This is a genomic window from Streptomyces sp. NPDC001852, from assembly GCF_042891825.1.
Lineage (GTDB): Bacteria > Actinomycetota > Actinomycetes > Streptomycetales > Streptomycetaceae > Streptomyces.
Window position 1 is genome coordinate 228,040 of the sequence record NZ_JBIATN010000002.1, and the last position, 328,135, is coordinate 556,174.

Sequence of the window (328,135 nt, forward strand, 5' to 3'; positions counted from 1 at the left end):
GCGGGCCCTCGGGGCGATGGCGGCGCAGGGTCTCGAAGGCCACGCGCGCGTGGGAGCCGAAATTCACCGTGGCGAGCACCCCGGGCAGCGAACCGCCGGTCAGCATGTGGTCCTCCGGGCCGTCCGAGGTGAACAGCGGAACCGTGACGCCCTTGGCGCGCAGCAGGCCGGCCAGGTGCTCCAGATAGCCGGTGTCACTGCCGTAACTGCCGTACTCGTTCTCCACCTGCACGAGGATCACCGGGCCGCCGCGGTCGATCTGCCGGGGCACGACCTCGTGCATCAGGTGGTGGAACCAGTGCTCCACATGGGACAGATAGCGCTCGTCACGCGTGCGCACGCGCGTGCCCGGCTCGCCCGTCACCCAGGGCGGCAGTCCGCCGTTCTCCCACTCGGCGCAGATGTAGGGGCCCGGCCGTACGATCGCCCACAGCCCGGCCTCCCGGACCGCGTCCAGGAACCGGCCGAGCGCCTGCACGTCCCGGTGGCCGCTGCCGGGTCGCGGCCGGTGCAGGTTCCAGGGGACGTACGTCTCCACGCAGTTCAGGCCCATCGCCCGCAGCATCGCCAGCCGGTGCCGCCAGTGCCCCTCGTGCACCCGGAAGTAGTGCAGCGCCCCGGACAGCAGCCGTACCGGCCGCCCGTCCAGCAGGAAGTCGGTCTCCCCCACCGTGAACTCGCTCATGCGCGCCAGCCTCACCCCTTCCGGCGGTCGGCGCCATGGACGAAGATCGTCGCTGCTTGGACAAAAGTCCGCCTCACTGCACGCCCGGGAGGAGCGCCGATGTACCAGACCTGGATGCGGTTCTTCAGCCCCGGCCCCGCCCACCACCGCCTCGGCCTGGTCTGCCTCGGCGTCGGCCTGCAGCACGGCGCCCTGCCCACGGTCGGCCCGCGCACCCTCGACCACCACGTGGCCGTCGTGATCAGCGCGGGCCGCGGCTGGCACCGGGGCGCCGACGGCCGCCGTACGACCGTCACCGCGCCCGCGCTGCTCTGGCTCACCCCCAAGGTGCCCCACCACTACGCTCCCGATCCGGACACCGGCTGGGACGAGGGCTTCGTCGACTTCGCCGGGCCCGCCACCACGACGTACACCGAGCTCGGCTACATCGAGCCCGAGCGGCCCGTCGTGCCGCTCTCCGACGCCTCCGGGCCCCGCGCGGTGGTCGCCCGCATCGCCCGCGCGGCGCGCCGCGGCAACCCGCTGCTGGAGGTGGAGACCGCGGCGGCCGTGCACGAACTGCTGGTCTCCCTGCGCCGCGCCCGTGCCGACCTCGCCCCGGACGGCGCCCAGGTGCTCCAGGCGCTCGAGCGGGACGCCTGCACGCCGATGAGCGTCGCCGACCACGCGCGCGTGCACGGCATGACGCCCGCGGAGCTGCGCAGTGCCGTGCGCCGGGCCGCCGGGTGCAGCCCCAAGGACTACCTGCTCGGCATCCGCCTCGGCCGCGCCAAGGAACTCCTCGCCGCCACCGAGCTGCCGGTCGCCGCCGTCGCCCGCCGCGTCGGCTACGACGACCCCGCGTACTTCTCCCGGCTGTTCACCCGCCGGGTGGGCCTCGCCCCGGTCCGCTTCCGTGCCCAGCAGGGCCGCAGCGTGCCCGGCGGCTGGAGCGACCGGGTACCGGACCCGGACGATCCGCCGATGATCCACTCTCCGGACAGCCCGGATGACCGGCCCGGAGAACCCATAGGGTGACATGCATGACCACCAGCAACACCGGAACCGGTGACGTGGACCCCGAGGTCCGCCAGGAACTGGAGCGGCTGCGCGACAGCATCGACAACATCGACGCGGCCGTCGTCCACCTGCTCGCCGAGCGGTTCAAGGCCACCCAGCAGGTCGGCCGGCTCAAGGCCGTGCACCAGCTGCCGCCCGCCGACCCGACCCGCGAGGCCCGCCAGATCGCGCGGCTGCGCCGCCTCGCCGAGAACGCCAAGCTGGACCCGGCCTTCGCCGAGAAGTTCCTGAACTTCATCATCGCCGAGGTGATCCGCCACCACGAGCGCATCGCCGAGGACACCGCCAACGGCCAGCAGGCGGCCGACTGACCCCGGCCGGGGCGGGCCGCCGTCCGGCCGGCGGTGGTGCCCACGGTCGCGGGCCGGAGGGGGATCGAAGGGGACAGGGAGCGGGCGGTCCGGGCCGGACGAGATCGGCCGGACGGGAGGGGGAGCGGGCGGTCCAGGGTCGGACGGGAACGGGCGGTCGAAGACCGGACGGGAACGGTCAAGAGCGAGCGGGGATCCTCCAGGATCGGACGCGAGCGGTCGGGTACGGCTCACATGGTCCAGGTGCGGTCCGGAGCGGCCAGACGCGGTCGGGGGGCGTGCGGAAGCGAGCCCGGCGCGGGTACGGTCGGGCAGCGAGCCGGACATATGCGGTGAAGCCGCCCACCCCCTGTGCGCTGTCAGTGCGATCAGGCAGCATGGCCTGCATGTCCGCACTCACGCGCGATGAAGCGCAGCTCCGAGCACAGCTCCTCGACGTCCACCGCTACACGGTCGAACTGGACCTCACGACCGGGGACGAGACCTTCGACTCCCGCACCGTGGTCCGCTTCACCGCGCGGTCCGCCGGGGACACGTTCGTGGAGCTGAAGCCCGTGGAGTTGCGCGCCGCCGAGCTCGACGGCGAGCCCCTCGACCCCGAGTCGCTCGACGACGGCCGGCTGCCGCTGAAGAACCTCTCCGCCGGGGAGCACGAACTGCGCGTCGACGCGGCCATGCGCTACTCCCGCACCGGCGAGGGCATGCACCGCTTCACCGACCCGAGCGACGGCGAGACGTACGTCTACACACAGATGTTCATGGACGACGTCCAACGTGTCTTCGCCGCCTTCGACCAGCCCGACCTGAAAGCCGTCTTCGAAGTCTGCGTGAAGGCGCCCGAGGGCTGGACCGTACTCGCCAACGGCGTCACCGAGCAGCGCGCCGACGGCCGCTGGCAGGCCGCTCCCACCCCGCTCATCTCCACCTACCTCGTCGCCGTCGCCGCCGGCCCCTGGCACTCGGTACGCACCGAACACCGCGGACTCCCCTTCGGCATCCACTGCCGCCGCTCCCTCGCGCCCCACCTGGAGGCCGACGCCGAGGAGATCCTCGACGTCACGCGCGCGTGCTTCGACCGCTACCACGAGAAGTTCGAGGAGCCGTACCCCTTCGACTCCTACGACCAGGCGTTCGTCCCCGAGTTCAACGCGGGCGCCATGGAGAACCCCGGCCTGGTCACCTTCCGCGACGACTTCGTCTACCGCTCCGCCGTCACCGACACCGAGCGGCAGACCCGCGCCATGGTCATCGCGCACGAGATGGCCCACATGTGGTTCGGCGACCTCGTCACCCTCAAGTGGTGGGACGACATCTGGCTGAACGAGTCCTTCGCCGAGTACATGGGCTACCAGACCACCGCCGAGGCCACCCGCTTCACCGGCCCCTGGACCGAGTTCGGCGTCACCCGCAAGGCCTGGGGCTACGACGCCGACCAGCGGCCCACCACCCACCCCGTCGCCCCCGAGAAGGTCGACGACACGGCCTCCGCGCTGCTCAACTTCGACGGCATCTCCTACGCCAAGGGCGCCTCGGCGCTGCGCCAACTCGCGGCCTGGCTCGGCGAGAAGGACTTCCTCGCCGGCATCAACACCCACTTCGCCCGCCACAGGTTCGGCAACGCCACCCTCGCCGACTTCATCGACTCCCTCGCCTCCGCCACCGAGCGCGACGTGCCCGGCTGGGCCGACAGCTGGCTGCGCACCACCGGCGTCGACACCCTGACCCCGGTGACCGCCTCCGCCGGGAGCACCTGCACGCTCACCGTCGACCGCACGGGCAGCCGCCCGCACCGCCTCACCGCCGGCCTGTACGACCACGACCCGGCCGACGAGGACCGGCTGGTGCTGCGCGAGCGCCTCGACCTCGACGTCCCGCAGAGCGCCCCGCAGCCCATCGGCAAGCGCCCCGCGCTGCTCGTGCTCAACGACGGCGACCTCACCTACGCCAAGGTCCGCTTCGACGCCGAGTCCTTCGACACGCTCCGCGCCGGCCTGTCGGGCCTGCCCGACCCGCTCACCCGGGCGGTCGTCTGGAACGCCCTCAGGGACGCCGTACGCGACGGCGAACTCCCGCCCGCCGCCTACCTGGAGACGGCCCGCGCCCACCTGCCGCGCGAGACCGACCTCGCCCTGGTCCAGGGCGTCCTCGCCTTCGCCTCCGGCCAGATCGCCGACCAGTACCTGACGCCCGAGGACCGGCCGGCCGCCCTGTCGACCCTCACCGCCCTCTGCCGCGACCTGCTGCGGCGCACCGAGGACGGCGACCACCCCGGCCTGCGCCTGATCGCCGTACGGCATCTGATCTCCGTGGCCGCCCACCCCGACACCATCGCCGCCTGGCTCGCCGACGGCACGGTGCCCGGCGGCCCCGAACTCGACCCCGAGCTGCGCTGGCGCATCCTCGGCCGGCTCGCCGTGCTCGGTGCCACCGACGAGGCCGCCATCGCCGCCGAGCTGGAGCGCGACCCGAGCGCCACCGGCCAGGAAGGCGCCGCCCGCTGCCGAGCCGCCCTGCCCGACCCGGAGGCCAAACGGGCGGCCTGGGAGGCGATGTTCGCCGGCGACGACCTGTCCAACTACCTGTTCACGGCCACCGCCCAAGGCTTCTGGCAGCCCGAACAGGCCGATCTGGTACGGGAGTACGTGCCGCGCTTCTACACCGACGCCGTCGCCGTCGGTGCCCGGCGCGGCCCCGCCATAGCGGTCGCCGCCGGCCGCTGGGCCTTCCCGGCCCATGCCGTCGACACCGAGAACCTGCGCCTCGGCGAGGCCTGTCTGCAGAGCACCGACCCCACCCCGGCACTGCGCCGCACCCTCGCCGACCGCCTCGACGACCTGGCCCGCGCCCTGCGGGTGCGCGGCGAACAGGACGGACCGATGGAACAGACGGCGCGCACGGAGTAAGCCCTGCGGCCTAGGGCGCGGCTGGTCCCTGCCGACGATGCGCCGGTCCGGACGGCCTTCCTAGGCTCGGGCTGTCAGGAACAACCAGTCCGATCCTTCGGAGGCAGTTTCCGTGATCGTAGTGACCGGCGCGACCGGCAATGTCGGCCGTGCCCTCGTCGACCGTCTCCTCGCCGCAGGCCGGCCCGTGCGGGCGCTCACCCGCGACCCGCAGCGGGCCGCCCTGCCCGTCGGCGCCGAGGTGGTCCGGTTCCAGCCGGACGACCCCGCCGCCCTGTTCGGCGGGGCGACGGCCCTCTTCCTGTACGCACAGGCCGGCACGCCCGACCTCCTGGCGGCCGCCCGCGCCCACGGGGTGCGGCATGTCGTGCTGCTCTCCAGCGGCATCATCCAGGAGGGCGCCGACGAGACCCATCCCATCCACGCCATGCACGCCACCGCGGAACAGCAGATCCGCGACAGCGGGCTCGACTGGACCTTCCTGCGCCCGAACGCCTTCGCCACCAACGCCCTGCAGTGGGCTCCGCAGATCCGCACCGGCGACGCCGTCCGGGGCGTGTTCGCGGAGGGGCTCTCCGCACCCATCCACGAGGACGACATCGCGGCCGTCGCCGAGCGGGTCCTGCTCGACAGCGGGCACGAAGGCGCCGTGCACCGGCTGACCGGACCCGAGGCGATCAGCAACGCCGGACAGCTCGCGGCGATCGGCGACGCCCTCGGCAGGGAGCTGACGTTCGTCGAGACAGACCCGCGCCAGGCGGGCCCGGAGCTGTTCCCGCACGTCCCGGCGCCCATGCTGGAGCGGCTGCTGCGCACCTTCGAGGAGACGGTCGGCGTGCAGCCGGAGATCACCGACACGGTGCAGAAACTCACCGGCACCCCGGCCCGTACGTTCGCCCGGTGGGCGCGGGACCACGCGGAGGACTTCGGCGGAAAGGCCTGAGCGCTCCGCCCGCGCCGTACCCACTTTCGGGTTCCGCTCGTTGGGCTTTCGGGACACACGGGGCTCTTCCCGTACAAGCTGGAAGCCCAAGGACCCGTAACAGCCGGAAGGCCAGGGTCGGTCCACGAGCGGAGGGACGGCCGATGAACGGTGAGGAGTCTCCACGCACGCCGGCCCTCGCCTCGGGCCCGCACGGCCCCGGCGCCCTGCGCCCCCTGCTCGACACCGTCCTCGACGCACTCGCGGCCGGTGCGCGATCGCGTGGCGGGCCCCTGCCCGGCGGGGGGCCCGAGGCCGTGACCGCGCGCATCGCCGCCGTGCTCGGGGACGTGCTGGCGGACCAAGGCGACCCCGACGCCCTGCGCGCCCTCGTGCACGCCCTGGCCGAGGGCGCCGCCGACCCCGCCGACCCGCTGTGCGCGGCGCATCTGCACTGCCCGCCGCTCGCCGTGGCCACCGCCGCCGACCTCGCCGTCAGCGCCCTCAACCCGTCCCTGGACTCCTGGGACCAGGCCCCGGCAGCCTCCGCCCTGGAGGCCGCGGTCACCCGCGCCCTGGCCCGCGCCACCGGTCTCGCCGACGCCCTCGTCACCACCGGCGGCACCGAGTCCAACCAGCTCGCCCTGCTGCTCGCCCGCGAGGCGCACGGCGGCAGCGTCCGGCTGGTCTGCGGGGCGAACGCCCACCACTCGCTGCCGCGCGCCGCCTGGCTGCTCGGCCTGCCCGACCCGGTCGTCGTCCCAGCGGCGGGCGGCACCCTCGACCTCGCCGCCCTGGACGAGGCCCTCACCACCCTCTCCGGGCCGCTGCTGGTCGCCGCCACCGCCGGCACCACCGACGCCGGCCTCATCGACCCGCTGCCCGAGATCGCCGGCCTGTGCGCCGCGCACGGCGCCCGCCTGCACATCGACGCCGCCTACGGCGGAGGCCTGCTCTTCAGCGACCGGCACCGGGAGAAACTCGCCGGGCTGGACGCCGCCCACACCGTCACCCTGGACCTGCACAAGCTCGGCTGGCAGCCGGTCGCCGCGGGCCTCCTCGCCGTCGCCCGCCCCAGCGAACTCGCCGTGCTCCACCAGCACGCCGACTACCTGAACGCCGACGACGACACCGAGGCCGGGCTCCCCGACCTGCTCGACCGCTCCCTGCGCACCACCCGCCGCCCCGACGTCCTCAAGACCGCGGTCACCCTGAAGACCCTCGGCCGCACCGGACTCGGCGCCCTCGTCGACCAGGTCTGCGCCCACGCGCGCGAGTTCGCCGCACTGGTCGAGGAGCACCCCGGCTTCGAGCTGTACGACCGGCCCGTCATCAGCACCGTCCTGTTCCGGCCCGCAGGCGCCGCCGACGCCGCCGTGGCCGCCGTACGCCGCAGGCTGCTGCACGAGGGCCGGGCCGTCCTCGGGCGGACCCGGCTGGACGGCCGTCTCTGGCTCAAGGCCACCCTGCTCAACCCCCACACCCGGCCGGACGACCTGGTCCAGCTCCTGAAACTCGCAGAAGAAGGCACCCGCGCATGACCAACCCCCCACGCCACGAGCCCACCTCCCCCCGCGACCTGGTCGGCGTCGGCATCGGCCCGTGCAACCTCTCCCTCGCCGCCCTCGCCCATCCGCTCGCCGAGCTCGACGCCGTCTTCTACGAGCAGCGTCCCGGCTTCGACTGGCACCCCGGCCTGCTCATCGAGGGCGCCACCATCCAGGTGCCGTTCCTGGCCGACCTGGTGACCCTCGCCGACCCGACCAGCCAGTGGAGCTTCCTGAACTACCTCAGGACCCGCGAGCGGCTCTTCCCCTTCTACTTCGCCGAGCGCTTCCACATCCAGCGCGCCGAGTACGACGCCTACTGCCGCTGGGTCGCCCAGAGCCTGCCCGGGCTGCACTTCCGCCACCAGGTCGACGCGGTCCGCTGGAACCCCGAACAGGACGTGTTCGAGGTCGACTTCACCCAGCTCGACGCCGAGGGCGAGGCCGAGGCGCTGGGCCGCACCTGCACGCGCAACGTCGTACTGGGCGTCGGCAGCGCGCCCTACGTGCCCGATCCGCTCAAGCCCCTGGTCGACGCCCCGGGCGTGCCGGTCGTCCACGCCGCCGACTACCTGGACCACCGTTCCGAGATCCTCGCCGCCGAGCACGTCACCGTCGTCGGCTCGGGACAGTCCGGTGCCGAGGTCTTCCTCGACCTGCTCAGGCACCGCCCCGCCGGGCGGGAGAAGCTGCACTGGATCGGCCGCAGCGAGGCGTTCGCGCCGATGGAGTACTCCAAGCTGGGCCTGGAGCACTTCACCCCCGACTACACCCGCTTCTTCCACGCCCTCGCCGAACCCGTCCGGGACCGACTGGTCTCCGCCCAGTGGCAGCTGCACAAGGGCATCGACGCCGGCACCCTCGCCGCCATCCACGACGAGCTGTACCGGCGCACCCTGCACGGCGGCTGGCCCGACGCCGTCCTCACCCCGGGCGTCCGGGTCCGCACGGCCGGCCGGATCGCCACCACCAAGGTCGAGCTGCACCTGGAACACCTCCAGCAGGACAGCCGCTCCCGGCTGACGACCGACGCCGTCGTCCTCGCCACCGGCTACCGCGAGCGCCCGCTCGACCGCATCCTCGCCGGGCTCGACCCCTATCTGCGCCGCGACAGCGGCGAACGCCTGCGCGTGGACGAGGAGTTCCGGCTCGTCCTCGACCCGTCCGTGACCGGCTCGGTCTACGTCCAGAACGCCGAGCTGCACACCCACGGCGTGGGCGCACCCGACCTCGGCCTCGCCGCCTGGCGCAGCGCCACCATCCTCAACTCCCTCACCGGAAAGGACCCTTACCCGCCCGCCACCCGAACCGCCTTCACCACCTTCGGTCTCCAGGAGGACCGGGCCCGGGTGCCGCAGGGCCGCCAGGCACAGCACCTCATCCCCCTGGTCGACCGGTGATCCTGGAAACGACAGCAATTCGCTCATCGGAGCGAGCAGTCGCACAATTCAACACTTGTCAATGACCATTTACTCAAAGGTTGTTGAGTGGTCATGTGCGACCGATTATCTACCCACGGGTAAGGCCTAGGCTCGACCTATGCGCCGAGCAAAGATCGTCTGTACTCTGGGGCCCGCCACCGACTCGTACGACCAGATCAAGGCACTGGTCGACGCCGGAATGGACGTGGCCCGGTTCAATCTCAGCCACGGCACCCACGCCGAACACGAGGAGCGCTACCGGCGAGTGCGCAAGGCCGCCGACGAAACCGGCCGCAGCGTCGGAATTCTCGCTGACCTTCAAGGTCCGAAGATCCGGCTCGGCCGTTTCAGTGAAGGACCGGTACTCCTTGAACGCGGCGACACGTTCACCATCACCGTCGAGGAGGGCGTCGAGGGCGACCGCCACCGGTGCGGCACCACCTACGCCGGCCTCGCCGCCGACGTCAGCCCCGGTGAGCGCGTCCTCGTGGACGACGGCAAGGTCTGCCTGGAGGTCACCGCCGTCGACGGCCCGCGCGTCCACACCCTCGTGGTCGAGGGCGGCATGGTCTCCGACCACAAGGGCCTGAACCTCCCCGGCGTCGCCGTCTCCGTCCCCGCCCTCTCCGAGAAGGACGAGGAGGACCTGCGCTGGGCGCTGCGCACCGGCTTCGACGTCATCGCGCTCTCCTTCGTCCGCAGCGGCGACGACGTCAAGGGCGTGCACCGGATCATGGCCGAGGAGGGCCGCCGCCTCCCGGTGATCGCCAAGGTCGAGAAGCCGCAGGCCGTGGCGAACCTCGACGGCATCGTGGCCGCCTTCGACGGGCTCATGGTCGCGCGCGGCGACCTGGGCGTGGAGATGCCCCTGGAGCAGGTGCCGATCGTGCAGAAGCGCGCGGTCAAGCTCGCCAAGCGCAACGCCAAGCCGGTCATCGTCGCCACGCAGATGCTCGACTCGATGGTCGACAACTCCCGGCCCACCCGCGCCGAGGCCTCCGACGTGGCCAACGCGGTCCTCGACGGCACGGACGCGGTGATGCTCTCCGGCGAGACCAGCGTCGGCAAGTACCCGGTCGAGACCGTACGCACCATGGCGAAGATCGTGGCGGCGGCCGAGGAGGACATGCTGGCCAAGGGACTGCCGCCGCTGACGGAGCGGAACAAGCCGCGGACCCAGGGCGGCGCGGTCGCCCGTGCGGCGGCGGAGATGGGCGACTTCCTCGGTGCGAAGTTCCTGGTCGCCTTCACCCAGTCGGGAGACACCGCCCGCCGCCTCTCCCGCTACCGCTCCCCGATCCCCCTCCTGGCCTTCACCCCCGTGCCGGCCACCCGCTCCCAGCTCAGCCTCACCTGGGGCGCGGAGACCTTCCTCGGCCCGCACGTCGACTCCACCGACGCCATGGTCGAGCAGGTGGACGAGCTGCTGCTGAAGTACGGCCGCTGCGAGAAGGGCGACATCGTGGTGATCACGGCCGGCTCGCCGCCCGGGGTGTCCGGCTCGACCAACATGGTGCGGGTCCACCACATCGGGGAGGACGACAGCCCGAAGTAGGTGGGGCGAGGGTCAGTACTTCGGGCCGACGTGGGCGTCCATGAGGGCCACCGAGGCTTTGCGGGCGACGGAGATGTTGAACGGATCGCTCCCGCGGGCCAGTGTGGTCCACTCGACCCCGACCAGGTCGAGGGCGTCCGTGAATAGCTTCCTGATGTCGTCCGACTTGTTGGTGAAGAAGTAGCGCGGGTATTCGTACCGCTTGCGCTCACCGGCGACCGTGCGGGTCGTCCAGTTGGTGATCCGGCAGCCGTCGGAGTGGATGAGGCCTCGGATGAAGTCCCAGGGGTGGGCGTCGACGATGGCTTGCTGCCAGGGTTCGAGGGTGATTGAGCGATCGTGCTTCTTGCCGGGGCCGTGTTGAGGGAACAGACAGTGCAGGTGCTTCGAGTAGACCTTCACGTTGCGGCAGCCGGTCTTGCGGACGCGGCAGACGGAGTTCTCGGGAAAGACCGCGCGCATGGCCTGCTCGCAGTTGTCCATGAGCCCAGGCCATGATTCCGTACAGGCGATCATGAGGTTGGGCACCCTGTGCGCGGAGTAGTGGCTGATGTGGCCATCGCCGAGGTAGAGGCCGAGCAGATAGCTGTAGGCCGGCTTGTCGAGTTCACGTCCGTCGCACCGGGGGCACTTCGGCTCGTGCTTACCTGGACACTCGCCGCGCTTCGCTCGGTCTATGTGCTTCCAGTAGCTGATCGTCCCGTTGGGCACGTTGAGCTTGCGTGCCACGTCCGCGTTCTTCGCTCCGCCGCGCAGCAGTACGAGGGCCTTTTGTCGCACTTCAGTGCTATGGAAGTTCATGCGGCCACTGTGCGTGATTGATCGTGACCCCATGCAGCAGAAAGCGGAAGATCACGCGAACGTGATCCTCCGCTTACGAGTGCCGGGTATGGGATTCGAACCCACACGTCCTTTCGGACAGAGGTGTTTGAGACCTCCGCGTCAACCAGTTGCGCCAACCCGGCTCAGTAACCCTGGAGGAGTGTACCGGGTCCCCAGTGCTAAGCGCAGCTAGGTAGGCTCTTGTCAGCAGTACCCCTGCCCAGGACCAAGGAGCCTCAGTGACCGCCCCCGAGTCGCCCCAGCCCGTAGACGCGCCCGACGACGACAAGTCGCACGTGCCTCCGCTGACGACCCGTGTCGTCATCGCCGAGGACGAGGCCCTGATCCGGCTCGACCTGAAAGAGATGCTGGAGGAGGAGGGGTACACCGTCGTCGGCGAGGCCGGGGACGGCGAGCAGGCCGTCGAGCTGGCCCGCGAGCACCGGCCGGACCTGGTCATCCTCGACGTGAAGATGCCCAAGCTCGATGGAATCTCGGCCGCCGAGAAGATCGCCGAGGAGTCCATCGCGCCGGTGCTGATGCTCACCGCCTTCTCGCAGCGCGACCTCGTCGAACGCGCTCGGGACGCCGGGGCCATGGCGTACCTGGTCAAGCCGTTCAGCAAGAGTGACGTGGTCCCGGCCATCGAGATGGCCGTCTCCCGCTTCACCGAGCTGAAGCAGCTGGAGCAGGAGGTCGCCGACCTCACCCAGCGCCTGGAGACCCGCAAGCTGGTGGACCGCGCGAAGTCGATCCTGCAGACGGAGTACGGCCTGACCGAGCCGGCCGCGTTCCGCTGGATCCAGAAGACCTCCATGGACCGCCGGATGTCGATGCAGCAGGTGGCGGAGGCGGTCATCGCGGACAACGAGGAGAAGAAGGCGGCCAAGAAGGGCTGACCTGTACGGCAAAGGCCCGCGCCCCGGAGAAGGGGGCGCGGGCCTTTGCCGTCGTAGGGGTCAGTCCTCGCCGAGGTAGGCCTTGCGGACCGACTCGTCGTGCAGCAGGTCCTGGCCCGTGCCCGAGAGGACGATGTTGCCGACCTCCATGACATGACCCTGGTCGGCGAGCGAGAGCGCGGCCTGGGCGTTCTGCTCGACCAGCAGGATCGTGGTGCCCTGGGACTTCAGCTCGGTGATCGTCGCCATGATCTTCTGCATCATGATCGGCGACAGGCCCATGGACGGCTCGTCCAGCATCAGCAGCTTCGGCCGGGACATCAGTGCCCTGCCCATCGCCAGCATCTGCTGCTCACCGCCGGAGAGGGTGCCCGCGGCCTGCTTGCGCCGTTCGCCGAGGATGGGGAAGAGGTCGTAGGCGCGCTGGATGTCCTTCTCGATGCCCTCCTTGTCCTTGCGGAGGAAGGCGCCGAGCTGCAGGTTCTCGGCGATGGTCAGGCGCGGGAAGATGTGCCGGCCCTCGGGGGAGTGGGCGAGTCCGAGGGCGACGATCTTGTGCGCCGGCACGCCGGTGAGCGGTTTGCCGTCGAAGACGATCTTCCCGGACGTGGGCTTGAGCAGGCCCGACAGGGTGCGCAGCGTCGTCGTCTTGCCGGCGCCGTTGGTGCCGATGAGGGTGACGACCTGGCCGGCCTCGACGCTGAACGAGATGCCCTTGACGGCCTCGATCTTGCCGTAGGCGACCCTGAGGTCCTCGACCTCCAGCAGTGCGGTCACTGGGCCTCTCCCTCGGTGGTGCTGGTGCTCTCCGCGTTTTCGGCCGGTTCGGTGCCGGTGGCGGAGTCCGCGGCCTCGGCTTCTGCGGCTCCGGCTTCTGCGGCCTCGGCTTTCGCGGCGGCTGCGGCCCCGGCCTCGGCGGCCTCGACCTCCGCGGCCTCCGCCTCGCCCGGGTCGCCCTCGAAGGGCTCACCCAGGTAGGCGGCGACGACGCGCTCGTCGGCCTGTACGACGTCGGAGGTGCCCTCGACGAGTTTCTCGCCCTGCACGAGCACGGCGACCCGGTCGCACAGGTTGAAGATGAAGCGCATGTCGTGCTCGATGACGAGGACGGCGATGCCCTTGTCCCGGATGGCGAAGACGAGTTCCTCGGTGGACCGGGTCTCCTGCGGGTTCATACCGGCCGTCGGCTCGTCGAGCAGCAGCAGGCCCGGCTCGCTCGCCAGTGCCCGGGCGATCTCCAGCTTGCGCTGCTCGCCGTAGGGCAGGTTGCGCGCGAGGTGGTCGCGCTTGGCGGCGAGGCCGACGAACTCCAGGAGTTCCATGGCCTTCGCCTCGGACTCCTTCTCGGCCTTGCGGAACCCGGGGCCGCGCAGCAGGGCGGACCACAGGCCCTCCTTGGTCCGCGTGTGGCGGCCCACCAGGACGTTCTCCAGCACGGTCATGTTGGCGAACAGCCGGATGTTCTGGAAGGTTCGGGCGATGCCCGCCTGCGTCACCAGGTGCGGCTTGGGCGGCAGCACCTTGCCCTGGTAGGCGACCGTTCCCTCGGTGGGGACGTACAGGCCGGTGAGGCAGTTGAAGAAGGTCGTCTTGCCGGCGCCGTTGGGGCCGATGAGGCCGACGATCTCGCCGCTGTTGACCGTGAAGTCGACGGACCGGACGGCGGTCAGACCGCCGAAGCGCATCGTGACGTCACGGGCTTCGAGTACAGGTGTCGTCATGGTTCCTCACGCCCCTGCCTTGCTGACGGCCGCGTCGTCGGTCAGCGTCTTCTGTTCCGGTACGTCGAGCTGGCCGGTCTCGTGGAACTCCAGCTGGCGGCGGCGGTTGGCGATGATGCCCTCCGGCCGGAAGCGCATCAGCAGGATCAGCGCGAGGCCGAAGGCGAACAGCTCGTAGTTCTGCAGGAACTGGAGCTTCTCCGGGACCAGGTAGAGCACGCTCGCGCCGAGGAGCGGGCCGCTGACGGTGCCCATGCCGCCGAGGACGACGGCGGCGAGGAGGAACGCCGAGTTGGGCGGGGCGGCGCCGGCGAACTGGTACGGCTGCGGGTTGACGCTGTAGTTGACGTGTGCCATCACGGTGCCGGCGAGGCCCGCGAGGGAGGCGCCGAGCGCGAAGGCGATGAGCTTGACCCGGAAGCCGTTGATGCCCATGGCGGTGGCGGCGGTCTCGTCCTCGCGGATGGCGATCCACGAGCGGCCGATACGGGAGTCGGCGGCGCGGGTGAAGACGAGGACGACGATCGCCGTGATGAGGAGCATCAGGAAGAGGTAGTTGGCGAAGCGGCCGAGGGTGAACCCGCCGACGTCGTGGGCGTCACCGAGGTTGAACCCGAAGATCTTGATGTCGGGGATCTGGGTGATGCCGTTGGGGCCGCGTGTGACGTTCGGTCCGGAGTCGCCGTCCAGGCTGTTGACGGTGATGCGGAAGATCTCTCCGAAGCCGAGGGTGACGATGGCCAGGTAGTCGCCGCGCAGTCGCAGCGTGGGCCCGCCGATCAGGACGCCGAAGACCAGCGAGGCGGCCATGCCGGTGAGGGCGGCGGCCCAGAACGGGAAGTGGACGTTGTACGGGGAGTATTCGGAGCCGGAGACCAGGGCGGCCGCGTAGGCGCCGACGCCGAGGAAGGCGACGTAGCCGAGGTCGAGCAGTCCGGTGAGGCCGACGACGATGTTCAGGCCGAGGGCGACGGTGGCGAAGATGAGGATGTTGACGCCGATGTTGGCGTTGTGGTCGTCGCTCTGGGTGAAGGGGAAGATGACGGCGGCGACGAAGGCGAGGGTCGTGGCGAAGCCCTTGTGGCGGGCGGACATCGTCGCGTACCGGTCGAGGAGGCCGGCGTGGACGAGGCCCCAGGCGGCGAGGACGAGGACGAGCAGGAAGCCGATGAAGGTTTCGCTGTCGTCGTCGTTGATGCCGATGCCGTAGGTGAAGACGACCAGGGCGAGGGCGGTGCCGATGGTGATGACGGCGCGCTCGGCGAGTGGCGAGAGGGTGCCGGGCCGGGGCTGGTCGGGCTTGGTGAGATAGCCGCGCAGGCCGGTGCCGGGGGCCGGGTGGGGCAGTGCGAGGGCGCCGATGACGGGCAGTGCGGAGGCGGCCATCGCCACGAAGGCGCCGGGGTCGAGGTTGACCAGGCCGCCGAGGTCGACGGCGATGGCGATGCCGGTGAACCAGCAGACGGCGAACGCCGAGAGGGCGATGAGGAGGACCGGGCTGGTGGCCTTGCCCGGGTTGAGCCGGTCCAGCCCTGGTACGTTCCACAGGGTGAGTCCGTACAGCAGGGTGAGGGCGCCTGCCACGAGGGCGATGACCTGCAGGCCCGCCGGGTAGCCGTAGATCGTCAGGTCGCCGGGGAAGGTCGGGGTCCAGGTCCAGCTGAGGAAGGTGCTGGCGATGGTGCCGATCGCGCCGGCCGCGATGAGCAGGCGGGCCGCGGCCGGGGGGAGCGGGACGGGTCCGGGCCCGGCCGGTTCCGGCGTTGTGGCGGTGGTCTCGGTGGTGGTGTCGGTCATGCTGCTCACGCCCTGTCCGCGACGCGTTCGCCGAGCAGGCCCTGTGGCCTGAAGAGGAGTACGAGAATCAGGAGGACGAAGGCCCACACCGGGGCCCAGCTGCCGCCGCCGAGCTGGTGCATGCCGGGGACGTCGGCGATGTAGGCGGTGGCCATGGCCTCGGCGAGGCCGAGGACGAGGCCGCCGAGCATGGCGCCGTAGATGTTGCCGATGCCGCCGAGGACGGCCGCGGTGAATGCCTTCAGGCCGGCGAGGAAGCCCATGTCATAGGAGACCGAGCCGTACTTGAGGCCGTAGGAGACACCGGCGACGGCCGCGAAGAAGCCGCCGATCGCGAAGGCGATGACGATGATGCGGTTGGTGTCGATGCCCATCAGCTGGGCGGTGTCCGGGTCCTGGGCGGTGGCCTGCATGGCGCGGCCGGTGCGGGAGAGCCGGACGAAGAAGGCGAGGACGGCCATGCACACCGGGGCGGCGATGATCAGGAAGACGTCACCGCTCTGCACGGTGACGGAGCCGAGGTGCAGGGGGCCGAACGGCAACTGAGGGAAGACGCGGGCGGACTTGGCGTCGCCGCCGACGTGGTACCAGTTGAAGACCGCCTGCTGCAGCGCGAGCGACAGGCCGATGGCGGTGATCAGGGGGGCGAGGCGGGGCGCGCCGCGCAGGGGGCGGTAGGCGAAACGTTCGGCGCCGACGGCGATGAGCACGGCGACCAGTGCACCGCCGATCAGCATCGCCGGCAGGGCTATCCACATGGATATGCCGTCCGGCAGGGCGAGGTAGACCGTGAGGGCGCCGAAACCTCCGGTCATGAAGATCTCGCCGTGGGCGAAGTTGATGAGCTGGACGATGCCGTACACCATCGTGTAGCCGATGGCGATCAGCCCGTACATCGAGCCGAGGAACAGCCCGTTGGCCAGCTGCTGCGGCAGGGTGTTCACCGCATGGCCTCCATGTGGTGGGGAGAGTCAAGGGGGCGGTAGAAGGCGGGCCGCGCGGTGACGGTGGTCTGCGCCGCGCGGCCCTGGTGAGGCGATGTGCTTGGGTGGCTTACTTGGGGCTGGCCGTACCGCTCTTGACGGACTTCCACACGCCGTTGGTGACCTGGTAGACGGTCAGCTGCTTGTTCGTGGTGTCGCCGTACTCGTCGAAGGAGATCTTGCCGGAGATGCCGTCGAAGGAGGTCTTCTGGACGGCGTCGACGATCTGGGCGCGGGCGTCGGACGGAATCTTGCCGTCCTTCACGACCTGGCCGACGGCCTTGATGATGGCGGTGGCGGCGTCGTAGGCGTAGGAGCCGTAGGTGCCGTAGTCACCGGGGTACTTCTTGGCCTTGTAGGTGGCGACGAAGTCCTTGGCGGCGGGCAGGGTGTCGACCGGGACGCCGATGGAGGTGGCCAGGTCGCCTTCGGCGGCCTTGCCGGCGGTCTTGATGTAGGTCGGGGTGAACATGCCGTCGCCGCCGAACAGCGGGATCTTGGCGCCGGCGTCCTTGAGCTGCTTGGTCAGCACCTCGGACTCGTCGTACTGGCCGCCGTAGTAGAGCAGGTCGGCACCCGAGTTCTTGATCTTGGTGACCAGGGTGGAGAAGTCACGGTCGCCGGTGTTGACGTGGTCGGTGCCGATGACCTTGCCGCCCTGCTTGGTGAACTGCTCCGTGAAGATCTTGGAGAGGCCGGCGCCGTAGGTCTGCTTGTCGTCGACGACGAACGCCTTCTTCGCGTGGACGCCGTTGTAGGCGTAGTCCGCCGCGTAGGCGCCCTGAAGGGCGTCGGTGGTGGCGGTGCGGAAGTAGGTCTTGAACGGGCGGGACTTGCTGGTCTGCCAGTTCTTGCCCTGGGTGAGCTCGGGGTTGGTGTTGGACGGGGAGATCTCCACCAGGTTGGCGGTGGCGAAGACCTGCTGCATCTGTGTGGCCACACCGGAGTTGAGCGGGCCGACGACGCCGAGCACGGTCTTGTCGGAGACGAGCTGGGTGGCGTTCTGCTGGCCGGTGGCGGGGATCGCCTTGTCGTCCAGTGGCTTGATCTTGAAGGTGACGCCCGGAACCGTCTTGTTCTTGTTGGCGTCGTCGACGGCGATCTGGGCGCCGTACTCAATACCCAGGCCCGTCGCGGAGTTCTGGCCGGTCAGCGGAGCATCGACGCCGATCGTGACCACGTTGCCGCTGTCGCCGCCCTTGCTGTCGTTGTTGCGGGAGCCGCAAGCGGTGAGAGTCAGAGCTCCGGTGGTCAGCACGGAGGTAAGAATCACCAGAGAACGCTGTCGCACTATCGATCCTTTCCGCAGGCATGTTCCGTCCCTTGCGGGGGACGGGGGATGCCGGCCGGTACCGAACTCCCTATGGAGCGGTGACTGGCGGTGACTCTAAGCGTGTGTGAGGAACGTGGAGGAGTGCTTGACCAAGGCTGTGACGCTCTTGTTATGACACGAGGTAATGCAGAGCGGTACAGCGTGGGGGGAAAGCAGGAATTCGGCCCGATTCACCCCGTCCGCATTCTGAGAACCTGCAGGCCTTGCCGTAATAAGTTCAGGTGTCTCAGGGGTTTTGGTGATTACGTGACACCGTTGCCGCAGGCGACTCCCGGGGCGCTGGGCGGTGTTGTGCATCGGGAGGCGCGGAAGTCGACGTATGAATGCGCATTGCAAACACATTACGCAGCGTTACGCGCGTGAAAAGGAAGGCGCGGCTGGAAAGCGAGGCGCCGGAACTTCTTCCCGTTTCCGCGCCGGATGCGGCCGCCGCGTGACGGGCGGCCGGGGTGGCACGTGGCGCGTCACGGCGCCGTGGGTGGGGTGCGTGCCTGTTGCCGGGGTGGCCGGCCACCAGGCCCGCTGGGTGGGCTCCGGCGGTCCTGGCGGCTCGTCAATTCAACGGCCGAATCGGCCCGTTGCCATTCGCGGTCGAGGTCCGTGGCCGGCCGGCCCGCCGGTCGCTGTCGTCAGGCGCCGGTGCCCCGGCCGCGCGGGGCGTCGTCCTTGCTCACGTCCCGCAGCAGGCAGGTCAGCCGGGCGCTGCACACCCGGCGGCCCTCCTCGTCGCTGATCACGATCTCGTAGGTCGCCGTCGAACGGCCCCGGTGCACCGGCGTGGCCACACCGGTCACCAGGCCCGAGCGGACCCCGCGGTGGTGCGTGCAGTTCAGGTCCACGCCGACGGCGATCTTCGAGCTGCCGCCGTGCAGCATGGAGCCGACCGAGCCGAGGGTCTCGGCCAGCACCGCGGAGGCGCCGCCGTGCAGCAGGCCGTACGGCTGGGTGTTGCCCTCCACCGGCATCGTCCCGACGACCTTCTCCGCCGAGGCCTCCAGGATCTGCACACCCATCCGCGTACCGAGATGCCCGGCCGAGAACAGGGCGGGCAGGTCGACACCGAGCGCCGCGTACTCGTCGATGACCTCCTGCGGGAATTTCACCTGCTGCTGCTCGCCCATGGGCCCGGCTCCGTTCGTCGTACAGCTGTCTGCTGCAACCGTCTCCTGACTGAGCAAACGCTCAGTCGGTCGCCGATTGTTCCAGACGGCTCTCCGCGCTCCCGGTGTGACCTTCGAGACGTACGACCACGGACTTGCTGGCCGGGGTGTTGCTGGTGTCGGCGGTCGCGTCGAGCGGGACCAGCACGTTCGTCTCCGGGTAGTACGCCGCCGCGCATCCCCGGGTCGTCGGGTAGTGCACGACCCGGAAACCGGGCGCCCGCCGCTCCACACCATCCTTCCACTCGCTCACCAGGTCGACGTACGACCCCTCGGCGAACCCGAGCGCCCGCGCGTCCTCGGGATGCACGAGCACCACCCGGCGGCCGCCGGTGATGCCCCGGTAGCGGTCGTCCAGGCCGTAGATCGTGGTGTTGTACTGGTCGTGCGAGCGCAGGGTCTGCAACAGCAGCCGGCCCTCGGGCAGTTCGGGGTACTCCACCGGCGCCGCCGTGAAGTTCGCCCTGCCCGTGGCGGTCGGGAAACGGCGCTCGTCGCGCGGCGCGTGCGGCAGGGCGAAGCCGCCCGGCCGGGCCACGCGCGCGTTGAAGTCCTGGAAGCCGGGGACCACGCGCGCGATGCGGTCACGGATCGTGGCGTAGTCCTTCTCGAACTCCTCCCACGGCACGACGCTGTCCGCCCCGAGCACACGGCGCGCGAGGCCGCAGACGATCGCGGGCTCGGACCTCAGCAACGGGCTCGCCGGGGCGAGCCGCCCGCGCGAGGCGTGCACCATGCCCATCGAGTCCTCGACGGTCACGAACTGCTCGCCGCTCGCCTGCAGATCCCGCTCGGTGCGGCCCAGCGTGGGCAGGATCAGCGCCCGCGCGCCGGTGACCACGTGCGAGCGGTTGAGCTTGGTCGACACGTGCACCGTCAGGCGCGCGCGCCGCATCGCGGCCTCGGTGACCTCGGTGTCGGGGGAGGCGGACACGAAGTTGCCGCCCATGGCGAAGAACACCCTCGCCTCGCCGTCGCGCAGCGCGCGGATGGCCCGTACGACGTCGAAGCCGTGCTCGCGCGGTGGCGCGAACCCGAACTCCTTCTCCAGCGCGTCCAGGAAGGCAGGCGCCGGCCGCTCGAAGATGCCCATCGTGCGGTCGCCCTGCACGTTCGAGTGGCCGCGCACCGGGCACACGCCCGCGCCCGGCCGGCCGATGTTGCCGCGCAGCAGCAGGAAGTTGACCACCTCACGGATGGTCGGGACGGCGTGCTTGTGCTGGGTGAGGCCCATGGCCCAGCACACGATGGTGCGCTTCGAGGCGAGCGTCATGCCGAGGGCCTGCTCGATCTCCGCGCGCGTGAGGCCCGTCGCCCTCAGGGTCTCGTCCCAGTCGGCGGTGCGGGCGGCCGCGGCGAACTCCTCGAAGCCGTGGGTGTGTTCGCGGACGAACTCCTCGTCGACCGCGCCGTCCGTCTCGAGGATGAGCTTGTTGAGGAGCCGGAACAGGGCCTGGTCTCCACCGATACGGATCTGCAGGAACAGATCGGTGAGGGCGGCGCCCTTGAGCATGCCCTTCGGGGTCTGCGGGTTCTTGAACCGCTCCAGGCCCGCCTCGGGCAGCGGATTGACGCTGATGACCCGCGCGCCGTTCGCCTTGGCCTTCTCCAGCGCGGAGAGCATGCGCGGATGGTTCGTCCCCGGGTTCTGCCCCGCGACGATGATCAGGTCGGCCTTGTGGAGGTCCTCCAGCAGGACGCTGCCCTTGCCGATGCCGATCGTCTCGGTGAGCGCCGAACCGGACGACTCGTGGCACATGTTGGAGCAGTCCGGCAGGTTGTTCGTGCCCAGCTCGCGCGCGAACAGCTGGTACAGGAACGCGGCCTCGTTGCTGGTGCGGCCCGAGGTGTAGAAGACGGCCTCGTCGGGGGAGGAGAGGGCGGTGATCTCCTCGGCGACGATGTCGAAGGCGCGCTCCCAGCTCACCGGCTCGTAGTGTGTGCCGCCGTCCGGCAGATACATGGGGTGCGTGAGCCGCCCCTGCTGCCCCAGCCAGTACCCGCTCCTCGTCGCCAGGTCGGCCACGGAGTGCGCGGCGAAGAACTCCGGGGTGACCCGGCGCAGGGTGGCCTCCTCGGCCACCGCCTTCGCGCCGTTCTCGCAGAACTCCGCCTTGTGCCGGTGCTCCGGCTCCGGCCAGGCGCAGCCCGGGCAGTCGAACCCGTCCTTCTGGTTCACCCGCAGCAGGGTCAGCGCCGTGCGCCGCACACCCATCTGCTGCTGGGCCATGCGCAGCGTGTGCCCGATGGCGGGCAGCCCCGCGGCCGCGTGCTTGGGCTCCGCGACCTGCGGCGCGTCCTGGACCGGATCACCCTTGGGCGGCTTCGTCGCCATCGCACGCTCCCCTTCGACTGCGTGTGAGAAGTACGACGCCGATCCTCCCACGGGGGACCGACAGCCGTGCCCGGCGGGCGTACGAGAACACCGGCACGCCGAGTGACCGGGGAAACCCTGCGCAGGCCCGCTCCTCGGTCCCGGACCGGACTGTCAGTGCGGCGTGGCAGGATCGGGGACGTGGCAGAGACAGCATCGAAGCAGACCGACAAGACCCCCGGCGGCGCCCGTCCCCGGCTGATGCTCATGGACGGGCACTCGCTGGCCTACCGCGCGTTCTTCGCGCTGCCCGCGGAGAACTTCACGACCGCGACCGGTCAGCCGACGAACGCGATCTACGGCTTCGCGTCGATGCTGGCCAACACCCTGCGTGACGAGGCGCCCACGCACTTCGCCGTGGCCTTCGACGTCTCGCGCAAGACCTGGCGCTCCGAGCGGTTCACCGAGTACAAGGCGAACCGCTCCAAGACCCCGGACGAGTTCAAGGGCCAGGTCGAGCTGATCGGCGAGCTCCTCGACGCGATGCACGCCCCGCGCTTCGCCGTCGACGGCTTCGAGGCGGACGACGTCATCGCGACCCTCGCCACCCAGGCCGAGGCCGAGGGCTTCGAGGTGCTGATCGTCACCGGCGACCGCGACTCCTTCCAGCTGGTCACCGACAACATCACCGTGCTCTACCCGACCAAGGGCGTCTCGGAGCTGACCCGGTTCACCCCGGAGAAGGTTTTCGAGAAGTACGGCTTGACGCCCGCCCAGTACCCGGACTTCGCGGCCCTGCGCGGCGACCCGTCGGACAACCTCCCCGGCATCCCCGGCGTCGGCGAGAAGACTGCGGCGAAGTGGATCAACCAGTTCGGCTCGTTCGCGGAGCTGGTCGAGCGCGTCGACGAGGTCAAGGGCAAGGCCGGGCAGAACCTCCGCGACCACCTCGAGTCGGTGAAGCTCAACCGCGTCCTCACCGAGCTGGAGCGCCAGGTCGAGCTGCCCAAGGCGGTGCCCGACCTGGAGCGGGCCGCGTACGACCGCAAGGCCGTCGCGATGGTCCTGGACACCCTGGAGATCCGCAACCCGTCCCTGCGCGAGCGTCTCTTCGCCGTCGACCCCGGCTCCGAGGAGGCCGAGGCCACGCCGATCGCCACCGACGGAGTGGAGCTGGACGGCAAGATCCTGCGCACCGGCGAGCTGGCCCCCTGGCTCGCCGAGCACGGCGCCGAGACCCTGGGCGTCGCCACCGTCGACACCTGGGCCCTGGGCACCGGCGCGGTCGCCGAGGTCGCCCTCGCCGCGGCCGGGGGAGCGGCAGCCTGGTTCGACCCGGCCGAGCTGGACGAGGCCGACGAGAACGCGTTCGCCGCCTGGCTGGCCGACGCCGGCCGCGCCAAGGTGTTCCACAACGCCAAGGGCGCCATGCGCGTCCTCGCCGAGCACGGCTGGTCCGTCGAGGGCGTGACCATGGACACCGCGCTCGCCGCCTACCTCGTCAAGCCGGGCCGCCGTTCCTTCGACCTGGACGCGCTGTCCCTGGAGTACCTGCACCGTGAGCTGGCGCCCGCCGCAGCGGCCGACGGCCAGCTGGCCTTCGGCACCGACGAGGACGCCGAGGCCGATGCCCTGATGATCAAGGCCCGCGCGGTCCTCGACCTCGGCGAGGCGTTCGGAACCCGCCTGGAGGAGGTCGGTGCGGCGGACCTGCTCCGCGACATGGAGCTGCCCACCTCCGCCCTGCTCGCCCGCATGGAGCGCCACGGCATCGCGGCCGACCGCGCGCACCTGGAGGCGATGGAGCAGACGTTCGCGGGCGCCGTGCAGCAGGCCGTGAAGGAGGCCCACGCGGCCGCCGGCCATGAGTTCAACCTGGGCTCGCCCAAGCAGCTCCAGGAGGTCCTCTTCGGCGAGCTGGCCCTGCCGAAGACGAAGAAGACCAAGACCGGCTACACCACGGATGCCGACGCCCTGGCCTGGCTCGCCACCCAGACCGACAACGAACTGCCGGTGATCATGCTCCGCCACCGCGAGCAGGCGAAGCTGCGGGTCACGGTCGAGGGCCTGATCAAGACGATCGCGGGCGACGGCCGTATCCACACCACGTTCAACCAGACGGTGGCCGCGACCGGCCGCCTCTCCTCCACCGACCCCAACCTGCAGAACATCCCGGTGCGCACGGACGAGGGCCGGGCGATCCGGCGCGGGTTCGTGGTCGGTGAGGGCTTCGAGTCCCTGATGACCGCCGACTACAGCCAGATCGAGCTGCGCGTGATGGCCCACCTCTCGGAGGACGAGGGCCTGATCCAGGCGTTCACCTCCGGGGAGGACCTGCACACCACGGCCGCCTCCCAGGTGTTCGGCGTCGAGCCCGGCGCGGTGGACGCGGAGATGCGCCGCAAGATCAAGGCGATGTCGTACGGCCTGGCGTACGGCCTCTCCGCCTTCGGCCTGTCCCAGCAGCTGAACATCGAGGCGGCCGAGGCACGCGCCCTCATGGACGCGTACTTCGAGCGCTTCGGCGGCGTCCGGGACTACCTCCGCCGGGCGGTCGACGAGGCACGGGCCACGGGCTACACGGCGACCCTCTTCGGCCGCCGCCGCTACCTCCCCGACCTCAACAGCGACAATCGCCAGCGCCGCGAGGCGGCCGAGCGCATGGCCCTCAACGCGCCCATCCAGGGCACGGCCGCCGACATTGTCAAGATCGCCATGCTCAAGGTGGACAGCGCCCTGCGGGCAGCGGACCTGAAGTCCCGCATGCTGCTGCAGGTCCACGACGAAATCGTCCTGGAGATCGCCCCCGGCGAGCGCGCGGCCGCCGAGCAGATCGTCCGCCGCGAAATGTCCGACGCCGTCCACCTCCGGGCGCCCCTGGACGTCTCGGTCGGCGTCGGCCCCGACTGGGAGTCGGCAGCGCACTAGCCTGCGGCGCTTGTGCGGAGGGGGCCGTTGCAACCAGCCTCGGCTGCAACGGCCCCCTCCGCTGCACAGCAGGGCAGCGAGCACCGGTCCCGGCCCCCACGGCGCTCTCCGGCGGTGCCCACCCCACAGCACGCCACGACGGGGCCCGACCCGCACCCCGAGGACCCCCCACCCCGGCCCGCACAAGACCCCGGCGCCCACACCAGCAACTCAGCCGCATCCCCGGAGGGACCCGTCACTCACGTGGCCCCCGCCAAAACGCCCCCGACCCCCCACAGCCGCAAAACTGCGGGCATGGGTATACGCATGCTTCACCGCCGGACGCCCGAGGCAGACACCCGGGCCTGGGCGGACGCCGCCTCGGCGCAGGCCATGCCCGCCTCGCCGGTCCCGGCCCTCGCGGCCGACGCAAGCACCGCCCGCATCCCCGCCGACCTGAGCGCGACCGTCCGCAGGGCTGCCACCAGCCTCCGGCACAGACTCGCCGGCCTGACCGCCCCCGTGGACCGCGCCCCCGACTGGCGCCAGTGGGCGGACCTCGCCCGCGGCTACCTCGCCCTCGCGCTCAGCGCGTTCCCGAGACCCCGCCCGCGGCGCACCCTCACGGTCTTCGTCGCGTCCCTCACCGACCGGCCGGCCGCCCCCGACCCGCATCGACCACCCCGCCGGGATCACCGGGATCATGAGGATCACCGGGGTCACGGAGAGTCCCCGAATCGTCCAGGACCGGGCCCCGACGCCACACCCTGACCGCCCGCTGCACCGCCCCGGCCACCGCACAGCCGCCGATCACCGCGCCGGCCCGCAACCGGTCCCGCACGGACAGCACGGGCACCCCACAGGCGCTCCGCCCGGCGCACGCCGCAGCGCACGCACGGCGAACACCGCGATCACGACCGCGCCCACCACGGACGAGCCGTACTGCAGCAGGGAGAACAGCGGCACCCCCGCCACGGTCCCGCCCGATGGCCGGAACCAGTCGCGTCCCCCACCGCCCCTGATGCGTGAACGCGTCCCCCCACATGAGTCAGCGCCCCCAGCACCGCGGACGCGTACCACCGCACCACCGTCACCGTCACGACGCGTGCACGCGCGCGTGGTGCACCGCAGCCCAGCAGCGCGGCCGGCCGCCCCTGCCGGCCCGGGGCAACAGCGCCGGCAACGGTTCGCGGACGAGCAGCCACAGTCCCACCAGCGCCCAGGAGATGAGCACGTCGACGGTGAGGACTCCGGCGAACGCGTGCGTGACCGCGCCGAATTCCCTACCACCCGGCAGGACACTCGCCGCATAGAAGGGCATATCGGGAGCGAAGGACCCCGCGACGAGTACCGCCGGCACCAGTGGTCCGCGGCCGGTGCCGTCCCGGCGGATGGCGGGCAGGACGGCCGCCGCGTGGCTGAGCGTGAACGGCAACAGAGCCCCCGGGAACGGTCGTCGGCCGTGCCGTCGGGCCGGTGAACACGTCCCTCCAGTATCCGGTGACCAGGTCCGTTCGGCCCGAGGGCGCCCGTGCCGGGCCGTACGGGACAACAAAAGTCGGCCAACCGGTGAAAACGGATCTGAACGGGTCCCGGCACACAGCAAGTTGCCGTAGGGTCGCCTGCGGCGTGCCCTCCCGGCCGTCCGATCGAACACGCGTCGCACCGAGGGAAGGTCGCCACAGAGGCAACCAGAACACCGGGTCCACCGTCACACCAGTGCGAGGCAGACAGGCGGAGACGGACGCACCAAGTCCACAGGAGGGGTTCACTCGATGGCGGCGCATTTCGGAAGGCGGCTGCGCAAGGGGGCCGCGACCACGGCCGTGGCCGCGGCGGCGGTCGCGGCTCTGTCCGCGTCCCAGGCTCCGGGACTGCCCGGCGAGGACCACGGCAGGCGGACGACGGCCGGCGCCTCCGCCCCCGTACCCGACGCGACCTCCGACGGCAACGCCACCGGCAACTCGCCGTACTACACGGACCTGCCGCCCCTGAACAGCCCCAACCCCAGCCCTTCGCCGAGCGCCACCGGCACCCCCGTCGCCCAGGGCGACGCCGAGGCCGGCATCCCGGCGACGGTCCTCGACGCCTACAAGAAGGCCGAGGCCGAACTGCGTTCGGCCAAGCCCGGCTGCAATCTGCCCTGGCAGCTGCTCGCCGCGATCGGCAAGGTCGAGTCGGGCCAGGCCGAGGGCGGCCGGGTCGACGCGAACGGCACCACGATCGGCCGGATCCTGGGGCCGGCCCTCGACGGCAACGGCTTCGCGCTCATCAAGGACACCGACCACGGCGTCTACGACGGCAACGCCGAGTACGACCAGGCCGTCGGCCCCATGCAGTTCATCCCGTCGACCTGGGCCTGGGCCGGCCGCGACGGCAACGGCGACGGCAAGAAGGACCCGAACAACGTCTACGACGCCGCCCTCGCCGCCGGCCACTACCTGTGCCGCAACGGCTGGGACCTCTCGCGCGAGGACGACCTGCACAGCGCGATCCTCAGCTACAACAACTCGCAGGACTACCTGAACACCGTCCTGTCGTGGCTGGAGTACTACCGCAAGGGCACCCACTCCGTGCCCGACGGCACCGGCAGTGTGCCCACCCACCGCAGCGACGACGGCACCCCGCGCGCCAAGTCCCAGAAGCACTCGAAGCCGTCGAGGACCAAGCCCAGCCCGAAGCCGGATCCCAAGCCCAGCACGCCCGGCGGCAACGGCAGCCCCAGCCCGACCCCGCCGAAGCCGCCCGCCCCGCCGACGCCCTCGCCGACCCCCACCGACACCGTGGACCACCTGGCGGACGCGGGCACGGCCAAGCTCACCGCGATGGCCGGGCACGCCTTCGCCGGACAGATCGGCACCCGCGCCGAGACCAAGGCCGGCAAGGCCGTCGCCAAGGTCAGGATCCGGTTCACCATCACCGGGGACACCGACGCCACCTTCGCCGGCGGCGAGACCGTGGCCACGGTTGCCACCGACGCCAAGGGCGTTGCCCTCGCACCGGCGCTCCAGGCGGGCGAGAAGACCGGCGACTTCAAGGTCATGGCCACCGTCCTGGGCCGCACGGTCACGGGCCTCGCCTACCCGGCCACCGTCACCGAGCGCGCCGCCGACACCCTGGCGCGCACCAGCGACACCCCGTTGACCTGCACCCCGGGCGGCGAGTTCACCGATCAGGTCCAGGTGAAGGCGACGTACAAGGGTGCCGTCGCGGACCGGGTCGCGGCCACCGCCACCCTGGTCAAGTCCGACACCGACGCCACCGAGAACGACAAGGGGCCCTACTTCAAGGACGCCGACGGCAAGCCCGTACGCACCCTCACCGGCCTCCAGACGGACGCCAAGGGCCTGCTGACCCTGCCGAAGCTCTACGCGGACGACACCACCGGTACCTTCCTGCTCCGCATCACCACCACCGGCGGCGCGACGCTCACCGTCGAGCTGAAGGTCACCGCCGACTCCTCGGCGAGCCCGTCCCCGTCCCCGAGCCCGTCAGCCTCCTGACACCCGAACCGGCAGGGCGCCCTCTCCGCACCGGCGGGGAGGGCGCCCTGGTTCGTGCGTGCACCGCTGTTCTCATCTCATCCCGCCGTTGCTACGGTGCCCAACCTGACGCTCCATCAGGAGCCGTCAGGACACGACCGTCCGCCGGGAGGCCCGTATGCGCGCCCTGATCGCCGCCGCGACCGGTCTCGCCCTAGCGTTCGCCCTGGTCCTGGCGATGACCGCCATGGGTGCGCCGACGGGCCGGACGTCCCCCGAGCCGCTGCTGACGACCGTGCCCTCGCACCCCTAGCCGCGCCCGTCCGGGAGGGAGGCCTTCCATGCGCCGCAAGGCAAGCCTGGTCCTGCTCGCCTGCGCCGTCTTCTGCGCGGCGCTCGCCCCGCTGCTGCGCTGGTACGCCTTCCCGCGCCTGGCGCGGATCCCCGCGAACCAGTACCAGGACATGGTCCTGGAGGCCAGGGGCGCCACCCTCCTCGACTACGGCACCATGCGCGCCAGGAAGGTCTCCAAGGTCACCATCGTGCAGACCCTCAAGGGCGACGTGGCGGCCGCGAAGAGGATCGAGGAGACGGCGGGCCGACCGGTCGTGGTCTGGGACAGCCTCTCCTACGTCCAGGGCCCCGACGGCAGGATGGTCTCCAAGGTCCCCGAGCGCTACATCTTCGACGCCCACAGCCAGGACCCCGTGCACGCCACCGGCGAGATGGTCGACGGCGATCCCGTCACGCGCCAGGGCATCGAGTTCAAGTGGCCCTTTCTGACGCAGAAGCGCGACTACGAGTACTTCGACGCGCAGACCCGCACCACCAGCCCCATCCACTACAAGGGCACGCAGACCTTCCGCGGCCTGAAGGTCTACTACTTCGAACAGACCATCCCCTGGACCAAGGTCCCCATGCCGAAGACCATGCCCGTCCAGGGCATCACCCCGGAATCGGTCGCCAAGACCGGAACCACCCGCTGGTACAGCACGGTCCGCAGGTTCTGGGTCGAACCCGTCACCGGCGCGCCCGTCTACGGCGAGGAACTCCACAAGGAGGAACTGCGCGGCGGCACCCTGCTCGGCGGCCGGGACAGGGTCACCGCGTTCGCCGGGGACGTGAAGATGCGCGAGGACTACATCGAGCACACGGTCGCCCTGGTCAAGCACAACCGCACCCTGGTCCTGATGCTCACCTCGTACGTCCCCTGGGGCTCCCTGACCGCGGGAGTCCTGCTCCTGGCCCTCTCCCTCTGCCTGGAGGCCCGCGCCCGCCGCCCCCGGGACCCGGCGCCCGCACAGCCGGCCGAACCCGAACCCATCAGCGCCTGAGCCGCGCGTTGGTGTGCCGGGTGGGCTCGGCGGTCGCCGGGTCCTCGGGCCACGGATGCCTGGGATACCGCCCGCGCAGCTCGGCCCGTACGCCCTGGTAGCCGTCCTTCCAGAAGGAGGCGAGGTCGGCCGTGACGGCGGCGGGCCGTCCGGCGGGGGAGAGCAGGTGCACGAGCAGCGGCACCCCCGCGACGGCCGGCGTCTCGCGCAGCCCGAACATCTCCTGCAGCTTCACCGCGAGCACAGGCCGTTCCGGATCCCGATAGTCGATCCGGATTCTGGACCCACTGGGCACGGCGATCCGCTCGGGCGCGAGCTCGTCGAGCCGTCCGGCCTCCCCGCTCGCCCACGGCAGCAGCCGCAGCAGCGCCTGCCCGGCGTCGATCCGGCCGAGATCGGCCCGTCGCCGGGCCCGGCTCAGCTCCGGCTCCAGCCAGTCGTCCACGCGCGCGTGCAACGCGTCGTCGGACACCTCCGGCCACGGCTCGCCGAGGCGGGCACGGAGGAACGCCAGCCGCTGCCGCAGCGCCTGCGCCTCCGGCGACCAGCGCAACAACCCGAGCCCCTCCTGCCGTAGCCCTTCGAGCAGGGCGGCGCGTACGAGCGCCGGCTCGGCGTCCTTCAGCGGCCGTACGCCCAGCTCGATGGCGCCCAGCCGCTCGACATGCCGGGCCACGACGTCCCCGCCGGCCCAGTGCACCTCGTCCCGCTCGCCGGACAGGGGCTCGGCGGCGGCGAGCGCCACGCCCTCCTCCACGGCGGCTCCGAGCAGCACGCGCGCGTGCCCCTTACCGGTGGGCCGATCGGCAACGGCGACGACGATCCAGGGCGCTCCCCGCAACGCCGACCCTTCCCCGAGCTCGGCCCGAGTCCCGGAGGCCATGAGATAAGACCCACCGTCCAGCTTGGCGACCCGCTCCGGAAAGGCGAGCGCGGCGACAAGCCCGGCAAGCGCGTCCTCCCCGGCCGCACCCGCCCCGACCGGGGACGCGACGCCCGAAGAGCCCGTGCCTCCCACGGCGCGCCCCACCTGCGCCCGACGGTGGCGCCTCTCGGCGGTGCCTTCCGGCCGACGGCCCTGGGCAGGCGGGTGGGAAAACTCCTCCGAGACGGCCCGCAGCCGCCGCACCTCCGCGGCCCACCGCGCAGCGTAGGCGTCACCCCCACGCCGGACCCGCCGCACAGCAGCAGCAAGATCGTCCCCGTGATCCCGCGGCACCTCTTCGGAGAGCAGGGCGACAACCTCCGCACCCTCACCGGCCGTATCCAGCAACGCCCGCCCCAGCCGAGGGTGCACCCCCAGCCGAGCCAACCGCACACCCACGGAAGTCGCCCGACCGACGGAGTCCACCGCCCCCACCGCTGTCAACGCCGAGCGCGCGGCGAGCATCGCCCCACCCGGCGGAGGGTCGAGCAACGCCAGCCCGGAGGCGTCCGGATCGCCCCAGCAAGCCGCCTGCAGGGCGAACGCGGTCAGATCGGCCACCTTGATCTCCGGCGCAGGAAACGCCGGCAGCCGCCCGTCCTCGGCGGCGGACCAGCACCGGTACACCGCCCCCGGCGCCTCCCGCCCGGCCCGCCCCGCCCGCTGCCGCCCGGCCGCCCGCGACGCCCGTACCGTCGTCAGCCCGCTCAGTCCACGCGCGTGATCCACCCGCGGCTCCCGCGCCAGCCCCGAGTCGACCACCACGCGCACCCCGGGCACCGTCAGCGAGGACTCCGCCACCGAGGTCGCCAGCACGACCCGGCGCCGGACCCCCGGCGCCAGCACCGCGTCCTGCACGGCGGCCGGCGCCCGCCCGTGCACCTGGAGCACGTCCACCGACCCCAGCTCCCCGAGCTGCCCCGCCACGCGCGCGATCTCGCCCACACCGGGCAGGAAGCACAGCACGTCCCCGTCCCGCTCGGCCAGCGCCCGCCGCACCACCGACGCCACATGCGCCAGCAGCGCCGGATCGACCCGCATCCCGTGCGGCGGCCGTACCGGACGCGCCGGTGGCGCCCACACGACCTCCACCGGATGCGCGACACCCTCCGCCTCGACCACCTCAGCCCCGCCCAGGAGCCGTGCCCAGCCCTCGGCGTCCGTCGTCGCCGACGCGGCCACCAGCCGCAGCTCCGGCCGCAGCGCCTGCCGTACGTCCCACAGGAACGCCGCCGTCGTGTCGGCATCCAGATGCCGCTCGTGGCACTCGTCGAGGACGACGACGTCGACGCCCGGCAGCTCCTGGTCCCGTTGCAGCCGCTGCAGCAGCACGCCGGTCGTCACGACCTCCACACGCGTGTGCCGTCCCACGGCCCGTTCGCCGCGCACCGTGAAGCCGACGCTCCCACCGGGCCTCTCGCCCAGCAGCCACGCCATGCGCCGGGCCGCAGCGCGCGCCGCGATCCGGCGCGGCTCGGCCACCACGACCCGCCGCTCGGGGCCGCCCCCGACCAGCCCCGCCAGCACGAGCGGCACCAGCGTCGTCTTGCCGGTGCCGGGCGGCGCCACGAGGACGGCGGTGCCGCCGTCCTCCAGGGCCTCGGTCAGCGCGGGCAGGGCGGAGCGCACGGGAAGCGCGTCCAGGGCGTCGTAACGGATCACGCCCCTAGTGTCGTACGACGGCGAAAACGGTCTCCACGCGCGCGTGCCCGCGATCAGAACTCCCTACGACTCCCCACGCGCGCGTGCCCCGATGACCGGCCGGGCTCAGTCCCGCTCGCACACGAAGATCGCCGTCCCCGGGATCAGGCTGCCCCGCAGCGGGGACCAGCCGCCCCACTCCGAGGTGTTCCAGGCCGGCCATTCCGGCTCCACCAGGTCCACCAGGCGGAAACCGGACGCCACGATGTCCCGGACCCGGTCGCCGACGGTCCTGTGGTGCTCGACGTAGACCGCGCGGCCCTCCTCGTCCTGCTCCACGTAAGGCGTGCGGTCGAAGTAGGAGTTCGACACCGACAGCCCTTCGGGGCCCGGCTCGTCCGGGAACGCCCAGCGGATCGGATGCGTCACCGAGAAGACGAACCGGCCGCCCGGCCGCAGCACCCGGCGCACCTCGCGCAGCACCAGCCGCGGGTCGGCGACGAAGGGCAGCGCCCCGTACGCCGAGCAGGCCAGGTCGAAGGAGCCGTCCGCGAAGGGCAGCGCGCCGGCGTCCGCGCAGACCAGCGGAAACGATCCACCGATCCGCAGGGCGTGCTGGAGCTGGCGGTGCGAGAGGTCCAGCGCCACCGGGCGGGCCCCCTGGGCGGCCAGCCACCGGGCGCACTGGGCCGCGCCCGCGCCGATCTCCAGGACCTCCTTGCCCTTCAGCTCCTGCGGCGGGCCGAGCAGCTCGGCCTCCACCTCGTCCAGGCCCTCCGGACCCCACACGAAGCGGTCGTCGCCGAGGAACGTGCCGTGCTCGACCTGGTACTCGTCCGCGTTGCGGTCCCACCAGCCCCGGTTGGCCCGTGCGCTCTCCGCGACGCTGGCGTCACGGCGTGTCGCCTCCGGTTCGAATGTCTCGGATCCTTCGGCCTCGTACGCTTCCGGCTCTTGGATGATCGGCTCCCTCGTCGTACTCTTCCGTCCAACCCGCAAGGGGTCCGTCACGGAGGCGGTCCCGGAGGCCTGTCTGGCCTCAAGGGACGTTTCTTCTGCCGGTTATGCGGCGATCCGCCCCCGGTGTGCGCCTTCGCGCATTGACCATGTCCGGCTGCCCCCGTATGCTACAAGTTGCGCTGCGGGCCTGCGCACCTCAGACGTAGCAGGCTGCGCTCGCATCTGTTGTATGTCCCCTCGGTTGTCGAGGCGCCATCGGACACCCGGTGTCCAGAAGGTGGCGCTTCCTTGGCTGTCCGGCTTCTGCAGAGCGAAACGGGCTCCCGGCGTAAGCAGTACCTACGACTTCAATGTCCGTACCGGAGCCCTTTCCCACATGACGAGCAGCACCGAGACCACCGCCACCACCCCGCAGGTAGCGGTCAACGACATCGGTAACGAGGAAGCCTTCCTCGCAGCGATCGACGAGACGATCAAGTACTTCAACGACGGCGACATCGTCGACGGCGTCATCGTGAAGGTCGACCGGGACGAGGTCCTGCTCGACATCGGTTACAAGACCGAAGGTGTCATCCCGAGCCGCGAGCTCTCGATCAAGCACGACGTCGACCCGAACGAGGTCGTGGCCGTCGGCGACGAGATCGAGGCCCTGGTCCTCCAGAAGGAGGACAAGGAAGGCCGCCTGATCCTCTCGAAGAAGCGCGCCCAGTACGAGCGTGCCTGGGGCACCATCGAGAAGATCAAGGAAGAGGACGGCATCGTCACCGGTACCGTCATCGAGGTCGTCAAGGGTGGTCTCATCCTCGACATCGGCCTCCGTGGCTTCCTCCCGGCCTCCCTGGTCGAGATGCGCCGCGTCCGCGACCTCCAGCCGTACGTCGGCAAGGAGCTCGAAGCCAAGATCATCGAGCTGGACAAGAACCGCAACAACGTGGTCCTGTCCCGCCGTGCCTGGCTCGAGCAGACCCAGTCCGAGGTCCGCCAGACGTTCCTCACGACCCTGCAGAAGGGTCAGGTCCGCTCCGGTGTCGTCTCCTCGATCGTCAACTTCGGTGCCTTCGTGGACCTGGGTGGCGTCGACGGTCTGGTCCACGTCTCCGAGCTGTCCTGGAAGCACATCGACCACCCGTCCGAGGTCGTCGAGGTCGGCCAGGAGGTCACCGTCGAGGTTCTCGACGTCGACATGGACCGCGAGCGCGTCTCCCTGTCGCTGAAGGCGACCCAGGAAGACCCGTGGCAGCAGTTCGCCCGCACCCACCAGATCGGCCAGGTCGTGCCCGGTAAGGTCACGAAGCTGGTTCCGTTCGGTGCGTTCGTCCGTGTGGACGAGGGCATCGAGGGTCTGGTCCACATCTCCGAGCTGGCCGAGCGCCACGTGGAGATCCCGGAGCAGGTCGTCCAGGTCAACGACGAGATCTTCGTCAAGGTCATCGACATCGACCTCGAGCGCCGCCGCATCAGCCTCTCGCTGAAGCAGGCCAACGAGTCCTTCGGTGCCCACCCGGAGGAGGTCGAGTTCGACCCGACCCTGTACGGCATGGCCGCGTCCTACGACGACCAGGGCAACTACATCTACCCCGAGGGCTTCGACCCGGAGACCAACGACTGGCTGCCGGGCTACGAGAAGCAGCGCGAGGAGTGGGAGCGCCAGTACGCCGAGGCGCAGGCCCGCTTCGAGCAGCACCAGCAGCAGGTCATCAAGTCCCGCGAGGCCGACGCGGCTGCTGCCGCCGAGGGTGGCGGCGAGGCTGCGGCCCCGGCCGCGACCGGCGGTTCGTACTCCTCCGAGGGTGCGGACACCTCCGGTGCGCTGGCCTCGGACGAGGCGCTGGCCGCGCTGCGCGAGAAGCTGGCCGGCGGCCAGAGCTGATCGCTGCCGCCAGGCTCAGCCGATAGCTGGTTCTGAGGGGCCGTACCTTTCGAGGTGCGGCCCCTCGGGCGTGTTCAGGGGGCCGGTTGTCCGGCGTGTCGGGGGAATGCCGCCGCTCCAGGGCGTGTTGACGACGACGAACACGAGGAGGAGCGGTCACAGTGCTTGATCCGCAGGGTTTGTACGCATGGGAGCCGAAGGGCCTCGCCGTTGTCGACATGGCGCTCGCCCAGGAGTCGGCCGGCCTTGTCATGCTCTACCACTTCGACGGATACATCGACGCGGGTGAGACCGGGGACCAGATCGTCGACGGGCTGCTCGACTCACTGCCCCACCAGCTCGTCGCCCGGTTCGACCACGACCGGCTCGTGGACTACCGGGCCCGCCGGCCCCTGCTGACCTTCAAGCGGGACCGCTGGACCGACTACGAGGTCCCGGCCATCGAGGTCCGCCTCGTCCAGGACACCACGGGCGCCCCCTTCCTGCTGCTGTCCGGGCCCGAGCCGGACGTGGAGTGGGAGCGGTTCGCGGCGGCCGTGCGGCAGATCGTGGAGCGGCTCGGCGTCCGCCTCTCCGTGAACTTCCACGGCATCCCCATGGGCGTCCCGCACACCCGCCCTGTGGGTCTCACCCCGCACGGCAACCGCACCGACCTCGTCCCCGGTCACCGCAGCCCCTTCGAGGAGGCCCAGGTGCCCGGCAGCGCCGAGTCGCTCGTGGAGTACCGCCTGATGGAGGCCGGGCACGACGTCCTGGGCGTCGCCGCGCACGTCCCGCACTACATCGCCCGTTCGCCGTACCCGGACGCCGCCCTGACCGTCCTGGAGGCCATCACGGCCGCCACCGGGCTGGTCCTGCCGGGCGTCGCGCACTCGCTTCGTACGGACGCGTACCGCACCCAGACGGAGATCGACCGGCAGATCCAGGAGGGCGACGAGGAACTCACCGCGCTCGTCCAGGGCCTGGAGCACCAGTACGACGCCGCCGCGGGCGCCGAGACCCGGGGCAACATGCTGGCCGAGCCCGTGGACATCCCGTCGGCCGACGAGATCGGCCGCGAGTTCGAGCGGTTCCTCGCGGAGCGCGAGGGCGAGAGCTGACCTCCGCCGGTCCCGCTGTCAGCGGCAGGGCCTAAGCTGACGCTCATGCTGAAGGTGGGCCTGACCGGCGGGATCGGCGCCGGCAAGAGCGAGGTGTCGCGGCTGCTCGTGGAGCACGGGGCCGTGCTGATCGACGCGGACCGCATCGCGCGTGAGGTCGTGGCGCCGGGCACCCCGGGCCTCGCCGCCGTGGTCGAGGCCTTCGGCGAGGACGTCCTCACCGCTGACGGCAGCCTGGACCGGCCCAAGCTCGGCTCGATCGTCTTCGCCGACCCCGAGAAGCTCGCCGTCCTCAACTCGATCGTGCACCCGCTGGTGGGTGCCCGCTCCCGCGAGCTGGAGGAGGCCGCGGCCGCCGACGCCGTGGTGATCCACGACGTGCCCCTCCTCACCGAGAACGCCCTGGCGCCGCTGTACGACCTCGTGGTCGTCGTGGACGCGACCCCCGAGACCCAGCTCGACCGGCTGGTCCGGCTGCGCGGCATGACCGAGGAGGACGCACGCGCGCGTATGGCCGCCCAGGCGACCCGCGAGCAGCGCAGACGGATCGCGGACATCGTGATCGACAACGACGTACCGCTGGACGCTCTGCACAAGCGTGTCGGCGAGGTGTGGGAGGAGCTCGTACGACGGGCGCGTGCGGGCATCGCGCAGTAGCGCAGGAATAGCGGCCCCCTCCTCGCGCGTTGAATCGGCGGAGTGAGGGAAGGACTCTGCCGTGCCCGAGACCAGCGGTTCCACCGGACGTACTCCGGAAACGCATGTCATCGACTTCCGTGCAGCCGAGCAGCTGCTCAACTCACGGGACCCGCGGGGTGCGGTGAAGCTGCTCGACCCGGTCATCGCCGCGCACCCGGAGAACACCGCGGCCCGGCTGCTGCGCGCGCGTGCGTTCTTCGCCGCGGCGCAACTGCGGCCCGCCGAGCTGGAGTTCACGATCGTGCTGGAGCGCGAGCCGGACAACGCGTTCGCGCACTTCGCACTGGCCCGCACCTTTGAACGCCAGGGCCGCCCCGACCAGGCCATGCGCCATTTCCGCCTCGCGGCCGCGCTGGACCCGAACCCGCAGTACGTGAGGGCGGCACGCTTCGACGACTGAGCGGCCCGCGGCGGGGGAGCGCCCCAGGATGCGGGGGAGTGCCTCATGGGCTGCCGGTCGCCGGTGACGGATCCGGTGTGCCGGTCACGGATGCCGGTGCCTCGACGGACCCGGGTAGGGCGGTCCGCCGTCCGGCGGCCGGTACGGCGGCACGTCACGGCCCGGCTGATAGTGCGGACCCTGCCGGATGTGTCTGAGCACCATGATCATGTCCGCGGTGACCACCAGCCACAGCACCCCACAGGCCGCCGCCCAACCGGGGCGCCCGACGAGCGCGAACGCCGTCGTGCCGAAGACCGCCCAGACCAGTCCCCACACGCACAGCCAGAACCGCGCCCGCAGAGCACTGCGCGCGGTCGCCGGTTCACTGCCCGTACGCATCGGACCACCACTCCTGAGGGCAACGTACTCTTCGTGGACGACGTTCATCAACGGCGCTCGTCCGTCGTTCGTCCCGTCGCTCGCCGAAGGGGGATCCCTTGCTTCCGGACGCCGACGCCCTGCCGGAATTGCTGCTCGACCTGGCCGTGCCGCACGAGGACATCAACGATGTGGTGGCCGGACGGCGCCGGGTGACCGGTGACCCGGGAGCACGGAGGCTCCTGGAGGAGTGCGTCGAGGAGCTGTTCCGCGAACCGGAGGAGACCGGCCGCACCCCCGGGCTCGCCGCACTCCTCGGCGCGGTTCCGGCCGAGCTGACCGGCCTCTTCGCCGTGTACGTCTTCGTCGCCGCGGCCCCGCACACCCTCGCCCGGCACCGGGAACGCGGCATTCCGCCCGAGGTCTCCCGGCGCACCCTGGCCGACCTGGGCCGTCAGATGGCCGCGCACCGCAGACGGCACGGCACGACCGGTGTCCTGTCGCGGCGCTGGCTCGTCCGGCACTTCCGCGGCGAGCTGTACCAGCTGGGCCGGCTGCAGTTCGAGCGGGCGCGGCTCGGGCAGCGCACGGCTCCCGTGCTCGCGGCGGCCGGGCTGGCCGCGATCCCCGGCACCGCCTGCCTGAACCTGCACATACCCGACTTCCACGGTCCGCTGACCCCGTCCGCCTGTGACCGCTCCCTGACCTGGGCCCGCGAGTTCTTCGCCGTGCACTTTCCCGAGGAGCGGCCGGTGGCCGCACTGTGCCACTCCTGGCTGCTCGACCCGCAGTTGAAGCGGTACCTGCCGGCCGACTCCAACATCGTCCGCTTCCAGGACCGGTTCCGCACCGTCCGTGAGGACGCCGAGCCGGCCGACACCGAACCCGTCCAGTTCGTCTTCGGCGACCCCGACCTGCCGGTCGCGGAGCTGCCCGCCCGCACGTCCGTGGAGCGGGCCGTGGGGGACCATCTGCGGGCGGGCGGCCACTGGTACATCGGGCGCGGCTGGTTTCCGTTCCCGGCCGAACCGTCTGGATGACACGAACGAGTGAACCTCGACGGAAGGGGAACGGGCGTACGGAGACCGGCCGTTGTTCGGGCATGACGGTCGAAATGCGTGAGGGACACGAGGGCACAGGACCCGGCGCGATCACCCCGGACGGCTGCGCGGTCGAGCTGTACGAGCGGCTGCCGGTCGGCGACGAGCCGGACATCATCGCCGCGGCGGTACCGGCCGGGGCTCACATCCTGGAGCTGGGCAGCGGAGTGGGCCGGATGACCCATCCCCTGCTCGAGCGCGGCTTCACGGTCACGGCGGTGGACGAGTCCGCCGACATGCTGAGCCGGGTCCGCGGGGCACGCACGATATGCGGCTCCATCGAGCAACTTGACCTGGACGGCGAGGAGTTCGACGTGGTGATGCTCGCGTCGTTCCTCGTGCACGCCGGCGACGAGGAGGTGCGCAGGGGCCTGCTGCGCACCTGCGCCCGGCACGTGGCGAAGGACGGCTGTGTGCTCATCCAGCGGGAGGGCGAGGACTACCACACGAACGTGCCCAGGGAGCGGGTCGACCCGAGCGGTTTCACGGTACGGGTCGTCTCCGCGGAGCCGGTCGGCAACGGAGCGAACTCGGTCCGCGTCGAGTACGACTTCCCGGACGCGCGCTGGACCCAGACGTTCCTGGCCCGGCCGCTGACCAAGGAGCAGTTCGAATCGGCACTTCAGGAAGCGGGGCTGGAGGTGGACGCGTATCTGACACCGGACCGGACATGGGTACGGGCGGTGCCGAAGGCATAGAGGGCACTCGGTCGCACAGGGCGGCCGGGGAGCGATGAGTTTCCGGACGGTGCCGGGTCTACCTCGGTGAAAGCAATCGGCACCGCTTCCCCAGGAGATCCTCATGTCCGAGACGACCGCTCCCGTGGCCCGCACCGCTTCCGGCGCCTCCGCCGGCTCCCTCAGTGGCCGGAGGCGCGCGGCCCGGGTCGCGCTGCGGACCGTGCAGGTGCTGCTCGCACTGTTCTACGGCATCGCGAGCGCGCTGCCCAAGCTCATCGCGCACCCCTCGGCCGTCGAGGCCTTCGACAAGATCGGCTGGGGCAGCGGGGCCATGTACACCATCGGCGCGCTCGAACTCGCCGGAGCCGTAGCGCTGTTGATCCCCCTGCTGCAGTCCCTGGCGGCGATCGCGCTGAGCGCGCTGATGGTGGGTGCGTTCATCGTGCAGCTCACGGCCTTCGACGGCCAGAACGCGGCGACCCCGCTGATCCTGATCGTGCCGCTCGCCCTGATCGCCTGGGCGCGGCGCGGGCACAACCGGGAGCTGCTGAGGCTGGTGCGGCGGCGGTGACGCTTCGGCGCGGCGTGCACGGCGTGCACGTGCGCGGCGCCGATGCCGTCGGCCGGGCGCGGGGGCCCGGCCGACGGCATCGGTGTGTGCCGGGGGCGAGCGTGCCTGCTCCGGCAGGGGTGGCGCTGGGCCGGCCCTGTGCTGGCGGGAGGAGCAGCGCTGGGCCGGTGTGGGGGTGGTGGTGCCGCCGGCCTGTACCGGTCTGGGGATGGCACAGTGCCGGCCTGTACCGATTCGAGGGTGGTGCTGTTCCGGTCTGTTCCGGTCAGGGGGTGGTGCTGTGCCTGTCTGTGCCGGTCCGTGGGTGGGGTAGCGCGCCCTGCCAGTTGTGCGCGCGGCCGGTGCCTTCGGATCACCGTCCCCGGGGGCGGCCACCGGTGCCGCCGGACCCGGCACCACCGCGCTTGCCGGACCCGTCCCGGCCGCCGGACCTGCTCCGGGCCCCGGAACCATCCCGTTCCCCGGATCCACCGGGTCCGCCGAGTCCGGCGAAGCCGTTGGGGCCTGCGGCGCCGCCGAAGCCGCTCGGCAGGTCCGGCCCTGCGAGGCCCCGGAGGCGCTCCAATTCGCGGCGGTCGCGCTTGGTGGGGCGGCCGGTGCCGCGGTCACGGAGGCCGACGGGGGCGACGGCCTCACGAGGTGGAGGCGGAGGGGAGTTGTCGATGTAGCACTGGGCGGCCACGGGGGCGCCGACCCGCTTGCGGATCAGACGCTTGACGATCACGACCCGTTCCCGGCCCTCGTGCCGCAGGCGCACCTCGTCGCCGACGCGCACGGAGTAGGCGGGCTTCACCCGCTCGCCGTTCACGTGGACGTGACCGCCCCGGCAGGCGGTGGCGCCCAGGGAACGCGTCTTGATCAGACGCACGGCCCAGATCCAGCTGTCGATCCGGACGGTCTCACCCTTGGCAGGCCCCGCGGCCTCGGCGGCGGCCACCGCGGCGGCGATCTTCGGATCGGCGGGCTGCTCGGCGGAGGCACCGGAGCTGTGGGCGTCCGGCGAGTCCGGCGAGTCCGGGGCGGGGCCGGGCGAGTCCGGTCCGCCGGTCCCACGGTTCACGTTCTCGTCCGCATCCTCGGAAGCCATGCATCCGACCTTAACTCCCCGGTCCGGGTGAGCCGGAGGTGATTTTCCCGGGCTGGTGGCGTGCCGGGTGTCCGGGGTGCGGGTGCAGATCACGGTGGCCGCCGCGGTTCGTGGGGCCGCTGCCGGCGTTCCCGTCCGTACCTGCCCGGGGTTCAGGGCCCCTGCACCCGGCGCCCACGAGAGCCGGTGGAGGGGCATACCGTGGCCGTATGGACGACAGCAGCGCTCTCGACCGGCTCGACCGGCGGGTCGCGGACTGCCGGGCCTGTCCTCGGCTGGTCGAATGGCGCGAGGAGGTGGCCCGTACCAAACGCGCCGCGTTCGCCGACTGGACGTACTGGGGGCGGCCGGTACCCGGCTTCGGCCCCGCCGACGCACGGCTGGTGATCATCGGGCTGGCCCCGGCCGCGCACGGCGGCAACCGCACCGGCCGGATGTTCACCGGCGACCGCTCCGGAGACGTGCTCTACCAGGCGCTGTACGACGAGGGGCTCGCCTCGCAGCCCACGTCCGTCAGCGCCGACGACGGGCTGGAGCTGTACGGCGTCCGTGTGACCGCGCCCGTGCACTGCGCCCCGCCCGCCAACAAGCCGACCCCCGGCGAGCGGGACACCTGCCGCCCCTGGCTGGTCCAGGAGCTGAGGCTGCTGCGCCCGACGCTCAGGGCCGCGGTCGTACTCGGTGCCTTCGGCTGGCAGGCCGCGCTGCCCGCGTTCAGCGAGGCGGGCTGGACCGTGCCCCGGCCCCGCCCGGCCTTCGCCCACGGCACCAGGGTCGCGCTCGACGGCCTCGACCTCTTCGGCTGCTTCCACGTCAGCCAGCGCAACACCTTCACCGGCCGGCTCACCGCGGAGATGCTCCGGGAGGTGCTGCGCACGGCTGCGAAGTCGGCCGGACTGCGGTAACCGGCCGCCGGCCGCCCGCAGTGGTCCCTCAGCCGGCGTCGGCGGGACCGGTTCCGAACAGGTGCCGTACCGTCGATCGGTAGTTGGCGCGGACGTGGTCGAGCGCGTGGGCGCGGGCGCGGTCGGGGTCTCCGGAGGCGATCGCCTCGTACAACTCGCGGTGTTCGGTGAGGAGTTGGGGCCACTCCTCGTTGCGCCGGGTGAGCCAGCGCAGGCGGCCGTCGACCGGCTCCATGACCGAGATCAGCAGGCTGTTGCCGGCCAGGGCGCGGATGCGGTCGTGGAAGCGGGTGTTGATGTCCGTGATCGCCTCGGCGTCGCCCTCCTTCGTCGCCCGCGCCGCCTGGTCGAGCAGGTCCCGCAGCTCCGCCAGGGCCTCGGGGGTCACCCGGGACGCCGCCAGTCCCGCCGCGTACACCTCCAACGCCTCGCGCAGCTCGAAGAGTTCCCTGACGTCGGTCGGGTTCAGCCGGCGCACCACCGTGCGGCGGGCCGACTCGAAGAGGACGAAGCCCTCGGCGACCAGCGCGCGGATCGCCTCCCGCACCGGCACCCGGGAGACGCCGAACCGCTCGGCGAGCTCCCGTTCGACGAGCCGGTCACCGGGTCCGAGGCGTCCGGCGATGATGTCCTCCCGCAGACTCGCCAGGACCCGCTCGCGCACCGCGCCCAGGGGTTCGATCTTCGTCATGGGCCCATCTTCGCCGACGCGAGGCGACTTTTACGGGGCCGTAACGGCAACGACATCGGTCCGGACGCTTGACGACGGCACCATGTCAGCAGTTTGGTATACCAAACGCGGCTCACTGTCGGCTTCCCCGCCTGCAGTCCGTCCGAGTTCCTGCGGTACGGCCCCTTCGTCCCCCTGTCCAGGAGGCCCCGTGTCCCTCGCCGACCGCGCCGAAGCCACCGGCGCCCCCGCGTGCGTCCCCGACCCCCGTCTCGTCAACGAGGACCTCGCCCCCGCCCAGCAGCGGAACTGGAAGGTCTTCGACCTCTTCGCCATGTGGATGTCCGACGTCCACAACCTCGGCAACTACACCTTCGCCGCCGGCCTGCTGGTCCTCGGCATGAACGTCTGGCAGGTCTTCACCTCCCTGCTCGTCGGTTTCGTGCTCATCTACGCCGGCATGAACCGGATGGGCAGGATCGGCCAGCGCCACGGCGTGCCCTTCCCCGTGGTCGGCCGCATCAGCTTCGGCGTCTGGGGGGCCAACATCCCCGCGCTGATCAGAGCCGTGATCGCCATCATGTGGTACGGCATCCAGACCTATCTGGCCTCCGTCGCGGTGAACGTGATGCTGCTGGCGGCCTGGCCGGGCCTGAAGTCCCTCACCCACCACTCCTTCCTCGGCCTGGACGCGCTCGGCTGGATCTCCTTCGTCTCGCTCTGGCTGCTCCAGGCGCTGATCATCCGCCAGGGCATGGAGGCCGTGCGGAAGTTCCAGGACTTCTGCGGCCCGGCGATCTGGCTGGTGATGATCGCACTGGCGCTCTGGGTCCTCGCCAAGGCCCACTGGAGCATCTCGCTCACCTCCACCCCGCACCCGGTGTCCACCGGCGAGCAGTGGCGGCAGTGGTTCGGCGCGATCGGCCTCATCCTCGCCACCTACGGCACGCTGATGCTCAACTTCTGCGACTTCTCCCGCTTCGCGCCCGACTACAGGACCGTCCGGCGCGGCAACTTCTGGGGCCTGCCCATCAACTCCACCGCCTTCGTCGTGGTGTCGGTGATCGTCACGGCCGGCTCGCTGAAGGCGTTCGGTCAGGCCATCACCGACCCCGCGGAGCTGGTCGCCAAGGTCGGCAACACCTGGGTGCTCGTCATCGCCGCGTTCACGTTCGCGGTCGCCACCATGGGCGTCAACATCGTCGCCAACTTCGTCTCACCGGCGTACGACCTCGCCAACGTCTGGCCACAGAAGATCACCTTCAAGGTCGGCGGCATGATCAGCACGGTGGCCGCGCTGGTCGTCACCCCCTGGAACCTCTTCTCCAACCCGACCGTCGTCAACTACTTCCTCGGCGGCCTCGGCGCCTTCCTGGGCCCGCTGTTCGGTGTGATCATGGTCGACTACTACTGGGTCAAGCGCGGCAAGGTCGACGTCGACGCGCTGTTCGACGCCCGGTCGGGCACCCCGTACCACTACCGCAAGGGCGTCAACCCGAGGGCACTGTGGGCGTTCCTGCCTTCCGCCGCCGTGGCCGCCGTGGTGGCGCTGGTGAAGAGCTTCAGCGATGTCGCGCCGTACTCCTGGTTCATCGGTACGGCACTCGCCGCCGCCCTGTACGCGCTGCTGGGCCGCGGGGAGCGCGCGACGACGGCGAAGGAGGCCTGACGGAGTTGCGGATCGTCGTCACCAACTGCAACACCACGCAGGAGATGACCGAGGAGATCGTCCGCGGCGCCCGGGCCGCCGCGGGCCCGGCCACGACGGTGACCGGCCTGACCCCCGCCTGGGGCCCGGCGTCCGCCGAGGGCTGGCTGGACAGTTACCTCTCCGCCGCCGCCGTCCTCGACACCCTGCGGACGTACGACGGCCCCGACTACGACGCCGTCGTCCTGGCCGGCTTCGGCGAGCACGGGCGGGAAGGCGTACGGGAGTTGGTGGACGTCCCGGTCGTGGACATCACCGAGGCCGCCGCCCACCTCGCCTGCCTCCTCGGCCGCCGCTACGGAGTCGTCACCACCCTCGACCGCTCCCGCGGCCAGATCGAGGACAGCCTGGAGACGGCCGGTGTCGCCCGCAACTGCGCCGCCGTCGTCGGCACCGGCCTGGGTGTCCTCGACCTCGCCGACGACCCCGGCCGCACCGAGGCCGCGTTCCTGACGGCGGCCGAGCGGGCCCGGGACGCGGGCGCCGAGGTCCTGGTCCTGGGCTGCGCCGGGATGACGGGACTGCAGCAGGCGGTGGCGGAGAAGCTGGGGCTGCCCGTCGTCGACGGCGTGGCGGCGGCGGTCAAACTCGCCGAGTCCCTGGTCGCCCTGGGCCTGACCACCAGCCGAGCGGGCAGCTACGACAGGCCGCTGCCCAAGGGGAGGAGGTGGGGGCGGCCGGCGCGGTGATCCTGAAGGAGGGGCTCGCAGCCGCGGTGGTGGGCCGGATCCGCCGGGCTCAGGGTCGCCAGACGTACCGTACGTCGGGCTCCCGCTCCTCGTTCCCGCCGCCGTCGGTGGACTCGGCCGCAGCGAAACCGTGGCGCTCGTAGAAGCGGTGGGCGGGCTTGTTGACCTGGAAGGTCCACAGGGTCAGCCCGCCCGGCCTGCGCTCCTTGGCCAGCGCGACGAACCGGTCGCCGATGCCACGCCCCCGCCACTCGGGGGCCAGGTACAACTGGGACAGCAACTCCCCGTCCAGCACCATCAGCCCGACGATCCCCGCGCCGTCGGCCTCCGCCACCCAGGTCTCCCGCAACGGTACGACGACATCCCGGATGTACTCCCGCACCTCGTCGTCGGTGCGCGGCCGGACGACGGAGGGCAGGGCGGCATCGAAGGACCGCAGATACACATCCGCGGCGACACGGGCGTCCGCCGCCACGGCCCGGCGCAGCAGGACCTGCGCCGTCACCGGTCCCCCTCCTGCTCCGGCACCACGGCCGTGGCCGTGATCTCCACCAGCTGCCCGGTGTAGCCGAGACAGGCGACCCCGAGCAGCGTGGACGAGTGCGGACCCGCGCTCAGCCCGGAGGCCTCCACCACCTCCCACACCGCCGACAGCACCGAGGGCTCGCTGCTCACCACGTACACGTCCGTCGCGACCACATGCGTCAAGTCGCTTCCGACGGCGTGCAGTTGCTCGACGAGGTTGGCGATCACCTGCTCGGCCTGCCGCACCGGGTCACCGGGACCGACGAGTTCCCCCGTCTCGTCGAGCGGCACGGCCCCCGCGAGAAAGGCGAGCCTGGTGCCCGCTTCCACCACCGAGGCGTGCGCATAGGTGGGCGGCGGCAAGAGGCCGGAGGCGTTCACTCGTCGGATCATCGCGACTCCCGGGTGGCGGCTGGAACGACCTCCCGATGATCGGCCCCCCTCGGCCCTGTCCGCATCCGGTTTTCTCAGGACACCGGGACACCGGCGGCGGAGGCATCGGCGTACGGACCCTCCACCCGCCGACCGTCCTCCCGTGCCACCCTTTCGAGACGGTCGCGAACCGGAGAGCCTCCCGGGTATTTCGGGCGCGGACTCCGGGACGGCTGCGGCAGGCTGAGCCCATGCCCATGCCCAACCCCGACTCCATGCCCGGCCCCAGCCCCGACCCCGTGCCCCAGCAGCCCGACTCCGTCTTCCTCGCCCGTACCGCCGACCGCCTCGCCGCCCTCCCCACCGTCCGGGCGGTCGCCCTCGGCGGCTCCCGTGCCCAGGGCACCCACCGCGACGACAGCGACTGGGACCTGGCCGTCTACTACCGCGGTCGCTTCGACCCCGACGACCTGCGGGCCGTCGGCTGGGAGGGCGAGGTCTCCGACGTCGGCGGCTGGGGCGGCGGTGTCTTCAACGGCGGCGCCTGGCTGACGATCGACGGACGCCGGGTCGATGTGCACTACCGGGACCTGGACGTGGTCGAACACGAGTTGGCGGAGGCGGAGGCGGGGCGGTTCCGGGTGGAGCCGCTGCTCTTCCATCTCGCAGGCATCCCCACCTACCTGATCGTGGCCGAACTGGCCCTGAACCAGGTGCTCCGCGGCACCCTGCCCCGCCCGGCGGGCTACCCGGCCAGGCTGCGCGTCACCGGCGCCGAGCGCTGGCACGGCACCGCACGCGCCACCCTCGCCTACGCGAAGGTCAACCATGCCGCCTACGGCCGCCTCACCGAGACCGCCGGCTCCATCGCGACGGCCGCCGCCCAGGCCGCGCACGGAGTGCTCGCGGCACGCGGCGAGTGGGTGACGAACGAGAAGCGGTTGCTGGAGCGGGCCGGGCTGCGGGGCATCGACTCGGTGACGGGTGGGCTACGGGCCGAACCGGAGGCCCTCGTCGCCGCCGTGACCGAGGCCGAGGAGATCGTCATCGGCGCATTGCCGGCACCGACGAGCCGGGGCATTCGGCCATAGACGCGTCGGCGCGATCGTTCATCGAGAAGCCGGCGCATTGCGTTCATAAAGAAACCGGCCGACCTGGCACCTTTCACACGCCCGAAACGTGATCACCCCGTTCGTGCCGGGAACGCCCCCTACCGTGGAAGCACAGCCCACCCGGCCACCGTCGTCCGAAGGCAGCACAACCGCCCCCGTACGACAGGAGCCCCGTGTCCCGGCCCGCCGCACCCCTCTGGCTCGCCCATGCCCTGCGCGCCCAGCGCGGACCCGTCCCCTGGAGCGCGATGACCCGGGGCGCCCTCGCCGCCGGGCCGCTGCTGCTCGCCGGCGTCGGCACGGGACACACCGCCCCCGGCGTCCTCGCCGCCATCGCCGCGATGCTCGCCGGTATCAACGACCGGCCCGGCAGCCGGCGTGCCTCCGTCAAGCGGCTCGGGGTGCCCGCGCTGGCCGGGGCGCTCGGGCTGCTCGCCGGGACGTACGCGGGGCAGGGGCTGGCAGCCGTACCGCTGACCCTGGCGCTCACCCTGCTCGGGCTGCTCGCCGGTGGCATCAGCGCGGTCGGGCCCGTCGCCTCCGCCGCCGGAACGCACCTGCTCGTCGGCGCCGCGCTCGGCGCCGGGATGCCCGCGGCCCAGAGCGGCTGGCAGCGGGCCCTCGCCTTCCTCGCCGGGGCCGGCTGGCTGATTCTGCTGCGGCTCGCCCTGCCCACACCCGGCGCGCTCGCCGGGCACTCCCGGTTCGACTTCCGGTTCGACGGGGAGCGGGCGGCGGTCGCCGAGGTGTACGACGCCATCGCGGCGCTGCTCGACGCCGTGGGCCGCGAACGGGCCACCGCCCGGCGGGCCGCGCTCACCGCCGCCCTCGACCACGCCCAGGACGCCCTCGCCGGACCCAGGTTGCGCCGGCATGCCGGCTCCGCCGCCGAGCGCCGGCTGCACGCGCAGTACGTGGCCGCCCTCCCGCTCGCCGAGGCCGCCACCGCCCTGTTCTGGGCGGGGGAGCCCGTCTCCGCGCGGGCCGCGGCAGGACCCCGGCGGCTCGCTGCAGCCGTCCGCGGCAACACCGGCACCGGCCCGTTGCCCGCCCCCCACCGGTCCGCCCCCGCCCTGCGCGCCCTCGACGACGCCCTGCTGCGCGCCGCCGAGACCTTCGACCGGGCCGAGGACGCAGGGCAGCGGCCACCCGCCAGGCGCCGGGACGCGCGACACGCCGTCCGCGCCGCGCTCGGCACCGGCGGACGCGAATACGGGCTGCGGGTCGCCCTCTGCTTCGGAGCCAGCGCCGCCATCGCCCAGGCCCTGCACCACGCCCGCTGGTACGGCCAGCACCAGCACTGGTACTGGCTGCCCGCCACCGCGGTCTTCCTCGTCAAGCCCGACCTCGGGCCGCTCGCCTCCCGCGTACTGTGCCGGGCCGCCGGGACCGTGCTGGGTGCCCTGGTGTTCGCCGGGCTCGCCGCGCTGCTGCCCCGGCCCGCCGGGCTGATCGCGCTGGTCGCGGTCTGCGGGGCGCTCGTGCCGGTCGCCACCCGGCACTTCGCCGCGCTGACGGCCGTCGTCACCGTCCTCGTCCTCGCCCTGATCATGGCCGGCGGCGAGCCGCAGGCCTCCGTCAGCCGGATCGGCGAGACCCTGCTGGCCTGCGCGCTCGTGCTGGTCGTCGGGCATCTGCCGATGCCGGGGGAGCGCGGCGGCGGGGTACGCGCGCGGCTCGCCACGGCCGGGAGCGCCGCGCAGGCCTATCTCGTCCACGTCCTCAGCGAGTCCGGCGACCGCGCCGAGCGGTGGGCGCTGCGCCGGGAGGCCTACCGCACCCTCGCCGAGGCCCGTACCGCCATCGCGCTCGCCGCCGCCGAACTGCCCGCCCTCGCCCGGCACACCACGGGCACGGACGCCGTCGCGGACGTCCTGGAGCGACTTGTCGACACGACCACGGCCTGCGCCGTACACCTCGACGAGACGGGCCGGCTCACGCCCCGGCACGTCAGGCAACTGCGGGATGCCTTGAGCGAGTCGAGGCTCCAGGGCGTCGACGTGCCGCTGCCCGCCGCCGCATAGCCGTACGGTGGGCCCATGCCCGCCAGTCCCGCCGACCTCGTCGTCACCGGCTGCACCGTGCTCGTCCATGACGAGGAGGAAGAGATCGGGTTCCGCGAGGACGCGGCGATCGTCGTACGCGACGGGGTCATCGAGTCGGTCACCACCGCCGCGGCCGCACGGGCAGGTCGCCGTGCCGGGGCTGATCAACTGCCACACGCACGCCCCGATGGTGGCCCTGCGCGGACTCGCCGAGGACCTGCCGACCGAGGAGTGGTTCAACGACGTCGTCTGGCCCGTCGAGTCCAACCTCACCGCCGCCGACGTGGCGTTGGGTGCCCGGCTCGCCTGCGCCGAGATGATCCGGGGCGGGGTGACCTGCTTCGCCGACCACTACTTCCACATGGACACGGTCGCCGCCGTCGTGGCCGAGTGCGGTCTGCGCGCCCACCTCGGCGAGGCCTACTTCTCCAGCCAGGGTCCCGAAGGGCGGGAGCGCTCGGCCGAGTTCGCCCTCCGGCACCGGGGCGGCGCCGGCGGCCGTATCACCACCGCCCTCGCCCCGCACGCCCCCTACACCGTCACCGACGCCGACCTCGCCGCCACCGCCGAGCTCGCCCGCCGGCACGGCCTGCCCGTCCACATCCACGCCGCCGAGAACCGCGAGCAGACCGACGCCAGCCTCGCCCGGCACGGCGCCACCCCCATCGAGGTCCTCGACCGCGCCGGACTCCTCGACACCGACCTGCTCATCGCCCATGGCACCGGCATCCTGGAGCGGGACCTTCCGCTGCTGGCCCGCACCGGGGGCCGTACGGCCGTGGCGACCGCGCCCCGCGGCTACCTCAAGTTCGCCTGGCCGACCACCACACCGGTACGGGCCCTGCGCGCGGCCGGCGTCCCCGTCGGGCTCGCCACGGACGGCGCCGCCTCCAACAACTCCCTCGACGTCTGGGAGTCGATGGCGCTGACCTCCCTGATCCAGAAGTCCACCGAAGGCGATCCTCGCTGGCTGACATCCCGGCAGGCCCTGCACCACGCCACCGTGCAGAGCGCCCGGGCGGTCGGCCTCGGTGACGGCGTCGGCACCCTCGCCCCCGGCCGGCGCGCCGACATCGTCCTCGTCGACCTCACCGGCCCGCACACCCAGCCCGTCCACGACCTCGCCGCCACCCTCGTGCACAGCGCGCGCTCGTCGGACGTCCGCACGACCGTCGTGGACGGCCGGGTCCTGATGCGCGACCGGCGTCTCCTCACCGTCGATGTGCCGTCCGACGCAGGGGAGTTGGCGGCTCGGCTGCCGACGCTGACCGACCGGGGACACGGGCGGCGCATCCAGGAGTACGACACCTGAGGCCGCGTAGTCTGACCGTCATGGATCTCGCGCACGGCCTCATCGACCAGCCCTACGACGTCTACCGGCGCCTGCGCGACACCGCGCCCGTGCAGCGCATCACCGGTCCCGACGGCACCCCCGCCTGGCTGGTCACGCGGTACGAGGACGTGCGGGCCGCGCTCGCCGACCCCCGTCTCTCGCTGGACAAGCGGCACGCCACCCCCGGCACGTACAAGGGCTTCTCGCTGCCGCCCGCCCTCGACGCCAACCTCCTCAACATGGACCCGCCGGACCACACCCGGATCCGGCGCCTGGTCGGCCGCGCCTTCACACCGCGCCGGATCCAGCAGCTCCGCGAGCCCGTCCGCCGTACCGCCGACCGCCTCCTGGACGCGCTCGGGCCGCACGGCAGCACCGACCTCATCGCCTCGTACGCCGCTCCGCTGCCGATCACCGTCATCTGTGACCTGCTCGGCGTGCCGGAGGAACACCGGCTGGACTTCCGGGTCTGGACCGACGCCCTGATCGCCCCCGATCCCTCGCGCCCCGAGGCCGGACGGGAAGCGGTGGTGGCGATGCTCGGCTTCTTCACGCGCCTCCTCGCCGCCAAGCGCGAACAGCCCGCCGACGACCTCCTCTCCGACCTGATCGCCGTACGCGACGAGGGCGACCGGCTCAGCGAGGACGAGCTGATGTCGCTGGCGTTCCTCATCCTCTTCGCCGGGTACGAGAACACGGTCCAGCTCATCGGCAACGCCGTGCTCGCCCTGCTCCGGCATCCGGACCAGCTCGCCGCCCTGCGCAAGGATCCGGAACGACTCCCGTCGGCGGTCGAGGAGTTGAGTCGCTACGAGGGGCCGGCACTGTTCGGGATCCGGCGCTTCGCGGTGGAGGAGGTGACGATCTCCGGTGTCACCGTCCCCGCCGGGGAGACGGTCTGGGTCTCGCTGTCGGCCGCGAACCGTGACCCCGCCCGTTTCCCCGACCCCGACCGCCTCGACCTCTCCCGCGACGCCTCCGGTCATCTCGCCCTCGGCCACGGCATCCACTACTGCCTGGGCGCCCCGCTGGCCCGCGCGGAGACGGAGATCGCGCTCGCGGCCCTGCTCGAACGGTTCCCCGATCTCGCCCTCGGCCCGGGGGAGTTGCGGTGGCGGCCGTCGATGCGGGCGCGGGGGCTGGTGGCGCTGCCGGTGACCTACTGAGCTACTGACCCCCTGCCCCCTGACCCCCTGACAATAAATCTTCGCGTCCGCCGATGAGTTCCGCCCCCGGCGACGGTCATCACCCCGAACCAGGCCGTCGGACAGGAGGACTCATGTCGCTTCCGGACATCGTCTCGCGCGAGCAGTGGCGCACGGCGCGCGAGGAGTTGCTGCGCAAGGAAGAGGCGGTCAGGCGAGCCCGCGAGGTCCTCGGGGAGGCGCGGCGGCGGCTGCCCATGGTCGAGGTCGACGCGGAGTACGTCTTCGAGGGCGGCGACGGCAAGGCCACCCTGCTGGACCTCTTCGAGGGCCGGGCCCAGCTCGTCGTCCACCACTTCGTGTTCGCCCCGGAGTCGGAGTCCGGCTGCCCGTGCTGCTCGGCCCTCCTGGACCAGGTCGGCGACCTGGCCCACCTGCGGGCCCGGAACACCTCGTTCGCGGCCGTCTCCCGCGCGCCGTACACCCGGATCCTGCCGTTCAAGGCGCGGATGGGCTGGGTGGTGCCCTGGTACTCCTCGTCGTGCTCCGCCTCCCACGGAGAACTCGACTTCAACCCCGACTTCAACCTCGACTTCGAGGCCACGGTGGAGTCGGACCGGGGCCTGGTCGACCGGCCGGGCGTCAGCTGCTTCCTGCGCGACCACGACCGGGTCTTCCACACCTATTCGGTGTACGACGACGGGCTGGACGGGCTCGGCACGCTCGCCGGTCTGCTCGACCTCACCGCGCTCGGCCGCAGCCCCGCCTGCGGCGACCGGCTGCGCCTTCACGATGAGTACGACTACTGACACGAAACGTGCGTTTGGCGCCACACAGTGAACGGTTTCTCACGCTCCGCGCCGAACGAGTGTAGGTAATGTCTCAGTCCCGTCACCGAGCGAGGCGTTTCCCTCCCCCAGGGCGTTGACTCCTACAGGTACGACGCTTTCTGGAGGTGCGAGATGGTGAACGGGCGAACGGTGCTCGAGCGCTTTCCCGCCGGTGGTCCGCGGGGATCCCGGCCCGCGGAGGAGTTCGCGCACGCACGGCGTCTCGAAGGCCTGCCCGCCGAGGTCGTCATGGACCTCGCGACGGACACGTTCCTGGTGATCGTGCGGGGCACCGAGACGACCGAATGAGCGGACCGCTGGCGCTGACGGACCGTGGTACCCCCGTGCGTGTCACGGCCTGGGCGAGGCCAGTGACCAGTCCGGAGCCGTCCCGGTCACCCGGCACAGGGCCAGGTACAGCGGGATCGGCGGGGTGTACGGGACCGTGCCCTCCGGGCGGTGGATGAGCCGGGCGCTGCCGGTCACCAGGGCGCCGGGGGCGTAGTGGGCCGGGGACGGCCAGGGCAGGGCGTAGTCGGAATCCGACGGAACGATCCACCACCAGCGGGCGCCGTCGGTGTACACACAGCCCAGCCGGGGCAGCCGGGGTACGACCAGGGGGCCGAGGCGGTCGGGCACGGCCACGGCGTCGCAGCCGAGCGGTGCGGTCATGCCGTCCGGCACCGCGAGCCGACGGGGTGCGTCCGGGACGGACCTGAGCCGCTGCAGCCGCACCAGCGTGTCCAGACCCAGGGACCCCTCGGGGCCCCGGGCGGCGGCAGAGGTGGCATGGGCGGCGCGGGCGACTCCGAGGGCACTGGGTGGGAAGGGACTCGTGACGGCGTGCCTGTCGCCGCCGGTGTTGTTCCCGGCGGAGCCGTATCCGTTGGAGTCGTAGTCGTTGGAGTCGTACCCGCCGGTGCCGTGGTCGCCGGCGTCGTACCCGTGGTCGCCGGAGCCGAACCATGCGGTCACGGCCGCTCCTCGGCGCGGTGCTGCTCGGGGATTCGGTGCAGAGACTGGTGCGGGGGTCGGTCCAGGGGGCGGTGCCGGTGGAGGTCCGGTGCCCCGTGGCGGTGCGGGTGCTGGTGCTCTGTGGCGAGATGGCGAGGGAGTCCGGCGGCCCCCTGCCGGCCCTCCGGTGTCTCGTCCTCACCGGAGTCGTCCGGGCGGCCCGGCTTGGGGCGGGCGCCCCAGCCCAGGTCGCCCCGCGGAGCTGCGGTGTCGTGGGCCGTGTCGGCCCGGCGGGCCAGCTCCGCCCAGACCAGCAGCCCGGGCCCGTGTTCCTGGGCGCCCCAGGCCCGGCACAGCGCGGCGACGAGGAGCAATCCCCTCCCATGCTCCTCGTCGGGCCGCTGCGGGGACGGGTGAGGCTCGCCGGGAGCGCAGCCCTCGTCGCGTACCGCTATGCGCACGGTGTCGTCGTGGTCGTGCAGCTCGCACACCACACGACCGCTCGCGGTGTGCACGATCGCGTTCGTGACCAGCTCGGATATGACCAGGGCCGCGCTGTCGCAGGTGTCCTCGCACACCGACCAGCCGGTCAGCCGGGCGCGCGCCAGGCGTCTCGCCTGGGCGACGGAACCCGGATGTGCGGCCAGCTCGAAGCGGAACCGGCGCCCGGCAGCGCCCCCGTCGGGGGCTGCTCCCGTGGCAGCGCCGAGACCGGGACGGTCTGCGGCGGCGTCTGTTCCTAAGGGCGCGGACGGAATCACGCTTGCCACTATCTCCCTGCCGTGAACACTTGGCAAGTGTCACTCTGAAAAATGCAGAGTGCTGTGTGACTCGGTCAGAGGCCGTGGCACACTGCTCGCAACAGCACGTCGAGCGGCGCCAATTGGGGTCATCGAAGAGCCGACCCGGTCTTCGAATGCATCTTCGAGTGGCGCCGCAGGGCTGTCGGGAATCAGGGAAACGCCTGTCAGGGAACAGCTGTCGGCGAACGTCCGGTGGAGACGTCCGGTGGAGGTGAGAGCGTGAGCGAACCGCGGTCCGCACCGACGGTGGGTCAGGTGGTGCTCGGCCGACGCCTGTTGGACCTGCGGGAACGCGCCGGACTGAAGCGCGAGGAGGCCGCCCGCGTACTGCGCGTCGCGCCCGCCACCGTACGCCGCATGGAGATGGCCGAGGTCTCCCTCAAGATCCCCTACCTGCAACTGCTGCTGAAGGCCTACGGCGTGCCCGAAGACGAGGCCGAACTCTTCGTCCAGCTGGCCGAGGAGGCCAACAGGCCGGGCTGGTGGCAGCGCTTCCACGACATCCTGCCCGGCTGGTTCTCGATGTACGTCAGCCTGGAGGGCGCGGCCGGCCTCATCCGCTCCTATGAGCCGCACTTCGTCCCCGGCCTGCTCCAGACCGAGGACTACGCCCGCGGTGTGCTCAGGTCCGGTGCCATCGGCCAGACCAGCCCGGACGACATCGAGCGGCACGTCGCCCTGCGCATGCAACGCCAGCAACTGCTCACCCGTCCCGACGCCCCCCGCTTCTGGGCGGTGATGGACGAGACCGCCCTGCGCCGCCCGGTCGGCCCGCCGGAGGTGATGCGCGCGCAGATCGACAAGTTGCTCGAGGCCACGAAGCTGCCCCATGTGACGCTCCAGGTCGCCCCGTTCGCCAGCGGGCCGCACCCGGGGACGTACGGGCCCTTCGTGCTGTTCCGATTCGCCGTGCCGGAGTTGCCGGACATGGTCTACAGCGAGTACCTGACCGGCGCCGTCTATCTGGACGCGCGCACGGAGGTGGCGACCCACCTCGAGGTCATGGACCGCATGGCGGCGCAGGCCGCTACGGCACAACGCACGAAGGAGATCCTCCGGGATCTCCGCAAGGAGCTGTGAATGGATCGCATCACGCCGCGCGGAGACGTCTACAACGGCATGCCCGCGCGGGAGTTGGGCAGCGAGGGCTGGCACAAGCCCTGGAGCGGCGGCAACGGCGGGAACTGCCTGGAGGCGATGAAACTGGCCGACGGCCGGATCGCCGTACGCCAGTCCACCGACCCGGACGGTCCGGCACTGATCTACACCGCGGCCGAGATGACCGCGTTCATCGAGGGCGCCAAGGCGGGGGAGGCCGACTTCCTGCTGTCCTGACCTCGACCGTGTGTTGCCTCTCGCTCAACTTCCTTGTCGTGGTGCATATTGGCTGCGCGGCCGCTCGCTCAGCGCTTATGGTGGATCCGGTTCAGGTGCGCAGGCAGTGGATCCTTCCGTCGCAAGTCATCGCTACCCCCCGGTCCGCCGGACCACTCCGGCACGACCGGTCATACCGGTCGCCGAAACCTCGAGCGAGCCTCGGCCACCGGTACGCGAAGGTTTACGTCACCGCCGCCGACCCCGATCTCTGAACCACCGCTCCTCACCCGGGAGGCAGCACCCCGCACAGCGCCTCCAACGCCGCAGGGTAGGCGTGCTCGGCGGCGGCCGCATAGCCCACGACCAGTCCGTCACCCACCGCCGCCGCCTCCGGATGCCGGAACGCGGCGAGTCCGTCCAGGGCGATCCCCTGCCACGCGGCGGCCTCCACCGTGGACCGCTCGGTGCCCGGCGGCAGCCGCAGCACAGCGTGCAGCCCGGCCGCGATCCCGGTCACCTGGACGTGCGGCGCGTGCTCGGCGAGCGCGGCGACGAGCCGGTCACGCCGGTGCCGGTAGCGCTGCCGCATGCGCCGCACATGACGGTCGTACGACCCGGAGACGATGCACTCCGCCAAGGCCAGCTGGTCCAGGACGCTCGCCCAGCCCTCCCGCTCGCCCTTCGCCGCCAGCACGGGCCCGACATACCGCTCCGGCAGCACCATCCAGCCCAGCCGCAGCGCCGGTGACAGGCTCTTGCTGACCGACCCGAGGTGGATCACCCGCTCCGGATCGAGGCCCTGGAGCGCGCCGACCGGCTTGCGGTCGTACCGGAACTCGCCGTCGTAGTCGTCCTCCAGTACGACCGTCCCACGCGCGCGTGCCCAGTCGATCACGGCCGCCCGGCGCTCCGGGTGCAGCGGGCCGCCGGTCGGGAACTGGTGTGCCGGCGTGAGCAGCACGGCCCGCTCCCGCCCCAGTGCATCCACCCGCGCGCCGTCCTCGTCCAGCGGCAGCGGCACGGTCCGCACCCCGGCTGTCGTGAGCAGGCCCCGGTGGAAGTCCAGCCCGTACGCCTCCACGCCCAGCGGACCGCGCAGCACCCCGCCCGAGCCCTGGCCGAACAGCAGCCGCAGCGCGTGCGCGAAGCCCGAGCAGACCACGATCCGGTCCGGCTCCGTCCGCACGCCACGCGTGCGTGCCAGATATTCGGTCAGCGCCTCCCGCAGCTCGCGGCGCCCTGCGGGATCCCCCGGCCCGAAGGCCTCGGCCGGCGCCGCCTGGAGCGCCCGCCGATAGCAGGCCGACCAGGCCGTCCGCGGGAACGCCGACGCGTCCGGCGTGCCCTGCCGCAGCTCGTGCCGCGGGCCACGCGCGCGTGGAGGTGCCTTCACGGGCGTCCGTACGGCGTGTCGCAGCGGCTCCGCCCGGTCGGCGAGCCGGGTGCCCGAACCCTGACGGGCGGTCAGCCAGCCCTCCGCGACGAGTTCCGCATAGGCGTCGGCCACTGTGTTGCGGGCCATGCCCAGATCGGCGGCGAGCGAGCGGTACGGCGGCAACCGGGTGCCCGGCGCCAGCCGCCCGCTGCGCACGGCCTCCCGCAGCGCCCGGGTCAGCGCCGCACGCCGCCCGCCCGGACCCGGCAGCTCAAGGTGCAGGTCGGCGCCGATTCGCTCCGCGGAATTGACCCACGATTCCGTCATGGGAATGCACCCTACGACCGATCTATCCGGCCCGTAGGTTGAAGCCGTGACGACGAACACGCACACCACCGCAGCCGGCAACACGGACATCACCGCAGCCGGCATCACCACCGCGATCGCCGAGGCCGAGGCCTCCCGGAGCCGACTGGACTTCGCGAAGTCCGCGCCGAAGGTCTTCCGCGCCGTCATCGGCTTCGACGCCGCCGCCCGCGCGGGCCTCGACCCGGCGCTGGTCGAGCTGATCCAGATCCGCGCCTCGCACCTCAACCACTGCGCCTACTGCCTGCACATGCACACGGGCGACGCCCGCAAGGCCGGCGAGAGCGAGGACCGGCTGCACATGGTCGCCGTCTGGCGCGAGGCCCGGCACTTCTTCACCCCGAAGGAACAGGCCGCCCTCGCACTCACGGAGGCCCTGACCCTCGTCGCCGACGCGGGCGTCCCCGACTCCGTCCACGCCGAGGCCGCGGCCCACTTCGAGGAGGAGGAACTGGCCCACGTCATCGCCGTGATCTGCACGATCAACACGTGGAACCGAGTGGCCCTGGCCACGGGGAAGGTGGCGGGGACGGACGAGCGCGCCGGCTGACCTGGCCGGGAGGCGCGGGCGGGGGCCGGGAGTCGCGGGCGCCGATCGCCTCGCCTCATCCCGCCGCGATGGCAGCAACCACAGCGGCGCAACCCGGGGGTGCCCGACCGGCCGTCACCACAGCCGAGGACAACCGGCGGCCGCACCGAAACCGCCGGCCGACGCCTACACCCTCATCGGCCGATCCCTCGGAGAGACCGGTGCCGGCAACCGTGAACTCCCGGTCAGATAGTGGTCGACGGCCGCCGCCACCGCCCGCCCCTCCGCGATCGCCCAGACGATGAGCGACTGCCCGCGCGCCGCGTCCCCGGCGGCGAACACCCCGGGAACATTGGTCGCGAAGCCGTCGTCCCGGGCGATCGTGCCGCGCGGCTGGAGCGTCAGCCCCAACTGGCCGATCAGCCCGTCCTCCTGGTCCGGACCGGAGAACCCGAGGGCGAGCAGCACGAGATCGGCGGGCAGCGTCCGCCCGGAGCCCGGCACCGGCTGCCGCCGCTCGTCCACCTCCACCAGGTGCAGCGAGCGCACCCGCCCCCGGCCGTCCCCGGCGAAGCGGAGCGTGGAGGCAGCGAACAGCCGCGCGTCCGCGTCCGCCGCCGGTGCCGTACGCAGGTCCCGCGCCTCCTCGTGCGCGGCAGACAGCCGGTAGATCTTCGGGTACGTCGGCCATGGCTCGGCGTCCTCGTCGCGCTCGGCGCCCGGCTGCGCGTAGATGTCGAGCTGGGTCACGGACGCGGCCCCCTCGCGCACCGCGGTCCCCAGACAGTCCGCCCCGGTGTCCCCGCCTCCCACGATCACCACATGCTTGCCGGCCGCCGACAGCGGCGACACTTCCAGATCCCCCTCACACACCCGATTGGCCAGCGGCAGATACTCCATCGCCTGGTGTATCCCGTTCAACTCCCGGCCCGGCACCGGAAGTTCCCGCCACGCCGTGGCCCCCGTGGCGATGACGACGGCGTCGTACCGACCCCGCAGCTCCGCCGCCCCGACATCCCGCCCGACCGCCGTCGACGTACGGAACTTCGTCCCCTCGGCCCGCATCTGCTCGATCCGCCGCTCCAGATGCCGCTTCTCCATCTTGAACTCGGGGATCCCGTACCGCATCAGCCCGCCGATCCGGTCGTCCTTCTCGTACACGGCGACCGTGTGCCCGGCCCGGGTCAGCTGCTGTGCCGCGGCGAGCCCGGTCGGCCCGGAGCCGATGACGGCGACCGTCTTCCCGGACAGCCGCTCGGGCGGCCGCGCCTGGGTGAAACCTTCCTCCCAGGCCCGGTCGGCGATCGCGCACTCGACGTTCTTGATGGTGACGGCCGGCTGGTTGATCGCGAGCACGCATCCCGCCTCACAGGGCGCCGGGCACAACCGCCCGGTGAACTCGGGGAAGTTGTTGGTGGCGTGCAACCGGTCGCCGGCCGCCCGCCAGTCCTCCCGCGAGACGAGGTCGTTCCACTCCGGGATCAGATTGCCCAGCGGACAGGCGTCGTGACAGAACGGGATGCCGCAGTCCATGCACCGGTCGGCCTGCTTGCTGATGATGGGCAGCAGCGCTCCCGGGACGTACACCTCGTCCCAGTCCCGCACCCGCTCCTCGACGGGCCGCCGCGGCCACTCCTGGCGCGGCGTGGTCATGAACCCCTTGGGATCGGCCATGGTCGTCTTCCTCGCGTACAGACACCGCGCGGGTATCGGGTGTACGACGAGCCGTACGCCGCCGGGCGGCATCCTTCGGCACCCTTTCGGGACTCTTTCGGCCACGATACGTCCGCGCTGACCGCCGCGCAGAATGGTGGACAGCGCTTTCTGGCGCAGCGCCCCCAGCCCGGCACCCGACCCCTTTCCGGCTCCCTCCGCAGGACCCGTTCCGACGGGCCTGCCAAGGGGTACCCAGGGCCACGACCAGTACGAAGAACGGGCCCGCGATCATCTCCGTGCCTCATCTCGCGCCGTTCCGCCCGGCACGCACCCGGCATGCACCATCACCCTCAGTGAATACCGAGAAGCGATCCCAGGGCATGGCCGAGAAACCTCACGATCCACCCGCGAGTGTCCCCGCCCCGCCCCGCTCAGCCTGCTTCCGCCCCCGCGTCCTGCCAGGCCCGCAGCACGCTCTCCACGGCCGGGGCGATCCGGCGCCGTGCCTCGTACCGTGGCACCCCGTTCATCAGCAGCTGGTCGTACGGCGTGTCCACATGCCGTACGGCCGCCACGACCGCCGAGACCACCGCTCCCTCCGACAGCGCCCGCCCGGCCGCGCTGCGCCCGACCCGCCCACTGCCACGCATGGACGCGTGCGCCGCGATGGCCCCCGCGCGATCGGCAGGGCAGCCGGGAAACAGCCGCAGGATCTCGGCCGCGAACGCCGCCGCGAACCGATCGTCCTCCGCCGCCCGGCGTCGTGCGTCCCGGGCCCGCCGCCTGCGCCGGGCCTCCGCGTCCGCCAGGCAGCGGGCCTCGGCCCGGGCCAGCGCCGCCTCCTCCACGAGCACGCCCTGCCGCTCGTAACGGCTCTTGCGCCGGTTGAACCGCACCACGACGACCGACAGCCCGCTCTCCTCCCTCGACCTGCGGGTCAGCGCGGTGTCCCCGCGCGGCAGGAACACCAGGTGTCCGAGGTCCGCGCAGCCGAGGCAGCGCGGTGCCCCGTCCTCCAGCACGAGCAGCGACAGCGGCCCGCGCCGGCAGGTGGCGCACCGCTTGGGCTTCTGCGCCTGGATGACGACAAGCCGACCGGGGGAGTGGGGAGTTGAGGGAAGCGCCATACGCGGTACTTTCCCCGCCACCGCGCCCGCTTCCCACGCCGTGCCTACTCCTTCTTCTCGTTCTGCTCCCCCTCCCCTTTCGCCTCGAGAGCCACCGGTCATAGAGCCCTGCGCGCGATGGAACGCGACGGCCTGGTCGACCGCACCGCCTTCGACGAGAACCCGCCCCGCGTCGAGTACGCCCTCGCCCCGCCCGGCCGCACGCTGATCCCTCTCCTTGATGCGGCACGCACCTGGAGCGAGACGCATCTCCCGACCTTGCTGGCGGCCCGCCGGGCGTCCGAGCGTCGCCGCTGATCCCACCGCTCTGCCGCCGACCGGTCCGTCCTCGGCCTCAGCCCACATCTCGCCCTGACAGGCGCCGTCACCTCGTTCCCTCCGTTCTCCGTCCTCCGTTCTCCGTCCGGGATCGCGCCCGGCTACCGTGCACCGCACCACCGCTGAGAGGCGCTGCTCCCTCGCCCCCCGACGGCCGAGACGGTGCCCGCCTCCGCTGTACCGTCCGTCCCACTGGCGGGTGCCGTAGCCTCGCCCCCTCCGCCGGCCAGGCCCGCCCCGACAGCCGCTGTCACCTCACCTTCCGCACCCGGCATCATGGCCCTGTGCGACTCGAAGCGATCACCTGGGACCGGCTCGCCGAGCTGCTCGCCGATCGGCTGGCCGGGCTGGAGCCGGCCGATGGGAGCGCCTGGCTGCGTGTCGGCTTCGACGGGGCCCCGGCCGCCCGGCCCGGGGACCTCGCCGAACGGGTCGGGGAGGCGCTGCGGGTGCGCGGCCGCCCTTCACTCGTGGTCGGCGCCGAGGGCTTCCTGCGACCCGCCTCGCTCCGCCTGGAACACGGACGGCGCGACGCGGAGTCGTACTACGGCGGATGGTTCGACACCGGTGCCCTGTGGCGCGAGGTCTTCGGCCCGCTCGACCCCGGCGGCAGCGGGCGCGTCCTGCCCGATCTGTGGGACCCGGCCACCGACCGAGCCACTCGCAGCCCCTATGTCCAACTCCCGCCCGGCGGGGTCCTGTTGCTCCACGGCCCCCTCCTGCTGCGGCACTGGTTCCCTTTCGACCTGACCGTGCACCTCCTCCTCTCCCCGGGCGCCCTGCGCCGTCGTACTGCCGAGGCCGAGCACTGGACGCTCCCCGCCTTCGAGCGCTACGAGTCCGAGACCGACCCCGCCGGCACGGCGGACGTCCTGGTACGCGCCGACGACCCGCGCCATCCCGCCTGGAGCGGCTGAACCGGGCCGCCGGCAGTGTGCCCCCGCGGTTCAGAGCCAGCCGTTGCGCCGAAAGCCCCGGTACAGCACCAGACACGCCGCCCCCATGACGGCCATGACCAGCGGATAGCCGAACCGCCAGTGCAGCTCGGGCATGTGGTCGAAGTTCATGCCGTACACACCGCACACCATCGTCGGTACGGCGATCACCGCGGCCCAGGCCGTGATCTTCCGCATGTCCTCGTTCTGCGCGACGGTCACCTGCGCGAGGTGGGCCTGCAGAATCGAGTTGAGCAGTTCGTCGAAGGCGGCGATCTGCTCCTTGGCCCGTATCAGGTGGTCGAGCACGTCGCGGAAGTAGGCCTGTATCTCCGGGGCGACGACCCGAATGGGCCGGGTGGCGAGGTCCTCCACCGGGCGGCCGAGCGGCACCACCGCCCGCTTCAGTTCGAGCAGTTCACGCTTCATCTGGTAGATGCGGCCGGGGTCGAGCCGCGCGCCGTTCTCCGAGAACACCTCCGTCTCGACCTGGTCGATGTCGGCCTGCACCGCGTCCGTGACGTGCAGATAGTCGTCCACGACATGGTCCGCGATCGCATGCAGCACCGCCGCCGGCCCCTTGGCGAGCTGCTGCGGATGCGCCTCCAACTCCTCGCGCAGTGGGCCCAGCGAGCCGTGCCGGCCGTGTCGCACCGTGATGACGAAGTCCTCACCGACGAACACCATGATCTCGCCGGTGTTGACCACCTCGCTGGTCGCCGTCAGCTGTTCGTGCTCCACATAGCAGACCGTCTTGAACACCGCGAACAGCGTGCTGCCGTAGTGCTCCAGCTTCGGACGCTGATGAGCCTCGACCGCGTCCTCCACCGCCAGGGGATGCAGATCGAACAGCTCGGCGATGCCCGCGAACTCATGATCGGTCGGCTCGTGCAGCCCGAGCCAGACGAAGCCCTCGCCCGTCTTGCGCACCATCCGCACGGCATTCACCAGGTCCGTGCACTGCGGCACGCGCACGCCGTCCTGGTACGTCACACAATTGACCACCGACGAGCCCAGCGGTGACCGGGCGGGGTGACTCAGGTCCACGCGCGGCCGCCGCCGGGCCAGCTGCGCCACCTTGCGCAGGCCGCCGACCCTGCCCAGCCCTGTGACCTTGCGCAGATTCCCCGCCATGGACATCTGGATCTCCTCGGTTGGATCTCCTCCTGCAACGCTCTCGCGCCTTGTCCGGCAAGTCTGCCAGCCGAGGGCAAGGCACGGGTAAGCCTGTGGGAACAGGATGTTCCGCTTGGTTCCCGGGTGTGGACGAAGGTGGCTGGAATGATCGTGGCATGACCTCATCCGACGGGTATCTCCTGAACAACCGGCAGAACGAGGCCGCAGAGCGCTTCGACGCCTTCGCCGCGCTCTTCGATCCCACCACCTTCCGGCACATCGAGGCGCTCGGCATCGGGCCCGGCTGGCGCTGCTGGGAGGTCGGGGCCGGCGGCACCTCGGTGGTGGCCTGGCTCGCAGGGAAGGTGGGAGCCGCCGGACAGGTCGTCGCCACCGACATCGACACCTCTCGGATCACCGCCGCGGCCCACCCGCCGGTGGAGGTCCGCGTCCACGACGTGGGTGCCGAGGAGCCGCCGGGTGAGGGCTTCGACCTGGTCCATGCCCGGCTCGTCCTCGTCCATGTGCCGGACCGGACAAGGGCGTTGCGGTCCATGATCCAGGCTCTGCGGCCCGGTGGGCGGCTGCTGATCGAGGATGCCGATCCGGCCCTCCAGCCCCTGATCTGCCCCGACGAGTACGGCCCCGAACAGCGGCTCGCCAACCGCCTGCGCCAGGGCTTCCGCAAGCTGCTCGCCGAACGTGGCGCCGATCTGTCGTACGGCCGCAAACTCCCGCGTCTGTTGCGTGAGGCCGGACTGAGCGGGGTGGAGGCCGATGCGTTCTTCCCGGTGACGTCACCCGCCTGCACCGCTCTGGAGGCCGCGACGGTCCGTCAGATCCGGAACCGGCTCGTCACCGCGGGGCTCGCCACCGACGAGGACATCGACCAGCACCTGGCAAACGTCGAGGCCGGCGGCATGGATCTGGCCACCGCGCCGATGATCTCGGCGTGGGGGAGGAAGGACTAGGGACCCTGGCCCGGTTCGGCGCGGATCCCGGCCGCCTGGGTCAGGGCGTGGGAGGCACGGGTGGAGCCTTCCTCGCGGAGTCCTCATTCGCCGGACGCTGGCCAGTCGTCGCTTCCCGGACGCGGCGGTCTGGCGCCCACCCGTTCGACCGCCTCCGCCCCCGCCCGGCAGCCGCGTACCGCCGCCTCGTGCGGGTCCGCCCCCGTGAGCAGGGCGGCGAGGAACGCGCCGGTGAAGGCGTCACCGGCGCCCGTGGTGTCCCGAGGGATGGCCGGCGTGGCCGGGACTCTGGCCGGTGCGCTGCCGGAACGGGCCACCAGAGCGCCGTCCGCCCCCGCCTTGGCGACCACCAGCGGGACGAGACGGCTCAACTTTGCCGCCGCGTCCGCCGGATCCGGCAGCCCCGTCAGCAGGCATGCCTCGTCCCTGCTGGGCAGCAACACGTCCAGTCCCTCCGCGAAGGCCAGGAAGCGGTCAAGCCCCAGCCGCACCAGGAAGCCGGCCGACGCCGGATCGAGGCTGACCGGCACGCCACGCGCGCGTGCCGCCGCGAGCGCGGTCCGTGCGAGCTCCCGGCTCGGCTCCGTGAACAGCAGATAGCCCGACAGATGCAGCCGGCCGACGCCGTCGAGCAACGCGTCCGACCAGTCGGCGGGGTCGAGTCGCAAAGACGCCCCGCTGTCCGTGAGGAACGTACGCTCAGCCGCCGCACCGGCATCGACGAGGCAGATCACCGTCCCGGTCGCCGCCGTCGGATCGACCACCAGCCGGGGGCGGACCCCGGCCGCGACCAGCTCGCGCTCGTGCCACGCGGCCGAGTCCGTGCCCACCCGCCCGAGCAGCCGTACGTCCGCACAGCCCGTGTGCGCGGCCCAGCAGGCCACGTTCGCGCCCGCGCCGCCCGGCAGCGTGCGGATCGCCGCGGCGGTGTCGGTGCCGGCCGCGAGCGGCCCCCGGTGCCGGGCGACCACATCCGTGACCACGTCACCGACGACCAGGAGGGCCCCGTCCCGGCCCGCGGTCACCCCCTGGTCCATGCCGAGGCGATCCGCGCCGCCAGCCGTACGTTGCCGCGCACGGCCGCCAGATTGGCGCTCAGGGAGGCCCCGTCGGTGTGCCGGACCAGGTAGTCCAGCAGGAACGGCGTCACCGCCTGACCGGAGACGCCCTGGTCCGCGCAGGCGCGCAGACCATCGGCCAGTACGCGTGCGTGCAGTTCGGGATCGAGCTGCTCCGCCTCGGGGACGGGCTGGGCGACGATCAGTGCCGACGGCGGCGCGTCGAGCGCGTCCTGGGCGCGCATGACCTCCGCGACCTGCTCGGGGGTGTCCAGTCTCCAGTCGACCGGATGCCCCGAGTCGGACAGATAGAAGCCGGGGAACCGGTCCGTGCCGTACCCGGCGACGGCCACGCCCAGCGTCTCCAGCCGCTGCAGGGTCGCCGGCACGTCCAGGATCGACTTCACGCCCGCGCAGACCACCGTGATCCCGGTGCGGGCCAGAAGCCCCAGGTCGGCCGACTCGTCCTGGGTCACCGTCCACTCCCGGTGCACTCCGCCGAGCCCGCCGGTGGCGAACACCCTGAGGCCCACGAGCGCGGCCAGTTGTGCCGTCGCCGACACGGTGGTCGCCCCGCTCGTGCCGCTCGCCATGGCGAGCGGCAGGTCGCGGTGGCCGAGTTTGCGGATGCCGTCCTCGTTGGCGACCCGCTCCAGCTGCTCCTTGTCCAGGCCGACACAGGGACGACCGTCGAGCACGGCGATGGTCGCCGGTACGGCGCCCTCCCGCCGCACCGTGTCCTCCAGTTCCAGCGCCACTTGCAGATTGCGCGGGCGGGGCAGACCGTGCGCGATGATCGTGGACTCCAGGGCGACCACCGGCCGCCGTGCGTCGATCGCTTCCCGGACTTCTTCCGAAACCACCAGCACCACGCGCACCGCCTCCTGTCCGTCGGCCTTTCCTCATCTCTGGCGGGCGCCGACCGTCGTTAAACGCTCATGGCCGGTGCGCTTGCGGACTGTGGGGGACGCCACCAGCCTGGGGCGCATGACCAGGAACAGCACGCGTCTCGATCACGTCGTCCTGTGGGTGGCCGATCCCGTGGCCGCGGCCGGCTTCTACCGGGACACCGTCGGTCTGGAGCCGATCAAGGTCGCCGAGTTCGCCGGAGGAGAGGCGGCCTTCCCCTCCGTGCGCGTCAACGAGGAGACCATCCTCGACCTCGCCCCGTTCACCATGGCCGCACACATGAAGATGCTGCCGGGTGCGGCCGAGAGTGCGGGCCACCCCGTCAACCACGTCTGCCTGTCTCTGCCGGCCGACCACTTCGACGCCCTGCGCGCCCGCCTGGAGGAACACGGCGTCGCCATGTCGGGCATCGACCACGGCCTCTCCGGTGCCCGCGGCAACGCCACGCGCAGCTTCTACTTCCGCGACCCCGACGGCAACGTCTTCGAGGCCCGGCACTACGACGAGTAGGACGAGCAGCCGCGCCCGGTCGGACACGAGTAGCCGGGGCCGGTCCGAGGCGGGTGGCCGGGGCCGGTCAGAACAGCGGCTCGGGCAGTACCCCCTCAAGGGCGAGCAGCTTCCGCTTGGTCTCCAGCCCGCCCCCGAAGCCGCCGATCCCGCCGTCGCTCTCCACCACCCGGTGACACGGAACGACGACCGGCAGCGGATTGGCACCCATGGCCGCGCCGACCGCCTGGGCCCCGCCGGGCTGCCCCACCCGCCCGGCGAGATCGCCGTACCCCACCACTGTGCCGTACGGCACACCGGTGGTCAGCTCGCGCAGTACCTGCCGGTTGAAGCCGGAGATCAGCGACCAGTCCAGCGGCAAGTCGAAGTCGTGCCGCTCACCCGTGAAGTAGGCCCGCAGCTGGCGTATCGCCTCCGTCAGCAGCGGCGCGCCGGGATCCTCCACGGGGGCGGTGCCCAGCCGGGCCGCCAGCCGCTCCAGGGTGCGCTCACGCACCGCGTCCGTGGCGTGGAAGACCACGTTGACCAGGCCGTCACGGGTCGCCGCCAGCATCAGCGGCCCGATATCGGTGCCCACCACGGTCCACACGACCCGCTGCTCATCCTGCCCATGGCTGTCCATGCGCCCACCGTACGGCCCGCCACTGACAATGCCCGCCGCGCTCAGTCCGAGCCGAGCGCCGACCGCACCACGTCGGGTTTGTTGGTGATGATCCCGTCCACGTCGTAGCCCGCGACCTGGCGCGCGGTGGCGGCGTCGTTCACCGTCCAGGCGAACACCCCGAGCGGCTTGCCGTGCGGCCCGTCGAAGGTGTGGACGGCATCGACGTACCCCTTGGAGAGCGACCCGTACGAGGGATTGATGAGATCGGTGAAGCGCGCGTACTGGGGCAGTTGCGACACAGCGGGCGACCCGAGGAGGGCGGTGGTGATCGCGGGCTTCAGGTCGTGCACGGTCCGGATGCTGTCCGTGCTGAAGCTCTGCACGATCAGCCGGCGCAGGTGCTTGTGGTCCAGCCAGCCTTCGTTGCCGAGAAGCTTCAGGGTCTGCTGCTCGATGCCCGGATACAGCTCGGGGTTCTTGATCTCCAGGAGCAGTTTCTCGTGGTTGTGCTCGATCCGGCGCATGTACTGCTTCAGCGTCGGCACGCGCGTGCCCGCATAAGCGGGGGAGTACCAGCTGCCCGCGTCCAGCCGGGCGATCTCGGCCGCGGTGAAGTCCTTCACCTTCCACGGCGCCCGGCCGGGGAAGACCTGCTCGACGTTCGTGGTGCGCTGCAGGCTGTCGTCGTGGATGACGACCAGCTCGCCGTCCTTGGTGCGCTGGACGTCGTTCTCGACCCAGCAGAAGCCCAGCCGCGCGGCCCTGTCGATCGAGGCCAGCGTGTTCTCGGGAGCGTAGGCGGAGGCACCCCGGTGGGCGATCACCGTGGGCACGCCGACTTCGCCGGCCCGGGCATCGGTGCCGGGGCTCAGCAGGGCCGCCGCCCCCAGGACCGCGGCGGCCGTGGCGGCAACTACGCGCGCGTGCATGCAGACTCCTCGCGTCGAGCGAACACGGACAGCAATCAGACTGTCAGCAGACAGTCAACGACGCCGGGCGCACGACGGCCACAGACGAGATGGATATGTCCCAAGTCCGCACACCGGTGCCGCACAACTGAGGCAAGGCCGTGTTTCTTTGCCGGAAAATCGTTCGACCATTCCGGTGGGGGTCATACTCTCTGCGACAACCCTGACCGCCCGGCGGTCCTGGGCCGGGGGAACATTTCAAGGATTCCGGGACGCACGAGGGCGGAAGGGCAGCCGCGGATGCAAGGCACGGTCGACGGATTCAGCTACGGGGCCGTCACTCCATTGGTGGCCTATCTGATGGCCTGCCTCGGTGGCGCCCTCGGCCTGCGCTGCACCACCCGGTCCCTGCTGGTCACGCACTCCCGGCGGCCCGCCTGGCTGGCCCTCGGCTCGGCCGCGATCGGCTCCGGCATCTGGACCATGCACTTCGTCGCCATGATGGGCTTCGCCATCAAGGAGACGCCGATCCACTACGACAAGCCGATCACCTATGCGAGCCTCGCCCTCGCCGTCGTCATGGTCGGCGTCGGCATCTTCATCGTCGGCTACCGGGGCGCCACCGGCACCGCGCTGTTCACCGGCGGCACCATCACCGGTCTGGGCGTCGCCTCGATGCACTACCTCGGCATGGCCGGCGTGCACTTTCACGGGCGGTTCACGTACAACACCTACACCGTCGCCGCCTCCGTCGTCATAGCGGTCGTCGCGGCCACCGCCGCACTGTGGGCCGCCGGGCGCGTCCGGGGCTTCATGTGGAGCGTGGGGGCGAGCCTCGTCATGGGGCTCGCGGTCAGTGGCATGCACTACACGGGCATGGCCGCCCTCGGCGTCCACCTCGACGGCACCTCGCACACCGGCGGAGGCGCGCCGGAGCCGTCCGTGCTCGCGCCCATGCTGATCGGCCCGCTCGCCTTCCTGGTCCTCGCGGGCGTCGTGGTGATCTTCGACCCGCTGATGATCATGGGTCGGCCCGTCCCCAGGCCCGTCGAGCACAAACCGGGTGTCCCGGCCTCCGCCGTCGCCCCCGACCTGCACCGGCGTCCCGCCCTCCACCAGGGGCACCGGCCCGGGCACCCCGTCTCCCGGACCCCGCAGAACCGCTGATCCGGACCCGTTGTCAGTGCGGGGTCGTACGGTGGATGACATGCGGCCCGTATCCCACATCGAACGCACGGTGGCGCCCTTCGAGGTCGTCAGCCCGTACCAGCCCAGCGGCGACCAGCCGACGGCCATCGCCGACCTGGCCAAGCGGATCGAGGCCGGTGAGAGGGATGTCGTCCTGCTGGGCGCCACCGGCACCGGCAAGTCCGCCACCACGGCGTGGATGATCGAGAAGCTCCAGCGTCCCACGCTCGTGATGGCGCCGAACAAGACGCTGGCCGCCCAGCTGGCCAACGAGTTCCGCGAGCTCCTGCCGAACAACGCGGTCGAATACTTCGTCTCGTACTACGACTACTACCAGCCCGAGGCCTACGTCCCGCAGTCGGACACCTACATCGAGAAGGACTCCTCGATCAACGAGGAGGTCGAGCGGCTGCGCCACTCGGCGACGAACTCGTTGCTCACCCGCCGCGACGTCGTCGTGGTCGCCTCGGTGTCCTGCATCTACGGCCTCGGCACTCCGCAGGAGTACGTGGACCGGATGGTCCCCCTCAGGGTCGGCGACGAGATCGACCGGGACGAGCTGCTGCGCCGCTTCGTCGACATCCAGTACACGCGCAACGACATGGCCTTCAGCCGCGGCACCTTCCGGGTCCGCGGCGACACCATCGAGATCTTCCCGGTCTACGAGGAGCTGGCCGTCCGCATCGAGATGTTCGGCGACGAGATCGAGGCGCTGTCCACGCTGCACCCGCTCACCGGCGAGATCATCAGCGACGACCAGCAGCTGTACGTCTTCCCCGCCTCCCACTACGTCGCCGGCCCCGAGCGCATGGAGCGGGCCGTCAACGACATCGAGAAGGAGCTGGGGGAGCGCCTGGCCGAGCTGGAGAAGCAGGGCAAGCTCCTGGAGGCCCAGCGCCTGCGGATGCGCACCACGTACGACATCGAGATGCTCCGCCAGATCGGCACCTGCTCCGGCGTGGAGAACTACTCGATGCACTTCGACGGCCGCTCGCCCGGTTCCCCGCCCAACACCCTGCTGGACTACTTCCCGGACGACTTCCTGCTCGTCATCGACGAGTCGCATGTCACTGTCCCGCAGATCGGCGCGATGTACGAGGGCGACGCCTCTCGCAAGCGCACCCTCGTGGAGCACGGTTTCCGCCTGCCCTCCGCCCTGGACAACCGCCCCTTGAAGTGGGAGGAGTTCCAGGAGCGCATCGGTCAGACCGTCTACCTCTCGGCGACCCCGGGCACCTACGAGATGTCGCGCTCCGACGGCGTCGTGGAGCAGATCATCCGCCCGACCGGTCTGGTCGACCCGGAGGTCGTGGTCAAGCCCACTGAGGGCCAGATCGACGACCTGGTGCACGAAATCCGCAAGCGCACCGAGAAGGACGAGCGCGTCCTCGTCACCACGCTCACCAAGAAGATGGCCGAGGACCTCACCGACTACTTCCTGGAGCTCGGCATCCAGGTGCGCTATCTGCACAGCGACGTCGACACCCTGCGCCGCGTCGAGCTGCTGCGCGAGCTGCGCTCCGGTGAGTACGACGTCCTGGTCGGCATCAACCTCCTGCGGGAGGGCCTCGACCTGCCCGAGGTGTCCCTGGTGGCGATCCTGGACGCCGACAAGGAGGGCTTCCTGCGTTCGGGCACCTCGCTGATCCAGACCATCGGCCGCGCGGCGCGCAATGTCTCCGGCCAGGTCCACATGTACGCCGACAAGATCACCCCGGCGATGGAGAAGGCCATCGAGGAGACCAACCGGCGCCGGGAGAAGCAGGTCGCCTACAACAAGGCCAACGGCATCGACCCGCAGCCGCTGCGCAAGAAGATCAACGACATCGTCGCGCAGATCGCCCGCGAGGAGGTCGACACCGAGCAGCTGCTCGGCACCGGCTACCGCAAGTCCAAGGACGGCAAGGGCGCCAAGGCACCCGTCCCGGCGCTGGGCGACAAGGCGGCCAAGGGTGCGAAGGCCGGCAAGACCGTCAAGGGCAAGGCGGCGGCCGCGGTTCCCACGGACCGCCCGGCGGCGGAACTCGCCGAGCAGATCGAGGAGATGACCGAGCGTATGCGCGCCGCCGCCGCGGAGCTGCAGTTCGAGATCGCGGCCCGGCTCCGTGACGAGGTCTCGGAGATGAAGAAGGAGCTGCGCCAGATGCGGGAGGCCGGTCTCTCCTGAGCCCTGCCACCCTGCCGGACCTCGGTATATGCGCCAAGTGTTGCAACACCGACACAAAGCGCGGGCCGGGGTTCGGCACTGTCGGTGCCCCTGCGTAGGGTTCTGGACAACCGCGCACTGCGCGGCAACAGGGGACCTTCGAGAGGGGATTCAGCGGTGTCCGTCAACTTGAGCAAGGGTCAGGCCATCAGCCTGGAGAAGAAGGACGGGGGCACGCTGACCGCGGTCCGTATGGGGCTCGGCTGGCAGGCGGCGAAGCGGCGCGGTCTGTTCGGCTCCCGCACGCGCGAGATCGACCTGGACGCGTCGGCCGTCCTCTTCGCCGAGACCCAGCCGGTCGATGTCGTCTTCTTCCGCCACCTGGTGAGCGACGACGGTTCCGTCCGCCACACCGGTGACAACCTCGTCGGCGGCGTCGGACAGGGCGGTGACGACGAGGCGATCCTCGTGGACCTGCAGCGCGTTCCGGTTCACATCGACCAGATCGTCTTCACCGTGAACTCCTTCACGGGCCAGACCTTCCAGGAGGTGCAGAACGCGTTCTGCCGTCTCGTGGACGAGACCAGCGGTCAGGAACTGGCCCGCTACACGCTGGACGGCGGTGGCGACTACACCGCCCAGATCATGGCGAAGGTGCACCGCGCGGGCCCGGGCTGGACGATGACCGCGCTGGGCACACCGGCCTACGGCCGTACGTTCCAGGACCTGATGCCGGCGATCCAGCAGCACCTGTAGGACCGCCTGCCCGACCGGCGGGACGCTCGACAGAACGACAACGACACAGGGGGACGACGGCGATGAAGGCCGAGCTGGTGCGAGGGCAGAACCACCCGCTGTCCCAGGTCCGGCTGACGATCCGGATCTCGGCCGGGGTGCCGGTTCTTGCCGGAGCCACGCTCGGCGACGAGAGCGGCACCGTGCACGGTCCGCAGTGGGTGGCCTACCCCGGCGCGCCCGCCGTGCCCGGTGTCGAGGTCCCCCGGCAGGCGGCCACCGAGCACCGGCTCACCGTCGACCTGGGTGCCCTGCCCGAGGCCGTCCACCGCGTCGACGTCTTCCTCGCCCTGCCCACCGGGCCTGGGGCACCGCTCCGGTTCGGTGAGGTCGCCTCCCCGCACACGACGGTCGAGGGCCTCGACGGCACCGAACTCGCCTGTTACACCCTCACCGGCCTGGACAGCGAGACCGCCGTGCTCGCCCTGGAGCTGTACCGCCGACAGGGCGTCTGGAAGGTGCGTGCGGTGGGCCAGGGCTATGCTGCCGGCCTTCCCGCACTCCTGGCCGACCAGGGCCTGCGCGAGGCCGCCGAGCTCGTGGCAACCGCCCATGCGGCGGCGTCCGGTGAGTTGGCCGGCTCCGGCGAGGCGGCCGCTTCCGGTCCGTCCCGCACGCTGCCGGCGCCGCCCTCGGCACCGTCTGCGCACGAGACGTCGGCCCGCGCACCGCAAGGCACCTCCACGGCCCCATCGCACGAAACGTCGGCCTCCGCCGCGCGCGTCACACCGGTCGCCGGGCCGTACGGCACCGACGCGCCCGAGCCCCGGGACACCCCCGCGTCCGGGACGGCTGGGCCGGCGCCGTCCCGTACCCCGCGGCAGCCGGAGCCGGCACCGCCGTACGACGTGCGGAACCCCCACGACACCCGGGCACCCGGCGCAGTCCCGCGCGACCCCGGCACCCCGGTCGACTACACGCACCCCGGCCGTCGTCGGCACGGCACACCGTCCCCGGCGGCTCCGACTGCCGACGACGGCCGGCCCGCGCAGCCCGTCGCGGGCGACGCCGTGGGCTGGTCGATGGAGGAGCGGCTGTACAACCAGGTCTGGGGGATGTTCGAGGACCTGGCCCGCACGACCGCCGCGTACCGCAGCGCCGTCGACTTCGCCGACTCTCGTCTGGAGAAGGAGCTCGACCAGGTCCTGACCGACCCCCGCGGCAGGCTCGGCACCGCGGGCGACGTCGCGCGCGAGGCGTCCCATGCCCGCCGGACACAGCTGGTGGACCAGGCGCGTGCGGTCCTCGACCGCGACATCGCCCAGCTCACCGCCGAGTCCGAGGTGGTCGAGCCCGCGCTGCCGCCGGCCTACGCCCGCTGGGACAACCCCGTCTGGCACGGCTACCGCGTGCCCGCCGAACCGCCGATGGCCCTGCGCCTCGGCGACCTCCATCTGCCCGAGAGCGAGCCGTTGCGCATCCCTCTGCTGGTCAGACTGCCGCTGGAACGCGGCCTGTGGCTCGACAGCGGCCCGGCGTTGCCCGGTGGCTTCCCGGACCCGGCCGAACTGCGGCACCTGGCCATGGAGGCGGCTGCGGCACTCGCGGCGCGGCTGCTCGCCGTGCATCCGGCGGGGGACTTCGCCGTGCAGGTGATCGACCCGGCCGGCACCGGGGCTGCGGCATACGCCCCGCTCACGCGGACCGGGGTGCTCGCCGTGCCTCCCGCGACCGGCGCGGCAGGTGTGACGGCGATGCTGGAGCGGCTCACCCGGAGGGTCGATCTGGTACAGATGGCGCTGCGCGGCGGCGCGCCCGAATCGCTGCCGGCCGATGTCGACACGGCGCGTCAGCTCCTGATCGTCAACGACTTCCCGCACGGCTTCGACGACCGGGCGGTGACACGGCTGCGCTACCTCGCCGACGAGGGGCCCGATGTCGGTGTCCACCTCCTGCTGGTGGCGGACCGCGAGGACGCCGCCGCCTACGGCCCCCTGCTCGATCCGCTGTGGCGTTCGCTGATGCGACTCACCCCTGTGCCCGGCGATCACTTCGCCGACCCCTGGGTGGGCCACGCCTGGACCTACGAACCGTCGCTGGTGCCGGCTGGCAGTCAGGTCGTGCACCAAGTGCTCACCGAGGTGGCGAGAGCCCTGACCAAGGGCAGGTAAAGGTCACTCACCAGCACATTTGGTCTTTATTTTACTTTTTCCTTTACCTTTCCTTGGTGATTGAGGTACTGTCTTCCGTGCGGAGGGGAGTACTCCCTGACTGCGGCGCATCCGTCAGCACGGACCGGTTCCGGTCCGGGGGCGTCGGCCCGGCGCGGGTGGAAGAGACCTCCGGCAGCGACGACGCTGACGTGTTTGCCGTTACGTAATGCCGGAGGTGCAGTGGAAGTCTCCGTGACCCTGTGGGTCCTGACCGTCGTGGGCCTAGCCGCTCTGATCGCGGTCGATTTCTTCATCGGGCGCAAGCCTCATGAGGTGTCGATCAAGGAAGCCGGAATCTGGACCGTCGTCTGGATCGCCCTGGCCGGGCTGTTCGGCCTCGGCCTTCTCGTCTTCGGCGGCGGACAACCGGCCGGCGAGTTCTTCGCGGGATTCATCACCGAGAAGTCGCTGAGCGTCGACAACCTCTTCGTCTTCGTCCTGATCATGGCGAAGTTCGCGGTGCCCACCCGGTACCAGCAACGTGTCCTGCTCGTCGGCGTCCTCATAGCCCTGGTCCTGCGGGCCGTCTTCATCGCCGCGGGAGCCGCGATCATCGCCAGCTTCTCCTGGGTGTTCTTCCTCTTCGGCGCCTTCCTGATCTGGACCGCCTGGAAGCTCGTCCAGGAGGCCCGCGCGGACGAGGAGGACGAGGAGTACGAGGAGAACAAGCTGCTGAAGGCCGCGGAGCGCAAGTTCGGTGTCGCCGACCGGTACCACGGCACCAAGCTGTGGATACGTAAGAACGGCAAGCGGGTCATGACCCCGATGCTGGTCGTGATGCTCGCCATCGGCACCACGGACGTCCTGTTCGCCCTGGACTCCATCCCCGCTATCTTCGGTCTGACACAGGACCCGTACATCGTCTTCGCCGCCAACGCCTTCGCCCTCATGGGCCTGCGACAGCTGTACTTCCTCATCGGCGGCCTGCTGAAGAAGCTGGTCCACCTGTCGTACGGCCTGTCGATCATCCTGGGCTTCATCGGCGTGAAGCTGGTTCTGCACGCCCTGCATGAGTCCGGCGTCCACGTCCCCGAGATCAGCATCCCGGTCTCGCTCGGCGTGATCTGCGCGGTCCTGGCCGTCACGACCGTCACCAGCCTGATGGCCACCAGGAAGCGGGCCGCCGTCGAGGCGGCGTACACCGGCGGCGAAGCCTCTCCGAAGGCCGACGTCGACGCCTGACGAAGCCTGCGGCAGGTACGGCCAGGGCGGGAGCGGGACTGCGTGAAGCAGACGCCTGCTCTCTCCGGTGCCGGGCCCCGGCGGAAAGGACAAGAGGACAAGCGGACAAGACGAGCAGAAAGGGCGAGAGGTATCCGAAAAGAGCGGAATGCGAATCCTGTAGGTCTCTGCGAACATCGCCGCATGATCACTCGGCGCCGGGCGCTCACCCGGCAATGGACGATCCTCGTGCCCGTCCTCGCGGTCGTCCTCCTGGTCCTCACCTGGGGCCGCAACCTGCCCGGCGCGGTCGTGGCCCTGGCGACCCTGGTGCTCGCCGGCTCCGTCCTGGCGGCCGTGCACCACGCCGAGGTCGTCGCCCACCGCGTCGGCGAGCCCTTCGGCTCCCTGGTGCTCGCCATCGCCGTCACGATCATCGAAGTGGCCCTGATCGTCACCCTCATGGCGGACGGCGGCAGTAAGAGTTCCACCCTGGCCAGGGACACCGTCTTCGCCGCCGTGATGATCGCCTGCAACGGCATCGTCGGGCTGTGTCTGCTCGCCGGCTCCCTGCGGCACGGCACCGCGGTCTTCAACCCCGAGGGCACCGGCGCCGCCCTGGCGACCGTGGCGACGCTGGCCACCCTCAGCCTGGTGCTGCCGACCTTCACCACCAGCAAGCCCGGACCCGAGTTCTCCTCGGTGCAGCTGACCTTCGCCGCGCTGTCCTCACTGATCCTCTACGGACTGTTCGTGGCCACGCAGACCGTGCGCCACCGCGACTACTTCCTGCCGATCACCCGGCAGGGCGAGGTCATCACCGCCGATCACGCCGGACCCCCGTCCGCGCGCACCGCCCGGATCAGCCTCGGCCTGCTCGGCCTGGCCCTGATCGGCGTGGTCGGCCTGGCCAAAGGGGTGTCGCCCACGATCGAGTCGGGCGTGGAAGCGGCCGGCCTGCACCAAGCCGTCGTCGGCGTGATCATCGCCCTTCTCGTGCTGCTGCCGGAGACGATCGCCGCGCTGCGCGCCGCACGCCGCGACCGGGTGCAGACCAGTCTCAACCTCGCACTCGGCTCGGCCATGGCCAGCATCGGCCTGACCATCCCGGCCGTCGCCCTCGCCTCCATCTGGCTGTCCGGGCCGCTCGTCCTCGGCCTCGGCTCCACACACATGCTGCTGCTCGCGCTGACCATCGTCGTCAGCTCCCTCACAGTGGTGCCGGGACGGGCCACGCCCCTGCAGGGCGGTGTCCACCTGGTGCTCTTCGCGGCCTACCTGGAGTTGGCCGTCAATCCGTAGTGCCCCCCGTCCGGTCCCGGCGAGGGAGGCTTGCAGCCGTCGCCGTCGCCGTCGTCCCCGGTTCCGGGCCGGTCAGCCCGTCGCAGGCTCCACCGCCGGTACGGGCACCGGCCGTGTCTCCGGAAGCAGCGCGAAACACACCAGACTGATCAGCCCGATGCCCGTCAGATACACACCCACGGCCCAGGGCACACGCCCGCTCTGCTCCGCGAGCGCCGTGGCCACGATCGGGGTGAGCGCGCCACCGAGCACCCCGCCGAGGTTGTAGCCCACCGCGGCGCCCGTGCAGCGCACCCGCGCCTCGTACAGTTCCGGCAGATACGCGGCGATGACCGCGAACATGGTGACGAAGGAGATCAGCGCACCCAGGATGCCCAGGAACATCAGCAGCGGTTGGCCGGTGGCCAGCAGTGCCACCATCGGGAGCATCCACAGGACGCAGGCAGCGCACCCCGTCAGACACATCGGCCGCCGCCCGTAGCGGTCGCCGAGCAGCGCCACCAGGGGCGTGAGGGCTCCCTTCACGACCACCGCGGCCATGACACAGGTCAGCATGACCGTCCGGCTGACCCCGAGCCGTTCCGTCGCATACGCCAGCGACCAGGTCGTCACCGCGTAGAACACCGCGTACCCGATGGCCAGCGCGCCGGCGGTCAGCAGCACCAGCCGCCCGTGATGCCGTACGACCTCGACGAGCGGCACGCGCGCGTGGTCGTCGATTTCCAGGAACCGGGGGCTCTCGGCGAGCGACGAACGCAGCCAGAGCCCGGCGAGCGCCGGCGCACCGGCGACCCAGAACGGCACGCGCCAGCCCCACCGCGCGAAGTCCGCGTCGGACAGTGCCGCCGACAGTGCGAGCATCACCCCGTTGGCGAACACGAAGCCCACCGCGGGCCCCACTTGAGGAAAGCTCGACCACAGCGCACGTCGCGCGGCCGGCGCGTGCTCGGCGGTCAGCAGCACGGCTCCGCCCCATTCCCCGCCGAGCCCGAGACCCTGCAGGAAGCGCAGCACGAGCAGCAACAGGGGTGCGGCGACGCCGATCGTCCCGTACGACGGCACACAGCCCACCGCGACCGTCGAGGCGCCAGTGAGCAGCAGTGAGACGACGAGCACCGGCCTGCGTCCGCGCCGGTCGCCGAGATGCCCGAACACCACCGAGCCCAGCGGCCGGGCCACGAACCCCACCCCGAACGTCACGAACGCCGCCAGCGTCCCCGCGACCGGCGAGAACGTCGGGAAGAACAGCGGCCCCAGGACCAGGGCCGCCGCGGTCCCGTAGACGAAGAAGTCGTAGAACTCGATCGCGGTCCCCGCCAGGGACGCGGCGGCGAGTCTCGTCATCGAAGGGGCGCTCACGGCACGTACAGGCTGCATGCTGCGTCAACCATGCGCCGTGATCAACAGTTACGGGGCGCGCGGAGGCGATCGGGCGACCGTGGTGTGCGCCGAGGCCCCCGGTGCAGGCGGCCCGTCATGCGCTCCGCCCGGCGTGATAGACCGGGTGCGAGCGGCGGTCGTCGACGTACCGCCCCGAACGGACCGGAGGAAACGTGCCCCGCACCCTGGCCAACGCCCCGATCATGATCCTCAACGGGCCCAACCTGAACCTGCTCGGTCAGCGCCAGCCCGAGATCTATGGCAGGGACACCCTGGCCGATGTCGAGGCGCTGTGCGCCAAGGCCGCGGCAGCGCACGGTGGCACGGTGGACTTCCGGCAGTCCAACCACGAGGGTGAGTTGGTCGACTGGATCCACGAGGCGCGCCTGAACCACTGCGGCATCGTCGTCAACCCCGGTGCCTACTCCCACACGTCGGTCGCGATTCTGGACGCACTCAACACCTGCGACGGCATGCCCGTGCTGGAGGTGCACATCTCCAACATCCACCAGCGTGAATCGTTCCGGCACCACTCCTATGTCTCGCTGCGCGCCGACGGCGTGATCGCCGGATGCGGTGTGCAGGGCTACGTGTTCGGTGTGGAGCGGGTCGCCGCCCTGGTGGGTGCGGCCCAGGCCGAGGCGTAGACCGGGGGCTTCACAGCCGGCCCGCCTCCACGATCCGTCGCAGGAAGCGTCGCGTGCGCTCCTGCTGCGGGTCGCCGAAGACCTGCTCGGCGGTGCCGCGTTCCAGCACGACTCCACCGTCCAGAAAACAAACCTGGTCGGCGACGTCCCGCGCGAAGCCCATCTCGTGCGTCGCCAGCACCATGGTCATGCCGTCGGCCTTCAGGTCCCGGACCACCTCCAGCACCTCACCCACGAGTTCGGGGTCGAGCGCGGCCGTGATCTCGTCCAGCAGCAACAGCCGGGGCCGTACGGCAAGCGCCCGTACGATCGCCACACGCTGCTGCTGGCCGCCGCTGAGCCGGTCCGGGTAGGCATCGGCCTTGACGCTCAGTCCGAGGCGCTCCAGCAGCTCCCTGGCCCGTTCCTCGGCCTCGGCGCGGGGGACGCCGTGCACCCGGCGGGGCGCCAGCGTGATGTTGTCCAGCACCGTCATGTGCGGGAAGAGGTTGTACGCCTGGAACACCACACCGATCCGGCGCCGGACCGCGTCCTGGTCGACGCGGGGATCGGTGATCTCCTCGCCGTCCAGCCAGATCGCGCCGTCGTCGATCTCCTCCAGGAGGTTGGCGCAGCGCAGCAGCGTGGACTTGCCCGAGCCGGAGGCGCCGATCAGTGCGGTCACCGTGTGCGGGGCGACCTCCAGACCGACGTCGCGCAGCACCACGGAGCCGCCGAAGGCCTTGCGGACGGACTCCATGCGCAGCACGGGCGCGACTGCGTCGCTCATAGCGATCCTCCCTGGGCCCGCTGCCGGTCCATGCGGGCCGTCACCCAGTCCGTGAAGCGGGTCATCGGAATGGTCAGGGCGACGAACACCAGGCCCGCGACGATGTACGGCGTGTAGTTGAGGCTGCGCTGGGCGATGATGTCGGCCGCCCGTACGGCGTCGACCGCGCCGCCGATCGACACGAGCCCGGTGTCCTTCTGCAGGGACACGAGGTCGTTCAGCAGGGGAGGCACCTGACGGCGTACGGCCTGGGGGAGCACGACGAACCGCAGTGCCTGACGGTTGGTCAGACCCAGCGAGCGGGCCGCGGCGCGCTGCGAGGGGTGCACGGACTCGATGCCGGCGCGGAACACCTCGGCGACGTAAGCCGAGTACGTCAGTGTCAGTGCCGTACCGCCGAGCAGCACGGGGTCGACGGTCACGCCCTGGAGGCGCAGCGCGGGCACCCCGAAGACCACGATCATCAGATTGATGATCAGTGGCAGGCCGCGGAAGAAATCCGTGTACGCGGCCGCCAGCACACGCAGGGGGAAGAACACGGGCCCGGGCAGGGTGCGCGCAATGGCGATCAGCATGCCCAGAACGAGCACCAGCACGCCGCAGACCAGCAGCAGCCGGATGTTGAGCCACAGCCCTTCGAGGACCTTGGGAAAGGCCTCGCGCGCGTACTGCCCGTCGAAAAAGGTCTCCTTGGTGCGCGGCCAGCCGGGCGCGCTGACCACGACGAGGTAGAGGACGACGCCGGTGACCAGGGTCGACAGGGCGGCGATCGCCGTCGCGCGACGGGCACGCGCGCGTTTGTGACGCTCGCGTTCCAGGCGCCGCTCGGACGGGACGTACTCGTCGCGCAGGACGTCCTTGCCGGAGTCCTCCCCGGACTCCTCCTTCATGACCGTCACTTGAGCACCGGAGCGTCGACGGCGTCCGACAGCCACTGCTTCTCCAGCTTCGCCAGCGTGCCGTCCTTGCGCAGGGCGTCCACGGCCGACGTCACGCACGACGTGAGGCCGCTGCCCTTGTCGAGGACGAGCCCGAACTGCTCGGGCGTGCCGCCCTGGTTCTCGAACTGGCCGACGATCCTGGCGTCGGTCACCTGGGCCGAGGTGACGTAGAAGGCGGTCGGCAGATCGGTGACGATCGCGTCCACCTGGCCGTTCTTGAGCGCCGAGATGGCCTGGTCGTTCTTGGAGTACGCGGCCGCCTCCTGCGACGGCTTCACCACGTCACTGATGTAGTTGAGGCTCGTGGTGCCCACCTGGGCGCCCAGCTTGAGGCCCTTCAGGTCCGCGATGCTCGTCGCCTTGGCGGCCTTGCTGCCCTTCAGCGCGATGACGGCCTGGCGCACGTCGTAGTAGCCGGAGGAGAAGTCCACGGCCTTCTTGCGCTCGGTGCTGATCGAGACCTGGTTGATGTCGAAGTCGAAGGTCTTCTCGCCGGGCGCGAACGCCTTGTTGAACGGCACGCTCTGCCAGATCACAGCGCTGTTGTCGTAGCCGAGCTGCTTCGCCACGGCGTACGCGACGGCCGATTCGAAGCCCTTGCCGTTGGCGGGCTTGTCGTCCTTGAACCAGGGCTCGTACGCCGGCTCGTCCGTCGCGATCGTCAGCTTTCCGGACGTCTTGGTGGCCAGCTTGCCCTTGGCGCAGCTCTTCGCCGCCGAGCCGGAGGAGGCGGCCGACGCCTTGTCGTCGGGCTGCGGAGCGCAGCCGACGGCGGTGGCGAGCAGGGCTACGGTGGCGGCGGCTGCCGCACGGCGCAGGACGCGAGGGGCTGGGTACATGGCGGGAGATTGGCAGCGAACCCCGCGTTTGTCCAGGTCACGACCATAACTGTCCGCATAGTGGGAACGGGTGTTGCGGTCGTGTGAACACTCCTCACGTCGTGGGCCGTTGACCTGGGCCGCCGGTCGAGGGCGGGGTTGGAGACCGGCGGCCCTGCCGCAGAGGAGCCGTCATCCTCTGCGGGGTTACCACCAGTCGACCGCGTGACAGCGCAACCGGGGCGCGCGTACGCACCCCCGGCGCGTGCGAAACGTTCACACGGGGCGCGCGGCGAGAACTGTGCGCGGCGCTCAGGAAGGAAAGCGCCCGGCATTCACCACCCGCGCGCGTGCCACTCCGGCAGATGCGGCCGCTCCGCGCCCAGGGTCGTGTCGTTGCCGTGCCCGGGATAGACCCAGGTCTCGTCGGGCAGCACGTCGAAGATCTTCGTCTCCACGTCGTGGATCAGGCTGGCGAACGCCTTCGGATCCTTGCGCGTGTTGCCGACGCCTCCCGGGAATCCGAAAGGCGCTAGCTGGGTAATACTTGGGCATGGCCGCCGTCGTCAGCGCACTCCGCACTCTCGTCTTCCTGTATGCACGGATCAGCGAGGATCCCCTCGACCAACGCCGCGGTGTCGGACGGCAGATCAAAGACCTGCGCCGCTGGGCCCTCGAGGACATCGGTGGTGAGATAGCCGGCGAGTGGGTCGAGAACGACCGCTCCGCGCACAGCGGGGAAGAGCGCCCCGAGTACGACAAGATGATGGCCGCAGCGCTCGCCGCGGCTCAACAGCCAGGTGTGCGGGTCGTCGTCGGCGCCTACCACCCATCCCGGCTGTGGCGGCAGCGCGTCGAGCGGGCGCAGGCCATCGAAGACCTGCGGGCCGTGAGAGCGTTCGTCGGTTTCGAGTCCGGCGGCTACTTCAACATGGCCAAGGCCTCGGACCGGTCGCAGCTGGCGAACCTGGGGGAGTCCGACACCGCCGAGTCCGAAGTCAAGTCGGAACGCGTCCAACGGGCCGCCCTCGAACGGGCAGAGGAAGGCCAGGCGAACGGGGCGGTCTCCTACGGCTGGCGGCGCGTCTACCGGCACGACGAGGACGGCAAGGTCATCGGCTTCGACGACATCGAGCACCCCGTACAGAAGGCCGTGGTGCAGGAAGCCGCGCGCCGGCTGCTGTCCGGCGACCCTCAGCGGGCGATCGAAGCGGACTTCAACGCGCGCGGCCTGCCAGCCCCCGGCGCTGGCATGAAGCGGAAGAAGCGGAGCATCACCCAGGACGAGACCGGCAGTCAGTGGGGCAAGGGCAGCGTCAAGAAGCTGGTGCTGCGCAAGGCCAACATCGGCGTCCGGGTACACCGCGGCGTCGAGTACAAGGCGGCGTGGCCCGCGCTGCTGTCCATCGAGCAGCACGCACGCCTTGAGGACTTGTTCAGCAAGGGTGAGGCGACAAGCAGCAGCCCCGGGCAGCGAAAGCACCTGCTGACGTGGGGCGAAGTGGCGACGTGCGGCCCATGCGGGAATCAGATCAGGGTGGCCATGCGAGGCAACGCCAAGCGGGGCGTGAAGAAGCCCACCTACGTCTGTGACGGGAAGGGCTGCGTCGGCCGCAACGAGGAAGCTCTCGACGGGTACATCGAGGGGATCGTCGTTGAGGTGCTGTCGGACCCGGCCGCCGCAGACATCTTCGCCGGGGACAAGTCCGGCGCCCTGGCCGCGCTGGAGCGCGTCGAGGCCCTGCGGATCCGCCAGGGCGAGGCGGCCGACGACTACGCGGCAGGCCTGATCACCCGCGAGCAGCTGCACCGCATCACGCGGAAGCTGGCCGACGACATCGCGGAAGCGCAGGCCGAGGCGAAGCGGCTGCAGCCGATCGACCTCACCGCGCTGGACGGCCTGATGGGCGGGCAGGTGCGGAAGAAGTGGCCGGCGCTGACGGTGCAGCGCAAGCGGCGCGTCCTCGAAGCCCTGAGCTTCCGGGTACGGATCCACCCGGCGTCGGTCCGCGGGCCGGGCTTCGACCACACCACGATCGACGTCGGGTGGCACGGCCGCGAACTCGCCGGGTAGGCGCACGGCGCGGCCACACGGGCGCAGGAACGACGAACGGGCCGCCTGCTGGGTATCCGGCAGGCGGCCCGTTCTCGTCGTCTACAGCACGTTGTTCATGGCGTTCTCTTCCCAGCCCTCGGACTCCTCGAAGTAGCCCTCCATGGCCACCGAGTTGTCAGCCCAGCCACCCTGAGCGGCGATCTCCTTGCGGTCGTTGCCAGCCCGCTTGGAGCTGGTGGCCGCACCGCGGCGCGGCGAGTGGCCGGTGGGCCGGAAGTCGAGCCCGGCCTGAGCCCCGAGCCGGGTGATGACGTCGCCGACCGACTCGGGTTCAAGGCCGCCTGCCATGACCGTGTGCCAGCGGGGGTGAAGCGGCTTGTACGCGAAGTCGTCCGGGTCGGTGAGCCCTGCGGCTTCCTTCCAGGCGCGCCAGGCCCGTACCGGGCAGGTGGAGGGGCGGGTGCCGTACTTCACCTTCACCTTGCGCGGCTTGACCTTGGAGACGCGCACGTCGACCAGCAGACCGTTCTCGTGCTCCTGGAAGTCCCGCACCCGCAGGAATGCCACCTCGTGCTCGCGGCCGGCGATGGCGAAGTGCGTGAGGATCAGGGAGCGGTCACGGATCCCGCGCAGGTTGTCCGGGACGGCCGCCACGACCTGGCGCAGGTGCTCGACGAGCAGCGCCTTCGCCGGGCCGCGGCCCCGCTGCGCCTCCGTCTCCTGCATCGCCTTGACTCTGGCCTTGAGGACGCGGCGGGCGCGGGAGGCGATGGTCTTGTTGAGCTGGAGCCCGTACCGGTCGCGGCCGGTGACGACGACGCCGGACAGGCGGCGGTCGATGGTGGAGGGCGCCATGAAGGTACCGGCCTTCCACCCGGGCTGTACCCACAGCCATTCCACGAACGCGGTGAGGGAGCCGGCCGTGATGGCGCTCGGCGGCAGTTCGAGCAGCCGGCAGAACTCTTCCCACTGCTTCCAGTCGGTGGCGTAGGACTCGACGGTGTTCTTCGGGCGCAGGTCCTGCTCGTGCTTGGCGCTGCGCTTCTCCAGCTCTTCCAGGCGTTCGAGGACGTCGGGGGTGAACTCTGCTGGTGCTGCTCCGGCGGGAGTCGCGGGGAGCAGCAGCCCCTCCGGGGTGGTCCGCTCGATGTCTGATCCTGTCACCGTCTCCCCCTCGTGGTCCGTCATGCCCGGTATTCCGTAGCAAGGTTCGTAGCATCTACAACCCGCATATGTGAGGTTATCCGGTATGAATGGATTGGGGGCTGGGCTCGGGAGAGCGGGTGCGGCGAAGTCCCGCTGAAACGTCTCCAGCGGGAGGGATCCGCGGGCCGGACAACGAGAAGGGACCCACGCCGCGTTGGCGTGGGCCCTCAGTGTTTGGCGTGTAGGCCAGGGGTGTTCTGCTGCGGCGCGTCAGCCCTTCCCTCGCGTGGCTGGCGGCAGGAAGCCGCGAAGTCTCGCCTCCCGGACCCATCCGTGAACCGTGGGCGGCTTCACGTTGGCATCCGCCGCCATGGCCGCCACAGGGTGCGCCACGATCGCCGCCCAGGCCTTGTAGTGCTCCGCGACCAGCTGCGCGAACTCCTCCGGAGACCGGCTGGCGCGTTCCAGTTTTGGCAGCTTCCTGATTTCCTCGCGCGCGTCCTCGTTCTTCGTCAGGTTCCAACTGTTCTCGAGCGCCCGGACGGGCACCGACTTGAGGCGGTCCGTCGTGATCGCCTCGTCGAGCACCAGCAGACCGGACATGACTAGGCGGCCGTCCTTGCCCTCGGCGAACTGTGCAGCAGCTCGCTTGAACGGTGCCTTCTCCGACACCCACGAGCGCCACATGCCGCCGAAAGTGCTGGTGAGAGCGCGCTCGATCTCGCTCTCGTCCATGTTCTGCCACTGATCAGCCATGCCGGAACGGTACGGGTGTCCATAGATGTCCGTCAACGTCCGTGGGTATGCACATGAGTATCCGTGGACTTATGCATGAGCTCGCGTGTACTCTGCCGTCAACGAAGCCATGAGGCTCCGTGGATTCATTGGGAGAGATTCATGGTCGAGAAGATCGCCATGTCCGTGGACGAAACCGTGGAGGTATCCGGCCTCAGCAGGTCGACCGTCTACGAGCTGATCCGCTCCGGTGACCTCCAGAGCGTCAAGGAGGGAAGCCGGCGCCTGGTTATCGCTGCCAGCGTCCGCGCGTACTTCCAGCGGCGCCTCGAAGAGCAGAGCGCGAGGGCGGCGTGAACAACGCGGATCGGGACCTCACTCAGGCCCAGGCCCGCCGCATCGCCGTACTGCTCGGCCGAGCCGTGGACGCGTACCGGGCCCTTCGCGATGAGACAAGGACGGTCACGTGATGGCGGCCGACGAGCACCCCTGCGAGTGGCGCGAGGGAGACACCCTCTGGCTTCGACCCGCGCCAGGGGAGTCGGTCGCCGACTTCGTCAAGCGGGCCGCCCGGGCTCGCGGACCTCTCACCGGCGCCGAGAAGGTCGCGCTCCGCGATGTCTTCGCGCCCGTCCTCGACGAGCCCGGAAGCGACGCCGCATAAGAGCGGCCCCCACCAGACCGGTGTTCCCGCACCGGACCGACAGGGGCCCATCCATCTCGTACACGCCTCAGCCTCGCCTGGACCACCACAGCCGACGGGGCCACACCGCCAATAGGAGTGACGTCAATGACAAAGATGCCACAGTCCGAACCGGACGGGCAGCACCCGAAGGTCGGCGAGACCCACATCTTCCTGCAGCCTCCGGTGGACCCCGCCTGTACGGACCACAGCTGTGAGATCGACCGACCCGACCTGGTCTTCCCGTGGATCAACCTCGTCGGGAAGCGCGTCACGGTCACCGAGACCGGCCACACCTACGCCGGACACCCGGCTGTCAAGGTCGTCTATGGTCCGGTCGACTGGCACCCCAAGGTCATGGTCACACTCACCCCGGAGCAGGTGCAGTCCCTTGGGCTCCTCGCCGTACCGGGCGCACCGTTCGCCATCACCGGCATGGTGTGGGCCATCACCGACCCGGACGACGTACCCGCGACCGTCACGGACACGGACGACTTCCCCTTCTGGGCCATGACCCCCGCGGACATCCCGTTCCAGCGGAGCGAGATCGTCCCGGTGAGCTGCCTGGTGTCCACGGTCAAGCCGCCGGTCCCGGCGGAGGTACGCCGGCGTGAAGCCCGACTCCGGCGCCTGGCCACCAAGCAGGGGCTCATGCTCCGGAAGACCCGCGTACAGGCCCCGTACCGGGCCGGCTCCACGGGTCCATACCTGCTGCTCGAGCCGGCCCGCGCCAAGATCCTGCCGTGTTCCAGCTGGGACGTCGGCCTCGGCCGCGGCATGTCCTTGGACCAGGTCGAATCCGCCCTGCACAAGCAGCGAGAGCACCAGCTCTGAGCACCCTGGCCGCGCCCGGCGTGGGACGCGGCCACCAGCCCCCATCCCTCGCGAGACGGCCCTGCCTAGCAGGGGGCACCCTCACCGCCTCGCTCTCGCGATCGGAACCGAAGTGCAGGTACAGGAACGTAAGCCCGGAGAACGGCCCCCCACCCCGGTCAGCGACGAGCTGCGCGAGCAGTTCATGCGCGAACGCGCCCGCCGTGAATTCGTCACCCAAAGCATCCGGGCGCATCTCGCCGAACAGCCCAACGCCCGCGCCGTCCGAGCATGCGCGCGCCGCTGGATCAACGACATCACCAACCTCGCCGACGGCGTCATCGCCGCCATGGACCGCACGGAGAACGAAGAGTGAGCATCGCCTTCAACCGGGTCGCCGACCTCATCCGCGACCAGGGCCTCCGCCACCGATACGGCGGCGGCGCCCTCCGCGTGCAGGGAATCTGCCACGACGGCGACGCAGAGGGAACGGTCGCGATCAGGCGAGGCAACAACGGCGGCGTCGTGATCTTCTGTCACAAATGCCAGGGCAACGCGGAGTTCCTCGCCGCCCTCGGCCTGACCGAGGCCGACCTGTACGACGAGCCTCTGCCCGAGCAGCAACGCGACCGCCCCGCCGACGACACATGGATCCCCTGCAGGGACCGCGGGCACAAACGGGTCGCCCAGTACGTGTACCGCGATGAACGCGGCGCCGTCGTACACGGTGTCACCCGTTGCGATCACAAGTGCTTCGCCCAGTGGCGGCCCGACGACACCGCCAAGTCCGGGCGCCGCTGGAGCCTGAACGACCAGCAGGGAAACCGGCTCGTCCGCGTCATCCCGTACAGGCTCCCCGAGATCCTCAAGGCCATTGCCGACGACCGGGTCATCTGGATCGCCGAGGGCGAGAAAGATGTACACGCCCTGGTCGCCCACGGACTGCAGGCCACCTGCAACGCGGCCGGCGCATGCAAGTGGACGACAGAGCACGCCCAGTTCCTCCGCGGCGCGGACGTCACGATCGTCGCCGACCGCGACGACAAGGGGAAGGAACACGCCCAGCTCGTCGTCGAGACGCTGCGTCCCGTGGCACGGTCCATCTACGTCGTGCAGGCGAAGGCCGGGAAGGACGCCGCCGACCACTTCGCGGCAGGTCTCGGCGACGCTGACTTCCGTCAGGTGTGGGCACCGCTGCCGTACCCGGCAGACCCGTCGGGGGTGGCGGCGTGAACGACACCCCGGACTGGGCGCCCAACGTCGACAAGGACGAGGCGGAGGCCGCCCGAAAACTCGTCCTCACGCCCGCCTCAAAGGTCCGCATCCGGCCCGTGCGCTGGTTGTGGGACACCACCCCCGCGGACGCTCCGCCCACCTCGCACGGGCGGCTGCCGATGAACTCTCTGTCGATCGCGGCGGGCGGTCCCGGGTTGGGGAAGTCACAGTTCGCGGTGTGGATGACGGCGCGGGTCACCACGGGCACCCTGCCGGGCGAGCTGTGGGGCAAGCCCCGGGGCGTCATCTACGCGGCCACGGAGGACTCGTGGACGTACACCATCGCCCCTCGGCTCATCGCGGCCGGCGCGAACCTGGACCTCGTCTTCCGCGTGGAAGTGCGCGACGACGAGGAGCTGCATGCCCGGCTCACCCTGCCCAAGGACATCTCGCTGATGGGCAAGGCGGCCGAGCTTTACAGCGTCGGTCTGCTGGTGGCCGATCCGCTGCTGTCGATGATCGACGCCAGCATCAACGACTACCGGGCCGCTGAGGTCCGTGCCGCCCTCGAGCCTCTGGTGGCCGCAGCTGACCGCTACGGCTTCACCATCCTCGGCCTGGCCCACTTCACGAAGGCCGGAGGCGCCGACCCGCTCAGCCGCGTCGCAGGCTCCGGAGCCTTCGGCCAGCTCATCCGTGCACTCATCGCCTTCGCACGGCAGGAAGCCGAAGACGGCACCGAAGAGTTCGTCATGAGCCTCGAGAAGAACAACCTCGGGCGCCTCGGCCTCCCGTCCCACACGTACACGATCCAGCCCGTGACGATCGATACGGAAGAAGGGCCGGCCTACGTCTCACGGTTCGTCCTCGGCCCCGAGTCGACGACATCCGTGCGCGAGGTCATGCGTGCCGAGAGCAGCGGCGAATCGTCCGGCGCCCTCGGCGAGGTTGTCGAGTGGCTCCGCGGGTGGCTCGACGACTCGGGCGGATCCGATGAGGCGCGCGAAATCAAGAAGGCCGCCAAGAAGGAGGGCTTCAGCGACTCCTCGGTCGACCGAGCCAAGAAGAAGCTCGGCATCCGCGCGAAGCAGCAGGGATTCGGCCGTGACCGAACGTCGCACTGGTATCTCCCGGAAGCGTGGCCCGCGGACGACGCGGCATGACCTCCCTATGCGCGCTGACGAACATGACGAGATTGACGGGATTGGGTCTGACCTGCGCTTTCTCCCCGGTCGGTCGCTGACGAGATTGGTGAGGTTGGTGATGAACATGCGGCGGGCAATCTCACCATGTTCGTCACTCACAGTCCCAATCTCGTCACCATTCTCGTCAACACAAAACCGCAGGTCAGATCCATTCCCACCAATCTTTTCAATCAACTTTGTGTGTAGGAGGAGATGCATGCCATCCATCTATCTCGCCGGAAAGATCAGCTCCGGCGACTGGCGCCACGATCTGCTCGGCTGGCAACTCCGCGGAGCCTGGGAACACGACGACGACACCCCGTCCCGATCGTGGCCAGTCATCAAGAAGGGCGTCCTCGACACCTTCGACTACATCGGCCCGTACTTCATCAGCGACGACCACGGTTGCGGCCACGGCCCCGGCACTCACGGCTGCGGCGCAGACGGCTGCGTGCCCTGCTACAGCTACGAGAACCTTCCCAAGCGGTCACAGGTGCGCGAGCTCTGCCTCACGGCCATCGACACCGCAGATATCGTCTTCGCCTGGCTCGACGACGTCACCGCCTACGGCACGCTCGTCGAGATCGGCTACGCCCGAGGCCGCGGCAAGAACGTCGTCGTCGCGGCCCCTGAACTGCCACACACCTTCGAAGACCTCTCCGGCCACGGCCTCGGCATCCCGGACGGTCCCACCAACGACCTTTGGTTCGCGTTCTCCTGCGCCACCCGGACGCTCACCGCGCAGACACCCCGCGAAGCCCTCCAACAGGTCGTGAACCTCTTCCCCAACCTCGAATCCCCCATCGAGGAAGCATTCTGGGCCGCCTACCTCCAGATAGCTCCACCCGAGCTGAACGCCCTGAAGCCTCAGCATCCGGTCTTCGGTGGCCGGTACCGCATCGACTTCGCCTTGCCCGACAAGAAGTTCGGCATCGAACTCGACGGCTACTCCTGGCACTCCAGCCCCGAAGCCTTCACCCGAGACAGGGCGCGGCAGCGCGAACTCGAACTCGAGGGCTGGCGCATCGCTCGCTTCAGCGGCTCCGAGGTCACCAAGGACGCCAGCGATTGCGTGCGCCAGGCCGCAGCACTCGTGGCCCGCATCTAGCAGCTGGCCCCGCTCGTACCGGGGCCAGCCACCCACCTGTCACAGCACGAAGGAGAACACCGTGACCACCACCGTCATCCCGCTGGGCGACGCCCGTGCCACCACGTACACCGTGCAGACCATCGAGGTCAGCACAGATGAGTGCTGCGCCGAGCACGGCGCCTGCGGCAAGCCCGGCGTCATCGCCGTCCGGAACACCATCGACCAGCAACGGCCCGCCGAGAGCAGCACCTATCGGATCACCCTGTGCGCCGACCACCAGGACGACGCCCCCCGCATGCACGGGCTGTGGGTGGCCAGCGCCCGCGAACTGCAGGACCCGATCAAGAACGCCGAGTTCCTCGCCAGTGCCGGCGTGACCGACGATCCGCCGCTGATCCTGTGGGGTCGCTGCCGTAGCGGGCGCCGCTGGTTCTGGACCGCCTGCGAATTCGACGGCGCCGACGCCCACGGCTGGGCCGCCAGCCCCGACGAGGCATCCCGCCAGGCCAACGCCGCAGCCGTGCAGCTCGCCGCCGGCCGTTACGCCAACGTCCGCGTCCTGCACGGCGTCGCCACCGAGAAGCTGAAGAAGCTCAACGCCGCCAAGCGCCAGGCGAAGCCGCCGAAGCCGAAGCGGAAGCAGGCCAAGGTCACCCCGCCCACCAACCCGATCGGCTACCTGTACGCGGTCGAGCCCGGCCGGTACGAACTCGACGACGTCACATGGATCCCCGCCAAGGTGGTCAGCTTCCCCATCACGCGGAAGACCGCCAGACGCGTCTACTACCTGCGGCCCCGCGGCCTGTTCGAGTGGCAGCCCGGCTACGTCGACCGGCAGGAACTCGAGCGCCACGGCGCGGTACGCGGCGCCCACTGGCTGCAGCTGTTCGCCACGCCGCCCGAGATTCCCAAGCCGAAGCCGGCGCCTGGCCTGAAGGAGCTCAAGGCGGCCATGGCCGCAGCACACCCCGACCGCGGCGGCACCAGCGAGGCGTTCATCGCCGCCCGGGAGCGCTACCTCAAAGCCCGCAGGAGGGCCGCATGAGCGATCCGAACCTGAGCGCCAACCGGCGCTCACGCAAAAGCAGTGAGCGGTTCGCGGCGCTGGCGGGCAGCACCTCCGGCCGCACGGTCGAGCGAATGAGGACCGTCAACCGCTACGCCCCAGACCTCGCCCCGAAGGTCGCCGCCGGTGAGATGAGCGCACACGCGGCGTACCAAGAAGCCCGCCGACGCGCGCTGGAGGCAAGCGCCGCCGGAGTCGACCTGGGCCCCCGCGCCCGCGTAGGCGGCCGTCTGGACGCTCCCGACACCGAGCCCTGCCCTCACTGTCGCGGCACCGGCCGCAGGCGGAAGGAGACGCCGTGAACGTCGACGACGTCATAGCCGAGCGCATAGAGGCGGCCCGCCGTAAGGCCGAGGACGCTAAGCGGCGCCGCGCCGAACTCGCCGCAGCGCGTACCGCCGGGGTCGCCCGCCGGCATACCGCCAAGCTCAACCGCCAGGGCCAGACGCCCAGCAGCGGCTTCGGGGTGCGGGTCTACCGCCGCCACAACTGCCAGGCCGTACACGCCACGTGGGCGGACTTCGCCCAATGCATCTGGCCGGCCGCCGAGACCGCCGGGAATGGCCCCTACGCCGCCGTCGCCTGCGCCGCCCGCACGGTCACCCTGTACAGCGCCCTGCCGACGGCCCTGGCCAGCAAGCGCGGCCTCGACCGTGATAGCTGCGGCCCGGACTGCGCCAACCGCCACCTGGTCGTCGCCCTCAACCCGGGGCCCGACGGATCCGGGGCCGCCGCGTGAACCACCACACCGTGATGCTCATCGGTGTCGACGAAGACCTCGCCCTGCTCGCCGTCGCCGCGGCCCAGCTGGTCGCCGAGTTCCGTTGGCGGCGCCGCTGCACTCGCGCAGCACCCCGCCGACCGTGGTCGAGCCGCATCCAGACCACAGGAGACGTCGTGCCCGCGCGGCACCGCAACCCCATGGACCGGACCTCTCCAGAGGGAACCCCATGAACCGGACCGTCAAGGCCCCCGCTGCCGTGGTGCTTCACTGCCCGTCATGCCGCGCGCCCAGGCGGTGCCGGCCCGTCGGGGTCGCCACCGTCGGGAAGGGACGCCGCGAGGTTCTGCAGTGCCTTGAGGCGAGCTGTGAACTGATCTGGTGCCCCGCCCGCGAGCACCTCCCTGCGGCCTGAATTGCCGCGCCAAAGACACGCCGCTCTTTCCACGCTCCCGCTCGCCAGACAACGGGAAACGGGCTGCTCGGCCGCCTTCCGCCGCTTCCCTCCCGCACCACATGAGGAGAATGAACGCCATGAAACTGCTCACCGCCACCAGCCGCACCCAGGGCCAGCGGGACAGCGACTTCAACTGGTGCATCGAGGGTGAACTCGTCATCGTTGTCGACGTGGTCTGCGAGCGAGACAGGGAAGACCCTGACGGCGGCTGCGGCTGCGGGCGCTCGTTCGCCGGCCTCAACAGCAGCAAGGCCACGACCACAGCGCTTGTCAAAGAGATCGACTTCAGCCGCGAGGACGCTGCGGAAGCCATTCGGTCGGCCCTCGAGCAGTCGGGCTGGCTGGCCTACTTCGACCAGGACGACATCGACGACGTCATCGAGGATGCCCTCGCTCTCGCCGCCGAGTTCGAGGTCGGCGACATCATCGAACGGCGCCTCGACGACTTCAACGTTCGGCATTGACGCACCACAAGGCCCCCGCCTCGGTCCTCGAGACGGGGGCCTTTCGCGTTTCAGGCGCCGTCACGGAATCCCCAGACCCGTACAGGACGGCAGAGGTATCCCCGAAGGTCCGGATTGGGGTGGGTCGGCACCCTCACCCCCCACCCCACCCCCAGAGGAAGGGACTCGCCAGCGGCCGTGCATGACCCGATGCGGCTCCTCCCGCTCGATCCGCTGGTGCTCCCGCCAGCCCCCTGAAGTCACGCCGTACATGACGAGGCCGCGTTCCTCGAGCCACTCCCGGCGCCGCTGCTGCCACTCCGCCCTGGCCTCGCCGAATCCGGTCAGATGGCCGTCGTGCTCCCGTACCCATTGCCGCAGATCGAAGCCCTTCCAGAACCACTCTGGGGGCTCGTCATCCGGTCGCGCTGTCGCGGATTCAGGCCGCCTACGCCGCGCCATCTCGGCCCCACCGCGGCTGCGGGATGCGGTGCGGCTCCTCCCGCTCTATGCGCTTGTACTCCTGATACGACACCATGCCGACCACTACCAGGCCGTGTCGCTGCGCCCACTCCTGACGCCGGCGTTCCCATTCCATCCTGGCCGCATGGAGGCCATCAAACGATCCGCCGTGGTCGCGCCTCCACTGCCGTGCATCAGGCCTAGCCCAGAACCAGTCAGGGATACCGCCGTCCGGCTGCGCGGCCTCGGGCTCCCGTCGCCTACGCCGCGCCATTTTTCGCCCTCTCCAGTGCCCACCGTGTCTGTGCCGCCTTTTGTGCCCGCTGCTGGTTGGGCGTCATGCCCTCTTCCTCGCCGAGGTCTGGCAGCGCCATCTGTTCCAGCAGCTTGCCCAGCACGAGACGGTGTGCGCGGGCCTCGGCGAACAGGGTCGACGCCTTCGGCTGACCGGTCGAACCCTTCACGACCGCAGGGCCTTCGGCCAGAGCCCGGCTGATGGTCTCAAGCTCATCGACCGTGCGGCATGCCTGTACGAGCAGCGCCATCTCGCCGGGTGTCAGCTCGCACTCGGTCAGCACGGCCTGCCACAGGCCCAGGCCGGCGTTGCCGAGTCTCTCGGGTGCGTCCATCGCGCCCATGGCGTCCTCACTCTCTGCTGTCGCGTGTTGGTCGCGTTCAAGATCCGATTCCAAAAAACCAAGATCAAGCAATGCTCGACCTTTTACGGCTCTCCCCGGCGGTCCCGCGATCATGGTCGAGCACCGTCCCTCCCTGGGTGGTGGGGGGTGGTGAGGCGGCACGACCGTCACTCATCGTCACGTTGTGCCCAGCCGCCCGGGGTCGCCTCGCTGGTCTTGCGTGCGTGGCAGGGGATGCAGATGCCGCGCAGTCGGTGCGGTGCGTCGGGGTCGGGGACGCTGGCGGCTACGAGGTCGCGGCGTTCGTCGGGGTGGTGGTCTGCCACGGTGGAGGTAGCGCCACAGGGTGAGCCGTGACCGTGAGCCTGGTCTGAGCAGACGCAGGCCCGGTCACGATCGAGGACGATGCGACGTACTGATTGCCACTGTCGTCCGCCGTATCCGCGCTGTCGTGCGCTGCCGCGGCGCTGCTCTGCTTGGCGGCGGTGGGCTGGGCAGCGTCCGCCTTGGTCGGTGAACTCGGGGCAGTCCGGGAGACTGCACACTCTCCAACCTGGTCGTCGGGGCATCGGTTCTTCCTGTCTCCTGGGCTTGCCGTCCGGCCGTGGTCCTTGGTCGGTCGGGGATGTGGACGGGTGGCGGGCGGCGCGGTCCGAGGAGTGGAGACCGCGCCGCCCGCCCGTTTCACAGTGGCCGGTTGGACTTGATGTAGTAGTTGCGCTTCCGGTACGCGGTGCCGGTGTGGCGGGCGTAGGCGTCGGCGAACTCTTCGTCGGACACGTCGTCGCTCGCGTAGTGCCCGGCCGGCACGTCTTCGGGGGCGGTCTGCTCGGGCTTGCCCATGTGGTCGGCCAGCCAGCGCATCGACTCGTAGATGTTGAACTGGGTGGTGTTCAGGTGGTCGTTGAGCGGGTTCCTGACGAAGTACTCCCGCTCGGGCTGCTGCTCTTCGCCTTCCTCGGCGTCGGCCTGGTCGCCGGGTTCGCCGCTGGCGTCGTCGGCAGACTGGCTGTCGTCCTCGGTCTCGACGTCCGGTGCGGCGGCGGTGTCGACGTCGACAGCGTCCTTCGGCTGGTCGTCCGGGGTGGGCTTGGCCTTCGAGGCCAGCTTCGCGGCGATGGCGGCGAGGACGTCTTCGCTGAATTCGGGCATGGTGGTTTTCCTGTTCAGGTGAGTGCGGTCATGTGGCGGATGAGGTCGGCGCGCTGCTCGGCGAAGCTCTGGCTGGCGGCGTTGATGGTGACGTTGTTGATGCGGTCGCCGTGGCCCTTGCAGTCGGGGGCGTGGGCGACGGCTGCTGCGTAGGTGCGGGCGGGTACGAGCTGGAGGCCGTAGGCGGCTGCTGCGGCGGCGAGGAGGCCGCGGCTGCGGCTGCTGCCGTTGAGCGGGATGAACGCCTCGGGTCCGGCTTCTCCGGCGATGAGTGGCGTGGCGCTGGTGAGGATGCCGCCGGCCGCCATCGCCTTGCCGCCCTGGGATACCCACTGGCGAACGAAGACGTCCTTGTTCGCGTGTGGCAGAGCGCCGATCTGCGCGGTCATCTTCGGCACCAAAGCCTTGATGACGTCGGTGGACAGCCCGGCCGCGATCAAGTCGGCGTACCCCTTGCCCGGTCCGCTGCGCAGCGTGGACAGCAGGGTGAGGCTGTCCGTCAGGTCTTGCCCGGTCAGCGTGTTCTGCGCCTTGCTGACCTGCGAGTTCGCTGACGCTGCCGCCTTGCTGTTGCCCGCCGCCTCATGGGCGAGCGTCATGGCGTTGGCGTCGCCCTGCGAAGCGAGCTGCTGCGCGAGGTCGCCGAAGCCCTCCGCGGCCAGCTTCTGCAGGTCGGCGGCGAACTGCTGGCTCTGCTGGGTCGCCCCGCCGAGCTGCTTCTGGTAGTCGGCCAAGGTCACTTTCGCGGTGTCCCCGGTCTCCTTGAGCTTCTTGATGATGTCCTGGAACTGCTTGTTGCTGGCTCCGGCCAGCTTGTTGACCAGTGCGGCGCCGTCCTGGCCCATGGACTCCAGCATGGCCTCGACGTCCGCGCCGCCCCGCTTGCTGATCTTTGCGAGGTCGCCGCGCCACTTGTTCGTCGCGGCGAGGCTGTCGTTGAGCTGCTTCTCGTAGGCGTTCAAGTCGAAGCCAGTGGGCGGCTTGGCGCCCCTCCTGACGCCAAGGTTCTTGTCTGCGGCGTCGACGTGCGCGCGGTCCGTGGCCACCGTCCTGTCGGCTGCCCGCTTTGCCGCCTCCGCCTTGTTGACCTTGTCCTCGGCAGCCCGGAGCTGAGCGGCCGTGTGGTGGTGGCGGCGCACGTAGGACAGGTTTTCCTCAGCCGATCTGAGAGCGTCGGCCTTCTTCTTCGCGTCCGCCAGGGCGCTGTTCAGGTTCTTCCAGTCGTCCGTCAACGTCTGGATGTCGTAGTTGTAGCGGGACATCGGATCCGTCGGTCCACCCAGGACCGGCGTCGCGGTCGGCGAGTACGTGAACCCGGCCAGACCGCCGGCCGCGTAGCGCATGGCGTTGAGCCGGTCGAACATGGCCAAGCCGTACTTCTGCACGGCCGCAGCCTTGATGACGTACTCGCCGTTGCTGATGAGGGCCGGAATGCTGTCCGACGTGCCCGTGCCAGGCCCGAAGATTGCGCCACCGAACGGGATGTACTGCACGGGACCGCCGACGGCGCGGCGGATGAGACCACCCTGGGCGTGGCCGCCGGTGGCCGAGTTCCCGCTGTAGCCCTCGTTACGAACCTGCTGGTAGAAGGTCGTGACGGTGATCGTCTTGCCGTGCAGGCCGTCGATGTAGCTCTGGATCTGCTGAGCGGCCGAGACGGGTCCGCCCGTGGGCAGGGTGATCGTGACTGTCTTGCCGTGCGTGTGGTCGATGTGGAACCCGAGCGTCTTCAGGGCGTCCTCGGCGTCCTTGGTGAGGGCGCCCATGGTCACGGTCTTGCCGTGGGTGGCAGCCACCTTGGTCTGTACGGCCTGCAGGTCGGCGATGGCCTTCGCGGTCTGTGCATCGACCGGAACGTCCTTGCCCGGGATCTTCTTCGCAATGAGAGCGTCCAGGGCCGCCTGCGCCTTTGCGGTCGGCGCGGTGATTTCCATCTGCCGGCCGCCTGGCAGCGTCTTCACCTTGATGCCGACAGACTCGAGGGCCCGGACCGCGTCCTGCGTGAGTGCGGCCACCTTGATGGTGGAGCCCTTCGGCATGTGGTCGGCGAGGCCCTGTACGTACAGCAGCGCCTGTTCGGTGGGGGTGAGGTCGTTGACCGCGAGGCTGATGGCCAGGTTGGACGGGATGAATTGCATCTGCGCGGCCAGCGTCTTCGCCTGATCGGCAGACAGGCCGAATGCCTCACCGGCCTTGACCGCCGCGTTCCACGCCGTCTGCATGGGCCGTTCAGCCTTCTGCAGCGCCGGGACCACACCCTCCCCGTTGGCCCTCGCGTAGTCGTATGTGGCCGAAGCGGCCGCAGCGGCACCCGTGTTCAGCGCCTGCAGCTTGTTCCACAGGGTCTGGCCGTTCTGGGAGGTGGTGTTGAGGCTGCCGTCGACCTGCAGCAGGGCGCGGCCGTACCCCTGGGAGCGGTCGACGCCGTCCTTCCAGGAGCTGTTCAGGTCGAGCATCGCCTGGTTCATGGTGGCCACAGCCGCCTCGACTTCCAGCTCGCCGCCGGAGAGCAGCTGGAGTGCATTGTGCAGGGCGTCGGCTTTGGTGCTGGCGTCCGATTCGGCGCTGCCAAGCGTGTTGATGAGGTCCTTCAGCCGGCGGGTCGGGTCCGTGGCGTTCGTGGTGGCGTCACCACCGCCCTTGATTGCGGCCGCGAGATCCTTCTGCCGCTGGATGGCCTGCGGGAACTCGCCGGACAGGCTCCCGAGGGCGTCGGCGGCATTCTTGTAGATCTGCCCCTGCGGCGAGTACACCTGCGTGGTCGTCTTGCCGTTGGTGATCCACTGTCGGTTCGCGTCTGCTGCCGCCTGGAGCCTCTTGCGAAGGGCGTCGACGCTGGTTCCCTGGCCGAGGTAGGCGTTCGTGAGGGTGAGCGCGCTGACTCCGGCGGCCTTCATGACGTCCAGCAGTTGCGTCTTGCCGTCCTTCAGCTTGGCGTCTGCCAGGGTCTGCACAACGGATGCCCGGACGTTGCCGTTGATGGCACCGTTGGAGTCCTGCAGCGCCTGGGCGAGGCTGCTGATCCGCTGCTGGTGAGCTGCCGCAGCCGCTGCTGCTTCCTGCTGCTTCCTGGACAGCATGTCGAGGCCGACCATGGCGGCGCCGATCGCGACACCCCACGGGCCGCCGAGGAAGGCCCACAGGCCGCGTGCGGCGCCGAGCAGCCCGCGGCCCGCTCCGGTGCCGAGAGCGGCGGCAGCGCCGCCGGCCGCGGCTCGGAAGCCGGCGAACCGGCCTCCCGCCTCCTGGATGGATCCGGAGACGCTGCGGAAGCTAGTCGCCATCGAGGCGAACGTGGGCGAGCGCCGCGAGAGTTCCTCGACGACGCCGCCGAAGCGGCCCAGCGTCACACCGGCCTGCGCAGCGAGGACCCGCTGGTACAGGGAGGCGTCGCCGATCCCGCGGAAGGCGTTGATGCCAGCCCGGCCGAAGTCGGCCACCGCGGTCTGCATGCCCTGGATCTGGGAACGGAAGGGCCGCATGGCGAGCATGGCGAGCACCGACAGTTGGATCGGGCCGGGCAGCGCGGCGAAGGCGTGGCCGAGGGCGCCGACAAGTTCTCCAATCGGGCGCAGGACGCCGGTCATGTCGCCGATGAGTCCGATGCCGACCTGGAGGCGGCCGGTGAGGATGCCGAGGGCGCCAGCTCCGGAGGTGACCGAGGAGAACACGGCGTGCAGGCCGCCGAGGAGCGGGCTGGCGGCCGCCGTGGCGTTGCCGAAGGCCGTCTCGACGGCGTGAACGCCGGAGACGAGGAGCGGCACCGAGGAGACCGCCACGCCGGCCAGCGCCACCTTCATGGGAGCCGCGAAACTCGCTGCCTCCCGCGCGATGCCGCCCGCGGCACCCTTCAGCTTCGCTTCGACGGTGGGCCCGTAGATGTCCCACAGGTCACCGGCGATCCGGATGCCGTCCTTGATGTACGGGATGGCGGCCGAGACGCCCTGGGTCATCTCGCGGGTGATGCCCTCGAGCATCGGGGACACCCCGAGGTACACCTGAAGGAAGGCGCTTTGGAGTTCCTTGCCCAGGGTGCGCATCGCGCCGCCCAGCCCCTTGGACTCGGCCGAGGCAAGGGCTGCGGCGCCGCCGACCCGGCCGACCTGCTGGCTGAAGCTGTTGAAGGCTTCGCCGCCCTGGTGGGCCAGGGCGATCATCCCGGCCATGGCGGGCTTACCGAAAGCCATCGCCGTCGCGCTCATAAATTGCTGCGTGGTCAGGTGTTCCTGGGCATTGCCGAGCTGCGTGATGACGTAGCCGAGACCCTTGAACCGCCCGTTTGAGTCGTAGGCCTGGATGCCGAGGGTCTTCAGGCCCTCCGAGACCTGCTTCGTCGGTCGACTCATGTTGACCAGCGCCGACCGTAGCGCGGTACCGGCGGTCTCGCCGATGATGCCGCTTTTGCCGAGCAGGCCGACGGCGGTCGCGGTGTCCTGCAGAGAGACGCCAGCGCTGTGGGCGACGGGGCCCACGTACTTCATGGCGTAGTAGATGTCCATGAGTTCGCCGGACGCCGCGTTGGACGTGTTGGCGAGCGTGTCCGCGACCTTCGCCGCGTCCGAGGACTTCAAGCTGAACTGGTCCATGATGTCGCCCTCGATGCGGGCGGCGGTCGCGACGTCGGTACGGGCGGCAGAAGCCAGCTGAATCGTGCCCCTGGCGGCCTTAATGGCGTCGCTGGCGGACAGGCCGGCCTTGGCCAGCTCCACCATCGCGTCGGCGGCTTCCGCGGCGTTCGCTCCGGGCAGCTTGATGTCGGATCCGAGGCTCTGCGCTTCCTTGCCGGCGGCCGCCATCTGTAGCCCCGAGGCGCGTGTGACCTCGAGGAACTTGTTCATGCTGTCGTTGTATTCGTTGCCCGCGTGGACGATGTCGTGCAGGCCCATGAAGATGGCGCCGCCGGCCAGCAGCAGACCCAAGTGCTTGACCGGTTCGAGGGCCGACTCCACGCCGGAGCGGATCCCAGCGAATCCCCCGCGGGCCTCCGACTCCATCCGCCGGATCGCGGGCGAGACAGCCAAGGTCTCATCCCGCATCGCCCGGGTACCTCGCTGCGCAGCCAGTGCTGCGGCCTCCGCCTCGGAGAGGCCGGCCGCGCCACCGCGGGCACCCGCACCCATCGCCATCATGCCGGCGCGGGCAGCCTCCCCGTCCACACCGAGGGCCCGCACGCTGCGGCCGGCGACTGCGGCGGCCTCGCCCACGCGCGCGATGTTCGCGGCGCCCCCGCGCATCGCCGCATCGACGCCGGGGAGTTCGGCGACGACCCGTACACGAACTGTGCGGTCAGCCATTCCAGACCCTCCCCTCACGGCAGGCCGTCAGGATCTGGTCGACCACCGCGTGCGCGGCTACCGGCCCGAGCGGGGAGTGGTCGGCGAGTTTCCGCATGGCGTCCTCGTCGACCCACACCCGCGGCACGCCGTCCTCGTCGGGGGCGACGAACGCCTCGACCCCGTGACGGGCGCCGAACGCCATCACGTCCGCATTGGAGAGTTCTGGGATGTCGTCGCTGGTCATGCCGCCTCCGTAAGACCGTGGGAGGCCTGATAGGTGGGACAGTTGAGGGGGGCGTGGGTGTTTCCGCAGCCGTACCGCCGCTTGCACAGGGCGGCGCCGCAGCCGAGGGGGCACCGGTTGTAGTAGCCGCGTGCCAGTGGGCGGGCGCAGGACGCGCAGAAGATCCGGGCCTTCGCCGTCATGCGGCGGTCCCGGCAGCGATGACAGAGGATGCGTCCTCTATCAGGAGGTCCTCGATGGGCCGACCCAGAGCCTCAGCCATTGCGGCGAGGACGTCGATGGGCGGCGTGACGCGTCCGCGCTGATACTCCTGCACGGAGTAGGCGGAACGGCCGATGCTGATGGCGAGTTGTTCGATGGAGACGCCGGCTGCCTTCCGGGATTCACGGAGCAGCTGGCCTGAGAAGTGCCGAGCCACGGGAATGTCTCCTAGAAACACAAACACCGAGCACGACTGACCTCTTGTGGGTCTCAGTCGTCTCGGCTTCCCGTTGCGGGCTGTACGGGCCCCCATTGAGGTGGGCCTGCTTCGCCGTTCTCCCCTACCTGCGACCCCACTTTGCGTGGGGCTGCGCTTCTCGGGGATAGAACTCGATGTTCTATTTTGATCGCATAGTACTACAGGGAGAGTTGATGCGGGTAGTGACGTTCCCCGCAGGCAAGCGACGGCAATGTCCCGATTGGGAAGGCGGCACGTTCGGGTGTGGCCCGGTGGCTGCGGTGCGTGTAGCGTCTGTGCTTGGTAGTCGTGGTTCTGAAGGATGTTCGCCCGTGACGTGCTCGCGGGCGTTTTTGCTGTTCAGACACATTCCCAGAGCCGAGGCGACCATCTTCGGGGTTCGCGCGGTGCGACCCTGACACGAGTCTTTTGATGGAGGCTGGCGTGGCCAGTGGAACAGTGAAGTGGTTCAACGCGGAAAAGGGCTTCGGCTTCATCGAGCAGGACGGCGGAGGCCCCGACGTCTTCGCCCACTACTCGAACATCGACGCCCAGGGCTTCCGGGAGTTGCAGGAAGGCCAGAAGGTGACCTTCGACATCACCCAGGGCCAGAAGGGCCCCCAGGCGGAGCACATCCGCCCCGCCTGACAACGCACGGCGGGGCCCCGGCCGCATCCACCGGCCGGGGCTCGCCCGTCTCGCCCCGCCTTCAGACCTGCGTGGTCCGGACGGTGGGGCGTCGTGCTTTGTCGAGCCTGCGGTTGCCCCGAGGTGTCGAACCGGTCGTCACGTTCCGGCAACAACGCGGCGCGCTCCGTGCACGGCTGTCACTGTGGGCGCACATCATCTCCACAAGGGGGCAACCTGTGTCTGTTCCGCCACCATCTCCCGCCGCGCCGCCGAAGAAGCGGAACCTGGCAAAAGGCTGCGGGATCTTCGCGGCTGCGGCCGTCGGCCTGTTCGTTCTGTCTGCCGTCGTCGCGGGGATCGCCAGCGGAGGGAAGGACGGCACGGCAAAAAACGATGCGAAGGCGTCGGCATCCTCGTCGCCGAAGTCGTCGCCTAGCAAACGCCAGGGCTCGAAGCCGTTCGCGGCCGCACCGTCCCACAAGCCGAGTCCCGCACGGCAGCAAAGCCACACCGCCGTCAATGGGCTGGAGCACGGTGCGCAGCAGGGGTTGGGGAACTGTGTCATCGACTACAAGGACGCCCAGATGGGGCAGGGTACGTCGACGTTCAGCGCCGTCGTACTGAACGACTCGGGCCAGCCTTACGCGCCGGCAGACAGCGACCCCTACAGCGTGAACTACGAGATGACGGTGACCGGCACGGACGGTACGAAATACGCCGTCGATGAGGTCCTCGGCAGCGGCTCTAGGACCGCTGCGGACAACCCCGGCGGCTCCGACTGGTTCACAGTCAACCAGGGGCAGGTGCAGGTCAGCGCGAACTCCACCGAGGGAATGGTGGATTCGACTGTGCCTGTCTCGCTGGCTCAGGTGAAAGGCGTGCGGGGGGACATCGTGGTGACCAACCAAAACGATAACAACTACCTCAAGCAGGAGGATTGCGCGGTTCGCCCTGCGCAGGGGTAGACGACGAACGGCGGAAGCGGGTGACTGCCTGCAGGTGGCGATCGGCCCCGCCTGCTGACGCGGGCCGGTCCCGTGCTGCTGTCCCGACGGTGAGGATCCTCGGGGCGTGCCGGGCCCCCAGATGGGGCCCGGCTTTTTCACGTTCCGGCAACAGCGGCGCTTTCATCCCGTACAGCTGTCACAGTGTCTGCACCAATTCGCGCCACTTCTGGGGGGAATCGTGCGCCGCACCGTCTCGGCTGTCGTTCTGCTCGCCTGTCTGCCGCTCACCGCTTGTGCCACAAGAACCGCGGCCGGGGCAGTCCCAGCCGTGACGGTGACGCGCACCGCGTCGTCCTCCGTGTCGCCCAGCCCCAGCGTCACGTTCCTACCCGACGACGTGATGCAGTCCCTGAGCACGCTCAGCGCCGACATGAAGAAGATCGTCCACGATGGCGACAACAGCACCGCCGAATCCGAGGATTGCGGGAAGCTCGGCGCCGACGCCAGCTCGGCGAACGTGCAGACACTACCGAACCCGGCATGGCAGCAGCAGTGGCGCAAGACCATGAGCGAGCTGCAGAAGGGCGCCAACGAGTGCTCCACCGGACAGAGCACCGGTGACATCCCGACCCTGCAGCAGGGACTTACCGACGTGACCGCCGCCAACGAGGACCTTCAGACCTTCCTCAAGATGACCGGCTGAACCCGGCACCCCATCAGGCGCCGCTGAGCGATGAAGGAAATGTCGGCGCCCGGTAGGGACAGCGTGAAGGCCGGGTGCCACAATCCCGACACCGCGTCCAAGGAGGAGCCCGTGGGGTTCAGCTACCGCAAATCGTTCAAGGCCGGCCCGATCCGTGTGACGGCGTCCAAGTCCGGCATCAGCTACAGCGCGGGCGTCAAGGGAGCGCGTGTCACCAAACGCGCCGACGGGCGAGTGCAGACAACCCTCTCGGCTCCAGGTACCGGCATGCGGTACACCACGACGGCCAGCCGTCCCACCGCCCGGCAGACGCCCCGTAACGGCGGCCCGTACACGGTGATCAGCGGGCGCTACAGGTGGGCGGGTGAGGCCGCCAGATTCAAGGGCTTGGGGTTCTGCCGGATCAGGCTTTACCCGGACCGCGTGGAGATCAGACGGCCCGGTATCCGGGTCGTGATCCCGGCACACGACATCGTCGAGGTACGGTCCGGGGCTCCGTCATTGTCGGCGCACGCTTACCTGTGGTTCGTCGTACCGCAGGATCAGGCCGGGTACACGGCGGACTCGCATCAGCGTCTGATCATGTTCAACACGTTCAGGCCTGGTCACCGCCGTACCTGGCGCCGCTTGGCAGAGTTGCTCGAGCAGCGTTAAGCCGTCGAGAGGGTGCTCGGGACTGGCCGGGGCTCCGGATGGGCCCCGGCTTCTCCATCACGATCCTGTTCAGCCAAGTGGGGGAGTCGTGAACCCGACTGAGCGCACCGCCGTTGAATTGGCGATCCGCTACGAGCGATCACAAGGCCGCAAGGTCACCTACGTCGGCGATGGCTGGCCTTCTCCGGGCCTTGCCGGGGAAGTTCGAGAGTGGGGTCAAGGGCGCCACCCTGGCGCCCGTAGCTTTACGTGTGACTTGGTGTCGCGTGAACCGGATGGCAGCTTCGCCCGGTTGATTGAGGTGAAGGGCAAGGGATCGCGCCGCTCGTCGGTTCCGATCATCGACCGGCAGCGGGAGGCAATGCTCGGCCTCGGGCCGGACTGGTGGCTGTACGTCGTTCTGGACTGCGATACGACCCCGGTACTGGTCGTGGTCCGGGAGCCGAGCAGGCTGCCCTGGAAGTTGATCACTCCCGCCCGGGAGCTTCTGGAAGGGCGATTCCGCGGAGTGGGCGACGAAGGTAAATGGGGCACGATGCCAGCGGACGTCCTCGCCGCGGGGGAACAGGTCGACGTCCCCTCGTGACTCTGCGGGGGCACGTCGACGACCGGCCCCTCCTGCTGAGGCGGGGGTGGCCCGGGACTGCCGGGGCCTCCGATGGGGCCCTGCTCCTTCTCGAGGGCCACTACCGGCCGACGTCGCGGCGGCTGCGGACGGCCGTCCATGCCGGCCCGGCGAGATCGACGACCACCATCCCGTCTGCAGCCCCGCGGGCGACGATCCAGCCCTTCGCCTTGAGCCCTTCGAGCTGTTGCCGAACGTCAGGGCCCAGCTCCTCGACGAGCTGCGCCTCCCGAGGCTGCGTGCCGGCGTCCAGGAGCTCCGCGATCCGGAAGACGAGCGCTTCCTCCTCAGCAGTGATACGGAAGTCCATGCGCTGACGCTACGTCCCCGCCGACCAAGGCGCGCGGCCACCCCTCGGGCCCGGCGCCATCACGACCAAGCCCCGGCGGATCTGCGTTGCTCAGACGGCCATGCAGGTGTGGGCGCGCTGCCCATACCTCGCCCAACCGTGGTGATATCGCCACGGTTACCAAGGGGTGTAACCGCATGGATGATGCGGTTCCCTGGCCTTGATCTGCTGCTTGAGTGGCAGGTTGGCACCCGTATGGCACGCGTGGGAATCGGCCGCAGACATGCGGAAGGCCCCGCTCATCCGCCACGGGGGAGGCAGACGAGCGGGGCCGGTTCACTGGTGCGGCTGGGCCGTCAGGCCGCGTACTGGGGATAGAAGGTCGGCTTCGGAGCCGTCTGCTCGGCGGTGAGAGCAGACACGGTGAGCGCGCCGGTTACCAGCGTGTTCTGGCCGCACCAGGTCCCGATATCCACCTGCCAGCCGCCGGCTTCCATTTCCCAGTCTTCGTTCGGGAGCTTCACGACGACGTCGCTGCCGCAGATGAACGAGCGGTTGGCCTGCGACACGATCCACATCGCCTTGTCCACGTCGCTGTCCCTGTCCCGGCAGCACCTGTCCGCCATGGACCACAGCTTGCGCCAGTGCACTCCCGGAGTGACGGGCCCGACGTAGGCGATCGTCCGACCGTCCACGAAGGCGCTTGCGTAGCCGAAGACGGGCCCGAACATCGAGAAGACGCAGACTCGCCCCTGGCCCTTCGCTGCTTCGGCAGTTGCCATGGAATCTCCCTTTTGTGCTTCGTGTCCGGGATCGTGAGGGCCGGACTCTAGCGGTGGGCACTGACAGCGGCCGGCGTCAGCAGCACGGGCCGTCGCCGCAGCAGGTCGGCGCGTTGCACTCCGCCGCCTTGGGCCACAGACGCTCGTCGACCTCGAAGCCTTCCGCGTGAATGCGGGCCTGCACGTCCTGCATGAGGCCGCGGGTGCGCATCTTGGATTTCGGGGCGTGGTGCAGGAAGTAGCCGAACTGCTGCTGGCACCAGGCCTCGTACCATTGGGTGTGCAGGATGAGGGTGTGCCAGCCCGGGTCGACCGTCTCGGATGGTGCCATGACGTCGCCGGACTGAGTGGTGCCCATGACGTAGGCCAGGGCGAGGGCCTGGTCGATGATGCGGTCGGCGACGCTCTGTTCCAGGCCGTATTCCTCGGCGCAGAAGTCGGCGAGCATCCGGAAGTCCTGCTCGGTGACCAGGTCGCGGCCGTGTCGGGTGGCGGGCGTGGTGGGCTGGTCGAGGGTCACAGTCATCTGGAAGTCCTTTCTTCCGTGATCTGTGGGGTGCGGAGATGCGGTCTCCGTGCCGTCGTGCGCCCGCCCTGAACGCCACGCGTCCGAGCGGGAGTCGGATCGGCTACGCGCCGAAGCGCCGTGCGGGATAGGTCTGCTGCGGGGCCGGCGCGCACCGCTTCTCGTGGACGTACACGGTCGTGATCGGACCGGTGGGCCGGTCGTGGACCACCGGCCGGGAGTCCTCGCCTTGCCGGATCAGCTCGTCGCAACGCGCGCAGATCACCGGCGGAGCTCCAGGGCGAGGGCGTGCAGGGCGCGGCGCGTCTCGCAGAGCGTGGCGTCGTCCGTGCACTGCTCGCACCGGCCGGGGTGGTCGTTGCGCGCGGCCAGTACGGCGCGCCGGGTGCAGGGCCGGCAGGAGCGCGGGAACCAGTGCCCGCCGTCGGTGTCGCGCTCGCCGAGGTCGATGGCCGTCGCAGTGGACAGCGGCTCGCCACCCCACACGCACTCGGCACCGCGCGCCCTGGCGTCGGGCAGGACCTCCAGGGGCGGCAGCAGGATGAGCGGCAGGAGGCCGGCGGGGATGTCGACCAGGGCGCGGGTCTCGACGGTCGTCATGCGCGGGCCTCCGCTTCGGTGCGGTAGCCGCCGGGGCCGAACGCTGCGGCGATGAGCGCGGGATCGTTCAGGTGGCCCGTTCCGTCAGGGCGCCACAGCCAGAACCTGCCGTCCAACTGCCAGCCGGTGGGCGGGCAGGACAGCGACCAGCCCGCAGGATGCACGACCAGGCGGTGGACGTCGGCGAGCTCTTCGGTGGCGTCCGGCGCGACCAGCCAGTACATCTTGTTGGCGTCGGGGTCGGCGAGGACGGGTCCGTGCGGCGAGTCGCGTAGCTGGGAGGCTGCCGGCCATCCCTGGGTGAGGCTGGACTCGGCGACGAGCCAGTGAGCGCCGGACGGGATGGGGGCGAGGCGTTCCTCGTCCCACGCTGCGCGGACGAGGGCGGGGTGTTCGCTGCATTCGGCGAGCCACGTATCCCCGGCCTCGTACAGTGCGGCGAAGCGCATCGGATGGGCCATGACCAGCACGTTAGGGACGGTCGAGAATCAGCGGAGGGTCTGATTCGCGAATATTCGCCTAGCGCCTGTCGTGATTCGCCGGGATGCTCAGGCGAGATCGGAGGCCTGGGCGCGGGCCCGTCCGAGCAGCCGGCGAGCCTGCGTGCCGTACACGGCCGATGCGGCGAGCGTGTCCCACACGCGGCGGTACAGGGCGACGGTATCGGCGTCGTCCAGCCAGAGTTCGGCGTGCCAGTCCTCGACGATGGCGAGGCGGTCGTCGTACAGCCAGAACGCGTTGGCCGGCGGGATGGCCAGCTGGGCGCCGAAGGGCACGATGCCCAGCTGCACGGTGTCCAGACCGATGACGGACGTCAGCCGGTCCATCTGCCCGGCGAGGACGTCGCGGGGCGCTATGCAGGCGTACAGGGCCGCCTCCCACAGCAGGAGGTGGAAGACCCGGCCGGGCTCGTACAGCAGCGCCTGGCGGGCGACACGGGCCCGCACGGCGTCCTCGACGTCGCGGGGCGACTGCTGCAGTTCGGCGTAGTGGGTGAAGACGTGGCGGGCGTACTCCGGGGTCTGCAGCATGCCGACCACCATCGACCCCTGCCACGCCCGCAGTTCGGTGGACCGCTCGTATTCGATGGTGAGGACGTCCTGAACAGGGCGGTGTCCGGCGCGCAGCTGGCGGCGCCATGACCGGGTGTGGGTCTCCAGGCCCTGCAGCCGGGCGATGAGTTCCTCGGCCGCCGTCGGATGGCCGGTGGCCGTGGCCCATGCTGCGAGGGCTTCCGGTGTTGCGGTCTGTCGGCCGGTCTCCAGCTTCGAGACCTTGGCCTGTGGCCACTCCAGCAGGGCCGCCAGCTCCCGTTGCGTGCGCTGGCCGCGCAGCTCACGGAGCCGGCGGCCGAGCGCCTCGCGGGCCTGCTGGAAGTCCGTGGTCACACTGGGAAGTTACCCGCTGATCTGGTCGAACGGCACGGCGTGGTGCCAAGCAGCCTCGCGAACCTGGGCGTAGCGGAGCACCTCCACGGGGTTGGTGATCAGCTCCACACCGGTCATCTCGTCGGCGTCGTTGAACTGCAGCAGGGCGACGACGCGCGCGTCGAACAGCCAGAAGTCCGCGCGCGGCAGCTGCAGCTCGTCGGCCTTGCTGCGGGGCAGGACGCGGATGGTCTCGCCGACGGCGGTGTTGCGGCGAGCGTTGTCGAGCAGGTAGCGCTGGCCCAGGGTCGGGGGCTCGTCGAGGATCCGCACCCGCTCGAACCGCTTGCCGGCCGCGGACTGCTCGCGCCTGTTGGTGCACCACGGGTCGTCCAGGTCCCAGGTCACGGGCTGGCCGGCGGCGAACTGCCGGTAGGTGTCGGTGACCTCGTCTTCGGCGTACCGGGCGCGAGTCTCGAGCCGCCAGGCCGAATGCCGGAGCGTGGTGAACATGCGGCCGAACTCGGCGAAGCTGATCGGCTGCGGCACGTGCACGGGCTCCTTCGGGCCGAAGTTCGCGAGCAGTTCGCGAGGCACGGTCACCGCGGCTTCCCCGTCGGCGAGGGCGAGCTGCGACAGCTCGGCGGGGTCGGTGACAGGATCGCCCTGCACGACGTAGGTGTCGGTGCCGGGCTCGGTGTACAGGGTCGGGCATCCGTCGTTGCCGGAGTTCGTGCCGACCTTCCACAGCCGTCGGGTCATGGCGGGGTGTCCCTTCCTCTCGTGGGTGATCTGCCCGCGCACCGTAGTGGCCGCGGGTCTCGGGGCGACAGGGCGCCTTTCACCAACGTGCAGGCGCACGAAAGAGCCCCCTGCACGGAGTACAGGGGGCCCTAGGAGCGTCAGGCGGCCGGTTGCTTCGTCCAGTCGACGAAGCTCTGCCAGGCGTCCCGGGTGAACGGCACCCGGGCCTGTTCACGGCACTTCGTGTCCCGGACGAAGACGCCCGAGGCGGGGCGCGCCCATTCAACGCAGCTGGTGCTGTCGGTGTACGTGGACGTCTTCCAGATCAGCGGGTCGTCAGCCTGTGACACAGGTTCTCCCGTGTGTGGTCGATGAACTCCACCGACTCATGTGGCGGCAGCGCCAGGCCGAGGAGCCGGTCCCACGCAGCACTGTAGGCGGCAACGTCCTCCGGACGGGTGCTGATCGTCGAGCCCGTCAACGACTCCATGAGCACGGCCCGCCGCCGGCCTGCCCGGTACGTGGTGAATGGTCCAGCGAGCCCGGGATGGGCCTCGATGCCCTGCGGCAGCACACGCACCGTAAGGGACGGCTGCAGTGCCTCGACGGCCAGCAGGTGCTCGAGCTGGTCGACGAGCGCCGCATAGCCGCCCACAGGCCGGTACAGGGCGCCCTCGTCGACGACGACGCTGATGTTGCGGGCCCCGGGCCGGCCGAGCTGGTTGATGCGATGGCGGCGCGCCTCGGCGCGTTCGTCCACCACCTCGAGCGGCAGGGAGGGAACGGTGCCGTGGATGGCGGCTGCGGCATACGCGAAGCTCTGCAGCAGACCTGGAATGACCATCGGTGCCCACACCTCTACGGCGTCGGCCTCGGCCTCGAGCGCGGTCAGGCGGGCGACGTGCTCGCCGAGCGTCTCCGCGGGGTCGAGCCAAGCTGATTTCAACGTGGGTCCTCTCTGTGGGGGCGGCGTCAGGCCCGTTTCCGGGGTCTGGCGCAGAGGGCCGAAACCCGAAACTTTGCAGGTCAGTGGCGATATCAGGGGCGAAACCGGTTTCGGGTCGGGGTGAAACCTCAACCCCTTCCCGAAACCGGCTCGAGGAGGTCTATTCGCCGTCCTCGGGGGCCGGCAGATCGGCCCAACGGAGGCCCTTGGCGCCCCCGCAGCAGTCCCGGATGGTCAGCTGCCGCGTGCTCACCTTGAAGGGCTTCAGCGCCGCGCTGAGCGCCGTCGAAGCCGCTGCAGCATCCATCTCCGTCCACGGCTTGTAGAGGTCCGCTCGGTAAGCAGCGAGGGCCTCGACGAGCCGGTGCGAATGCACGGCCTCGGTGCCGTCGGGCCAGATCGCGCGGACGTGGTCGACGACCGTCTCGACGTCCAGCTCCTCGACCTGCGCGCCGACGGACTGCCCGGACAGGGTGCCGGCCGCGGTGCGCAGGGCGAGGGCGCGCTTGGCGATGTCCTCGGCCTCGGTCTGCTTGATGAACGCGGCCCGCACGGTGATGCCTTCGCGGCCGCGGGCGAGGATGCCGGTTCCCTGCTCGTCGATGCTGATGTCCGTGGCGCGCAGGCCGCGCTCGTAGGCACTGGTGCCGAGGACGTTGTTGTTGGCCCGCCAGTCCATGACGGCCAGGCACAGGCGGGTGCCGACCGAGCTGGACACCGACGTCGGCAGCGACGGCGCGTCGGGGTTCTGGGTGAGCAGGATCAGGATGATGCCGTAGGCGCGGGCCTTCTTGATGAGCCGGGTGGCCAGGGCGGCGGCCTCGTCCTTGTAGTCGGGGTGGGTGAACAGTTCCTGTACCTCGTCGATGACGATGACGCGCGGGCCGAGGTTCTGCTCGGGGTACTTCTCGGCGAGCGCCCGGGTGACCTTGCGGCCCTCGGGTACCTCGGAGGCGGGCAGGGAGCGGATGAACGCGGCGCGGCGCTGGTACTCGGCGATCCCGGACCGCATGCCGGCTAGGGCGGCCTCGAGGTCTTCGTCCTCGTCGCCGGACACGTACCGGTGGCAGATCGGCTTTACCGAGTCGAGGTCGCCGGATCCCTTCAGTTCGTAGATCCACAGTTCGGCGGTGGGGTCGAGGGCGACGCCGAGGACGATGGCGAGCGCGCAGGACGTCTTGCCGGAGCCGGGGATGCCGCCGACCAGCAGGTTCGAGTACATGAGGGTGATCTCGATGAGGTTGCCGCGCGGGTCGAAGCCGTAGGGGAGCGGCTCGTAGACGTCGGCCTGGCCCTCCTTCATGAGAGGCCACAGCTTCCGGCCGGCCTTCGCCGGGTCGCGCTGGGCGACCCACAGCACCAGGCGGCCGGGGTGCGCGGTGCGGTCGGCCTCCGGCCACACGGTGCTGATGGGGCGGCGCATGGCGGCGGCGAGCGCGGCCCGCTTCTCCAGCACGGCCGTGGCCTCGACGCCCGGCGGGAGGTCGACCTCGGCGCGCCAGCCCGGGCCGTCCCGCATCACCTCGGAGGCGAACTCGACACCGCGGCGCCCCTTCTTGCCTTCGATACCGATGGCGGCGAGGGCGTCGAACACCTCGGTGGAGTCGAGGCGGCGCAGCACGTTGGTGGCCACGTAGCGGGTGATGAGCGGCTTGTCGCCCTTCTTGCCGTTCAGCCCGACCAGGGCCGCGCTGGCGATGGCCGCGGTGAGGGTCCAGCCGGGCACCAGGAACGCGCTGGCCAGCGTCGTGATGCCGGTGGTGGTGGCCACGGCGATGGAAGCGATGCGGCGCGGGCGGACACGGCGGGAGTGCTCACGGGACAGGGCGAGCCAGGCCTCGATATCTGCCGAGGCGGCGGCCTTGGCCTCGACCGGCCGGGCCTCCGTGTCGGCAACCCACTTGCCCCAGCGCACGATCAGGCGGCCGGCGCCGCGCGGTGCACGCAGCAGCAGACGGGCCAGGTAGACCGGCGCCCGGAAGGCGTGGAAGGCCGTGACGTGCGCGTAGTACGACAGGGTCCAGCGGGTGACGTCGACGAACTCGGCGGCGTTCCGCAGGAACGTGGGCACAACGGGCGGGGCCTCGGCGAGATAGGCCTGCTTCTCAGCGAGCCAGCTGCCGGGCTCGGCGCCCGGGTTGGGCGGGTCGACAGGCCGGGGCTCGGCGTTCTCGACGACGTCGATGATGGTCTCGGTCAGAACGTCCGGGACTTGCTCGACGGCCGCCGCCGCAGGCTCGACGGTGGTCTCGGGGGCGAACTTGAGCAGGGACACCTGCGGGTTGACGTGCCCGTTTACCCGCTCGGCGGTGGTCTCGGTCATGCTGGTGCTTCCTTCTCTCTGCGGAGGGTTGGGAGGCCCGGGGCGGCCGGCTGCTTGGTCGTGGTGCGGCCGCCCCGGGGTGGAGCTACTTCGTGCGGCCGTTGGCGCGGGCGTCCTCGCGGGCCTGCGCCTTCTCGCGGATCCGGTCGGCCTGCCGCTCCAGTGCGGTCGTGCTCTTGCCGTAGGCGCGGCGCCGCTCGATACGAAGACCCAGCGCGATGATCTGCGCCATCTCGCGGGCGTTGTACGGGTCGTGCTTGGAAACCGGCATGTCAGGCCTCCGTCTTCTCGTCGGTGGCCAGCTGGGCGGCGAGCGCGGTGTACGAGCGGGCGACGTCCGACCAGGCGCCGGAGGCGGTGGCGAACACGGACGTGCGGGTCGGGCTCTCGGTCTCGTAGGCGGCGTCCCTGGCCTTGTTGGCGAGGGCCTTGGCCTTGGCGGCGGCGTCGATGGCCTCGATGAGGGCCTGTTCGCGGGTCATGGGATTTCTCCTGTCTGGACCGGGCTGTCCGGCCCCACCGCACCCCCGCAGTCGCCTCCGGATGGGAGGCAACTGACGGAGGACAGAAGGGAAGGTCAGCGACCCCTCTTCTTGGCGGACTTGGCGGCGGGCCGGATTTTCGTGGCAGCCCATCCGGCGGCGAGGATCACGCCGACGAGGGAGACGGCGAGCATGGTCGCGTTCTGGCCGACGACGCCGATGATTCCCATCAGCGTGCCCCCGCAGATGACGGTCACCGCGCACGCGCAGCCGGTCAGGACCACGGCGACGACGAGCCAGATCAGGGCGTACATCATGAACTCGCGCTGCTGGCGGCTCATCACATCCTGCTCCGGCAGCTGCACCACGATGTTCTGCGGCGGCGGAGGCTGCCCGATCGTGAAGTGGACCGGCCGGCCGTGCTCGTCGTAGAACACGTTCGGCGGACGGTGGTGGGCGTCCATGTCGCTTGCGGGCAGGTTGGCGTACCGCCGGTAGTTCTCCGGCAGGTTGGACAGCGGCTCGGTCATCGCGCCCACCTCCGCAGCCACGGCAGGCGCAGACCAGCGGTGATACCGACGACGAACGCCACCAGGACGGGCTTGCCCAGCAGCCACACCAGCGCGGAAGCCAGCAGCGTCACGAGGGACGGGTAGACGATCAGGAGGGCGAGCAAGGCGCCCGTGAGGATCCACTTCATGACCGCTCACCACCGGTGATCTCGCGTCGCAACTCGGTCGCCTCGCGGCGGGACAAGCCGAGTTCGTCCTGCAGCTTCTGGATGGTCACCGGCCGATTCGTCGACCTGACCGCCTCACGGTTCAGCTTCCGGGCCCGACGCCGCAGCTCAGACGGGGTGATCGTCACGGTCGCGGTGACCACCTGACGAGGCTGTTCGGCGGGCAGTGCGGCGGTCACCTTGCCCGCGCTGTCGGGGGCTTCGATGTCGTCCCACCGGAACGGCGTTGCCGTGAGCTCGACGACCGGCGGCATGACCACCTCCGCCGGGTTGTCGCCGCGTTCCACAACTGTGGAAGCGGGCTGTCCGTGGAGGACGAGGGCGACCTGCACGGCGTCGACGACGACCCCATAGGAGACGAGCAGCGAGGCCAGTTCGGCGGGCGGCATGCCGGGCTGCGCATCGTGGGCGATCCGGACCGCATCCGCCGGATCCATCTCCGCGAACTTCCGCCGCAGAACATCCTGCGCCGAGTGGCTGCGAAGCTGTGCTACCGGCTGAGCAACGGAGACCGCGGGCGCTGTGCCGTACATGCTGGCGAGGGCCGCATCAGCTCCCTCACGGACGCGGACGCGCTGGACGTCGACCAGGCCGGCGCCGAGCTCGGTGTCGCCCACGCCCACGTACTTGGCCAGCCGCCAGTAGCTGCGGACGGCGCGCTTCTTCTTCCGCTTGTCCGGGTGGCCGTCGGCGACAGCGCGGTGGAAGGCGAGCTGTCGGGCGGCGTCCGCGTTGCGGCGCTGCACCTCGGCATCCACCCCGGTGCGGTACACGACGATGCTGCGCGCGATCAGGCCCAACCCTTCGGCGGCGCCGGACATCGCCATCGGCGTGATGGCGTAGACGGCGGCCTCGCGGATGCTGCTGGCGATCGTCACGCCGATGCAGCTGGCGGACGCCGGGGCAAGCCACATGCCACCACGGACCACGGCCGGCGACGGCTGTCCGAGCATGGTCCGCCCGAGCATGATCAGGGCGAGGATCAGGGTGAGGCCTTCGCCCGCGGCGACGACGCCGGCCGCGGTCGCCTGCCGGTGAAATGCCGTGACGGCGTTCGTGTACGTACCCCAGGCGCCGAAGCCGCCCACGACGGCCATGGCGACCGCGGCGGCGCCAAGCACAACGGCCTGGCCCTGGGTGAGTTCCCTACGGGGAATCGTGCTGGTCACTTCTTCCCGTCCTCTCGGAATCCGGCGTACTCGCCGGGCGGGTAGACGTAGTTGGTCAGGGCGCCCTCGGCGGCCACGGCGGCAGCGCCGAGGGTGGCGACGGCTGCAGCGGTCCCGCTGTGGCCGTGGTGCGCGGCGGCCTGGGCCAGCGTCGACGCGGCCTGGGTGGCGCGGCGGGCCGAAGCCGGCGAACCGTCGCTCGTGTTCATCGCGCCGTACAGCGCGTCGCGGGCTCGGTCACGGAGGCTCACTGCGCCTCCCCGTGTAGCTGGGCGCAGCGGTCACGCCAGTTCAGATGGGTCGGGCAGGTGCGCCGCTCGGCAAACGGCACGTTCCAGACGGCCTCAAGGTGCAGCTTCCGCAGCAGCTCGTCGGAGGCGTCCGCGGGGATACGGGGCAGGGTTGCGGTGGTCATTCGCCCAACTCCTTCGGGGCAGCGACCCGCACCACGCGGTGCGAGCTGAGGCAGATGCCCTCTCGGTCGTCCTGGTCGACTGCTGCGATCAGGGCGGCCATCAGGGCGGGGATGTAGGGGAGTTCGCGGCGGCGGCTGTGGGGCTGGTTGCCGCGGTGGAGATTGCGCAGGGCGGCGTGTTCCGTCGGGCGCGGGACCGGCCATTTCTTCTTCACGGCGTGGCCTCCCGCTTCAGGTCCTCGAGCTGGCGGGCCATATCGCGCAGGCGGTCGGCGTACACGGCCAGGCGGGCGGCCACCATGCGCAGCTCGGCGGCGTCGACCGTCGCCGGCTCGAGGCCCTCCACGTAGGCGAGCGGGTACGGCTCCCGGGCCAGCTCACCGAAGGGCGCCCAGGTGACGTGCGCCTCCAGGAAGTTGACCGTGCCGCGGGCCGCCTCCACCTCGGCCGTCACAGCGGGGCCGTTGTGGGTGATGTCCGCCCGGTAGCCCAGGGGCCAGCCCTCGTGACCGAGGCACCACGAGGGCTCCTCGACCTCGACCGGGCCGGCGTCGAGCGTGTCGACGACGATCGTCCGGCTCACCGGTCCTCACCGCCGTACCGAGCTGGGTCGCAGATCATGCAGACGTGCTCTGCGCTGCCCTCATGGCAGTTGTCGACGCACCGGCGGCACCAGGGCGTCTCTTGGTGGCGGGCGCGGCCGTCGAAGCGGGTGTCGGTGGGGTCGAACGGGGTCCGACAGCGGCCGCACCGGTTCTTCTCCCGCTCCTCGGCCTCGGCCTGCTCGGTGGCGAGCCGGCTGCGGAGCCAGTCCGCGTTCCATCCGAGGCGTGCCGGGTCCTCGTCGAGGGCTTCGCGGACCACGACGCGGGCAATGCTGGCGCGGTCCTCGATCCGCTCGGCGTACTCGGGCGTGTTGTGCGGCAGGGTGATGGCGTCGAGAACGGCGCCCAGGAGGGCGCGCAGGTCGCGGGCCTCGCTGTTCTGGTTGGGCTGGCTGCTCACTGGCCCTCACCCCGGCGGCGGTTCTCGGCGTCGCTGAGCTGGGACGGCTGAGTACGCGGAGCGTCGGTCAGCCACGGGAACGGGCGGATGCCAGCCGAGGCCTTGAAGACGCGGACGGCCGCACCGCCCGGGGCGTCCGGCAGCGGGTACACCCGGCCGCCCTCCAGCGAGGCGAGCAGGCGGGCGCCGTGGTGTTCACACCCGTCCGCGCCCGCGTTGCTCGCGTCCAGCACGGTCACGGCGACCGGGCCGACGCACGGCGACGGGTCCTCGGGGTGCGCGGCCGGGCAGCGGCGGACAGCCTGAGGCTGGTCAGCGGACTGTGCTGAGCAGGTCTGGGCGTCCGGCTCGGCGCCGAGGGCTCGCAGCAGCAGGCGGAGCGCCTCACGGATGGACATGAGGCTGTCGCTGTCGAGCAGCTGCTGACCGACGCTGATGGCGACCTCGAGGTCGGTCGGCTCGCGGAGCTGGTCCCGCCCGAGGCGGGCGGCAGCCCCGAAGGGCTGCCGCAGGTTGGTGCCCTCAGTCACGACGACCGCCGTTCCGGGCCTCGTACCAGGACAGGAGCGCCGTGCGGGTCTCGTCCTCGCGGACGTGCTGCGCCAGGCTCGGGTGAACCAGCAGCAGCATGTCGCCGGGCTCGCCGCCCAGGACCACGCTCACCTTGTCGCCGATCTCCGCGCTCTCCTGCACCGTCACGCCGAACACGCGCAGCAGGTACGCGATCGGCATCGACAGCAGGTCCGTGTGGGAGAGCGACGTCCACGGGGTGAGGTCGCCGCGGTGGTCGCGGGCGTGGTCGTCGGCCTGCGCCTCGGCGAGGCGGTCGGCGAGCTCCTCGAGGGCGCGGAGGTGACCGCGCACCCGCCGGATCTCCTCGGCCAGCTCGAGCGGGCTGGTGCAGATCCGTCCGACGCCCGTGCGGCCCTCGGGTACCAGCTCGACGTAAGGCGTCGTCTCGCCGTCCGCGTCGAACGGCCAGGCGGCGATCCGCGCCTGCAGGATGCTCTGCTCGACGCCGTCGACGCCGTAGTCGAGGCTGACAGCGTCGCCCTGGTGCAGCAGGTCGCCCGGGTTGATGCCGCGGGCCACGTCGTCCGAGTGGTCCGTCGTGCACCAGGACGGGCAGGTCGAGGTCAGCGAGCCGCCAGTCCGCAGCGGGTAGCTGATGGTGCGCGGCTCTTCGACGGTGGCCTTCGCCTGGCAGGCGCCGGCATGGGCCTGCTCGTCGGCCGTCGGCTGCAGGGGGATCGTGGGGAGGGTCTTGCTGCTGATGGCAGACTTAGCCATAGCGGTCTCCTGGTTGAGTCAGGTAGATCCGTCAGGCCCCGTCCGGAAGGTGAGAGCTCCGGGTGGGGCCGTCGTCGTTTTCGGCGACGTGAACCACCGTAGGGAACACCATGTTCCCTGTCAACGCCTTAGACATCTAGGCAAACGGATGGCCTCTGAGTAACGTCATGTTCCATGGAGACGACGACTGCCACACTGTGCGCCATGGACAAGCGATCACTGACGCAGCTTGCACACAGGTTCAGAGAAGCTGAGACGCGGGCTGAGATCCTGCGGCAGGAGCTGGCGGCAGCGATCAGGCAGGCGGACGCGGACGGCGTCGCACAGAAGGACATCTGCGAGGCGACCGGATACACCCGCCAGCAGGTCCGCCGGATCGTGCTCGCGGGGGGCTCGGATGCGCCGGAAGCCTAGAGAGGAGGGTGCAACCGCGCTGTACCAGCTGCGCGACGCCGGCCGGGCGCTGCTGTACGTCGGGATCTCGCACCGTCCTGCAGCGCGGTGGCGCGAGCACATCGCCCGCATCCGCAAGGAACGGGACGGTCGGGAAGCTGGCGGGAGTGGCGACGACTGACGACCCCCAGGTGTCTATGGCCGTGGTCGTCGACTCCGACCGCGTCCTGATGATCCGCCGACGGGTCCAAGAGGGCCGCCTGTCGTGGGCCTTCCCCGGTGGCAAGATCGAGCCGGGCGAGACGGCCGAGGCCGCCGCGGTGCGGGAAGTCCTTGAGGAGACGGGCCTTACCGTCGCGCTGGCCACCGTCCTCGGGCAGCGCGTTCATCCCGACACGGGCCGACTGATCGCTTACGTCGCCTGCGCGGCCGTGTCCGGCGAGGCCCACGTCGCCGCCCCCGAGGAGGTCGCAGAGATTGCCTGGGCGACCCTTGACGACATACCCCGGCTTGTGCCGCACGGCCTGTTCAAACCGGTGCAGGACTACCTCGACGGCGTCTTGGACGACTGACGCCGGCTCCTGCTGAATCGATGGCGTATAAGGACGAAGCCCCCACGCAGTTGGGGGCTTCTTTGTGATCGCATGGGCGTCAGAGGGCGCCCTGGGCGGTCTACCAACCGCGCGCCCACCACTCCGCGATGTGGGGCCGTTCAGCCCCGAGGGTGGTGTCATTGCCGTGTCCCGGGTAGATCCACGCCTCGTCTGGCAGGGTGAAGACCTTCTGTTCGAGGCCGGTCATGAGGCTGCGGAAGTCCTCGGGTTGTGTTGTCCGGCCAGGGCCTCCCGGGAAGAGGCAGTCGCCGGTGAAGACGTGTGGATGGCCGTGCGGGTCGTCGTAGACCAGTGCGATCGAACCCGGGGTGTGCCCGACGAGGTGCCGCGCGGTGAGCTCCACCTGCCCCACCCTGATGACGTCGCCGTCGTCGACGAGGACATCGGTGGGCACGGGGATGCCGGGGGCGTCCTCGCGGCCGGCGTACGTGCGCGCGCCCGTGGCCGCGACGACCTCGGCGAGCGCCTGCCAGTGGTCGCCGTGCTGATGTGTGGTGACCACGGACGCGATGCCGTCGTCACCGATCATGCCGAGAAGTGCCTGCGCCTCGTTGGCGGCGTCGATCAGGAGCTGCTCGTCGGTGGCCCGGCAACGCAGCAGGTAGGCGTTGTTGTCCATCGGGCCGACCGCGATCTTCGTGATCATCAGGTCTTTCAGCTCGTGCACATCCGCCGGTCCGCCGACCCTGACCTCTCCGGTGTACGTCATGGTGATCAGCCTATAGCGGGGGAGGGCCCGCGGACCGTCCGCGACCTACAGCGGAGGCAGCTTCGGCAGCGCGCCGTCCGTGGTCAGGCCGGAGCCGTCACGCCGCCCTGCCAACCAGCCGAGCAGGTCGGCGGCCGTGCCCCGCACCGTGACCGCTCCGCCCTCCGCGCCGCCGCCCGTGGTCCGGATCCGGCCATTGCTCGCGACCAGCCCGGTCGAGGGCACCTCCTTGTGTCCGGCGAAGCGTTCCGCGAGGAAGTCGATCTCCCGGTCCGTGAACTCGGCCGGAAGATCCTCCAGCTCGTACCCGATGCCGAGATCCACGTGGTGCAGCTCGACCTCGACCCACCGCCGGAACGGCACCCGGGATGCGGAGTCGGTGACCCCGTTGCGCAGCTCCACCGTGCGCGACCAGTCCGCCGGGGCGTCCCCCGTCGCCTGGAAGCGTGCCGCGCTCTCGCGCAGGTCGGCGAGCTGGGCGTCGAGGGTGCGTGGGGCGTCACGCTCGATGTCGGCGTCCCGTACCTCGGCGCTCGCGTACATGGGCCGGCCTTCGAGGACGTTCACGAGCGCGTCCGCGTTGCGGGCGAGGTGGGCGAGGACGTGCCCGCGGGTCCAGCCCGGAAGCCGTGACGGCTCGGCGAGCGACGCGTTGTCCAGTTCGGCGACCGCGCTGAGGAGCCGTTCGGTCGCGGCACGTACACATGCCAGGTCATGAGCGTGATCAATCATGGGCCTGACATTAGTCCCGCCACACCTTCGGGTGAAGGTGGTGAACCTCGTCCGCAAATCGAAAGCACGTGCTATATCGTCGAGAGCGGCGTCGGGCATGCTGGATGGCCGGGGGTTGTTATGCAACCGGAGAATCCGACCGGCGTTGTCAGTGGCTCCCCCTAGTCTGAAGAAGCACGGGGGCCCCGCCCCTGTCACTTCTCTCAAGAAAGGTGCGGACCGGCGTGGCCGACCGTCTCATCGTCCGTGGCGCGCGCGAGCACAACCTGAAGAATGTCTCGCTCGACCTGCCGCGTGACTCGCTCATCGTCTTCACGGGCCTGTCCGGGTCGGGCAAGTCCTCCCTGGCCTTCGACACGATCTTCGCGGAGGGCCAGCGGCGCTACGTGGAGTCGCTCTCCTCGTACGCCCGGCAGTTCCTCGGTCAGATGGACAAGCCGGACGTCGACTTCATCGAGGGCCTGTCCCCGGCCGTCTCCATCGACCAGAAGTCGACCTCGCGCAACCCGCGCTCGACGGTCGGCACCATCACCGAGGTCTACGACTATCTGCGGCTGCTCTTCGCGCGCATCGGCAAGCCGCACTGCCCCGAGTGCGGCCGCCCCATCTCGCGCCAGTCGCCGCAGGCCATCGTCGACAAGGTCCTGGAGCTGCCGGAGGGGAGCCGCTTCCAGGTGCTCTCGCCGCTCGTGCGCGAGCGCAAGGGCGAGTTCGTCGACCTCTTCGCCGACCTTCAGACCAAGGGCTACTCCCGCGCGCGTGTGGACGGACAGACCATCCAGCTGTCCGACCCGCCGACGCTGAAGAAGCAGGAGAAGCACACCATCGAGGTGGTCGTCGACCGCCTCACGGTGAAGGAGTCCGCCAAGCGCCGCCTCACCGACTCCGTGGAGACCGCCCTCGGCCTGTCCGGCGGCATGGTCGTGCTCGACTTCGTCGACCTCCCCGACGACGACCCCGAGCGCGAGCGCATGTACTCCGAGCACCTGTACTGCCCGTACGACGACCTGTCCTTCGAGGAGCTGGAACCCCGCTCCTTCTCCTTCAACTCGCCCTTCGGCGCCTGCCCCGACTGCACCGGCATCGGCACGCGCATGGAGGTCGACCCCGAGCTGATCGTCCCGGACGAGGAAAAGTCCCTGGACGAGGGCGCCATCCACCCCTGGTCGCACGGGCACACCAAGGACTACTTCGGCCGCCTGATCGGCGCGCTCGCCGACGCGCTCGGCTTCCGCACCGACATCCCGTTCGCGGGCCTGCCGCAGCGCGCGAAGAAGGCCCTGCTCTACGGCCACAAGACCCAGATCGAGGTCCGGTACCGCAACCGGTACGGCCGCGAGCGCGTGTACACCACGCCCTTCGAGGGCGCGGTGCCGTTCGTCAAGCGCCGGCACAGCGAGGCCGAAAGCGATGCCAGCCGCGAGCGCTTCGAGGGCTACATGCGCGAGGTGCCCTGCCCCTCCTGCGAGGGCACGCGCCTGAAGCCGATCGTCCTCGCGGTCACGATCATGGAGAAGTCGATCGCCGAGGTCTCCGCGATGTCGATCAGCGACTGCGCGGACTTCCTGGGGCGGCTGACGCTGAGCGCCCGTGACAAGAAGATCGCCGAGCGCGTGCTGAAGGAGGTCAACGAGCGACTGCGCTTCCTGGTCGACGTCGGCCTGGACTACCTCTCGCTGAACCGCGCGGCCGGCACGCTCTCCGGTGGTGAGGCCCAGCGCATCCGTCTGGCCACCCAGATCGGCTCCGGCCTGGTCGGCGTCCTGTACGTCCTGGACGAGCCGTCCATCGGTCTGCACCAGCGGGACAACCACCGGCTCATCGAGACCCTGGTCCGGCTGCGCGACATGGGCAACACGCTCATCGTCGTGGAGCACGACGAGGACACCATCAAGGTCGCCGACTGGGTCGTGGACATCGGCCCCGGCGCAGGCGAGCACGGTGGCAAGGTCGTGCACAGCGGCTCGCTGAAGGAACTGCTCGCCAACACCGAGTCGCAGACCGGCGCGTACCTCTCGGGCCGCAAGGCGATCCCGGTGCCGGACATCCGGCGGCCGCACGACCCGTCCCGGCAGCTCACCGTGCACGGCGCCCGTGAGAACAACCTGCAGGACATCGACGTGTCCTTCCCGCTGGGCGTGTTCACGGCCGTCACCGGCGTCTCCGGATCGGGCAAGTCGACACTGGTCAACGACATCCTGTACACGCACCTGGCGCGCGAGCTGAACGGCGCGAGGAACGTCCCCGGACGGCACACGCGCGTGGACGGCGACGACCTGGTCGACAAGGTCGTGCACGTCGACCAGTCGCCGATCGGCCGCACCCCGCGGTCCAACCCGGCGACGTACACCGGCGTCTTCGACCACATCCGCAAGCTGTTCGCCGAGACCACCGAGGCGAAGGTCCGCGGCTACCTGCCCGGTCGCTTCTCCTTCAACGTCAAGGGCGGCCGCTGCGAGAACTGCGCGGGCGACGGCACCATCAAGATCGAGATGAACTTCCTCCCGGACGTCTACGTCCCGTGCGAGGTCTGCCACGGTGCCCGGTACAACCGGGAGACCCTGGAGGTCCACTACAAGGGCAAGTCCATCGCCGACGTGCTGAACATGCCGATCGAGGAGGCCACCGACTTCTTCGAGGCCGTCCCGGCCATCTCCCGGCACCTGAGGACGCTGAAGGACGTCGGCCTCGGCTACGTCCGTCTCGGCCAGTCCGCCACCACCCTCTCCGGCGGTGAGGCCCAGCGTGTGAAGCTGGCCAGCGAGCTGCAGAAGCGATCCACCGGGCGCACGGTCTACGTCCTGGACGAGCCCACCACCGGTCTGCACTTCGAGGACATCAGCAAGCTTCTGAAGGTCCTCGGCGGCCTGGTCGACAAGGGCAACACGGTCATCGTCATCGAGCACAACCTCGACGTGATCAAGACCGCCGACTGGATCGTCGACATGGGCCCGGAGGGCGGTGCCGGCGGTGGTCTCGTGGTCGCCGAGGGCACGCCCGAGGAGGTCGCCGGGGTTCCGGCCAGCCACACCGGCAAGTTCCTGCGGGAGATCCTCGGCGCCGATCGCATCAGCGACGCGGAACCGGTGAAGGTGCCGCGGGCCGGTACGGCCAAGAGGACGGCCGCCGCCAAGACGGCGGCGAAGAAGACGGTGACGGCCAAGGCCAACAACACGGCGACCAAGAAGGCCGATGCGGCCACGAAGAAGGTGGCGACCGCGAAGAAGACGACGCGGGCACGCAAGGCCTGACACACCACCAGAAAAGTGGCGCCCCGCGGGAACTTCCCGCGGGGCGCCACTCGTTCCACCATCAGCCACCCCGGCTCCGAGGTCCGAAGGGCCCCCGCACCACGGGTCCGGCCGCACCTTGACAACAGCAGAGAGGGAAACGGCGGAGAGACAAGGGGACGCTCACAGATCACCGAGTTCCATCGCGAACGGCGGCTCGGCCCCCGCCCGCGAGCAGGTGATCGCAGCCGCGCGTGCCGCGAAGCGCAGCAGCCGCGTCCAGCCCCCTGTCCCGAGGGCGGCGAGCGCTTCCTCCGACAGCGCGTCCAGGGCGGAAAGCCCGTGCAGCAAGGCCGCGTTCACCGTGTCACCGGCGCCGATGGTGTCCACCACGGCGACCTTCTCACCCGGCACGAAGTGCTCCGCACCGTCCCGGGTGAACGCGGTCAGACCGTCCCCGCCCCGGGTCACCACGACGGCCGCCGGTCCAGCGGCCAGCCACTCCCGCGGGGTGCCGCCCAGCCACTCGGCGTCCTCCGCGGACAGCTTCAGCAGCGTCACCGAGGGCAGCCAGCTCTTGAAACGCGCCCGGTAGGCATCCGCGTCCGGGATCAGCCCCGCCCGGATGTTGGGGTCGAGTGCCGTGAACAGCCCCTGTCCGGCAGCCGTGCGCATCAGCTCCTCATAGGCGCTCGCCCCCGGCTCCAGGACGAGCGAGCAGGTACCGAAGGACAGCGCGCGCGTGCCGGCGGGCAGCGCGGCGGGCGCGGTGAACAGACGGTCGGCGGTGCCGTCCACATAGAAGGAATAGGCGGCAGAGCCGCTGCCGTCGATCGTGGCCACCGCCAGCGTCGTCGGCTCCGCTCCGCGCTGCACACCCGACACGTCCACCCCTGCCCTCCGCAGCCCGTCCAGCAGGGCCTCGCCGAAGGCGTCGCGTGACGTCCGGGAGCAGAACGCGGTGCGGGAACCGAGCCGGCCAAGGGCCACGGCGGTGTTGTACGGGCCGCCGCCGAGCGCCGGCTTCAGGCCCGCAAGGGCGCCGGAGCCCTGCGGTACCAGGTCGATCAGTGCCTCACCGGCGACGACGATCACGAGGCGGTTCCCTTCTCCGACGGCGTGGATGACGCGGTGTGCCCGGGATTCTCGGGCCTGCCCGGCTCCTCCGGGCACCCGCAGGACGTGCGATGGACGAACGCGCACGGCAGCCGCACTGTCCGGGGCGGCCGGCGCGGCTCGGCGAGACGGTCCAGGAGCACCTGGACGGCCAGCGTGCCCAACTCCCTGCTGGGCTGTGCGATGGCGGTGAGCCGGGGGGAGAACAGATCGGCCCAGGCGAAGTCGTCGAAGCAGCACAGGGCGATGCCGTCCGGGACGGACAGGCCGCGCCGGCGTAGCGCGCGCAGGGCGCCGATGGTCATGGCGTTGTTGGCGGTGACGAGTGCCGTGGGTGGTTCGGGGAGGGCGAGCAGGGTGGCCGTGGCCTGCTCGGCACCCGAGGACTCGGAGTTGCCGGACACGAGGAGCCGTTCGTCGAAGTCCAGCCCGGCGGCGCTGAGGCCGTCCCGGTAGCCGGAGACGCGCTCACCGGTGGTGCTGAGCCCGGGCAGGCCCGCGACCAGGCCGATCCTGTGATGGCCCCGCCCGGCGAGATGGGTGACCAGACGGGCGGTCGGCTCGGCGCTGTCGGCGCAGACCTGGTCGTACCAGGGCGCGTCCTCGCCGGAGGCTGTGCCGGCTCCAGTACCTACCGCAAGGCCCTCCACCGCGCCCGCATCGACCCCCGGCCCAGGAACGCCCGCATCGATCACCCGGTCCAGGAACACGGTCGGCACGGAGTGTCGGCGGAGATAGCCGACCAGTTCGTCAGGACGCGCGGAGGGAGCGACGATCATGCCGTCCACCCGGCGTTCATGGAGGAGCTGCACGACCTTGCGCTCGTGTCCGGGGTCGTCGTGGGGGTCCGCGATGAGCAGGCTGTAGCCCGCATCCAGGGCGGCGGCCTCGACGCCCTGGAGGATCTCCGTGAAGTACGGGTTGCTGATCGCCGACACCGCCAGCCCGATGGAGCGGGTTCGGGAGGTCACCAGGGACCGCGCCAGGGTGTTCGGGGTGTAGCCGAGGACGTCGATCGCGTCGAGCACGGCCTGGCGGGTGTGGGGCAGCACCGGGCGGGTGCCGTTCACTACGTGGGAGACGGTCGCCACGGAAACTCCCGCGCTCCGCGCGACGTCCGCCATCGTGGGCATCGTGTCTCCTTCCTGACCGGCCGAGCGCAGTTCGTCCGGCCGGAACCGTATCCCATCGACCGCTCCGCGTAAACGCTTGCGCAAGCGTTTACGAGCCCTTCCCTGCGCAGCCCTCGCCTGGCGCGCTCTTGCGCCGCAACACCGCTCCAGGCACCGTTTCCCGCAGGTCACCTCCCCCGCGCCGAGGCCGGCCCGCGTGCCCGGGTATCGTCGCTCTGCACACCCCTTGAGCAGTGGAGTCCCAGATGCCCGCCCGACCGTCCGCGAGCCGTCGTACCGTCCTCCGAGGGGCCGCCGTGGCCCCCGTCGCCGGGCTCGGCCTGGCCGCGTGCTCGGTTCCGGGTCAGAGCGGCTCGGTCACGGCCGCCCCGACCGCGCCGGTGGACCTCGGCGCCGAGAACGAGGTCGCGAAGGGCGGCGCCAAGCTCTACCGGGACCACAACGTGGTCGTCAGCCGCGACGGGAACGGCGCGCTGAAGGCCTACAGCACGATCTGCACGCACGCGGGGTGCCCCATCAACAAGCTCCAGGGGACGACCCTGGTCTGCCCCTGCCGCGGCAGCCAGTTCGACGCCGTGACCGGCAAGGTGGTCCAGTCACCGGCGACCGAGCCCCTGACCGAGCTGCCCGTGAAGACCACGAACGGCAGGATCATCGCCGGCCCGGCCGCCTGACCGGGGCGTACGGCAGCACAACACCGCAGGCGCAGTCGCGTGCGCCGTCATGCCCCGGTGCGGCCGTGCTGCCACGCCGCTGCACCGGACGCCGCGTTACTGCCAGTGCCGTCGGCGCTGTCCCCAGCCCCCGTCCCCCGTCCCCCGTCCCGCAGCCCCTGGCCAGTCGCTTCGCAGCCGCCCCAGCTTCCGGCCGCCCGTCTCCGCCTCCGTCCGGCCTCTGGCGGTCGTCCCGCGCCGCTCACACTTCCCGCTCTGTCACCCGTGCCGCTGCGCCACCACGCCCTACCGCCCACCTGCCGCGCCGTACCCCACGCCCAGCCGCCTCACCGCTCCACGCCCCGGGTCCCACTCGCCGCCACGGCGCCCCACGCCAGGATGCCCGTACCCCGCGCACCCGCACCCGCCCTTCTGCGAGCTCGGGTCCACCGCTCGAGAGCGGCCTGTCCGAAACGCCGAAACGTCTCAACAGGCCTACGTCCGAGGCGACTTCACTCGGCGACTTCAATCCCAATCCCACGCGATGCCGACTATGCCGGGTCGGATCCGTGGTTCGACCACATGGACGCAGTGGTGGGGGCCGGTGAGCGGCAGTTCGTGGCGGGCGTTGCGGGGGGCCGCCGTCGAGTGCTGGGTGAAGCGATGACAGCGGGCCGGCAGGGCGGCCTCGTCGAACCGCACCTGGAGGGCGTACTGCCCGCCGGGGAAGCCGAAGCGGTGGAGGTACTCGCGGCAGGGCCCGGCCGTGCCGTCCTCGATGCCGTACCGGAACAGGAAGGTGTCGCCGGCGTGCAGCCGGATGTCGAAGAGCAGCTCCGCGGCGAGCACGCCGGTGTCCTGGTCCCAGCGGACGCGTCCGGTGCGGCAGTTCTCCAGCGCTCGCACTCTCATGTCGTGCGGGCGGCAGCCGGGGTCGCCATGGTGCACGGCGACGAAACGGTCGACGCCGTCGCGGTGGGCGCGCACGATGTGGTGGGCCTCGCGGCCGGCCAGCTCGCGCCGGGCGCCGATGCGGACGCATTCGTGGTGGCCCAGGGTGTGCAGCCCGCCGTCGAGGGACCAGCCGAGCTCGGCCCGGAGCCGGTCCAGGACGTCCGAGGCCTGGAGCAGGGAGCGGTAGGAGCGCCCCGCCGGCCGCCCGCCCGCCGTGCGCCCGTCGGCCTCGGCGAGCAGCCGGATCAGTGACTCGTCCGGCAGCTGGAGGATCTCCTCCAGCGCCCGTACGGCCCGTAGCGACTCCGGGCGCTGGGGGCGGCGGGCACCCTGCTGCCAGTAACTGAGGCTGGTGACCCCGACCTTGACCCCGTGCCGGGACAGATGGTGCTGGACGCGCTGGAGCGGCAGCCCGCGTGCGGCGATCGCGGCGCGCAGCGCCACGTGGAAGGGGCCGCCCCGCAGGGCCGTGTCCAGTTCCGCGGTGGGGAGGTGCGCGTGCTCTGTGGCATGCCGCATGCCGGGGCGCCTTTCTATGAGGTGTCGCTACGGCTGGTCAGGCCGCCTGCGCTGGTGTGCGGGGCCACCCCCGTGGGCGCGGTGGACGCCCCTGGCTGCGCACGCCGCGCCTGTTCGAGCGCGTGCACGGCCCCGAGTTCCCCCGCATTGAAGCGTGTTGACCAGACCCCGACAACACCTCGAACCCGCCACGGCCGCCCCTGGCCGGGCCGCGGCTCCGGGCCGGGGCCCCGGGCCTCGAGGGTCACGCCCGCCCGAGCCGGCCGATGGGAAGATCGACTCACGACGGAGACCTGGACCTTCGACGGCGATCGCACGGCGGTGACAGGTGATCGCACGGCCGTTACGGCGGAGGAGGCGGTCACCGTGCTGCGGCGGTGGAACGCCGAGAGCCGGCCCGAAAACCGAGGGCCGGCTCGAAACCTGGCTGACCGGCTCCGCAGGGCGCCTGCTGTCCGTGGTGTGCGACAGCGAACACCCGCACGCGGGGTTTCCGGCCGGCGAACGGGCAGTGCGAGACGCCCGACGAGGCCACCCTGCCGCTCGACGAGGCGTTCCGGACCCTCCGGCACGTGATCGACAGGGGCCTGCCGCTCGGCGGACACGGGATGGGCTGTGGACAGGTGAACGGCACGGGCATGGGCGTCGTCCACAGGCCCGACGCGGTGTCGGTGCTCGCCAGTAGGGTGTGAGACATGGCCGATCCCTCCAGCTACCGCCCCAGGCCGGGTGAGATCCCGGACTCCCCCGGGGTGTACAGGTTCCGTGACGAGCACCGCCGGGTGATCTACGTCGGAAAGGCGAAAAGCCTGCGCCAGCGCCTGGCGAACTACTTCCAGGACCTGGCGAACCTGCACCCGCGCACCCGGACGATGGTGACCACCGCCGCGTCCGTGGAGTGGACCGTGGTGTCCACAGAGGTGGAGGCCCTCCAGCTGGAGTACTCCTGGATCAAGGAGTACGACCCCCGGTTCAACGTCAAGTACCGCGACGACAAGAGCTACCCGTACCTCGCGGTGACGATGAACGAGGAGTTCCCGCGCGTGCAGGTGATGCGCGGTCACAAGAAGAAGGGCGTCCGGTACTTCGGGCCGTACGGGCACGCGTGGGCCATCCGGGACACCGTCGACCTGCTGCTGCGCGTGTTCCCGGTGCGCACCTGCTCGGCCGGCGTGTTCAAGAACGCCGCCCGCACCGGCCGGCCGTGCCTGCTCGGGTACATCGGCAAGTGCTCCGCCCCCTGCGTCGGCCGGATCGGCCCCGAGGACCACCGGGAGCTGGCCGATGAGTTCTGCGACTTCATGGCCGGCCGCACCGGCACCTACCTCCGCCGTCTGGAGAAGCAGATGATGGAGGCGGCCGAGGAGATGGAGTACGAGCGGGCGGCGCGGCTGCGCGACGACATCGAGGCCCTGCGGAAGGCCATGGAGAAGAACGCCGTCGTGCTCGCCGACGCGACGGACGCCGACCTCATCGCCGTCGCCGAGGACGAGCTGGAGGCGGCCGTCCAGATCTTCCATGTGCGCGGCGGCCGGGTGCGCGGCCAGCGCGGCTGGGTGACCGACAAGGTCGAGGAGATCACCACCGGCGCCCTGGTCGAGCACGCCCTGCAGCAGCTCTACGGCGAGGAGACCGGGGACGCCGTCCCCAAGGAGGTCCTGGTCCCGGCGCTGCCCGAGCCCGTCGAACCGGTCCAGGAGTGGCTGACCGGCCGCCGCGGGGCGAACGTCTCGCTGCGTATCCCGCAGCGCGGCGACAAGAAGGCGCTCATGGAGACCGTGCAGCGCAACGCCCAGCAGGCCCTCGCGCTGCACAAGACCAAGCGCGCCTCCGACCTGACCACGCGCTCGCGTGCCCTGGAGGAGATCGCCGAGGCCCTCGACCTGGACAGCGCCCCGCTGCGCATCGAGTGCTACGACATCTCGCATCTCCAGGGCGACGACGTGGTCGCCTCCATGGTGGTCTTCGAGGACGGCCTGCAGCGCAAGAGCGAGTACCGCCGCTTCCAGATCAAGGGTTTCGCGGGCCAGGACGACGTCCGCTCCATGCACGAGGTGATCACCCGCCGCTTCAGGCGGTACCTCGCCGAGAAGGAGAGGACGGGGGAGTGGGCGGACGGCCCCGGCACCGAGGACGCCCTCACTGACGTCGACGGCCCACTCACCGGCACGGACGAGATCACCAACTCCCTCAAGGACGACGACGGCCGTCCGAAGAAGTTCGCCTATCCGCCCCAGCTCGTCGTGGTCGACGGCGGGCAGCCCCAGGTCGCCGCGGCCCGGCGCGCCCTGGACGAGCTGGGCATCGACGACATCGCCGTCTGCGGCCTCGCCAAGCGCCTGGAGGAGGTCTGGCTGCCCGGCGACGACGACCCGGTGGTCCTGCCCCGCAGCAGCGAGGGCCTCTATCTGCTCCAGCGCGTCCGTGACGAGGCCCACCGGTTCGCGATCACCTACCAGCGCACCAAGCGCGCCAAGCGCTTCCGGGCCGGCCCCCTGGACGACGTTCCCGGCCTCGGCGAGACCCGCAAACAGGCGCTCGTCAAGCATTTCGGCTCGGTGAAGAAGCTGCGGTCCGCCACAATCGAGGAGATCCAGGAGGTGCCCGGGATAGGCCGGAAGACGGCCGAGACCATCGCCGCGGCCCTCGCCCAGGCGGCTCCGGCCGCACCCGCCGTGAACACGGCGACTGGAGAGATCATTGATGACGGGGAACCCGATACGACGGCGGGTTCCCCGGGGGAGCCCGTAACCGCGGGCCTCCCGGACGAACGACGGGGGCAGGAGAGATGACCGAGCACGACGAGCAGCCCACAGAAGAGCGAGATCGGGCCCACAGGGAAGCGGGGCAGGATCAGCCACACCCCGCGGCCGGCGAGCAGCCCGCGGCCCAGGAAAACGGAGCACAGGTGAGCACGGACGGTACGCCGGCCGCAGGCCCGGAGGCGGCCATCCCCGAGCTGGTGATCATCTCCGGCATGTCCGGAGCCGGACGGTCGACCGCGGCGAAGTGTCTGGAGGACCTCGGCTGGTTCGTCGTGGACAACCTCCCGCCCGCCCTCATCCCCACCATGGTGGAGCTGGGCGCCCGCTCACAGGGCAACGTGGCACGGATCGCCGTGGTCGTGGACGTACGCGGCCGGCGCTTCTTCGACAATCTGCGCGAATCCCTCGCCGACCTCGACACCCGGGGCGTCACCCGGCGGATCGTCTTCCTGGAGTCCTCCGACGAGGCCCTGGTGCGCCGCTTCGAGTCGGTGCGCCGCCCGCACCCGCTGCAGGGCGACGGCCGCATCGTGGACGGCATCGCCGCCGAACGCGAGCTGCTGCGCGAGCTGCGCGGCGACGCCGACCTGGTGATCGACACCTCCAGCCTGAACGTGCACGAGCTGCGCGCCAAGATGGACGCCCAGTTCGCCGGCGAGGAGGAGCCCGAGCTGCGGGCCACCGTGATGTCCTTCGGCTTCAAGTACGGCCTCCCGGTCGACGCCGACCTGGTCGCGGACATGCGGTTCCTGCCCAACCCGCACTGGGTCCCGGAGCTGCGCCCCTTCACCGGTCTCAACGAGGAGGTCGCCGCCTACGTCTTCAACCAGCCGGGCGCGAAGGACTTCCTCGACCGTTACGCGGAACTGCTGCGCCTGATCGCGGCGGGCTACCGGCGCGAGGGCAAGCGGTATGTGACCATCGCCATCGGCTGTACCGGCGGCAAGCACCGCTCGGTCGCAATGTCGGAGAAGCTCGCCGCGCGTCTCGCGGCCGAGGGTGTGGAGACGGTGGTCGTACACCGGGACATGGGACGGGAATGACGGAACGTACACGGCGGCTCGGCAGGCTGCGCCGGATGGTGCCGGAGGGGCGCTCCAGCCGTGCCACGGCCGAGGGGGCGGCCCGCCCTGCCGAGGCCCGCGGCGGCCGGCCCCGCCGCCGGGGCACCCAGCCGAAGGTGGTCGCGCTCGGCGGCGGCATGGGCCTGTCCGCCTCGCTGGCCGCGCTGCGCCGGATCACCGGCGATCTCACCGCCGTCGTCACCGTGGCCGACGACGGCGGCTCCAGCGGCCGGCTGCGTGACGAGCTGGGTGTGCTGCCGCCCGGCGACCTGCGCAAGGCGCTGGCCGCGCTGTGCGGGGACGACGAGTGGGGCCAGACCTGGGCCCGGGTCATCCAGCACCGCTTCCAGTCCCAGGGTGATCTGCACGAGCACGCGGTCGGCAATCTGCTGATCGTCGCCCTGTGGGAGCAGCTCGGCGACCATGTGCAGGCCCTGGACCTGGTCGGCAAGCTGCTCGGCGCGCACGGCCGGGTGCTGCCCATGTCCGCCGTACCGCTGGAGCTGCAGGCCCTGGTCAAGGGGCACGACCCGGAGCGCCCGGACGAGGTGGACACCGTGCGCGGGCAGGCGAATGTCGCCCTCACGACCGGCGAGGTCCAGTCGGTGCACCTGGTGCCGCACGACCCGCCGGCCGTGCCCGAGGCCGTCGCGGCGGTCCTGGACGCCGACTGGGTGGTGCTCGGCCCCGGCTCCTGGTTCTCCTCGGTGATCCCGCACCTGCTCGTCCCCGAGCTGCTGGACGCCCTCACCGAGACCAAGGCACGCAAGGTGCTGTCGTTGAACCTCGCCCCGCAGCCGGGAGAAACCGAGGGCTTCTCCCCGCAGCGTCATTTGGAGGTTTTGGGCCGACACGCCCCTAAACTCGCCCTGGACGTGGTGCTGGCCGACGAGGCCGCCGTGCCCGATCGCGACTCGCTCACCGAGGCCGCCAAACGGCTGGGAGCCGCGATCGAGCTGGCGCCGGTGGCCCGGACCGACGGAACACCCCGGCACGACCCGGAGCTGTTGGCCGCCGCGTACGACCGTATTTTTCGGATGCATGGAAGGATCGGCCCATGGCGATGACGGCAGCGGTGAAGGACGAGATCTCCCGGCTCCCCGTCACCCGGACCTGCTGCAGGAAGGCGGAGGTCTCCGCCATTCTGCGGTTCGCCGGCGGCCTTCACCTGGTGAGCGGGCGCATCGTGATCGAGGCGGAGCTGGACACCGCGATGGCGGCCCGCCGTCTCAAGCGGGACATCCTGGAGATCTTCGGCCACAGCTCCGAGCTGATCGTGATGGCGCCCGGCGGGTTGCGCCGCGGCTCGCGCTATGTCGTACGGGTCGTTGCGGGCGGTGACCAGCTGGCCCGCCAGACGGGGCTCGTGGACGGCCGGGGCCGCCCGATCCGCGGCCTGCCCCCGCAGGTGGTCTCCGGGGCCACCTGTGACGCGGAGGCGGCCTGGCGCGGGGCGTTCCTGGCGCACGGCTCGCTGACCGAGCCCGGTCGTTCCTCCTCCCTGGAGGTGACCTGCCCGGGCCCGGAGGCCGCGCTCGCGCTGGTCGGCGCCGCCCGCCGGCTGTCGATCGCCGCGAAGGCCCGTGAGGTGCGGGGCGTGGACCGGGTGGTGGTACGCGACGGCGACGCGATCGGCGCGCTGCTGACCCGGCTCGGCGCGCACGAGTCGGTGCTGGCCTGGGAGGAGCGCCGGATGCGCCGCGAGGTGCGGGCCACGGCCAACCGGCTCGCCAACTTCGACGACGCCAACCTGCGCCGCTCGGCACGGGCCGCCGTGGCCGCCGGTGCGCGGGTGCAGCGGGCGCTGGAGATCCTGGGCGACGAGGTCCCCGAGCACCTCGCTGCCGCCGGACGCCTGCGCATGGAGCACAAGCAGGCCTCGCTGGAGGAACTGGGCGCACTCGCCGACCCGCCGCTGACGAAGGACGCGGTCGCGGGCCGCATCCGCCGTCTGCTGGCCATGGCCGACAAGCGCGCCGCCGACCTGGGCATCCCGGGCACGGAGGCGAACCTCAGCGAGGAGCTGGCGGACAATCTGGTCGGCTGATCCGACGGGACCAACAGGCCGGTGCCGAGGGCCAGTTGAGGTCCGGGCACCGGCCTTCGCGTACCCGGCGAACGGTCATGTGCGTGGCCGTTAGGCACTCTTGACTCGATCTCTGACTGACATGAGCCTGGCAACCTGTTCACCGCTGTGGCGGACCACCGCTAGGGGGGTTCATGAGACACAGAGCGAGATCGATCCTCGCTGTCGGCGCGCTCCTGATCGGCGGAGCGAGCCTCGCACCCGTAGCCCAGGCACAGAGCGGAAGCCCGGCGAAGTCCGACCCGGACGCGGTCAAGGTCTTCCGTGCCGAGGTCACCCAGCAGCAGATACCCCTGCTGCTCAAGGCCGGTCAGGACGGTGACGAACTCGCCGAGCAGGCCACCGGAGGCGGAAAGTCCGGGAAATCCGAGGTCGAGGTCTACCTCACCGACCAGCAGGCCGCGAAACTCCGCGAACAGGGCGTCGACCTCACCGAGCACACCGTGCCGGCCAAGGCGCAGGCGCTCATCGAGAAGGCCTCCCAGGGCGTGTTCCGCCCCTACGGCGGAAGCGGCGGGCTCAAGCAGGAGATCCTCCGCACCGCCCAGGCCAACCCGGGTCTGACCAAGGTCGAGTCCATCGGGAAGACGGTCGACGGCCAGGACATCCTCGCCCTCAGACTGACCCGGGGAGCCAGGACGACGAAGGACGGCTCCAAGCCGTCCGTGCTGTATCTGTCCAACCAGCACGCCCGTGAGTGGATCACTCCGGAGATGACCCGGCGTCTGATGCACTACTACCTGGACCACTACAGGACCGACCGGCGCATCCGGGGGATCGTCGACTCCACCGAACTGTGGTTCGTCATCTCGGCCAACCCCGACGGCTACGACTACACCTTCAAGAACTCCACGACCCGCCTGTGGCGCAAGAACCTGCGGGACGTCAACGGCGACGGTGCCATCGGCACGGGTGACGGCGTCGACCTCAACCGCAACTTCCCCTACAAGTGGGGCTACGACGACGAGGGTTCGTCCCCCGACCCCGCCGGCGAGACCTACCGCGGCGCGAGCCCCGAGTCCGAGCCCGAGACCAAGGCGCTGGACGGCTTCGAGAAACGCGTCGGATTCAGGTACGCCGTCAACTACCACTCCGCCGCCGAACTCCTCCTCTACGGCGTCGGCTGGCAGGTCGCCACCCCCACCCCGGACGACGTCCTCTACAAGGCACTCGCCGGCACTCCGGACAACCCGGCCATCCCCGGCTACCGTTCGCAGGTCTCCTCGGAGCTGTACACCACCAACGGCGAGGCGGACGGGCACGCGTCGAACGTCAACGGCATCGCCATGTTCACCCCCGAGATGTCGACCTGCCAGACCGCGTCGGCCATCGACCCGAACGACGCCTGGAAGCCCGAGGACTGCCAGTCGGTCTTCAACTTCCCCGACGACGAGAAGCTGATCCAGCAGGAGTTCGCCAAGAACATCCCGTTCGCGCTCTCCGTCGCCGAGACCGCTGAGCACCCCGACAGGCCGGTCTCCTCGGTCGGGCTGAGCGCCGCCGACTTCACCCCGGCCACGTTCCCCACGTCGTACGCGCGGGGTGCGGACCAGGAGGTCTCCGTCGTCGTCCGCAAGGCGATCCGCGACAAGGAGCTGAAGTACCGCGTCAACGGTGGCCGTACGCACGACCGGGCGCTGCGGCGCTGGAAGGGCGGCCGGACCTACGGCGGCCACGACGACCTGTACTTCGACGAGTACCGGGCCACGGTGCAGGGCGGCAAGCCGGGCGACAAGGTGGAGGTCTGGTTCACCGGCGAGACGAAGGGCGGCAGGAAGGTCGCCGGCTCGCACTTCACGTACACCGTCGCCGAGCGGCCGAAGGCCGACACGCTCGTCGTCGCCGAGGAGGGCGCGGCCGCCACTCAGGCGCAGAAGTACGTGGACGCCGTCGGGGCGGCCGGACACACGGCGGTGGTGTGGGACGTCGCCACCCAGGGAGCCCCCGACGCGCTCGGCGTACTGAAGCACTTCAAGACGGTCGTGCACTACTCGGGCGCCGCCGGGCCCGGCAACGCCACCCAGCTCCAGCTGCGCGCCTACCTCAACGAGGGCGGCCGGCTGATCGAGGCCGGTGAACTGGCCGGCGGCAGCGTCGACCTCGGCGACGGCACCCTCTCGGACGACTTCAGCCAGTACTACCTGGGCGCCTACAGCCGTACGGCGACCAAGGGAGCCACCGGCTTCACCGGCACCGGCGCCCTGGACGGCTACTCCGGTGCCCTCGGCGACGCACCCGGCAACCCGCTGGAGGCGGCCGGCACCTACGGCGTCACCTCGGACGAACTTCCGGTGGCCGCGTACCCGCAGTTCAAGAGCGCGGGCGCGGGCCGGTTCGCCGGGACGGCCGACCCCTACGGGCCGTATGCCGGCTCGTACATGGCCGCCGCCGTGCACACCGACAACGCCTACAAGCGCCTCACCCGCACCATCGACCTCACCGGTGTCAGCGCCGCCGACAAGCCGGCCCTGCGCACCCGGCTGCTGTGGGACACCGAGCCGGGCTACGACCACGCGGTGATCGAGGCGCACACCGTCGGCGCCGACGACTGGACCACGCTGCCGGAGACCGGGGGCGCCACGAGGACGGCCGTGCCGGCGGACTGCGGGCAGGGGTTCCTGATCGCCGAGCATCCGTGGCTGAAGCACTACCTGACGCTCGCGGACAACGCCTGCACGGCGAGCGGTACGACCGGCTCCTGGAACAGCCTCACCGGCAGCTCCGGCGGCTGGCAGCAGGTCGGATTCGATCTGAGCGCCTACGCCGGGAAGTCCGTCGAGGTCTCGATCAGCTACATCACCGACCCGGGCACCGGCGGACACGGCGTGCTCGCGGACGACGCCTCGCTCGTCGTCGGCGGAACGGTGAAGGAGACCGAGGGATTCGAGTCGTCCCTGGGCGCCTGGCACGTGGCCGGGCCGCCCGCGGGCAGCCCGCCCGTGGTGAAGGACTGGGCGCGCTCCGGGCCGCTGTTCCAGACGTACGGAGCGGTCACCACGGACGACACCGTGCTGCTCGGTTTCGGCCTGGAGCAGGTGTCGTCGGCGGCCGACCGGGCAGCCCTGGTGAGGAAGGCGATGGCAGCGCTCGGCGGGTGAGGCCCGCCATACCCGACGGGTGAGGGGCGCCACGTTGACAGATCCCGCTCGCCTTGTTCCAACAGGTGAGCGGGAGCCCTCTCAACGGTGCGTGAAAGGGGCCTGATCAAGTGAGCCGACCCGCTCACGAACGAGTGAAGACAGCGCAAAATCCGCCCGGCATTCCGTACTAAATACGAGTGAATCCCCTGCCGATCCGGGACGGTCCGTACCCCTACTGGCGGGTACGGAATGCCTGCCCGTGTATGCGCCATCTCGATGTCACTCCGGGGCCCTCCGGGAGGTAGGGTCGGTGGTGGTCGGGGACATCCCAAACAGAGCTCGCCGGCACCGCATGGCCGGCGTACCAACGAGGAGATCGGTTCGTGACGATCCGCGTAGGCATCAACGGCTTCGGCCGCATCGGTCGTAACTACTTCCGCGCGCTGCTGGAGCAGGGGGCGGACATCGAGGTTGTGGCTGTCAACGACCTGGGTGACACCGCGACCACGGCTCACCTGCTCAAGTACGACACGATCCTGGGTCGCCTCAAGCAGGAGGTCTCCCACACGGCCGACACCATCACCGTGGACGGTCACACCATCAAGGTGCTCTCCGAGCGCAACCCGGCCGACATCCCCTGGGGCGAGCTGGGCGTCGACATCGTCATCGAGTCGACCGGCATCTTCACCAAGAAGGAAGACGCCGCCAAGCACATCGCCGGTGGCGCGAAGAAGGTCCTCATCTCGGCTCCGGCCAAGGACGAGGACATCACCATCGTGATGGGCGTCAACCAGGACAAGTACGACCCGGCGAACCACCACGTCATCTCCAACGCCTCCTGCACCACCAACTGTGTGGCCCCGATGGCGAAGGTCCTCGACGAGAACTTCGGCATCGTCAAGGGTCTGATGACCACGGTGCACGCGTACACGAACGACCAGCGCATCCTGGACTTCCCGCACAAGGACCTGCGCCGCGCCCGTGCCGCCGCCGAGAACATCATCCCGACCACCACGGGTGCCGCGAAGGCCACCGCCCTCGTCCTGCCGCAGCTCAAGGGCAAGCTGGACGGCATCGCCATGCGCGTCCCGGTCCCGACCGGCTCGGTCACCGACCTGGTCGTGGAGCTCGGCCGCGAGGTCACCAAGGAAGAGGTCAACGCCGCCTTCCAGAAGGCCGCCGAGGGCGAGCTGAAGGGCCTCCTCGACTACACCGAGGACCCGATCGTCTCCTCCGACATCGTCAACGCCCCGGCCTCCTGCACCTTCGACTCCTCCCTGACCATGGTCCAGGAGGGCAAGAACGTGAAGGTCATCGGCTGGTACGACAACGAGTGGGGCTACTCCAACCGCCTCGTGGACCTCACGGTCTTCGTCGGCAACCAGCTCTGATCGCCGCAGATCGCAGCAGCAGGGCCGTGTAGTGAGAGCAGGGCTCGGGCAGCGCACCGCCGCGCTGTCCGGGCCCTGTCTCGCGTACGGACCACGTCCTTTTACGATCAGGTGCACCACGAGCCCTCCTTTGGAGTCCACTCAATGAAGACGATCGACGAACTTCTCGCCGCCGGCGTGAGCGGCAAGCGGGTCTTCGTCCGCGCCGACCTCAACGTGCCGCTGGAAAACGGCACCATCACCGACGACGGCCGGATCCGCGCCGTGCTGCCCACCGTCAAGGCCCTCGCGGACGCGGGCGCCAAGGTGGTCGTCGCCTCGCACCTGGGCCGCCCCAAGGGCGCCCCGGACCCCGCTTTCTCCCTCGCTCCGGCCGCCTCCCGCCTGGGTGAACTCCTCGGCTCCGCCGTGGCCTTCGCGACCGACACCGTCGGCCGGTCCGCCCAGGACACGGTCGCGGGCCTCACCGACGGCCACGTCGCCGTCCTGGAGAACCTCCGCTTCAACCCCGGCGAGACCTCCAAGGACGACGCCGAGCGCGGCGCGTTCGCCGACCAGCTCGCCGCACTCGCCGACGTCTATGTCGGTGACGGCTTCGGCGCGGTCCACCGGAGGCACGCCTCGGTCTACGACCTGGCGAAGAAGCTGCCGCACTACGCCGGCTACCTCATCGCCACCGAGGTCGGCGTCCTGAAGCAGCTCACCGAGGACGTCAAGCGCCCCTACGTCGTCGCGCTCGGCGGCGCCAAGGTCTCCGACAAGCTCGCCGTCATCGACCAGCTGCTCGGCAAGGCCGACCGTCTGCTCATCGGCGGCGGCATGGCCTACACCTTCCTCAAGGCCAAGGGCTACGAGGTCGGCATCTCCCTCCTGCAGGAGGACCAGATCCCGGCCGTCACGGAATACATGGAGCGTGCCGAGAAGCAGGGCGTCGAGCTGGTGCTCCCGGTCGACGTCCTGGTCTCCCGGGAGTTCCCGGACCTGAAGACCAAGGCGCCGTCCGAGTACACCGTGGTCGACGCGGACAAGATCCCCGCCGACCAGGAGGGCCTGGACATCGGCCCGAAGACCCGGGAGCTGTACGCCTCGAAGCTCGCCGACGCCGCGACCGTCTTCTGGAACGGTCCCATGGGCGTCTTCGAGCACCCCGACTACGCCCAGGGCACCGCCGCGGTCGCCCGGGCCCTCGTCGACTCGGACGGCTTCACCGTCGTCGGCGGCGGTGACTCCGCCGCGGCCGTGCGTACGCTCGGCTTCGACGAGAACGCATTCGGCCACATCTCGACCGGTGGCGGCGCCTCCCTCGAATACCTCGAGGGCAAGACGCTCCCCGGCCTCGCCGCACTGGAGGACTGACCTCGATGAGCACGCGCACGCCGCTGATGGCGGGCAACTGGAAGATGAACCTCAACCACCTCGAGGCCATCGCACACGTCCAGAAGCTCGCCTTCGCCCTGGCCGACAAGGACTACGAGGCCGTCGAGGTCGCCGTCCTGCCGCCCTTCACCGACCTGCGCACGGTGCAGACCCTGGTCGAGGGCGACAAGCTCAGGCTGAAGTACGGCGCCCAGGACATCTCCCAGCACGAGGTCGGCGCGTACACCGGCGAGATCTCCGGCCCGATGCTGGCCAAGCTGAAGTGCACCTACGTGGTCATCGGCCACTCCGAGCGCCGGCAGTACCACAACGAGACCGACGAGCTGGTCAACGCCAAGGTCAAGGCCGCCTACAAGCACGGCCTCACCCCGATCCTGTGCGTCGGCGAGGAGCTGGACGTCCGCGAGGCGGGCAACCACGTCACCCACACCCTCGCCCAGGTCGAGGGCGGTCTGAAGGACCTCCCGGCCGAGCAGGCCGAGACCGTCGTGATCGCCTACGAGCCCGTGTGGGCCATCGGCACCGGCAAGGTCTGCGGCGCCGACGACGCCCAGGAGGTCTGCGCCGCCATCCGCGCCAAGATCGCCGAGCTGTACTCCCAGGACGTGGCCGACAAGGTCCGCATCCAGTACGGCGGCTCCGTGAAGTCGGGCAACGTCGCCGAGATCATGGCCAAGGCCGACATCGACGGCGCCCTGATCGGCGGCGCCTCGCTGGACGCCGACGAGTTCGTCAAGATCGTGCGTTTCCGCGATCAGTGACGCACGCTGTGAGTAGGCGGTAGCGGCGATACGTCGTACTCTTGCGGGGGCACGGCCGAGGTGCTGTGCCCCCGTCGTCCATCCGAATCCGAGGAAGTTGGTCCAGCCGTGGTTTTGGGGTTCTCGATCGCCCTGATCGTCTTCAGCCTGCTGCTGATGCTGCTGGTGCTGATGCACAAGGGGAAGGGCGGCGGCCTCTCCGACATGTTCGGTGGTGGCATGGCGTCGTCCGTCGGCGGCTCGTCGGTCGCCGAGCGCAACCTCGACCGGATCACCATCGTGGTCGGCCTGCTGTGGTTCGCGTGCATCATCGTCCTCGGCATCCTCATGAAGACGAACAGCTGAGGACGAACAGCCGGCGACACCCGCGCAGCACACACATCACGCATATTCGGTACGTAAGGCCCCATGTTCGGTACGCGCTCCTGGGCGCGGCCTATCATGGGGCTTGCGTCTGGGAGCGGGGCCCTTGTAACTCCAATCACTGGACGCGCGTTGGGCCTTACGTAGACTGAGGCGCTCGCAGCGAAGCGAAACGCCGACTCGCTTCGCGGCACCATCACGCAGGGAGTTACACCGTGGCAAGTGGCAACGCGATCCGAGGAAGCCGGGTCGGGGCGGGGCCGATGGGCGAGGCCGAGCGCGGCGAGTCCGCGCCGCGTCTGCGCATCTCCTTCTGGTGCTCCAACGGGCACGAGACGCAGCCCAGCTTCGCCAGCGACGCGCAGGTGCCCGAGACCTGGGACTGCCCGCGCTGCGGCTTCCCGGCCGGACAGGACCGGGACAACCCGCCGGACCCGCCGCGCACCGAGCCGTACAAGACGCACCTCGCGTACGTACGAGAGCGGCGCAGCGACGCGGACGGCGAGGCGATCCTCGCCGAGGCGCTCGCCAAACTGCGCGGCGAGATCTAGCACTTGACACCGGCCGGGCGCCCAGAGGTGCCTGGCCGGAGCCGTATCCGCCCCCCGGCGGCCGGTCGATTGTCAGTGGCTCCCTTTACCTTGTGTCCATAGGCGCCTTGCGTCCAGGGGTGCTGGGTGAGGGGGGAGCTGTGGCGACGGTCGAGGAAGGGCGCATGCCGGCGCCCGTGTGGCGCGGGGGATTCGGGCGGCTGTGGACGGCCGCCGTGGTCTCCCGGTTCGGGGACGCGTTACGGACCTCCGCGCTGCCCCTGCTCGCGGTGCGGCTCAGCGACGAACCCCTGGTCATCGCCTCGGTGACGGCCTGTGGGTATGTGCCGTGGCTGCTGTTCGGGCTGCTCGGCGGGGCCGTGGCCGACCGGGTCGACGGGCGGCGGGCGATGTGGGCCGTGGACACGGTCCGCGGCCTGCTGGTGGCCGCGTTCGCCGTGGCCGTGGGACTGGGTCATGCCTCGATCCCTCTGCTGCTCGCCCTCGCCTTCGTGTTGACCACCCTCCAGACGCTCTTCGACAACGCCGCCACGGCCCTGCTGCCCGCGCTCGTGGACCGTGCCGCCCTGGGCGGTGCCAACGCCCGGCTGATGACCGGCCAGCAGATCGCCGGCGGCCTGCTCGCCGCCCCGCTGGTGCCGCTGCTGCTGGCGGCGGGCGCGTTCCTGCCCTTCGCGGCCGACGCGAGCACCTTCCTGGCGGCCGCCGCCCTGGTGGCGTCCCTGCGGATACGTCCGCCGGAGCGCGCGCCCCGCGCCGCGGGCAGCACCCTGCGGACGGAGATCGGTGCGGGCCTGCGCGCCCTGTGGGGCGACGGGGCACTGCGCGCGACCTGTGTGGCCACGCTGCTGTGCAACATCGGCATGGGCGCCCTGATCGCCATGCTGGCGCTGCACGTGACGCGCTGGCTGGACGCGGGCAACGCCGGATACGCGGCCGCGATGACGGCATTCTCGGTGGGCAGCATCACGGGCGGGTTCGTCGCGCAGCGCCTCGCGCGCCGCACCGGCCGGGTGCGGGCGCTGCTCGTCGCCGGCACGGTCCAGACGTCGTCGCTGCTGCTCATCGGATCCGTCCGGCACCTGGCCGCGCTCGTCACCGGCATGCTGCTCCTCGGCGCCATGAACATGGTGTGGAACGTCAACCAGGTCACCCTGATGCAGCAGCGCAGCCCCGAGGCGATGGTGGGCCGTATCGCCTCCGCCTTCCGCACGTCCTCGACCTCCGGCGCCCCCCTCGGCGCCCTCCTCGGCGGAGTGGCGGCCCGGACGTACGGGCTGAACGGACCGGCCCTGCTCGCCGCCGTCCTCTTCGCCCTCGCCGTCACCTCGCTGATACCGGCCCGCAAGCCGGACGTACCTGTTGTTGCGCCGCACGACGACGCCACGACGGCTCGTACCGCGCAGTGATCAACTAGGTTGGAACAGCTGGGACAGGCACGAAAGAAGGCGGAAGTCGGAAATGAACGCAGACGGCCGTACCAGGCTCAACCAGACGCCCGAGTGGACCGCTCTCGCCAAGCACCGGGAGGAGCTGGCCGGCACCCATCTCAGGGAGCTGTTCGCCGGCGACCCCGGGCGCGGCGAGGGGTACACGCTCCAGGTCGGCGACCTGTACCTCGACTACTCCAAGCACCTGGTCACCGACGAGACGCTGCGGCTGCTGCGCGAGCTGGCCGCCGCCACGGACGTGTTCGGCCTGCGGGACGCCATGTTCCGCGGCGAGAGGATCAACGTCACCGAGAACCGTGCGGTGCTGCACACCGCGCTGCGCGCCCCGCGCGACGCGGTGATCGAGGTCGACGGGGAGAACGTGGTCCCGAAGGTCCACGCCGTTCTCGACAGGATGAGCGACTTCGCCGGCCGCGTCCGCTCCGGTGCCTGGACCGGCCACACCGGCAAGCGCATCAAGAACGTGATCAACGTCGGCATCGGCGGCTCCGACCTGGGCCCCGCGATGGCCCACGAGGTGCTGCGCAGCTTCACCGACCGCGCTCTGACGGTCCGCTTCGTCTCCAACGTGGACGGCGCCGACCTGCACGAGGCCACCCGTGACCTGGACCCGGCCGAGACCCTGTTCATCGTCGCCTCCAAGACCTTCACCACCATCGAGACCATCACCAACGCCACCTCCGCCCGGAAGTGGCTGGTGGACGCACTCGGCGACGAGAAGGCCGTCGCCCGGCACTTCGTGGCGCTGTCCACGAACGCCGAGAAGGTCACCGGGTTCGGCATCGACCCGGACAACATGTTCGAGTTCTGGGACTGGGTCGGCGGCCGCTACTCGTACGACTCCGCGATCGGCCTGTCCCTGATGATCGCCATCGGACCCGACCGGTTCCGGGAGATGCTCGACGGCTTCCGACTGATGGACGACCACTTCCGCACCGCTCCCGCCGAGGCCAACGCGCCTCTGCTCCTGGGCCTGCTGGGCATCTGGTACGGCAACTTCCACGACGCCCAGTCGCACGCGGTGCTGCCCTACAGCCACTATCTGTCGAAGTTCACCGCCTATCTGCAGCAGCTGGACATGGAGTCCAACGGCAAGTCGGTGCAGCGGGACGGCCGGCCGGTGGAGTGGCAGACCGGGCCGGTCGTGTGGGGCACGCCGGGCACCAACGGCCAGCACGCCTACTACCAGTTGATCCACCAGGGCACCAGGCTCATCCCGGCGGACTTCATCGGCTTCGCCGAGCCGGTCGGCGAGCTCAGCGGTGAACTCAAGGCGCAGCACGACCTGTTGATGGCCAACTTCTTCGCCCAGACCCAGGCCCTCGCCTTCGGCAAGAGCGCCGAGGAGGTCCGCGCGGAGGGCGTGCCCGAGGAGCTGGTTGCGCACAAGACCTTCCGGGGCAACCGGCCGACGACGACCATCCTCGCGAAGGAGCTCACCCCGTCCGTCCTCGGCCAGCTGGTCGCGCTCTACGAACACAAGGTGTTCGTGCAGGGCGCGGTGTGGAACATCGACTCCTTCGACCAGTGGGGCGTGGAGCTGGGCAAGGTCCTAGCCAAGCGGGTCGAGCCGGCACTGACGGAGGGCGCCGAGGTCGAGGGCCTCGACGCGTCGACGAAGACGCTGGTCGCCACGTACCGGCAGCTGCGCGGCCGTAGCTGACCGGCCGTAGCTGACCGGCCGACGCGGGAGCCGGGCGAGGCAGGGCAGCCCGGTTCCCGCGGGCTCCCGCTGACCGCTTGCCCGGGGCCCGGCTCAGGCCACCGCGCTCAGCGTGTCCGCGAGGCGGCTGCGCGCCGCCCGGGTCGCGGGCAGCGCAGCCAGCGCCGCCGCCCCGAGCACCGCGGCCGCGCCCAGCACGAGCAGCAGCGCGGGCGACGGGGCCTGGGCGATCCCGGCGCCGATACCGCTGGAGCTGCCCTGGGCGTCGATCAGCCGGCGGGCCAGCGGCAGCCCCAGGGCCGTACCGGCGATCACCGCGGCCAGGGCCGTACAGCTCGCCGCCGTGACGGTGATCGCGGTGATCTGCCGTGGGGACATGCCGATCGCCTTCAGCGCCAGCACGTCCCGCTCGCCCTCGCGGACGCTGCCGCCGATGGCGGTGAGCAGCTCGACCAGCCCGATCAGGGCCAGTACGGCGATCAGCCCGGCGACGACTCCGCGCAGGGGCGACAGGCCGTCGGCGGGGTTCTCCACCGGGTGCACGTCGAGGTGGCCCCGGCCGGCCGTGGACAGTGCGGCGGCCACGCGCTGCGGGTCGGCACCGGGGCGCAGCCGCAGTTCGTAGAAGGCGGGGGTCAGGGCGGGGTCGTTCTCGCGAAGGGTGTCCAGGGAGGTCGTCACCACCCGGCCCGCGTTCTGCGGTTCGATGCTGCGGCCCACGATGTGCAGGATCTGCGGCCGGTCGCCCACGGTCATGCGCACCCAGTCACCGACCTGGGCGTGCAGCAGGTCCAGCAGGCCCTGGCCGGCCACCGCCTCGTCCGGTCCGCGTGCGGCCCGGCCCTCGGCGAGGGCGTAGGGGTAGGGCTGGGCCTGGGTGCCGACGCCGCGCAGCGCGATGGTGCCGGTCTGGCCGGGCACGAGCGCGGCGACCTCGACGCCGGGATAGGCGGCGGCCACCCGGTGATCGCCGGTGAGCAGGGATCGCAGGGCGGACGTGTCCATGGCACCGTCGGAGCGGACCGTCAGGGACGTCGGCAGCCCCATGCGCTCCGGGCTGCCCTGGAAGCGGTCGATCGTGGTCCAGGCGCTGAGCGCCACCACGATCAGCAGCAGCGGCAGCGTCAGCCGGGCCACGGTGGCCAGCGACCGGCCGCGCCCCGCGAACGCCTTGTGGCAGCCGAGCACCAGCGGAGCCGGCAGCCGCAGCCCGAGCGCCCGACGGGCGAGTCCCGTCAGCCGGCCGCCGGCCGGTGCGGCCTTGCGCGGCACCGGAACCGGCGGCACCCGCCCGGCCCGCCACGCCGCGAGCCCGGTGGTCAGGCCGATGAACAGGACCGCGCCCACGGGCACCACGAACAGCGCCACGGTGTGGCCCGGCAGCCCCTGCCACACCCCCACGGCGTCGCCGAGCCGGCCGGGGATCCCGCGGCCCAGGGCATCGGTGAGCGCCGCGGCGGCCACCGAGCCGAGCAGCGCGTACGCCAGATGCTGGAGCAGGAAGATCCGCACGACCTGGCCGGGGGTGAAGCCGATCGCCTTCAGCACGGAGATGTCCCGCAGATGCCCGCGGATGCGAGTGGCGATCGCCCCGTGCACGGCGAGCCCCGCGGCGATCAGGGCGCCCAGGCCGAACAGGCCGAGCACCTGGCCCAGCAGCCGGTTGTCGCCCTGGGCCGCGGAGCGCGCCTGCTGCCAGGTGGAGACCTCGCCGACCGCGCCCGCGCCCAGCACCGTGACGGCACGCTGCACCGCGTAGTCCGTGTCGCCCGGATCGGCGAGGCGCAGCCCGATCACCTGGCCGCCGGGGGCGCGCACGGCGGAGGGCAGGGCCCACACCAGCCCCGGCTGCTCGCCCGGGCTGTAGCGGGGCTCGGCACTGTCCGCGATGCCCTCGACGGTCAGGGCACGGGCCGTGCCGGGCAGCGTGAGGCTGTCTCCGGGCTCGGCCAGCAGGGCCCGGGCCAGGCCGCTCTCCAGCACCACGCCGTCCGGTTCGGAGGCGGTGAGCCAGTGCCCGGCGGTGAGCAGTGGCCGGCCGACGGACGGCAGCCGCGGCGTGCCGCGCAGCTCCACGGAGGCGCGGATGCCACGTACGGCGACGGTGGCCGACTCGGTGCGGTAGGGGCCGGCCACGGACTCGACGCCGTCCAGCCGGGCGAGCCTGCCGGTGTCCGCGGAGGGGACGGTGTGGATCCACACATGCGCCCCGCGGGCCTGGGTGAAGGTGCGCTGCCAGGGGTTGGTCGCGTACCCGAACAGGGCGGTGGCCAGCAGCAGAGAGGTGACGATCCCGGCGGTGGCCAGCACGAGGAACAGCGCCTCGCCACGGTGGGTGCGCAGATCGGAGTGCGCCCAGCGCAGGGTGGCTCGTACGTCCCTGAGGTCCAGCACCGTCAGTCCCTCAGTTCCAGGACGCCCGAGATCCCCGGCTTCCTGGGCGGCGGGGTGCCGTCCAGGGCGGCGTCGTCGGCTATCCGGCCGTCGAAGAAGCTGATCACCCGGTCCGCGGCGCTCGCCAGCCGGGCGTCATGCGTGACCAGCACGATCGTCTGGCCGCGTCCGTGGAAGCGGGACAGCAGCCGCATCACCTCGCGCGTGCCCTTGCTGTCCAGGCTGCCGGCGGGCTCGTCGGCCAGCAGCAGCGGCGGATGGTTGACCAGGGCCCGGGCGAGCGCGACCCGCTGCTGTTCGCCGCCGGACAGTTCGCCCGGCATGCTGCGCTCCTTGCCCGTGAGCCCCAGCTCGGCCAGCAGTTCCTCACGCTCGGCGCGCGCCTTCCTCGGCGGGACGCCGGCGAGCAGGGCGGGCAGCTCGACGTTGTCGGCGACCGAGAGGTTCGACACCAGGTTGAAGAACTGGAACACGATCCCGATGGCCCTGCGGCGCTCCACCGCCCAGCGCGCCTCGCTGAAGGAGTCCGTGCACCGGCCGTCCAGCCAGATGCTGCCCTCGTCCGGCCGCTGCAGTCCGCCGAGCAGGTGCAGCAGGGTGGACTTGCCCGCGCCCGACGGGCCGGTGATCGCCACGAACTCGCCCCGCGCCACCGACAGATCGACCCCGCGCACGGCATGCGCGGGAGCGCCCTCGCCGTGGTGGGTCTTCACCAGACCCTCGGCGCGCAGCACCGGAGTGCCGTCGGTGCTCACTGAAGGTCCTCCAGTTCCTCCTGGCACCGTTCCAGCCAGTCGAGGTCGGCCTGCAGATGCAGCATCGCGCCCTCGATGAGCAGATGGGCGATGCGGTTGTCCCGGTTCTCGGCCGCGGCCAGTTTCGACAGGTTGCGCATGGTGTTGAGGTACTGACGCCGCTGCTTGTTGATGAGGGCTATCTGATCGGTGAGACCGGTCTGCGGGGCGAGGGCGAGCTTCATGAAGAACTCGTCCCGCACCCGCGGCTCGTCCTCGGTCTCCTCGAACCAGGCGTGCAGCGCCTCCCGCCCGGCGTCGGTGAGGTGGTAGACCTTCTTGTTGGGCCGGCCGGCCTGCTCGACGTCCTCGCCCTCGATCAGTCCCGACTTCTCGAGGCGGCCGAGGGTGACGTAGATCTGGCCGACGTTGGGCTGAGGGTACGCGGAGCCCAGCAGTTGCTCAAGGTCCTGCTTCAGCTCGTAGCCGTGGGCCGGGCCACGGGCGAGGAGTGCCAGGAGGGGCAGGCGCACTCGTGCTGTCCTCCTGTCTGCTCACAATGTGCTCCAGGCCCTAGTATCGCCCATACCTAACAGGTATACATGGCCTCTGACTCCCGGGCGAGGGTGCCCGGAGCCGTGTGTATGTGTTCAAGGAGGAACCTATGCGGTGGATACGCGCCGCCGGTAGGGGCCTCCTCGTTCTCGCCGTGATCATGACCGGGTACGTCGCCTCCGGCGCCCGTGCCGGCGAGGGCGCGGGCGACGGCCGCGGCCCCCTTACCCTGGCCACCGCCGGCGACCTCACCGGCTATCTCGCCCCGCTGCTCCAGGGCTGGAACCGCACCCACCCCGGCGAGAAGGTCACCCTCGTCGAGCTGCCCGACTCCGCCGACGAGACCCATGCGCAGATGACCACCGACCTGCGCGGCGGCGACCGGGGCCGCTTCGACGTCCTCAACATCGACGTCAACTGGACCTCGGAGTTCGCGGCGGCGGGCTGGATCCGCCCGCTGCCGCGCGACCCCTTCCCGCTGAAGAGCTTCCTGCCGCCGGTCGTGGACACGGCCACCTACGACGGCCGGCTGTATGCGGTCCCGTACGTCACGAATGCCGGACTTCTCCTGTATCGCAAGGACATTCTCGCCAAGGAGGGCGTGCCGCCGCCGCGCACCTGGGCCGAGCTGGAGCACGACGCGAAGACCATCGCGCCCAAGTACCACCTCGGCGGCTACGCGGGCCAGTTCCTGCCCTACGAGGGCCTCACCGTGAACGCGGCCGAGGCCGTCTACTCGGCGGGCGGCACGATCCTCGGCGACGAGGGCACCCGGGTCACCGTGGACTCCTCCGCCGCCCGCGAGGGCATCGGCTTCCTCGCCCGCGGTGTGCGCGAGGGCTGGATACCGAAGGCGGCGCTGACGTACAAGGAGGAGGAGTCCAAGCAGGCCTTCCAGGACGGCAGGCTGCTCTTCCTGCGCAACTGGCCCTACGCCTACGCCGTCGCCTCCGCCAGGGGCTCCAGGGTCGCCGGGAAGATCGGCGCCGTACCGCTGCCCGGACCCCACGGGCCGGGGACCAGCGTCCTCGGCGGCTCCAACCTCGCCGTGAACTCCCATGCCCGGCACCCCGGTTCGGCCGCCCGTCTGATCGCGTACCTCACCAGCGCGCCCGTCCAGCGTCAGGTGCTCACCCGGGGCGCGCTGCCGCCCGTACGGGCCGCGCTCTACGAAGATCCCGCGCTCATCAGGCAGTTCCCCTACCTGCCGACCCTGCGCACCGCCGTGCTCACCGCCGCGCCGCGCCCCAAGAGCCCGCACTACGACCAGGTCAGCCTGGTCGTGCAGGCGGTGATGCAGGACGCGCTCACCGGCCGGGAGACCCCCGAGCAGGCCGTGCAGCGGCTCGCGCGCGAGCTCGACGCGATCGCCCGCCGATAGTTACTTGTTAGGTAACGCGCAGATCTCATCTCGGTGCGCGATGCCCCTCTAAGTCCAGTTTTGCGCAGCCAACTCACCAGTAGCCTGCGTTCTTTTCGTTGACACCTTCGCGACACGCCTACCTAACATGCATGCATGCTGAGTAAGTACCACTGGTGGCGTGACGCGGTGATCTACCAGGTCTACGTCCGCAGCTTCCTCGACAGCACCGGCGACGGCATCGGCGATCTGGCCGGCGTCCGGGCCGGGCTGCCGTATCTGAAGAAGCTGGGCGTCGACGGGATCTGGCTGAGCCCGTTCTACCCCTCGCCCCAGCACGACCACGGCTACGACGTGGCCGACTACTGCGGGGTCGACCCGCTCTTCGGCGACCTCGCCGAGTTCGACCTGCTGATGGCGGCCGCCCGGCGGCTCGGCATCAAGGTGCTCCTGGACATCGTCCCCAACCACTGCTCCAGCGAGCACCCGTGGTTCCGCGAGGCGCTCGACAGCGCGCCCGGCAGCCCGGCCCGCGCCCGCTTCCACTTCGCCGACGGCCGCGGCCCGGACGGCAGCGAGCCGCCCAACAACTGGCACGCCATGTTCGGCGGCCCCGCCTGGACCCGGGTCGCCGACGGCCAGTGGTACCTGCACATGTTCACGCCCGAGCAGCCCGACTGGAACTGGCGCACCCCCGAGGTCGCCGCCGAGTTCGACCGCGTCCTGCGCTTCTGGCTCGACCGGGGTGTCGACGGCTTCCGCATCGACGTCGCCGCCGGTCTCTACAAGCACCCCGAACTGCCCGACTCCGACGACCCGGAGGCCGACGCCCGCACCCGCGACTCGGTCAACCCGCTCGCCTGGAACCAGCCCGAGGTGCACGCGGTGTGGCGGCGGTGGCGCGCGACATGCGAGGAGTACACGGACCGGGACGGCCGCGAACGCCTCCTCGTCGGCGAGGTCTCCGTGCCCACCGCCCGCGAACACGCCCTGTACGTCCGCCCGGACGAACTCCACCAGGCCTTCTTCTTCGACCTGCTCGGCGCCGCCTGGGACGCCGACGCCTTCCGCAAGGTCATCTCCGAGGCCATGCAGGACATCGCCGGCACCGGCTCCACGGTCACCTGGGTCCTCAACAACCACGACCAGGTCCGCACCGTCACCCGCTACGGCGAACCCGCCCCCGAAGGCAGCGGCCTCGGCGCCGCCCGTGCCCGCGCCGCCGCGCTGCTGATGCTGGCGCTGCCCGGAGCCGCGTACATCTACCAGGGCGAGGAACTGGGCCTGCCCGAGGTCGTCGACCTGCCCGACGACGTCCTCACCGACCCGATATTCCGCCGCACCGGCAGCCGTGCCCGGATCCGTGACGGCTGCCGGGTGCCGCTGCCCTGGTCCGGACAGGCCTCCCCGTTCGGCTTCACCTCCGGCGTGGAGGGCGCCAAGCCCTGGCTGCCGCAGCCGGACTACTTCGCCGAGTACGCCACCGACCGCGCCCTCGCCGACACCCGCTCCTTCTGGCACCTGTACCGCGACGGTCTCCAACTGCGGCGATCCCTGCCCCAGTTGGGCGAGGGCACGCTCCAGTGGCTGGACACCCCGCCCGGCGTCCTCGCGTTCACCCGCGGCGACGGCCTGGTCTGCGCCGTCAACTTCGGTACGGCCCCCACGCCCGCCCCGGTCTCCGGCACCCCCCTGCTCTCCAGCGGCCCCTGTCCGGCGGGCGTCCTGCCCGGCGCCACGGCCGCCTGGTGGCTCAGCGACCTGTGATCAACCGCCTCTTGAAGGGACATCGACGATGATGCGACGACGTACCACCCTGCTCACGAGCTGCACCGCCCTCACTCTCGCCCTCGGCGCGACCGCCTGCGGCGGCGGCCCCGTCTCGGCCGGCGGCGGTGACAAGGCGCTCAGCGGCCAGACCGTCACCGTGGCCGGCGTCTGGACCGGCAGCGAACAGAAGAACTTCCAGAAGGTGCTGGACGCCTTCACCGCGAAGACCGGCGCCAAGACCCAGTTCGTCTCCACCGGCGACAACGTCTCCACGGTCGTCGGCAGCAAGATCGAGGGCGGCAACGCGCCCGACGTCGTGATGGTCCCGCAGGTCGGCGTCCTGGACCAGTTCGCCAAGAAGGGCTGGCTCAAGCCGCTGTCGCCGACGGCGCAGGCGACGATCAGCGCCGACTACGCGCCCGTGTGGAAGAAGTACGGCAGCGTCGACGGCACCCTGTACGGCCTGTACTTCAAGGCCGCCCACAAGTCGACCGTCTGGTACAGCCCCGACGCGCTCACCCAGGCCGGGGTCAAGCCGCCGAAGACGTACGACGAGATGCTGAAGGCCGGGCACACCGTCTCCGACTCCGGGCTCGCCGCCTTCTCCGTCGCCGGTGAGGACGGCTGGACCCTGACCGACTGGTTCGAGAACATCTACCTGTCCCAGGCCGGACCCGAGAAGTACGACGCCCTCGCCGCGCACAAGCTGAAGTGGACCGACGCGAGCGTGGTCAAGGCGCTGGGGACGCTCGGCAAACTGTTCAAGGACAAGCAGCTGATCGCGGGCGGCCAGAAGGAGGCCCTGAACACCGACTTCCCCAGCTCGGTGGAGAAGGTGTTCGGACCCAAGCCCGAGGCCGGCATGGTCTACGAGGGCGACTTCGTGGCCGGGGTCGCGCACGACCAGTTCGGCAAGGCCATCGGCAAGGACGCGAACTTCTTCCCGTTCCCGGCCGTCGACGGCGGCACGGCACCGGTCGTCAGCGGCGGTGACGCGGCGGTCGTCCTCAAGGACGGCAAGAACGCCAAGGCCGGCATGAAGCTCCTGGAGTACCTGGCCACCCCCGAGGCCGCTGCCGTGTGGGCGAAGGCGGGCGGCTTCCTTTCCCCGAACAAGAAGCTCGACCCCGCCTCCTACGGCGACGACGTCACCCGTGCCACCGCCAAGTCCCTGATCGACGCGGGCGACTCGGTCCGCTTCGACATGTCCGACCAGGCCCCCGCGGCCTTCGGCGGCACCAAGGGCGCCGGCGAGTGGAAGCTGCTCCAGGACTTCCTGCGCGACCCGTCCGACCCGAAGGGCACCGCGGCGAAGCTGGAAGCCGCGGCGGCCAAGGCCTACCAGGGCTGAGCGGCAGCACCATGACCGCCACCACTGTCGTGAAACAGCAGGCGGGCCCGCAGGCCGCCGCCGGCGCGGCGCGCGGGCGCCGCGGCCGGCGGCGCGCCCGGCTGATCGCCCTGCTCTTCGTCTTCCCCGCGCTGCTCCTGCTCGGCGCGCTCGTCGTCTACCCGGTGCTGTTCTCCGTCGGCCGCAGCTTCTTCGACGCCTCCGGCACCCGGTTCGTCGGCGGTGACAACTACACCGAGATGTTCCGCGACCCGGCCACCCTGAAGGCCATCCGCAACACCACCATCTGGGTCGTCGTGGCCCCGGCCCTGCTCACCGGGCTCGGCCTGATCCTCGCCGTCCTGGTCGAGAAGGTCCGCTGGGCGACCGCCTTCAAGCTCCTGCTGTTCATGCCGATGGCGGTGTCCTTCCTCGCCGCCGGCATCGTCTTCCGGCTCGCCTACGACGAGGACCCCAACAAGGGCGTGCTGAACGCGGCCGTGGTCTCCGTCCACGACGCCTTCGAGGGCACGTCGTCCTACCCGACGGCACGCGGCCGCCCGGGCCTGCTGACCCAGGACGGGGACGGCTCGTACCGCACGACCGCCGCCGCCGGCCACTCGGTGACGCTTCCGATGGTCGGCGTGCTGCCCAAGGACCTGCCCAAGGGGGCCGAGCCCGCTGCGGCGGCGGCCGCCCGCACGGCGGCACCCGGCGAGCTGCGCGGTGTCGTCTACCTGGACTTCACCCCGGGCGGGGGAGGCAGGCAGGGCAGGGTCGACCCGAAGGAGAGCGGACTGCCCGGCATGAAGGTCGAGGCGGTGCGCGACGGGCGAACGGCCGCGAGCGCGACCACCGCGGCCGACGGCTCCTTCCGCTTCACCGGGCTGCGCGCGGGCTCGTACACGGTGAAGCTCCCGGCGTCCAACTTCGCCCCGCCCTACCAGGGCGTCTCCTGGCTCGGCCCGGCCCTCGTCACCCCGGCCATCATCGGCGCCTACCTGTGGATCTGGACCGGCTTCGCGATGGTGCTGATCGGCGCGGGCCTCGCGACCCTGCCGCGGGACGCGCTGGAGGCGGCCCGGATGGACGGCGCGAACGAGTGGCAGATCTTCCGCCGGATCACGGTCCCGCTGCTGGCGCCCGTCCTCACCGTGGTCTTCGTGACCCTCGTCATCAACGTGATGAAGGTCTTCGACCTCGTCTACATCATCGCGCCCGGGCCGGTGCAGGAGGACGCCACGGTGCTCGCCACCCAGATGTGGCTCGTGTCCTTCGGCGGCGGCAACAACCAGGGCCTGGGCAGCGCGCTGGGCGTGCTGCTCCTGCTCCTGGTGATCCCGGCGATGGTCTTCAACGTCCGCCGCTTCCGCAACAGTCAACGATGAGGAGTCAGCGATGAACGCGATCAGGCGGGGCCTGGGCAACGGCCTGGTGCAGGCCTTCCTGGTGGTGATCGGCCTGGTCTGGCTGACCCCGCTCGCAGGCCTCTTCGTGTCCTCCCTGCGCTCGGCGCAGGACACCGCGAAGGGCGGCTGGTGGACGGCGTTCACCAGTCCCGGCCAGCTGTCCTTCGACAACTACGCGGCGCTGCTGAAGAACTCCGGCATGACGCAGGCCTTCTGGAACACGGTGCTGATCTCGGTGCCGGCCACGACGCTCGTCGTGGTCATCGCCGCCCTCGCCGGATACGCCTTCGCCTGGCTGGACTTCCCGCTGCGCGAGCCCCTCTTCCTGCTGGTGGTGGCCCTGTTGGTGGTGCCGGTGCAGATCGGTCTGCTGCCGGTGGCCAAGCTCTTCGGCGCGCTGGGCCTGTTCGGCACGATCCCCGGGGTCGTCCTCTTCCACGTGGCGTACGGGCTGCCGTTCGCGGTGTTCCTGCTCCGCAACTACTTCGCGGAGATGCCGAAGGAGATGCTGGAGGCGGCGCGGATGGACGGCGGCAGCGAGTGGCGCATCTTCACCCGCCTGGTCCTGCCCGTGGGCCGGCCCGCGATCGCCTCGCTCGCCATCTTCCAGTTCCTCTGGGTCTGGAACGACATGCTGGTCGCCCTCCTCTTCGCCGACAGCTCCTCCCAGCCGCTGACCGTGGAACTCCAGTCCCAGATCCGGCAGTTCGGCAGCAACATCGACGTCCTGGCCCCGGGCGCCTTCCTGTCCCTGATCGTGCCGGTGGTGGTGTTCTTCGCCTTCCAGCGGCACTTCGTCCAGGGCGTGATGGCGGGCTCGGTCAAGTGACCGAGCCCGCCGGTCTCACGCGTACGTCCAGCGCCAGGCGCTGCCGCTGTAGGAGCACGTGATCGTCGTGCCGGCCGCGTCGGTGGTCGTCGCCCCGTGGTCGCCGCCGCGGCAGAACTGGCCCGCCCGGTAGCAGTTGCCCGCGTTGGAGACGATGGAGCAGGTGCCGCTGCCGCTGCTGCCGGTGTCGTCACTGCGCACGGTGCCGGAGGCGGCCTTGGTGACGGTGACGGTCGGTCCGGGCGTGCGGACGGTCCTGGTCCTGGTGACCGTCGGCGCCGGTTCCGGAGGCGCGCTCTCGGTGGCCGTCGCGGTGACGGTCACGGTCGGTCGCGCCGCCGGTGTCGCCTTCGCGGCCGCCTCGTCGTGCGCCGACTGGGTTCCGCCGATGGCACCCGCGGCGAACAGGGCGATCGCGGCGGCCCACACGCGCTTGCGCCGGTGCAGCGGACGGGTGTCGGCCGGTCGGGGCGGGGTGTTGTACGGATTCACGGTCATCCTCCCGGAACGGCGCGGCGTCAGCCGTGGAAGGTGATGTAGCCGTTGCCGTCCCGGTCGTCGCGGGACTTGGTGTAGGCGTGGGTGTCCGCGTGGGCGCCGGACGGCTTGAACAGGTAGATGGTGTCCCTGTCGTTGTTCCACATGAAGTTGCAGTTCTGGCGGTAGACGACGTTGTTCGCGTCCGAGTCGGTGCCGTGGCCGCCGCGCAGCTTCACGTAGTCGCCGGGCTCGAGGTAGTGGTTCGAGGGGAACGTGAACCGGTTCCCGGCGGCGTCCTTGACGACGTAGCCCTTGAGGTTGACGGTCGTGCTGCGGGAGTAGTTCTTGATCGTCAGGTACTCGTCCCGGGTGTTGCCCGTACGGCAGTTGTTGGAGTCCCGTCCCGGCGCGTCGTACTGGACGCCCTTGATCTTCAGGGCGGAGGAGTACTCGGTGGCCTGGGCCGGAGCCGTGATGACGACGGTGAGCGTGCCGGCCGTGACGGCGGTGGCCAGCGCGAAGCGTATACGCATGAGGTCCCCCCTCAGTGGTGCGGTGTACAGCGCCAGGAGCTTACACAGAAGTTGAGCATTGCACGGATATTTCGTGCAGAAAATGTGAAGCCCGGTTGCTGGTCGAGGGGGGACCTCAGTGGTTCACCGGTTCACGGCGAAGCCGGCGGATACAGCGACCTCGGCAGCTGCGAGGCCGCCGCCGAGTCCAGCAGCCACAGGGTGCGCGAGCGGCCGTGCGCCCCTGCCGCCGGGGCCTGGATCTCGCCCGCGCCCGACAGGGCGATGGCCGCGGCCTCCGCCTTGTCCTCACCGGCCGCGAGGAGCCAGACCTCGCGGGCCGAGCGGATCGCCGGGAGGGTGAGCGAGATCCGGGTCGGCGGGGGCTTGGGGGCACCGTGGACGCCGATCACCGTGCGTTCCGTCTCCCGGACGCCGGGGTGCTCCGGGAACAGGGAGGCCACGTGGGTGTCCGGGCCGACGCCCAGCATCAGGACGTCGAAGGTGGGCACCGAACCGTGGTTCTCGGGGCCGGCCGTCTTCGCCAGCTCCGCGGCGTACGCTTCCGCCGCCGCGTCGACGTCCTTGCCGTACGGGCCGTCGGAGGCGGGCATGGCGTGCACGCGCTCCGGGGCCAGCGGGACCGAGTCGAGCAGGGCCGCGCGAGCCTGCGTGACATTGCGCTCGGGGTCGCCCTCGGGGAGGTAGCGCTCGTCCCCCCACCACAGGTCCAGACGCGCCCAGTCGATGGCGTCCCGGGCCGGGGCCGCCGCCAGCGCGGCCAGCAGGCCGTTGCCGTTGCGGCCGCCCGTGAGGACCACGGACGCGGTGCCCCGGGAGGCCTGCGCGTCCACGATCTTCGTGATCAGGCGGGCCGCGGCGGCCTGCGCCATCAGTTCCTTGTCGCGGTGGACGACCAGCTGCGGAGTGCTCACTTCGCCGCCGCCTTCCTCGCCGGTGCCTTCTTCGCGGCCTTGGCGGCCGCCTTCTTCGCGGGCGCCTTGGCCGCTTCCTCCACGGGCTCCGGCCCGGCCGCCGGCCCGCTCGCCGCCGGCTGCTGTTCCGGAACCGTGTTCAGCCGCTCCACGCCGTAGCGCAGCGCCGACGCGTAGGTGTCGTCCGGGTCGAGCCGGCGCAGCTCCTCCGCGATCAGCTCGGCGGTCTCCCGCCGCTTCAGCGCCACCGCGCGGGCCGGCTGGCCCTCGATGGACAGCGTGGCCAGCGTGCCGTCCGCGCGGTCGAGGACGATCGGACCGCAGCTCGTGTCCATGCGGACCGCGGTGAGACCCGGGCCGCCCGACAGCGACCGCTTCACGGGCACCTCCAGCCGGTCCGCGAGCCACATCGCCAGCAGCTCGCAGCTCGGGTTGAACTCCTCGCCCTCCACCTCGACGCCGGTCACCTCACAGGTGACCTGGTCCAGGGCCGCCGCGAGCATCGAGCGCCACGGCGTGATCCGGGTCCAGGACAGGTCGGTGTCGCCGGGCGTGTAGGCCGCGGCGCGGGCGGACAGCTCCCGCACCGGCTGCTCGGCGGCATAGGTGTCGGTGACCCGGCGCTGGGCGAGCGCGCCCAGCGGGTCCTGTGCCGGGTCCAGCGGGGCGTTCACCGGCCACCACACGACCACCGGCGCGTCCGGCAGCAGCAGCGGCAGCACCACCGAGTCGGCGTGCTCGACGACCTCGCCGTACAGCCGCAGTACGACCGTCTCGCCGGTGCCCGCGTCCGCGCCCACCCGCACCTCGGCGTCGAGACGCGAGGACGTGCGGTCGCGCGGGGTGCGGGAGACCCGCTTGATGACCACCAGCGTGCGCGAGGGGTGCTCGCGCGAGGCGTCGTTGGCGGCCTTCAGCGCGTCGTAGGCGTTCTCCTCGTCGGTGACGATGACGAGGGTCAGGACCATGCCGACGGCGGGGGTGCCGATGGCCCGGCGGCCCTGCACGAGCGCCTTGTTGATGTCGCCGGCGGTGGTGTCGGTCAGGTCTATCTTCATGGCCGGCGCCAGCTCCGTCCGTCTCGTGCGAGCATCTCGTCCGCCTCGGCGGGGCCCCAGGTGCCCGACTTGTACTGCGCGGGCCTGCCGTGCTTGTCCCAGTACTGCTCGATCGGGTCGAGGATCTTCCAGGACAGCTCGACCTCCTCCGTGCGCGGGAAGAGGTTGGCGTCGCCGAGCAGCACGTCCAGGATCAGGCGCTCGTACGCCTCCGGGCTGGACTCCGTGAAGGACTCGCCGTAGGCGAAGTCCATGGAGACGTCCCGGATCTCCATCGAGGTGCCCGGCACCTTCGAGCCGAACCGGACCGTGACGCCCTCGTCCGGCTGGACGCGGATCACGATCGCGTTCTGGCCCAGTTCCTCCGTCGCCGTGGTGTCGAAGGGGGAGTGCGGGGCCCGCTGGAAGACGACGGCGATCTCGGTGACCCGGCGCCCCAGCCGCTTGCCGGTGCGCAGGTAGAAGGGGACGCCCGCCCAGCGGCGGTTGTCGATCTCCAGCTTGATCGCCGCGTAGGTGTCGGTCTTCGACTTCGGGTCGATGCCCTCCTCTTCGAGGTAGCCGGTGACCTTCTCGCCGCCCTGCCAGCCGGCCGCGTACTGCCCGCGCACGGTGCTGCGGCCCAGGTCCTTGGGCAGCCGTACCGCGCCGAGCACCTTCTCCTTCTCCGCGGCCAGCGCGTCGGCGTCGAAGGAGGCGGGCTCCTCCATGGCGGTCAGCGCCATGAGCTGGAGCAGGTGGTTCTGGATGACGTCACGGGCGGCGCCGATGCCGTCGTAGTAGCCGGCCCGGCCGCCGATGCCGATGTCCTCGGCCATGGTGATCTGCACGTGGTCCACGAAGGACCGGTTCCAGATCGGCTCGAACATCGTGTTGGCGAAGCGCAGCGCCAGGATGTTCTGGACGGTCTCCTTGCCGAGGTAGTGGTCGATCCGGAACACCTGGTCCGACGAGAACACCTCGTGCACGACCTTGTTCAGCTCCTCGGCCGACTTCAGGTCGTGGCCGAACGGCTTCTCGATGACCGCGCGCCGCCAGGAACCGCCCGACTGCTCGGCGAGACCGTGCTTCTTCAGCTGCTGGATGACCACCGGGAAGGAGCGCGGCGGCACCGACAGGTAGAAGGCGAAGTTGCCGCCCGTTCCCTGGGCCTTGTCCAGCTCCTCGATGGTGGAGCGCAGCCGCTCGAACGCGTCGTCGTCGTCGAAGGTGCCCTGGACGAAGCGCATCCCCTGGATGAGCTGCTGCCAGACCTCCTCGCGGAACGGCGTACGGGCGTGCGCCTTGACGGCGTCGTGGACCTCCTGCGCGAAGTCCTCGTTCGCCCACTCGCGGCGGGCGAAGCCCACCAGCGAGAAGCCCGGCGGCAGCAGACCCCGGTTGGCGAGGTCGTACACCGCGGGCATCAGCTTCTTGCGGGACAGGTCGCCCGTGACCCCGAAGATGACCAGGCCCGACGGCCCCGCGATGCGCGGGAGCCGTCGGTCGGCCGGGTCACGAAGCGGGTTCGCTCCGGAACCGGAAAGGGGTGACAACTCAGCCCTCCGAAGGGGCGAGGCGCTCGAGCTCCGCCTGGGTGGACTTCAGCAGGTCGATCCAGGACGCCTCGAACTTCTCGACGCCCTCGTCCTCCAGCACCTGCACGACGTCGTCGTACGAGATGCCGAGCTTCTCCAGCGCGTCGAGGTCGGCACGCGCCTGCTCGTAGGTGCCGGCGACGGTGTCGCCGCTGATCTCGCCGTGGTCCTCGGTGGCCTCCAGCGTGGCCTCCGGCATGGTGTTGACCGTGTTCGGGGCGACCAGCTCGGTGACGTACAGGGTGTCCGGGTAGGCCGGGTCCTTCACGCCGGTCGACGCCCACAGCGGACGCTGCTTGTTGGCGCCCGCGTTCTCCAGCGCGCTCCAGCGCTCGGTGGAGAAGACCTCCTCGTACGCCTGGTAGGCCAGGCGCGCGTTGGCGACGGCGGCTTTGCCGCGCAGCGCCTTGGCCTCGTCGGTGCCGATGCCGTCCAGGCGCTTGTCGATCTCGGTGTCCACGCGGGACACGAAGAAGGACGCCACGGAGTGGATCAGCGAGAGGTCCAGGCCGCGCTCCTTGGCCTTCTCCAGGCCGGAGAGGTAGGCGTCCATGACCGCCCGGTAGCGCTCCAGGGAGAAGATCAGGGTGACGTTGACGCTGATGCCGAGGCCGATCGTCTCGGTGATCGCCGGCAGACCCGCCTGGGTGGCCGGGATCTTGATCAGCGTGTTGGGGCGGTCCACCAGCCACGCCAGCTGCTTGGCCTCGGCGACGGTGGCCCTGGTGTTGTGCGCGAGGCGCGGGTCGACCTCGATGGAGACCCGGCCGTCCTTGCCGCCGGTGGCGTCGTAGACCGGGCGCAGGATGTCGGCGGCGTCGCGGACGTCCGCCGTGGTGATCATGCGGATGGCCTCTTCGACGGTGACCTTGCGGGCCGCGAGGTCGGTGACCTGCTGCTCGTAGCCGTCGCCGCCGCTGATCGCCTTCTGGAAGATCGTCGGGTTGGTGGTGACGCCCACGACGTGCTGCTGGTCGATCAGCTCGGCGAGGTTGCCGGACGTGATCCGCTTGCGCGACAGGTCGTCCAGCCAGATCGCGACGCCTTCCTCGGAGAGGCGCTTGAGTGCGTCTGTCATGGAATTACATCTCCTACGTGTCGTATATGAGCGTCAGCGCTGGGCGGCGGCGAGGGATTCCCGGGCCTTGGCGGCCACGTTCTCGGCAGTGAAGCCGAACTCCCGGAAGAGCACCTTGCCATCGGCGGAAGCACCGAAGTGCTCCAGGGAAACGATGCGGCCGGCGTCCCCGACGTACCGGTACCAGGTCAGCCCGATGCCCGCCTCCACGGCCACACGGGCCCGGACGGACGGCGGGAGCACGGAGTCCCGGTACCCCTGGTCCTGCTCCTCGAACCACTCGACCGACGGCATCGACACGACCCGCGTCGGAACGCCCTCGGCCTGCAGCTGCTCACGCGCCTCCACGGCCACGTGCACCTCGGAACCGGTGGCGATCAGGATCACCTGCGGCTCGCCGCCCTCGGCCTCGAACAGGACATAGCCACCCTTGGCCGCGTCCTCGTTGGGCTCGTAGGCCGGCACGCCCTGGCGGGTGAGCGCCAGACCGTGCGGCTGGCCCTTGCCGAACTCCTTGGTGTACCGCTTGAGGATCTCGCGCCAGGCGATCGCGGTCTCGTTGGCGTCCGCCGGGCGCACGATGTTCAGGCCGGGGATGGCGCGCAGCGAGGCCAGGTGCTCGACCGGCTGGTGGGTGGGGCCGTCCTCGCCGAGGCCGATGGAGTCGTGCGTCCACACGTAGGTCACCGGCAGGTGCATCAGGGCCGACAGGCGCACCGCGTTGCGCATGTAGTCGGAGAAGACGAGGAACGTACCGCCGTAGACACGGGTGTTGCCGTGCAGCGCGATGCCGTTCATCTCGGCGCCCATCGAGTGCTCGCGGATGCCGAAGTGGATCGTGCGGCCGTACGGGTCGGCCTCCGGCAGCGGGTTGCCCTCGGGAAGGAAGGAGCTGTCCTTGTCGATGGTCGTGTTGTTCGACCCGGCGAGGTCGGCGGAGCCGCCCCACAGCTCGGGGATCACCGCGCCGAGCGCCTGCAGCACCTTGCCGGAGGCGGCACGCGTCGCCACACCCTTGCCCGGCTCGAAGACCGGGATCTTCTCCTCCCAGCCGGTGGGGAGCTCGCCCCGGCTGATGCGGTCGAACTCGGCGGCACGCTCGGGGTTGGCGTCCCGCCACTGCTGCAGGGACTTCTCCCACTCGGCCTTCGCCTGCGCGCCGCGCTCCAGCGCCTGCCGGGTGTGGGCGATCACCTCGTCCTCGACGGCGAAGTGCTGCTCCGGGTCGAAGCCCAGGACGCGCTTGGTGGCCGCGACCTCCTCCTCGCCCAGCGCCGAGCCGTGCGCGGCCTCGGTGTTCTGGGCGTTCGGGGCCGGCCAGGCGATGATCGAGCGCATGGCGATGAAGGAGGGCCGGTCGGTGACCGCCTTGGCCTTCTCGATCGCGGCGAAGATCGCCTGCGGGTCCAGGTCGCCGTTGTCCTGGGCCTCCACGCGCTGCACGTGCCAGCCGTAGGCCTCGTAGCGCTTGACGGTGTCCTCGGAGACGGCGGTCTCGGTGTCGCCCTCGATCGAGATGTGGTTGTCGTCCCACAGCAGGATCAGGTTGCCGAGCTTCTGGTGACCGGCCAGCGAGGAGGCCTCGGCGGAGATGCCCTCCTGCAGACAGCCGTCACCGGCGATGCAGTAGACGAAGTGGTCGAAGGGGGACTCGCCGACCGGCGCCTGAGGGTCGAACAGGCCGCGCTCGTAGCGGGCGGCCATCGCCATGCCCACCGCGTTGGCGACGCCCTGGCCGAGCGGACCGGTCGTGGTCTCGACACCCTTGGTGTGCCCGTACTCCGGGTGGCCCGGGGTCTTCGAACCCCAGGTGCGGAAGGACTCCAGGTCCTGCAGCTCCAGACCGAAGCCGGCCAGGTAGAGCTGGGTGTAGAGGGTCAGGGACGAGTGGCCGGCGGACAGCACGAAGCGGTCGCGCCCGACCCACTCCGGGTCGGCCGGGTCGTGCCGCATCACCTTCTGGAAGAGGGTGTAGGCGGCCGGGGCCAGGCTCATCGCCGTACCGGGATGGCCGTTGCCGACCTTCTGTACGGCGTCGGCGGCCAGGACACGGGCGGTGTCCACGGCCCGCTGGTCCAGCTCGGTCCACTCAAGGTCTGTGGTGGTCGGCTTGGTGCTCACCCTGGGTCAGGGCTCCTCTCCACATGTCGGTCGCCGGTCTGCGGGGCATGCGCCCACCCGGCCGCCGGCGTGCTTCTGCCCGCCGGCCGCTGCCGAGCCTACCCCTGTGAGGACGTGCATTTTTTCGAGTGTTTCCAGACTGCCGGGAGTCCATTGGATCCGCCTCCCGACTGGCCGAACGCGCCATTTGGCACATGAATACGGAGGTGGTCATCTGAGCGCTCAATCGAGTGCCAGGTCCCCTCTTATGGGGCGTGCGCCAACACGACCCCACCCCCGCGAAGGGCGGGGTATGGGCAACGTCTAAAGTGGCGTGGTACGCGCGAGCCCTTTACCCCGAGTTCACACGGGGAGGCTCGCTGGGATGTCTCTGTCAGGGGTGTGCGTGACGGCCGTCGAATCCCGTCCAGCGGGCTCGCTCGGTGCTGCGAGCCAGGGCCCGGTTCACCGGCCGTTCGGGGCCCGTGTCAAGGCGTTCGTGGCGCTGACCAAGCCGCGGATCATCGAGCTGCTGCTGATCACCACCGTTCCGGTGATGTTCCTGGCGCAGCAGGGCGTGCCCGACCTCGGGCTGGTCCTGCTGACCTGCGTCGGCGGCTACCTCTCGGCGGGCGGCGCCAACGCGCTGAACATGTACATCGACCGGGACATCGACGCCCTGATGGACCGCACCTCGCAGCGGCCGCTGGTGACCGGCATGGTCAGCCCGCGCGAGTGCCTGGTCTTCGGCATCAGCCTGGCCGTCGTCTCGACGCTCCTGTTCGGCCTCACCGTGAACTGGCTGTCCGCCTGGCTCTCGCTCGGCGCACTCCTCTTCTACGTCGTCGTCTACACGATGATCCTCAAGCGGCGTACGTCGCAGAACATCGTGTGGGGTGGCATCGCGGGCTGCATGCCCGTGCTCATCGGCTGGTCGGCCGTGACGAACTCGCTCTCCTGGGCGCCCGTCATCCTGTTCATGGTGATCTTCTTCTGGACCCCGCCGCACTACTGGCCGCTGTCCATGAAGGTGAAGGACGACTACGCGCGCGTGGGCGTGCCGATGCTCCCGGTCATCGCCTCCAACAAGGTCGTCGCCCGGCAGATCGTCATCTACAGCTGGGTGATGGTCGCCGTCTCCCTGCTCCTCACCCCGCTCGGCTACACCGGCTGGTTCTACACGGCCGTCGCGCTGGCTGCCGGCGGCTGGTGGCTGTGGGAGGCCCACGCGCTGCAGAACCGGGCCAAGGCCGAGGTCACGGGCGTGAAGCTGAAGGAGATGCGGCTGTTCCACTGGTCGATCACCTATGTGTCGCTGCTGTTCGTGGCGATCGCCGTGGACCCGTTCCTGCACTGACACCCATCGGGCGCAGGTCACAGAGCCCCGCTCTCGCCAGCCGATCTACCCGCGAGTAGCATCCTGGCCATGGCAGACACGCAGCAGGTTGACGCGCGGGCCGAGCGCAAGGTGTCCCGGCTCGCCCACCAGATCAGCGCTTTCGCGAAGGCCCACGGCGGCGCCGAGGGCCAGGTGGCCCACATCGGCGAGCGCGGCGCCCGCATCGTCCTCGTCGGCGAGGACGGCGGCTGGGGCGACCTGGTGGCACCGAGCACCGAGATCGCCGAGAAGGCCGTCGAGAAGTCCGGCATCACCGTCCACGAGTCCTTCGACGGCGAGTTCGCGGCGAAGGTGACGACGGGTGCGTACGAGTGGAAAAGGATGGCCGGCATTCAGATCGGGGGTTGATCAGCGCCCCGGAGGGGCGCGGGCACTGCGCGACCGCCGACGAATCCGCAGTCCCGAGCTGAACCGCGACCTCGAACCCCGTTCACCCGTTAGGACGTGTAAGACAGCACGCGTCCAACGGGGAGCCCGGATGATCGAAACGCCGTCCCTCGTGGACCAGTACTGCCACGGAGTACTCCGCACAGAGCTGGGCCTCGGCACCTTCGAGGCCCAGCTGGCCCGCACCGAGGGCCCGCCCGCGCCCGGCACGACCCTCTTCGACACCCAGACGGGATTCGCGGTACGGCGCTGGTGCCCGCCCCTGCTCGGCCTGGAGCCGCACTGCACGCCCGCCCGCTATCTGGCCCGGCGCCGGGAACTGGGCGTCCTGGAGGCGGGCCGCAGGCTGCTGCGCGGCAGCGGCATCACCACCTACCTCGTCGACACCGGCCTGCCCGGCGACCTCACCGGACCCGCCGAGCTGGCCTCCGCCGGTTCCGCCCAGGCCCACGAGATCGTCCGGCTCGAACAGCTCGCAGAGCAGGTCGCCGACACCTCCGGCACCGTCGAGTCCTTCCTCGCCAACCTCGCCGAGTCGGTGCACGCCGCCGCCGCGCACGCGGTCGCCTTCACCTCGGTCGCGGGGCTGGGACACGGCCTGGCACTCGCGCCCGAGCCGCCGGGGCCGGGCGAGGTGCGGGGCGCGGCGGGCCGCTGGCTGGCCGGGCGGCGGGTCGGCGGGCCGCTCACCGACCCCGTGCTGCTGCGGCACCTGCTCTGGATCGCCGTGGCCTCGGGCCGCCCGCTCCAGCTGCACGCCGGGCTCGGCGAGCCGGGCACCCGCATCGACCGTACCGACCCCGTGCTGCTCACCGACTTCGTGCGGGCCACGGCCGGCCTCGGCACCGATCTGATCCTGCTGCACGGCTACCCGTACCACCGCCACGCCGCCCACCTGGCCGGCGTCTTCCCGCACGTCTACGCCGACTCCGGGGCCGCGCTCGTCCGCACCGGCGCCCGCGCGGCCACCGTCCTCGCCGAGATCCTGGAGCTGGCCCCCTTCGGCAAGATCCTCTTCTCCAGCGGTGCCCACGGCCTGCCCGAGCTGCACGTCGTGGGTGCCCGGCTGTTCCGCGAGGCCCTGGGCCGGGTCCTGGGCACCTGGGTCGCCGAGGGCGCCTGGTCCCTGGAGGACGCCCAGCGGGTGGCCCGGATGGTCGCGGCGGACAACGCGCGCCGGGTGTACGGACTCGGCTGAACTGTCCAGACTGGGCGGATGCCGACCACATCGTTACTCGATCGATTCCTCGACGGGCTCACGCCGCTGCGGCCGCGCGCCGTGTGGGCGCACGGCTCCCTCGCCGGCGGTGACTACCAGGAGGGCCGGAGCGACCTCGACCTGATCGCCGTACTGCCGGGGCCGGTCGGCCTCGGGACCGTACGGCGGGTGGTGGCCCTGCACCGGAGGCTGCGCACGGTGCCGCTCGCCGCGAAACTCCACTGCAGCTATCTCACCCCGGCCGGCCTGGACGACCCGGACCGCTCCCATCTCACCTGGGCGCACGGCCAGGTGATGCGCCGCCCGGTCACCCCCGTCACCCGGCGGGAGCTGCACGACTTCGGGCGGGTGCTGCACGGGGAACCGCCGGCCGGACTGCTCCCGGCGGTGCCGGAGCGGCAGCTGAACGACTTCGTCGTACGGGACCAACGGGACTACTGGCGGCCGGCGGTGGACAAGGCCCGGCTGTGGCGGCAGGACGTGTGGGTGGACCTGGGCCTGCTGACCTTCGCGCGCGCCACCGTGACCCTGCGCGACGGACGGCTGATCTCGAAGCGAGAGGCGCTGGACGAGCTGGTGCCACTCGGCGCGCCCGCCGAGCTCGTCGCGGACATCACACGCCGCCGCTACGACGACCATCCCGCCCCGGCCGCCGAGGACTGGCTCACCCGCCGCGCCGAACTGACCCGCGCTTACCTCGCCCCGGCGATCGACACGCTGGTCACCACCTACGGGTGACTCACGCGCGCGTGCCCACCGGCACCTCGGCCGAGGGACCGGGCAGGTCCAGGCCGGCCTCCGGGCGTTCGCGGAGCGCCAGCAGGACACGCAGGACGCCGATCCACACGAGGCAGGATCCGAACATGTGCAGGCCGACCAGCAGCTCGGGCAGGTGGGTGAAGTACTGCACGTAACCGATCACACCCTGGCCGAGCAGGATCAGGAACAGCTCACGCGTGCGCGCGAGCGGCCCCTTGGGCGCGTCCACCGCCTTCAGCACGAACCACAGCGCGAACGTCAGCGTCACCACGATCCAGGCGAGCACCGCGTGCAGCTTGGCCACCGTCTCCCAGTCGATGGGGATCCGCTTGACCTCGCTGGAGTCACCCGCGTGCGGCCCGGCCCCGGTCACCACCGTGCCGACCGCGATGAGCAGCAGGGACGCGGCCACCAGGAACCACACCAGCTGCTGCACGGCCCCCCCGACCAGCGGGCGGGGCGCGCCGTCGCCCTCGCGGGTGCGCTGCCACATCACCGCGGCGACGGTGGTCAGGGCCGTGGCGAGCAGGAAGTGGGCCGCCACGGTGTACGGGTTGAGGCCCACGAGCACGACGATGCCGCCGAGGATCGCGTTGCCCATCACCAGCCAGAACTGCGCCCAGCCCAGCCGGGTCAGGCTGCGCCGGTACGGCTTCTCGGAGCGGGCGGCGATGATCGCCCAGCCGACCGCCGCGCACAGCACGTACGTCAGCATCCGGTTGCCGAACTCGATCGCGCTGTGGTAGCTCAGCGCGGTCGTCGGCGTCAGCGAGCCGTCGGTGCACTCCGGCCAGGTCGGGCAGCCGAGGCCGGAGCCGGTCAGACGTACGGCGCCACCGGTGACGACGATGACCACCGACATCACGAGCGCGGCGAGGGCCGCCCGCTGGACCGTCCGGGGGGTCGGGGTCCAGCGTTCGGCGATGAAGGCGAGCGGGTTGCGCAGCGCCGCTGCGGCGTCGGCGGGGTTCAGCTTGGGCACGCCCACCATCGTAGGCCGCCGCTTGTGCACGCTTTCACGAGGGTCCACCGTGACGCCTCACTCCCAGCGGAAGAACTTCCCGGCCGCGGCCAGGCCGACGACGGCCCACACGGCGAGGATCCCCAGGTCGCCCCACGGCATCCCGGCTCCGTGCTGGAGCACGCCCCGCAGGCCGTCCGACAGCGCGGAGATGGGCAGCAGGCCGAGGACGTGCCGGCCGGCCGAGCCGAACTTGTCCAGCGGCACGATCACCCCGCCGCCGACGAGCAGCAGCAGGAACACCAGGTTGGCGGCGGCCAGGGTCGCCTCCGCCTTCAGCGTGCCGGCCATCAGCAGGCCCAGGCCGGAGAAGGCGGCCGTACCGAGGATCAGCAGGAGCAGGACGGCGGCGGGGTTGCCGTGCGGGGACCAGCCCAGCGCGAAGGCGATCGCCGTCAGCAGGATCACCTGAAGGACCTCCGTGACCAGCACGGACGCCGTCTTCGAGGTCATCAGGCCCCAGCGGGGCAGCGGTGAGGAGGCGAGCCGCTTGAGCACGCCGTAGCGGCGCTCGAAGCCGGTGGCGATGGCCTGCCCGGTGAACGCCGTCGACATCACGGCGAGCGCCAGGATGCCCGGGGCGAGGAAGTCGACGGCCTTGCCCTTGCCGGTGTCCACGATGTCCACCGAGCTGAAGAGCACCAGCAGCAGGGTCGGGATGACCACGGTCAGCAGCAGCTGCTCGCCGTTGCGCAGCAGCATCTTCGTCTCCAGCGCCGCCTGCGCCGCGATCATGCGGGGGAGCGGCGCCGCACCCGGCTTCGGGGCGTAGGTACCCGTGGCGGTGGTCATGAGCGCAACTCCTTGCCGGTCAGCTCCAGGCTGTGTCCTCCCGGGGGCCGACCCCCGGACCCCCGGCCGATCTCCGTGCGGGCCGGAATCATGAGCGCAACTCCTTGCCGGTCAGCTCCAGGCTGTGTCCTCCCGGGGGCCGACCCCCGGACCCCCGGCCGATCTCCGTGCGGGCCGGAATCATGAGCGCAACTCCTTGCCGGTCAGCTCCAGAAAAACGTCCTCCAGCGTGTGCCGTTCCACCGAGATCCGGTTCGGCATCACTCCGTGCTGGGCGCACCAGGAGGTCACGGTGGCCAGCAGCTGCGGGTCGACCTTGCCGACGACCCGGTACGCGCCCGGGGTGAGCTCGGCGGCCGTGCAGTCGGCCGGGAGGGCCTTCAGCAGGGAGCCCACGTCGAGGCCGGGGCGGCCGGTGAAGCGCAGGGTGTTCTCGGCGCCGCCCTTGCACAGCTCCTCCGGGGAGCCCTGGGCGATGACCCGGCCGCCGTCGATGATCGCCACGTCGTCGGCGAGCTGCTCGGCCTCTTCCATGTAGTGGGTGGTGAGGATCACCGAGACGCCGTCCGCGCGCAGGTCCTTCACCAGGTCCCAGGTGGCCCGGCGGGCCTGCGGGTCCAGGCCGGCCGTCGGCTCGTCCAGGAAGACCAGTTCCGGGCGCCCGACGACGGCCATGGCGAGTGCGAGGCGCTGCTGCTGGCCGCCGGACAGCCGCCGGTAGGAGGTCCGGCCGCAGCTGTCCAGGCCCAGCCGCTCGATCAGGGCGTCCACGTCCAGCGGGTGCGCGTGCAGCTTCGCGACATGCCGGAGCATCTCGTCGGCCCGGGCGCCCGAGTACACGCCGCCGGACTGGAGCATCACACCGATACGGGGGCGCAACTCGGCGGACTGCCGCACGGGGTCGAGGCCCAGGACGCGCACCGTGCCGGAATCCGGCTTCCGGTACCCCTCGCAGGTCTCGACCGTCGTCGTCTTCCCCGCCCCGTTGGGACCGAGGACGGCGGTCACGCCCGCCCCGGCCACCACCAGGTCGAGGCCGTCCACCGCGGTCTTCGTGCCGTACCGCTTCACCAGGGCCCGGACCTGGACGACAGGCTCACTTCGCATGGGTCCAGAGTCTAGGGAGACCGCTTGCCGCTCAGGCGCGGGGGTCGCGAATCTCCTCCTCGCGGGGCCGGTGCAGCGGCAGCCACCGCTCGGCGTAGGCCACGGCGTCCGTCACCGGGAACAGCCGTGCGTCGGCCGCGCCCACCTTCCCGCGTACGACCGGCCGGTCCCGCTCGAAGTCGTGGCCCAGCTCGTCGAACCGGTCGGAGGTGATCGACACCTCCCTCACCGTCTCCCAGCCGCCGCCCGGCGCGGGCCGTCCGACGTCGACCAGGGGAGCGGGTATCCGGTACTCGGCGAGGTGGAAGGCGGTGCAGGCGTCGTAGCCCGCGCCGAGCAGCAGGACCCGGGCGCCCAGCCGCTCCAGCCGTGCCAGCGGGCTGCGCTCACCCAGTCGGCAGTCCGGGGCGTGGCCGTCGGTGATCTCCCGCGCCTGTGGACCGAGCGCCGCGAACGAGGTGTGCGGGTGCGCGCTGCGCAGGGCGCCCGGCCAGGTCCGTACCGTCTCCGGGATCACGCCGACCCCGCGGGTGGGGGTGATCAGCGGGTCGTACGGCGGCATGGTGGCCCGGATCCGGTCCCACCACTCCCGGGGCACGGGCGGCCTGCCCCACAGCGCGGGGTCGGACAGGTGGGCCGACTGGGCGGGGACGACGAGCGTGCCCGAGGGGCCGAGGGCGTCGAGGAGTCCCTGGACGACCGCGACCGGGCCCCCGTTGACCCAGCCGAGCGAGCTGAGCGAGGAGTGGACGAGCAGGATCTCGCCGGTCTCGACACCCAGTAGGCGGAGCTGCGTGGCGAGGGTGTCCCGGGTGACGAGAGGGCCGGTCGGAGGGGGTGTCGGCATGGTTCGGGAGTCTTCCGGACGGGGTCGCCGCGCGCCACCGAATTGCCTGCTCAGGGCCTGCCCAGGGCCCGCTCGGGGGTCGTGCCGAATGATCGATCAAAGATCGTTTCCGCAGGTCGGATTAGGTATGCCTAAGTGACGCAGGGCACCGCTCGATGATCCGGACGGCGCTTGTCAGGCTCCGAGGAATTACGCAACAATGGCGTTGTGAAAAACGTCGGCGAGGCTCGGGAGACCCCCCTGGGGGCCCCACAGGAGGAACTCGCGACCGGTGAGCGCTCCACGCGCAACCGTGTCGCGCGCTCCATCCTGGACCACGGCCCGTCGACCGTCGCCGAACTCGCCGGCCGGCTGGGACTGACCCAGGCGGCCGTGCGGCGCCACCTGGACGCCCTGGTCGCCGACGACGTCGTGGCGGCCCGCGAACAGCGGGTGTACGGCACGCGCACGCGTGGCCGCCCCGCGAAGGTCTTCGCGCTGACCGACTGCGGCCGGGACGCCTTCGACCAGTCGTACGACAAGCTCGCCGCGGACGCGCTCCGCTGGATCGCCGAGCGCGAGGGCGGCCCCGAGGCGGTCGCCGCCTTCGCCCGTGCCCGGATCGCCGCCCAGGCGAGCGCGTACCGCAAGGCGATCGAGGCGGTCACGCCGGACAAGCGGGCCGAAGCACTGGCCAAGGCCTTGAGCGCCGACGGGTACGCTGCTACGGCGCGCAGCGCACCGGTCGGCGAGCAGCTGTGCCAGCACCACTGCCCGGTCGCCCATGTCGCGGAGCAGTTTCCGCAGCTGTGCGAGGCGGAGACGGAGATCTTCGCCGAGCTGCTGGGTACCCACGTCCAGCGACTGGCGACCATCGCGCACGGCGACGGCGTCTGCACGACGTTCATCCCCAAGATTTCCAAGACCAGCGACAACGCACCTGCAAGCACGGCCGGGAGGAACCCCGCATGACTCTCCCCACGGAGACTGCCCACCCTGAGCTCGAGGGCCTGGGCAAGTACGAATACGGCTGGGCCGACTCCGACGTGGCCGGTGCCTCCGCCAGGCGCGGCCTGAACGAGGAGGTCGTCCGCGACATCTCCGGCAAGAAGTCGGAGCCGGAGTGGATGACCAAGCTGCGCCTGAAGGGCCTGAAGCTCTTCGACAAGAAGCCGATGCCGAACTGGGGCTCCGACCTCTCGGGCATCGACTTCGACAACATCAAGTACTTCGTGCGCTCCACGGAGAAGCAGGCGGAGTCCTGGGAGGACCTGCCCGAGGACATCAAGAACACGTACGACAAGCTCGGCATCCCGGAGGCGGAGAAGCAGCGCCTCGTCGCCGGTGTCGCGGCCCAGTACGAGTCGGAGGTCGTCTACCACCAGATCCGCGAGGACCTGGAGGAGCAGGGCGTCATCTTCCTCGACACCGACACCGCACTGAAGGAGCACCCGGAGCTCTTCAAGGAGTACTTCGGGACCGTCATCCCCGCCGGTGACAACAAGTTCGCGGCCCTGAACACCGCCGTGTGGTCCGGCGGCTCGTTCATCTACGTGCCGAAGGGCGTGCACGTCGAGATCCCGCTGCAGGCCTACTTCCGCATCAACACGGAGAACATGGGCCAGTTCGAGCGGACCCTGATCATCGTCGACGAGGGTGCCTACGTGCACTACGTCGAGGGCTGTACGGCCCCGATCTACAAGAGCGACTCCCTGCACAGCGCGGTCGTCGAGATCATCGTCAAGAAGAACGCCCGCTGCCGCTACACGACCATCCAGAACTGGTCGAACAACGTCTACAACCTGGTCACCAAGCGCGCCGTGGCCTACGAGGGCGCGACCATGGAGTGGATCGACGGCAACATCGGCTCCAAGGTGACGATGAAGTACCCCGCCGTCTACCTGATGGGCGAGCACGCCAAGGGCGAGACCCTGTCCATCGCCTTCGCGGGCGAGGGCCAGCACCAGGACGCCGGCGCCAAGATGGTCCACATGGCGCCGAACACCTCGTCCAACATCGTGTCGAAGTCGGTCGCGCGCGGTGGTGGCCGTACCTCCTACCGCGGTCTGATCGAGATCGGCGAGGGCGCCGCCGGGTCGAAGTCCAACGTGCTGTGCGACGCGCTGCTGGTCGACACCGTCTCCCGCTCGGACACGTACCCGTACGTCGACGTCCGCGAGGACGACGTGTCCATGGGCCACGAGGCCACCGTCTCCAAGGTCTCCGAGGACCAGCTCTTCTACCTGATGAGCCGCGGCCTCTCCGAGGACGAGGCGATGGCGATGATCGTGCGCGGCTTCGTCGAGCCGATCGCCAAGGAACTGCCCATGGAGTACGCGCTGGAGCTCAACCGGCTGATCGAGCTGCAGATGGAGGGCGCGGTCGGTTAGGACCCGCCCCCATCGCCGGCAAGACGTCTTACTCAGAAAGAGAGCACTACGACAGCCATGGCTGAGGCCCAGAACATCCCGGTGGGTTCCACCACCGCCGGCTCGATCGCGGTCGCCGCGGAGTCGACCGTCGTCTCGCGCATGAGCGCGCCCCCGTCCTTCGACGTGGCGGACTTCCCGGTCCCGCACGGTCGCGAGGAGGAGTGGCGGTTCACCCCGCTGGAGCGCCTGCGCGGGCTGCACGACGGCACCGCCGTCGCGAACGGCGACGGTGTGAAGGTCGATGTCCAGGCCCCCGAGGGCGTCACCGTCGAGACCGTCGGCCGTGACGACGCCCGGCTCGGCAGGGCGGGCACCCCGGTGGACCGCATCGCCGCGCAGGCGTACTCCGCCTTCGAGCGGGCCGGCGTGGTGACCGTCCCGAAGGAGACCGTCCTCGCCGAGCCGATCCGTATCGCCGTGCACGGCCAGGGCGGCACCGCCTTCGGCCACCAGGTGATCGAGCTGGGCGCCTTCGCCGAGGCGGTCGTGGTCATCGACCACACCGGTGACGCGGTGCTCGCCGCCAACGTCGACTACGTCCTGGGTGACGGCGCCAAGCTGACCGTCGTCTCGGTCCAGGACTGGGACGACAAGGCCGTCCACGTCGCCCAGCACAACGCGCTGGTCGGCCGCGACGCCTCCTTCAAGTCCGTGGTGGTGACCTTCGGCGGCGACGTGGTCCGCCTGCACCCGCGCGTGGAGTACGCCGGCCCCGGCGGCGAGGCCGAGCTGTTCGGCCTGTACTTCACCGACGCCGGCCAGCACCAGGAGCACCGCCTGCTGGTCACCCACAACACCCCGCACTGCAAGTCGAACGTCGTCTACAAGGGCGCGCTCCAGGGCGACGACGCGCACGCGGTCTGGATCGGCGACGTGCTCATCGAGGCCGAGGCCGAGGGCACGGACACCTACGAGATGAACCGCAACCTGGTCCTCACGGACGGCGCGCGCGTCGACTCGGTGCCGAACCTGGAGATCGAGACCGGCGAGATCGTCGGTGCCGGCCACGCCTCCGCCACCGGCCGCTTCGACGACGAGCAGCTCTTCTACCTGATGGCCCGCGGCATCCCGGAGCACGAGGCGCGCCGCCTGGTGGTCCGCGGCTTCTTCGCCGAACTGGTCCAGCAGATCGGTGTCGCCGACATCGAGGAGCGCCTGCTCGCCAAGATCGAGGAGGAGCTGGAGGCTTCGGTCGCATGACCTTCGTACGCGCCTGCGGGCTGAGCGAGCTGGAGGAGGACACCCCGAAGCGGGTGGAACTCGACGGCACGCCTGTCTCGGTCGTGAAGACCGAGGGCGAGGTGTTCGCGATCTACGACATCTGCTCCCACGCGAACGTCTCGCTCTCCGAGGGCGAGGTGGAGGACTGCCAGATCGAGTGCTGGCTGCACGGTTCCTCCTTCGACCTGCGCACCGGCAAGCCGTCCGGCCTCCCGGCCACGCGCCCCGTCCCCGTATACCCCGTAAAGATCGAAGGGGACGACGTTCTCGTCTCCGTCACCCAGGAGTCCTGAGGCACCCATGGCAACGCTTGAAATCCGAGACCTGCACGTCACCGTCGAGGCCGACAACGCCACGAAGGAGATCCTCAAGGGCGTCGACCTCACCGTGAAGCAGGGCGAGACGCACGCCATCATGGGCCCCAACGGCTCCGGCAAGTCGACCCTCGCCTACTCCCTCGCGGGTCACCCGAAGTACACGATCACCGGCGGTTCCGTCACCCTCGACGGCGAGGACGTCCTGGAGATGTCCGTCGACGAGCGCGCCCGCGCGGGCCTGTTCCTGGCGATGCAGTACCCGGTCGAGGTCCCCGGCGTCTCGGTCTCCAACTTCCTGCGCACCTCCGCCACCGCGACCCGCGGCGAGGCCCCCAAGCTGCGCACCTGGGTGAAGGAGGTCAAGGAGGCCATGCAGCGCCTCAACATGGACCCGTCCTTCGCCGAGCGCAACGTCAACGAGGGCTTCTCCGGCGGTGAGAAGAAGCGCCACGAGATCCTCCAGCTGGAGCTGCTCAAGCCGAAGGTCGCGATCCTGGACGAGACCGACTCCGGCCTGGACGTCGACGCGCTCCGGATCGTCTCCGAGGGCGTCAACCGCGTCCGCGAGACCGGCGAGGTCGGCACCCTGCTGATCACGCACTACACGCGCATCCTGCGCTACATCAAGCCCGACCACGTCCACGTGTTCGCCGGCGGCCGCATCGTCGAGTCCGGCGGCCCCGAGCTCGCGGACAAGCTGGAGAACGAGGGCTACGAGGCATACGTGAAGGGTGGCGCATCCGCGTGACACAGCTGCCGGGCCTCCTCGACACCGAGGCGATCCGCAAGGACTTCCCCGTTCTGGACCGAGTCGTCCACGACGGCAGGAAGCTCGTGTACCTGGACAACGCGGCGACCTCGCAGAAGCCGCGCCAGGTGCTGGACGCCCTGAGCGAGTACTACGAGCGCTACAACGCCAACGTCCACCGCGGTGTGCATGTGCTCGCCGAGGAGGCCACGGCGCTGTACGAGGGCGCGCGCGACAAGGTCGCCGCGTTCATCAACGCGCCCAGCCGCGACGAGGTGATCTTCACCAAGAACGCCTCCGAGTCGCTGAACCTCGTGGCGAACATGCTGGGCTGGGCCGAGGAGCCCTACCGGGTGGACCACGAGACCGAGATCGTCATCACGGAGATGGAGCACCACTCCAACATCGTGCCGTGGCAGCTGCTCGCGCAGCGCACCGGCGCGAAGCTGAAGTGGTTCGGTCTCACGGACGACGGCCGACTGGACCTGTCCAACATCGACGAGATCATCACGGAGAAGACGAAGATCGTTTCCTTCGTGCTGGTGTCGAACATCCTGGGCACGGTCAACCCGGTCGAGACGATAATCCGCCGCGCCCAGGAGGTCGGCGCCCTCGTCTGCATCGACGCCTCCCAGGCCGCCCCGCACATGCCGCTGGACGTGCAGGCCCTGCAGGCCGACTTCGTGGCCTTCACCGGTCACAAGATGTGCGGCCCGACGGGCATCGGCGTCCTGTGGGGCCGGCAGGAGCTCCTGGAGGACCTGCCCCCCTTCCTGGGCGGCGGCGAGATGATCGAGACGGTCTCGATGCACTCGTCCACCTATGCTCCGGCGCCCCACAAGTTCGAGGCGGGCACGCCCCCGATCGCTCAGGCGGTCGGCCTCGGCGCGGCGATCGACTACCTCCAGTCGATCGGCATGGAGAAGATCCTCGCCCATGAGCACGCGCTGACCGAGTACGCGGTCCAGCGCCTGCAGAAGGTCCCGGACCTGAGGATCATCGGCCCGACCACGGCCGAGGACCGCGGTGCCGCGATCTCCTTCACCCTGGGCGACATCCACCCGCACGACGTGGGCCAGGTCCTCGACGAGCAGGGCATCGCGGTCCGCGTCGGCCACCACTGCGCGCGGCCCGTCTGCCTCCGCTACGGAATTCCCGCGACCACGCGAGCGTCGTTCTATCTGTACTCCACGCCGGCCGAGATCGACGCACTGGTCGACGGCCTGGAGCACGTACGGAACTTCTTCGGCTGAGAGGCGTGAGCTGAAACCGTGAAGCTGGACTCGATGTACCAGGAAGTCATCCTGGACCACTACAAGAACCCCCACGGGCGTGGTCTGCGGGATGGCGACGCCGAGGTGCACCACGTGAACCCGACGTGCGGCGACGAGATCACCCTCCGCGTGAAGTACGACGGCACGAGGATCGCGGACGTCTCGTACGAGGGCCAGGGCTGCTCGATCAGCCAGGCGAGCGCCTCGGTCCTCAACGAGCTGCTGGTCGGCAAGGACCTGACCGAGGCGCAGAAGATCCAGGAGACCTTCCTGGAGCTGATGCAGTCCAAGGGCCGGATCGAGCCGGACGACGCGATGGAGGACATCCTGGAGGACGCGGTCGCGTTCGCCGGTGTCTCCAAGTACCCCGCGCGGGTCAAGTGCGCCCTCCTGAGCTGGATGGCGTGGAAGGACGCGACGGCCCAGGCGCTGGGTGGCGCCGACGCCGAAAGGAAGACGGCATGACCGACACCGCTGAGATGAAGCCGGCCTCCGAGGAGGAGCTGCGCGAGGCCCTGATGGACGTCGTCGACCCCGAGCTGGGCATCGACGTCGTCAACCTCGGCCTGATCTACGGCATCCACATCGACGACTCCAACATCGCGACCGTCGACATGACCCTCACCTCGGCGGCGTGCCCGCTGACGGACGTCATCGAGGACCAGGCCAAGTCCGCCACGGACGGCCTCGTCAACGAACTGCGCATCAACTGGGTCTGGATGCCCCCGTGGGGCCCCGACAAGATCACGGACGACGGCCGCGAGCAGCTCCGGGCGCTCGGGTTCAACGTCTGATCACACCGCGTGCGTGAAGCGGCGGCACCTGCACAGGGTGCCGCCGCTTTCGTCTGCTCAGCCCAGCGCATCCACGAGCAGGAACGCCGAGTCCGCGCGGTAGAGGTCGGTGTTCTGGTACGGGTCCAGCTTCAGCTGGAAGTTCTGGTGCCGCAGGAAACGGCCGGGGTAGTTGACCGACTCCAGCATGGTCGCCCCGCTGACGGACGACCGCCGGGGGCAGAAGGTGGCGTCCTGCCGGAACAGGGGCGTGCCGTCGTCGTGTTCGGCGCGCAGCAGGAAGTTCCGGTGGCGGAGGTAGCCGCCGTCGGCGGTGGCGAAGGAGTAACAGCGCGCGTCGGCAAGGCCGTTGACCACGGTGAAGGTCGCCGCGCGCCGGGTGGCGGGGGAGCTCACCGGGTCGAGCTTCACCAGGTCGCCGCTGATGTGCCAGTAGCGGTCGGGGTAGTTCAGGGAACGGACAGAACGGCGGGTGGGGGCGGGTTCCGGGGAACTCCCTGGCCCAGCCGGTGACTTGGGCGGTGTGGGCCTCGGGTCGGCGGGGTGCGGCGCGGTGGTGCGCGGTGTCCCGGATGCCCTAGCGGTCCTGCCCTCGGGCGGAGCCGTCGTACGCGCCGACGGAGAGGCGAAGGAGAGCAGGCCCGGGCCGTTGTCCGTGGGGGCTCCGGCCGTCTGCGGGGTGGCTTCGGCCCGCGGGGACCCGCCGTTCACGGCCAAGGCCGTGACGCAGGCGGTGACCACCGCGAGTGCCAGTGCGCCGGCCGCCCAGAGTCTTCGGGTGCCGGGGAAGCGGGAGATGCCGGCGGGCCGGCCGGTCTCCCGGGGATGGGGGGTGTGGTCGGACATGGCCCCGCACATTAGTGGCCGGAGCGGCAGCGGAGAGCGGTTTCTGTGAAACTGAAACTTTCTCGTTGTGTACGACCGTACGCATCGTTGTGTACGCTCGTACACATGGGATACCTGACACTCGCCGGCGCCATAGCCGCCGAGGTCGCCGCGACGACGGCGATGAAGTACAGCGAGGGATTCAGCCGCCTCTGGCCCTCGCTCGTGACCGCTCTGGGCTACCTCGTCTCCTTCGCGCTGCTCGCCCAGACGCTGAAGACCGTCCAGATCGGCACGGCGTACGCGATCTGGTCCGGCGTGGGCACCGCGACCATCGCCCTGCTCGGCCTGCTGCTGTTCGGGGAGGGACTGGGCCTCGCCAAGGTCGGCGGGATCCTGCTGATCATCGGGGGTGTGGTGGTGCTGAACCTGGGCGGGGCGAGCCACTGATGGCCCGGCGCTACGACCCCGAGCGGCGGCAGCGCATCATCGACGCGGCCCTCCGGGTGGCCGGCCGGGACGGCATCGCCGGGCTGAGCCACCGTACGGTCGCCGCCGAGGCGGACGTCCCGCTCGGCTCCACGACGTACCACTTCGCCACCCTGGACGACCTGCTGGTGGCCGCCCTCTGCCAGGCCAACGAGGGGTTCGCGCAGGTGCTCGACGCGAGCGGGGTCCTGGCGGACCCCGGCGACGACCTCGCGGCCGGTCTCGCCCGGGTCCTCGGCGAGTGGCTGGGCCGCGACCGGCCGGGCGTGGAGCTGGAGTACGAGCTGTACCTCGCGGCCCTGCGGCGCCCCGCCCTGCGCCCGGTCGCCGCCCAGTGGGCGGAGGAGACGGCCCGGCGGCTGGCCGCGCGCGTGGACCCGGGGACGGCGCGGGCGCTGGTGGCCCTGATGGACGGAATCTGTCTGCAGGTGCTGCTCACGGGCGGTTCGTACGACGAGGAGTACGCGCGAGAAGTGCTGGCTCGGGTGATCCGCTGAAGCCGCGCCCGGTCCGTGAGACACGGTTCGCTCCCGCACCCCCGCCCACGTTAGGTTTTCCCCATGACCGACTCTGCTTCCCGCACCACCGGCGCTGTCGCCGCCGGCCTTGCCACCATCGCCTCCGACGGCACCGTTCTCGACACCTGGTTCCCGGCCCCCGAGCTGGTCGAGGCGCCGGGCCCGGCCGGCACCGAGCGGCTCACCGCCGAGCAGGCGGCCGAGCTGCTGGGCGGCGGCGCGACCGCGGCGATGGGCCCGGACGCCCGCCGGGGCGTCGAGGTGGTCGCGGTCCGCACGGTCATCGCCTCCCTCGACGAGAAGCCGATCGACGCGCACGACGTCTACCTGCGCCTGCACCTGCTCTCGCACCGTCTGGTCAAGCCGCACGGCCAGAGCCTGGACGGCATCTTCGGCCACCTCGCCAACGTCGCCTGGACCTCGCTCGGCCCGGTCGCCGTGGACGACGTCGAGAAGGTGCGCCTCAACGCCCGCGCCGAGGGCCTGCACCTGCAGGTCACCTCGATCGACAAGTTCCCGCGGATGACCGACTACGTCGCCCCGAAGGGCGTGCGCATCGCGGATGCCGACCGGGTCCGCCTCGGCGCGCACCTCGCCGAGGGCACCACCGTCATGCACGAGGGCTTCGTCAACTTCAACGCCGGGACGCTGGGGACCTCCATGGTCGAGGGGCGTATCTCCGCGGGCGTCGTGATCGGCGACGGCTCCGACATCGGTGGCGGCGCCTCCACCATGGGCACCCTGTCCGGCGGCGGCAACGTGATCATCTCCATCGGTGAGCGCTGCCTGATCGGCGCCGAGGCGGGCGTCGGCATCGCCCTCGGCGACGAGTGCGTGGTCGAGGCCGGCCTGTACGTCACCGCGGGCACGCGGGTCACCATGCCCGACGGCCAGATCGTCAAGGCCCGCGAGCTCAACGGCGCCTCCAACATCCTCTTCCGCCGCAACTCGGTCACCGGCAAGGTCGAGGCCCGCCCGAACAACGCGGTCTGGGGCGGCCTGAACGACATCCTGCACAGCCACAACTGACCCACCGCGTCCGGCATGGAGCGCCCTTCGCCGCATGGGGAAGGGCGCTCCGTCATGCCCGCGCGTCCGCGAACTCCCGCAGCGCCGAGAAGTCGGACCGGCGCAGGCCGAGCCTCGGATTCACGTGATGGAGCAGGGCGGCGCCGGGATGCCGGGCCCTGACGTACCGGGTGTCCGCCGCGCTCTGCTCGTCGTCCACCCAGGCGAACGGGCGGCCCGCGGCGTACGCCACGATCGCCTCCGTCTTCCAGTGGACGCCGTCGGGCCGCTCGGCGAACAGGCCGGTGCCGAAGTCGACGTACGGCAGATCGGAGGGCAGGCCGACTACGGGTGCGATCCAGACGTTGGCCTCGGCCATCCAACTCGTCGCCCAGCACAGGTCGTAGCCGAGCCGGAGCAGGGCCGGGCCGTGGTCCGGGTTCAGCCAGACCCGCAGCGGGCGCCGGAAGCCGACGGGCACCCGGATGGTCGTGTAACCCTCGGGCCGGCGTTCCGGCCGGACCGCGTACGGGTTGAGGGGGCCGTCGACGTCCAGGAACAGCAGGGGGCGGCTCACGGGGACACCGTACGGCAGGGGAGGCGGGCCGGGCCGCCGAGTTTTCCTGTGGGTCGGCCCCCGCCGACCGGCGAGGAGATGACCCGGGTGTGCGGGGTTCGCCGAGCGGCGGTCAGGCCGCGACGAGCTTCTCGTAGTGCGCCAGCAGCCCGGCGGCCACCGCCTGGCCGGCGGGCAGCAGCGGGGCGCGCACTGGGCCCGCCGGCCGGCCGAGCCGGGCGAGCAGGGCCTTGGCGGTGACCGTGCCGGGCAGGCCCGCGTCCATCATCGCCGCGATCAACGGCGTGGCCCGCAGCTGGAGTTCGGTCGCCCGGGTGGTGTCACCGGCGTCGAAGGCATCGAGGATCGCGGCGATCCGGCCGGGTACGGCGTTGGCGACCGTGCTCACACAGCCCGCCGCGCCGACCGCGTACAGCGCCAGCACGTGCTCGTCGCAGCCCGCGTAGTACGCCAGGTCCGTGTGGGCCAGGACCTTCTGGGTGCCGAGGAAGTCGTAGGAGCAGTCCTTCACGGCCACGATCCGCGGGTGTGCGGCCAGACGGATCACCGTCTCCGGCTCGATCCGGGTACCGGTGCGGCCCGGGATGTCGTAGAGCATCACGGGCAGGTCGCTCGCGTCGGCAATGGCGCGGAAGTGCGCCTCCACGGCCTCCTGCGGCGGCCTGCTGTAGTACGGCGTCACCACCAGTACGCCGTCGGCGCCCGCCTTCTCGGCCTCGCGGGTCAGCTCGGCCGTGTGCCGGGTGTCGGCGCTGCCCACGCCCGCGACGAGGGACGCCCGGTCGCCGACCGCCTCCCGGACCGCCGTGATCAGCTCCGCCTTCTCCGCGTCCGTGGTGGTGGGCGATTCGCCCGTGGTGCCGCTCAGCACCAGGCCGTCGCAGCCCTCGGCCACCAGCCACGCGGCCAGCTTGCGGGCACCGTCCAGGTCGAGGGCACCCTCCTCGGTGAAGGGCGTGATCATCGCGCAGAGTGTGCGGCCGAAGGGGCGGGTGGGAGTGCGTGGGGTCGTCATAGGGGTAGTCTCGGCCTCGACATAGTGAAGCTCCACTTAATTCTTCTAAGGGGTATTGGTAAGCGTTGCTGATGTGCCAGGGGTGGTGACCGAAGGCCCTGTGTCCAACTCGGCCCCTCATGGGTCACTATGGGCCAAGGGTCACCGACGTCCGTCATGGGAGGCACCATGAAGCTCGGCAAGGCACTGGCCACCGGAGTCGCCGAGGAGCGGCCGCTCGTCCGCGAAGAGGAGACCCCGCTCCCCGAGGAGACCGCCGCCCGCGTCGAACCGGCCGAACCGGCCCGCGAAGAGGTCCCGGCCGGCCGATGAGACTGCGGCTCCCGGCGGAACGCCCGACGGAGCCGCCGACCGGATACAAGATCGCCCACCCGGTGCTGTCCCAGGACGGCACCCGGGCCGGGTTCACCGGTGTGTCGCTCGGCGGCGCGCTGCCGTACGCCGTGCTCGACGACGCCTCCTGCGTCTACGGCCGGCGGCACCGCCCGCCTGCCCGGCTGTGCGACTGCGGTTTCCACTGCGTCCATGACCGCAGTGGCGCCGAGGCCATGCTGTGCACCGCCGAGCACCGGACGGCCCTCCTGCTGGAGGTCTCCGTGCTGGGCGCCTACATCCGCTTCGAGCGCGGCTTCCGCTACGCCCGGCAGCGGGTGCGCACGGCCACCGCCGGGCCGTGCGCCTGCGGCGCCACCGCCGTCGCGCTCGCCGACGCAGGCTGGGGCAGACCCGGCTGGCGGGCGCTGGTCCCCGTGTGCGCCGGCTGTGTGCACGGCCGTACGTCCGTCTCGCTCGCCGGGTTCGCCCGGCTGGCCGGAGAAGGGCTGCGGGTCGTGGCGCGGAGCGGCGGTGCGCGGTCCCCGTCCGGGGAGTTGGCGCACGGCGCGGAACTGGGCGTGCCCGAACTCGTCGCGGAGGCGGCGCTGTTGCAGGCGCGCCTCGACTGGTTCCAGAGCCAACTCGCGCGGCTGGGCGAGCGCGGGAACGGGGGAGCGGGTGCGGGCTGACGAGCCGGCGGACTGACCGTCTTCGTTCCGGGTACCCGCACCTCGGCGCGCCCGTGCGGGGCGGATGCCGCGGCGGCCTGTGCGGGTGCGTGGCCTGGTGCCTGCGGCGGCCTGTGCGGGTGCGTGGGGGCTTGGGGCGCGCCTACGGTGGTGGGTGAGTCGGTGCCGCGCCGGGTGGTGTCCGTCCGCGGTCCGGCGCACTGCTTCCGCAGGGGGCGGCCGGGTCTTCGCCGGGCGCTGCGGGCGGACACCACCCGCCACGTCCCCGTCCCCCCGTGCGCGGCCTCAGGAGGCGTCATGCTCATCCGCCAACCGGACCCCCGCTGCGGTGGTGCACCGCATCCGTGGTCGCCCCGCCCGCCCCCGGGGAGACGCTCGGCAGTGACAGGCGCGATCAGGGAAAGGGCACACCGATGAAGCACAGGATTCCGCACGGCTCGGGCGCCAAGGGGCCCGACGAGCTGCGGCACCAGATCGAGCACGCCAGGCACCAAGTGGGCGACACCGTCGCCCAGTTGGTGGGCAAGGCGGATGTGAAGGGGCGGGCCCGGGTGCGGGCCGCCGATCTGCGGGACAAGGCCGGCGCCATGACCGTCCAGCTGCGTGTGAGCGCCGCCGAGGCCGGTCACGGCGTGCAGGACCGGGCCGCCAAGGCCGGTCACGCCGTCCAGGGCAGGGCCGTGCAGGCGGGTCACGCGGTGCAGGGCAAGGCCGCGCAGATGGGGCACGCGGTGCAGGAGCGTGCCGTGCACGCCGGGCATACGGCGCAGGGCCGGGCCGGGCGCGCGGGCCACGCCGTGGAGGGCACCGTCCCGCAGCCCCTGCGCGGGGCGCTGCGCGCGGGCGCGCGCCATCCGGGACCGGTGGTCGCCGTGGGCGTGCTGGGCGCGGCGGCGGTGGCGGGCGGCATTGCCTGGCGCAGGCGGCATCACCACTGACCGGTCCGGGGCCCCTCGCACCGAAAACTAGATCCGTCTGGACAAAAAAAGTTTTCGGTGCGAGGGTGGACGCATGCTGGACGTGACCGTGATCGAGGACCCCGAGGCGGCAGCCGTGTCGCTGGACCCCGTGCGAGCCCGGCTGCTCGCCGAACTGGCCGCCGAGCCCGCCTCGGCGGCGATGCTGGCCGGGCGGGTCGGACTGCCCCGGCAGAAGGTGAACTACCACCTCAGGGCGCTGGAGCGGCACGGCCTGGTCGAACTGGCCGGGGAGCGCCGCAAGGGCAATGTCACCGAGCGGCTGATGCGCGCGACCGCCGCGTCGTACGTCATCTCGCCCGCCGCCCTGCCCGCCGTGCAGCCGGACCCGGAGCGCTTCCGCGACCAGTTCTCGGCGCGCTGGCTGCTCGCGCTCGGCGCCCGCCTGGTGCGGGACGTCGGCGCGCTGATCACCGGCGCCGCCAGGGCCAGGAAGCGGCTGGCGACCTATGCCCTCGACGGGCAGGTCCGGTTCGCCTCCGCCGCCGACCGCGCGGCCTTCGTGCAGGAGCTGACGGCGGGGGTGAGCGCGCTGATCCGCAAGTACGACGCCCCCGACGCCGAGGGCGGCCGCGACCACCGGATCGTCGTCGCCCTCCATCCCACGGTCAAGGACCAGCAGCCCACCCCCGCACTGGAGCAGTGAGCAGGAGCCCCGCCATGTCCAAGGAATTCAAGATCGTCCGCGAGTTCGAGGTCGACGTCCCGCCCGAGAAGGTCTGGGAGGCCGTCACCACCGGCACCGGTGGCTATCTCTGGCCGATGGATCCGCCCGAGCCCCGGGAGGGTGGCCGAGGTCCCTTCGGGTCCACCGTCACGGCCTGGGACCCGCCCCACCGGTACACCAACCGCAGTGAGAACGTGGGCATGCCGACCCAGTCGGTCAACCAGCTCGACTACACCATCGAGCCCCGCGACGAGGGCCGCCGGGCCTGGGTGCGCTATGTCCACAGCGGCATCTTCACCGACGACTGGAACAACCAGTACGACGGCGCCAGCAAGCACACCAACTTCTATCTGCACACCCTGTGCGAGTACCTGACGCACTTCGCGCCCCGCCCGGTCGCCTTCGCCCAGCTGAACGGGCCCGCGGCCTCGCAGACCACGCAGGCCCTCGCCGCCGTCGGCCGCGCCCTCGGGCTCGCCGACGACACGGCCGCCGGCACGAAGGTCGGCGTCCGGGGACCCGGCGGGCGCACCCTGGACGCCGTACTCGACTACCGCAACCCGTATTTCATCGGGCTGCGCACCGACGACGCCCTCATCCGCTTCTTCGGACGCGGCCACTGGGGCGCCCCGCTCGGCATCAGCATCCACGACTTCGCGCCGGACGCCGACGCCGAGGCGAACGAGAGTGCCTGGCAGGCCTGGCTGAACGAGGTGTTCAGCCAGGCGTGAGACCGGTCCCGGTCACGGGCGGAAGCGCAGCACCTGCGGATCGTGGTCGCTGATCTGGTCGTTGAACTCCGCGTTGACGTGCACGGAGTCGTAGTCGAAGTCGCAGCCGCGCCGGATTGCCGGGCTGATCAGGATCTGGTCCAGGACCTGCTCGTTGCCCTGGTAGTCGTAGGTGTAACGCTCGCTCTTCGGCAGCGACTTGATCGCCGACCACAGCTCGCCGTCGCCTTCGAGGATCTTCGCGGTCCCGGAGAACTCGAAGTCGTTCATGTCGCCGAGCGCGACGACGTTCGCGTTCTTCTGGACGGCCAGGATGTCCTTGACGAACGCGTTCACCTCGGTCGCCTGCGCGTGGCGCTGGATCTCCGAGCTGCGCGTCGGCGGCTGGTACTGCGAGGTCAGGCCCTGGTCCCCGCCCTTGGAGACCAGGTGGTTGGCGATCACGAAGACGGTCTTGCCACGGAACACGAACTGGCCCACCAGCGGCTTGCGGCTGTCCTTCCAGGCCGCGTTCGCCGGGTCGATACGGCCCGGCGAGACCGTCAGCTCGGCCTTACCGTTCTCCTTCGTGACGCCGACCGCGGTGGTCGAGTCGCCGCCCGGGCGGTCCACGAAGGACACCCGCTCGGGGTTGAACAGGAACACCTGGCGGATGTTGCCGCCCGGCTCGCCGCCGTCCTGGTCGTTGACCGGGTTGATCGAGCGCCAGTCGTACTTGGGGCCGCCCGCGGCGACGATCGCGTCGATCAGCTTGTTCACGGTGACGCTCGCGTCGACCGTGCCGTCGTCCGTGGCGCCGTTGTCGTCCTGGATCTCCTCCAGGGACACGATGTCCGGCGACTGCAGGTTGTTCACGATCGCGGCGGCGTGCTGGTCGAAGGTCTGGTCCGACGGGTCGAGGTTCTCGACGTTGTACGTCGCCAGCGCCAGCTCGCGGCTCGACTGCTTCCGGGTCGTCTCGCGCTCCAGGCCGCCGCTGTGCAGCGTGCCGAGCTTGCTCGCGACCAGGGTGTAGCCGCCGAACTGGTTGAAGTCCAGCGGGCCGGACGTCGTACCGGAGAGGGTGTCGCCGACGTTCGCCTTCGGGAAGTCGGCGGTCGGGCCCAGCGACTGGATCTGCAGCCGGCCCGTGTTCTGGGAGTCGTAGGAGCCGTACACCGTGCCACCGCGGCGGCTGCGGTGCTCCCACGGCTTCACCGTGACCCACAGCTCGCTGTACGGGTCGGTGCGGCCGACCACGCGGGTGTCCTCGACCTGGACGTTCATGCCCTCCAGGGACTCGTAGTAGTCCAGGGCGTACTTCGACGGGTCCAGGGTCAGGCCGTTGATCGAGCCGCCGGCCGCGGTGTCGCCGTCCGGGGCGTACTCGTCCGGCACCGAGTCCTCGTCGATCACGACCGGCGCCGGGACCGGGTTGCCGGTGGAGACCGTGGTGACCGCCGGCTTGGTGATCTCCGTGACCGACTGGTTGCCGGAGGACGTGCCGCCCGGGACGTACTCCGAGACCGTGCCGGTCACCGTCACCGAGTCGCCGGCCGCCACCTTCGGCGCGGAGCCGGTGAAGACGAAGACGCCCTCGCTGGTGGCCGGGTCGTCGTCCGGGTTCGGATCCTGGATCCAGAAGCCTCTGGAGGAGCCGTAGGTGCGCGTGGCCGTGACGATGCCGGGCACGTCCGTCACCTTCTGCCCGGCGAACGGCGATATTCGGGTGGTGCCCTGGATGTCGTGGATGCGCACCGAGTCGGCGTGCGCGGGGGAGGTGAGGACGACGGCGGACGCCGCGCTGCAGACGGCGGCGACGGTGAGCGCGGCGAGGCGCGTGGAAGACCTGCTCGGCAAGGGGATCCCTCCGGGGACGTGACGATGCGCCGGGACGAGGGTGGAACGGGAGCGTGAGGGGGTCGTAGCCCTCCGTGACACGCATAGAGCCGAGTGAACAGTTGTCCCCCCAACTTCTACGCGCGTCAATCTCCTGCCTGGCGACGGGAGTTGTCAAGGTTTCGGCCATGTACGGCGGCCGACGGGGAGATGAACCGGGCGGCATGGGTGGAAATCCGTCTAGGCTGAGCGGCTGAGCCCGTTCACGGTCCGAGGAGAACCAGCCGATGTCAGACAGCTCCCCCCTGCCGCCCGTACGGCTGCACCCCGAAGCGGAGCTGGCACGCGCCGCACTGTCCACTCCGCTGCTCTCCCGCGCCGCCCGCCTCGCCCGCTGGGCCGGGTCCGACACCCGCGTGGACGCCGGCGGCGGACTGGTCGAGGAACAGCTTCCGGCCGCCGCCGAACTGCTCGGACTGAGCGGCGAGGACGCCGCCGCGTACGCCAGTGAGGCCTGGCGGGTCGCCGTGGACACCGGACTGGTCGAGATCGTGGACGAGGAGGCCGGCACGGTCCGGGCCGGCGAGGAGCTGAAGCTGCTCACCGGGGGCACCCCGGCCGATGTGCTCGCCGTGTGGCTCACCGCTCTGGAGACCGTCGTCGCCGACGCGAGCGTCCCGGACCTGGACGATCTGGTCGACGCCCTGGACGAGGGCGGCGAGATCGATTTCTCGTCACTCGACTGGGACCCGGAGGCCGAGGCCGAGTTCCTCGACGGCGTCCTCGGCAATCTGTACCTGCTGACGGTGAGTGAGGACGGCCCCGGCGACGGGCCCGTCCCGCTGCCCGCGCTCGCCGCATCCATGATCGTCCCCGACGACATGGGCGAGCCCACCAACGACGTCCTGGAACAGGTCTCCGACGCGATGATGCGGCTCGACGACCAGTTCCGGGTGCTGGAGCCGGTCGGGCTGGTGGAGTACCAGCCGGTGGACGAGGGGTTGATGGCCGACGCCGAGGAGGAGCCCGCCGCGCCGGTGGACGACACCGATGTCGCGCGCTACGGCATGGTCCGCCTCACCCCGCTCGGCGCGTACGGGCTGCGGGCGCGGCTGCTGGAGGCCGGGTTCCAGGCACCGGCCGTCGGTGAACTCGCCGACAAGGGTGCGGACGCGCTGCTCGACGGCACGGCCGCGTTCGGCCAGTCGGCGGCGCGCGCCGAGACCGAACAGTGGCTCGCCCGGCGGGAACCCCTCGCCGCGGCACGGGAGTTGCTGGCGGCGGCACGCGGTGCGGACGCGGGCGCGCCGCTGCGCCGACTGCGCTGCCAGCAGGCGCTGTCCCTGATCGGCACGGAGGCCGAGCCGGCGCTGCGGGAGGTGCTGGACGATCCGGAACTGGGCGGCCTGGCCCGGGTGTGGCTCAGTGAGCGGGGTGCGGCTCAGGTGCCGGCGCCGTCCGAGGAGCTGGTGTTCTGGCTGACCATCGACACGGTGGCCGCGCAACTGGCGGCCGAGGGCAACTCCGAGGAACTGCAGGCGCTGGTGGAGGGGCTGGCCGCACAGCACGGCGGGTTCTTCTCCGCGGCCTGGCGGGTGGAGCACCCGGCCACGGCCGACGTGCTGGAGGCGATGGGGCGGCTGCACCCGGACAAGAAGGTGGCCAAGGAGGCGCGGAAGGCCGCCTTCAAGGCGCGTTCGCAGCACAGCGCTTGACGACTCCTTGAGTCGGTCGTGGGCCGGTGTGTACGGATTCGTGAACAAGGGCCCCTGGAGCAGCCCGATGTTCAGCTCCCGTTCAAGGTGTGGCGGGAGCGTGTGCGCCGGACCGAGGTCCGCCACCCTCCACGGCACTCCGACCGTCTGCAGGAGACACACCATGTCGCTCACCCGCGGGGACTTCGCCGGAAGATCTGCGATCACCGGTGCCGGGGTCGCCCTGGCGGGCAGCGTCGACGCCCTCGCCTCGGCGCCGAACGCCCTCGCTGCGACGGACACCGACAGCGCCGGGGCGGAGCCGGCGCACGGAGACCACCCGGGCATCGGCTACGGCCCGCTGGTACCCGACCCGAACGGCATCCTCGCCCTGCCCGAGGGCTTCACCTACCGGATCATCACCTACAGCGGCAGGACCAGGCTGGAATCGGGCGAGTTCACCCCCTCCCACCACGACGGCACCGCCACCTTCGAGGGCCCGCGCGGCACGACCCTCCTCGTCAACAACCACGAACTCGCCGGCGCCCGCGCCGACTGGCCGCACCCGGTGCCGCTGACCGAGGGGCTCGTCTACGACCCGGCGGCGGCCGGCGGCTGCACCGTCGTCGAGGTCCGCCGCGGCGGCGAGGTCGCCGAGTGGGTCGGCATCGCCGGCACCGCCACCAACTGCGCGGGCGGCAGCACCCCCTGGGGCACCTGGCTGACCTGCGAGGAGACCGAGGACAAGGCCGGCCGGTACGGCTTCACCAAGGACCACGGCTATGTCTTCGAGGTCGACCCGGAGGACCGCCGGGCCAACCGTGACCCCCAGCCGATCAAGGCCCTCGGCCGCTACGCCCACGAGGCCGTCGTCGTCGACCCGAAGCGAGGCCACCTCTACCTCACCGAGGACGCGGCCGGACCCAACGGCCTGCTCTACCGCTGGACCCCGCCGGAGGGCTTCCGCCACGGCCGCGGCAGGCTGCGCACCCTCGCCGACGACGCGGGTGTTCTGCAGGCCTTCAGGTGCTTCGACTCCGGCGGCAGGTACGTGGACGACCTCTCCCGCGCCACGAAGACTGGCACGGTCTACGGCGTCGACTGGATCGACGTCCCCGACCGCGACGCCAGGACCGTCTCCGTCCGCAAGCAGTTCACCGACGGCCGGATCACCCGCGCCCGCAAGCTGGAGGGCATGTGGTGGGGCGACGGCGGCGCCTACATCGTCTCCTCCTACGCCCGCGCGGAGAGCCCGGTCCAGCACGACGGCCAGGTCTGGTTCTACGACCCGCGCCGCCGCACGCTCACCCTGAAGGTCCTGCTCGGCGTGAACCCGGACCCCGCGACGGACGGCGCCTTCGACGGCCCGGACAACATCACCGTCTCCCCGTACGGCGGCCTGGTCGTCGCCGAGGACGGCGAGGGCGTCCAGCACCTGTTCGGCGCCACCGAGGGCGGCCGCACCCACCCGATCGCCCGCAACGAGCTCAACCTTGGCACCGAAGCGGAGCCGGAGTACAGCGAGTTCACCGGCGTCACCTTCTCACCCGACGGCGCGACCCTGTTCGCCAACATCCAGGAGCCGGGCATCATGCTCGCGATCACCGGGCCCTGGAAGCGGCAGCGGTGTTAGACGTACGCCCGACGCCCGTCAAGCGCGGCTGAACTCCGCGTCAGACGGCCCCGAATTAATTCGCTGGCTCGTCCCTTGGCTCCCCTCCTAGAGTGATCCACGTCCAGGTGCGACAGGCAGGACCTACTTCCACTCTTAATGGGGAGGCCGCGGGTTCGAGTCCCGCCACCGGCTCAACGGGCCGGTGTAGCTCAGGGGTTAGAGCGCCAACACGTCGGTTCCGCCGACCTCGATCTCTGGACACGGAAGACTTCATGCACCTCCCGGTGTGCAGGCTGCGGTTACTTCTTTGGCAAAGAGGATCCGGAACCGCCGCCGACTTGATCTCGGGAGGCGCAGCACATGGTGGGTGTCCGGTGCGCAGGCAGCGGTTACTTCATTGGATCGGACGGTTGCGGGTTCGAGTCCCGTCATCGACTTCGGGTCGGTGTAGCTCAATCGGAAGAGCATCTGGGTAAAGTCCGCCGCCGACCCCTGACCTCGGACACCCTCCATTTGCTGTGCCTCCCTCCGAAACACGAAGGAATTCGGGGGAATTCACCATGGCGCGATTCAACACGCGTACCGCCAAGGCACAGCCGAAGTCGCCGGTGACGTCGACCGGCCGGATCATGCGGACCTACGAGGGCGGCCGCGGCCAGGAGCGCGACCCGCGCTCGGAACTCTTCTTGCTGGCGGTGTCCCACTTCCTCGCGGGCACTTTTTACGAGAACGCCAAGGACCGCGACGACCGGTTCGCCCGGCTCGTGCGTGACCTCGCCGTCAGCGACCCGGAGTGGACGGCCGGCCTGCTTGGCTGGCTGCGGGGTGAGGGCCAGATGCGGACGGCGTCGCTCGTGGGCGCCGCCGAGTACGTGCAGGCGCGTCTGACGGCCGGCGCGACCGGCGGACCCTCGAACCGGCAGGTCGTGGACCGCGTACTCCAGCGCCCGGACGAGCCCGGCGAGTTGCTCGCGTACTGGACTTCCACCTACGGCCGTGCCGTGCCCAAGCCCGTCAAGCGGGGGGTCGCCGACGCCGTACGACGGCTGTACCACCCCAAGTCGCTGCTGAAGTACGACACCGCGTCCAAGGGCTACCGCTTCGGCGACATCCTCAACCTGGTGCACGCGGCACCGGACCCGGACAAGCCGTGGCAGGGCGAGCTGTTCCAGTACGCGCTCGACCGCCGGCACCACCCGGACACCGCCGTGCCGCCCGCGTCCCTGCCCGTGCTCGGCGCGCACCGCGAGCTGATGGCACTGCCGGTCCAGGAGCGGCGGGCGGTCGTCACCTCGCCCGGCGGCGCCGAGCGGCTGGCGGCGGCCGGCATCACCTGGGAGGCGCTGGCCGGCTGGCTCCAGGGCCCCATGGACCACGCGGCCTGGGAGTCCGTGATCCCGTCCATGGGGGCGATGGCACTGCTGCGCAACCTGCGCAACTTCGACGAGGCCGGGGTGTCCGACGAGGTCGCGGCCCGGGTGGCGGCGAAGATCAGTGACCCGGAGCAGGTGGCGCGCTCGCGGCAGTTCCCCTTCCGCTACCTCGCCGCCTACCGGCACGCGCCGTCGCTGCGCTGGTCGTACCCGCTGGAGCAGGCGCTCGGCCACTCGCTGGCCAACGTGCCCGCGCTGCCGGGCCGGACGCTGGTCCTGGTCGACCGGTCGGGCTCGATGTTCTGGGCGCAGTCGCGCGATCGCTCGGAGCTCAGCCGGGCGGACGCGGCGGCGATCTTCGGCACCGCCCTCGCGCTGCGGGCGGCCGACGCCGACCTCGTCCAGTTCGGTTCGACCAGCGCCCAGGTGCCGTTCCGCAAGGGCGAGTCGGTGCTGAAGATACTGGAGCGCTTCGGCGACCTGGGCGGGACCGACACCACCGACGCGGTGCGCCGGCACTACCGGAAGCACGACCGGGTGCTGATCGTCACCGACGAGCAGTACGCCCCCAACCGGCACGGCGACCCGACCGACCTGATCCCGGCCCATGTGCCCGTCTACACCTGGAACCTGGAGGGCTACCGGGCGGGCCACGGACCGTCGGGCTCGGGAAACCGGCACACCTTCGGCGGCCTCTCGGACGCGGCCTTCCGGATGGTGCCCCTGCTCGAAGCGGCTCACGACAGCCGCTGGCCGTGGCAGGCCTGAGGTCCCGGCCTCCGGCCGCCGTCGAAGCGTGGCCCGCACTTCACGCGGGGTGCGGGCCACACCCTGTGCCCACCTCGGCGGGCAGCCGGCGCTGAACGCCTACAGCGCCCTGTTCCAGGCCGACACGGCGCGTCCGGTCGCAGATCGCGCACGCCTACCCTATGTGTGTCTATTCTCACGCCGAGTAGTCATACTTCACGCTCAGATGAGAAGAGGTCACCCTATGCGCACACTTCAGCGGGCCGCACTCGTGGCGGCCGTCGTGGCGGGACTGTCCGCCCTGGGCGCCGGCGCGAGCTTCGCCGACGGCGACGACGGCCCGTACCAGGTTTCCGCCGTGGCTTCCGCACAGGCCACCGCCGTGGTCACGTGGGAGGCGCCGCACAGGCACGAGGAGTCGAAGCCCGGACACGAACACCATGGGCACAAGCCCTGCCGCAAGCATCACGAGTCGAAACCGTGTCACAAGCACCATCCCTCGAAACCCTGTCACAAGCACCGCTTCTCCCGCGCCTGGGTGGACGTGAGTACCTGGGTTGGGTGAGCGGCCGGATCACGCGCCGGGGGCCGGCGGGGCGGCCCCCGGTCGCGTCGAGTCGGCCCCCACACCCCGGACCGCCGTGGCCTGGCTGCCCCCGGCCGAACTGTGGCCCGCCATCCAGCGCATCCGCGCCGAGCACGACCCGCAGATCAGCCGCTGGCCGCCGCATGTGAACCTGATCTTCGGCTTCGTACCGGAGGAGGACTTCCCGGCGGCCCTGCCCCTGCTGGCCGCCGCGGCCGTGGAGTGCGCGCCCTTCGACGTCCGGCTCGGCGGGGTCCGCTCCTTCCGCCACCGGTCCTACTCCACCGTGTGGCTCGACCCCGCGGCGGCCGGCGCCGCGCCCTGGACGGAGCTGCGGCGCCTGCTGGCGGAGCCCTTCCCGTACTGCACGGACCGTTTCCCGCGCTTCACCCCGCACCTCTCGCTCGGCCGCACCCGCGCCCCGGGCGTCCTCGCGGCCGAATGCGCCGCCCGGCTCGGCGTGCTGCACGCACGTGTGGACGAGATCGCCGTGCTGTCCCGCCGTGGCGACGGCCCCATGCGGACGCGGGCCACGATCGGCCTGGGCACCGGCGCCGTACGCCGCCACCCCGGACCGGACCCGGCGGCCGGCGGCTACGAGCCGCCGGATCGGCACTGACCGGGCGGACCGGGTCCCGATAGGGTTCGGGGAGAATCCCCGGTTGGCGAGGAGTTTCTGGATGCCGCAGGTCAGGCCCATGCGCGCGGACGCTCGCCGCAACTACGAGCGGTTGCTGAAGGTGGCGGCGCAGGCCTTTGCCGAGCACGGGGAGAACGCGTCGCTGGACGACATCGCCAAGCGGGCGGGGGTCGGCTCCGGCACGCTCTACCGGCACTTCCCGACCCGCCAGGCGCTGCTGGAGGCCGCGTACGTGGACCGGATCGAGGCGCTGGGCGCACGCGCCGACGAGCTGGCGGACGAACTGCCGCCGGGCCAGGCGCTGATGGAGTGGCTGGACGAAGTGTGTGTCGGGGCGATCCAGGTGCGCGGCCTGAAGGCCCTCCTGGGCTCGGCCGTCACCGACGGCAGCTCCGTCGCGGCCACGTCCTGCGGCACTCGTATGCAGGACGCGGCGCGGCGGCTGGTGGAGGCCGCCCAGCGGGAGGGCAGCCTGCGGCGGGACGTCGAGCCGATCGAGGTCCTGCGCCTCGCCCATGGCGTGGCGTCGGCGTCGGAGCTGGCGGACGGGCAGGGCAGGCAGATCCGCCGCTATCTGTCGCTGCTGACGGAGGGACTGCGTCCGGCCGGGAAGGCCTGAGAGCCGGGCGCCCCCGACGAGGGGGCGCCGCCGGCTGTCGTACGGCCGTCTACAGGGCCCGCGCCCCCGGCTCCACCATGTTCCTCACCGTCCGGGCCTTGACGAAGTCGCCCACCGCCGTCATGTCCCACTCGCCCGAGAACTGGCGGACGAGCTTGGCCATCATCACGCCGGTCTGGGGCTCGGCATGGGTGAGGTCGAAGCGGACCAGTTCCTCGCCGGTGGTGGCGTCCAGCAGACGGCAGTAGGCCTTGGCGACCTCGGTGAACTTCTGCCCGGAGAAGGAGTTGACCGTGAAGACCAGGCCGGTGACCTCCTGCGGGAGACGGCCGAGGTCGACCGTGATCACCTCGTCGTCGCCCGCGCCCTCGCCGGTGAGGTTGTCGCCGGAGTGCCTGATCGCGCCGTTCAGGATCGTCAGCTTGCCGAAGTAGCAGCTGTCGAGGTGGTTGCGCTGCGCGCCGTAGGCGATGACCGAGGCGTCCAGGTCGATGTCCGCACCGCGGAACGCCGGTTCCCAGCCGAGCCCCATCTTGACCTGGGAGAGCAGCGGACGGCCGCCCTTGACCAGGGAAACGGTCTGGTTCTTCTGGAGGCTGACCCGGCCCTTGTCGAGGTTGATCTTCCCGGCGCCCGGCGCGGGGGCGGTCGGGACCGGGGGAGCGGCGGCCGGCGGGGCGGGCGGGGTGACCGGTGTCCGAACAGTGGGCGCCGGCGGAGCCGCCGGCTGCGGCGGGGCTGTCGGCTGCGGCGGGGCTGTCGGCTGCGGCGGGGCCGCCGCCGGCTCCTCCACCGTCACCCCGAAGTCCGTCGCGATGCCGGCCAGCCCGTTGGCGTACCCCTGGCCGACCGCGCGGGCCTTCCAGACGCCGCCCCGGCGGTAGATCTCCACCACGACCAGCGCCGTCTCCGCACCCAGTTGGGGCGGGGTGAACGTGGCCAGCACCGCGCCGGCGTCCGCGTCGCGGATCGTGGCCGTGGGCTCGATGCCCTGGAAGGTCTGGCCGGCCGCGTCCGGGCTGGCCGTGACCACGATCTTCTCGATGTCCGGCGGGACGGCGGCGGTGTCGACCGTGATCGCGTCCGGGGCCGCACCGCCGCCGGAGCTGTACGTCACGCCCGGCCCCGCCGGCTGGTTGTAGAAGATGAAGTCGTCGTCCGAGCGCACCTTGCCGTCGGCGGTGAGCAGCAGGCCCGACACGTCGAGCCGCACCGGAGCGGCGACGTCCACCGTCACGCGCGTGGCGGGGAGAGGGATGTTCGAGCCAGGGGTCATAGCTGTCATGCCGGGTGAACGAACGACACCGCTTTACCGTTCCCTTACCCGACCCCCATTCGGCTCAGGGTCCCCACCCCGAGGCGGCTCAGGGGACGACCACGATCTTCCGCCCCACGCCCGCCGCGAACTGCTCCAGGGCCTGCGGGTAGCGCGCCAGGGGGATCCGGTCGCTGATGAACACCTGCGGGTCCAGCACCCCGTTCGCGAACAGCTCCGCCGCCCGCTCGAAGCTGTGCAGCACCGCCATGGAGCCGGTGATGGTGATCTCCTGGTTGTAGATGCGGTACGGGTCGATCGTCACCCGGGTCGCGTAGTCGGCCACCCCGAACTGCAGGAACGTACCGGCCTTCGCCACCCGGTCCAGGCCGTCCTGGATCGCCGCCGCGTTGCCGGTCGCGTCCACGACCACGTCCCAGCCCTGCGGGCGGTCCAGCTCGTCCGCGCTGCCCGCGGCGCCCGAGACGCCGAGCAGACGGGCGGTCTCCAGCCGGGCCGGGTTCACGTCGACCACGTCCACGCTCGCCGCGCCCGTGCGCTTGGCCAGTTCCAGCATCATCAGGCCCATGGTCCCGGAGCCGTAGATCAGCACGTGGGCGCCCAGGCGCGACTGCAGGACGTCGTAGCCGCGCACCGCGCAGGACAGGGGCTCCACCAGGGCCGCGTCCTCGGTGCGCACGTGCTCGGGCAGCTTCACGCAGTTGGCGACGGGGGCGACGGCGTACTGTGCCGCGCCGCCCGCCGTGGTCACGCCGATCGCGGCCCAGCGTTCGCACAGGTTGTTGTGGCCGGTACGGCAGTGCCGGCACTCGTAGCAGTACAGGGAGGGGTCCACGGCCACCCGGTCACCGACCGCCACCTCGGTGACCTGGCTGCCGACCCCGACCACCTCGCCCGCGAACTCGTGCCCGGGGACGATCGGCAGCTTGGGCGCGAACTCACCCTGAAGGATGTGCAGATCCGTGCCGCACAGGCCGCAGGCCGCCACCTCGACGACGACCTCGCGGGGTCCCGGCGTCGGATCGGGCACCTCGGTGACGACGGCGCGGCCCACGGACTCGATGACGGCGGCCTTCATTTCACGGCTCCCAACGACAGGCCCTGGACCAGCTTGTCCTGGGCGGCGAACCCCGCGGCGAGCACCGGCAGGGAGACGACGAGCGACGCGGCGCACACCTTGGCCAGGAACAGGCCCTGGCTGGTGATGAAGCCGGTCAGGAAGACGGGGGCGGTCTCGGCGACCACGCCCGTGAGGACTCGGGCGAAGAGAAGTTCGTTCCAGCTGAAGATGAAGCAGATCAGGGCCGTGGCGGCGATGCCGGGCAGGGCGATGGGGGCGACCACGCGCGCGAGGATGGTCGGCAGCCGGGCGCCGTCGATCTGCGCCGCCTCGATCACCGCCACCGGGACCTCGGCGAGGAACGACTGCATCATCCACACCGCGATCGGCAGGTTCATGGAGGTGTAGAGGATGACCAGGAGCCAGATGTTGTCGAGCATCCCGGTGTTCTTCGCGAACAGGTAGATCGGCAGCAGACCGGCCACCACCGGCAGCATCTTCGTGGACAGGAAGAAGAACAGCACGTCAGTCCACTTCCGTACCCGCCGGATCGACAGCGCGTACGCCGCCGGCAGGGCCAGGAGCAGCACGCAGACCGTCGACACCACGGACGCCACCGTGGAGTTGACCAGCGCCGGCCAGGGGCTCGCGCCGCCGCCCGCCCCGAAGAACTCGCGGTAGCCGTCGAGGGTCAGCGAGGCGGCGAAGGACGGCGGGTTGGTCGCCGCGTCCGCCTCGGAGTGGAAGGACGTCAGCGCCATCCAGGCGACGGGCAGGAAGAACACGATCCCGACGAGCCAGGCCACGAGGCCCAGACCGTTGCGGCGGACCACGGCGTTCATGCGCGGGACACCTCCTCGCGGAACAGGGACGACACCACGCGCAGGGCGAAGGTCGCGATGACGATCGAGCCGATGACCACCAGGACGCCGGCGGCCGAGGCGAGGCCGTTCTCGTGGGCCTGGTAGAAGCTCTGGTAGACGGTGTAGGGCAGGTTGGCGGTGCCGAGTCCGCCGGACGTGATCGTGAAGACCGCGTCGAAGTTCTGGACGATGTAGATCGAGCCCAGCAGGGCGCCGAGTTCGAGATAGCGCCGCAGGTGCGGGAGCGTCAGATGGCGGAAGACCTGCCAGTCGTTCGCGCCGTCGACCCGCGCGGCCTCGATCTGCTCGGGGTCGCGGCTCTGCAGTCCGGCGAGCAGGATGAGCATCATGAACGGCGTCCACTGCCACACCAGGGAGGCCTCGACCGCGAGCAGCGGGGTGTTGGAGATCCAGTCGGGCTGTGGGCCGCCCACATAGTGCAACAGCCCATTGAGCAGGCCGTATTCGGGGTTGTAGAGCACATGTTTCCAGAGCAGTGCCGCGGCCACGGGCACCACCAGGAAGGGGGCGATGAGCAGGGTCCGTACGACGCCCCGGCCGAGGAACCTGCGGTCCAGCAGCAGCGCCAGCGCCAGGCCGAGGACCAGGCTGGCCAGCACCACCGTCACCGTGAGCAGCACGGTCGTCCAGACCGAGTGGCGCAGATCGGCGTCGGTGAGGACCTGGCGGTAGTTGTCCAGGCCGGTGAAGTGGCGGGCCTTGGGGTAGAGGGCGTTCCAGTCGAAGAAGGAGATCACCAGTGTGGCCACGAACGGCAGCTGGGTCACGACGATCATGAAGACGAGGGCGGGCATGAGGGGGGCTCGGGTGGCCCAGGCGCGCAGCCGGGCGGAGGGCTGCCGGGTGGCGCGTACCGGTGTGGTCGCAAGCGGTGCTGTCGTCGCGGTCATCGTCCCTCGTACTCCTTGGAGATCTTCTCGGCGAGCGCCTGCGAGTTCTTCAGGGCCGTCTCGACGGACTGGCGTCCGGCGACGGCCGCGCTGATCTCCTGGGAGACCTTGGTGCCGAGGTCGGTGAACTCGGGGATGTCGACGAACTGGATGCCGGGCGCGGGACGCGGCTGCACGCCGGGGTCGTCGGGGCGGGCGCTCTCGATGGCCTGCTTCGTCATGTCCTGGAAGGCGGCGGCCGACCTGCGGTAGTCGGCGTTGGTGTACGTCGAGGCCCGCTTGCCCGCCGGGACGTTCGGCCAGCCGCTGGTCCGGCCGACCAGCTGCTCGTACTCCTTGCCGGACGCCCAGGACACGAACTTCCAGGCCTTGTCCGGGTTGCGGGAGGCCTTCTGGATGCCCCAGGCCCAGGTGTAGAGCCAGCCGGAGGACGGGGTCTTCTCCACGGGGGCGGGGGCGTAGCCGAGCTTGCCCTGGACGGGGGAGCCCTTCGCCTCCAGCAGGCCGGCCGCGGAGGTGGCGTCGTACCACATGGCGACCTTGCCCTGGGTCATGTCGTTGAGGCACTCGGCGAATCCGGACTGGGCGGCGCCGGACTCGCCGTGCTTGCGGACCAGGTCGACATAGAACTTCGTCGCCTTCTCGAACTCGGGGGAGTCGAGGTGCGCCTTCCAGTTCCTGTCGAACCAGGTGCCGCCGAAGGTGTTCACCACCGTGGTCAGCGGCGCGATCATCTCGCCCCAGCCGGGCAGGCCGCGCAGGCAGATGCCCTTCATGCCGGACTGCGCGCCGTCCACCTGGGCGGCGAGGTCGGCGACCTGCGTCCAGGTCGGATGCGCCGGCATCGTCAGGCCCTTCGCCGCGAACACGTCCTTGCGGTACATCAGGAAGGACGACTCGCCGTAGAAGGGCTGGCCGTAGAGCTTGCCGTCGGAGGCGGTCAGGGACTGGCGCATGGGCCCGAGGACGTCCTGTTCGTCGTACGAGGGGTCCTTGGCGACGTACGAGTTCATCTCGTGCAGCCAGCCGTTGCGGGCGTAGATCGGTATCTCGTAGTTGCTCAGGGTCGCCACGTCGTACTGGCCGGCCTGGTTGGCGAAGTCCTGGCTGATCTTGTCGCGGACGTCGTTCTCGGGCAGGACCGTGAAGTTGACCTTGATGCCGGTCTCCTTGGTGAAGCGGGGGGCCAGCTTCTGGAGTTCGGTCATCTGGGGGTTGTTGACCATCAGCACGTTGATGGAGTCGCCGCCGGAACCGGACCCGCCCGCACCGACCCAGCAGCCGGAGAGCAGCGGGGCGAGCAGCGTCCCTGCGGCGGCCATGGCGAGCGTGGCTCGCGGCCTCCGTCGGCTCTGGGTTCGCATGGATCGCTCCTGGAGATATCGGGATATAAAGGGCGCTTGAGGGTGAGGAACACTCTTGAAGGGGGTGAGTTGGACTTTCAGACCCGGATGACCTGCGGGCCCAGCAGGGAGTAGCGGTGGGCCTCGGCGGCCGGGAGCTGGGTGCTCGTCACGATCGCCTCCAGCGCCCCGACCTCGGCGAACCGGCAGAAGCTGACCGCCCCGAACTTGGTGTGCACGCCCGCGAAGACGGTGCGGCGCGCGGCCCGTATCGCCTGCGCCTTGACCTCGCTGACCGCCGGGTCGGGGGTGGTGAGGCCGTGCTCGCGGGAGATGCCGTTGGCGCCGATGTAGGCGAGGTCGATGACGAAACCGGCGAGCATCTTCGTCGTCCAGTGGTCGACGGTGGCCAGCGTGCCGGCCCGGACCCGGCCGCCGAGGAGCAGGACCTGGATCTGCTCGGCCTCCGCCAGGGCGCCCGCGACCGGCAGGGACGCGGTCACCACGGTCAGTGGCCGGCCGGCGGGCAGGGCCTCGGCGATGAGCTGCGGGGTGAAGCCCTCGTCGACGAAGACCGTCTCCGCGTCCCCGAGCAGCTCGGCCGCCGCGGCCGCGATCCGGCGCTTCTCGGGCACGTGGCTGGTGGCGCGGAAGGCGAGCGTCGTCTCGAAGCCCGCGCTCTCCACCGGATAGGCGCCGCCGTGCGTACGGCGGACCAGTCCGTGGTCCTCCAGGGCGCGCAGATCACGTCGGATGGTCTCCTTGGCCACGCCCAGCTCGACGGCGAGCGCGGTGACGTCGACCTGGCCGGTGGCGCGGGCGGCCCGCACGATCTCGCGCTGGCGTTCCTCCGCCGTCCTGATGGTCATGTCGTCACCCACTTCCCTGTGGAGCTGCCCGTTCGGGCCCATGGGGGAAGTTCTACCGTCGGTCTCCGGTGCTGACCAGGCCTGTTGCGGGTCCGATACTGCCCGTTCGTGCCCGTTCACTCAGGGCGGTGCCCGGCGCGGACCTGCGCGGCCGTGTCCGCCGGGGTGGGAGCGGGCGTCCCGGATGCCCGAACACGGCGGCGGGCGGGCCCGTTCGGTGCCCGCCCGCGCGCGTGAGCGATCGTTTTGCGCCGCCGGGCGTCTGCGGACGGTTGCCCGAGGCGCCCAGGAGGCTCAGTACGGCCAGATCGGCGGATCGTTCACGAAGTGCCCGCCGAGGTGGCTGTGCGCCGGGTTCCCCGGGTCCAGCTCGCCCTGCTCGGCGATCAGCTTCCCGGCGTACGGCTCGGAGTCGTCCCGCGGTTCGTAACCGAGCGCCCGCGCGGTGGTCAGGTCCCACCACAGCCGGGTGTTCGCGGAGGAGCCATAGACGACCGTGTGGCCGACCTCCTCGGCGGTCAGCGCCGCGTGGAAGAGGCGGGCGCCGTCGGCCGGGCTCATCCACACCGAGAGCATGCGCACGCTGGTCGGCTCCGGGAAGCAGGAGCCGATGCGCACGGAGACGGTCTCGAGGCCGTGCTTGTCCCAGTAGAGCTGGGCGAGGTCCTCGCCGAAGGACTTGGACAGGCCGTAGAAGGTGTCGGGGCGGCGCGGGGTGTCGATCGGGATCGGCGGCTCGCCCGGGCGCGGGGCCGGAGTGAAGCCGACGGCGTGGTTGGAGGAGGCGAAGACGATCCGGGGCACGCCCTCCCGGCGGGCGGCCTCGTAGAGGTTGTAGGTGCCCTCGATGTTGGACTTCAGGATCTTCTCGAAGGGCGCCTCCAGGGAGATGCCCGCGAGGTGCAGGACGGCATCCACGCCCCGCACGGCCTCGCGCAGGGCCGCCGTGTCGGAGAGGTCGGCGGTGATCGCGTCGGGCTCGTCCTCGATGGGGCGCACGTCGAACAGGCGCAGCGTGTAGCCGTACTCCGGCAGCAGGGACCGCATCAGGGTGCCGAGCCCGCCGGCGGCGCCGGTGAGCAGAACGGTGCGGGGAGCGGGCATCCTCGGTTCTCCTTGTGGCCGACGTTCACATACGTGGACACGCTAGAGAGTTTCGCCGTGCATCGTCAAGTGTCGCGTGAAGTCGGTGAATTCGCTCCGGGACTTGCGAGTTTGCCTGCTTGACCTGCCACAAGAAGGCCCCGTAGCGTGGTCGCGTTCAGAAATATGGACATGGATCAGAAACATGCACCGGCGTGTCTCAGCACCGGCGTGCCCCAAGGGAGAGCCCGTGACGCCAGCCCCTCTCACCGAACGACTCCGCGAACCGAGCGGGCCGCTCTTCTTCCCCGTCACGGCCTACGGCCCGGACGGCTCGCTCGACCTCGACGTCTACCGCACCCACGTCCGCCGGGGCGTCGCCGCCGGTGCCGCCGCCGTGTTCGCCTGCTGCGGCACCGGGGAGTTCCACGCGCTGCTGCCGGAGGAGTTCGAGGCCTGCGTCCGGGTGGCCGTGGCGGCGGCCGAGGGACGCGTCCCGGTCGTCGCGGGCGCCGGCTACGGCACCGCGCTCGCCGCCCGCTACGCCCGGCTCGCCGGGCAGGCGGGCGCCGACGGCCTCCTGGCCATGCCGCCGTACCTCGTCCTCGCCGGGCAGGAGGGCCTGCTGCGCCACTACCGTGAGCTCGCCGCGGCCACCGCGCTGCCGGTCATCGTCTACCAGCGCGACAACGCCGTCTTCACCCCGCGGACGGTGGCGGAACTCGCCCGCACCGACGGGATCATCGGCCTCAAGGACGGCCTCGGCGACCTCGACCTGATGCAGCGCATCATCAGCGCCGTACGCAGCGACGGCCCCGGCGACTTCCTGTACTTCAACGGCCTGCCCACCGCCGAGCAGACCCAGCTCGCCTACCACGCCCTCGGCGTCCCCCTGTACTCCTCGGCCGTCTTCTGCTTCGCCCCCGAGATCGCCCTCGCCTACTACCGGGCCCTGACCGCGGGCGACACCGTGACCCTGCAACGGCTCCTGGACGGCTTCTACCGTCCCTTCGTGGAACTGCGCGCCCGGGGCCGTGGCTACGCCGTCTCGCTCGTCAAGGCGGGCGTACGGCTGCGCGGCCTGGACGTCGGCGAGGTCCGGCCCCCGCTGCACGAGCCGACCGAGGACCACGTCAAACAACTCGCCCAGCTGATCGAGCGGGGCCACGCGCTGCTGGAGGAGGTCGCGTGAGCGAGCCCGGCCGGGGGCCTGTGGGTGGGTGTTGCGTGTGGTTTGGAGGGGGCGTGTGGGCGGGTGTTGCGCGTCATGCGTCGGTGGGCGTGTGAGCGGGTGCGGCCCGTGGTGGGTGTGTGGCGGGGGCACGCTGTGATGGCCGGAGAGGGGCGTGTGGCGGGGCGCCGAGTGGCGTCCGGAGACGGGTGTGTGCGGGTGCGTCGGGTGCGGGTCTGGCCCGTGGGTGTGTGACGGAGTGTCGGTGCGGTGCGGAGGTGGCCGTATGAGCATGTGTCCGTACGGCGTGGAGGAGGCTGCATGAAGGCGTCGGCGTTCGTCTACCCCTGGGACGTCAACGGGGACCCCGAGGCCCCCGCGCGCATCGCCGGGCTCGGCGTGGAACAGGTGACCCTCGCCGCCGCCTACCACTCCACCCGCGCCCTGACCCCCCGCCACCCCGGTCACCGCATCGTCACCGCCGAGTACGCGGCCGTCCTCTACCCGCCGGACAGCCGCTGGGCGGGCCGCGGCCTCAGGCCGTACCCTGCCGGCCGTTGGGCCCCGGGCGACGCCTACGGCGAGGCGGCGGCGGCCCTGGGTGCGGCGGGCCTGGAGGTGCACACCTGGGTCGTCCTCGCCCACAACTCCCGCATGGGCGCCGAACATCCGGACACCTCCGTGGTCAACGCCTACGGCGACCACTACCCCTGGGCGCCCTGCGTCGCCCAGCCCGCCACGCGCGCGTACCTGACCGACCTGGCCGCCGAGGCCGCCGTACGCCCCGGCGCGCACGGCACCGAACTGGAGTCCCTCGGCTGGTACGGGCTCCAGCACCTGCACGCCCACGACAAGACCGGCGGCGTCGGCCTCGGCGAGGCCGGGCAGTACCTGATGTCCCTGTGCTTCTGCCCGTCCTGCCGCGCCGGTTACGCCGAACTCGATCTGGATCCCGAGGAGTTGGCCGCGTCCGTGCGGGCCGCGCTGGAGCCGCTGTGGCGGGGCGCGGCGGACGACGAGGGCTGGCCGACGGTCGGGAAGCTGCTCGGCGAGGAGAACGCGGCCCGCACGCGCGCGTGGCGCGACGACACCGCCGGCACGCTCCAGGAGGAGGCCGTCGCCGCCGTGCGCGCCGCCGCACCGGCCGGCTTCCAGGTCCTGCTGCACGCCGACCCGGTCTCCTTCCACTGCGGCGCCAACGCCGGCGTCGACCCCGCCCGCGTCCTGTCCGTCGCGGACGGCGTCGTGGTGCCCTGCACCGCTGGTACCGACTTGCTGGCGCCCTTCGCGGCACAGGCCGGGGAACGGACCGTGCTGGCCGCCAACCTCACCGTCGTCACCGGGATGGGCGGCCGCCCCGGCACCCTCGCGGCGGACGCCGCACGCGCGCGTGCGCAGGGCGCGACCGAACTGCGCCTCTATCACGCCGGGGTGGCGTCGGACCCGGACCTCGCCGCGGTGCGCGAGGCGCTGTCGGCGCGCTGAGCGAGAGACGCCGCCGTCAACAGCAGCGCCACGCCGTACAGCGGCAACAGCAGTGCGGGCGAGGCGAGTTCGACCAGGCCCGCGCCGGCACCCAGTCCGATCACGTTGGGGGTGAAGACGAGCGTGTTGGCGGTGGCCGTCACCCGGCCGAGCAGGGGGCCGGGCGTCTCCCGCTGGACGGCGGTGAACGCGGCGACGAGCACACAGGGCAGGCCGAGTCCGCCCGCCGCGGACGAGGCGAGGGCCACCGCGTCCGACGGCACGGCACGCGCGGCCGCCGAGAGTGCCGTCAGCGCGATCCCCGCCGCCGCGAACCGGCGCGCGCCGAGCCGCCGCAGTGCGGCGCCCGAGACGAGTCCGGCCACCACCGAACCGGCGCCCTGGACGGCGTACAGCACGCCCGTGTACGCGGGGGAGTGGCCGAGACGGTCGACCACGGCGTACAGCGTCGCGCTGCACAGGGACGTGAGGAGCATCGTGGTGCCGCCGGCCCGGACCAGCGGGCGCAGCCCCGGGTGTCCCCACAGGTGCCGGACGCCCTCCGCGGTCTCCTCGCGCCATCTGCCGCCGGACCGGGCGGGCCGCTCCTCGCGCACCCGCAGCAGGGCGTACAGCCCGGCGGCGACCGCGAAGGTGCCCGCGTCCAGGCAGGCGACGGCGGGACCGCCGAAGGTCGTGTACAGGCCCGCCCCGGTCAGCGGGGCGACGAGCTTCATGCCTTCGGTGACGGCCATGCGCAGCCCGTTGAAGTCGCCGAGGCGCTCCGGCCCGATCGCGGCGGTCACCAGGGCCGGCTCGGCCGCGTCATGAACGACCTCGGCGGCGCCGTAGACGAGCAGGACGGCGAAGAGCAGCCACAGGCCGCCCGGGGAGTCCACGGTGCACAGGGTCAGCAGCAGGGCGGCCAGGCCCGCGTTCAGACCCACCAGCAGGGGGCCCCGCCGCACACGGTCGGCGATCGTGCCCAGCGCCGGGCCGGCCAGGGTGGGGGCCCACATGGCGAGCAGGCACAGCGCGGCCAGGCCGTCGGACCCGGTGAGGTCCTTCACCCACACGCCCGATGCCAGGAACAGCGCGGAGTTGCCGAAGCCCGACACCACCACCGCCGCCAGATACAGCCCCGCGTTGCGGTCCCGCAGCACGCGGAGCAGGGTCCGGGAAGTCGTCATGCCTGCTCATCGTGGGTCTAAGGCGGGCGGGTGCGGATCGGTCAGGTGCCGTAATCCGGAGGCCTGGGCGACGGCGGCAATCCGTCGGAACCTGTCGGTAATGCCCCTGGGGCGCGCACCGGGCCGAACCTACCGTCGTCGTCATGCGCTACCTCGCCCCGATTCTGATCGGTGTCGTCTACGTCCTGCTGATGTCCCTCGTCCCGGAACGCCACCGGCGCCGCCTCAACGCGGTCATGGTGGCCGGCGCGGGCGCCGCCTACCTCAGCGGCGGCGGGCTGGGCGGCTGGGAGTTCGCCTTCACCGCGGTGGCCACCTGCGTCGCCTACAAGGGCCTGGACTCCTGGGCCTGGATCGGCGTCGGCTGGCTGCTGCACACGGCCTGGGACGTGGTGCACCACCTCAAGGGGCACCCGATCATCCCGTTCGCCCACGACTCCTCGTTCGGCTGCGCGCTGTGCGACCCGGTGATCGCGGTGTGGTGCCTGGGCGGCGGACGGTCGCCGTGGGAGTGGCTGCGGGGTACCGATGAGTTTTCGCGGGCCGGACGGTCTGCCCTTCGTACGAGGAGTGCGACCGTGAAGGAGTAGCGGCATGACCATGATCGACCTCGGCCCGCAGACCAGAATGGTGGCGGGGCTGGCCGAAACCGTGACCGACGAACAGCTCACGGCCGCCACACCGTGCCCGGACCTCGCGGTGCGGAACCTGCTCGGCCATATCCACATGCTCTCCGTGGCCTTCCGGGACGCCGCCCGCAAGGAGCTCGGGCCGACGACCGACACCAACCCGGCCGCGGCCGTCCCGGACATCGGCCCCGGCTGGCGCGAGACGCTGCCCAAGGCCCTGGACGAACTCGCCGACGCCTGGCGTGATCCGGCGGCCTGGACCGGCATGACCCGCGCGGGCGGGGTGGAGCTGCCGGGCGAGGTGGCCGGTGCGGTCGTCGCCGACGAACTGGTCATCCACGGCTGGGACCTGGCCCAGGCCATCGGGCGCCTCTACGCCCCCGACCCCGCCGCCCTGGACGCGGCCCACGGCTTCCTGCTCATGGCGGCCGGGGACCCGAACCGCGGCGGTGGCCTCTTCGGCCCGGTCGTCCCGGTGGCGGAAGACGCCCCGCTGCTGGAGCGGGCGGTGGGGCTGAGCGGACGGGATCCGGGATGGCGCGCCTAGGGCCTGTCGTCAAACTCCGTGGCACCGGCGATCGCGACCGTCCTGACGGGCCCGCTCGGTCCGGCCGCCGTCGTCTTCGCCGGGTTCTCCGTGATGGCGAGGCGCGCCTGGACGGCGGTCCTCGCGCTGGTGCCGCCCCTGGGGGCGCTGTTCCCGGTGCTCACGCTGCCCGCCCCGGGACGGCGCACGGTGACCGAAAGCTCCGGTTCCGCTTGCCGGGTGGGCGACGGTGACGCCACCGGGGGCCGTACTCTCCCCCCATGCCTCTCACCCTCACCGTCCTCGGCACCGCCTCCCCGCACCCCGGCCCCGGCCGGCCCTGCTCCGGGTACCTGCTGTCCGGCGGGGGCGCCGAGGTGTGGGTGGACGCGGGGCCGGGGACGTTCGCCGCGTTGCAGCGGCACACGGACCCCGCCCGGCTCACCGCCATCTGGATCTCCCATCTGCACGCCGACCACAGCGCCGATCTGCTGTCGGCCGCCTACGCGTTCGCCTACGGCGGGATGGCCCCGGCCGTGCCGATCCCGGTGTACGCCCCGCAGGACTGCGCCCGCCGGCTGGCCGGCTTCCTCGGGCGGGCGGACGTCGGCTTCCTCAAGGACGTCCTCGACTTCCGGGCCCTGTACGACGGCCATGACGTCCGGCACTGGAACCTCCGGCTCACCGCACGCGCCGTCGCCCACGGCACCGAGGCGTACGGCCTGCGCGCCGAGTGCCAGGGCAGCGTGCTCGCCTACTCCGGGGACAGCGGTCCCTGCGCCGCGCTCACCGAACTCGCCTCCCGCGCCGACCTGTTCCTGTGCGAGGCGGACATCGATGGGCATCGCGACAGTGAACAGGTCCATCTGACGCCGGAGGACGCGGGCCGCATCGCCCTCCAGGCGCGCGTACGCGAACTGCTCGTCACCCACGTCGGACCCACGCTCAGCCGCGAGGAGGCCACCGCCCGCGCCGCCGCCGTCTCCGGCCGGCCCACGCACACCGCGGTCGAGGGCGACATCCGCACCGTCTGAGGCCGCCGCCCGCCTTCTTCTGGGTCGGAAACACCGATGCTTGCCGGAAGCACCGGCCTTTGTCAGAAGCATTGACGAAACCCGGGCCCCCTCCTACCTTCAACGCGTCGTACTTCGTACGTCATATATGAGACGCGATATGTGAGATCCGAGAGGGCCGCATGACCTCTGTGCCCACCCCGATCCCGTCCCGTACGCAGTTCGTGCTGGACGCGATCAAACACCGCATCCTCACCGGGCAGCTGACGCCCGGTCAGGCCCTGGTCGAGACGGAGCTGGCCGCGCAGTTCGGGGTGTCCAAGACCCCGGTGCGGGAGGCGCTGAAGACCCTCGCCGGGACCGGACTCGTCGTGATGAGCCAGTACAAGGGCGTCACGGTGCGCATGGTGGACGCGGACATGGCACGCGAGGTCTACGACGTGCGGCTGCTGCTGGAGCCGGAGGCACTGAGAAGAGCCGTCGGGCGGGGAGCCTCCCTCGACGCCGCCCGCGACGCGCTGACCCGGGCCGACAACGCCACCGACACCGCCGAACGGTCGCTCGCCAACCGGGAGTTCCACCGCGCCCTGTACCTGCCGTGCGGCAACCCGCTGCTCGGCCGGATGCTCGACGAGGTCCGCGACCAGGCCGCGCTGGTCTCCGCCGTCGCCTGGGCCGCCGACCCCTCCTGGGAGCGGGAGGCCGCCGAGCACCGGGAGATCCTCCGGCTCGCCCTCGACGGCGACGCGGACGGTGCGGCGCGCGCCCTGCACACCCACATCGCCTCCTTCGTCGAGCGCGCTTTCCCCTCGGACACCGAGGCGGCCGAGGTCGCCGGCCCCCACGCAGAGGAAGGTCATTCATGAGCAGCGTGACGTTCGAGGCCCAACGGGCGGCCCTGGCCGACGTGGTGGCCATCCCGGTGACCCCCTTCGCCGCGGACGGCTCCGTCGACCCCGCCGTCCACCGGTCCTTGTTGGGTCGCCTGCTCGACGGCGGCATCCGCACCCTCACCCCCAACGGCAACACCGGCGAGTTCTACGCCCTCACCCCCAAGGAGCGCCGCCTGGTCGCCGAGCTGACCGTCGAGGAGGCCGGCGACCGCGCCGCGATCCTCGTCGGCGTCGGCCACGACCTGCCCACCGCCATCGCGTCCGCCCGGCACGCCCGCGAGCTCGGCGCCGGGATGGTCATGGTCCACCAGCCCGTCCACCCGTACGTCTCGGCGGCCGGCTGGGTCGACTACCACCGTGCCATCGCCGAGGCCGTGCCCGAGCTGGGCGTGGTGCCGTACATCCGCAACTCCCGGCTGACCGGGGCCCGGCTCGCCGAACTCGCCGGCCACTGCCCGAACGTCATCGGCGTGAAGTACGCCGTACCGGACGCCGCACGCTTCGCCGCCTTCGCCCGTGACGCGGGCCTGGACCGCTTCGTCTGGGTCGCCGGCCTCGCCGAGCCGTACGCCCCCTCCTACTTCTCCGCGGGCGCCACCGGCTTCACCTCCGGACTCGTGAACGTCGCGCCGGCCGTTTCGCTGGACATGGTTGAAGCGCTTCGATCCGGCGACTATCCGGCCGCCATGAAGGTCTGGGAGCAGATCCGCCGCTTCGAGGAACTCCGCGCCGCCCACGGCTCCGCCAACAACGTCACCGTCGTCAAGGAGGCCCTCGCCGCGCTCGGCCTGTGCCGCCGCGACGTCCGCCCGCCCAGCAGACCGCTGCCCGAGGACGAGCGTGCCGAGGTCGCCGCCATCGCCGCGCGGTGGTCCGTATGAACGCGCCCCGCCGGACGCCCGGAGAGCTCAGAAGCCACCGGTGGTACGGCACCGACGGGCTGCGGTCGTTCAGCCACCGCGCCCGGACCCGTCAGCTCGGCTACCTCCCCGAGGAGCACCTCGGCAAGCCGGTCATCGCGATCCTCAACACCTGGTCCGACATCAACCCCTGCCATGTGCACCTGCGGGACCGCGCCCAGGCCGTGAAGCGGGGGGTGTGGCAGGCCGGCGGGTTTCCGCTGGAGTTCCCGGTCTCGACGCTGAGCGAGACCTTCCAGAAGCCGACGCCGATGCTCTACCGGAACCTGCTGGCGATGGAGACCGAGGAACTGCTGCGGTCCTATCCGGTCGACGGGGCCGTGCTGATGGGCGGCTGCGACAAGTCCACGCCCGCGCTGCTGATGGGGGCGGCCAGCGCCGATCTGCCCGCCGTCTTCGTCCCCGCCGGGCCCATGCTGCCGGGGCACTGGCGGGGCGAGGTGCTCGGGTCCGGCACGGACATGTGGAAGTACTGGGACGACAAGCGGGCCGGTCTCATCGGCGACTGCGAGATGACCGAGCTGGAGAGCGGGCTCGCACGCTCCCCCGGGCACTGCATGACCATGGGTACGGCGTCCACCCTGACCGCCGCAGCCGAGGCCCTCGGTGTGACCGTGCCGGGCGCGTCGAGCATCCCGGCGGTCGATTCGGGACACGACCGGATGGCGGCCAGGGCGGGCCTGACGATCGTGGAACTCGTCCACGGCAACCGCCGGTTGAGCCACATCCTCACGCGTGAGGCCTTCGAGGACGCGGTCACGACGGTGCTGGGCCTCGGCGGCTCCACCAACGCCGTGATCCATCTGATCGCCATGGCCGGCCGCGCCGGGGTGAAGCTCACCCTGGACGACTTCGACCGCATCGCCCGGACCGTGCCCGTCCTCGCCAACGTCCGCCCCGGCGGCGAGAAGTACCTCATGGAGGACTTCCACTTCGCGGGCGGCCTGCCCGGCTTCCTGTCCCGGATCACCGACCTGCTCCATCTGGACCGGCCGACGGTGTCGTACGACACCCTGCGCGAGCAGCTGAACGGCGCCCGGGTGCACCACGACGACGTCATCCGCCCCCGCGACAACCCGGTCGCGGCCGAGGGCGGGGTCGCGGTCCTGCGCGGCAACCTCTGCCCGGACGGCGCGGTCATCAAGCACATCGCGGCCGAGCGCCACCTGCTCCGGCACACCGGCCCGGCCGTGGTCTTCGACGACTACAGGACCATGCAGCGCACCATCAACGACCCCGCGCTCGGCATCACCGCCGACACCGTGCTGGTGCTGCGGGGCGCCGGGCCGAAGGGCGGCCCCGGCATGCCCGAGTACGGCATGCTGCCCATCCCCGGCCACCTGCTCAAGCAGGGCGTGCGGGACATGGTGCGGATCTCCGACGCCCGGATGAGCGGCACGAGTTACGGCGCCTGTGTGCTGCACGTCGCCCCGGAGTCGTACGTCGGCGGTCCCCTGGCCCTGGTGCGCACCGGCGACCTCATCACCCTGGACGTCGAGGCCCGCAGCCTCCATCTCCACGTGGACGACGGGGAGCTGGAGCGCCGGCGAACCGCGTGGACCCCGCCGCCCGCCCGGTACGAGCGCGGCTACGGCGTGCTCCACAACGGACAGATCACGCAGGCCGACACCGGCTGCGACTTCGAGTTCCTGGCCCGGCCGGGCCACGTGCCGGACCCCTACGCCGGCTGACCCCCGCATCGAGAGAGGTGAAGCGCTTCACCCATGTGTATGCAGCAAGCGCTTCCTATGTCCTGCACCCCGGGACGTACCGCGAAATCGTCGACAGGGGAGAAAAGTGTATCGATCGGATAACAGGCCTCGCAGCGCTGGGTGTTATGCGCGTAGACAGTCTCCGACCTGGTACATCACTCTCATCCACCAGATCCGGAGAATCCATGCGGAAGTCCCACAGAGTCGTCGCCGCCGGTGCCGCCTGTGCCCTCGCCGGTGTCGCCCTGTACGGCGCGGGCGCGGCCACCGCCGGGCAGTCGACGGCGAACTCCACCCACGAGCCCTACAACATCGGGCAGTTGGTGAAGGACATCGACACCTACTACGGCACGACCGCCGACAGCAACGGCGTCTACCAGGCGTCCCCGGACAGCCCGTACGCCAAGGACCTGGCGCAGATCGACGCCGACGCCAGGCGCTACATCGACAAGGCGGCTCGCAAGGCCCGGCACCACGGCGAGAAGCCGGCCGTCATGTTCGACATCGACGACACGCTGCTGCTCAGCCTGGACTACGAGAAGCGCTACAACTACACGTACAACCCCACCACGTGGAACGACTACGTGAACCGCGCCGACCGCCCGGCCGTCTTCGGCAGCCCCGAGCTGGTGCGGTACGCCGAGTCCAAGGGCGTCGAGGTCTTCTACAACTCCGGGCTGAGCGAGGCACAGCGCGCCGCCGCGGTCGCGAACCTGAAGAAGGTCGGCGCCGATGTGAACCTCGACACCGACCACATGTTCCTCAAGGACAAGGCCAACCCGCCGGCCTACCTGGGCGACTGCGCCACCCCGGGCGCCTGGAACTGCACGACCGTGCAGTACAAGTCCGGCACCCGCAAGCACATCGAGGACGACCTCGGGTACACGATCATCGCCGACTTCGGCGACCAGTACTCGGACCTGGACGGCGGCTACACCGGCCGTACCTACAAGCTGCCGAACCCGACCTACTTCGTCAGCTGATTCACTCCGGGCAGGCGCCCGGCAGCCGCGCGTACCCGGCCCCCGTCACCGGCAGCACCGTGCCGTGGCGGGGGTTTCGGCCGCCGGCCGGTCCGAGAGTCCGACAGCGGCGACTCACGCGTCACCTCCCGATCCGCCCTGTGCGGCGAAGCCACCGGTCACCGCGTAAGCACGCCCCCCGGCAGTGCCGGGTGACCCGGACGCCGTACGGTCCCCCGAACCGGATTCCGTAACACAGGGAAAACCTGAAACAGGTTGAACAGGGGAACAATCCAGCCAGCATTCGCAGGTCGATCATCAGGTGACGAGGAGTGGGACCATGTCAGTGGACCGGTACTTCAGGATCTCAGAGCGGGGATCCACGCTCGGCCGGGAGATACGCGGCGGTTTCGCCACGTTCTTCACCATGGCCTACATCCTCGTCCTGAATCCGATCATCCTGGGCAGCGCCAAGGACAAGTTCGGGCACACGCTGGACACCGGCCAACTCGTCACCGCCACCGCGCTGGTGGCGTGCGTGATGACGATCGTCATGGGCGTCGGCGGCAACCTCCCGCTCGCCATCGCCGCCGGCCTCGGCCTCAACGCCGTCGTCGCCTTCCAGCTGGCGCCCCTGATGAGCTGGCCCGACGCGATGGGCCTGGTGGTCCTGGAGGGCCTGATCATCTGCCTGCTGGTCCTCACCGGACTGCGGGAGGCCATCATGAACGCGATCCCGCAGCAGCTGAAGCAGGCCATCGGCGTCGGCATCGGCCTGTTCATCGCCTTCATCGGCTTCGTCGACGCCGGGTTCGTCAGCCGCATCCCGGACGCCGCGCACACCACCGTCCCCGTGCAACTGGGCGCCGTCGGACGCCTGACCGGCTGGCCCGTGCTGGTCTTCTGTCTGGGTGTGCTGCTGACCATCGCGCTGCTCGCGCGGAAGGTGAAGGGCGCGATCCTCATCAGCATCGTGACGATGACCGTCGTCGCGATCATCATCAACGCCGTCGCCGACATCAGGAGCTGGGGTCTGACCACGCCCAAGGTCCCCGACAAGCTCGTCGCCGCCCCGGACTTCGGGCTCATCGGTCACTTCAGCCTGTTCGGCGGCTTCGCCAAGGCCGGCGTCCTCACCGCCGTCCTGCTGGTCTTCACCCTCATCCTGTCCGACTTCTTCGACGCCATGGGCACGATCGTCGGCATCAGCGCGGAGGCCGGGCTGCTGGACGAGAAGGGGCAGGTGCCCGGCATCGGCCGGGTGCTGTTCATCGACGGCGCCGCGGCCGCCGTCGGCGGTCTCGGCTCCGCCTCCTCCAACACCGCCTACATCGAGTCCGCGGCCGGCGTCGGCGAGGGCGCCCGCACCGGCCTCGCCAACCTCGTCACCGGCGGCCTGTTCGGCCTCGCCCTCTTCCTCACCCCGCTGCTCACCATCGTCCCGCTCCAGGCGGCGGCGCCCGCGCTGATCGCGGTGGGCTTCCTGATGATGACCCACGTCAAGCACATCGACTGGGACCGGTACGACATCGCCGTCCCGGCGTTCCTCACCATCGCGGCGATGCCGTTCACCTACTCCATCACCGACGGGATCGGGGCGGGCTTCGTCTCCTACGTCGTCATCAAGACGGTGCTGGGGAAGGCACGGGAGGTCAACTGGCTGCTGTGGGCGGTGTCGGCGCTGTTCCTCGTGTACTTCGCGATCGACCCCGTCGAGCAGATCCTCGGGGTGAAGTGAGGGCTGCTCACCACGCGCTCACTTCAGCGCCGCCTGCATCATCGCCTTCGCCACCGGCGCCGCCAGACCGTTGCCGCTGACCTCCGACCGTGCCGCGTCCGACTGCTCGACCATCACCGCCACGGCGACCTCCTTGCCGTTGGTGCCGGACTTGGCGAAGGACGTGAACCAGGCGTACGGCGTCTTGCTGTTGTTCTCGCCGTGCTGGGCGGTGCCGGTCTTGCCGCCGACGGTGGCGCCGTCGATCAGGGCGTTCGTGCCCGTCCCCTCCTTGACGACCGTCTCCATCGCCGACTGGAGCTGCTCGGCGGTGGAGGAGGAGACGATCTCCTTGCTGTCCGCGCTGTCGTCGTAGTTCTGCAACACATCACCGCCACTGTCGGTGATCTGCGACACCATATGCGGCGAGACCAGCTTGCCGCCGTTGGCTATGGCCGCGGACACCATGGCCATCTGCAGCGGGGTCGCGGTGACGTCGAACTGGCCGATTCCGGACAGACCGGTCTGCGCCTTGTCCATGCCGGAGGGGTACACGCTGGCGTAGGCCCGCACCGGCACGTCCCGCGCGTCGTCGTTGAAGCCGAACTTCTCGGCCATGGCCCTCACCTTGTCCTGGCCGAGCTGTACGGCCATGTGGCCGAAGACGTTGTTGCAGGAGTACTGCAGGGCCCGGCGGATCGACGCGTTCTTGCACGGCGCCGACTTGTTCTCGTTCGTCAGCGGACGCACCGTGCCCGGCAGGACGTACGGGTCGGGGCTGTCGGTCGGTTCGTCCACGTTCTTGTACAGCCCGTCCTCCAGCGCGGCCGCCGCCACGACCAGCTTGAAGGTCGATCCCGGCGGCAGCGGCTGGCGCAGCGCGCGGTTGGTGAGCGGCTTGTCCCGGTCCGCGTTGAGCTGCTTCCAGGCGATGCCGGCCGTGTTGGCGTCGGTCAGCGCGGAGGGGTCGTACGACGGCGTGGACACCACCGCGAGGATCTTGCCGGTCTTCGGGTCGATCGCGACGGCCCCGCCCTTCTTGCCGCCGAGCGCGCGGTAGGCCGCCTTCTGCACGTCCGGGTCGATCGTGGTGAGCACGTTCCCCGGGTCGGCGCGCTTGCCGGTGAGCGTGCCCAGCACGTTCTTCAGCCGGTTGTCCGTGCCGTTGAGCAGGTCCTTGTAGATGCCCTCCAGCTGGGTGGGGGCGTACGCCTGCGAGGCGTAGCCCGTCACCGCCGCGTAGAGGCTGCCGTCCGTGTAGGTCCGCTTGTACGCGAGGTCGCTCCCCTTGGTCCGCGTGGAGCCGGTGATCGCGTTTCCGGCCACGATGATGTTCCCGAGCGGCTGTGAGTACGTCTGGATCACGTTCCGCCGGTTGTCGTTGTCGTCCGCGAGGGCCTTGCCGTCGTAGAACTGCACCCATGTCGCCCTGACCAGCAGAGCGAGCACGAGCAGCAGCGCGAAGACGGACGCCCGCCTGATCGTCTTGTTCATCCCGCTCCGAAGACGACCGGGACGGGGCCGATCGTTCCCGTACGCCCCGTTTTCTCATCGCGTGCTCAGGAAACCGGCCTCGTAGGCGGCGATCACCGCCTGGGTGCGGTCCCGGGTGCCCGTCTTGGCCAGCACCGCGGCGACGTGCGACTTCACGGTGGCGGGGCCCACGTCCAGCCGCCCGGCGATCTCGGCGTTGGTCAGTCCGTCGGCCATGAGCCGCAGCACATCGCGCTCGCGTCCGGTGAGTTTGCTCACCCAGGGCGCGGACGGGGCGGCCGCCCGCCCGTGCTCGGCCGCCAGAGCCCGTACGGCCGACGGGAACAGCAGGCTGTCGGTGCGTGCGACCAGCCGTACCGCCTGCACCAGTGCCTCGGCGTCGGATCGCTTCAGCAGGAAGCCGGCGGCTCCGGCGCGCAGGGCGTCGTACACGTAGGAGTCGTTCTCGAAGGTGGTCACGACGACGATCCGCGGCGGCTGCGCCATGGTGCCGACGATCTGCTCGGTGGCCCGGATGCCGTCGACGTCCGGCATGCGGACGTCCATGAGCACGACGTCGGGCCGCAGTTCCCGGACCACGGACACGGCCTCGGCGCCGGTCGTGGCCTCGCCGACCACCTCCAGGCCCGGTTCGGCGGAGAGGATGGCACGCAGGGCGGTGCGGACCATGCGCTCGTCGTCGGCGAGGACGATGCGGAGGGCCGGACGGGTCATGCGGATCCCTTCGAAAGCGGTGGGGTGAGCGGGCCGGGCGGCGTCGTGGGCGTGGTCAGGGGCAGTCGTACGGCGAGGCGCCAGGAGTCCTCCGACGGTCCCGCCCGCACCGTGCCGCCGAGCAGCCGTACCCGGTCGGCGATGCCCCGCAGACCGTGGCCGCCGCCGGGCCGGGGAGCCCGGGCGGCACCCAGGGGGTTCTCGACGGCGATCTCCAGGTGCCCGGCGTCGGTGGTGATGCGCACGGCCACGGGCGAGCCGGCGTGTTTCAGGGCGTTGCTCAGCCCCTCCTGCACGATCCGGTACGCCTCCCGGGAGACCAGCGGCGGCAGGGCGGCGGGGTCGGTGCCGACGGTGGCCGTCACGGGCTGCCCGGCGGCCCGGGTCCGGCGCAGCAGCCCGTCCAGGTCGCTCTCCAGGGTCGGCGCGGGCGCGGTGCCCGGCGCGTCCCCGTCCCGCAGCACACCGAGTACGGCGTCGAGTTCGCCGACCGTGCGCCTGGTGGTCTCCTCGATGGCGGCGAGCGCCTCGCGGACGAACTCCGGGTCGCTGTCGAGGAGCCGCCGGGCCGCGCTCGCCTGGAGGGTGACGGCGCTCAGGGCGTGGCCGACGGAGTCGTGCAGCTCGCGGGCGAGCCGGTTGCGCACGGCGAGGTCGGCGGCGCGGGCCTCGGCGGCGGCCAGCCGGTCCTCGGGGGTGGGCCCGAGCAGCGCGGGCGCCCAGCGCGCCAGCAGGGCCCCGCAGCCGGCGGCGCACGCGGCGAGCGCGAGGAGCGTGGCAAGGCCCGCGACCGGGGAGAGCGCCAACGCCCAGACGTGGTCGAGGACATGGGGCGGGGCGAGTGGCCGAGGGCGGAGCCCGGCGAACAGGGGCAGCACGATCAGCACCACCGCGAACGGCGGCACGGCCAGCGACATCCCGGCGAGGATCCCGCCGAAGCCGAGGTGCAGCGTGAACCAGGCCGCCGTACGGGCCCGTTCGGCCCGTGTCCGGGCCGGGCCGTGGGCGAGGGAGTCCGCGTCGATCCCGCACAGGGCCCTGACCGCCGCCGACTCCAGCGGCCGGGTCAGCGGGAACAGCGAGGTGACGGCGGCGATCGGCAACCCGACCGCGAACGAGCCCAGTTGGAGCGGCAGGGACCGGAAGACGTCGTCCACGCCGGTGAGCGGTCCGACGATCAACGAACCGACGAGGACGTAGGGCATGGCGAGTGCGCCGCCGAGGATCAGATGGATCCAGCGGCGCCGCGCCCGCCCGCCGAACAGCAGCCACAACGCCCTGGTCACCGCGGCGCCTTGGCGGTCCGGTCCGTGAGGAAGCGGGCGACGACGCCCGCCACGAGCAAGCCGGTGATCATCTGTCCAGCGTAGGTGAGGCCGGTCAGCGGTGTCGGCCGGTCGCCCGACACCAGCGTGGCCAGTGACATCCAGCCGCCCCAGCACGCCACGGCCCCCGAGCCGGTCCAGGCCAGCGGCAGCGGCACGGCGACCGGCAGCGCACCGCCCCGGTGGAAGGCGAGCTGCCCCGCACCGATGACGGCCGCCACGAGGAAGAGGACGTAGACGCACTGCAGGGACCGGTCGCCGCTGCCGTCGGGCGCGGCCGCCCCGCAGGCCCGCAGCAGCCGCACCGCACCCGGCAGCAGCGCGACGAGCCCCGCCGCCACGGCCGTACGCCGCTGCACCCGCCCCGCGCCCCCGGCCGGCAGCTCCCGCATCCGGCCCCGCCACAGATGCCCCCAGCGCTCGCGGGCGTACCCGGCGAACAGCGCGCCCAGCGCCAGCCCCTGCACGATGAACCCGCCGTACACCACCCCGAAGACCCAGTCGTCGAGGAACGGCTTGTCGCTCGCGCCGCCGCCCCCGCCGCCGGTGCCCTCCAGGACGAGTTGCAGCGGGAAGCCGACCATGATGGGCGCGAGGAGCCCCACGGCGAGCCACATCGGCACCGCGAGCAGCCGGGCCGGCACCCGTCGCCCCCACGGCCGGGTCAGCAGCAGCGCCAGCACCACGACGGCCGCGTCCATCAGCACGGTGAGGCCGTTGGCGAGCACCATGGTCAGCCGGTGCCTGAGCAGCGGGCTGCCGTCCGGGATGCCGAGATGGCTCCCGCCGATCCAGGCGAGCTTGAGGGACAGGTACGGCACGCAGGCCACGACGGCGACGAGCCGGAGCGAGCGCCGCCGAGCGGAGACACCGGCAGGGACGGATGCGGTCGAGATCGTCATGCCTCAACGCTCCCGCGCGCCGGGGGCGTTCACCTCCTGCACGCCGACGATCCGCCTCCGCCGCACGGCGGAGAAGCGCAACCCTCCAGCAGGAGCGGGCTCCGGTGTCCGGCGTGAGCGGGCTCAGCCTTCCAGGACGAGTACGACCTCCTCGATCTCCCGGCCCCGTCCGCTCGCGTACCCGTGGGCCCGGGCCGTCTCGCGGAAGCCGCACTTGTGGAGCACCCGCAGCGACGCGCTGTTGTCGGCCGCCGCCCGCGCGTACAGCGGCCGTTCGGGCACCTCGCCGAGCAGGGCCCGCAGCGCCGCCGTCGCCACACCGCGGCCCCAGTAGGCGCGGTCGATCCAGTAGGTGACCTCGCGCTCGCCGGCCAGCCCGTAGACCGCCGCGTTGCCCGCCACGTCGCCGTCGGCCAGGATCGTGCGCAGGACGTCGGAGGACGTGCGCAGCCGCTCCCAGTGGGTCGCGAAGGACGCCCGGTCGTAGGGCTTCTCCGGGCCGAACGCGGCCATCCGGACGGACTCCGGGTCGGTCATCTGCCGGAAGAACACCGGCAGGTCACTGTCCTCGACGGCACGCAGCGCGATCTCCATGGGGCCCGAGCCTACGACGGCCCGGGCGGCGAACCCATGAACCGCGCGCCTCAGAGCCTGCGGGTCGCCAGTGTCAGCCGGTCGCGGGCGTCGAACAGCGCGTCCTTGATCATCTGCTCGTGGGCGGGCGTCAGCCGGGCCACCGGCACCGAGCAGCTGATCGCGTCCCGGGCCGGCGTGCGGTAGGGGATCGCCACGCCGAAGCAGCGCAGGCCCAGCGTGTTCTCCTCGCGGTCGACCGCGAAGCCCTGCTCCCGCACCTGGTGCAGCTCCTCGATGAGCCTCTCCCGGTCGGTGAGGGTGTTCTCGGTGAGCGCGGGCAGCGTCTCCGGCAGCAGCTTGCGCACCTGTTCGTCGCTGTACGTGGCGAGGATCGCCTTGCCGAGGGAGGTGGAGTGGGCCGGCAGCCGGCGCCCGACCCGGGTGAAGGGGCGCAGGTAGTGCTGGGACTGGCGGGTGGCCAGGTAGACGACGTTGGTGCCGTCGAGCCGGGCCAGGTGGATCGTCTCGGTCGTGTCGTCCGAGAGGCGGTCGAGGGTCGGGCGCGCCGCCGCCACCACCTCGTCGCCGTCGATGTACGAGGTGCCGACCAGCAGCGCCCGCACCCCGATGCCGTACCGCGTGCCCGTCGCGTCGGTCTCCACCCAGCCCAGCTCCACGAGCGTGCGCAGCAGCATGTACAGGCTGGACTTGGGGTATCCCACGGCCTCCTGGACGGCCGCGAGGGAGTGCATGCCGGGCTTGCCGGCGAAGTACTCGAGCAATTCAACGGTCCGTACCGCGGACTTGACCTGTGCCCCGCCCGTCTCGCCTGCCGACATCGCCCTTGACCCCTTCAATCGCCGGGAAATAGTCTCCGAGCAGCATATTCATCATCAGAGACAGTGTTCAGTATATCGAACGCGGCTGATGGTTGGCCCTAGTCAGCCCCAGTTATTGCGGCCTTACTGGAGGGACCCGCGGTGGCAGCAGCACCAGTCTGGAGTGTCGACCCGCGTACCGGGAAGCAGCGTGAGCAGGTTGCCGTGGAGGCCACCGCCCAGGAGGTGGACGGGGCGGTCCGGGCGGCCCACGCCGCACGCGGCTCCCTCGCCGACCGCGCGGTGCGCTCCGCCTTCCTGCGCTCGGCCGCCGCCGGCCTGGACGCGGCCAGGGACGGCCTGGTCGAGACCGCCGACGCCGAGACCGCCCTCGGCCCGGTCCGGCTGACCGGCGAACTCGCCCGCACCAGCTACCAGCTGCGGGCCTTCGCCGACATCGTCGACGAGGGCGCCTTCCTCGACGTCGTCATCAACCACCCCGACGACACGGCGACCCCGCCCATCCCGGACCTGCGCCGCTACAAGGTGCCGCTGGGCGTCGTCGCCGTCTACTCCGCCTCCAACTTCCCCTTCGCCTTCTCCGTCGCCGGCGGCGACACCGCGAGCGCGCTCGCCGCGGGCTGCCCGGTCGTCGTCAAGGCCCACCCCGACCACCCGGCCCTGTCCGAGCTGGTCGCCAAGGTGCTGCGCCGGGCCGCCGCCGAACACGGCATCCCCGAGGGCGTCGTCGGCCTCGTGCACGGCTTCGAGGCGGGCGTCGAGCTGATCAGGCACCCGCTGGTCGCCGCGGCGGGCTTCACCGGTTCGGTACGGGGCGGACGCGCCCTCTTCGACGCGGCCGCCGCCCGCCCGGTGCCGATCCCGTTCCACGGTGAGCTCGGCTCGCTGAACCCGGTCCTGGTGACCGAGGCCGCCGCCGCCGAGCGCGCCGAGGAGATCGGCACCGGGCTCGCCGGATCGATGACGCTGGGCGTCGGGCAGTTCTGCGTGAAGCCCGGTCTGGTGCTGGTGCCGTCCGGCGCGGCGGGGGACGGCCTGGTCAAGGCCCTGACGGCCGCGGTGAGCAACACCGGGGCGGGGGTGCTGCTCGACCACCGGATGCGGGACAACTTCGTCGCCGGGGTCGAGGAGCGCGGCCGGCTGGCCGACGTCGACTCCCCGGTCACCCCGGGCGCGGGCGGCGAACACACCGTCAGCGCCGGGTTCCTCAGTGTGCCGGCGGACAGGCTGGCCTCCGAGGGGGCGTACGACCTGCTGCTGGAGGAGTGCTTCGGGCCGGTCACCGTGGTGGCCCGCTACGCCGACGAGGCGGAGGCCGCGGCGGTGCTCTCCCGGCTGCCGGGCAATCTGACGGCCACCGTCCAGCTGTCCTCGGAGGAGGCCGCCGGACAGGGGCGGGGTCCGGAACTCCTCGCCCAGCTGACTCCGCTGGCCGGCCGCGTGGTCGTGAACGCCTGGCCGACCGGGGTCGCGGTGGCGCCGGCCCAGCACCACGGGGGGCCGTACCCGGCGACGACCTCCACGTCCACGTCCGTGGGCGGTACGGCCATCGAGCGGTGGCTGCGGCCGGTCGCGTACCAGAACGCGCCCGCAGCCCTGCTGCCGGCCGAGCTGAAGGACGACAACCCCCTCGGGCTGCCCCGGCGGTTCAACGGCCGCCTCGAGCGCTGAACACCGGTCCTTACGACAGGGAACCTGAGACACTCGCGCCATGGACGTGGAACTCCCCGAACTCCCCTTCCTGCTGCGTACCTACGGGCCCGACGGGAACTGGTCGTACGAGGACGGTGTGCTGACCGGATGGGCCGGCCCCCGGCAGGACCGGTTCGTCCCGCCCACGGGGGAGGCCCTGGACCCCGCCTCCGACGCGCCCCGGCTGCTCGGGGCGCCGGAAGGCGATTTCCAGCTGATCGCCCGGGTCACCGTCGGGTTCAACGCGTCCTTCGACGCGGGCGTGCTCTACGTCCACGTCGGCGAGCGGGCCTGGGCCAAGCTGTGCCTGGAGTACTCCCCGGACGTGCCCACCGTCTGCACGGTGGTCACCCGGGGACACTCCGACGACGCCAACTCCTTCACGGTGGAGGGGAGTTCGGCGTGGCTGCGGGTCAGCCGGACCGGGCGCGCCTTCGCCTTCCACGCCTCCCGGGACGGCGAGCGCTGGACCTTCGTGCGGCTGTTCACGCTGGGGGACGAGAAGGAGACCGACTCGGCCCTGGTCGGTTTCATGACCCAGTCGCCGCTGGGGGAGGGCTGCGTGGTCACCTACGACCACATCGGGTTCAGGCCGAGCTGGCCGCAGGACCTGAGGGACGGGAACTAGGCCCTGCGCCCGCCGCACCCGGTTCACCCGCCTCGGAACCGCGGCAGAGGCGGCCCGCGTCCTTCGTTGCATGATCAGTGACCGTGTGCGAGGGACCCGCGTCATCCGCACCGCGCTGCCCGCCGAGGTGGAGCGCATCGCCGCACTGCACCGCCGGGCTCGCTCGACGTACTATCCCGACGGCCTCCCGGACGACGGCATCGACTGGGCCGCCGCCTGGCGCAGCGCCGTGGAGCGGCCCGACGGCCAGGTGCTGTGCGTGGCGGAGGACGGCACGATCACCGGCGTCGCCTCCTTCCGCACCCCGGACGGCGCACCCGCCGACACGGTCAAGCTGTTCCAGTTCCACGTCGACCCCGGTCGCTGGCGTTCCGGCGTCGGTACGGCCCTGCACGCGGCCTGCGTGGAGGCGTGGCGGGCCGACGGCAGACGGGCGGCCGTCCTCGACGTCCACGTGGACAACCGGCGCGCCCAGGCCTTCTACGCCCGCCAGGGCTGGGTCCCCGACCCGGAGAACCCGCCGGCCGAGGGCGACCACCATCTTTTCCTGCGCTTCTCGGTGCAAGGGGAATGAACACAGCTGTTTGAACGTTCACGTACCGGCGGCGGAGAGAGCCTCCGCGCCCGTACGACCTGGAGAGCCGAAGACATGCGCGTCGAGATCTGGAGCGACATCGCCTGCCCCTGGTGCTACGTGGGCAAGGCCCGCTTCGAGAAGGCGCTGGCTGCCTTCCCGCACCGCGAGGACGTCGAGGTCGTGCACCGCTCCTTCGAGCTGGACCCGGACCGCGCCAAGGGCGACGTCCAGCCGGTGATCACCATGCTGACCAGGAAGTACGGCATGAGCGAGGCACAGGCCGAGGCCGGCGAGGACAACCTCGGTGCCCAGGCCGCCGCCGAGGGCCTGGACTACCGCACCCGGGGCCGCGACCACGGCAACACCTTCGACATGCACCGCCTGCTGCACCTCGCCAAGGAGCAGGGCAGGCAGGACGAGCTGATCCAGATCCTGTACCGGGCCAACTTCGCCGAGGAGCGGTCCGTCTTCACCGAGGGCGACGAGCGGCTCGTCGAGCTGGCCGCGGAGGCCGGTCTCGACGCCGGGGCCGCCCGCGCGGTGCTCGCCGACCCCTCCCGCTACGCCGACGAGGTCCGCGCCGACGAGCGCGAGGCCGCCCAGCTCGGCGCGACCGGCGTGCCCTTCTTCGTCCTCGACCGCACGTACGGCGTCTCCGGCGCCCAGCCCGCCGAGGTCTTCACCCAGGCGCTGACCCAGGCCTGGGGCGAGCGCTCACCGCTGAAGCTCGTCGACCAGGGGGATGCCGACGCGTGCGGCCCGGACGGGTGCGCGGTACCGCAGCACTGAAACCGCAGGTCGGCGCGGACGTATAAGGCTTCCTGAGCGGTTCCACGCAAAAATCGGCAATGGACTACGACTTCACGGGGCCGCACAGTGGTCCCATGGAGACCACGGAGACGTTCGAGAGCCTCGTCCGCGCCGAGTTCACCCCGAAGAGCACCTACCTCAACACCGCCGGCAACGGCCTGCTGCCCGCCCGTACCGTCGCCGCCCTGCACGAGGCGGCGCTGCTGCGGGCCGAGGGCCGGCCGCTGACCCCCCTGTACGAGGACGTGGAGGCCTGCCGGGCCGCGTACGCCCGGCTCGCCGGCGTCCCCGCCACCCGGGTGGCCGCCGGTGCCTCGGTCGCCGCGCACACCGGCGTGATCGCCGCCTCGCTGCCCGCCGGCGCCGAGGTCCTCACCGCCGAGGACGACTTCACCTCCGTGATGAACCCCTTCCACGTCCGAGGCGACCTCAAGGTCCGCACGGTGCCGCTGGACCGGATCGCCGAGTCCGTCCGTCCGGGTACCGCGCTGGTCGCGGTCAGCGCCGCCCAGTCCGCCGACGGGCGCATCGCCGACCTGGCCGCCCTGCGGGAGGCCGCCCGCGCGCACGGGGCACGCACCTACGTCGACTTCTCCCAGGCCGCCGGCTGGCTGCCGATGGACGCGGGCGCCTACGACTTCACCGCCACGGTCTCCTTCAAGTGGCTGCTCGGCCCGCACGGCGCGGCCTTCCTTACGGTCCCCGAGGACTTCGGCGGGCTGAGCCCGGTGCTCGCCGGGTGGGTCGCCGCCGAGAAGCCGTGGGACAGCTGTTACGGCCCGGTCGCCGAACTCGCCCACTCCGCACGGCGGTTCGACCTCACCCACGCCCTGTTCACCTTCGCGGGCCTGCGCCGCTCGCTGGAGCTGATCGAGGAACTGGGCGTGGCCGCCGTGCACGCCCACGACGTCTCCCTCGCCGACCGGTTCCGGGCGGGGCTGGCCGCCCTCGGCCACGAGCCGGTGCCCGCCCCCGGCTCGGCGATCGTCTCGGTGCCGCGACTCGGCTCCCGGCAGCCCGAGTTGAGCGAGGCGGGGATCGAGGTCTCGAACCGCGCGGGCAACCTCCGCGCCTCCTTCCACCTGTTCAACACCCCCGCCGACGTGGACCGGCTGCTCGAGGCCCTGTCCGGCTGACACGACCGGGCCGGAGCCCCCCGTCCCACACGAGGAGGCCCCGGCCCGGTGCTGGGGGGTTACTTCACCGGAGTGAAGTCGCGCGCACCGATGAACTCGGGCCGCCGAACCGGAGCCGCGAACGGCTCCACGGCCGTGTTCTCGACGCTGTTGAACACGATGAACACGTTGCTGCGCGGGAACGGTGTGATGTTGTCGCCCGAGCCGTGCATGCAGTTGCAGTCGAACCAGGTCGCCGAGCCGGCCTTGCCGGTGAACAGCCGGATGCCGTGCTCGCCCGCCAGCGCGGTCAGCGCCTCGTCCGAGGGCGTGCCCGCGTCCTGCATCTGCAGCGACTTCTTGTAGTTGTCCTTGGGCGTGGCGCCGGCGCAGCCGAGGAACGTCCGGTGCGAGCCCGGCATGATCATCAGTCCGCCGTTGGTGTCGTGGTTCTCGGTCAGCGCGATCGAGACGGACACCGTGCGCATGTTCGGCAGGCCGTCCTCGGCGTGCCAGGTCTCGAAGTCCGAGTGCCAGTAGAAGCCGCTCGCGCCGAAGCCGGGCTTGACGTTGATCCGGGACTGGTGGACGTAGACGTCCGAACCGAGGATCTGCCGGGCACGGCCGACCACCCGCTCGTCGCGCACCAGGTTCGCGAACACCTCGCTGATCCGGTGCACTTCGAAGACCGAGCGGATCTCCTTGGACTTCGGCTCGATGATGGAGCGCTCGTCCGCGCGGATCGCCGGGTCGGTGACCAGCCGCTCCAGCTCGCGCCGGTAGACCTCGACCTCGTCCGGGGTGATCAGCTCCTCGATGGCGAGGAAGCCGTCACGCTCGAACCCCTGCAGGTCGGCCGTGGCGATCGGGCCCGGTGTGTCCGGGGAACCCCAGACGACCGGGTCCTGACGCGGGACGGTCACCTCGGTGGCGCCGCGGGTCGGGTAGAGATCCTTCACGGGGGCGGTGTTCGTGGCAGCGGTCATGGGTTCTCACACCTCCTCGGGCTCGGTGAGCAGCGGGTAGACGCCGTTCTCGTCGTGGTCCTCCCGCCCGGTGACCGGCGGGTTGAACACGCAGATGCAGTGGAAGTCCTCCTTGACGCGCAGCGTGTGCCGCTCGTGCCCGTCGAGGAGGTACATGGTGCCGGGCGTGATGGTGTACGTCGTCCCGGCCTCGTGGTCGGTGAGTTCGGCCTCGCCCTTGGTGCAGACGACGGCCTCGATGTGGTTGGCGTACCACATCGACGTCTCGGTGCCGGCGTACAGGACGGTCTCGTGCAGGGAGAAGCCGACCCGCTCCTTGGCGAGGACGATCCGCTTGCTCTCCCAGGTACCGGACTTCGCCTTGACGTGCCGGTCGGTGCCTTCGATCTCCTTGAACGATCGGACGATCACAGTGGTGCAACTCCTAGTTGATCAGGCGGTTTCGCGGACGGCACGGGCGAGGACGCTCAGGCCCTCGTCCAGCTCGTCGGGGGTGACGGTGAGAGCGGGCAGCAGTTTGACGACCTCGCCCTCCGGGCCGGACGTCTCGATGAGCAGCCCGAGCTCGAAGGCCCGCCGCGCGATCCGCGAGGCCCGGTCCTTGTCGTGGAACTCCATGCCCCACACCAGGCCGCGGCCGCGGTACTCCTTCACATCGGCGAGGTTCTCCTCGGTGATGGAGATCAGCGCCTGCTCGACCTGCTCGCCACGGGCCCGGGTCTGCTTCTCCATGGCCGAGCCGTCGGTCCAGTACGTCTCCAGGGCCGCGGTGGCGGTCACGAACGCGGGGTTGTTGCCCCGGAAGGTGCCGTTGTGCTCGCCCGGCTCCCAGACGTCCAGCTCCGGCTTGAACAGGCACAGCGACATCGGCAGTCCGTACCCGCTGATCGACTTCGACACGGTGACGATGTCGGGCGCGATCCCGGCCTCCTCGAAGGAGAAGAAGGCGCCGGTACGGCCGCAGCCCATCTGGATGTCGTCGACGATCAGCAGCATGTCCTGCCGCTCGCACAGCTCCTTCAGCGCGCGCAGCCACTCGGGCCGGGCCACGTTGATGCCGCCCTCGCCCTGCACGGTCTCCACGATCACCGCGGCGGGCTTGTTGAGGCCGGAGCCCTGGTCCTCCAGCAGCCGCTCGAACCACAGGAAGTCCGGGACCGTGCCGTCGAAGTAGTTGTCGAAGGGCATCGGCGTGCCGTGCACCAGCGGGATCCCGGCGCCGGCCCGTTTGAAGGCGTTGCCGGTGACGGCGAGGGAGCCGAGCGACATCCCGTGGAAGGCGTTGGTGAAGGACACGATGGCCTCGCGGCCCTTCACCTTCCGCGCCAGCTTCAGCGCCGACTCCACGGCGTTGGTGCCGGTCGGCCCCGGGAACATGACCTTGTACGGCAGGTCGCGCGGGCGCAGCACCAGATCCTGGAAGGTCTGCAGGAAGGACCGCTTGGCCGTGGTCGACATGTCCAGGCCGTGGGTCACCCCGTCCCGGGACAGATAGTCGATCAACGCCCGTTTGAGCACCGGGTTGTTGTGGCCGTAGTTGAGTGAGCCGGCACCGGCGAAGAAGTCGAGGTAGGCATGGCCGTCCTCGTCGAACATCCGGCTGCCCTGCGCGCGGTCGAAGACCGTGGGCCAGCCGCGGCAGTAGCTGCGCACCTCGGACTCGAGGGTCTCGAAGACACTGAGGTCGGGCTGGGTGATGGTCACGGTGAATCGCTCCTCGGGGGCTTCAGTGGGGGGTGACGTCGGTCAACGGGCCGATGCGGTACAGGACTTCGGGGTCGTGCGGACCGTCCGGGAACAGCTCGGCGGGGAACAGCACCTCACGCTCCAGGCGCGCGCCGTGCCGGGCGGCGAACGAGGCGAACAGCCGCTCGGAGGCGCTGTTGCCGGGCGTGATGGTGGTCTCCACGTCGGTGATGCCGCGCTCGGCGGTCAGCCGTGCGGTCAGCCCGTCCAGCAGCGCGGCGGCGATGCCGAGTCCCCGGTGCGCGGAGTCGACGGCCACCTGCCACACCAGCAGCGTGCGGGGGCGCTCCGGCCGCACATAGCCGGTGACGAAGCCGACCGGCTCCCCGTCCGCACCGCGCGCCACCGCCGAGGTGCCGGCGAAGTCCCGGCACCACAGCAGATAGCTGTACGAGGAGTTCAGGTCGAGGGTTTTCGAGTCCTTGGCGAGACGCCAGAGCGTGGCTCCGTCCGTCACCGCCGGCTGGTCGACGATCAGGTCTGCGGGTGCGGCAGTCATGCGGCACGAATTTAGCGAGGCGAATTAGGAAATGCACGGCCGCGGTCCCTGTGCGACACAGAAGGGGAGGCGAAATGTCCGGATAGACCCGCATCAAATCGGGGCAAAAGCACCGCACTGTGGAGTGTGTCACACTGTGGAAACCGTCAGAAAACCGCCAGGAAACTCACCTGTTTAGGCTTGCAAAAAGCGGGCAGAAGAAGATGGGAAGCTACCACCCGGGAAATTGGCGGAAATTGTGAAACTAAATTGAATTCAGGCTCCGGTGGTCCTGTCGATTCGTTCACGCAGAATGCCGGCATGCCCGGCGTCACACGCCGAGGGCCGCCCCAACGGCCGCCAGGCACCTCTGCACGGTCTCCGGCGAAGCATCCGCCCCGTAATGGTTGACCCGGATCATCTCCTCGGCCAGTGCCCCACCGCCGGCGGCGATCGGCAACGTCGGGTCCTCGGCCAGCGCGCGCGCCACCAGCTCCGAGGCGACCACGCTCGACGGCACCCGCAGGGTCGTGGCGACGGGCGCCGCGTCCTTCTCCTCGTGGACGTACGGCTCAAGCCCGCCACCCAGGGCGACCGCACCGGCCCGCGTGGCCAGCGCGGCGCTCCGGTGCCGGTCCATCACCACAGCCGGCCCCACCGACTCGATCCGCTCCAGACAGGCCTCCAGCGCCAGCATCTCCAACTGCGCCGGAGCGTGCGGCAGCACCGCGCGGCCGGCGTCGGTCCAGCGCTCCTTCCAGTCCAGCAGGGACAGATAGGAGCGGCGCGGCGCGTTCGGGTTGGCCGTCATCCGGGCCCAGGCCCGCTCGCTCACCGAGATCGCCGAGACCCCCGCCGGGCCGCCCATCGCCTTCTGCGCACCGATCACGCACAGGTCCACCCCCCACGCGTCCGGCAGCACCGGCTCCGCGCCCACGGAGGCGACCGCGTCCAGGTAGAACAGCGCGCCCTGCTCCCGTACCGCCTCGCCGATCTCCGCGACCGGGTTGGTGTTGCCGGTCGCCGCCTCCGCGTGCACCAGCGACACGAAGTCGATCTCCGGATGCTCGGCGAACGCCTCCCGGACCTGGTCCGCCGTCACCGCCGTGTGGAAGGGGACGGAGAGGTCGTACACCGTCGCCCCCGCGTCCCGGAGCCAGTTGCCGAAGGTCTGCCCGTAGGGGCCGGTGATCACGTTCAGGGCCACCGTGCCCGGACCGGCCGCCGCGCGGATCGCGCCCTCCAGCGGCAGCAGCGCCTCGCCCTGGGTGATCAGCACGTCCTGCCGGGTGTCCAGCAGCCGGGCGACCCCGTCCTCGATGGCGGCGAAGTGCTCGGCACTCAGCGGAGGCAGGTCGAGGAACGGGTGGGTCACGGCGGCGCTCTCTTCGTTGTCGGGGCAATGTCCGGGGTCAACTCCACCGATCTTAGGTCCAACGGCTCCGTAACCATCGGTTTGATTTGAGAGACTCAAACTCTTCCTTATAATCGGAACCCACAGTTCCCCCACAGAGAAGATGGCCCCCATGAAAACGCTGCTCGGACGCCGGACCCGCCTCCTGGCTGCCACCACCGCGACCGCCGGGCTGGTCCTGGTCGTGGCCGGCTGCTCCTCGAACGGCAACGGGGGCAGCGGGGCCACCGTCAAGGGGGTCCACGTCGTCAAGGCCGGTCAACTGACCACCTGCACCCACCTGCCGTACCCGCCGTTCCAGTCGGAGATCAACGGCAAGGTGCAGGGCTTCGACGTCTCCCTCATCGACCTCGTCGCCAAGAACCTCGGCGTCCAGCAGCAGATCGTCGACACGCCGTTCGAGAACTTCAAGACCGGCGCGTTCCTGAACTCCGGCCAGTGCGACCTGGCCGCCGCCGGCATGACGATCACCCCCGAGCGCAAGAAGAACGTCGACTTCTCCGACCCGTACTTCGAGGCCACCCAGGCCGTCCTCGTCGCGAAGAACAGCGGCATCAACTCGCTCGCCGACGTCAAGGCCAAGGGCAAGAAGCTCGGTGCCCAGGCGCAGACCACCGGCGAGGACTACGTCAAGGGCAAGGGCTACGACCCCATCTCCTTCGAGTCCTCCGACGCGGTCCTCAACGGCCTGCGCACCGGCCAGGTCCAGGCCGTCGTCATCGACTACCCGGTCGTCCAGGGCTGGCTGAAGAACAAGGCCGACGCGGACAAGTTCAAGGTCGTCGACAACCTCAAGACCGGCGAGCAGTACGGCTTCACGGTCAAGAAGGGCAACACGGCGCTGCGCGAGGCCATCAACAAGGCCCTGAAGGACGCCAAGGCCGACGGCACCTACAAGAAGCTCTACGAGCAGTGGATCGGCCCGTACAACGCCTCCGTGGCCTCTCCCGCCGCCTCATGACCGATCTCGACGTACAACTCCGGCCCAGGAAGAAGCGGCTGACCCGGACCCGTAAGCGCCGGCTGTCCCGGGGCATCCAGTACGTCGTCTTCGTCGCCGCCGTGATCGCCGCAGCGGTCACGGCGGACTGGGGGCGGCTGCAGAACCAGTTCGCGCAGGGCGGCATCGCCCGGCAGATGTGGCCGGACGTCATCACCCTGGCGCTGAAGAACACCGTCCTGTACACGGTGTCCGGATTCGTCCTCGGACTGGCACTCGGCCTGGTCATCGCGCTGATGCGGCTGTCCTCCGTGGGCCCCTACCGCTGGCTGGCGGGCATCTACATCGAGGTCTTCCGCGGTCTGCCCGCCCTGCTGATCTTCGTCTTCATCGCGGTGGCCGTGCCGCTGGCCTTCCCCGGCACGGAGATTCCGGGCGGCACCTACGGCAAGGGCGCCCTCGGCCTCGGCCTCATCGGCGCCGCCTACATGGCGGAGACGTTCCGTGCCGGTATCCAGGCGGTACCCCGGGGGCAGATGGAGGCGGCCCGTTCCCTCGGGTTCTCGCCGGCCAAGGCCATGATCTCCATCATCATCCCGCAGGCCTTCCGGATCATCCTCCCGCCGCTCACCAACGAGCTGATCATGCTCTTCAAGGACTCCTCGCTGGTGCTGCTGCTCGGCGTGACCCTGGAGGAGCGCGAACTGTCCAAGTACGGCCGGGACCTGGCCAGTACGACCGCCAACTCCACGCCCATCCTGGTCGCGGGCCTGTGCTACCTGCTGGTCACCATTCCGCTCGGCTTCGTCGCCCGCCGTCTGGAGGCCAGGGCCCAGGAGGAGATCAAGTGACCCGCCCCGAGATCCGCGTCCGGGACCTGCACAAGTCCTTCGGCGACAACCGAGTCCTGCGCGGCATCGACCTGGAGATCGAGCAGGGCGAGGTCGTCTGCGTCATCGGCCCCTCCGGCTCCGGCAAGTCCACGCTGCTGCGCTGTGTGAACCTGCTGGAGGAGCCCACCGACGGCCAGGTCTTCGTCGGCGGCACCGAGCTGACCGACCCGGACGTCGACATCGACGCCGTGCGCCGCCGGATCGGCATGGTCTTCCAGCAGTTCAACCTCTTCCCGCACCTGAGCGTCACCGAGAACCTCACGCTGCCGCAGCGCAGGGTTCTCAAGCGGGACAAGGAGACCGCCGCGAGGATCGCCGCCGAGAACCTGGCCCGGGTCGGCCTGGCCGAGAAGGCGGCGGCCTACCCGTCCTCCCTCTCCGGCGGCCAGCAGCAGCGCGTGGCCATCGCCCGGGCGCTGGCGATGGGCCCGGAGGTCATGCTCTTCGACGAGCCGACCTCGGCGCTCGACCCCGAGCTGGTCGGGGACGTCCTCGCGGTGATGCGCAGGCTCGCCCGGGAGGGCATGACCATGATGGTCGTGACCCATGAGATGAGCTTCGCCCGCGAGGTCGCCGACCGGGTCGTCTTCATGGACGGCGGCGTGATCGTCGAGGACGGCAGCCCCGAGCAGGTCATCGGCGACCCGCAGCACGAGCGCACCCGCCACTTCCTGTCCCGGGTGCTGGACCCGGCGATGGCCGAGGTGGAGGAGGAGACCTCGGACCAGGTGGGCAAGCCCGAGCAGTAGCTCATTAAGGTGCAGTACATGAGCGATGGCGCCGTGCTGCACGTGAAGGGGCGGGTCCTCGTCGGGCCCGAGGACGTCCGCGACGAGCTGTGGGTGGTCGGGGGCCGGGTGTCGTACGACCGCCCCGCCGGCGCCCGGGACCTCCGGACCGTCGAGGGCTGGGCGCTGCCCGGCCTGGTCGACGCGCACTGCCATGTGGGCCTCGGCGCTCAGGGCCCGGTCGACGCCGCCACCGCCGAGAAGCAGGCGCTCACCGACCGGGAGGCGGGCACCCTGCTGATCCGGGACGCCGGCTCGCCCTCCGACACCCGCTGGGTCGACGACCGCGAGGACCTGCCGAAGATCATCCGCGCCGGCCGGCACATCGCCCGCACCCGCCGCTACATCCGCAACTACGCCTGGGAGATCGAACCGGACGACCTCGTCGCCTACGTCGCCCAGGAGGCCCGGCGCGGCGACGGCTGGGTCAAGCTGGTCGGCGACTGGATCGACCGCGACCTCGGCGACCTCGCCCCCTGCTGGCCCCGCGAGGCCGTCGAGGCCGCCATCGCCGAGGCCCACCGGCGCGGCGCCCGCGTCACCGCGCACTGCTTCGCCGAGAGCTCCCTGCGCGACCTGGTCGAGGCCGGCATCGACTGCATCGAGCACGCCACGGGCCTGACCGAGGACCTGATCCCGCTGTTCGCCGAGCGAGGGGTCGCGATCGTCCCCACCCTCGTCAACATCGCCACCTTCCCGCAGCTCGCGGCCGGCGGCGACACCAGGTTCCCGCGCTGGTCCGCGCACATGCGCAGGCTCCACGAGCGCCGCTACGACACCGTGCGCGGCGCCCACGACGCCGGGATCCCGGTGTTCGTCGGCACGGACGCCGGCGGCTCGCTGGCCCACGGCCTGGTCGCGGAGGAGGTCGCCGAGCTGGTCACCGCGGGCATCCCGCCGGTGCAGGCCCTGTCGGCGGCGTCCTGGGGCGCCCGCGCCTGGCTCGGCCGGCCCGGCCTGGACGAGGGCGCGCCGGCCGACCTGGTGGTGTACGAGGGCGACCCGCGCGCGGACGTACGGGTGCTGGCGGCGCCGCGCCGGGTGGTGCTGAACGGGCGGATCGTGCAGTAGGGGAACGCCCGTGCCCGGTGATTCGAAGAGATGTGCGGGATATCCACATTCGGGTGAAGTGACCCGGGATCGCTGACCGTTCACCCACAGGGCGTACAAGGTTGACGGGTCCCAAGCATGTTTTCACTGGGGGTCCCACCACCTTGAACAGCCACAACTTCCGCATGCCCGCACGCCGTCTCGCCGCCGCGGTGACGGTCACCGCCCTCGCCGCGGCGCCCGTGGCCCTGGGCGCGGGCGCCGCGCACGCGACCACCGACCACGGTCGCGCCTCCGCCGTCGTCCTGCGTACCGGGCTCGACGTGTCCCTGCTCGACAAGACCGTCGACGTCCCGCTCGCGGTCTCCCTCGACGAGGTCCAGGCACCGCGGAGCGCCGACAGGACGGCGCTGTCCGCCCGGCTCGACGGCGTCGCCGACGGCCGGCCGTTCGCGGTTCTCGGCGCGGACGTCGCCCAGGCGAAGGCCACGGTGACCGCCCGGCGCGCCGAGGGCTCGGTCCGGCTCGTCGACGCCCGGCTGCACGTCCCCGGCCTGCCCCTGCTGTCCCTGATCGAGGTCGGCACGGTCACCGCGAAGGCCACCTGCGAGGCCGGCAAGGCGCCCGTGGCCGACGCGAACGTCCTCGGCGCCGTCACCGTCCTCGGCAAGCGCGTCACCCTCACCGCCGGCGGCCCGACCGAGGTCAAGGTGCCGGGAGTCGGCGAGGTGCGCCTCGACCTCGCCCAGCGCAGCACCACGAGCCGCACGGCCGCCGCCACCGCACTCCGGCTCAAGCTCTCCGTCAACCCGTTGAGACTCAACGTCGCCGACGTCGAGGGCACCGTCACCCTGGCCAAGGCGACCTGCGAGTCCCCGACGGTCCCGCCCACCGGGCACCCGGTCCCGAGCCACGACCCGGCCGCCGACGTGAGGCCCCAGGGAGCCAGACAGGACCTCGCGGAGACCGGCAGCAGCTCAGCGACCCCGTACGTCGCGGGCGGCGCGCTGGCGCTGGTGCTGCTCGGCGCGGGAGCGGTGACGGTGGCCCGACGCCGCAAGAGCTGACGCCACTTCCCCGTACCGCTCCCCGCTCGGCCGTCACGCCGGGCAGGGGGGCGGAGCCCCCTGGCGGGGCCCGGCTACGGAAGCACAGCCGACAGCGCCTTCAGGAAGCCGTTCACGGTCACCCGGTCCCGCACCGCCACCCGCACCCACTCCTCCCCGAGCCCCGGAAACGTGTCCCCCCGCCGCACCGCATAACCCAGCTCACGCAACCGGTGCCGTACAGCGGCAGCGCCCCGCATCCGGACCAGCACGAACGGCCCCTGCGCAGGCTCCACCACCCGGACCCCGCGGGACGCGAACTCCGCCAGCCCCGCCACCAGATGGGCCCGGTCCGCCGCGATGCGATGCGCCGCATGCCCCGCCTCCGCCAGCGCCCGCGGCGCCACGCACGCCCGGGCGGCGGCCAGGGCCGGCGTGGAGACGGGCCACAACGGCTGCGCCCGCTCCAGCGAAGCGATGATCTCCGCAGGAGCCAGCACATACCCGATCCGCAGCCCGGCCAGACCCCATGTCTTGGTGAGACTGCGCAGCACGACCAGCCCCGGCACGTCGGTCCGCCCGGCCAGTGCCTCCCGCTCACCCGGCACCGCGTCCATGAACGCCTCGTCGACCACCAGCACCCGGCCGGGCCGGGCGAGTCGGGCGATCGCCCCCGCCGGATGCAGCACCGAGGTCGGATTGGTCGGGTTCCCGATCACCACCAGATCGGCGCCCTCCGGCACCGCCTCCGGATCCAGCCGGAACCCGTCCTCCTCCCGCAGCAGCACCCGGTCCACGGTGTGCCCCGCGTCCCTGAGCGCCGCCTCCGGCTCGGTGAACTGCGGGTGCACCACGACCGGTCGCCGTACCTTCAGCGCGCGGGCGAGCAGCACGAACGCCTCCGCCGCGCCCGCCGTCAGCAGCACCCGCTCCACCGGCAGCCCGTGCCGCGCCGCCACCGCCGCCCGCGCGGCCCGCCCGTCCGGGTAGGCCGCGAGGGACGTCAGCGAGCCGGCGATCTCCTCCCGCAGCCACGAAGGGGGCGTGTCCGCACGGACGTTGACGGCGAGGTCGACCAGCGCCGCCCCCTCGTCCCGCACCTCGGCGTCCCCGTGATGCCGCAGATCCGGCCCCGTGCCCGTGCCCTCAGTGCGCATGGCTGTGCGAATGCCCCCCGTGATGGTGATGCCCGTGCCCATGGCTGTGGTGGCCGTCGTCGTCGGGGTGGAAGTGCGGCTGCTGCGGCAGCCCCACCTTGTCCTCGAAGCCCGGCAGCGCGATCCGGTACACGCACGAGTCGCAGTTCATGCGCAGATCGCCCTTGACGGCCTCCTCGTACCGCTCCATCACCAGGTCCAGCAGTTCCGGCTCGGGCCCGATGACATCGGCCGACCGCACCTCGGTCTCCGGGTGCGCGGCCGCCCACCCCTCGGTCTGCTGCCGCACCCGGTCCGGCAGGATCCCGGTGAAGAGGAAGTAGGGGAGTACGACGATCCTGCGCGCCCCCAGCGCCTTGCACCGGTCCAGCCCGCTCGGCACGTCCGGCGCCGCCAGCGACACGAACGCCGTCTCCACCCCGGCGTATCCGCGGCCCTCCCACAGCAGCCGCGCCGCCTTGTACACCTCGGCGTTGGCATCGGGGTCCGTCGAACCGCGGCCCACCAGCAGCACCGTCACGTCGGACCGGTCCTCGGGGCTCCTCGCGGAGGAGCCCAGCGCGTCGTCGAGCCGCCGCTCCAGCACGCTCAGCAGTGCCGGGTGCGGGCCCAGGGGACGGCCGTAGGTGTACGAGATGCCCGGGTGCCGTTCCTTCTCGCGGGCCAGCGCGGCCGGGATGTCGCCCTTGGCGTGCCCGGCGGACACCAGCATCAGCGGTACGGCCGCGAACCGGCGTACCCCCTGCTCGACCAGCTCGGTGACGGCGTCGCCCAGCGGCGGCGGGGACAGCTCGATGAAGCCGCCGGCGACGGGCAGCTCGGGATGGCGGCGCCCCAGCTCCCGTACGAAGTCGCGGAACGCCTCGGCTCCGGCGTCGTCACGGGTGCCGTGTCCGGCGATGAGCAGGGCGGGCGGGGTGGTCACGAGGTCTCCTCAGACGAAACGGGGTGGTACAGCAGGGCGTTGAGCGCGGCGGCGGCGACCGCCGACCCGCCCTTCTCGGACACGTTGCTCACGGCGGGCAGCCCGCTCGCGCGCAACGCGGCCTTGGACTCGGCCGCGCCGACGAAGCCGACGGGCAGGCCGATGACGAGCGCGGGGGAGGCGTCCAGGGTGAGCAGCTCCTCCAGAGCGGTCGGCGCACAGCCGATCACCCACAGGGCCCCGGGACCGACCTCCTCGTACGCGAGCCGGACGGCATGGGCGGAACGGGTCAGTCCGGGGCCGGACCCGGCGTCCTTCAGCCGGCAGACGGTCTCCCGCCGGGTGATGCCGGCCGCGACCATCTCCACGTCCACGACGACCGGCGCCCCGGCGTGCAGCGCCGCATGCGCCTTCGCCAGGTCCCCCTCGTCCATGACGAGATCGGTCGCGTACTCCAGATCGGCCGCGGAGTGGATGACCCGCTCCACCACGGCCCGGGTCAGCGGCGGGAAGTGCGAGGTGTCCAGGCGGGCGCGCAGCCGCCGGAAGGACTCCTGCTCGATGGGGTGCACGATCCGGTTCACCGGTTGTCCTCCTGCCAGCGGTAGCCGCGCGGCGTCACCATGCGCCCGGCGATGGTCCGGGTGGCGGTGTTGCCCACGGTCACGACCGTCATCATGTCGACCGTCGCCGGGTCGAGAGCGGCGAGCGTGGTGACCCGGCTCGACTCGTCCGGCCGGGAGGCGTTGCGGACGACACCGACCGGCGTCGTCGGCTCCCGGTGCTCGGCGAGGATGCCGAGCGCCTTCGGCAGCTGCCAGTCGCGGCCCCGGGAGCGCGGGTTGTAGAAGGTGACGACGAGGTCCGCCTCGGCCGCCGCCCGCACCCGCCGCTCGATGACCTCCCACGGCGTGTGCAGGTCGGACAGGCTGATGGACACGTGGTCGTGGCCCAGCGGCGCCCCCAGGATCGCCCCGGCGGCCAGCGCGGCCGTCACCCCGGGCACCCCGACCACGTCGATGTCCTCCGACGCCTCGGCCAGCGCCGGGGAGGCCATGGCGTACACACCGGCGTCCCCGCTGCCGATCAGTGCGACCGCGTGTCCCCGGCGGGCCTCGGCGACCGCCGTACGGGCCCGCTCCTCCTCGGCGCCGAGCCCCGACTCCAGGACCCGGGTGCCGGGCCGCAGCAGATCGCGGATCTGGTCCACGTACTGGTCGAGTCCGACCAGCACCGAGGCCCGGCGCAGCTCGGCCGCCGCGCGCGGGGTCAGCAGGTCCCGGGCGCCGGGTCCGAGCCCGACCACCGCGAGCCGCCCGCGCCCCGGACGCCGTACGACGGCACACGTCGCCATGGCCGACTTCCGCTTCGGCACGAGGAGTTCACCGCCGCGCAGCAGGGCGGCGGCCTCCGCCACCGACGGGGTGCCGACGGCCGCGAGCGGCGCGTGGGACGGATTGGGCACCTCGACGGCGGCCAGCTCCTCGGCGGAGTACGTCACCAGTGGCACCCCCAGCCGCCCGGCGGCGGCCACGAGGCCCGGCTCCTCCGCCTTGGCGTCGACGGTGGCGAGTTCGGCCACGGACCTGTGCGACAGCCCCGCTTCCCGCAGCGCCGCCTCGACCAGCCCGAGGACCTCCTCCACCGGCGCGCCCCTGGACGCGCCGACCCCGACGACCAGGGAGGGCGGCCTCAGCAGCACCTCGCGCTCGCCGGGTTCGACGTCCCGGTCGGTGAGCCGGATCGTGTACGGGCCCCGCGGCGCGGTCGGCAGCGGCGGCAGCGGCCACGCCAACTCCGTCTCCAGCGCGACCGGTTCGCCGTCCAGCAGGGCGCGCGACACGGTCGCGACCGAGCCCTCGTACGGCAGCCCCAGCGTGTCCAGGCCCGCCAGCCCCACCGAGTCGGTCGCGGTCGTCACCACCGGCTCGGCACCCAGCAACTCGCCGACTTCCCGGGCGAGTTCGTTGGCGCCGCCGCCGTGCCCGCCGACCAGCGACACCGCGAACCGGCCGCCCTCGTCGACGCACACCACGCCGGGGTCGGCCGTCTTGTCGCCGAGCAGTGGCGCGAGCAGCCGTACCACCGCGCCCGTCGCCAGGAAGCACACCACCTGCTCGCACTCGGCGAACGCGGCCCGCACCGCCTCACCGACGGGACCCTCGTACACCCGCACCCGGCCCGGCCAGGCCGCGGCCAGCCGGTCCCGCGCCGCCGCCCCCGCCGCGGTGGCGGAAATCAGGCCGATCACTGGAACACTCCTTCACTAGGCACCGGGGTTCTGACGCCCCAGAGCAGAAACACGGGGTTGGTCGCCGCGAGCCGGGTCACGTCCCCGGGCAGCGGCGCCAGTCGCGACGACTGCAGCAGCACCCCGTCGCAGGTGAACCCGGCGGCCGTGAGCGCCTCGCGCGCCGCCGGTACGCGGTCCAGCGCCGCCATGGCGACGACGACCGTACGCCGGGCCCGCCGGGCGCACGCGGTGACGACGGCGGGCAGTTCGCGCCCCCCGCCGCCGACGAACACGGCGTCGGGATCGCCGGCGAGCTCGTCCAGGGCCTGTGGCGCCGAGCCGTGCACCACGTCCACGTCCACGCCGTGGGCGCGGGCGTTGGCGCGGATCCGCTCCACCCCGTCCGCCGCCTTCTCCACGGCGACGACGGCCGCGCCGAGCCGCGCGCACTCCACCGCCACCGAGCCCGAGCCGGCGCCGACGTCCCACACCAGGTCGCCCAGCCGGGGCCCCAGCCGGGCCAGCGCCAGCGCCCGCACCTCGAACTTGGTGATCATCGAGTCGCGGTGGGCGAACTCGCCCTCGTCCAGGGCCCACCCGGACGGCCCGGCCGGCGCCCCGGCGACCGTGCGCACCCCGCCGAGGGCGCGCGTCTCGTCGAGGCACAGCACCACGCTGACGTCCGAGCCCCAGTCCCGGGCGGCGGCCTCGGCCGGCGTGACTCGTTCGACCCGTTCCGCCGCGGAGCCGAGGGCACGGGCGACGACGAGGAGACGCTCCGGCCCCCGTGCCTCGTGCAACAGCGCCGCCCCCAGTTCCGCCGGGCCCGCGCCCGGCCCCGTCAGCACCGCCACCTTCGGCAGCGCCCGGCACACGTTGACCGCCGTACGCAGCTCCCGGCCGTGCGCGCTGACGACCACGGCGTCGTCCCACGGCAGCCCCGCCCGGGCGAACGCGGTGGCCACGGACGACACCCCGGGCCGCACCCGGAGCCGCCGCGACCCGAACCGCTCGGCCAGCACCCGCACGATCCCGAAGAACCCCGGATCACCGGAGGCCAGCACCAGCACCGGAAGCTCTTTGTCGACATACTCGGCGATCGTGTCCAGGGCGGGCGCCAGCGGCCCGAGCACGACCCGCTCGGCGCCGGCGGGCAGCCGCACCGCGTCCAGGTGCCGGCGCCCGCCGACCACCAGGGCGGCCCCCGCGAGGACGTCATCGGCGACCGGCGTGCCCGTCCCCGCCCCGACGACCGTGATCAACTGCTCGCTCCCCGCTCCCGCAGGGCCCGCCGGGCCTCCGGGTCGGCCTTGCGGTACCCGTGGAAGTGACCGGGGTGGTACAGATGCGAACGCGTCCCGTGCGCGTCCAGCGCCGGGCCGACGAGGAAGAGCGTGTGCTTCCAGAGCTTGTGCTCCTTGACCGTCTCCTCCAGCGTGCCGACCGTGCACCTCACGACCAGTTCCTCCGGCCAGGTCGCCTGGTAGGCGATGACCACGGGGGTGTCCGTCGGGTAGCCGCCCTCCAGCAGCTCGCGCACCAGCTGGCCGCTGCGCGCGGCCGACAGGAAGATCGCCATGGTGGTGCCGTGCCGGGCGAACTCGCGTACCTCCTCGCCGGGCGGCATCGGCGTCTTGCCGCCACCCAGCCGGGTGAGGACGACGGACTGCGCGACCTCCGGGATGGTGAGCTCGCGCTGTGCGAGAGCGGCGACGGCGGAGAAGGCGGAGACCCCGGGCACGACCTCGGTCTCGATCCCGATCTCCGCGCACCGGTCCAGCTGCTCCTGCGTGCCGCCCCACAGCGCCGGGTCGCCGGAGTGGATCCGCGCCACCTTCAGCCCCTCGCCGTGGGCGCGCCGGTAGACGGCGACGACCTCCTCCAGGGGCATGGTCGCCGAGTCCAGGATCTCGGCGTCCGCGCGCGCGTGTTCGAGGACCTCCGCCTGGACCAGGCTCGCCGCCCAGATCACCACGTCCGCCTCCGCGATCGCGCGCGCGGCGCGGAACGTCAGCAGATCGGCGGCGCCGGGGCCGGCACCGACGAACGTCACCTTGCCGGTGGGGGCATCGGCCATGGGGAGGGTCCTCTCGTACGGGATCATGGATGAAAAGCGGGAGAAATATCAGGTTCTGCACCGATGCGGGCCCGGCCGGATGTGCGCGAAGGCACCTCCATCGGATAGCAAGGGCCTATGGCGGTCTTCGTCGCGCTCGGCGCGTTCCTGATGACGCTGGCCGGCGGCTGGACGGCGCAGCGCGTGACCGACCGGCGGCACCTGGTCCTGGGCCTGGCCGGCGGTCTGATGCTGGGTGTGGTCGGCCTGGACCTGCTGCCGGAGGCGCTGCACGCGGCCGGGGGCGAGATCTTCGGCGTACCGGCTGCCCTGCTGCTGTTCGTGGCCGGTTTTCTCCTCGCCCACATGGTGGAACGCACCCTGGCCGCCCGGCAGGCCGCGCACGGCGGCGCCGAGGGGCACAACCACCGGGCGCCCGAGGTGGGCCTCGTGGCGGCCGCCGCGATGGTGGGCCACAGCGCGATGGACGGCGTGGCGATCGGCGCGGCCTTCCAGGTCGGCGGGGGCATGGGCGCGGCCGTGGCGCTCGCCGTGATCGCGCACGACTTCGCCGACGGCTTCAACACCTTCACCATCACGAGCCTGTACGGCAACGCCCGCCGCCGGGCGATCGCGATGCTGGTGGCCGACGCCTGCGCACCCGTGCTGGGTGCGCTGTCGACCGCTTTCTTCCACATCCCCGAGGCGGCGCTCGGCGGCTACCTGGGCCTCTTCGGCGGCGTCCTGCTCTACCTCGCCGCCGCCGAGATCCTGCCCGAGGCCCACCACGAGCACCCCGCGCGCTCCACCCTGCTGTGCACGGTGGCGGGCGCGGCCTTCATCTGGCTGGTGGTCGGTCTGTCCGGCGGCTGACCGGGCGGCCGCCCCCCGGGTGCCGTTCACAGCTTCCCGCCCCGGCCGCCGTCCCGCCGCGGGGGCGCGATCAGCGTCGACAGATACGGCAACGGCGTCCCGTCCAGCTCGGCGGCCGGCCGCACCGACTCCTCCGGCAGCCCCAGCGCCGAACCCCAGACGGCGTCCGCCAGCCGCCCGTTCTCCTCCAGCGCCTCGGCGACCTCGGCGGCCTGCCGCCCGAACTTGTACGCCACGACGGTCCCCGGCCCGGCCAGCGCCTCCTTGAGCACGGCGGACCCGGCCGTCACCGGCACCAGCGTCAGCGGCTCGGTGCCCTCGGTCAGCACGGCACCGGACCGGGCCGCCAGATCCTGCATGGCGGTGATCCCGGGCACGGTCTCCACGACCACACCCGACACCAGCTCGGCGATCGTCTGCGCGAGATAGGTGAACGTCGAGTACACGTTCGGATCGCCGATGGTGGCGAAGGCGACGGACGCGTGCCGCTCCAGCAGCCCGGCGACGGTGGCCCCCGCCGCGTCCCAGGCGGCCTCCCGCCGCGCCCGGTCGGTCCGCTCGTTCAGCGCGAACACCACCCGGACGACCTTGTCCTCGGGCACGTAGTGCAACACGGTCGCCTCGGCCCGTCCCCGCTCGCCCCCGTCCCTTCCATCGGACGCACCCATCACCGGTACGACGACGACATCGGCGGCCCGCAGCGCGTTGACCCCCTTCACGGTCACCAGCTCCGGATCACCGGGGCCGACCCCGACCCCGACCAGCCTGCTGCTCATGACGTCCGGCACCTCTCCACGAACCGATGGGCGACACCGGGCTCGGACGCCCAGTGCGTGTGCAGATAACTCGCGTGCACGCCCCGCTGTACGAAACCTTCGACCCGCCGCACGGGCGCCCGCACCCCCCACGCCGGAGCGGCCCCGGCACCGGGCTCGACGACGGTGCGATGAAACTCGTGCCCCCGCATCCGCGTCCCCGCGGCGGCCAGCGAACTGTCCCCGACGGCCACGGCGTCCCGGTAGCCCAGGGTGAGCCGTTCCGTCATCCGCGCGGTGGCGTCCAGCACCCCGCACATCGGCCGCCCGTCCAGCTCCCGGCACAGGTAGAGCAGTCCGGCACATTCGGCGGCCACGGGGGCGCCGGAGAGGGCCAGCTCGGCGATGGCCTTGCGCAGCGGCTCGTTGGCGGACAGCTCGGCGGCGTACACCTCGGGGAAGCCGCCACCTACGACCAACCCGGCGGTGTCCTCGGGCAGTTGCTCATCGCGGAGCGGATCGAAGGTGACGACCTCGGCCCCGGCGGCGGTGAGCAGCTCGGTGTGCTCGGCGTAGGAGAAGGTGAAGGCGGGACCGCCGGCGACGGCGACGACGGGCGCGCGCCGTTCGGCCGACAGTTTCGGGTGGGCGGGTGGGAAATCGGGGGTCCAGGGGGTGGAGCCCCCCGGTACGGCGCCCGCAGTACGGGCAAGTGCCTCCAGCGCGTCCAGGTCGCAACCGGCGGAGACCTGCGCGGCCATCGCCGCCACGGCCCCGACCGCGGCAGAACGCCGTTCGGCGACCGGCACCAACCCCAGATGCCGAGAAGGCGTAGAGACCTGCTCAGCCCGCCGCAAGGCGCCCAGCACCGGCACCCCCGCCGAGTCCAACGCCTCCCGCAGCAGCGACTCATGCCGCTCGGAGCCCACCTTGTTCAGGATCACGCCCCCGACCCGCACCTCCGGATCCCAGGAGGCGAACCCGTGCACCAGCGCCGCCACCGACCGCGACTGCGACGACGCGTCCACGACCAGCACCACCGGCGCCCGCAGCAGTTTGGCGACATGAGCGGTGGACGCGAGTTCACCCTCGCCCGCCGCACCGTCGTACAGCCCCATCACACCCTCGACCACGGCGAGGTCGCACCCCCGCGCCCCGTGCAGGAACAGCGGAGCGACCAGCTCCGGCCCGCACAGGTACGCGTCCAGGTTGCGCCCCACCCGCCCGGTGGCGAGCGTGTGGTACCCGGGGTCGATGTAGTCCGGCCCGACCTTGTGCGGGGACACCGCGAGTCCCCGCGCGGCGAACGCGGCCATCAGCCCCGTGGCGACGGTGGTCTTGCCGCTGCCCGAGGAAGGCGCGGCAATGACCAGCCGGGGTACCGACGATGTCACCACTCGATGCCCTTCTGCCCCTTCTGCCCCACGTCCATGGGGTGCTTGACCTTGGACATGTCGGTGACGAGGTCGGCGAAGTCCACCAGCTTCTCCGGCGCGTTGCGCCCGGTGATCACGACATGCTGGGTCCCGGGACGGTCCCGCAACACGGAGATCACCTCATCGGTGTCCACCCACCCCCAGTGCATGGGGTAGGCGAACTCGTCCAGCACGTACAGCCGGTACGTCTCGGCCGCCAGGTCCCGCTTGACCTGCTCCCAGCCCTCCCGGGCCTTCTCCTCGTTGTCCATCTGCCGGCCCCGCTGCACCCACGACCAGCCCTCGCCCATCTTGTGCCAGGCGACGCTCCCGCCCTCGCCGGAGGCGCCGAGCACGCGCAGCGCGTTCTCCTCGCCGACCTTCCACTTCGCCGACTTGACGAACTGGAACACCCCGATGGGCCACCCCTGGTTCCAGGCGCGCAGCGCGAGCCCGAACGCCGCGGTCGACTTGCCCTTGCCGATCCCGGTGTGCACGACGACGAGCGGCCGGTTCCGCCGCTGGCGCGTCGTCAGACCGTCATCGGGTACGACACTCGGCTGTCCCTGCGGCATTACGCGGCCCTCCTCGAAGTCCCCTGCACATCTCTCACGAGCCCGGCGATCGCATCAGCCCGCAGCTCGTCCAGCGTGACGGCCGCACCGCCCAGCTCACCCGCGAGCTGCCCGGCGAGCCCGAGCCGCACCGGCCCCGACTCGCAGTCCACGACCACGCAGGCGGTCCCCTCGGCCGCGAACAACCGCGCCGCACGCCCGGCCAGCGCGACCGGCTCGGGGCCGCCCGTGGCCCGCCCGTCGGTCACCACGACCACCAGCGCCCGGCGCGCCGGATCCCGCAGCCGCTCCACGCGCAGCACCTCGTGCGCCCTGAGCAGCCCGGCGGCGAGCGGCGTCCGGCCCCCGGTCGGCAGGGACTCCAGCCGGGCCGCCGCCGCGTCCACGGACGAGGTCGGCGGCAGCGCCACCTCCGCGGCCGCCCCCCGGAAGGTCACCAGCCCCACCTTGTCCCGCCGCTGGTAGGCGTCCAGCAGCAGCGACAGCACGGCACCCTTCACGGCGCTCATCCGCTGCCGCGCCGCCATCGACCCGGAGGCGTCCACGACGAAGAGCACGAGGTTGCCCTCACGCCCCTCCCGGGTGGCCTGCCGCAGATCGTCCCGGCGGAGCACCAGCCCCGGCCCCGACCGGCCGCGCGCCCGCTGGTGCGGGGCCGCGGCCTGCACGGTGGCGGTCAGGTGGAGCCTGGTCAGCGCGCCCTGCGGCCGCCGGGCCCCGGTGGTCCGCCCATGCTCGGTACGCGCCCGCGACCGCCGCCCGGCGGCCCCCTCCCCGATCCCGGGCACGCTCAGCACCCTGGTCCGGAACGGCTCGGCGGCCCGTACGGCCGACTGCTCCCCGGCGCCGGACGCCTGCGGTTTTTCGCCCTCACCGGACTCGGGCCGCGCGGCGGTGTCCCCGTCGCCCTGCGGACCGGAGTCGGGCGTGGGCCGGCCACCACCACCTCCGGGCCCATCAGGGCCGGGATCGGGATCGTCGTCACCCTCACCCTCACCGGAGAACTGCTCCAGCGTCTCGTCCAGCTTGTCCTCGTCCAGACCCGGGGCGTCGAAGGGGTTACGGCGCCTGCGGTGCGGCAGCGCGAGCAGCGCGGCCTGCCGTACGTCCTCGGCGAGTACGTCGGTCCGTCCGGCCCACGCGGCCAGCGCGGTCGCCGTACGCGCCATCACGATGTCGGCCCGCATGCCGTCCACCTCGAAGGCCGCGCAGGTCGCCGCGATCTGCCGCAGCGCGCCGTCGCCCAGCCGCACCTGCGGCAGCAACTCCCGTGCCGCGACGATCCGTTGCCGTACGGCGGCCTCCTCCTCGGCCCACCGCGCGGCGAAGCCGGCCGGGTCGTCGTCGTACGCCAGCCGGCGCCGCACGACCTCCACCCGCTGGTCCGGCTCCCGCGAGGCGGCGACCTCCACGGTGAGCCCGAACCGGTCCAGGAGCTGGGGCCTGAGCTCTCCCTCCTCCGGGTTCATGGTGCCCACGAGCAGGAAGCGGGCCGCGTGCCGCACCGACACACCCTCGCGCTCCACGTACGAGGCGCCCATCGCCGCCGCGTCCAGCAGCAGGTCGACCAGGTGGTCGTGGAGCAGGTTGACCTCGTCGACGTACAGGATCCCGCGGTGCGCGTCGGCCAGCAGGCCCGGCTCGAACGCCTTCACGCCCTCCGCGAGCGCCCGCTCGATGTCCAGCGCACCGACCAGCCGGTCCTCGGAGGCGCCGACGGGCAGCTCGACCATCCGCGCGGGCCGGCCGGCGCCCGGCCCCGGCTCGTGCGGGCCGTCCGGGCACGACGGATCCGGTGCCGCCGGGTCGCAGGAGAACCGGCAGCCGGGGACGACGGCCACCTCGGGCAGCAGCGCCGAAAGGGCGCGCACCGCCGTCGACTTGGCCGTGCCCTTCTCGCCGCGCACCAGCACACCGCCGACCGCCGGGGACACGGCGTTCAGCAACAGCGCGAGCCGCAGGTCGTCCTGGCCCACGACGGCCGTAAAGGGGAAGGGGGTGGTCACTGGTCGTCGCCCTCCAAGTCGCCTTCCAGCTCAAGGTAGGTGGCGCGCAGCCGCTCCAGCGTGTCCGCGTCGGGCTCGGCCCACAGACCCCGGTCCGCCGCCTCCAGCAGCCGCTCGGTGATGCCGCGCAGCGCCCACGGGTTGGACTTCTTCATGAAGTCCCGGTTCTCCGGGTCGAAGACGTACTCCGCGCTGAGCTTCTCGTACATCCAGTCGTCGACCACGCCGGCGGTGGCGTCGTACCCGAACAGGTAGTCCACGGTGGCCGCCATCTCGAAGGCGCCCTTGTAACCGTGCCGGCGCATGGCCGCCATCCAGCGCGGGTTGACCACCCGGGCCCGGAAGACCCGGTGGGTCTCCTCGCCGAGCGTGCGCGTCCTCACCTGGTCCGGTACGGCGCTGTCGCCCACGTACGCCTCGGGGTTGGCGCCGGTCAGGTGCCGCACCATCGCCACCATGCCGCCGTGGTACTGGAAGTAGTCGTCGGCGTCGACCAGGTCGTGCTCACGGGTGTCGACGTTCTTCGCGGCGACCGCGATCCGCTTGAACGCGGTCTCCATGTCCCCGCGCGCCGCCCGCCCGTCCAGCCCGCGGCCGTAGGCGTAACCGCCCCAGACGGCGTACACCTCGGCCAGATCCGCGTCGCTGCGCCAGTTCCGGGCGTCGATCAGCGGCAGCAGACCGGCGCCGTACGCTCCGGGCTTCGAGCCGAAGATCCGGGCCGTCGCGCGCCGCCGGTCACCGTGCTCGGCGGTGTCCTCGTCCGCGTGCGCCTTCACGAAGTTGCTCCCGGCGGGCTCGTCCAGCTCGGCCACTGCCCGTACGGCGTCGTCGATCAGGCCGACGACGTGCGGGAACGCGTCCCGGAAGAAGCCGGAGATGCGGACCGTGACGTCGACGCGCGGCCGGCCCAGCTCCGCCAGGGGCACGATCTCGAAGCCCGTCACCCGGCGCGAGGCGTCGTCCCAGACCGGGCGGCAGCCCAGCAGCGCCAGGATCTCGGCGATGTCGTCACCCTGGGTGCGCATCGCGGACGTGCCCCAGACGGTCAGGCCGACGGACCTCGGGTACTCGCCCGTGTCCTGCAGATACCGCTGCACCAGGGAGTCGGCCAGCGACTGGCCGACCTCCCAGCTCAGCCTCGACGGGATCGCCTTGGGGTCGACCGAGTAGAAGTTCCGGCCGGTCGGCAGCACGTTCACCAGGCCGCGGGTCGGCGATCCCGACGGACCCGCCGGGACGTAACCGCCGTCCAGGGCCCGCAGGATGTGCCCGATCTCGTCGGTGGTGCGGGCGAGCCGCGGCACGACCTCGTCGCAGGCGAACTCCAACACGGCCACGGCATCCGGGAGTTCGATGCCGAGGGCGTCACCCAGGACCGCCGGCACGGCCGCGCGCTCCCAGACCCGCTCCTCCATGCCCTCCGCGATCCGCCGGCACAGCTGCTCCAGCAGGTCGATCGCGTCGGACGCCGTACGGGCCGGACCCTCCACCAGGTCCGTCAGCTCCACCGGCACCTTCACCGGAGCGCCCGGCTCGGCGAGCAGCTCCTTCTCCGCCAGCCCGAAATGAGCGGCGAGACAAGCCCTGAGCCCCGGCAGCGCGTTCGCCTGCCCGCCCCACACCTGGGACGCCCGCAGCACCGCCAGCACCAGGTTCACGCGCGGCTCGCCCACCGGGCCGCCGCCGAGGATGTGCAGGCCGTCGCGGATCTGCACGTCCTTGATCTCGCACAGATAGCCGTCGATGTGCATGACGAACTCGTCGAACGCCTCGTCGTCCGGCTGCTCGTCCACATGCAGGTCGTGGTGCAGCTCGGCCGCCTTGACCAGCGTCCAGATCTGGGCGCGGACGGCCGGGGCCTTCGCCGGGTCCAGGTCGGAGACGAGCGCGTACTCGTCCAGCAGCTGTTCCAGCTTGGCCAGGTCGCCGTAGGTGTCCGCACGCGCCATCGGCGGCACCAGGTGGTCGACCACCGTGGCGTGCCCGCGCCGCTTGGCCTGGGTGCCCTCGCCGGGGTCGTTGACGATGAACGGGTAGACCAGCGGCAGGTCGCCGAGCACGGCGTCCGGCGCGCACCCGCGCGACAGCCCCAGCCCCTTGCCGGGCAGCCACTCCATCGTGCCGTGCTTGCCCATGTGCACGATCGCGTCCGCGCCGAAACTGTTCTCCAGCCACCTGTACGCCGCCATGTAGTGGTGCGACGGCGGCATGTCGGGGTCGTGGTAGATCGCGATCGGGTTCTCGCCGAAGCCGCGCGGCGGCTGGATCATGACGACGACGTTCCCGAACGGGAGGGACGCCAGCACGATGTCGTCGCCGTCGACGTACAGCGAGCCCGGCGGCTCGCCCCACGCCTCCACCATGGCTCCCTTGAGGTCCGGGTCCAGCTTCTCGAACCAGGCCCGGTAGTCGGCCAGCGGCACCCGCGCGGGCGCCGCCGCCAGCTGCTCCTCGGTCAGCCACTCCACGTCATGGCCGCCGGCCTCGATCAGCCGGTGGATCAACTCGTCGCCGCCGGAGGGGTATTCGGTGACGCCGTAGCCGGCCTCCCTGAGCGCGTCCAGGACGCGCACCGCCGACGCGGGCGTGTCCAGGCCGACCGCGTTGCCGACCCGGGAGTGCTTGGTCGGGTACGCGGTGAAGACCAGCGCGACCCTCTTCTCGGCGTTCGGCTTGTGCTTCAACCGCGCGTGCCGCAGGGCGATTCCGGCCACCCGCGCGGCCCGCTCGGGGTCGGCGGCGTACACCGGGACCTCGTCCGGGCCCTGCTCCTTGAAGGAGAACGGCACGGTGATCAGCCGGCCGTCGAACTCCGGGATCGCGACCTGCATCGCCGCGTCCATGGGGGAGAGCGCGGCGTCGGACTCCTCCCAGGCCTTCTTCGACGAGGTCAGACAGAGCCCCTGAAGAACCGGGATGTCGAGATCGGCCAGCGCGCCGATGTCCCAGGACTCCTCGTCGCCGCCGGCCGAGGCCTGCGAGGCGTGGGTGCCGCCGGCCGCCAGCACGGTCGCGACCAGCGCGTCGGCCTTGGCCAGCAGCTCGTAGAGGCCGGCGTCCGCACCGCGCAGCGAACCGCAGTACACGGGAAGCGCGTTGGCGCCCTTCGCCTCGATGGCGTCGCACAGGGTGTCCACGAAGGCGGTGTTGCCGCTGAGCTCGTGCGCCCGGTAGAAGAGCACGCCCACGGTCGGGCGTCCGTCGACGAGGGCACGATCGCCGTGGACGCCGTACTCCGGCATCTTCCGCGGCTCCTCGAAGCCCTCGCCGGTCAGCAGCACGGTGTCCGACAGGAACCGGGACAGCTCCAGCAGGTTCGCCGGCCCGCCCTCGACCAGGTACTTCAGTGCCTCCGCCACCACACCGGCCGGTACCGACGACTCGGCCATCAGCTCGGCGTCGGGGACGGTCTCGCCGCCCAGCAGCACGGTCGGGACGCCGGACGCCCGCAGCACGGCCAGCCCCTCCTCCCAGGCGCGCTTGCCTCCCAGCAGCCGTACGACGGCGAGGTCCGCGCCCTCGATCAGGCCCGGCAGCTCCTGCCCGACGTCCACCCGCGTCGGGTTGCCGATGCGGTACTCCGCACCGGAGGCCCGGGCCGCCAGCAGATCCGTGTCGGCGGTCGACAACAACAACACTGTGCTCATGCAGGCGCTCCCGGTGGGATGAAAGGCAGTCCTTGCGGCGCGCCCGACTCGATGAGCCGCCACAGCGCGTCCGTGTCCGCGTGCTGTTCGATCAGGTCGCCGAGCCGGTCGAGCTGCTCCTCGCGCAGCGCGGCGAAGGAGGTGTCGGGCGCGGGCACGAAGCGGCGGCCCGCGGCGGCGGCCACCTCGCGCAGGAAGGCCCGTCGGAAGCCGTCCGACTCCAGCGAGCCGTGCCAGTGCGTGCCCCAGGCCTGGCCGACCCGGCAGCCGTCCAAGAAGGCTTCCCCGCCGGTGACTTCGGCGACACCGTGGTGGATCTCGTACCCTTCGACCCGCTCGCCGAGGGCCTCGCCGGCCGGCCGGGTCAGGGTCTTCTCCCGGGCGAACCGCACCCGTACGGGCAGCACGCCGAGGCCGTCGACCGCGCCGGCCCGCGACTCGACCTCGTCCTCGATGTGCTCGCCGAGGATCTGGAAGCCGCCGCAGATGCCGAGGACCGGGCGTCCTTCCGCGGCCCGCCGCACGAGCGCGTCCGCGAGCCCCCGCTCCCGCAGCCACTCCAGGGCCCGTACGGTCCCGCGCGTGCCCGGGATCACCGCAAGGTCGGCGTCCGCCAGTTCCTCCGGACGGTCCACGAACCGCACCACGACGCCCGGTTCGGCGGCCAGCGCGTCCACGTCCGTGAAGTTGGACATCAGCGGGATCGCGCACACGGCGACCCGCAGCACGTCCTCGCCGACGGGCGGGGTCACGGCGGACTCGCGGACCGTGCCGCGCAGGGACACCCGCAGTCCGTCCTCCTCGTCGATGCCGAGCCCGTGCCGGAACGGCAGCACGCCGTACGTCCGCCGCCCGGTGAGGTCCCGGAGCATGTCCAACCCCGGCTCCAGCAGGGAGACGTCACCGCGGAACTTGTTCACCAGGAACCCGGCGACCAGCTCCTGGTCCTCCGGCGAGAGCAGGGCCACGGTGCCGAAGAAGGAGGCGAAGACGCCCCCGCGGTCGATGTCCCCCACCACCAGCACGGGCAGCCGCGCACCCCGCGCGATGCCCATGTTCACGATGTCGGTCCGGCGCAGATTGATCTCGGCCGGGCTGCCCGCGCCCTCACAGATCACCGCGTCATACGTGCCCCGCAACTCTGCCAGGCAGTCCAGCACCGTGCCGAGCAGCTTCTGCTGCCGTCCGCCGTGGTACCCGCGCGCGCTCAGTTCGCCCACCGGCCTGCCCAGCAGCACCACCTGGCTGCTCTGTTCGCCGCCCGGCTTGAGCAGCACCGGGTTCATCAGCGCGGTCGGCTCGATCCGGCAGGCCTGGGCCTGCATGGCCTGGGCCCGGCCGATCTCCGCGCCCGCGCGGGTCACGAAGGAGTTGAGCGACATGTTCTGCGCCTTGAACGGCGCCACCTTCACACCCTGGCGCACCAGCCACCGGCAGATCCCGGCCGTCACGACGCTCTTGCCGGCGTCGGAGGTGGTTCCGGCGACGAGGAGTCCCCCGTTCACTTCCCACGTCCCTTCAGACCTTTGACGAGACCCCTGGCGACGAGGCGCGCGGCGACCGTGCCGCCGAGCGCGAGCAGACCGACGCGACGCGAGAGCCGTACGGCCCGGTCGATGTCGGTGACCCGGACGGCCCGGCCGGTGCCCCCGTTGAGCACGGGCCGGTGCTCGACGCGGCCGCCGTAGGAGAGCGTGCCGCCCAGGCGGACGCCGAGCGCGCCGGCGAACGAGGCCTCCACGGGCCCGGCGTTGGGGCTCGGGTGCCTGCGGGCATCGGCCCGCCAGGCGCGCAGGGCACCGCGCGGGTCGGGTCCGGCAGTGGCGGCGAGTACGGCGGTCAGCCGGGCACCCGGCCAGCCGGCCAGGTCGTCGAGCCGGGCGGAGGCCCAGCCGTAGCGGCGGTAGCGGGGGGACTTGTGACCGACCATCGCGTCCAGGGTGTTGACGGCCCGGAAGCCGAGCAGCCCCGGCACCCCGGCCACGGCCCCCCACACCAGGGCGCCCACCACGGCGTCGGAGGTGTTCTCGGCGACCGACTCGACCACGGCCCGGGCGATCCCGTCGGCGTCCAGCACCCGCGGGTCCCGGCCGCACAGATGGGGCAGCCGCGCCCGCGCCGCCTCCACGTCCCCGGACTCCAGGGCGCGCCCGATCGTGCGGGCCTCGCGGGCGAGCGAAGTACCGCCCACGACGGCCCAGGTGGCGGCGGCGGTCAGCGCGACGGAGGCGGCGGGGGAGGGGCGTACGGCGCGTGCGGCCAGCGTGCCGAGCGCGACGGCGCCACCGGCGCACACGGCGGTGTGCACGGCGCCCCAGCCGCGGTGGTCGTGCCACAACGCGCGGTCCACGGCAGCGGCCGCACGTCCGAACACGGCGACCGGATGCCCGCGGCGCGGATCGCCGAGGAGCAGATCACCGAGAAGGCCGGCGGCGGCGCCGTACGCGTAACTGCGGTCGGCACCCATCGGCTCAGCCGGCCGTGGGTACAGGAGCGGGCCTGGTGGTGGTCCTTGTCCTTCGGCAGCCGGGCATGGCGATCGATGTCCTCACTCAGGGTGTCCGCGCCCTGGTTCGACGAGATTCGGCGGTGAGAGTTCCTGGCTCCCGGGGGTTCTTTCCCCGGTGACAGTGGCGGGACCGCGCCGGATTCGCACCGGCTTCCTCTCCTGCCGCCGTACATGGCCTGGGCAGTCCACCACGTGCCCCGAACGGCCGTCAACTTGCCGTTGACCTGCGAGGGGAGAGTGTGCCGATCCCCACATCGTGGGGCGCCCGTGACCTGTGGGCATAAGGAGAAGGCTCCCCTCCGTCACGGACGGAGGGGAGCCTTCGGGCTGCCTGGTTCGTGGTGCTCGGTCAGGACTTGGAGACGATGAGGAAGATGCCGTACGCCACCGCCGCCGCGCAGGCCGCGAAGCAGACGTAGGCGCCGGTGACGGCGAGGGTGGCGGAGCCGCCCTGGGCCGCGGCCTTCTCGCGCCGCGCCAGACCGTTGATGCCGAGGGTGAACAGGGCCACCAGGCCCACCGTGAACACGAGGCTGACGCCGAGGACGGAGCCGAGGGCCGACCAGTCGATCTTCATGGGTTGCTTCCTTGGTTACCGGTGTGGCCGGGTCAGACGGTGGCGGCCGGCGGGGCGGCCTCGGGGGCGGGCGCGGGCTCGGCGGCGGCCGGGGAGAGGATCGTGGCCGTCAGGTCCTCGGTGATCGTGCCCGCCGGGGGCGGCGTCACCGCGGCGATGGCGGCGGTCACCACACCGGCCGGCTCCTCGGTCTCGGCCACCACGTTGGTGTGGTCGACGACCTCGCGGCGGGAGATCTTCCAGATCCCGGCGCTCGCGGCGACCAGGAGGACGGCGACCACCGCGGTGCCCCAGTCACCGAGGCCGGTGACGGACTCGGCGCCCGCGCCGACCAGCGCGGCGGCCGGAAGGGTGAGCACCCAGGCGATCGCCATGCGGGTCGCGGTGGACCAGCGGACCACCCCGCCCTTGCGGCCGAGGCCTGCGCCCATCACGGAGCCGGAGACGACATGCGTGGTGGAGAGGGAGAAGCCCAGGTGGGAGGAGGCCAGGATGGCGGTCGCGGCGCTGGTCTGGGCGGCGAAGCCCTGGCGCGGCTCCAGGTCGGTCAGGCCCTTGCCCATGGTGCGGATGATCCGCCAGCCGCCGATGTAGGTGCCGAGCGCGATGGCCAGGCCGGCGCAGAGGATGACCCAGGTGGGAGGGTTGGAGCCCGGGGCGATGGCGCCGCCCGCGATCAGCGCGAGGGTGATGATGCCCATCGTCTTCTGCGCGTCGTTGGTGCCGTGGGCGAGGGAGACCAGGCCGGCGGAGGCGATCTGGCCGGCGCGGTAGCCCTTGCGGGTGGCCTCGCCCTCGGCCTTGCCGCCGATGCCGTAGGAGAACCGGGTGGCCAGCATCGACGCGAGGCCCGCCACGATCGGCGCGGCGACCGCCGGGAGCAGCACCTTGGTGACCAGGACGTCACCGTGCACGGCGCCGAAGCCGGCGGAGGCGACGGTGGCGCCGATCAGGCCGCCCATCAGGGCGTGCGAGGAGCTGGAGGGGAGGCCCACCAGCCAGGTCAGCAGGTTCCAGAGGATCGCGCCGACCAGGGCGGCGAAGATGACCTCGGGACGGATGCCGGTCTCGTCGACGAGACCCTTGGAGATCGTGTTGGCGACCTCCACGGAGAGGAAGGCGCCCACCAGATTCAGGGCGGCGGACATGACCACCGCGATCTTGGGCTTCAGGGCGCCTGTGGAGATGGTGGTGGCCATCGCGTTGGCGGTGTCGTGGAAACCGTTCGTGAAATCGAACGCGAGAGCGGTTACCACCACTATCGCGAGGATCAGCGAGAAGCTTTCCATTTACCCAGGCAATCGTTCGAGGTCATTGGCTGGACGACCGTAGGCAACCTGGGTGAACGGAAGATGAACTGAGTCGGGCGCCAGGGTGTCTGTAGAGGGGGATTGCGGTTCCGCTCGGCCCCGGCGTCCCAGGCGTCCCTTGGCTGTCAACCGCGCGCGAAGGTCCGCAGCCGGCTCCCGGAGCCGTTGAAGAGATCCTGGTCACCCGGCAGCCGGCCCCTGCTGCCGAACTGCCAGAACGTCCAGTACCGCCACCCGCCCGGCAGCTTCCCCGGCTGCGAGGTGCCGTGCCGGGCGATCCACAGGGCGTGGCTCTTCGAGAACGCACGGCTGTTGCCGGTGCACAGCCGCCACCACTGGGTCGTCGTGTAGATCACCGGGCGGCGGCCGGTCTCCCGCTCGACCTCGTTGCTGAAGGACCGGATCCAGCGGACCATCCGCTTCCTGCCCAGCCCGTAGCACTTGTGCCTCTTGCTGTACGGGTTGTACTCGATGTCGAGCGCTGGCGGCAGCGTCCGGCCGTCCGCCCGCCAGTCCCCGCCGTGCCGCACGAAGTAGGCGGCCTGCCGGGCGCCGGAGGACCTGTCCGGCAGTGCGAAGTGGTACGCGCCCCGGTACAGGCCCGCCTTGCGTGCACCGTCGTACTGCTGGGAGAAGTAGGGGTTGCGGTAGTCCGTGGACTCGGTCGCCTTGACGTATACGAACCGCGCGCCCCTGGACCGGGTGGCCGCCCAGTCGACGCGCTTCTGGTGCGAGGAGACGTCGTGTCCCCGGGGCTTGCCCGCAACCAGTGCCAGAGGTCCGGCCACCGCGGGCGCGGTGCCCGCGAGGGCGAGCGCCGCCGTGGCCGCCACGAGAACACCGGCGCGGCGACGGAGAGGGGTGCGTACCTGGGCCATGTGTCTCCCCGGGTCGGCGGACGAGAGGTCGTCCGGCGGGCCAGGCAGCCCATTGAAGGCCCGGCGATCACCGAATCAGCGCCTCATGTGCGGCGATTCCTGCCGACAACCACCCGTTCGGGGGTGCGGCTGGCAGGATCGCGGCATGGCTGAACAGCGGCGGGACGCGGAACAGGAACGGACCTGGGCGGAACTGGTCGCGACGGCGCGGCGGACGGTAGCCGACGGGCTGGTGGTCGGCACCTCGGGGAACGTCTCGGCGCGCGTCGGCGACCTGGTGCTCGTCACCCCGTCCGGTGTGCCGTACGACCGGCTCACCCCGGACGACATCACCGGCGTCGACCTCGCCGGACGCCAGGTGCTCGGCACGCTGGTGCCGACCAGCGAGCTGGCCATGCACCTCGCCGTCTACCGCAGCACCGACGCCCGCGCGGTCGTCCACACCCACGCCGTGCACGCGACCGCGGTCTCCACGCTCGTGCCCGAGCTGCCGCTGGTCCACTACATGGCCGCCGCCCTCGGCGGCCCCGTGCGCGTCGCCCCCTATGCCACGTACGGCACCGACGAGCTCGCCGAGAACATGCTCCGCGCCCTGGCCGGCCGCTCCGGCTGCCTGCTGCAGAACCACGGCACGCTCACCTACGGCGCCGGCCTCGACCAGGCCTACGACCGCACCGCCCAACTGGAGTGGATGTGCCGCCTGTGGCTGACGGCGTCCTCGGTACCGGGCCTGGCCCCCTCCCTGCTGACAGAGGCACAACTGGCTCAGGTCGGGGAACGCTTGAAGGGGTACGGCCAACGGAGGTGAACCTTGCCATTTCCTTGTGACCCCGGTCCCTGCGGCGGGCAGCAGCTTTTCGACTCCGCCCGCCGCTCCACTGGCCGGTAGGCCCAACCCCCACGACACTGGACCCGTGCGCCCCGTCAAAGCGACCGCCACCGCGGTGACCGCGGTCCTGGCCGCCGGCATGGCCTCCGTCGCCGCCGGCCGGATCGCCAGCGACGCCGCGCTGAAGGCGCCCGCGGGCCGCCCGCTGCCCACCGAACCCCGTCTCACCGTGCACGGCACCGGCGCCGGCCAGATCACCCTCACCCGCGACCTGGCCTCGCTGCGCCCCGGCAGCTACGGCCTCGCCGGCGACGGTTCCCACGCGGTCGTCGGCCCCGTCCTGGAGGCGGCCCGGCACGAGGCCGACACCGTCGTACGCCGCCTGGAACGCGTCACCCACGGCACCTTCGCCCCCGGCGACGCGGCGTGGCTCACCCCGATCCTGCACATCGGCAACCCTGGCACCGCCCTCGGCCTCGACCACGCCGACATCGACGTGCCCGGCGAACTCGGCGAGCTGCCCGCCTGGTTGGTGCCCGGGGCCCGGGAGACCTGGGTGATCGCCGTGCACGGCCTCGGCGCCACCCGGGAACAGGCCATGAACCTCATGGCCCCCCTGCACGCCCGCCGGGTGCCGGTGCTCGCCCTCGCCTACCGGGGAGACCCCGGTGCCCCGCGCCCGCCGGACGGCCTGAACCACCTCGGCGAGACCGAGTGGCGCGACCTGGACGCGGCGATCCGCTACGCCGTCCGTCGCGGCGCCCGCCGCGTCGTCCTGCTCGGCTGGTCCACCGGCGCCACCATGGCCCTGCGCGCCGCCGAGCACTCCCCGGTGCGCGAGCGCATCGCCGGACTGGTCCTCGACTCGCCGGTGCTCAGCTGGGAGGCCACGCTGCGCGCCCTCGCCCGGGCCCGCCGCACCCCGCCGCCGCTGCTGCCGCTCGCGGTGCGCGCCGCCCAGGGCCGGACCGGCCTGTACACCGACCGGGTCCCCGAGTTCAGCGACCCCGGTCTGCTCACCGTGCCGACCCTGATCTTCCACGGGCCCGACGACGAGGTCGCCCCCTGGGAGTTCTCCCGTCGGCTCGCCCACCGCCGGTCCGATCTGGTCGCCCTGCACACCGTGGCGCAGGCCCCGCACGCGGCGATGTGGAACGCCGACCCGAAGGAGTACGAGGAGCGGCTGCGCCGCTTTCTGACCCCGCTGGTGTGAGCACGCTCCCGGTCCCCGGGCAGGCGCCGGAAGGCCCGGTGCCGGGCATTCCGTTTAAGGCCGTACGACTGGCCTGATCACCACGCTCGGCCCGCCCGAACCCCGTGCCTTGGCCAGCCCCGTCGCCCGCCGTGACATTCCGTTTGGGTTTTCGGACCGTCAACCGGAAGACTGCACCCGTGACGTCCCGTATCCCGCGCGACTCCAGGCTTCGACTCGTCCGACCGCGACCCCTGGCCGCCGCCCCCAGAGCTGTGAACCAGCGGCGCCCGCGCCGCCCCGCACCCCGTCCGCCGGAGGGCACCCCCGCCCCCGCGGAACTGGCCGGAATGGCCCGCACCGGGCTGGCCGGTCCGGTGCGGGTGGCTCGCTGGGCCGACGCCGCACTCGGCCCCGGCAGCGACGGTGCCACCGCCGACGGCAAGGCCACCCTCTCCGACGCCACAGCCCGACGCGCCGCCGCCGATCTCGGCCTGAGCGTCGCTCAGGTCCGCACCGACTGGGACACCGCACGCCTCGCCGGACTCGTCGAGGTGCACGGCGACAGCGCACGCCCCGGCTGGCGGCTGCGCGCCTGGGACCGCGACGACAGCGCCGTACTGCGCGGCTGGGTCGCCCTCTTCGACGCCTGGTCGCTCGCCTCCCCGGAACCCGAGGAGCACGAGCCGGCCGCCGTCGCCGAGGTCGTCTCGGCCATGCCCCAGGTGCTCTCCTTCCTCCAGCTGTCCGCCGGGCCGGTCCCGGTCGAGCAGCTCCTCGACCTGCTCCAGCAACGGGTCACCGAACTGCGCACCGAACGCTGCGAGATCCCCTACGAGCCCGGCACACCACGGCCCGTCGAGCCCGGCACCGCACGGCTCGCCGAGCCCGGAACCGTGGCGCCCGTCGAGCCCGGCACCGCTCTGCCGACCGTGCCGGCCGCCCGGCAGCCGTCCGAGCCGGGACACGGGCGCCCGGCGGGCGGCTCCCCGAGCACGGCGGAACTCGTGGCCGTCGTTCCGGGGGACCCCGCGCCCACCGGCGACACCCCGCTCGCTCCCCTCCTCGACTGGGCACTGCGGGCCCTCGCCTCGGTCGGCGCGCTGACCTACGGCGCCGGCCAGGCCACCCTCACCCCCCTGGGCAGCTGGGCGGTGTGGGTCAAGCTGGAGCAGATCTGCGTGGCCGCGCAGAGCCCGGCCGGCAACATCGAGCAGTCCGCCGAGGACATGCTCCGCGGCTGTGCCCAGCTCCGCCCCAACGCCGCCCGCGCCGAATACCGCGCCTGGCTCGCCGCCCGCACGGTCGGCGACGCCGTCACCGAGCTGATCCGTGCCGCGCGCGGCGAGGACGCCCTGCTGCGCGGCCTGGCCTTCGAAGCGCTGCGCGTCGTCGGCGCCCCCGCCGAGCCCGACGTACGCGCCGTCGTGGACGAGCCCGCCCTCCGGCCCTACGCCCTGCTGTGGCTCGCCGAGCACGACGGGGTCGACCCGGAGGACGCCCACGAGGTCCTCACCCGGCAGGAGGCGACCTGGCTGTGGGTGGACACCGCCGCCGCCGTCGCCGACCACGGCGAGTCGCCGATGCTGGTCCGGCATCTGGAGTCCGCGGTGCAGCCCACCGTCCCCCAGCTGCTCGACGAGGTCCGCGCCGTCGGGCACCCGCGCACGGTGCAGGTCCTGGTCGCGCTCGCCGCCGCGCATCCCGACCCGGCCCTGGCCAAGGCCGTGCGCCGGGCCGCCTTCCAGGTGCACACCGGGGGATGAGCGGCGCGGGGGCCGCTCAGGCGCCGATCTCGGGGGCGTAGGTCCCGAAGCTCCAGAGGTTGCCCTCGGTGTCGCGGGCCATGTAGTCCCGCGAGCCGTAGTCCTGGTCCGTCGGGGGCATCAGGATCTCCACGCCGTGCTCCAGGGCCCGCTGGTGGTGGGCGTCCACGTCGTCCACGACGACGTACACCCCGGCGGGTCCGGCGTCCTTCATCGCGGTGTCGAACAGGCCGCCCCGCCCCTTGGAGCCGATCATCACCGCGCCGTTGCCCTGGACCAGCTCGGCGTGCATCACCTTGCCGTCCTCCGTCTCGTACACCGACAGCTCGGTGAAGCCGAGGGCCTCCGTGAGCTGCCTGATCGCCGCCTTCGCGTCCGCGTACAGCAGCGTGGGGTAGAGACTCGGCCGTGCGCCTCCCGTGCCTGCCATGCCGATCACTCCTTCGTGCGTCGGTTCTCCGGCGTCCCGTTCAGTCTCGCAGCCGCCACTGACAACGCCTCGGCTCAACGTGTCGGCACAGCTTCATGACGAACGTGCGTCCAGGCCCGGCACCTCCCCCACCGCCCCAGGAGCGAAGCGGCGGCCGCCGCACCGCCCGCCCGTCGGCGACGATCTCCCGCGACGATCTCCGGGGCACGGACCGAACGCACGGACGTAGAAAACCGCTTGCACACCCCCGTTAGACTTCTCCCCATGGCCATTCTCCTCGCGCATTAGACGGCGGGAACGTCCTCAGCCGCCCACCCGTCAATCCCTGTACGCTCTGGAGTCTGTCCGTGATCTCCGCCTCCGGTATCGAGCTGCGCGCCGGTGCGCGCGTCCTCATCGAGAACGCCACCTTCCGTGTCGCCAAGGGAGACCGCATCGGCCTCGTCGGCCGCAACGGCGCCGGAAAGACCACCCTCACGAAGTGCCTGGCCGGCGAGGGCATCCCGGCCGCCGGCCAGATCACCCGCTCAGGCGAGGTCGGCTACCTCCCGCAGGACCCCCGCACCGGCGACCTCGACGTCCTCGCCCGCGACCGCATCCTCTCCGCGCGCGGCCTCGACGTGCTGATCCGCAAGATGCGCGAGAACGAGGAGCGCATCGCGAACGGCAAGGGCGCCACCCGCGAGAAGGCCCTCAAGCAGTACGAGCGCCAGGAGACGGAGTTCCTCACCAAGGGCGGGTACTCCGCCGAGGCCGAGGCCGCCACCATCGCCGCCGCACTGAACCTGCCCGACCGCGTCCTCGGCCAGCCGCTGCACACCCTCTCCGGTGGTCAGCGCCGCCGTATCGAGCTGGCCCGGATCCTGTTCTCGGACGCCGACACCCTGCTCCTCGACGAGCCGACCAACCACCTTGACGCGGACTCGATCATCTGGCTGCGGGACTACCTGAAGACCTACCGCGGCGGGTTCATCGTGATCAGCCACGACGTCGATCTGGTCGACACCGTGGTGAACAAGGTGTTCTACCTGGACGCCAACCGGTCCGCGATCGACATCTACAACATGGGCTGGAAGCTCTACCAGCAGCAGCGCGAGGCGGACGAGAAGCGCCGCAAGCGGGAGCGGGCCAACGCCGAGAAGAAGGCCGCCGCCCTCAACGCCCAGGCCGACAAGATGCGCGCCAAGGCCACCAAGACGGTCGCCGCGCAGAACATGGCGCGCCGCGCCGAGAAGCTGCTCTCCGGCCTCGAAGAGGTCCGGATGTCCGACAAGGTCGCCAAGCTGCGCTTCCCGGAGCCCTCGCCCTGCGGCAAGACCCCGCTGATGGCCGAGGGCCTGTCGAAGTCGTACGGCTCGCTGGAGATCTTCACCGACGTCGACCTCGCCATCGACAAGGGCTCCCGCGTCGTCATCCTCGGCCTCAACGGCGCCGGCAAGACCACCCTGCTGCGCCTGCTCGGCGGCGTGGAGAAGCCCGACACCGGGCAGGTCGTCCCCGGCCACGGCCTCAAGCTCGGCTACTACGCCCAGGAGCACGAGACCCTGGACCCCGACCGCACGGTCCTGGAGAACATGCGCTCGGCCGCCCCCGACATGGACCTGGTCGAGGTCCGCAAGGTGCTCGGCTCGTTCCTCTTCTCCGGCGACGACGTCGACAAGCCGGCCGGTGTCCTCTCCGGCGGCGAGAAGACCCGTCTCGCCCTGGCGACGCTGGTCGTCTCCTCGGCGAACGTGCTCCTGCTCGACGAGCCGACCAACAACCTCGACCCCGCCAGCCGCGAGGAGATCCTCGGCGCCCTGCGCACCTACAAGGGTGCGGTCGTCCTCGTCACCCACGACGAGGGCGCCGTCGAGGCGCTCCAGCCGGAGCGGATCATCCTCCTCCCGGACGGCGTCGAGGACCTGTGGGGCTCCGACTACGCGGATCTCGTCGCCCTGGCCTGACCGAAGCCCGAACCACTGCGTACTGATCCACTGCGGATGGATCATTCGGCTCATCCGTGATCCATCATCTGTGTGAGATCTCCTCGTATCGGGGTGTGTCGTACACGCATTTTCCGGCCGATCCCTTGCGTGCCAAGGGGTCGGCCGTTTCGCGCCCCTGACCTGGCACTTCGCGAATCCACCCGTTCGGCCCCCTCGACACCACCCCTTGGAATCCTTGATTCCGCTTGTGGGGATCCACTCCTGTCGTCACAACGATGTCTCACGGACCTTGCCGAATGGGTGGCCATCAGGCCCGGGAGGGGTGATCATGAGGAGACCAGAGCGCACTTCCCATGAGGAGGCACGGGTGGCCGAGACTCTGAAGAAGGGCAGCCGGGTGACCGGCGCCGCGCGCGACAAGCTCGCGGCAGACCTGAAGAAGAAGTACGACTCCGGTGCGAGCATCCGGGCGCTGGCCGAGGAGACCGGCCGCTCGTATGGCTTCGTACACCGGATGCTCAGTGAGTCGGGCGTCACGCTTCGTGGGCGTGGCGGAGCGACCCGGGGCAAAAAGGCCGCATCGTCCTGACTCCGGGCGGCCCATCGTCTTCGACGGTGGCCACCCGGCCGGCCTCCCCCTGGGTCCTTGAGGGGCCCGGGGGACCGCCGGATCGGCCGGGTGGTTACTGTGCAGTCACTTAGCATGCCGTAACGGCACTGCGTGATGACCGCACTCATCGGAGGCGCCCCATGGCTTCGCCCGACCAGGACCTCATTCCTGTACTCGACAAGGACGGCGTACGGCTCACCGTCGACGACGCGCTCGCCACGGTGACGCTGACCAACCCGGACAAGCGCAACGCGCAGAGCCCCGCCCTGTGGCGGGCGCTCACCGAGGCCGGGCGGCTGCTGCCGGGCTCCGTCCGCGTCGTCGTGCTGCGCGGCGAGGGCAAATCCTTCTCCGCCGGGCTGGACCGGCAGATGTTCACCCCGGAGGGGATCCCGGGCGAGCCGACCTTCATCGAGCTCGCGCGCCGTGACGACGCCGGGCTCGACGCGAGCATCGCCGAGTTCCAGGAGGCGTTCACCTGGTGGAGGCGGAACGACATCGTGTCCATCGCCGCCGTGCAGGGGCACGCCATCGGGGCCGGCTTCCAGCTCGCGCTCGCGTGCGACCTGCGGGTCGTCGCGGACGACGTGCAGTTCGCCATGCGCGAGACCAGCCTCGGCCTCGTTCCCGACCTGACCGGCACGCACCCGCTGGTCGGTCTCGTCGGGTACGCCCGCGCGCTCGAGATCTGCGCGACCGGACGGTTCGTCGGCGCGGCGGAGTCCGTGGCGTCCGGGCTGGCCAACGTCGCCGTACCGGCCGCTGAACTCGATGCGGCCGCAGGGGACTTGGCGGCCGCGCTGCTGGCCGCGCCGCGGGACGCCGTGGTCGAGACCAAGGCGTTGCTGCGCGGTGCGGTGGACCGTACGTACGACGAGCAGCGTGCGGTGGAGCGGGCTGCCCAGGCACGCCGACTCCGGGATCTGGCCGGTCTCGGCGAGTAGTCGGGAGGCACGGCGGCACCGGGGCCCCTCAGGGGCCCGTCAACCGACCGCCGTGATCAACACCGCCACCGTCGGCCGGTCCTCCAGCGCATCCCGCACGGCCGCACGCACCTGCCGGGCCACCTCGACGGCCCGGCGGTCCGCGCCGGCCGTCAGCTCCACGCGCACATGCCGGTGCGGCAGCGCCGTACCGGCCGGGCGCTGCTCCAGGTGCACCGCCCGGCCGAGACCGCCCAGGGAACCCGTCAGCCCGGTGACCCCCGGGACGGACAGCGCGGCACCGGTCACCCGGACCTCGTCCGGGTCGGTGGGCTCCCGCGCGGGCACCGGCTGCGGAGCACGCACCCGCGCGGCCGGTTCCGCCGTATCCAGCAGCTCGGTGACGCGCAGGTCCACCTCCGTCACGACGAGCCCGAGCCGCTCCGTCGCGGCCGTCGCCAGCGTCAGCCGCAGCCTGGACGCCACCGCCGGCAGCGGCTCGGCGGCCGTCGCGGCGAAGTCCGCCGTCAGCCGCAGCGGGCCCGGCGGCAGCGCGCTCGGCGGAGCCGGTACGACGGGCTCGGGCGCCTCTTCCGGATCGGCCACCGCGAGCCGCAGTGTGCCGACCCGCACCCCGGGCGTCCCCTCCGCCGCCGCGCGCTCCAGCACCGCCGCGGCCGCGCTCTCCGCGATCCAGGCGCCGTCGAGTGGCCCGCCGAGCGGCAGCAGCCTGCCCAGCCCGACCTGGCGCCGCACCATTTCCGTCCACCGGTCCGCCGTCATTCCTCCAGCCTGCCGTATCCCCGGCGCGCAGGCGGGGAACCTTGCATACGGTGGATGGAGGACGATCGAAGGGGACGACCGAAAGGGACGTACCGCGATGACCGACATGACGACGACCCCCGAGGGCGACCAGGGGGCACAGGTTTCGACCCGCAGGACGACCCGGCGCGGCGGCGGCGATCCGGCCACCCGTGGACGGACGACCATCGCCGACGGCGTCGTGGTGAAGATCGCCGGTCTCGCGGCCCGGGACGTGGTCGGCGTCCACGCCCTGGGCGGCGGCCTGGCCCGCACCTTCGGCGCCGTGCGCGACCGGGTTCCCGGCGGCTCCAAGTCCGTCACCCGAGGCGTGAAGGCCGAGGTCGGCGAGGTGCAGACCGCGCTCGACCTGGAGATCGTCGTGGACTACGGCGTCTCGATCACCGATGTCGCCCGCGCCGTGCGGGAGAACGTGATCGCCGCCGTGGAACGCATGACCGGTCTCGAGGTGGTCGAGGTCAACATCGCGGTGAGCGACGTCAAGCTGCCCGAGGAAGAGGAAGAGGAACCGGAGCCCCGGATCCAGTGAGACCCGGTGCCGGACCCTGCACGCCCGACGAGCTGAGGAGCGTTCCATGAGCATGGCCGTGGTCGGCATGATCGCCGGGATGGCGCTGGGCTTCGCCGGGTACTTCGGCGGCTTCGGTGCCTTCCTGCTGGTGGCGGCCCTGGGCGCGGTCGGGTTCGTCGTCGGCCGGTTCGCGGAGGGTGACCTGGACCTGGGTGACTTCTTCCGCACCCGCGACCGACGGCGGTGACCGAAGGTGAGTGCCGAGACCGGCGTGGCGTACCCCCCGTCGGCCCTCGTGCCGCCGGGCGAGCGCGGCGCCACCCGGATCGCCGACCGCGTCGTGGCGAAGATCGCCACGCAGGCCGCCCGCGAGGCGCTGCCGCCGCCGCCCGCGGACGCGGCCGCGCCGCGCGCCACGGTCGTCGTCCACCAGGAGACAGTCCGCGCGAGCGTCCATCTCGAACTCGGCTATCCCTGCGACATCGGCGCCCACTGCGCCGCCGTGCGTCGCCATGTCGCCGAGCGGGTAGGCGCGTTGGTGGACATGGCGGTGCCCGAGGTCGCCGTCCACGTCGAACGGCTGCACCCGGAACCGCACGGGAGGGCGTGATGAGCGAGTCACAGCCGGCCACCCCGACCCTCGAGAAGGACCCCGGTACCGTCCCGCCCGCCCCCGCCGAGGGCAGCGGCCGCTTCTGGTCGCCGCGCCGCGTCCCGGCCGCCGTCGTCGCGCTCCTGCTGCTGGCCGGCGCCGGCCTGCTGCTCTACGACATCGCCGCCGTGCGCGCCCACCACCCCGCGATGCACTGGCGCCGCGCCCTCGCCGGGCAACTGGCCGAACGGCCCCTGGACGACCCCTGGGTGCTGACCGGCGCCGCCGTCGCCGTCGCCCTGGGCCTGTGGCTGATCGCCCTCGCGGTCACTCCCGGCCTGCGCGGACTGCTGCCCATGCGGCGCCCGCACCCCGAGGTCCGCGCCGCACTCGGGCGCGACGCGGCGGCGCTCCTGCTCCGCGACCGGGTCATGGACGTGTCCGGGATCCGGTCGGCCCGGGTGCGGATGAGCCGCACGAAGGCCGACGTGCGCGCCGTCGCGCACTTCCGTGACCTGGACGACGTACGTGCCGACCTGGACACCGTGCTCACGGACGCGATCCGGGGCCTCGGTCTGACCCGGCCGCCCAGGCTCTCGCTGCACGTGTCCCGGCCCGGGCGGAAGGGGTGAGGACGATGCGCGGCGGTGGCCTCAACCGGGTCCTGCTGGCCCTCGTCGGCCTGCTCCTGCTCGTGCTCGGCGGCGCGGTGCTGGCTGTCGGCCTGGGGGCGCCGCCGCCCTCCTGGTGGATCCACACCGGCCCGCACGACGTCCTGCTCACGAAGGCCGAGCGCACCCACTGGCGGGCCACCGGCTGGTGGTGGCCGACGGTCGTCGCCGGCCTGGCCCTCGTCGTCCTGCTCACCCTGTGGTGGCTCACGGCGGTCCTGCGCCGCCGCCGGCTGGCCGAGATCCTGATCGACACCGGCGACGACGAGTCCGCCCTCCTGCGCGCCAGGGCCCTGGAGTCGGCCCTGGCCCAGGACGCCGTGCGGCAGGAGGGCGTGGCGCACGCGGAGATCCTCCTGCGGGGCCGCCGTACGGCACCGGGGGCGCGGGTGTGGCTGCGACTGGAACCGCACGTGGACCCGGCAACGGCCCTGGACGAGTTCGCGGCCGGGGCCCTGACCCGCGCCCGCCGCTCGGCCCGCCTGCCCTCGCTTCCGGCGGAGGTACGGCTGCGGGCGGTCAAGCACCGTGCGGAACGGGTCACTTGACCACCCGCACACCTCAGAACCCGTGCCGCATGCCCCCGTCCACGGGCACCATGACCCCGCTCAGATAGGAGGCCGCCGGAGACAGCAGGAACGCCGCGACCCGGCCGAACTCCTCCGGCTTCCCGTACCTCCTGAGCGGAATCCGGGACTCGTTCGCGGCCCGGGTGGCCTCCGGGTCGGCGGACAACGCGTCCAGCTCGCGCACGCGATCGGTGTCGATGCGCGCCGGCAGCAGCCCCAGCACCCGGATCCCGCGCGGCCCCAGCTCGTCCGCGAGCGACTTGGCGAACCCGGCCAGGCCGGGCCGCAGCCCGTTGGAGATGGTCAGCCCCGGAATCGGCTCGTGTACCGACCCCGACAGCACGAACCCGATGACACCGCCCTCCTCCAGCTCGGCGGCCGCCGCCCGCGCGAGCCGCACTGCACCGAGGAACACCGACTCGAACGCGCCCCGCCACTGCTCGTCGGTGTTGTCCGCGACGAACCCCGGCGCCGGCCCGCCCACGCTCACCAGCACGCCGTGGAACGCGCCGAAGGCGTCACGGGCGGCCGCGATCAGCCGCTCCGGTGCCTCGGGGTCGGCGTTGTCCACGGCCACGCCCACCGCGTTCGGGCCCAGTTCGGCGGCGGCGTCGGCCACCCGCTTCTCGTCCCGGCCGCTGATCACGACCTTCGCCCCGTCGGCGACGAGTTCCCGCGCGGCGGCGTTGCCCAGCCCGCGGGTCGCCCCGGTGACGACGTACACCCGGTCCTTCAGTCCAAGATCCATGGCCCCTATCCTGCCCGGTCGTCCCCGAAGAGGGTGAGGGCGGTGTTCACCAGCGCGATGTGACTGAAGGCCTGCGGGAAGTTGCCCAGCTGACGGCCGTCGACGGGGTCGTACTCCTCGGCCAGCAGCCCGACGTCGTTGACCAGGCCCACCAGTCGGTCGAACAGCTCTCGCGCCTCGTCCTTCCGGCCGGTCAGGTACAGGGCGTCGGCCAGCCAGAACGAGCAGGCGAGGAAGGCGCCCTCGCCGCTCGGCAGCCCGTCGATCACCGAGTCCTCGGTGTCGTACCGGCGCAGGAAGCCGCCGTGCCCGAGGTCGTCGCGGATCGCGTCGACCGTGCCGACCACCCGCGGGTCGTCGGGCGGCAGGAAGCCGACGCGCGGGATGAGCAGCAGCGCCGCGTCGAGCTCGCGGGAGCCGTAGTACTGGGTGAAGGTGTTGCGCTCGGGGTCGTAGCCCTTCTTGCACACCTCCTGGTGGACCTCGTCGCGGAGGCTGCGCCAGCCCTCCAGGTCGCCCTTGAGGTCCTTGTACTCCTCCAGCGTCTTCACGGCCCGGTCGGCCGCCACCCACACCATCACCTTGGAGTGCACGAACTGCTGCCGGCCGCCGCGCACCTCCCACAGGCCCTCGTCCGGCTGCCGCCATGCCGACTTCAGGAAGCCCATCAGGGCGCGCTGCATCGCCCACATGTGCGGTCGCGGGGGCAGACCCGAGCTGCGGGCCAGGGCCAGCGAGTCCATCACCTCGCCGTACACGTCGAGCTGGAGCTGCTCGACCGCACCGTTGCCGATGCGTACGGGGGCGGAGTCGCCGAAGCCGGGCAGCCAGTCCAGCTCCATCTCCGGCAGCCGCCGCTCGCCCGCGACGCCGTACATGATCTGCAGGTCGGCCGGGTCGCCCGCGACCGCGCGCAGCAGCCAGTCGCGCCAGGCCGAGGCCTCGTCGTGATAGCCGACCTGGAGCAGCGCGCCGAGGGTGAGGGTGGAGTCGCGCAGCCAGCAGTACCGGTAGTCCCAGTTGCGCACCCCGCCCGGCTTCTCCGGCAGCGAGGTGGTCGCCGCGGCCACGATCCCGCCGGTCGGCACGTAGGTGAGGGCCTTGAGGGTGATCAGGGAGCGGACGACCGCGTCCCGGTAGGGCCCCTGGTAGCGGCACTGCCGGGCCCAGCGCTGCCAGTCGGCGATGCTGGTCTCCAGGCCCTCGCAGGGGTCGTTGAGCGGCGGGCGGTCTTCGTGCGAGGGGTGCCAGGTGAGCACGAAAGCGACCCGCTCGCCCTCGGCGACGGTGAACTCCGAGTGGGTGCCGAAGTCCTCGCCCCAGGTGTGCACGGCGGGCTCGGAGCGCAGCCAGACCGAGTCCGGGCCCGCGACGGCCACCCGGTGCCCGTCCGCGCGGCGCACCCACGGCATGATCGAGCCGTAGTCGAAGCGCAGCCGCAGGGTGCTGCGGACGGTGACCCGGCCGCTGACGCCCTCGACGATGCGTACGACGTCGGGGGCGCGGTCGCGCTGCGGCATCAGGTCGGTGACCCGGACCGTGCCGTCGGCGGTCTCCCACTCGGTGTCGAGGACGAGGGTGTCGGGCCGGTAGGCGCGGCGCGCGCAGGTGTCCGCTCCCGTGGGGGCGATCCGCCAGTAGCCGTGGTCCGCGTCGCCCAGCAGCCGGGCGAAGCAGGCGCCGGAGTCGAAGCGGGGGAAGGACAGCCAGTCGATCGAGCCGTCCTTGCCGACCAGCGCGGCGGTCTGCTCGTCACCGATGAGTGCGTAGTCCTCGATGCGCGCGTTCACGGGATCCGGTTTCCCGGCGGACCAGAGGGCCAATCAGGTGGTGCGCCGGGGGAGTGACGGCGGTCATACCGGGGCGGGTGCGCTCTCCTCCGGCTTCGCCTCCGCCGCGGCCTCCTCCTGGTCGCGGAGCTCCCGGCGGACCAGGAACCACCAGCCGACCGGGACGCCCGCGGCGAACAGCCACCACTGGATCATGTACGCGTAGTTCAGCGGGGCGTCCTCGCTGCCGGGGTCGGAGATCTGCTCCGGGCCGTCCTTGGGCGTGGGCGCCGTCTGCTCGACATAGCCGCCGAGCACCTGCGCGCCGAGCCGGTGCGCTTCCTGCGCGCTGTTGATCAGCATGATCTGCCGGGCGGGGAGGCCCTGGACGTTCTTGATGCCGCTCGCCGCGGTCGTCTCGTCGGCCATCAGCCGCCCGGTGACGGTGGTGCGGCCGGACGGCGGGGCGGGGATCTTCGGGAAGGCGGTCTGGGCGCCGTTCGCGGGGATCCAGCCGCGGTTGACCAGCAGGACCCTGCCGTCGGTGAGGACGAACGGGGTGAGCACGTGGAAGCCGACCTCGCCGTCGGAGTTGGTCCGGCGCCGGACCACTTCCTCCCTGGCGGTGTCGAAGGTGCCGGTCGCGGTGACCGTGCGGTACTTCTCGGTGCGGGTCACGGCGTGCCCGGGGGAGGCCAGCTGCTCGACCGGGACCGGCCTCGCGTGCAGCGCGGAGGAGACCAGGTCGTTGCGGGCGGTGCGCTCCTCGTAGCGGTGCTTCTGCCAGAAGCCCAGCCTGATCATCGTCGGGATCAGCGCGATCGCGACAAGGGTGAGGATGACCCACTGGCGGGACAACAGGAAGCGGTAGCGGTGCACCCCACGACGGTACCTCCGAGCCGCGGGGTGCATTCGGGCGGGTACCGGGTCACACCCGGTCGACGATTCCCACCTTTCCCTCGGCGCGGGCGCAGTGGGCCCCGCAGTAGAACCGGCCGTCGGCCTCCACACCCTGGCCGATGATCTGCACCCGGCAGTGCTCGCAGATGGGGGCCATCCGGTGGATCGCACAGGAGAAGCAGTCGAAGACGTGCACCGCGCCCTGTGCGTGGACCTCGAAGCTCATTCCGTAGTCATTGCCGCAGACTTCGCATTTAGCCATGCGCCACAGGGTGGGCCGTCGTCGCCGGGCGGGCGAGCGGCCGCAGGGTGAGTCGCCCGGCAACCACCCGTTTGTACGATTTCCTATCGGTCTGGTGTGATGTTCCGTGTCGTCACTCGTCGGCCGGCTCGACGTCCCGCAGCAGCTGCCCGAACGCGGCCTCGTCGACGATCGGCGTACCGAACTGCCGTGCCTTGACCACCTTGGACGTGCCCGAGTCGGGGTCGTTGGTCACCAGCAGGCTGGTCAGCCGGGAGATGCTGGACGCCACGTGCAGACCGGCGTCGGTGGCCCGGTCCTCCAGCAGCTCGCGGTCGACGGAGGTGTCTCCGGAGAACGCCACCCGCATGCCCTGTTTGAGGTGTTTGCCGTCTTCGTAGCGCCCCGGGTTGGGATAGGGGCATGCGGGCCTTCTGCGGGAGGGGCGCCAACTGGTCGGCCGGTAGCCGCCGTAGCCACCCTGCTCACCGGTCGACTGCCGGGGCACCGGACGGTCCGACCACTCCGTCAGCGGCCGGCACTCCAGCAGCGGCAGCCGGACACCGCCCGCCGCCGCGGCCCGCAGGCTCGGCCGGAAGGCCTCAGCCAGCACGCGCGCGTCGTCCAGCGCGTGGTGCGCCCGCTGCTGTACGACGCCGTAGTGCGCCGCCAGCGACTCCAGCTTGAAGTTGGGCAGCGGCAGCCCCAGTTCCTTCGACAGCGCGATGGTGCACAGCCGCTGACGCACCGGCGCCTCACGCTTCGCGCGCGCGTACTCCCGCGCGATCATCTGCCAGTCGAAGACGGCGTTGTGCGCGACCAGCACCCGGCCGTCCAGCCGGGCCGCGAACTCCTCGGCGATGTCGGCGAAGAGCGGCGCCCCTTCGAGTACCTCGCTCGTCAGACCGTGTATCCACACCGGTCCCGGATCGCGCTCCGGGTTGACCAGCGTGTACCAGTGGTCCTCGACCTCGCCGCGCTCGTCCAGCCGGTAGACGGCCGCCGAGATGATCCGGTCGTCCCGGGCCAGGCCGGTGGTCTCCACGTCAACGACCGCGTATCCCTTCGGATACGCGGCCGGCCACTGGGTGGGGGACGACACTGCGGTCGCACGGTCTTCGAGCATGGTCACTGAGGATACGGGCCACGACTGACAGTCCCGGCCGTCAGGGCTGTCCGCCGCCCCCAGGGTCGCCCCGGCGTTCGGGCCTCGTATACGTGTGCTCGCCCTGTGTCCGTCGGTTTACCGGCGCAGGTCTCGCGCGACACGACCACGCCCCAACTCTCGCCTGTACGCGTGTCTTTACCCGGTCGATCGGCAGCGGAGCACCGCCCACTGAGCCGGCGAAGGAGCTGTCGCACCGCAGGCGTTGTGCAGCGGGACCCCACCCGAAGCCTCGCCGCCGCACGCGGTGGGGCAGGCGGGAATCACCACGTTCACGAGGGTGATGGGGTCGATTCACTTGGAGGAGGCCGTCCTGGACTCGCGTACGGAGGGCGTCGGCTTCGGGTGCGGTGAGGGACGAGGTGCGTCGTACGGGTCCCGGGGCCGTGAAGGTGCCATCCTCGGTCCTGTGACCGAACCAACCCACGAAGAGGCCCATGGGGGCGCGCTCGGCTCGCGGCTGAACTGGCTGCGGGCCGCGGTGCTCGGCGCGAACGACGGCATCGTCTCCACCGCGGGCATCGTCGTCGGCGTGGCCGGCGCGACCCAGAGCCGGTCCGCCCTGCTCACCGCCGGTCTGGCCGGCCTGCTCGCCGGGTCGATGTCGATGGCGGCCGGCGAGTACGTCTCCGTCTCCACCCAGCGCGACTCCGAGATGGCCGCGCTGGCCGTGGAGAAACGGGAACTGCGCGAGCAGCCGGAGGCCGAGCTCGAGGAGCTGACCACGCTGCTGGAGGAACGCGGACTGTCCCACGAGGTGGCCCGGGAGGCCGCCGAACAGCTCACCGCGCGAGACCCGCTCAAGGCCCACGCGCGCGTGGAGCTCGGTATCGACCCGGAGGACCTGACCAACCCCTGGCACGCGGCCTGGGCGAGCTTCCTGGCCTTCACCGTGGGCGCGCTGCTGCCACTGCTGGCCATCGTCCTGCCCCCGGCCGGCTGGCGGCTGGGCGTGACCGTCGTCTCCGTCCTGGCCGCGCTCGTCCTCACCGGCTGGACGAGCGCCCGGCTCGGCGCGGCCGACCCGAAACGCGCGGTGCTGCGCAACGTGGTGGGCGGGGCGCTGGCGATGGCGGTCACCTACGCGGCGGGCCGCCTGCTGGGCGCGGCGGGCGTCTGACACGCCCGTCGGGGACCCCGGGGCGCGGCGGGAGCCCGACCACGCCGGGGCCCTGGGCGCGTGGGCCGGGCCGGTGACCGCGTACCGTGAGGTGCGCTCGACCACCCCCTGAGCGCCTCGCACCGACCCGCACGAGAAGGACCCTCGCCATGCGCGCCACCACCATCCACGCCCCGTACGACATGCGCGTGGAGGACGTCCCCGAGCCCGTGGTGCAACTGCCCACCGACGCCGTGGTGCGGGTGCTGCGCGCCTGCATCTGCGGCAGCGACCTGTGGGCCTACCGGGGCGAGGCGGCCCGGCAGCCGGGGCAGCGCATCGGACACGAGTTCCTCGGGATCGTCGAGGAGACCGGCTCCGAGGTGAGCGCGGTCCGGCGCGGTGACCTGGTGGTCGCGCCCTTCATGTGGTCCGACGGCGTCTGCGACTACTGCCGCGAGGGGCTGACGACCTCCTGCGAGCACGGCGGCTTCTGGGGCTCCGTCGGCTACGACGGCGGCCAGGGCGAGGCCGTCCGCGTGCCGTTCGCCGACGGCACCCTCGTCCAGCTGCCCAAGGACGCCGCCTCCGACGACCACCTGCTGTCCGCCCTGCTGACCCTCTCCGACGTCCTCGGCACCGGCCACCACGCCGCCCTCGGCGCGGGCGCCCGCCCCGGCGCCACGGTCGCCGTCGTCGGTGACGGCGCGGTCGGCCTGTGCGCGGTGCTGGCCGCCAAGCGGCTGGGCGCCGAGCGGATCATCGCGCTCGGCCGGCACGAGGTCCGCACCGACATCGCGCGCCGCTTCGGGGCCACCGACGTCGTCGCCGAGCGCGGGGACGCGGCCGTCGAGGCCGTCCGTGAGCTCACCCGCGGTCAGGGCGCGCACGCCGTCGTCGAGGCCGTCGGCACGGAACAGTCCATGCGTACGGCCGTCGGCATCACCCGCGACGGCGGCGCGATCGGCTTCGTGGGTGTGCCGCACGGCAGCGGCACCGGCCTGGACCTCGGCGTCATGTTCGACCGGAACATCGCCCTGCGCGGCGGCGTCGCCCCGGTCCGCGCCTACATCCCGGACCTGCTCCCCGACGTCCTGGACGGCACGATCGACCCCTCGCCGGTGTTCGACATGACCGTCGACATCGAGGGCGTGCCCGAGGGCTACAAGGCGATGGACGCGCGTACCGCCCTCAAGGTCCTGGTCACGGGCGGCCGGTGACCCGCTAGCTCCAGCGGATCGGCAGCGGCAGGGCGGTGAGCAGCCCCGAGACCGCGACGACCGCGCCCAGGACGACCACCTCGGCCCGCGCGGGCGCGCACGCGGCCAGCGGGTCGGCGGCGCGGCGCAGCCGGATCCGCGCCCACAGGGCGAGCAGCGCGACGGCGGCGACCAGGATCACCTTGGCCAGCAGGGTGCGTCCGTACGCCGTCGTCGTCAGCTGGTCCAGGATCGTGGCCGACGGCATGCGGCGCAGCGCACTGCACACGCCCGTCGCGGTGATGGCCGCGAGCAGAACGGCCGCCACGCGCGCGTAGCGGCCGAGCAGCGCGGCCCCGGCCGGATCGCCGCGCCAGTGCCTGACGAGCCGCAGGGTGTGCAGCAGACCGCCCGCCCACAGCGCCGCGCACGTCAGGTGCACCAGCGTCAGGCCCGAGCCGGCCGGCGGGTTCTGCTCGGTCGTGGGGTGGGCGCGCAACGCCTCCGCGACCACCACCGCGGCCAGCGGCCACACCTGGGCCGCCGGACGGCGCAGGAACGCGCACAGGGCCGCCAGCGCAAAGGCGTTGACCTCCAGCAGGGCCAGCCGGCCGTCGCGGGAGCCGTACAGGCCGCCGACGTCGATCTGGCCGAGGCGGTGCGGGACCAGATTGCCGGCGGACACCACCGAGGCGAGCGCCAGTGCGGCGACGAAACCGGCGGTGGCTGCGAACGGCGCCCAGCTGCACGGCCGTTCGGGCGGGACACCGGGCAGGCGCCGGGCGAGGCGGTGCACGAACAGCTCGCCGAGGGGCACGCTCAGGGCGGCGAAGAGCACCGCGCGCAGCAGCCCGATGCCGCCGGCCCCCGGTGCGGCGGCCTCCCCGGTGCCGTGCAGCGCGGCCGACGGACCGAACAGGGGGATCAGGGCGCCCAGCGTCACGAGGATCAGGAGAGCGACGGCCCGGCCGGTGCCGGACCGCCGGGCGGGGCCCTCTTCGCCGGTCGCCTCGGCGGTCGGTCGTGGCAAGCTCATCCCGTGATCTTCGCCAGCCGCCGCAGAACCGGGCAAGTAGCGGAAAACAACTGGAAGTTCGTCATTCCATGCATACGTACGTTTCCGGCCGCCCGTGCGCTCAATTGTTTCCGGCCACTCCCGTGCTCATCGCCAGCGGGCGCTGTCCGACCCCCACGGCACCGCAGGCCGCGCCCAGTCGGCGGGGCCGCCCGTGAAGGACACCGGCGGCAGTGCGTACCGCAGCCGGCCGAGGGGGCTGTCCGTCTCGGCCAGCCAGGCGTCCGGGCCCTCGTACGGCGCACCCGTGGCGTGGGCCGGCCGGATTCCGTCGGTCAGCCAGCGCGCGGTCCGGGCCAGCGCCAGCCGTACGAACCGGCCACCCCCCTCGTACGACTGCTCGGTCAGCGCGCGTAGTACGGCCGCCGCCAGGAGGTAGCCGGTGCCGTGGTCCAGTGCCTGCGCGGGCAGTGCGCCGGGCTCCTCTGCCGAGCCCTCGGTCGCGGCGATGCCGGTCGCGACCTGCACCAGGCTGTCGAAGCCGCGCCGCCCGCCCCAGGGGCCGTACGCACCCCACGCCGAGACCTGCGCCACGACCAGCCCGGGACGGCGCGCGAACAGGGCCTCCGGTGCGAGCCCGAACCGGTCGAGGGCGCCCGGCCGGTAGCCGGTGACCACCACGTCGGCCGTGGCCAGCAGTTCCTCGAAGGTGGCGCGGCCGGCGGTGAGGTCGAGCGTCGCCGAGTGCTTCCCGAAGCCCGTGTCGGCGTGCTGGTCGGGGAGTTCGGGCAGCCAGGGGGCGTCCAGCCTGAGCACCTGCGCGCCGAGCAGGGCGAGGGTGCGGGTGGCGACCGGGCCGGCGAGGACCCGGGTCAGGTCCAGCACGCGCAGTCCGGCGGCGGGCAGCACGGGAGCGGCCGCCGGGTCCAGCGGCGCGAGCACGCGCGCGGGTGCCGTGGTCGGCCGCTCGCGCTCCACGAGCGGCCGAGCGGCCACCTCGGCGGCCTGCTCGTGCGCCTGCCACTCCTTCGGGGTGCGCAGGGCCACCGCGAGGCCGCCGGCGCCGTGGACCGCCTCCTCGACGGCCGGCGCCGAGCACTCGGCGAGTCGGGCGGCCACCGTCTCCACGGAGGCGTCGGCCGGCAGGTCCAGCGCGCCGAGCAACCGGGCCCGGTGGTGCGGGTAGTTGGCGTGGGTGCGCACCCAGCCGTCGGCCGTCCGCCAGAACCGCGACAGGGGCGCGAAGACGGCCGGTGCCCGGCCGTCGACCAGCAGGTGCCGTTCACTGTGGAAGGCGGCCGCCACGGCGCCGTCGTCGACCCGGACGCCGGGCACCTCGGCGAGCCCGGCACGGCGGGCCGCCAGTTCCGCGGCGGCCAGCGCACAGGCGCCGACACAGGCGCGGGCGAGCTCCCGTACGGGAAGGCGCGCCTCGAGCGCGCCCTCCCGCACCACGCTGGTGAGCCGCGCGAGGTGGGCGGGATCACCGCCCAGCGCGGACCAGGCGAACTTGATAGCAGTCATGACTGTACTATGCATTATTGACTCAATGCACTGTTGACTGAATCAAGATATGGCGGTCGGTCCTACCAGGTCACCGCGGCCAGCGCGTCCGCCGTGCCGTGACCGTAGAAGCCGTTGTGGTTCCGCGTCCCCTCGCACACCGCGTCGACCTTGCCGTCACCGTTGATGTCGTACGGATCCGTGCACGGCGTGGCGTCGGCCTCCGCGTACAGCAGCGCCTTGACCAGGGAGGCCGGGGCGTGCGGATGGGTTGACTTGATCAATGCGGCAACCCCCGCGACATGCGGCGTCGCCATCGACGTACCGGCCATGTAGCCCCACTTGCCGCCCGGCAGCGGGCCCAGGATGAGACCGCTGGTCGCCGGGGGCTCCGGCTTCTGGTAGGCGGTCGAGTCGCCGCCGGGCGCGGCGATGTCGATCACCCCGAGGCCGTAGTTGGAGAAGGACGACTTCAGGCCCTTCGCGCCCGTCGCCGCGACCGTCACGACACCCGGCAGCTGGGTCGGTATGTCGTAGCAGGCGTGCGGGTCGATGACGCGGTCCGACGGGGTGCCGTCGTTCGGGGAGACCGGGTCGGTGATCGCGTCGGACGCGAGGTCGTAGTTCTCGTTGCCCGCCGCCGCGACGTTGACCGTGCCCTTCTTCTCCGCGTACTGCGAGGCCCGGGTGATGGCGTCCACCAGGGCCCTCTGGTCAGGATCGGTGGTGCAGTTGAAGTACCAAGGGTCGGTGTAATAGCTGTTGTTGGTCACGTCGACGTGGTGCTCGGCCGCCCACACGAATCCGCAGACCACGGCCTCGGTGTAGAAGTACCCGTTCGGATTCGCGACCTTGATGCCGGCCACCCTGACCCCCGGCGCCACGCCCGTGATGCCGACGCCGTTCTTGGCACCCGCGATCTCACCGGCCACGTGCGTGCCGTGCGGGCTCTCCGACGCGCTCGGCCGCCAGGCGCCGTCCGTCGTGTCGGGCTTGCCGGACACGCAGTTGACCGAGGCCGCCCGGTCGAAGTTGGGCGCGATGTCCGGGTGCGTGTCGTCCACCCCGGTGTCGACGACCGCGACCGTGACGTCCGGGCTGCCCAGCGTCTTCTCGTGCGCCTTGTCCGCCTTGATGGCCGGCAGGTCCCACTGCAGCGGCTCCAGCGGGTCCTGCCCCGCCGTCGCCCGCGCGCCGGCCTCGGCGACCTGCTCGGCGCCGAGCACCTGCGGCGTGCCGACGTCGGTCGTGGACTGGGCGGGCAGCGGCGCGTTCCGCGTGGCACCCGCCGAGTCCACCCCGCGCACCGTGCGCATCCGCGCGGCGAAGTCCGGGTTCGCGGAGTGGGCGACGATCACACCGATCCTGTCGTAACCGACCACGACCGAGCCGCCGTTGCGGAGGATCTCCCTCTGCACGGACTCGAACGTGCGGTGATCCGTACGCGTGTTGACCACGTACGAGAGGTTCTGCCCGTCCGCCGCGCGCACCGCACCGGCCGCACCGGAGGCAGCCGAGGCCGGCGCCGGCAGGAAGCCGAGCGAGGCGGTCAGCGACAGCACGACGGGCACGGCGAGCGCGAGGCTGCGTCTGGAACGCAGATGAACCATGGGATCTCCACTTCACCCGGATACAGAACCGCCCGAGGCGCGCGGGGGCGGTGCGGACGGTGCAGGTACATGACACGTGGTGCAGGCAGACGCTAACCCCACGGCTCACCGCTCGGCAATGACTTGGCAATGGCTCGACAAGACCACTTGCGAAACAACTCATAGGACTTGAACCGGTCCTCGCGTGGCGCCGTGGACCTTGGGCAGGGAGCGCCAGCACGATCGAGCTCCCCGTTCGTCATCGCTTCCGCAACGCGAGGAGACCCCGTGGCCACCGAGACACCGCCCCCCGCCACACCGGGGGCCCCACTTCCCTCCACCGAGGAGTTCGCCGAGGTGCAGCAGAGCGCGGAGTTCGGCGAACTGCGCCGCGCCCACCGCTCGTTCGCCTTCCCGCTGGCCATCGCCTTCACCGCCTGGTACCTGCTGTACGTGCTGCTCTCCAACTACGCGGGCGGCTTCATGGGCACCAAGGTGGCCGGAAACATCAACGTGGCCCTCGTCCTGGGCCTCGCCCAGTTCCTCACCACCTTCCTCATCGCCTGGTGGTACGCCCGGCACGCCGCCACCGAGCTCGACCCCAAGGCGGAGGCCATCAAGTCCCGGATGGAGGGCGGCGCATGAGCCCCGCGATCACCTTGGCCGCCGGCGAGGCGAGCCAGCACCGGACGCTGATCACCACCCTGTTCGCGGTGTTCGTCGCCGCCACCCTCGTCATCACCGTCTGGGCGGGCCGCCAGACCAAGGACGCCGCCGACTTCTACGCCGGCGGGCGCCAGTTCACGAGCTTCCAGAACGGCCTCGCCGTCTCCGGCGACTACATGTCCGCCGCGTCCTTCCTCGGCATCGCCGGCGCCATCGCCCTGTTCGGCTACGACGGCTTCCTGTACTCCATCGGCTTCCTCGTCGCCTGGCTCGTCGCCCTGCTCCTGGTCGCCGAACCCCTGCGCAACTCCGGCCGGTACACCATGGGCGACGTGCTGGCCTACCGCATGCGCCAGCGCCCGGTCCGCACGGCCGCCGGCGTCTCCACGATCGTGGTCTCGATCTTCTACCTGCTGGCCCAGATGGCGGGCGCCGGCGTCCTCGTCTCGCTCCTGCTCGGCATCACCAGCGACGGAGGCAAGATCGGCATCGTCGCCCTGGTCGGCGTCCTGATGATCGTCTACGTCACCATCGGCGGCATGAAGGGCACCACCTGGGTGCAGATGGTCAAGGCGGTCCTGCTGATCGCCGGCGCCCTGCTGCTGACCTTCCTGGTCCTGCTGAAGTTCCACTTCAACGTCTCCGACCTGCTCGGCAAGGCCGCCGACAACAGCGGCAAGGGCGCGGCGTTCCTGGAGCCGGGCCTGAAGTACGGCGCCACCGGAACCACCAAGCTGGACTTCATCTCGCTCGGCCTCGCCCTGGTCCTCGGCACCGCGGGCCTGCCGCACATCCTGATCCGTTTCTACACCGTGCCCACGGCCAAGGCCGCCCGTAAGTCGGTCATCTGGGCGATCGGCCTGATCGGCGCCTTCTACCTGATGACCCTGGCCCTCGGCTTCGGCGCCGCCGCGCTGATCAAACCGGGCGAGATCACCGCCTCGAACAAGGCGGGCAACACCGCGGCACCCCTCCTGGCGCTGCACTTGGGCGGCGTCGACTCCGACGGGGGCGCCATCCTGCTCGCCACCATCTCGGCCGTCGCCTTCGCCACGATCCTGGCCGTCGTCGCCGGCCTCACCCTGGCCTCGTCGTCCTCCTTCGCCCACGACATCTACGCCAACGTCATCAAGAAGGGGCAGGCCACCGAGCGGCAGGAGGTCGGCGCGGCCCGCTGGGCGACCGTCGGCATCGGCGCGGTCTCGATCGTCCTCGGCGCCCTGGCCCGTGACCTGAACGTGGCCGGCCTGGTCGCCCTCGCCTTCGCGGTCGCGGCCTCCGCCAACCTGCCGACCATCCTCTACAGCCTGTTCTGGAAGCGGTTCACCACCTCGGGCGCCCTGTGGTCGATCTACGGCGGTCTGGTCACCGCGGTGGGCCTGGTGCTGTTCTCCCCGGTCGTCTCCGGGAGCCCGGCCTCGATGTTCCCCGGCGTCGACTTCCACTGGTTCCCGCTGGAGAACCCCGGCATCATCTCCATCCCGGTCGGGTTCCTGCTCGGCGTCGTGGGCACCCTGCTGTCCAAGGAGGCCCCGGACGCCGGCAAGTACGCCGAACTGGAGGTGCGGTCCCTGACCGGCACCGGAGCACACTGAGATGCGTACGACGGCCGCGTCGTGCGGGGCTGTACGGTCCTACGACGCGGCCGTGTCGTACCTCGTCGGATCGGGCCGCTGTCGTTGTCAGTGGTGTCACGTAGGCTCGCAGGTGACGGAAAATGAGTGATCCGGGATCGAGGGAGGGGGCCCACGTGCTCATCGACACCTACGGCCGGGTGGCCACCGACCTGAGGGTCTCGCTGACGGACCGGTGCAACCTGCGCTGCACGTACTGCATGCCCGAGGAGGGCCTGCAGTGGCTGGCCAAGCCCGACCTGCTCACCGACGACGAGATCGTCCGCCTCGTCGACATCGCCGTGCGCATGCTCGGCATCGAGGAGGTCCGCTTCACCGGTGGCGAGCCGCTGCTGCGCCCCGGCCTGGTCGGCATCGTCGAGCGCGTAGCGGACCTCGCCCCCCGCCCGCAGACCTCCCTCACCACCAACGGCATCGGACTCAAGCGCACCGCGACCGCGCTCAAGGCGGCCGGCCTGGACCGGGTCAACGTCTCCCTGGACACGCTCCGCCCCGACGTCTTCAAGACCCTGACCCGCCGCGACCGCCACAAGGACGTCCTCGAAGGCCTCGAGGCCGCCCGCGAGGCCGGCCTGACCCCCGTCAAGGTCAACTCGGTCCTGATGCCGGGGCTGAACGACGACGAGGCCCCCGACCTGCTGGCCTGGGCCGTGGCGCACGACTACGAACTGCGGTTCATCGAGCAGATGCCGCTGGACGCCCAGCACGGCTGGAAGCGCGAGGGCATGGTCACCGCCGGGGACATCCTGGCCTCCCTGCGCACCCGATTCGACCTCATCCCCGAGGGCGCCGACGCGCGCGGCTCGGCCCCGGCGGAGCGCTGGCTGGTCAACGGCGGCCCGCACCGGGTCGGCGTCATCGCGTCGGTCACCCGCCCATTCTGCGCGGCCTGCGACCGCACCCGCCTCACGGCCGACGGCCAGATACGGACCTGTCTGTTCGCCACCGAGGAAACCGACCTGCGCGCAGCCCTGCGCTCCGGTGCCCCGGACGAGGAGATCGCCCGCATCTGGAAGCTGGCGATGTGGGGCAAGAAGGCGGGAGCGGGACTGGACGACCCGTCGTTCGTGCAGCCGGACCGGCCGATGTCGGCGATCGGCGGTTAGGCCACGGTCAGGCCCCCTCGGGACCCTGCCAATCGGCGAACTCCACGACGTCCTTCAGGAAGCCCCGCACCCCGAGGAACTGCGCAAGATGCTCGCGATGCTCCTCACACGCGAGCCATGTCTTACGCCGCTCCGGCGTGTGGATCTTCGGGTTGTTCCACGCCAGCACCCACACGGCGTCGGCACGGCAGCCCTTGGCGGAGCAGATCGGCGTCTCGTCACTCACAGGTTCGTCTCGGGTTCGTCGTACAGAAGTGGCCCCAACAAGGCGACGCCGAGCAGCCACGGGGGGAGCTGCCCGGCGTCGGTCCGTCGCTCCGACGGGGGATGCGGAGCGCGTACGCAGTATGTCACGGCTACCCCGTCGCCCGGCACTGGAACTACACGATTGATCTGAGCTTTTCTTGAGCTTGGCACGCGTTCATCCAGCCGTCCCACCGCGTCCCGGCTGCTCAGCTCCCGGAACGGATTCCGCCTGTGCCTCCTCCGGCCGCGGCGGGGTGATCATCGGTCGCGTCGGCGCGGTGATGAACGTCGAGGGAAGCGACGGCGGCCGCTCCCGGCCCGCGTTCGCGATCACCACGGCGATATAGGGGAGCAGCGCTCCGGCGACGAGCGCCACGATGGCGACGTACCGCTCGACGTTCCACAGGGAGACCGCGAGGATCACCGACACCGTGCGGATCGTCATCGAGATGACATACCTGCGCTGCCGGCCCCGTACGTCCTCGGCGAGTCCCGTCCGGGCCCCGGTGATCCGGAACACCTGGACGCTGCCGCCGTGCTGTTTCCGCATCACATTCCACCATCCGCCCGCATCGGCCCTGCCCGACCTTCTTACGTTACGCCGCGGCTGCACCGGCCACGAGACCGGGGCGCCCACTGCCTGCGGCGACGTCACCGGCCCTGCCGTGCACGGGTGAACCCGACATGCGCCGTACGGCGCACCGACCCACACTGTCCGTAATGCTCACGTCGAGCCGGACGAGGAGGCAGCCATGGGCTGGTTGTGGGCGATCATCGTGGGATTCGTGCTGGGCGTGATCGCCAAGGCGGTCATCCCGGGCAAGCAGCACAGCCCCCTCTGGCTGACCACCATCTGCGGCATGCTCGGCGCCATCGTCGGCAACGCGGTCGCCCGCGCCGTCGGCGTCGCCTCGACCCGCGGCGTCGACTGGAGCCGCCACATCTTCCAGCTGGTGGCCGCGATCATCATCGTCGCCGCGGTGGACGCCCTCTACATGGCGACGCTGGGCAAGAGGAAACAGGAGAGGGTCGGAGCTTGACAGCGTCCTGGGCCGAGGCGCCCCCAAAGGGGCCCAGGGCTGTATCGACATGCGGCTCCGCCGCGGGGGCGCGAGTGACCACGACGAAAGCCGCACTCCGCAGACGCCCGCGCCCCTACGGCGCTACCCGGCAACAACCTCCACCGCGGCAAGGTTCTTCTTCCCCCGCCGCAGCACCAGCCACCGCCCGTCCAGCAGATCCTCGGGCGAGGGCACCGCGTCCTCGGCGACGACCTTCACGTTGTTCACGTAGGCCCCGCCCTCCTTCACCGTCCGCCGCGCAGCGGACTTGCTGGCGACCAGCCCCACCTCGGCGAACAGGTCGACCACCGGACCCAGCTCGGCGACCTGGATGTGCGGCACCTCGGACAGTGCCGCGGCCAGCGTCGCTCCGTCCAGCTCCGCCAGCTCACCCTGCCCGAACAGGGCACGGCTCGCGGCGATCACCGCGGCCGTCTGGTCGGCGCCGTGCACCAGCGTCGTCAGCTCCTCGGCGAGCGCCCGCTGCGCGGCCCGGGCCTGCGGCCGCTCCTCCGTCTGCCGCTCCAGCTCCTCGATCTCCTCACGGGACCTGAAGCTGAAGATGCGCAGGAACTTCGAGATGTCCCGGTCGTCCGCGTTCACCCAGAACTGGTAGAACGCGTACGGCGTCGTCATCTCGGGGTCGAGCCACACCGTGCCGGACTCGGTCTTGCCGAACTTGGTGCCGTCCGCCTTGGTGATCAGCGGGGTGCCGAGCGCGTGCACCACCGCGTGCGGCTCGACCCGGTGGATCAGGTCCGTGCCCGAGGTCAGGTTGCCCCACTGGTCGCTGCCGCCGGTCTGCAGGGTGCAGCCGTAGCGCCGGTACAGCTCCAGGAAGTCCATGCCCTGCAGGATCTGGTAGCTGAACTCGGTGTAGCTGATGCCGGCGTCGGAGTTGAGCCGCCGGGCGACGGCCTCCTTGGCGATCATCTTGTTGACCCGGAAGTGCTTGCCCATGTCCCGCAGGAACTCGATGGCCGACATGCCCTGGGTCCAGTCCAGGTTGTTGACCATGACCGCTGCGTTCGGGCCCTCGAAGTCCAGCAGCGGGGCGATCTGCGCGCGCAGCCGCTCCACCCACTGGGCGACGACCTCCGGGGAGTTCAGCGTCCGCTCGGCGTTCGGCTTCGGGTCACCGATCAGACCGGTGGCGCCCCCGACCAGGCCCAGCGGGCGGTTGCCCGCCTGCTGGATCCGGCGCATGGTCAGGATCTGCACGAGGTTGCCGAGGTGCAGGCTGGGCGCGGTCGGGTCGAAGCCGCAATAGAACGTGACGGGGCCGTCCGCGAACGCCTTGCGCAGTGCGTCCTCGTCCGTGGAGAGGGCGATGAGCCCGCGCCACTTCAGCTCGTCGACGATGTCCGTCACGGTTCTCGTATCTCCTTGATGGTCTTCGGGCGGTCGATCGACTGCCGCCTACGAGGTTATACGCCCTGACTGACAGAGCTCATGTTGAAATCCGGGATCCGCAGCGCGGGCATCGCGGCCCTGGTGAACCAGTCGCTCCACTCCCGCGGCAGCGTCTTTTCCGTGCGCCCCGCCTCCGTGGCCCGCCGCAGCAGGTCCACCGGCGACTCGTTGAACCGGAAGTTGTTCACCTGCCCGGTCACCTCGCCGTTCTCCACGAGGTAGACGCCGTCCCGGGTCAGGCCCGTGAGCAGCAGCGTGGCCGGGTCGACCTCGCGGATGTACCACAGGCAGGTCAGCAGCAGCCCGCGCTCGGTGTCCGCGACCATGTCCGGGAGCGAGCGGCCGTCCCCGCCGTCCAGGATCAGGTTCCCGAGCACCGGGGCGACCGGCAGCCCGGTCAGGCCCGCGCTGTGCCGGGTGGTGGTCAGGTGCCTGAGCACGCCCTCGCTGATCCACTCCGTCGCCTGGGTCGGCAGCCCGTTGTCGAACACGGACTGGTCCCCGCCGGAGGAGTGGGCGACCACGAAGGGCGGGCACTCCAGGCCCGGCTCGTTCGGGTCGCTGCGCAGGGTCAGCGGCAGTTCGGCCAGCCGCTCGCCGACGCGCGTGCCGCCGCCCGGCTTGGAGAACACCGTCCGGCCCTCGGCCGCGTCCCGCCCCGACGCCGACCACAGCTGGTAGATCAGCAGGTCCGCGACGGCCGTGGGCGGCAGCAGCGTCTCGTAGCGGCCGGCGGGCAGCTCCACGCGCCGCTCGGCCCAGCCGAGCTGTACGGCCAGTTCCGCGTCGAGCGCGCCGGGGTCGAGGTCCTTGAAGTCCCGTGTGGCGCGGCCCGCCCAGGCCGAGCGCGTGCGGTCGGGCGACTTGGCGTTCAGCTCCAGCGTGCCGGTGGGCTGGTCGTGCCTGAGGCGCAGCCCGGTGGACGTGCCCAGGTACGTCGACACCAGCTCGTGGTTGGCGAAGCCGTACAGCTCACGACCACCCGCACGCGCGCGTGCGAACGCCTCGCCGAGCGCCGGGGCGAAGTCGGCGAACACCGCGGAGGAGGTCTCGGCGGGCGCGTCCGCGAAGTCCGGCGACTGCGGCACGTCGCCGACCAGCGGCTGCGCGTCCTCGGCGGGCCCCGCACCGCGCGCGGCGGTCTCGGCGGCGCGCACCAGCGGCTCCAGCTCCTCCGCCGTGACCGCCGAGCGCGACACGACACCGGAGGCCGTGCCCTCCTTGCCGTCCACGGTCGCGATCACGGTGAGCGTACGGCCGCGGGTCACGCCGTTCGTGGTGAGCGCGTTGCCCGCCCAGCGCAGGTTGGCCGTGGAGTGCTCGTCGGCGATGACGACACAGCCGTCGGCCCGGGACAGCGCGAGCGCCTGCTCGACGATCTCGTGCGGCTTGTTCGTACGGGCGCTCATCGACCGGCCTCCTGCGTGGTGTTCAGAATGTTGACGCCCTTGAAGAGGGCGGAGGGGCACCCGTGCGACACGGCGGCCACCTGCCCCGGCTGGGCCTTGCCGCAGTTGAAGGCGCCGCCGAGCACGTAGGTCTGCGGGCCGCCGACGGCCGCCATGGACCCCCAGAAGTCGGTGGTCGTGGCCTGGTAGGCGACGTCCTTCAGCTGTCCGGTGATCCGGCCGTTCTCGATCTTGAAGAAGCGCTGCCCGGTGAACTGGAAGTTGTACCGCTGCATGTCGATCGACCAGGACCGGTCGCCCACCACGTAGATGCCCCGGTCGACGCTCCCGATCAGGCCCTCGGTGGACAGCCCCGCAGGGTCCGGCCGGAGCGAGACGTTGGCCATGCGCTGCACCGGCACATGCGCGGGGGAGTCGGCGAACGCGCACCCGTTGGACCGGTCGAACCCGGTCAGCCGCGCGATCCGCCGGTCCAGCTGGTAGCCGACCAGCGTGCCGTCCTTGACCAGGTCCCAGGACTGCGCCTCGACGCCCTCGTCGTCGTACCCGACGGTCGCGAGGCCGTGCTCGGCGGTGCGGTCGCCGGTGACGTTCATCAGCTCGGAGCCGTACCGCAGCTTGCCCAACTGGTCGAAGGTGGCGAAGGAGGTGCCGGCGTAGGCGGCCTCGTAGCCGAGCGCGCGGTCGAGCTCCGTGGCGTGCCCGATGGACTCGTGGATGGTCAGCCACAGGTTGGACGGGTCGACCACCAGGTCGTACAGGCCCGGCTCCACGCTCGGCGCCCGCATCTTCTCGGCGAGCAGCTCCGGGATCCGCTGCAGCTCCTCGTCCCAGTCCCAGCCGGTGCCGGTCAGGTACTCCCAGCCCCGCCCCACGGGCGGGGCGATGGTCCGCATGGAGTCGAACTCCCCGCTGGAGTCGTCGACCGACACCGCGGTCAGCTGCGGATGCAGCCGCACCCGCTGCTGGGTCGTCACGGTCCCGGCGGTGTCGGCGTAGAACTTGTTCTCGTGCACGGTGAGCAGGGAGGCGTCCACGTGGTTGACGCCGTTCGCGGCCAGCAGCCGCGTGCTCCACTCCGTGAGCAGCGCGACCTTCTCCTCGTCGGGCACCGAGAACGGGTCGATCTCGTACGACGAGACCCACGTCCTGTCGGCGTGCACCGGCTCGTCGGCCAGCTCCACCCGCTCGTCGGACCCCGCCGCCTTGATGACCTGGGCGGACAGCTTGGCCATGGCCACCGCCTGCGAGGCCACCTTGGCGGCCGCGTCCATGGTCAGGTCCACACCGGAGGCGAAGCCCCACGTTCCGCCGTGCACGACCCGCACCGCGTAGCCGAGGTCGGTGGTGTCCGACGATCCGGCGGGCCTGGCGTCCCGCAGCCGCCAGGACGCGCTGCGCACCCGCTCGAACCGGAAGTCCGCGTGCTCGGCACCGAGCGCACGCGCGCGTGCCAGCGCGGCGTCGGCGAGGGCGCGTAGGGGAAGCGCCAGAAACGACTGATCGATTTCATGGAGCACGGTGGGATCCCTTCGGGACTCGCCGGGGTGGACAGTCGCTGGCAGTGAATCATGTCTCACCGGCCGCGTTCAGTGGAGATCCCGAACCTCCGAGCTTCGGCGGTGCTGCACCCCAAAGCCGCGACAGCGGTGTCCGAGCGGGGCAGTAGGCTTGCTCAGCTGCACAGAGGTCTCGTGGTGCACGGCCACACCGTCGGGACCGGTGCGGGTGCGAGCGGATTCAAGGCAAGGGGGCCCAGCCGACCATGGATGTCTTCGGTGTCCACCACGACCTCATCGCCGAGTATGAGGCTTTCACCAGCTCTCTCGTTGCTGTGCGAGACCCGGACATCGAAAACCACCTCGACGACGAGCGGCAGCGAAGGACCCGCTGGCCTGATCCCAAACTGGCCCTGAACCCCACCTTCCGCAGCGGCGGAACCGTCGCCGCCATGTGCGACGACGGCCTGCTGCATCCGATGTGCCGGGAGTACTTCCGGCACAAGGAGGACGAGCACGACCCCGGCAGCCGCACGCTCTCCCTCCACCAGCACCAGCGTGAGGCCATCATGGCCGCCGACCGCGGTGACTCGTACGTCCTGACCACGGGCACCGGCTCCGGCAAGAGCCTGACCTACATCGTGCCGATCGTCCACCAGGTGTTGCGCGATCCCAACCCCGACGGCATCTCGGCGATCGTCGTCTACCCCATGAACGCGCTGGCCAACAGCCAGCTCCACGAGCTGGAGAAGTACCTCACCTGGGGCGTCCCCGAGGACCGCCGCAAGGTGACCTTCGCCCGGTACACCGGCCAGGAGGACTCCGAGCAGAAGCTCCAGGTCCTGCGGAACAAGCCGGACATCCTGCTCACCAACTACGTGATGCTGGAGTACCTCCTCACCCGCCCCGACGAGCGGCGAGAACTGATCGGCGCGGCGCGGGGCCTGCGCTTCCTCGCCCTCGACGAGCTGCACACCTACCGGGGCCGCCAGGGTGCCGACGTTGCCCTCCTCGTGCGGCGCCTGCGTGACGCGTGCGAGGCGCCGGACCTCCAGTGCATCGGCACGTCGGCGACGATGGCGACCGGTGTCACCTTCGCCGAGGCCCGGGACGAGATCGCGAAGGTCGCCACGCGTTTGTTCGGTACGGAGATCCGCCCGGACCGTGTCATCGGCGAGACGCTGGAGCGTTCGACGGATCCTGGCCCCGACGCCGTGCCCGGCGTCCACGCCCGCGCCCCTCTCGCCGAGGCCGTACGCCGCGCGGCCGCCGTCCCCGACGAGCTGCCCACCGAGTACGGCGCCCTGTGCCGCGACCCGCTGGCTGTGTGGGTGGAAGACACCGTCGGTCTCGCCGTCGAGGAACCCAGCGGGCGCCTCGTACGCCGTCCTCCGCTCACGATCCCGCAGGCCGCCGGACTGCTCGCCGACGCGAGCGGGGAAGACGCCGAGGACTGCCACCGGGCCATCGAGGCGGTGCTGAAGGCCGGCGCGAAGGCCCGGCACCCGCAGCTCGACAAACCGCTGTTCGCCTTCCGGCTGCACCAGTTCCTGTCCAAGGGCGACACGGTGTACGTCAGCTTCGAACCACCCGGTCACCGCCACCTGACCAGCCAGTACCAGACCCGGGTCCCCGACCACCGGGACAAGCCCCTCGTGCCCCTGCACTTCTGCCGGGACTGCGGCAAGGAGTACCTGGTGGTCAGCCGCCCAGCCGAGCACGAAGGGGCGCTGTTCGAGGCGCGTGAGGACCCGGACGCGCCGGCTGCCGACGGTGACGGTTTCCTGTACGTCAGCGACGACCGGCCCTGGCCCGACCAGCAGGACCAGGAAGCGGTCTTCCGGCGCCTTCCGGCCAGCTGGGTCGAGACGGACGACGACGGCCGGTCCTCGGTCGTGAAGGCCCGCTCGGGAGACCTCCCCCAGGAGGTGTGGATCGGACCCGACGGCCGGGTCACCGAGCCGGGCTCGGGGCTGCGTGCCTGGTGGATCGCCGCCCCCTTCCGCTTCTGCCTGCACTGCCGCACCTCGTACGAGCAGCTGCGACTGAAGGATCTCGCCAAACTGGGCACCTTCTCCGCGGAGGGCCGCAGCTCCGCGGTCTCGCTCATCAGCTCCCGCGTGGTGCGCTCCCTGCGGAAGCAGCCGGACCTGAAGAAGCGGGCGCAGAAGCTCCTCACCTTCGTCGACAACCGTCAGGACGCCAGCCTCCAGGCCGGACACTTCAACGACTTCGCCCTCGTCAGCCAGGTGCGTGGCGCTCTATACCGAGCGCTGGAGACCGCGGGGGAGCGGGGACTGACGTACGACTTGCTTCCGCAGGCCGTGTTCGACGCGCTCGACCTGCCCCCCGACACCTACGCCAGGGTGCCCACCGCCAGGTTCCACCAGCGCGACCTCGCCCGGTCGGCGCTGCGCGAGGTTCTCGCCTACCGCGTCTACGCCGACCTGGAGCGTGGCTGGCGCGTTACCATGCCCAACCTCTCCCAGACCGGCCTGCTGCGCTTCGACTACACCGACCTCGGCGAGATCGCCGCGACGGACGAGTGCTGGCAGGGCTGCCACCCGCTGCTCACCGGTGATACCGCCGAACACCGCGAGCAGCTGGCCCGCGACCTTCTCGACGAGCTGCGCCGCTCGCTGGCCGTCGAGGTGGAATGCCTCACCCAGGAGGGCTTCGACCGCCTCGGCAGGATCAGCGAGACGCATCTCGTCGCCCCATGGGCCTTGTCCGCGCGTGAACCGCGCGTGCGGGAGCGCCTCGCGTACGCGGGGCGCGGCAAGACGGGTACGGCGGCCGACGCGGTCTACCTCAGCGGCCTGGGCGGATACGGCCGCTACCTGCGTCGCATCGGTCAGTTCTCCGCCCTGCCAGGCCAGGCAGGGAAACGCATCCCGGTCGCCGACGCCGACGCGGTCATCCGCGATCTTATGCGTGTGCTGCGCGAGTGCGGACTTCTGGCCGTCGTCCAGGAGGAGCGCGACGGCTCCTACGGCCACCAGCTGCGCGCCTCCGCTCTGCGCTGGCTCCCCGGCGACGGCACGCGGCCCGAGCCCGACCCCGTGCGCAAGGTGACCGATGCGGACGCCGACGTCCGCGTCAACCCGTACTTCCGCGACCTGTACCGCGCCGGAGCCGCCGGGCTCACCGGCATACGGGCCCACGAGCACACGGCGCAGGTCGACTCCACCACCCGCCGCCTGCGCGAGGACGCGTTCCGCGAGGGCGACCTGGAGATCCTCTACTGCTCTCCGACGATGGAACTCGGCGTCGACATCGCGGAACTCAACGCCGTGGGCATGCGCAACGTCCCGCCGACCCCGGCCAACTACGCGCAGCGTTCCGGGCGAGCGGGTCGCAGCGGCCAGCCCGCGCTGGTCACCACCTACTGCTCCACGGGCTCCCCGCACGACCAGTACTACTTCCGCCGCCCCAGCCTCATGGTGTCCGGCAGCGTCACCCCGCCCCGCCTCGACCTCGCCAACGAGGAGCTGGTCCGCTCCCACGTCCACGCGATCTGGCTCGCCGAGACGGGCGTCCACCTCGGCAGCCGCCTCACCGACGTAGTGGACGCGGAGACCGCGGACCGCGAGGGGCGGTGGCCGCTGGCCCTGCTGCCGCGGGTACGAGCCGACCTGGACAGCGAGACGGCTCGGCTGCGGGCGATTGGCCGGGCCACCGAGGTCCTCGCCCCGCTCCACGACGAACTCGCGAAGTCCTCCTGGTGGTACGAGGGCTGGGTCGAGCGCACGGTCCGCCAGGCGCCGGGCAGTCTGGACACCGCGTGCGAGCGCTGGCGCCGGCTCTACCGCACGGCTCGCTCTGAGGTCGAGCAGCAGCACCGCAGGGCCAACGATCTCTCCCTCAGCCGCAGGGACCGTGACCTCGCGGCAGGCCGGCGCGCCGAGGCCGAGAACCAGCTGAAGCTGCTGCGCAACGAGGCCGACAGCGAGTCGTACAGCGACTTCTACACCTACCGCTACTTCGCCTCCGAGGGCTTCCTGCCCGGCTACTCCTTCCCCCGGCTGCCGCTCGCCGCATACGTGCCGGGGGAGCGGTCGGCCGGGATGTATGGGCAGCGCAACGGCGCCTACATCCAACGTCCCCGTTTCATCGCGATCGGTGAGTTCGGGCCCGGCGCGCTCATCTACCACGAGGGCAACCGCTACACCATCGACCGGGTGACGGTTCCGATGGGCGACCGGCCCGGGCAGGTGGCGACCAGCGACATCAGGCTGTGCGAGGCGTGCGGCTACTGGCACGACCGCGCCGAGGGCGCCGACCGCTGCGAGAACTGCGACGTTCCGCTCCACCGCACCCTGCCCAAGCTCATGCAGCTCACCCAGGTTCACGCGGAGCCGCGCCGCCGTATCTCCTCCGACGAGGAGGAGCGCCTGAAGCGAGGCTTCCACCTGCGGACCGTCTACCGGTACGCCCCCGGTGGCGCCTACGAGGCCCAGGTGCGCGGTGCGGACGGCACCCACCTCGCCGAGGTGGCCTACGGGGACTCCGCGACCGTCCGCGTCCTCAATCTCGGCTACCGCAAACGCGACGCCAAGGACCGCTCGGGCCACGGCTTCTGGCTGGACCCGGTCACCGGGCGGTGGCTGTCGGAGGGCAAGGCGGCCCGCCTCACGCAGGAGGAATCGGCCGAGGAGGAGGCCCTCGCCGCCTTCGACCGGGCGCAGCGCACCCTCCAGGTCATCCCCTACGCGCAGGACACGAAGAACATCGCCGTGTTCCGGCTGGCCGAGCCGGTGGACGACGTCACCGCGGTCTCCCTGCGCTACGCGCTGGAGCGCGGGATCGAGGCCCACTTCCAGCTGGAGGACTCCGAGCTGGAGAGCGAGGACCTGCCGGACGCCGAGCGGCGCGGCCGGACGCTGTTCGTCGAGAGCGCGGAGGGCGGCGCGGGGGTACTGCGCCGTCTGTACGACGACGAGGAAGCCCTGGCGCTGGTGGCGAAGGAAGCCCTGCGGATCATCCACTACGACGAGGGCGGCAAGGACCTCGACCGCGCGGAGGGCGCGCCCGAGCGCTGCGAACTGGGCTGCTACGACTGCCTGTTGTCGTACTCCAACCAAGGCTTCCACCGGCGCATCGACCGGCACAGCGCCGCACCCTGGCTGGTCGCGCTGGTCCGGTCCCGAACCCGCGACGACGCCCGCGAGTCGGCCCCGGCGCGTCCGCGGGAACCCCAACGGCCGTCCGGGTCGGACACGCCTGTCGAGGCGTTCGTACGCCTCCTCGAAGACGGCGGCCACCGCACGCCCGACGAGACGGCCACCGAGATCGCGGACGTCGTCTACCACCTCCCCGGCGCCGAGGTCGCCGTGTTCCTGGAGGGCGGGGCACGCCATCTCAGCGAGCAGGACGAGTACCGCATGATGGACGACGGCTGGCTGGTGATCAGAGCCGGCGCCGAACCCGACTGGAAGGACACCGTGCGCGCATACCCCGACGTCTTCGGTATCGGCCGCGACCACCGGGGAGGGCAGCGATGAGCACCGCGACGGGCCGCGCGCCCGGCACGCTCGTACGGGCCCGGGACCGCGACTGGGTCGTCCTGCCGGGCAGCACCGCGGAACTCGTACTCGCCCAGCCACTGGACGGCGACCGTGAGTTCGTCGCTGCCCTCTTCCCCGACGAGGTCGATGAGCCAGGCTTCGGCCGGCCCAAGGCCCTGCCCGGCGAGGCCGGCGACTTCGCCTCGGCGTCGCTGTTGCGCACCGCCCTGCGCATCGCCTCCACGGCGGGCGCGGGCCCCTTCCGCTCCCTGAACTCGGTCGCCGTCGAACCCCGCCAGTACCAGCTGGTGCCGCTGATGATGGCGCTGCGCATGGACCCCGTGCGCCTGCTGATCGGCGACGACGTCGGCATCGGCAAGACCGTCGAGTCGGCGCTGATCGCCAGGGAGCTCATGGAGCAGGGCTCCGCCCGCAATATGGCCGTGCTGTGCTCCCCTTCCCTCGCCGAACAGTGGCAGCGCGAGCTGCGCGACAAGTTCGGCATGGAGCCGGAACTGGTACTGCCGTCCACGGCCGCCCGGCTGCAGAAGGCGATCGACGACCCCAACCTGTCGATCTTCGACCACTACAAGGTGACGGTCGTCTCCACCGACTTCATCAAGCAGGACGAGCGCCGGGACGCCTTCCGCCACCACTGCCCCGACATCCTCGTCGTCGACGAGGCCCACACCTGCGTGGGCACCGGCGGCAACGAACAGCAGAAACGGTACGAACTGCTGTCCGCGCTCGCCGACCGGACCGAGCGCGACCGCCACCTCATCCTCGTCACCGCCACCCCGCACAGCGGGGACCCGCAGGCGTTCTCCAAGCTCACGGGCCTGCTCGACCCGTCCCTGCGCACGCTCGACACCACCCGCTCCGCCGACCGCGACAAACTCGCCCGGCACTTCGTGCAGCGCCGCCGCCACGACATCAAGCGGTACGTCGGCCAGGAGACGCCTTTCCCCGAAGACCGGGACACCCAGGACGCTCTCTACCGGCTTGACGCCGAGTACGCCCGTTTCGTCGCCGACATCCTCGCGTACACCCGTCAGCAGGTGCGCGGCCACAGCGGGGAGCACCACCAGCGCATGTCCTGGTGGACGGCGCTCACCCTGCTGCGCTGCGTCCTCTCCTCGCCCGCCGCCGCGGCGGCGACCCTGCGCACCCGCTCCATGATCGCTGCTACCCGCACCGTGGCCGAGGCCGACAAACTGGGCCGGGCCGCAGCCTTCGAGCTGACCGACGACGAGACCGCCGAGGGCATGGACGTGGTGCCCGGTTCCCTCCCCGACGACGACTCCGCCACACCCGAGGTGCCGGTCGGGGGCCGCAAGGGCGAGGTCGAGTTGCTCACGGAGTTCGCCGACCGGGCGGACGCGCTCGCCGGCCTGGAGAAGGACGCCAAACTGCGCATCCTCGTCGACCGGGTCAAGCGGCAGCTGGTCGACGGCTACGACCCGATCGTCTTCTGCCACTACATCCCGACCGCCGAGTACGTGGCCGCGCACCTCAAGGAGGAGCTGGGCCGGAGCGCGAGCGTGGAGGCGGTCACCGGCACCCTCCACCCCGACGCCCGCCAGGCCCGCGTCGACGAACTGACCGCCCGGCGCGGCCGGCACGTCCTGGTCGCCACGGACTGCCTCTCCGAGGGCGTCAACCTCCAGGAGCACTTCGGCGCCGTCATCCACTACGACCTGTCCTGGAACCCGACCCGTCACCTCCAGCGGGCGGGCCGCGTGGATCGCTTTGGCCAGCCCCGCCGCCGCGTCCGAGAGATCACCGTCTACGACACCGACACCGGCATCGATGGCCTGGTCCTGAAGGTCCTCATTCAGAAGCACAAGGACATCGCCGACCAGACCGGCGTGGCCGTCCTCGTCCCCGACCAGGGCCGAGGGGTCCTCGAAGCCCTGGCCAGCGCACTGCTGCTGAGCGGGAAGCAGGCCGAGGGCCAGCTCACCTTCGACTTCGAGGACGACCCCGACTTCGGCCGGGCCCGCGAGGCCCTGCACAAGGAGTGGGAATCGGCCGCCGAGCGGGAGTCGAAGGTGCTGACCAAGTTCGCCCACTCCGGGCTGCGCCCCGAGGAAGTGGAGGCCGAACTGGAGGCGCTTCGGCAGGCGTTGGGCGACCCCGGTGACATCGCCACGTTCGCCCGCGAGGCCCTCGCCCAGCTCGGCGCCCAGCCAATCGGCGATGCCCGCGACCGGGGCTTCAAGGCCCCCGTGGACCCGCTGCCTACCGGTCTCAAGCACGCCCTCGGCTTCTACGAGGACACCGACCAGGCCATGGCCCCCGGCGCCGCCCCCAAGGCGAAGCCCAAGGGCCGGGCCAAGTCCGCCGCGCGAGACCTGATCTTCCGCGAGGACCTCCCCATCGCCCGCGGAGAGCACGGCCTGTCCCGCACGGACCCGGCCGTTCGTGCCCTTGCCCGCTATCTTCTGGACGCGGCCGTCGACACCACTCTGCCGCTTGAAGAGCGCCCTGCGCGGCGCCTCGGAGTCGTCCGAACCGCCGCCGTGGACCGCCGTACCGTTCTTCTGCTCGCCCGCTACCGTTTCCGTCTCAAGCTGCCGGGCCGCACGCCCGCGGACGAAGAGCGGGTGCTCATCGCCGACGACGCCCAGGTCCTCGCCTGGCGCACCGACGATGACGGCCGCCGCGCCTGGCTGTCCGACGAGGAGACCGCCGCCCTGCTCACCGCCACCCCCGACCTCAACACCCTGCCCGCCCTGCGCGACCAGCAGGCGGCGCGTGCGGTGGCGGAACTGAAGCACGAGGAAGTGGACGCCCACCTGAGTGAGCGCGGACGGCTCCTCGCCGACCGGCTGCGCGACGCCCACCAGCGCGTCCGCGAGGCAGCGGGCCAGCGTGGCCGCGAGCGCGGCGCGGCGGCCGTACGCCGCATCGAGGTCGAGCCGTCCGGCGATCCGGACCTGCTCGGCGTGTACGTGTACCTCGCGGCTCCCGCGGCCGCGCAGCCGACCGTTCCCGGAGGAGACCGGTGACCGCCCTCGCCCCCGACCGCCTCCCCGCCTCCGCCGCCGTCCGCGTCGAGGGCGGGCTGCTCTCCGCCGACCTGCTCGCCAAGGTCCGGGCCGGAGACCCCGAACTGCCCGGCAGCGCACCCGCCGACTACGGCCTCGGACGCGGCGTGCGCATCGAGGACGCCGCCAGCCGCAAGTGGACCGCCCTGCGCGCCGCGTACACCTCGCTCCAGGAGGAGCTGGCGGAACTCGGCGGCCAGGCGGACCCGACCAAAGCGACCCGCGTCTGGCTCCTCACCCTCCTGGAGGAACTCGGCTACGGCCGTCTCGCCGCCCGCCGGGGCGGCATCAAGCTCCCCGGTCGCGACCCCTACCAGGTCAGCCACCAGTGGCAGGAGCACGTCCCGGTCCACCTCCTCGGCTGGACCACCCGCCTCGACGGCTGGTCGGCGGGCAGTTCGCGCGCCCCCCAGTCGATGATGCAGGAGCTGCTGAACGCCTCCCCGGACCACCTCTGGGGCATCCTTTCCAACGGCAGGGTCCTGCGCCTGCTGCGCGACTCCACCGCGCTCGTCGGCTCCGCGTACGTCGAGTTCGACCTCGAAGCGATCTTCGGCGGCGGCGACTTCTCCGACTTCCTCCTGATGTACGCGCTGCTGCACGCCACGCGCCTGGAGCTGGTCCCCAAGCCGGAGAAGAAGCGCAGAGGTACGGCCGCCCCGGCAGAGGACGAAGAGGACGAGGACACGGAGGAGGTCGCCGACCTTGCGACCCCCGAGGACCTGCCGCTCACGCCCGCCGACTGCCGACTGGAATGGTGGCGGGACTTCGCCGTCGAGACCGGCATCCGCTCCCGCAACCTGCTGCGCGACCAGGTCGCTCAGGCGCTGTCCATTCTCGGCACCGGTTTCCTCCAGAACAACCCGGAGCTGGCCGACGCGATCACGACCGGCGGACGCCGCGCTCTGGACGACTTCCACCACGAACTGCTGCGCCTCGCCTACCAGTTGATCTTCCTCTTCGTGGCCGAGGACCGCGACGCCCTGCTCACCCGCCCCGCTCCCCGGGCCAAGAAGGCCGAGGTGAAGGCGAACCAGGAGGCCCGCGATCGCTACACCCTCTACTTCTCCACGGCCCGCCTGCGCCGCATCGCGGCCCGCCGCAAGGGCGACCACCACACGGACCTCTGGGAAGGTCTCAAGCGGGTCCTGAACGCCCTGGGCCGGGACGGCGGCGAGCCCGCGTTGGCTCTTCCAGGTCTGGGCGGCCTCTACTACCTCCCGGAGCCGGGCGAGACCGACGAGGAGACCCGGCCGACCCGCCTGCCGGGCGGCGTCGAGCCCCTGCGCGCGGCCAAACTGCCCAACGAGCGCCTCCTTGAAGCCGTACGCCTCCTCTCCCGCATCACGGACAAGGGTCGCGTCACCCGCGTCGACTACCGCCACCTCGGCGCCGAGGAACTGGGCAGCGTCTACGAGTCCCTGCTGGAACTCGTACCCGCGCGCCGCCCGGACAGCGAGGTCTTCGAGCTGAAGGACCTCGTCGCGGGCAACAAGCGCAAGCTGACGGGCTCCTACTACACCCCGTCGTCCCTCATCGAGAAGCTGCTGGACAACGCGCTCGACCCGGTCATAAAGCGGTACGAGGCCTCCGGGGTTCCGGACCACCTGCTCCGGATCAACTTCGTCGACCCCTCCTGTGGCTCCGGCCATGTCCTCGTCGCGGCGGCCCGGCGCATCGCCCTGCGGTACGCCCAGATGACGCACGGCGAGAGCCAGCCGGCCCCGGAACTGGTTCGCGAGGCGATGGCCAAGGTCGTACGGCATTGCGTCCACGGCGTCGACCTCAACCCCCTCGCCGCCGAACTGGCCAAGGTGTCGCTGTGGCTTGAGTCCCTGACCCCGGGCGAGCCGCTCGCGTACCTCGACGACCGGATCAAGACCGGAAACGCCCTGCTCGGGGCAACCCCGGCCGCGCTGGAGAAGGGGATCCCGGACGGGGCCTTCGAGAAGCTGGAGGGCGACGAGCAGTCCGTCGTCACGAAGCTGCGCCAGCAGAACGACAGGGAACAGAAGGGTGAGTCGCAGCTGCCGCTCGACGAGCCGGTCGTGCGTACCAGTACGGCGACCGTGCGGGTGGCGGCGGAGGAACTCGCGCGGATCCGGGACCACAGCCTGGCCGAGGTGCGCCAACACGCCCGTGCGCACAAGGAGTTCGAGAGCCGGCCCGAGCTGCGGCACATGAAGCGCGTCGCGGACGTCTGGTGCGCGTCCTTCCTGTGGCCCAAGCACAAGGGCGCGCCCACGGCGATCACGACGAACGTCCTGCGGGCCGTGGAGGAGGACAAGGAGGACAAGCCGCTGGAGGAGGAGGCGGCCGAGCTGATGCTCAAGGACATCGTCCGCCGTAACCAGTTCTTCCACTGGCACCTGGAGTTCCCGCGCGTCTTCCGGGTCGAGAACCCCGAGGCGAAGGACGCCAACCCCGACACCGGCTGGCAGGGCGGCTTCGACGCGGTACTGGGCAACCCGCCGTGGGAGCGGGTCAAGATCCAGAAGAAGGAGTGGTTCGCGGCCCGGGACGAGAAGATCGCGGCGGCGGACACGGCCAGCATCCGGGACCGCATGATCGAGGCGCTCGCCAGCAGCGTGGACGAGGAGGGCCGGCCCAACGAGGGCGACCGCCGGCTCTACGCGGAGTACCAGTCCGACCAGCGGGAGTCCAAGGGCCAGGTCACGATGTACAGGAAGTCGGGGCTGTTCCCGAAGACCGGCTTCGGCGACGTCAACACGTACGCGGTCTTCGCGGAGAAGGCACGGCAGTTGATCGGCCCGGGGGGGATGGCGGGGCTGGTTCTGCCGACGGGAATCGCGACGGACAAGACGACGTCGGAGTTTTTCTCGGATCTGGTGGAGAAGCGGCAGATGGTGACCGTGCTGGATATGGAGAACGAGGAGAAGCTGTTTCCGGCGGTCCACAACCAATACCGGTTCAGCCTGTTCACGATGGCGGGACGCGAGCTGGCCGAGCGGTACCCGGTGGTGCGGCTGGCGTTCCGGGCGCGGCGGCCGGATCAGTTGGACGCGCGGGAGTTCACGCTGGATGCGGAGGGGTTCGAGCGGATCAATCCGAATACGCGGACGGCGCCGGTTTGTGAGAGCTGGGAGCATCTCCGGGTGCTGACCGGGGTGCATGAGCGGGTTCCGCTGCTGCGGCGAACCGTCCCTGGCGGGCCGGCGGACCCGTGGAAGCTGGGGCCCGCTCCGTTTATGCGCATGTGCGAGGACACGAAGAGCTTTCGCAAGTTGGAGGTCCTTGCCGTCGAGTGCTCGCAGGCGGGCACGGTGTTCAGCGACGGTGGCGATCGCTTCCTTCCGCTGTACGAGGGGCGGATGCTTCATCACTACGACAGCCGCTTCGCCACGTACGAGAACGCCACTCAAGCACAGATCAACAAGGGAACGCTGCCTCGACTCGACACCAGTGCCCACAGGGACCCAGCTGCGTTGCCCTTGCCTCGCCACTGGGTTGCTGAGAGCGAGGTCGAGCACAAGCTGGCCGAGGACCTCTCCAAACCGCGCAGGGCGTGGCCGCACGGCTGGCTGATGGGCTGGCGTGACGTGTGCCGGGCGTCGGATGAGCGGACGGTGATCGCATCCGTGCTGCCGAGAACCGCTGTGGGACACAAGTTCCCGCTGATGTTTCCTACCCAAGGGCCTGAGCTGCTGCTGGCCAATCTCAGCAGCAGGGTGTTGGACTTCGCGGCCAAGCAGAAGTACGCAGGCGCCTCGCTCGTGTACTTCGTACTTGAGCAGCTCCCCGTCCTCCCCCCAGCTGTCTACGACCTCTCCGCCCCCTGGACCGACGACGCCCCCCTCGCCGACTGGATCCGCCCCCGGGTCCTCGAACTCACCTACACCTCCTACGAGATGGCCCCCTGGGCGAAGTACCTCGGCGACGACGGCGCACCCTTCGTCTGGGACGAGGAACGCCGCTTCCTGATCCGCGCGGAACTGGACGCCGCGTACTTCCACCTGTACGGCATCGAGCGCGCGGACGTCGACCTCGTACTGGACAGCTTCCGGGCGTTCAGGAACAAGCAGCCGGAGCTGTTCGAGGAGACGAAGAAGGAGATCGTCAGGGTCTACGAGGCGATGGCGGAGGGCCGCCCCTTCACGCACCCCTCGCTCACCCCGCCCCCTGCCCAGGGACCGCGCCACCCTCCGGGCACGAGCCCGCTGACCAGGGTCACCCCCGCCGGAGTCCCGCCGCAGCGCCCGTCTGCACAGACTGCCAAGAAGAAGCGGCGGGGCAAGATCTCCCCGGACCAGCTGAGCGGAGGCCTCTTCGGGCTGGACGAGATCGAGGGCGGCGACATACAGCTGGACATCCTCAACCTGCACGGCGAGGACGAGCAGGAATAGGCCGCGCGGGCGCGGACGAACGAGCGGGCACGGAACCAGCTTCCGTGCCCGCTCGCCCTTACTGCGACGAGCCCGCCGCCAGCGCGGTGAACGCCGCCCAGGTGGCCGGCGTGACGACGAGAGGACGGATCCCCTTGTTCTTGGAGTCGCGGATGTGGACCGCCTCGGCGCGCACGGCGATCTCGACGCAGTTGTCGTTCTCGCTGCCGCTGTAGCTGCTCTTGAACCAGCTCAGCTCGTCGGTGGTGCTCATAGCGCTCCTCGCATCTGTTCCAGCAGCTTCACGGTAGCCCGGCAGTCCAGGGCCTGTGAACGCAGCTTGCCATAGCGTTGGAGCAGGACGCTCACATCCCTGGGCGCGGAGATCAGACTGCTCGATCGCTGTCCTTCGGTGTAGCCGATCCACTGGTGAGCAGACGTCTCAGCCAGGTACATCTGACCGTCGATCCCGCAGTGGTCCTCCTGGACAGTGGGCATGATCTGGATCTCGATGTTGCGCCGCGTGCCCACGTCAAGCAGGTGATCGATGACCTGCCTGGCCACCTCAGCGCCTCCCATGCGCCGTTCCAAGATGCTCTGTTCGATGACGAAGCTGAACGCGGTGTTCTGGTTGGCGGAAATGAGTTGTTGTCGATCCAGCCGGGATACGACCTCGCGTTCGATCTGCTCCTCCGACGCCGGCGGCAGCCGCCGGTCGAAGATCGCCCGGATGTAGGCTTCCGGTTGCAACAATCCTGGAACCGCCCGGCACTCATACGCGTAGAGGGAGATCGCCTCCTCCTCGATCCCCGCCCACTGCCGGAACCACGACGCCAGTACCGCCTTCCTCGCCAGGCTCTTCGCCGCTGCCGTGAGCACCTTGAACGCGACCGGCCCCAGCACCTCTTCCGCACGCCCCGGCAGATCCGTTGGCGGAAACCTCTTCCCCTGCTCGATCTTGGCGACATATGGGGCGGAGTACCGTACCCGCGACGCGAACTCCTCCTGCGTCAGACCGGCGTCTTCTCGTAACACTTTCAGGACCGCACCGAATGTCTTGAGACTGTCGGAGAGTTCCGCTTCACCGCTCGTGCCGTTGCCGCCGCCTCCGCCATGGCTCGCCGTCATTGCCGCCGCCTCCCGTGCTCACGTCCTCACTGACTCCCCGCCAACCAGCATATGATCACGGTGAGTTACCCACCCAGTCCAGAGTGTGCACTGGTACAAGACGGTCTGTATGGGTGTCGTGCCTGTTGGCGGGACTCAGGGGGCCGGAATCCTGAACCCATGCTCACCCCCCACCCCCAAGTGGCCGTCACCGTACGTGCGTTCGTCCAGCGTTTCTCCGCCACCCGGCGTGGTGCCCGTCTCGCCCGCCGCCTCGCGGCCCACCGGCTCGACCTCTGGGGCATCCCGTACGGCAGCCCCACCTCCGACGTCGTCGAGCTCGTCGTCGCCGAACTCGCGGCCAACGCCGTCCTGCACGGCCGTGTCCCAGGACGCGACTTCGAGCTCAGGCTGCACTGGGACCGCACCGCTTCCGTCGTACGCGTCGAGGTGTCCGACACCCATCCGGACCGCCCGAAGCCCCGCGACCCCACCACCCCCGAAACCGCCGGTGCCGAGGACGGCAGAGGCCTGCTCCTCGTCGCGGCGATCGCCACCCGGTGGGGAGTCATCGACCGCACGGGGCCCGGCAAGACCGTCTGGGCTGAATGTGCGCTGTCCGCGGAAGATGTTCCTTTCGCGCCGAGTTGACGATCATCTTCCGCAACGAACCACTGATGTACCTGAGTTGTGGTTTCGCCGTGTGTCAGTGGTGCCGGGTACGCTTGTCGCCCTCTCGGAGTTGACGGTCAACTCTTCGACGGGTGACGGCTGTGGAGGCGTACGTGGTCGGACGCGAGATCGCTGCGGCGGACCATCCGAGCAAGGAGGTCCGGGCGGTCCTCAAGCGGCTCGTCGGCGACGGCTGGACACTTCGCTCGGAGGCTCACTGGGGCACGCTGTACTGCCCGTGCGAGGACCACTGCACGGTGATCCGGGTCGGGGGGACGCCGAAGAACCCCGGCCAGGAGGCCCGCCGTATCCAGCGCAAGGCGAAGTGGTGCCCGCTCCCGCCGGGTGACGCGCGGGCCGCCCCGCGTAGCGGCGTTGTCAATTGACAACAGCGTCGGAGTCGGCGAAGCTTGCGCCAGGGGGCGTTCCCTGGAAAGAAAGGCGCGGACACAGCGGAGCCAGGAAGAGCGAACAGGCATACGCATGGGGGGCTGGGGCGTGATGGAGTACGAGTTCCACTTCGTCGTGGACGGCATCAGTGTCGAGGACGACGAGGCAGCCGGGATTGTCAGTGAGACCTTCGACGGGCTGCTGAGCCGTCACCGAGGCCGGCACTTCCTGGACGTCTCCGAGAGCGGGGCCAGCGCCATCGACGCCGCGCACCGCATCGTCGTACGACTCCGGAAGTCCCTGCCGCGGTTGCGGCTGCTGCGCCTCGACGCGGATCTCGTCGGCGTCTCGGACATCGCCGAGCGGGCCGGGCGCTCCCGGCAGAACGTCCAGCAGTGGGTCAACGGCGAGCGGCGGCAGGACATGCAGCCCTTCCCGGACCCTGAGGGCATCACGGGTCGTTCGCCGGTGTGGCGCTGGGGGGACGTCAACGCCTGGCTCGGCCAGTTCGGCGAGGGCGACGACGTGCACCCGCCTACCCGTGACGAGGCCCTGGCCATCGACTTCATGCTCCCGAAGTGGCAGCGCACTCTGGACGACGGCCTGCCCTTGGTGCACTTCACCGTCGCCGAGACCGGCGACGAACGCGACCACGAGCGCGAGACCGTCCAGCGGCTCCTGGAAGGCACACTGGCACTGCCCGGCGTGCTGGAGCGGATCGCCGCGCTGCCCCGGAGCGAGCAACAGCGGCTCACGGTCGTCTGTGCGGTCCTGCCCGACCGGCTGAGCAGCGTCGTCTCCCGCATCGGCCACGACGAGGTCTGGGCCGTACTCGCCTACCAGGGCGTGGAGGGCGAACTCCACCTCCAGCCCGTCGGCACCGCCAAGGCGCCCGGCGCCGTCCCGGTCTCCAGCCTCGGCCTGGGCCGCGACGCCACGGTCGGCGACCTGCTGCTCGTACAGACGAACGGCCCGGACGACATCCCGGTCACCCCGACCACTCCGGTCGGTCTGGACTGAGCCGTCCGGCCGTCCCCTGCCGCGCCCGCGCGCGTGCCGGGGGACGGCCGCCGTCCCCGTACCCTGCGAAGAATGGACGCCGTGCCCAGCATCACCACCGTCGTCGCCCGTGCCCTTCACACCGCAACTGTCGTCCTGCGCGAGGACGCCCCGCAGGACGGCCTGGTCTACGGGGACCTGTGGGAGAGGGTGCTCACGCGGGAGCCACGGCTGGAGACGGAGTGGCGGCAGGCGAACGAGGAGTCGCCGCAGCGAAACACCACCCCATTCAAAGACTATGTGAACCGGGCCGCGATCAACCTCGTCCAGTCCGGATGGCTGCACCGGGGCCAGCGCCGCTGGCAGCTCACCGGGATCGGCTTGGACGCCCTCGACCGCTGGCCGGACCCCGTGGACTTCTATGGGGAGGCCTCGCGCCGCTACCGCAGGTGGGAGCGGCAGAAGGAGGAATGCCTCGTCGCGGTGACCGCGTTGGAGCAGTTGCCCGACAGCGGCCACTGGGTGGTGCTGAAGGAGCTGGCCGAGTGGTTCCTTGTCAACCCCGACGTCCTCGGGCCCGTCCTGCTCGGCACCCGCCCCCGCGGTTGGTACCTGGCGCTCGGGGAGGACGGGGTCGCGGGCGCTGGACTGCCCTTGTGGCCGCACGAGCGCGACCTCTGGCGCTCCCTCCTCGACGAGGAGGGCGTACTCGACGCCGGCCGCAGCAGCCTGGACACCGTGCGAGCCCTCCCCGACCGGCGCATGCCGGTGTGGGACGCGCTAATGGAAACCAAGCAGCCCGCCGAGGAAGGCGACGCCGAACCGGAGCTGCCCCGGCAGCTGTGGATCATCCGCGGTAAGGACGCGACCAGCGGTACACCGCTCATCCGGGGGCCGTGGCGCGAAGAGTCCGTGATCACTCTCGACACAGGGCTCCTGCCCTTCGGGGTGGGCGGTCACGACCTGACCAGTGTCCGCAGAGTGGTCGACGCGGCCCTTCCCGCCACCGCGCCGACCCGCCGCGAGGCCGTCGCCCGGGAACTGGACGCCTTCCTCAACCGGATGCGCCCCGGCGACATCGTGCTCTCCACCGACGGCTTCGACACCTACGTCGGAGTGGTGAACGGCCCGGCCTCCCACGACGGCCACGACCAGCTCTCGCGCCCGGTCGAGTGGCGCAACCTCGACAAGCCCCTCGACTTCTTCAAGGACCTGCCCTCCGGGCTGTCCGGTGTCGTCCAAGACGCCGACTCCCAGATCCTGGAGGCCACCGAGTACGCCGAGACCGTCCTCGCCCTGACTGACGGCATGCCGCGGACCGGGCGGGCGCCCGAGGGTCCGGCCGTGCTGCCCGACGCCACCGCCGAACTGGCCGCCGGGCTCAACATGCCCGATCCCACCTGGCTCCAGGACTGCGTCGAACTCCTGCGCGCCACCCCGCAGTTGATCTTCCACGGGCCGCCCGGCACCGGCAAGACTTACATCGCGCTCGCCCTCGCCCGCCATCTGGCCGGCGCCTCCGGCGCGACGAACGTACGCCTCGTCCAGTTCCATCCCGCCTACGCCTACGAGGACTTCTTCGAGGGCATCCGCCCCCGGCTGGGCGGCGGCAAGGACGCGGGCGAGGACGGCGGCGGCCTCGGCTACGACCTCGTCCGAGGGCCGCTGCGCAAGCTCGCCGACGAGGCGGAGCGGCGCCCCGCCGAGGTGTTCGTCCTCGTCGTCGACGAGATCAACCGCGGCCACCTCGCCAAGATCTTCGGTGAGTTGTACTTCCTGCTGGAGTACCGCGAGGAGCGCGTCCACCTCCTCTACGGCTCCGACGACGGCCGCGGCTTCCGCCTCCCGCCCAACCTGTACATCCTCGGCACGATGAACACCGTCGACCGCTCCGTGGCCTACATGGACGCGGCCATGCGCCGCCGCTTCTCCTTCGTCGAACTGCACCCCGACATACCGCCGGTGTCCGGTGTGCTGGAAGCCTGGCTGCGCAAGCGGGCGGAGGGCGCCGGCGAGGACCCGGCCAAGGCCGACGTCTCGTACGCCCGGCTCCTCGACGAGATCAACCGGATGCTCGCCGACGGCAACCCCGGTGACCGCTCCTTCCGCGTCGGACCGTCGTACTTCATGCAGGACCTCGCCCACACCGGAGACGGTGCCCTCGAACGCCTGTGGCGCACCCAGATCATTCCGCTCCTCACCGAGCATCACTGGGGTGACGGCGTGGAGGTGGAGACGGTGTACGCGCTCGACACCCTGCGCGACCGGTTGGGCCTCCGGCCACCCACCGCCGACGACACCGACGACGGCCCGGCGGACTCGTGAACCTCCGCCACACCCGCTCTCTTCGGTGCGGCGACGTCGCACGTCCCGTCGAGCTGAAGGAGGGCGATGGCTGGACCACTTACGACCTCACACCGCCCCAGCTCGCGACCCTCGCCGCGCATCCGAGGCTGCTCGCGCTGCACCCTGAGAGCGCGACCCGCTGGAGACTGAAGGCGAAGGACCGCGTCGGCTCGGTGCGGCTGGGCTCGGGCGAGGGCACTGTACAGCTGACCATCACCCCCAAGGTGCCCGTCGACCGCCTCCTCCACCTTGTCGCCTACGCCCCGGACCGCGTCGAGTTCGACCCCCGGCCCGTCACCGCCGAGCCCCGTCCCGACCTGCTGCCCGCCCTCGCCCACGCCTTCGTCTCCGCCGCCGGACACGCCCTGGGCCAGGGAGTCCTCCACGACTACCGGGAGACGTACGACACACTGCCCGTCGTACGCGGCCGCATCCGCCACGCCGACCAGCTCCGCCGCAGACCCGGTGTCCCGGTCCCCTTGGAGGTCGTCTACGACGACCACACTCCCGACATACCGGAGAACCGCCTCCTCCTCGCCGCCACCCGCCGGCTCCTGCGCGTCCCCGGCCTCGACCCCGTCCTCCGGGCGGCCCTGCAACGGCTCACCGCCCGCCTCGACGGCGTCCGCGTGCTGCCTGCCGGAGCCCGCCCGCCCGAGTGGACGCCGGGCCGTCGCAACGCCCGCTACGCCCACGCCCTCGTCCTGGCCGAACTCGTCCTGCGCGGCGGCTCCTACGAACTCGGCGACGGCCGTCACCTCGCCGTCGACGGCATGCTCGTCGTCATGTGGCGGCTCTTCGAGGCCTACCTCGCCCGGGCGGTCGGCGAGGCACTGCGCCACCGCGTCGGCGGCCGGCCCGAACCCCAGGACCGCAGCCACTTCCTCGACACGGCGGGCCAGCATCCGCTCAAGCCGGACCTCGTGCACTACCTGCCGTCACCACATGACGCCGTCCAGCGCCCGGCCGCCGTCGTCGACGCCAAGTTCAAGACCAGACCGCAGCGGGACGACCTGTACCAGATGACGGCGTACTGCGTGCGCCTGGGCCTTAGCGAGGGGCACCTCGTCTATGCGTCGGGTAGCCCCGGGTCGGTGGACGTCCTGGTGGGGTCCGAACGGCTGAGGATCTGGCGGCACATCGTGGACCTCTCCCGCCCCTGGCGTGACCTTGCCGCAGACGTCGAGGCGCTGGCGCAGGCCATCGACTCCGCGCGCACCACGCGGAGCGGTTGACCGCGGACGTGGTCGCCGACGCGTGGCGAGGACGCAGGTGATCACGGTTCCGCCTTTGCGTCGTCACATACGGCTGCCGGACCCGAGCGACGCGCGGCGGCGCCCCCCTCCCACGGCCGTGCGGCGTGCGGCACCGTTTTCGAAGCTCTCGAAGGCGGCGACGAAGCGGCAGCTGTCGAATGGTTTGCGGGGGCATGTCGTCCATGCACGTGACGGGCGAGCCGTTCGATCGACTTCGCCGAATGGAATGAGGCGAGGTCTCCCTGCTGTCGTTGCCTGTCGGGTCCGATCATGTCGTGGGAGCGGCCCGCCGGACTACACGGTTTCGGTCCCGGCCGGTTCCTTTCTGTAGGGATCCGACAGGGACTCACCCGAGCCACTGTGGGTGCCCGCTTCCCCGAGCGTGCGGCGCGACCGATAGGTTTTCGATGAAGCCGCCTGTCATCGACGTGTTCGGGCGGGCAGTCCGACCGCTTCAGACCGCTATCGAAAGGGTGATCCGTTGAGCCGCTCGGTTCTCGTCACCGGAGGAAACCGGGGCATCGGCCTCGCCATCGCCCGCGCGTTCGCCGACGCCGGCGACAAGGTCGCGATCACATACCGCTCGGGTGAGCCGCCGGCCGGCTTCCTGGCGGTCAAGTGTGACATCACCGACCCGGAGCAGGTGGAGCAGGCCTACAAGGAGATCGAGGAGCAGCACGGTCCGGTCGAGATACTGATCGCCAACGCCGGCGTGACCAAGGACCAGCTGCTGATGCGCATGTCCGAGGAGGACTTCACCTCGGTCATCGACACCAACCTCACCGGCACCTTCCGCGTCGTCAAGCGTGCCAACCGCGGCATGCTGCGCGCCAAGAAGGGCCGCGTCATCCTGATCTCGTCCGTGGTCGGCCTGCTCGGCTCGGCGGGCCAGGCGAACTACGCCGCCTCCAAGGCCGCCCTGGTCGGCTTCGCGCGCTCGCTCGCCCGTGAGCTGGGCTCGCGCAACATCACCTTCAACGTCGTCGCGCCCGGTTTCGTCGACACCGACATGACCAAGGTGCTCAGCGACGAGCAGCGCCAGAACATCGTCTCGCAGGTGCCGCTCGGCCGTTACGCGCAGCCGGAGGAGATCGCCGCGACGGTGCGGTTCCTCGCCTCGGACGACGCCTCGTACATCACTGGAGCCGTCATTCCCGTTGACGGCGGACTGGGAATGGGTCACTGATCACCATGAGCGGAATCCTCGAGGGCAAGCGCGTTCTGATCACCGGCGTGCTGATGGAGTCCTCCATCGCCTTCCACGCGGCCAAGCTGGCCCAGGAGCAGGGCGCGGAGATCATCCTGACCGCGTTCCCGCGGCCCACCCTGACCGAGCGCATCGCCAAGAAGCTGCCGAAGCCCACCAAGGTCATCGAGCTGGACGTCACCAACGACGAGCACCTCGGGCGGCTCGCCGACATCGTCGGCGAGGAGCTGGGCGGCCTCGACGGCGTCGTGCACTCCATCGGCTTCGCGCCGCAGGACGCGCTCGGCGGCAACTTCCTCAACACCCCGTTCGAGTCGGTGGCCACCGCCATGCACGTCTCGGCGTACTCCCTGAAGTCGCTCACCATGGCCTGCCTGCCGCTGATGCAGAACGGCGGCTCGGTCGTCGGCCTCACCTTCGACGCGCAGTTCGCCTGGCCGCAGTACGACTGGATGGGCCCGGCCAAGGCCGCCCTGGAGGCGACCAACCGCTACATGGCGCGCGACCTGGGCAAGCAGAACATCCGCTGCAACCTCATCTCCGCGGGTCCGATCGGCTCCATGGCCGCCAAGTCCATCCCGGGCTTCAGCGAGCTGGCGTCCGTGTGGGACTCCCGCTCCCCGCTGGAGTGGGACCTGAAGGACCCGGAGCCGGCCGGCCGCGGCATCGTCGCCCTGCTGAGCGACTGGTTCCCGAAGACCACCGGCGAGATCATCCACGTCGACGGCGGTCTGCACGCGATCGGCGCGTGACCGCTGCCGCCGAGGCATGACCGACGGCCGAGGCCCGCGCCCCCGGGGGGGACGCGGGCCTCAATCGTGCCGGAGGGGCCGCGGCGACGGGGGTACGGCGACCGGGGCGTACGGCGCGGGGCCGGGGCGGCGGATGCGGCCAGGGGACGGCGGATGCCGAGGCGCGGGGCGTCACCCGTTCGGCCCACCTGCCGGGCGTCCCCGGCCCGGGCGGCACACCCTGGATTCGAGCGTCCACCCTGCGCGTCCCTCCCCAGCCCGGCCGAGGAGGTCCCCTTGTGCGCCTGTCCCGAAGCCTGGCCCCGGTGACCGTGGCCCTGGCCCTCGTGCTCTGTCTGCCGTACGACGCGGTGCCCTACGCGCGCGTGGACAACGGAAAGCCGCACGCGCCGAGTCTCTTCGGGGCCTCCTGTCGTACGACCGTCCGCGGCTCCCATGCGGTGGCCTTCTGCCACAACCCCTATGTCGACACCGATCGCGTGCGACTGCACATCGAGTGCGCCCGATGGTGGGACATCGACACCGACAGCGCACCGGTGGACATCGGGCCCGCCATGACGGTACGGCTCACGGGCCGGTGCTGGAAGGAGGTCCGCTCGGTGTGGATCAGCCACCAGAACGAGCACTGAACCGGCACAGGAACGGATAGCTCGCGGCCTCGGCGGCCGCCGCCTCCGCGTCCCCGGCGCGGATCGCGTCCACCAGGCGCGTGTGCTCCATGTACGTCTCCGGAGTCAGCTCCGCGCCCACGTCCGCGCGCAGCCAGTCCCGCAGCACCTCGCCCAGATCGGCGTACATCGCGATGATCACGTCGTTGTGCGAGGCGGCCACGACGGCCAGGTGGAAGGTGGCGTCGGCGGTCACGAAGGCCTCCGCCCCGCCCGCCTCCCAGGCCGCCTCGCGCCGGTCCAGCAGCGCGTCCAGCTGCTTGAGGTCCTTCTCGGTGCGCCGCTCGGCCGCCAGCTTCGCCGCGGCCGACTCCAGCGCGGCGCGCAGCTCGGCGATATGCCGGGGATCGGCGTCGGCGAACCGGCGGTGCATCACACCGGCCAGCTCGCTCGTCGCCACCACATAGGTGCCCGAGCCCTGCCGGATGTCCAGCAGCCCGTTGTGGGCCAGCGCGCGGACGGCCTCGCGGACGGTGTTGCGGGCGACGCCCAGCTGCTCGACCAGTTCCGGCTCCGTAGGGATGCGCGAGCCGACCGGCCACTCGCCGGAGGTGATCTGGTTGCGCAGTTCGGCGATGACCTGCTCGGACAGCGCCGAACGGCGCGGGTGGCTCAGGGGCATGGCACACCTTCGCACGCGAGGCCCGGGCGGGGACGCCACGGGGATGGACAACCAATCATCCCATGATTCTATGATGGCTCTCATGGAGCGTGAGGAAACCCGGACAGTGGACACCCGTACGGCGATGTCACCGACGGAACGCGATACGGCCGCCACGAGCACCCCTGAGACGGCCCCCGGCGCCGGCCGCACGCGCGCGTGGGCGACCCGCCTCGTGGTCGTGGGCATCGTCCTGTCCGCGGTGAACCTCCGCCCGGCCATCACGAGCCTCGGCGCGCTCCTGGAGGAGGTCCGCGACGGACTCGGCATGAGCGGCAGCGTGGCCGGCCTGCTCACCTCCGTGCCCCCGCTCTGCTTCGCGGTCTTCGGCATCACCGCGCCCCGGCTGGCCCGCCGCTTCGGTCCGGCCGCCGTGGTGTGCGCCGGCATGGCCGCCATCACCGCCGGCCTGCTGATACGGCCGTACCTCGGCAACACGGCCGGCTTCCTGGCCGCCAGCGCGCTCGCCCTGATGGGCATCGCCGTCAGCAACGTGCTCATGCCGGTCATCGTCAAGCGCTGGTTCCCCGACCGGGTCGGCTCCATGACCGGCCTGTACTCGATGGCCCTCGCCCTCGGCACCTCCGCCGCGGCCGCCGTGACCGTACCCCTGACCGACGCCCTCGGCGGCAGGTGGCAGTCCGGCCTCGCCGTGTGGGCCGCTCTCGCGGGCGCCGCCGTCCTGCCCTGGCTGCCGCTGCTGAAGGACCGCTACGGCGAGACCGCGCCCGCACGGCCGCGGCAGCGGCGCACGGAAGAGCCGCACCCCGGGGAACAGGGCGCGCCGCTGCGCATCACCCGCAGCCGCACCGCCTGGGCGCTCGCCGTCTTCTTCGGCCTGCAGGCCACCGCCGCCTACATCACCATGGGCTGGATGCCGCAGATCTTCCGGGACGCCGGAGTCCCGGCCGGCACCGCGGGCGTGCTGCTCGCCGTCACCATGGTGATGGGCGTCCCGCTGGCGTTCGTCATCCCCCGTGTCGCCACCCGGCTGCCCCATCAGGGGCCGATCGTGCTGGTCCTGGGCGCGTGCGGGCTCGCCGGGTACGCCGGCCTGTACGTCGCTCCGGCTGCCGGCGCCTGGGCCTGGGCGCTGCTGCTCGGCGTCTCCAACTGCGCCTTCCCGCTGGCCCTGACGATGGTCGGCATGCGGGCCCGGAGCGGGCCGGGTGTGGCCCAGCTGTCCGCGTTCGCGCAGAGCACCGGCTACCTCATCTCCATCCCCGGGCCGCTGCTGGTCGGCGTGCTCTACCAGCACAGCGGCGGCTGGGGCCTGCCGATCGCCCTCATGACGGGCCTGATGCTGCCCCAGATGGCGGTCGGCTTCCTGGCGGGCCGCAACCGCACGGTGGAGGACGAGGCGACCCGCTAGGGCGCGGCGACACCCGCCCCCGGCCGACCCCCGCGGAGCACGAGGTGCGAGACTGGGAGCATGCAGCCTGTGCTCGACCCGAACCCGCCGAACGGCCAGAAGAAGATGCTGCTCGTCTTCGGCTCGTTCTTCGCCATCTTCGTGATCATCGGCATCATCGCGACCCTCGCCTCACCCTGACGGCGGCCTCCCGGCCGGCGCTTCCCGGCGGATGGTGGGGTTGTCCCCACCATCCCCTAGGGGGAAAGGGTCAGGGTCAACTGGGTGGAAGCCCGGATGGGTTGGCGGCCCCGGATTCCGTAGCTTCGAGAGGTGACCGCAGGACACGGTCACGGACCCGCTCGAAGACCCACGGAGGCGATCATGTCGGCCCGCACCCTCTCCCGGCCCCACCCGGCGACCACGGGCGGCGTCGACATCCGGTTGCCCTGGTGGGCCATGGCCCTGCCCGCGCTCGCCTTCATCGCCCTGCTGGCGCTGATACTGAACCCGACGGACGCCCACGCGGCGAGCGGCGACCCCGCGATCACGCACCTCTTCGAGCGCGCCCACCAGCTGCTCACGCGCTGACCAGGAGCCTCCGCACGCGGTGAATCCGCATGTCAACTCCCTGCGCCGCATGGCGTGTTTCATGCGAAGCTGGGTCCCATGAGCGCCGCAGAACCTCGCAGTATCGTCCTCCTCCGGCATGCGAAAGCCGACTGGCCCCAGGTGTCCGACCACGAGCGCCCGCTCGCCGAGCGGGGCCGCACGGACGCCGCGGTCGCCGGACGCAAGCTGGCCGACACCGGCATCACCTTCGACCTCGCCCTCTGCTCCACCGCCGTCCGGACCCGCGAGACCTGGAAGCTCGCCGTCCACGAACTGGCGCACCGGCCGAAGACCGTCTACGAGGAGCGGGTCTACGAAGCCTCGCCCGGCGAACTGATCGCCGTGCTGAACGAGACCCCGGACGACGTGCGGAACGTGATCCTGATCGGCCACAACCCGGGCATCCACGGCCTGGCCGACATCCTGTCCGGCACGGCCGAGGGCGACGCCCGCGAGCGGATGAACCGCCGCGGCTTCCCGGCCGCCGGTTTCGCGCTGCTGTCCTTCGACGGCCCCTGGAAGAGCCTGGAGCCGGCCGTGGCCACCCTCCAGGACTACTGGGCGCCCGCCGAGTGACCTCACCCATGCGCAGGGGCCCGGCACCTCCGCGGTGCCGGGCCCCTGCCGCATCCGGGCCGGTTCAGCCCTCGTCGTGCGTGTCGGCCGCCTCGACCTCTTCGCGGGTGACACCCAGCAGATACAGGACCGTGTCGAGGAACGGGAAGTTCACCGCCGTGTGCGCCGCCTCGCGGACCACCGGCTTGGCGTTGAAGGCGACGCCCAGACCGGCCGCGTTCAGCATGTCCAGGTCGTTGGCGCCGTCGCCGATCGCCACCGTCTGCGACAGCGGCACCCCGGCCTCCGCGGCGAACCGGCGCAGCAGCCGCGCCTTGCCCGCACGGTCCACGATCTCCCCGGTGACCCGTCCGGTGAGCCTGCCGTCGACGATCTCCAGCGTGTTGGCCTGCGCGAAGTCCAGGCCCAGCCGTTCCTTCAGATCGTCCGTGACCTGGGTGAAGCCACCGGAGACGACCCCGACCTGGTAGCCCAGCCGCTTCAGCGTGCGGATCAGCGTGCGGGCGCCCGGCGTCAGCCGTACCTCGTTGCGCACCTTCTCCACCACGGAGGCGTCCAGCCCCTCCAGCAGTGCCACGCGCGCGTGCAGCGACTGCTCGAAGTCCAGCTCCCCGCGCATCGCCGCCGCCGTCACCTCGGCGACCTTGTCCTCGCAGCCGGCGTGCGCCGCGAACAGCTCGATGACCTCGTCCTGGATCAGCGTGGAGTCCACGTCCATGACCACCAGACGCTGGGCGCGCCGGTGCAGGCCCGCCGCGACGACCGCGACATCGACACCCAGTGCCGCCGCGTCCGTGACCAGAGCCGTGCGCAGCGGCTCGGTCTCCACGCCGGACACGGCGAACTCCACCGCGGTCACCGGGTACTTGGCGAGCCGGAAGATACGGTCGATGTTGCCGCCGGCCTTCGCGATCCGGTCGGCGATGGCGGCCGTCGACTCGGCTGTCAGTGGATGGCCGAGCACGGTCACCAGCGAACGCCCGAGGCCGCGCGGCCGGTTGTCGCCATGCCCAGAGATGATCTCCGCCTGCATCTTCATCGACTCGGCCCAGCTGTGCACCGTGGCCCTCAGATCGCCCTCGAGGCCCGCCGGCGGCTGCGTCACCAGCGCGCACAGCACCAGGCGGCCCCGGGTGACGACCTGCTCGATGTCGACCACGTCGACGAGGTAGGCGGCAAGAGTGTCGAAGAGGCCCGCCGTGATGCCCGGCCGGTCCTTGCCGAAGATCTTGACGAGGAGGGTGGGGACCTCGGAGGTCTGCGAAGCGGAGGTCTGCGAAGCGCTCATGGTGTCACCACCGTATCCGGCACCCAGTGCCGTCCGCCGCCGAGGTCCGACTGACGGACACGGAACAATGGATGTCGCGCCGGTGTCCGGGATCTTGCCGCCGGGAGACACGCCCGCCCGCACCCGGCGGCTGCTCCCGGCCCCACCACGACTGTGCCACGAGTTGCCCCGCCGGGCAGGACATGCGTTCCTGCCCGGCCCTGGCCGGCTCACCCCTGGCGCTTCGGTTTCCCCGGCGGTGCAGGGGGCGGCGGCGGAGGGGGCGGCGGCGGCCATTCGGTGGCGTCCGACCGCTGCGAACCGTCGCCGCGGCGCGCCGTGGGACGGCGCCGGGGCGGCGGGGGAGCGGCGTCGAGCGGCTGGGCGATGGTCGGGGCGCCGTACATGTCGTCTCCGGCGGCCGTCGGCCCGGCACCCGGCGGCTCCTCGCGCAGGTCCTGCGGTTGCCCCTGACGGTCCTCCGGCAACCGGAGATAGGGATTCGTGTCCGGGTTCGGCGGCCGGTACGGCGTGCCCGGCGCATACGGCCCGGCACCGCCGCCGGATCCGGGACGACCGGCGCCCCGGGCCCCGGGGCCACCGTACGGCGCGGGCCCCGCCCCACCTCCGCACCCCAGACCCTCGGCCGCACCACCGTCGGCACCCTCGTACCCGACCCCCTCGACCGCACCACCGCTCACACCTTCGTACCCGGCCCCTTCGGCCTCACCACCGTCAGCACCGCCGTACCCCCCGCTCCCACCGTCACCCCCGACCGCCCCGCTCCCCGGCGCCCCGCGAGCCGCCCACGCCGCCCGTCCTCCCGCCGCCCCGGTCGCCCACGCCGCCAGGGCCCCGATCGCCCCGGCGCCCGCGCCCCACGCCGCGCCGAGCAGCAGGGCCGGGCCGAGACGGCCGTGCAGGTCGAGGCCCGCGCCGAAGGCGTCGAAGCCGAGGACGGACAGGGAGGCGGTCAGGGACACGGCCGTGAGCCAGGCGAGCAGGGGCAGCGCGAGCGCGGTGGTGATGCCGAGGCGCAGGCCGCACCGGGCCGCGAAGCCGAGGGCGCCGTCGGCCTGCCGCACCACCGGTGTCCGGACCGCCGTCAGGGCACCGGCCAGCAGCATCGCCAGCGCCGCGGCCACGGCCAGCAGCCACACCCGGCCGTCCAGACCGGCCAGCCGGCCCAGTGTGACCGGCTGATCGGTGTGCGCCGCGAGGAACTGGTCCAGCGGGTGCGGGAGGGACCGGGCGAGGATGCCGGAGGCGTGGCCGTCCCAGGGGACGAGGAGACCGAGGGGGAGGCCGAGCCAGACCCCGTTCGGCGCACCGAGCAGGGCCGCGCCGGCGATCCGCCCGGGATGGTCGTCGCCGATCGCCGCGTACGCCGCCGCGGCGAGCCCCGCCACCACGGCCACCAGCACCACGGTGACGAGCGCCGATACCGCCGGCCGTACCACCCGGTGCACCGCCGACCAGCCCGGTGGCAGGGGAGCGCGCCGGGAGGCGAGCAGCGCGACGAGCAGGACGCCGGCACACCAGAGCGCGCCGCCGGGCAGCGTGGCCGTCGTGTCCACCGTGAAGCCGACCGCGGCCTTGGCGTGGATCAGGTCGCCGAGACGGTCGGGCAGCAGTCCGCTCACGTCGCCGAGGCCGGGGATGCTCAGTCCGCCGCCTCCCCCGCCGCCGCCCGTCCCCGGCAGCCTGTCCAGCCCGAGCGAGCCGCCGTCGATCGTGACGACGTCGTGGCCGGCCCAGGCGAGACCACCGAGGAGCGCGACGAAGAGCGCGACCACCGTGCCCGCGCGGGCGAGGAGTTCGGCGGGTGCGACGACAACTCCGGCCGTGCGCAAGGACCGTAGGAAGAACCACGAGAGCAGCACGGCACCGGCCAGACTCACCCCGAGTGGCGTGATGTCGATGGCGGTGTGGGCCTCGGCGCCTTTCAGTCCGAAGGCGGACACATCGCCCGACGGTGTGACCGCACCACCCGCACCGAGTGCCACAACGGCCGCCGTCATGGGGCCCAGTGAGCCTGCCGTGTCCGCTCCGAGGAGGTGCAGGCCGAGCGCGGCCGTGCCCGCCATGGCGATCAACGCCCAGCTCACCGCGGCGACCGCGGACAGCAGAACGTCCGTCCAGGGCACCGTCGTGGCGCGCAGCGCGGTCTCGGTGTTCGTGGCAGACCTCATGTCAGACCCCCCGATCCGCGGCGCGGCACCGGAGCCGCGCTTGTCCCCCTCGCCGGGAATACCACTCTCCGGCCCGGTTTCAACCCCGTCAACGGGGCGAGTTGAAGCGTGCACGGGCGCCCGTTGACAAGGCCCGGGTTTCGGTCAGCGGGCCGGGCCTGAAATAGTTCCCCCCGATGTTCGACATCCCTAGACTCCCTGTGACGGGGGTAATTCGGGGGACAACTCAGTGGGGCATGGAGTGCCGGAACTCGTACTGGAATCAAACGGACGGACCTGGACGTTGGACCCGTCCAGGCCCTACACCCTCGGCCGCGATCCGCAGGGTGACATCGTCTTCGACGACGCCAGGGTGTCCTGGCGGCACGCCACGGTCAGCTTCAACGGCCGCAGTTGGGTCATCGAGGACCATGGCAGCACCAACGGCACCTTCGTGCAGGGCCGGCGGATCCAGCAGGTGGAGATCGGGCCGGGCGCGTCGCTGCACCTCGGCAACGCGACCGACGGACCGCGGCTGAACCTCTCGGGCGCCGCGGTCGGTCAGCAGCAGCCGGCGCCGTACGCCGCACAGGGCGCCGGGGCGCCGGGCTGGGCCCAGCAGGCCCCGCAGCAGGCACCCGCCGCCGCACCGCCGCAGGCACAGCAGGCACCGGCCGTGCCGCACCAGGCGCCCGCGCCGCAGCAGGGCTGGCAGCAGCAGGCGCCCGCGTTCCCGCAGCAGCAGGCGGGGCCCGCGGATCAGTACGCGCAGAACACGCCCGGTGGTGACGCGGGGGCGCCGCCGGTCCACGGCGACCGCAGCCCGACCACCTTCCACCAGTTCGCCGTCGGCCGGGTGATGCGCATCGGCCGTGCCCTGGAGAACGACCTGGTCGTCTCCGACCTCCAGGTCTCCCGGAACCACGCCGAGTTCCACGCCACGCCGGACGGCCGGCTGGAGATCCGCGACCTCGGCTCGCACAACGGCACCTACGTCAACGGCCAGCCGATCCCCAAGGGCGGATCGGTGCAGCTGGGCCCGGCCGACATCGTCGGTGTCGGCCACTCCACGTTCCGGATCGTCGGCGACCGGCTCGAGGAGTTCGTCGACACCGGTGAGGTCTCCTTCTCCGCCCGCCATCTGACCGTCACGGTCGACGGCGGCAAGCAGATCCTGAAGGACGTCTCCTTCGGCGTCCCGGAGAAGTCCCTCATCGCGGTCATCGGCCCGTCCGGATCCGGCAAGTCGACCCTGCTCAAGGCGCTCACCGGCTATCGGCCCGCCAACCAGGGCGAGGTCCTGTACGACAACCGCAACCTGTACAAGCAGTTCGCCGAGCTGCGCCAGCGCATCGGCCTGGTCCCGCAGGACGACATCCTGCACAAGGAGCTGACCGTCAAGAAGGCCCTGAAGTACGCGGCCAAGCTGCGCTTCCCGGCCGACACCACCGCGGCCGAGCGCGACTCGCGCATCGACGAGGTGCTGCGCGAGCTCAAGCTCGACATCCACAAGGACAAGAAGGTCACCTCCCTCTCCGGCGGTCAGCGCAAGCGCGTCTCGGTGGCCCTGGAGCTGCTCACCAAGCCGTCGCTGATCTTCCTGGACGAGCCGACCTCGGGCCTCGACCCGGGCATGGACCGCGACGTCATGCAGCTGCTGCGCGGCCTCGCCGACGACGGCCGCACGGTCCTCGTGGTCACCCACTCGGTGGCCGAGCTGGCGCTGTGCGACAAGCTGCTGGTGATGGCGCCGGGCGGCGCGGTCGCCTACTTCGGCCCGCCGGAGGAGGCGCTGAACTTCTTCGGCTACGACAGCTGGGCCGATGTCTTCTCCGCCTTCGAGAACTACCGCGACTACGACTGGGCGGGCCGCTGGAAGGGCTCGCAGCACTACCAGATGTACGCCGCGGACATCGACGCCGTTGCGCCGCAGTCCGTACCGATGCATCCCATGCAGCCGATCAAGCCGCCCAAGCCCCAGGGCTGGGGCTCGCAGCTGGTCACCCTGATCCGCCGCTACGCCTCGGTGATCGCCTCCGACCGCGGCTTCATCGCCCTGATGTTCCTGCTGCCGGCCGTGCTCGGCGTGGTGAGCACGCTGATCCCCGCCGAGTACGGTCTCGGTCTCGGCCCCGCGCGCACCCACTTCACCAACCGGGACGGCAGCACGATCCTGCTCATCCTCGCCGTGGGCGCGTGCTTCGCCGGCGCCGCGAACTCCGTGCGTGAGCTGATCAAGGAGCGGGTCATCTACGAACGGGAGCGGGCCACCGGCCTGTCCCGCTCGGCGTACCTGATGTCCAAGGTGATCGTGCTCGGCGCGATCACCATGCTGCAGGGCGGCATCATCGGCGCGATCGGCCTGCTCTTCCGCGGCGACAAGGTGCCGCAGGAGGGCCTGCTGCTGAAGAACTCGCCGGTCCTGGAGCTCACCCTGCCGATCATGGCGCTCGGCTTCACCTCGATGATGATCGGCCTGATCATCTCCTCGCTGGTGAAGACCGCCGAGAAGACCATGCCGCTGCTGGTGATGTTCGCGATCGTCCAGGTCGTCTTCACCGGCTGCCTCTTCCAGCTGCACGGGAAGGTCGGCGTCGAGCAGGTCGCCTGGCTGATGCCCGCCCGCTGGGCGGTGTCCGCGGCGGGCGCCACGGCCCAGCTGAACGTGCTGCTGCCCTGGGATCCCACCAACCCGGACCCGCTCTGGGACCACTCGCTCGGCCAGTGGTTCGCCGACATGGGCGTGCTGCTCGGTCTCGGTGTGCTCTGCGGCTTCGTCGTGGCCCGCTTCCTGCGCCGCCACGAGCCGGAGGTCATGCGCAAGTAACCGTGCCGGTACGACGCGAAGGGCGGCACCCCATTGCGGGGTGCCGCCCTTCGGCGTCACGCGGCTGAGGTCCGCGCCAGGCCTCAGTACGCGCTGTTGACGTTGTCCATGGAGCCGTACCGGTGGGCCGCGTAGTTGGCGGCGGCGGTGATGTTGGCGACCGGGTCGTAGATGTTCCACGACGTACCGGGCACGTGGTAGGCGTTGAAGGTGGGCTGGATCACCTGCAGCAGACCCTTGGACGGGATGCCGTTGACGGCGTTGATGTCCCAGTTGTTGATGGCCATCGGGTTGCCCGAGGACTCACGCATGATGTTGCGGTGCAGGCCGCTGTAGGAGCCCGGGATGCCGTGCTGCTTCATGATGTCCAGGGACTGACGGATCCAGCCGTCGAGGTTGTTGGCGTAGGTCTTCGCGGCGACCGGCTGCATGTCGATCCGCTGGGCGGAGCGGCTCGCGGTCTCGTTGGCGGCGCGGTCCTGCGCGGCCTTCTTCGCGGCGGCCTCGGCGGCGGCCTTCTTCGCGGCCTCGGCGCGCTGCTTGGCGGCGGCGGCCTCGTCGGCGGCCTTCTTCTGCGCGGCGAGCGTGTCGAGCTTGACCGTCTGGGGGGCGAGCTGGTCGGTGACCGTGCCCTTGACGTTCTTCAGGGCCGTGTCGCGGGCGACCTGCGCGGCCGCGGCCGGGGAGCCGGTGGTGACCGTGTCGGCGCTGCTGGGGACGGCCGAGATGCAGATGGCGGCGGTGCCGAGAGCGGCGACGCCGGCGACGGCGATCTTGTGCTGCTTGGACAGGGCCAGACTATGAGCACGGTTGAGGATGTTCTTGGGCATGGCTGATGGACCTCTTCGATAGCGCGGAGGTCGCTCCTGCGTCCGCCGGGGGAATCGGCTCCTCCCACACGAACGCCGCGGGCCGTAGACCCACGGCGCTGAGCGACGGGAGTAATTCTTAGCTGGCGCAAAATCCCCAGGCAAAGGTGTGACGTACGATCCTCGATAGTGGATCGCTGATGGGCAAAACGGGACAGACTGGACCGTCTGTCCCGTTCATGCGGGGATGGTTTATCTCCTATGCCCGGTCGTACGTGATGTGGGCCCTATGCGCGGCCTCACATCGGAGATGTAACAGTCTCACCTTGAGTTGCCATCGCAACGCTCTGTGTGAGGGGCCTCCTCCGGGAGGATGAGATGCACGTCGCCGAACTCGTGCCACAGGTAGAGCCCCCGGAGCGCCTCCTCGTAGGCACGGTCGACCGCGGCCCGCCCCGCCACCGCCTCCAGCATCAGCAGATGCGAGGCCTCCGGCTCGTGCAGCCCCGTCAGCAGCCCGTCCACCACCCGCACCCCGCGCTCGGGCGTCACGACCAGGTCGGTCCACCCCTCGGCCCCCCGCACCACCCCCTCCGGCCCGGTCGCCGACTCCACCGCCCGCACGGCGGTGGTACCCACGGCGATCACCCTGCCTCCCCCCGCTCTCACGGCGTTGACCAGCCGCGCCGATGACTCCGGCACCGAGAACCGCTCCGGATACGGCGGCTCGTGCGCCTCCGCCGACGCCACCCCCGTGTGCAGCCTGACCGGCGCGAACTGCACCCCCCGGCTCACCAGCTCCGCCACCAGGCCCGCGGTGAACGGGCGCCCGGCACTCGGCATCTCCGCACTGCCCGCCCCGTCCGGCGACGGCAGCGCGAACACCGTCTGGTACGCCGACAGCGGCTGGTCGCGCTCGGTATAGGAGTAGCGGATGGGCCGCCCGCGCGCCCGCAGCACCGCGAGGACGTCCCCGTCCGTCCGAGCCCACCACAGCCGCTCCCCGCGCGGGCTCAGCGGCTCCACCAGCACCAGCCTCCCCGCCCCCGGCAGCTCCACCTCCGTACCCGCACGCGTGCCCGTACGCGCGCGCGTGGTACCCCGCCCGTCCGGCTCCCGTAGCTCGACCGCCCATCGGCCGTCGTCCCCGCGCGTGGAGAAATGCACCACCACGCGCGCGTGCCCGATCCGCCCGTCCACCGCGGCGGCCCGCGTGGGCGAGGTGTTCACCACCAGCAGGTCACCGGCCCGCAGGAGCCGCGGCAACTCCGGGAACCGGTGATGCCCGACCTCCGTCCCGCGCGACACCAGCAGCCGTACGGCGTCCCGGTCCAGCCCAGGCCCGCGCTGCTCGGCGGGCACGCGTGCGGACAGCTCCGGCGGAACCTTCCCCCACGCTCGAACCGGCTCGCGCGGGGGGACCCCCATGGTGACGGTCACAGCGCCTCCAGCAGCGCCGGCGCCGCGTACCGCCCGCTGGCCGGCCGCTCGTCCAGCAGCCGCAGGAACGCCGGTACGACCGTGTCCGGCGCCGGACGCGGATCGTCGTCGCCGGGTACGGCCGCCGCGTACAGGTCCGTCGCCATGTCCCCGGGATCCACCGCCCACACCCGCAGGCCGGGCTCCTCCACGCCCAGCACCGCCGCCAGCTGGTCCAGGGCCGCCTTCGAGGCGCCGTAGCCTCCCCAGGTCTCGTACGCCTCGGCCGCCGCGTCCGAGCTGACCGCGACCACCGCCCCGGCCGGAGCCCGGCGCAGCAGCGGCAGCGCCTCACGGACCAGGCCGAGGGCGGCCACCACGTTCACCTCCAGTGCCCGCCGCAGCCCCTCCAGGGGCAGCTCGGCCAGCCGCACCAGCGGCTCGGCACCCAGCGCGCTCGCGTTGCTGACCAGCAGGTCGACCCCGCCCAGCCGGCGCGCGGCCGCCACCAGCGCGGCCCGGTGCCCGGCGTCCGTCACATCCCCGGCCAGCAGCTCCACGCGCGTGCCGTGCCCTGCGATGCCCACCGCCGCCTCCTTGAGCGCCTCGGCGCCCCGTGCGTCCAGCACCAGATCCCAGCCGCGCGCGGCCAGCGCCTCTCCGAGCGCCCGCCCCAGGCCCCTGGAGGCCCCCGTGATGATCGCCACCGGCATGACTACCGTCCCCTCGTCGCCTCCCGCCTGCGTCCGGCGGTGAGCACACCGTAGGAACGGCGCCGCCCCGGCCGCCTCGGACGCGGGCCGCAGAACGGCGGGGCCCTTGGGCGTACACCGCACGTCCGGGGCCCCGGGACCTAGACCGGCCGCCCTAGGGCCGGCGGACCGGGCCCCGCGGCCACAGGTCCGATCCGCTTGTCACACCCCGCCGGTACCGTGAGGACATGAGTCAAGGCCCCCGGTCCGGCCTCGCAGCGGTCAGTTCCGCGCTGCTGGCCATGAGCAGGCATCTGGAGGTGCGCGACGTCCTCAAGACGATCGTCGCCTCCGCCCGCGAGCTGCTCGACGCGCAGTACGCCGCCCTCGGCGTCCCCGACGACCACGGCGGCTTCGCCCAGTTCGTCGTCGACGGCGTCAGCGACGCCCAGTGGAAGGCCATCGGCCCGCTGCCCCGCCAGCACGGCATTCTCGCCGCGATGCTGCACGAGGCCCGCCCCGAGCGCCTCGCCGACGTGCGCAAGGACCCCCGCTTCGAGGGCTGGCCGGCCGCGCACCCGGACCTGGCCGACTTCCTCGGCCTGCCCATCCGCGACGGCGACGAGGTCGTCGGAGCCCTCTTCCTCGCGAACAAGAACTGCCCACGACGGGAGGGAAGTTGCGGCTTCACCGAGGAGGACGAGGAACTGCTCGCCATCCTCGCCCAGCACGCCGCCATAGCCCTCAACAACGCCCGGCTCTACGAACGCAGCCGCGAACTCACCATCGCCGAGGAACGCTCCCGCCTCGCCCATGAACTGCACGACGCGGTCAGCCAGAAGCTCTTCTCCCTGCGCCTGACCGCCCAGGCCGCGGCGGCCCTCGTCGACCGCGACCCCGCCCGCGCCAAGGGCGAACTGCACCAGGTCGCCGCGCTCGCCGCCGAGGCCGCCGACGAACTGCGCGCCGCCGTCGTGGAGTTGCGCCCCGCCGCCCTGGACGAGGACGGCCTGGTCGCCACCCTGCGCACCCAGACCCAGGTCCTCGACCGCGCCCACACCGCGCGTGTGACCTTCACCAGCGGCGGCTTCCGCGCCCTGCCCGCCGCCCAGGAGGAAGCCCTGCTCAGGGTCGCTCAGGAGGCCCTGCACAATGCCCTGCGCCACTCGGGGGCCGAACACGTCGAGGTGAGCGTCGGGCGGCGCGGCTGCGGCGCCGTGCTGCGCGTCACCGACGACGGCGGCGGCTTCGACCCGAAGGCGGTCCGCCGCGCCGGACGGCATCTGGGCCTGGTCTCGATGCGGGACCGCGCGAGCGGGGTCGGCGGCACGCTGACCGTGGAGTCGGTGCCGGGCAAGGGCACCACGATCGAGATGGAGGTGCCCGGTGGCTGACGCGATCAGGGTGCTGCTGGTCGACGACCACCAGGTCGTCCGCAGGGGCCTGCGCACCTTCCTGGAGGTGCAGGACGACATCGAGGTCGTCGGCGAGGCCGCCGACGGCGCCGAGGGGGTCGCCCGCGCCGAGGAACTGCGCCCGGACGTCGTCCTGATGGACGTCAAGATGCCGGGCATGGACGGCGTCGAGGCCCTGCGCCGGCTGCGCGAGCTCGACAACCCCGCGCGCGTGCTCGTCGTCACCAGCTTCACCGAACAGCGCACGGTCGTACCGGCCCTGCGCGCGGGCGCCGCGGGATACGTCTACAAGGACGTGGACCCCGACGCCCTCGCCGGCGCCATCCGTTCCGTGCACGCCGGCCACATCCTGCTCCAGCCCGAGGTCGCCGGCGCCCTGCTGTCCCAGGAGGAGGCCAACTCCGGGCAGAGCAGGGGCGGTTCGCTCACCGACCGGGAGCGCGAGGTGCTCGGCCTGATCGCGGACGGCCGCTCCAACCGCGAGATCGCCCGCGCCCTCGTGCTGTCCGAGAAGACCGTCAAGACGCATGTCTCCAACATCCTGATGAAACTCGACCTCGCCGACCGCACCCAGGCCGCGCTCTGGGCCGTACGCCATGGCGTGACCGGATGACACGCCCTCCCCAAGGCCTCACCCACGGCAACAGCCCAGGCTGAGATTCATACCGTCGTGGGAATGTCACCCGGACGGCGCATCCTCCGGCGATCTCCGCCGTTCTCCAGTGCGTGCTGCGGCGAACCGCCGCGGTGAACGTCTAGGAGGGGTTGGAAAGTGAAGAAGCTGAAGAAGGCCGCGGCCGTGACGATGGTGGCCGGCGGTCTGGTGGCCGCCGGTGCGGGGATGGCCTCCGCCACGGAGGGCGCCCACGCCTGCGGCGACGCCCAGGGCTCCCCGGGTGTGATCTCGGGCAACGTCATCCAGGCCCCGGTGCACATCCCGGTGAACGCGGTCGGCAACAGTGTGAACGTGATCGGCCTGCTGAACCCGGCCTTCGGCAACCTCGGCGTCAACCACTGACGTCCGGCCCACAGTGACCACAGGCCTCCCGTGTGCACCGGGAGGCCTGTCCGGCTTCTACCGCACTCCTCGCTCCCGCTCCTCCACGATCGAGTTGTACGCGGCCACCTGCGCCCGCCGCGCCGTGCGCTCGACGGGCCGCAGCGCCTCCGCCCGCGCGGCCATCTCCGAGGAGCTGACCGCACCCCCGTGCCCGTTGTCGTACGCCAGCGACACCAGCAGCGCGACCCGCTGCGCCAGCTCCAACACCCGCACCGCACGCGGCGGATACCCCGGTGCCAGCACCTCACGGCCGCGCTCGGCCCGCGCCCGGTACGCGTCGATCGCCGCCTCCGCCACCGGGCCCGAACCGGCGACGTCCAGCTTCGACAGCACCTCGGTCGCCTCGCGCAGCGCCTCCGCCAGCTCCCGCTCGGCCTCGCCCAGCGAGGGCACATCCGCGGGCGGCGCCTCCCGCACCGGCAGCACCTGCCAGACCACCTCGGCGTGCACATCGCCCTCCGGCCCGGCCTCGTACACCTGGGGCACCAGCCCGAACGCGGCGCCGTGGCAGACCACCGCCTCCTCGGCCTCCAGCGCCCGCGCATTGAAACCGGGCGGACCGCTCAGCCCCAGCGGATGCCCCGGCGCGGGCAGGGCGACCCGCAGCCCGGTCGCGCCCAGCGTCCGCAGCCGCCCCAGCGCGAGCGTGAGCCCGACCTGTGCCGACTCCCCGGGCAGCCCCTCCACCCGGTGCACGGTGTCCTCGCCCACAATGGCGAGCGCGGCGTCATCCGGAGAGACAAGTCCGGCCAAAAGGGCGTTTCCCCAAGCGGCAAGGCGTCCTGAACGCGGTTCCGTGAGCATGCCTCCACCCTAAGGACCGGACCGATGGAATGGAGCCGGGCACTGGTGGCGTAGATTTCATAAGGGCTGCGCCCACAGGCGCGGCGGACCGAGCCACAGGCGTACGCGACAGCCGAGACCGGCCACACTGCAAGGGGAGACAACGCGCTCATGAGCGATGTTCTGGAGCTTCAGGACGTATCCGTGGTCCGCGAGGGCCGGGCTCTGGTGGACCAGGTCTCCTGGTCGGTGAAGGAGGGCGAGCGCTGGGTCATCCTCGGCCCCAACGGCGCCGGCAAGACCACCCTCCTGAACGTCGCCTCCAGCTACCTCTTCCCCAGCAAGGGCACCGCCACCATCCTGGGCGACACCCTCGGCAAGGTCGACGTCTTCGAGCTGCGCCCCCGCATCGGCGTGGCCGGCATCGCCATGGCCGAGAAGCTCCCCAAGCGCCAGACCGTCCTGGAGACCGTGCTGACGGCTGCCTACGGCATGACCGCCCACTGGCAGGAGGAGTACGACGAGGTCGACGAGCAGCGCGCCCGTGCCTTCCTCGACCGCCTCGGCATGAGCGACTACCTCGACCGCCGCTTCGGCACCCTCTCCGAGGGCGAGCGCAAGCGCACTCTCATCGCCCGCGCCCTGATGACCGACCCCGAGCTGCTCCTGCTGGACGAGCCCGCCGCCGGCCTCGACCTCGGCGGCCGCGAGGACCTGGTCCGCCGCCTCGGCCGGCTCGCCCGCGACCCCATCGCCCCCTCGATGATCATGGTGACGCACCACGTCGAGGAGATCGCCCCCGGCTTCACCCACGTCCTGATGATCCGCCAGGGCAAGGTCCTCGCCGCCGGCCCGATCGAGCTGGAACTGTCCTCCCGCAACCTCTCCCTCTGCTTCGGCCTGCCGCTCGTCGTCGAGCAGGTCGGCGACCGCTGGACGGCCCAGGGCCTGCCCCTGTCCTGACCCTCCACCCAGGGCCTTCCCGAGCCCGTCCCGCTCGCTTTCGCGCCCTGTCCGCCGCCCGACCCCGGCCCTACCATGACCGTGTGAACGACATCGACGCATGGGTGTGGTGGCTCGTCGGCGCGGCGGCGCTCGGAATCCCGCTCGTGGTCACCGCCATGCCGGAGTTCGGCATGCTCGCGGTGGGAGCCGTCGCGGCCGCGGTCGCCGCCGGAATCGGCTTCGACCCCGTGGCCCAGGTCCTCGCCTTCGTCGTCGTCTCCGTCGCGCTCATCGCCGTCGTCCGCCCCATCGCGGCCCGGCACGGCAGACAACTTCCCCGACTCGCCACCGGTGTCGACGCCCTGAAGGGCAAGCAGGCCGTCGTCCTGGAGCGCGTCGACGGCTCCGGCGGCCGCATCAAGCTCGCCGGGGAGATCTGGTCGGCCCGCGCCCTCGACACCGACCGCGCCTACGAAGTGGGCCAGGAGGTGGACGTCGTGGAGATCGAGGGGGCCACCGCCATCGTCATCTGAGGCATCGAGCCTCCTTCATCTGAGGCATCCCGCCCACGAGTTGGGCGATGGTCTGTCAGACTCGACCAGCAAGATCTTCTACAACGACGAGATCTGCCGAAGGCGCCGAGGCGGAGAGGGGTACGGGGAACACGATGGAACCGGTCATCATCGTCCTGGTCATTCTGGTGGTGTTGGTCTTCATCGCCCTGATCAAGACCATCCAGGTCATCCCACAGGCCAGCGCCGCCATCGTCGAGCGCTTCGGCCGCTACACACGCACCCTGAACGCGGGCCTGAACATCGTGGTCCCGTTCATCGACACCATCCGCAACCGCATCGACCTGCGCGAGCAGGTCGTACCCTTCCCGCCGCAGCCGGTGATCACCCAGGACAACCTGGTGGTCAACATCGACACGGTCATCTACTACCAGGTGACGGACGCCCGCGCCGCCACCTACGAGGTCGCCAGCTACATCCAGGCCATCGAGCAGCTGACGGTCACCACACTCCGCAACATCATCGGCGGCATGGACCTCGAACGCACGCTGACCTCCCGCGAGGAGATCAACGCCGCCCTGCGCGGCGTCCTCGACGAGGCAACGGGCAAATGGGGCATCCGAGTCAACCGGGTCGAACTGAAGGCCATCGAACCGCCCACCTCCATCCAGGACTCGATGGAGAAGCAGATGCGCGCCGACCGTGACAAGCGCGCCGCGATCCTCACCGCCGAAGGTACGCGCCAGGCCGCCATCCTCACCGCCGAGGGCGAGAAGCAGTCCCAGATCCTGCGCGCCGAAGGTGAGGCCAAGGCCGCCGCCCTGCGCGCCGAGGGCGAGGCCCAGGCGGTCCGTACGGTCTTCGAGGCCATCCACGCCGGCGACCCCGACCAGAAGCTGCTGTCCTACCAGTACCTGCAGATGCTCCCGAAGATCGCCGAGGGCGACGCCAACAAGCTCTGGATCGTCCCCAGCGAGATCGGCGACGCCCTCAAGGGCCTCTCCGGCGCCATGGGCAACTTCGGCCCCCTGGGCGGCGGCGGCCAGGGCAACGGCGGCGCCAACGTACCGGCACAGAACAACGGCCCGAGCACAGAACGCCGCGAGAAGCCGAGCATCGACTGAAGCGCGCCCTACGTCAAAGGGGCTCACCTTCCTCAGGAAGGTGAGCCCCTTGCGCACAGCCTATGCGGCGCTCTGCCCCAGCCATGCCGGCAAGGCCGCGAAGTCCTCCTGCCCCAAAGCCAGCAGCATCGCATCCGCCGGCGTCGGCTCGAACGGCTCCCGCAGCAGCTCCATACCGGCCTGAGCCGGAGTCCGGTCGGCCTTGCGGTGATTGTCCTCCGCACACGCGGCCACCGTGTTCAGCCACGTGTCCTGCCCACCCTGCGCCCGCGGCACCACATGGTCCACGGTCGTCGCCCTGCGCCCGCAGTACGCGCACCGGTGCCGGTCCCGGACCAGCACACCCCGCCTCGACCACGGAGCTTGTCTTCGGAACGGCACCCGCACGTACCTGCACAGCCTGATCACCCGGGGCGCGGGTATGTCCACATCGGCGCCCCGCATACGCAGTTCGGGATGGGCCTGCTCGACGACCGCCTTGTCCTGGAGCACCAGAACGACGGCTCGATTCAACGTCACCGTCGACAGCGGCTCGAAGCTCGCGTTCAGCACCAGCGTGTCCCGCATCCAGCCCACCTCCCGTGTGCACCTGCCCACCCCCCGGCGGGCTTGGATCAACTCTGGACGGGCGCGCCGAGATGGACAACGCAATAAAAAATGCCCGCCCCCGATCACTTCCAAGACCGGGGGCGGGCAAACGTTCAATGAACGCTCGGCTGAATCGTGGCGCTGCGCTCAGCCCTGCGCCGGGTTCTCGTACTCACCGATGAGCTGGGCACGAGCGATCGCGTGAAACCGCAGATTGAAGCCGACGACGGCGGGCGAGACATCGGCATCCGGCCCGAGCTTCTCCTGGTCCACCGCGTACACCGTGAAGACGTACCGGTGCGGCCCGTCCCCGGGCGGCGGCGCGGCGCCACCGAAGTCCTTCGTCCCGTAGTCGTTGCGCACATGCACCGCGCCCTCGGGCAGGCCCTCGAACTTGCCGCTGCCCGCACCCGCCGGCAACTCCGTCACGGAGGCCGGGATGTCGAACAGGACCCAGTGCCAGAACCCGCTGCCGGTCGGCGCATCGGGGTCGTAGCAGGTCACGGCGAAGCTCTTGGTCTCCGCCGGGAAGCCCTCCCAGCGCAGGTGCGGGGAGGTGTTGCCCTCCGCGTGGACCTGGGCGCTCCCGAGCGTCGCACCCTCCTCGATGTCCGCGCTCGTCACGGTGAACGACGGCACGGGCGGATGGAAGTCGTGGGGGAGCGGCCGCCGCTTGAGCTCGGTCACCTCGGTACCTCCTGATCGATGATCTGGAACCAGCAGCTCCCGAGCCTAGAACCAGTTGCGCTTGCTGCCGACCTCGGACAGCCACTGGTTCAGATAAGCCGCCCAGTCGGTCCCCATCCAGTCGTTCAGACCCACCTGGAACGACCGGTAGGTGTCCGAACCCTCGCTGAACAGACCCGGCTTCTTGTCCATCTCCAGCACGACGTCCATCGCGTGCCCGTCGGCCACGAAGCTCAGCTCGACCTGGTTCAGGCCCCGGTACTGCGACGGCGGGTGGAACTCGATCTCCTGGTAGAACGGCAGCCGCTGCCGCGTCCCCCGGATGTGGCCGCGCTCCATGTCCGCGTTCTTGAAGCGGAAGCCCAGCTGGATGAAGGCGTCCAGGATGGCCTTCTGCGCCGGCAGCGGGTGGACATTGATCGGGTCCAGGTCGCCGGAGTCCACGGCCCGCGCGATCGCCAGTTCGGTCGTCACCCCGATGTGCATCCCGCGCAGCGCCTGCCCGTCGATCATCGTGACCGGCGTCTCCCAGGGGATCTCCAGCCCGAACGGCACCGCGTGCACGGCACCCGCCTGCAGCTCGAAGGCACCACCGAGCCGTACCTTCGTGAACTCGATGTCCTGCTTGTACTCCTGGTCGTCGCGCTCCACCTCGACCTTGGCCTGCAGACCGACCGACAGCCCCTCGATGTCCTGGTTCACGGACCCGCCCTGGATCCGCACCTCGCCCTGCACGACACCGCCCGGCACGACATTCACCTCGGTCAGCACCGTCTCGACCGAGGCCCCACCGGCCCCCAGGCTCGCGAGCAGCTTCTTGAACGCCATTGACTCTCCCTTTACGAAAGGCCCTCGACCCCTACAAACGCGGTCCGCCCCCGACCGGTTCCGCCGACGAGCCGTCCCGTCTGCATTACCCTCGGAGGGCATGATCGCGCCCCCGGACCGTACGCCACTGCCCAGAGAGTTCTTCGACCGCCCGGTCCTGGAGGTCGCACCGGACCTTCTCGGGCGCATCCTGGTGCGTACGACCCCCGACGGCCCGATCGCCGTCCGCCTCACGGAGGTCGAGGCGTACGACGGCCCGAACGACCCCGGCTCACACGCCTACCGCGGCCGCACCGCCCGCAACGAGGTGATGTTCGGCGAGCCCGGACATGTGTACGTCTACTTCACCTACGGCATGTGGCACTGCATGAACCTCGTCTGCGGACCCGAGGGCCGGGCGAGTGCCGTGTTGCTGCGCGCCGGCGAGGTCGTCGAGGGCGTGGAGCTGGCCCGCAAACGGCGACTTTCGGCCCGGAACGACAAGGAACTGGCCAAGGGTCCGGCCCGCCTCGCGACGGCTCTGGAAGTCGACCGTGCCCTGGACGGCACGGACGCGTGCGCCTCCGGCGAGACCCCCCTGCGGATGCTCACCGGCACGCCGGTGGCCGCTGACCAGGTACGAAACGGCCCCCGCACCGGAGTCGCCGGCGAAGGCGGGAATGGTGACGTCCATCCCTGGCGTTACTGGGTGGCGGGCGACCCGACGGTGAGCCCCTATCGGGCCCATGTGCCGCGGCGCCGCCGAAGTTGACGTGCCCTGCGAAGGTGCGTAACGTATCCCAAGCCGCTGAACCGGGTACGGCAATCGCCTGCAGCCGGAGCGGCCAACCCACTACTCAGCTCCAACCCCTCAGCGGGGTCGAATTCTGGCGCGCCCGCGTGCCCGAATTCGAACTCGCGAGACTCGATTATGAGTCGCCGAGAGAATGAGCTAACGTAGTGAATGTCGAAAGGGCGGACGGCGAAAGCCGAAAACCCCGGAGACAGCCCGCCGACAGGGAATCGGATCGAGAAAAGATCTGATAGAGTCGGAAACACCGAAGGGAAGCGCCCGGAGGAAAGCCCGAGAGGGTGAGTACGAAGGAAGCGACCGTTCCTTGAGAACTCAACAGCGTGCCAAAAATCAACGCCAGATATGTTGATACCCCGTCTCCGGTCATCATGACCGGGACGAGGTTCCTTTGAAATAACACAGCGAGGACGCTGTGTGCGAGGGGACTATTCCTCCTCTCGCACCGCTCTCGTGGTGTTCAT

314 protein-coding genes, 1 tRNA gene, 4 pseudogenes and 1 riboswitch (1 of these 320 cut by a window edge) are annotated in these 328,135 nt (G+C 71.2%); of the genes and pseudogenes, 169 read left to right on the forward strand and 150 right to left on the reverse strand.

What is annotated here, in order from left to right:
* On the reverse strand, nucleotides 1–685 hold the start of the coding sequence (locus tag ACFYZB_RS03715) for a beta-galactosidase family protein (RefSeq protein WP_388753894.1). The gene continues 1,076 nt to the left of window position 1, outside the view; the window shows 685 of its 1,761 coding nt (coding positions 1–685); it begins with the start codon at nucleotides 683–685; the stop codon falls past the left edge of the window.
* 99 nt (nucleotides 686–784) lie between these two features.
* Between ACFYZB_RS03715 and ACFYZB_RS03720 the strand changes: the two genes are divergently transcribed.
* The 7 genes from ACFYZB_RS03720 to pyk all read left to right on the forward strand — a co-directional run bounded on the left by ACFYZB_RS03720 (nucleotide 785) and on the right by pyk (nucleotide 10,403).
* A complete protein-coding gene (locus ACFYZB_RS03720; RefSeq protein ID WP_388753897.1) occupies nucleotides 785–1,702 on the forward strand; it encodes a helix-turn-helix domain-containing protein in 918 nt (305 codons plus the stop codon).
* Between the two features lie 5 nt (nucleotides 1,703–1,707).
* Nucleotides 1,708–2,055, forward strand: coding sequence for a chorismate mutase (locus ACFYZB_RS03725; RefSeq protein ID WP_388753900.1), 348 nt, complete (start codon nucleotides 1,708–1,710; stop codon nucleotides 2,053–2,055).
* Nucleotides 2,056–2,441: 386 nt separating this feature from the next.
* The gene (gene pepN, locus ACFYZB_RS03730) at nucleotides 2,442–4,958 is read left to right on the forward strand and encodes an aminopeptidase N (RefSeq protein ID WP_388753903.1); all 2,517 of its coding nucleotides are present in this window, start codon (nucleotides 2,442–2,444) and stop codon (nucleotides 4,956–4,958) included.
* A gap of 112 nt (nucleotides 4,959–5,070) precedes the next feature.
* Entirely contained in the window at nucleotides 5,071–5,901 is an 831-nt protein-coding gene (locus ACFYZB_RS03735) for an NAD(P)H-binding protein (protein WP_388753905.1), read from the forward strand.
* Nucleotides 5,902–6,044: 143 nt separating this feature from the next.
* Nucleotides 6,045–7,421, forward strand: coding sequence for a pyridoxal phosphate-dependent decarboxylase family protein (locus tag ACFYZB_RS03740; protein WP_388753907.1), 1,377 nt, complete (start codon nucleotides 6,045–6,047; stop codon nucleotides 7,419–7,421).
* Nucleotides 7,418–8,827: a lysine N(6)-hydroxylase/L-ornithine N(5)-oxygenase family protein gene (locus ACFYZB_RS03745; protein WP_388753910.1), complete on the forward strand. Its 1,410-nt coding sequence runs from the start codon at nucleotides 7,418–7,420 to the stop codon at nucleotides 8,825–8,827. The genes ACFYZB_RS03740 and ACFYZB_RS03745 overlap by 4 nt, the downstream gene beginning before the upstream one ends.
* A gap of 139 nt (nucleotides 8,828–8,966) precedes the next feature.
* Nucleotides 8,967–10,403 (forward strand): pyruvate kinase, encoded by a 1,437-nt coding sequence (pyk, locus tag ACFYZB_RS03750; RefSeq protein WP_388753913.1) that lies wholly within the window; start codon nucleotides 8,967–8,969, stop codon nucleotides 10,401–10,403.
* A gap of 12 nt (nucleotides 10,404–10,415) precedes the next feature.
* Here pyk and ACFYZB_RS03755 read toward each other — a convergent pair whose 3' ends face one another.
* Both ACFYZB_RS03755 and ACFYZB_RS03760 read right to left on the reverse strand, forming a co-directional pair.
* Nucleotides 10,416–11,204, reverse strand: a complete 789-nt coding sequence (locus ACFYZB_RS03755; RefSeq protein ID WP_388753916.1) for a helix-turn-helix domain-containing protein — start codon at nucleotides 11,202–11,204, stop codon at nucleotides 10,416–10,418.
* A gap of 80 nt (nucleotides 11,205–11,284) precedes the next feature.
* Nucleotides 11,285–11,368: transfer RNA gene (locus ACFYZB_RS03760), tRNA-Leu, on the reverse strand.
* A gap of 96 nt (nucleotides 11,369–11,464) precedes the next feature.
* Here ACFYZB_RS03760 and ACFYZB_RS03765 point away from each other — a divergent pair.
* Nucleotides 11,465–12,124: an ANTAR domain-containing response regulator gene (locus tag ACFYZB_RS03765; RefSeq protein ID WP_388753919.1), complete on the forward strand. Its 660-nt coding sequence runs from the start codon at nucleotides 11,465–11,467 to the stop codon at nucleotides 12,122–12,124.
* A gap of 60 nt (nucleotides 12,125–12,184) precedes the next feature.
* On the opposite strand, the gene ACFYZB_RS03770 is transcribed toward ACFYZB_RS03765, so the two are convergent.
* The 7 genes from ACFYZB_RS03770 to ACFYZB_RS03800 form a co-directional block, all read right to left on the reverse strand.
* Nucleotides 12,185–12,901, reverse strand: a complete 717-nt coding sequence (locus ACFYZB_RS03770; protein WP_388753922.1) for an ABC transporter ATP-binding protein — start codon at nucleotides 12,899–12,901, stop codon at nucleotides 12,185–12,187.
* Nucleotides 12,898–13,845, reverse strand: a complete 948-nt coding sequence (locus tag ACFYZB_RS03775; RefSeq protein ID WP_388753925.1) for an ABC transporter ATP-binding protein — start codon at nucleotides 13,843–13,845, stop codon at nucleotides 12,898–12,900. Before ACFYZB_RS03775 ends, ACFYZB_RS03770 begins: the two co-directional genes overlap by 4 nt.
* A gap of 6 nt (nucleotides 13,846–13,851) precedes the next feature.
* Entirely contained in the window at nucleotides 13,852–15,642 is a 1,791-nt protein-coding gene (locus tag ACFYZB_RS03780) for a branched-chain amino acid ABC transporter permease (RefSeq protein ID WP_388754554.1), read from the reverse strand.
* Nucleotides 15,643–15,647: 5 nt separating this feature from the next.
* Nucleotides 15,648–16,586, reverse strand: coding sequence for a branched-chain amino acid ABC transporter permease (locus ACFYZB_RS03785; protein WP_351209327.1), 939 nt, complete (start codon nucleotides 16,584–16,586; stop codon nucleotides 15,648–15,650).
* A gap of 109 nt (nucleotides 16,587–16,695) precedes the next feature.
* Nucleotides 16,696–17,901 (reverse strand): branched-chain amino acid ABC transporter substrate-binding protein, encoded by a 1,206-nt coding sequence (locus tag ACFYZB_RS03790; RefSeq protein WP_351209386.1) that lies wholly within the window; start codon nucleotides 17,899–17,901, stop codon nucleotides 16,696–16,698.
* A gap of 686 nt (nucleotides 17,902–18,587) precedes the next feature.
* On the reverse strand, nucleotides 18,588–19,079 hold the full coding sequence (locus ACFYZB_RS03795) for a hotdog fold thioesterase (RefSeq protein WP_388753928.1): 492 nt from the start codon (nucleotides 19,077–19,079) through the stop codon (nucleotides 18,588–18,590).
* A 61-nt stretch (nucleotides 19,080–19,140) separates the two neighbouring features.
* Nucleotides 19,141–21,453, reverse strand: a complete 2,313-nt coding sequence (locus ACFYZB_RS03800) for an FdhF/YdeP family oxidoreductase (protein ID WP_388753931.1) — start codon at nucleotides 21,451–21,453, stop codon at nucleotides 19,141–19,143.
* 180 nt (nucleotides 21,454–21,633) lie between these two features.
* On the opposite strand from ACFYZB_RS03800, the gene polA reads away from it, so the two are divergent.
* A complete protein-coding gene (polA, locus tag ACFYZB_RS03805; RefSeq protein ID WP_388753932.1) occupies nucleotides 21,634–24,360 on the forward strand; it encodes a DNA polymerase I in 2,727 nt (908 codons plus the stop codon).
* 294 nt (nucleotides 24,361–24,654) lie between these two features.
* Nucleotides 24,655–25,110: a hypothetical protein gene (locus tag ACFYZB_RS03810; protein WP_388753935.1), complete on the forward strand. Its 456-nt coding sequence runs from the start codon at nucleotides 24,655–24,657 to the stop codon at nucleotides 25,108–25,110.
* Here ACFYZB_RS03810 and ACFYZB_RS03815 read toward each other — a convergent pair.
* Nucleotides 25,100–25,774, reverse strand: a pseudogene (locus ACFYZB_RS03815) (DUF4184 family protein); the annotation flags it as partial. The gene ACFYZB_RS03810 and the pseudogene ACFYZB_RS03815 overlap by 11 nt on opposite strands.
* Nucleotides 25,775–26,114: 340 nt before the next feature.
* Here ACFYZB_RS03815 and ACFYZB_RS03820 point away from each other — a divergent pair.
* From ACFYZB_RS03820 to ACFYZB_RS03830, 3 genes are all read left to right on the forward strand, one after another.
* Nucleotides 26,115–27,842 (forward strand): lytic murein transglycosylase, encoded by a 1,728-nt coding sequence (locus tag ACFYZB_RS03820; RefSeq protein WP_388753938.1) that lies wholly within the window; start codon nucleotides 26,115–26,117, stop codon nucleotides 27,840–27,842.
* 157 nt (nucleotides 27,843–27,999) lie between these two features.
* Complete coding sequence (locus ACFYZB_RS03825) at nucleotides 28,000–28,134, forward strand: SPW_0924 family protein (protein WP_351209333.1); 135 nt, start codon at nucleotides 28,000–28,002, stop codon at nucleotides 28,132–28,134.
* Between the two features lie 28 nt (nucleotides 28,135–28,162).
* Nucleotides 28,163–29,155, forward strand: coding sequence for a DUF3068 domain-containing protein (locus ACFYZB_RS03830; RefSeq protein ID WP_388753941.1), 993 nt, complete (start codon nucleotides 28,163–28,165; stop codon nucleotides 29,153–29,155).
* Here ACFYZB_RS03830 and hrpB read toward each other — a convergent pair.
* Both hrpB and ACFYZB_RS03840 read right to left on the reverse strand, forming a co-directional pair.
* Nucleotides 29,145–31,742, reverse strand: a complete 2,598-nt coding sequence (hrpB, locus tag ACFYZB_RS03835; protein ID WP_388753944.1) for an ATP-dependent helicase HrpB — start codon at nucleotides 31,740–31,742, stop codon at nucleotides 29,145–29,147. The genes ACFYZB_RS03830 and hrpB overlap by 11 nt on opposite strands.
* A 105-nt stretch (nucleotides 31,743–31,847) precedes the next feature.
* Complete coding sequence (locus ACFYZB_RS03840) at nucleotides 31,848–32,732, reverse strand: class I SAM-dependent methyltransferase (RefSeq protein ID WP_388753946.1); 885 nt, start codon at nucleotides 32,730–32,732, stop codon at nucleotides 31,848–31,850.
* Nucleotides 32,733–33,057: 325 nt separating this feature from the next.
* Here ACFYZB_RS03840 and rpsA point away from each other — a divergent pair, with 325 nt between their 5' ends.
* The 4 genes from rpsA (at nucleotide 33,058) to ACFYZB_RS03860 (ending at nucleotide 36,750) form a co-directional block, all read left to right on the forward strand.
* Complete coding sequence (rpsA, locus tag ACFYZB_RS03845) at nucleotides 33,058–34,551, forward strand: 30S ribosomal protein S1 (protein ID WP_055707059.1); 1,494 nt, start codon at nucleotides 33,058–33,060, stop codon at nucleotides 34,549–34,551.
* Between the two features lie 161 nt (nucleotides 34,552–34,712).
* The gene (locus ACFYZB_RS03850; RefSeq protein WP_351209337.1) at nucleotides 34,713–35,651 is read left to right on the forward strand and encodes a PAC2 family protein; all 939 of its coding nucleotides are present in this window, start codon (nucleotides 34,713–34,715) and stop codon (nucleotides 35,649–35,651) included.
* A gap of 45 nt (nucleotides 35,652–35,696) precedes the next feature.
* Nucleotides 35,697–36,308 carry a dephospho-CoA kinase gene (coaE, locus tag ACFYZB_RS03855; protein ID WP_351209338.1) on the forward strand — a complete coding sequence of 204 codons (612 nt, stop codon included), beginning with the start codon at nucleotides 35,697–35,699 and terminating at the stop codon, nucleotides 36,306–36,308.
* Between the two features lie 61 nt (nucleotides 36,309–36,369).
* Nucleotides 36,370–36,750: a tetratricopeptide repeat protein gene (locus ACFYZB_RS03860; RefSeq protein ID WP_388753951.1), complete on the forward strand. Its 381-nt coding sequence runs from the start codon at nucleotides 36,370–36,372 to the stop codon at nucleotides 36,748–36,750.
* Nucleotides 36,751–36,834: 84 nt separating this feature from the next.
* Here the strand turns inward: ACFYZB_RS03860 and ACFYZB_RS03865 are convergent, their stop codons facing one another.
* Nucleotides 36,835–37,131 carry a DUF6343 family protein gene (locus tag ACFYZB_RS03865; RefSeq protein ID WP_388753954.1) on the reverse strand — a complete coding sequence of 99 codons (297 nt, stop codon included), beginning with the start codon at nucleotides 37,129–37,131 and terminating at the stop codon, nucleotides 36,835–36,837.
* 98 nt (nucleotides 37,132–37,229) lie between these two features.
* Between ACFYZB_RS03865 and ACFYZB_RS03870 the strand changes: the two genes are divergently transcribed.
* From ACFYZB_RS03870 to ACFYZB_RS03880, 3 genes are all read left to right on the forward strand, one after another.
* Complete coding sequence (locus ACFYZB_RS03870) at nucleotides 37,230–38,150, forward strand: acyltransferase domain-containing protein (RefSeq protein WP_388753957.1); 921 nt, start codon at nucleotides 37,230–37,232, stop codon at nucleotides 38,148–38,150.
* Nucleotides 38,151–38,212: 62 nt separating this feature from the next.
* Complete coding sequence (locus ACFYZB_RS03875; RefSeq protein WP_388753959.1) at nucleotides 38,213–38,908, forward strand: class I SAM-dependent methyltransferase; 696 nt, start codon at nucleotides 38,213–38,215, stop codon at nucleotides 38,906–38,908.
* 103 nt (nucleotides 38,909–39,011) lie between these two features.
* On the forward strand, nucleotides 39,012–39,461 hold the full coding sequence (locus tag ACFYZB_RS03880; protein WP_351209343.1) for a DoxX family protein: 450 nt from the start codon (nucleotides 39,012–39,014) through the stop codon (nucleotides 39,459–39,461).
* Nucleotides 39,462–39,813: 352 nt separating this feature from the next.
* Here ACFYZB_RS03880 and ACFYZB_RS03885 read toward each other — a convergent pair whose 3' ends face one another.
* The gene (locus ACFYZB_RS03885; RefSeq protein ID WP_388753962.1) at nucleotides 39,814–40,548 is read right to left on the reverse strand and encodes an RNA-binding S4 domain-containing protein; all 735 of its coding nucleotides are present in this window, start codon (nucleotides 40,546–40,548) and stop codon (nucleotides 39,814–39,816) included.
* A 209-nt stretch (nucleotides 40,549–40,757) separates the two neighbouring features.
* On the opposite strand from ACFYZB_RS03885, the gene ACFYZB_RS03890 reads away from it, so the two are divergent.
* Entirely contained in the window at nucleotides 40,758–41,453 is a 696-nt protein-coding gene (locus ACFYZB_RS03890) for a uracil-DNA glycosylase (protein ID WP_351209345.1), read from the forward strand.
* A 28-nt stretch (nucleotides 41,454–41,481) separates the two neighbouring features.
* Here ACFYZB_RS03890 and ACFYZB_RS03895 read toward each other — a convergent pair whose 3' ends face one another.
* Nucleotides 41,482–42,144 carry a GntR family transcriptional regulator gene (locus ACFYZB_RS03895; RefSeq protein WP_388753965.1) on the reverse strand — a complete coding sequence of 221 codons (663 nt, stop codon included), beginning with the start codon at nucleotides 42,142–42,144 and terminating at the stop codon, nucleotides 41,482–41,484.
* A gap of 190 nt (nucleotides 42,145–42,334) precedes the next feature.
* Between ACFYZB_RS03895 and ACFYZB_RS03900 the strand changes: the two genes are divergently transcribed.
* Nucleotides 42,335–43,792: an NCS1 family nucleobase:cation symporter-1 gene (locus ACFYZB_RS03900; RefSeq protein ID WP_388753967.1), complete on the forward strand. Its 1,458-nt coding sequence runs from the start codon at nucleotides 42,335–42,337 to the stop codon at nucleotides 43,790–43,792.
* Nucleotides 43,793–43,797: 5 nt separating this feature from the next.
* On the forward strand, nucleotides 43,798–44,520 hold the full coding sequence (locus ACFYZB_RS03905) for an aspartate/glutamate racemase family protein (RefSeq protein WP_388753970.1): 723 nt from the start codon (nucleotides 43,798–43,800) through the stop codon (nucleotides 44,518–44,520).
* Between the two features lie 49 nt (nucleotides 44,521–44,569).
* Here ACFYZB_RS03905 and ACFYZB_RS03910 read toward each other — a convergent pair whose 3' ends face one another.
* On the reverse strand, nucleotides 44,570–45,025 hold the full coding sequence (locus ACFYZB_RS03910) for a GNAT family N-acetyltransferase (RefSeq protein ID WP_351209349.1): 456 nt from the start codon (nucleotides 45,023–45,025) through the stop codon (nucleotides 44,570–44,572).
* The gene (locus ACFYZB_RS03915; RefSeq protein ID WP_388753973.1) at nucleotides 45,022–45,438 is read right to left on the reverse strand and encodes a RidA family protein; all 417 of its coding nucleotides are present in this window, start codon (nucleotides 45,436–45,438) and stop codon (nucleotides 45,022–45,024) included. The genes ACFYZB_RS03910 and ACFYZB_RS03915 overlap by 4 nt, the downstream gene beginning before the upstream one ends.
* A gap of 236 nt (nucleotides 45,439–45,674) precedes the next feature.
* On the opposite strand from ACFYZB_RS03915, the gene ACFYZB_RS03920 reads away from it, so the two are divergent.
* The 6 genes and pseudogenes from ACFYZB_RS03920 to ACFYZB_RS03945 all read left to right on the forward strand — a co-directional run bounded on the left by ACFYZB_RS03920 (nucleotide 45,675) and on the right by ACFYZB_RS03945 (nucleotide 52,191).
* Nucleotides 45,675–46,508 carry a nucleotidyltransferase domain-containing protein gene (locus tag ACFYZB_RS03920; protein ID WP_388754557.1) on the forward strand — a complete coding sequence of 278 codons (834 nt, stop codon included), beginning with the start codon at nucleotides 45,675–45,677 and terminating at the stop codon, nucleotides 46,506–46,508.
* 269 nt (nucleotides 46,509–46,777) lie between these two features.
* Entirely contained in the window at nucleotides 46,778–48,553 is a 1,776-nt protein-coding gene (locus ACFYZB_RS03925) for an FUSC family protein (protein WP_388754560.1), read from the forward strand.
* A gap of 15 nt (nucleotides 48,554–48,568) precedes the next feature.
* Nucleotides 48,569–49,886: pseudogene (locus ACFYZB_RS03930) on the forward strand (amidohydrolase).
* Nucleotides 49,887–49,906: 20 nt separating this feature from the next.
* On the forward strand, nucleotides 49,907–51,073 hold the full coding sequence (locus ACFYZB_RS03935) for a cytochrome P450 (RefSeq protein ID WP_388753975.1): 1,167 nt from the start codon (nucleotides 49,907–49,909) through the stop codon (nucleotides 51,071–51,073).
* 113 nt (nucleotides 51,074–51,186) lie between these two features.
* Nucleotides 51,187–51,861 (forward strand): DUF899 domain-containing protein, encoded by a 675-nt coding sequence (locus tag ACFYZB_RS03940; protein WP_388753978.1) that lies wholly within the window; start codon nucleotides 51,187–51,189, stop codon nucleotides 51,859–51,861.
* Between the two features lie 153 nt (nucleotides 51,862–52,014).
* Nucleotides 52,015–52,191 carry a hypothetical protein gene (locus ACFYZB_RS03945; RefSeq protein ID WP_351209354.1) on the forward strand — a complete coding sequence of 59 codons (177 nt, stop codon included), beginning with the start codon at nucleotides 52,015–52,017 and terminating at the stop codon, nucleotides 52,189–52,191.
* Nucleotides 52,192–52,233: 42 nt separating this feature from the next.
* On the opposite strand, the gene ACFYZB_RS03950 is transcribed toward ACFYZB_RS03945, so the two are convergent.
* Complete coding sequence (locus ACFYZB_RS03950; RefSeq protein ID WP_388754563.1) at nucleotides 52,234–52,635, reverse strand: hypothetical protein; 402 nt, start codon at nucleotides 52,633–52,635, stop codon at nucleotides 52,234–52,236.
* Between the two features lie 218 nt (nucleotides 52,636–52,853).
* A complete protein-coding gene (locus ACFYZB_RS03955; protein ID WP_388753981.1) occupies nucleotides 52,854–53,606 on the reverse strand; it encodes an ATP-binding protein in 753 nt (250 codons plus the stop codon).
* Between the two features lie 252 nt (nucleotides 53,607–53,858).
* Here ACFYZB_RS03955 and ACFYZB_RS03960 point away from each other — a divergent pair, with 252 nt between their 5' ends.
* Together ACFYZB_RS03960 and ACFYZB_RS03965 are read left to right on the forward strand one after the other, a co-directional pair.
* Entirely contained in the window at nucleotides 53,859–54,719 is an 861-nt protein-coding gene (locus ACFYZB_RS03960; RefSeq protein ID WP_388753984.1) for a helix-turn-helix domain-containing protein, read from the forward strand.
* Nucleotides 54,720–54,974, forward strand: a complete 255-nt coding sequence (locus ACFYZB_RS03965; protein WP_351209357.1) for a DUF397 domain-containing protein — start codon at nucleotides 54,720–54,722, stop codon at nucleotides 54,972–54,974. It begins immediately after the preceding gene.
* Nucleotides 54,975–55,239: 265 nt separating this feature from the next.
* On the opposite strand, the gene ACFYZB_RS03970 is transcribed toward ACFYZB_RS03965, so the two are convergent.
* Nucleotides 55,240–56,658: a PLP-dependent aminotransferase family protein gene (locus tag ACFYZB_RS03970; RefSeq protein ID WP_388753988.1), complete on the reverse strand. Its 1,419-nt coding sequence runs from the start codon at nucleotides 56,656–56,658 to the stop codon at nucleotides 55,240–55,242.
* An 88-nt stretch (nucleotides 56,659–56,746) separates the two neighbouring features.
* Here ACFYZB_RS03970 and ACFYZB_RS03975 point away from each other — a divergent pair, with 88 nt between their 5' ends.
* Nucleotides 56,747–57,247: a carboxymuconolactone decarboxylase family protein gene (locus tag ACFYZB_RS03975; RefSeq protein ID WP_388754566.1), complete on the forward strand. Its 501-nt coding sequence runs from the start codon at nucleotides 56,747–56,749 to the stop codon at nucleotides 57,245–57,247.
* Nucleotides 57,248–57,412: 165 nt separating this feature from the next.
* Here the strand turns inward: ACFYZB_RS03975 and ACFYZB_RS03980 are convergent, their stop codons facing one another.
* Both ACFYZB_RS03980 and ACFYZB_RS03985 read right to left on the reverse strand, forming a co-directional pair.
* Nucleotides 57,413–58,900, reverse strand: coding sequence for a glutamate synthase subunit beta (locus tag ACFYZB_RS03980; protein WP_388753991.1), 1,488 nt, complete (start codon nucleotides 58,898–58,900; stop codon nucleotides 57,413–57,415).
* Between the two features lie 413 nt (nucleotides 58,901–59,313).
* A complete protein-coding gene (locus tag ACFYZB_RS03985) occupies nucleotides 59,314–60,009 on the reverse strand; it encodes a DUF2293 domain-containing protein (protein WP_388753994.1) in 696 nt (231 codons plus the stop codon).
* Between the two features lie 87 nt (nucleotides 60,010–60,096).
* Between ACFYZB_RS03985 and ACFYZB_RS03990 the strand changes: the two are divergent.
* Nucleotides 60,097–60,306: pseudogene (locus ACFYZB_RS03990) on the forward strand (winged helix-turn-helix transcriptional regulator); the annotation flags it as partial.
* Between the two features lie 305 nt (nucleotides 60,307–60,611).
* Complete coding sequence (locus ACFYZB_RS03995) at nucleotides 60,612–61,244, forward strand: uridine kinase (protein WP_388753997.1); 633 nt, start codon at nucleotides 60,612–60,614, stop codon at nucleotides 61,242–61,244.
* Between the two features lie 30 nt (nucleotides 61,245–61,274).
* On the opposite strand, the gene corA is transcribed toward ACFYZB_RS03995, so the two are convergent.
* The gene (corA, locus tag ACFYZB_RS04000; protein ID WP_388754000.1) at nucleotides 61,275–62,402 is read right to left on the reverse strand and encodes a magnesium/cobalt transporter CorA; all 1,128 of its coding nucleotides are present in this window, start codon (nucleotides 62,400–62,402) and stop codon (nucleotides 61,275–61,277) included.
* Between the two features lie 152 nt (nucleotides 62,403–62,554).
* Between corA and ACFYZB_RS04005 the strand changes: the two genes are divergently transcribed.
* Entirely contained in the window at nucleotides 62,555–63,349 is a 795-nt protein-coding gene (locus ACFYZB_RS04005; RefSeq protein ID WP_388754003.1) for a methyltransferase domain-containing protein, read from the forward strand.
* Nucleotides 63,350–63,432: 83 nt separating this feature from the next.
* On the opposite strand, the gene ACFYZB_RS04010 is transcribed toward ACFYZB_RS04005, so the two are convergent.
* On the reverse strand, nucleotides 63,433–64,386 hold the full coding sequence (locus tag ACFYZB_RS04010) for a carbohydrate kinase family protein (RefSeq protein WP_388754005.1): 954 nt from the start codon (nucleotides 64,384–64,386) through the stop codon (nucleotides 63,433–63,435).
* A complete protein-coding gene (locus tag ACFYZB_RS04015) occupies nucleotides 64,371–65,279 on the reverse strand; it encodes a pseudouridine-5'-phosphate glycosidase (protein ID WP_388754008.1) in 909 nt (302 codons plus the stop codon). Before ACFYZB_RS04015 ends, ACFYZB_RS04010 begins: the two co-directional genes overlap by 16 nt.
* Before the next feature lie 115 nt (nucleotides 65,280–65,394).
* Between ACFYZB_RS04015 and ACFYZB_RS04020 the strand changes: the two genes are divergently transcribed.
* The gene (locus tag ACFYZB_RS04020) at nucleotides 65,395–65,826 is read left to right on the forward strand and encodes a VOC family protein (protein WP_388754011.1); all 432 of its coding nucleotides are present in this window, start codon (nucleotides 65,395–65,397) and stop codon (nucleotides 65,824–65,826) included.
* Between the two features lie 67 nt (nucleotides 65,827–65,893).
* Here ACFYZB_RS04020 and ACFYZB_RS04025 read toward each other — a convergent pair whose 3' ends face one another.
* Together ACFYZB_RS04025 and ACFYZB_RS04030 are read right to left on the reverse strand one after the other, a co-directional pair.
* On the reverse strand, nucleotides 65,894–66,448 hold the full coding sequence (locus ACFYZB_RS04025; RefSeq protein ID WP_388754014.1) for a methylated-DNA--[protein]-cysteine S-methyltransferase: 555 nt from the start codon (nucleotides 66,446–66,448) through the stop codon (nucleotides 65,894–65,896).
* A 41-nt stretch (nucleotides 66,449–66,489) separates the two neighbouring features.
* Entirely contained in the window at nucleotides 66,490–67,359 is an 870-nt protein-coding gene (locus tag ACFYZB_RS04030; RefSeq protein ID WP_388754017.1) for a glycerophosphodiester phosphodiesterase, read from the reverse strand.
* 279 nt (nucleotides 67,360–67,638) lie between these two features.
* Between ACFYZB_RS04030 and ACFYZB_RS04035 the strand changes: the two genes are divergently transcribed.
* The 6 genes from ACFYZB_RS04035 (at nucleotide 67,639) to ACFYZB_RS04060 (ending at nucleotide 76,083) form a co-directional block, all read left to right on the forward strand.
* Nucleotides 67,639–68,505 carry an MHYT domain-containing protein gene (locus tag ACFYZB_RS04035; protein ID WP_388754020.1) on the forward strand — a complete coding sequence of 289 codons (867 nt, stop codon included), beginning with the start codon at nucleotides 67,639–67,641 and terminating at the stop codon, nucleotides 68,503–68,505.
* 40 nt (nucleotides 68,506–68,545) lie between these two features.
* A complete protein-coding gene (uvrB, locus tag ACFYZB_RS04040; protein ID WP_388754023.1) occupies nucleotides 68,546–70,693 on the forward strand; it encodes an excinuclease ABC subunit UvrB in 2,148 nt (715 codons plus the stop codon).
* 156 nt (nucleotides 70,694–70,849) lie between these two features.
* Complete coding sequence (locus tag ACFYZB_RS04045; protein WP_351209371.1) at nucleotides 70,850–71,428, forward strand: TerD family protein; 579 nt, start codon at nucleotides 70,850–70,852, stop codon at nucleotides 71,426–71,428.
* Nucleotides 71,429–71,490: 62 nt separating this feature from the next.
* Nucleotides 71,491–73,578, forward strand: coding sequence for a TerD family protein (locus ACFYZB_RS04050; protein ID WP_388754027.1), 2,088 nt, complete (start codon nucleotides 71,491–71,493; stop codon nucleotides 73,576–73,578).
* A gap of 222 nt (nucleotides 73,579–73,800) precedes the next feature.
* Nucleotides 73,801–74,802: a TerC/Alx family metal homeostasis membrane protein gene (locus ACFYZB_RS04055; protein ID WP_388754029.1), complete on the forward strand. Its 1,002-nt coding sequence runs from the start codon at nucleotides 73,801–73,803 to the stop codon at nucleotides 74,800–74,802.
* Between the two features lie 183 nt (nucleotides 74,803–74,985).
* Entirely contained in the window at nucleotides 74,986–76,083 is a 1,098-nt protein-coding gene (locus tag ACFYZB_RS04060) for an ionic transporter y4hA (protein ID WP_351209374.1), read from the forward strand.
* A gap of 72 nt (nucleotides 76,084–76,155) precedes the next feature.
* Here ACFYZB_RS04060 and ACFYZB_RS04065 read toward each other — a convergent pair whose 3' ends face one another.
* Nucleotides 76,156–77,427, reverse strand: a complete 1,272-nt coding sequence (locus ACFYZB_RS04065; RefSeq protein ID WP_388754569.1) for an MFS transporter — start codon at nucleotides 77,425–77,427, stop codon at nucleotides 76,156–76,158.
* 209 nt (nucleotides 77,428–77,636) lie between these two features.
* Here ACFYZB_RS04065 and aroQ point away from each other — a divergent pair, with 209 nt between their 5' ends.
* Nucleotides 77,637–78,110, forward strand: coding sequence for a type II 3-dehydroquinate dehydratase (gene aroQ / locus ACFYZB_RS04070; protein ID WP_351209376.1), 474 nt, complete (start codon nucleotides 77,637–77,639; stop codon nucleotides 78,108–78,110).
* A gap of 10 nt (nucleotides 78,111–78,120) precedes the next feature.
* On the opposite strand, the gene ACFYZB_RS04075 is transcribed toward aroQ, so the two are convergent.
* The 4 genes and pseudogenes from ACFYZB_RS04075 to ACFYZB_RS04090 form a co-directional block, all read right to left on the reverse strand.
* A complete protein-coding gene (locus ACFYZB_RS04075) occupies nucleotides 78,121–78,879 on the reverse strand; it encodes an amino acid ABC transporter ATP-binding protein (RefSeq protein WP_388754033.1) in 759 nt (252 codons plus the stop codon).
* Complete coding sequence (locus ACFYZB_RS04080) at nucleotides 78,876–79,778, reverse strand: amino acid ABC transporter permease (RefSeq protein ID WP_388754036.1); 903 nt, start codon at nucleotides 79,776–79,778, stop codon at nucleotides 78,876–78,878. Before ACFYZB_RS04080 ends, ACFYZB_RS04075 begins: the two co-directional genes overlap by 4 nt.
* Nucleotides 79,775–80,659: an ABC transporter substrate-binding protein gene (locus tag ACFYZB_RS04085; RefSeq protein ID WP_388754039.1), complete on the reverse strand. Its 885-nt coding sequence runs from the start codon at nucleotides 80,657–80,659 to the stop codon at nucleotides 79,775–79,777. Before ACFYZB_RS04085 ends, ACFYZB_RS04080 begins: the two co-directional genes overlap by 4 nt.
* 314 nt (nucleotides 80,660–80,973) lie before the next feature.
* A pseudogene (locus tag ACFYZB_RS04090) lies at nucleotides 80,974–81,159 on the reverse strand (MBL fold metallo-hydrolase); the annotation flags it as partial.
* Nucleotides 81,160–81,191: 32 nt separating this feature from the next.
* On the opposite strand from ACFYZB_RS04090, the gene ACFYZB_RS04095 reads away from it, so the two are divergent.
* The gene (locus ACFYZB_RS04095) at nucleotides 81,192–82,712 is read left to right on the forward strand and encodes a recombinase family protein (RefSeq protein WP_388754042.1); all 1,521 of its coding nucleotides are present in this window, start codon (nucleotides 81,192–81,194) and stop codon (nucleotides 82,710–82,712) included.
* An 81-nt stretch (nucleotides 82,713–82,793) separates the two neighbouring features.
* Here ACFYZB_RS04095 and ACFYZB_RS04100 read toward each other — a convergent pair whose 3' ends face one another.
* The gene (locus ACFYZB_RS04100) at nucleotides 82,794–83,882 is read right to left on the reverse strand and encodes an integrase (RefSeq protein WP_388754046.1); all 1,089 of its coding nucleotides are present in this window, start codon (nucleotides 83,880–83,882) and stop codon (nucleotides 82,794–82,796) included.
* A 228-nt stretch (nucleotides 83,883–84,110) separates the two neighbouring features.
* Nucleotides 84,111–84,596, reverse strand: a complete 486-nt coding sequence (locus ACFYZB_RS04105; protein ID WP_388754049.1) for a hypothetical protein — start codon at nucleotides 84,594–84,596, stop codon at nucleotides 84,111–84,113.
* A 141-nt stretch (nucleotides 84,597–84,737) separates the two neighbouring features.
* Between ACFYZB_RS04105 and ACFYZB_RS04110 the strand changes: the two genes are divergently transcribed.
* The 12 genes from ACFYZB_RS04110 to ACFYZB_RS04165 all read left to right on the forward strand — a co-directional run bounded on the left by ACFYZB_RS04110 (nucleotide 84,738) and on the right by ACFYZB_RS04165 (nucleotide 92,267).
* Complete coding sequence (locus ACFYZB_RS04110) at nucleotides 84,738–84,932, forward strand: helix-turn-helix domain-containing protein (protein WP_388754052.1); 195 nt, start codon at nucleotides 84,738–84,740, stop codon at nucleotides 84,930–84,932.
* Nucleotides 84,933–85,044: 112 nt separating this feature from the next.
* Complete coding sequence (locus tag ACFYZB_RS04115) at nucleotides 85,045–85,239, forward strand: hypothetical protein (RefSeq protein WP_388754055.1); 195 nt, start codon at nucleotides 85,045–85,047, stop codon at nucleotides 85,237–85,239.
* Nucleotides 85,240–85,365: 126 nt separating this feature from the next.
* Nucleotides 85,366–86,091 carry a hypothetical protein gene (locus tag ACFYZB_RS04120; protein ID WP_388754057.1) on the forward strand — a complete coding sequence of 242 codons (726 nt, stop codon included), beginning with the start codon at nucleotides 85,366–85,368 and terminating at the stop codon, nucleotides 86,089–86,091.
* 112 nt (nucleotides 86,092–86,203) lie between these two features.
* Nucleotides 86,204–86,446 carry a hypothetical protein gene (locus ACFYZB_RS04125; RefSeq protein ID WP_388754059.1) on the forward strand — a complete coding sequence of 81 codons (243 nt, stop codon included), beginning with the start codon at nucleotides 86,204–86,206 and terminating at the stop codon, nucleotides 86,444–86,446.
* Complete coding sequence (locus ACFYZB_RS04130; protein ID WP_388754062.1) at nucleotides 86,443–87,303, forward strand: toprim domain-containing protein; 861 nt, start codon at nucleotides 86,443–86,445, stop codon at nucleotides 87,301–87,303. The genes ACFYZB_RS04125 and ACFYZB_RS04130 overlap by 4 nt, the downstream gene beginning before the upstream one ends.
* Nucleotides 87,300–88,448 (forward strand): AAA family ATPase, encoded by a 1,149-nt coding sequence (locus tag ACFYZB_RS04135; protein WP_388754065.1) that lies wholly within the window; start codon nucleotides 87,300–87,302, stop codon nucleotides 88,446–88,448. Before ACFYZB_RS04130 ends, ACFYZB_RS04135 begins: the two co-directional genes overlap by 4 nt.
* Before the next feature lie 238 nt (nucleotides 88,449–88,686).
* On the forward strand, nucleotides 88,687–89,577 hold the full coding sequence (locus tag ACFYZB_RS04140; RefSeq protein WP_388754068.1) for a DUF559 domain-containing protein: 891 nt from the start codon (nucleotides 88,687–88,689) through the stop codon (nucleotides 89,575–89,577).
* A gap of 61 nt (nucleotides 89,578–89,638) precedes the next feature.
* Entirely contained in the window at nucleotides 89,639–90,604 is a 966-nt protein-coding gene (locus ACFYZB_RS04145) for a hypothetical protein (protein WP_388754071.1), read from the forward strand.
* Entirely contained in the window at nucleotides 90,601–90,927 is a 327-nt protein-coding gene (locus ACFYZB_RS04150; RefSeq protein WP_388754073.1) for a hypothetical protein, read from the forward strand. Before ACFYZB_RS04145 ends, ACFYZB_RS04150 begins: the two co-directional genes overlap by 4 nt.
* Complete coding sequence (locus ACFYZB_RS04155; protein WP_388754076.1) at nucleotides 90,924–91,364, forward strand: hypothetical protein; 441 nt, start codon at nucleotides 90,924–90,926, stop codon at nucleotides 91,362–91,364. The genes ACFYZB_RS04150 and ACFYZB_RS04155 overlap by 4 nt, the downstream gene beginning before the upstream one ends.
* Nucleotides 91,361–91,579 (forward strand): hypothetical protein, encoded by a 219-nt coding sequence (locus tag ACFYZB_RS04160; RefSeq protein ID WP_388754078.1) that lies wholly within the window; start codon nucleotides 91,361–91,363, stop codon nucleotides 91,577–91,579. The genes ACFYZB_RS04155 and ACFYZB_RS04160 overlap by 4 nt, the downstream gene beginning before the upstream one ends.
* A 301-nt stretch (nucleotides 91,580–91,880) precedes the next feature.
* Nucleotides 91,881–92,267, forward strand: a complete 387-nt coding sequence (locus tag ACFYZB_RS04165; protein ID WP_388754080.1) for a hypothetical protein — start codon at nucleotides 91,881–91,883, stop codon at nucleotides 92,265–92,267.
* A 701-nt stretch (nucleotides 92,268–92,968) separates the two neighbouring features.
* Here ACFYZB_RS04165 and ACFYZB_RS04170 read toward each other — a convergent pair.
* The 6 genes from ACFYZB_RS04170 to ACFYZB_RS04195 all read right to left on the reverse strand — a co-directional run bounded on the left by ACFYZB_RS04170 (nucleotide 92,969) and on the right by ACFYZB_RS04195 (nucleotide 100,436).
* On the reverse strand, nucleotides 92,969–93,460 hold the full coding sequence (locus tag ACFYZB_RS04170) for a hypothetical protein (protein WP_388754083.1): 492 nt from the start codon (nucleotides 93,458–93,460) through the stop codon (nucleotides 92,969–92,971).
* A gap of 53 nt (nucleotides 93,461–93,513) precedes the next feature.
* Nucleotides 93,514–93,672: a hypothetical protein gene (locus tag ACFYZB_RS04175; RefSeq protein WP_388754086.1), complete on the reverse strand. Its 159-nt coding sequence runs from the start codon at nucleotides 93,670–93,672 to the stop codon at nucleotides 93,514–93,516.
* A gap of 358 nt (nucleotides 93,673–94,030) precedes the next feature.
* On the reverse strand, nucleotides 94,031–94,498 hold the full coding sequence (locus ACFYZB_RS04180; RefSeq protein WP_388754088.1) for a hypothetical protein: 468 nt from the start codon (nucleotides 94,496–94,498) through the stop codon (nucleotides 94,031–94,033).
* Between the two features lie 14 nt (nucleotides 94,499–94,512).
* Nucleotides 94,513–99,792, reverse strand: a complete 5,280-nt coding sequence (locus ACFYZB_RS04185; RefSeq protein WP_388754091.1) for a phage tail tape measure protein — start codon at nucleotides 99,790–99,792, stop codon at nucleotides 94,513–94,515.
* On the reverse strand, nucleotides 99,785–100,018 hold the full coding sequence (locus ACFYZB_RS04190; RefSeq protein WP_388754094.1) for a hypothetical protein: 234 nt from the start codon (nucleotides 100,016–100,018) through the stop codon (nucleotides 99,785–99,787). The genes ACFYZB_RS04185 and ACFYZB_RS04190 overlap by 8 nt, the downstream gene beginning before the upstream one ends.
* Before the next feature lie 178 nt (nucleotides 100,019–100,196).
* Entirely contained in the window at nucleotides 100,197–100,436 is a 240-nt protein-coding gene (locus tag ACFYZB_RS04195; RefSeq protein WP_388754096.1) for a helix-turn-helix domain-containing protein, read from the reverse strand.
* A gap of 465 nt (nucleotides 100,437–100,901) precedes the next feature.
* Here ACFYZB_RS04195 and ACFYZB_RS04200 point away from each other — a divergent pair, with 465 nt between their 5' ends.
* The 5 genes from ACFYZB_RS04200 (at nucleotide 100,902) to ACFYZB_RS04220 (ending at nucleotide 103,977) form a co-directional block, all read left to right on the forward strand.
* Nucleotides 100,902–101,105 (forward strand): cold-shock protein, encoded by a 204-nt coding sequence (locus ACFYZB_RS04200; RefSeq protein WP_387737168.1) that lies wholly within the window; start codon nucleotides 100,902–100,904, stop codon nucleotides 101,103–101,105.
* 218 nt (nucleotides 101,106–101,323) lie between these two features.
* Nucleotides 101,324–102,052 (forward strand): hypothetical protein, encoded by a 729-nt coding sequence (locus ACFYZB_RS04205; RefSeq protein ID WP_388754099.1) that lies wholly within the window; start codon nucleotides 101,324–101,326, stop codon nucleotides 102,050–102,052.
* A 220-nt stretch (nucleotides 102,053–102,272) separates the two neighbouring features.
* The gene (locus ACFYZB_RS04210) at nucleotides 102,273–102,737 is read left to right on the forward strand and encodes a hypothetical protein (RefSeq protein ID WP_388754101.1); all 465 of its coding nucleotides are present in this window, start codon (nucleotides 102,273–102,275) and stop codon (nucleotides 102,735–102,737) included.
* Between the two features lie 111 nt (nucleotides 102,738–102,848).
* Nucleotides 102,849–103,391, forward strand: coding sequence for a DUF4236 domain-containing protein (locus tag ACFYZB_RS04215; protein ID WP_388754104.1), 543 nt, complete (start codon nucleotides 102,849–102,851; stop codon nucleotides 103,389–103,391).
* Nucleotides 103,392–103,479: 88 nt separating this feature from the next.
* Nucleotides 103,480–103,977 carry a DUF3883 domain-containing protein gene (locus ACFYZB_RS04220; RefSeq protein WP_388754107.1) on the forward strand — a complete coding sequence of 166 codons (498 nt, stop codon included), beginning with the start codon at nucleotides 103,480–103,482 and terminating at the stop codon, nucleotides 103,975–103,977.
* 100 nt (nucleotides 103,978–104,077) lie between these two features.
* Here ACFYZB_RS04220 and ACFYZB_RS04225 read toward each other — a convergent pair whose 3' ends face one another.
* From ACFYZB_RS04225 to ACFYZB_RS04335, 23 genes are all read right to left on the reverse strand, one after another.
* A complete protein-coding gene (locus ACFYZB_RS04225) occupies nucleotides 104,078–104,326 on the reverse strand; it encodes a hypothetical protein (protein ID WP_388754109.1) in 249 nt (82 codons plus the stop codon).
* A 335-nt stretch (nucleotides 104,327–104,661) separates the two neighbouring features.
* Complete coding sequence (locus ACFYZB_RS04230; RefSeq protein ID WP_388754112.1) at nucleotides 104,662–105,087, reverse strand: hypothetical protein; 426 nt, start codon at nucleotides 105,085–105,087, stop codon at nucleotides 104,662–104,664.
* A 76-nt stretch (nucleotides 105,088–105,163) separates the two neighbouring features.
* On the reverse strand, nucleotides 105,164–105,613 hold the full coding sequence (locus ACFYZB_RS04235; protein WP_388754114.1) for a hypothetical protein: 450 nt from the start codon (nucleotides 105,611–105,613) through the stop codon (nucleotides 105,164–105,166).
* Between the two features lie 103 nt (nucleotides 105,614–105,716).
* Nucleotides 105,717–105,878 carry a hypothetical protein gene (locus tag ACFYZB_RS04240; RefSeq protein ID WP_388754116.1) on the reverse strand — a complete coding sequence of 54 codons (162 nt, stop codon included), beginning with the start codon at nucleotides 105,876–105,878 and terminating at the stop codon, nucleotides 105,717–105,719.
* Nucleotides 105,875–106,213: a hypothetical protein gene (locus ACFYZB_RS04245; protein WP_388754119.1), complete on the reverse strand. Its 339-nt coding sequence runs from the start codon at nucleotides 106,211–106,213 to the stop codon at nucleotides 105,875–105,877. The genes ACFYZB_RS04240 and ACFYZB_RS04245 overlap by 4 nt, the downstream gene beginning before the upstream one ends.
* Nucleotides 106,210–106,674, reverse strand: coding sequence for a hypothetical protein (locus ACFYZB_RS04250; protein ID WP_388754121.1), 465 nt, complete (start codon nucleotides 106,672–106,674; stop codon nucleotides 106,210–106,212). The genes ACFYZB_RS04245 and ACFYZB_RS04250 overlap by 4 nt, the downstream gene beginning before the upstream one ends.
* 87 nt (nucleotides 106,675–106,761) lie before the next feature.
* Nucleotides 106,762–107,601: a helix-turn-helix domain-containing protein gene (locus ACFYZB_RS04255; RefSeq protein ID WP_388754122.1), complete on the reverse strand. Its 840-nt coding sequence runs from the start codon at nucleotides 107,599–107,601 to the stop codon at nucleotides 106,762–106,764.
* Between the two features lie 9 nt (nucleotides 107,602–107,610).
* Nucleotides 107,611–108,342, reverse strand: coding sequence for a DUF6879 family protein (locus tag ACFYZB_RS04260; RefSeq protein WP_388754125.1), 732 nt, complete (start codon nucleotides 108,340–108,342; stop codon nucleotides 107,611–107,613).
* 140 nt (nucleotides 108,343–108,482) lie between these two features.
* Nucleotides 108,483–108,674: a DUF397 domain-containing protein gene (locus ACFYZB_RS04265; protein ID WP_388754128.1), complete on the reverse strand. Its 192-nt coding sequence runs from the start codon at nucleotides 108,672–108,674 to the stop codon at nucleotides 108,483–108,485.
* The gene (locus tag ACFYZB_RS04270; protein ID WP_388754131.1) at nucleotides 108,650–109,270 is read right to left on the reverse strand and encodes a DUF5753 domain-containing protein; all 621 of its coding nucleotides are present in this window, start codon (nucleotides 109,268–109,270) and stop codon (nucleotides 108,650–108,652) included. Before ACFYZB_RS04270 ends, ACFYZB_RS04265 begins: the two co-directional genes overlap by 25 nt.
* Before the next feature lie 160 nt (nucleotides 109,271–109,430).
* The gene (locus ACFYZB_RS04275) at nucleotides 109,431–111,593 is read right to left on the reverse strand and encodes an FtsK/SpoIIIE domain-containing protein (RefSeq protein ID WP_388754133.1); all 2,163 of its coding nucleotides are present in this window, start codon (nucleotides 111,591–111,593) and stop codon (nucleotides 109,431–109,433) included.
* A gap of 85 nt (nucleotides 111,594–111,678) precedes the next feature.
* On the reverse strand, nucleotides 111,679–111,864 hold the full coding sequence (locus ACFYZB_RS04280; protein WP_388754136.1) for a hypothetical protein: 186 nt from the start codon (nucleotides 111,862–111,864) through the stop codon (nucleotides 111,679–111,681).
* Nucleotide 111,865: 1 nt separating this feature from the next.
* Nucleotides 111,866–112,075: a hypothetical protein gene (locus ACFYZB_RS04285; RefSeq protein ID WP_388754139.1), complete on the reverse strand. Its 210-nt coding sequence runs from the start codon at nucleotides 112,073–112,075 to the stop codon at nucleotides 111,866–111,868.
* A 95-nt stretch (nucleotides 112,076–112,170) separates the two neighbouring features.
* Complete coding sequence (locus ACFYZB_RS04290; protein ID WP_388754141.1) at nucleotides 112,171–112,605, reverse strand: hypothetical protein; 435 nt, start codon at nucleotides 112,603–112,605, stop codon at nucleotides 112,171–112,173.
* The gene (locus ACFYZB_RS04295) at nucleotides 112,602–112,775 is read right to left on the reverse strand and encodes a hypothetical protein (protein ID WP_388754144.1); all 174 of its coding nucleotides are present in this window, start codon (nucleotides 112,773–112,775) and stop codon (nucleotides 112,602–112,604) included. The genes ACFYZB_RS04290 and ACFYZB_RS04295 overlap by 4 nt, the downstream gene beginning before the upstream one ends.
* Entirely contained in the window at nucleotides 112,772–113,983 is a 1,212-nt protein-coding gene (locus ACFYZB_RS04300; protein WP_388754147.1) for a hypothetical protein, read from the reverse strand. The genes ACFYZB_RS04295 and ACFYZB_RS04300 overlap by 4 nt, the downstream gene beginning before the upstream one ends.
* Nucleotides 113,980–114,234 carry a hypothetical protein gene (locus ACFYZB_RS04305; RefSeq protein ID WP_388754150.1) on the reverse strand — a complete coding sequence of 85 codons (255 nt, stop codon included), beginning with the start codon at nucleotides 114,232–114,234 and terminating at the stop codon, nucleotides 113,980–113,982. Before ACFYZB_RS04305 ends, ACFYZB_RS04300 begins: the two co-directional genes overlap by 4 nt.
* Nucleotides 114,231–114,398: a hypothetical protein gene (locus ACFYZB_RS04310; RefSeq protein ID WP_388754152.1), complete on the reverse strand. Its 168-nt coding sequence runs from the start codon at nucleotides 114,396–114,398 to the stop codon at nucleotides 114,231–114,233. Before ACFYZB_RS04310 ends, ACFYZB_RS04305 begins: the two co-directional genes overlap by 4 nt.
* Nucleotides 114,395–114,613: a hypothetical protein gene (locus ACFYZB_RS04315; protein ID WP_388754155.1), complete on the reverse strand. Its 219-nt coding sequence runs from the start codon at nucleotides 114,611–114,613 to the stop codon at nucleotides 114,395–114,397. Before ACFYZB_RS04315 ends, ACFYZB_RS04310 begins: the two co-directional genes overlap by 4 nt.
* Nucleotides 114,610–114,981: a DUF6907 domain-containing protein gene (locus ACFYZB_RS04320; RefSeq protein WP_388754158.1), complete on the reverse strand. Its 372-nt coding sequence runs from the start codon at nucleotides 114,979–114,981 to the stop codon at nucleotides 114,610–114,612. The genes ACFYZB_RS04315 and ACFYZB_RS04320 overlap by 4 nt, the downstream gene beginning before the upstream one ends.
* Nucleotides 114,978–115,403 carry a hypothetical protein gene (locus ACFYZB_RS04325; RefSeq protein WP_388754160.1) on the reverse strand — a complete coding sequence of 142 codons (426 nt, stop codon included), beginning with the start codon at nucleotides 115,401–115,403 and terminating at the stop codon, nucleotides 114,978–114,980. Before ACFYZB_RS04325 ends, ACFYZB_RS04320 begins: the two co-directional genes overlap by 4 nt.
* Nucleotides 115,400–115,933 (reverse strand): hypothetical protein, encoded by a 534-nt coding sequence (locus ACFYZB_RS04330; RefSeq protein ID WP_388754163.1) that lies wholly within the window; start codon nucleotides 115,931–115,933, stop codon nucleotides 115,400–115,402. Before ACFYZB_RS04330 ends, ACFYZB_RS04325 begins: the two co-directional genes overlap by 4 nt.
* The gene (locus tag ACFYZB_RS04335) at nucleotides 115,926–116,693 is read right to left on the reverse strand and encodes a DUF6907 domain-containing protein (RefSeq protein WP_388754166.1); all 768 of its coding nucleotides are present in this window, start codon (nucleotides 116,691–116,693) and stop codon (nucleotides 115,926–115,928) included. The genes ACFYZB_RS04330 and ACFYZB_RS04335 overlap by 8 nt, the downstream gene beginning before the upstream one ends.
* Nucleotides 116,694–116,867: 174 nt before the next feature.
* Here ACFYZB_RS04335 and ACFYZB_RS04340 point away from each other — a divergent pair, with 174 nt between their 5' ends.
* Together ACFYZB_RS04340 and ACFYZB_RS04345 are read left to right on the forward strand one after the other, a co-directional pair.
* A complete protein-coding gene (locus tag ACFYZB_RS04340; protein WP_388754168.1) occupies nucleotides 116,868–117,107 on the forward strand; it encodes a hypothetical protein in 240 nt (79 codons plus the stop codon).
* 176 nt (nucleotides 117,108–117,283) lie between these two features.
* Nucleotides 117,284–117,658 carry an NUDIX hydrolase gene (locus ACFYZB_RS04345; RefSeq protein ID WP_388754171.1) on the forward strand — a complete coding sequence of 125 codons (375 nt, stop codon included), beginning with the start codon at nucleotides 117,284–117,286 and terminating at the stop codon, nucleotides 117,656–117,658.
* A 100-nt stretch (nucleotides 117,659–117,758) separates the two neighbouring features.
* Here the strand turns inward: ACFYZB_RS04345 and ACFYZB_RS04350 are convergent, their stop codons facing one another.
* Both ACFYZB_RS04350 and ACFYZB_RS04355 read right to left on the reverse strand, forming a co-directional pair.
* Nucleotides 117,759–118,409 (reverse strand): MBL fold metallo-hydrolase, encoded by a 651-nt coding sequence (locus ACFYZB_RS04350; RefSeq protein ID WP_388754174.1) that lies wholly within the window; start codon nucleotides 118,407–118,409, stop codon nucleotides 117,759–117,761.
* 45 nt (nucleotides 118,410–118,454) lie between these two features.
* A complete protein-coding gene (locus ACFYZB_RS04355; protein WP_388754177.1) occupies nucleotides 118,455–119,141 on the reverse strand; it encodes a maleylpyruvate isomerase family mycothiol-dependent enzyme in 687 nt (228 codons plus the stop codon).
* Between the two features lie 224 nt (nucleotides 119,142–119,365).
* Between ACFYZB_RS04355 and uvrA the strand changes: the two genes are divergently transcribed.
* Nucleotides 119,366–122,392: an excinuclease ABC subunit UvrA gene (uvrA, locus tag ACFYZB_RS04360; protein ID WP_388754180.1), complete on the forward strand. Its 3,027-nt coding sequence runs from the start codon at nucleotides 119,366–119,368 to the stop codon at nucleotides 122,390–122,392.
* 162 nt (nucleotides 122,393–122,554) lie between these two features.
* Here the strand turns inward: uvrA and ACFYZB_RS04365 are convergent, their stop codons facing one another.
* Together ACFYZB_RS04365 and ACFYZB_RS04370 are read right to left on the reverse strand one after the other, a co-directional pair.
* Complete coding sequence (locus ACFYZB_RS04365) at nucleotides 122,555–123,466, reverse strand: carbohydrate kinase (RefSeq protein ID WP_388754183.1); 912 nt, start codon at nucleotides 123,464–123,466, stop codon at nucleotides 122,555–122,557.
* Nucleotides 123,463–124,620 carry a LacI family DNA-binding transcriptional regulator gene (locus ACFYZB_RS04370; protein WP_388754186.1) on the reverse strand — a complete coding sequence of 386 codons (1,158 nt, stop codon included), beginning with the start codon at nucleotides 124,618–124,620 and terminating at the stop codon, nucleotides 123,463–123,465. Before ACFYZB_RS04370 ends, ACFYZB_RS04365 begins: the two co-directional genes overlap by 4 nt.
* A gap of 245 nt (nucleotides 124,621–124,865) precedes the next feature.
* Here ACFYZB_RS04370 and ACFYZB_RS04375 point away from each other — a divergent pair, with 245 nt between their 5' ends.
* The gene (locus tag ACFYZB_RS04375) at nucleotides 124,866–125,294 is read left to right on the forward strand and encodes a Rieske (2Fe-2S) protein (RefSeq protein WP_388754189.1); all 429 of its coding nucleotides are present in this window, start codon (nucleotides 124,866–124,868) and stop codon (nucleotides 125,292–125,294) included.
* 504 nt (nucleotides 125,295–125,798) lie between these two features.
* Here the strand turns inward: ACFYZB_RS04375 and ACFYZB_RS04380 are convergent.
* Nucleotides 125,799–126,746, reverse strand: coding sequence for a hypothetical protein (locus ACFYZB_RS04380; protein ID WP_388754192.1), 948 nt, complete (start codon nucleotides 126,744–126,746; stop codon nucleotides 125,799–125,801).
* A 695-nt stretch (nucleotides 126,747–127,441) separates the two neighbouring features.
* Here ACFYZB_RS04380 and uvrC point away from each other — a divergent pair.
* The 12 genes from uvrC (at nucleotide 127,442) to pgi (ending at nucleotide 143,298) form a co-directional block, all read left to right on the forward strand.
* Nucleotides 127,442–129,538 (forward strand): excinuclease ABC subunit UvrC, encoded by a 2,097-nt coding sequence (gene uvrC, locus ACFYZB_RS04385; RefSeq protein ID WP_388754194.1) that lies wholly within the window; start codon nucleotides 127,442–127,444, stop codon nucleotides 129,536–129,538.
* Nucleotides 129,535–130,554 (forward strand): RNase adapter RapZ, encoded by a 1,020-nt coding sequence (gene rapZ / locus ACFYZB_RS04390; protein ID WP_351217826.1) that lies wholly within the window; start codon nucleotides 129,535–129,537, stop codon nucleotides 130,552–130,554. The genes uvrC and rapZ overlap by 4 nt, the downstream gene beginning before the upstream one ends.
* On the forward strand, nucleotides 130,551–131,642 hold the full coding sequence (gene yvcK, locus ACFYZB_RS04395) for a uridine diphosphate-N-acetylglucosamine-binding protein YvcK (protein ID WP_388754197.1): 1,092 nt from the start codon (nucleotides 130,551–130,553) through the stop codon (nucleotides 131,640–131,642). The genes rapZ and yvcK overlap by 4 nt, the downstream gene beginning before the upstream one ends.
* Nucleotides 131,633–132,622: a DNA-binding protein WhiA gene (gene whiA / locus ACFYZB_RS04400; RefSeq protein WP_351217830.1), complete on the forward strand. Its 990-nt coding sequence runs from the start codon at nucleotides 131,633–131,635 to the stop codon at nucleotides 132,620–132,622. Before yvcK ends, whiA begins: the two co-directional genes overlap by 10 nt.
* Nucleotides 132,623–132,795: 173 nt before the next feature.
* On the forward strand, nucleotides 132,796–135,759 hold the full coding sequence (locus ACFYZB_RS04405) for a M14 family zinc carboxypeptidase (RefSeq protein WP_388754200.1): 2,964 nt from the start codon (nucleotides 132,796–132,798) through the stop codon (nucleotides 135,757–135,759).
* Between the two features lie 365 nt (nucleotides 135,760–136,124).
* Nucleotides 136,125–137,132, forward strand: a complete 1,008-nt coding sequence (gene gap / locus ACFYZB_RS04410) for a type I glyceraldehyde-3-phosphate dehydrogenase (RefSeq protein WP_069781521.1) — start codon at nucleotides 136,125–136,127, stop codon at nucleotides 137,130–137,132.
* Nucleotides 137,133–137,276: 144 nt separating this feature from the next.
* Nucleotides 137,277–138,488, forward strand: coding sequence for a phosphoglycerate kinase (locus ACFYZB_RS04415; RefSeq protein WP_388754203.1), 1,212 nt, complete (start codon nucleotides 137,277–137,279; stop codon nucleotides 138,486–138,488).
* Nucleotides 138,489–138,493: 5 nt separating this feature from the next.
* Nucleotides 138,494–139,270 carry a triose-phosphate isomerase gene (gene tpiA / locus ACFYZB_RS04420; RefSeq protein ID WP_351217837.1) on the forward strand — a complete coding sequence of 259 codons (777 nt, stop codon included), beginning with the start codon at nucleotides 138,494–138,496 and terminating at the stop codon, nucleotides 139,268–139,270.
* A 114-nt stretch (nucleotides 139,271–139,384) separates the two neighbouring features.
* Nucleotides 139,385–139,615 (forward strand): preprotein translocase subunit SecG, encoded by a 231-nt coding sequence (gene secG / locus ACFYZB_RS04425; protein ID WP_388754572.1) that lies wholly within the window; start codon nucleotides 139,385–139,387, stop codon nucleotides 139,613–139,615.
* A gap of 281 nt (nucleotides 139,616–139,896) precedes the next feature.
* The gene (locus tag ACFYZB_RS04430) at nucleotides 139,897–140,184 is read left to right on the forward strand and encodes an RNA polymerase-binding protein RbpA (RefSeq protein WP_007448238.1); all 288 of its coding nucleotides are present in this window, start codon (nucleotides 139,897–139,899) and stop codon (nucleotides 140,182–140,184) included.
* A 164-nt stretch (nucleotides 140,185–140,348) separates the two neighbouring features.
* Nucleotides 140,349–141,593 carry an MFS transporter gene (locus tag ACFYZB_RS04435; protein ID WP_388754207.1) on the forward strand — a complete coding sequence of 415 codons (1,245 nt, stop codon included), beginning with the start codon at nucleotides 140,349–140,351 and terminating at the stop codon, nucleotides 141,591–141,593.
* 52 nt (nucleotides 141,594–141,645) lie between these two features.
* Nucleotides 141,646–143,298, forward strand: a complete 1,653-nt coding sequence (gene pgi / locus ACFYZB_RS04440) for a glucose-6-phosphate isomerase (protein ID WP_388754210.1) — start codon at nucleotides 141,646–141,648, stop codon at nucleotides 143,296–143,298.
* A gap of 93 nt (nucleotides 143,299–143,391) precedes the next feature.
* Here the strand turns inward: pgi and ACFYZB_RS04445 are convergent, their stop codons facing one another.
* The 3 genes from ACFYZB_RS04445 to ACFYZB_RS04455 are packed head-to-tail and all read right to left on the reverse strand — an operon-like array spanning nucleotide 143,392 to nucleotide 146,959.
* Entirely contained in the window at nucleotides 143,392–145,692 is a 2,301-nt protein-coding gene (locus tag ACFYZB_RS04445) for an ABC transporter permease (RefSeq protein WP_388754213.1), read from the reverse strand.
* Between the two features lie 2 nt (nucleotides 145,693–145,694).
* Nucleotides 145,695–146,486 carry an ABC transporter ATP-binding protein gene (locus tag ACFYZB_RS04450; protein WP_388754576.1) on the reverse strand — a complete coding sequence of 264 codons (792 nt, stop codon included), beginning with the start codon at nucleotides 146,484–146,486 and terminating at the stop codon, nucleotides 145,695–145,697.
* Nucleotides 146,444–146,959: a PadR family transcriptional regulator gene (locus tag ACFYZB_RS04455; RefSeq protein WP_351209393.1), complete on the reverse strand. Its 516-nt coding sequence runs from the start codon at nucleotides 146,957–146,959 to the stop codon at nucleotides 146,444–146,446. The genes ACFYZB_RS04450 and ACFYZB_RS04455 overlap by 43 nt, the downstream gene beginning before the upstream one ends.
* 131 nt (nucleotides 146,960–147,090) lie before the next feature.
* Here ACFYZB_RS04455 and ACFYZB_RS04460 point away from each other — a divergent pair, with 131 nt between their 5' ends.
* The 5 genes from ACFYZB_RS04460 to ACFYZB_RS04480 all read left to right on the forward strand — a co-directional run bounded on the left by ACFYZB_RS04460 (nucleotide 147,091) and on the right by ACFYZB_RS04480 (nucleotide 153,679).
* Nucleotides 147,091–148,362, forward strand: a complete 1,272-nt coding sequence (locus ACFYZB_RS04460; protein ID WP_388754216.1) for an ABC transporter substrate-binding protein — start codon at nucleotides 147,091–147,093, stop codon at nucleotides 148,360–148,362.
* 135 nt (nucleotides 148,363–148,497) lie between these two features.
* The gene (locus tag ACFYZB_RS04465) at nucleotides 148,498–150,108 is read left to right on the forward strand and encodes a glycoside hydrolase family 13 protein (protein WP_388754219.1); all 1,611 of its coding nucleotides are present in this window, start codon (nucleotides 148,498–148,500) and stop codon (nucleotides 150,106–150,108) included.
* A 28-nt stretch (nucleotides 150,109–150,136) separates the two neighbouring features.
* Nucleotides 150,137–151,462, forward strand: a complete 1,326-nt coding sequence (locus ACFYZB_RS04470) for an ABC transporter substrate-binding protein (RefSeq protein WP_388754222.1) — start codon at nucleotides 150,137–150,139, stop codon at nucleotides 151,460–151,462.
* A gap of 11 nt (nucleotides 151,463–151,473) precedes the next feature.
* The gene (locus tag ACFYZB_RS04475) at nucleotides 151,474–152,829 is read left to right on the forward strand and encodes a carbohydrate ABC transporter permease (RefSeq protein WP_388754224.1); all 1,356 of its coding nucleotides are present in this window, start codon (nucleotides 151,474–151,476) and stop codon (nucleotides 152,827–152,829) included.
* Nucleotides 152,830–152,839: 10 nt separating this feature from the next.
* Nucleotides 152,840–153,679 carry a carbohydrate ABC transporter permease gene (locus tag ACFYZB_RS04480; RefSeq protein ID WP_388754227.1) on the forward strand — a complete coding sequence of 280 codons (840 nt, stop codon included), beginning with the start codon at nucleotides 152,840–152,842 and terminating at the stop codon, nucleotides 153,677–153,679.
* A gap of 15 nt (nucleotides 153,680–153,694) precedes the next feature.
* On the opposite strand, the gene ACFYZB_RS04485 is transcribed toward ACFYZB_RS04480, so the two are convergent.
* The 7 genes from ACFYZB_RS04485 to tkt form a co-directional block, all read right to left on the reverse strand.
* Nucleotides 153,695–154,171, reverse strand: a complete 477-nt coding sequence (locus tag ACFYZB_RS04485) for a hypothetical protein (protein WP_388754230.1) — start codon at nucleotides 154,169–154,171, stop codon at nucleotides 153,695–153,697.
* A gap of 26 nt (nucleotides 154,172–154,197) precedes the next feature.
* Nucleotides 154,198–154,692, reverse strand: a complete 495-nt coding sequence (locus tag ACFYZB_RS04490; protein WP_351209400.1) for a lamin tail domain-containing protein — start codon at nucleotides 154,690–154,692, stop codon at nucleotides 154,198–154,200.
* A gap of 131 nt (nucleotides 154,693–154,823) precedes the next feature.
* The gene (gene pgl / locus ACFYZB_RS04495) at nucleotides 154,824–155,606 is read right to left on the reverse strand and encodes a 6-phosphogluconolactonase (protein WP_388754233.1); all 783 of its coding nucleotides are present in this window, start codon (nucleotides 155,604–155,606) and stop codon (nucleotides 154,824–154,826) included.
* A complete protein-coding gene (gene opcA / locus ACFYZB_RS04500) occupies nucleotides 155,603–156,664 on the reverse strand; it encodes a glucose-6-phosphate dehydrogenase assembly protein OpcA (RefSeq protein WP_388754237.1) in 1,062 nt (353 codons plus the stop codon). Before opcA ends, pgl begins: the two co-directional genes overlap by 4 nt.
* Nucleotides 156,661–158,199: a glucose-6-phosphate dehydrogenase gene (gene zwf, locus ACFYZB_RS04505; protein WP_351209403.1), complete on the reverse strand. Its 1,539-nt coding sequence runs from the start codon at nucleotides 158,197–158,199 to the stop codon at nucleotides 156,661–156,663. Before zwf ends, opcA begins: the two co-directional genes overlap by 4 nt.
* A 1-nt stretch (nucleotide 158,200) precedes the next feature.
* A complete protein-coding gene (tal, locus tag ACFYZB_RS04510) occupies nucleotides 158,201–159,319 on the reverse strand; it encodes a transaldolase (RefSeq protein WP_388754239.1) in 1,119 nt (372 codons plus the stop codon).
* 33 nt (nucleotides 159,320–159,352) lie between these two features.
* Complete coding sequence (gene tkt, locus ACFYZB_RS04515; protein WP_388754242.1) at nucleotides 159,353–161,440, reverse strand: transketolase; 2,088 nt, start codon at nucleotides 161,438–161,440, stop codon at nucleotides 159,353–159,355.
* 379 nt (nucleotides 161,441–161,819) lie between these two features.
* Between tkt and ACFYZB_RS04520 the strand changes: the two genes are divergently transcribed.
* The 4 genes from ACFYZB_RS04520 to ACFYZB_RS04535 all read left to right on the forward strand — a co-directional run bounded on the left by ACFYZB_RS04520 (nucleotide 161,820) and on the right by ACFYZB_RS04535 (nucleotide 165,162).
* Nucleotides 161,820–162,776 (forward strand): heme o synthase, encoded by a 957-nt coding sequence (locus tag ACFYZB_RS04520; RefSeq protein ID WP_388754579.1) that lies wholly within the window; start codon nucleotides 161,820–161,822, stop codon nucleotides 162,774–162,776.
* A gap of 69 nt (nucleotides 162,777–162,845) precedes the next feature.
* Nucleotides 162,846–163,166, forward strand: coding sequence for a hypothetical protein (locus ACFYZB_RS04525; protein ID WP_388754244.1), 321 nt, complete (start codon nucleotides 162,846–162,848; stop codon nucleotides 163,164–163,166).
* A 130-nt stretch (nucleotides 163,167–163,296) separates the two neighbouring features.
* The gene (locus ACFYZB_RS04530) at nucleotides 163,297–164,403 is read left to right on the forward strand and encodes an amidohydrolase family protein (RefSeq protein ID WP_388754247.1); all 1,107 of its coding nucleotides are present in this window, start codon (nucleotides 163,297–163,299) and stop codon (nucleotides 164,401–164,403) included.
* A gap of 18 nt (nucleotides 164,404–164,421) precedes the next feature.
* On the forward strand, nucleotides 164,422–165,162 hold the full coding sequence (locus tag ACFYZB_RS04535; protein ID WP_388754250.1) for a nucleotidyltransferase: 741 nt from the start codon (nucleotides 164,422–164,424) through the stop codon (nucleotides 165,160–165,162).
* 1 nt (nucleotide 165,163) lies between these two features.
* On the opposite strand, the gene ACFYZB_RS04540 is transcribed toward ACFYZB_RS04535, so the two are convergent.
* The 4 genes from ACFYZB_RS04540 to ACFYZB_RS04555 all read right to left on the reverse strand — a co-directional run bounded on the left by ACFYZB_RS04540 (nucleotide 165,164) and on the right by ACFYZB_RS04555 (nucleotide 168,950).
* Complete coding sequence (locus tag ACFYZB_RS04540; RefSeq protein WP_388754582.1) at nucleotides 165,164–166,174, reverse strand: heme A synthase; 1,011 nt, start codon at nucleotides 166,172–166,174, stop codon at nucleotides 165,164–165,166.
* 48 nt (nucleotides 166,175–166,222) lie between these two features.
* Nucleotides 166,223–166,996, reverse strand: coding sequence for an ABC transporter permease (locus ACFYZB_RS04545; RefSeq protein WP_351209410.1), 774 nt, complete (start codon nucleotides 166,994–166,996; stop codon nucleotides 166,223–166,225).
* A 180-nt stretch (nucleotides 166,997–167,176) separates the two neighbouring features.
* Nucleotides 167,177–168,103, reverse strand: a complete 927-nt coding sequence (locus ACFYZB_RS04550; RefSeq protein ID WP_388754253.1) for an ABC transporter ATP-binding protein — start codon at nucleotides 168,101–168,103, stop codon at nucleotides 167,177–167,179.
* Between the two features lie 31 nt (nucleotides 168,104–168,134).
* Nucleotides 168,135–168,950, reverse strand: a complete 816-nt coding sequence (locus tag ACFYZB_RS04555) for an aminoglycoside N(3)-acetyltransferase (RefSeq protein WP_388754255.1) — start codon at nucleotides 168,948–168,950, stop codon at nucleotides 168,135–168,137.
* 207 nt (nucleotides 168,951–169,157) lie between these two features.
* Between ACFYZB_RS04555 and ACFYZB_RS04560 the strand changes: the two genes are divergently transcribed.
* Genes ACFYZB_RS04560 through ACFYZB_RS04595 form a run of 8 tightly spaced genes read left to right on the forward strand, consistent with a single transcriptional unit; the run spans nucleotide 169,158 to nucleotide 175,715 of the window.
* A complete protein-coding gene (locus ACFYZB_RS04560; RefSeq protein ID WP_351209413.1) occupies nucleotides 169,158–169,901 on the forward strand; it encodes an ArsR family transcriptional regulator in 744 nt (247 codons plus the stop codon).
* Nucleotides 169,898–171,319 (forward strand): Fe-S cluster assembly protein SufB, encoded by a 1,422-nt coding sequence (gene sufB, locus ACFYZB_RS04565; RefSeq protein WP_388754257.1) that lies wholly within the window; start codon nucleotides 169,898–169,900, stop codon nucleotides 171,317–171,319. Before ACFYZB_RS04560 ends, sufB begins: the two co-directional genes overlap by 4 nt.
* 57 nt (nucleotides 171,320–171,376) lie before the next feature.
* Nucleotides 171,377–172,561, forward strand: coding sequence for a Fe-S cluster assembly protein SufD (gene sufD / locus ACFYZB_RS04570; RefSeq protein WP_351209415.1), 1,185 nt, complete (start codon nucleotides 171,377–171,379; stop codon nucleotides 172,559–172,561).
* On the forward strand, nucleotides 172,558–172,875 hold the full coding sequence (locus tag ACFYZB_RS04575; RefSeq protein WP_351209416.1) for a non-heme iron oxygenase ferredoxin subunit: 318 nt from the start codon (nucleotides 172,558–172,560) through the stop codon (nucleotides 172,873–172,875). The genes sufD and ACFYZB_RS04575 overlap by 4 nt, the downstream gene beginning before the upstream one ends.
* 7 nt (nucleotides 172,876–172,882) lie before the next feature.
* Entirely contained in the window at nucleotides 172,883–173,647 is a 765-nt protein-coding gene (gene sufC / locus ACFYZB_RS04580; RefSeq protein WP_388754259.1) for a Fe-S cluster assembly ATPase SufC, read from the forward strand.
* Nucleotides 173,644–174,900 carry a cysteine desulfurase gene (locus ACFYZB_RS04585; RefSeq protein ID WP_351209418.1) on the forward strand — a complete coding sequence of 419 codons (1,257 nt, stop codon included), beginning with the start codon at nucleotides 173,644–173,646 and terminating at the stop codon, nucleotides 174,898–174,900. The genes sufC and ACFYZB_RS04585 overlap by 4 nt, the downstream gene beginning before the upstream one ends.
* A gap of 18 nt (nucleotides 174,901–174,918) precedes the next feature.
* Nucleotides 174,919–175,386, forward strand: coding sequence for a Fe-S cluster assembly sulfur transfer protein SufU (gene sufU / locus ACFYZB_RS04590; protein WP_388754262.1), 468 nt, complete (start codon nucleotides 174,919–174,921; stop codon nucleotides 175,384–175,386).
* Nucleotides 175,383–175,715, forward strand: a complete 333-nt coding sequence (locus ACFYZB_RS04595; protein ID WP_030792219.1) for a metal-sulfur cluster assembly factor — start codon at nucleotides 175,383–175,385, stop codon at nucleotides 175,713–175,715. The genes sufU and ACFYZB_RS04595 overlap by 4 nt, the downstream gene beginning before the upstream one ends.
* Before the next feature lie 57 nt (nucleotides 175,716–175,772).
* Here ACFYZB_RS04595 and ACFYZB_RS04600 read toward each other — a convergent pair whose 3' ends face one another.
* Nucleotides 175,773–176,561: an AbfB domain-containing protein gene (locus ACFYZB_RS04600; protein ID WP_388754265.1), complete on the reverse strand. Its 789-nt coding sequence runs from the start codon at nucleotides 176,559–176,561 to the stop codon at nucleotides 175,773–175,775.
* Nucleotides 176,562–176,666: 105 nt separating this feature from the next.
* Between ACFYZB_RS04600 and ACFYZB_RS04605 the strand changes: the two genes are divergently transcribed.
* From ACFYZB_RS04605 to dapD, 3 genes are all read left to right on the forward strand, one after another.
* Nucleotides 176,667–176,990: a multidrug efflux SMR transporter gene (locus ACFYZB_RS04605; RefSeq protein WP_351209421.1), complete on the forward strand. Its 324-nt coding sequence runs from the start codon at nucleotides 176,667–176,669 to the stop codon at nucleotides 176,988–176,990.
* Entirely contained in the window at nucleotides 176,990–177,526 is a 537-nt protein-coding gene (locus ACFYZB_RS04610) for a TetR/AcrR family transcriptional regulator (RefSeq protein ID WP_388754267.1), read from the forward strand. Before ACFYZB_RS04605 ends, ACFYZB_RS04610 begins: the two co-directional genes overlap by 1 nt.
* A 63-nt stretch (nucleotides 177,527–177,589) precedes the next feature.
* A complete protein-coding gene (gene dapD / locus ACFYZB_RS04615) occupies nucleotides 177,590–178,576 on the forward strand; it encodes a 2,3,4,5-tetrahydropyridine-2,6-dicarboxylate N-succinyltransferase (RefSeq protein WP_388754269.1) in 987 nt (328 codons plus the stop codon).
* Nucleotides 178,577–178,628: 52 nt separating this feature from the next.
* Here dapD and ACFYZB_RS04620 read toward each other — a convergent pair whose 3' ends face one another.
* Both ACFYZB_RS04620 and dapA read right to left on the reverse strand, forming a co-directional pair.
* On the reverse strand, nucleotides 178,629–179,132 hold the full coding sequence (locus ACFYZB_RS04620; RefSeq protein WP_388754272.1) for a hypothetical protein: 504 nt from the start codon (nucleotides 179,130–179,132) through the stop codon (nucleotides 178,629–178,631).
* A gap of 112 nt (nucleotides 179,133–179,244) precedes the next feature.
* Nucleotides 179,245–180,147: a 4-hydroxy-tetrahydrodipicolinate synthase gene (dapA, locus tag ACFYZB_RS04625; protein ID WP_388754274.1), complete on the reverse strand. Its 903-nt coding sequence runs from the start codon at nucleotides 180,145–180,147 to the stop codon at nucleotides 179,245–179,247.
* 168 nt (nucleotides 180,148–180,315) lie between these two features.
* Here dapA and ACFYZB_RS04630 point away from each other — a divergent pair, with 168 nt between their 5' ends.
* The 5 genes from ACFYZB_RS04630 to ACFYZB_RS04650 all read left to right on the forward strand — a co-directional run bounded on the left by ACFYZB_RS04630 (nucleotide 180,316) and on the right by ACFYZB_RS04650 (nucleotide 183,526).
* Nucleotides 180,316–180,459, forward strand: coding sequence for a hypothetical protein (locus ACFYZB_RS04630; RefSeq protein WP_351209426.1), 144 nt, complete (start codon nucleotides 180,316–180,318; stop codon nucleotides 180,457–180,459).
* Entirely contained in the window at nucleotides 180,456–181,151 is a 696-nt protein-coding gene (locus ACFYZB_RS04635) for a hypothetical protein (protein WP_388754277.1), read from the forward strand. Before ACFYZB_RS04630 ends, ACFYZB_RS04635 begins: the two co-directional genes overlap by 4 nt.
* Nucleotides 181,152–181,564: 413 nt before the next feature.
* Nucleotides 181,565–182,089, forward strand: a complete 525-nt coding sequence (locus ACFYZB_RS04640; RefSeq protein ID WP_388754279.1) for a DUF3618 domain-containing protein — start codon at nucleotides 181,565–181,567, stop codon at nucleotides 182,087–182,089.
* A 73-nt stretch (nucleotides 182,090–182,162) separates the two neighbouring features.
* Entirely contained in the window at nucleotides 182,163–182,774 is a 612-nt protein-coding gene (locus tag ACFYZB_RS04645; protein WP_388754281.1) for an ArsR/SmtB family transcription factor, read from the forward strand.
* A gap of 14 nt (nucleotides 182,775–182,788) precedes the next feature.
* The gene (locus ACFYZB_RS04650) at nucleotides 182,789–183,526 is read left to right on the forward strand and encodes an SRPBCC domain-containing protein (protein ID WP_388754283.1); all 738 of its coding nucleotides are present in this window, start codon (nucleotides 182,789–182,791) and stop codon (nucleotides 183,524–183,526) included.
* Between the two features lie 12 nt (nucleotides 183,527–183,538).
* Here the strand turns inward: ACFYZB_RS04650 and ACFYZB_RS04655 are convergent, their stop codons facing one another.
* On the reverse strand, nucleotides 183,539–185,365 hold the full coding sequence (locus tag ACFYZB_RS04655) for an endonuclease/exonuclease/phosphatase family protein (RefSeq protein ID WP_388754286.1): 1,827 nt from the start codon (nucleotides 185,363–185,365) through the stop codon (nucleotides 183,539–183,541).
* Between the two features lie 266 nt (nucleotides 185,366–185,631).
* Here ACFYZB_RS04655 and ACFYZB_RS04660 point away from each other — a divergent pair, with 266 nt between their 5' ends.
* From ACFYZB_RS04660 to ACFYZB_RS04685, 6 genes are all read left to right on the forward strand, one after another.
* Nucleotides 185,632–187,059, forward strand: a complete 1,428-nt coding sequence (locus tag ACFYZB_RS04660) for a hypothetical protein (RefSeq protein WP_388754289.1) — start codon at nucleotides 185,632–185,634, stop codon at nucleotides 187,057–187,059.
* A gap of 163 nt (nucleotides 187,060–187,222) precedes the next feature.
* Complete coding sequence (locus ACFYZB_RS04665; RefSeq protein WP_388754293.1) at nucleotides 187,223–188,671, forward strand: alkaline phosphatase PhoX; 1,449 nt, start codon at nucleotides 187,223–187,225, stop codon at nucleotides 188,669–188,671.
* A gap of 542 nt (nucleotides 188,672–189,213) precedes the next feature.
* Nucleotides 189,214–190,794 (forward strand): TROVE domain-containing protein, encoded by a 1,581-nt coding sequence (locus ACFYZB_RS04670; protein ID WP_388754296.1) that lies wholly within the window; start codon nucleotides 189,214–189,216, stop codon nucleotides 190,792–190,794.
* A 223-nt stretch (nucleotides 190,795–191,017) separates the two neighbouring features.
* Complete coding sequence (locus ACFYZB_RS04675; protein ID WP_388754299.1) at nucleotides 191,018–191,338, forward strand: hypothetical protein; 321 nt, start codon at nucleotides 191,018–191,020, stop codon at nucleotides 191,336–191,338.
* 76 nt (nucleotides 191,339–191,414) lie between these two features.
* The gene (locus tag ACFYZB_RS04680) at nucleotides 191,415–191,978 is read left to right on the forward strand and encodes a 2'-5' RNA ligase family protein (RefSeq protein ID WP_388754301.1); all 564 of its coding nucleotides are present in this window, start codon (nucleotides 191,415–191,417) and stop codon (nucleotides 191,976–191,978) included.
* A gap of 61 nt (nucleotides 191,979–192,039) precedes the next feature.
* Nucleotides 192,040–192,618 (forward strand): helix-turn-helix domain-containing protein, encoded by a 579-nt coding sequence (locus tag ACFYZB_RS04685; protein ID WP_351209436.1) that lies wholly within the window; start codon nucleotides 192,040–192,042, stop codon nucleotides 192,616–192,618.
* A gap of 49 nt (nucleotides 192,619–192,667) precedes the next feature.
* Here ACFYZB_RS04685 and ACFYZB_RS04690 read toward each other — a convergent pair whose 3' ends face one another.
* From ACFYZB_RS04690 to ACFYZB_RS04720, 7 genes are all read right to left on the reverse strand, one after another.
* Entirely contained in the window at nucleotides 192,668–193,894 is a 1,227-nt protein-coding gene (locus ACFYZB_RS04690) for a TerD family protein (protein ID WP_388754304.1), read from the reverse strand.
* 88 nt (nucleotides 193,895–193,982) lie between these two features.
* Nucleotides 193,983–194,972, reverse strand: coding sequence for a zinc-dependent alcohol dehydrogenase family protein (locus tag ACFYZB_RS04695; protein WP_388754307.1), 990 nt, complete (start codon nucleotides 194,970–194,972; stop codon nucleotides 193,983–193,985).
* Nucleotides 194,969–195,796, reverse strand: coding sequence for a carbohydrate ABC transporter permease (locus tag ACFYZB_RS04700; protein WP_388754309.1), 828 nt, complete (start codon nucleotides 195,794–195,796; stop codon nucleotides 194,969–194,971). The genes ACFYZB_RS04695 and ACFYZB_RS04700 overlap by 4 nt, the downstream gene beginning before the upstream one ends.
* A complete protein-coding gene (locus ACFYZB_RS04705; protein WP_388754311.1) occupies nucleotides 195,793–196,728 on the reverse strand; it encodes a carbohydrate ABC transporter permease in 936 nt (311 codons plus the stop codon). Before ACFYZB_RS04705 ends, ACFYZB_RS04700 begins: the two co-directional genes overlap by 4 nt.
* Nucleotides 196,725–198,092, reverse strand: a complete 1,368-nt coding sequence (locus ACFYZB_RS04710) for a sugar ABC transporter substrate-binding protein (RefSeq protein ID WP_351209441.1) — start codon at nucleotides 198,090–198,092, stop codon at nucleotides 196,725–196,727. Before ACFYZB_RS04710 ends, ACFYZB_RS04705 begins: the two co-directional genes overlap by 4 nt.
* 77 nt (nucleotides 198,093–198,169) lie before the next feature.
* Nucleotides 198,170–198,940: a DeoR/GlpR family DNA-binding transcription regulator gene (locus ACFYZB_RS04715; protein WP_351209442.1), complete on the reverse strand. Its 771-nt coding sequence runs from the start codon at nucleotides 198,938–198,940 to the stop codon at nucleotides 198,170–198,172.
* A gap of 294 nt (nucleotides 198,941–199,234) precedes the next feature.
* Nucleotides 199,235–200,044: an NAD-dependent epimerase/dehydratase family protein gene (locus tag ACFYZB_RS04720; RefSeq protein ID WP_388754314.1), complete on the reverse strand. Its 810-nt coding sequence runs from the start codon at nucleotides 200,042–200,044 to the stop codon at nucleotides 199,235–199,237.
* 229 nt (nucleotides 200,045–200,273) lie between these two features.
* Between ACFYZB_RS04720 and ACFYZB_RS04725 the strand changes: the two genes are divergently transcribed.
* Both ACFYZB_RS04725 and ACFYZB_RS04730 read left to right on the forward strand, forming a co-directional pair.
* Complete coding sequence (locus ACFYZB_RS04725; RefSeq protein ID WP_388754316.1) at nucleotides 200,274–201,215, forward strand: 5-dehydro-4-deoxyglucarate dehydratase; 942 nt, start codon at nucleotides 200,274–200,276, stop codon at nucleotides 201,213–201,215.
* Nucleotides 201,216–201,515: 300 nt separating this feature from the next.
* Entirely contained in the window at nucleotides 201,516–202,679 is a 1,164-nt protein-coding gene (locus ACFYZB_RS04730) for a hypothetical protein (protein WP_388754318.1), read from the forward strand.
* Here ACFYZB_RS04730 and ACFYZB_RS04735 read toward each other — a convergent pair.
* Nucleotides 202,616–203,848 carry an MFS transporter gene (locus ACFYZB_RS04735; RefSeq protein WP_388754321.1) on the reverse strand — a complete coding sequence of 411 codons (1,233 nt, stop codon included), beginning with the start codon at nucleotides 203,846–203,848 and terminating at the stop codon, nucleotides 202,616–202,618. The genes ACFYZB_RS04730 and ACFYZB_RS04735 overlap by 64 nt on opposite strands.
* Nucleotides 203,849–203,991: 143 nt before the next feature.
* Between ACFYZB_RS04735 and ACFYZB_RS04740 the strand changes: the two genes are divergently transcribed.
* Nucleotides 203,992–204,438: a DUF6010 family protein gene (locus ACFYZB_RS04740; RefSeq protein WP_388754324.1), complete on the forward strand. Its 447-nt coding sequence runs from the start codon at nucleotides 203,992–203,994 to the stop codon at nucleotides 204,436–204,438.
* A gap of 4 nt (nucleotides 204,439–204,442) precedes the next feature.
* Nucleotides 204,443–205,024 carry a TIGR03086 family metal-binding protein gene (locus ACFYZB_RS04745; RefSeq protein ID WP_388754326.1) on the forward strand — a complete coding sequence of 194 codons (582 nt, stop codon included), beginning with the start codon at nucleotides 204,443–204,445 and terminating at the stop codon, nucleotides 205,022–205,024.
* Here ACFYZB_RS04745 and ACFYZB_RS04750 read toward each other — a convergent pair.
* Nucleotides 205,021–205,188, reverse strand: a complete 168-nt coding sequence (locus tag ACFYZB_RS04750) for a hypothetical protein (protein WP_388754329.1) — start codon at nucleotides 205,186–205,188, stop codon at nucleotides 205,021–205,023. The two genes, ACFYZB_RS04745 and ACFYZB_RS04750, sit on opposite strands and share 4 nt — an antisense overlap.
* A gap of 96 nt (nucleotides 205,189–205,284) precedes the next feature.
* Between ACFYZB_RS04750 and ACFYZB_RS04755 the strand changes: the two genes are divergently transcribed.
* From ACFYZB_RS04755 to ACFYZB_RS04780, 6 genes are all read left to right on the forward strand, one after another.
* Nucleotides 205,285–206,037 (forward strand): MBL fold metallo-hydrolase, encoded by a 753-nt coding sequence (locus tag ACFYZB_RS04755; protein ID WP_351209450.1) that lies wholly within the window; start codon nucleotides 205,285–205,287, stop codon nucleotides 206,035–206,037.
* Nucleotides 206,038–206,198: 161 nt separating this feature from the next.
* The gene (locus ACFYZB_RS04760) at nucleotides 206,199–206,882 is read left to right on the forward strand and encodes a GntR family transcriptional regulator (RefSeq protein ID WP_388754332.1); all 684 of its coding nucleotides are present in this window, start codon (nucleotides 206,199–206,201) and stop codon (nucleotides 206,880–206,882) included.
* Nucleotides 206,879–207,790, forward strand: a complete 912-nt coding sequence (locus tag ACFYZB_RS04765) for a dihydrodipicolinate synthase family protein (protein ID WP_388754334.1) — start codon at nucleotides 206,879–206,881, stop codon at nucleotides 207,788–207,790. Before ACFYZB_RS04760 ends, ACFYZB_RS04765 begins: the two co-directional genes overlap by 4 nt.
* Complete coding sequence (araD, locus tag ACFYZB_RS04770) at nucleotides 207,787–209,520, forward strand: L-arabinonate dehydratase (RefSeq protein WP_388754337.1); 1,734 nt, start codon at nucleotides 207,787–207,789, stop codon at nucleotides 209,518–209,520. The genes ACFYZB_RS04765 and araD overlap by 4 nt, the downstream gene beginning before the upstream one ends.
* 206 nt (nucleotides 209,521–209,726) lie before the next feature.
* Nucleotides 209,727–210,524, forward strand: a complete 798-nt coding sequence (locus ACFYZB_RS04775) for an HAD family acid phosphatase (RefSeq protein ID WP_388754340.1) — start codon at nucleotides 209,727–209,729, stop codon at nucleotides 210,522–210,524.
* A gap of 319 nt (nucleotides 210,525–210,843) precedes the next feature.
* Nucleotides 210,844–212,241 carry an NCS2 family permease gene (locus ACFYZB_RS04780; RefSeq protein ID WP_388754342.1) on the forward strand — a complete coding sequence of 466 codons (1,398 nt, stop codon included), beginning with the start codon at nucleotides 210,844–210,846 and terminating at the stop codon, nucleotides 212,239–212,241.
* Nucleotides 212,242–212,259: 18 nt separating this feature from the next.
* Here the strand turns inward: ACFYZB_RS04780 and ACFYZB_RS04785 are convergent, their stop codons facing one another.
* The 6 genes from ACFYZB_RS04785 to ACFYZB_RS04810 form a co-directional block, all read right to left on the reverse strand.
* Entirely contained in the window at nucleotides 212,260–213,714 is a 1,455-nt protein-coding gene (locus ACFYZB_RS04785; RefSeq protein WP_388754345.1) for a peptidoglycan D,D-transpeptidase FtsI family protein, read from the reverse strand.
* 54 nt (nucleotides 213,715–213,768) lie between these two features.
* Nucleotides 213,769–214,428 (reverse strand): response regulator transcription factor, encoded by a 660-nt coding sequence (locus ACFYZB_RS04790; RefSeq protein ID WP_351209457.1) that lies wholly within the window; start codon nucleotides 214,426–214,428, stop codon nucleotides 213,769–213,771.
* Nucleotides 214,425–215,714, reverse strand: coding sequence for a sensor histidine kinase (locus ACFYZB_RS04795; RefSeq protein WP_388754348.1), 1,290 nt, complete (start codon nucleotides 215,712–215,714; stop codon nucleotides 214,425–214,427). The genes ACFYZB_RS04790 and ACFYZB_RS04795 overlap by 4 nt, the downstream gene beginning before the upstream one ends.
* Complete coding sequence (locus ACFYZB_RS04800; RefSeq protein WP_388754350.1) at nucleotides 215,711–216,655, reverse strand: hypothetical protein; 945 nt, start codon at nucleotides 216,653–216,655, stop codon at nucleotides 215,711–215,713. Before ACFYZB_RS04800 ends, ACFYZB_RS04795 begins: the two co-directional genes overlap by 4 nt.
* 123 nt (nucleotides 216,656–216,778) lie before the next feature.
* Nucleotides 216,779–217,249 (reverse strand): GNAT family N-acetyltransferase, encoded by a 471-nt coding sequence (locus tag ACFYZB_RS04805; protein ID WP_351209460.1) that lies wholly within the window; start codon nucleotides 217,247–217,249, stop codon nucleotides 216,779–216,781.
* Between the two features lie 50 nt (nucleotides 217,250–217,299).
* Nucleotides 217,300–218,070: an IclR family transcriptional regulator gene (locus tag ACFYZB_RS04810; RefSeq protein ID WP_351209461.1), complete on the reverse strand. Its 771-nt coding sequence runs from the start codon at nucleotides 218,068–218,070 to the stop codon at nucleotides 217,300–217,302.
* Nucleotides 218,071–218,211: 141 nt separating this feature from the next.
* Here ACFYZB_RS04810 and ACFYZB_RS04815 point away from each other — a divergent pair, with 141 nt between their 5' ends.
* From ACFYZB_RS04815 to ACFYZB_RS04835, 5 genes are all read left to right on the forward strand, one after another.
* Entirely contained in the window at nucleotides 218,212–219,741 is a 1,530-nt protein-coding gene (locus ACFYZB_RS04815) for an aldehyde dehydrogenase (NADP(+)) (RefSeq protein WP_388754355.1), read from the forward strand.
* Nucleotides 219,742–219,781: 40 nt separating this feature from the next.
* Nucleotides 219,782–220,390 (forward strand): DUF1349 domain-containing protein, encoded by a 609-nt coding sequence (locus tag ACFYZB_RS04820; RefSeq protein ID WP_388754357.1) that lies wholly within the window; start codon nucleotides 219,782–219,784, stop codon nucleotides 220,388–220,390.
* Nucleotides 220,391–220,460: 70 nt separating this feature from the next.
* Nucleotides 220,461–220,964 carry a GNAT family N-acetyltransferase gene (locus tag ACFYZB_RS04825; protein WP_388754360.1) on the forward strand — a complete coding sequence of 168 codons (504 nt, stop codon included), beginning with the start codon at nucleotides 220,461–220,463 and terminating at the stop codon, nucleotides 220,962–220,964.
* 75 nt (nucleotides 220,965–221,039) lie between these two features.
* Nucleotides 221,040–221,756, forward strand: a complete 717-nt coding sequence (locus ACFYZB_RS04830; RefSeq protein WP_388754362.1) for a DsbA family oxidoreductase — start codon at nucleotides 221,040–221,042, stop codon at nucleotides 221,754–221,756.
* A 95-nt stretch (nucleotides 221,757–221,851) separates the two neighbouring features.
* Nucleotides 221,852–222,913: an aminotransferase class V-fold PLP-dependent enzyme gene (locus ACFYZB_RS04835; protein ID WP_388754364.1), complete on the forward strand. Its 1,062-nt coding sequence runs from the start codon at nucleotides 221,852–221,854 to the stop codon at nucleotides 222,911–222,913.
* 59 nt (nucleotides 222,914–222,972) lie between these two features.
* Here ACFYZB_RS04835 and thpD read toward each other — a convergent pair whose 3' ends face one another.
* The 5 genes from thpD to ACFYZB_RS04860 form a co-directional block, all read right to left on the reverse strand.
* A complete protein-coding gene (gene thpD, locus ACFYZB_RS04840; protein ID WP_351209467.1) occupies nucleotides 222,973–223,878 on the reverse strand; it encodes an ectoine hydroxylase in 906 nt (301 codons plus the stop codon).
* Between the two features lie 6 nt (nucleotides 223,879–223,884).
* Nucleotides 223,885–224,289, reverse strand: a complete 405-nt coding sequence (locus ACFYZB_RS04845) for an ectoine synthase (protein WP_351209468.1) — start codon at nucleotides 224,287–224,289, stop codon at nucleotides 223,885–223,887.
* Nucleotides 224,290–224,310: 21 nt separating this feature from the next.
* Nucleotides 224,311–225,582, reverse strand: a complete 1,272-nt coding sequence (gene ectB, locus ACFYZB_RS04850) for a diaminobutyrate--2-oxoglutarate transaminase (RefSeq protein ID WP_388754368.1) — start codon at nucleotides 225,580–225,582, stop codon at nucleotides 224,311–224,313.
* Between the two features lie 22 nt (nucleotides 225,583–225,604).
* The gene (ectA, locus tag ACFYZB_RS04855) at nucleotides 225,605–226,123 is read right to left on the reverse strand and encodes a diaminobutyrate acetyltransferase (protein ID WP_351209470.1); all 519 of its coding nucleotides are present in this window, start codon (nucleotides 226,121–226,123) and stop codon (nucleotides 225,605–225,607) included.
* A 310-nt stretch (nucleotides 226,124–226,433) separates the two neighbouring features.
* Complete coding sequence (locus tag ACFYZB_RS04860) at nucleotides 226,434–227,477, reverse strand: pyridoxal-phosphate-dependent aminotransferase family protein (protein ID WP_388754370.1); 1,044 nt, start codon at nucleotides 227,475–227,477, stop codon at nucleotides 226,434–226,436.
* Between the two features lie 151 nt (nucleotides 227,478–227,628).
* On the opposite strand from ACFYZB_RS04860, the gene ACFYZB_RS04865 reads away from it, so the two are divergent.
* The 5 genes from ACFYZB_RS04865 to ACFYZB_RS04885 all read left to right on the forward strand — a co-directional run bounded on the left by ACFYZB_RS04865 (nucleotide 227,629) and on the right by ACFYZB_RS04885 (nucleotide 232,254).
* Nucleotides 227,629–228,477, forward strand: a complete 849-nt coding sequence (locus ACFYZB_RS04865; protein WP_351209472.1) for a basic amino acid ABC transporter substrate-binding protein — start codon at nucleotides 227,629–227,631, stop codon at nucleotides 228,475–228,477.
* Complete coding sequence (locus ACFYZB_RS04870) at nucleotides 228,474–229,307, forward strand: amino acid ABC transporter permease (RefSeq protein WP_388754372.1); 834 nt, start codon at nucleotides 228,474–228,476, stop codon at nucleotides 229,305–229,307. Before ACFYZB_RS04865 ends, ACFYZB_RS04870 begins: the two co-directional genes overlap by 4 nt.
* Nucleotides 229,304–230,098 (forward strand): amino acid ABC transporter ATP-binding protein, encoded by a 795-nt coding sequence (locus ACFYZB_RS04875; protein WP_388754375.1) that lies wholly within the window; start codon nucleotides 229,304–229,306, stop codon nucleotides 230,096–230,098. The genes ACFYZB_RS04870 and ACFYZB_RS04875 overlap by 4 nt, the downstream gene beginning before the upstream one ends.
* Before the next feature lie 18 nt (nucleotides 230,099–230,116).
* Nucleotides 230,117–231,208 (forward strand): amidohydrolase family protein, encoded by a 1,092-nt coding sequence (locus ACFYZB_RS04880; RefSeq protein WP_388754377.1) that lies wholly within the window; start codon nucleotides 230,117–230,119, stop codon nucleotides 231,206–231,208.
* Between the two features lie 143 nt (nucleotides 231,209–231,351).
* Nucleotides 231,352–232,254, forward strand: a complete 903-nt coding sequence (locus tag ACFYZB_RS04885; RefSeq protein ID WP_388754380.1) for an SCO1860 family LAETG-anchored protein — start codon at nucleotides 231,352–231,354, stop codon at nucleotides 232,252–232,254.
* A gap of 74 nt (nucleotides 232,255–232,328) precedes the next feature.
* Here the strand turns inward: ACFYZB_RS04885 and cobC are convergent, their stop codons facing one another.
* From cobC to cobM, 6 genes are read right to left on the reverse strand one after another with little or no spacing between them, the layout of a single operon-like run.
* Nucleotides 232,329–233,390, reverse strand: a complete 1,062-nt coding sequence (gene cobC, locus ACFYZB_RS04890) for an Rv2231c family pyridoxal phosphate-dependent protein CobC (protein WP_388754383.1) — start codon at nucleotides 233,388–233,390, stop codon at nucleotides 232,329–232,331.
* On the reverse strand, nucleotides 233,380–234,315 hold the full coding sequence (locus ACFYZB_RS04895; RefSeq protein ID WP_351209478.1) for a sirohydrochlorin chelatase: 936 nt from the start codon (nucleotides 234,313–234,315) through the stop codon (nucleotides 233,380–233,382). The genes cobC and ACFYZB_RS04895 overlap by 11 nt, the downstream gene beginning before the upstream one ends.
* Nucleotides 234,312–234,899 carry a precorrin-8X methylmutase gene (locus ACFYZB_RS04900; RefSeq protein ID WP_388754385.1) on the reverse strand — a complete coding sequence of 196 codons (588 nt, stop codon included), beginning with the start codon at nucleotides 234,897–234,899 and terminating at the stop codon, nucleotides 234,312–234,314. The genes ACFYZB_RS04895 and ACFYZB_RS04900 overlap by 4 nt, the downstream gene beginning before the upstream one ends.
* The gene (gene cobJ, locus ACFYZB_RS04905) at nucleotides 234,896–236,566 is read right to left on the reverse strand and encodes a precorrin-3B C(17)-methyltransferase (protein WP_388754387.1); all 1,671 of its coding nucleotides are present in this window, start codon (nucleotides 236,564–236,566) and stop codon (nucleotides 234,896–234,898) included. The genes ACFYZB_RS04900 and cobJ overlap by 4 nt, the downstream gene beginning before the upstream one ends.
* Nucleotides 236,563–237,810 carry a precorrin-6y C5,15-methyltransferase (decarboxylating) subunit CbiE gene (cbiE, locus tag ACFYZB_RS04910; RefSeq protein WP_388754389.1) on the reverse strand — a complete coding sequence of 416 codons (1,248 nt, stop codon included), beginning with the start codon at nucleotides 237,808–237,810 and terminating at the stop codon, nucleotides 236,563–236,565. Before cbiE ends, cobJ begins: the two co-directional genes overlap by 4 nt.
* On the reverse strand, nucleotides 237,807–238,625 hold the full coding sequence (gene cobM / locus ACFYZB_RS04915) for a precorrin-4 C(11)-methyltransferase (protein ID WP_351209482.1): 819 nt from the start codon (nucleotides 238,623–238,625) through the stop codon (nucleotides 237,807–237,809). Before cobM ends, cbiE begins: the two co-directional genes overlap by 4 nt.
* A gap of 117 nt (nucleotides 238,626–238,742) precedes the next feature.
* Here cobM and ACFYZB_RS04920 point away from each other — a divergent pair, with 117 nt between their 5' ends.
* The gene (locus ACFYZB_RS04920) at nucleotides 238,743–239,477 is read left to right on the forward strand and encodes a ZIP family metal transporter (RefSeq protein ID WP_351209483.1); all 735 of its coding nucleotides are present in this window, start codon (nucleotides 238,743–238,745) and stop codon (nucleotides 239,475–239,477) included.
* Nucleotides 239,478–239,503: 26 nt separating this feature from the next.
* Here the strand turns inward: ACFYZB_RS04920 and cobI are convergent, their stop codons facing one another.
* The 10 genes from cobI to ACFYZB_RS04970 form a co-directional block, all read right to left on the reverse strand.
* The gene (gene cobI, locus ACFYZB_RS04925; RefSeq protein WP_388754392.1) at nucleotides 239,504–240,253 is read right to left on the reverse strand and encodes a precorrin-2 C(20)-methyltransferase; all 750 of its coding nucleotides are present in this window, start codon (nucleotides 240,251–240,253) and stop codon (nucleotides 239,504–239,506) included.
* Nucleotides 240,250–241,626, reverse strand: coding sequence for a cobyrinate a,c-diamide synthase (locus ACFYZB_RS04930; RefSeq protein WP_388754394.1), 1,377 nt, complete (start codon nucleotides 241,624–241,626; stop codon nucleotides 240,250–240,252). The genes cobI and ACFYZB_RS04930 overlap by 4 nt, the downstream gene beginning before the upstream one ends.
* Nucleotides 241,623–242,222: a cob(I)yrinic acid a,c-diamide adenosyltransferase gene (gene cobO, locus ACFYZB_RS04935; protein ID WP_388754396.1), complete on the reverse strand. Its 600-nt coding sequence runs from the start codon at nucleotides 242,220–242,222 to the stop codon at nucleotides 241,623–241,625. Before cobO ends, ACFYZB_RS04930 begins: the two co-directional genes overlap by 4 nt.
* Nucleotides 242,222–244,228 carry a putative cobaltochelatase gene (locus ACFYZB_RS04940; RefSeq protein WP_388754398.1) on the reverse strand — a complete coding sequence of 669 codons (2,007 nt, stop codon included), beginning with the start codon at nucleotides 244,226–244,228 and terminating at the stop codon, nucleotides 242,222–242,224. The genes cobO and ACFYZB_RS04940 overlap by 1 nt, the downstream gene beginning before the upstream one ends.
* Complete coding sequence (gene cobN, locus ACFYZB_RS04945; RefSeq protein WP_388754400.1) at nucleotides 244,225–247,878, reverse strand: cobaltochelatase subunit CobN; 3,654 nt, start codon at nucleotides 247,876–247,878, stop codon at nucleotides 244,225–244,227. The genes ACFYZB_RS04940 and cobN overlap by 4 nt, the downstream gene beginning before the upstream one ends.
* Nucleotides 247,875–249,383: a cobyric acid synthase gene (locus tag ACFYZB_RS04950; RefSeq protein WP_388754403.1), complete on the reverse strand. Its 1,509-nt coding sequence runs from the start codon at nucleotides 249,381–249,383 to the stop codon at nucleotides 247,875–247,877. The genes cobN and ACFYZB_RS04950 overlap by 4 nt, the downstream gene beginning before the upstream one ends.
* A complete protein-coding gene (locus ACFYZB_RS04955) occupies nucleotides 249,380–250,345 on the reverse strand; it encodes a cobalamin biosynthesis protein (RefSeq protein WP_388754406.1) in 966 nt (321 codons plus the stop codon). The genes ACFYZB_RS04950 and ACFYZB_RS04955 overlap by 4 nt, the downstream gene beginning before the upstream one ends.
* 105 nt (nucleotides 250,346–250,450) lie before the next feature.
* Nucleotides 250,451–250,593, reverse strand: a riboswitch (cobalamin riboswitch).
* Between the two features lie 143 nt (nucleotides 250,594–250,736).
* Complete coding sequence (locus ACFYZB_RS04960) at nucleotides 250,737–250,964, reverse strand: hypothetical protein (RefSeq protein ID WP_351209491.1); 228 nt, start codon at nucleotides 250,962–250,964, stop codon at nucleotides 250,737–250,739.
* A gap of 32 nt (nucleotides 250,965–250,996) precedes the next feature.
* Complete coding sequence (locus ACFYZB_RS04965) at nucleotides 250,997–252,253, reverse strand: anion permease (RefSeq protein WP_388754408.1); 1,257 nt, start codon at nucleotides 252,251–252,253, stop codon at nucleotides 250,997–250,999.
* Nucleotides 252,254–252,399: 146 nt separating this feature from the next.
* The gene (locus tag ACFYZB_RS04970; protein WP_388754411.1) at nucleotides 252,400–253,152 is read right to left on the reverse strand and encodes a lysozyme; all 753 of its coding nucleotides are present in this window, start codon (nucleotides 253,150–253,152) and stop codon (nucleotides 252,400–252,402) included.
* Nucleotides 253,153–253,297: 145 nt separating this feature from the next.
* Between ACFYZB_RS04970 and ACFYZB_RS04975 the strand changes: the two genes are divergently transcribed.
* The 3 genes from ACFYZB_RS04975 to ACFYZB_RS04985 all read left to right on the forward strand — a co-directional run bounded on the left by ACFYZB_RS04975 (nucleotide 253,298) and on the right by ACFYZB_RS04985 (nucleotide 256,939).
* The gene (locus tag ACFYZB_RS04975; protein WP_388754413.1) at nucleotides 253,298–253,960 is read left to right on the forward strand and encodes a class II aldolase/adducin family protein; all 663 of its coding nucleotides are present in this window, start codon (nucleotides 253,298–253,300) and stop codon (nucleotides 253,958–253,960) included.
* Nucleotides 253,961–254,066: 106 nt separating this feature from the next.
* Nucleotides 254,067–255,194, forward strand: coding sequence for an alpha/beta hydrolase (locus tag ACFYZB_RS04980; RefSeq protein ID WP_388754416.1), 1,128 nt, complete (start codon nucleotides 254,067–254,069; stop codon nucleotides 255,192–255,194).
* Between the two features lie 179 nt (nucleotides 255,195–255,373).
* On the forward strand, nucleotides 255,374–256,939 hold the full coding sequence (locus tag ACFYZB_RS04985) for a hypothetical protein (protein WP_388754418.1): 1,566 nt from the start codon (nucleotides 255,374–255,376) through the stop codon (nucleotides 256,937–256,939).
* A 16-nt stretch (nucleotides 256,940–256,955) separates the two neighbouring features.
* Here the strand turns inward: ACFYZB_RS04985 and ACFYZB_RS04990 are convergent, their stop codons facing one another.
* A complete protein-coding gene (locus ACFYZB_RS04990; protein WP_351209497.1) occupies nucleotides 256,956–257,369 on the reverse strand; it encodes a VOC family protein in 414 nt (137 codons plus the stop codon).
* A 347-nt stretch (nucleotides 257,370–257,716) separates the two neighbouring features.
* Between ACFYZB_RS04990 and ACFYZB_RS04995 the strand changes: the two genes are divergently transcribed.
* From ACFYZB_RS04995 to ACFYZB_RS05005, 3 genes are all read left to right on the forward strand, one after another.
* Nucleotides 257,717–259,315 carry an ABC-F family ATP-binding cassette domain-containing protein gene (locus ACFYZB_RS04995; RefSeq protein ID WP_351209498.1) on the forward strand — a complete coding sequence of 533 codons (1,599 nt, stop codon included), beginning with the start codon at nucleotides 257,717–257,719 and terminating at the stop codon, nucleotides 259,313–259,315.
* A 349-nt stretch (nucleotides 259,316–259,664) separates the two neighbouring features.
* The gene (locus ACFYZB_RS05000; RefSeq protein WP_004002281.1) at nucleotides 259,665–259,886 is read left to right on the forward strand and encodes a helix-turn-helix domain-containing protein; all 222 of its coding nucleotides are present in this window, start codon (nucleotides 259,665–259,667) and stop codon (nucleotides 259,884–259,886) included.
* A gap of 161 nt (nucleotides 259,887–260,047) precedes the next feature.
* Nucleotides 260,048–260,851, forward strand: coding sequence for an enoyl-CoA hydratase/isomerase family protein (locus ACFYZB_RS05005; RefSeq protein WP_388754422.1), 804 nt, complete (start codon nucleotides 260,048–260,050; stop codon nucleotides 260,849–260,851).
* Between the two features lie 39 nt (nucleotides 260,852–260,890).
* Here ACFYZB_RS05005 and ACFYZB_RS05010 read toward each other — a convergent pair whose 3' ends face one another.
* Nucleotides 260,891–261,613, reverse strand: coding sequence for a nucleopolyhedrovirus P10 family protein (locus ACFYZB_RS05010; protein ID WP_388754425.1), 723 nt, complete (start codon nucleotides 261,611–261,613; stop codon nucleotides 260,891–260,893).
* 97 nt (nucleotides 261,614–261,710) lie between these two features.
* Between ACFYZB_RS05010 and ACFYZB_RS05015 the strand changes: the two genes are divergently transcribed.
* Genes ACFYZB_RS05015 through amaP form a run of 5 tightly spaced genes read left to right on the forward strand, consistent with a single transcriptional unit; the run spans nucleotide 261,711 to nucleotide 263,974 of the window.
* Nucleotides 261,711–262,181, forward strand: coding sequence for an Asp23/Gls24 family envelope stress response protein (locus tag ACFYZB_RS05015; protein WP_388754428.1), 471 nt, complete (start codon nucleotides 261,711–261,713; stop codon nucleotides 262,179–262,181).
* A gap of 46 nt (nucleotides 262,182–262,227) precedes the next feature.
* On the forward strand, nucleotides 262,228–262,410 hold the full coding sequence (locus tag ACFYZB_RS05020; RefSeq protein WP_388754430.1) for a hypothetical protein: 183 nt from the start codon (nucleotides 262,228–262,230) through the stop codon (nucleotides 262,408–262,410).
* A gap of 6 nt (nucleotides 262,411–262,416) precedes the next feature.
* Nucleotides 262,417–262,773: a hypothetical protein gene (locus ACFYZB_RS05025; protein ID WP_351209503.1), complete on the forward strand. Its 357-nt coding sequence runs from the start codon at nucleotides 262,417–262,419 to the stop codon at nucleotides 262,771–262,773.
* Entirely contained in the window at nucleotides 262,773–263,387 is a 615-nt protein-coding gene (locus tag ACFYZB_RS05030) for a DUF6286 domain-containing protein (protein ID WP_388754432.1), read from the forward strand. The genes ACFYZB_RS05025 and ACFYZB_RS05030 overlap by 1 nt, the downstream gene beginning before the upstream one ends.
* 5 nt (nucleotides 263,388–263,392) lie before the next feature.
* Entirely contained in the window at nucleotides 263,393–263,974 is a 582-nt protein-coding gene (gene amaP, locus ACFYZB_RS05035; protein ID WP_351209505.1) for an alkaline shock response membrane anchor protein AmaP, read from the forward strand.
* A 13-nt stretch (nucleotides 263,975–263,987) separates the two neighbouring features.
* Here amaP and ACFYZB_RS05040 read toward each other — a convergent pair whose 3' ends face one another.
* The 5 genes from ACFYZB_RS05040 to ACFYZB_RS05060 form a co-directional block, all read right to left on the reverse strand.
* Complete coding sequence (locus tag ACFYZB_RS05040; RefSeq protein WP_388754434.1) at nucleotides 263,988–264,743, reverse strand: SDR family oxidoreductase; 756 nt, start codon at nucleotides 264,741–264,743, stop codon at nucleotides 263,988–263,990.
* A gap of 5 nt (nucleotides 264,744–264,748) precedes the next feature.
* Complete coding sequence (locus ACFYZB_RS05045) at nucleotides 264,749–266,533, reverse strand: glycoside hydrolase family 15 protein (RefSeq protein ID WP_388754437.1); 1,785 nt, start codon at nucleotides 266,531–266,533, stop codon at nucleotides 264,749–264,751.
* A 63-nt stretch (nucleotides 266,534–266,596) separates the two neighbouring features.
* Nucleotides 266,597–267,424: an SURF1 family protein gene (locus tag ACFYZB_RS05050; protein WP_388754439.1), complete on the reverse strand. Its 828-nt coding sequence runs from the start codon at nucleotides 267,422–267,424 to the stop codon at nucleotides 266,597–266,599.
* Between the two features lie 16 nt (nucleotides 267,425–267,440).
* A complete protein-coding gene (locus ACFYZB_RS05055; protein ID WP_228623926.1) occupies nucleotides 267,441–267,674 on the reverse strand; it encodes a hypothetical protein in 234 nt (77 codons plus the stop codon).
* A 112-nt stretch (nucleotides 267,675–267,786) separates the two neighbouring features.
* Nucleotides 267,787–268,779 carry a DEDDh family exonuclease gene (locus ACFYZB_RS05060; RefSeq protein ID WP_351209509.1) on the reverse strand — a complete coding sequence of 331 codons (993 nt, stop codon included), beginning with the start codon at nucleotides 268,777–268,779 and terminating at the stop codon, nucleotides 267,787–267,789.
* A 448-nt stretch (nucleotides 268,780–269,227) separates the two neighbouring features.
* On the opposite strand from ACFYZB_RS05060, the gene ACFYZB_RS05065 reads away from it, so the two are divergent.
* Together ACFYZB_RS05065 and ACFYZB_RS05070 are read left to right on the forward strand one after the other, a co-directional pair.
* Nucleotides 269,228–269,938, forward strand: a complete 711-nt coding sequence (locus ACFYZB_RS05065) for a VIT family protein (protein WP_388754442.1) — start codon at nucleotides 269,228–269,230, stop codon at nucleotides 269,936–269,938.
* A 149-nt stretch (nucleotides 269,939–270,087) separates the two neighbouring features.
* On the forward strand, nucleotides 270,088–271,137 hold the full coding sequence (locus ACFYZB_RS05070; RefSeq protein ID WP_388754445.1) for a zinc-dependent alcohol dehydrogenase family protein: 1,050 nt from the start codon (nucleotides 270,088–270,090) through the stop codon (nucleotides 271,135–271,137).
* A 4-nt stretch (nucleotides 271,138–271,141) separates the two neighbouring features.
* Here the strand turns inward: ACFYZB_RS05070 and ACFYZB_RS05075 are convergent, their stop codons facing one another.
* From ACFYZB_RS05075 to ACFYZB_RS05085, 3 genes are all read right to left on the reverse strand, one after another.
* Entirely contained in the window at nucleotides 271,142–272,152 is a 1,011-nt protein-coding gene (locus ACFYZB_RS05075; protein ID WP_388754448.1) for a CopD family protein, read from the reverse strand.
* 126 nt (nucleotides 272,153–272,278) lie between these two features.
* A complete protein-coding gene (locus tag ACFYZB_RS05080) occupies nucleotides 272,279–273,655 on the reverse strand; it encodes a CoA transferase (protein ID WP_388754450.1) in 1,377 nt (458 codons plus the stop codon).
* Between the two features lie 62 nt (nucleotides 273,656–273,717).
* The gene (locus ACFYZB_RS05085; protein ID WP_388754452.1) at nucleotides 273,718–275,244 is read right to left on the reverse strand and encodes a S8 family serine peptidase; all 1,527 of its coding nucleotides are present in this window, start codon (nucleotides 275,242–275,244) and stop codon (nucleotides 273,718–273,720) included.
* Between the two features lie 267 nt (nucleotides 275,245–275,511).
* Here ACFYZB_RS05085 and ACFYZB_RS05090 point away from each other — a divergent pair, with 267 nt between their 5' ends.
* From ACFYZB_RS05090 to moaA, 3 genes are all read left to right on the forward strand, one after another.
* Complete coding sequence (locus tag ACFYZB_RS05090; RefSeq protein ID WP_388754454.1) at nucleotides 275,512–275,868, forward strand: DUF485 domain-containing protein; 357 nt, start codon at nucleotides 275,512–275,514, stop codon at nucleotides 275,866–275,868.
* Entirely contained in the window at nucleotides 275,865–277,484 is a 1,620-nt protein-coding gene (locus tag ACFYZB_RS05095; protein WP_388754455.1) for a cation acetate symporter, read from the forward strand. The genes ACFYZB_RS05090 and ACFYZB_RS05095 overlap by 4 nt, the downstream gene beginning before the upstream one ends.
* A 155-nt stretch (nucleotides 277,485–277,639) precedes the next feature.
* Nucleotides 277,640–278,629, forward strand: coding sequence for a GTP 3',8-cyclase MoaA (gene moaA / locus ACFYZB_RS05100; RefSeq protein ID WP_388754459.1), 990 nt, complete (start codon nucleotides 277,640–277,642; stop codon nucleotides 278,627–278,629).
* 7 nt (nucleotides 278,630–278,636) lie between these two features.
* Here the strand turns inward: moaA and ACFYZB_RS05105 are convergent, their stop codons facing one another.
* Together ACFYZB_RS05105 and ACFYZB_RS05110 are read right to left on the reverse strand one after the other, a co-directional pair.
* Entirely contained in the window at nucleotides 278,637–278,855 is a 219-nt protein-coding gene (locus ACFYZB_RS05105) for a hypothetical protein (RefSeq protein WP_388754463.1), read from the reverse strand.
* 195 nt (nucleotides 278,856–279,050) lie between these two features.
* Complete coding sequence (locus ACFYZB_RS05110) at nucleotides 279,051–279,425, reverse strand: DUF3099 domain-containing protein (RefSeq protein WP_351209527.1); 375 nt, start codon at nucleotides 279,423–279,425, stop codon at nucleotides 279,051–279,053.
* Nucleotides 279,426–279,627: 202 nt separating this feature from the next.
* Between ACFYZB_RS05110 and ACFYZB_RS05115 the strand changes: the two genes are divergently transcribed.
* On the forward strand, nucleotides 279,628–279,915 hold the full coding sequence (locus ACFYZB_RS05115) for a GlsB/YeaQ/YmgE family stress response membrane protein (protein WP_388754466.1): 288 nt from the start codon (nucleotides 279,628–279,630) through the stop codon (nucleotides 279,913–279,915).
* Between the two features lie 123 nt (nucleotides 279,916–280,038).
* Here the strand turns inward: ACFYZB_RS05115 and tyrS are convergent, their stop codons facing one another.
* The 3 genes from tyrS to ACFYZB_RS05130 are packed head-to-tail and all read right to left on the reverse strand — an operon-like array spanning nucleotide 280,039 to nucleotide 284,278.
* The gene (gene tyrS, locus ACFYZB_RS05120) at nucleotides 280,039–281,307 is read right to left on the reverse strand and encodes a tyrosine--tRNA ligase (RefSeq protein WP_388754468.1); all 1,269 of its coding nucleotides are present in this window, start codon (nucleotides 281,305–281,307) and stop codon (nucleotides 280,039–280,041) included.
* Nucleotides 281,308–281,363: 56 nt separating this feature from the next.
* Nucleotides 281,364–282,758 (reverse strand): metallopeptidase TldD-related protein, encoded by a 1,395-nt coding sequence (locus tag ACFYZB_RS05125; protein WP_388754471.1) that lies wholly within the window; start codon nucleotides 282,756–282,758, stop codon nucleotides 281,364–281,366.
* The gene (locus tag ACFYZB_RS05130; RefSeq protein WP_388754474.1) at nucleotides 282,755–284,278 is read right to left on the reverse strand and encodes a TldD/PmbA family protein; all 1,524 of its coding nucleotides are present in this window, start codon (nucleotides 284,276–284,278) and stop codon (nucleotides 282,755–282,757) included. The genes ACFYZB_RS05125 and ACFYZB_RS05130 overlap by 4 nt, the downstream gene beginning before the upstream one ends.
* Before the next feature lie 245 nt (nucleotides 284,279–284,523).
* Between ACFYZB_RS05130 and ACFYZB_RS05135 the strand changes: the two genes are divergently transcribed.
* Genes ACFYZB_RS05135 through ACFYZB_RS05145 form a run of 3 tightly spaced genes read left to right on the forward strand, consistent with a single transcriptional unit; the run spans nucleotide 284,524 to nucleotide 297,178 of the window.
* Complete coding sequence (locus ACFYZB_RS05135) at nucleotides 284,524–289,761, forward strand: DEAD/DEAH box helicase (RefSeq protein ID WP_388754477.1); 5,238 nt, start codon at nucleotides 284,524–284,526, stop codon at nucleotides 289,759–289,761.
* A complete protein-coding gene (locus ACFYZB_RS05140) occupies nucleotides 289,758–292,775 on the forward strand; it encodes a helicase-related protein (protein ID WP_388754479.1) in 3,018 nt (1,005 codons plus the stop codon). The genes ACFYZB_RS05135 and ACFYZB_RS05140 overlap by 4 nt, the downstream gene beginning before the upstream one ends.
* The gene (locus tag ACFYZB_RS05145; protein WP_388754482.1) at nucleotides 292,772–297,178 is read left to right on the forward strand and encodes an Eco57I restriction-modification methylase domain-containing protein; all 4,407 of its coding nucleotides are present in this window, start codon (nucleotides 292,772–292,774) and stop codon (nucleotides 297,176–297,178) included. Before ACFYZB_RS05140 ends, ACFYZB_RS05145 begins: the two co-directional genes overlap by 4 nt.
* A 58-nt stretch (nucleotides 297,179–297,236) precedes the next feature.
* On the opposite strand, the gene ACFYZB_RS05150 is transcribed toward ACFYZB_RS05145, so the two are convergent.
* Both ACFYZB_RS05150 and ACFYZB_RS05155 read right to left on the reverse strand, forming a co-directional pair.
* The gene (locus ACFYZB_RS05150; RefSeq protein WP_388754485.1) at nucleotides 297,237–297,431 is read right to left on the reverse strand and encodes a DUF397 domain-containing protein; all 195 of its coding nucleotides are present in this window, start codon (nucleotides 297,429–297,431) and stop codon (nucleotides 297,237–297,239) included.
* Complete coding sequence (locus ACFYZB_RS05155; protein ID WP_388754487.1) at nucleotides 297,428–298,285, reverse strand: helix-turn-helix domain-containing protein; 858 nt, start codon at nucleotides 298,283–298,285, stop codon at nucleotides 297,428–297,430. The genes ACFYZB_RS05150 and ACFYZB_RS05155 overlap by 4 nt, the downstream gene beginning before the upstream one ends.
* Nucleotides 298,286–298,444: 159 nt before the next feature.
* On the opposite strand from ACFYZB_RS05155, the gene ACFYZB_RS05160 reads away from it, so the two are divergent.
* The 8 genes from ACFYZB_RS05160 (at nucleotide 298,445) to ACFYZB_RS05195 (ending at nucleotide 306,515) form a co-directional block, all read left to right on the forward strand.
* Nucleotides 298,445–298,915, forward strand: coding sequence for an ATP-binding protein (locus ACFYZB_RS05160; protein ID WP_388754490.1), 471 nt, complete (start codon nucleotides 298,445–298,447; stop codon nucleotides 298,913–298,915).
* Nucleotides 298,916–299,028: 113 nt separating this feature from the next.
* A complete protein-coding gene (locus ACFYZB_RS05165; RefSeq protein WP_388754491.1) occupies nucleotides 299,029–299,322 on the forward strand; it encodes a hypothetical protein in 294 nt (97 codons plus the stop codon).
* A 97-nt stretch (nucleotides 299,323–299,419) separates the two neighbouring features.
* Nucleotides 299,420–300,346, forward strand: coding sequence for a helix-turn-helix transcriptional regulator (locus ACFYZB_RS05170; RefSeq protein ID WP_388754493.1), 927 nt, complete (start codon nucleotides 299,420–299,422; stop codon nucleotides 300,344–300,346).
* Between the two features lie 72 nt (nucleotides 300,347–300,418).
* Nucleotides 300,419–302,650: an McrB family protein gene (locus ACFYZB_RS05175; RefSeq protein ID WP_388754495.1), complete on the forward strand. Its 2,232-nt coding sequence runs from the start codon at nucleotides 300,419–300,421 to the stop codon at nucleotides 302,648–302,650.
* Nucleotides 302,647–303,906 carry an McrC family protein gene (locus tag ACFYZB_RS05180; protein WP_388754498.1) on the forward strand — a complete coding sequence of 420 codons (1,260 nt, stop codon included), beginning with the start codon at nucleotides 302,647–302,649 and terminating at the stop codon, nucleotides 303,904–303,906. The genes ACFYZB_RS05175 and ACFYZB_RS05180 overlap by 4 nt, the downstream gene beginning before the upstream one ends.
* 502 nt (nucleotides 303,907–304,408) lie before the next feature.
* The gene (gene fabG / locus ACFYZB_RS05185) at nucleotides 304,409–305,113 is read left to right on the forward strand and encodes a 3-oxoacyl-[acyl-carrier-protein] reductase (RefSeq protein WP_351209536.1); all 705 of its coding nucleotides are present in this window, start codon (nucleotides 304,409–304,411) and stop codon (nucleotides 305,111–305,113) included.
* Nucleotides 305,114–305,118: 5 nt separating this feature from the next.
* Entirely contained in the window at nucleotides 305,119–305,886 is a 768-nt protein-coding gene (gene fabI, locus ACFYZB_RS05190) for an enoyl-ACP reductase FabI (RefSeq protein WP_208901635.1), read from the forward strand.
* Nucleotides 305,887–306,164: 278 nt separating this feature from the next.
* Nucleotides 306,165–306,515 (forward strand): hypothetical protein, encoded by a 351-nt coding sequence (locus ACFYZB_RS05195; RefSeq protein WP_388754500.1) that lies wholly within the window; start codon nucleotides 306,165–306,167, stop codon nucleotides 306,513–306,515.
* On the opposite strand, the gene ACFYZB_RS05200 is transcribed toward ACFYZB_RS05195, so the two are convergent.
* Nucleotides 306,493–307,176: a FadR/GntR family transcriptional regulator gene (locus ACFYZB_RS05200; protein ID WP_388754502.1), complete on the reverse strand. Its 684-nt coding sequence runs from the start codon at nucleotides 307,174–307,176 to the stop codon at nucleotides 306,493–306,495. The genes ACFYZB_RS05195 and ACFYZB_RS05200 overlap by 23 nt on opposite strands.
* A gap of 70 nt (nucleotides 307,177–307,246) precedes the next feature.
* Here ACFYZB_RS05200 and ACFYZB_RS05205 point away from each other — a divergent pair, with 70 nt between their 5' ends.
* From ACFYZB_RS05205 to ACFYZB_RS05220, 4 genes are all read left to right on the forward strand, one after another.
* A complete protein-coding gene (locus ACFYZB_RS05205) occupies nucleotides 307,247–308,587 on the forward strand; it encodes a CynX/NimT family MFS transporter (protein ID WP_388754504.1) in 1,341 nt (446 codons plus the stop codon).
* 60 nt (nucleotides 308,588–308,647) lie between these two features.
* Nucleotides 308,648–308,767 carry an SGM_5486 family transporter-associated protein gene (locus ACFYZB_RS05210; protein ID WP_351209544.1) on the forward strand — a complete coding sequence of 40 codons (120 nt, stop codon included), beginning with the start codon at nucleotides 308,648–308,650 and terminating at the stop codon, nucleotides 308,765–308,767.
* Nucleotides 308,768–308,950: 183 nt separating this feature from the next.
* Nucleotides 308,951–309,157: a hypothetical protein gene (locus tag ACFYZB_RS05215; RefSeq protein ID WP_351209546.1), complete on the forward strand. Its 207-nt coding sequence runs from the start codon at nucleotides 308,951–308,953 to the stop codon at nucleotides 309,155–309,157.
* A gap of 78 nt (nucleotides 309,158–309,235) precedes the next feature.
* On the forward strand, nucleotides 309,236–309,754 hold the full coding sequence (locus ACFYZB_RS05220) for a SixA phosphatase family protein (protein WP_388754506.1): 519 nt from the start codon (nucleotides 309,236–309,238) through the stop codon (nucleotides 309,752–309,754).
* A 64-nt stretch (nucleotides 309,755–309,818) separates the two neighbouring features.
* On the opposite strand, the gene serB is transcribed toward ACFYZB_RS05220, so the two are convergent.
* On the reverse strand, nucleotides 309,819–311,042 hold the full coding sequence (gene serB / locus ACFYZB_RS05225) for a phosphoserine phosphatase SerB (RefSeq protein ID WP_388754509.1): 1,224 nt from the start codon (nucleotides 311,040–311,042) through the stop codon (nucleotides 309,819–309,821).
* A 209-nt stretch (nucleotides 311,043–311,251) separates the two neighbouring features.
* Complete coding sequence (locus ACFYZB_RS05230) at nucleotides 311,252–313,213, reverse strand: streptophobe family protein (RefSeq protein ID WP_388754512.1); 1,962 nt, start codon at nucleotides 313,211–313,213, stop codon at nucleotides 311,252–311,254.
* A 241-nt stretch (nucleotides 313,214–313,454) separates the two neighbouring features.
* Between ACFYZB_RS05230 and ACFYZB_RS05235 the strand changes: the two genes are divergently transcribed.
* Complete coding sequence (locus tag ACFYZB_RS05235) at nucleotides 313,455–316,019, forward strand: FHA domain-containing protein (RefSeq protein ID WP_388754515.1); 2,565 nt, start codon at nucleotides 313,455–313,457, stop codon at nucleotides 316,017–316,019.
* 83 nt (nucleotides 316,020–316,102) lie between these two features.
* Here the strand turns inward: ACFYZB_RS05235 and ACFYZB_RS05240 are convergent, their stop codons facing one another.
* From ACFYZB_RS05240 to ACFYZB_RS05250, 3 genes are all read right to left on the reverse strand, one after another.
* Entirely contained in the window at nucleotides 316,103–316,849 is a 747-nt protein-coding gene (locus ACFYZB_RS05240; protein WP_388754518.1) for a transglycosylase SLT domain-containing protein, read from the reverse strand.
* Between the two features lie 300 nt (nucleotides 316,850–317,149).
* Nucleotides 317,150–318,268 carry an S-adenosylmethionine:tRNA ribosyltransferase-isomerase gene (locus ACFYZB_RS05245; RefSeq protein ID WP_388754521.1) on the reverse strand — a complete coding sequence of 373 codons (1,119 nt, stop codon included), beginning with the start codon at nucleotides 318,266–318,268 and terminating at the stop codon, nucleotides 317,150–317,152.
* Nucleotides 318,265–318,960 (reverse strand): SDR family NAD(P)-dependent oxidoreductase, encoded by a 696-nt coding sequence (locus ACFYZB_RS05250; RefSeq protein WP_388754524.1) that lies wholly within the window; start codon nucleotides 318,958–318,960, stop codon nucleotides 318,265–318,267. The genes ACFYZB_RS05245 and ACFYZB_RS05250 overlap by 4 nt, the downstream gene beginning before the upstream one ends.
* A 227-nt stretch (nucleotides 318,961–319,187) precedes the next feature.
* Here ACFYZB_RS05250 and ACFYZB_RS05255 point away from each other — a divergent pair, with 227 nt between their 5' ends.
* From ACFYZB_RS05255 to chpE, 3 genes are all read left to right on the forward strand, one after another.
* A complete protein-coding gene (locus ACFYZB_RS05255; protein WP_388754527.1) occupies nucleotides 319,188–320,333 on the forward strand; it encodes a GAF domain-containing sensor histidine kinase in 1,146 nt (381 codons plus the stop codon).
* On the forward strand, nucleotides 320,326–320,967 hold the full coding sequence (locus ACFYZB_RS05260; RefSeq protein ID WP_351209562.1) for a response regulator transcription factor: 642 nt from the start codon (nucleotides 320,326–320,328) through the stop codon (nucleotides 320,965–320,967). The genes ACFYZB_RS05255 and ACFYZB_RS05260 overlap by 8 nt, the downstream gene beginning before the upstream one ends.
* 159 nt (nucleotides 320,968–321,126) lie before the next feature.
* Nucleotides 321,127–321,372 (forward strand): chaplin ChpE, encoded by a 246-nt coding sequence (chpE, locus tag ACFYZB_RS05265; protein WP_388754530.1) that lies wholly within the window; start codon nucleotides 321,127–321,129, stop codon nucleotides 321,370–321,372.
* A 57-nt stretch (nucleotides 321,373–321,429) separates the two neighbouring features.
* On the opposite strand, the gene ACFYZB_RS05270 is transcribed toward chpE, so the two are convergent.
* Entirely contained in the window at nucleotides 321,430–322,218 is a 789-nt protein-coding gene (locus tag ACFYZB_RS05270; RefSeq protein ID WP_351209565.1) for a hypothetical protein, read from the reverse strand.
* A gap of 150 nt (nucleotides 322,219–322,368) precedes the next feature.
* Here ACFYZB_RS05270 and ACFYZB_RS05275 point away from each other — a divergent pair, with 150 nt between their 5' ends.
* The 3 genes from ACFYZB_RS05275 to ACFYZB_RS05285 all read left to right on the forward strand — a co-directional run bounded on the left by ACFYZB_RS05275 (nucleotide 322,369) and on the right by ACFYZB_RS05285 (nucleotide 324,778).
* Nucleotides 322,369–323,160 (forward strand): ABC transporter ATP-binding protein, encoded by a 792-nt coding sequence (locus ACFYZB_RS05275; RefSeq protein WP_208901649.1) that lies wholly within the window; start codon nucleotides 322,369–322,371, stop codon nucleotides 323,158–323,160.
* Between the two features lie 83 nt (nucleotides 323,161–323,243).
* Nucleotides 323,244–323,675 (forward strand): NfeD family protein, encoded by a 432-nt coding sequence (locus ACFYZB_RS05280; protein ID WP_388754535.1) that lies wholly within the window; start codon nucleotides 323,244–323,246, stop codon nucleotides 323,673–323,675.
* Between the two features lie 134 nt (nucleotides 323,676–323,809).
* The gene (locus ACFYZB_RS05285; protein WP_208901651.1) at nucleotides 323,810–324,778 is read left to right on the forward strand and encodes an SPFH domain-containing protein; all 969 of its coding nucleotides are present in this window, start codon (nucleotides 323,810–323,812) and stop codon (nucleotides 324,776–324,778) included.
* A gap of 60 nt (nucleotides 324,779–324,838) precedes the next feature.
* Here ACFYZB_RS05285 and ACFYZB_RS05290 read toward each other — a convergent pair whose 3' ends face one another.
* The 3 genes from ACFYZB_RS05290 to ACFYZB_RS05300 all read right to left on the reverse strand — a co-directional run bounded on the left by ACFYZB_RS05290 (nucleotide 324,839) and on the right by ACFYZB_RS05300 (nucleotide 326,881).
* The gene (locus ACFYZB_RS05290; RefSeq protein ID WP_351209571.1) at nucleotides 324,839–325,345 is read right to left on the reverse strand and encodes an HNH endonuclease; all 507 of its coding nucleotides are present in this window, start codon (nucleotides 325,343–325,345) and stop codon (nucleotides 324,839–324,841) included.
* Nucleotides 325,346–325,513: 168 nt separating this feature from the next.
* On the reverse strand, nucleotides 325,514–326,053 hold the full coding sequence (locus ACFYZB_RS05295) for a YbhB/YbcL family Raf kinase inhibitor-like protein (protein ID WP_351209573.1): 540 nt from the start codon (nucleotides 326,051–326,053) through the stop codon (nucleotides 325,514–325,516).
* A 45-nt stretch (nucleotides 326,054–326,098) separates the two neighbouring features.
* Nucleotides 326,099–326,881: a sporulation protein gene (locus ACFYZB_RS05300; protein WP_351209575.1), complete on the reverse strand. Its 783-nt coding sequence runs from the start codon at nucleotides 326,879–326,881 to the stop codon at nucleotides 326,099–326,101.
* Between the two features lie 100 nt (nucleotides 326,882–326,981).
* On the opposite strand from ACFYZB_RS05300, the gene ACFYZB_RS05305 reads away from it, so the two are divergent.
* On the forward strand, nucleotides 326,982–327,632 hold the full coding sequence (locus ACFYZB_RS05305; protein ID WP_388754539.1) for a DNA-3-methyladenine glycosylase: 651 nt from the start codon (nucleotides 326,982–326,984) through the stop codon (nucleotides 327,630–327,632).
* The last annotated feature ends 503 nt before the right edge of the window (nucleotides 327,633–328,135 follow it).

What these genes read in the sequence shown, in the direction of transcription:
- ACFYZB_RS03720 (WP_388753897.1), top strand. Translation starts at nt 785, where the DNA reads ATGTACCAGACCTGGATGCGGTTCTTCAGCCCCGGCCCCGCCCACCAC.
- ACFYZB_RS03725 (WP_388753900.1), top strand. Translation starts at nt 1,708, where the DNA reads ATGACCACCAGCAACACCGGAACCGGTGACGTGGACCCCGAGGTCCGC.
- pepN (WP_388753903.1), top strand. Translation starts at nt 2,442, where the DNA reads ATGTCCGCACTCACGCGCGATGAAGCGCAGCTCCGAGCACAGCTCCTC.
- ACFYZB_RS03740 (WP_388753907.1), top strand. Translation starts at nt 6,045, where the DNA reads ATGAACGGTGAGGAGTCTCCACGCACGCCGGCCCTCGCCTCGGGCCCG.
- ACFYZB_RS03745 (WP_388753910.1), top strand. Translation starts at nt 7,418, where the DNA reads ATGACCAACCCCCCACGCCACGAGCCCACCTCCCCCCGCGACCTGGTC.
- pyk (WP_388753913.1), top strand. Translation starts at nt 8,967, where the DNA reads ATGCGCCGAGCAAAGATCGTCTGTACTCTGGGGCCCGCCACCGACTCG.
- ACFYZB_RS03755 (WP_388753916.1), bottom strand. Translation starts at nt 11,204, where the DNA reads ATGAACTTCCATAGCACTGAAGTGCGACAAAAGGCCCTCGTACTGCTG.
- ACFYZB_RS03775 (WP_388753925.1), bottom strand. Translation starts at nt 13,845, where the DNA reads ATGACGACACCTGTACTCGAAGCCCGTGACGTCACGATGCGCTTCGGC.
- ACFYZB_RS03780 (WP_388754554.1), bottom strand. Translation starts at nt 15,642, where the DNA reads ATGACCGACACCACCACCGAGACCACCGCCACAACGCCGGAACCGGCC.
- ACFYZB_RS03795 (WP_388753928.1), bottom strand. Translation starts at nt 19,079, where the DNA reads ATGGGCGAGCAGCAGCAGGTGAAATTCCCGCAGGAGGTCATCGACGAG.
- ACFYZB_RS03800 (WP_388753931.1), bottom strand. Translation starts at nt 21,453, where the DNA reads ATGGCGACGAAGCCGCCCAAGGGTGATCCGGTCCAGGACGCGCCGCAG.
- ACFYZB_RS03810 (WP_388753935.1), top strand. Translation starts at nt 24,655, where the DNA reads ATGGGTATACGCATGCTTCACCGCCGGACGCCCGAGGCAGACACCCGG.
- ACFYZB_RS03820 (WP_388753938.1), top strand. Translation starts at nt 26,115, where the DNA reads ATGGCGGCGCATTTCGGAAGGCGGCTGCGCAAGGGGGCCGCGACCACG.
- ACFYZB_RS03825 (WP_351209333.1), top strand. Translation starts at nt 28,000, where the DNA reads ATGCGCGCCCTGATCGCCGCCGCGACCGGTCTCGCCCTAGCGTTCGCC.
- ACFYZB_RS03830 (WP_388753941.1), top strand. Translation starts at nt 28,163, where the DNA reads ATGCGCCGCAAGGCAAGCCTGGTCCTGCTCGCCTGCGCCGTCTTCTGC.
- rpsA (WP_055707059.1), top strand. Translation starts at nt 33,058, where the DNA reads ATGACGAGCAGCACCGAGACCACCGCCACCACCCCGCAGGTAGCGGTC.
- coaE (WP_351209338.1), top strand. Translation starts at nt 35,697, where the DNA reads ATGCTGAAGGTGGGCCTGACCGGCGGGATCGGCGCCGGCAAGAGCGAG.
- ACFYZB_RS03865 (WP_388753954.1), bottom strand. Translation starts at nt 37,131, where the DNA reads ATGCGTACGGGCAGTGAACCGGCGACCGCGCGCAGTGCTCTGCGGGCG.
- ACFYZB_RS03875 (WP_388753959.1), top strand. Translation starts at nt 38,213, where the DNA reads ATGACGGTCGAAATGCGTGAGGGACACGAGGGCACAGGACCCGGCGCG.
- ACFYZB_RS03880 (WP_351209343.1), top strand. Translation starts at nt 39,012, where the DNA reads ATGTCCGAGACGACCGCTCCCGTGGCCCGCACCGCTTCCGGCGCCTCC.
- ACFYZB_RS03885 (WP_388753962.1), bottom strand. Translation starts at nt 40,548, where the DNA reads ATGGCTTCCGAGGATGCGGACGAGAACGTGAACCGTGGGACCGGCGGA.
- ACFYZB_RS03890 (WP_351209345.1), top strand. Translation starts at nt 40,758, where the DNA reads ATGGACGACAGCAGCGCTCTCGACCGGCTCGACCGGCGGGTCGCGGAC.
- ACFYZB_RS03895 (WP_388753965.1), bottom strand. Translation starts at nt 42,144, where the DNA reads ATGACGAAGATCGAACCCCTGGGCGCGGTGCGCGAGCGGGTCCTGGCG.
- ACFYZB_RS03915 (WP_388753973.1), bottom strand. Translation starts at nt 45,438, where the DNA reads ATGATCCGACGAGTGAACGCCTCCGGCCTCTTGCCGCCGCCCACCTAT.
- ACFYZB_RS03920 (WP_388754557.1), top strand. Translation starts at nt 45,675, where the DNA reads ATGCCCAACCCCGACTCCATGCCCGGCCCCAGCCCCGACCCCGTGCCC.
- ACFYZB_RS03925 (WP_388754560.1), top strand. Translation starts at nt 46,778, where the DNA reads ATGACCCGGGGCGCCCTCGCCGCCGGGCCGCTGCTGCTCGCCGGCGTC.
- ACFYZB_RS03935 (WP_388753975.1), top strand. Translation starts at nt 49,907, where the DNA reads ATGGATCTCGCGCACGGCCTCATCGACCAGCCCTACGACGTCTACCGG.
- ACFYZB_RS03940 (WP_388753978.1), top strand. Translation starts at nt 51,187, where the DNA reads ATGTCGCTTCCGGACATCGTCTCGCGCGAGCAGTGGCGCACGGCGCGC.
- ACFYZB_RS03945 (WP_351209354.1), top strand. Translation starts at nt 52,015, where the DNA reads ATGGTGAACGGGCGAACGGTGCTCGAGCGCTTTCCCGCCGGTGGTCCG.
- ACFYZB_RS03965 (WP_351209357.1), top strand. Translation starts at nt 54,720, where the DNA reads ATGGATCGCATCACGCCGCGCGGAGACGTCTACAACGGCATGCCCGCG.
- ACFYZB_RS03970 (WP_388753988.1), bottom strand. Translation starts at nt 56,658, where the DNA reads ATGACGGAATCGTGGGTCAATTCCGCGGAGCGAATCGGCGCCGACCTG.
- ACFYZB_RS03980 (WP_388753991.1), bottom strand. Translation starts at nt 58,900, where the DNA reads ATGGCCGATCCCAAGGGGTTCATGACCACGCCGCGCCAGGAGTGGCCG.
- ACFYZB_RS03985 (WP_388753994.1), bottom strand. Translation starts at nt 60,009, where the DNA reads ATGGCGCTTCCCTCAACTCCCCACTCCCCCGGTCGGCTTGTCGTCATC.
- corA (WP_388754000.1), bottom strand. Translation starts at nt 62,402, where the DNA reads ATGTCCATGGCGGGGAATCTGCGCAAGGTCACAGGGCTGGGCAGGGTC.
- ACFYZB_RS04005 (WP_388754003.1), top strand. Translation starts at nt 62,555, where the DNA reads ATGACCTCATCCGACGGGTATCTCCTGAACAACCGGCAGAACGAGGCC.
- ACFYZB_RS04010 (WP_388754005.1), bottom strand. Translation starts at nt 64,386, where the DNA reads ATGGACCAGGGGGTGACCGCGGGCCGGGACGGGGCCCTCCTGGTCGTC.
- ACFYZB_RS04020 (WP_388754011.1), top strand. Translation starts at nt 65,395, where the DNA reads ATGACCAGGAACAGCACGCGTCTCGATCACGTCGTCCTGTGGGTGGCC.
- ACFYZB_RS04025 (WP_388754014.1), bottom strand. Translation starts at nt 66,448, where the DNA reads ATGGACAGCCATGGGCAGGATGAGCAGCGGGTCGTGTGGACCGTGGTG.
- ACFYZB_RS04030 (WP_388754017.1), bottom strand. Translation starts at nt 67,359, where the DNA reads ATGCACGCGCGCGTAGTTGCCGCCACGGCCGCCGCGGTCCTGGGGGCG.
- ACFYZB_RS04035 (WP_388754020.1), top strand. Translation starts at nt 67,639, where the DNA reads ATGCAAGGCACGGTCGACGGATTCAGCTACGGGGCCGTCACTCCATTG.
- uvrB (WP_388754023.1), top strand. Translation starts at nt 68,546, where the DNA reads ATGCGGCCCGTATCCCACATCGAACGCACGGTGGCGCCCTTCGAGGTC.
- ACFYZB_RS04050 (WP_388754027.1), top strand. Translation starts at nt 71,491, where the DNA reads ATGAAGGCCGAGCTGGTGCGAGGGCAGAACCACCCGCTGTCCCAGGTC.
- ACFYZB_RS04060 (WP_351209374.1), top strand. Translation starts at nt 74,986, where the DNA reads ATGATCACTCGGCGCCGGGCGCTCACCCGGCAATGGACGATCCTCGTG.
- ACFYZB_RS04065 (WP_388754569.1), bottom strand. Translation starts at nt 77,427, where the DNA reads ATGACGAGACTCGCCGCCGCGTCCCTGGCGGGGACCGCGATCGAGTTC.
- ACFYZB_RS04075 (WP_388754033.1), bottom strand. Translation starts at nt 78,879, where the DNA reads ATGAGCGACGCAGTCGCGCCCGTGCTGCGCATGGAGTCCGTCCGCAAG.
- ACFYZB_RS04085 (WP_388754039.1), bottom strand. Translation starts at nt 80,659, where the DNA reads ATGTACCCAGCCCCTCGCGTCCTGCGCCGTGCGGCAGCCGCCGCCACC.
- ACFYZB_RS04095 (WP_388754042.1), top strand. Translation starts at nt 81,192, where the DNA reads ATGGCCGCCGTCGTCAGCGCACTCCGCACTCTCGTCTTCCTGTATGCA.
- ACFYZB_RS04100 (WP_388754046.1), bottom strand. Translation starts at nt 83,882, where the DNA reads ATGACGGACCACGAGGGGGAGACGGTGACAGGATCAGACATCGAGCGG.
- ACFYZB_RS04105 (WP_388754049.1), bottom strand. Translation starts at nt 84,596, where the DNA reads ATGGCTGATCAGTGGCAGAACATGGACGAGAGCGAGATCGAGCGCGCT.
- ACFYZB_RS04110 (WP_388754052.1), top strand. Translation starts at nt 84,738, where the DNA reads ATGGTCGAGAAGATCGCCATGTCCGTGGACGAAACCGTGGAGGTATCC.
- ACFYZB_RS04115 (WP_388754055.1), top strand. Translation starts at nt 85,045, where the DNA reads ATGGCGGCCGACGAGCACCCCTGCGAGTGGCGCGAGGGAGACACCCTC.
- ACFYZB_RS04120 (WP_388754057.1), top strand. Translation starts at nt 85,366, where the DNA reads ATGACAAAGATGCCACAGTCCGAACCGGACGGGCAGCACCCGAAGGTC.
- ACFYZB_RS04140 (WP_388754068.1), top strand. Translation starts at nt 88,687, where the DNA reads ATGCCATCCATCTATCTCGCCGGAAAGATCAGCTCCGGCGACTGGCGC.
- ACFYZB_RS04150 (WP_388754073.1), top strand. Translation starts at nt 90,601, where the DNA reads ATGAGCGATCCGAACCTGAGCGCCAACCGGCGCTCACGCAAAAGCAGT.
- ACFYZB_RS04165 (WP_388754080.1), top strand. Translation starts at nt 91,881, where the DNA reads ATGAAACTGCTCACCGCCACCAGCCGCACCCAGGGCCAGCGGGACAGC.
- ACFYZB_RS04170 (WP_388754083.1), bottom strand. Translation starts at nt 93,460, where the DNA reads ATGATCGCGGGACCGCCGGGGAGAGCCGTAAAAGGTCGAGCATTGCTT.
- ACFYZB_RS04180 (WP_388754088.1), bottom strand. Translation starts at nt 94,498, where the DNA reads ATGCCCGAATTCAGCGAAGACGTCCTCGCCGCCATCGCCGCGAAGCTG.
- ACFYZB_RS04185 (WP_388754091.1), bottom strand. Translation starts at nt 99,792, where the DNA reads ATGGCTGACCGCACAGTTCGTGTACGGGTCGTCGCCGAACTCCCCGGC.
- ACFYZB_RS04190 (WP_388754094.1), bottom strand. Translation starts at nt 100,018, where the DNA reads ATGACCAGCGACGACATCCCAGAACTCTCCAATGCGGACGTGATGGCG.
- ACFYZB_RS04225 (WP_388754109.1), bottom strand. Translation starts at nt 104,326, where the DNA reads ATGGACTTCCGTATCACTGCTGAGGAGGAAGCGCTCGTCTTCCGGATC.
- ACFYZB_RS04230 (WP_388754112.1), bottom strand. Translation starts at nt 105,087, where the DNA reads ATGGCAACTGCCGAAGCAGCGAAGGGCCAGGGGCGAGTCTGCGTCTTC.
- ACFYZB_RS04235 (WP_388754114.1), bottom strand. Translation starts at nt 105,613, where the DNA reads ATGACTGTGACCCTCGACCAGCCCACCACGCCCGCCACCCGACACGGC.
- ACFYZB_RS04245 (WP_388754119.1), bottom strand. Translation starts at nt 106,213, where the DNA reads ATGACGACCGTCGAGACCCGCGCCCTGGTCGACATCCCCGCCGGCCTC.
- ACFYZB_RS04250 (WP_388754121.1), bottom strand. Translation starts at nt 106,674, where the DNA reads ATGGCCCATCCGATGCGCTTCGCCGCACTGTACGAGGCCGGGGATACG.
- ACFYZB_RS04260 (WP_388754125.1), bottom strand. Translation starts at nt 108,342, where the DNA reads ATGACCCGACGGCTGTGGAAGGTCGGCACGAACTCCGGCAACGACGGA.
- ACFYZB_RS04275 (WP_388754133.1), bottom strand. Translation starts at nt 111,593, where the DNA reads ATGACCGAGACCACCGCCGAGCGGGTAAACGGGCACGTCAACCCGCAG.
- ACFYZB_RS04280 (WP_388754136.1), bottom strand. Translation starts at nt 111,864, where the DNA reads ATGCCGGTTTCCAAGCACGACCCGTACAACGCCCGCGAGATGGCGCAG.
- ACFYZB_RS04285 (WP_388754139.1), bottom strand. Translation starts at nt 112,075, where the DNA reads ATGACCCGCGAACAGGCCCTCATCGAGGCCATCGACGCCGCCGCCAAG.
- ACFYZB_RS04290 (WP_388754141.1), bottom strand. Translation starts at nt 112,605, where the DNA reads ATGACCGAGCCGCTGTCCAACCTGCCGGAGAACTACCGGCGGTACGCC.
- ACFYZB_RS04295 (WP_388754144.1), bottom strand. Translation starts at nt 112,775, where the DNA reads ATGAAGTGGATCCTCACGGGCGCCTTGCTCGCCCTCCTGATCGTCTAC.
- ACFYZB_RS04310 (WP_388754152.1), bottom strand. Translation starts at nt 114,398, where the DNA reads ATGACCACCGCAACCCTGCCCCGTATCCCCGCGGACGCCTCCGACGAG.
- ACFYZB_RS04335 (WP_388754166.1), bottom strand. Translation starts at nt 116,693, where the DNA reads ATGGCTAAGTCTGCCATCAGCAGCAAGACCCTCCCCACGATCCCCCTG.
- ACFYZB_RS04340 (WP_388754168.1), top strand. Translation starts at nt 116,868, where the DNA reads ATGGAGACGACGACTGCCACACTGTGCGCCATGGACAAGCGATCACTG.
- ACFYZB_RS04345 (WP_388754171.1), top strand. Translation starts at nt 117,284, where the DNA reads ATGGCCGTGGTCGTCGACTCCGACCGCGTCCTGATGATCCGCCGACGG.
- ACFYZB_RS04350 (WP_388754174.1), bottom strand. Translation starts at nt 118,409, where the DNA reads ATGACGTACACCGGAGAGGTCAGGGTCGGCGGACCGGCGGATGTGCAC.
- ACFYZB_RS04355 (WP_388754177.1), bottom strand. Translation starts at nt 119,141, where the DNA reads ATGATTGATCACGCTCATGACCTGGCATGTGTACGTGCCGCGACCGAA.
- ACFYZB_RS04370 (WP_388754186.1), bottom strand. Translation starts at nt 124,620, where the DNA reads ATGCCCACGATGGCGGACGTCGCGCGGAGCGCGGGAGTTTCCGTGGCG.
- ACFYZB_RS04375 (WP_388754189.1), top strand. Translation starts at nt 124,866, where the DNA reads ATGCCCGCCCGACCGTCCGCGAGCCGTCGTACCGTCCTCCGAGGGGCC.
- ACFYZB_RS04380 (WP_388754192.1), bottom strand. Translation starts at nt 126,746, where the DNA reads ATGCGGCATGCCACAGAGCACGCGCACCTCCCCACCGCGGAACTGGAC.
- uvrC (WP_388754194.1), top strand. Translation starts at nt 127,442, where the DNA reads ATGGCCGATCCCTCCAGCTACCGCCCCAGGCCGGGTGAGATCCCGGAC.
- rapZ (WP_351217826.1), top strand. Translation starts at nt 129,535, where the DNA reads ATGACCGAGCACGACGAGCAGCCCACAGAAGAGCGAGATCGGGCCCAC.
- yvcK (WP_388754197.1), top strand. Translation starts at nt 130,551, where the DNA reads ATGACGGAACGTACACGGCGGCTCGGCAGGCTGCGCCGGATGGTGCCG.
- whiA (WP_351217830.1), top strand. Translation starts at nt 131,633, where the DNA reads ATGGCGATGACGGCAGCGGTGAAGGACGAGATCTCCCGGCTCCCCGTC.
- ACFYZB_RS04405 (WP_388754200.1), top strand. Translation starts at nt 132,796, where the DNA reads ATGAGACACAGAGCGAGATCGATCCTCGCTGTCGGCGCGCTCCTGATC.
- ACFYZB_RS04415 (WP_388754203.1), top strand. Translation starts at nt 137,277, where the DNA reads ATGAAGACGATCGACGAACTTCTCGCCGCCGGCGTGAGCGGCAAGCGG.
- tpiA (WP_351217837.1), top strand. Translation starts at nt 138,494, where the DNA reads ATGAGCACGCGCACGCCGCTGATGGCGGGCAACTGGAAGATGAACCTC.
- ACFYZB_RS04430 (WP_007448238.1), top strand. Translation starts at nt 139,897, where the DNA reads ATGGGCGAGGCCGAGCGCGGCGAGTCCGCGCCGCGTCTGCGCATCTCC.
- ACFYZB_RS04435 (WP_388754207.1), top strand. Translation starts at nt 140,349, where the DNA reads ATGCCGGCGCCCGTGTGGCGCGGGGGATTCGGGCGGCTGTGGACGGCC.
- pgi (WP_388754210.1), top strand. Translation starts at nt 141,646, where the DNA reads ATGAACGCAGACGGCCGTACCAGGCTCAACCAGACGCCCGAGTGGACC.
- ACFYZB_RS04460 (WP_388754216.1), top strand. Translation starts at nt 147,091, where the DNA reads ATGCGGTGGATACGCGCCGCCGGTAGGGGCCTCCTCGTTCTCGCCGTG.
- ACFYZB_RS04465 (WP_388754219.1), top strand. Translation starts at nt 148,498, where the DNA reads ATGCTGAGTAAGTACCACTGGTGGCGTGACGCGGTGATCTACCAGGTC.
- ACFYZB_RS04470 (WP_388754222.1), top strand. Translation starts at nt 150,137, where the DNA reads ATGATGCGACGACGTACCACCCTGCTCACGAGCTGCACCGCCCTCACT.
- ACFYZB_RS04475 (WP_388754224.1), top strand. Translation starts at nt 151,474, where the DNA reads ATGACCGCCACCACTGTCGTGAAACAGCAGGCGGGCCCGCAGGCCGCC.
- ACFYZB_RS04480 (WP_388754227.1), top strand. Translation starts at nt 152,840, where the DNA reads ATGAACGCGATCAGGCGGGGCCTGGGCAACGGCCTGGTGCAGGCCTTC.
- ACFYZB_RS04490 (WP_351209400.1), bottom strand. Translation starts at nt 154,692, where the DNA reads ATGCGTATACGCTTCGCGCTGGCCACCGCCGTCACGGCCGGCACGCTC.
- opcA (WP_388754237.1), bottom strand. Translation starts at nt 156,664, where the DNA reads ATGAAGATAGACCTGACCGACACCACCGCCGGCGACATCAACAAGGCG.
- tal (WP_388754239.1), bottom strand. Translation starts at nt 159,319, where the DNA reads ATGACAGACGCACTCAAGCGCCTCTCCGAGGAAGGCGTCGCGATCTGG.
- ACFYZB_RS04525 (WP_388754244.1), top strand. Translation starts at nt 162,846, where the DNA reads ATGGCAGACACGCAGCAGGTTGACGCGCGGGCCGAGCGCAAGGTGTCC.
- ACFYZB_RS04530 (WP_388754247.1), top strand. Translation starts at nt 163,297, where the DNA reads ATGATCGAAACGCCGTCCCTCGTGGACCAGTACTGCCACGGAGTACTC.
- ACFYZB_RS04535 (WP_388754250.1), top strand. Translation starts at nt 164,422, where the DNA reads ATGCCGACCACATCGTTACTCGATCGATTCCTCGACGGGCTCACGCCG.
- ACFYZB_RS04540 (WP_388754582.1), bottom strand. Translation starts at nt 166,174, where the DNA reads ATGGTGGGCGTGCCCAAGCTGAACCCCGCCGACGCCGCAGCGGCGCTG.
- ACFYZB_RS04545 (WP_351209410.1), bottom strand. Translation starts at nt 166,996, where the DNA reads ATGACCACCGCCACGGGTACCTACGCCCCGAAGCCGGGTGCGGCGCCG.
- ACFYZB_RS04550 (WP_388754253.1), bottom strand. Translation starts at nt 168,103, where the DNA reads ATGCGAAGTGAGCCTGTCGTCCAGGTCCGGGCCCTGGTGAAGCGGTAC.
- ACFYZB_RS04555 (WP_388754255.1), bottom strand. Translation starts at nt 168,950, where the DNA reads ATGCCGACACCCCCTCCGACCGGCCCTCTCGTCACCCGGGACACCCTC.
- sufB (WP_388754257.1), top strand. Translation starts at nt 169,898, where the DNA reads ATGACTCTCCCCACGGAGACTGCCCACCCTGAGCTCGAGGGCCTGGGC.
- sufD (WP_351209415.1), top strand. Translation starts at nt 171,377, where the DNA reads ATGGCTGAGGCCCAGAACATCCCGGTGGGTTCCACCACCGCCGGCTCG.
- ACFYZB_RS04575 (WP_351209416.1), top strand. Translation starts at nt 172,558, where the DNA reads ATGACCTTCGTACGCGCCTGCGGGCTGAGCGAGCTGGAGGAGGACACC.
- sufC (WP_388754259.1), top strand. Translation starts at nt 172,883, where the DNA reads ATGGCAACGCTTGAAATCCGAGACCTGCACGTCACCGTCGAGGCCGAC.
- ACFYZB_RS04595 (WP_030792219.1), top strand. Translation starts at nt 175,383, where the DNA reads ATGACCGACACCGCTGAGATGAAGCCGGCCTCCGAGGAGGAGCTGCGC.
- ACFYZB_RS04600 (WP_388754265.1), bottom strand. Translation starts at nt 176,561, where the DNA reads ATGTCCGACCACACCCCCCATCCCCGGGAGACCGGCCGGCCCGCCGGC.
- ACFYZB_RS04605 (WP_351209421.1), top strand. Translation starts at nt 176,667, where the DNA reads ATGGGATACCTGACACTCGCCGGCGCCATAGCCGCCGAGGTCGCCGCG.
- ACFYZB_RS04610 (WP_388754267.1), top strand. Translation starts at nt 176,990, where the DNA reads ATGGCCCGGCGCTACGACCCCGAGCGGCGGCAGCGCATCATCGACGCG.
- dapD (WP_388754269.1), top strand. Translation starts at nt 177,590, where the DNA reads ATGACCGACTCTGCTTCCCGCACCACCGGCGCTGTCGCCGCCGGCCTT.
- dapA (WP_388754274.1), bottom strand. Translation starts at nt 180,147, where the DNA reads ATGACGACCCCACGCACTCCCACCCGCCCCTTCGGCCGCACACTCTGC.
- ACFYZB_RS04630 (WP_351209426.1), top strand. Translation starts at nt 180,316, where the DNA reads ATGAAGCTCGGCAAGGCACTGGCCACCGGAGTCGCCGAGGAGCGGCCG.
- ACFYZB_RS04635 (WP_388754277.1), top strand. Translation starts at nt 180,456, where the DNA reads ATGAGACTGCGGCTCCCGGCGGAACGCCCGACGGAGCCGCCGACCGGA.
- ACFYZB_RS04640 (WP_388754279.1), top strand. Translation starts at nt 181,565, where the DNA reads ATGAAGCACAGGATTCCGCACGGCTCGGGCGCCAAGGGGCCCGACGAG.
- ACFYZB_RS04645 (WP_388754281.1), top strand. Translation starts at nt 182,163, where the DNA reads ATGCTGGACGTGACCGTGATCGAGGACCCCGAGGCGGCAGCCGTGTCG.
- ACFYZB_RS04650 (WP_388754283.1), top strand. Translation starts at nt 182,789, where the DNA reads ATGTCCAAGGAATTCAAGATCGTCCGCGAGTTCGAGGTCGACGTCCCG.
- ACFYZB_RS04660 (WP_388754289.1), top strand. Translation starts at nt 185,632, where the DNA reads ATGTCAGACAGCTCCCCCCTGCCGCCCGTACGGCTGCACCCCGAAGCG.
- ACFYZB_RS04665 (WP_388754293.1), top strand. Translation starts at nt 187,223, where the DNA reads ATGTCGCTCACCCGCGGGGACTTCGCCGGAAGATCTGCGATCACCGGT.
- ACFYZB_RS04670 (WP_388754296.1), top strand. Translation starts at nt 189,214, where the DNA reads ATGGCGCGATTCAACACGCGTACCGCCAAGGCACAGCCGAAGTCGCCG.
- ACFYZB_RS04675 (WP_388754299.1), top strand. Translation starts at nt 191,018, where the DNA reads ATGCGCACACTTCAGCGGGCCGCACTCGTGGCGGCCGTCGTGGCGGGA.
- ACFYZB_RS04685 (WP_351209436.1), top strand. Translation starts at nt 192,040, where the DNA reads ATGCCGCAGGTCAGGCCCATGCGCGCGGACGCTCGCCGCAACTACGAG.
- ACFYZB_RS04690 (WP_388754304.1), bottom strand. Translation starts at nt 193,894, where the DNA reads ATGACCCCTGGCTCGAACATCCCTCTCCCCGCCACGCGCGTGACGGTG.
- ACFYZB_RS04695 (WP_388754307.1), bottom strand. Translation starts at nt 194,972, where the DNA reads ATGAAGGCCGCCGTCATCGAGTCCGTGGGCCGCGCCGTCGTCACCGAG.
- ACFYZB_RS04700 (WP_388754309.1), bottom strand. Translation starts at nt 195,796, where the DNA reads ATGAACGCCGTGGTCCGCCGCAACGGTCTGGGCCTCGTGGCCTGGCTC.
- ACFYZB_RS04705 (WP_388754311.1), bottom strand. Translation starts at nt 196,728, where the DNA reads ATGACCGCGACGACAGCACCGCTTGCGACCACACCGGTACGCGCCACC.
- ACFYZB_RS04710 (WP_351209441.1), bottom strand. Translation starts at nt 198,092, where the DNA reads ATGCGAACCCAGAGCCGACGGAGGCCGCGAGCCACGCTCGCCATGGCC.
- ACFYZB_RS04715 (WP_351209442.1), bottom strand. Translation starts at nt 198,940, where the DNA reads ATGACCATCAGGACGGCGGAGGAACGCCAGCGCGAGATCGTGCGGGCC.
- ACFYZB_RS04720 (WP_388754314.1), bottom strand. Translation starts at nt 200,044, where the DNA reads ATGCCCGCTCCCCGCACCGTTCTGCTCACCGGCGCCGCCGGCGGGCTC.
- ACFYZB_RS04730 (WP_388754318.1), top strand. Translation starts at nt 201,516, where the DNA reads ATGAAGGCGTCGGCGTTCGTCTACCCCTGGGACGTCAACGGGGACCCC.
- ACFYZB_RS04735 (WP_388754321.1), bottom strand. Translation starts at nt 203,848, where the DNA reads ATGACGACTTCCCGGACCCTGCTCCGCGTGCTGCGGGACCGCAACGCG.
- ACFYZB_RS04740 (WP_388754324.1), top strand. Translation starts at nt 203,992, where the DNA reads ATGCGCTACCTCGCCCCGATTCTGATCGGTGTCGTCTACGTCCTGCTG.
- ACFYZB_RS04745 (WP_388754326.1), top strand. Translation starts at nt 204,443, where the DNA reads ATGACCATGATCGACCTCGGCCCGCAGACCAGAATGGTGGCGGGGCTG.
- ACFYZB_RS04755 (WP_351209450.1), top strand. Translation starts at nt 205,285, where the DNA reads ATGCCTCTCACCCTCACCGTCCTCGGCACCGCCTCCCCGCACCCCGGC.
- ACFYZB_RS04760 (WP_388754332.1), top strand. Translation starts at nt 206,199, where the DNA reads ATGACCTCTGTGCCCACCCCGATCCCGTCCCGTACGCAGTTCGTGCTG.
- ACFYZB_RS04765 (WP_388754334.1), top strand. Translation starts at nt 206,879, where the DNA reads ATGAGCAGCGTGACGTTCGAGGCCCAACGGGCGGCCCTGGCCGACGTG.
- araD (WP_388754337.1), top strand. Translation starts at nt 207,787, where the DNA reads ATGAACGCGCCCCGCCGGACGCCCGGAGAGCTCAGAAGCCACCGGTGG.
- ACFYZB_RS04775 (WP_388754340.1), top strand. Translation starts at nt 209,727, where the DNA reads ATGCGGAAGTCCCACAGAGTCGTCGCCGCCGGTGCCGCCTGTGCCCTC.
- ACFYZB_RS04780 (WP_388754342.1), top strand. Translation starts at nt 210,844, where the DNA reads ATGTCAGTGGACCGGTACTTCAGGATCTCAGAGCGGGGATCCACGCTC.
- ACFYZB_RS04785 (WP_388754345.1), bottom strand. Translation starts at nt 213,714, where the DNA reads ATGAACAAGACGATCAGGCGGGCGTCCGTCTTCGCGCTGCTGCTCGTG.
- ACFYZB_RS04790 (WP_351209457.1), bottom strand. Translation starts at nt 214,428, where the DNA reads ATGACCCGTCCGGCCCTCCGCATCGTCCTCGCCGACGACGAGCGCATG.
- ACFYZB_RS04800 (WP_388754350.1), bottom strand. Translation starts at nt 216,655, where the DNA reads ATGACGATCTCGACCGCATCCGTCCCTGCCGGTGTCTCCGCTCGGCGG.
- ACFYZB_RS04805 (WP_351209460.1), bottom strand. Translation starts at nt 217,249, where the DNA reads ATGGAGATCGCGCTGCGTGCCGTCGAGGACAGTGACCTGCCGGTGTTC.
- ACFYZB_RS04810 (WP_351209461.1), bottom strand. Translation starts at nt 218,070, where the DNA reads ATGTCGGCAGGCGAGACGGGCGGGGCACAGGTCAAGTCCGCGGTACGG.
- ACFYZB_RS04820 (WP_388754357.1), top strand. Translation starts at nt 219,782, where the DNA reads ATGGACGTGGAACTCCCCGAACTCCCCTTCCTGCTGCGTACCTACGGG.
- ACFYZB_RS04825 (WP_388754360.1), top strand. Translation starts at nt 220,461, where the DNA reads ATGATCAGTGACCGTGTGCGAGGGACCCGCGTCATCCGCACCGCGCTG.
- ACFYZB_RS04830 (WP_388754362.1), top strand. Translation starts at nt 221,040, where the DNA reads ATGCGCGTCGAGATCTGGAGCGACATCGCCTGCCCCTGGTGCTACGTG.
- ACFYZB_RS04835 (WP_388754364.1), top strand. Translation starts at nt 221,852, where the DNA reads ATGGAGACCACGGAGACGTTCGAGAGCCTCGTCCGCGCCGAGTTCACC.
- thpD (WP_351209467.1), bottom strand. Translation starts at nt 223,878, where the DNA reads ATGACCGCTGCCACGAACACCGCCCCCGTGAAGGATCTCTACCCGACC.
- ectA (WP_351209470.1), bottom strand. Translation starts at nt 226,123, where the DNA reads ATGACTGCCGCACCCGCAGACCTGATCGTCGACCAGCCGGCGGTGACG.
- ACFYZB_RS04865 (WP_351209472.1), top strand. Translation starts at nt 227,629, where the DNA reads ATGAAAACGCTGCTCGGACGCCGGACCCGCCTCCTGGCTGCCACCACC.
- ACFYZB_RS04870 (WP_388754372.1), top strand. Translation starts at nt 228,474, where the DNA reads ATGACCGATCTCGACGTACAACTCCGGCCCAGGAAGAAGCGGCTGACC.
- ACFYZB_RS04880 (WP_388754377.1), top strand. Translation starts at nt 230,117, where the DNA reads ATGAGCGATGGCGCCGTGCTGCACGTGAAGGGGCGGGTCCTCGTCGGG.
- cobC (WP_388754383.1), bottom strand. Translation starts at nt 233,390, where the DNA reads ATGCGCACTGAGGGCACGGGCACGGGGCCGGATCTGCGGCATCACGGG.
- cobM (WP_351209482.1), bottom strand. Translation starts at nt 238,625, where the DNA reads ATGGCCGATGCCCCCACCGGCAAGGTGACGTTCGTCGGTGCCGGCCCC.
- ACFYZB_RS04920 (WP_351209483.1), top strand. Translation starts at nt 238,743, where the DNA reads ATGGCGGTCTTCGTCGCGCTCGGCGCGTTCCTGATGACGCTGGCCGGC.
- cobI (WP_388754392.1), bottom strand. Translation starts at nt 240,253, where the DNA reads ATGAGCAGCAGGCTGGTCGGGGTCGGGGTCGGCCCCGGTGATCCGGAG.
- cobO (WP_388754396.1), bottom strand. Translation starts at nt 242,222, where the DNA reads ATGCCGCAGGGACAGCCGAGTGTCGTACCCGATGACGGTCTGACGACG.
- cobN (WP_388754400.1), bottom strand. Translation starts at nt 247,878, where the DNA reads ATGAGCACAGTGTTGTTGTTGTCGACCGCCGACACGGATCTGCTGGCG.
- ACFYZB_RS04955 (WP_388754406.1), bottom strand. Translation starts at nt 250,345, where the DNA reads ATGGGTGCCGACCGCAGTTACGCGTACGGCGCCGCCGCCGGCCTTCTC.
- ACFYZB_RS04960 (WP_351209491.1), bottom strand. Translation starts at nt 250,964, where the DNA reads ATGAAGATCGACTGGTCGGCCCTCGGCTCCGTCCTCGGCGTCAGCCTC.
- ACFYZB_RS04965 (WP_388754408.1), bottom strand. Translation starts at nt 252,253, where the DNA reads ATGGAAAGCTTCTCGCTGATCCTCGCGATAGTGGTGGTAACCGCTCTC.
- ACFYZB_RS04970 (WP_388754411.1), bottom strand. Translation starts at nt 253,152, where the DNA reads ATGGCCCAGGTACGCACCCCTCTCCGTCGCCGCGCCGGTGTTCTCGTG.
- ACFYZB_RS04975 (WP_388754413.1), top strand. Translation starts at nt 253,298, where the DNA reads ATGGCTGAACAGCGGCGGGACGCGGAACAGGAACGGACCTGGGCGGAA.
- ACFYZB_RS04990 (WP_351209497.1), bottom strand. Translation starts at nt 257,369, where the DNA reads ATGGCAGGCACGGGAGGCGCACGGCCGAGTCTCTACCCCACGCTGCTG.
- ACFYZB_RS05005 (WP_388754422.1), top strand. Translation starts at nt 260,048, where the DNA reads ATGGCTTCGCCCGACCAGGACCTCATTCCTGTACTCGACAAGGACGGC.
- ACFYZB_RS05010 (WP_388754425.1), bottom strand. Translation starts at nt 261,613, where the DNA reads ATGACGGCGGACCGGTGGACGGAAATGGTGCGGCGCCAGGTCGGGCTG.
- ACFYZB_RS05015 (WP_388754428.1), top strand. Translation starts at nt 261,711, where the DNA reads ATGACCGACATGACGACGACCCCCGAGGGCGACCAGGGGGCACAGGTT.
- ACFYZB_RS05020 (WP_388754430.1), top strand. Translation starts at nt 262,228, where the DNA reads ATGAGCATGGCCGTGGTCGGCATGATCGCCGGGATGGCGCTGGGCTTC.
- ACFYZB_RS05030 (WP_388754432.1), top strand. Translation starts at nt 262,773, where the DNA reads ATGAGCGAGTCACAGCCGGCCACCCCGACCCTCGAGAAGGACCCCGGT.
- amaP (WP_351209505.1), top strand. Translation starts at nt 263,393, where the DNA reads ATGCGCGGCGGTGGCCTCAACCGGGTCCTGCTGGCCCTCGTCGGCCTG.
- ACFYZB_RS05040 (WP_388754434.1), bottom strand. Translation starts at nt 264,743, where the DNA reads ATGGATCTTGGACTGAAGGACCGGGTGTACGTCGTCACCGGGGCGACC.
- ACFYZB_RS05050 (WP_388754439.1), bottom strand. Translation starts at nt 267,424, where the DNA reads ATGCACCCCGCGGCTCGGAGGTACCGTCGTGGGGTGCACCGCTACCGC.
- ACFYZB_RS05055 (WP_228623926.1), bottom strand. Translation starts at nt 267,674, where the DNA reads ATGGCTAAATGCGAAGTCTGCGGCAATGACTACGGAATGAGCTTCGAG.
- ACFYZB_RS05060 (WP_351209509.1), bottom strand. Translation starts at nt 268,779, where the DNA reads ATGCTCGAAGACCGTGCGACCGCAGTGTCGTCCCCCACCCAGTGGCCG.
- ACFYZB_RS05070 (WP_388754445.1), top strand. Translation starts at nt 270,088, where the DNA reads ATGCGCGCCACCACCATCCACGCCCCGTACGACATGCGCGTGGAGGAC.
- ACFYZB_RS05075 (WP_388754448.1), bottom strand. Translation starts at nt 272,152, where the DNA reads ATGAGCTTGCCACGACCGACCGCCGAGGCGACCGGCGAAGAGGGCCCC.
- ACFYZB_RS05080 (WP_388754450.1), bottom strand. Translation starts at nt 273,655, where the DNA reads ATGACTGCTATCAAGTTCGCCTGGTCCGCGCTGGGCGGTGATCCCGCC.
- ACFYZB_RS05085 (WP_388754452.1), bottom strand. Translation starts at nt 275,244, where the DNA reads ATGGTTCATCTGCGTTCCAGACGCAGCCTCGCGCTCGCCGTGCCCGTC.
- ACFYZB_RS05095 (WP_388754455.1), top strand. Translation starts at nt 275,865, where the DNA reads ATGAGCCCCGCGATCACCTTGGCCGCCGGCGAGGCGAGCCAGCACCGG.
- ACFYZB_RS05110 (WP_351209527.1), bottom strand. Translation starts at nt 279,425, where the DNA reads ATGCGGAAACAGCACGGCGGCAGCGTCCAGGTGTTCCGGATCACCGGG.
- ACFYZB_RS05115 (WP_388754466.1), top strand. Translation starts at nt 279,628, where the DNA reads ATGGGCTGGTTGTGGGCGATCATCGTGGGATTCGTGCTGGGCGTGATC.
- ACFYZB_RS05125 (WP_388754471.1), bottom strand. Translation starts at nt 282,758, where the DNA reads ATGAGCGCCCGTACGAACAAGCCGCACGAGATCGTCGAGCAGGCGCTC.
- ACFYZB_RS05135 (WP_388754477.1), top strand. Translation starts at nt 284,524, where the DNA reads ATGGATGTCTTCGGTGTCCACCACGACCTCATCGCCGAGTATGAGGCT.
- ACFYZB_RS05140 (WP_388754479.1), top strand. Translation starts at nt 289,758, where the DNA reads ATGAGCACCGCGACGGGCCGCGCGCCCGGCACGCTCGTACGGGCCCGG.
- ACFYZB_RS05150 (WP_388754485.1), bottom strand. Translation starts at nt 297,431, where the DNA reads ATGAGCACCACCGACGAGCTGAGCTGGTTCAAGAGCAGCTACAGCGGC.
- ACFYZB_RS05155 (WP_388754487.1), bottom strand. Translation starts at nt 298,285, where the DNA reads ATGACGGCGAGCCATGGCGGAGGCGGCGGCAACGGCACGAGCGGTGAA.
- ACFYZB_RS05160 (WP_388754490.1), top strand. Translation starts at nt 298,445, where the DNA reads ATGCTCACCCCCCACCCCCAAGTGGCCGTCACCGTACGTGCGTTCGTC.
- ACFYZB_RS05170 (WP_388754493.1), top strand. Translation starts at nt 299,420, where the DNA reads ATGGGGGGCTGGGGCGTGATGGAGTACGAGTTCCACTTCGTCGTGGAC.
- ACFYZB_RS05175 (WP_388754495.1), top strand. Translation starts at nt 300,419, where the DNA reads ATGGACGCCGTGCCCAGCATCACCACCGTCGTCGCCCGTGCCCTTCAC.
- fabI (WP_208901635.1), top strand. Translation starts at nt 305,119, where the DNA reads ATGAGCGGAATCCTCGAGGGCAAGCGCGTTCTGATCACCGGCGTGCTG.
- ACFYZB_RS05200 (WP_388754502.1), bottom strand. Translation starts at nt 307,176, where the DNA reads ATGCCCCTGAGCCACCCGCGCCGTTCGGCGCTGTCCGAGCAGGTCATC.
- ACFYZB_RS05205 (WP_388754504.1), top strand. Translation starts at nt 307,247, where the DNA reads ATGATGGCTCTCATGGAGCGTGAGGAAACCCGGACAGTGGACACCCGT.
- ACFYZB_RS05210 (WP_351209544.1), top strand. Translation starts at nt 308,648, where the DNA reads ATGCAGCCTGTGCTCGACCCGAACCCGCCGAACGGCCAGAAGAAGATG.
- ACFYZB_RS05215 (WP_351209546.1), top strand. Translation starts at nt 308,951, where the DNA reads ATGTCGGCCCGCACCCTCTCCCGGCCCCACCCGGCGACCACGGGCGGC.
- ACFYZB_RS05220 (WP_388754506.1), top strand. Translation starts at nt 309,236, where the DNA reads ATGAGCGCCGCAGAACCTCGCAGTATCGTCCTCCTCCGGCATGCGAAA.
- serB (WP_388754509.1), bottom strand. Translation starts at nt 311,042, where the DNA reads ATGAGCGCTTCGCAGACCTCCGCTTCGCAGACCTCCGAGGTCCCCACC.
- ACFYZB_RS05230 (WP_388754512.1), bottom strand. Translation starts at nt 313,213, where the DNA reads ATGAGGTCTGCCACGAACACCGAGACCGCGCTGCGCGCCACGACGGTG.
- ACFYZB_RS05240 (WP_388754518.1), bottom strand. Translation starts at nt 316,849, where the DNA reads ATGCCCAAGAACATCCTCAACCGTGCTCATAGTCTGGCCCTGTCCAAG.
- ACFYZB_RS05250 (WP_388754524.1), bottom strand. Translation starts at nt 318,960, where the DNA reads ATGCCGGTGGCGATCATCACGGGGGCCTCCAGGGGCCTGGGGCGGGCG.
- ACFYZB_RS05255 (WP_388754527.1), top strand. Translation starts at nt 319,188, where the DNA reads ATGAGTCAAGGCCCCCGGTCCGGCCTCGCAGCGGTCAGTTCCGCGCTG.
- ACFYZB_RS05270 (WP_351209565.1), bottom strand. Translation starts at nt 322,218, where the DNA reads ATGCTCACGGAACCGCGTTCAGGACGCCTTGCCGCTTGGGGAAACGCC.
- ACFYZB_RS05275 (WP_208901649.1), top strand. Translation starts at nt 322,369, where the DNA reads ATGAGCGATGTTCTGGAGCTTCAGGACGTATCCGTGGTCCGCGAGGGC.
- ACFYZB_RS05285 (WP_208901651.1), top strand. Translation starts at nt 323,810, where the DNA reads ATGGAACCGGTCATCATCGTCCTGGTCATTCTGGTGGTGTTGGTCTTC.
- ACFYZB_RS05290 (WP_351209571.1), bottom strand. Translation starts at nt 325,345, where the DNA reads ATGCGGGACACGCTGGTGCTGAACGCGAGCTTCGAGCCGCTGTCGACG.
- ACFYZB_RS05300 (WP_351209575.1), bottom strand. Translation starts at nt 326,881, where the DNA reads ATGGCGTTCAAGAAGCTGCTCGCGAGCCTGGGGGCCGGTGGGGCCTCG.
- ACFYZB_RS05305 (WP_388754539.1), top strand. Translation starts at nt 326,982, where the DNA reads ATGATCGCGCCCCCGGACCGTACGCCACTGCCCAGAGAGTTCTTCGAC.